Below are 461373 nucleotides of genomic sequence, written 5' to 3' on the forward strand. Positions count from 1 at the left end.
CGCACGTCGGTGAGGCGGTCGTCGTCCGCCATCGCGGCGACCAGCCGGTCCTTGACGCCGTCGACGTCCTCCTGGAACTGCACGTCCGCGCGCAGATCACGCTCCGGCACACCCATGTAGGTGACGAACCGCGGGTCCTCGAACGTGCTGACCATGTTGGCCGGGAGCGTGATCAGTACCGCCGTCAGGCCGAACACCACCGGCAACAACACCCACGCCCGGCCCTCGGCCCGCAGGTCGAGCAGGGCCAGGCGCCGGTTGACACCCGCACCGGAGGACGACGCCAGCCCGGTCCGGCGCACCCAGCGTGCCCGTTGCCTCGCGCGGCGGGCGGCCTGCTTCTCGTCGAGGGTGCTGCCGTGCACGAGGGCGTTCACGACCTCGATCCTCCGCACCCCGCGCAGAACGCCTCGGCAGATGCCGACGACGATCAGGTAGACGGCGGCGAGCGCGATCAGCGGCACCAGGAACGTCCAGACACCCACCGGCGCCTGTGCGTAGTTCGTCTGGATGCCTTGCGTCAGCAGGTTCGCCGCGATGATCGCGAGCAGCCCGCCGACGACGCAGCCGACCACCGCCAGGATGCTGTACTTCGTCAGGTAGAGCCTGGAGATCTCGCGGTCCGGGATGCCGATCGCCTTCATCGCACCGATCTCGTGGACCTCGTCCTCCAGCGTTCCCCGGATGACGAAGCGCAGGTTGAGCAGTGCGATCGCGATGAGGACCAGGCTGACGAACACCAGCGCGAACGCGACGAGGCCGTCGCCGATCATGCTGATGATCCGAAGCTGTGGGCCCGTGACCACCTGGCCGTTCGTCGGTAGTCCGCCCGCGCCCTCGTACGCCGTCTGCATCGCGTTCGCGTCACCGCCTGCCGCGAGCCGGTACTCCACGATGATCTCCGGCGTCGCTCCTCCGGCCCGTCCCAGCGCTTCGAAGTCCTCGGGGTGGATCAGGAACCGGGACGACGGCGAGAGCGAGGCCCCCATCTGCGCGTCCTTGACCTCTCCCCGCACCTCGAGCTGGTGGGGCCCGGAGGCGGTCCGGATCGTGAGGACGTCCCCCGTCGTGAGCCCGTACTGCTTCTGGTAGAGGACCGGGACGTACACCTCGCCGGCTGCCGGTTCCACGACGGCCCCGGTCCGGTCGACCAGAAAGTCGAACTCCGTGTTCTGGGTGACGAAGAGGTTGTCGATCCGGCTGGCGGCCAGGTCACCGGTCTCGCCGGTGCCCGGGCGGGACCAGGACAGGGAGGCGCTGTCGTAACCGAGCATCTCCTCGACGAGCCATGCGTCGATCTCGGACTCGTGGTCCGCCGCGAACCGCGTCAGCGCCGCCGGGTCGTACTCCCCCTTGTGCATCTGCAGGAGGTCCGGGGGCTTGCCCTGCTCGGACAGCCGGCTGATGGAGCCGGCCAGCCTCTCGAGGACCATGGAACCCGTCGCCATGAGAAAAGCGCTGAGGACCAGGGTGACGACCAGGGCTGCATTGATGCCCTTGTTCTTGACCAGGTCGTTGTACGCGTACCGAAGGTAGAGCCGCTCCTCGTTCTCCACCGCGATGCTCCGCATCCTGGGAATCTGTGACGACGTCTGCGTCTGGACGCCTTCATCCTGTCCCGGATGCTGCCCGGAAAGTATGGGTTCCTTCCCTGACGGAACCCTGGTTCTGCCCCGCCGAACCCTCACCACCGGTCACCGCGGACCCCGGCCAGCCTCCCGGGGAGGTCACTGGCGAGGCTTGACCCGCTTCGTGGGGGCGGCGGCGAGCGGATCCTCCGGCCACGGATGGCGGGGGTAGCGCCCCCGCAGGTCGGCGCGGACCTGGGGGTAGCCCTGCTTCCAGAACGAGGCGAGATCGCTCGTGATCGCGACCGGGCGCCGTGCGGGCGACAGCAGGTGCAGGACGACCGGGACCCGACCGTCCGCGACGGTCGGGGTGGCGGTCCAGCCGAAGACCTCCTGCAGCTTCACCGCGAGGACCGGCGGCTCGACGCCGTCGTACCCGAGCCGCACCTCGGAGCCCGACGGAACCTTGAGCCGTTCCGGTGCGAGCTCCCCGAACCGGCCGGCCGCGGGCCAGGGCAGCAGTCGCCGGAGCGCCGACGCCACGTCGATGCGGGCGAGGTCGCGCGCACCTCGCACCGACGCGAGCTCGGTACCGAGCCACTCGTCAAGACCGGCCAGCAGCGCGTCGTCGTCGACCGCGGGCCAAGGTGCGCCGAGATGGGCGTGGCAGAACGCGAGCCGCTCCCGCAGAGCGAGCGCGGCCTCCGACCACCGCAGCACGGACAGGCCCTCGCGCCGGATGCCGTGGCGGACGGCCGCCTGGACGAGCGACGGGTCAGGCCTCGCCAGCGGGACGTCCTTGAGCACGATCGCGCCGAGCGCCTCGACGCGCCGTGTCACGATCCGGCCGTCGTCCCAGCGGATGTCGTCGGTGGTCGTGACGAGGTCGCCCGCGACGTCGCGGGCGGTCTGCTCGTCGATCGGCGCCGCGGAACGGATCCTGGCGTCGGCACGCCCGGGAGCCCGGTCAGCGACCGCGATCGCCAGCCAGGGTGAGGTCCGCAGGGGCGACTGCGGATCCAGGGCGGCGCCCGTACCGCCGGACATCTGGTACGTCGTCGAGTCCGTCCCCCGCGCCCGCGCGATCCGGTCCGGATACGCCAGCCCCACCACGATCCCCACCGCCTGATCGTCCGGTACGCCGCGCGTTCCCCGGCCGGCCGGCCCACGCGACGTGCCGCCGGACGTCGCCCCTCGGCCGAGTCGCTTCGTCTCTTCGCGCCAGCGGGCCGTCGCTCCGCGGTCATCACCGCGGCGCAGTGCCCTGAGGCGGGCCGGCAGATCATCGCCGAAGGCTCGGCCGGAGTCGTCCGAGAGCATCGCGACGATCTCGCGGGCGCGGTCGGCGCCGACCCGCGGTGTCCCGTCCAGCAACGCACGAGCCCACCGGGGATGCGCCCCGATCGCCGCCATCCGCCTGCCTCGTTCGGTGATCCGGCCGTCGTCGTCCAGGGCGTCGATGCGACGCAGCAACTCGGTGGCCGCGGTCATCGCCGCCACCGGCGGCGCGTCGAGCAGGATCAGACCGGCGCCGGCGGGCGCGCCCCACGCCGCGAGCTCGAGGGCGAAGGCGGCCAGGTCGGCGATCGCGATCTCCGGCGCCGCGTGGTCGTCGAGACGCGCGTGGTCGGTGGCGGACCAGCACCGATAGACGCGCCCAGGACCCTCCCGCCCGGCACGACCCGCACGCTGGTCGGCCGACGATCTCGAGACCCGGCAGGTCACCAGTGCGCCGAGGCCACGGGACTGGTCGGTGCGCGGCTCCCGGGCAAGACCCGAGTCGACCACGACGCGGACCCCGGGCACGGTCAGCGAGCTCTCCGCGACCGACGTCGTCACCACGATCCGACGGGTGACGGCCGGCGCCAGCGCGCGGTCCTGCTCAGCCCGCGACTGACGACCGAACAACGGCAGGACGTTCAGACCCGACAGCCGGCGGGTCACACCGTTGATCTCGGCCTCGCCGGGGACGAACACGAGGATGTCGCCGTCGTTCTCGGCCAGCGCGCGCCGGACGACGTCCGCGACGTGATCCAGCAGGCGCGGGTCGACGCGCCCACCGGGAAGCAGCGGCGCGGGAACGGGCGGTGGGGCCCACTCGACCGCCACCTCGAACAGGGCGGCGGATGCGGTGATCACGGGCGCCGGGACGTCCGTGCCCAGTGCGCGGCTCAGCCGGACCGTGTCGGCAGTGGCCGAGGTCGCGACGATCGACAGGTCCTCCCGGAGATTCGCCCGGACGTCGACGGCGAGCGCGAGCAGCAGATCGGCATCCAGGTGCCGCTCGTGGCACTCGTCGATCACGATCGCCGAGACGCCCGGCAGCTCCGGGTCCTGCTGCAGACGCCGGACGAGGAGCCCTGTCGTCACCACCTCGACCCGGAGCCCCGTGCCGCCGCTGCGTTCACCGCGCATCGCGTAGCCGATCCGCTGCCCGAGCGGCTCGCCGGCCAGCATCGCCAGCCGGTTCGCCGCCGCACGGGTCGCCATCCTCCGCGGCTCGGCGACGATGACCGTCCCCCCGAGCGCGTCGGCCAGCGCGAGCGGCAGCAGCGAGGTCTTGCCCGATCCCGGCGGCGCGACCAGCACCGCGGTCCCGCGCGACCGCACCGCGTCGACCGTGGCGGGCAGAACCGCCCGGACGGGCAGGTCCGCCCCCGGCACCGACGGTTCAGGTAGCAGCACGCCCCGACGCTAACCGATTCCAGGAGGGCTGACCGACAACTTTCCTGTCCTGACGTTCGTCGCTCTGCTAGAAACGTCCACAGGACGGTACCGGGCTTTCGAGGGCCGCAGAGGGCATGAGGAGACCGATGAACCAGCGTGCGCTGCTCAACATGGATTTCTCCGCGTACGTGGACTGCGGAAGGTTCCCGCGCCCGGGACGGCTCCGCGTGCTCGACCAGCTGGCTCGGCTCCAGACCGAACGCTCACGGGTCAGCCGCGCCATGGAACGCGGACAGCGGGTCGCGGCGCGCTTCGTCGGACGCGGCACGATCGCCATCAATCGGAACATGGCCCTCGAGGTGCCGTCCTGGCGGACTCTCGAGTCGATCCGCAACTCGGGCACCATCGGCCAGCTCGCCGTGAGCCTTCCGAACAACACGGTGGTGATGGAGAACGGCCTCCGCATGACCAGCATCTGGCACTTCGACGCCCTGGACCCGGAGGTGCGGCTGATCCTGTCCGCCGAGGACCCGGCGACATACTTCTTCGGCTACGCACCGGTGCAGCTGAAGATCATCGACAACGCTGAGGTGTTCCTCGACGGACCGACGATCCGCGGCGAACCGACAGTGATGGCTGTCCGGGACGCGGCCTGCCTGGATGCCGCCCGCGGCTACTGGGACGCGGTGCGCAGCACGATGTATCCGTGCGCCGCCGAGGCTCCGACGGTCGACGGCCTGTCGGAACGCCAGCGGCGCGTCGTCACGCTCATGCTCACGTGCCCGTCGGACGAGCAGATCGCCCGGCGGCTCGGGCTGAGCGTCCGGACGGTGCGAACCGAGGTCGCAGCGGTCCTCGACCTGCTCGACGCGCCGACGCGGTTCGTAGCAGGGGTGCGGCTACGGGAGTACCTGAGCGCCGCCACCGTGTGAACGGCCGCTCAGGTCGACGGGGCGCTCCCCGCGATGCGGTCAGCTACGTGGGCAGATGTACACCGACGGAGTGGTGACCCAGTCCCCGGTCACGGTGCCGGACCGGCGCCACTGCACGTACGTCTGCGCCCGGACGAGCTTGCGCGCGGAGGAACCGCAGGACCACGAGGTGGTGCGCTCGACGTCCTGCACGGCGGCCCAGCTGTCGGCGGGGAACTCGTCCCGGAGGTTCAACCAGCTGCCGTTGTAGTTGTACTGGAGGCGCACCTCGATGACCTGGACGCTGTAGTCGTTGCCATTGGCCGCGTCGGTCACCCGGGCATGAGCGTTGAACACGCCGGGGGACGACATCTCCACGTTGGCGCAGCGGACGACCTCTGTGCCCTCGCAGTTGTTCTTGACCTGTTCGGCCGACGCCGGCGGGGCGACGAGGATGGCTGTCCCCAGAGCGGCACCGAGTGCCGCGGTCAGAATACGCATGACCTGTCCGTTTTTTCGCATGACCGCAGTTCACACCCGTCGCCGGGGGCATGTTGCAGGATCATGCAGAACGGCAGGGCGGCGCCGGGGCCCGAGCGCCGGTTATCCTACGGCGTGCCAACGAAAGCGGGAATCGACCCGGAAGAGCTCGCCACCACCCTTCGGGTGCTGGGCAGTCTCAAGGACCTCGACCCCAACCATCCCGACGTCCAGACGGTCAAACGGGCGACCGGTTACATGTGGAAGCTGCTCAAAAAATCGCGGAAGGCCGCGGTCCGCGAGGAGCTTCAGGCGCACGACCGGAGCATCATCGAGCAGACGGCGACCGGTTCGGCGGCGCGGATCGACGACGAGACCGCGGGCATCCCGCTGGTCTCGACCGCACCGGGAGCGTTCGCCGGGGAGCTGCGCACCGCGCGCGGCTGCTACATCTGCAAGACGGACTACACCCTGGTCGACTCGTTCTACCACGGGCTGTGCCCCGACTGCGCCGCGAAGAGCCACACACGGCGTGACCAGCGCACGGACCTGACCGGACGCCGCGCCCTGCTCACCGGGGGCCGGGCGAAGATCGGCATGTACATCGCGCTGCGGCTGCTGCGCGACGGCGCCCACCTCACCATCACCACCCGCTTCCCGAAGGACGCGGTGCGCCGCTTCTCGGCGATGCCCGACGCCGCCGACTGGCTGCACCGGCTCAAGATCGTCGGCATCGACCTGCGTGACCCCACCCAGGTGATCGCCCTCGCCGACGACGTCGCCGCGGCGGGTCCGCTCGACATCCTGGTCAACAACGCCTGCCAGACGGTCCGCCGGTCCCCCGGGTCCTACTCGCAGCTCGTCACGGGCGAGTCGGCGCCGGTCGCCCCGCTCCCCCACGGGCTGGAAGCGCCGGAGATGGTCACGTTCGACCGCATCTCGGAGGCGCACCCTGCCGCGATCGCGGGCGCGCTGACCGCCCTGTCGGTCGCCCACCACGAGGGCCAGTCGCAGGACGACGCCGTCGCGATGCACAGCGCGGCGTCCCTGACGGCTCTGGCGCTCCGGGCAGGCTCGGCCTCCCTGGACGCCCACCTGGCCGGCACGGCCGTCGACGCCGGCGGGCTGCTCCCCGACATGCAGACGACCAACTCGTGGACCCAGGTCGTGGACGAGGTCGACCCGCTGGAGCTCCTGGAGGTCCAGCTCTGCAACGCGATCGCGCCGTTCCTGCTCATCTCCCGGCTGCGGCCCGCGATGCGGGCCGCGACGGCCAAGTCGCGACGCGGGTACGTCGTCAACGTCTCGGCGATGGAGGGGCAGTTCTCCCGCCGGTACAAGTCCGCGGGACACCCGCACACCAACATGGCCAAGGCTGCCCTCAACATGCTGACCCGGACCTCCGCGGAGGAGATGTTCGAGAAGGACCGGATCCTGATGACCGCGGTGGACACCGGGTGGATCACGGACGAGCGTCCGCACCAGGAGAAGCTGCGGCTCGCCGCCGAGGGCTGGCACGCACCCCTCGACCTGGTCGACGGCGCCGCCCGCGTCTACGACCCGATCGTCCAGGGCGAGGCCGGGACCGACCTGTACGGCTGCTTCCTCAAGGACTACGAGCCGTCGCCCTGGTAGGGACGTAGCAGCGGCGACGCGTCGGTTGGCCATCGCTCCCCGGCGCGTCGCCCTTGCTCAGACCAGCTGGACGCGCGTGTCGACGGCCGCCTTTCGCCTGAAGGGCACGAGGTTCTGGATGCCAGGCAGGCGCAGCCGGGCTCGCAGGGTCAGCGAGGCCACCACCGCCGTTCCTGCCGGCGCGCTGACAAGGAGGCGTAGCTCGCGGTTCGAGTGGAGGTAGTCCCCACCCTTGGCCATGAAGTCCCAGTAGGCCTTTCGGAAACCGGTGCCGGACGCCGTGACCGTCGGGAAGTAGATGGTCCGCTTCTGGGCGATCTCAGGTCCCAGCTCGACGTTCACGACGTTCACGACGGTGCTGAACGTCAGCCCCGCACCGACACGCGTCTCCATCTCCACCGCCTCCTCCTGGACCTCGCTCGGAACCATGTCCTCGACGATCCCCTCCGGCGTGTCCGAAAGATCGACCACGAGGCGTGACCAGGCAAATCTGCACTCCGGGTGAGCATGGACAACGAGCATCAGCCCGACGTCGTACGCGGCCCGGCCGGGTTCGCCCGTGGCGACGAGGACCGGTGAACGCAAGGCGAGCCCGATACGGTTCTCGCGTCCCATCACCTCGATCGCCCGATCTTCTATCGGTGAGTAGCGCGACCGGTCGATCTCCTCGTAGTCGGGCTCGAGCTCGAAGGTCTCGACGAGCCTGAAGTCGTCCATCTCTGTCCTCCCGTGTCAGATCCAGGATCCGAGGAGCACGAAGCCTGCCCATCGGTCGAGGCGCCCGTCGTCGTCACGAGCCTGAAGTGCGGCGCTCCGCAACGCCTCCGCCTTGGTCGATCCGTACTGGAGCGCTGAGTAGAACAGCGACATCAGGTTGCGCGTCGCCGAGTCCGGCACCCTCCAGAGACTGGCCAGGACCGAGGAGGCGCCGGCGAAGAGCAGCGCACGTGGAAGTCCCATCGGGTCCTCGGACTGGCGAGCCTGGTAGACGGCGCTCTCACAAGCGGACAAGGTGACGAGGCCGAGGTCCGCTGCCCGCAGCCTCAGGATCTCCCGGGCGGTCAGCGTGCGATCCGCCATACGGATCCCTGACGCCAACGGGTCCTCGGCGCTGAACTCCGCATGCGCTGCCACATGCACCAGACCTCCGCCGCCGAGTGCGGTCAGCAGGGCCGCGGCTGTCGCCCCCGCACCGATCCGCGGATCGGCGCCCCAGCGTCGCGCGAGCTCGAGAGCTTCGTCCCGAGCGCCCGGAAGATCGTCGGTGGGGTCGCCGAACACGGCGTGCCGGAGCGGCCTCTCGCGGTCGGCGCCGAGCCGCCAGGACCTGACGAGCGAGATGCTGGGGCTGAACACGATCGGGTTACGTGCGATCAGCACATCGTCCCCGAGCCGCACCGCACCGAGCGGCACGTTGTGCAGAGGACCGGCTGGAGCAAGGACGAGGGTGCTGCCGGGCTCGCACAGGTCGACGAGCGGCGCGACGACGTCGGCGAGCTCGTGATGAAACAGGTCTTCGAGGTCCTCGGCCAGCTCACGCACTCGTGAGGCGGAGCCGAAGTTGGCGGAGATGAAGCGTGTCAGCCGTGTGCGATCGATCCGGGACGAGGTGATGCGCACCTGTTCATCGGTGCTGCCGACGGCCAGCAGCGCGAGGGTCTCGTCGTCCTGGAAGAACAGGTTCACGGCGACGGCGCCGCCCGACGGTGCAGGTTCAGAACCGGCGAGCGCCAGGGAGACCTCAGCGGGCGCGGCCGGTCGCGCCTCGCGCACCGCGACGTACTCTCGGGCACGCGACCCCGAGGTTGCGATGGCTCGCCAGACGGATGCCAGGGCCGCCTCGGCGTCGTCGTACCTGTGCCAGAACGCGGCGTCGCGCTGCCTACTTTCTCTGAGAAGCCGGCGGTGCGCCAGAAGGTTGGCCTCGGCGGACGCCAGCTCGGAGGGGACCTCCGCGGGCGCAGCGAGAGGCACGTCGCCCGCCATGTCCAGGAACGTCCTGGCGCGGAGGGTTTCTATCGCTGCCCAGGCCGCGGCCTTGTGGTCCTGGGAACCTGTGGTCCGCGCGAGCTCGATCTGGACCTGGACCTGCGCCACGAGCGCCTGGCTTCGTTGCTCCTGTGCGGCGAGCCGGGAGGTCTCGTCGACGGCAGCGCCCCGCACCGTCTCACCAAGGTCCGTGGCGAGGTCGAGGAGCTCGGAGGCCCGTGCCAGATCTCCGGACTCGCGAAGGAACCCGGCAATCTCGAAGGCAAGGTCGAAACCGTCGTCGAGATCGATGACCCGATGGTGGCGCCCGTCCGACGCTGTCCAGACGTGTGGGTCCCCGGGCCGAGCATCCTGGCTGATGAGTTCGAGGGCGCTGATGTAGCGGTCGATAGCGGAGCCATGGCGTGGGGCCTTTCGGAGCACACGCGCCTCCGCAATCTCGATCCTCGCCAGGAGCCCGGACTTTCCACTCTCGGCGACGAGGTCCCGAGCCCTTGCAAGCGCTGCGAGCGCTGAACGTGGGACGCCGAGAGTGCCGTAGGTCTCTCCCAGCGAGCTCAAGGCCGCCGCGAGGATCCGCCCGTTGAAAAGGCCACCCTCGTCACGCTCCGCGACGTCAACTGCCGCCCGGAAGCTCGAGAGCGCCCTCTCAGGGTTTCCCTGGTCGATCCAGTACCTCCCCTTCTGCATGAGCTGGGCCGTCTCGCCGTTCGTCGACCGATCGTCGAGGCTGTGCTCGATCTCGAGGTGCCGGTAGTGCGCCGCCGCCCTCTCGTCGCCGACCTGCCAGGCTGCCCGCGCCAGGCTGCCGTAGAGGCTGGCTGCCCCGCTGCCGCCGCCCATCAGCCGCTCGACGGCAGGACGTTGCATGCTCCCGGAACGGCGACGTCTCTCCTGCTCCTGGTCGTGATAGCGCTCTGCCTCGCGCAGGAGCGCATAGGCGCGCTCGGCTGTGCCCTGCATGCCCGCCAGCTTGGCCAGGCCGCTGAGCGCGGCACAGATCAGGCTGTCCCTGCCTACCCCGAGCTGGTTGGACTCCGGCCCGTAGTCGTCTGGCAGCGACCGGGCGAGCTCGAGGTGTACCTCCGCCCACCGGCGCGCGGTGATGGTGTCGCGGTTGCCGTCTCGATAGGTGACGGACAGCGACTGCGCCGGCACGATCATGGCGAACCGTGCCTCGGTGGGCGCCGAGGCCATCCAGGACCCCAGCGCCCCCGACTCGGTGAGACGTATGAAGTCGGCGAAGACCGGATCGCGGAGCATCGCGTCCCTCAGCAGATCGCCGCGCTGCCTCCCTCCGGTGCCGCTCGGCGTGGGGTAGGAAGCCACCCGTCACCAACCTCTGTCGGGGTTCGACAAGGCCTCGTTCACCTGCTGGAGTGCCTCCGACGCGCCGCCGTAGGCGGGGTCGAGGGCGAGCGCCTGCTCGTAGTGGCGCCTTGCCAGGTGGAGGTCGCCCTGCCCGCGGACGATGGCGTCACCAAGGAATCTGTAGGCCTGGGGCGTGGGGCGGATCGCGATCGACTCCTCGAAGTAGGCCGCAGCGATCGCGTACTCACCCAGCATGAAGTGGGCGTCACCCAGCCACAGGTGCGCAACCTGGTGGTCGGGTTCGAGGTCTATGACCGCCTTGTACTCGGTGATCGCTTCGCGGAACCTGCGCTGTGCGAAGAGGTTCTCTGCCGTAGCGAAGTGCATCTCGGCCGGGGACTCGGGCCGCAGACCTGCGGGAAGGTATCGGCGCACCTTCGCAAAGGTCTCAGGATCCTTGGCCGCAACCTCGTCGCGCATCTGCCGGGCCTGCTCCGGGTCGAGCGAAAGGATGGTGGCGGCCAGCATCTGTTCCTTGATGGTGCGCGGATCGATCGACGGGTCGATCGTCATCGTCCCGTCGCGAAGGAGCACCCGGAGCTCGAGCTCGGGCGCCTGGGTCGCTCTCTCCTCGGCCTCGATCATCTCGCTGGACAGGTAGGCCAGCTCAGGAAGCTCACCGCCTGCCCGCACCAGGCGGTCGGCCCACTGCCCGGCCTCGGGTGCTCTGACGGTGTCGGCGAGCATCACCATGGCCCTGAGCAGCTCGACGGAGGCCGGCCGGGTCCGTTGCTCGAGCGTGTCGAGCACGAGCGCCTGCGCCGTAGGCCATTGCTGAAGCTGCGTCAGCGTCCAGGCCATCTCGATCAGGGTCTGGTCACGGTCGTCGCCGCGGTCGAGCATGTCGCGCAGGAGAACGAGTCGCGGCTCCCACAGCCGGAGGCTGCCCAGGGAACTGACGAGCCTGTCGACGATGTCGTACGCACCGATACCCAGCGTCCGCAACCAGTTGACGAGCTCCAGTACTCGTTGCGGCTCCTCGACCGCCTCGACAAGCGCAAAGCTCAGGATGCCCAGCTCGTCCTCCGACGCCGTGAACGTCGTCGTGGGAACCAGCCCGCCAGTGATGAGGCCGTGTGTCATCGAGATGATCCTGGCGTGTCGGGCGACCGGTTCATCGAGTCGCCGCGCGCACCCTGGATCAACCTCGTCGACACCTCTCAGCGCACGGGACAGCAAATCAGGGACCGCGCCCTTCTCCAGTTGGTCAGGTTCGAAGGCTGCCGCGGCTGCGAGCTCGGCAAGACGGGCGGGCAGCCGCTCACCGAGGTCGTCGTAGGTGTCACGGGCCAGGAGGAAGTGCCGTCGACCCTGGTCTGACACCAGACGAAGCGCGAGTCCGATGAGGAAGTGGCCGTCCGCGGCCTCCTTGCTGTCCGGGAGGCTGAGAGCGACGAGGATCTCGCCCGCTGCCCTCACTGCCCTGCTCCCCGCCAGCACCTCCGCGCGAACGGACCTGAGCACGTACCCGCGGTCAGGGAGCAAGAGTTCCCGCTCCTCGCGGGCGAGGGCACGCATGCGGTCAGGAGGGAGCGCCAACGCCTCGTCGAACAAGCGAACGGCGGCAGGATCGAAGACCCGACCGCTCTCGCTCGTCCGGGAGATCCACTCCGCACCGACCGCGCTGTACACCATGAGCCCCCCGCGCCTGATGAACGGCGGCAGCATGCCGGACGGGTACGCCACTCGCCGTGCGTGCGCTGGATGCTGCCATGAGACGGCACCCGGTGCAATCACCACGAGCGGTCCCGCCGTTCTCCTGGTCGGTCGTACCGGAGCGTGCCCGGCGACAATCATGTCGACCGGCGAGCCGACGCCATACCGACACGGAACACGGCTCGCCGGACGCAGCCTGGTCGAGCGGGTCGAAGGCTCAAGATCAGGAGCATCTGGCTGCGCCGCCTGCCGGTCAGACCAGGCCGGCGTCGCGAATCCGCAGCGCGATGGTCACCCGGTTGTCGGTCTCGAGCTTGAGGAAGATGCGGGTCACCGTCGCCTTGACGGTGGCGACGCTGATGAACAGCCGCGCCGCGATCTCCGCGTTGCTCGCACCACGGGAGATCTCCATCGCGACGTCGAGCTCGCGCGGCGTCAGGACGTCGAGCTCGGCGCGCGCCCGCTCCCGCGCGGCGCCGTCGGCCGTGCCGGCCGTCGCCGCGGTGATCACCTGACGGGCAACGGTCGGTGACATGGCGGGCTCGCCGTCGGACACGGACCGGATGGCGGCGATCACCTTGTCGGGTGCGGCGTCCTTCAGGATGTAACCCGAGACGCCCGCGGCGAGGGCACGCAGCACGAGGTCGTCCACGTGGAACGTGGTCAGCATGATGATCGCGGGCGGGTCGGGTCGCTGGAGCAGGCCTTCTGCCGTCGTGACGCCGTCCTGGACAGGCATGCGGACGTCCATGAGCACCACGTCGGGGGCGAGATCGCGCGTCGCGATCTCGGCTTCGATCCCGTCAGCGGCTTCGCCCACGATCTCGATATCGCTCTCACCGCCGAGGATCAGGCGGAGGCCGCGGCGTACGAGCGGGTCGTCGTCGACGAGCAGGAGGCGGATCACGGGGTCTCGCTCCATGGCAGAGATGCCTCCACGACAAATCGGTCGCCGTCGTTGTGATGGGTCAGGGTGCCGCCGACCAGAGCCGCGCGCTCGCCGAGCCCGATGAGCCCCAGCCCGTCGGACGATACGGGGAGCCCGCCCGGGGAGTCTGCCGCGTTCGTCACGCGGACGTCGACGGAGGTCCCCGACGCACCGCTCAGCTCGACGGTCACGGGTGCGCCCGGCGCGTGCTTGCGTGCGTTGGTCAGGGCCTCCTGCACGATGCGATAGACGTGCCTGCCCACCTGAGGGGGCAGCTGCTCGACGTGCTCGAGCTCCGAGCGGTACTCGACGCGCTGCCCCGCCTCCCGCACCTCGGAGACGAGGGCGGCCAGATCATCGAAGGAGGGCTGCGGGCCACCCAGCGGGTCCTCCTCGCGCAGGGAGCCGAGGGTGACGCGCAGCTCCTCGAGCGAGGCATGGGCGTTGTCCCGGATGACCGCCGCCGCCTGGCGGACCTCGTCGGCGGTCAGGTCACTGCGGTGCGCGAGCGCACCGGCGTGCAGGGAGAGGATCGACAGCCGGTGGGCGAGCACATCGTGCATCTCGCGCGCGATCCTCGCCCGTTCCCCCGCACGCGCACGCTCCAGCCCGTCGCGACGCTCCCCTTCCCGCCGCCGTTCCTCCGACAGCGCGAGGTCCCGCGTGCTCCGCAGGTACAGGCCGAAGCCGACCAGGCACGCGATCGTCACGGTGCTGCCGATCGCGGCGACCAGGGTGGGCACCTCCCATCCGGAGGCGGCGAACGAGGTGCCGACGAGCGCGAGCCACAGCACCGCGCAGGCCCCGGCGGTACGCCGGCCGTCGCGGTGGGTGGCGAGCGAGACGAGAGCGACGAACGCGGCACCCGTGGCCGAACCCGACCAGATCGTGAACAGGGCGGTCACGACCGCGATGGTGAACGGCAGTCGCCTGCGCCAGCGCAGCAGGATCAGGCCGACCACTCCGAGGCCCAGGTTGAGTGCGCCCTCCGGCCACTCGCCGATGCCCTGCGCGACGACGAACCCCCAGCCGAGCGCGGTCAGCACCAGGGGCACCGACGCGAGGACGTACCGCAGCAGCTCTTGCCGGCCAGTGAGGGGTTTCATCGCGACCGATCGTAGGCAGCCGGTGGGTACGGTGCCCAGCGACCTTGGGCGATGAACCGCTCGACCGAGGTCGACGATCCGGCCCGTGCGAGGCAGACCTGCGGCGCCCGGTGTGGCCCAGGGTCCGTAGCCCCCGCGCCCCGCGGCGGGTGGACTGGGCCCATGATCACATTCGACCATGTCACCAAGCGCTACGGCGCGACGCTCGCGCTCGACGACGTCTCGTTCGAGGTGCCGGCGAGCTCGATCACGGGCTTCCTCGGGCCCAACGGTGCGGGCAAGACGACCGCTATGCGGATCCTCCTCGGCCACTCCCGCTCGTCGGGCCGAGCGACGATCGACGGGCAGCAGTACGCGGAGATCAGCAACCCCGGGGGAACAGTGGGCGCCCTCCTCGACGCGCAGGCGGTCCACCCCGGACGCACCGGCGCCGAGACGCTGGCCGTCGCCGCGGCCATGATCGGTGTCGACCGGCGACGCATCGGGCAGGTGCTCGATCTCGTCGGTCTCTCCGTCGCCGAGAGCCGGCGCACGGTCAAGGGCTACTCCCTCGGTATGCGCCAGCGCCTCGGGATAGCCCAGGCCCTCCTGGGCACGCCGAAGGCGCTCGTGCTCGACGAGCCGGCGAACGGCCTCGACCCGCAGGGCATCCGGGCCATCCGCGACCTGCTGCGCGCCGTGGCGGACGACGGGTGCGCCGTGCTGCTGAGCTCCCATCTGCTGCACGAGGTGGCGCAGCTCGCCGACCGCGTCGTCATCATCGGCCGCGGCCGCATCCTCGACGACACCCCGATCGACCACAGCACGGCACAGGACCTGGAGAGCCGCTACTTCGCTCTCACCTCGACGGACGACCGGAGCGCAGCATGAGCAGCTCGACCCTCCCCCACACCGGCGATCTACGCGCGGAGGCGGGCCCCGCACGCACCGTCCCGTTCGCACGTCTGGCCGCCGTGGAGATGCGCAAGCTCGCCGACACCCGGACAGCGCTCGCACTCCTGACGCTGCTCGTCCTCGGCGCCATCGGGGCGATGGTCGTCAACGCCTCCTTCTTCTCCCTGGACGCCCAGGACGTCGCCACCAGCGCGGCGCTCACCCTGGGCCTGTTCCTTCCGGTCCTCGGGATCGTCTCGGTGACGAGCGAGTGGAACAAGCGCACCGCGCTCACGACCTTCGCCCTCGAACCGCGCCGCTGGCGCGTGCTCGTCGCCAAGGCCGTCGCCGCAGCCGCGGTGGCGATCGCCACCAGCGCCCTGATGATCGCGCTCGCCTACCCGACGACCGCCGTCGCGGCCGCCGTGCGCGGCACGGACGCACAGCTCGCACTCGACCCGCTCGCACTCGCCGGCTGGACCGCCGTCAACGTCCTGTTCACCCTGTGCGGTATCGCGCTGGGCGCCATGCTGCTCAACGCTGCGGCGTCGATCGTCGTCTACTTCGTGGCCTCGATCGCCTGGGGGTTCCTCGGGCTGACCGGCGACCTCGGCAGCACGCTGGCGGGCTGGCTCGACCTGAACGTCACGTCCGTTCCGCTCGCCGACGGCGAGATGAGCGCCGACGCGGTCGGCCCGCTCCTCGCCTCGATCGGCCTGTGGGTCACGGGGCCGTTCCTCCTCGGGCTGCTTCGAGTGAACCGGATGGAGCTTCGATGAGCAACCCGGACGAGGGGACCATGACCAGCTCCGCCGTCCAGCACCTGCCTCGCTTCTTCGTCAAACAGCACTTCACCGTGCTGGTCAACCGTTACACGATCGTCGAGGCGCTCGACGACGGGTCGGAAGGACGCCTGCTCGCGTTCGCCCAGCAGAAGCGGCTCGCGATGCGCGAGAAGGTGACCTTCTACGAGGACGAGGCGAGGACCCGGCCGCTGTTCGGCTTCCGCGCCCGGCAGGTGATCGACGTCGCGGCAGCCTACGACGTCACCACCGCGGACGGGTCCGTGATCGGGTCTTTCGAGAAGGACTTCGCCGCGAGCCTGATCCGCTCCAGCTTTCATCTGCGAGCCCCGGGCCTGGAGGCCTACGGCCAGGAACGCAGTCTGCTCGTCGCCGTCCTGCGACGAGTGGCCGAGCTGCCGCTGCCGGTCCACTTCACGTTCAGTGATGCGTCGACGGGCGCGCCCGTCCTGACCAGTGAGCGGCAGTTCAGCCTGCGCGACCGATACACCGTCGAGGTGCCGGACACCCGGGTCGACTTCCGGCTCGCCGCGTCCGTCGCCGTCGGCGTCGACGCGCTGCTCGGGCGGTAACGACCCGCCACGCCGGTCGCGGAAGGCCGAGACCGGTCAGCGGTCGCCGCCGGACCTGACCCGATCGATGATCGCGTCGATCCGGCGGCGCACCGGTCAGCTCGTCGGCGTAGCAGCTCTGCCGAAAAAGTTGCTGCTCCGCCGCACTCCGGTCCGTAGGCTCGCGGCGTGAGTCGTCGACGACAGCCCTCGGACCAGAGCGACCTGTTCTACTCGCGCGCAAGGCTGTACGACTTGATGTTCCCGGGCGGCGGGCCCGCGGTCGACTTCTACCGGGCCGACGTCGACCAACACGGCGGGCGCGTGCTGGAGCTCGCGTGCGGCACCGGGAACAAGCTGATCCCCATCGCGTCCGACGACCATCCGTGCGTGGGCCTTGACTTCTCGGCGGACATGCTGGCCGAGGCCCGGCGCAAGGCGGACGAGCGCGGTGTCGCGGTGGAGTGGATCCAGGGCGACATGCGGAACTTCGATCTCGGCCGCACCTTCGACTACGTGTTCATCACTGCCAACTCGCTGCTGCACCTGCACGAGACCGAGGATCTGGTGAGCTGCTTCCGGTCGGTTCGACGGCACCTGGCCCCCGGCGGCAGGTTCGTCTTCGATGTGTTCAACCCGAGCGTGCGCGTCCTTGCCGAAGCCGACGGGACGCGCCGCACCCGGACGTCGTTGTCGTTCACGGACCCCGACCGGGGCAGCGTCAGTGTCGACGTCGCCGAGACCTACGACGCTTCCGCGCAGGTGACGCGTGGGACGTGGTACCTCTCGACCGGCGCCGAGCCCGACTTCTTCGTCGCACCGCTCGAAATCAGGAGCATCTTCCCCCAGGAGCTGCCCCTGCTCCTCTCGCTCGGCGGCCTCGAGCTCGTCGAGCGCTTCGGGGACTGGTCCGGCCGCCCGTTCGCCGCCGACGCGCTGGTTCAGCTCTGCATCTGCGAGTGATGTGGAGAGGCCCTCTCAACCTGGTCGCCGGCGTCCATCAGGGTCTCGGGAAGCGTGAGTCCGGTGGGCTATTCGCTCCGCAGCCCCTCGACAGGAGACAGCTGCGCGGCGCGCACTGCCGGATAGACCCCGGCGATGACTCCTACAAGCACGGAGAGCCCCACCCCGACCCCAGCAGCCAGGAAGTTCGGCGCCGGTATGGTCTTCTGCCACGTGCCGTAGACAACTACCACGAGCAACCCGAGCACCGCACCCGCGACTCCCCCGCCGAGACCCAGGAACCCGGCCTCCAGCATGAACTGGGTACGGATCTGCAGGGCTCTCGCGCCGACCGCCCGCCTCAGCGCGATCTCTCCACGCCGTTCCAGCACGGCGATCACCATGGTGTTGACGATCCCGATCGCGCCGACCAGAAGAGCCACCGCCGCCAGTCCGAGGGCGAGGCTCTGGAACGTGGAATCCACGGCCCTCTGCGCGTCCGCGAGCTGGGACGGCGTCGACACACCCACTGCGCGCGGCATCCCCGGGTTGGCGGTGTCGTCCAGGACGTCACGCACCGCCTCCACGGTCCCGGTCTGCACCCGGACCTGGATCCGCGAGATCGCCAGGTCAGGATGCCCGGTGAGCACCCAGTCCTCCCCGAGCAGCGCGGCACGGTCCAGGTCCGGCATCAGCCCGGACGGCTGCAGCACCCCGATCACCGCGTACCAGCTGTCGTCGATCCATACCCGCTGGCCTGGCACACTCACTCCCAGGTGATCTGCCGCCGACGCCCCGAGCACCGTGGTCGGCAGCGTCACCGAGGCAGCGTCGAACCAGGCGCCCCGGTGGAGATGCAGGTCCATCGCGGCAGCCAGCTCGGGCTGCACTGCAACCGCCGTCAGACCACCGCCCATGGTCGAGGGCACCAGATCGTTCCGGAACACCCCGGCGCCCTCGAGCTCGCGCACCGCCGCAGCACCTGTGACCGGACCGATCCGACGGATCATCTCCGGAGCGGTTTCCGGCAGCGGCACCGGCTCCAGGTTCGGCCCCTGCCCGGGCGCCACCACCAGCACGTTCGACCCTAGCGCCTCCAGGTCCGCCCGCAGCCGCGCCTCGTTCGTCGCGGTGATCCCCAGGATCGCCACCAACGTCGCGATACCGATCGCGACCCCCAGCATCGACAGCAGCGACCTCGAGACCCGTGACCGCGGACCCAGGGCCGCCGTCGTCAGCGTGTCCCGCACCGTCAACCGAGCCATCAGACCTCACTGCCGGCAGCGGTGGCCTCGCCCGCCGTCAGGTCGGCCTCGATCCGCCCGTCGCGGATCCGGACCTGCCGCGCGAACCGGTCGGCGATCACCAGGTCGTGCGTGATCACCACGACTGCGACGTCGGCCAAACCGTCCAGCAGGTCGATGATCGCGGTCCCGGTCGCCTGGTCCAGCGCACCTGTCGGCTCGTCGGCGAGCACGACGGCGGGCTCGTGCGCGATCGCGCGCGCGATCGCCACCCGCTGCTGCTCACCCCCCGACAGCTGGGTCGGACGATGGTCCAACCGTTCACCGAGCCCCACTCGGGTCAGCGCGTCGACAGCCCGGCGACGACGCTCGGCACGCCCCAGCCCGGTGTACAGCATCCCGAGCTCCACGTTCGCCACGGCGTCCGCGTGGGAGAGCAGATGGAACTGTTGGAACACGAACCCCAGCGACCGGGAACGCACGTCGGAGCGCTCACCGTCGGACATGGCCGCCGTCGGGCGCCCTCCGACCAGGACCTCCCCCGCGGACGGCGCGTCGAGCGTGCCCAGGATCGACAGCATCGTGGACTTGCCGGATCCGGACGGGCCGACGATCGCCGCATGCTCGCCGGGCGCGATCGCCAGGTCGACGTCTCGGAGCACAGTCAGATCTCCGCTCCCGGTCGCATACGTCTTCGAGACCCCGCGCAGCTCCACCGCGGGGGCCACCGCTGTGTGGGTCACGGGACGAGAACCTCGTCCCCGTCCTCAAGCTGTGTACTGGTGATCTGTACCTTCGCCTCAGCAACCAGCCCGACCTCGACCGGGACCAGCAATCCGCCTCCCCGAGGGGCATCCGGCACTACCTTCTCCACCGCATACCCGCCCTCGGCCAGGGCCACCAGCGCCGTGACAGGCACGACCAGCGCGTCCTGGACCTCATCGGTCACCACCTCGATCCGCACGGCAGCGCCCACGCTGCCGGTCAGCTTCTCCTGGGCCTCGATGTCGATCCGCACCGTCGCCATGTCCGACTCGTCTCCTGCGGCAGCCTCGACTCCGCCAGTCGTGTCTGCGCCCCCGCCGTCGGCACCGCCGGTCCTCGCGGGGGTGGTCGAGCGGATCACCCCTGCCACCTTCGAGCCGTCGGGCAGCCAAACCGTCACCGCTTCTCCCGCACTCAGCGACGCCTGCTGCGACCTCGTCACCTGCGCCTCGGCATGCACCGTCGTCCCAGTCCAGGTCAGCACCTCGCCCGTCGCCGGATCACCCACCCGCACCGGTACAGACGCCACCCGGACCTTCCCGACGTCGAGGATGACCACGTCCGGCGGCGACACCGACTCCGCCCGCGCGATCTCCAGGTCCTTCGTCGCGTCCGTGACCGACTTTTGCGCGTCCTCGAACGCCTCAAGCTGGGCCGACGCGTCGGGAACCTTGTCCAGCGCCCCGCGGTCGGCGACGGCCGTGTCGTACTGCACCTGGGCCAGCGCCAACCCCTCGCCCGACTGCCGCGCCGCGGCAAGAGCGGCATCGGCGTCGGCTACCGCCGCGTCCGCGAGCGCGACGTCCAGGCCGGACGGTCCCTCGCTCGCAGCCTCCAGAGCCTTCGCGGCATCCTCGCGTGCCTCCACGGCGCCGTCGTAGTTGTTCTCGGCCCGGGTGATCCGCTCGCGACCTTCCTCCGTACCCGACGGCGGGGCGTAACCCGCCGATTCGAACAAGTCGGCCACCGCCGCACTGGTCCCAGACCCGAACACGTCGTCCACGCGATCACGTGCCAGCAGCCCGGCGTCCGCCAGCGCCTGGTTCAGCGAGAGCACGTCCTTGCCCTTGCTTCCGAGCTGTAGCGGGCGCCAGAGCGGCACGTCGCCCCGGAGCAGGAACGTCGGCCGGCCGTTCACCTCGAACAACCGCTCGCCCGGCCGGAGCGACGATCCCTCGGCCGGCAGCGCAGTGAGGACACCGTCCGCTGTGCCGGTCAGCGGCTCTGCGGCACCGCGCGACAGCGTGCCGCTGAGCACTGTCCCGGACGCCAACGATCCGCGCTCGACACGGACCGGACGGAGCCCTGCCTCGTCCGTGGTCGCCTGGTCGGCCTGGGAGGGTGCCGCATCGAGCAGCACGGGCGTAGCCACCGCACCCCCACCGACCACGACCACCAGCGCACCGACCAGAGCCACCTTCGAGCTTGAACGCATGCGCCGTGCCTACCAGCCCAACTTCGCGAGACAGTCGTCGACACTGATCCCCGCCGCACACTTGTTCATCACCTCGAGCTCGGGGCCTTGGAGCGCGTGGTCGAACGGGGTGAGGTCTCCCAGGACCTCGAGCTGGAACAGAGGTATCAGGAGCGGCTCACCTTCCAGCATTGCGATGACCAACGGCCTGGAGCATTCCTCACCGAGCATTTCCGCCTCGTCGAGAGTCACCTCCGCAGGAATGACCACCATTCCTTCGTTGCGCCCGCTCGTCGGTGGGTCACCGATCGTCGAGATCCCCTGCTCACGCGCGCACTGCGCCCACCGTCTGCCGGACTCAAGCTGCTCCGGGGTATACCCGGCCGCGGCGTCCTCCGAGGTGGCATGGAAATCCTGGTCGAGCAGCACGTCCTTGGCTCCCGAATGGTCCGCGTAGCACTGCCGGATCTCGGCGTCGCGGTCTTCACCGTCAACTCCGATCGGCGCGTCGGGACTCACCTCCAGGACGCCGTCCACGACCAGGGCCGCCGCACCATCGATCTCGGCGTAGCCGGCCATCTCCTCCTTGCCGGGGCTGTCCGCCGGCACCGCAGACACCGCTATCCCGAGGTCACCCAGGCACTCCGCATACGCCGCGGTCTCATCATTGACATAGGCCGTCGACGGCACAGAGACGGGCGCCTGGGTCTCCAACGACGCGACATCGGCGCTGCCGTCCGACTGATCGCCGAGCGAGCACCCCGAGAGCATGAGGAGCGCGGCAGCAGCAGCCGTAGCCACACCCGCCGCGCTCCTTGAAAGACCTCTCAACAGACGAACCGCCCACTGGAGATCAAGTCGTTCCACGTACGCGACACCTGGACCACGCCATCCTCGGGATTGGACCTGTAGTACACGTTGTTCGAAAGGTCTGACCGGTACTGCCCCGGCTGCAACCGCATCCTGGTGATCGTACCGCCGGTCCAGTGCCCGTAGTTTGCGTCCGGGTAATACTCCGCCACGCACGACGCGCTCTGCCCGGCGCTGGTTACCGATGTAGCGGCATTGTTGTACCCGGGCCAGGCACCGAAGTCCGGGATCGAGTACTGGAAGGAAGACATACCACCGCTGAAGCTCCCGTTGTTCCACGTGCACGCGTATCCCGACGGGCAGTCGGAGCGTGCCGCTGACGCCGGCGCTGCGGCCACGACGCCCAAGCCGACGAACATCAGGAGCGCTGCGAGCGCTCCAACCACAGGAACGACAACCCGCTCCCGCAAAGTCTTTCCGATCATCCTGGATCCTTCCAGAGACCTGAACCGGCTCGGTTCGACCGGGTGCGCATCACGCTATTTCATACAGAGGTGCGGGCACATGACTCCAGGGGATCATCTTTGCCGCCCACGCACTCCGGTCGGCGTTCGACGACGCCAAGGTGGTGCGCCTCGGCTATGAGGCGTGCCCGGTCGGCACACTCCGACTTCGCGAGGATCGCCTTCACATGGTTCTTGGTCGTGTTGTAGGTGATGCCGAGCAGACCAGCGATCTCCGTGTTCGACAGTCCGAGACAGACCGCCTCGAGCACGTCGACCTCGCGCCGGGTCAGCGTCGACCACCTCGGGTCCAGAGCCACCGATCAACCACTCCCGTCCCCCTCTGGGCCCCAGAGCATCACAAGCTCGAGAACCTCGCTCGCCTCCGCCCTGGGCGGGAGTAGGCTAGCGTCACCCGGGGCGCTCACCAGGTGAAACGCCAGAAAGTTCACCCGGACAAGTCGCCGGTGCCGCGGTTCGTGAAGTCGCGGATCGATTCCGGGCCGACCGTCACAAGTCCACAGCTCGGCGAAGGCCGGTGTGCTCCGAAGTCGACCCAGCACAGCTCTGCGCGCCGGATCACCACTCGATCGCGCCGTCGATCTGCTCCGTCAGGTCCGACCTCAGTTCAGCAGGCTCCAGGCGACCACCAAGGGGCGAGTTATGGCTCCGCCAAGTCTATGAACCCGGATCAGCCGCCATTCGGTGGCCACCTTGCGGAGAGAACAGAAGGCCTCGAGGACCGATGTCCGCGAGGCCTTCCGACGACCTGGTTCACCAGCTGCGCTCCGCCAGCCGCACCGGCGTCGCTCCTCCTCGACGTCGATGCCGTGGTCCACGATTGACGAACCTCGGGCCAGAGCCGCACGGTGCGGTGGGGTCTGCATGTATGCGACCAGTTCCGGCACTGCCCCTTGACCTTGACACTGCGTGAAGGTGTCGGATCGGAATCGACATGTTGAGCATCGGAGAAGTCGCGCATTTCACCGGGGTCTCCCGGCGGATGTTGCGTCACTGGGAGGAGGCCGGATTGATCACTCCGGCCTCGGTCGACGACTCCACGGGCTATCGCCGGTACTCACGGACGCAGGTCGGCCGAGTTCGTGCGATCTCGGCCCTACGGTCTGTGGGATTTGCGCTTGCCGAGATCGTCGACCTGCTCGATCACTCGCAACTGACCGAGGAGCGATTGGTCGAGCTCCTCCGAGCACGAGAAGAAGATCTCCTGTCCCAGATCAACGAAGCCTCAACCTGTCTCACAGAGGTGCGTACGCGCCTCGACGCCATCCGGAGAGGACACGAAATCATCATGAGCACCATTGAGCTCAGCTCACTTCCCCCGCTCCGGCTCTCGGCGCTTCGAGCGACCGTCAGCGACGAGTCCGAGATCGGCGAGGCGATCTCGGAGCTGCTCCCTCGAGTCCGGGACCAACTGCGCAATCACGGCTTCACCGACAGCGACATCGTGCTGGCCTACGACGGTGCTGCTGATGCGAAATCGATCATCGTCACCGTGGGTACTGCTGGGATCGACGATGACAGCGACCTGTCAGAACTGGCGATGGTCGAGATCGACGACTCCGACCGTGGCGTCACGGTCCGATTCGACGTGCCACCTTCCGACATCGGTGACGCCTGGATCAGCCTCGACGCGAGCCTCGAGGCGTACGACCTCGAGACCACGGGCGTCTACCGGCAAACCCTGACTCCTCGGGGCGGTGTGATCCTCCAGGCCCCGGTAAAGGAGCAGTCGGCCGAGTGCTGACAGCGCCTGGCTCTCGGTGATCACCTACCCAAGGAAGCGGAAGGGCCCCGCGGACTCGACGTCCGCGGGGCCCTCCGACGACCTAGCTCACCAGCCGCGCTCAGCCAGCCGCACCGGCGCCGGCTCCTCCTCGACGTTGATGCCGACCATCGCCTCGCCGAGACCGCGCGAGACCTTGGCGATCACGTCGGCGTCGTCGAAGAACGTCGTGGCCTGCACGATCGCCTTGGCGCGCTGCGCCGGGTTGCCCGACTTGAAGATGCCGGAGCCGACAAACACGCCCTCGGCACCGAGCTGCATCATCATCGCGGCGTCCGCCGGCGTGGCGATGCCGCCCGCCGTGAACAGCACGACCGGCAGCTTGCCCGTGGTCGCGACCTCCTTGACCAGTTCGTACGGCGCCTGGAGCTCCTTGGCGGCGACGAACAGCTCGTCCTCCGGGAGCGACGTGAGGCGGCGGATCTGCTGGCGGATCTGACGCATGTGAGTGGTCGCGTTCGACACGTCGCCCGTGCCGGCCTCGCCCTTCGAGCGGATCATCGCCGCGCCCTCGGTGATGCGGCGCAGCGCCTCACCCAGGTTCGTCGCACCGCACACGAACGGCACGGTGAAGTTCCACTTCTCGATGTGGTTGGTGTAGTCCGCCGGGGTCAGCACCTCGGACTCGTCGATGTAGTCGACACCGAGCGACTGCAGCACCTGCGCCTCGACGAAGTGCCCGATGCGTGCCTTCGCCATCACGGGGATCGAGACGGCCTCGATGATGCCGTCGATCATGTCGGGGTCGCTCATGCGCGAAACGCCGCCCTGCGCACGGATGTCGGCAGGCACCCGCTCAAGCGCCATGACGGCCACCGCACCCGCGTCCTCGGCGATCTTCGCCTGGTCGGGCGTGACGACGTCCATGATGACGCCGCCCTTGAGCATCTCGGCCATGCCGCGCTTCACGCGCGCGGTGCCGACCGTACCCACGGTGTTCTCGCCGGTCACGGATTCAGTCACGGTTACCTCGCAAAGTTCTCGCCGGTGGATCGACGCCGGTTGTTCCGGGCGCGGTCGGCGCCCTGTTCCGATCCTATCGCCCGGCCCTACCAGGTCAGGCCCGCCGTTCGCACAGCGGTCACCCGCCGTTCGGCTCCAAGGCGTGCGGCAGCGCGTCGTCCAGCTCCACCGTCCGCGGCATCGGCGCCCGGCCCGCCAGGTGGAACAACCGGACGTACCAGAGCCGGCGCACCCGCCGGGCCTGCGCCACCGCCTCGTTGTGGAAGCGGCGAGCCAGCGTGGCGCGGTACCAGGCCGCGGCGAGCGCCGACACGACCTCGCCCGACGGCCCGGCCAGCAGGGTCCGGATCGCCTCCGGCGCCCCCATCGCCTCCCGTAGCGTCGCCGTGAGCCCCGACTCGGCCCGTTCCCGCTCCGGGCCCAGCCCGTCCATCTTGAGCGCGGCGGCCGGCGAGGTCACCGGTCCGGCGTCCGACGCCGTGTACGCGGCGTCCGCCACCAGGATGGCGCTCGCGGGGTCCAGCGCGCCGGACGCCGCCACCTCCACCGCCGCCGATGCCCGGCGGACGAGCTGCGCGTCGAGCGCGATCCGCGACGCGGCGACCTTGCGGTGCAGCCGGTCCAGCCGGGAGGCGCCCCGCCAGGCGAGCAGCAGGCCGACCGCGAGCGCTCCCAGCGCGATGAGCGCGATCTCGGACCAGGTCATGCGTCGCCTCCCACGCGGCGTGGGAACAGCCCCATGATGCGTCCGACGACGTCGCCGCCGATCGCGCTGTCGGCGGCGAGCGTCATGTCGTACACGGCGAGCACCTGTTCGGTCACGCCGGACCAGTCGAACCGCTGGACCCACTCGGCGGCGTGGGCACGGTAGGCCTCGCGCCGTGCCGGGTCGGCCAGCAGCGACAGCACCGTGTCGGCGAGGTCGGCGGGATCGCCGTTGCGGAACAGGGCGCCGGCCGCGCCGTCGTCCAGGACGCGCTGGAAGGCGCCCAGGTCGCTGGCCACCACCACGGCCCCGGCGGCCATGGCCTCCACGAGCACGATGCCGAAGCTCTCCCCGCCGGTCTGCGGCGCCACGTACAGGTCGGCGGAGGCGAGCAGCTCGGCCTTCTCGGCGTCGGTGACGCCGCCGAGGAACTCGACGGACGAAGCCTGCTCCCCCAGCAGCTCGCGCGTCTCGGCGGCGATGCCGTCGCCACGGCCCGCCACGAGGAAACGGGCGCCGGGGATGCCGGCGAGGATGGTGGGGATGGCCTGCACGAGGAGGCTCAGTCCCTTGCGCGGCTCGTCGAGACGGCCGAGGAACGCGACGGTCGGCGCGTCGGGGGTCCCGGTCCACTCGGGGCGGCGAGGGCTGCTCGAGAACACCTCGGTGTAGACGCCGTTCGGGATCACGACGGCGTCGCCGCCGAGGTGGTCGACGAGGGTGCGGCGCGCGTCCTCGGAGACGGCGATGCGGGCGGCGATCTTCTCCAGCGACTGGCGTACCAGCGGGTAGGCGACCTGGAGCGCCCGCGAGCGCACCTGCGAGGTGTGGAAGGTGGCGACCACCGGTTCGGTCGCCTGCCACAGCGCGAGCATCGACAGCGACGGCACCATCGGCTCGTGCAGGTGGACGATGTCGAAGGGGTGGCCCCCGATGCCGCCCTCCAGCCAGCGGCGGACGCGGGTCGCGGTGAGTGGCCCGAAGGTGAGCCGCGCGACCGACCCGTTGTACGGCACGGGGACGGCACGGCCGGCAGCGGTGACGACCCCGGGCAGGTTGATGTCGTCGCTGGACGGGGCGAGCACCGACACCTCGTGGCCGGCGGCCTGCAACGCCTCGGCGAGGTCGCGCACGTGGAACTGGACGCCGCCGGGGGCGTCGAAGGAGTAGGGGCAGACGATGCCGACCCGCAGCGCGCGGTGACTGCGCCGCCGGACGCCTCTCATCCGGCTTCCCGCGGGCGGGGGGCCTTCTGCCGGGCGGGCCCGAGGTCGGCGACGAACACGCGCTGCAGCATGTGCCAGTCGTGGGTGTGCTCGACGATCGTCCCCGCGAGCTGGTCGACCCAGCCCTGCGTGAGCAGGCGTGCCCGCTCGTCGCGGGGCAGCGCGGCGTCGGGCACGGGCAGGGGCGGGTAGAACCGGATGACGATCCCCCACGGTGTCCGGGCGGCCCGACGGCGTGCGCCCTGCAGCCGCTCGTACGTGATGCCCACCGCGTGCACGGGAACGCCGGCCTCCAGACCGAGCAGTGCCGGCCCGGCGGCCACGCGGGCCCGGTGCCCGGCGAGGTCCACCTCGATACCGGTCGAGGTGAGGTCGCGGTCGCTGAGCAGCGGGATGAGCTTGCTGCCTTCCTTGGCGCCGCGGATCAGGGCGCCGAGCACGTCGCCGTTGCCAAGCGCCAGCACGTCGATCCCGAGCGAGCCGCGGAACCGCACGAACTCCTCGAACAGCTCGTCGGGCTTGAGCCGCTCGGCGACCGTGAGCACGCTCGCGAGGTACTGGGAGCCGTACGCGCCGGCCAGGTCCCAGTTGCCGAGGTGGCCCAGTGCCAGCGAGACCGCTCCCCCGTCGTCGACCACCGGCCGGACGTGCTCGTCGTAGCCCTCCACGCGGACGCGTGCCCGCAGCTGCTCCGGCGTGATGCCCTGCAGCGTGAACGCCTCGCGGAAGTAGCGCATGTAGCTGCGCATCCCGGCACGGGACAGGCGGCGAATCGCGGCGGCGTCGAGGTCCGGCCGCACGCGGGCGTAGTTCTGCTCCATGCGGCGCACGCTCTTGCCGTGCCGCAGCCAGGTGACGTCGGCCACCACGGTGAACAGGGCGCGGAGCGCGGGCTCGGGGATCTTCGTGGCGTTCCGCCACGCGAACGTGTACACCGACGCGATGTTCATCAGGCCCCCTGCTCGGCTGGGCGGGTGAGCTGTGCGCGCACCGTGGCCATGCGCTGGAACACGGTCACGAGGCTCGCGAGCGCCAGCAGGGTCAGCACGACCTCCAGCACCACCACCGGCAGGCCGACCTGCAGGAACGTGAACGGGACGAGCGCCAGCACGAGCCGGTCGGCGCGTTCGGCGATGCCGACCTGCGCGGTGGCCCCGACGCTCTCGGCCCGGGCCCGGGCGTAGGGGACGACGCTGCCGAGCACCAGGCAGGCCAGCGCGGCGGCGATGCCCCACATGCCGCCGTGCTCGTCAGGGTGCAGCACGAACCAGAGCAGGATGCCGCCGAACACGGCGCCGTCGGCCACGCGGTCGAGCGTGGAATCGAGGAACGCGCCCCAGGGGCCGGAGCGGCCGGACATGCGCGCCATCACGCCGTCGAGCGAGTCGAAGAGGACGAAGAACCCGACCAGGAGGCCACCCACGAGCGTGTGCCCCAGGGGGAACAGCGTCAGTGAGATCGCCGAGACGATCAGCGTGCCGGCGATGGTCACGGCGTCCGGTGAGACCCGCAGCGCGAGCAGCAGCCGGGCCAGGGGCGTGAACACCGTGGTCATGAGGGAGCGCAGGCTCCGTAACATTCAGTTCTCCTCTTGGTTGCCGCCCCCTGCGGTCACCCACGCCTCCGCGAGCCGGCGGCGAGTATCTCCCAGCAGCTCGGGCAACGCCTTGGTCTGGCCGACGACGGGCAGGAAGTTCGCGTCGCCCAGCCAGCGCGGCACCACGTGCTGGTGCAGGTGCGCCGCGATGCCCGCGCCCGCCACCTCGCCCTGGTTGATACCAAGATTGAAGCCTGCGGGCGCGTAGACAGCACGCGACACGCGCATAGCCTGCTGAGTCATCTGTGCCAGCTCGACCGTCTCGTCCGCGTCGAGGTCCGTGTAGTCCGAGACATGCCGGTACGGGAGCACCATCAGGTGCCCGGAGTTGTACGGGTAGAGGTTCAGGACGACATAGCACCGCTGCCCGCGGGCGACGACGAGCCCTTGCTCGTCGTCGCCCCGCGGGATGCGGCAGAACGGGCACTGACCGCTGGTCGAGTCGACCGGCTTGTCCTGTCCGCCGATGTAGACCATGCGGTGCGGCGTCCACAGCCGCTGCTGGCCGTCGTCGGGCGGGCCGAAGTCCGCGGCGTCCTGGACGGTGGGTTCCATCAGGCCTGCTGCGACCGTTCGGCCACCGCCGCCACGATCCGCTCGACGGCGTCCGCGACGGGCACGCCGTTCTCCTGCGTCCCGTCCCGGAACCGGAACGACACGGCGCCGGCCTCGACGTCCTCGCCGCCGGCGATGAGGGTGAAGGGCACCTTCTCCTTGGACGCGTTGCGGATCTTCTTGCCGAACCGGTCGTCCGACAGGTCCAGCTCGACGCGCACACCACGGGCCGTCAGCTGCGCGGCGACGTCCTTCACGTAGTCGTCGAACGCATCGGCGACGGGGACGAGCTTGACCTGCACGGGCGCGAGCCAGGCCGGGAAGGCCCCCGCGTAGTGCTCGATGAGCACACCCATGAACCGCTCGATGGAGCCGAACTTGGCCGAGTGGATCATCACCGGCTGCTGGCGGGTGCCGTCGGCGGCCGTGTACTCCAGCCCGAAGCCCTTGGGCTGGTTGAAGTCGTACTGCACGGTGCCCATCTGCCAGGTCCGCCCGATGGCGTCCTTGGCCTGCACCGAGATCTTCGGGCCGTAGAACGCGGCGCCGCCCGGGTCGGCCACGAGCTCCAGGCCGGTCTCGCGGCCCACCTCCTCGAGGATCTTCGTCGCGGCGGCCCAGTCCTCGTCGGAACCGACGAACTTGTCCGGCTTGGAGTCGTCCCGCGTGGACAGCTCCAGGTAGAAGTCGTCGAGGCCGAAGTCGCGCAGCACGCTGAGCATGAACTCCAGCAGGTGCTTGACCTCGGACGGCGCCTGCTCGGGCGTCACGTAGGAGTGCGAGTCGTCCTGGGTCAGCCCACGGACGCGCGTCAGGCCCTGCACGACGCCGGACTTCTCGTACCGGTACACCGAGCCGAACTCGAACAGGCGCAGCGGCAGCTCGCGGTAGGAACGCCCGCGCGAGGCGAAGATCAGGTTGTGCATGGGACAGTTCATGGCCTTGAGCCGGTACTTGGACCCCTCGAGGTCCATCTCCGGGAACATCGTGTCCGAGTAGTACGGCAGGTGGCCCGAGGTGTGGAACAGCCCGTCCTTGGTGATGTGCGGCGTACCGACGTAGGAGAAGCCCTCCTCGATGTGCCGCTGCCGGACGTAGTCCTCCATGACCCGCTTGATCACGCCGCCCTTGGGGTGGAACAGCGGCAGCCCGGAGCCGACCTCGTCGTGGAAGCTGAACAGGTCCATCTCGGCGCCGATGCGCCGGTGGTCGCGCCGCTCGGCCTCGGCCAGCCGCTCCAGGTGCGCCTTGAGCTCGTCCTTGGTGGGCCACGCCGTACCGTAGACCCGCTGCAGCATCGGGTTCTTCTCGCTGCCGCGCCAGTAGGCCGCGGCCGAGCGCATGAGCTGCACACCGTTGCCGATCAGGCGCGTGCTCGGCAGGTGCGGGCCGCGGCACAGGTCGCTCCAGACCACGGTCTCGCTCTCGCGGCCCGCGCCCCGGACGTTGTCGTAGATGGTCAGCTCGGCGCCGCCCACCTCGACGGCCTCACCGTTCTCACCGGCACCGTTCTCGTCGTCGGAGCCGCCCTTGAGGCCGATCAGCTCGAGCTTGTACGGCTCGTTCGCCAGCTCCGCGCGGGCCTCGTCCTCCGTGACGACCCGACGACGGAACGTCTGGCCCTCCTTGATGATGCGGCCCATGATCTTGTCGAGCGCCTTGAGGTCCTCGGGCGTGAACGGCGTCTCGACGTCGAAGTCGTAGTAGAAGCCGTCCGTCACGGGCGGGCCGATGCCCAGCTTCGCGTCCGGGTTGACCTGCTGCACCGCCTGGGCCAGCACGTGCGCGGCGCTGTGCCGCAGCACAGCCAGGCCGTCCGGCTCGCCGACGGTCACGGGCTCGACCTTGTGACCGGCCGGGATCTCCCGGTCGAGGTCCCACAGCTCGCCGTCCACCCGGACCACGACCACGTCGCGGCGCTCGCCGTACAGCTCGACGCCGGTCGTCGTGGCGGTGGTCGTCGTCGCCTCCGTGCCGGTGTCAGCCGGGTCGATTGCGGCAGGGCTGGGCGGCGATACGACGTCGGACACGACGGTGCTCCTAAGGGAAGGTCACGGAAACTGATCGAGGGGCACCGTCGTCACCGACGGTGCCCCTCGATCGTACCGACCGTCAGTCGCGGCCGCCGCCACCGCGACGGTCCGGACCGTCGTTGTCCCGACCGCTGTGCCGACCCTCACCGCGACCCTCGCGGCCGCCCTCGCCGCGACCCTCACCACGGGCCTCGCGGCCGCCCTCGCCACGGGCCTCGCGAGCACCATCGCCGCCACGGCCCCCGTGCTCCTGCTGCGGGCGCTCCGGACGCTCCGCCGCCTGCGGCTGGGCCTCACGCTGCGCCGGCGCCGGCGCCTGCTCCTCGGCTCCACCCCACTCGCGGGCCCGCTCGCCCAGCGAGTCGATCAGGCCGTCAGCCTGGTCGGGCGTGACTTCCTTGAGCTTGTCGGTGGCAGCGTCGACGTTCCCGTCGTTGAGCTGCTCCTTCGCCTTCTCGATGTTGTCCGGGTCGGTCGCGAACTCCTTGGCCTTGTCAAAAAGCCCCATGTTCGAATCCTCTCGACACAGGCACACAGCTGTGCACCCCCTGCTGGACGACGGGGTCCCGCCGCCTGCCGAGAACCTACGCGTACCGAAGGATGCCCGCACGGGTGGGTACGGCAGATCGGGCATTCCGGGCTCCGAGGTCGGCAGGCACCCTCCGCGTCTCGTACCGTCAGGCCGTGGAGTACGTCGAGTACCTGACCATCGCCGTCGCAGCGGCGGCCCTCATCATCGCCGTCACCGCGCTCGCGCCCCGGGCCGGCGTCGCGTCGCCGCTGGTCCTGGTGGTGCTCGGCGCCGGGGTGAGCCTGCTGCCCTGGGTGCCTGCGATCGAGGTGCCGCCCGAGCTGATCCTCGGAGGCGTGCTGCCCCCGCTCCTGTACTCCGCGGCGGTCGGCCTGCCGTCGATGGACTTCCGGCGCGACTTCACGGCCATCGGAGGGCTGTCCGTCACCCTCGTGGTGATCAGCTCGGTGCTGCTGGGGCTGCTGTTCCGGTGGCTGATCCCGGACATCGACCTCGCCACGGCCATCGCCCTGGGCGCGATCGTCAGCCCGACCGACGCCGTGGCGACCACCATCGTCAAGCGGCTCGGGGCGTCCCCGCGCAGCGTCACGATGCTCGAGGGCGAGTCCCTGCTCAACGACGCCTCCGCGCTGGTGCTGCTCCGGTCGGCGATCGCGGCGACGGCGGCGTCCGTCAGCCTGTGGCAGGTGGTGGGCGACTTCGCGTACGCGGCGGGGGTCGCCGTCGTGATCGGGGTCCCCGTCGGCTGGGTCGGCCTGCGTATCCGCAAGCGCCTGCAGCACGCCGCCCTGAGCACGGCCATGTCGTTCGTCGTCCCGTTCGTCGCGTACCTGCCCGCGGAGGAGCTCGGTGCGTCGGGGCTGGTGGCGGTCGTCGCGGCGGGTCTCGTGACCGGCAACGGCTCGGCGCGGCACCTGCGCCCGCAGGACCGGATCGCCGAACGGTCCAACTGGCACACCGTCGAGCTGCTGCTCGAAGGGGCGGTCTTCCTCGCGATGGGCATCCAGCTCTTCGACCTGATCGAGGACGCGGAGCACGGCAGCGGCTCGGTCCTGCAGGCCGCCGGGGTCGCCGCGATCGCGGGCGCCGCCGTGCTGGTGGTGCGCGCGGCCTTCGTCACGCCGCTGATCGCCATCCAGGCCCGCCGGGCACGCCGCGGCCAGGCCGTCCGGGAGACCCTGACGGGGTTCCAGGACCGCATCGACCTGCGGGTCGCCGCCACCCCGCCCGCGACCGCCGAGAGCCCGGACCGCACGGGCCGGCGCTCGACGGCCGCGCGCCTGCAGCGGATCCAGGACACGCTGCGGCGCCGCACCGCCGACATCGACTACGTCCTCGCCAAGCCCCTCGGCTGGCGCGAGGGCACCCTGCTGGTGTGGGCGGGCATGCGCGGCGTCGTGACCCTCGCCGCCGCGCAGACCTTGCCGGCGGAGACGCCCGGCCGGTCCTTCCTGATCCTCGTCGCCTTCGGCGTCGCGTTCGGCACGCTGCTGGTCCAGGGCAGCACGCTGCCGTGGGTGACCCGCCGGCTGGGGCTGGTCGGGCAGGACACCGTGAGCGACCTGCCCGCCCTGCGCCGCGAGACCGAGCAGGCAGCGCGCGCGTTCCTCGCCGACCCCCGCCGCCCGGACGGCACACCGTACGACGACGGTGTGGTCGCCCGCGTCCGCAAGGACATGTTCCGGGAGCACGAGTCGCAGGACGAGGACGCGGTCCTCTCCAAGGAGCGCTTCGTCCAGTACCGCGAGCTGCGGCTGGCCACCATCGCCGCCCAGCGCGAGGAGCTGCTCGCCGCCCGGTCCGCCGGCACCTACGACTCGGCCCAGCTCGGCAACGCCCTGGACCTGCTGGACGCCGAGCAGATCGCCGTCGAGATGCGCAAGGGCAGGATCCCGATACGCGAGGACGACCCGGAACGCTAATCTCACCCGCGTGACGGATTACACACCGCTCCACCTCGACTGGCCCGGCTGCCTCAACGTGCGTGACCTCGGCGGACTTCCGCTCACGGGCGGTGGCACCGTTCGCGAGCGTGCCCTGGTCCGCTCGGAGTCACCCAGCTTCCTGACCGACGACGGCGTCGTCGCCGCAACCACCTACGGGTTCTCGCGGATCATCGACCTGCGCCGCCCGGAGGAGATCGAGCTGTACCCGAGCCGGCTGGCCGACCTTCCCGGCCACCTGCACCTTCCCGTGCAGGCGGCCGGTGACCCGGAGGAAGGGCCGTGGGTGCACCTGTACACCGGCCTGCTGGACCGCCGTCCCGAGCTGTTCGCGCGTGCCGTCGCCGCCGTCGCGGACGCACCCGAGGGGCCGGTGCTGGTGCACTGCGCCGCAGGCAAGGACCGTACGGGCCTGGTGGTGGCGCTGGCGCTCAGCCTCGTCGGTGCGGACCTCGACGCGCTGGCCGACGACTACGAGATCACCAACCAGCGGCTCGCGCCGCGGTACACCGCACGCGCCGCCGACCGCGAGGTCCTGGCCGGCCGCGAGATCCCGCCCACCCGGCACGTCATCGTCGGGGCCATGGAGCACCTGCGCATGCGGCACGGCTCGGTGGAGGCCTACCTCTCGCACGGCGGGCTCACCCCCGGTCACGTCCGGGCGCTGCGCGCCCGGCTCACCGGCTGAGGCGTGCCGCGGTGAGCAGGTCCCGTGCGGTGGCGAGCGAGCGGACGGCTTCGGACGGCGCGATCCGCACGAGCGCGAACGCGGCGATCGAGAGCCCGGTGACCGCGTCGGCGAGGCGCTCCTGCTCGTCCGACGCGGCGGCGTCGAGGTATGCGGCGACGCCACGGCCGATCGCCGCGCGCAGCTCCGCACGGTAGTCGGAGACAACCCGCGCGACGTCGTCGTCGCGCACGACCGGCGCGGTCGCCGTGTTGATGAGCAGGCATCCGTTGGCCGCGGACATCGACCCGGGGCTCGTGAACGCCTCCTGCAGCCCGTCGAGGTACGTGAGCATCGCCCCCGGAGCGACGACCTCGTCCTTCAGCGGGCGCAGCCGCGGCCGGATCACCTCGTCGAGATAGCTCTGCACCGCGGCGTCGAACAGCCCTCGCTTCGAGCCGAAGGTGTTGTAGATGCTCGACCGGCTCAACCCTGTCGCTTCCTCCAGTGCCGGGATCGAAGCCCCCTCGAAGCCGGCACGCCAGAACAGGGAGCGCGCAGCACGCACCACCACATCCCGGTCGAACTCCTGCGTCCGAGCCATCCTTGCCCTCCCCGGTTTTCTGAAACGCTCTGTCCAGTATATATTGGAAGGGTCGTTACAGAAACAGTTGGCCGCCCCGAGGAGCACTTCGATGTCCGAGTTCATGAGCACGCAGATCCAGCTCGTCTCCCGCCCGAGCGGATGGCCCGCGCACGAGAACTTCCGCACCACGGTCGTCACCTACGGCGACCTTCAACCCGGCCAGGTGCGCGTGCGCAACGCGTTCGTCTCGGTCGACCCGTACATGCGTGGCCGGATGAACGACGTGCGCAGCTACGTCGCCCCGTTCGCACTCGGCGAGACCATCTCGGGCGGAGCGATCGGCCGCGTCGTCGAGTCGGCCGCCGACGATGTCCCCACCGGGTCGGTCGTGCTGCACCAGCACGGCTGGTCCGACACCGTGCAGGACGACGCCTCGACCTTCCGCGTCGTCCCCGACGTGCCGGGCATGCCGCTGTCGCTGCGCCTGCACGTGCTCGGCATGACAGGGCTCACCGCCTATGTCGGGCTCACCGCGATCGCCGGGATGCGGGAGGGTGACACCGTCTTCGTCTCCGGTGCGGCAGGCGCCGTCGGCACCGCCGCCGGCCAGATCGCCAAGCTCCTGGGAGCCGGGCGCGTCATCGGATCCGCCGGCTCACCCGAGAAGGTCGCGCTGCTGACCGAGAAGTACGGCTACGACGCCGCCTTCAACTACAAGGACGGCGACGTGCGTGCCCAGCTGGCCGAAGCCGCACCCGACGGCATCGACGTGTACTTCGACAACGTCGGCGGCGACCACCTCGAAGCAGCTCTCGACGCGTTCAACGACGGCGGACGCGCCGCGCTCTGCGGCGCCATCGCCAGCTACAACACGTCCGAGAAGACCCCGGGGCCCGACAACATGGGCAACATCATCACGCGCGGGCTCACCCTGCAGGGGTTCACCCTCGCCTCCTACCTCCACCTCGCTCCGGAGTTCCAGGAGCGGATGACCGCCTGGTTCGCGGCGGGCAAGGTCGCCTACGACGAGACCGTCGTCGACGGCATCGAGAACACGGTCGACGCGTTCCTCGACATGATGCGCGGCGGCAACACCGGCAAGATGCTCGTCCGCGTCTGAGACCGGCCGGCGGGCCCCGGGCAGCCCGGCACGCGAAAGGCCCTCTGGCCAGCGTTTCCGCTGGCCAGAGGGCCTTTTCTTGCTGGTGGGCGATACTGGGATCGAACCAGTGACCTCTTCCGTGTCAGGGAAGCGCGCTACCGCTGCGCCAATCGCCCGAGGTGGGTACGGGATTCGAACCCGTGTGTACGGCTTTGCAGGCCGCTGCCTCGCCTCTCGGCCAACCCACCGTGCTCTCCCACCAAATGCGGGTTCGAGCGGATGACGGGACTTGAACCCGCGACCCTCACCTTGGCAAGGTGATGCTCTACCACTGAGCTACATCCGCGTTGTCACCAGCTCGAACCCTTTCGGGCCCCTGTGGTGACGCTCCGGAAGAGTAGTTCACAAACGGTGTGCCGGTCCAATCGAAAACGCCGTGCCACCCGCCCCGCACCGGGTAGCCCGGGCAGAACGGGACGGCGCCGCCGGATCTGTCCGACGACGCCGTCCGCGCAGGTCAGGTACGGCGGGTCCTCAGTAGAGCCGCACGCCGTACGCCTTGAGCGCATCCTGGATGGGTTCGAAGAACGTGACTCCGCGCGAGGGGCACCCGCCGACGCCGCCCGAGGTGATGCCGATCGCCTTGCGGCCGCTGAACAGCGGGCCGCCCGAGTCGCCGGGCTCGGCGCAGATGTTGGTCTGGATCATGTTCCACAGCATGAGGCCACCCGTGTATCTGACAGTCACGTCGAGCCCGGTGATGACGCCGGAGTGCTGCCCGGTCGTCGAGCCGATCCGGGTGACCTTCCGGCCCACGTAGGCCTTGCCCCCGGAGTAGCCGCCGGGACGCTTCAGCGCCTTGGTGTCGTACCGGACGAGCGCATGGTCGCTGCCCGGGTACTCGTAGCCGACGGTGGGGCCGATCCGCTGGGTCTTGGGCACCTTCGCCGACCAGGTGCGCACCTGGTTGCCGCAGTGGCCCGCGGTGATGAGGTAGTGCTTGTTCCCCTTGCGCACGTTGAAGCCCATGCTGCAGCGAACGCCCGAGCCGTAGATGGCGCTACCGGGATACATCGCGCGCTTCTTCGGTTTGGCCTCGCGCACCATCGGTGTGAAGACTCCGTCCGTCCGCTTGATGACCAGGGCGTCCGCTTCCTCGCCGGCCGCCTCGCGGATCTCGCTCCGCTCGCCCGCAGAGACGGTGGCGTCGGTCGTGACCACGACCTTTCCCGAGCCCTCGTCCGTGTACCAGGCGACGCCCTCGACGTCGGTCTCCTCGACCGCTTCGTTCACCTCGGCCAGTTCGGCCGCCGTCGGTTCGTCAGGTTCCGGCGACGGCGGCGGTCCGGTCAGTGTGGACATCGTGAGACCGAGCCCTCCGACGAGGGTGATCAGATGGGTTCGCATCCTGGACGCGGGACGTGTGGTGCTGGGTAGATACCTCATGGCGATCTCCTGGTGCAGAGGCCAGCAGGCGGCCCCCGGGAAGGGGCAAGGGCTTCCCGCCCTGGCCCACCGGCCGAGGGTATGGCCGACCACGAGGGGTTATATGTTCAGCGGTATGAGTGCGACCGACATCATCCCCGCCCACCTGATCCCGCTCCTCGAGGCGCCGAACTACGCGTTCCTCGGCACCATCCGGCCGGACGACACGGTCCAGGTCAACCCGATGTGGTTCGATTTTGACGGTGAGACGCTGCGCTTCACGCACACCACAGGTCGTGCGAAGTACCGCAACCTGCAGCACAACCCGTCCATGAGCCTCGCGATCCTCAACGACGAGAACGCCTTCAACTACCTTGAGGTCCGCGGGAAGCTGATCGAGGTGATACCCGACCCGGCCGGAGACTTCTACGTGCACCTCGGCAAGAGGTACGGCAACCCCGACCAGCAGGCACCGGCTGACAGCGCCGACCGCGTGATCCTGGTGATGAGCATCGAGCACTACACGACGCAGTAGTCCCGGGCCACGGAATGGCCTTGGCCGCTCCGTGACCTGCCACCTCCAGGGGCTTCACTCTGATATTGCTCACCATCGTAATGAAGCGTTTTTTCACCCGCTACTCGGCAGATCCGTCGGGTATTCGCCCCGGGCGATGAGTTCACTCCGCGCAACCGGTCACCACTGACGTGGCAGATCTTGAACCGAAGGAGAGAAATCGTCGTCGGGGTACCCCCGACGTCAAGCTCGACCTGGTCGAGAGCCGCACGTTCGACGACCGGCACCACGGACACACGACCCACCGAGCGGAAGGAAACGCATGCTGACACAGGTGACGAGCGGGGTACTGGTCCACCAGAGCGAGCTGCTCGGGAACAACACCGTGGTCGTGCACGGCCGGGCAGGCGTGCTGCTCGTCGATCCTGGGATACAGGGCTCCGAGATGGCTTGCCTCGCGAACGATCTGCGCGAGCTGGGCCTGCCCGTCGTGGCCGGCTTCGCGACGCACCCCGACTGGGACCACGTGCTCTGGCATCCCGGGCTCGGCGACGCACCTCGCTACGGCACGGCCCGCTGCGCGGCCGACATGCGAGAGCTGCGGTCGGACGCGAACTGGAAGGCCCGCGTCACCGAGGGGCTGCCCCCGGAGATCACCGAGGACGTTCCGCTGGACCCGTTCGGCCTGATCACGGGACTGCCTGCCGGAGCGACTCAGGTTCCGTGGGACGGCCCCGACGTGTGGATCATCGAGCATCCGGCACACTCCCCCGGCCATGCGGCGCTGCTGGTCGAGGAGGGTGGCATCCTCGTCGCCGGCGACATGCTGTCCGACGTCTTCGTCCCGATGCTCGATACCTTCACCGACACCAACGACCCCATCGAGGAGTACCTCGCCGGACTGCGGCTCCTGGAGGACGTGGCGGACGACGTCGATGCGCTCGTCCCGGGCCACGGATCCACCGCCAGCGGTGCTGACCAGGTCCGCGCACGGATCGAGCTGGACCGCGCGTACCTGCACGCCCTCCGGCAAGGCCGCACCCCCGACGACCCGCGGATCGACTCGCCCGAGCCCGGCTGGGAGTGGGTGCGGGACATCCACGAGGGGCAGGCCCGGAGCGCCGCAGGGCGGAGGGAGCGCGACGGGACCTGAGGAGCCGGCGTACTAGGTGCTCGTGGGCGTCACTGTGTCGAGGATCTCTTCCCACGGGAAGGCGTCTGCCGCGTCGTCGCCTGACTCGTGCGGTTCGCTCGGGCCGATCACGACGTTCACGCCCCATTCCTTGAGGGTTGCCAGACTGCCCTGGTAGGTCGGGTGGTCGGCGAACCTGACATTGATGTAGGGCCCGGCGGTGATCGGGATGTTGCGGCCGACCTGTTCCGCCAGGCGGGTCAGGACGTAGGTGTCGGCGATACCCAGTGCCCACTTCGTGATCGTGTTGTAGGTCGCCGGGGCCACGATCACGGCGTCCGGGTCGGGCAGCGAGTACCCGACCGTGGTGTGGAAGTCGGTCCGCACCGGACGCCCCAAGACATGCGCAATCTGCGCCATCGCCCCGGCGACGTCGACAGGGTGCGGCACCAGACATGCAAAAGACCCCCTGACCTGCGTTTCCGCTGGTCAGAGGGTCTTGCCGTGCTGGTGGGCGATACTGGGATCGAACCAGTGACCTCTTCCGTGTCAGGGAAGCGCGCTACCGCTGCGCCAATCGCCCATGCTGCATTGCGAGGTGGGTACGGGATTCGAACCCGTGTATACGGCTTTGCAGGCCGCTGCCTCGCCACTCGGCCAACCCACCACTGGGTCAAACCAACAACCTTGGGTGCTCTCATCAGCCGAAGATCTACGAGAGCGGCGTTTCCGAGCGGATGACGGGACTTGAACCCGCGACCCTCACCTTGGCAAGGTGATGCTCTACCACTGAGCTACATCCGCGAAGCCGGGCATCCTGGGGTTTCCCCCGGTGTTCCGGCGCGTTCTGAACATTAATCGAACAGAGGGCGAACCGTCCAATCGCGCGCGCCGCCGTACGGTTGTCCCGTGTCCCCCAGCCCGGCCCATCCGCCCGCAAACCGCACGATTCCACCGGTTCCGTCCCGGCGAGGTTCCGTGCCGTCCTCGCCCGACGTGACCGGGAACACCGGATGGGCGAGCTTCGCCGGACGCGTCGCCACGGACGCCGTCGAATGCATCGACGTCCTGGCCGAGCCGGAGCGGCTCGCGACCGGCACGTGGTTCGTCGTCGCCGACTTCGAGGCCGGCTCCGGGACCCGCTCCGGCGGACGCGCCCGTGCGTGGCGGTTCGCCCAGGTGCACGACGCCGCCGCGCCCGACGCCGGAGCGCCCTCCCCCACCGCCTGGACCGGCCCACCGTCCGACGCCTGGAGCTCCTCCATGGACCAGGCCGGCTACGAGGCCGCCGTCAGCCGGGTGCGCGAGCACGTGCGCGACGGCGACGTCTACCAGGTCAACATCTGCCGGGTGCTGTCCGCGCCGCTCGCCGCCGGACCGGCCGACGCCGAACCCGACGCCCGGGCGCTCGCCGCCCGGCTCGCCGCCGGGAACCCGGCTCCGCACGCCGCCGCCGTCCACGTCCCCGCCACCACCGGGCTGGACCCGGTGTGGGTGGTGAGCGCCTCCCCCGAGCTCTACCTGGCCGTGCAGGACGAACCCGGGACCGGGACCGTCGTGGAGTCCGGCCCGATCAAGGGCACCGCCCGTACGCCCGACGGGCTCACCGAGAAGGACCGCGCCGAGAACGTGATGATCACGGACCTCGTGCGCAACGACCTGCAGACCGTCTGCCGGCCCGGCACCGTCGAGGTCACCTCGCTGCTGGCGGTCGAGGAGCATCCCGGCCTGGTGCACCTCGTCTCCCGCGTGCGCGGCACCCTGTCCGACGACGTCGTCCGCTCCGGCGAGCTGTGGCGCCGTCTGCTGGCCGGTACGTTCCCGCCGGGCTCGGTCTCGGGCGCGCCGAAGTCGAGCGCGCTGCGGATCATCGGCGAGCTCGAGCCCGTACCGCGCGGCCCCTACTGCGGCGCGGTGGGATGGGTGGCCGACGGCGAGGCGTCGCTCGCCGTCGGCATCCGCACGTTCTGGTGGGCCGACCACGGGACCGGCGGGGTCCTGCGGTTCGGCACCGGCGCCGGCATCACCTGGGGCTCCGACCCGACGGCGGAATGGCACGAGACCGAGCTGAAGGCGGAGCGGCTGGTCGCGCTGGCTTCCTCCTAGCCGACCGATGAGTCCTGAGCGCCTCCGTCGTCGTACCGGCATGGGAATCGTCAAAGCAGACATGGCAGTTTCACTCGACGGCTACTCCGCCGGGCACGACCAGTCGCTGGAGCACCCGTTCGGGCCGCTCGCGGGCGAGCGGCTGCACACCTGGATGTTCGAGTACGGGGACGCGCACAAGGCCGAGGTGGACGCCGTCGTCGGCGCCGGCGCGTACATCATGGGGCGCAACATGTTCTCCCCCGGCCGCGGGCCGTGGGACCTGGAGTGGAAGGGCTGGTGGGGCGACAACCCGCCGTACCACGGACCGGTCTTCGTCCTCACGCACCACGCACGGGACCCTATCCCGATGGACGGCGGCACCACCTTCCACTTCGTCACCGACGGCATCGAGAGCGCCCTGGAGCAGGCCCGGGCCGCCGCAGGGGACCGCGACATCTCCATCACCGGCGGGGCGACGACGCTCAACGAGTACCTCGCCGCCGGCCACGTCGACGAGCTGCGGCTGCACGTCGTGCCGTTCACCCTCGGCTCAGGCACCCGCGTGTTCGACGGCGTGCCGCCCATCGAGTTCTCCTCCACGTCCGTGCGGCACACGCCCGAGGTCACGCATCTGACGCTGCGCCGGTGACAGACTGGGCGCCATGACGGTCATCTGGGCAGAGGGGCGCATGGTCGCGCCCGACGAGGCCGCGCTCAGCGCGGTGGACCACGGCATCACTGTCGGCGACGGCGTCTTCGAGACCTGCGCGGTCCTCGACGGTCACGCGTTCGCCCTCACACGACATCTCGCGCGCCTCGAGCGCTCGGCGGCGGGCATGGGCATGGCGCCCCTCGACCTGCGCAAGGTGCGCGACGGCGTCGACGCCGTCCTCGCCGCCGCACCCGACGCCGGGCGCCTGCGCATCACCGTGACCGACGGCATCGGGCCGCTCGGCTCCGGGCGCACCGACGGTCCGCAGACGGTCGTGGTGGCGGCGACCCCCGCCGTCGTCGTGCCGACCGGGCGCGCCGCGCGCTCCCCCTGGACCCGCAACGAGAACAGCGCCGTCGCCGGCCTGAAGACGACGTCCTACGCCGAGAACGTCGTGGCGCTCGCGGACGCGATCAAGAAGGGCGCCGACGAGTCGGTGTTCGCGAACACGCAGGGTGACCTGTGCGAGGGCACCGGCTCCAACGTCTTCCTGGAGATCGACGGCGAGCTGGTCACCCCCCAGCTCAGCGTGGGCTGCCTGGCCGGCATCACCCGCGAGCTGCTCCTGGAATGGGGCGTCGAGGCAGGGCTGCCCGTGCGCGAGGCCAAGGACGGCGAGCTGCCGTTCTCGGTTCTCGACCGGGTGGCCGCGGGCGAGGCGCGGATGCTGCTGACCGGGTCCGTGCGGAACGTGCAGCCGACGGTGTGGCTGGACGGCGTCGACCTGCAGATCGGCGAGCTGTCGGCCGCCGCGCGCGACCTGTTCGAGCGGAACATGCGGGAGCGGATCGATCCCTGACCCGCCTGGGCGATTGGATTTCGCATCCGCGCTCGAACCAGGCTAATATCGTCCACGCACGCCCTAGCGGGTGAGCAGCACGGGCGATTGGCGCAGGGGTAGCGCGCTTCGTTCACACCGAAGAGGTCACTGGTTCGATCCCAGTATCGCCCACCGTGAGAAAGTCCCCCTGATCAGCGGAAACGCTGATCAGGGGGACTTTCCTTTTACCTAGGTGTGTCGTCTGGAACCCCCTTGGGGGACCAACTGAGGGACTACCCCTCTCCAAAGGCCACAGACTCCGAAGAGGTTACGTGCTCCATCCTGGGCAGCCGATGCAGGCTACTGTCGCTTCTACCGGACGAGTGGGAGGGCAGTGCCGTGGACGCAGACTACGACTGGGGCAACCTGATCGTGCAGGTTGTTATCGCTCTTGCGACGATCGGCACTCTGATTTGGGCGATCCGCGTGAACCGGGGCGAGTCACGGCGCGCGAGCGTTGAGCGCAAGGAACGTCTGGCGTTCGAAGAACGGGCGCAAGCAACCCGGATCAGCGCTTGGGAGGAACAGCGGGCCGAGCTGAAGAGCGGGGAACCTGCCGTATGGATCCCGTCGCAGACAGCGTACGAACACCGAGACGACGTGAGCACACGGCGACGCATCTACGTCCACAACGGTTCCGATGCCCCCGTGTACGACGTGGCCGTCAGGTACCAGGAGGTGACCCATCCCGCCCTCCCATGGGTGCATGCGATCCTGCCCCCGGGTGCTGCCGCTCGGTCCCGCGAGGTTTCTACGGTGCCGAACTGCGGTGCGATCGCTGATGACGTTGCACTCGAGGTTGAGTTCCGGGATGCGGCCGGACGGTACTGGCTTCGGGAAAGCAGCGGGATCCTGAAGCGTCGAAGCGACCTTGACTCGATGAGCTGGGAACAGGCGATGCTCCGACGCATGGAGCTCCCTGAAAGTAACCGCATCTGGAACGAAGACTCGGACCGCTCACCAGAACCCAGCGCTGCAGGCCCCGACGAAACCGTCTGACCCCAAACCTCTCTGCTCTCACGTGAGAAGGCTCTCCGGTCAGCAGGAATGCTGAACCGGAGAGCCTTCTCATGTCCACCGGAGTTGGGCTTTGGAAGCCGCGCGGAACCTGATCGCGGCTATACCTGCGTCCGCCCCTCTGCCGTGGCGACGTCGAACAGCGGAGCCATGTGCCAGTCCGGGCCGACGTCAGCGACGGCGAAGACCTGATCCATGACCGTTGCGCCGGTCTCAATCACGGGACGCAGCTCGTGGCGGTACACCCTCTCCGTGACGGCGGTTCCCGAGTGCCCGAGCAGCCGAGCAATCTCTTCCACGGGAACTCGCTCCTGCGACATGATCGACGTGAACGAGTGCCGGAGTTCACGGGGCGCCCACTCCTCCGGGTCGATGCCCGGGACCAGTCGGAGCGCATGGCGGACAGACCTCCTCACGTTCGCGGCGTCGAGCCCTGTCCCGAGAGACGTGGTGAAGACCAAGCCCGTCTCAGTCCATTTGGCACCTGCTCGCGTGCGCGCTTCCCCCTGCTTTGCTCTGTGACGCCGTAGGACATCCGACACGAGGTCGGAGACACCGAGCAACCGGCGCGACTTCTGAGTCTTCGTGTCACCCGTCTTTCGGACCGATCGCAAGACGGCGATCGTGGCGGGCTCACTCGTGAGGTCGACGTCGGACCACGTAAGGGCACGCACCTCTTCTGTGCGCGCGCCTGTCAGCAGCGACACGACGAGGTAGGCGTACATCGGGTGCGTCTTGGTGTGGATCAGGACACCGAGCGCCTGTTCCTTGGTGAGCGACTTGGACCGGCGGCCAGCAGTGCCGCGCGGCACCTCGGCAAGGTCCACCACGTTCCGGTCGACCAGGTCACGTGCCATGGCACGGCGGACGGCCGTGTTCAGGCACCACTTGATGTCCCGAATCGTGGTGGTCGCGTGGGTTGCTGCGAGCGTCTTGAGGAACGCCTCGACCTCCCGCGTCTTGAGGTCGCGTACCTTCCTCGCCCCGAGGGCCTTGACGACGTGCTGCGACAGGTAGTCGTGCCGCTTGAACGTGTCCACGTCCACGTCTCCGTGGCCGAACTCCAGCCAGTCGGAGATGGCATTGGCGACGGTGTACTTCTCGGCGTTGGGGCCAAGGCCCTTCTTGTAGTCGTCGATCCGCTCTTTCAGTGCCGCGAGGGCGGCTGACTTGCTGGTGCCGGAGCCCTTGCGCCGGATCCGCTTTCCGGACCCGCTGTATCCGACGGTGGCCTCTGCGATCCATCGGTTGCGGGACTCGTCGAACCAGACGCTTCGCTCTCCGCGCGAGCGGCGCGGCTTCGTGGCTTCCTCGGTCATGCTGCCACCTCCAGGGTGTTGACGTACTCGGCGCAGGCGGTGACCGGCACGCGGCGCCGGCCACCGATCTTGACGGTGCGCAGGGCACCGGAACGGATCAGCTCGTAGACCTGCGAGCGGGAGAGCCGGAGTGCTTCGGCTGCTTCTTCGACGCGGTACAGCAGGGGCACGACGGCGGTGATGGTGGGCGCGGTCTCGACGTAGACCGGCGGTGTGGCGGTGCTCATCGCTGGTTCCTCTCGCGAACTGCTTCGGGCGTGCTTAGGAGGGGGTTGCCGTACCAGCCGTACCAGCCGTCCCACAGGGGTGTTTGTGCTGGTCAGATGGCATTTCTGGCTGTGAATCGTGCTTGGTTTTTTGCCGTACCGTGCCGTCCCATGCCGTACCTGGTACGCGTTGGTACGGCACGGGACGGCAGGTTTCAGGGCTTCCGTCGCGGTCTAAAACATGGCCTGACCTGGGCTTTCGCTGTTCGGGGACGGCTGGGACGGCTGGGACGGCATACCTGTCTGTCCCGGTGCCGGTTCGGTCGGGCAGTACCGGTCCCAGGCGTCCGCGAAGTCGGCCCGCGTGTAGGCCTTGGCCTGCCCGGTGTCCAGGCGCATGGTGCGGCTGGTGATGTCGAACTCGCGCAGCAGCTCGGCGAGACGGCGCGGGTTCAACCCCGTGTTGCCGTAGGTCGCCCACGGGGCTTCGGAGTCCTCCTTGAGGCGGTCCAACAGCACCGACGACGGCAGCGCGTTCGCGTCACCGAACGCGGTACGGCAGTCGGCCAGGAGGCGGGACTGCACTGACTGCCGGGCATTGGCCTCCCGGTCCTCAGACAGGACCAGGGCGGCCTCTCGGGCGTCGTCGGGCCAGCGCCCACCGGCGAGGTCGGCAACGGCGATCAGGGGCTCCCAGAGGTCGGCGGCGCGGTCCTCGATCGGCATGTCTGGGATGGCCAGTTCCAGGTCGCGCATGTTGGCGCGGATCCAGCGGTGCAGGTGGACCTTGAGGTCGTCCATGCCGGGCCGGTCGCGGCGCATCCGGTACGGGGCGACGGACTCCCCGGGTGCCCGCCGGCGCATCCGGATCACCACGGCGCGGTCCTCAATGGTGTCGGGCATGGTGCCGATCCCCGCGAGGGCAGCCATCGCGAACGTGGACAGGGCCTCGACCTTCCGGATGCCCGCGTCGTAGCGCAGCGTGAACGCGTCACGGTCGAACCCGCCGTTGAGCAACCCGCGCAGGTCCTCGTTGTCCCCGGCCTTGGGGCCGAACACGGTGTCTGCCTCGTCCATCAGGATCGTGGGCGGGTCGTTCTCGGCCATGGCGATCGACCGGTACATGGCCGACGAGCTGACGTTGATGCTCATCAGCGGCTGGTGAGACAGGGCCTGGATGATCTGCAACAGGCGGGACTTGCCGCAGCGCTTCTCCGGGGCCCGGATGACCAGGCGGGTGGCGTGCGCCCATGCCGGGACGGCGTGGGTGGCGGCGATCCACAGGACCACACCGGTCATGGCGTGCTCGTCCGGGAGGATCACGTACCGGGCCAGGGCGGACCGCACCTGGTCCAGCAACGCGGCACCGTCCTGCGCGGGCTCTGGCTGGACCAGAGGGACGTCGGGCGTGGTGGTGGTCATGGTGGGTTCCTTCCGTCAGGCCGCGAGGGCCGTGGGCTGGACAGTGGTGGTGTTGTCCTCGCCGGTGATCGCGGCGACGAGGGCGCCCATGAGGTCGCGGGCGGCCGGGGGTGTGACGGCGTTGCCGGCGGCCTTGACCAGGTCGCGGTTGTTGGTCGGGTGGGTCTTGTCGGGGTGCCAGTCGTAGTCGGCGGGGAACGCCATGCCGGCAGCGACCTCGTGCGGGCGCAGCATCCGGTACAGGACCTCGGGCACCATCCCCTCGGCGGCGCGCAGCTCGGCGGCGGTCGGGCGTCGTCGGGTACCCCGTGGTGCGGTCTCGCGCTCGGCGTCGGCCAGGCCGAGGTCGAGCTGGTCGGGTGCGCCCAGGAGGGACTGGTGCCCCGCGGTGGTCAGCGTGCGCAGCTCCTCGAGGACGGGTGTCGTCATCTCCGCACCGCCGGTGTTGTTCCGGTGGATCAGCGCGTGCCGGTCGCGGGTGGTCAGGGTCCCCATCGGGTCGGTGACGGGGTGCGCGCTGGTGCTGGTGCCGTAGTAGGACGTGACCAGGGCGTGGTGGTTCCCACCGGCCGTGAACGTCGCCGCGGGGGCGGTGGTCGGGTAGGCGACGCCGGTGCCGTAGTTCTTGTCCAGCAGTGGCACGCACGCCATCCCGTACGCGTCCCGCGTCATCAGGGTCCGGTGCGGGTCCGTCACCGGGCGTGCGTCCTCGTTCCAGGTGCCGCCCGAGGGGACGACGAGGGCCTTGGACTCGCGGGTGTGCAGGGTCTTGAGGGGTTCGTCGACCGACCACGCCCGGTAGTACGCGGACGCCTGCCCGTGCTGCGGGTGCTTCGGGTCGGCGGCGTCGTACTGGTTCCCCGACGCCTCGACGTGCATCGGTCCCCAGTACCGGGCGATGCCCCGTGCGATCCGCAACCGGGTCTTCTCGGCCAGCCGGTCCCCGACCCGCTCCCCCGGGATGGACCAGTCGATCGCGGACGCGGCGGGCAGCCAGGCGGGCTCGACGACGGTCCCGCACGCGGGGTCGACGAACACGTACGCCTGCCGGTACCTGCCCACGGTGCGGCCGTTCTTCCACGCCTGGACCGCGTCCACGGCCCGGTCGCACTTGGGGCACCAGGCCGGGGTGCGGGTCACGCGGTCCAGGTCCGGTGCACGCTCCCCCTCGGGCCACGCGATGACGTAGATGCGGTCGCGGGACTGCGGGGCCGGGGCGCCCAGGAGCTGGGCGTGCATGCTGTTGAGGGACACGACCCGGAACACGTACCCGAGGGCGCGCAGGCGGGTGCGCCACTCGTACCAGGCCAGGCGGTACTTGGCCTGGGTGGCGATGTCCACGACGTTCTCCACGATCACGGCGCGGTACCTGTGGTGCTCGATGAACTTGAGCACGTCGAACATCAGCAGCCGCGACCGGGTGGCGACGTCGGACGACTCGGGGTCCTCGAACAGGCCTTCCTCGATCGCGGGCAGGTTGGAGCCGTTGGCCTGGGACCACTTGGTGCACTCCGGGGACGCCCAGAGGATGTCCGTGCGGGCGAAGTAGCGCGGGTCCTCGTGGTGCAGGTCGACGGCGGCGTGGTGGGTGCCGGGGTGGTTCGCGTTGTGGATCGCGACGGCCGGCGCCCAGTGGTTCGCGGCGTACCGCACGTGCACGCCGGGGACCTGGATCATGCCCGTGGACGACCCGCCCGCACCCGCGAACAGGTCGGTGACAGTCAGGTTGCTCATCGGGCTACCTCCTCGGTGTTGAGCCGGCGCCAGGTGGCCAGCGGCGTCCCGTCGTCGTCGGTCATCGCAGGCGCGCCGTCGACGACCTCGTCGGTGAGCCAGGCGACGTCGGACACGGTGCGGACGTAGAGCCGTTCGACCTTGGGGAAGATCCACCGCCAGGTGATGCGGCGCATGAGGAACGTGTCCAGGTCGACCACGGCGAGCTGGTCGCCCACGGGGCTGGTCTCGACGCGCACGGGGTAGGTACCGGCCTGCGCCTCGGAGTACTCGTACCGGCGGGCCTGTCCGGGTTCGGGGGGCCAGTAGCACCAGCTCGTGTGGGTGCGGTGCACGTCGAGCACGAACGCCTCGACGTCGTGGGCGGGCTGTGCGGGCACGGCGGTCAGGTGGCGGGTGGTGTTCTTCATGGTCGTGTCTCCCTCTGGGTCAGGCGGCGTCGCGGACGGAGTACAGGGCGGGCGTGGCGGGCCAGGTGGCCAGGCAGTCGGTCGGGGTCGGAAGGGGCTTGGCCTCGCCCCAGGGCCGGGGTCGGGCGAGGTTCGGGCGGATCGCGTCGGACATGGCGCGGTAGGCGCGCCACTTGGCGGCGGCCTCGTCGTCGGCCAGGTCGCGGCCTGCGGGGATGCCGTCGGCATGCCCGGCGTCGTACCCCTCGGCGTGGCCAGAGATGCGGCCGTCGTGGCGGCCGACGTTGTGGCCGGTGGTGTAGCCGTGGAGCCATGCGGCGATGACCTGGCGGCTGTAGGTGCGCGGTGTGGTGGTCATGGCGGTCTCCGTCCCTTCCTGGGCCGCTTGTGCGGCCTGTTTTTGGCATGGGTGGGGTAGGGGCACGGCGGGTAGCGGTAGCGGCCCGCCGTGCCCTCAGGACTGTGGGAGGTGGGGGTTTCGGGGGTGCGCCAGGAGGGGCGCTACCCCGCTACTTCGTTGGAATCACGCCGTTTTCGGCGGTAGCGGTGCCGCTACCGGTAGCGGGCCTCCCGCTACCGTTCGGCGCGGTCTCGCCAGGGCCCGCGGGGGCGGCGTGGGTCACCTCGGCGGGCATCGGGCCGAGCGCGATCCGGGCCACGAGCGAGACCAGCGCGACGGCGAGCGAGGCCACAGCGACCACGGCGGCGAGCGAAGCCACGAGGTCCAGCCCCAGGGCCGTAGACGCGACGGTGACGCCCATGGTCACGACGAACACGGCACCGGTGCGGCGCACCGCGCGTTCGACGGCGGCGGCCAGCTCGCGGGCGTCGCGGACCAGCCCGGCGTACTCCTGCGGGGTCATGGTGTCGTTGCGGTTCATGGTTCCTCCAGGTGCTCGGGTGCGGTGCGGGTGGCGGGCGGCGTGCTCGATGGGCGGGGGTCAGGCGTCGACGACGGCGAGCAGCGACGCGGTGGCCGGTGCGTGGCCCGGGACCAGCTCCGGGGAGGTGTCGGTGTCGGTGCCGCGCGCCTCGGACAGCAGGCGGCGGGCGGTGCGGTCGGTGACGTGGTGACCGGCCGTCGCGAGGGCGGACAGAGCGTCGGTCGCGGTGGCGGACGGGTTGGCGGTCAGCAGGTCGGACACGACGGCCAGGCGGGTCGCCTTGTCCGTGCTGCTGTGTCCGGTCGGGCGGGGCTTGGGTGTCCGGACAGCGGCCCGGACACGGGGGCGGGTCTGTCCGGCCGCCGGGACGGCGGACAGCCGGTCAGCGTCCGTGACGATGTCCGCCAGTTCGGCCCGGACGGCGGCGGCGGCGGCCTTGTCGTCGCAGTCCGGCCCGGACACGACCGGCCCGGACACGAACCCGGCGACGCGGTTGTTGGCCTCGACGTGCAGGCGGGCCACGTCGGTCACGGCGTCCGCGACGGCGGACAGGGAGTCCATCCACTCCAGGGTCCGGGTCCGCATCTCGGCCGGGGGAACCGACTTGAGGGCGACGGCGCGGGCGGCCCGGCGGCGGGCCTCGGCCCGGACGATGGCGCGGCGGGCGGACGGCGTTCCGTCGTCGGCGGCGTGCGCCCGGACAGCGTCCTCGGTGGTGAGGAACAGGGCGTGCATCCGCATGGACTGCCGCATGCCGGACCAGGACGCCCCGGACGCGAGGTGGCGGTCACCGATCAGGGCGAGGTGCCACATCAGGGCGGCCAGCAGCGGCACGATGAACCGGAACGCGACCGCCCCGGCGGGGTGCCCGAGGTAGACCTCGTGCACGGCGGCGAACACCCCTGACGCGGACGACAGCGCCCACGTCAGGGTGAGCAGCGTCCCGCCGGGCCGGTTGTCCCGGGCAGCCTCACGAGCAAGCAGAGCCACGGTGACGAGGGACAGCTCGAACACGCCTGCCGTGGTGTACGCGGTGACGGGGTCCATGCCCAGCACGTCGGTCCCGAACCCGACCATGGCGAGGTAGGCGGACACGGTGCTGATCAGGGCGACGGAGACAGCGCCTCCGAGGACCAGGCGACGGGAGCCGCCGGGCGTGGTGGTGTCGTTGGTGCTCATGGTCAGTCCTCCTTGGTCTCGTCGGGCGTGAGGGTGGTGAAGTCGGGCAGGTCGTCCGACAGGACGGCGACGACGTCGTCCCGGACGAGGCCCTTGCGGACGCCGTTGCCGCGCTTGACGTTCTTGGCGGCGACGCCGTGGCGCTTGGCGGCGGCGTTGACCTGGGCGGCGTCCCAGCCCTCGTAGAGGGCGGGCTTGGACGCGGCCAGGCGGGCGGCGAGCTCGTCGGACCAGACCTTGCCGGTGGGCCACTCGGGGTCCTCGGCGGGCCACACGTCCATGAGGTGGTCCAGGATCGTGGAGTGGTCGGTGTCGGCGGGCTCGTCCCCGGCGGCCATGCCCGTCAGGAGGCCCTTGGCCTCCCGGATCGCACGGGCGCGGTCGGCCACGGTCTCGGCGCCGGGGCCGTCCACGTAGTAGGTGCGCACGATGACGGGGTCGTCGCCCTCACCGACCATGTACGCGACACCGAGGTCCTTGCGCGAGAACGTGGTGGCCGAGTACCCGGCGGCGTACATGCCGTCACCGAGGACCATGTTGTTCTCGCGCCAGCCCATGACCTTCAGGCAGAACCGCAGGACGGCGTTCGCGGAGATGCCCACGGGGATGGACTTGTCGTCGGGGCGCTGGGTGGCGAGCCACACCATGATCCCCGCGGCCGGGCCACGGCGGACCAGGTCCTCGAAGATCTCGCGCAGCTCCTTGCCGTACTGCGGGTGCTCGAACATGACCTGGGTCTCGTCGTACGCGGCCAGGATCGGGTGCAGGCCCAGGGAGCGGTCCGAGGCCAGCTCGTTGGTGACCTTGCCCTCGGGGCAACGCGGGTCACCCTTGAGGGTTTCGCGTACGACCTTGTAGCGGCGCATCATCTCCACGCGCATGGCCCGGGCGTCGGCCACCAGGGCGGCCATGTCCTCGGGGTCGTCGCCGGAGCGGTAGTAGTGCGCGACCTTCTCCAGCGGGGCCAGGTCGGCGCCGCCGCGCAGGTCGTGCACGTGCATCTCGACGCGCGGGTCCAGGGCACCGGCGAGCAGCAGCAGACGCAGCGTGAACGTCTTGCCCATGCGCGGGATGGCACCGATGACACCGGACGCGAAGATGAGCGTCGTCTCGACCTTGCGGCCGCGCTGGTCCACGCCCACGGGGATGGGCTCGAAGATGTCCACGACGCCGCGCTTGGCCAGCGGGAACGGCTGCGGCTCGGACTGGGACAGCGACCGGTCCCCCACGTACAGGATCAGGCGGCCCTCATGAACGTCCGGGTCACCGGAGGGCCACACGCAGCCCAGCGGGCGACGCAGACCAGACGCGAGCTGGGAACGCTTCTCCATGACCTCCGACGCCGTAGCGCCCGGGGGAAGGTCGATGTCGGCACGGAACCCGGCACCGTCACGAACGATCGACAGGAACCGGATGGCCTTCTCGTCCTGCCGCACACCGGAGTTGACCGACCCGAGGCGCAGCGCGATCAAGGCATCCTTGATGAGGTCACCGGTCAGCGGCGGGATCTTCGCCGACGCCGTCGCGTTGCCCGCGATGTTGGCCTCACGGTTGCGGCCGAAGATGCCCAGCACGCCCAGCGCCACGGCGACGCTCGCGCCCTGCCAGACCGGGTCGGCCAGGGTCGCGACGGCGGCAGCGCCACCGCTCGCGGCGGCCAGGCCGAACACGGCCAGGCCACCGCGACGGCGGGCCACGGCCCGGGCGTCGTTGCGGACCTTGAGGTACGCGTTCGGGTCGCCCTTGGTCGAGGCCAGCAGCGCACGCCGGGTCTCGATGTTGTCCACGTCGGCGGCCCAGCGCCACACGGTCGAGGTGATCCGGCCCGCACCGATCGGGGCGCGGGCGGCCAGCCGCAGCGCGTACAGCGGCAGACGGACCGCGTGGTACGCGCAGACGTGCGAGCTGTAGCCCACGGCCCACCGGGCGGTGGCCCGGAACGCCTCAGGAGAGCGCAGCCAGTCCGGCAGGACCTCGCGGCGGTCGGTCGGGCGGTGCTTGATGACCTCACCGGCAGGCGCGGCGGGCTTGGCCTCAGGCTCGGTCGGGGAGTCGAGGATCTCGCCCGTCAGAGCGTTGTCCTCGTCCTCGGTGGCGTCGGCCTGGACCAGCGCCGTGCCCGGCTGGGCCTCGACGTCAGCAGCGCCGTAGACCAGCGCGGCCAGCTCGTCGTCATTGGGCAGCCCGTCATCCGGGGTGCCGGGCATGTGCTCGTTAGGGGTGGTCATGGTCAGCCCTCCACCATGTCGTTGGCGCCGGAGAACGCGGAGTTGAGCAGGGCGTCCAGGGCGTCTAGGCCCCAGGCGCCGAACGACGTGTTGGCCATGGCCAGGCCCAGGCAGATGCCGAGGATCAGGGTGCCGACCTTGGCCTTGCCGTACTGGACCGCGATCCACGCGGCGATGAGCAGAACGACCAGCAGCGAAACGGAAATCATGGCGGGCTCCTCGTGTCAGGCGGTGCGGGTGGCGGGACGGATGACGACCCGGCGGGCCGTCGAGAGCGGGCTACCGGCGGTGAACGCCGGGGCCGTGGACGTGGCGCGGTTGGTGCTCGTCTCGACCGCCGTGCGGAGCACTCGATTGAGCGCCACCACGGCCCGACGGTGCGCCTTGACGGCGACCTGGTCGGGCGAGGCAGCGAGGCGGCACTCTGCGTCCACCACGGCGACCTCGGCCGCGATGACGGGCTCCTCCGCGACGATCGCGGCGAGCTCGGTGAACGTGGGCTCGTCGTCGTCGAACGCAGCAAGTGCGGTGTAGGTGCTCATCGGTTCTCCCCCGTAACGGTGCTGTCGCCCTCGGCGGCGACGGCGGCGTTGTGGACCTTGCGAACTCGCTTGCGCATCACTGCGACCTCGGCGTGCATCCGTGCCGTCGCCCGGCCCTCATCGACCAGGCCCTCAGACAGCGCGAGGAGCAGTCGCCTTGCGGCTGCCAGATCTTCAGCCCTCTGCGTCATTGCTCGACCCCTTGGTGCCTCAGGCCGGACCGATGGTCGGTCCGGCTGGTGTGGGTCGAACCTAACCCGCAGTTTTTCTGCGTGTCAACAGCAGGACACATTTTTTCTGCGACCGGTAGGATGTTGCTACCAACAGTGGTTCTGAGACAGGAGTGCACATGACTGGGCAGTTCGGACTTTCGGTCCGCTTCACACTGAAGGAAGGTGCCGCAGAGGCGTTCGACGCGCTCGTGGCCGAGACACTGGCTGGAATCCGGGCCTCAGAGCCCGGCACGCTGGTCTACGTGAACCACCTCGTCGAAGGACGGCCGGACCAGCGGATCTTCTACGAGCTCTACCGTGACCGGGCCGCGTTCGACGAGCACGAGCGCCAGCCGCACACCCGCAAGTTCCTTGCGGGCCGTGAGACCCTGGTCGAAGACGTCGAGGTCGACTGGCTCACCGCCGTCGACGGAAAGGGGTACGCACAGGGTGAGTGACCAGAAGATCTTCGGAGCACGCGTCGCAGCTCTGCGTAAGGAGCGCAAGCTCTCGCAAAAGGACCTCGGCGCCGAACTTGGCCGGTCCGAGTCCTGGGTGTCTCAGGTCGAACGTGGGGTTCTGCCGGTAGACCGGCTGTCCACGCTCCAGACGTTGGCGGACGCCCTTGAGGTCTCTGTGCTGGACCTGCGTTCGGATGCCGCCGAGCCACCCGAGGACGGCCCGGCCGAACCAGGCAGCGACCTAGATAGCATCCGCCTGGCGCTGACCGGCTACCCGGGGATAGCAACTTTGCTGGAGGACTCGGCACCGGCCGATGAGCGGCCAATCGACGAGTTGCGTGAGCACGTTGACCGGCTGTGGGAGCTGGCCCACGCCTCGGCGTTCAGTGAGATTGGGGAGGAGCTCGTCACGCTCATCCCGATGCTCGAACGGCGTGTTCGGCGGAGTGCCGCGACGGATGCCGAGCACGAGGTTCTTGCCCAGGTCTACCAAGTCACCGCCGCCGTGCTGGCGCGGCAGGACGAGGCGGACGCGGCGTGGGTGGCGTCCGACCGAGCCATCGCCGCCGCCGGGCGGTCTGGACAGCCCCTGGAGGTGGTGGCCGGCACGTTTCGTCTGGCCCACACGTTTCTGCGGGTCCAGCGGCCGGAGCAGGCCGAATACGCCGCGTCCGAAGCGATCCGGGCGCTTCAACCGAAGCTCGACGACGGTTCACTGAGCACGGAGGGCAAGTCGCTCTACGGTGCGTTGCAGCTCGTCCGAGCTGTCATCAGTTCACGGGAGGGAGACAGGACCGCCACACACAGGTGGCTCGACCAGGCCCGTGCCGTCGCCGGGGACGTTGGTCCAGGCCGAAGCGACTTCGGGACCGAGTTCGGCCCGGCGAACGTGGAGATTCACGCCGTCACCGCGTCGGTCGATCTGGGCGATGCGGGGATGGCCTTGGACCTGGCAGAGCAGATCGACACAAGCGAGCTCTCGGCGGAGCGACGTAGTCGGCTGCTCCTCGATAAGGCGAGGGCCTACACACAGCGTCGACAGGTGGGCGAGGCGGTTGCCGCGCTCCTCGAAGCAGAGGAGCTAGCGCCAGAGCAGATCCGCGCGCACCCGCTCGCCCGACAAGCGATCCGTGACCTCATGCAGATCAGCCGTCGCACCCCCGTAGACCTACAAGAGCTGGCACATCGGGCGACGGTCGCTTAGGGCAGCGCTCCACCTTCGAACGGAGACGGCCCCACCCTCCTGAGTGGGGCCGTCTCCGTTCGCCGTGCTGGGTGAATCCTCGGCCCAATTGCACGAAGGCGTGGTGGCGCCGCCTCCAACAGGCCAAACTTCCCTCATGAGCCTTGGGACCGAAGAAGAGCCTGACACCGCGGCCGGTGCCACAGCCGGATCTAGCCATTATCTTGGCGTTGGAAGCGTTCTTACCGAGTCGGTGAAAACCAGAATCTCAACGATGGGCGCGCGGTACATCCATAAAGTTCTCAATTCCACCACACCCGAGAACTGGCAGAAAACCACAGACATCATTGCCGATGATCGCGTGAGCGCGTCGATCGTAAAGCTCACAAAGCTCACTTACAAAATGATCTGCGACGACGATTACTACACAATCGCCGAGGAGATGTTTAGGCAACTCGCAGAAAAGCCGCACCTCATTCTCGTACACGAAGAAGTGGTGGGCTATCTAATGCACGTCGATGAAGACGAGCGTCAGGCCGAAGAGCGGGACATTCTCAAGTACAGGTATTGGGAGGGCCACCTGATTACTGACGCATTCGGCGAAGTAGCCGACGACCTTCGCGAAAAAGTTCACCACCTGCTTGACAAGCACGGGCTGGAAATCACCACATACAAGCGAAATGCTGAAGCCTCGGTCCTCGCAGCGTCGTTCATCGACGACCTAACGAGCAACCTTCTGTTCAGGTGCTACATTCCTGCTGGTCGAATTTACGAGGACGAGGTCGCACGGCTGCTTCAACTATTCCACGACTGGCTCGGCTCCGTAGCTGGCAAGACAGTCCGCCAAGATGGCTACCGAACACCGAACGGCCGTGTCATCGAGTTCTTCGGAGAAAAAGGAGTGTCGCCTAGCGCATGGGCAGAGAACCTGGAGCAGTTCTCACAGTTCCTCGCCCATGTTGACGACCGCGACGCCGCCATTCGCACGCTACGCGCCGCCGGCCTCAGCGAGCAGCGGGCCGACGAGTTAACTGCTCGATTCAGACGTGATGCGCGCCGGATCCTTCTCGACACCCGTCACGAACGCGAAAGGCGAATTCTCCAGATTCGCCAGGAGTTCGAAAGCGAGGTGAGCGACGAAACGAGCCTGCCCACGGCGAGGTTGACTGAACTCATCGACCACCTGGTGCCGACCGAACCCGCTATCGAGCAACAGAGCCTCTTCCGCTCAGAACTCAGCTCCCGTACTCCGACCTCGCCAGTTGTGATCATTGAGAACCAGCAGGTCTTCGGTCAGGTGCAAGGGGTTGTCGCACAGAATCTGGCCGGCCCGGTCACAGTAGGGGCCCCACCAGAGCAGGTGCTCGCACTAATACGATCTATCGGAGGAGCGGGAGCCGACGACGTTCAAGTGGCAGCGCGCGAATTGGCCGATCGAGGCGCACCTCCCCCAGACCGCGTTCGTGCCCGACAGGTAGTGAAGTCCTTCTTCATCCGGAACATGCAGCGCATCGAGAAAGTCGCGTTCGATGCAGCGATGAAGTGGGTGGAGGGCCAGTTGGGCTAGCGTCGCTTCATCGGGCACCGCCAGTGCCCGCGACGCATCGACACTGAAGGGCTTCCATCCGGCGGTGGAAGCCCTTTCAGTCGATTCTGGCAACCCCACGTCGAAAGCACCGTCCCGCACGGCTACCGGAGCCGAGTGCCGTCGGATCAATAGATTGGGTCCGAGTCCATATCGGACTACTGAACCTCGGCCCGCTCACCACCGCTTACGACACATCGACGACACCCAGGCGCAGCCCTCCCTGCCCTTGCGGTCGATGTGCCGGACCCACACCTGATCCACGGTCCAGCCGCCACGACCGAGTCCGAGGGGCGCAATGCATGGCCCGCTTTCGCGGGCGAGGCCGTGCCGAGGTGTCGGCCGCGATCCGGTAGCAAACATGAGAGCTCAGAACCGTAGCCCCGAGGTGGCTGGGGTTCTGTGTTCACAGGGTGCGTGCACGCCGCTCCGGAGGGACTCTGAAGCATGGTCAAGAACCCAGGGAAGCTCGAACGCTGGACCTGCAACAGCGAGCAATGCGCCGGCCAATGCCGCTGGTTCAGGGTCCACGACACCCGGCCCGAGAAGACGTACGTGTGCCAGGAGTGCACCTCGTTCAAGACCCATCAGAGCCGCTGCACGTGACATCGATCGGCCTGGTCGCCGTCGGGGTGCGTCCCCACGATTCAGGCGGCTAGGGCCCGCCCCTTGTTCCTGCGAGCTTCCTCGTCAAGGAACAGGAGGAAGCTGCTCACGAAGAGCACCGCCTGCACAGCGTTGCGCCGTGAATACTGCTTGGCACTCACCCCATGCACCGAAGCATGCCGGCTGAAAGTGGTCGGTATGGGGTCTCCGTCTTCGGCCCAATAATTCTGGTAGGCCTGCCACAAGGGAGCCGTGGCGATGAACTTCCGGACCTCGAAGTCCTGGTACTCATCGTTGGTCCTCGTCCTCTTCCTGTTCGGAGTCAGGTCGTACCGCTGCTTGCCGAAGTAGCCGTTGACCGCCGTGTCGAGCACAGCGGCGGCCATTGCCTGTGCCGCTTTGGGGTGACCTGCGTCAAGGGCATCAAGGGAGGCCAGCGCGAAGGCTAGGTAGGGGGCCACCATGGGAGAGGCGGAGGTGCAGCTCTCGACGGCAACCCGACAATCTGCGGAGATTGCCTTCCACCTGCGACCAAGAACCTCGCGCCGTGCAGCACTGCTGCCCGCACGGATGAGCTTCTCGGCGATCTCCCGCCGGGGAACGCCGTAAAGAGCGATCCCGTCGAGCATGACGACCGCCTCGACCTCCTCGAAGTCCAGATCCTCGATGCCTCGCAAGTTCGCGGGATAGAGGCGCGCCAGAAAGTCGAAGGTCGGCGCGATGTCCTTGAGCCAAGAGAGCTGCTTTTCGGCGAATAGCGCGGCAGCGTTGGTGTTCCACCCGAAGTCCGCGTGCTTGAAGAGGACCGAACTGAACTTCGTCAGGGTCGACTGCCCAAGGCCTGCCAACTTGTAGGCGTCACTGTTGAGAAACGCGATGCTCTTCATCCAGCTTGGCTCCACGACGGGCCGCATGAAGTCGCCCACAACCTTGCCAAGCAACGACTGAGAGGGCAGGGTGCTTAGCCACGGTTTGGCGGCCGAGTCGAGAAAGTTGAAGCGGCCGAGGTCCGGGACGTTGAAGTAGTTCTCCAAGATCTTGCCCTTGCCGATGATGTCGGCAACATCGCGACCAACCTTGGGGTAGATGGCATCCCAAGTCCGCCCCGAAGGCCGTCGCACCCGCTTCGGCTCCTCGGAGGTCAGCTCGCGAGCCTCGGCCTCCACGGGCTCCTGCGGCTCGTCCGATGAGTCGCTCGTCTCGTCGTCGTCGGAAGGGTCTTCCACGTTCTCGTCCTCGCTCACAACGGCAGGCTATAGAGCCTCACCGACAGCCACTGGGAGGCTCACGACTGTGGCACTCCAAGAACGGACTTGCGACCAGCTCCTCGAACAGGGCCAGCCGCCCTGGCCGAAGCCGCATGCGGCAACGGCCCGGCGCGTTCGGATGGTTCGGCTCGGTGCCGCGTCGGCGGTTGACCGTCCGCCGGGGGACCAACTGGGGGACTACGGGGTGAGCCACGGCAGGACTCCGCTGGACTAACTGGGACGGTTTCTCAACGCTTTGGGACCTCCCTACACAGCCGGGGATGTCTTCACACCGAAGAGGTCACTGGTTCGATCCCAGTATCGCCCACCGTGACGAAAGGCCCTCTGGCCAGCGGAAACGCAGGCCAGAGGGCTTTTTGCATGTCTGGCACCGGTGGACTGGTGTGCCATGACAGAGAAGCGTGGTTTCGGGATGGTCGCAGTCGACGTTCTGGGAGGCGTGGAACACGGCTCGTAAAGCGATCGGTCGGCCGGATCTGCGGTTGCCCGACCTGCGCACGACGGCGGCCACGCTCGCGGCCGGTCAGGGTGCCGATGCGCGAATCGCTGGGGCGCTGGACGGGCTCGTTGGGATCGCCTCGGTGGGCTGCGGAGACGGACGAGACCCCGAGGGGCTTGCAGGTTCCTGCAAGCTGCGTCCGCGCGGCCGGCGTTTACTGCGGTCCTACGAAGCAACGGGGCAGGCCGACGCGTTCTGGCGGCGGTCTCCGGCGCCGCAATGGGCGCCGCCGTCCGCGACCAGGCGAAGCAGCGCTCGTCTGCCAGCGCCTGAGCGGTCAGGTCCCCACGTGAATACAGGAGGCACTCATGGTTCAGAAACTCACCCGAGCACTGCTGACGTTTGCGCTCGTGGTCGGCGCACTCATCGTGGCGCCGAACTCAGCCACAGCTGCTAGCACGTGTGGGGGTACGCGAATCGACACGATCACGCACCGCAGCAGCGTGACGGGCAACGTCGTCGCCCACACCGGGATCTACAAGTTGAGCAATACCCGATACTGCGTTCGCTCGCTCAAGTACGGAGTACTGAACGGCACGCAGACGTGGATGAATCTCAAGGTCTACGAAACGCTCGGCCGGACCACGGTGGACCTTCTCGATGAGGACTACGGACACTTCTACGAGTATGCAGGACCTCTCACGGTCACCGTTTCCTCGTCTGACCGTTGCGTCGCATTCGGTCTGGACATGAAGAACCGAGGCGGCAGCTACATCGTCGACAGTGACGACGTCTACGGCCCCTTCTGCTGAGCCCGGTCTGACCCAGATCGTAGGTAGCTGAGAGCAGTTGGTAACCCTGGCGTCGATGCCGGGCGAGTCTGGCTGAAGTACGGGAGCGGTGATCTCTGGCGCGGCGCGTCGGTCAGGACGAGATCACCGCTCCTGCGTGCTTGCCCCGACCATCTCGCGGGGGCCAGCCGGGGGGACGGAGCGGGTGACCACCTCACGCGCGCGAGACACCAGCCAGAACCCAATCACCTCTTGCAACTACCAACCTTCCGGTTGGTAAAGTAGCCTCATGAGCTCGAAGACCCAGATCCTCGACGGCGCCCTGGCCATGCTCCAGGACGGCTCCACGGTCTCCCTGGAATCGGCCGCACGGAAGGCAGGGCTGACCAAACCGGGCGTGATGTACCACTTCCCCACCAAGGAAGCCCTGATGGTCGCCCTGCTCGACCGCGTGGTCGACGACTGGGAGCTGGACCTGGCCGCGCGTCTGCCCGGGCCGGTCGAGACGGTCGCGCCCGGCGTCCGCATCCGCGCCTACCTCGACTGGGCGCTGGACTGCGACGTCGATCAGAGCGACCTCGTCATGTTCGCCGACCCCCGGCTGCGCGAGCAGCTCACCACCCGCTGGGTCGAGCGCATGCGCCCCTGGCTCGGGGTACCGGACGACCTGCCACCGGGCGTGCAGGCGCGGCTCGTCGCCGTCCGACTCATCGCCGAGGGCACCTGGTTCGCCGAGGCGCTCTGCGCGTTCCCGCCCGAGGGCGAATCGCGCGAGCAGCTGCGCGATCTCGCCCTGAACCTCCTGGAAGGCATCGAATGAACCTCAAACCATGGCTGCTGCTCGCCGGAGCGATCGGCAGCGAAGTCACCGGCTCGCTCTCGCTCAAGGCCGCGATCGACCAGCCCGCCTGGTACGCCTTGGTCGTCGCCGGCTTCCTGGCCGCCTTCGCCTTCCTGGCTCTGACGTTGCGCGAAGGGATGGCGCTGGGTGTCGCCTACGGCATCTGGGGTGCACTCGGGGTGGCGCTCACGGCAGTCTTCGGGGCCGCCCTCTTCGGCGAACCGCTGACCCCCCTCATGGGCGTCGGCATCGCACTGATCATGGGCGGCGTCGTCACGATCGAGCTCGGGTCCCAGCGAGCCGCCGCCCGCGAGCGCCAGGAGGTGAACGCCTGATGGCCTGGGTGTTCCTGGCCGTCGCCATCGTCACGGAGGTGTCGGCCGCGCTGTCGCTGAAGGCCGCGCTCGAAGGTCGCAAACGCTGGTACGTCGTCGTCGTGGCCGGGTACCTGACGGCGTTCACCGCTCTCACCCTGGTCCTCAACCTCGGGATGGGCATCGGTGTGGCCTACGGGATCTGGGCAGCCTCCGGCGTCGCGCTCACCGCGATCGCGAGCAAGTACCTGTTCGAGGAGCCCTTCACGAAGATCATGGCCGCGGGGATCCTCATGATCGCGGCCGGCGTCCTCCTGGTCGAGCTGGGCGCCGGCCACTGAACGAGTTCGAGCGGGGCGGGCGCCCGCCCCGCCGACTCACGAGATCGCGCTCGACTAGTGACATAGTCAGGAATCCTCACTAATATCCGTTTTGCTGACAGTCCAGTAAGTACAACGGCGTACCACCGGAACGAGGAGACCTCCCATGTCATCAGCACGATCACGTACCCGAAGGCCCAGACTGCGCAGGCTGGTGAACGCGATCGCCGCGTTCGGCGCGCTCGCCATCACCGCGACCGCACTCGTCGTCACCCAGCCCACGCCCGCCACCGCGGTCCCCGCCACGATCCCCCTGACCATCACCAACGACTCCGGCCGCGGTGACCAGGTCTTCATCTACGTCCTCGGCGACCCGCACACCGGCCGGCTCGGCTGGTCGGACGCGGCCGGCACGTTCCACCCCTGGCCCACCGTGGGCGGGACTCCGGTCGACGCACCCGACGCCTCGATCGCCGGCCCGGCGGACGGGCAGTCGAAGACCATCCAGCTGCCCAAGATGTCGGGTCGCGTCTACTTCTCCTACGGCAGCAAGCTCTCGTTCAAGGTCGTGAACGACGGCCGCCTCGTCCAGCCCGCAGTGCAGAACCCGAGCGACCCGAACCGCAACAAGCTGTTCGCCTGGACCGAGTTCACGCTCAACAACGACGGCCTCTGGATCAACAGCACCCAGGTCGACTTCCTCTCCGCCCCGTACCAGACGGGCCTGCGCAAGGGCGACGGCACCGTGATCAGCACCGGCATGCTGAAGCCGGACGGCTACCAGAACGTCGTGAACGCACTCGCCGGCACGCCCGGCTGGAGCAACCTGGCCCAGCGTGCGCCCGACGGCTCCCTGCTGCGCGTCCTGGCTCCCGGTCACGCGATCGGGACCGGGCAGATCGACGCGAACATCCTGGCCGGCTACATCGACCGGGTGTGGGCCAAGTACACCAACGAGCCCCTCACCGTCGCGCCGTACTCGTACGACCCGGCCGCCCGGTTCACGGGCCGCGTGGTGAACGGCGTCATGCGGTTCACCAACGCCTCGGGCGCCTACGTCACGGAGTTCCGCAAGCCGTCGAGCGACTCCGTCTTCGGCTGCTACAAGGACCTGGAGGCACCGAACAACGACATCGGCGCCATCGCTCGCACACTGTGCGCCGGATTCCACCGCTCGACCCTGCTGACCACCACCACGCAGCCCGGCACCAGCACCTCGGGCTTCTACCAGGAGTCCGTGACGGACTACTACTCCAAGTACATCCACCAGCAGATGGCGAACGGCAAGGCCTACGGCTTCGCGTTCGACGACGTCCTGGCGCAGGAGTCGCTCGTGCACGACGGCAACCCGTCGGCCGCCTACATCCAGCTCGACCCGTTCCAGGGTGCGGCCACGCCCATCGCGGGGTCCGACGGCGGCGGGGGCGACGGCGGCGCCGGCACTCTCCCGCAGGGCACCGGACCGCTGCGTGCTGCCAACAGCATGTGCGTGGACGTCCCGTGGGCCGACTCGGCAGACGGCAACCCGCTGCAGATCGTGAACTGCAGCGGTAACGCCGCCCAGACCTGGGCACGATCCGGGTCGACGCTGCGCGCGCTGGGCAAGTGCATGGACGTGTCGGGTGGCAGCACCGCCGACGGTGCCGTCGTGCAGCTGTGGACGTGCAACGGGACCGCGGCGCAGAACTGGACGTACCAGTCAGCCAGCCGCGCGCTCGTGAACCCTCAGTCCGGCAAGTGCCTGACGGCGGCCGGGGGTGCTCCCCTGCGCGACGGTCAGCGGCTCGAGATCCGTGCCTGCTCCGGCGCGGAGGCGCAGCGCTGGACCTTCTAGGTCCTTCGTCGCTGGTCGAGCGGCTCCGCCGCTCGACCAGCGATCGGCCGTGCCTTGCCAGGTTCAGCGCCGCACCGGATACCTCAGGTGCACCGCCCGACGTCCCTGCACGACCGTCGGGTCCTCCAGCAGGTGCCGGCCGTCGAGATTCGCGAAGTACGGGATCCCCGCGCCGAGCAGCACGGGCGCGAGGCTGACGCACACCTCGTCCACCAGCCCGAGCGTGAGCGCCTGCTGGGCCACGCTCGCGCTCGCGACGGTGACGTCCTTGTCGCCCGCTATCTCCTTGGCACGCTCGATCGCTGTGCCGACGTCGCCCACGAAGGTCGTCCGCGGCCACCGGTCCGCGTCCTCGGGCGGCCGATGGGTGACCACGACGACCGGGACGCCCATCGGATGGCTGTCGCCCCACCCGTCGGTGATGTCGAACAGGCGCCGGCCCGAGACGAGGGCTCCCGCGCTCTCGATCAGGTCCCGCAGTACTGCCGCGCTCGCCTCGTCGACGTTGAGAGAGACACCCTCGTTGGCGCTGGGCACGCTCACGTCCCCGGCGTCGTACCAGTCGAAGATGTCCTCGATGCCGTCGTCCGGGTCCGCGATGAACCCGTCCAGCGACATCGTCATGTGTGTGAAGACCTTGCTCATGTGTTCTCTCCCTCCGGTTCTCCCTGACCGTCCGACTGCGGAGAACCGCAGTACTCATCGGTGCGCGGTCCCTAGGCTGAGGAGATGAACCAGTGGGACACCGTCGACGGCGTCGTGACGTGGGTCCGCGCGCACTACCGGCCGCGCGCGGTGGAGACACGGCGGCAGAAGCGGTGGGTCGAGGCCGTCGCCGCATCCGCCTCGCCCTGACCTGCACGGGGAGACACCACGCGATCGGGCTGTGTTGCCGACAGTAGACGATGTCTACCCGCGGCAACACAGCCCCAGGAGTACCTGTCTCCCCGGAGCGCCCCGGAGCCGCGGCTCAGTCGCGGGCGAGCAGCTCCAGCGTGTCGATCACGCGGTTGGAGAAGCCCCACTCGTTGTCGTACCAGGCCACCACCTTGACGTGCTTGCCCTCGACGCGGACCAGCGCGGCGTCGAAGATCGCCGACGCCGGCTCGCCGGTGATGTCGCTGGAGACCAGCGGCTCGTCGGAGTAGTCGAGGATGCCCTGGAGCGGGCCTTCTGCGGCTGCCCGGTAGGCCGCGAGCACGTCGTCGCGCGTGACCTCGCGGGACACCGTCGTGTTGAGCTCCACCAGCGAGCCCACCGGGACGGGCACGCGGATCGAGTCGCCCGACAGCTTGCCGTTCAGGTTCGGCAGGACCAGGCCGATCGCCTTGGCCGCACCGGTGGTGGTCGGCGCGATGTTGACGGCGGCGGCGCGAGCCCTGCGCAGGTCGCGGTGCGGACCGTCCTGCAGGTTCTGCTCCTGGGTGTAGGCGTGCACGGTGGTCATGAAGCCGTGCTCGATGCCGGCCAGGTCGTCCAGGACGGAGGCCAGCGGAGCCAGCGCGTTCGTCGTGCACGAGGCGTTCGAGACGATCGTGTGCCGGGCGGGGTCGTAGGTGTCGGTGTTCACGCCGTAGGCGAGCGTGACGTCGGCGCCGGCCGAGGGTGCGCTGACCAGCACCCGGCGGGCTCCGGCGTCGAGGTGTGCGCGGGCGGCGTCGGCCGAGGTGAACCGGCCGGTCGCCTCGAGCACGATGTCGACGCCGAGCTCGGCCCACGGCAGCTTGGCGGGCTCGCGCTCGCCGAGCACCTTGATGCGGCGGCCGTCCACGACGAGCTCGTCACCGTCGACCTCCACGGCCCGGCCGAGGCGACCGAGGGCGCTGTCGTACTTGAGCAGGTGAGCGAGCGCGTCGGGCGCGGTGAGGTCGTTGATCGCGACCACGTCGAGGTCGCTGCCACGCTCGAGCAGGGCACGGAGGGAGTTGCGGCCGATGCGGCCGAATCCGTTGATGGCTATGCGGGTCATGCGTCCATGCTCTGCCTGCGAACACATCGTCGAAAGCGGCTGGAACGCCATGGTGCGCAAGGATCACGCCATACATAACGCCACTGCCCGCAAGGATCTCGCCACACCTTGCCCCCGTCGTTGGCCGAGCGACCAACAGGCCTCCTCAGGCCGAGAACGTGTGCCGGTACTCCGTCGGGGACGTGCCGAGGATCCGGTGGAAGTGCAGGCGCAGGTTGGCCGCGGTGCCCAGCCCCACACGGTGCGCGATCTGCTCGACGCTCAGGTCGCTGCGCTCCAGGAGCTCCCGCGCCAGGTCCACACGCGCCCGCAGGACCCACTGCATGGGCGTGTACCCGGTGTCCTCGACGAACCGGCGGGAGAACGTGCGCGCGGAGACCCGCGCGTTGCGGGCGAGCGCGTCGAGGGTCAGCGGCTCGGCCAGATGTTCCAGGGCCCAGGCGCGCGTGTCGGCGAACACGTCACCGAGCGGCTCGGGCACGCTGCGCGGCACGTACTGCGCCTGTCCCCCGCTGCGATACGGCGCGGCGACCAGCCGACGGGCCACGTGGTTGGACAGGCCCACACCGTGGTCGCGCCGCACCAGGTGCAGGCACAGGTCGATGCCGGACGCCGCCCCCGCCGAGGTGAGCACCCCGCCCTCGTCGACGAACAGCACGTTCTCGTCGACCTGCACGAGCGGGTGCCGCTCGCGGAGCGCCTTCGTGTAGTGCCAGTGGGTGGTCGCCCGCTTGCCGTCGAGCAGCCCTGTCGCGGCCAGGGCGAACGCCCCGGTCGAGATGGCGGCCAGCCGGGCTCCGCGGGCGTGCGCGGTCTTGAGCGCGTCAACGACGACGGCGGGCGGGTCGGCGGCCGCCGGTGTCCGGTAGCCGGGGACGAACACGGTGTCGGCGCGCTCCAGGGCGTCCAGCCCCTCGGCCACGTGGTACGAGAGGCCGTCACCGCCGGTCACCAGCCCGGGCGCGGCGCCGCAGACCCGCACCTCGTAGGGCATGCTCGGCCGGTTCGAGAACACCTGCGCGGGGATCCCGACGTCGAGCGGCTTGGCGCCCTCGAGCACGAGCACGGCGATCTGATGGTTCCTCCGGTGCGCAGCGGTCACGCGCAGAAGCGTAGGCGCCGCCCCGCGTCGATACTTTGGTGCAACGTTGACTCAAGGGTGGATCCGTCACTACGGTGGCGGCGGCCGCCCGTCACCACGACGGCCCACCGCTGTTCGAGATCAGAGCCGATCCGAGAGGTGACAGACATGTCTGTTGCACGACGCGTGTTCACGGTCCTGGCGCTCGCCGCCCTCACGCTCACCACCGCCGTCGTCCCGGCGACCGCCACGGGCGGCGCCGCTCCGCCACCGGGCGGCGCGGAGAACGGGACCCGGCTCATGGAGGGCCCAGCCCTCTATCCGCGCGCGATCCGGCTGGAGCACTCCGGCGCGGCCAACGGCACCATCGTCGCCAGTGCCGTCACCTTCGCCGACGGCGCCGGGCACGGCGCGATCTTCTCCAGCACCGACCACGGCCGCACGTTCACCCGGGTCGGGACGGTCTCCGATCCCGGAGCGGCCGAGGGCCTGTGCTGCTCGACCCTGTACGAGCTGCCCCGCCGGGTCGGTGACCTGGCCACGGGCACGCTGCTCTGGTCCGCGTCGGTGGGCCAGGAGGCGGACCCGGAGACACGCCGGATGACACTGCCGGTCTGGGCCAGCCGGGACCAGGGCCGCACCTGGGAGCACGTGTCCACGGCGGCCACCGCGGCCGGCGTCAAGGGCCTGTGGGAGCCGGAGTTCGCCGTCTCCCCCGGCGGCGACCTGGTGCTCTACGTCTCGGACGAGAACCAGCAGCCGACCCACAGCCAGACGATCGTGCAGACCACGTCGCCCGACGGCGTGACCTGGTCCCCGCTGGAGAACGTCGTCGCGGCGAAGGACCCGGCGCTCCGTCCCGGGATGCCGGTGGTCCGCAGGCTGCCCGGCGGCACGTACCTGATGAGCTACGAGATCTGCGGGCCCGGCCAGAACTGCCGGCACATGACCCGGCGGTCGTCCGACGCCGTGAGCTGGGGCCCCGCCACCAACCTCGGCAGGCCGGTGCGCACCGCCGACGGGACCCACTTCCGGCACGCCCCGACGATCAGCTGGTACGACGACGGCACCGACGACGGGCGGCTGCTCGGCGTCGGGCAGATGCTGTACGGGGCCGACGGGACCGTGCTGCCGGGCAACGGGTCGACGATCATGACGAACGACGCGGCGCCGGAGTCCCCCTGGCGGACGGCGGCGGCGCCGGTCCGGGTCTTCGAGCCGTGGAACAACTACTGCCCCAACTACAGCTCGTCCCTGCTGCCGATGCCCGAACGGGACGAGCTCCTGGAGCTCGCGACGGGGTACGACGCGGAGGGCGGCACCTGCACCACCTACTTCGCGGTCGCCGGCCTGCCTGACTGACCCGCGTGTGGCCGCCGTCGGCTCATCGGCTGCCGGCGGCCACCAGCAGCAGCACGGGCGCGACCACGAGCAGGTACATCAGCCCGAAGAACAGCGTGTGCACGACGACGAAGCCGGCCAGCGTCCGCAGGTGCGCCGGCACCCGCAGGTGCTCGGCGAGCTTGCGCAGGAACGATCCCGGGTGCAGCAGGTCCCAGGAGTTGAACCGGACGTAGCGGCCCAGGTAGATGCCGACGCTCACCAGCAGCAGGGTGACCGCCACCAGCACCCAGGAGTCGGGCTGGCGATACGGGTCGTCGTCGTTGGGCCGGACCAGCAGTACGTAGGCGAACTGCACCAGCAGCACGTTCATCAGCATGTTCAGCACGCCGGACAGCGCCAGCGACAGCACCATCACGATGTCGTACCAGAGGGGCGCAGGGTCGTCCGTGGGCCGCCGGTGGGAGAAGTTCAGCTCGGTCACGAGGTAGGCCGAGTTCGGCAGCAGCAGCACCCAGACCACGAGCACGAGCGCCATCACCGCGAGCAGCAGCGCCTGGCTCGGCATGAAGCTCACCACCGCCACGGCCACGGCCACCCCGATCCCCAGCACCACCGCCGGGGCGATCGACAGCCCGATGTTGAGCACCATCGGCCAGTAGACCGGCAGCCGGAACAGCGGCGCGCGCAGCAGCACCAGCGCGAGGGCGAAGACGTTCAGCAGGACGATGCCGACGGGCAGCAGCAGGATCGCATTCATCACCGCTCATCCTCGCCTTGACCCCGCCGCCACGCGCGACGGCGGGGTCACCACTCAGTGCGGGGTGGTCACCGCACCGGTGCACCCGGCCCGAGCGGGATGCCGAGCGCCCACCAGGCGAAGAACAGGCAGGTCCAGGCCAGCGTCATGCACACGGCCAGCGGCAGCGTGTAGGACGCGAGGGTGCCGATACCCGCGCTCTTGCGGTACCGCTGGAGAAAACCGAGCGCCATGATGAAGTACGGGCTCATGGGCGTGATCGCCGTCGACCCGGAGTCGGCGATGCGGAACAGCGCCTGCGTGGTCTCCGCCGGCACGTCCAGCAGCATCAGCATGGGCACGACGATCGGTGCCGCGAGCGCCCACATCGCCGAGCCGCTCGTCACCAGGACGTTGACCAGCGACAGCAGCGCGAGGATGGCCAGGAACACCGCCCAGATCGGCACGCCGGTGGACTCCAGGGCCTCGGCGGAGTTCACGGCGATGACGTCACCGATGTGCGTCCAGTCGAAGTACGCGAGGAACTGCGCGATGGCGAAGAACAGCACGAGCACCGGCGCCATCTGGCGTACGCCCTCGGCCATCAGCCTCGGCACGTCGGCCGCCGTGGTGATCGCCCCGGACCGCCAGCCGTACACGATGCCGACGAGCGCGAACAGGACCGCCACGATCGCGGCTATCCCGTCCAGGAACGGCGACTCGGTGAGGCTCCCGCCCTCGCCGCGCAGCGGGGACGACGGCGGCAGCACCACCGCGACGACCGCCAGCATGGCGACGAGGCCGCTGATCATCGCGGCGCGCAGCGCGGACCGGTCGCGCGGTGAGAGCTCGAGGCCCTCGACGTCGTCGAGATCCGCGTCGGGGTCGGCGTCGAGGTCGGGCCGCTTGGCCAGCACGAGGTTGGTGACGAGCGTGATCACTATCGCCAGGAGCAGCGAGGACCCGATGTTGAAGTACCAGTTGCTCACCGGCGAGACGTACGCGGTGGGGTCGATCATGCGAGCGGCCTCGGTGGTGATGCCCGCGAAGATGGCGTCGTTCGGCGTCGGCACGGGGCTCGCGTCGTACCCGGACGCGATGGACGTGTACGCCACGACGACACCGAGGATCGGCGACTTGCCCACCGCCCGGAAGGCGAGGCCGCCCAGCGGCACCAGGATGATGTAGGCGGCGGCGCTCGCGACGTGCGACACGGTGCCGGCGAACGCGACGGCGAACACCACCCACGACACGGGCACGCGGGACACGGAGACCTTCATGGCCGCGGCCAGGAAGCCGGTGCGCTCCGCGATCGCCACACCCATGATGACGGCCACGATGGTGCCCATCGGGCCGAACGTGGCGAAGTTGTCGATCGCCGTCGAGACGGCCATGGCGAGGCCCTCGCCGCTGAGCAGGTTCTGGACCACCACCTCCTCGCCGTCGGCCGGCGAGACCACGGAGACGCCGGCGGCCGCGAGCCCGGCGCTGGTCACGCCGAGGATCGCCGCGAGGATCCAGAACAGCCAGAACGGGTGCGGCAGGGCGTTACCGAGGCGCTCGACGACGGCGAGCGCCCGCAGGACCCGGGGCAGCCGGTCGGGCTCGGACCCGGGCGTGCCGGGCGTGCCAGGTGTGCCAGGTGTGCCGGCCGTGCCGGCCGTGGGCGTGGTCGTCATGACGTCGCTCCCTGCTGCGCGGGCTCGGTGACGCGCTCGGTCGCGCGCTCGGTGAGGAACCGGACCGGCAGCCGCTCGTCACGCAGGAAGTCCCACATCACCTCGTGGGCCTCGATGCTGTGCGTGGCGTACCCGCCACCGGAGTAGCTGTCCTCGCCCGGCCAGGTGTGGCCACCGCCGAGCACCGCCACGTGCGTGACCTCGGCGCCGGCGGAGCAGCCGGTCCAGCGGTAGGTCGTGACGTCGGCGGCGGTGGCCTCGGCGTCGGGCACGGGAGTGCAGCCGTTGCGCTGAGCCCAGGCGCCTGCCCAGTCCTGGATGGCCGGGAGGCCGCGGTCGGTGTCGCCGTCGTACGGGATGGTGGCGTCCGCGGTGCCGTGGAGCTCGATCACGGGGACCGGGCGGCGCGGTGCGCAGTCCGGGTGGCCGGTGCCGTAGAACGCGGCGGCGACCGGGGCGATCGCGGCGATCCGGTCGGACAGCTCGCAGGCCAGGATGCCCGTGAAGCCCGCGCCGTTGGACTTGCCGGTGGCGTACACGCGTCGCGTGTCGACGCACAGGTCGGCCTCCAGCGTGTCCAGGAGGTCGTTCGTGTAGGCGATGTCGTCGACCCCGGGCGCGGAGTAGGGCGCACCCTCCCAGGCCTGCCGGTCGCCGTCGCCGGTGCCGATCACGCCGTTGCCGTACGCCACGATCGCGGGCAGGGCGTCGAGGCCGGAGAACGCCTCGGTGCCCGCTCCGGTGTTGCCGCGGCCGTGGAAGACGAGCACGACCGGCCAGGCACGGTCGCTGCGGTACCCGTCGGGCAGGTGCAGCTGGACGCTGCGCTCCCGCCCGTCGCTGGTGAGCGTGCGCAGAACGCTGCTGCCGGGCTCCTGACCCGGGTCGCTGCCGCAGCCCGCGGAGCGAGCGGGTCCGGCGGCGTGGAGCGCGCTGCCCGACGGTGAGGCCACGGCGTCGGGCAGCGCGGGTGCGGACCAGGCGGTGCTGGCGCCGAGCGGGCCGACCAGCCCGGAGGCCGCGAGCGCCAGCGTGACGAGGAGCGCCGCGCGACGGCGGGGCCGTCTCCGGGCGGCTCCCGCGCCGGCAGGGGCGGATGGTGCTGTCGTCGTTGACATGCGAGTCCTTTCTCGGTGCCTGCCCGGTTCCGGGCATGACGGGGTAGGCACCTGGCGGGCCAGGTGCGTCGAAGGTGTTCGTGGAGGGCTGGTGGGTGGCGGCCTATCCGGCCGGCCACTCCTCGAGGAACGTCGTGATGCGGCTGACGACGGCCTTCACGATCGCGGCGCCGTCGTCCGCGGTGGCCCGCCGGGGGTCGCCGAGCACCCCGTTGGCGCTGAGCCGGTCGTAGGGCAGGGTGAGCGCCGGGTGCGTGTACCGGCGGGCGGTCCGGGAGACGTCGTCGAGCTGGTCCGGGGTGGTGGTGCCCGGCTCGAGACGGTCGGTGTGCACCAGGTGCGGTGCGATGTGCAGCATCTGCGCCGTCTCGGCCTCGCCCGAGTGCCCGTGGACCGCGCTCGGGTCCATCGCGGCCACGGCGTCGCCGGCCAGCGGGGTCAGCGGCGTCCAGGCGAGCCGGACCTCGGGGTGCGAGACCAGCAGGTCCTGCGCCACGGTGCTCAGCGTCGCGTTGTTGCCGCCGTGCCCGGTCACCACCAGGAACCGGGTCCAGCCGTGCCGGTGCAGGCTCGTCACGTACTCCCGCACGACGGCGGCGAACGTGCCCGTCGTGAGGGTCACCGTGCCGGCGAACGCCATGTGGTGCGGCGACACCCCGACCGGGAGGGACGGCCCGACGACCACCTTGTCACCCAGGCCTGCGGCGACCTGCGCCACCACCGCCTCGGCGCGGAACAGGTCCGTCCCGAGCACCATGCCGGGACCGTGCTGCTCCAGCGCGCCGGCCGGGATCAGCACCACGGTGCCCCGGGCGGCGGCGTCGGCGGCCTCCGACGTCGTCATCTCCGCGAGGTGGACCGGCACGTTCATGACGCCTCCCCGCCGAAGTCCGCGGCCTCCAGCGAGGCCCGGATGGTGGTCAGGTGCTCGCGGGTGAGCCGCTCGGCCGCCGGGCCGTCGCCGTCCCGCACCGCCGCGAGGATCTCCAGGTGCTCGGCATGGTCCCGGTTGCGGTCGTCGTAACGGAACCGGATCTCCGTCTGCTCCGACGCCCGCACGTGCAGCAGCGCCTCCACCGTCTCGCGCAGCAGGCCGTTGCCCGACGCCGCCGCCAGCTCCACGTGGAAGTTGAGCGCCGGGCGGAACCCGTGCACCGGCGGCTGCAGCGCCGTCGCCGTCGCGGCCTCCAGCCGCTGCAGGCCCGCCGCGTCCCGGGCGCTCGCCGCCAGCGCGGCGATGCCGGGCTCGATGACGAGGCGGGCCTGGACGAGCTCGATCACCGAGGCACGGGTGATGTGCGGCCGGTGCGGGTTGGCCAGCACCGTCCGTTCGAGGCCGGGGCCGATGTACGTGCCGGAGCCGTGCCGCAGCTCGACCACACCCGTCGCCTCGAGCCGCCGCAGCGCCTCGCGGACGGTGGGCGTGGTGACGGCGAAGCGCTTGGCCAGGTCGCGGGAGGACTCGAGCACGTCGCCCGGTCCGAGGCTCTCCGAGCGGATCAGCTGGACGATGTCGTCGGCCAGCTGCTCCGAGAACGAGGCTCTACCTTGAGTCATGGCAAGTGACTAAATCACTTGATGACTCGTCGGTCAACCCCCACAAGGGGCGGCAAGGGGTTCCTCCCGGATCTTTTTCCGGACTCGGCCACGCACCGCGTGCGCCCTAGGCTGGCCCCGTGACCTCCAGCACGATGCTCCGCCCCGGAGCGAGGCAGGCGATGTCCCCGCGCGAGCAGGACAACCGCCGGCTGCTGCGGGCCCGGGACGCCATCGACCGCGACTACGGCCGACCGCTCGACGTGCCGACGCTGGCCCGCATCGCGCACGTCTCACCGGCGCACTTCAGCCGCACGTTCCGGGCCGCGTTCGGTGAGACGCCGCACCGCTACCTGCAACGGCGCCGGATCGAGCGCGCGATGGCCATGCTGCGCGACACCGCGACGCCGGTCACCGAGATCGCGCTCGCGGTCGGGTCCAACAGCCTCGGGACGTTCAGCCGCACCTTCCGCGACGTGGTCGGTGTCTCGCCGAGCGAGTACCGGCGCCGGACGCGGCCGGTCGTGGCCCCGGTCTGCTTCACGAAGAGCTGGCTGCGGCCCGCGGACTGAACCGCGACCGGGACCGGGCAGGCGCGAGGCCGGGCTGGGCCCAGGCCGAGCAGATTCGGAGAAGCGCGCCGCACGAGGCCGCCCGTAGCGTGGCCGGCATGTTCAACAACATCTCCATCACCGCCGTGCACGTCATCGACCAGGACGAGGCCCTCGACTTCTACGTCGGCAAGCTCGGGTTCACCGTCAGCAACGACGTCGACATGGGTTTCATGCGCTGGCTGACCGTCTCCCTGCCGAACGACCCCGACCGCCACCTGCTCCTCGAGGTGCCGGGACCGCCCTCGCTGAGCGAGGAGGTCGCCGCTCAGGTCAGAGACCTGCTGACCAAGGGAGCGCTCGGCGTCGCGTGCATCCTGACGACCGACGACTGCCGCCGCACCTACGCCGAGCTCCGCGCGAAAGGCGTCGAGTTCACCGAGGAGCCGGTCGAGCAGCCGTACGGGATCGACTGCGCCCTGCGCGACCCGTTCGGCAACCACATCCGGATCACCCAGCCGGCCACCGGCCCGGTGGAGGTGACCGACGAGGACATCGCCCGCTGGAGCGGCGCCAACCAGGACGGTTGAGTCCTGGGCCAGGCTCGGACCGAGCCTCGCCTACCGGGCCTCGCCTACCGAGCCTCGCCTACCGAGCCTCGCCTACCGAGCCTCGCCTACCGAGCCTCGCCTACCGAGCCTTGCAGGCCGAACCTCGCAGGCCGACCTCAGGGCCTCGGCGGCCCTGCCTCGATCCGGCGCAGCACCGTGGCGCGGGAGTAGAGGTCGGGTGACTCGTACAGCCCGCGCTCGTCCCACCAGGTCGCCCCGGCAGCGGCCAGCGGCCCGACGACATCGGCCGCTGCCTCCGGCGTCGTGCGCCCGCCCGCGACGAGGTCGAAGCTGTCGCCCCCGGCACGGTGCTCGCCGACGTACGCAGCGACGTCGTGCACCTCCTCCGGCGTCGGCGGGGCGCCGTGCCCGGACGCGAACAGCGGCACGACGCCGTCCCAGCGCGCCGCGCGGCGGAACGGCCGGCGGTTGGGCCAGAACCCGCCCACCCATACCGGCGGCCGCGGCTGCTGCTCGGTCGCGGGCAGGAGCTCGACGTCCCGCACCCGGTAGTGCGGCCCGTCGTGGTCGACCCGCTCCCCCGCCCAGTAGCGGGCGAGGAGGCCGAGGCCCTCATCGAGCTTCCCGGCGAGCACCACCGGGTCCGTCTCGTCGCCGAAGCTGCCGAACTCGTCCTCGACCGGCCCACCAAGGCCCGCGCCGAAGATCACACGGCCACCGCTGAGCACGTCGAGCGTCGCCACCTGCCGGGCAAGCTGTTCGGGACGCCGCCGGGCGACCGGCGTCACGAGGGTCCCCAGCCGGATCCGCGACGTCGCGAGCGCCGCCGCCGTCAGCAGCATCCACGGGTCGCCGAACGGCAGGCCGCGGCGCATCTCCTTGCTGTGCACCACGTGGTCCCAGACGAACAGGCCGTCCCAGCCGGCGTCCTCGGCGGCGCGGGCCACCGTCGCGACGGTGCGGGGGTCAGCGAAGTCACCGAAGTTGGGGACGTTCACGGAGTAGCGCATCTCAGACCTCTGTCTCGGTGTCGGCGGCGAGCGTGGCTACGGTCCCCGCGTCGGGACCGGCAGCAGGACCGGCACCGGCCCCGGCGTCGGGACCGCGCAGCTCACGCCACATGATCCGCAGCCCGACGTCGCCCAGCTCGGGGTGCCGGAACGCGCCGGGGGCGATGCCGAGCGTCACGAAGCCGAGGCTCTCGTACAGGTGGACGGCGGCGGCGTTGGTGTCGACGACGGCGTTGAACTGGATGGCGGCATACCCCTGCCGGCGCGCCCAGTCGATCATGTCCTCGACCAGCGCCCGTCCGGCGCCGCTGCCGCGGACCGTCCGGTCGACCATGATGCTGCCCGAGGCGACGTGGCTGCCCGGGCCCGGCCGGTTGGGGTACATGTTGGCCGTGCCGACCAGCACACCGTCGCGCACCGCCACCACGACCCGCACGGGCGCGTCCAGCCACGCCGACCGGGCCTGGGCCTCGGTCATCGTGGGCTCGTACGCGAACGTGTCGGCGGCTCGCACCACCTCCTCGACGATCGGCCAGATCGCAGGCCAGTCCTCACCGGTGGCCTCCCGCACGGAGGTCAGGGCCCGGGACGTGCGCAGGACTTCCGATTCCGATTCGACGACCACGCCCCCACTCTGCCGTACCCCGCCCCCTCCCCGCCAAAGCGACCCGCGTTCCCGGCGGCCATCCCGGTGGAGGCCGGCGGCGCCCCCTCCCGCGACGCGGCAGCCCGGCGTACGGTCGGAACATGTGCCGAAACATCACGACGCTACGCGGGCTCGAACCGCCCGCCACCGACGAAGAGATCACCGCCGCCGCGCTGCAGTTCGTCCGCAAGGTCACCGGCGTGACGAAGGTCAGCGACGCCACGCGCGAGCCCGTCGAGCAGGCCACGCAGGAGATCACGGACATCGTGACGCGCCTGCTCGACGCGCTGCCGGAACGCCGTCAGCCACCGAAGACCGTGCCGCCCCTGCGCCGTGCCGAGGTCCAGGAGCGCATCGCACAGCGCATCAAGGAGCGCGAGGAGCACGAGCGCATGCACGAGCAGGGCATCGCGCACTCGCACTGAGCGGGCCGTAGCCCTACAGTGGCGGTGTGCTCGCACCGCTCTCCTGTTGCTGTCGCTGACCCGGCCCCGTCCGTAGTCCGCGCGCACCGCTGCGCGCCAGCACAACAGGAAGATCAACAGGTGCAGTACGTCAACTCTGTCGTAGACCTCGTCGGCAACACGCCCCTCGTCCGGCTCCACCGGGTGACCGACGGCGTGACCCGCGCGACCGTGCTCGTCAAGCTCGAGTACCTCAACCCCGGCGGGTCCTCCAAGGACCGCATCGCCGGGCGGATCATCGACGCCGCGGAGCGCGAGGGCAAGCTCCGCCCCGGCGGCACGATCGTCGAGCCGACCTCCGGCAACACCGGTGTCGGTCTCGCGCTCGTCGCCCAGCAGCGCGGCTACCGGTGCGTCTTCGTGCTGCCCGACAAGGTGGGCAAGGACAAGCGCGACGTGCTCACGGCGTACGGCGCCGAGGTGGTCGTGACCCCCACGGCGGTCGCGCCGGACAGCCCCGAGTCGTACTACTCGGTGAGCGACCGGCTCGTGCGCGAGATCCCCGGCGCGTTCAAGCCCGACCAGTACTCCAACCCCCACGGCCCACGGTCCCACTACGAGACCACCGGCCCCGAGATCTGGCGCGACACCGAGGGTCGCGTGACCCACTTCGTCGCGGGCGTCGGCACCGGCGGCACCATCACCGGCGCCGGCCGCTACCTGCGTGAGGTCTCGGGCGACCGGGTGCGCATCGTCGGCGCGGACCCCGAGGGGTCCGTCTACTCGGGCGGCACCGGCCGCCCCTACCTCGTCGAGGGGGTCGGCGAGGACTTCTGGCCGTCCGCCTACGACCCGGCCGTGCCGCACGAGGTCATCGCCGTCAGCGATGCCGAGTCGTTCGCGATGACCCGGCGCCTGGCACGCGAGGAGGGCATCCTCGTGGGCGGGTCGAGCGGCATGGCCGTCGTCGCCGCCCTCCGGGCCGCCCGGGACCTCGGTCCCGACGACGTCGTCGTGGTCCTGCTGCCCGACGGCGGCCGGGGCTACCTCGCCAAGATCTTCGACGACACCTGGATGCGGTCCTACGGGTTCTCCCCCGCGATCGAGGACCACACGGTCGCCGACGTCCTGGCGGCGAAGGCGGGCCGCACCCCGCCGCTGGTCTACGTGCACCGGACCGACACGGTGCGGGATGCGATCGACCGGATGACCCGCACCGGCGTCTCCCAGCTGCTCGTGCTCACCGCGGAACCACCCGTGGTGCTCGGCGAGGTCGCGGGCGCCGTCCACGAGGACGACCTGCTGGACGGCGTGTTCGGCGGCACGGTGCACCTCTCCGACGAGGTCGGCGGACTCATCGGCAGGCCGCTGCCGCTCGTCGGCGTCAACGAGCCGGTCGGGGCGCTGCGCTCGGCGCTCGCCGCCGACCCCGCCCTGCTCGTGACCGACGGCGGCAAGGCGCTCGGCGTGGTGTCCCGCTCCGACCTGCTCGACTACCTCGCCGTCTGACCCAGCTCGCCGACGGTCCCGGCTCGCCCGGACCCGGCCCACATCACTGAACCATCGAAGAGAGACCACCATGACCGACGTCCGGCCCAGCCGTTTCGACACCCTCGCGATCCACGCGGGGCAGCACCCCGACCCGACCACGGGGGACGCGATCCCCCCGATCCACGTCACCTCCACCTACGCGCAGGACGGCATCGGCGGGCTGCGCGGCGGGTACGAGTACTCGCGCGGCGGCAACCCCACACGCACCGCCCTGGAGGAACAGCTCGCCGCGATCGAGGGAGGCGCGCAAGGCATCTCGTTCGCCTCCGGCCTCGCCGCCGAGGACGCCCTGCTCCGTGCGGTGCTCTCGCCCGGGGACCACGTGCTCGTGCCGAACGACGTCTACGGCGGCACGCACCGGCTCGTCCGCACCATCCACGGGCGGGCCGGCGTGGAGCACACGACGGTCGACACGTCCGACCTCGACGCCGTGCGTGCCGCCGTCCGGCCCGGGTCGAAGATGCTGTGGGTCGAGACGCCGTCGAACCCGCTGATGAAGATCAGCGACATCGCGGCACTGGCCGGCCTCGCCCGCGAGACGGGCCTGCTCCTGGTGGTCGACAACACGTTCGCCTCGCCCGCCCTCCAGCGCCCCCTCGCCCTCGGCGCCGACGTCGTGGTGCACTCCACCACCAAGTACCTCGGCGGGCACTCCGACGTCGTCGGCGGCGCCGTGGTCGTGGCGCACGGCGCCGAGGAGCTCGCCGACCAGGTGCGGTACGTGCAGTTCGCCGCTGGCGCCGTCTCCAGCCCGTTCGACGCCTTCCTCACCACGCGCGGGATCAAGACGCTGGCCGTGCGGATGCAGCGCCACTCCGAGAACGCCCAGGCGCTCGCCGAACGCCTGGTCGAGCACCCGGCGGTGGCCCGCGTGCTCTACCCGGGCCTGCCCGACCACCCGGGCCACAAGACCGCCGCGCACCAGATGTCGCGGTTCGGCGGCATGATCTCGCTGGAGCTGGCGGGCGGGGAGCGCGCGGCGCGCACGTTCGCCGAGTCGACCCGGGTCTTCCTGCTCGCCGAGTCGCTCGGCGGCGTCGAGTCGCTGGTCAACTACCCGAGCGAGATGACGCACGCGTCGGTGCGCGGTACGGAGGCCGAGGTGTCGCCGTCGATCGTGCGGCTGTCGGTAGGCCTGGAGGACGTGGCCGACCTGTCGGAGGACATCCTGCAGGCCCTGGACCGCACCCGTTGAGTGCTGGGTATTTGTGGCTCAGAAGGCCCTACTGCCACAAATACCCAGCACTCAACGGGGTGTTGGGGCGGGATAGCCTGGGCGGCGTGAGCGAACATGCGCCCGTCAGCGCTGCCATGCACCGGGCCAAGGCGGATGCCCGCGCGTCCCACGTCACCGTGGGCCTCGTGCGGCACCTGCCCGGCGACCGCGAGGAGATCGACTGCTCCTGCGGCATGACGCTGACCAACGGTCCGCAGTGGTCGCTCGACGAGCACATCCGCCTGCACCGGGCCGAGGCCCGCTACCTGGCCCTGAGCCAGGTAGCGCCGGCGGGCATGCCGCGGCTCATCCCCGTGGGCCCGGGGCGGCTGCCCCGCTGACGGGGCCCTGTCGGCAAAGCTCGGTCAGAGCTCTTCCGGGTCGTCCCAGGAGACTCCGCTCGAGGCTCCGGAGATGGGGTCGAGGGCGCAGTCGGCGAGGTTGCGCGGCGCCTTGGAGGCGTCTCCGCCCCCGAGCAGTCCGCGGCGGGTTGCGGCGCGGCGGACAGCCGGCGGCGCGATACGTGCGTAGGAAGCATTCGACTCGTCGACCAGATCGGTCGGAGCCGAATCGACAGGGTCGGTGGCGGGCTGGGGTTCCCCCGTGATCATGGTCTCATTCTCGCAGAAACCCGGCGGTTCGCACATCCGCTTGGCACAGTATTTTTGAATCCCCGCGAAGCCTCCACGGCGACGGCACGCCCAGCACGCAGATCTCCCCCCACGTACCCGGCCGGGGTGTGATGATCGTCGGATGCAGACCTGGCCTGGGCGTTCCTACCCCCTCGGTGCGACGTTCGACGGTACGGGCACCAACTTCGCGCTCTACTCGTCGGTGGCCGAGCGCGTGGAGCTGTGCCTGCTCGCCGACGACGACACCGAGACCCGCATCTCCGTCACCGAGACCGACGCGCACGTGTGGCACGTGTACCTGCCCGGGGTCGGCCCCGGGACGCGGTACGGGTACCGGGTGCACGGCCCGTACGACCCGGCGTCGGGCCATCGCTGCAACCCTGCCAAGCTGCTGCTGGACCCGTACGCCAAGGCCGTGGACGGCGACCTCGACGGCGACCCGTCGCTGTTCTCCTACCCGTTCTCGGACGTCGACCAGGCCACCACCGGCACGAAGCCGGAGCCGTCCGACTCCCTCGGCCACACCATGGTCTCCGTGGTGGTCAACCCGTTCTTCGACTGGGGCCACGACCGCCCGCCGGCCACGCCGTACCACGAGACGGTGATCTACGAGGCGCACGTCAAGGGCCTCACGATGCGCCACCCGGACGTGCCCGACGAGCTGCGCGGCACATACGCGGGGCTCGCCCACCCGGCGGTGATCGAGCACCTGACCAAGCTGGGTGTCACGGCGATCGAGCTCATGCCGGTGCACCAGTTCGTCACCGACCCCTCCCTCGCGGCGAAGGGCCTGACCAACTACTGGGGCTACAACACGATCGGGTTCTTCGCCCCGCACAACGGGTACGCGGGCTACGGGCGGCGCGGCGAGCAGGTCATGGAGTTCAAGGCCATGGTCAAGGCGATGCACCAGGCGGGCATCGAGGTGCTGCTCGACGTCGTCTACAACCACACGGCCGAGGGCAACCAGCTGGGCCCCACCCTGAGCTTCCGCGGTATCGACAACGCCGCCTACTACCGTCTCGTCGACGGCGACGAGGCGCACTACTTCGACACCACCGGCACCGGCAACTCGCTGCTCATGCGCTCCCCCGCCGTGCTGCAGCTCATCATGGACTCGCTGCGGTACTGGGTGGAGGAGATGCACGTCGACGGGTTCCGCTTCGACCTGGCGGCCACCCTGGCCCGCCAGTTCCACGAGGTCGACCGGCTGAGCGCGTTCTTCGACATCGTGCACCAGGATCCGGTGATCTCCCAGGTCAAGCTGATCGCCGAACCGTGGGACCTGGGCGACGGCGGCTACCAGGTGGGCGGTTTCCCGTCGCTCTGGACCGAGTGGAACGGCCGCTACCGGGACACCGTGCGTGACTTCTGGCGCGGGGAGCCCTCGACGCTGCCGGAGCTCGCCTCCCGCCTGACCGGCTCGAGCGACCTGTACGAGCACAGCGGGCGGATGCCGAGCGCGTCCATCAACTTCGTCACCGCCCACGACGGTTTCACGCTGGCCGACCTCACGTCGTTCAACGAGAAGCACAACGACGCCAACGGGGAGGACAACAAGGACGGCGAGAGCCACAACCGGTCCTGGAACTGCGGCGTCGAGGGCCCCACGGACGATCCGGAGATCCGGGAGCTGCGCGCCCGCCAGCGCCGTAACCTCCTGGTCACGCTCATGCTGAGCCAGGGCGTGCCGATGATCGCGCACGGCGACGAGCTCGGGCGCACCCAGCAGGGCAACAACAACGCCTACTGCCAGGACAACGAGCTCTCGTGGATGGACTGGGAGCTGGACGACGAGCGGGCGGCGCTGCTGGAGTTCGCCCGGCAGGCGGTGCGGCTGCGCCGTGACCACCCGATCCTCCACCGCCGACGGTTCTTCGACGGCAGCGGCACCGACGAGCTCGGTGACATCGAGTGGCTCGACCTCACCGGCGCCCGGATGGACGACACGGACTGGCACCAGTCGTACGCCAGGACGGTGGCCGTCTTCCTCAACGGCGACGCGATCTCGGAGACCGGGGTCCGGGGCGAGGCGGTCGTCGACGACTCGTTCCTGCTCCTGCTCAACGCCCATTCCGGGGCCCTGGACTTCACTCTGCCGCCCGGTGCCTACGGAAAGGCCTGGACGGTGGTGCTCGACACGGACGGCAGCGCCGAGCCGGGAACCGTGCTGGACGCCGGTACCGGCCTCACCGTGACGGGACACAGTGTCGTGGTCCTGACCCGTCCCAGTGGAACACCGGGCTAGGCTGTCGGCCGTGACCGGACCGAGGAGTGGAACCGGGGGAACCACACCACCGCCCCGACCAGGGCCTGATATGCCTGTTCCCGGGCCCAGACCAGTGGTGTGGGCCCCGCGTGCGCGCATCATCGAGGTGCTCGTCCCCTACGACCCGTACGAGGAGCCCGAGCACATGCCGCTGCGCCTCGTGGGCGCCGGCGAGCCCGGGTACTGGGGCGCGGACAGCGTGCTGGGGCACGGCACCGACTACGGCTTCTCGATCGACGGCGGCCCTCTCCTGCCCGACCCGCGCAGCGTCTGGCTGCCGCAGGGTATCCACGGGCCCACCCGGGTCTTCGATCCGGCGTTCGAGTGGACCGACGGCTCCTGGTCGCCGCCCGACCTCTCCACGAGCATCCTCATGCACGTCGACGTCGAGACGTTCACCCCGGAAGGCACGCTGGACGCCGCCGCGGCGCTGCTGCCGACCGTCGCGGAGCTCGGGGTGCAGGGCATCGAGCTCGCGCCCGTCGCGGCGTTCGACCCCGCCGCCGGTCCCACGCGCGGAGTGCGGCTCTACTCGGTGCACGAGCCCTACGGCGGCCCGCGGGCGCTCCAGCGCTTCATCGACGCCGCGCACTCCCTGGGCCTCGCCGTCGTGCTGGACATCCCCTACCGCTGGGCGGTCGCCGACGAGCTGGGGCTGGAGGCCTACGGCCCGTACCTGACGGGCGGCGGCGGCCGCCGGCGGCCGCCGCGTCCCGACGTCGGCGACGCCGGGGAGCACGCCCTGCAGGCGATGCGCCCCCGGACCGGCCAGGTGCCCCTGGACCGGCCCCGCACTGGCCCCATCCAGCTCCGCACCGGTCAGGTGCCCTCGATCGGCACGCGGGCCGGCAAGGTCCCGTCCGCGCCGACCGTGCGCACCGACTACGTGGGCGACCGCATCAACCTCGACGGCAGCGGCAGCCGCGGGCCGCGCGACTTCCTCGTCGACGACGCCAGGCACTGGCTGCGCGAGTACCACGTGGACGGCCTGGTGCTCGACGTCGACGCTCTCGTGGACCGCTCCCCCACCCCGTTCCTCGGCGAGCTCGCGGACTACGTCGTCGGGATGGGCGAGCAGCTCGACCGGCGCTTCAGCCTGCTCGTGGACGGCCCCGGCCGGAGCGACCGGCTGACCACCATCCTGCTGCGCATCCTGTCCGGTCCCGGCCGTACCGAGGACATCCAGGCGCTGCAGATGCTCGCCGACCTGGTCCACCCGTCGGTGCGCCGGGCGACCCGCCAGAACAGCGGGCGCCGCAACCGGGTCCGGGCCGGCGCGAGCGTCGTCGAGGACATCACCCGGCTCCCCGCCGCCCAGCTCACGGTCCCGTGGGCGGGCGAGGAGAGCCCGGCCACGGCGCTCCTCGGTGTGGACGACGTCGACATCCGGGCCAGCGTGCTCGCCACGGTCATCCTCGCGGGCAACCCGCTCGTGCTCGACACCGTGCACGCGCCGGTGGTGCCGCGCAACGAGAACGAGCGGCGGCTGGTGCGCTGGGCGCGCGACCTGATCTCGATCCGGCACGACATCACCGACGAGCTGGACCTGCCGCTGGAGATCCGCTCGACCGCCGACCGGTCCGTCATCGCGGTGCTGCGGGGCAGCCTGGCGTTCGTGCTGAACACCGGCCACGGGCTCGCCGCGCTGCGTCTGGGGAGCCTGCTACGGCCCGCCGACGGAGCGACGAAGGCACCGCTCCCGGGGGCGTTCAAGCTCGCGGCGGCCTGGGAGCCGGGCGCGACCCGCCTGGTCGGCGACACCCTGACGGTGCCGCCGCGGATGACCGCCGTGCTGCGCGCGGACAGCTGACCTGGGAGCCTGAGGTCCTGGCACCGGAGGATTCCGGTCCCACGAAGGAGGCACCGATGGCGAAGAAGCCCGAGAAGCTCTGGAAGGCCCCGGCGGACGAGGCCCTGCGCTGGGTGCGCGGCACCGATGTGACCGCCCTGGACCATTCGTCCACGCCCGGCTGGGCCGGCAAGCGGGCCGACGGCGAGCAGCTGATGGCGGCGCGTGCCCCGGAGCTCGCCGACCTCCAGGAGCGGCTCTTCGCGCACGGCCGCACCGGCGGTGACCGCTCGGTGCTCCTCGTGCTGCAGGGCCTGGACACGGCCGGCAAGGGCGGGATCGTGCGCCACGTCGTCGGCATGGTGGACCCGCAGGGTGTGCAGCACCGGGGGTTCGGCGTGCCGACCGAGGAGGAGCGGAAGCACGACTACCTCTGGCGGATCCGCAACGCGCTCCCCCGGCCCGGGTACCTCGGCGTCTTCGACCGGTCGCACCACGAGCAGGTGCTGGTCGTCCGGGTGAACCGGCTCGAGCCGGTCAAGACCTGGCGCAAGCACTTCCGGGAGCTGAACGACTTCGAGGCCGAGGTGGCGGCGTCGGGCACCCTGATCGTGAAGGTGGCGCTCTTCGTGTCGGCCGACGAGCAGAAGGAGCGCCTCGCCGAGCGGCTCGAACGGCCCGACAAGCACTGGAAGTACGACCCGGCCGACATCGACGTCCGCTCCAGGCTCCCGGAGTACCTGGCGGCCTACCAGGAGATGCTGGACCGCACCTCCACGGCCGTGGCGCCCTGGTACGTCGTACCGGCGGACCGGAAGTGGTACGCGCGCCTGGCGGTCACCGAGCTGCTGACCGGCGCCCTCCGCTCGCTCGACCTGGGCTGGCCGCCCGCCGACTTCGACGTGGAGGCCGAGAAGGCCCGCCTCGCGGCCAGCTAACCCCCGTGTCGTTGAGTGCTGGGTATGTGCGCTCAGAGGGGCCGTTCGAGCGCAGATACCCAGCACTCAGCGGCTCAGAGGAGCTTGCGGCCCTCCTCGGCCAGCGCGCCCAGGCGGGACAGTGCCCGGTAGTACTTCTTGCGGTACCCGCCGGCGAGCATCTCCTCCGTGAACAGCCCCCGGGTGTCCGCGGACCCGCCGAGCAGCACGGGCACGTCCCGGTCGTAGAGGCGGTCCACGAGCACCACGAGACGCAGCGCCACCTCCTGCGCCGTCACGGGGTGCACGCCCGTCAGGGCGACGACGGAGACGCCGTCGAGCAGCGCGCCGTACCGGCTGGGGTGCACGGTGGCCAGGTGCTCGAGCAGGTCGTCGAACGCGTCGAGCGTGGCACCCGGCCGGGCGGCCGCGGCGGCGGTGACCTGGACCTCGGTCAGCGGCTCCGAGTCGGTCACGACCTCGCGGTGGCGGTAGTCCTCGCCGTCGACCCGTAGGGTCTCGAAGCGGTCGGACAGGGCCTTGATCTCGCGCTGGAAGTCCTGTGCGGCGAAGCGGCCCTCGCCGAGCGCGCCGGGCAGCGTGTTCGAGGTCGCGGCGAGGGCGACGCCCCGGTCCGCGAGCTCCCGCATGAGGCGGGACATGATGGTGGTGTCGCCGGCGTCGTCGAGCTCGAACTCGTCGATGCAGACCAGCTTCTTCGCGGCGAGCGCCTCGACGGTCGGGAGGAACCCGAGCGCCCCGACGAGGTTGGTGTACTCGACGAAGGTGCCGTAGGCGGCCTTGTCGGGACCGAGCGCCTCACCGACGGCGTGGGCCAGCGAGGTGAGCAGGTGGGTCTTGCCGACGCCGAACCCGCCGTCGAGGTAGATCGCCGGGGCCGCCTTGCGCCGTGCGAACAGCCCGCGCCTCGGGGCCGTGATCTCCTGGGCGATCTCCTGCAGCCGGGCGAGCGCGCGGGCCTGGCTGGGGTGTGCCGGGTTGGCGCGGTAGGTGGCGAACCGGGCGTCCGCGAAGTGCCGCGGTGGCACCAGGTCGGTGACGAGCCGGTCGACAGGGACCTGCGGTCGGACGGCGCACAGGGCGGTCGTCGCGGTCTGGCTGTCGGTGGTAGCGGTTGTCACAAGGCACCAGATTACCGGCGGGTCGGCCCGCGGGGAGGGCCACGAGAGCAAGGTCACACGTGTCGGACGGCGGGTGCGGCCGGGTCGTCCAGGAGCTCCCCTAGGGCCTGCACCACCTGCGCCGGAGCCCTGGTCTGGGCCGGGCCCTCGTTGCGGTCGTCGCCGGCGACGGCGTGGTCGATCACGAGCTCGTGGAACCGGGGGCCGCTCGACTCCAGGCGGAGCACCTGGACCAGCATCGCCAGGCCCGCACCGGTGACGTTGATCGCGCCGGAGCCGCTCATGGCCTCGCGGGACGCCGCCCCGTTGAGCACGACGTACGGGTCGCCCGGTCCGAGCAGCGGGACGAGCGCGCGGGCGGTGTCGAGGTGCGCAGTGAGGTGGGAGGCCAGCGTGGCGGTCCAGTCGGACGGGTCCACCTCCAGCAGCGGGGCGCCCTTCTGCCAGCCGCCGATCGAGGCCACCACGGCCCCGGGCAGCGGTACGCCGGTCTGCGCGCAGGCTTCGCGGACGGCGTCGGGCAGGGAGCTGGGTCCTGTGTTGCGGACGGGGACCACACCGGGCTGGACGGTGACCCGGTCAGGCAGCTCGCGCCGGGCGGCGGCGAGCACGGGTCGACCGCCGGCAGCCAGGCCGCGAACGACCCGGCTGCCGACGAACCCGCTCGCCCCGACGACGAGGACCGGGCGAGGACTGTTCATTCGCTCAGGCTAGGTCAGGCGGCAGCCGGCTGCTCCGCGGCCTTGGGGTCCGGGCCGTACTGGTTCGGTCCGGGGGTGCCGTTGGCCGCCGTGAAGACGATCAGGATGATCTGGCCGACGAAGACGATCAGGTGGAGGAGGACCCAGAAACCGGACTTGCCGGTGTCGTGCAGGCGACGCACGGTGACACCGAGGGTCGGCAGGAGCAGCGCCAGGCCGACGAGCGACACGATGATGTAGCCGGTCGTCAGGGATCCGGGCATGGCAGGCATCGGCGCCGCGGCGTCGCCGGCCAGCACGTACTCCGAGGTGGCCGCGGAGTACTCGGCGAGGCCGGGGGCCACCAGCGCCACGTAGAGCACCGTGTAGACGATCCCGTACGCCAGCATGTACCACCAGAACTCGGAGCGACGGGCGCGTCCGTTGAAGACCGCGTACTTGGACAGCACGGTCTTGATCGACTCGATGAACGACATCGGGGGAAAACCTCTCTCACGTGTTATGCCAGAAACCTCCGGCAAGTGCGCACACATTGTTCCCATCCCTCGAACAGAGCACAAGGGTGGGCGCGGGTTAGAACTCACCGCCGTTGTGTGCATCCCCCGACGACGCGGTCCGTCAGTAGTACGCCACGGGCTGCGGGGGCAGCGCCTGTGCCCTGGGGTCCGGCCCGAACCGGTTGGGGCCGTTCTCGCCGGGCAGTGCGAGCAGCACGATCACGATGATGCCGCCGACGAACGGGACGAGGTTCAGCAGGTAGAACCAGCCGGACCTGCCGGTGTCGTGCAGGCGGCGGATCGCCGCGGAGATCAGGGGCACGAACGTCGCGAACGCGACGATCGCCCAGAGGGACATGCCGATGGTGCCGAGCACGCCCGGTTCCTCGGTGACCGGATCCATGGTGACCAGGGCCGGGATGATCAGCGTCGCGAAGATGACCGCGTACACGGCCATGACCGCGAGATACCAGAACCAGTACTCGGCGGGCCGGGCGCGCCCGCTGAAGACGCCGTACTTGCGCAGGCAGGTACGGACGGACTCGAAGAACGACATGTGTTGGATGTTTCCCTTGTGTCTTGTCGGCCGGCGTCTGCCGACTGACGTCGTGCCGACAGGTGTCTTGCGTGTCGGTGCGCGCACAGTTTCTCGGCAGGCCACGCCGCGGACAAGGCGCTGACCTGGGCAGAAGTACCCATGGACGCCATGGACGCCATGGACGGAGCACGCCGACATGCCGGACGCCCAGGCCGCCGGAGCGACCTGGGCGTCGGGTACGTCGACGGACCTGTCCGGGTCAGTAGCCCGTGGCCGTCGGCTCCGGGTAGTACTGCGCGTACTTGCGGCGGTAGTTCTGCGTGATCGCCTCGACGATGAGCCGGCGCTTGAGGCCGGAGTCGCCGTCGTACTTCAGCGGGTTGACCACGTCGCCGCTCGCCTTGAGGGCCTTGAGCCGGGTCTTGAGCTCCGGGTCCAGGACGTACTTGGACAGCAGGCCGAACGGCACCACCGTGTACAGCACGTCGCGGACCGCTCGCACCGGGCGGATCGGCCGGTGCAGCACCCAGTCCTCCACGAGCACGCGGGCCACGTTGGCCCCGCCCGCGGTGACGTAGTAGTTGTTGCGCCCGATCCGTGTGTTCGCCTCGAAGTACACGTGCTGCCCCGTACGCGGGTCCAGCTTGTAGTCGAAGTTGGCGAACCCCACGTAGCCGGTCGCGTCGAGGAACCGGGTGGCCGCCTCCATCGCGTCGTCGTACGCCTCCACCAGGATCGCGGCGGGGATGCCCAGCGTGCCCGGCGTGTGCTCCTCCAGGAGCACCCGCCCGGTGGCCAGGAGCGTCACCTCGCCCGACGTGTCGCGGTAGGCGGTCAGGGACCGCATCTGCGTCTCGTCGCCCGGGATGAACTCCTGCACGAGGAACGTGCCGGGGAACTTCGCGTCGGCCAGGTGGCCCAGCAGCTCGTCCAGCTCCGCGCGCGAGTCGATGTGGTGGATCTTCGCCTTGCCGGGGAAGTCCACGTAGTACCACTCGGCACTGTTGGACGGCTTGCCGACCACCGGGTACTGCAGGTCCACCTCGAGACCGGGCACCGCCGCACGCCCGCCGTCGGCCACCAGCTTGGCGATGTCGACCGCCACCGTGCGCGGCGTCGGGATGCCGAGCTGGTCGCACACCTCCGCGAAGCCCTCCTTGCTGCTGACCTGCTCCAGCACGGGCAGCGACGGGTACGGCAGCACGTAGCCCGCCGCCTCCAGCCGCTCCCGGTTCAGGATGACGGTGCGCACGTGCCAGTCCGCGTTCGTCAGCAGGATCAGGACCTTGTCCCGGTGCTGCTGCGCGATGCCCTCGAGGGTGGAGAGGAACACGTCCACCTCGTCCAGGCCGGGCACCACCACGTTCTCGGCGATCGCCGAGTCCTGCATGGCGCGGGTGGCCACCTTCGACAGCACCACGGCGGGAGTGCGGTACTGCTCGTGGAACGCCCGCACCAGGGCGTACATCCCGACGTCGCCGCCGATCCCCACCACCATCATGTCCGGGACGGGAACCTCCCCGCCACCGTCAGCCGGCCCCTTGTCCGCGGGGAGACCCCTCACGCCTCAGCCTCCGTGCGGTCCCCGGACCACTCGGTGTGGAACGTGCCCTCGCGGTCGACGCGCTTGTAGGTGTGCGCGCCGAAGAAGTCGCGCTGGGCCTGCACCAGGGCAGCGGGCAGCCGCTCGGCGCGGACGCCGTCGTAGTACGCCAGCGACGACGAGAACGCCGGCGCGGGCACGCCGTTCTGGGCGGCACCGGCGACGATGCGGCGCCACGCGGGCAGGCCGCTCGCGACGGCGTCGGTGAAGTACGGGTCCGCCAGCAGCAGGGGAAGGTCGCCGTCGCGCTCGTAGGCCTCGGTGATCCGGTCCAGGAACCGGGCACGGATGATGCAGCCACCGCGCCAGATGCGGGCCATCGCGCCGCGGTCGATGTCCCAGCCGTACTCGGTGGCGGCAGCGGCGATCTGGTCGAAGCCCTGCGAGTAGGCGACGACCTTCGAGGCGTACAGGGCCAGGCGGACGTCCTCGATGAATGCGGTACGGGACGCGTCGTCCTTCGAGACCTCCCACTCCTGCGCGTGCGCGGGCAGGACCGCGCGTCCCGCCGCCCGCTGCGGCACCGAGCCGGACAGCGAGCGGGCGAACGTGGCCTCCGCGATCCCGGTGATGGGCACGCCCACGTCCAGACCGTTCTGCACGGTCCAGCGGCCGGTGCCCTTCTGCTCCGCCTGGTCCAGCACGATGTCGACGAACGCCTTGCCGGTCTCGGCGTCGACGTGCTGCAGCACGTCGGCGGTGATCTCGATGAGGAACGACTCCAGGTCGCCCGTGTTCCACTGCGCGAAGATCTCGCCGATCTCTGCCGCTGTGGCACCCAGCCCCTGGCGCAGCAGGTCGTACGCCTCGGCGATGAGCTGCATGTCGGCGTACTCGATGCCGTTGTGCACCATCTTCACGAAGTGACCGGCGCCGTCGGAGCCCACGTACGTGCAGCACGGGACGCCGTCCACCTTCGCGGAGATGTCCTCCAGGATCGGGCCGAGCGACTCGTACGACTCGGGCGTGCCGCCCGGCATGATCGACGGGCCGTTCAGCGCGCCCTCCTCGCCGCCGGACACACCGGTACCCACGAAGTGCAGGCCGTGCTCCTTGAGGGCCGCCTCACGCCGGATCGTGTCCGGGAAGTGCGCGTTGCCGGCGTCGACCACGATGTCGCCCTCCTCCAGGAGGGGGATCAGCTCGTCGATGACGGCGTCCGTGGGACCGCCGGCCTTGACCATGATGACAACCTTGCGCGGCCGCTCGAGCGACGCGACGAAGTCGGCCATCGTCTCGCTCGGGATGAACTCACCGTCGCTGCCGTGCTCCGCGACCAGCGACTCGGTCTTGGCGTAGGAACGGTTGTGGACCGCCACCGTGTAGCCGTGACGTGCGAAGTTCCGCGCGAGGTTGCGACCCATCACCGCCAGCCCGGTGACGCCGATCTGTGCTGTGCCTGACACGTTCTTGCTCCTTAAGAAGTGGGTACGGGCCGGCGTACGCGTTTCGGCGCGCCGTGACCCTCGGTCAGCCTAGTCGGCCGAGGTCGGGACGGTGCGGCGCCGTCCGCCGGGCGAGCAGATCACGATCCGGCGACAGCCGCGCGCCTCCGCATGGAGACCGCCGTGCGGACGTACCGTGAAGTGGTGACCAGCGGCCCGCCCACCGGCGTCCCCGTCGACTTCGCAGCAGCCCTCGCCGACCTGCGGCGTCAGGCTCTGCGTGCCGAGGTGCGCCTCACCGAGATCCCGGCCCCGCGCCGCGTGGCGCCGTACAGCGTGGCGCTCTCGGGCGACGTGCTGCCCGGCACGCCACCCGGGCCGGCCGGCCGGGACCGCCCCGACGACCACGATCACGCCGAGGAACCGCTCGCCACCGGCCGCTTCGTCGTGCTGCACGACCCGGACGGCCAGGAGGCCTGGCACGGCACCTTCCGCGTGGTGACCCTGGTCCGGGCCACGCTCGAGCCCGAGATGGCCGCCGACCCCATGCTGGCCGACGTCGCCTGGTCCTGGGTGGGCGAGTGCCTCGAGTCCGCGGGGCTCGTCCGCGGTACGGACACCGTCGCCGACGGCGGCACGGTCACCCGGGTGCTGTCGCAGAGCTACGGCGCGCTGGACGGCACGCCCGACGCGGTCGACCTCGAGATCCGCGCGTCGTGGACGCCGCTCGACACCCAGCTGGGCACCCACCTGCGCGCGTGGGCCACGCTGCTCACCATGGCCGCCGGCGTGCCTCCGCTGCCCGAGGGTGTCGCGGCGCTCACCAGGCGGTTTACCGACCGATCCAGGCAACGCCATACGGTAGGTCCATGACCACCACGGAGCGAGGAGTCCCTGCGGAGACATCGACGCCCGTGCCGGCACCCGTCACCCCACTGACCGAGCCCGCTGACGGGCTGCCCGACGTCGTGGCCACCGAGGGTGCTTTCGCACGAGTCGTCGAGGCGTTCGCTGCAGGCTCCGGGCCGGTAGCGGCCGACGCCGAACGCGCCTCCGGCTACCGCTACGGGCAGGCCACCTACCTGGTCCAGGTACGGCGGGCGGGCGCGGGTACGGCACTGATCGACCCCATCGGCGTCCCGGACCTCTCGCCGCTCGGCGCGGCCGTCGGTGACGCCGAGTTCGTGCTGCACGCCGCCTCCCAGGACCTGCCGGGATTCGCCGAGCACGGCCTGCGTCCCGCGCGCGTCTTCGACACCGAGCTGGCCGCAAGGCTGCTCGGCATGGAACGCGTGGGGCTCGCCGCCGTCGTGGCCGAGGTGCTCGGGCTGGGCCTGGCGAAGGAGCACTCCGCGGTCGACTGGTCCACCCGCCCGCTGCCCGAGGACTGGTTGCGGTACGCCGCGCTCGACGTCGAGGTGCTCGTCGAGCTGCGCGACCGCCTCGCGGAGCGGCTCGAGGCCGCCGGCAAGTCCGAGTGGGCGGCGCAGGAGTTCGAGGCGGTGCGCACCGCCGCCCCGCCGGCGCCGCGGGTCGACCCGTGGCGCCGCACGTCCGGCATGCACGTGCTGCGCAACCCCCGCCAGGTCGCCGCCGTCCGGGCGATGTGGATCGCCCGGGACGCGAGCGCCCAGGCGCGCGACATCTCACCGGGCCGGGTGCTGCCCGACCGGGCGATCGTCGCGGCGGCGAAGGCCATGCCGAAGACGGCAGGCCAGCTCGTCGCCCTGCCCGAGTTCGCGGGCAAGGGCACCAAGCGTCGGGCCGCGTACTGGCAGAAGGCGATCGACGAGGCGCGCGCCCTGCCCGAGGCCGAGCTGCCGTCCGTGCGCGGTCCGCGCACCGACGGCCCGCCGCCGCCGCGCACCTGGGGCGACCGCGACCCCACGGCCGCCCGGCGCCTCACGGCGGCCCGCGAGCTCGTGACGGCGCTCTCCGCGGAGCTGAACGTCCCGGTCGAGAACCTGCTGCAGCCCGACGCGCTGCGCCGCCTGTGCTGGTCGCCGCCGGCCCCGGCCGACGCGGCGGCCATCACCGAGTTCCTGCGGGGTCGCGGCGCCCGGCAGTGGCAGGTGAAGCTGCTGGCGGGCGGCCTGGAGCGGGCGTTCGCCGAGGCGGCACGCGAACAGGTGTGAAAGCGGCACCCCGACCCCAGTAGAGTCGTCCCCATGCCAGCCCTGTCGGAGCCCATCACGCTCGCCGTCGACGTAGTCACCGAACCTTCGACCTGGGACCGCGAGGTTCTCGCCCTGGGCGGACACCCGCTCCAGCTGTGGGGATGGGGCGAGGTCAAGGCCGCGGGCAACTGGCGCGCACACCGTCTGCGCGTGACCGAGGACGGCACGACCGTCGGCCTGGCACAGCTGCTCGTGCGGCCGCTGCCCGCCCAGTTCCGGGCGCTGTCGTACGTGCCGCGCGGACCGGTCGTGGCGCACCACGACGGCGAGACCGCGCAGGCGGTCTTCGGGGTCGGCGACTCCGCGACCCGCAACGCCGTGACGAACACCGTCGTGGAGTGGGCGCGCGAGAACGTGGGCGGCGTCGGCATCACCATCGAGCCGGACTGGCCGGCCGGCACCCAGCTGGACCTGGCCGGGCGGCGGTACGCGCCGAACCAGATCCTGATCCCCAGCACGCTGATCCTCGACCTCACCAAGTCGGGTGACGAGCTGCTGGCGGACATGCGCAAGTCCACGCGGTACGAGATCCGCAAGGGTGCGCGGTCCGGCCTGGACATCCGCCGGGTGACGGAGGAGCAGGAGGTGCTGCGGGTGCTGGACGTCTACAAGGAGACCGCCCAGCGCGCCGGCTTCGCCATCCACTCCGACGAGTACTACCTGGACATCCACCGCTCGCTCGGCGACAAGTCGGTGCTGGTGGCCACCTACGTCGACGACGTACCCGCCTGCTTCGCGTGGTGCGTCAACTCGGCCAGCACGTCGTTCCTTCTGTACGGCGGCGGCAACGACGCCGGCCGCAAGGCCACGGCGACCGCGCCGACCTACTGGCGCACCATCGAGATCGCCCGGGAGCAGGGCCTCGTACGGTACGACATGAACGGCCTGCTCAACGACGGCATCAGCGACTTCAAGAAGAGCTTCGCGAAGCACACGGACGAGCTGGTGGGCTCGATCGACGTCGCGTTCTCCCGCTGGTACAACACCTGGAACACCGCCCTGCCGACGGCGAAGAAGGTAGTCCGCAAGCTCCGCGGCAACGGCTGACCCCGCGGCACACACAGAGCCCGCCCTACCCAGCGTTTGGGCCCGGACCCCGCACGATTCCGGGCCCGATCGCTGGGTAGGGCGGGCTCTGTGCGCGTGCGCCGCCGAGTTCGCGTACCCAGCGATTTCGCCCGTGGCCGCGCCGATTCCGGGCCGGATCGCTGGGTAGGACGGTCGTTCAGCACCCTGCCCACGGAGTGCGAGACTGCGTTCCAGGAGCACCCAGACCGGGTATCAGTTCGTGCGTGCTTTTTACCGGTACTCGCGGTAGCGTGTATCTCGATCCAGCGGCGTCGCTCACCGGACGTCGCCGTCCCGAAAACCCCCAGGAGTTCTGCTGATGACCGCAGCCCCGGAATCACCGCGTGCCCGCCGTGCGGTACGCGACGTCGTCTTCGTCGACGGCGCCCGCACGCCCTTCGGCAAGGCCAAGCCCGACGGCCTGTACGCAGAGACGCGTGCCGACGACCTGATCGTGAAGGTGGTGCGCGAGCTGCTCCGGCGCCACCCCGAGCTCCCCCCGGAGCGGATCGACGAGGTGGCCATCGCCGCCACCACCCAGCAGGGCGACCAGGGGCTCACGCTCGGCCGCACGGTAGGCATGCTCGCCGGTCTCCCCCAGTCCGTGCCGGGCTACGCCATCGACCGCATGTGCGCCGGGGCCATGACCGCCGCGACGACCACGGCCGCCGGCATCGCCATGGGCGCCGCCGACGTCGTGATCGCGGGCGGCGTGGAGCACATGGGCCGCCACCCGATGGGCTTCGACGCGGACGTGAACCCTCGGTTCGTGGCCGAGAAGCTCGTGGACCCGCAGTCCCTGAACATGGGCGTCACCGCGGAGAACCTGCACGACAAGTTCCCGCAGCTCACCAAGGAGCGCGCCGACCGCTTCGCCGTCGAGTCGCAGGCCAAGTACGCCAAGGCGCTGGCCAACGGCAACATCGACCCCGACCTCGTGCCGGTGGCGGTCCGCTCCTCCGAGCAGGGCTGGGGCCTGGCCACCACCGACGAGCTGCCCCGTCCCGAGACCACCTTCGAGTCCATCCAGGGCCTCAAGACGCCGTTCCGCGCGGGCGGCCGGGTCACCCCCGCGACGTCCTCGCCGCTGACGGACGGCGCGACCGGCGCCATCCTCGCGGCCGGCGACGTCGTCGCCGAGCTGGGCCTGCCCGCGAAGATGCGCCTGGTGTCCTACGGCTACGCCGGCGTGCCGCCCGAGATCATGGGCTACGGCCCCGTGCCCTCCACCGAGAAGGCACTCAGGGCGGCGGGCCTGACGATCGAGGACATCGGCCTGTTCGAGCTGAACGAGGCGTTCGCCGTGCAGGTCCTGTCGTTCCTGGACCACTACGGCATCGCCGACGACGACCCGCGCGTCAACCCGTACGGCGGCGCCATCGCCATGGGCCACCCGCTGGCCAGCTCCGGGGTGCGCCTGATGACGCAGCTCGCCCGGCAGTTCGAGCAGCACCCCGAGGTCCGGTACGGGCTCACCGCCATGTGCGTGGGCCTGGGCCAGGGCGGCAGCGTCATCTGGGAGAACCCCCACCACGCCGACTACTCCGGCCACACGGACGAGGAGAACTGACCAGTGTCTGAGACCCCTTCGACGACCTCCGGCACCCCCACGGAGCGCGTCACCCACTCCCTGGTCCGCGACGTCGACCTGCCCGGCGGCGCCGGCGTCCTCGCGCTGGTCACGCTCGACAACTGGCTCGACCACACCAAGCCGAACACCTTCGGGCCCGCCGGCATGGCCGAGCTCAAGGCAGCGCTCGAGGTCGTCCGCACCCGTGCGGAGGCCGGCGAGATCGCCGCCGTCGGAGTCACCGGCAAGCCCTACTTCGTCGCCGCCGGCGCCGACCTCAAGGGCATCACCGCCGTGCACGGCCACGACGAGGCGCTCGAGCTGGGCCGCATGGGCCACGCCGCCTACACGATCCTCGGCGACCTGCGCGCCGCCACGGGTGTGCCGACCTTCGCGTTCGTGAACGGCCTCGCCCTGGGCGGCGGCCTCGAGGTCGCGCTCAACTGCGACTACCGCACGGTGGCGTCCGACGCCGCGGCGCTCGGCCTGCCCGAGACCGGCATCGGCCTCATCCCCGGCTGGGGCGGCGCCTACCTCGTGCCGCGCCTGGTCGGCGTCGAGAAGGCGATCGAGGTCATCCTCACGCGGCCGGCGGCGAACAAGCCGTACAAGCCCGCCGAGGCGCTGCAGATCGGCCTGGTCGACGAGCTGTTCGAGGCCGCCGACTTCCTGGAGCAGTCCATCATCTGGGCGGCCAAGGTGGTCACCGGTGAGATCGAGGTGCCCCGCCGCGAGCTCGACCCGCAGCCCGTGTGGGACGCCGTCGTCGCTGCGACGAAGGAGCGGCTCGACGCCGTCGTCGGCACCTCGCGTCCCGCCCCGCACCGCGCGCTGGAACTCATCGCCGGCGCCCGAAACGCGACCAAGGCGGACGCGTTCGCCGCGGAGGACCAGGCCCTCGCGGACCTGATCATGTCCGACGAGATGCGCGCCAGCATCTACGCGTTCAACCTCGTCGGCGGTGGCAAGAAGCCGCAGGGCGCCCCCGACCCGGCCCTCGCCCGGCCGGTCACCAAGGTCGGTGTCGTCGGGGCCGGCCTGATGGCCGCCCAGATGGCGTTCCTCTTCGCGCAGCGCCTCGGCGTCCCCGTCGTCATGCGCGACCTGGACCAGGAGCGCGTGGACAAGGGCCTGGCGTTCGTCCGCGAGACCGCGGAGAAGCTCGCCGGCCGTGGACGCCTCTCCCCCGGCGCCGCGACCCGCATCGTGTCGTCGGTGTCCGGGACCACCGACATCAACGAGTTCGCCTCGTGCGACTTCGTGATCGAGGCCGTCACCGAGGTCATGGGCCTCAAGAAGAAGGTGTTCGCCGAGCTCGAGGGGGTCATCGCACCCGAGACGATCCTGGCGACCAACACCTCGGCCCTGTCCGTCACCGAGATGGCGGCGGACCTGGCGCACCCCGAGCGCGTGGTCGGCATCCACTTCTTCAACCCGGTGGCCCAGATGCCGCTGGTCGAGGTGATCAACGCCGAGCGGACCTCCGACGAGGCCCTCGCCACGGCGTTCGCCATCACGAAGAAGCTTCGCAAGACGGCGATCATGTCGGCCGATCGCCCCGGCTTCATCGTGAACCGCCTCCTGCTGCTCGTGATGGGCCAGGTCCTCGCCGCCATCGAGAACGGGACGCCCGTCGAGGTGGCCGACCGGGCGCTCGCGCCCCTCGGCTTCCCGATGCCGACCTTCGAGCTGACGAACCTGGTGGGGCCGGCAGTGGCGCACCACGTGCTCACCTCGCTGCGCGAGGACCTCGGCGACCGCATCCCGGAGTCGCCGGGCCTGGCCAAGATCGTCGAGGACGGCGTCCGCGTGGTGCTCGACGCGCCCGCCAAGGGCCTGCCCAAGCCGGTGGACCCGGCCATCCAGGAGGTCTTCGGCCCCGCCCGTCCGGGCGAGCCCGGCGTGCTCGACGCCGCGGGTGTGCTCGACGCGGTGCTCACGGCACTGACGACCGAGATCGGCCTCATGCTGGACGAGGGTGTCGTGCCCGGACCCCAGCAGATCGACCTCGCGATGATCCTGGGCGCCGGCTGGGGCTTCCACACGGGCGGCATCACGCCGTACCTCGACCGCACCGGCTACAGCGAGAAGGTCCTGGGCAAGCGGTTCCTGCCCGACGGCGTGGCGAACGTCCCCGCCTGATCCCGGGACCGAGCCGGTAGCGTCCGGCGGCTTCACCCGGACCCTCCGACGACGAGCGCACACGACGTGCCCTCGTTGTCGGAGGGTCCCGCTACGCTCTGCGAACATGACAGACGCCGGGCATCCGGGCACGCACGCGCACTACGTCGTCGTCGGCGACAACCCCCTCGCCTACCGCCTGACGCGGGCGCTCAGCACGCGGTTCAAGGGCACCGTGACGGTCATCGTGCCGGACAGCACGTCCCGGTACGCGCAGGAGATGCGGGCGATCGACCTGGACCGGATCACCCTCCTCGAGGCGGAGCGCATCGACGAGGAGGTCCTCGCGGACGCGGGAGCGGGCCACGCGTCCGCCGCCGCGCTCGTGCACCAGGACGACGGCGGCAACGTCGCCCTCGCGCTGCTGCTGCGCGAGGCCTGGCCCGAGCTGCACGTCGTGGTCCGGATCTTCGACGAGTCGCTCGGCCGGCACCTGGAGCGCGACCGCTGCACCGTGCTGTCCGCGTCCGCGTTCGCGGCGCCCGAGATCGTCGGCGCCGCGCTGCGGCGCCTCATCCGCCTCCCGGTGAAGCATCGCCGCCTCGTCGCCGTCGTGGACGGCGAGACGTCGCTGCCCACTCGCATGGTGCTGTTCGCGACCGCCGCGGACGGCACCGTCACGGCGCTGCCGAGCGCCGAGGCGCTGAAGGACCTCACGCCGAAGGTCCATCTGGCGGACGCCGCCGAGGAGGACGTGCTGCCGGAGGTCAAGGCTGACCTCGAACCCGACGAGGACGAGGTGGACCCGCACCGGCGGCGGCGGTTCGGCGAGTACGTCCGCACCCTCGCGATCACCTCGGGGTGGAACCTGCTGCTCGCGGCCGGTGTCCTGCTCGTGGTCGTGCTCGTCGGCGCACTCACGATCATGCTCGCCACCGGCTCGTCCTGGGCCGGCGCGCTGTACGAGGCGGTGCTGCCGTCCCTGGCCGGCAGCGACCCCGACCACGACGCGAACCCGGTCGTCAAGGTCACCCAGGTGGCCCTGACGGTCGTGAGCGTCGCGGTCATCCCGTGGGTCACCGGTGTGGTGGTCGACGGCGTGGTGCGCACCCAGCGCCTCCTCGACGCCGGTTCCCCGCTGCACCCGATGGCGGACCACGTGGTGGTCGTCGGCCTCGGTGATCTCGGCACCCGCATCGTGCGGTCCCTGGACCGGCGCGGGGTGCCGGTGGTCGCCGTCGACGTCGACGAGTCCGCCCGCGGTATCGCCGTCGCGCGGGCCCGCGACGTCCCCGTGGTGATCGGCGACGCCCGCCGTGCGGCGATCCTGCGCGCCGCCTACGTCGACACGGCCCAGGCGATCGTGGTGGTCACGAGCGGCGGGGCGACGACCATCGGCGTCGGCTTCGCCGCCCGCAGCATCCCCCGGTCCAAGGACGCGACCCGCCAGCTCCGGACCGTGCTCCGGGTCTTCGACAAGGACCTGTCGCGGCGCATCCGGCGCGAGATCCCCGACTCGGTCGGGCTCAGCTCCTCGTTCCTCGCGGCGCCGTCGTTCGCCGCGGCGATGATCGGCCAGGAGGTCAAGGCCACGGTGCCCTACCTGGACCGGGTGCTGGTGGTCGCCGAGATCATGATCATGGAGGGCAGCGAGCTCGCCACCATGCACCCGAGCGCCATCGACTTCGACGGCACGGAGGAGGACGGCGACGACGTGAAGAGCCGGCTGCTGGCGATCCGCACCAAGAACCTCGGGGGCGGCGGGGGCGGCCGCACCATCGAGCCGTCGGAGGGCTGGTACCTGACCGGCGGGACGACGATCGTCGTCGTCGCGACCACCGCCGGGCTACGGCGGCTGCGGGCGCTGGCGCGTACCCCGGCCCCGGGGAGCGAACCACCACTGGTCTGAACAACTGACCCGGGACCGGCCCGTTCGGCGGTCCACCGGGCGCATAGCGTCAGGGCATGCAGAACGGACTCAGCGTTCCCCAGGGGGCCGCGCTCACCCTCGGTGCCATGCTCGGCACCGGTGTCATCTCCCTCCCGGCCCTCGCGGCGGGCGTAGCAGGCCCGGCGTCCCTGGTGGCGTGGGCGGCGCTCGTGCTCCTGTCCGTGCCGCTCGCCACGACGTTCGCCGCGCTCGGCGCACGGCACCCCGACGGCGGCGGCGTGGCCACGTACGCCCGGCTCGCGTTCGGTGAGCGGGCGTCGACCATGGTCGGCTGGGCGTTCTACGGAACCATCGGCGTGGGCGCTCCCGCCGCCGCGGGCTTCGCCGGCGCGTACGTCGCCGACGCGACCGGCGGCGGTACCGGCACGGCGCTGGCCACCACGGTCGCCATCATCGCGGTGTGCGCGGTCATGAACTGGTTCGACCTGCGGGTGTCCGGCACGGCGCAGCTCGTCATCGCCGGGGCGGTGGCGCTCCTGCTGGCGGTCGCCGTGGTCGTGGCGCTGCCGCATGCCCAGGTCGGTCACCTCACGCCGTTCGCCCCGCACGGCTGGGGCGCGGTGGGCTCCGCGGCGGCGCTGCTGGTCTGGGCCTTCGCCGGCTGGGAGATCCTCGGCTCGCTCTCCGCCGAGTACCGCGACCCGGCCCGGGACATCCCCCGCGCGACGGCCATCGCGGTGGGGGCCGTCGGCGTCCTGTACCTGGGCGTGGCGTTCGCGACGGTGGCGGTGCTCGGTCCGGCGCCTGGTCCCGCACCGCTCTCGGACCTGCTCGTGCTCGGGTTCGGGGAGAACGCGCGGCCCGTCACCACGGTGCTGGCCGTGCTGCTGACCGTCGGCGCGATCAACGTCTACTTCGCGGGCGGCAGCCGGATGGGCGCCGCGCTCGCCCGTGACGGCGCGCTCCCGCGATGGCTCGCCACCGCGCCGGGCCGCACCCCGCGCCGGTCCCTGGCGCTCATCACCGCGGTCGCCCTCGGCACGACAGCGCTGCTCGCCGCCCTGCACCAGTCCACCGACGCGATAGTGCTCATGGCGACGGCCACGTTCTCCCTGCTCTACGTGGTGGGCACTGCCGCGGCGCTGCGGCTCCTGCCGCGGCGGGGCATCGGCTGGTGGAGCGCGGCCGTGTCACTGGTCGCGGCGACCGGTCTGCTCGTGATGACCGGGCCGCACATGACGGGACCGGTCCTGGCCGCACTGGGCGGCCTGGCCTGGGCGACGTGGCGCCGGCGGCGGGCACGCGTCACGGCGGGGGCCACACCGGCGGTCACACCGGCGGGCACGCCGTCAGCAGACGCTCCAGCACCCGAATACCTGGCCGGATAGTGCTCGTGACCGCGCCCCCGAACCCGAGCACCACTCCGTCGCGATACGGACCCACCGCGTAGGTGCCGAGGGAGTCCAGGACGACCGACCGCCGTCGGGCACGCGCCACCAGCTCCCGCGAGTCCAGCAGTGCGTCCGCGGGCAGGTGGGCGGCCACATGCAGGCCCGCCGCCGTCGGCACCGGCTCGACCGGGAGGTCCGTCAGGGCGTCGAGCAGGATCTCGTACCGCTCGGTGTAGCGCGCCGAGGCCTTGCGGACGTGGCGGGCCAGCAGCCCGTCGTCGATGAAGCGCGCGAGCGCCGCCTGCACGTGCACGGCGCCGTGGCCGTCGGTGAGCTGGCGGGCGGCGAGCAGCGCGTCCCGGAGCGACGGCGGCGCCACCAGGTACCCGACACGCAGGCTGGGCAGCAGCGACTTCGAGAAGGTGCCGACGTAGACGACGCGGCCGTCCCGGTCGAGGGCCTGCAACGACTCCAGCGGACGGCGGGCGCGGCGGAACTCGCTGTCGTAGTCGTCCTCGATCACCGCTGCCCCGTGGCGTGCGGCGTGTGCGAGCAGGGCCCGTCGCCGGGCGAGCGACAGCGGCATCCCGAGCGGGAACTGGTGCGACGGCGTGGTGTAGACCAGACGTGCCTGCGCCGGGATCTCGTCGACGACCAGCCCCTCCGCGTCGACGGGCACCGGTACCACCCGGGCCCCGTGCAGCGCGAAGAGCTCCCGCGCCTCCGGGTAGCCCGGGTCCTCCATGGCGACGACGTCCCCCGGTTCGAGCAGCACGCGTGCCACCAGGTCGAGTGCCTGCTGGGAGCCGGTCGTCGCGATGACGTCGTCGGGCCCGGTGCGGACCCCGCGGGAGCCTGCCACGTAGCGAGCGACGGCCTCCCGGAACCGGGGCAGGCCCGCGGGGCCGGAGTACGAGCCCGCCGCGCGGCCGGCGGCGCGGGACTCCGCGACCAGGAGGCGGCGCCAGGTGTCGAACGGGAAGAGGCTCGCGTCCGGGATACCCACCCGGAAGTCGTGTGCGGGGACGGCCGCGTCGCCGCTCGTCGGATACGGGGACCACCGCCAGCCCGCGCGGGGACGCAGCGCGCCCGGACGGTGCCGCACGGGTGGGATGTCGCTCGCCGCCGCCGTGGCGTACGTGCCCGACCCTGCCCGCGTCTCCAGGAAACCCTCCCCGACGAGCCGTTCGTAGGCCTCCGTGACGCTCGCGCGCGAGACGCCGAGGTCCCTGGCGAGGTCCCGGGTCGAGGGCAGCCGCTCCCCTGCCGGGATCCGGCCCCCGGTCAGGGCCGCGTGCAGCGCGCGGTAGATGGCATCGGTGCGTCCGGTGCGCTGGCTCAGATCGACGGCGAGGTCCACCTGCCGATCATGGCTCATCCCGGCGGCCATGACAGCCGTTCGTTACGGTTCGGACTCATCGGGGCAATTCACCCTGCTTGATCAGGCCTTTCGCCATTTCAGTGCAAAAGGAGCCCCTAGCATCGCGGCTCATGAGCATTCAACCCGCGCCGCCGACGCCCCTCGCCGAGGAGCCGGCCGACGCAGTAAGCGACGCCGACGGCGAGGCTCCGCCGCCCACGTCGCCCCAGGACGCCGACGGCGCCCTTCCCTCCCCGGCTCGCCCGCTGACCGCCGCCCTGCTCAACCTGAGCGGACTAGGCCTCGGCTACCTGCACCTGCGGGCGTGGCTCCGCCTGGTCGTCGCCCTGGCCGCGACGGCGGGTCTGGTCTGGGTCGCGCTGCCGATCGAGCGTGAGCCGCTCGACGCCTGGTGGGCGGTGGGCTACCTCGGCGTGCTCGGCGTGCTCGCGCTCGACGCCGCGCTCCTCGCGCGGCGTCGGGCCCGGCGCGAGGTACGGCGTCCGACCCTGTGGTCGCCGGGTGCCGCAAGGCGGGTCGCATGGGTGACGCTCGCGGTCGTGCCTCTGCTGGGCGCCGCGTACGTGGTGACGCAGAACGAGGTGCTGGAACAGCACCTCGCCCACGACCTCGACCAGGCGGCGGAGAGCCTGGACGGGAGGCCCAGCGTCTTCGGGCCGTACGAGGACGTCTACGACGGTGCGTACGCGACCTATGTCCGGACCGCCACCGAGCACCCGCACACGCGCGCTGCTGACCGGGTTTCGGGTCTCATCGACGACCTGTACACGCAGTCCAAGGGCAACGACATCTGCAACGCCGTCGCGGCCGTGCGGCACTTCGCAAAGCCCGCGACGGCAGGACCGCTGCGGGCCGTCGCCCAGGAGGAGCTCCCGGGCGCCCTCCACGACTGCGGCCTGCGTTCCACGGAGCGCGGCGTGTTCGCCAGCGCTCGCCCCATGCTGGCCGAGCTGCTGGCTGATCATCCTGCGAGCGGCCCCGCCCAGAACCTGCCCCAGGAGCTGGCGGTGTGGCGGGACGGCCTCGTCAAGAAGCTGACGAGCAAGGGCGGCTGCACCGACACGAGGCAGGCGACCGCGTCGACGTCATTCCTCGCGGGGTTCGACTCCGGCAAGATCAATGCCCTGGCGGACAAAGCCCGCACCCAGATTCCGGCAGGCCTGCTCAAGTGTGGCGTGGCGCAGCTCAAGAACGAGCAGTACACGGCGGCGCTCCAAAACCTGGACGTACTGCTCGAGACGTATCCCAGGGCCAAGGAGGCGGACTACGCAGAGCAGGTCCGGATCGCCGCGGGCATCGCGTACCTGGACCCCAAGGCGGGCGTTCGGCTCCCGGCACGTGATGAACCCGAAGGAACGGTCAGGCTGACCGTCTTCAACTACAGCCCGGAACCGTTCGAGATGGTCTACACGGGGCCCGCAACGGGTACCGTCGTGATCGAGGGGTGCGAGGACTGCGTCCTGTACGAGAAGGGCGACCAGCCCGAGTGCACGGGTTACTCCCTGACGGCCCCGAGCAAGACGGTCACGATCCCGGCAGGCGAATACCTGACGTCCACCCGTCGCGACGGTGTCATGGTCGGCTGGCGCGGCGAGAGTGTCCAGCGGGTGAGCTACACCGCCGACGACGGACTCTGCACCTGGGCCAACAAGGACTGAGCTCGGGTATGACCGCTCCCGCGCCGCCTAATTCGGTTCCCCGGCGGCGCGGGAGCCTGTTGAATGCGTTCCGACATGACTACGTACTTCACGTCCGACCAGCACTTTGGTCACCTGAACATCATCCGCTTCTGCGACCGCCCCTTCTCCGGCGTGCCCGCCATGAACGCCCGGCTCGCCCAGCTCTGGAACGAGACCGTCTTCGACGACGACACCGTGTGGATGCTGGGCGACGTCGCCCTGGGCGCGCTCGACGAGTCGCTCGCCACCGTCGGCCGGCTGGCCGGACGCAAGATCCTGGTACCCGGCAACCACGACCGCTGCTGGGAGGGTGAGCGCGCGCTGCGCAAGGGCGACCCGGAGGCTCGCGAGCGGCGGCGCGCCAAGGAACGACAGCGCTACCTGGACGCGGGCTTCGCCGAGGTCCACGACCGGCCCGACCCGGTCGCCGTCGGCGGGGTGAGCGTCGTGCTGTCGCACTTCCCGTACGAGGGCGACTCGCACGGCGAGGACCGGTTCGTGGAGTACCGCCCCGTGGACCGAGGCGCCTGGGTGGTGCACGGTCACGTGCACAACACCTGGCGGCAGCGCGGCCGGCAGATCAACGTCGGCGTCGACGCGTGGGGCGGGCGGCCCGTGCCCGCGGAGAGCATCGCCGAACTGCTGGCCGATGGCCCACGCGACCTGGAACCGCTGGGCTGGCGGTGACCCGGATGCCCCGGGTGACCCGGGTAGAGCCACGCTCGACATGACAAGAGCGCACGTTCTCAGGTGATGAACGTGCGCTCAGGCGTCAGGGTGCGCGGCGTCGCCGGTGTGCGAGGCACGCGCACTGCGTCAGCGGAAGCGCCAGGGCGCCAACCGCCGCGCGGGGGTCATGCGGATACGAGGGACTCCGAGTCGCGGTGCTCGCGGTCCGACTTGTAGGACGCGATCTCCGCTGCGTTGAACATCAGGTCGCTGCCGACCATGTGGTAGTCGATCTCACCTGCCTCGAGAAGGTCGATGACGTGCAGCTTCGACACTCCCAGCAGACGCGCGGCTTCGAGCGCCGTCAGATCCTGGTGCGGTCGGTTGACTTCTGCTTCCAATGTGATTTCGTTCACACGCCTAGTCTTGCGCCTCGACGCCGCAGGAGTCCAGTCGAATCGGTGCGAGTTTCAAGATTCGAGCATGATTCTTTTCTTCCCTGACGCGCAAGGGCGTGGAAGAGGCCGTCAAAGCAGCGCAGACAACTCGGGCATTCCACATGCCGGTCCGCTCAAACACGCGCTTTGTTTGCGCTCACTCGAAACACCGCGGACGGCGGCCGGAGAGAATGAGCGTGTCAAAGACTTTCACCCGGCCCGTAAATGGTGGGTGTGACATCAGATGGACGGTTAGTTGCGTGAGCATCCCGTAGTTATTTTGTGCTCATCAATAGCAGACTGCCGCGAGAGCCGCCGGTTCCGGCCCTTGCTGCACCTCCGTCACGCGCCGACACGCCGGTGACCCGCTCCCGTCAAGGCGCAATTGCTTCGCAGCGCTGTGCGTTCGACTACCACTTTTCGGGCGCCACGTGGCAAGATCCCATTCACCCGTCGGAACGCGCTCGACCTCTCCAGAAAATGGCTTCCGAAGAGATCTGAATTAGCGCGACCCACCATGTGTGGGCCCCTTCCGGCGACGAACGTTCAGGAGCGCCCTGTGCCTAGCGAACCGATTCTGCTCACCTCGCACGAGTCCCACGTATCAGCGAAGAACGAGGTGACCTACGACGGGAGCGCAGCGCTCTACCGGAGGCACGCCCCGGCCCGCTATGCCGGCAACGACGTGTGGCTCCTGCCGATCCTTGCCACACTCGACAGCCGGCCGGGGGCGCGTGCCCTGGACGTCGGCAGCGCGGTCGGGACCAACTCGTTCTACCTCGCCAAGCACGGGTATGCGGTGACCGGGATCGAGTCGAGCTCAGAGATGGTCTCTGCGGCCCGTGCGGCCTCTGGGAGCGGTGGGCTCGACAACCGCCCCAGGTTCATCCGCCAGGACTTCTGCACCTGGGTGCCGGACGAGCCTCTGTTCGAGCTGGTCCTGGCGACCGCCTTCGTCCACCTCTTCACACCACCCTTGGACCGGGACATCACGGACGCGCTCCTCTATCACGTGGCGCCGGGCGGTGCGGCGATCATCTCGACCACGCTCGAAGCGCAGCATTCCCAGGCCCTGCGCTCGAAGCTCGACAGCCAGAACCCGGCACCTGGACAGCCCTTGAGCGACCTGCGGTGGCGGAACCACTACACGAGGGCGACGTTCCGCAACCTGGTGGAGCGGGTCGCGATCGGTCGGTTCGGTGCGACATGCACGGTGGAGGAACATAGGTCACAGGATCCGGAGAGACCGGAAAAGGTCTGGTCCGACATCGTCGTGAAGCGACCTTCCTGAGCCGTTGGCCACGGCCGGAGGCACAGAGCGGCACCTGCGCCTCCGGCTGACCTCACAGGGGGGCGAGCGCACGCCGGTAGACCGCCGTACGAAGCTCGGCGGCGTAGGGCTCGAGGGCCGGCATACCGAGACGTGCGGCGGCAGCGATCTCGGCCTCGATGTCGTACGGCACCCGGACGAGCTGCAGCCCGAACGGTGCCTGGTCCGGCTCGTCCACGACACCCTCCAGGATCGCGTAGCTGGGAACAGGCTCGTCCAGCGGGTTGCCCACGCTGCCCACGTTGAACAGGGTCCGGCCCCGCTCCACCTCGACGAAGGTCTCGTGGATGTCGCCGTAGCCGACCATGGACGGGGGTGGACCATCCCCCGTCATCGCGGTGCTGGCGAACATCCCCGCGAACTCCTCTGCCGTGTGCTTGGCACGCACCCGCACGTGGGGGCTGGTCGCAGACGCGTGGAACAGCCTGATATGCCGCCCGCTGACCAGCAGGTCGTGGCTCATCGGTAGCGCCATCAGCCAGTCGCGCTGATCCGGGCGAAGCTCGTCGCGCCACCAGGTCATCTCCGGTGCCGAGTCGCCGCTCCACACGGGCAGATGATCGTCCCAGTTGCCCCGGATGTTGACGTCACACACCTTGTCGCACCGATCGACGACCTCACCGCCTCGCGGGCCCTTTCCCACGAAGTCACCGAGGTTGATGATCCGCTCGACGCCGCGCGCCTCGATGTCGTCGAGCACCGCCTCGAGTGCGGTGAGGTTGCCGTGCACGTCGCTGATCAGGGCGATCTTTTCCAAGGGCATCGCTGGATGATGCCACACGCTTTCCGGGCAGCGCCGCTGAAGGCATCGTCACGCTCGTCCACCCGAACGCGTGCACCAGCTCAGGCCGAGCCGGCACTCGCCAGCTGGTACCCGATCAGCCGGTCCACCTCGTGCAGGATGTGCGAGACGTACGGCCGGTTGTCCCGGGGGCCATCGAACCCGGACACGACCAGGCGGATCCAGGCGGGACGGCGACGGAAGACATGGAACTCCATGTAGCCCTTCGGCCGGTCCGACCAGGGGTCGGCGATCGTCGCACTGTGCTGCACCCAGGCTTGGTAGGTGTGCAGGCGCACCTCGCCGTTCTCACCGTCCTCGCCGAACCGGTGAGCGAGCGCCGTAATGGTCGCGTGCGCTTTCTCCACCCGGTCCACGAACGCGTACTCGTCATAGAAGTCGTCCAGCAGGCCACGTACGCGCCGGTGCGCACGCAGCCAGCGTGGATCCACCATCACGAAGTCGACCCGGACACCCCGGCCTACCGCCTCGACGACGTGGTCGACGTCCTTCGTGACACCGGTCAGCCCGACCCCGAAGCAGACCACATGTTCCTCCGCCGACCTCCAGACGTCGTGGGCATCGGTCTCCCGGCTGTAGTCACCACCTACCGCATCGATACCCCGCATCCGATGCCGCTCCTGGTCTCGACGCCGCGACGACTCGATCACTTCGCGATACACCCATAGGGGCGCAACGAACACGACCACTGCCGTCATGCTGTAGACGATGACCTGGGCCGTCCGTTCAGGGATGACATCCGGCACGAAGGTCAGGGCGAGATTCGACGCGACACCGAGCGCAACGACGGCCAGACCACCCCTTGCCCATGCTCCCTGCTCCGTCATGACGCAACACCCGGGTGCTCACCCTGACCTCCCCGTGCGACACACCCGTCGGCAGGAGGATGACAGCCGGCCGGCACCAGGTGCCCGCGGTACACCGCGACAACCAGGAGGCCTGCGCGTGCCCAACGCTGCATGTGGACCACCCCAGCCGTCTCCACGCACATCTCCCGGCCCCCGGGCCGCCAGGTTAGGGCAATGTGTTCGTAAAGTCTAGCTATTTTCGGACAGCGCACCCGACCATCTGGTCATCCCCCAGGTGCCCCGCCCAGCTCCTCCGCCTCGCCCCGCGCCCGCCGCGCCTCGTCGAACCGCTCCTGGTCGTGCAGTGCGAGCGCCAGCACCCGCAGCGCCTCCGCGAGCCGCGGTGCGTACCTCGGCGCGTTCTCCGCGGCGAGCTCCCGCAGGAGCGTCACCGCCTCGCTCGCAGGTTCCACCGCCTCGTCACCGAGCCGCAGGACCGCGAAGATCGAGCTCAGGTTCGTCAGCGACTGCGCCAGCCAGGGCCGGTAGCGGTGCGGGTCGCCGCCGGCCAGCTCACGCCAGGTCCTGGTCGCCTCGCGCTCCGCGTTGAGAGCATCCTGCGGCCGGTCCAGGCGGGAGTAGGTCACGCCGAGGGCGGACAGAGCCTCGGCCAGCCCGGCCACGTACCGTCCGGGATTGCCGGCGGCGAGCCGCCGCCGCACCTCGACCGCCTCCTGCTGCAGCCCGAGGCCCTCGTCCCGCCGTCCGAGGTCCGAGAGCTGCGTGCCCAGCGCCTGGAGCGAGTATGCGAGGTCCGCCAGGTACCGGCCGGGATTCTCCTCGGCCGTCCGGCGCCGGATCTCGACCGCCTCCTCGAGATATCGCAGCGACTCCTGACCCCGATCCTGGTCCCTGAGCACGCTACCCATGACCTCGAGGGAGTCGCCCAGCGCCGACAGGTGCTCGTCCGGGTCGGCGGCGGCCAGCCGACGCCGGATCTCCAGCGACTCCTCGGCGGCCTGCCACGCCTCCGCCCCCCGGCCGAGCTCCAGCAGCCGCCGGGCCACGTTCATCAGGGACAGCGCCAGCGCCGCCGTGAACCGGTCGGGGTGGCGGCCCGCGATCCCGCGCCAGAGCTCCACCGCCTCCCGGCTCGGCGCGAGCGCGGCCAGCGGCTTGCCCAGCTCCGCGAACGTCACGGCGAGGTTCGACACCGCTGTCGTCAGGTCGAGCGTCACCACGCCGGGGTGGTCGGCATCGACGAGCCGGAGCAGCTCGACCGCCTCCTCCTCGCACCGCAGCGCCTCCTGCGGCCGTCCTTGGTCGGAGAAGGTGGTGCCCATGTTCGCGAGCAGCGCGGCCAGGCGCGGCCGGAACCGGTGCGGGTCCGTCCCGGCCAGCTGGCGGAGCAGTGCGACGGCCTGCCGCTCGTACCGCTCGGCGTCCGCGGCGCGGCCCACCCCGCCGAGCGCCACGCCGACGTCGCCCAGGGCCTCGGCGCGGCACGCGGGGTCGCCGTCCGGGGTGACGGCGAGCGTGCGCAGCGTCAGCTCGGCGCGCAGCTCGCCCAGCGCGAGCGACGGGTGCGGCAGCGCCCCGGTGACGGAACGCAGCAGGTCACCGTCCTGCGGGAGAGCCGCGACCGTCGCCCCGAGCTGGTCGAGGGCTGCGCCCAGGTCCGCCGACCGGCCGTCCAGCCTGTCCGCGACGAGGCCGGCCACGCGCAGGGCTGCCCGCCGCGCCGTCGGCGCCGCCGCCCCCACGAGGCAGGCCCTGTGCAGCCGTGGCGTGTCCGTGAGCTCGCCCAGCAGGTGCGGATCCACCAGGCGCCGGGGCAGCGCCCGCTGCGGATCGAGCCCGAGCAGCCACCGCCCGACGTCGCCCTCCACGCCCGGACGCACACCCGGGACGACGTCCGCCACGCGACGCACGAGGTTCTCCGCCGCGTCCGCGGTGCGCACGCCGGTGAGCGTCGCCGCGGCGACCAGGCCATCGATGGCCTCCGCCAGGACCCCGGGCTCACCGAGCAGCCCGGCGTCCTCCGCCGAGCGGAACCAGGCCCAGCGCTCGTGCTCGAGCAGCTCCCCGAGAGCGTCGGACACGTCGACGGGCAGCGCGCCCCGCGGCTGCCGCGCCTGCGTGCGCAGGACGGCGCAGAGCGCGGCCGCGTGCAGGTCGAGCATCCGGGCCCCACCGGGCACCGAGGCGACGGCGACCCGCGGCACGGCGACACCGAGGGCCCGCGCGTAGGGCTCCACGAATGCGGTGACGAGCCGGGCGTCCACCTGCCCGGGGAACACCTCGGCGGGAAGGTCGTGCCCTGCCCGCGCCGGCTCGAGCAGGCTACGAACGGTCAGGTCGGTCGCGGCGAGCCGGTTGAACCACTGCCCGACCCCGCGCGCGACCAGCAGGATGCGGAGGGCACCGTTGCGGCCACGAGCAGCCTCCCGGAGGAGATCCGCGAGCGCAGGGCCGCGCGTCTCGGCGTCGTCGAGCACCAGGAGCGCGGGGGCGCCGTCCGGTACGGCGGCGAGCGCGGCGGGCTCGGCGCCGTCGGGCACGTCGAGGCAGGTCCAGCCGGCGAGGGCCATCGTGTGTGCCGCCTCGCGGGCGAGCCGCGTCTTCCCGACGCCGCGCGGGCCGCTGACCAGCCGGATCGCTACCGGCTCGTGGCCCGTGCACCAGTCGAGGAGCGCCGCGAGCTCGGTGGTGCGCCCGACGAACGGCACGACGCGTCGGGCCGGTGCGAGCAGCCGGCCGGGCGAGCGGGCGGGCGTGACCGTCGCACCGGTTGGTGACGTCAGCAGGGACACGACGTCAGTGAACCGCAATCCCGATCGAACCGGTTATCACACCCATATGGGTTGCCGACGGTCATCTCATGGTGCGGGTCAGCCGTTCCTGCTCCTCGGCGAGGATCGTCCGCGACAGGGACGTCTCGGTCGGCGCCGCGACGTCCACCGCCGACGGCGAGGCGTCGGTGATCTCCGACTGGCGGGCGAACTCCTCGAACAGCGCCGACTTGGACCCGAGGATCTCCATCATCCGCTGGTCCACGGACTGCTCGACGAGGAGCCGGTGCACCTGGACCGTGCGCGTCTGACCCATGCGGTGCGCGCGGGCGACGGCCTGCGCCTCGATGGTGGGCTTGACCTGTGGCTCGCAGAAGATGACCACGCTCGCGGCCTGCACGTTCAGGCCGACGCCCCCGGCGGTGATCTGGCTGACCAGCACGGAGGGCCCGCCCGGCTCGGACAGCGCGTCCACCATGGCCTGCCGCTCGTGCACGGGCACGGACCCGTTCAGCGGGCCGACCGCGAGGTCGCCGAGCAGGTCCATCACCTTCTCCAGGACCGACAGGAAGTACGAGAAGACGATGACGCGGCGGCCGCCGTCGACGGCCTCGGTGACCAGCTCCCGCAGGCGCACCAGCTTCGCGGACTCGGCGGCGTCGGACACCGCGAAGGCGGCCTGCCGCATCGCCATGAAGTTCCCCGCGAGCACGGCGTCACGGTAGGCGGCGCCGTCCACGGGGCCGAACTGCTCCCACTCCTCGACCTGCACCATCTCGGGCAGCTCGGTGAGCACGTCTTCCTGGTTGCGCCGCAGGTAGGCGGGCGCGACGATCCGCCGGAAGGCCCTGGCTCCGGACAGGTCGGCGTTCGGGTCGAGCTGTCCGGCGACCTCGGGCTGCAGATAGCCCACCATGTTCTTGAACTCGGCGACCTTGTTCTCCATCGGCGTGCCGGACAGGAACAGGACACGCTCGGACCGGTCCGCCCAGCGCCGCACCTCGCGGCCGCGGATCGTGTCGGGGTTCTTCACGTAGTGCGCCTCGTCCACGACCAGGAGCGCCGGTGCGAGGTCGTACGGCAGGTCCAGCCGGCCCAGCACCTCGAACGTCGTGATCGCGACACCACCGCCGTCGAGCCAGACGGCCGCTGTCTTCTCCCGGTCGTTGCCGTGCATCACGACCGCCGTCAGGTCGGAGTGCTGCTCCACCTCGCGCTTCCAGTTCGTGACGACGCTCGCCGGGCACACGACCAGCACGTGCGTGCCGCCCGTGGCCACGAGGTGGGCGGCCACGGCGATCGACTGCATGGTCTTGCCCAGGCCCATCTCGTCGCCGAGGATCGTGCGGCGCTGCACCAGCGCGTACTTGGCGCCGAACTGCTGGTAGCCGCGCAGGTTGGCGCGCAGCAGGGTCCGGTCCAGCGGCTGCGCCTCGACCCGCCGCACGACGTCCGCGGGCAGGCCGCCCTCGGCGGCCTCGTGGTCGTCGCCGAGGTCCACGACCTGCGACAGCAACCCGTAGTACTCCGCCGACCGGGCCTCGAAGTCCGCCCACACCTCCGCGGCCTCCGGCGGCTGCCCGACGGCGGCGCGCACCGCCCGCGCGTCGTCCGTGAGGCGTGCGACGGCCACCAGGTCCGCGAGCGCGGAGACCGCAGCGAAGGCCGCGGCCTTGCGGTCGCCGGGCGCGAGCAAGCGGCGCCAGACGTTCGTGGCGAGGGCGGCGGGTTCCAGCTGCCCCGGTACGACGGCGGCCACGCGGCGCGCCTCGTCCAGGTGGCGGTGGCGGGCGTCGGTGGCCAGGCCGAACGCGTACAGGGTCTGGACGAGCACCGTGGCGTACGGGTCGTCGGGATCGACGTCGATGCGGAACCGCAGGTCGGCGTCCACCTCGTCGGCGAGCTCGCGCGCCGCGCTGGTGGCGAGCTTCGCCGTCCCGGCGCCGATACCCGCCTCGACGAGCCGGTCGGTGCCCGCCATGAGCACCTGCGTGACGTGCTTGAACCCGGCCTTCTCCAGGACAGCCACCCGCAGCTTCTTGCGCCGCTCCTCCAGTGCTGCGACGCCGACCGTGCGCAGGTCGGCGTGCACGCGTACCTCACGGGTGGCCGTGTAGGCGTCGCGGACGTGCTCGCGCAGGCCGACGTCCGCGGTGGTGAGGAGCCGGGCGTCGTCGAGCAGCGCCTGGGCCTGCTCCACGACGCGGCGGGCCGCTCGCGCCTTCCAGGGCCGGGGCGGACCGGCTGGGGCATCTGCTGGGCTGGGGAGGGTCGTCTGCTCGGTCATGGCGCTGCGAGCGTACCCGGATGGTCTGACATGCCCCATTCGCCTGGTGCGCGATAGTTCACTGGTCGTGACCGGCGTGCCCGGCCTATGTTGAGGCCATGACCCACGAGCTGAGCAGCCGGCCGAGCAGGTTCGGCGGAACGACCGTCACGAGCGTCGAGGAGCTCCGCGAGATCATCCCGCCGCCCCTCGGCCCTGCCGCCGGCAAGGTGCGGACGGCCCTCCACGACCTCGACCGGCAGTGGCTCGAGGCCTCGCCCCTGTGCCTGGTCGCGACGTCGGACGCCGACGGCAACCTCGACGTCTCCCCGAAGGGCGACCCGGCCGGCTCGCTGGTGCGCATCCTGGACGACCGCACCATCGCCATCCCGGAGCGCCCCGGCAACCGGCGCACCGACGGGTACCTCAACGTGCTCGAGAACCCGCACGTGGGACTGATCTTCGTGATCCCGGGCCGGGGCGACACGCTGCGGGTCAACGGCTCGGCCCGCATCGTCCGCGACGCGCCGTACCTCGCGGAGCTCCAGGTGCGCCGCAACCTCCCCGTGCTCGCCCTCGAGATCGACGTCGAGGAGGTCTTCCACCACTGCTCCAAGGCGTTCCTGCGCTCCAAGGCGTGGGACCCCGACGCGTGGGACCCGGAGTCGGTGCCCCGCCGCGCCGTGATCGCGCACACCCTGGAACGTCCGGAACAGACCCTCGCGGAGGTCGAGCAGCACTACGGCCCGCAGTACGTCGAGACGATCTACGGCTGAGCGGCCAGGATCTGAGCGGTTAGGACCTGAGCGGTTAGGACCTGAGCGGTTAGGACCTGAGCGGTTAGGACCTGAGCGGTTAGGACCGAGGGTCCATCTCGAGCATCGCCCGGACCGGGGCCACACCCTCCAGGGTGACGTCCAGGCGGTGCCCGTCCGGGCGCGCAGCCCACGCCTCACGCGTCATGCGGTACCGGTTCTCGGTGGCGGGCTCGCCCTGCCGTTCCTGCCGCACAACGCCGTTCGGCGCGTAGCCGAGCGCACGCGTCACCCCGTTCGACTCCGGGTTGTCGTCGAACGCCTCCGTCGTGGCGTCGGCGGCGTCGAACCCCTCGAAGAGCAGGTGCAGGGCCATCAAGCGCATCCGTTTGCCGATGCCCTGGCCCTGGTGGTCCAGGCCCAGCCACGAGCCGGTCCCGCCCGTCCGCGTCACGCCGAACGCCCTGCCGCCCACGCTCTGGATGCCGATCGGCTCCCCGTGCCGGAAGACCGCGAGCTCCAGCGCCCAGAGCTCGGGCGACATCTTCCCGCGCGCCGACCAGTGGAACTGCAGGAGACCGCGGCGCACCTCGGCCGGCTCTCCGAGGTTCCAGGGGAAGACGAACGGCCGCCGCTCGGGCGGGTGGATGCCGGCAACGGCGACGTCGGCCAGGCGGAGCAGCTCGGCGTCGTCGGGCAGGCGCAGCTCGAGGTCGCCGCAGACGACCCGGAGGCCGAACGGCGGGAAGGCGCTGGCAAGGTCCATCCACGAACCGTTCCAGGCCCGCTCGCGGCCGGGCAACCTGAATTCTGGACGGCGACGGCGACGGCGGGTCGGGCGACGGCGGGTCGGGCGACGGCGGGTCGGCTGTACCCAGGTGGAGGGTGCCAGGTGCCGCGAAATTCGTTCACCTGAGCCCCGCATGGTCGGTCCCAGCTGAACAGTTCAGGTGACGTGATCTTGCCGGGGCTCGGCTGAACGATTTTCGCGACACCCGGCACCCCTCGTCCGGGTATGCCCGACCCGGACGCGGCGGCCCAGGCTTCCAGACCTCCAGCCCTGTGGACGGCCTGACACGCCGCATCTGAATCGGCGGCACGCTGGACTCATGGCACGCACCAACTACGACCCGCTGGACCTGGACCCGCTCTTCGACGGCACCCTCGATCCCGACGTCGACGACGACGCGGACGCCGGGACCGCGATCCGGCCCCGCGCCGCGCCTGCGCCGCGACGGGCTGGCTCGCCTGTGCGCCGCGGCCATCCGGTTCGAGGCGGCCCGCCGGGGTCTGAGCCAGGGGCAGATCGCAGCCGAGGTCGGGCTGTCCCGCGCCGCCGTCTCCGACCGGTTTCGCGGGAGGACGCCCTGGACGCTCGACCAGGTCGGGGTGATCGCCGAGCTGTTCGGCTGCGACCCCGCGGTCCTCGTCAACGAGCCGCGCAAGCCGACACGGGACATGGCCGGCAACTACTGGTGAGCGCCGCTCATCGGCAGCGTCAGATCACAGCAGCGTCACATCACAGCAGCGTCACGTCCGCCGCGCGCCGGGCCACCGCGCCGAGGTCACCGTCCGCCTCCGCGGCCCAGGACCGCTGGCGCGTCGCCGCGTCCCCACCGGACCAGAGCCCGCCCAGCAGCTCGGTCACGGTATCGAGGTCGCCCATGTCCGCGAGCGCGTCGCGGACATGGTCGACCAGCGCGCCGACGACGTCGTGCGCGGGGGCGGGCCGCCAGGTGCGGGGGTCCAGGAGGTCGCCGCCGAGCCCGGAACGCCCGGCCCGCCAGAGCGCCGTGCGCAGGATCTCGACGGGCACGTCGGGCGCCGGGGTGTCGGCCGTCCGGGCGGCCGTCTCCACGAGCCCTCGGGCCAGCGCGGCCAGCAGGGTCGCCGTGTCCGCGGAGAGGCACACGTCGGCGACCCGGATCTCGACCGTGGGATAGCGCGCGGACAGCCGGGCGTCGAAGTAGACCATTCCCTCGTCCAGGATGGTGCCGGTCGCGACCAGTCCCCCGACCGCGGCGTGGTACGCCTCCGGGGTGCCGAAGGTTCGGGTCGGGCCCGCCGTGTGCCAGCGCGACCAGACCTGGGAGCGGAAGCTGGCGTACCCGGAGTCGTCGCCCATCCAGTACGGCGAGTTGGAGGACAGGGCGAGCAGCGGCGCGAGCCACGGCCCGATGCGGTCGAGGACGGCGACGCCCTCGGCGTCGTCCGCCACCGCGACGTGCACATGACAGCCGCTGGTCAGCTGCTCGCGGGCCGTCAGGCCGAACTCGGCGCGCGCCAGGAGATACCTGAGCTTGCCGACGGTCGTGCCGGCGAGCGCCAGGGGTGAGGTGCCCAGGGCGGCGATGCGGGCGTCGTGCCGGTCGGCCGCCGTCTGGGCGCCGGCCCGGCCCTCCCGGATCGCGGCGGCGATCTCCTCCAGCGTCGAGTGCGGCGGCGTGGCCGTCTCGATCTGCTCCTCCATGAGCTCGTGCTCCAGCGGCCCGTCGGCCGGCTCCGCGCTGTCGAGGACGGCGCGGGCCCGTGGGATGGGGGCCCCGTCGTGCCCGATCAGCATCAGCTCTTCCTCGACGCCGACGGTCCGCCTTGTCGCAGTTCCTGTGCCTCTCACCAGGGAAGTCTCACACGTTTCCGACGGTGCTCGTGGGTCACAGCAGCGCGAGAGCCGCGAGAGCGTCGCGCGTCGCGTCCGCGGCGGTCATCCGCTGCGCCTTGACGATGTGGTCGCGGCTCGCGTGGTCGAGGAACGCCACCGGCAGGCCGACGTGCACCTGCGGCGTCCCGATGCCCTGCTCCCCCGCGCGCTGCGCGAGCATGTCGCCCACGCCTCCGTCGACCACGCCGTCCTCCAGCGTGACCACGAGCTCGTGCTCGCCGCACAGCTTGACCAGGTTCTCCGGGACGGGCAGCACCCAGGTCGGCGACGCGACGGTGACCTCGACGCCGTGCGCCGCGAGCGCCGCGCCGGTGTCCAGGGCGCAGCCCGCCATGGAGCCCACACCGACGACGAGCACGCGTCGGTTCGCCCCGCCGGCCGAACCCTCGAACCGCCCCACGACGTCCACGCCGTCGAGCTCCTCGACGGCCGGGATGTCGTCGCCCACGGCACCCTTGGGGTACCGGACCACGGTGGGGGCGTCGTCGACGTCGACAGCGGTGCGCAGGGCCGCACGCAGCGTCGCCTCGTCGCGCGGGGCGGCCAGGCGCAGGCCGGGCACGATCCGCAGCATCGCCATGTCCCACATGCCGTTGTGGCTGGCGCCGTCGTCACCGGTGATGCCCGCGCGGTCCAGGACGAAGGTGACGCCTGCCTTGTGCAGGGCCACGTCCATGAGTACCTGGTCGAACGCGCGGTTCAGGAACGTCGCGTACACGGCGACGACGGGGTGCAGCCCGGCGTAGGCCATGCCGGCGGCCGAGGTCACGGCGTGCTGCTCGGCGATGCCGACGTCGAAGGTGCGCTCCGGGAACTGCTCCTGGAAAGGCGCGAGCCCGACGGGGTGCAGCATGGCGGCCGTGATGGCGACGACGTCGGGCCGGCGGCGGCCGATCTGCACGATCTCGTCGGCGAAGATCTTGGTCCAGCCGAACCGGCTGGGGGCGACAGGCAGGCCCGTCTCGGGGTGGATGACGCCGACGGCGTGGAACCGGTCGGCGATGTCCTCCTCGGCGGGCTTGTACCCGCGGCCCTTCTCCGTGATGGCGTGCACGATCACCGGACGGCCGTAGGCCTTGGCGCGGCCGAGCGCCCGTTCGAGCGCCTCGGTGTCGTGGCCGTCGACGGGGCCGATGTACTTGATGCCGAGGTCCTCGAACAGGCCCTGGGGGGCGACGACGTCCTTGAGGCCCTTCTTCAGGCCGTGCAGCCAGCGCCAGGCGAAGCGTCCGGGCGGGCCGGAGCGGTGCAGCGCGCGCGTGCCCCAGCTGAGGAAGGCCTCGTACCCGCTGGTGGTGCGCAGCGTGTCGAGGTGGTTGGCGAGGCCGCCGATGGTCGGCGAGTAGGACCGGCCGTTGTCGTTGACGACGACGACGAGCTTGCGGTCCCGGCTCTCGGCGATGTTGTTCAGCGCCTCCCAGGCCATACCGCCCGTGAGGGCGCCGTCGCCGATGACGGCGACGACGTGGTCGTCCTTGCCGCGCACCTGGTTGGCCTTGGCGATGCCGTCCGCCCAGGACAGCGCGGTCGAGGCGTGCGAGTTCTCCACGATGTCGTGCGGCGACTCGGCCCGGCTCGGGTAGCCCGACATGCCGCCGCGCTTGCGCAGCTCGGAGAAGTCCTGGCGGCCCGTGAGCAGCTTGTGCACGTAGGCCTGGTGGCCGGTGTCGAACACGATGGCGTCACGCGGCGAGTCGAAGATCCGGTGCATGGCGATGGTCAGCTCGACGACACCGAGGTTCGGGCCCAGGTGACCACCTGTGCGCGAGACGCTCTCCACGAGGAACCTGCGGATCTCCTCGGCGAGCTCCGGCATCTGGCCGGGCGTCATCGCCCGGACGTCCTCAGGCGAACGGATGTCGCTCAGCAGGCCCATGCTCGTCCTCTCGTCGTGTCCCCCAGCAGGGGAATCGGGGCCCCACTCTAAGGGGCGCCGACCTCTCCACTGTGCCACGAGAGTGTCGCCTCCCTCGGCCGTCTCCGATACCTCCACAACGATGTGGCCGGACTCATAGGCAGGGCGTGCAGAAGTCTTTACTGTTGGTGAACGTGCGATTCCTCCCCGAGCAGAGCCCCGCCACCGACCTCACCTACGGCGACGTCTTCCTCGTGCCGTCGCGCTCGGACGTCACGTCGCGGTTCGACGTCGACCTCGCGTCCGACGACGGCACCGGCACCACCATCCCCGTCGTCGTCGCCAACATGACCGCCGTGGCGGGCCGCCGCATGGCGGAGACCGTCGCGCGGCGCGGCGGCATCGCGATCATCCCGCAGGACGTCCCGGCCGACGTCGTGGCGGGAGTGGTCGCCGACGTGAAGGCGAAGGACCCCGTCATCGAGACGCCGGTGGTGGTCTCCCCGCACGACACCGTGGCCAGCGTGCTGAACCTGCTCGGCAAGCGCTCGCACGGTGCCGCCGTCGTCGTCGAGGACGAGCGGCCGGTCGGCGTCGTGACGGAGTCGGACTGCGTCGACGTGGACCGGTTCACCTGGGTCGCCGAGGTGATGTCCACCGAGCCCCGCATCCTGGACGCCGCCCTCCTGGACAGCCCCGGCGGGCTGGAGGCCGCGTTCGACGTGCTGCACTCCGCGCGCCTCGACCTGGCTCCGGTGGTGCGCGACGGGCGCCTCGCCGGGATCCTCACCCGCAAGGGCGCGCTGCGCTCGTCGATCTACTCGCCCGCCCTCGACGCGTCGGGGGCGCTGCGCATCGGTGCCGCCGTCGGGATCAACGGCGACGTCGCCGCGAAGGCGAAGGACCTGCTCGCGGCCGGCGTGGACGTGCTCGTCGTCGACACCGCGCACGGCCACCAGACCAAGATGCTCGCCGCCCTGGAGGCAGTGCGGTCGGTCGGCCCGACGGTGCCGGTGGTCGCGGGCAACGTCGTCACCGCCGAGGGCGTACGCGACCTCGTCGCGGCGGGCGCCGACATCCTCAAGGTCGGCGTGGGCCCGGGCGCGATGTGCACCACGCGCATGCAGACCGGCGTCGGCCGCCCGCAGTTCTCCGCGGTCCTGGAGTGCGCGGCGGCCGCGCGCGAGCTCGGCAAGCACGTCTGGGCCGACGGCGGTGTGCGCCACCCGCGCGACGTCGCCCTGGCGCTGGCCGCCGGCGCGTCGCAGGTGATGGTGGGCTCCTGGTTCGCCGGCACGCACGAGTCGCCCGGCGACCTGAAGTCCGACGGCACGGGCCGGCTCTACAAGGACTCGTTCGGCATGGCCTCGGCGCGCGCGGTCGCGGCCCGCAACTCCGGTGCGGGGACCGCGTTCGCGCGCGCCCGCAAGGCGCTCTACGAGGAGGGCATCTCCACCGGCAAGATGTACCTCGACCCGGCCCGGCCGGGCGTCGAGGACCTGCTCGACGAGATCACGTCGGGCCTGCGGTCCTCCTGCACCTACGCGGGCGCGCGCTCGCTCGCCGAGTTCTCCGAACGTGCGGTGGTCGGCATCCAGTCGGCGGCCGGTTACCAGGAGGGCATGCCGGTCGCCACGAGCTGGTGACCCGGCCCGAGGATCACTCGACGATCACCAGGCGCCGGGTCGGGCGCGTCAGCGCCACGTAGAGGTCGCGCTCACCGCCCGGCCGGGCCTGCCGGATACCCTCCGGGTCGGCCACCACGACCGCGTCGAACTCCAGGCCGCGCACCTGGGAGACGGGCACCACGCGCACGCTGCCGGCCACAGGAGCGGACAGCGAACCCGACCCAGAATCCGACCCAGAACCCGACTCAGAATCCGACCCAGAATCGGACCGAGCCTCGGACAGGGCCTCGGCGAGGGCGGGCGCCACGTCGTCGGCGGCCACCACCGCCACGAGGTCGCCGTACGTCGCTTCCGTGGCCACCTCCTCGACCACTGCCGCGGCCAGGTCGCCGCCCGCTGCCCGACGGCGGGGCTCGTCCCCGTGCCGGACCGCGCGGCTCGGCGGCTGGTCCGGGGCGATCTGCGCGAGCAGCGGTGCCGCGGCGGCCAGGACCTCAGCGGTGGTGCGGTAGCAGACCGTCAGGGTGCGGACGTCGGCCCGCTTGGCCAGGTCGCTGCCCAGCGCGTCGGCCCAGGACGCCGCGCCGGTCGCCGGGCCTGCCTGGGCGAGGTCGCCGACCACCGTCATGGACCGGCCAGGGCAGCGGCGTAGCACCGAACGCCACTGCATGGGCGTCAGCTCCTGCGCCTCGTCCACGACCACGTGCCCGTACGTCCGGGCGGGCGGGCCGTTCAGCAGGTGCTCGGCCTCGTCGAGCAACGGGAGGTGCGGGGTGGCCCAGGCCCCGTCGCCCTCCGGGACGCCGTCGACCACGAGCCCCGGGTGCGCGTCGAGCACGTCCAGCACCACGTCGGCCGCCTCGAGGTGCGGCCACGCGGCCTCCACGGCCCGCTCCAGGGCGGCATCGTCGGCGAGCTCGGCGCGCAGGGCGCCGGGGTCGAGCTCGGCCACCGCGGCGGCGTGCCCGAAGGCGCCGCCCTCGTCCGGGCCGAACCCGAGGCGCTCCAGGTCCTTCGCCGCCGCCTTGTCGACGTTCACGCCACCCGTGAGCACCTCGATGTCCTCGTCCAGCTTCGCGAGCATGACCCGTGCGCGTGCCTGCACCTCGTCGGACACGAAGTCCACGACGAGGTCCTTGAACAGTGACCGGGCCTGGTTGTGCGGCAGGCCGGCGCCGCCGGCGGTCGCCCGCGCCTCGGCGAGCGCATGGGTGTCCATGGTGATCGCGTCGCCGTCGACCACCACGGTGAGCGTGCCGTCGGGCGCCTGGTACCGCCGGACCGTCTCGGCCAGCTCGTCGGCCAGCCGCACGTCCCCCGCCGCGCGGCGCAGGGCGTGATCCGCCTCGGGCGTGTCGTCGAGGTCGAGACCGATGTCGAGGGCGTCGGCGACCAGGCGGTCGGCGGTGGTCATCGCGACGTCGTTCTCCCCCAGGGAGGGCAGCACCTCGGCGATGTAGTCGAGGAAGCGCGAGCCCGGGCCGAGCACGAGCACGCCGTCGGCCCGCGCCTCCTCGAAGCCCGCGAGGACGTAGGCGGCACGGTGCAGGGCGACCACGGTCTTGCCGGTGCCGGGACCGCCCTCCACGACGGTGACGCCACGGTGCGCGGAGCGGATGATCGCGTCCTGCTCCGCCTGCAGCGTGGACACGACGTCGCGCATGCGTCCGGTGCGCCGGGCGCTGATGGCCTCCAGCAGCGGCCCGTCGCCGACGACGTCCTCCGGCCCGGGCTCCGCGCCGTCCAGGATCTCGTCGCTCACGCGGGTGACTGTGCGGTCCTCCAGGCGCAGGTGCCTGCGCCGGTGCAACCCCATGGGGTGCGCGGCTGTGGCGGCGTAGAAGGGGCGGGCGGCGTCGGCGCGCCAGTCCACGAGCAGCTGGTCGTCGCCGTCGCTGAGGCCGGTGCGGCCGATGTGCAGCGAGCGGCCGTCCGTGTGGTCGATCCGGCCGAAGCAGAGATGGTGCTCGGCGGCTCCCAGGGTGCGCGCCCGGCGGTTGAGCATGCCGACCCGCACCTCGCGGGTGAATGCTTCCTCGGGGTCGGCCGAGGAGCCGCGGACGGCGTCGTCGAGGTCCGCGCGGACGCGGGCCACCTCCCGGTCCAACCGGGCGTACAGGGCGTCGACGTACTCCTGCTCGGCGGACTGCTCGATCTGGCGTTGCTGCACGGGTCTCCTCGTTGTTTGGGCCTGGTGTCAACGCGGACGGTTCGCAGAACGTTCCCAGGGTCGCACCGCGCTCGGGCGTGGCGCACGGGCCGGTTCTGTGCCTACCGGTGGCAGGCGCCCTCGCCCGCGAGCGCCGACCCGGTACCGTTGACCGCCCGCCCAACGCACCCAGGCAACGCACCAGGACCAAGGAGGCCGCCGTGGTCGCCGCCGACCTCGACGTCACCGTCGACCTCAGCCGATCGCTCCTGAAGGAGCAGCACCCCGATCTGGCCGACCTGCCGCTCGAGCTGGTCGCGAACGGGTGGGACAACGTCATGATCCGGCTGGGCGACGACCTCGCACTGCGCCTCCCCCGGCGGGAGCTCGGGGCGGAGCTCATGCGCAACGAGCACCGGGTGCTCCCGCTGCTCGCCCCGCGGTTGCCCGTGCCGGTCCCCGTCCCGGTCCGCACGGGCGCGCCCAGCGCGGCGCTCGGCTACCCGTGGCCGTGGGGCGTCGTGCGGTGGGCCGACGGCGTCCCCGCGGCCGCCGTCCCGGCGGTGGAGCGCACGCCGTGGGCCGAGCACCTGGCGCGCGTGTTCGTGGCGCTGCACCAGCCCGCACCCGAGGACGCGCCGGGGAACAGGTTCCGCGGCATCCCCGTCGCGGAGCGGACGGCGACCTTCGAGGACCGCCTCAGCCTGCTCCCGGAGCGGCTCCACGACCGGGCCCGCGACCTGTGGGCCGACGCCGCCGACGCCCCGGGGTACGACGGCGTCCCCGTGTGGCTGCACGGCGACCCCCACCCGGCCAACCTGGTGGCCGACGGCGACCGGCTCTCCGCCGTGATCGACTTCGGGGACGTGACCAGCGGCGACCCTGCGTCGGACCTGGGTGCGATGTGGCTCACCTTCGACGCCGAGGGCCGGGACCGCTTCCGCCGGGTGGTGGACGCCCGGGCGCGGGACGGACGCGGCTGGGACGCCGGGATGTGGCGCCGGGCGCAGGGCTGGGCGCTGCTGTACACGACCATCTGCTTCTCCTACCCGGACACGCACCCGATCATGGTCGGCGTCGGGGAGCACGCGGTCGAGCAGCTCTTCGGCTGAGTCCGTGGCCGACTGTCGGTGGTCGTCGGTAGGTTCCTCGCATGTCCTACCTCAGGCCCTTCTTCGCCCTCCGGCCCGGCACGCCCGACGGCACTCCCTATCCCCAGACGGTGCACGACCTCGGCGTCCTGCACGTGCCGTCCGGCAAGGTCGAGGCGTCCGACCCCTACGTCAGCCTGGGTGACGGCCTCGTGGCCACCGTACCGGCGGGCTCCTACCCGGTGCGGGTCACCGTCGCCGACGTCTCGGAGGACCGGGACGGCAGCCACCCGCGGGAGGCCTACCTGTCCCTCGTGGTCTCCGACGCCGCTCCCGTCGCCGAGGTGCGGCTGGTCTCCCCGGACGACGCCGAGCCGCCCACAGGCGACGAGTTCTACGGCGTCGGCGTCGACGCCGGGACGGTGGCCTTCGCGGACGCCGGGGCGGTCACCGCCTGCATGCCGCCCCGGGACGACGACTGGCACGAGGACCTCTTCGACAACGGCACCGACCGGTCCTGGTTCGCGCTCCAGGACGACCCGGGGCACTACCGGGACGGCTGCGCCAACATCACGCTGCCGCTGGCCACCGCCGGCGAGAACGTGGTGCTCAGCCACTCCGGCTGGGGCGACGGCTTCTACCCCGTCGTCACCACGCACGGCGCCGACGGGGCGCTCCTCGGCGTACACATCGACCTCCTGGTCGCAGGGCCGGAGGAACCGGACGACGAGGAGGACGAGGACGAGGCCGTCGAGGACGAGGAGGCCCCCGCCGCGGCCGGCGCCTGAGCCGTCTGGGCCGGCACCCGGGAGCGCACGCTCAGGACGGGACGGCTCAGAACCGCACGGCGGTCGTGTTCGCCCCGCACACCAGCACCGCGACCCGCTCCCCGGGCTCTGGCACGTAGGTCCCGGACAGGAGCGCCGAGAGCGCGGCCGCACCGCCCGGCTCCGCCACGACCCGGGCCGTCTCCCAGAGGGAGAGCTGGGCCGCCGCGATGGCGTCGTCCGTGACCAGCACCGACTCGGCCACGAACTGCTGGGCGAGCGGGAACATGTGCCGCCCCACCTGCCGGGGTGCCAGCGAGTCGGCGGCGATGCCCTCGGTCGGCGCGTCCACGGGCACGCCGGCCGCGAGCGCCCGGTGCAGGGTCGGTGCGCCCTCGGGCTCGACGGCGACCACCTTGACGTCGCCGCGGAACCACGCGGCGATGCCGCCGATGAGCCCGCCGCCGCCGACGGCGACGAGCAGGGTGTCGATATCGGGCCGGTCCTGGGCGATCTCCGCGCCGAGCGTGCCCTGGCCGATCAGCGTCTCGGGCTGGTCGTAGGCGTGCACGGTCATGGCGCCGGTGCCTGCGACGAACTCCTCGCTGGCGGCGAGCGCGTCGGCGTACCGGTCGCCGCCGACGACGAGCTTGGCGCCGTAGCCGCGGATCCGGTCGGCCTTCGCCGACGAGGTGACGCTCGGCACGAAGACGGTCGCCGGGATCCCGAGCCGGGCGGCCGCGTAGGCGACCGCGGCCCCGTGGTTGCCGCCCGAGGCGGCGACCACTCCGGCGTCGGGCACGTCGCGCGTCAGGAGGCTCGTGAACGCGCCGCGCACCTTGAACGAGCCGGAGTGCTGCAGGCACTCGAGCTTGAGTGTGACGGGGTGCGCGGGGCGGCCGAAGTCCGCCAGGTCTACGTCGAGCACGGGGGTGTGCCGCACGTGCGGACGGATCAGGGTCGCGGCGGCGCGGATCGCGTCGCGGGTCACCTCGGTCATCGGGTACTCCTTCGGGCGTCAGCGGTGAGCGTCATGAGATGCCGAGCTCCTTGGTGCGGTCCCAGTCCTCGGTCCAGCCGAGCTGGTCGAACATGGCGTCCAGGACCCCTGCGGTGAATCCCCAGACCAGGTGCGTGAGGTCGCCGTCGTGCACGTGGAAGCCCGGGCCGCGCCAGGTCCGGTTACCGCGGCGGGCGACCACGGTGAAGCGGTTGGCGGGGTCCAGGAGGTCGGCCACGGGGGCGCGGAACACGTGCGCGGACTCGGCGACGTCGACCACACCGACGGGCGTGGGGCGGGACCACCAGCCGAGCACCGGGGTGACCACGTGGTTGCTGACCGGCATGGGCAGCTCGTCGAACGTGCCGAGCACCTCCACGCCCGCCGGGTCCAGCCCGGTCTCCTCGACCGCCTCGCGGAGGGCGGCCGCCACGGCGTCCTCTCCGTCGTCGGTGCGGCCGCCGGGGAAGGCGACCTGGCCGGCGTGGCTACGGAGCGTGGCGGCCCGCGCCAGCAGCAGGACGTCGAGGTCGGCGGGCACCGCGAGGTCGTGGTCGTCGCGGTCGGCCGCCAGGCCGTCCAGGACGCCGAACAGCACGAGGACCGCCGCCGGGCGGGCGTCGCCCGTGAAGTCACCGCGTGCGTGCCGCCACGGCCCGTCGAAACCCTTCTCGGCGAGCGCGACCAGCTGCCTGCGGGCGGATGCGGAGGAACTCACTGCCCGACCTTAACTCCGGTTCCGTCGGCCTCCTCACCAGAGGAACGACCGGACGGCGGCAGCGACCGCGGTAGGCCGGTCGCGGTGCACGGCGTGCCCGGCGCCCACCACGACGCGCACGCGCACGCTCGGGTTGCGGATCATCAGCTCGACGCCCGTGCGGGGGCGGAACAGCGCCCTGTGGGCGGGGTCGGCGCCGAGCACGAGCGTCGGGACGACGAGGCGGGAGATGACACCCGTGTACCGCCACGGCGTGTTGTCCCGCAGGGTGTGGGCCACCGCGGTGGCGTCCGCGGCCTTCGCGGCGTCCGCGACCGCCGTCGCGTCGCGCCGGTCCCAGGTCGGGTGCGCCGCCTGCACGGCCCGGGCCGACGGCGGGTGGGTGACCGCGGCGATCTCCTCCGCGGCGCCCGTCTCGAACCGGTCGTCAGGGAGGTCGAGCGCCGGGTCCAGCAGCACGAGGCGCCGGGTGAACCGGCGGTCGTCGACGGCGGCCAGCGCGCCCAGCAGGCCTCCGAGGCTGTGCCCCACCACGAGGTCCCAGCCGGTGCCGAGGGCGCGCACGTCGGCGACGTGGTCGGCGAGCAGGTAGGAGTCGGCGCGCGGACTGCTCCCGTGGCCGCGCAGGTCGGGGGCGACCACCTCGTGGCCGTCCTCGGCGAGGCTCTCCGCCAGCCGCCACCAGGTGGCGCCCGCCGACCCGATGCCGTGCAGCAGGAGCGCCGTGCCGGGTCCGGCACCCCAGCGCGTCGTGGCGAGCTCGACGGCCACGGCCGGTTCGGGAGCATCGTCGGGAACCTCACGCCGCGTCACCATGAACAGAGGGTAACGACCAGGTGTACACCGGTTGACCCCTGCGGGCTCGGCTCAGCGGAGAACGGCCGGGTCCGCGCCGTGCGCCACCAGGAGGGCCCGGACCGCCTCTTCGGCACGCCGGTACACGGCGTCGTCGCCGAACAGGAGCGAGCGGTCGTTGGCCGCGTTCAGCAGCGCGTTGATCTCGAACTCCACCTGGTCGGGGTCGGTGCCGGGAGCCAGCTCGCCGGCGTCGGCCGCCGTCCGCACCTGGTGCCCGACGTACGACTCCCAGGACCGCTGTGCCGCGACGACCGCGTCCCGCACGGCGCCCTCGCGCATGTCGAACTCCACCTCGACGGTGCGGAAGAAGCACCCGCCGCGGAACACCCGCGAGCGGGAGTACTCGGTCCAGGCCAGCACCAGGGCCCACAACCGGGGCAGGCCGCGCGGCGCGGACCGCGCCGGGACGATCACGTGCTCCGTGTAGATCTCCATGGCCCGCTCCACCGCGGCGAGCTGGAGCTTCTCCTTGGACCCGAACAGCCCGGCGATCGCGCTCTTGTTCACGGGCGCCGACGTCGCGAGCACGCCGAAGGACAGGGCGTCGAGACCACGCACGGACGCCTCCTGCACCGCGTGATCCAGCACGGCGCGCCGCGTGCGGTCACCGCGGGCCCGGCGCAGGTCGGTCGACTGGTCCATACAAGAGAGTGTACGACCGTGCGCACATCCGATAGTGTGCGAACGATCGTACAGATTGTTTCGGCATCCACCGGAGGTCCCCGTGCCCCACACCCAGCGCATCACCCGAGCCACGTTCCGCATCCTCGGGCGCACCGCTCCCCCGCTCGCGCTGACGCTCGGCGCGGCCACGTACTGGCGGGTCGGCCCGCCCGCGCCGGTCCGGCTCGCCGACCGGCCGGTCCACGACTCCGCCCGCCGCGGCTCGCTCGCGCACCACCCGACCTTCCGCAGCGGCCCGGCCGCCGGGGCAGATCAGCGCGGCCCGGGGCGGACCGTCCCGGTCGCCACCTACATGTGGGGCGACCCCTGCGCGCCCGCGGTCCTGCTGGTCCACGGCTGGCGGTCCCGCGCCTCGGCGTTCGGCCGGATCGTCGAGGACCTCACCGGCGCGGGCCTCCGGGTCGTCGCCTACGACGCACCCGCCCACGGCGCCTCCGGCGGACGCCACCGCAGCGGGCTCGACGACCTCGACATCATCCGCCGACTGTCCGACGCCGAGGACGCACCGTGGGCGGCGGTCGTCGGGCACTCGCTCGGCGTGCTCGCCGCCGGGGTCGCGCTGCACGAGGGAGTCAGGGCCGAGCGGTTCACCGGGATCTCCGGCCTCACGTCGGTCCGCGCCGCCACGGACGGGTTCGTCCGCGCGGCCGGGATCCCCTGGGACCTGCGGGACCGCTTCGCGACCACCGTCCAGCGGTACGGCCTACCCGGCCACCCGGGCGTCTACGAGCGCTTCGACCTGCTGGCCCGCGCGGTCCCGGCGCAGGTCCCCACCCTGTGGGTGCACGACGCCGGGGACCGCATGAATCCGCACGTCCTGTCCGAGCGCCTCCACGACGCCCACGCGGCGTCGAGCGAGCTGTTCACCACCACCGGGCTGGGGCACAACAAGATCCTCGGCGACCCGGCGGTGCGGACCAGGATCCTGGACCATCTGGCCGCGCCGGCGTCCGCGTAGCAGCCACCTCGGGGACAACCCCATCCGAATGCACGAATGCTTCCCTGACCTGCAGGAACACCCTACGCTTAGGTCCGGTTCGTTCCGGTTCCGCAGAGGGGGAAGACGATGGAGCACGCGAGCGACCACGCCCTGGCGGCGACGGTGGTCGGGGTCCTGGCAGCGCTGTGGTTCGGCTGGACCGTCCGGCACTCGGGACCATGGACGCGGCTGGCACCCGTCATCGGCGTCGTGCTCGCGTCCGGCGTCGTGGTCGTCGCCGTCCTGACGGCCGTGCGCACCTGGTCCGACGGCACGGTGGTGACCGGGCGGGTGGTGAGCATCTACGTCGCGGCGTTCCTGGTCCACGCCGGCCTGACCCGGCTGGTCACCGGGTTCATCGCGAGCAAGTACCGCCGGGCCGTGGCGGCCGCCAAGGACGACAAGAAGGCCGCGGTCACCCTGGGCAGGTCACGGATCCACCTGATCCCCACGGTCGTCGCGGTGTCGACGGCGGTCCAGGTGGGAATCATCGCCGACACCCTCGACGTACCCGAGCTGTACTTCGGCGCCGCCGCCGGGGTCCTGGCCGCCCTGGCCGCCTGGCCGGTCGGATGGGCGCTCCGCGCCGTCATCCGGCCGCGGGACCACCGGTCGACGGCAGCCTTCACCCACCCCCTGACCGGGCTGCTGACCGGGACGGTCCTGGTCGCCACCGCGGTCTGGGTGCTGCTACCTCCCCCGTAGCCCGCCCCCCTGCGACCTGCCCAGGCCCCTCAGACCGCCCCAGACCCGCCCCAAACCGACCTTTCAGCCCGTTCGAAGCCCCGTCCCGCCTCCGCGGGGCGGGGCTTCGGCCATCTCCAGCATCTTCTGTCACGCAGAAGTCTGACCTTGTTCCTTCAACTTTTGCTTGACACTCGGCAGAAGTCGCCATAGGTTCACAAAGCCACTTTGTGGTGCACAACACGCATGCGAGCCATCCGAGGTCTTTCCGGCACGGTGGCCGCATGGGTCGTGAGGGCGTGACCGCCGCCGTAGACGGTCACGAGCCGACGTCCTTGGAGGGAACGACGATGTGGTCCACCTTCGTGACACCGCTGTCTCCCGCGGCGTCGCCGCCGACAGCTTCGCGCGTCTGAACCCCCATCCCCCTGATCCCTGTCTCGTCGGGGCGGCCATAGGCCTGCCCGACGGGTGTCGAACGGAGACGCATGCCTGAGAACAGCCCTGACACCCGATCCCCCCTGGGCGGTGTGTCCCGTCGCAGTGTCCTGACCGGCACCCTGGCCGGCCTGATGGCTCCGACCGCGGCACTGGCGCTCGGCGCCGACACGGCCGCGGCGGTCTCGACCAAGCCGGCGCCGGCGCCGACGACCCCGCCCGTCAGCACTCAGGGCACCACCCGGCACATCACCATGTACGCCGAGGAGCTCCCGGGCGGGCAGTACGGATACGGCCTGGCCCCGGGCGAGGCCACCATCCCGGGGCCCGTGCTCGAGATGTGGGAGGGAGACACGCTCCAGATCGAGCTGGTGAACAACACCGACCGGCGGCTGTCGATCCACCCGCACGGCGTGGACTACAAGACCACGTCGGACGGCAGCCCGTTCAACGACTCGTTCAACGAGCCGGGCGAGACGCGTACTTACACGTGGAGCAGCCACGTGCAGCACCGGGCCGACGACACCCGATGGATCCCGGGCAGCGCCGGTTACTGGCATTACCACGACCACGCGCTGGGTGGCGACCACGGCACCGAGGGCCTGCGCAAGGGGCTCTACGGCGGTCTCATCGTGCGGCGCAAGGGCGACATCCTGCCCGACCGGCAGTACACCGTCGTGTTCAACGACATGACCATCAACAACAAGATGGCGCCCGACACCCCCATGCTCGAGGCGAACCTCGGCGAGAAGGTCGAGATCCTCGCCATCGGGCACGGCGACCAGCTGCACACGTTCCACCTGCACGCCCACCGCTGGGCGAACAACCGCACCGGCTACCTCATGGGTCCCGACGACCCCAGCCAGGTGGTCGACAACGCCGACCTCAACCCCGGTTCCTCGTTCGGGTTCCAGGTCATCGCGGGCGAGGCGGTGGGCCCGGGCGCCTGGATGTACCACTGCCACGTCCAGTTCCACTCGGACGGCGGCATGGCGGGCATCTTCCTCGTGCGCAACGCCGACGGCTCGATGCCGGACGGCGCCCAGGAGGCCATCGACCGCTTCCAGCACCACGAGCACACCGGCCACACCGCTGGTTCCCACTGACCGCTGATTCCCACTGAAGTTCACGCGCAAAGGAGCAGTGATGGAACGAATCACAACGAGCCCGCCACTCCGCGGCGGGCCTACCCCACGCAGATCGGCACGCGGTGCACTGGCCGCGATCGCCGGCGCCACCCTTCTCGTCAGCATGGCGACGGTGCCGGCACAGGCCCAGCTCACGGCGGTGGCCCAGGCTCCCGCGACGGTGGTGGCCCCTGCGGCCCCCACGGCGGCGCAGGCCGTCACGGTGCTCGTCTTCCACGGTGCACCTGACAAGCAGAAGGACCCGGTCACCCTCGCGACCAGAACCATCAGGGAGCTGGGCGCGGCGAACGGGTTCACCGTGGAGACGGCGTCCGACCCGTCGGTCTTCACCGCGAAGAACCTCTCGAAGTACCGCGGCGTCGTCTTCCTGTCCGCGGAGGGCGTCGAGCTCTCCACCGGCCAGGAGGAGCAGCTCAAGGCGTACGTGCAGGGCGGTGGCGGGTTCCTCGGCATCCGTGACGCCGCACGCGCACAGGACCGCTCGCAGTGGTTCACGGGCCTCATCGGCACCCGCCCGGCAGGCAACCTGCCGGACGCCCTCGAGGTCGCCAGCGTCAAGGCGAACGCGGAGAACCCACCGAACGAGGACGCCGAGAACCTGATCGACGGCGACTCGAACACCAAGTGGCTCGCCTTCGAGCGGACGGCCAAGATCGACCTGACGATGGCGGAGCCCGTCGTGGCCACCCGCTACGCGCTCACCTCCGCCAACGACTTCGACGGCCGCGACCCGAAGAGCTGGACGCTGCAGGGCTCGACGGACGGCACGACGTGGACCGACCTGGACACGCAGACCGACCAGGACTTCCCGGACCGTTTCTCGGCGCAGGACTACCGCTTCGAGAACACGACCGCGTACCAGCACTACCGTCTGGACATCACGGCGAACGCGGGTGACGGTCTCACCCAGCTCGCCGAGATCGAGCTCTTCGACGCCTCCTCCGACGAGGAGCCGGAGCCGGTCGTCCCGATCCAGAAGGCGACCGTGAACGTGGTCGACGACCTGCACCCGGCGTCCGAGGACGTGCCGACCAAGTGGACCCGGTCGGACCGGTGGCTGAACTGGTCGCCGAACCCCGTGGGCGAGGTGCACACCATCGCGCAGGTCCAGGAGTGGGACTACAACCCGGGCGAGGGCGCGAACGGCGCCTTCCACCCCGTCACGTGGTGCCGTGACTACGACGGCGGCCGCTCCTTCTACACCGGCATGGGCGGCACGGCGGCGAGCTACTCGCAGCCGGAGTTCCGTAGCCACCTGCTGGGCGGCCTGCTCTGGTCCACCGGCATGGCCCGAGGAGACTGCCAGGCGACCATCGCCGACAACTACGAGTCGCAGCGCCTGACCCTGAAGAACACCGCCGGCACGCTCGACCAGGTCGGCGAGCCGCACGGACTCACCGTCGCCCCCGACGGCGGCGTCTTCTACATCGGCAAGGCTGCCTGCGCGACGGCCCCCGTCGTGCCGTGGGAGAACCCGAAGGTCGGCCTCGGCTGTGGCACCGTCCACCGCTGGGACCCGGAGACCGAGAAGACCAAGCTGCTGACCACGCTCGACGTCATGGGCCACCGCGGCAGCGGCAGCGAGCTCGTCAAGAACGAGGAGGGTCTGCTCGGCATCACCCTCGACCCGAAGTTCGAGGAGAACAACTGGGTCTACCTGTACTGGATGCCGCACGAGTCGATCGACCGCGAGCGCCGCGTCGGTCACCGCACGGTGTCGCGCTTCACGTACGACCCCGAGACCGACGCGATCGACCAGTCCACGCGCAAGGACCTGCTGGAGTGGGAGACGCAGATCCACAGCTGCTGCCACGCCGGTGGTGGCATGGACTTCGACTCCGAGGGCAACCTCTACATCGGTTCCGGTGACAGCAACTCGTCGGGGGGCTCCGACGGCTACTCGGGTAACAACTGGACCCAGGAGTTCGCGGGCATCTCGTTCCAGGACGCGCGCCGCACCTCCGGCAACACGAACGACCTGAACGGCAAGATCCTGCGGATCCACCCGGAGCCGGACGGCACCTACACGATCCCCGAGGGCAACCTGTTCCCCGAGGGCGAGTACCCGGCCGACAAGACGCGCCAGGAGATCTACGTCATGGGCGTGCGGAACATCTCGCGCCTCGACTACGACGAGAAGAACGACTGGCTGACCGCCGCCTGGGTGGGGCCGGACGCCGGCTCGCCGAGCCCGGAGCTCGGCCCGGCCAAGTACGAGACCGCCACGATCATCACGTCGGCGGGCAACCAGGGCTGGCCGTACTGCATGGGCAACAAGCAGCCCTACCGTGACCGGAGCAACGAGGACGCGAGCGTCCTGACCGGCTGGTACGACTGCGACAACCTGAAGAACACCTCGCCGCGCAACACGGGTCTGGTGGACATCCCGCCGGCTCGCGCGAACATGATCTGGTACTCGCCCGACGGCGGCGGCCCGGTCTTCCCTGCCGGTGAGGACGGCGTGCCCTCCTACGAGGCGGACGAGGCCACCTACACCCAGCCGTACCTGCGTGGCGGCGGTCAGGCCATCATGAACGGCCCGACCTACCACCGTTCTGAGGTCGACACCGGGTCCGGCGTCGCGTGGCCGGAGCACTGGGACAACAAGTGGTTCCTGGGCGACCAGTCCAACTCGAACAACCGCGTGGCCGTCACGGTCAACCCGGACACGGTCGAGGAGGCCGGTGCCCCGCTCTTCGCGGAGGACCTGCGCCGCATCGTCCAGGGCGGTAACGGCAACACGCAGCTGCAGAGCTGGATGGACGCCAAGTTCGGTCCGGACGGTGCCCTGTACCTGCTCGACTACGGCAGCGGCTTCTTCACGCTGCACGAGAACCAGAAGCTCACCCGGATCACCTACACGGGCGGCCCGGCGACCCCGGTGCCCGCGGGTTCCGGTGCCAGCGTGCAGAGCAACCCGCTGACCGTCGCCTTCACGGGCGGCAAGTCCGGCGGCGTCTCCTACGCCTGGGACTTCGGCGACGGGAACACCTCGACCGAGGCGAACCCGAAGCACACCTACGCCCGTGTCGGCAGCTACGACGCGAAGCTGACGGTGACCTACGCCGACGGTGAGACCACGACGCTCGACGTGCCGGTCGAGACCACCTGCACCATCCCGGACGACCGGGCCACGGTGTGGATGGGCGAGACGAACTCCGGCGTCGCGAACGACGACCTGGGTGGCTGCACCATCAACGACCTGATCAACGACGAGGCGCAGTGGGACACCAACGCCAAGTTCGTGAACCACGTCACCGGTGTGGCGAAGCAGCTGCGGGCCGACAAGGTGATCACGGCCAAGGAGGAGAAGGCGCTCGTCTCGGCCGCCACGAAGTCGGGCATCGGCGCGCGGGGCACCACCGGGTACCGGTGGCTGTTCGACGGCACGGCGGAGACGCTCGACGACTGGCGTCAGGCACCCGGCGGCAACTTCGACCTGCAGGACGACGGTTCGATCCGCGCGCGTGGTGGGCTCGGCATGCTGTGGCACCCGGGCGAGGAGCTGGCGGACTTCTCGCTGAAGCTCCAGTTCAAGGACGTCGCGCGGGGTGACGGGTTCGCCAACAGCGGTGTCTTCACCCGGTTCCCGGACCCCCGGGTCGCCAAGGAGGACCGCCCGGACTGCGGTCAGCTGACCGACGCCGAGGCGTGGGTGGCGATCTACTGCGGCCACGAGATCCAGATCTACGACGGTCCGACGGGCGAACCCCAGAAGACCGGTTCGGTGTACAACTTCGACCCGGTCGCACTGCCCGACGCGGGCACGACCCCGAAGGGTGTCTGGAACGACTACGAGATCAAGGTGGTCGGCCAGCAGTACACGATCATCCGCAACGGCGTGGTGATCAACGAGTTCGAGAACTCGCCGGGCAAGCAGTCCTCGCGCGCGGGCGACCCGCCGAGCGACATGCGGCAGTTCCTGAAGGGCTTCATCGGCCTGCAGAACCACGGTGACGCGGACGCCATGGAGTTCCGCAACATCCGGGTGCGTGACCTGTGACCACGCCCACGAAGACGAGAGGCACCCCCATGTTGAGACGAAAGGTGTCCCGCCTGCTGGCGGGAGCAGCGGTCGGTGCCCTGGTGGCGCTGCCGCTGGCACCAGCGGTGGTCACGGCGGCGCCCGCCGCCCTGCCCACCGTCCAGGCCCCCGCCCTCGCGGCGGCCGAGGAGGCGGCGGCCGACCAGGTCCTGACCTTCACCGGCGACAACAGCGTCACGGCCTATGCCTCGGCGCCGGCAACTGCGACCGCAGGCCCCGCCACGATCGTGTTCGAGAACAGCGCGGCGACCGGCAACAACATCGGCATGTCGCACACGCTCACGTTCGACACGAGCACGCCGGGGTACAACCACGACGTCACGCTCGACATCCTGGCCAACCCGTTCGACGCCAACGGTGGCCGGTACGAGGCCGAGGTCAACCTGACTCCGGGCAAGTACCGGTACTTCTGCGCGATCCCCGGCCACGGCACGATGGCCGGTGAGCTGGTGGTCACCGACGCGCCGGCGGACGACACCACGGCGCCGACCGTCACGGCGGACGTCGCCGGCCAGCAGGACGCCGACGGTGCCTACATCGGCACCGCGACGGTCGCGCTGACCGCGGAGGACGCCGAGTCCGGCGTCGCCTCGGTCGAGTACTCGGTCAACGGTGGCGCCTACCAGGCGTACACGGAGCCGTTCGTCCTGGACCAGCCGGGCATGTACATGGTCGAGACCCGGGCCACGGACAACGCGGGCAACGTCTCGACCCCCGAGATGCTGCACATCGAGGTCGTGGCCGCCGACGGCGAGGACACCACGGCACCCCTCGTGAACGCCGAGGTGACCGGCGAGCTCGACTCGTCGGGCGCCTACATCGCCTCGGCCACCGTGACCATCGCGGCCGAGGACGCCGGTTCGGGCGTCGCCTCGATCGAGTACGCGCTCGACGGCGGTGAGTACGCGCCGTACACCGAGCCGGTCGTCGTGGACACCGCCGGCGAGCACACCGTGACCTACCGGGCCACGGATGTCGCGGGCAACGTCTCGGCGGAAGGGTCTGCCACGTTCACGGTGGTCGCCCAGGCCGAGGACACGACGGCGCCGACCGTCACCGCGGAGATCACCGGTTCGCAGGACTTCGACGGCTACTACCTGGGCTCCGCAACGGTCACGCTGCTCGCCGAGGACACCGGGTCCGGTGTGGCGAGCGTCGAGTACGCCCTCGACGGCGGGGCCTTCAAGCCCTACACCGCGCCGATCACCATCGACACGATCGGTGAGCACACCGTGACCTTCCGGGCCACGGACAACGCCGGCAACGTCTCGGAGGTCGGCTCTGCCGACCTGGTGGTCGTCGAGGCAGGCCCCGCACCGGACCGGACGCCGCCGATCGCCTCGGCGGAGGTCCGCGGGGAGCAGGACCACGAGGGCGCCTACATCGGCACCGCGACGGTCTCCATCAGTGCCCGGGACTCCGGTTCCGGGGTCGCGCTGATCGAGTACGCACTCGGCGACGAGGCCTTCCGGGAGTTCACCGCACAGATCGTGATCACCGAACCCGGTGCGCACGCCCTGCGGTACCGGGCGACCGACAACGCCGGGAACGTCACCCGGACGGGCACCCTGCGGTTCTCGGTCGCCTGGACCGAGACCGACGCCTGCCCCGTCTCCGACGAGCGCCCCACGGTGATCATCGGTGGCGTGGACAGCAAGGTCGCGAACGTCGACACCGGGAACGGCTGCACCATCGCCGACCTCGTCGACGAGACGTGGCCGTGGGTGAGCAACAGCGCGTTCGTCGCCCACGTCACCGAAGTCACGACCCCGCTCGTGGAGGACGGCGTCATCACCAAGAAGGAGCAGTCCCAGGTGCTCAGGGCCGCCAAGCGGTCCGGGATCGGGGGCTGAGCCGACCGCCCCGGCACCACGTCGGCACCACGTACGACGACGGCGCCCCGCCTCTCCTCACGGAGGGGCGGGGCGCCGTCGTTCTGGACTGCGGGTCGGTGGCTCAGGCTCTATCTTCTTCGCCTGAGCCTGCGGTTCCGCTACGGGCGAGTGCCTCGTTCCTCGGCCCCCACCCTGCGCTGTGCCCCCGGCTCAGGCTCTATCTTCTTCGCCTGAGCCTGCGGTTCCGCTACGGGCGAGTGCCTCGTTCCTCGGCCCCCACCCTGCGCTGCACCTCCGGCTCAGGCGACCAGCTGGCGGAGCACGTACTGCAGGATGCCGCCGTTGCGGTAGTAGTCCGCCTCGCCCGGCGTGTCGATCCGGACCACGGCGTCGAACTCGACCTGCGAGCCGTCCGCCTTGGTGGCCGTGACCTTGACCGTCTCGGGCGTGACGCCCTCGTTCAGCGCCGTGACGCCGGTGACGTCGAAGGTCTCCGTGCCGTCCAGGCCGAGCGACTCGGCGTTCTGGCCGGCCGGGAACTGCAGCGGCAGCACGCCCATGCCGATGAGGTTCGAGCGGTGGATGCGCTCGAAGCTCTCCGTGATGACGGCCTTGACGCCCAGGAGCGCGGTGCCCTTGGCGGCCCAGTCGCGCGACGAGCCGGAGCCGTACTCCTTGCCGCCGAGCACCACGAGCGGGATGCCGGCCGCGGCGTAGTCCTGCGCGGCGTCGTAGATCGTGTCCTGTGCGTTCTTCACGAAGTTGAACGTGAAGCCGCCCTCGACGCCCGCACCGTTGTTCTCCGAGGCCAGGAGCTGGTTGCGGAGACGGATGTTCGCGAACGTGCCGCGGATCATGACCTCGTGGTTGCCACGGCGCGAACCGTAGGAGTTGAAGTCGCGGCGGCCGACGCCGTGCTCGGCGAGGTACGTACCGGCCGGGCTGTCCGGCTTGATCGAGCCGGCCGGGCTGATGTGGTCGGTGGTGACCGAGTCGCCCAGCTTCGCGAGCACGCGGGCGCCCGAGAAGTCAGTGACGGGCTCCGGCGTCATGCCCATGCCGTCGAAGTACGGGGGCTTGCGCACGTAGGTGGACTCGGGGTCCCAGGCGAACGTGTCGCCCTCGGGGGTCTCCAGGGCGGCCCAGCGCTCGTCGCCCTTGAACACGTCCGCGTAGTCCGACTCGAACATCTTGCGGTCGATGGAGGACGCGATGGTCTTCTCGACCTCGTCCGGCGAGGGCCAGATGTCGCGGAGGAAGACCGGGTTGCCCGCCTCGTCACGGCCCAGCGGGTCGTGCTCGAAGTCGAACTCCATGGTGCCGGCCAGGGCGTACGCGATGACCAGCGGCGGGGACGCCAGGTAGTTCATCTTGACGTCCGGGTTGATACGGCCCTCGAAGTTGCGGTTGCCCGACAGCACGGAGACGACCGACAGGTCGTGCTCGTTGACGGCCTCCGAGACCTTCTCGTCGAGCGGGCCCGAGTTGCCGATGCACGTGGCGCAGCCGTAGCCGACCAGGTGGAAGCCCAGCTTCTCGAGGTACGGCCAGAGGCCGGCCTTCTCGTAGTAGTTCGTCACGACCTGCGAGCCCGGCGCCATGGAGGTCTTGACCCACGGCTTGGACACGAGGCCCTTCTCGACGGCGTTCTTCGCGAGCAGCGCCGCGGCGATCATGACCGACGGGTTCGAGGTGTTGGTGCACGACGTGATCGACGCGATGGCGACCGCACCGTGGAACAGGTCGAACTCCTTGCCCTCGGTGTTCGTGACGTGCACGTGCTTGCGGCCGTTCGGCGTGATGGCCGGCGAGTCGGACGCGGGGAACGACTCCTTCTCGGCCTCGTCCACCTGGTCCAGCACGTCGGGCGCGTAGGTCGGCAGGTCACGCGTGAACGCGGCCTTGGCGTTCGTCAGCTCGATGCGGTCCTGCGGGCGCTTCGGCCCGGCGATCGAGGGGACGACGGTCGACAGGTCGAGCTCGAGGTACTCGGAGAACACCGGCTCCGGGGTGTCGGCGTCGTGCCACAGGCCCTGCTCCTTGGCGTACGCCTCGACGAGCGCGAGCTGCTCCTCGGAGCGGCCGGTCAGGCGCAGGTAGTCGACGGTGACGGAGTCGATCGGGAAGATCGCGGCCGTCGAGCCGAACTCCGGCGACATGTTGCCGATGGTGGCGCGGTTCGCGAGCGGCACCTGGGCCACGCCCTCGCCGTAGAACTCGACGAACTTGCCGACCACACCGTGCTGACGCAGCATCTGCGTGATCGTGAGCACGACGTCGGTGGCGGTCACGGCGGCCGGGATCGAGCCGCTGAGCTTGAAGCCGACGACGCGCGGGATGAGCATCGAGACCGGCTGGCCGAGCATCGCGGCCTCGGCCTCGATGCCGCCGACGCCCCAGCCCAGCACACCCAGGCCGTTGACCATGGTGGTGTGCGAGTCGGTGCCGACGCAGGTGTCGGGGTACGCCCGCAGGACCGGCGCCTCCCCGTCCACGGAGACCTCGCGGGTCATGACGGTACGCGCCAGGTACTCGATGTTGACCTGGTGCACGATGCCGGTGCCCGGCGGGACGACCTTGAAGTCGTCGAACGCCGTCTGTCCCCAGCGCAGGAACTGGTAGCGCTCGTGGTTGCGCTGGTACTCGAACTCGACGTTGCGCTGGAACGCGTCCGCGCGGCCGGCGACGTCGATCTGCACGGAGTGGTCGATGACCATCTCGGCGGGGGCCAGCGGGTTCACCTTCGTGGCGTCGCCGCCGAGCGCGGCGACGGCCTCACGCATGGTGGCGAGGTCCACGACGCAGGGCACGCCGGTGAAGTCCTGCATGATCACGCGCGCCGGCGTGAACTGGATCTCGGTGTCGGGCTGCGCGTCCGGGTCCCAGGACGCGAGGGCGCGCACGTGGTCGGCGGTGATGTTCGCGCCGTCCTCCGTGCGCAGGAGGTTCTCGGCGAGGATCTTCAGGGAGTACGGGAGGCGCTCGACCCCCTCGACCGCGTTGAGCCGGAAGATCTCGTAGGACTTGCCCGAGACCTCCAGCGTTCCCTTCGATCCGAACGTGTCCACGGTGCTCACTGTGGCTCCTTCTGCGGGGCTGACGGTGCGTCGGCTCTCACAGGCGCGGTCATCGCGCGAAGGAGCCTTCGCATGGGTTCCAGGGGGCTTCACCCAGCCTAAGCCGGGCTGCTCGGGCCAGCATAACGCATATATCTTGACGTCAAGATATCTGCGAGACCACCCGGCGCGCGATGGCGGCGTAGCCCTGGTCGTTGACGTGCGTCCCGTCCGCGTCGACGTACCGGTCCCCCACCACGTCGGGGTCCAGCATCGAGACATACGTGGCCCCGTGCCTCTCCGCCGCGGCGCGCACCGCGCTGTCCAGGGCGCGTGCCTCGAGCCCGATCTCCCACGGCGTGGACGGCCCGACGGCGATGATCTCGGCGTCCGGGAAGCGCTGTGCGGCCAGCTCGTACGTGTCGGCGACCGCACGGAACACCAGCGCGGGCGTATCGCGCAGCTCCTGGAAGTCGTTCTGTCCGCCGGCGATCACCACCAGGTCCACACCCCGCGGAGGCACCGAGCGCAGCTGCTCCGCGTACGACAGCCGGTCCGTCTCCGGCCGCCGGCTCACGAACCCGGTGCCGTTGTCCGCGACGTTGCGCTCGGTCCAGCCCATCTCGCGGGCCACTCTCGTGCTCCAGCGGTTCGACGGCGACGACGCACGCTGGCCGACCGTGTACGAGTCGCCCACGAACAGCGCGACCGGCGGTTCCGCCCCGATCGCACGTTCGGCGGTCCGTCCTGCCGGCCGCTCGGCGCTCTCCACCGACGGGGTCGGCGTGGGGCTCGGGGCCGGGACGAGCGTGGGCGACGGGCTCGGGCCAGGCGTCGGCGCCCTCGTCGACGTCGGCGCCGGCCCTCGGCCGTCCCCGACCGTCAGGCCCCCGCCACCGGCGAACATGCCCACGACGACGGCCACGGCGAACGCCGTCACCACACCCGCGACGATCCCGCCGCCCACCAGCCACCGCTTCACGAGGCGCATCCTATGCGCGCCCGGGCGTCAGACCTGCCGGTCCAGTACCGCTACCGCCTCGAGGTGGTGCGTGTGCGGGAACAGGTCGAACCCGCGCACCCCCGAGAGCGTGTAGCCGTGCGCGGCCAGGTAGCCGACGTCGCGCGCGAGCGCCGCCGGGTCGCAGGCCACGTACACGATGCGGCGCGGGGCGCGGGCGGCGATCGCGTCGACCACTGCCCGGCCGGCACCCGACCGCGGCGGGTCCAGCACCACGACGTCGGCCGTCGGGACGGCGTCCGACCCGAGCACCTGGTCCACGGCGCCGACCTCGAGCGTCACCTGCGGAGACGCGTGGGCGTTGCGGCGGGCGTCCTTCGCGGCCTGCTCGTCCCCCTCGACGGCGACGACGCGGCCCTCGGGCCCGACGGCGTCCGCGAGCGGCAGCGTGAACAGCCCGGCGCCGGAGTACAGGTCCAGGACCGTGGCCCCGGTCAGCTCGCCGCACGCCTCCAGCACGGCACGCGTCAGCACGGACGGCGCCTCGCGGTGCACCTGCCAGAAGCCGGCGGCGGCCACGCGGTAGCGGTGCGTGCCCCACGGCCCGGCCACGAACTCGCTCACGGAGCGGCGGGCGTTGGGCCGGGTGTCCGGCTTCCCGCGGCGCCACGGCTCGCCGTCGACCAGCAGCACCGGCTCGCCCTCGGACGGCGCCACCAGGGTCAGCTGCGCGCCCGGCGCCCAGGTGCGGGTGAACACGTCCTCGGCCACGGCGAACGCCGCGATCTCCGCGGTGCCGAGCGGCATCTTCTTCAGCGCCACGACGTCGTGCGAGCGGTGCTTGCGCATGCCGGCATGCCCGGCGGCGTCGGCCACCAGGTCGATCCGGGTGCGGTAGTGCAGGCCGCGGCGCTCGTCGTCGCCGGGTGCGGCCTCGACCGTGACCTCCCGGGCCAGCCACTCCGGGTCGATGCGGGCCAGGCGCTGCAGCTGCTCGACGAGCACGTCGGTCTTCCAGCGCCGCTGCGCGGGGAGCGCGACGTGCGAGAGCTCACCACCGCCCACGCCGTCCGGCCCCGCGGCGGGCCAGGCGGGCTCGACGCGGTCGGGGGACGCCTGGAGCACCTCGACGGCGTCGGCGCGCCAGAAGCTGGAGCCGCCCTCGGTGACGCGGGCGCGCACCCGTTCGCCCGGCAGGGTGTGCCGCACGAAGACGACCCGACCGTCGAGGCGTGCCACGCAGTGGCCGCCGTGTGCGACGGGACCCACCTCCAGCTCGACCTCGGTGCCCACCTCGGGTGCGGGCACGTCGCTGACGCGCCGGCCGCGGTCCGGCCGCGGGGAGCGCTGCGGACGACGGCGGGGACGACCGCCGGAATCGGGGTCGGCGGGCGCGGAACGACGGTCGGGGTTGCGGGGCATGCCCCCAGTATCCCCTGCCTAGATCCGCCTGCCGTGCATGAACGTGTCGTCCTCGAGACCGGTGTGGCCGCGCGACGAGGCGAGCTGCCACGGCACCGACGCCACGACGACCCCGGGTGTGAACAGCAGGCTGCCCTTGAGGCGCAGCGCCGACTGGTTGTGCAGCAGCTGCTCCCACCAGTGGCCCACGACGTACTCGGGGATGTAGACGATCACGAGGTCACGCGGCGACTCGCGGCGCACCGACCGCACGTACTTCAGCACGGGCCGGGTGATCTCGCGATAGGGCGAGTCGAGGATGCGCAGGGGAACGGGCAGGTCGAGGGCCTCCCACTCGGCGACCAGCCCGTCGATGTCCTCCCGGTCCACGCCCACCGTGACGGCCTCGATCACGTTGGGCCGGGCGGCCCGGGCGTAGGCCAGCGCTCGCATGGTCGGCTTGTGCACCTTGGAGACCAGCACGACGGCGTGCACCCGGCTGGGCAGCGCCCGGGCCGCGGAGACGTCGTCGAGCGCGAGCTCCTCGCGTACGCGGTCGTAGTGCTTGCGGATCCCTCGCATGAGGACGAACAGCACGCCCATCGCCAGGAGTGTGATCCAGGCGCCATGCGTGAACTTGGTCACCAGCACGATGATCAGGACCGTCCCGGTGAACGCGAAGCCGATGCCGTTGACCACGCGCGAGCGCTTCATGCGGCTGCGCACCGCCGGGTTCGGCTCGGTGCGCAGCTCCCGGGTCCAGTGCCGCAGCATGCCGAGCTGGGACAGGGTGAACGAGACGAACACGCCCACGATGTAGAGCTGGATCAGGCGCGTCGTCGAGGCGTCGAACGCGACGATCAGGACGATCGCCGCGATGGCGAGCGTGACGATGCCGTTGGAGAACGCGAGGCGGTCGCCGCGGGTGTGCAGCTGGCGCGGCAGGTACCCGTCGCGGCCCAGGATCGAGCCCAGCACGGGAAACCCGTTGAACGCCGTGTTGGCGGCGAGCACCAGGATCAGGCCAGTGACGGCGGACACCGCGTAGAAGGCGGGCGGGAAGCCCGAGAACACCGCCTCGGCGAGCTGGCCGATCACGGGGATCTGCACGTAGTCGGCCGAGACCGGCTCGCCGTTCACCTGCAGCTGGGTGTGCGGGTCCTCGGCGAAACGGACACCGGTGGCCTGGGCCAGCAGCAGGATCGAGATGATCATCGTCGAGGAGATGCCACCGAGCAGCAGCAGCGTCGTCGCGGCGTTGCGCGACTTGGGCTTGCGGAACGCGGGCACGCCGTTGCTGATCGCCTCGACACCGGTCAGGGCGGCACAGCCGGAGGCGAACGCGCGGGCCAGGAGGAACGCGCCGCCGATACCGACCAGCCCCTGGTCGAACGCGGCCTCCCCCACGAGCTCGTACCCGGAGCTCGCGGCCTGCGGCAGGTTCCCGGCGAAGTAGCGGACCGCACCGGTGACGACCAGCGCCCCGATGATCGCCATGTAGCAGTAGGTCGGGACCGCGAACGCCGTACCGGACTCCCGGACACCGCGCAGGTTGACCAGGGTCAGCACGGCGACCGCCGCCACGGCCGCGACGACCTCGTGGCCCCGCATCCCGGGGATCGCGGCCGTCGCGTAGTGGGCCGCCGCCGAGATGGACACGGCGACGGTGAGGACGTAGTCGACGAGCAGCGCGGACGCCACGCCGATCCCCGCCGTCCGGCCCAGGTTGGTGGTGGCGACCTCGTAGTCACCGCCGCCGGACGGGTAGGCTCGCACGTTCTGCCGGTAGGACGCCACCACGATGAGCAGCACCACGACCACGACGAGACCGACCCACGGCGAGAACGCCAGGGCGGCGATGCCGGCCAGCGAGAGGGTCAGGAGGATCTCGTCCGGAGCGTAGGCCACGGACGACAGGGCGTCCGAGGCGAACACCGGCAGGGCGATCCGTTTGGGCAGCAGCGTGCGACCCAGGCTCTCGCTACGTTTGGGGCGGCCGACCAGTAGTCGTTTGGCCGCATCGACGATGTCCGACACGTTGGAAGACTCTATGCCTGCCGATGGCCCGGAGCGCACCGTAGGGCCGCGGCGCGGTAGCGTTCCGTTCGTGCACTTCGTGATCATGGGCTGCGGCCGTGTGGGCTCCAGCCTCGCCCAGGAGATCGAGGGCCGCGGACACTCCGTCGCCGTCATCGATCAGAACCCGGACGCGTTCCGGCGCCTGCCCTCGGACTTCTCGGGCAAGAAGGTGACCGGCGTGGGCTTCGACCGGGACACACTCGTCCAGGCGGGGATCGAGGACACGTACGCGTTCGCCGCGGTGTCCGACGGCGACAACTCCAACATCCTGTCCGCCCGGGTGGTCCGCGAGACCTACGGCGTCGACAACGTGGTGGCCCGCATCTACGACCCGCACCGCGCGGAGATCTACCAGCGTCTGGGCATCCCCACGGTCGCCACCGTGCGCTGGACCGCCGACCAGGTGCTGCGCCGGATGCTGCCGATGGGCTCCACCGACGAGTACCTCGACCCGTCGGGCACCGTCCGGCTGGCGCAGATCGACTACCACCGGCGCTGGGTCGGCCGGCCCGTGCTCCACATCGAGGCCGCGACCGGCGCGCGGGTCGCCTTCGTGACCCGGTACACCTCCGCGGTGCTGCCCACGCCCGACATCGTGCTCCAGGAGAACGACGTGCTGCACCTCCTCATGACCACGGACGCCTCCGCCGACGTCGAGCGGATCCTCACCGCCGCGCCGACCGCCGAGGAGGACTGATGCGCGTCGTCATCGCAGGGGCCGGGTCCGTGGGCCGCTCGATCGCCCGGGAGCTGCTGAGCCACGAGCACGAGGTCACCCTGATCGACAAGAACGCCTCGGCCATGCGGGTCTCGCAGGTCCCTGAGGCGGAGTGGGTGCTCGCCGACGCGTGCGAGCTCCCCGCGCTCGAGGCCTCCGAGATGGAGCAGGCCGACGTCGTGGTGGGCGCCACCGGCGACGACAAGGTCAACCTCGTGTTCTCGCTGCTCGGCAAGACCGAGTTCGGGGTGCCGCGCACCGTCGCCCGGGTGAACAACCCGAAGAACGAGTGGATGTTCGACCAGTCGTGGGGCGTGGACGTGGCGGTCTCGACGCCGCGCATCATGACCGCGATGGTCGAGGAGGCGGTCGCCGTGGGCGACCTGGTGCGCATCTTCAGCTTCCGCCAGTCCCGCGCCGACCTGCTCGAGCTCACGCTGCCCGCCGACTCCCGCGTCGCCGGGACGCGTGTCGGCCGGGTCGTGTGGCCGGCCGACGTCACGCTCGCGACGATCGTGCGCGACGGCCGGCCGCTCGTGCCCAGCCCGGACGACACCCTGGAGGCCGGCGACGAGCTGCTGCTGGTCGCCGGCGCGGACGCCGACACCGACACCCTGCAGAAGCTCCTGGTGCCGAAGGACGAGGGCTAGGCCGGAGCCTGCACCTTCGGCCGGCGCACGACGTACCAGGTCAGGTACAGAACCAGCGCCCACAGCGGCACGCCGAGCAGCAGGTGGAACGTGCCGAGCCACGCGATGTCGCCCGCGAAGTACAGCGGCGTCTTGACTGCCAGGCGCAGGGCGAACAGGCCCACCCAGAGCCAGGTGGCTTGTCCGTAGGTGCGCATCTTGGCGGGGTCGTCGCGCCAGCCCGTCAGAGCGGCGAACGGCGAGGCGCCGGCCTCGGCCTGCGCCTTCACCGCCTCCGGCGTCAGACCGGCGCGCAGTGCCTCCACCACGTAGCCGACGGCGGGGCGGCGGATCAGGATGCTGCCGAGCAGCACCACGAGGTACCCGGCGTTGAGCAGCAGGCCCCCGGCGTAGTAGTTCTCCGCCTCGCCGGACGTCCAGGCCCACACCACGCCGATCGCGATGCCGAGCAGGCCGCCCAGCGCCTGCGTGACGGGTGTGCGCTGCACCAGCCGCGCCACCACGAGCACCAGGGCGGAGACGACCGACGCGACCAGCGGGATCACCAGGTTGGGGGTGGAGATCACGAACGCGACCACGAACACCAGGCCGGGTAGCACCGCCTCCACCAGGCCACGCACGCCGCCGATCGCCTGCGCGGCGGAGAACTCCTCGCCGGCCAGGGCACGCATGCCGCGCGCCGGCGCCTGCGCCGGGGCCCCGTCGGGCTGCTGCTCGGACTGCGGGGGCACGTCGGGACGTGCTGGTTCACTCATGGGGCTCATTGTGCCGTGCTCCCCGGGGTGCTGATCGCCCCCGTCGCTCATGCGTCATTCGCCCGGCCGGGGCCGGAGCTCGTACCGCGGGTTGAACATGGTGCGCCGCCCGTCGACGTCGCACACCATGCCCTCGACGCGGATGCGGCGGCCGGGCTCGATGCCGTCGATGGTCCGGCGGCCGAGCCAGACGAGGTCCAGCGCGCCGGAGCCGTCGAACAGCTCCGCCTCCACGGTGGGCACGCCCTCACGCGGCCGCAGGACCACCGAGCGCAGCACGCCGGCCACCTTGCCGCGGGACCGGACCGGCACGGAGGCGACGGCCATGCAGCCCACGTTGCGGGAGGCGTCGGCGCGTTCCTCGGTGTCCCGGACCTCCTCGTTGGACGCCAGCGACTCAGCGATACGGGACGCGAGGCTCGAGCGCAGCGACATCAGCGGTTCACCTCGTCAGCCGATCTGGGTGATCTCGGGGCCGCGGCGCAGAGGATCGATGTCGGACATCTGCGGTACCGCACCCTCGGGGCCGGCAACGGCCGCTGCCGGCTGTGCACCATCCTTGCGCGCCGACTTCGGCAGCGCCAGGGGCAGCAGGTCCCGGGGCGGACGCGGGCTCTGGTCACGGACCACGACGATGTTCGCGAACACGGACTCCAGCGCCTTGGCCGCCTCGGCGTCGAGGGCCGCCTTGCCCGCGAGCACCCCACGGATGAACCAGCGCGGGCCGTCCACGCCGACGAACCGTGCGGGACGCTGGCCGGGCTGTCCGTCCGGGCCCTTCACCGGCATGCGGACCAGCAGCTCGCGGCCGAACACGCCGGGCACGTCGTCGACGATCCCGCCCTGCCCGCTCACGGACTGCGCGATCTCGTGCCGGATCTCGTCCCAGATGCCCTCGGTGCGGGGCGCGGCGAAGGCCTGGATCTGAAGGTTCGACCCCTCCAGCGCGGCCGTCACCCCCGTCACCTTCTGCGTCTTCTTGTCGATCTCCATGCGGAGCTCGAGACCCGGCATCACCGGCAGCCAGATGGCGCCGAGGTCGACGCGGGGACCCATCTCCCCCACCTGCGACCGGTCGAAGGGTCCGTGGGGCCGCTTCTGCTGCTCGGCCTCCACCGACGCCCACTCGACCGGTGCGGGCTCATTCGCCGTGCCTCGTCGGCTGAACAGACCCACAGCCACGCTCCTTCGTAGTTCGTCGTCCTGCGTGCGCACACGGATACAGCGCACAGCAGCGTTATCCACTCGTTACTTACAGACTAGACCCGTCCGGGGTGGTGCCGGTACGGAAGTCGGGACCGCTCCGCGCCGAGCGTTCAGCGCCCCGCGAAACCGCCGCTCGAGCCGAAGCCGCCGTCGCCGCGGTGCGAACCCGGCAGGGTCTCCGCGGGCAGGAACCGGGCCCGCTCGACCTTCTGGATCACGAGCTGCGCCACCCGGTCACCACGAGCCAGCTTCACGGCCTCGGTGACGTCGGTGTTGAGCAGCGTGACCTTGATCTCGCCGCGGTAGCCGGCGTCGACGGTGCCGGGCGCGTTCACGATGGTGACCCCGTGCTTCGCGGCCAGCCCCGACCGGGGATGGACGAACGCCGCGTAGCCGTCCGGCAGCGCGATCGAGACTCCCGTGGGCACCACCACCCGGCCCTGCGGCGGGATCTCGATGTCGACCGTGGTCACCAGGTCGGCGCCGGCGTCGCCGGGGTGCGCGTAGGAGGGGACGGGGACGTCGTCGAGGAGGCGGATGAGCACGTCTACCGTGCTGCCGTCGTCGGTTGGCACAGGGGTGGGCACGCCGGAAGAGTACGCCACCTCGGCCCGCCCCGCCGCAAGAGTGCCCGGACGTGCGTCCCAGCAGTGCTCAGGGCTGGGATGATGTTCCCATGACGGCGACCACCCTCACCTTCCATGAGCGTCTTCTGCCCGGTCCCGGTGGCTGGCTCGGCACGGTCGGTCTGGGCGCCATCGCGGCGATCGCGCTGTGGCCGCTGCACACGACGGCGGCCCTGGTCGTCGGGCTGCTGGTCTGCGTGGGGTCCGCGGCGGCCCTGGCCATCACCTCGCCCGTCGTGGAGGTGTCCGACGGCGTCCTGCGGGCCGGCAGCGCCCGGGTCCCGGTCACGCTGCTCGGCCCCGCCGAGGCCCTGGACGTCGCCGCCATGCGGCACGAGCTGGGCCCCGGCCTCGACGGGCGGGCGTACGTCTGTCTGCGCGCATGGGCCCGGACCGGCGTGCGGGTCCCCCTCGACGACCCGGCGGACCCGACCCCCTACTGGCTCGTCTCGACGCGGCGCCCGCAGCTGCTGGTGGAGGCGCTGCTCGGCTGAGCCGGAGGTGCAGCGCAGGGTGCGGGCCGAGGAACGAGGCACGCGCCCGGAGCGGAACCGCAGGCTCAGCCGATACAAGTAGGGCCTGAGCCGGAGGCAAGCCTGAGCCGAGGGTCCCGTCCCCGGTCCCCGGGCACGACGAAGGCTGCCACGCATCGCATGACAGCCCGGTCGTGTCGTCAGTGCCGAACGCCTGGTGGATCAGGCGGCGCACTCCGTGCAGATCATCTGGCCGGCCTTCTCGTAGGCCAGCTGACTGCGGTGGTGCACGAGGAAGCAGCTGGAGCACGTGAACTCGTCCGCCTGTCGGGGCAGCACGCGGACCGCGAGCTCCTCGCCGGACAGGTCAGCACCCGGGAGCTCAAAGCCCTCGGCCGCTTCGGTCTCGTCCTCGTCCACAACGCCCGAGGACTTGTCAGATCGACGCGCCTGCAGCTCCTGGATCGAGTCCTGCTCGACATCCTCATCGGTCTTACGCGGGGCGTCGTAGTCAGTTGCCATGTGGTGTTCTCCGTCGGTAGGTGGTCGCGCCGGAAGGTTTCGGGTCATCCGGGGATTCGACGCCGCCCCGGCCGGGTCACCGCAAGCGCCGTCGAACGGCGTCCGTTGCGGGTGTACGCGCAGATAATGCATGCCGCCCCGGATTTGTTCCCGACTCGGCCCACGGATTGTGCACCATTTCGTATCGGCGCGCTACATCTGCGGGTGTAACTCAGGTCACGTATGCCCTGACCTGCGTCAACGCAGCATTATTTGCTTTTGGACGGCGTTCGACGGTGACATCTCTCGCCGGACCGCGTCAGAAAAAAGATCACCCGAACTCGGCGGAAGTCGCCCCGTCCGCATCTGCCGCTTCGAGGATCTCGGACAGCTGCGCGACGAGCTCGGGCGGGCCCGCCACGGTCATCGCCTGACCGGCCGGCCCGCCGCGGAGGCCCGTCACGACGGCGCCCGCCTCGGTGGCCACGACCGCCCCCGCCGCCATGTCCCAGGGGTTGAGCCCGCGCTCGTAGTACAGGTCGATCGAGCCGTCCGCGAGGAGGCACAGGTCGATGGCGGCCGAGCCGAGCCGCCGGATGTCCCGGATCTTGGGCAGCACCTGGGTCAGCACCTGGGCCTGGTGGGCACGGCGGGCGGCGTCGTACCCGAAGCCGGTGCCGACCAGGGAGGTGCCGAGGGACACGGGGGCGCCCACGCGGACGGGCTCGCCGTCGCGGGTGGCGCCCTCGCCGAGCCCGGCCGACCACGTGCGGCCGTCGGCCACGCTGTGCACGCACCCGGCCAGGACGGTCCACGAGGCGGGTTCCGGCGGCCCGGCCACCACCGCCACCGATACGGCCCAGGAGGCCACCCCGTACAGGTAGTTCACCGTTCCGTCGATCGGGTCGAGCACCCAGGTGAGGCCGCTCGTGCCGGCGACGTCGTCACCCTCCTCGCCCAGGATCGCGTCGTCGGGCCGCTCGGCGGCGATCATCGTGCGCAGCAGCTCCTCGGACGCGCGGTCCATGACCGTCACCGGGTCCACCTCGCTCGACTTGGTGGCAGCGACCACCACGCGATCCGGTCTACCCTCACGGACCAGGGCACCGGCGGCTGTCGCGAGGCGGACGGCGAGGTCGCGGAGGGCGGTGACGGTGACGCCGTCGGGCAGCTCGGGCAGTGCGGGTGAGATCACGCACCCATCCTGCCGCACCGACCACCGGCCGACTATCCGGCGGCACACCGACGCGCCTGCGCCGCTGGGCCGCCCCGCAGTGGCAGGCTCGGCCCACAGGACTACCCCGGGAGGACTGGCATGGACGAGCTGGAGCTGGTAGGGCTGCACGAGGACGGTGAACGACTCGTCCTTGCTGCGCGCGACGGCGCCCAGAGCACCCTGCCCATCACCGATGCCCTGCGTGCCGCGATCCGAGGGGACCGCCCCCGCATGGAGTCCATCCGCGCCCGGGAGGAGTCGGCGCTGCGCCCCCGCGAGATCCAGGCGCGCCTGCGCGCCGGCGAGACCTGCGAAGCGCTGGCCGAGGCCTCGGGCCTGCCGCTCGACCACGTGCGCCGGTTCGAGTACGCGGTGCTCTCCGAGCGGGAGCACTCGATCGCCCGGGTGCGGGCCAAGGCCGTCCTGACGGACGACGACGGCGCCACCACGCTGGGCGAGGTCGCCGACGAGCGGCTCCGCTCGCGGGGCGTGCGCCCCGCCGACGCCCGGTGGACCGCCACCCGGGAGGGCACCCACCCGTGGATCGTGCAGGTCGAGTTCGAGGCCGCAGAGCGCCCTCGCCTCGCCCGCTGGTCCCTGGAGCCGCGCGGCGGCTTCGTGACCGCGCTCGACGACGAGGCGCGCTGGCTCGGCCTCCCGGAGGACGACGGCGGCCCCTCCTTCGCGGGCGTGTCGGCCCTGCCGCCGCACCGCAGCAACCACCACCCGTCGGCGCCCGCACCGCCCGAGCAGGACGACACGGACCTGCTGCTCGACAACCTGTCGGAGCGGCGGGGACAGCGCCCTGCCCGCAGGCAGTCGCCGGACAACGATCTGCCGGACATGATGGAGCTCGACCTGGACGGCGCGGATGGTCCACCGGCCGGTGAGCCCGAGCCGGCACCCGAGGAGGCGCCCGAACCGTCGGCGTCCGTCGTCGACATCGGCGCACGACGGGGCGGGTCCCGCCCGCGGATGCCCTCCGTCAAGGTTCCGGACTCCCCCGCTGATCTCGAGTGGGACGGACCGAGCCAGTGGGAGATCACGGCCCCCGCGACCGGCTCGGAGCAGCGGCCCGACCCCGGCTCTGCCGCCGAGGCGTCGCCCGCGGACAACCCCGCGCCTCAGCCGGCGCCCCAGGCCGACACGGAGAAGGTGCCGGAGAAGGTGCCGGAGAAGCCACCGGCCGAGCCCGCGACGCCCAAACGCCCGGCGGCGAAACGCGGCCGCAAGTCGCGCGCGCAGGTACCGAGCTGGGACGAGATCGTGTTCGGCTCCCGACCCGAGGTCTAGCGGGCTCGGTCGTGCAGGCTCGGTCGTGCAGGCTCGGTCGTGCAGGCTCGGTCGTGCAGGCTCGGTCGTGCAGGCTCGGTCGTGCGGGCTCGGTCGTGCGGGCTCGGTCGTGCGGGGTCAGTCGTGCAGGACCGCCCGTGTCACGGTCAGCGACACCCGGCACGCCAGGTCGTCGTGCCGCTGGTCGACCTCCGCCAGGACGTGCACGGCGCTGGTGCCGCCGCTGATGGGAATGTCGACGGGCCTGCCCGACGGGCCCCTGACCGGGACGCGCGGGACGTTGTCGACAACCGGCGTCAGGACGATCTCGGCCGCGGCGACGCAGGACCCGGTGGCCGCCGGGTTGTGCAGCACGGGCAGGAACGTGACGTGACCCCGCGGCGGCGGGTCTCCCGGCAGGCTGATCCGGAGCTGGGTGCAGTCGGCGGTCGGGGCGCCGGTCCCCTCCTCGGTGCGGCGCTCGCCGTCGACGTAGCAGTCGGTGAGGCCGGCGGGCGTGCTGTCGTCGGCGGGTTCCTCGGACACGGCGGCCACCCTGATGTCGCCGGTGACCGGGATCGAGGACGCCGAGGTGTAGTACCACGTCAGGAACGTCGCGGCGGCGAGAACGGTGACCAGGCCCGCGACGGTGGATCTCGGCCGCGCGGTGAGAGTGGCGACGAACCGGCTCCACCAGCCCGGTGCGTCGTCGTCGGCCTGGTGGGTCTGGATCTCCTGGACCCCCTGCCGCACGGCGAGGCAGATGCCCACGTAGCTCAGGAGCATCGCCGCGGCGTCGATCGAGGACCGGCCCTCCGACGGTTCCAGCACGAACGCGATGACGCATACCACGCCGCCCGCGACGAAGATGGTGAGGTCTCCGCGTCGGCCGCGCGGCTTCGCGGACCGTTCGGCCGCGAGCGCCGGGTCGCCAGGTCCGGTCACGGCTCGGCTTCCGGGTCGGGGCACTCGGTGAGGTCACCGTCGTCAGGCTTGAAGTCCGCGGGGTCGAGGTAGTCAGGAAAGTTGTTCTCGAAGGTCTGTACCCACCAGCCGCTGATCAGCGCCTGCAGGATGGCGTCGTCCAGGAACTCGCACAGCTCGGCGTCGCCGTGGTCGATCCCGATGCCGTAGAGCTCGGCGTTGCCGAACTGCTCGTCGGGCAGCACCTGCAGGCCGCCGAACTCCTCGGCGTAGCCGTAGAGGAGCAGCTGGTCGGTCGAGACCGCGTCCACGGTGCCGGCCAGGAGCTTCTGGGTGCAGACGCCGAACCCTTCCTCCTGGACGGCGACGATGCCCGAGAGGTTCTCCTTCATCTGGTCCCACGACGTGCTGCTCCGAGCCGCGCAGACCTTCTTGCCCCTGAGGTCGGCGGCGGACTCGATGCCGGAGTCCGAGCGGACCATCACACCCTGCTTGGTCTTCATGTACGGGCCGGCGAAGGAGATGTCCTCCTTGCGCTCGTCGGTGATCGAGTAGCTGCCGATGACCAGGTCCGCGCCGTCCTCGTCCTGCAGCTCCCCTTCGCGCTGCGTGGTACCGAGGTTCTGCTCGACCACGTTCAGCCCGCAGTAGCTGCCCAGCCACTGGGCGAAGTCGTAGTCGAACCCACCGCGTGTGGAGTCGGTCTTCTGGAAGTTCATCCCGGGCTGGTCGCTGTGCATCCCGATGACGACTCGTCCCTGCACGCCGAGGAGCGATGCGCACTCCTCGTGCGTCTCGGACTCGGAGGCCGGGCCGCACCCGCTCGCGAGGACGAGCGTCGCGGCGCACGAGAACGCGATGAGGGCTCGCCTGCTGGCCGTCGCCATGCGCGACAAACTATCATTTGCCGGATTTGCCCGGAAGGAAATCGCGCTTCGGGAATCCCCCGATCAGCCCCAGAGCGACTCGTCCGCCGAGCGACGGCGGGCCGTCAGCGCCGTCATGCGCCGCATGTGGTGCCGGCGGCACAGCACCTCGTAGGCGACGTCGGCCGCCTCGAGCGACCCGACGTCACCGATCACCACCTGCTCGCCCTCGGTGACCATGACGCCGTCGACGGTGCGCGCGTTGTGCGTGGCGCGTGCACCGCACCAGCACAGCGACTGCACCTGGAGCACGTCGATCCGGTCGGCGAGCTCGATGAGCCGGGCCGAGCCGGGGAACAGCCGGGTGCGGAAGTCGGTGGTGATGCCGAACGCGAAGATGTCGATCTCCATCTCGTCGACGAGCCGGGCGAGCTGCTCCACCTGCTCGGGCGAGTAGAACTGCGCCTCGTCGCACACGAGGTAGTCGACGGCCTCACCGCCGGCGAGCCGGCCGCTGATCTCGACCCAGAAGTCGGTGTCGTCGGTCACCTCGTGGGCGGCCACCTCCAGGCCCAGCCGGCTGGAGACCCTGGCCTCCCCCGCCCGGTCACCACGACTGAAGATCAGCCCCTCGCGCCCGCGGGCGCGATAGTTGTGGTCCGTCTGGAGGGCGAGGGTGGACTTCCCGGAGTCCATGGTCCCGGAGAAGAAGACGAGCTCAGCCACGGAAGCCTCCTCGGTCTCTACTTGAGTCGCATGAGTCTGCGGTTTCGCTGCGGGCGCGTGCCTCGTTCCTCGGCCCACACCCTCCGCTGCGCCTCCGGCTCATGCGACGGCGGTCAGCAGCGGTACGAGCATCTCGTGCTGGGTCAGTGACCCGTGCACGCCCGGCAGGCCGCGCGCGGCCGCGGAGTGCACCCGTGAGTCGACGACGGTGGCAGCGCCGGTCATCGCGACCACCACGTCCCCGATCGCCGGGAGCACGTGCTCGGCGACCGGCCCGAACCAGCCGCTCGACACCGCCTCGTCCCGCAGCAGGACGACGGCGTGCTCGCCCAGCCGCTCCGCCCACCGCCGCGCGACGTCGGCCGGGTCGGCGTCCTGGTCCGCGTAGACGTGCAGGGCGCGGGGCTCGCCGCCGACCATCGCGACGCCGGGCTTGAGCGCCGGGTCGGAGGCGACGTCCCACTGCGTGGCCAGGTCGGCCCGGATCTGGCCGTGGTCGGCGGTGATCACCACGAGGGTGCCGCGCGGGACGCTGCGCAGCAGCCGGCGCAGCTCCTGGTCGGTGGATTCCAGCGCGTCGCCCCACTGCCACGAGTCCCAGCCGTAGCCGTGCCCCGTCTTGTCGACGTCGCCCTGGTACAGGTAGACGAGACGCTGGGCCTCGCCCGGCTGCCGCAGCGCCGTCACCGTGGCGTCGACCCGCTGCTCGAACGTCTCGGCCGCGACGTAGGCCGGTCCGCGCAGCGCGGCCTGCGTCATACCGGACCCGGCGAACTTGCCCGGGCCGGGCGCCGTGACCCGCGTGCCTGCCGCGGCCAGCGTCTCGAAGACGGTGGGCTCACGCTGCAGGTCGGCGGGGTCGCCGAGCTCGCGCCACTGCACCAGGGACGCCAGGCGGCCGTTCGCCGGGTTGCGCTGGGTGTAGCCGAGCATCCCCGTGCGGCCGGGGGCGGTACCCGTGCCGAAGATGCTCAGGCCCGCCGCCGTCGTGGACGGGAAGCTCGAGGTGAGCGTGGCGGCCTGCTCGTCCCGCTCGCGCAGGAGCCCCCGCAGGAACGGGGCGTGGCCGCCGCGCTCGGCGAGATTGCGGATGCCGAGCCCGTCGACCAGGACGACGACCACGCGGTCGGCGTCGGGCAGGCCGAGGGCCGTGCGGCAGCCGGCGGCGGTGAGGCCGGTCGCGGTGGTCAGGTCGTGGCCCAGCGCGCCGGCCACGGCGGGCATCACCGCGGCGAGGCTGGTGGTGTCGTAGGACGGCGCGACCAGGCCGTCGGGAAGGTGCGGCGCGGTCACTTCGGCGCGGAGGTCGCCCGGGACAGGGCGCGCGCGAAGTCGACGGCGGCGCGGACCGCCGCGTCCCCCTCGGCCTCGCTGGAGACCCGTACCACCACGTCGTCGGGCGTGACCTGGCCCGTCAGTCCGTGGTCGGCGGTGCAGTTCGGGTCGACGCACGTGGCCGGCTCCAGGTCGACGCGCGACACCGCTCCCCAGCCGATCGCCAGGGTGACCTCACGCGTCGCCGCGCGCTTCGGGTACCGCTCCGGGTCCGCGATCACGTGCGTGAGCGCCACGGAGCGGATCTCGCGCACCGGCACGACCTCCGTGGTGGCCGACGCCGATCCGGGCCGCGCCGGGTCCTCCCCCGAGTGGTCGTCCACGTGCGCGGTGACCAGGCGGGTAGGAGTCAGCACCAGGACGGTGAGGTGCCTGCGCACCTCCGAGTCGAAGGTGGTCTCGGCCTGCACGAGGTGGGCCAGCACCTCCTCGTCGGCCAGCGCCACGTCGAGCACGTCCGCGACGAGCTCCGGGTAGTAGCCGGCCCGGTGCAGATGGGCGGTCAGGTCGTCACGGGCATCGGTAGGGGCATGGGGCACGGTTGGCATCATCCCATCCGGGTCGCGCTCAGGTCCACATGGTGGGGATCACCGGACCGCCCGGAAGGATCCACGACGGGATCCGCGGAGGGGCTTCAGCCCGGCAGCGCCCGGCGCGGGGCGTCCGTCCGGCGCTCCGCGGGCCGCAGCCGGACCGTCGCGTGCAGCACCGAGGCGCCGTGCTCGGCGACGGCCACCGGGTACAGCTCCAGGGACGCGAGCTCCGGCAGGTCCTCGGCCATGACCGAGACGCGCGCCAGCACGTCCTCGAGCGCGTCGACGTCGGCGGCGGGCGCGCCCTGGTACCCGAACAGGCGCGGGGCGGCCCGGACCCCGCGCACCATGCGCGCGACGTCGACGTCCGTGAGCGGCGGCACGCCGTGCGCCACGTCGTCGAGGAGGTCGACGGCGTCGCCCGCCAGCCCGAACGACACGACCGGCCCGAACAGCTCGTCCTCGACCGACCGCACCACGCACGCCACCCCGGTGGGCGCCATCGCCTGCACCTCCAGCACCGGGTCGGGCGCCGGCACCAGGACCGACGCCGCGGCCAGCATGCGCTCGACGTCCTCGCGGAGGTCCTCGGCGTCGGCGATGTCGAGGCGCACGCCACCGAGGTCGGCCCGGTGCCGCAGGGCGGGCGCGGCGATCTTGAGCGCGACCGGCCAGCCCAGCTCCTCGGCGGCGGCGACCGCCTCGTCGGCCGTCCGCACGCTCCGCGACCCCCACAGCCTCAGGCCGTAGCAGGCCAGCAGCTCGGCCGCCGCGGCCTGGTCCAGGACCAGGCCGTCGCGGCGCGCCGCGTCGAGATCCTGGCCGAGCAGCGACTCGACGAGCGTGCGCGCCCGGGCGCGCGCGACGCCGTCGGACACGCCTTCCTGGAGGGCCGGGCGGACCGGCGTGCCGTGGTCCTGCGTGCGCCACTGCGCGTAGCGGACCACCTCGCCGAGCGCCCAGACGGCGTCCTCCGGCGTGGAGAAGGCGGGAATGCGGACGTCGCCGGACGCGAGCTGGTCGGGCATGCCGTGCAGGCCGAGCGCGCTGACGACCGTCGTACGGCCCGTGCGCGCGGCCGCCTCGGCCACGGCGCGGGCTATCGCGTCGGTGCGCGGCAGCACGACCGGCACGGACACGACGACGACGGCGTCGCACGCACCGGGCGCGTAGAGGGCGTCGACGGCGGCGGCGATCTCGTCGTCGGGCGCACCGGCGGACAGCGGCTCGGGCGGCCCGACGACGGTCAGGCCCGCCGCGGCCACCGCGTCGGCCACGAGCGCCGCCAGCGACGGCGAGCTCGCGAGGATCCCCACCCGGCCGCCGGTCGGGAGCGGCTGGTGCGCCAGCACCTGCGCGACGTCCATGAGCTGGTGCGTGTTCTCGGCGCGGATCACGCCGGACTGCCGCAGCACCTCGTCGAGCATCCGCCGCGGGGCGCGCGTGGCCCGGACCGTGTGCCCGGGCGGCACGACGCTCCCGTGCCGGCCCGCCACGACCACGACCACGGGCTTGACCTGCGCCAGGCGCCGGGCGATCCGCGAGAACTTGCGGGGGTTGCCGAGCGTCTCCAGGTACAGGCAGACGACGTCGGTGTGCGGGTCGTCCTGCCAGTACTGCATGACGTCGTTGCCCGACACGTCCGCCCGGTGCCCCGCCGAGACCAGGGTGGACAGCCCGAGCCCGCGGCGCTTGACGGTCTCGGAGGCGGTGACGGCCACCGGTGAGCTCTGGCTGAACAGGCCGACGCGGCCGGGCCGCGGTGCCGTGAGCGCGAGGCTCGCACGCAGGCTCGCGCCAGGCACGTTCGTGAGCAGGCCGTAGCTGGCCGGGCCCACCACCCGCATGCCCTCGGTGTGCGCGGTGCGGAGCAGCTCGCGACGGCGGGCGACGCCGTCCGGCCCCACCTCCGCCCAGCCCGCCGACAGCACGACGACGCCCCGCGCGCCCGTGCCACGCAGGCGCCGGACCGTGTCGATCACCTCGTCGGGCGGTGCGGCGACGACCGCGAGGTCCACGCTGCCGATGTCCGCCCAGGTCACGTCCTCGCCGAGCACCAGCAGCTCGGTGTCGCCGGGGTCGGCGGCGTGGGCCTCGCGCACGCGGTCGGCGAGCAGCTCGTCGACGGTGCCGCCCTGCGCGGGGCCGACCAGGAGTACCCGCCGGGCCGACAGGAGCCCCTGCATGGAGCGGGCCTCGGTACGGTGCTCGCGGTCGGCCATGACCTCACGGGACCGGTCGGTCGGGTCGAGATCGATCGAGACGGTGACGACGCCGTCGTCCAGGTGCTGCTCGACGGCGTACCCCGCCTCCCGGAACACGCCGAGCATCGCGCGGTTCTGGGGCAGCACCTCCGCGACGAACCGGTGCACGCCCCGCTCGCGCGCCGCGGCCGCGATGTGCTCCAGCAGCACCGACCCGAGGCCCTGGCCCTGGAGCGCGTCAGCGATGTTGAACGCCACCTCGGCGGTACGGCGGCCGGGCTGGTCGTCGGTCACGTCGTAGCGTGCGACCCCGACGATGTCCTCGCCGCCCGTGCCCGGCCGGACCGCGACCAGCGCCGTCCGCCCCACGTGGTCCACCGTGACGAGCTGGGTGAGCATGCGTTCGGGGATGCGCTGCAGCGCGGCGAAGAACCGGAGGTACGTCGAGCGCTCCGACTGGGCCATCTGGAAGCGCTGGAGCGCGTCGGAGTCCTCGGGGCGGATGGGCCGGACGTGCGTCGTGGAGCCGTCGCGCAGCACCACGTCGGCCTCCCACTCGACCGGATACTCCGTCGAGTACGGCAGGCGCACCGTGCCCACCCGTCGGTCGGCCCGTTCTGGCTGGTCCACGAGACCAAGGCTAACGACAGGACGTCAGCGGACCAGCACTCAGCGAATTAGCACCATGCCCACGAGCAGCATGACCGCGAAGCTGACGAGCACCACGCGCTGCCGACGGTTCGGGCCCGAGGCGGTCAGGATCGCGGCGACCGCCGGTCCCGCCGCGAGGAGGAGCCACGCGCCGAGCGCCGGGGCCACGTTGGCCGACACCGCGGCCACCGCGACGACCACGAGGCCGTGCACCACGCCGAGCCCCACCCGCATCGACACGACGACGTGCAGCACGGCGGCGAGCACCGCCAGCCCCGCCCACATGGTGATGCCCTCCTCGAGGCAGCCCCACTCCTGCTGCGCGCACTCCCAGGACTGCATCCACCAGGTCACCAGCGCGCCCAGCACCATGACGGGCACCACGCTCATCCCGACGACGCCGTAGGCGAGCCCGACGCGGACCAGCCATCCCGGCAGGGTGGTTGACCTGCTGAGCAATGGCATTTCGGGCATACCCGAATAGTGCCAGGTGGACCGCGAAAAGTGCACATGTCTCAGCCCGTGACCTCGCCCGATGTTCGAGCGTGCGTTCGAGCGCTCGTTCGAGCATGACGTCCGGGCACGACCTCCGACGTGGCACCAGCGAGGTGCCACCGGAGTGTCGGCGGCGCGGGGTACGGTTTGCCTGTCCGAAACCACCCCAGATTCCAGGAGCCCCACGAACCATGGCGCGCAAGCCGTCGCAGCCGCTCGACGAGAGCGAGATCCACGAGAAGGTCGTGGACATCGACGTCGCCTCGGAGATGGAGGCGTCGTTCCTCGAGTACGCCTACTCCGTCATCTACTCGCGGGCTCTTCCGGACGCGCGCGACGGCCTGAAGCCTGTCCAGCGCCGCATCCTCTACATGATGTCGGACATGGGGCTGCGCCCCGACCGCGCCCACGTGAAGTCGTCGCGTGTCGTCGGCGAGGTCATGGGAAAGCTGCACCCGCACGGTGACGCCCCCATCTACGACGCCCTCGTCCGGCTCGCGCAGAGCTTCTCGCTGCGGCTGCCGCTCGTGGACGGGCACGGCAACTTCGGTTCGCTCGACGACGGCCCCGCGGCGCCCCGGTACACGGAGGCGCGCCTGGCGGCGTCGTCGATGGCGATGACCACGGATCTCGACGAGAACGTCGTGGACTTCGTGCCGAACTACGACAACAAGCTCACCCAGCCCGAGGTGCTGCCCGCGGCCATCCCGAACCTGCTGGTCAACGGCGCGTCCGGCATCGCGGTCGGCATGGCCACGAACATGGCCCCGCACAACCTCGTCGAGGTCGTCTCCGCGGCGCAGCACCTGATCAAGAACCCCGAGGCCACGCTCGAGGACCTGCAGCGGTTCGTCCCGGGTCCCGACCTGCCCACGGGCGGCAAGATCGTCGGCCTCGAGGGCGTGCGCGACGCGTACCGCACCGGCCGCGGCAGCTTCCGCACGCGGGCCACGGCGCGCATCGAGAACGTCACGCCGCGCCGCAAGGGCATCGTCGTCACCGAGCTCCCCTACCTCGTGGGCCCGGAGAAGGTGATCGAGAAGATCGCCGACGGCGTCAAGGCCAAGCGCATCCAGGGCGTCACGAACGTGCAGGACCTCACCGACCGCACGCACGGGATGCGCCTGGTGATCGAGGTCAAGACGGGCTTCGACCCCGACGCCGTGCTGGAGCAGCTGTACCGGGTGACGCCGCTCGAGGACTCGTTCGGCATCAACAACGTGGCCCTGGTCGACGGTCAGCCGCGCACCCTCGGCCTCGTCGAGATGCTGCGGGTGTGGGTGGACCACCGCATCTCCGTGGTCCGGCGCCGGTCGCAGCACCGCCTGGACAAGCGGCTCGAGCGCCTGCACCTGGTCGACGGCCTGCTCGTCGCGATCGTCGACATCGACGAGGTCATCCAGATCATCCGGTCGTCCGACGACGCCGGCATCGCCCGCGACCGCCTGCGCGAGATCTTCGACCTCTCCGAGCCGCAGGCGTCCTACATCCTGGACCTCCAGCTGCGCCGTCTCACCAAGTTCTCCCGCATCGAGCTGGAGAAGGAGGCCGAGGAGCTGCGCCGCGAGATCGCCGAGCTGGAGCGGATCCTCGGCGACGAGAAGCTGCTGCGCCGCGTCGTCAGCACCGAGATGGGCGACGTGGCCAAGACGTACGGCACGCCGCGCCGCACCGTGCTGCTCGACTCCGCGGGCGGGTCCGTCGGTTCGGTGGCGGTCGCCCCGGCGAACGGCCGCAAGAAGACCGTCGAGCCCATCGACCTGCAGATCAAGGATCTCCCGACCCGCGTCGTGCTGTCCGCGACGGGCCTGCTGGCCCGCCTCCCGGACGACGTCCCGGTGTCGCGTGAGGGCAACCGCGCGGCGCACGACGCCCTGCGGGGCGACGCCGCCGCGACCACCCGCGGACAGGTCGGCCTCGTGACGTCGGCCGGGCGCATGCTGCGCATCTCCGTGCTGGACCTGCCCTCGCTGCCACCGACCGACGGCGCGCCGTCGCTGTCCGGCGGCATCCCGGTGAGCGAGCTCGTGGAGCTGCAGCCCGGCGAGACGGTGCGGACGGTGACCGGCCTCGGGCCGGACGCGCCGACCATCGCCGTCGGCACGGCGCAGGGCATCGTCAAGCGCATCGCGCCGTCGGACGCCCCGGCCAAGGGTGACGAGTGGCCGGTGATCGGGCTCAAGGAGGGCGACGCGGTGGTCGGTGCCGCCGTGGTGTCCGACGACGACGAGCTGGTCTTCGTGGCCGACGACTCGTCGCTGCTGCACTTCCCGGCCTCGGCCGTCCGGCCGCAGGGCCGCGCGGCGGGCGGCATGACGGGCATCAAGCTCGGACCGGACCGGAAGGTGGTGTTCTTCGGAGCGGTCCCGTCCGGGGTCGACGCCTCGGTGGTGACCATCGCCGGGACGGGTGACGCGCTGCCGGGGATCGAGCCGGGCGCCGGCAAGGTGACGCCGTTCTCCGTGTACCCGGGCAAGGGCCGCGCGACGGGTGGTGTGCGGTCGCAGCGGCTGCTCAAGGGCGAGGACGGGCTCATCCTGGCCTGGGTGGGTGCCACTCCCCCGCGTGCGCTCGGCGCCGGCGGCCAGCCGGTCGAGCTGCCCGAGGTGGACGAGCGGCGTGACGGCTCCGGAACCCCGATCGCGGTGCCGGTCGCGGTGATCGGCTGACCCGGCGGAACCAGTTGTGTCGAGGCTGTCGATTCTGACGTCGCTCGCCCGTCCAAGGCGTGTCAACATTCCAGAGACGAGGAGCTCGGCATGACCGACAACTGGATGTTCCTGATCCGTGAGCACGACTGGAACTCGGACGCCTATCTCCCGGAGAACCGGGAAGGGCAGAGCCAGCAGGACTTCTCCGAGGACATGGCGGCCCACGAGCGGTTCCAGGAGGCCGTCGCCGACCTCGGCGTGAAGATCACCGGGAGCAACGCCCTCCAGAATGCCAGGTACGGCGGCTGGGTGCTGCCCGGCAAGGAGGGCGAGGAGCCCGTCTACACGGACGCCCCGTTCACGGACACCAACGAGGTGATCACCGGCTACTACGAGGTCGAGTGCGACGAGGCCACGGCGCGCCGGATCGCGGCGCTCGTCCCGAGCACGAACGTGGTCGAGTGGCGCAAGGTCATGCGTTTCGGTTCCTGAGTGCCGATCGACCCCGCGGCGTTCCGCACCGCCTGGCCTCAGGTGGTGCGGTCGCTCGCCGTGACCACGCGCAGCCTGGACAGCGGTGAGGAGTACGCCGCCGAGGCGTTCGCGCGGGCCGCGGCCCAGCCCGACGGTGCCATCGACGACCTGGTCGGCTGGTGCGTCCAGGTCGGGCGCCGCACGTGGCTCGACGCCGTGCGCCACCATGCGGTGTTCGCGCGGCTCCAGCCCCAGATCGCTCGCCCGGAGGTGGCCGCCGTGGACGTGCCGTCCGAGCCGGGCGCGCCCGGCGGCGAGCTCGACGACCGGCTCGCACTGCTCTTCGTCGCGTGCGACGACGCCCTCGCCCCTGGCGCGCAGCTGGTCCTGGCCATGCGCGTGGTCTGCGGTCTCACGATCCGGCAGATCGCGGCCCACCTCGGCATCGCGGAGGCGACGGCCGCCGCGCGGCTCACCCGGGCCAAGGCGGCGCTGGCGCGGGCCCGTGGCGAGTTCGCGGTGCCCGGCGGCGCCGCACGGGACGCGCGGCTGCCCGTCGTTCTCGCGTGCGTCGCGGGCCTGTTCACCGTGGGGCAACGGGACGGGCTCGAGCCCGTCGACGCCACGCAGGACCCGGCCCGTGACGCCCTGACGCTCGCCGACGCGCTCGTCGCGGAGTACCCGGACGATCCCGAGGTGCTCGGCCTCCGTGCCGTGTGCCGCCTCGGCCTGGCGCGTCGCCCCGGCCGCGTGCGCGACGGCGTCGCGCTCACCCTCGACGAGGTGGACCGGTCGGCGTGGGACCAGCGGCTGCTGTCAGCCGGCCTGGACGATGCCACGGCGGCGATCACCGGCGGCACTAATACCCACGGAGCGCTGACCGAGCATCCCGGCCGGTTCGCCCTGGAGGCCGCCATCTCCGGGGTGCACGCCGCGGCGCATGACGCCGCGGACACCGACTGGAACCGCCTGGCCCAGCTCTACGACGCGCTGCTGCACGTATGGCCGTCGCCGGCGACCCGCGTCGCTCGCCTCGTCGTGCTCGGCCGGCTCGCGTTGCGCGGGGATGGAGGTCCTGGTGGTGACGGTGGTGACGGTGGTGACGGTGATCCCGCAGGTGACGGCGGTCTTGGTGGTCCCGGAGGTCCCGAGGGCGACGGCGGTCTTGGCGCGATCGAGCACGAGCTCGAAGATCTGGTCGCCGACGGACCGCCGTACGCCGCCCGGGACGCCAGCCTCGCTCTGGCCGACCTCGCCCGGCACACCGGCCGGACCGCCGAGGCGGCGGCGCGCTACCGCGAGCTGCTCGACGTGGTTCCGGAGGGCCCGCTGCGCGAGTTCTGCCGCAGGCACGCCGGGTAACCGCCTGGCGTCGGTTCTGCTCCAGAGCGAGTTCGGTCCGTTGCACGGCCGGCTCACTGAGATCGGTCCCTTGCTCTGAGATCGGTCAGTTGACCGACCGATGTCAGAGCAACGGACCGAAGTCGCTGATTTCGGTCCGTTGCACGGATCCTCCGCGGAGCGCTCGACAAGGCCCTGCCCGCAATTTCCTCGGCTGATGTCAGTGTCCGGTGGTTGACTCCACCCCATGAACGACGACTCGACCTACGAGTTCTCCACCGACCCTGACCGCATCGACGCCGCACGCGTGCACGAGCTCGTGTCCCAGCACACCTACTGGGCCAAGGACCGCCCGCGCGAGGTGATGGACGCCGCGATCGCGGGTTCCCGGCCCTACGGCGTCTTCCGCCGCGACACGGGTGAGCAGGTCGCGTTCGCACGGGTGGTGACGGACGGTGCGACGTTCGCCTGGCTCGCCGACGTCATCGTCGACCCCGGGCTGCGTGGGCAGGGCATCGGCAAGCTTCTGGTCGGCGGCGTCGTCCAGGACATCGAGCCGCTCGGGCTGCGCCGCACGCTCCTCGCCACCGCCGACGCGCACGGCCTGTACGAGCAGTTCGGCTGGGCGCCGATCGATGAGGGGTACAAGTGGATGGAACGGCGAGGTCGCGGAGCCGACGCCAAGGAGGCAGAGGCATGAGCATGTCCGTCGAGATCGGTGACCTGACCCGCGTGGAGGTCGACGCGGTGGTCAACGCCGCGAACTCCATGCTCCTCGGCGGCGGCGGGGTCGACGGCGCCATCCATGCGGCAGCCGGCCCGCGCCTGCTCGAAGCGTGTCGGCGCCTGCGGAACACCACCCACCGGGACGGCCTGGAGGTCGGCGACGCCGTCGCGACACCGGCGTTCGACCTGCCGGCCTCCTGGGTCATCCACACCGTCGGACCGAACCTGCACCGCGGTCAGGACGATCCCGCCCTGCTGGCATCGTGCTTCGCCCGCTCGCTCGACGTCGCCGCCGAGCTGGACGTACGGTCGATCGCCTTCCCGGCCGTGAGCGCGGGAGCCTACGGCTGGCCGATCACCGACGTCGCCCGTATCGCCGTCATGACCTCTCGTGGCTGGCTCGCCGAGCATCCGGGGGCCAGCCCGCAGGACGTGCGGTTCATGGTTCTCGACGAGCGGGCGCGCGACGTGTTCGACGCCGCGCTGGGGACGGCCTGACGGCCGAACACGCCCGCCGGCCGCTCGCCGCCGCTCGCCGCCGCTCGCCGAGCACTGGCCGACGGACGCCGGCCATGCCCGCCGCCGCACCGTCACGCCGGGCGATGACCAACGCGCCACGCGGCGGCACGAGCTCGGTGCCCGGGTCGGCGGCGATCTCCCGCTCCAGCTCCTCCGGGTCGGTACAGCGGTTCTCCTTGAGCAGGTACCAGCTGTCGCTCATGTGCGTGTAGCACTCGCGCCAGAGGGCGACGGCATCGGGCGAGTCGAACGGCTCGGGGGTCACGGTCCAGGTGTCGTGCGTGAGGGTCACTGTCGCTGTTCTACGCGGCACCGGTGGAGACGTCCAGGCGATTCTGCGGATGACGTCCAGCAGTCAGGTCCAGCACGTCAGGTCCCACAGGTCAGGCCTGTCGCGCCCGCGGCGAGACGAGCCCCGACTGGTAGGCGAGCACGACGAGCTGGGCACGGTCGCGAGCGTGCAGCTTCGTCATCGCGCGGCTGACATGAGTCTTCGCGGTGGTCGGGCTGAGCACCATGCGCTCGGCGATCTCGTCGTTGCTCAGCCCGTGCGCGACCAGGGCCACCACCTCACGTTCGCGGTTCGTGAGCCGGTCGAGATCGGGTGAGGAGAGCAGGTCGGGCGGGCGTGCCACGAACTCGCTGATCAGCTGCCGGGTGACCGACGGCGACAGCAGGGCGTCCCCGCGCTTCACCACTCGTAGCGCCTGCAGGAGGCTCGCCGGGTCGGTGTCCTTGAGCAGGAATCCAGCGGCCCCGGCGCGCAGGGCGCGGAACACGTGCTCGTCCAGGCCGTAGTTGGTCAGCATCACGACCCGCACGTCGCACAACCGGTCGTCCTCGACGATGCGGCGCGTCGCCTCGATGCCGTCCAGGACGGGCATCTGCACGTCCATCAGCACGATGTCGGGGCGGTGCTCGACGGCGGCCGCCACACCCTCCTCGCCGTTGGCGGCCTCGGCCAGGACCTGGAGATCGTCCTCGCTGTCCAGCAGTGCGCGGATCCCTGAGCGGATCAGGTGCTGATCGTCGACGAGGACCACCGAGATCATCGGCGTTCCCCGCCCGACGGAGCGGTCGGCAGCTCTGCCACCACCGAGAACCCGGTGACAGGACCGGGCCCGGCGCGCAGGCGCCCGCCCACGGCGGCGACCCGCTCCCGCATGCCGATCAGGCCGTGGCCCGGCACCGGCGGTGTCCGGGGCGCCGAACCGTCGTCGTCGACCTGCACGGTCAGCAGGCCGGTCCCGTAGGTGAGACGGACCGTCGCCGTCGCCTCACCGGCGTGCCGGCTGGCGTTCGTCAGCGACTCCTGGACCACCCGGTACGCCACCTGGTCGACGCCGGACGGGAGCGGCCGGGCGGTCCCCTCGACGGCGACGGTGATCGGCAGACCCGACGACCGCGCGCGGTCGACCAGCGCGGGCAGCCGGTCGAGACCGGCACCGCCGCCGTCGTCGTCACGGCGCAGCGTGTCGAGGGTCGACCGGAGCTCGCGGGCCGCGTCGGTACTCGCCTCCTGGATCGCGAGCAGGGCGGCGGCGGGTTCCTCCCCGCGCTTGCGGGCGAGGTGCGCCGCGACGCCGACCTGGACGTTGATCACCGAGATGCTGTGCGTCAGCGAGTCGTGCAGCTCGCGTGCGATGTGCAGCCGCTCCTCGACGGCACGCCGACGGGCAACCTCCTCGCGGGTGCGCTCCGCGTCGTCCGCGCGCTGCTCGACCTCGCGCAGGTGCGCGCGCCACAGCACGAAGGCGACGGCGGAGACACCCGCTGTCGCGAGCCAGCCCGCCGCGTAGAACCGTCGCCAGCCCAGATCGGTGCGCATGGTCGTGGAGCCTATGGCGCGGCGCCGCCCCCACGCATCCCCCGCCGGGAGTACTCCCTGGCTACTCCCGGTGGAGCAGTCCCGACGCCGCCCTGCGACGGGGCGGGTAGCCACAGGTGTCGCCGGCGGGACGACGAAAACCGAGGGCATCCGGCCAAGGATCGGGACCACCGAACAAGACCAGCGAACCAACCCCGAACGACGACCGAGGAGTGCCCGGTGACCAGTCACCCGACCCATCAGCCACCTCAGCCACCTCAGCAACCGACCCACCGAGCCCTGATGAATGACGCGAACGACCCGCACGACCGTCGCTACCCGCGCGAGCTGCGCGGCCTGCGCGGCGACGTCCTGCTTCCGGAGGACGACGAGTACGCCGCCGCCGCGTCCACCTTCTTCGCGAGCGGGAAGCCCGCGCTCGTGGTCCGGCCGCGCGACGCCGCCGACGTCGCCGCCGCCATCCGGTACGTGCGGCGGGAGGACCTCGCGCTCTCCGTCCGGTCCGGGGGCCATGGCCTCCTCGGATCCGCGACCAACGACGGCGGCCTGGTCCTGGACCTGATCCACCTGGACTCGGTCGAGCTTCCCGGCCCCGATGTCCCCGCCGGCACCGCTCACCCCGCGGGCACCGGCAGCACGGGAAACCGCCTCGTCCGCATCGGCGCCGGCGCCACCTGGGGCAAGGTGATGCGCACCCTCGACCCGCACGGCCTCGGCCTCACGGCCGGCGACACGGCGGGGGTCGGGGTCGGCGGGCTGACGCTCGGCGGCGGCATCGGCTGGCTGGTCCGCAAGCACGGGCTCGCGATCGACCACCTCGTGGCGGCTCGCGTCGTCACCGCCGACGGGCGGCTGCTGACCGCCACACCGGACCAGCACGCCGACCTGTTCTGGGCGGTCCGCGGCGGCGGCGGCAACTTCGGCGTGGTCGTCGGCTTCGACTTCGTCGCCGGACCGGTGCCGCTGGTGCACTTCGGCACCCTCACCTACCGGCCTGACGACCCAGCGCGCCTCGTCACGGCCTGGCGCGACCACATGCGCACCGCTCCCGAGTCCCTGACCAGCACCCTCGCGCTGATCCCGCCGATGTTCGGCGGCCCGGCGAAGGCCACCGTGACGCTCTGCTACGCGGACGACGCCGCCGGCCCGCTGCGCGCGATCGGCCCGCTGCGGGCCATCGGCGAGGTGCTGGACGACGACGTCCGCGTGGCCCGGTACGCCGACGTCCTCGCGGACGCGCACCGGCCGCCGGGCGGGCGCCTGCTGTCCCGCAACGCTCTCGTGCCCACCCTGGACGACGCCGTCATCGACGCCGCCGTGGCCGCCTACCTGAGCGGCAGCTCGACGGTGCTGCGCAGCCTCGGCGGCGCGTTCGGGCGGGTGCCCGCCGACGCCACCGCGTTCGCGCACCGCGACGCCGAGGCGATGATCGTCTGCGCCGCCTTCCTCCCCGGGGACGCGACGACGGCCGGCACAGACGCGGACGGCGACGCCGGCCCGCCCGGGTGGGCCGGCGTCGCCCGGCACGGGACCGGCGTCTACCTCAACTTCCAGAGCTCGGACACGTCCGCGGACCTCGCGGCCGCCTACCCGCCCCGGACCTACGACCGACTGGTCGCGACCAAGCGCCGGTACGACCCCGACAACCTGTTCGGCCGCGCCCACAACATCGCGCCGAGCGCCGTCCCGGCCACGGAAGGAGTGCGCCAGTGAGCTACGCGTTCGAGGCCGAGGGCCTGGTGAAGCGCTACGGACGCACGACGGCGCTCGCCGGGATCGACCTGCACGCGCGCCGGGGAACGGTGCTGGGCGTGCTGGGGCCGAACGGTGCCGGCAAGACGACGGCGATCCAGATCCTGGCGACGCTGCTCACGCCAGATGCGGGCCGCGCCACGGTGGGCGGGCTCGACGTCGTGCGTGACGCCGCGCGGGTGCGCCGCCTGATCGGGCTCACCGGCCAGTACGCCACCGTCGACGAGGACCTCACCGGCACCGAGAACCTCGTGCTCCTCGGCCGCCTGCTGGACCTGCCGCGCGCCGCCGCCCGGGCCCGCGCGACCGAGCTCCTGACCCAGGTCGGCCTGACCGACGCCGGCGGCCTGCGCGTCTCCGCCTACTCCGGGGGCATGCGGCGCCGACTCGACCTCGCCGCCGGCCTCATCGGCCGGCCCGAGATCGTGTTCCTCGACGAGCCGACCACCGGCCTCGACCCCGGTAAGCGGGAGGACCTGTGGTCCACGATCCGCTCCTTGGCGGACGACGGCGCCACCGTGCTGCTCACCACCCAGTACCTCGAGGAGGCCGACGCCCTGGCCGACAAGATCACCGTGATCGACCACGGCAGGGTCATCGCGCACGACACCCCCGCCGGCCTCAAGCAGCTGGTCGGCGGCCGGACCGTCGTCGTGCGCCCGACCGACCCTGACCGGCTCGGTGCCGCCGCACGGGTCGTCGAGCGCGTCACCGGGCGGCCCGTCGAGCACCGGCACGGTGGCGCCCTGACCACACCGGTCGACACCGCGCGGGCCTTCACCGACATCGTGGGCGCCCTGGGCTCGGCCGGGATCGACGTCGCCGAGCTCGCGCTCCGGCTCCCCAGCCTCGACGAGGCATTCCTCGGCCTGACCGGTGTGACCGGCCCGGTCGGCCTGCCCGCCACGGCACGCGACACGACGCGCACCACCACCACGAGGGAGTCCGCATGACCGAGACCATCACCCGCCCGGCCGGCGTCCGCCTTCCTGGCAGCCCGCGCGAGCCGCGGCCGTGGCCACTGCTCCGGCACGGCTGGGCGCTCGCCGGGCGCAGCCTCACCAAGACCCGGCGCAACCCCGGCATGCTCCTGGAGGCGCTGATCATGCCGGTCATCTTCCTGCTGATGTTCGTCTACCTCTTCGGGGGCGCCGTCAGCGGCTCGTCCCGGGAGTACCTCCAGTACGTCTTCCCGGGCGTGCTGGTGCTGACCACCATCTTGACCGGGCAGGTGTCGACCGGGGTCAGCATCGTCGTCGACATGAAGAAGGGCGTCTTCGACAGGTTCCGCAGCATGCCGATCGCGCGCTCCGCGCCGCTCCTGGGCTCGGTGCTGGCCGATACCGTCCGCTACCCGCTCGCCGTCGTCATGCTGTTCGGGCTCGCCCACCTGCTCGGCTTCCGGGTCGAGACGGGCCTGGTGTCCGCACTGGCCGCGGTCGCGCTCACGATCGGGTTCGGCTTCGCGCTCAGCTGGCTCACGGTGCTGGTGGCCGTGCTGCTCCGGGACGAGAACATGGTCAGCTGGGTCGCGTTCCTCGTGCCGTTCCCCCTCGTCTTCGGCACCAGCATGGCGGCGCCCGCCGAGACGATGCCCGACTGGCTGCAGGCCTGGGCCGAGGTCAACCCGGTGAGCCACGCGATAGACGCGAGCCGCGGGCTGCTGCTCGGCGGCCCCGTCACCGAGCCGGTGACGATGACCCTGCTGTGGGGCGGTGCCGCCCTCGTGGTCCTGGCCCCGCTGGCCGCATGGGCCTACCGGCGCCGCATGTGAACCGGCAGGTGACCCAGCAGGTGACCCAGCAGCTGAGTCAGCTCGTGAGCAGCTTGCGCAGCTCCGCCGGCGTCGCGGCGATCGCCGCGACGCCGGCGGCCTCCAGCTCGCCGGGCGCTGCGTAGCCCCAGGTCACGCCGACGGTCGGCACACCGTGGTGGGCGGCGGCGTGCACGTCGTGCTCGCGGTCGCCCACCATGACGATCTGCCCGACGTCGGCCCCGAGCGCCAGCGCATGTGCGATCGCACGCTCCACGACGACCTCCTTGCCCTCCACCAGACCGGCCGCCTCACCGGCGGCGCCGTGGACGCCGTCCAGCCCGCCCTCGAGGTACTGGTCGAGCCCGAAGTGCTCGACGATCTGCCGCGCGTAGTGCTCGGGCTTGGCCGTGGCCACCAGGAGGATGACCCCGGCCGCACGCAGCTCCGCCAGCGCCTCAGGGAACCCGGGAACCACGGAGTTGTCGAACATGCCGTGCACCTCGAAGTCGCGGCGGTAGGCGGCGATCGCGAGGGCGGCATCGGCGTCGGACAGGCCGATCCCGGTCATGCTCGCGCCCAGCGGAGGCCCTACGAAGGTCCGCAGGACGGCGTCGGTGGGGACGTCGAACCCCGCGTCGGCGAACCCGACGCGCAGGGACGCGATGATGCCGGGGGCCGAGTCGGTGAGGGTGCCGTCGAGGTCGAGCAGGACGTGCGTGATGCGGTGGGGCAGCGAGAGGGTCACCCACCGAGCGTGCCACACGTTCAGTGGTGGCCCGTGTGCGTGTCCGTGCCGTCACTGTGCCCGCCGTCACTGTGCCCGCCGTCACTGTGCCCGCCGTCGTGCTCCCGGCTGGGCGGGGCCACCGCCTCCTGCCCCGGTTCGACGACGACGAACTGCCCCATCATCCCTTCGTCCTCGTGCAGCAGCATGTGGCAGTGGAACATGTAGGGCGTCTCCGGGTCGACGTAGTCGTCGAACCGCATGAGCAGTCGGTAGGTGCGCCTCGGTTCGAGATACACGGTGTCCTTGGGTCCGGCCAGCTGCGGCGGCGGTGCGTCACCGTCGACCGACAGGACGCGGAACTGCACGTCGTGCACGTGAAAGCTGTGGGGCATCGGTACGCTGCTGCGCACCTCCCAGATCTCGGTGCTGCCCTCGGTGACGACCTCGTCGATGCGCCCCATGTCCATGCGCCGACCGTTGATCTGGCGGTCGTCGAGCTCGAACGTGCGCGTCACGTCGGCGTCGTCCTCGTGCAGCGCGTCCTGGGCGGCGTGGACCGACGGCTCCCAGGCCGGCTCGGGAGACGGCGCGAGCTCGTCGGCGGCCCGCAGCTCCAGCACGTCGAACGCGTCGTTGCCGCCCATCGCGAACGGTACTGCGACGCCCCCCAGGTCGGCCTCGTACGAGTGGAGGCGCGTGGTCTCGCCCGGCTCCATCCGTACGATCACCTCGGTGCGCTCGCCGGGGGCGAGCCGCACCTGCTCGAGGGCGACCGGCGCGTCGAGCAACCCGCCATCGGTGGCGACGAGCTGCATCTCGCGGTCGGCGAAGCCGAGCTGGATCGTCCGCGCGGTCGACCCGTTGAGCAGGCGCAGCCGCACCCGCTCGGTCGTGACCTCGTGGTACGCGCCCAGGGTGCCGTTGGTCAGGATGGTCTCGCCCAGCGTGCCCGGCTCGCTGCCGTCGTGGTCGAGCTCGAGCTGGCCGTCGTCGCCGAGCACCTTGTCCTGCACGATCACGGGCACGTCGTCCACGCCGTACTCCTGCGGCAGGTCTGCGGCGCGCGAGGCGTCGTCGTCCAGGAGGAACATTCCCGCGAGGCCGCGGTAGACGTGTTCCTCCGTGGCGCCGTGCGGGTGCGGGTGGTACCAGAGGCTGGCCGCCGGCTGGTCGATCTCCCAGGTCGGGCGCCACGTGGCGCCGGGCTCTACCTCCTGGTGCGGCCCGCCGTCCATCGCGGCGGGCAGGTGCATGCCGTGCCAGTGCACGCTGGTCGTCGTGTCGAGCTCGTTGGTGACCTCCACGGCCACCCGCTCGCCGCGCTCGGCACGCAGGGTCGGTCCGAGGTAGGAGCCGTCGAAGCCCCACGTACGGGTCCCGACGCCGGGCCGGAACTCCGTGGTGCCCTCCTGCGCGGTCAGGGAGAAGACGCGCGTGCCGTCCACGACGCGCGACGGTGCCAGCGGTGGGATGGCGAGCTCGTTCGTGAACTCGGCCTCGTCCACTGAGGTCACAGAACCGGGGACGGCGCCGCAGCCGGCGAGCGCCAGCGCGGTGGCACCGGCGACGAGCGAGGCGGCGAGCGGCTTCGCGAGTGTGCGCCTCATCGGGCGGCGCCCCCGCCCGTGCGCCTGCGCAGCCGCTGCACGGCGGCGGCGGCGAGGCCCGCGAGCGCGCCCCAGAACGCGTTCATGAGCAGCTCCGGCACGACCGTCCAGGCGGCCCCGTCCGGGCCGCCGAAGCCGCCGAGCGCGGGGACGAGGAGCCCGAGCAGGAACGTGACGAGGCCGTACGCGACACCGGTGAGCGTGAGGGTGAGGACAGGCCGGGGTACGCGGCCGAGGCCGACCACCGCGATCCAGACGACGGCGGTGATGCCGATGATGGCGAGCGCCCGGGCCGCGCCCGTGCCGAAGAGACCGGTGAGGCCGGTCAGCGGCCAGAGCAGCGCGAGGGAGGCGAGGCCGGCGACGACCGCCCAGGGCACCGGAGCGGGCACGGGAGCGGGCTGGGGTGCGGACTGGGCCGGAAGGTGTGGTGATGTCATGCCTCGACGGTGCCTGGCGGGGGTGGGGTGGCACATCGGCCCGGGAGCGTCTCCTGGTGTCGCCTGGAGGCGACACCCACCCTGATGCCACGCGCACGTGCGATCCGTAGGGTGGCGGTGTGCCAGAGCAGAACGCGCCCCCGCTATCGGTCGACCCGCGCGTCACCGACGTCGCGCTGGCGCTCGCCATGGCGCTGGTGGTCGCTGTGGTCATCGCGGTGGACGCCGACACGGTGCAGCGCACCGGCGGCGGGGCGTACCTGTTCGCCGCCGGGTTCGGGGCGCTGGTCCTGTTCCGGCGGACGGCGCCGCGCACCGTCCTGGTCGTCACCGTGCTGGCGGTGTTCGTCTATTACGCGCTCGGGTTCGCGCCCATCGGCATGGCCCTGCCCGCTGTGGCCGCGCTGTACTCGGCGGCGGAGATGCGACACACCGGATGGGCCGTCGGCGCGGGCGTCACGCTGGTCGCCGTCTCCACGTACTTCCGGGTGGCCGGTGACGACACCGAGGACCAGCTGACGCCGTACGACCTGGTCACGAACGTGGCTCTGGTCGCGGCGGCGATCGCGCTCGGTGTCGCCGTCCGGCTGACGCACCAGGTGCGGGCGCACGAGGCGCGCGCCGCCGGGCAGCGGCTGCAGGCGGAGCGCCTGCGCATCGCCCGCGACCTGCACGACGTCGTGGGGCACAACCTGTCGGTGATCGCCCTGCACTCCGGTGTCGCCGCGGAGGCCGTGGGCCGGGACGACGACGCGGCCCGGGGCGCGCTGGAGCACGTGCGCGCGGCGACGTCGGGCACGCTGCGCGAGCTGCGCTCCACCGTGAAGGTGCTACGCGGGTCCATGGGCGGCGCCGTGGCGCCCACGGGCCTGGCGGGTGTCGACGCGCTGGCGCGGCCCGCACGGGCGGCCGGGCTCACGGTCGACGTCGACCTCGACGTGCCGGAGGGTGCCTTGGACGGCGCCATCGACGCGGCCGCCTACCGGGTGGTGCAGGAGTCCCTGACCAACGTCCTGCGGCACGCGGCGGCCACGCGCGTCACGGTCCGGGCCCGGGTCGACGGCGGTCACCTCGTGCTCCGGGTGGCCGACGACGGCCGGGGCGCCGGCACGGGCCTCGTACCGGGCTCGGGCCTCTCGGGGATGCGCGAGCGGGTCGCCGTGCTCGGCGGCGAGCTCACCACCGGCGACGCGCCGGACGGCGGGTTCGTCGTCACCGCCGACCTGCCCCTGCGACTGGAGACGTGAGGCCCATGATCCGCATCGTGCTGGTGGACGACCAGGAGCTCGTGCGCGCCGGTCTGCGGGCGCTGGCCGAGAGCGAGGGCGACATCGCCGTCGTCGGGGAGGCCGACGACGGGCGCGCCGGGGTGTCGCGCGTACGGGAGCTGCGGCCCGACGTCGTGCTCATGGACATCCGGATGCCGCGGATGGACGGCCTGGCCGCCACCCGGGAGATCGTCGCCGACCCCGCGCTCGGCGACGTGCGGGTGCTGATCCTGACCACGTTCGACGAGGACGAGCACGTGTTCGAGGCCATCCGGTCCGGCGCCGCGGGCTACCTGCTCAAGGACGTCGCGCCGGCCGAGCTGCGGCATGCCGTCCGCGTGGTCGCGGGCGGCGAGGCGCTGCTCGACCCGGGCGTGACGGCCACCGTGCTGCGCGCGGTCGCCGAGAACCCGGCGCCCCGGTCCGACGACCACAAGCTCGCGGGGCTCACCGAACGCGAGCGTGAGGTGCTGCAGCAGCTGGGCCGCGGGCTGACGAACGACGAGATCGCCCGCGAGCTCTACCTCAGCCCGGCCACCGCCCGCACCTACGTGAGCCGGCTGCTCGCCAAGCTCGGCGCCCGGGACCGCGCGGCGCTGGTGATCCTCGCCTACGAGACGGGGCTCGTCCGGCCGTGAGCCGGACGAGCCCCGCAGCACAGACCCCGGAGGGTCGGAGCCAGCGTCAGAGCCAGCGCCAGCGTCAGAGCCAGCGTCAGCGTCAGAGCTCCTTGAGGCGCGGCAGCACGTCCTCGCTGAACTGGGTGAGGAACCGCTCCTGGTCCTGACCGGGGCCGTGCACCACGAGGTGGTTGAGGCCGGCGTCGACGTAGGGCTTGATCAGCTCGACGGCCTGCTCCGGGTCGGACGCGACGATCCAACGCTTCGCGACCTGCTCGATCGGTAGCTCGTCGGCGAGCTGTTCCATCTCGGTGGCCGAGGTGACGCTGTGCTTCTGCTCCGGGGTGAGTGACAGCGGCGCCCAGAACCGGGTGTTCTCCAGCGCCGTGGCGGCGTCGCGGTCGTAGGAGATCTTGATCTCGATCATCTTCTCGACGTCGGCGACGTCCCGCTCGGCCTTCGCGGCGCCCTCGGCGACGGCCGGCAGCAGCTTCTCCGTGTACAGGTCCATACCCTTGCCGGAGGTGCAGATGAATCCGTCGCCCGCGCGTCCGGCGTACTTCGCCACGAGCGGGCCGCCCGCCGCGACGTAGACCGGCACCGGGTTCTCCGGCCGGTCGTAGATCTGGGCGCCGACCAGCTCGTAGTAGTCGCCCTTGAAGTCCACGCTGTCCTCGGTCCAGAGGGCCCGCATGATCTGCACGGCCTCGCGCAGCCGCGCGAACCGCTCCTTGAACTCGGGCCACTCGCGGCCCGAGACCGCGATCTCGTTGAGGGCCTCACCCGTCCCGACGCCGAGGATCACGCGGTTCTCGGTGAGCAGGGCGAGACTCGCGAAGGTCTGCGCGATGACGGCGGGGTTGTAGCGGAACGTCGGGGTCAGCACGCTCGTGCCGAGCTTGATCCGCGACGTGCGCTCCCCCGCGGCCGCAAGCCAGGCCAGCGCCGACGGCGCATGGCCGCCCTCGTGCCGCCACGGCAGGAAGTGGTCGGAGACCATCGCGCTGTCCAGTCCCACCTCCTCCGCGCGTACTGCGAGCTCAACCAGCTCGCGCGGCCCGAACTGCTCGGCGGACGCCTTGTAACCGATCTTCAGAGTCACATCTGCGACCCTACGCTCGATCGCCCGCGCGCGAACCCCCGCGTCGCGCAGATCACAGAGTTCCTGGTCAGCCGCCCGAGCAGCCGCCCCATCAGGCGTGCGGCAGCCCCGGAACGACCTAGAGCCTGCCCTGCGAATGGCCCGGACACGGGATTGGTAATGTCTGGTACGTGGGTGAGCGCAACACGCCGCGCGTCCTCTTTACGCATCCTGATCGGTCCGATCATCTCGGCTGTGTCGCGCTACGTTCGATAAGAACGAGGGGGACCGCGAAGGCAGCGAGCCCGGCACCGATCCAGGCCACGACCGTGATGGACGCGCCAGCGTTGAGTACGACGCCGGCCATGAGGGGCACGAAGCTGATTCCGAACTGGAACGCGGACACCGTGGTGGCTCCGGCCAGGGTCGGCGCGCTGGCGGCGAGGGCGAATACGCGTCCGTAGAGGGCGGGGTTGATCACGAAGCCGGATACTCCGAGGAGGAGCACGAGCGGGATGACAGCGAGCATCTGCGTGGCGAAGGATGCGATCAGCACCGAACAGACGGCGATCCCTGTCGATCCGATGATCATCGTGAAGTGGGGGTGCCGATCGGAGATCCGGCCCCCTATGGCGAGTCCTACGTAGGCGCCGATGCCGAAAAGGACGAGCACGGCGGCGATCCATGAATCGGGGATTCGAGTGACGTGGGTCAGGATCTCGGCCAGGTAATTGAAAGTGATCATGTAGGCCGCAGTGGTGAGCAGAGTGACCGCGTACACGAGCCAGAGGCGCGGTCGCCGCAAGGTGCGAAGCTCTCGTCGCACCGATGGTCGCTCCACCGCAGCGGTACGGGGCATCGCGGCGACGACGGCGACCGCCCCGATGAGTGTCAGCGCTACGACTAGCCAGAACCCACCCTGCCAGCCGGTGCTGTATGCGATCAGAGTTCCGGCTGGACCGCCCAGGATCATCGCCAGGCTGAGTCCGCTGACGACCACACCGGATGCACGCGCGGCGCGCTCCGGCGGGACCATGCTGACGGCGGTGACTGCCGCGACGGCGAAAAATCCTGCGTAGGCGAGTCCGGCGAGGAACCGGGTGACGAGGAGCGCGGGGTACGTGCCGACGATCAGTCCGACGGCGATGCAGGCGGCGAAGGCGATCTGGGTCAGCACGAGCGCGGTCCGACGCGGCCAGCGCAAGCTGATGACCGCGAAGGGTGGGCCCCCGATCACAACGCCGATGGCGAATGCGGTGATGAGCCAGCCGACCGTGGCAAGGCTGACGTCGATATCGGCAGCGACGATGGGAAGCACCCCGGCGAGGAGGAACTCGGCGCTGCCCATGGCGAAGAGGCTGAACGCGAGCAGATACACACCCAGCGGCAGCACGTTCGCCCGTGCAGGGGCAGCGATGGCGCTCATGACCGGCCTTCTGGTCTGCTCGCGCACGCCCGCTCCGCCGCAGCCTCGAGATCTTTCTCCAGGAGCCACGAGGTGATTGCGATCGCAGTAGCGGAGGCTTCGCCGGCCGCCGTGATGACCTGCGCACGCGGATTGACGACGTTGCCGCAGGCCCAGACACCGGGAACACTCGTTGCGCCGGGCCCCTCGACCGCGACCCACCCGGTATCAGGCACTGTCGCGCAACCCAATGCGTGAAGGACCATGTCGTTGGGCCGCGGCTGGGGTGCGATGAACGCCCCTTCGCACTCCAGCACTGTGCCGTCAACGAACTCGATACCGATCAAGTGACCCTGGTCGCCGCGAAACCGGGCAACGGTGCCATCCTCGATCCGCACCCCGAACGCCTCCAAGCGGCCGCGTTCGGTCTCCCGGATATCCATGTCGTGGGGACAGAGGGTCACGCGGTCGCTGTAGCGGCGCAGGAGCGCTGTCTGGTGAAGCGTCATGGCAGGTACCTGGCCACCGATGACGACGAGGTTACGACCGGCGGCTTCGTGACCGTGGCAGTGCGGACAGTGGTGTACGGCCGATCCCCACATCTCTCGCACCCCGGCGATGTCTGGAAGCTCATCAGTCAGACCCGTCGCGACCAGGACCGCACGAGTCGACACCAGCACGCCCGAGTCCAAGGTGACCACGAAGCCGTCGTCCGCGTCGCTCCGGGTCGCGTCGACCACACAGGCATGCGCGAATTCGCCGCCGTAACCCACCACCTCTCGCCGACCGATCTCAAGGAACTCCGCGGGGTTGACCCCGTCGCGTGAGACGAAGCCGTGCATATGAGCAGCCGACGCATTCCGTGGCGTCCCGTCCTCGACCACCAGCACATTGGCCCGCGCGCGCTTCAACACGAGCGCCGCAGACAGACCGGCCGCGCCCGCACCGATGATCACAACATCTCGATGGTTCTCCATAGCCATCACCTCCGAGAACAACGGTCACCGGCCGCCGTCCGCAACGACAACAATCGTTGCCAAAAATGGAACGATCTGATCGTATAGAGGTATGGACACTCACCCCGCCATCGATGCCACCCTCAGCCAGGTCGGCGTCCGGTTGCGTCAGCTCAGAGAGAAGAAGAGCCTTTCTCTCGGTGATCTCAGCCGGACCACGGGGATATCCAAGAGCACCCTGTCCCGACTGGAGACCGGACAACGCAAACCAAGCCTGGAACTGTTGCTGCCCATCGCCGCAGCCATGGGCGTGCCGCTCGACGAGATCGTCGCGGCGCCGCGCATCGTCGACCCGAGAATGCCGCAGAAGGCCCAACGAACCGGCGGTCGCGTCATCGTCCCGTTGTCCAGAAACCAGGGCGAACCCAAGGCCTACAAGCTCACCATCCCAGCCAGCGAATCCACCCCGTCGACCCGCACCCACCCCGGCTACGAATGGCTCTACGTACTAAGTGGCCGACTCCGCCTGATCCTCGGCGACTACGACCTCACCCTCGGCCCAGGAGAGGTCGCCGAGTTCGACACTCAACAACCACACTGGTTCGGATCGACCGGCAAGGGGGACGTCGAGATCCTCAGCCTCTTCGGCAAACAGGGCGAACGCGCACACATCAGAGCCCGAACCGCACCTTCCGCACCGGGAACGGGTCGACCTCTCCCCGGCGCGGACTCCTGATCGTCAGCGCGGAGCTTTCCACAGCAGCGACGCGGTCCGCCAGCCCCACCCGGAATCGCCCGAGCGAGCACTGCTCGGTCAATGCCGACGCACGTCGGCGATCGAGCCGAGCGACGGTGGCAGCGATGGCGGAAGGAGCAACCGGTCGCCGATCCAAACACGTCGTTCCGTTTTTGGCAACGAAAATTGCTCATACGGGCGGACGCCGGTGATCGTTGTTCTCCGAGTGATGGTGACGTAGAACCAATCGTGGATACTCCCTGTCGAAAGGTCATGATGGCTGCACGGATGAAGGATGTGTACCGGCTCGCTGCCGGTGGCTATCGAGGGCTCAATGCGGTCGAAGGGTATGTCAACAGCAGTGGGATACCCCGGGGCCTCCTCGAGCTCGTACGGATCCGAGCCAGTCAGATCAATGGATGCTCGGTCTGCACCGATATGCACTCACGGAGGGCACGGGCGGTGGGTGAGAGCGATGAGCGTCTTTGGTCGGTCGCGGCATGGCGCGATACGCCGTTCTTCACCGACGCTGAGCGCGCGGCGCTGGCACTCACCGAGGCGACCACCCGCATCGCCGACAATTCCGCGGGAGTTGCCGACGACAGCTGGGACAAGGCCGCTGCCCATTTCGCGGACGAGGAACTGGCGGCGCTGGTGACCGCCATCGCATCGGTCAACGCGTGGAACCGAATCAACGTGGCTGCGCGACTGAGTGCCGGCAACTTCCACTGATCCTTTGATTGACTGGGCTGATCGCCACGGGTTTGGCGCGCTTGGCGGAGCCGAAGGAACATGGATGCCCACCGTAACCCTCATCGTGATCAGCATCACGGTCGTCATGAACATCGTGATCGTGGTCGGGGACATTCTGCAAGTCAAGTTCGTGGTCGCGAACTCCAGAGAAGTAGGAGTACCCGACCGCTGGCTGCCAACCCTCGCTGTTCTCAAAGGAGTCGGCGCGGCCGGGCTCGTCGTCGGTGTTGCGGGCCCTCCCGTGATCGGAATATTGGCTGCCTTCGGACTCTCGTTGTTCTACCTCGGTGCCCTTTTCGCACATGTTCGCGTGCGCGTCTTCCACAGCATCGCGTTTCCTGCACTCTTCTTCGCATTCGCGCTCGGATCACTCGCGCTCCTCTTGGCAACACCTGAGGCGGGAGCTGCATCCATATGTGAACAATTCTCGATCCGTTGCGCGAAGACAATCCAGAGAGGATAGGCCATGGCCGTAGCATTTCTTGCCATCTGCTACACCCATCCCGACCACAGCGACGCATTCTCGGAACGAATGCGGACGGCGGCCTCCGGTGCGGCCGTGTGCTCCGGCTGTCGACCCTCCGAAGAGGCCCAGACGTCCCCGTTCACGATCGCTCACGAGGAGGGCGACTCTCGATTCGACGAGCGAAGGACCCAGCCTCGGCGCATCTTCTGGTTGACGAACGTGGCATCATCCAGTTCGCTCGACCGACGGCACATTTGATGAGATCACTCGATCCACGACCGCTTGGGGCACGCAAGTGGCTCCTCATGGCGGGACTCATCTCAGTGCTGCCCTATATCTCGATCAAGACATACTGGGCTCTGGGCGGTCGGGCGGGCCTGCCGAGCGGATTCGACATGGCGCTCGAATTCGAGAAGAACGGCGCTCCTGAGGTAGTGGTTTGGATGGAGCGACACGGCATCGACTTCACGGTCGTCCTAGCGCTGGTCGGCGTGGGCCTGCTGGCAATGCAGTCGGGCCCGCGAAGCCCGCGCGTCCCGCCCCTGCTGCTGCTCATCCCGGCCTGGACGGGAGCAATGTTCTTTGTCCCGTACGGTCTACTCACTGCGGCAGCTGCCGCTTCCAGCGGTGCCGGCGAACAGGGGCAGCTCACTGGATGGCTGACAGTCGCCGCCGTCCTGACTTTCTGCGGCCTCGGCACCTGCTTTGGTCTTTGCGCCTTGCGGGTACATCGAACTGTCGCTCCAGAAGATCGCTCCCGGCGACGAGAGCTGAGCTGACCGATTCACCGGACACGCCCTAGGGCCGCAGCGCCTGCAGCACCCGGCTCGGCGCCGGGCGCCCCAGGTGCCCCTCCAGCCAGGTGCCCGTTTCCACCAGGCTCGGCATGGACACGCCCGTGGTGATCCCGAGCCCGTCGAGCATCCAGAGCAGGTCCTCGGTGGCGAGGTTCCCCGTGGCCGACTCCGCGTACGGGCACCCGCCCAGCCCGCCCGCTGACGTGTCGAACGTGGTCACCCCGTGCCGCAGCGCGGCGGCCACGTTGCCGAGCGCCTGCCCGTAGGTGTCGTGGGCGTGCAGGGCCAGCACGTCGTCGCTCAGGCCGGCGTCGTTCAGGGCGTCCAGGAGCGCGACGACGTGCCCCGGCGTCCCGACGCCGATCGTGTCCCCGAGCGAGAGCTGCTCCGCCCCGAGGTCCATGAGCCGCTTGCCCGCCGCGACCACCTGGTCGAGCGGCACGTCACCCTCCCACGGGTCGCCGAAGCACATCGACACGTACGCCCGCACCCGCATCCCCGCCGCCCTCGCCCGGGTCATGACCGGCTCGAACATCGACCACTGCTCGTCCAGCGAGCGGTTCAGGTTCCGCCGTGCGAAGGTCTCGGTGGCGCTGGCGAAGACCGCGATGTGCCGCAGTCCCAGGTCAAAGGCGCGCTCCAGGCCCCGCTCGTTGGGAACAAGCACCGGCAGGTCACGGGCGTGGTCGCCGATGCGCTCCACCAGCGCGGCGAGCACCTCCTCCGCGTCGGCGAGCTGCGGCACCCAGCGCGGGTGCACCAGGCTCGTGGCCTCGACGTACGGGAGGCCGGCGTCGAGCAGCCGCTCGACCAGGCCGACCTTCACCTCCGTCGGCACGATCGCCTTCTCGTTCTGCAGCCCGTCGCGCGGGCCCACCTCGTAGATGGTCACGCGGTCCGGAAGGCTCGGGTCGGGCACCACCTGGGGGTGGCGGAGCTGCTCAGCCATCTGTCGCCTCCGGTTCGTCCGCCGGTCCCACCTCGAAGAGCACCTGCCGCGCCGCGACCTGGTCGCCCGCCCCCGCGCGGACCCGTACGACGCCGTCCGCCGGCGCCAGGAGCGTCACCTCCATCTTCATCGCCTCCAGCACGCCGAGCGACTGCCCGGCGGTCACCAGGTCGCCGTCGCGCACCTCGACGCGGGCGAGCGTGCCCGGCATCGCGGCGAGCACCACGCCGTCGGACACCTCCGCCGCCCCGAGGCTGGAGGCGCCCGGCCGGACGAACCGGAACGTGTGCCCGCGCGTGCTCACCTCCACCGACCGGGGACCGACGTCCACCGCGAACCGCGCGGTGCTCCCGGCCAGCTCCAGCAGCCCGTCCGCCGACACTCCGCCGACGTTCCCAGCCGCGGCCCCGGCCGTGCCGCCGACCGTGCCACCGACCCTGCCACCGACCGTGCCGTCGCCCATGCCGCCCACGGACCGGCACGACGTCGGCGGCTCGCCCTCGCGGCGCACCTCACCGCGGGCGATGCTCACCCGGAGCACCGCGTCGTCCAGCTCGACCCACGTGTCGGCGGGCGGTCCACCGAGACGCCACCCGTCGCCGCCGTCGGCCATGGCCGCCGTCGCGATGGTCCACGCGGCCGCCACCATCGCCGGGCGCGGGTCCGGGGCGGGCAGCGGATGGTTGTCCAGCCACGCGGTGTGCACCTCCCCGTCGCGGAACGCGTCGGAGTCGGCAAGTGCGCGCACAAACCCGGTGTTGGTGACCAGGCCGCCGATCGCCGTCGCGTCGAGGGCGCCGACGAGGCCCCGCCGGGCGGTCTCGCGATCGGCGCCGACGGCGATGACCTTGCCGACCATGGGGTCGTAGGCGGCCGGGACCACCGTGCCGTCCTCGATGCCGGCCTCGACGCGCACGTGCGAGCCCTCGGGCCACCGCACCCGGGTGGCGGTCCCGGCCTGCGGCAGGAACCCGCCGAACGCGTCCTCGGCGTAGATCCGCGCCTCGATCGCGTGGCCGTGCACGGCGACGTCGTCCTGGGAGAAGCCCAGCTCCTCGCCCGCCGCGACGCGGAGCTGCTGCTCGACGAGGTCGATGCGCTCGCCGCGCACGGTGACCACCTCCTCGGTGACGGGGTGCTCGACCTGGAGGCGGGTGTTCATCTCGAGGAACCAGGCGCCCGCGTCGCTCGGGTCCGACGGACCCCCGACCTCCACCAGGAACTCCGCCGTCCCGACGCCGGTGTACCCGGCCTCGCGGGCGAGCCGGACCGCACAGGTGTGCAGGGCGTCGCGAACGGTCGGGTCGAGATCCGGCGCCGGTGCCTCCTCCAAGACCTTCTGGTGGCGGCGCTGAGCGGAGCAGTCCCGCTCGTGGAGGTGCAGCACGTTGCCGTGCTCGTCCGCGAGGATCTGCACCTCGACGTGCCTGCCCCGCTCGATGTAGCGCTCCAGCAGCAGCGCGTCGTCGCCGAACGCGGCGGCGGCCTCCCGGCCCGCCGCGGCGATCGCGGGACCGAGCTCGTCCTGCTCGCGCACGATGCGCATGCCCTTGCCGCCGCCCCCTGCGGCAGCCTTGACGAGCAGCGGGAAGGGGAGGTTGCCCTGTGCGGCGAACCACCCACCGCGGATGTTGCCGAGCGACCGCAGCACCGGGACGCCTGCCCTCTGGGCGATCTCCCGGGCCGTGTCCTTGCGCCCCATGGCCTCCATCGCATCGGGCGGAGGCCCCACCCAGGTCAGGCCTGCGCCGACGACGGCGCGCGCGAAGTCCGCCTGCTCGGACAGGAACCCGTAGCCGGGGTGGACGGCGTCGGCGCCGGTCTCCTTGGCGGCCGCGAGCAGCGCGGGGATCGACAGGTAGGACTCGGCAGCCGGCGTCGGCCCGATGCGCACGGCGACGTCGGCGGCGCGGGTGTGCGGGGCGGCGCGGTCGGCGTCCGAGTAGACGGCAACGGTACGCAGACCGAGGCGGCGCGCGGTGCGGATGATCCGCAGGGCGATCTCGCCGCGGTTGGCGATCAGGAGAGTGTGGATCGGTGTGGGCATGTCGGTCACATCCGGAAGATGCCGTAGGACGGCTCGGCGATCGGGGCGTTGGCCGCTGCGGCGAGGCCGAGGGCGAGAACGCGGCGGGTGTCGGCGGGGTCGATCACGCCGTCGTCCCAGAGACGGGCGGTGGCGTAGTAGGGGTTGCCCTGGGCCTCGTACTGGGCGCGGATCGGCGCCTTGAACGCCTCGACCTCCTCGGCGGGCGCGTCGGCGAGCTCGCGGCGCACCGTGGCGAGGACGGACGCCGCCTGCTCGCCACCCATGACCGAGATGCGGGCGCCGGGCCACATCCACAGGAACCGGGGGTCGTAGGCGCGGCCGCTCATGCCGTAGTTCCCGGCGCCGAACGAGCCGCCGAGCACCACGGTGAACCGGGGCACCGACGTGCAGGCCACGGCGGTGACGAGCTTGGCGCCGTCCTTGGCGATGCCGCGGTTCTCGTACTCCTTGCCCACCATGAACCCGGCGATGTTCTGCAGGAACACCAGGGGGATGCGTCGCTGGTCGCAGAGCTGCACGAAGTGCGCGCCCTTGAGCGCCGACTCCGAGAACAGGATCCCGTTGTTCGCGACGATCCCGACCTGGTAGCCGTCGATGCGGGCGAACCCGCAGACCAGCGTCTCGCCGTACCGGGCCTTGAACTCGTCGAGCTGGGAGCCGTCGACGATCCGGCGGATCACGTCGCGCACGTCGTAGGGGGTGCGCGGGTCGGCGGGTACGTCGTAGAGGCCGTCGGGATCGAGCTCGGGCTCCTCGGGTACCGTCCGGTCCAGGCTCGGGGCGGCCGGCCGGGTGGTGCCGATGATCTGGCGCACGATGCGCAGGGCATGCGCGTCATCGTCGGCCAGGTGGTCCGCGACGCCCGACGTCGTGGTGTGCACCAGCCCTCCGCCGAGCTCCTCCGCCGTCACGATCTCGCCCGTGGCGGCCTGCACCAGGGGCGGCCCACCGAGGAAGATCGTGCCCTCGTCGCGCACGATGACGGCCTCGTCGCTCATCGCGGGCACGTATGCGCCGCCCGCGGTGCAGGACCCCATGACCGCCGCGACCTGCGGGATGCCGCGGGCGGACAGATTGGCCTGGTTGTAGAAGATGCGCCCGAAGTGCTCGCGGTCGGGGAACACCTCGTCCTGCATCGGCAGGTACGCGCCGCCGGAGTCCACGAGGTAGACGCACGGCAGGTTGTTCTCTGCGGCGACCTGCTGGGCGCGCAGGTGCTTCTTGACCGTCATCGGGTAGTAGGTGCCGCCCTTGACCGTCGCGTCGTTGGCGACGATCACGCACTCGCGCTCCGCGACGCGGCCGATGCCGGTGACGATCCCCGCACTGGGCACCGCCCACTCTCCCCCGTACATGTCGTACGCCGCCAGGGCCCCGATCTCGAGGAACGCGCTGCCGGGGTCGAGCAGGCGGTCCACCCGGTCGCGCGCGAGCAGCTTGCCGCGGGCGGTGTGCTTCTCACGCGCCGCGGGCGACCCGCCCTCGCGCACGCGAGCCAACCGCTCACGCAGTTGGTCAGTGAGGGTGCGTAGATCCGTTCCAACGCCAGTGTTGATGGCCACGTGACGCAGCATAGTCCGCCGGTTAATGATCGTTAACCCCTGGGTGGACGGTGTGGCGTCGGAGGTGGGCTCGGCGGGTCCGTGACGGCAGGGCGACAACCCGGCAGCGGGGACCCCCGAGGAGCCAAAAGAGTTATCCACAGATTTCATCTTGGCCATGCAATACGTACGCGCGTTCGAGATAATGGATGCAGTGAAGACGTGAGTACTAGAGGCAACGAGGGGGGTAGGGTCGGTGGAGCAGTCGAAGTCAACGGATGGCATTCCCGGCCCCGGTCTACCTCCTGCGGAGTCGATCGAGGACGTGCTAGCCCGGTTCGAGGCCGATGCTGCAGTTCTGGCAGCGCTGACCGATCCCGAGGTGCTGGACGGATGGAACGCCCCGGGTATCACGCGGTTGGCGGAGGCGCACTCCCGGATCCGTGCACTGACCGCTCGCCTGGACGGAGTCCGATACACCCTGCTGCCCCGGATCGAAGCCGACGGGTCCTGGCGCTCAGGAGGGATGGCGCGCGCGTTCACGACCTGGCTACGGCTCCGCGAAGGCATCTCCGCGTCCACGGCCGGTAAGGACATGACGATCGCCCGCCGCCTCGCCACCGCCCTACCCGGGACGCGGGAAGGCCTGGTTGCCGGAACCCTGGGCGCGGACCACGCGAAGGTCATGACCGACGTCGCCCCCACCAGCGAGACCCGGCAGGATGCGTTGGCGTGGCTGATCGACACCCGCACCGGCGAGACCACCACACCTGAGCAGTTCGTGCAGACCGTGCCGGTCGACTTCCCTGACCCGGCCGAGGACCCCGACGGTGAACACACCCGCCAGCTCATCACCCAGGTGCTGGAGGGCGCCGTCACCGACGGCACGCTGGTCACGGGTGAGGGCCTGGTCCTGCGTGAAGCTGGTTCGTTGAACGCGGACCAGTTCCGGGTCGTGGCGCGCCGGTTCGCGACGATCACCGACCCCGACACCGACGACACCGATGATGACAAGGCCGCCCAGGGCGAGTTCCTCGACCTGGCCAAAACCATTGACGGCTACCACCTGGCAGGATTCCTGACCGACGAACACGGCCTGCTCGTGACCACCGCGATCAACGCGATCATCGGCGCCCCCGCCGCAGAAGACCCCCGCACGTCGACCCAGCGTCGCGCGCAGGGCCTGGCCGACCTCGCCCGGATCGTCCTGGACACCAACCAAGCCTCACCCGGCGCCGCGATCCCACCCCACCTGAACGTCACGGTGTCCTGGACCGAGCTGATCGCCCAGGCCACCCGCACCCGTAAGGGCCTGTGCCTGACCTGCGGACAAGCCACACCAGGCCGCGCCACACCAGGACGTTCACCAGGACGCGCCACACCAGGCGGCGCACCAGGATGTCCGACCGGCGCCGGAACACCGGGCACGGGCGCGGGCACGGGCGCGGGCGTAGCCGGCACCATGACGATGTCCGGACTGCTGTCCGGTGGTGGGCCGGTGTTCACCGAGACCGGTGCCCGTGCACCACGAGCACTACTACGCCGGTTGGCGTGTGACAGTGCGGTCACCCGGGTCGTGTTCGGACCCGATGGTGCGGTCCTGGACGTCGGACGCGCCCAACGCACCGTCACCGGACAGATGCGCCGAGCCGTGATCGCTCGGGACCGGCACTGCGTCTTCCCCGGATGCGACCAACCACCCTCACGGTGCGAGGTCCACCACGCCATCACCCACTGGGCCCACGGCGGAAACACCTCCGTCAGCAACAGCGCCCTGTTGTGCTGGTACCACCACCAGCTCGTCGACACCCAAGGCATCACCATGCACTGGACCGGCAAACCCCTAACCGGCACCACCACCGGCGCTGCCGTCCCGGGCACCCTGCTAGAGACCGGGTGGGCCTTCACCGACGCCCGAGGACACCGCATCACCCTGCCCGAACCACTCGAAACCCCACCCCCACCCGGAGCCGAAGCCGCCTGACCTCGCTGGGGGTGCCAACCCGACGACGGGTCGGGCCACCGACTCGTAGCCCACGGCCGTGGACGGCAGAGCGGTCAGCGGAAGGTGCGGCGGTAGGTGCCCGGGGACGTGCCGCACACCTGCCGGAAGGTGTCGTAGAAGCTGCTCTGCGCCGTGAAGCCCGCGGCGTGCGCGATCTCGGCGGTGGTGCGGTCCGACGTGATGAGCAGCCGCTGCGCCTCCGCCACCCGGCACCGCGCGATGTATGTGCCGACGGTGGTACCGACCACACGCTTGAAGAGCGTCATCGCGTGGCTCGGGCTCAGGTGGACGGCCCTGGCCACGTCGGACGCCGTGATCGGCGAGCGGTAGTGCTCCGCCACGAACTGCGCCATCGCCGCGGCGCGCCCGGCCGCACCCGACTGCGGCACCGTCGCGGGCTCCGCCGTCGGACCGCGATCCGGGCCACCACGATCCGCCCCGTCCTGAGCGGCGCCCGCCAGGACCCTGCGCACGAACGCCTGGGCCTCCAGCATGACCACTGTGCTGTGGCCGCCGTCCAGCACGTCGTGGTGCCAGCTCGCGAAGAGGGCCGCGACGTCGCGCACCAGGGCCGTGGCCGGCACGACGACGGGCCACGCGCGCAGCAGCACCGCCACCTGCTCGGCGGGCAGCGCCCAGCTCAGCACCTCCGTGAGCGGGATGTGCACCCACGACACGTCGGTGGGGGTCGCGCCCGGGTCCACGAGCTGGTGCGGGGTGCCGCCCCAGAACAGCGCGACCTCTCCCGCCTCGACCTGCAGGTACGAACCCCCGAAGAGGTATTCCAGCCGGCCGCTGTGCACCAGGTTGAGCTCCAGGTCGTCGTGCCGGTGCGGCCGCCGCATCACCGGTGGCGTGCCGTGCCGCACCCACAGAGCGGGTTCGGCCAGCTCCACCTCGTCGTCCGCGAGCGCCATGGGCGGGAGCATAGGGGCCGTGCGCGCGGGACGCACGATCGCAGGATCCCGGAGAGTCGGGGCACGCAGCCGGAGGTGTCACCGTCTTTCTCGGGCCTAGCGTCGCAGCATGGCTCATTCCCCGAAGATCACGATCATCGGTGCGGGCGGTTTCGTCTTCCCGTTCCGCCTCATCGGCGACCTGCTCAGCTTCCCGGCCCTGCGGGGTGCGACGCTCAGCCTGATGGACCTGGACGCGGGGCGTCTGGACCGGGTGGCGACGGCGACACGCGAGCTGGTGGCCCACCATGGCCTTCCCGCGGTGGTGGAGCAGACGACGGACCGGCGCGAGGCGTTGCGGGACGCGGACTTCGTCATCATCACGTTCCAGGTGGGTGGCGTGGAGTCGTACCGGCACGACGTCGAGATACCGCGGCGGTACGGCGTCGACCAGACGGTGGGCGACACCGTGGGGCCGGGTGGTGTCTTCCGGTTCCTGCGCTCGGTGCGGGCCTACCAGGACATCGCCGCCGATGCCCTGGAGCTGTGCCCCGACGCGCAGTTCATCAACTATGCGAACCCGATGGCGATGGCGACGGCGTACCTGAACGCGCTGGGGCTGCGCACCGTGGGCCTGTGCCACAGCGTGCAGGGCACCACGCGGATGCTCGCGCGGACGCTGGGTGTGCCGTACGACGAGGTGACGTACCGGTGTGCGGGCATCAACCATCAGGCCTGGGTGCTGGAGTTCCGGCACGGCCAGGAGGACCTGTATCCGCGGCTGCGCGAGGTGATGTCGGAGCGGCACCGGCGGGGCCGCTCCGCGGCGGACCTGGTGCCGGACGACGGGGACCACTCCGAGGAGGCGCTGGCGGCCAGCAACTACGAGGGCGGCAACGAGCAGGTGCGCACCACGCTGATGAACCACTTCGGCTACTTCGAGACGGAGTCGAGCCATCACGCGTCGGAGTACGTGCCGTACTTCCGCAAGGACGCCGAGACGATCCTGGAGTACATCCCGGAGCGGTGGGACTACTACGAGATCTGCGCGGCGCACGACGAACAGGGCGACATCGACGAGCAGCTGGAGCGGCTCAAGGCGGACCTGAGCCCGTCGGTCGAGTACGGGGCGTCGATCGTGAACGCGGTGGTGACCGGGGTGCCGACGGTGGTGTACGGGAACGTGCCGAACGCGGGCCGGGTCATCACGAACCTGCCGGACGACGCGTGCGTCGAGGTGGCGTGCCTGGTCGACGCGAACGGCGTGCAGCCGACGAGTGTCGGGGACCTGCCGCCGCAGCTCGCGGCGATCAACCGCACGAATGTGAACGTGCAGACGCTCGCGGTGCGCGCGGCGCTGACCGGCGACGTCGAGCACGTGCACCACGCGGTGGCGATGGACCCGCTCACCTCGGTGCACTGCACGCTGGAGCAGATCCGCGCGATGACCGACGAGCTGCTCGCCGCGCACGCCGCGCTGCTGCCGGACGCGCTGGTGCGCTGACCGCGCGCGGTGTCCCGGGCGACGGCGCCCGGGACACCGCATCACCACCCTCCACGAAGAGCACCTCAACGAAGAGGAGACGACATGCCGACCCATTCGGCGCCCGCGGTGTCCGGCCGAGGAGTGTCCCGCCGGACGTTCATCGCGGTGGCGGGCATCAGCGTGGCGGGAGCGCTGGCCGCCTGCTCCGGCGCTCCGACGGGGACGAGGCACCTGCGCCTGTCCTCGTGGAACATCCCGCTGGACCTCGAGTCGTACCAGCTGATCGCCGACGAGTTCGTGGCGGCGCATCCCGGGACGAGCGTGGCGGTGGAGGTGACGACCGGCCAGTTCCACCAGTGGTTCATCACACGGCTCGCCGCCGACCTGGCGCCCGACATCATCCGCATCACGCCGCAGCAGATCGGCCGCTACGCCGCGAACGGCAGCCTGGTGGACCTCACCGGTGCGGTGCCGCCGGAGTACGAGGACGACTACTCCGAGCCGTTCTGGGCGATCGGGGCGCGGGAGAACGGCCTGTTCGGCGTCTTCCAGCACACCGACAACTTCATCACCTACTACCACCGGGGTGTGCTGGAGGAGATCGGCGCCGAGGCGCCGTCGTCGTTGGCGGAGGCCTGGCACTGGGACGAGTTCCTCGGGATCGCCGGCGAGGCGAAGAAGCTGACCGGCGCGTACGGCTTCGGCTACGGCTGGGGCGGGCCGGAGACGGCGTACCGCTGGCTGCCGATCGTCTACCAGAACGGCGGCGCTTTCCTGGGCGACGACGGCGAGACGCCGTCGATGGACAGTCCCGAGGCGGTGGAGGCGCTGGACTTCGGCCGCCGCTGGTACGCCGAGGGCCTTGTGTCCCCGGCGAACATGAGCAAGTCCGGCGGTGGCGCGGTCGCGCGCGACCTCTTCCTCACCGGGCAGATCGGCCTCCTGCTCGACAACCCGGAGTCGATAGCGGCCCTCGACGAGGGCATGCCCGACGAGTGGGGCACCGCACCCATGATCCGCAACACCGGCGAGGCGTCCGACCTGGGCGGCAACGCCCTGGCGGTGACGAAGTCCAGCAAGCACCCGGAGCTCGCGGCCGAGCTCGTCGCCTACATCACCAGCCGGGCCAAGGTCGTCGAGTTCTGCAAGCGGGGCAACTGGCTGCCCGCCCGGTCCTCGCTCGACGCGTCCGACATCGGCTACGACAGGCACTCGGAGACCATGCAGCGGTTCATCGACCAGGGGTCGACCATCCCGCTCTCCATGGTGCGCGCGGAGTCCGGGCAGTACTTCAGCTCCCTGAACTCGGTGTTCGCCGACTACCTCGACCTGTGCTTCCTCGGCGAGCTCTCCCCCGCCGAGTGCGGCACCCAGATGACGGAGGCAATGCGCAGTGTCACGACTCGATGAGCCTCGCAAGGATGGCCTCGGCAGGGGCACCCGCCGGCGCGCACGCTGGGCGCCGTACGTCTTCGTGGGGCCGGCAGGCCTCCTCTTCCTGGCCTTCTCGCTGCTGCCGATCGTCATCGCCGTCGCCCTGTCCTTCCAGGACACCGCGACGCTGGGCGACGGCGAGTGGGTGGGCACGGCGAACTACCGGACGATGCTCGGCGACCCGCTGCTGCGCACCGCCCTGCTCAACACGCTGGTGTTCACGATCGGCACCGTGCCGACGGCGATGGCGATCGGCCTCGCCCTCGCGGTCGCGCTGAACCGGCCCCTGCCCGGTCGCGGGCTGCTGCGGGCGCTGTTCTTCGTCCCGATGATCGCGGCCGGCGTCGTCGTCGGCGTCATCATGTCGTGGATCTTCAACCCGGACTACGGCGTCGCCAACAACGCGCTCGCCGCGCTGGGACTCGGCGGCCTGCCGTGGCTGACCTCCCCGAGCACGGCGATGATCACACTGATCGGCGTGGTCGTCTGGACCCGGATCGGGTTCTGCATGGTGATCTACCTCGGGGCGCTGCAGTCCATCCCGGCGGAGCTGCGCGAGGCCGCGGCGATCGACGGCGCGAGCGGCTGGCAGCGGTTCCGCCGGCTCACCGTGCCGATGCTCGCGCCGACCACGTCGATCCTGCTGATCCTCAACGTCGTGTTCTCGCTGCAGGCCTTCGACGTCATCTACGTGATGACGGGCGGTGGCCCCGGGTTCTCGACCACGGTTCTCATCCAGTACGTGTTCCGGTCGGCGTTCGCCGACGCGCGCATGGGGTACGCCGCGGCGCTCGGCCTCCTGCTCGTGGTGATCCTGCTGGTGTTCACGCTGCTGCGGCAGCGCGCGACGAAGCGAGCGGAGGAGCTCCTGTGACCACGACCACCGCACAGCCCGCCCAGCCCCTGCGAGAACGCCGCTCCCGACGACGGCGGTGGCTGCTCACCGCCGTCCTGACAGCCGTGGCGATGCTCGTCGTGTTCCCGCTGTACTGGATGGTGGTGTCCGCGCTCACGCCCGGCGGGCAGTCGCAGAGCAGCGAGTTCTACCTCTGGCCCGCCGCCCCGACGACGGAGAACTTCTCCGAGGTGTTCGCGCAGCAGCCCGTGTGGCGGTGGCTCGGCAACTCGTTCTTCGTCGCGTCCGTCGGCACCGCGCTGTCGGTCTGCGTGTCCCTCGGCGCCGGGTACGCCCTGGCCAAGTTCCGGTTCCGCGGCCGCGGCCTGCTCTACGCGGCGTTCCTCGTGACGATCATGATCCCGATCCAGGTCACGCTCGTCCCCGCGTTCCTCGTGACGGCGCGCCTCGGGCTGGTCGACTCACCGTGGGCGGTGATCCTGCCGACGCTGTTCGACGTCGTGGGCATCTTCATCGCCCGCCAGTTCCTGCTCGGCGTGCCCGACGCGCTCATCGAGGCGGCACGGCTCGACGGCGCCGGCGAGCTCCGGACGTTCTTCCGCGTGGTGCTCCCGACATGCTGGCCGCTGGTCGGCGTGCTCGTCATCCTGGGGTTCATGAACCGCTGGAACGACTTCCTCTGGCCGCTCGTCGTGCTGCAGGGCAACGAGAGCCTCACGGTGCCGGTCGGGCTCTCGACGCTGACGAACAGCCCGGCGTTCACCTCGCCGTGGGGCGCGGTGATGGCGGTGGCCACCGTCGCCGTCGTGCCGCTGCTCGTGGTGTTCCTGGTGTTCCAGCGGACGTTCGTCCAGGGGATCGCGAGCACGGGCATCAAGTAGCCCGACGTGGGGGGTGCTGTCCAGCGCTCGGTTTCCGGCCCCTGCGCCCGAGCGCCGCTCCTAGACTGCCTTCGTGACCCCGCGCCGGCAGCAGATCCTGAGCACGGCCGCCGACCTGTTCGCCGCCCGTGGGTTCCACGGCGTCTCCATGGGAGACATCGGCGCCGCCGTCGGCGTCTCCGGTCCCGCCCTGTACAAGCACTTCGCGGGCAAGGAGGACATCCTCGGGCAGTGCCTGCTGCACGCCTCTGACCAGCTCCTCGCGGGGGCGCGGGAGCTGCTGTCCGACGGCGGTGCGGGCTCCGTCGTCGGGCAACCGGACGGCCCAGGCGCCGGCGGCGGCGCGCCTGACACAGCGCCCGACGCCGCACTTGAGGCTGCGCTGGAGGCGTTGATCGCCCGGCACGCCGACTTCGCGCTCGACAACCCGGCCCTGATCGTCGTGCAGGAGCGCGAGTGGGGCGCGCTCGGGGCCGACGCGCAGGCGCAGGTCCGCAAGCGTCAGCTCGCCTATGTCGACGTGTGGTGCGACGCGCTGCGGCCGCTGCGCCCCGACCTCACGGCGGCGCAGGCACGGGCGGCGGCGCAGGCGGCGTTCGGTCTGCTGAACTCGACGCCGCACAGCGCGCGGATCGGCCGCGGAGCGATGCGGTCCCTGCTGACCCGGATGGCGCGCGCGGCCCTGCTCTCCGACCCGCTCCCCTGACCCGCTGCTCGGACTCGCTGCTCGGACTCGCTGCTCGGACTCGCTGCTCAGACTCGCTGCTCTGGCTCCCTCCCCGACGCGCTCCCCCGAGCTGTCAGGCCTGTCGGGCCTGTCAGACCCTCGGGTCACCCCAGTGACCCGAGAGCCCGACAGGTCACTCGACCGGGAGGCCCAGACCTCTCGCGATGAGCATTCGCTGGAGCTCGGAGGTGCCTTCCCCGATCTCCAGCACCTTGGCGTCGCGGTAGAAGCGGGCGATGGGCCCGTCCTCCATGACGCCGTAGCCGCCGAACACCTGCGCGGCGATGCGCGTGGCGGTGACGGCGGACTCCGTGGCGTAGAGCTTCGCGACCGACGACGCCCTGCGGAACTCGTCGAGCGGCGCGCCCCCGTCCTTCAGCGCGGCGGCCCGGTAGGTGAGCGCCCGGCTGGCCTGGAGCATCACCTCGAGGTCCGCGACCTGGAAGGCGACGCCCTGCTTGCGGCCGATCGGTCCGCCGAACGTGGGGCGCACACCGGCGTGCTCCACGGCCAGGTCGAGCATCGCCTGGATGCAGCCGGTGGCGAGCGCCGCGACCGCGACCCGACCGGTGTTGAGGCAGATCATGAGCTGCTTGAACCCGTTGCCGCGCCGGCCAAGCAGGTTCGCCTCGGGAACGCGGACGTCCTCGAACCGCAGCGCGTGGGTGTCGACGGCGCGCCAGCTCATCTTGTCGTGCAAGGGCTCGACGATGAACCCCGGGGTGTCGGTGGGGACGATGATGGCGCTGAGCTCGGGCCGGCCGTCGGGCAGGGTGCCGGTGCGCGCCGCGACGGTGCAGACGCTGGTGATCGGCGTCCCGGAGTTGGTGATGAACTGCTTGGCACCGTTGATGACCCACTGGCCGTCGACGAGCTCGGCGGTGGTCGACATGGCGTTGGCGTCGCTGCCCGCGCCCGGCTCGGTAAGACCGAACGCGCCGAGGGTGCGGCCGGCGACGAGGTCGGGCAGCCAGTTGTTCTTCTGCTCGTCGGTTCCGTAGGCCAACAAACTGCCGACCCCGAGGCCGACGCCGGCCCCGAGCGTGATGCCTACGGACTGGTCAACACGGCCGATCTCCTCGACGGCGATGCTGAGCCCGGTGAGCCCGAGGCCGGACCCTCCGTATTCCTCCGGGGCAGTCAGGCCGAACAGGCCCAGCTCCCCCATCTGGTGCACCAGCTCGACGGGCAGGCGGCTTTCCCTGTCCCATCGGCCGATGTGGGGCGCGATCTCGCGGTCGGCGAAGTCCCGTACCGCGTCCCGGAGCTTCGTGTGCTCCGGGTTCTCTGGTGGATGCATGTTGCGCATGTCACTGAGGTTAACCACCATTAACCCCGACGCGCTAGATGCGCGCTGGACCGCGCTGGATGATTGACCGCGATGGTTCAGCGCGCGAGGCCCTGCCAGGAGGACATACCGATGCCCAGCCAGAACCAGGTCGTGTACGAGGTGGTCGAGCTCGACAGGCCCGACGTGCCCGGAGGGCCGGAGGGGCCCGGCAAGTCGACCGCGTCGTCTGTGCCGTCTGTGCCGTACGCGCGGATCACGCTCGACGCGCCCGAGCGACGCAACGCCCTCTCCGCGGCCTTGCTCGACCAGCTCCTGGCCGCGCTGGACCGCGCTGCGACCGACGACGTCCACGCCGTGGTGCTGGGGGCGAGCGGTACCGCGTTCTGCTCGGGGGCGGACCTCACCGAGGCGCTGCGCGACGGCATGGCCGACTCCGCACGCCGGCTCGCCGCGGTGCTGCGCGCGATCCTCGCACTGCCCAAGCCCGTCGTGGCACGGGTGCACGGGCCGGTACGAGCGGGCGGGATCGGCCTCGTGGCGGCGTGCGACATCGCGATCAGCGCCGACCACATCACCTACGCCTTCACGGAGGCCCGCCTCGCGCTCGCGCCCGCCGTCATCTCGCTCGCGGTGCTGCCGCGGATGACCCCGCGCGCGGCGTCGCGCACCTTCCTGACCGGGGCACCGTTCAGCGCCGGCGAGGCTGCCGCCTGGGGGCTGGTGACGCAGGCAGTGCCGCCCGGTGATCTCGACCGGGCGGTCGATACCGCGCTCACCGAGCTCGCAGCGGGTGACCCTCAGGGTCTGAGGGCCACCAAGGAGCTGCTCAACGCCGACGTGCTCGCGCGGTTCGACACCCGCGTCGACGATGCGGTGACCGGTTCCGCCGAGCTGTTCGGCTCCGAGCGCGCACGGGCTGCGATGGAGCGGCTGCTGCGGCGCTGACCTGCTGACATCAGCGGCAGGAGGCCGCGATGTGACTGCGGCCACTCGAACTACCCTCCGTCGCGCCCGCCCGAACTGCCCGCCACGCCTCCGGCCCGTGCTCGATGCGCGCCCCGATGCGGCGGGAGCGCGCGAACGGTGTTGGATAGGTGGGTGGTCACCCGAGTCTCGTCCCGAAACACCCGCTTCCAGCAGCTGCAGACGCTGCTCACCAACCGCAACAAGCGGCACCGCGCCGCCGAGTTCGTGGTGCAGGGCGTGCGGCCCATCACCATGGCGGTCGAGCACGGCTGGGAGGTCCGCGCCCTCGTGTTCGACGCCGAGCGCCGGCTCTCGCAGTGGGCACGGGACCTGCTCGCGGCCCACCCGCACGTCGAGCACGTCAAGATGTCGCCCGACCTGCTGGCGGAGCTGGCCGAGAAGGACGAGGCCGAGCTGCTGGCCGTGGTCGCGATGCGACCGGACGAGCTGGACCGCATCGAGGCGGGCCCGGACTTCCTCGGGGTGGTGTTCGACCGTCCCACCCAGCCGGGCAACATCGGCGCGGTCATCCGGTCCGCCGATGCGTTCGGCGCCGACGGCGTGATCACGACCGGGCACGCCGCGGACGCCTACGATCCCAAGGCCGTGCGCGCCACGACCGGCTCGTTCTTCGCGACACCCGTGGTGCGGGCGCCCTCGTCGGCAGAAGTCATGGCATGGGTCGAGGAGCGCCGTGCCGCCGGGCTCCCGCTCGTCGTCGTCGCGACGGACGAGCACGGCGACGCCGACGTCTCCGCGTACGACCTCACCCAGCCGGTCCTGCTCCTGGTCGGCAGCGAGACCGCCGGCCTGACCCGCGCGTGGCTCGACGCCGCGGACGTCACGCTGAGCATCCCGATGACGGGTTCGGCGAGCTCGCTCAACGCGGCGAACGCGGCGACGGTCGTGCTCTACGAGGCCCGCCGCCAACGCCTGGCGAAGTAACCCCGTCGAGGGTCAGAGCTCGATCGAGAACATGCGGGAGCCCGACGTCTTGACGTAGCCAAGGCTCGCGTACAGGCCGTGGGCGCCGCTGGGGTTCGCGGTGTCGACGTCGAGCGCCGCTCGTTCCATGCCGTCGGCGGCGAACGCCCGCATGCCCGCGGCGAGCGCCGCCAGGGCGACCTTGCGGCCCCGGTACGCGCGGCGGGCGCCGAGGATGTCCGTGTACCCGAACGAGTAGCCGCGCACCGCGAAGTCCTCGGTGTACCGGGCAGCGAGCTCGTAGCCCACCACGAGCGGCTCGCCGGCGCGGAGCGCGGCGGCGGTGTCCGGGTCGGTGTCGGGCGAGGCGAGGAGCGCGTCGACGTCGGGCGCCTCGTCGACGACCAGGAAGGACCACTCGGGTGCGAAGCCGGCGCGCTGTGCCCACTGCCCGCGGGTCTGCGGCTGGCTGCCCCAGTGGTCGCGGAACGCGTCGTTGTGCGCCAGGCGGGTGGCCTCGTCCAGGTCCTTGGACCACGGGACGAGTCGCAGCGAGCCGGGCAGCTCGACGTCAGGCACGGGTGTGGCGTCCGGTCCGGTGAGCGGGCGTGCCAGGTCGGAGTAGTAGCGGCGCACGCCGAAGCCGGCTCGCTCGTAGAGCCGGTGCTTGGAGGCGGGGGCGTTGTCCTCGGCGAACACCGCGATCCGCGCGGGCACGTCCTTGCCCGACGCCGCCAGCAGCTGCCGGGCGCGGCCCGTCTCCCAGGCCAGCAGCTCGCGGCCGATGCCCTCACCGCGGCGGTCGGGGTGCACGCCGCCCCAGCAGTAGGTGCGGACCTCCGTGACGTCGCCCGGCGGGCGCTCGACCTGTGCCCAGGCGACGAGGGCGCCGTCGGCGTCGAACCCGAGCAGCGAGTCCGCCGCCATGTCGCGCCACGCGCCCTCGAAGATCTCTTCGATCTCCTCGAGGGTCTCGACGTAGGGCTCGGCGTCGGCCCGGGCGATGAGGTTCCGCAGTGCGAGCCACGTGGGCGCGTCCTCGCGGGTGGCGGCGCGCCAGGTCAGGCCGCCGGCGGTGGGCAGGGTCAGGGTCGCCGGCGGCGCTGCGCGCTCGGCGACCGGGGCAAGGGTGCTGGTCTGCGTGGTCATGGTGGTCCTCAGACTTCGATCGTGTACAGGGTGGAACCGTCGCTCTTGGTGTAGCCCAACCGTGCGTACAGGCCGGGCGCCCCGGTCGGGTTGTCGGTGTCGACGTCGAGCTCGGCGCGCTGCATGCCGTCGGCGGCGTAGACGTTCATCGCGTGCGTGAGCAGGGCCGCGGCGATGCGGCGTCCGCGGTACGCGCGACGCACGCCGAGCAGGCCGGTGTAGCCCGCGGTGTACCCCTGGGACTCCCAGTCGTGCTCGTACCGCTCGCCGCGGTGCAGCCCGACGACGTACGGCGTGCCCGGCGCCACCGTGGCGTCGCCCGGCTGCTCCTGCTCGGAGCCCTCGTAGCGGACCGACTCGTCGATCACGACGAAGGACCACTGCGGCGCGAACGAGCTGCGGTACGCGCGCCACGACTCGGGAGTACGCGGCTGGCTGCCCCAGTGGTCCCGGAAGGCGTCGTTGCGGGCGAGCCGGGTCGCGTCCTCCAGGGCGTCGGTCCACGGCACCAGCCGCAGCGGCGGCTCCAGCCCGATGGCGGGCACCGGCGCGCTCAGGTCGCGCAGCAGGTTGGCGAAGTACCGGATCGGCTCGAACCCCGCGGCGCGCAGCAGGTCGTGGCGCTCGGCCGGGTCGGTGTCGCCGACGTGCGCGGCGATCCGGCCGGGCAGGCCGAGCAGTCGCGGGTCGCCACCCAGCTCCGCGAGCGCCTGCCGGGCGCGTCCGGTCGCCCACGTCAGCAGCTCGGTGCCGATCCCCTGGCCGCGGCGGTCAGGGTGCACACCGCCGGCCAGCGAGACGCGCAGGAGGTTCGCACCCTCGGTGGGGAACCGCTCGGCCCACGCGTAGGCCCGCATCGTGCCGTCCGCGTCAAGCCCGACGAGCGTGTCGGCGGCGGCGTCGAACACCGGGGCGTCGAAGCTTTCGGCGACCTCCGCCGACGAGGTGAACCAGTCGCGGCCGTCGGCCTGGTCGACCGCGCGCATGAGCTCGGTCAGCGCGGGGACGTCCTCGCGGGTCCAGGGGCGCCAGAACAGGGCGCCGGCGGTCGGCACGGACAGGGTCCGGGGCGCCGCGGCGCGATCGGTGATCGAGTCGGGTTCGGGCACGGCGGACAGGCCGGACACAGGCGTGGACATACGGCCACGCTAGGCGACCGCGCCGCAGGGGGCACGGGATTTTGCGGGTGCTCGGAGGGGCGCGCGTGTGGTCGGCAAGAAAGTCACGTGGTCGGCAGAAGGTCAGGTGGTCGGCAGCCCGGGCTGCCGACCACCTGACGTCCTGCCGACCACTCGCGGCCGACCACTCGCGGCCAGCCGCTCGCGTCTACGCGGGCCCGGGCCGGACCGCGTCCAGCTCCGCGACGAACCGGTCCCGCAGTGCCGCCTTCTCGGCGGGCGGCAGCCAGGACGCCTCGACGCCGGCCAGTGCCATCGCGCGCAGCCGGTCGTACGGCACGGCGAGGTCGTCGGCGAGGATCCGGTACTCGGCGCCCAGCGACGTCGGGAACATGCCGGGGTCGTCCGAGGCAGGGATCACGTTGAGCCCGGCGTCCAGCATCGCCGCGATGGACGCGCGCCGCCACGGCCGCCAGGAGCGCCGCGACGTCGTGGAGATGACGGTGAACGGCACCTGTTCGTCGCGCACCCGCGCCACCACGTCGTCGTCCTGCAGGACGAAGTAGCCGTGGTCGATGCGGTCGCAGCCGAGCACGTCGAGGCAGGTCACGGTGTTGACCGCCACGGGAGCGTGCTCGGAGGAGTGCGCCGTCCGGCCGAGGCCCGCCTCCCCCGCGAGCCGGTAGGCCGCCTCGAACCGCTCGGGCGGTCCCGCCGTCTCGAGGTTGTCCAGACCGATCCCGGCGACGTACTCGTGCGGGTGGTCGACGACGGTGCGCACCCGGTCCAGCGCGTCCTGCGCCGAGCCGCTGCGGTCGATGCCGGCGATGAGCCGGCCGGTCATGCCGAAGTCGCGTTCAGCCATCCGGATGCCCTCGGCGTACGCCTCGACCGAGCCGAGATACCCGAGGGATGCCAGGTGCTCCGGCACCGCGTCGAAGAACAGCTCGAGGTGCCGCGTCGCGCTGGTGCGGTGCGCCGCCTCGAACGCCTCGTAGGTGATGCGGGTCAGGTCGTCGGCGTCGCGCAGCACCTGGGACACCCAGCCGGAGACCTGGAACAGCGAGTAGGAGACCTCCGGCTCGTCGGCGCTGCGCCCCTGCGGCACGGGGATGCGTGTGTCGCGGTAGAGGTCCGGGTCCGGCGGCAGGGAGTTGACGTCGGCGTAGATCCGCTCGGGCTCCGCCGGCAGGGCGAGCCCCTCGCGGCGGGCCAGCTCGGCGAACGTGCTCGCCCGGACGGAGCCGATGAGGTGGCAGTGCAGGTCGACCTTGGGCATGCGGTCGACGAGGTCGGACAGGCCTGTGGGGTCGGTCGCGTCGGTGGGGTCGGTCGCGTCGGTGGTGGTGCTCATCAGCCGGCCGTCACCTCGCGGGCGAACCGGTCGACCCACTCGGCCCGCGTGGGCACGAGCTCCGCCGGGTCGAGCGTCGCGTAGCCCTCGGCCACGGGGTCGGCCGCGATGTCACCCACGACCGCCTCGATGGAGTCGGGCACCGTCGCCTCGGTGTTGACCGGCAGGTCGCCCACGAGCTCGGCGGACGCCGTCTGGGCCTCGGCCGAGAGCAGGTAGTCGATGAACTGGTGCGCGCCGTCGGCATTCGGGGCACCGGCGGGGATCATGGCGCGGTTGGTGGCCATGTAGCGGCCGGTGGCGGGCGGCGTCCACGCGTACGGCTCACCCGAGGCGACCAGGTCGGTGGCGAAGCCGCTCAGGGAGTCGGCCGCGACGATCTCGCCCTGGGTCAGCAGGTTCGTCACCTCGGTGGAGGACGAGTAGAACTGCAGGATCCCCGGCGCCCAGCCGCCGATGGTGCTCAGCGCGGTGTCGATGTCGTACGGCCCGTCGCCGTACTCCGCGCCGACGCCCGAGACCATGAGCTGCCCGGCGGTCACCGAGATGTCCGGCAGGGCGAGCTCGCCGGCGTGCTCGGCGTCGCCGTACAGGTCCCAGTCCGCCGCCTCCTCCGCGGTCAGCTCCTCGGTCGAGTAGAGCGTCCCGTTGAGCTGGTAGCTGTAGGCCGGGCCCGCGTACGCGTCCTCGAGGGCGAAGTCCGCGACCTCGTCCAGCGACGGCACCTTGGCGGCGTCGATCTCCTGGAACAGGTCGCTCTCCTGCCCGAGCGCCGCGTAGTAGTCGGAGATCAGCATGACGTCGACGCCGGAGTCGCCGGCCGCGACCTCGAGCTGCGAGAGCCGGTCCGCGTTCGACCCGGTCTCGACCTCCACCTCGATGCCGGTCTTTGCGGTGAACGGGTCGATCACCGCCTCCTGGAACTCCTCGACCCCGAACGGGAACGTGGAGACCACGATGGTGTCCTCGGCTGCCGCGTCGTCGCCGGCGGAGCAGCCGGCGGCCAGCAGCGACGTGGCCACGAGGCCGGTGGTGATCACCGCTGTGCGGCGCGCCTTCGGGGTGAGGTTCATGAGATTCCTTCGGTCGGGGCGGTGGATGCGGTCGGGGCGGTCGTCGGGGCGGTCGGGGCCGCGGTCGAATCAGCGGACAGGTGGGCCAGCCGCGCCTCCGGCGCGAGCAACCGCACCCGGTCACCGGCCGACGGCGTCGGCCCGGTGGCTGTGTCCGCCCGGTGGTCGGCGAGGAGGCGGACGGCGTTGCCGGCCGGGTCGGTGGCCTCCAGCGTCACGAGCAGGTCGACGCCGCGGTAGGCGACGTCGAGCACGACCGCGTCGAGCACGATCCCGCCGTCGGCGGACGTGGCTGCGGACGTGTCCGCGGGCAGCACACGCAGGTGCTCAGGGCGGACGGCGGCCTGCCGGCCGTCCGCGAGCGTCAGGAAGTTCTCGTACCCGAGGAACTCCGCGACGAACCGGTCGGCGGGTGCCGGGAAGACGTCGCGCGGTGCGCCGCTCTGCACGATCTTCCCGGAGCGCATGAGCACCATCTCGTCGGACATCTCCAGCGCCTCGTCCTGGTCGTGCGTCACGAGCACGACGGTCAGCCCCGTCTCGGACTGGATGCGGCGGATCTCCGCACGCATCTGAACGCGCAGGCGTGCGTCGAGGTTGGACAGCGGCTCGTCCAGGAGCAGCAGCCGCGGCCGGATGGCGATCGCCCGGGCCAGCGCCACACGCTGCTGCTGACCGCCGGAGAGCTGCTTGGGCTTGCGGTCGGCCAGGTGCGCCAGCCCGACCAGCTCGAGCGCCTCACCCGCACGGCGGCGGCGCTCGGCCGCGGGCACCTTGCGCATCTTGGGGCCGTAGGCCACGTTGTCCGCCACGGTCATGTGCGGGAACAGCGCGTAGGACTGGAACACCATGCCCAGGTTGCGCTTCTCGGGCGGGAGGCGGGTCGCGTCGTCGCCGTCGATCAGGATCCGGCCCGACGTCGGCGCGCTGTACCCGGCGAGCATGCGCAGCGTCGTCGTCTTGCCGCAGCCGCTCGGGCCGAGCAGCGTGGTGAGGCGCCCGCGCGGGATCTGGAGGTCTATCGAGTCGACAGCGGTGAAGCTGCCGAACCGCTGGGAGACGCCGACGAGCTCGGCGGCTGGGGTGGTCATCGGTTGATTCCTCCGAAGATCTTGGCGAAGCCGACGGTGCGCTCGGCGACGATCGCGACGACCACCGTCGCGGCGAGCACCAGCGTGGAAGCGGCGGCGACCATGGGGTCGTAGCTCTGCTGGACGTAGTCGAGCATCGTGACGGGCAGCGTCCGGAAGTCGCGGGTCTGCAGCAGCAGCGACAGCGGCACGTTGTTGAACGAGGTGACGAACCCGAGCAGGCCCGCCGAGATGAGGCCCGGCCGCAGCATCGGGAGCGTCACCGTCACGAAGGCCCGCAGCGGTGAGGCGCCCAGGCCGCGGGCCGCTTCCTCCAGCGCGGGGTCGGCGAGCGCCAGCGAGGCGCCGGTGACCCGCACGGCGTACGGGAGCAGCAGTGCCGTGTGGCCGAGCAGCAAGGTGGTGAAGTTGTCCAGGCGCAGGCCGATCATGAGCTGCTGGTACAGCGCCAGTCCGACCACCAGCTCCGGCACCACCAGCGGTGACAGGAACAGCCCTTCGAGCAGACCCTTGCCGGGGATCTTTCCTCGGTGGATCGCGAGCGTGACCGGCACACCGAGCAGCAGCGCCAGCCCGGTGGCCAGAACGGCCAGCTGGAGGCTGGAGACCACGGCCTCCATGAACGGCGTGTAGGCCACCGCCTCCCCGAACCAGCGCAGGGACAGGCCGTCGGGCGGGAAGCGCAGGGTGCTGCCCGCGGTGAACGCCGTGGCGACGACGAACAGGATCGGCACGATCATCACCACGTAGCCGGCGACCGCGAGCGTGCCGGCGACCGGGTGGCGGAGCCTCGCGGTCCGGCTCATGACGGCGCTCATGCGGTGGCTCCCTTGCGTCCGACCAGCGTCGAGATCCCGGAGACCAGGAAGACCAGGACCGTCATCACGATCGCCGTGGCCGAGGCCGCCGCCCAGTCGACGGTGACGCTCGCGTACGAGAAGAGCTGGGTGGAGAGCATGCGCTGGCTCGACCCGCCGAGCAGGTAGGGCGTGGTGTACGCGGTGACCGACCCGGCGAAGACCAGCGTGGCCGCCACCACGATGCCCGGCAGCGACAACGGCACCAGGACCGACCAGAAGGCGCGGGTGCGGCTGGCGCCCAGGCCCCGCGCGGCCTCGTCGAGGCCTGGGTCGACCTGCGCGACGGCGGAGTAGCAGGTGATGACCGCCAGCGGCAGGAAGAGCTGCACCAGACCGAGCACGATCGCCAGCTCCGTGTACAGCAGCTGGGGCGCCTCGTCGACGATGCCCAGGCCGGTCAGCAGCTGCCCGATCACGCCGTTCGACCCCAGCACGACCAGCCAGCCAAAGGTGCGCACCACGTTGCTCAGCAGCAGCGGGAAGATCGCCAGCGCGAGCAGCACGCCCGACCAGCGGGACTGCGACCGGGCGAGCAGCGAGGCGATGGGAAATCCGAGCACCACGCACAGCGCCGTGACGATCAGCCCGATGCGTACGGTGCGCCAGATGATCCCCAGGTCGTAGGGGTCGGTGAGCATCGCGCCCATGCGCTCGAGCACCTGGGCGAAGCTCACGCCTGGCGGCGCGAACAGCATGGCGACCGCCGGCAGCAGGAAGCCGACGCACAGGAACGCCAGCCCCGGCAGGAGCAGGAGGAGTGAGGAGCGTGCTCGCACGAGCCCGTCTTTCGTCGATGGAACCGGTTGCAAGGGACCTTAAGGCATTGTCGGCCGGGCTCTGGCAATCCCGCGTTAACTCCGTGTTACATCGGGCGACCCCGGGGCCCATAACGGACGGAAACGGTTGCAGAGGGCGTCTAGAGTGTCCCCACCGACAAAGGAGGTACGGTGCCCGATCTGTCCGACGTCGCCGCGGTAGCCGGCGTCTCGAAGGCGACCGCGTCGCGCGCGCTCAACGGGAGCGGCCTGGTCGCCGCCGAGACCGCGGTGCGTGTGGTGGCGGCCGCCGCCCGGCTCGGCTACGTGCCCAACCGGGCGGCGCGCGAGCTCGCCCGGGGCCGCAGCGGCATCATCGCGATCGTCGTCCCCACCCTGGACAACACCTTCTTCACGCCGATCATCGCCGGCGCCCAGGCGCGCGCCGAGGAGGCGGGGCTACAGCTCACCGTCGCCGTGCACCCCCTGGACTCCGCCGGCGCGTTCGACCGGCTCGCCCGCCAGGTCGACGGCTTCCTCGTCGTCGCCCCGCGCGGCAGCGACACGCTCGTCGCCGGCTCGGGAGCGGCGAAGCCCGCCGTCCTGGTCGACCGCGAGATCGACGGTATGACGTCGGTGGTGGCCGACACCGCCACCGCCTTCGGCACGCTGACGACCCGGCTCGCAGCCGAGGGCCACGAGCGCATCGTCTACGTGGGCGGGCCCGAGGGCTCCTGGCAGGACCGGCAGCGCACCGCCGCCGTGCACGACGCCGCCCGCCGGGCCGGCGCCGAGCTCACCGTGCTCGGCCCGTGCCCGGCGACCTTCGCCGCCGGCGTCGAGGTGACGTCCGCCGTCCTGGACACGGGCGCGACCGCCGTCGTGCCCTACGCGACGTCGATCGGGCTGGGTCTGCTGCTGGCGCTGGGCACGCGCGGCGTGGACGTGCCGCGCGACCTGGTGGTGAGCACCGAGCCGACGGTCATCGAGGCGCTCGGCCTGGAGCACACACCCGCCATCGACGTCGACGGCGAGGAGCTGGGCCGCACCGCGATGGACCTGCTGGCCCGGCTCCTGGACGGGCAGGACGAGCCCGGACGGCAGGCGCGGCTGCCGGTGCCGGTGCGGGGCTGACCGCCCGCACGGTCAGCGAGCACGATCAACGCAGCATGATCACGAGCTGGGTCAGGAGCGGCGCGACCAGTAGCGCCGGGAGCAGGTCGCCCACCGGGATCCGCTTGATGTCGAGCAGCCGGAGGGCGATGCCCACCAGCAGCAGGCCGCCGGTCGCCGTCAGCGCGGCGATGTGCGCGTCCGGCAGCACCGACCCGAGAAGCACCCCGGCCAGCGTCACCAGGCCCTGGACCACGGCGACCGACACCGCGGACAGCAGCACCCCGATCCCGAACGAGGACGCGAAGGCGAGCGCCGCGAAGCCGTCGAGGACCGACTTCAGCAGGAGCTGGTCGATCCCCCGCCCGAGACCGTCGGACAGCGAACCGAGGATGGCGAGCGGCCCGACGCAGAACAGCAGCGAAGCGGTGAGCCACCCCTCGATGAAGCGTTCGCGCGCCGCGCCGTCCGGGCCGTGCCCCGCGGCGCTCTCCGGGCCGCGCTCTGCCGCGTCGGGTAGCACCGAGCTTCGACGCGCGCCGCCGGAGCGTCCGGCCAGCCGGCCCTGGATCACGCCGGCCAGCCCTTCGAGGCGCGCCTCGATCCGGAGCAGCGAGCCGGCGATGCCACCGATCAGCAAGGACCCGAGCACGATCAGCACGGGCGCGCCGCTGCCCGTCGCCGCGAGGAACGCGTCGTCGGTGACCGAGACCGCCGACAGCGCGGCGACGAGCAGGGTCACGAGGCCGAGGATGTCGGTCACCACCGCATGGGTGCGCTGGGGCAGCCGGTGACCCACGGCCATCCCGAGCAGGGATCCGACGACTATCGTCCCGACGTTGACAAGAGTGCCCAGTCCGGGGAAGTCGACGTTCACGGCGCGAGCCTAACCGTCGCCCGAGCACTCCTGCTCCGTCCTGCTCCGTCCTGGCGAGGCCACCCGAGGAGTGCTGCCCGGCGAGCGCGGACGGGAGGTGGCGCGGACGGTGTACGCGATCGAGGTCGGTTGCCGAGGGTAGACAACGTCTACTCGGAGCAACTGACCTCGATCGCCTACACCTTCCCCGCGCACGGCCGGCAGTGCACAAGGGCCCGTGGAGCGACGGATCAGTGCGCCGAAAGGGTCAGCGCGCTAGAAGGTCAGGGCACCCGAATGTCACTGCACCGAAGGATCAGTGCACCGAGAAGCCGCCGTCGACGAAGAGCGAGTGGCCCGTGACGTAACCGGAGGCGGCGCTCGCGAGGAAGACGGCGGCGCCCGCGAAGTCCTCCGGGACGCCGTTGCGGCCCACGGTGGTGCGGGCCGCGAGCGCCGCCACCTTCTCGGTGTCGTCCTGGAGGCGCTGGTTCAGAGGGGTGAGCACGAATCCGGGCACCAGGGTGTTGGCGGTGACGCCGCGGCTGGACCAGGCCTCGGACTGGGAGCGCGCGAGGGATTCGAGGCCGCCCTTGGACACGCCGTAGGCGCCGCTGTCGACGAACGAGCGGTGTGCCTGCTGGGAGGAGATGTGGATGAGCCGGCCGAAGCCGCGTTCGGCCATGCCGGGGGCGAACCGCTGCCCGAGCAGGAAGGGTGCTTCGAGGTTGACGGTCATGGTGCTGTCCCAGATGGCCTCGTCGACCTGGCCGAGGTGGGGGCGCAGGTTGATGCCCGCGCTGTTGACGATGATGTCGGGCTCGCCAGCTGCGGCGGTGATGCCGTCGGCGGCAGCGCGGATGCCGTCGCGGGTGGAGAGGTCGGCGACCAGCGGCTCGACGGAGCAGCCGCGCTCGCGCAGGCTCGTCGCGACCTCGTCGAGCCGGTCGGCGCCGCGTGCGACGAGCACGGTGTGCGCCCCGGCCAGTGCGAGCGCCTCGGCGATGGCACGCCCGATGCCGGAGCTGCCTCCGGTCACGACGGCGGTGCGGCCCTCGAGGGAGAACAGGGAGGCCAGGTAGTCGCGCGTTGTCATGGCCGGGACGATACCCACGTCGACGCCCCGGGGCGCACCTGCGCCGGTACCGCCCTCCGGGCAGCCGCCGCGCCGTCGCCGGGTGGGGGCTTACGCTGCCGGGGTGACCGCTCTTCCCGCTGCCCTGCCCGCTCTTGGTGAACGTTCCGCCGCCCTGCTGGAGGCCATGCGCACGCGCGTGGTCGTGGCCGACGGTGCCATGGGGACGATGATCCAGGCGGCGAACCCGACCCTGGAGGACTACGAGGGTCTGGAGGGCTGCAACGAGATCCTGACGGTCTCGCGCCCGGACATCATCGCGGGGGTGCACGACGGCTTCCTCGAGGTGGGCGTGGACGCCATCGAGTCGAACACGTTCGGCGCGAACTGGTCGAACCTGTCGGACTACGGCATCGACGACCGCATCCGTGAGCTGGCCCGCAAGGGTGCGGCGATCGCCCGGGAACGCGCCGACGTCTTCGCGACGCCGGAGCACCCCCGCTGGGTCCTGGGCTCGATGGGCCCGGGCACCAAGCTGCCGTCGCTGGGGCACACCACGTACGCGCACCTCCGGGACACGTTCGCGGAGCAGGCGGCGGGCCTGATCGAGGGCGGCGCGGACGCGCTGCTGATCGAGACCAGCCAGGACCTGCTGCAGGCCAAGGCCGCGGTGACGGGCTGCCGGCAGGCGATGGCCCCGGTGGAGGAAGGTGGGGTCGGGCAGCGGGTCGCGATCATCGTGTCGGTGACCGTGGAGACCACGGGCACCATGCTGATGGGCTCGGAGATCGGCGCGGCCCTGGTCGCGCTGCAGGCGCTGGGCATCGACGCGATCGGTATGAACTGCGCCACCGGTCCGGAGCAGATGAGCGAGCACCTGCGCCACCTGTCGCAGCACGCGGAGATACCGGTCGCGTGCATGCCGAACGCGGGCCTGCCGGTGCTGGGGCCGAACGGCGCCTCTTACCCGCTCACCCCGGAGGAGCTCGCCGCGGCGCACACGCAGTTCGCGCGCGAGTTCGGCCTGGGCCTGGTGGGCGGCTGCTGCGGTACGACTCCGGAGCACATGCGGCTCGTGGTCGAGGCCGTTGGCGGGCGTCCCGTGGCGGAGCGTGCACCGGTGCGGGAGAACGCCGTCGCCTCGCTGTACTCCGCGACGGACCTGCGCCAGGAGACGAGCTTCCTCGCGATCGGCGAGCGCACCAACGCCAACGGCTCCAAGGCGTTCCGTGAGGCGATGCTGGAGAGCCGCTGGGACGACGTCGTCGACATCGCTCGCGCGCAGACGCGCGACGGGGCGCACCTGTTGGACGTGTGCGTGGACTACGTGGGGCGCGACGGGGTCGCCGATGTGCGCGACGTCGTGTCCCGGCTGGCCTCGGCCTCGACGCTCCCCCTCGTGATCGACTCCACGGAGCCCGCGGTGATCCGCGCGGGCCTGGAGCTGCTGGGCGGGCGCGGCGTGGTGAACTCGGTGAACTTCGAGGACGGTGACGGGCCGACGTCACGGTTCGGGCGCATCATGCCGGCGGTGGTGGAGCACGGCGCCGCCGTCGTCGCGCTGACGATCGACGAGGAGGGCCAGGCGCGCACGGCCGACCACAAGGTCGCCATCGCGTCGCGACTGATCGACACCCTGGTGAACGACTGGGGCATGCGCGTGGACGACATCATCGTCGACGCCCTGACGTTCCCCATCGCGACCGGCCAGGAGGAGACGCGGCGGGACGCGATCGAGACCATCGAGGCGATCCGCGAGATCACGCGCAAGTACCCCGGTGTGCATACGACGCTCGGCGTCTCGAACGTGTCGTTCGGCCTCAATCCGGCGGCGCGCGCTGTGCTGAACTCGGTGTTCCTGCACGAGGCGACGGAGGCCGGCCTGGACTCGGCGATCGTGCACGCGGCGAAGATCCTGCCGCTGGCCTCGATCCCGGACGAGCAGCGCCAGACCGCGCTGGACCTGGTGTGGGACAAGCGCGAGTGGGACGCCGACGGCAACCTGACGTACGACCCGCTGTCCAAGCTGCTCGACCTGTTCGAGGGTGTCGACGCCGGGGCGATCCGGGACGCCCGCGCCGCGGAGCTGGCGGGGCTGCCCATCGGCGAGCGGCTCGCGCGGCGCATCATCGACGGTGCCCGCAAGGGGCTGGAGCCGGACATCGAGGAGGCGCTCGGCGACGGGATGAAGGCGCTCGACATCGTCAACGACCACCTGTTGGAAGGCATGAAGGTGGTGGGCGAGCTGTTCGGCAAGGGCGAGATGCAGCTGCCGTTCGTGCTGCAGTCGGCCGAGGTGATGAAGGCAGCCGTCGCGCTGCTGGAACCGCACATGGAGAAGGTCGAGGGCGACCAGACCAAGGGCACGATCGTGCTGGCGACGGTGCGCGGCGACGTGCACGACATCGGCAAGAACCTCGTGGACATCATCCTGACGAACAACGGCTACAAGGTCGTGAACATCGGCATCAAGCAGCCGGTGAGCGCCATGATCGACGCCGCGCTGGAGCACGACGCCGACGTGATCGGCATGTCGGGGCTGCTGGTGAAGTCGACGGTGGTGATGAAGGAGAACCTGGAGGAGCTGGCCTCGCGCGGGTACGACAAGCGGTGGCCGGTACTGCTGGGCGGGGCCGCGCTGACGCGGACCTACGTGGAGGACGACCTGGCGGGCCAGTTCCCCGGCGTCGTGCGGTACGCGAAGGACGCCTTCGAGGGTCTGCGGCTCATGGAGCCGCTGGTGCGGGTCGCGCGCGGGGCCTCCCCCGACGACGTCGGCCTGCCGGCGCTGAAGAAGCGGCGGCACGCGGTGGTGACGGTGACGCAGACGGCGGAGGAGGACCTGCCGGCGCGGTCGGACGTCGCCGCCGACAACCCCGTGCCCGACCCGCCGTTCTGGGGCACGCGGATCGTGAAGGGCGTGCAGCTCTCCGAGTACGCGGCGTTCCTGGACGAGCGGGCGACGTTCATGGGCCAGTGGGGGCTCAAGCCGGGGCGGTCCTCGGATGGCGCGTCGTACGAGGAGCTGGTCGAGACCGAGGGCCGGCCGCGGCTCGCGGAGTGGATGGACCGGATCCTGACCGACCAGATCATGGATCCGACGGTGGTCTACGGGTACTTCCCGGTGTGGTCGGAGGGGAACGACGTCGTCGTCGCGCACCACGGCGACCTCGCCGGCATCGGGGCGCCCGACGGCGGGTCAGGTGGTGTCGCCGGGACGGAACGGCTGCGGTTCCACTTCCCGCGGCAGCGTCGGGACCGGCACCTGTGTCTCGCGGACTTCGTGCGGCCTCGGTCGTGGGTCGAGGAAACCGGGCGGTTCGACGTGATGCCGGTGCAGCTGGTGACCGTCGGTGACTCCGTGTCCGCGCACACCGCGAAGCTGTTCGAGGCGAACAAGTACCGCGAGTACATGGAGCTGCACGGGCTGTCCGTGCAGCTGACCGAGGCGCTTGCCGAGTTCTGGCACGCGCGGGTGCGGTCGGAGCTCGGGTTCGCCTCGGAGGAGCCGGCCACCGTGGAGGGGATGTTCAAGCTGGAGTACCGCGGGGCGCGGATGTCGCTCGGGTACCCAGCGTGCCCCGACATGGAGGACCGGCACAAGGTGGTGGAGCTGCTGCGGCCGGAGCGAGTCGGGGTGACTCTGTCGGACGAGCTGCAGCTGCACCCGGAGCAGTCGACGGATGCGTTCGTGTTCCATCACCCGGAGGCGAAGTACTTCTCGGTGTGAGCAAACTACGTCGGTCGCCGAAGTGGGAGCAGACGAAAGGCCGCTCCCCCGGGAGGAAGCGGCCTTTCGTGGGCAGCAACCCACGGCGGTAGATGAACGCCTAGCCCATGAACGCGCTTCACCGCGCTGAACCGGTGCGATGCCCTGACAGACGCCAGCTGGGGCGCTGGTGGGTTTCATCGATGGGGCGCGGATCGATGGGGCGCGGATCGATGGGGCGCGGCTAGAAGAGGTCGCGGACCCAGCCGCCTACCACCTCACCTCCCCTTTCGAGGTTCTCACCGACCCATTCGTGGGTGGCCTCCCCGTTGAGGTACTTGTTCTTGGGGAACACCTTCTTGAGCAAGAATCCGAAGGGGGCCCCGGCCCCCTTCAGCACCACGTTGATACCGGCCTTGCCGAGCTGGACGTGGAACTCCTTCGTGTGTCGCCCGTATCCGAGCCCAGCGGCGCCGGCGCTCGCGACGCTCGCCAAGATCGAGAGGTTCGAGAGGGTCGAACCGAGCGCGAGGGCAGTGACGGCGAACGGGAGGTTCATACAGGTGCCCAGCATCGGCGGCGCGATCAGCCCGGACGCACACAGCCCGATCGCGGCGCTCCCTGCGAGGTCCGCCACCACTCCCGCTGCCCCGAACCACACGGCCGCGTTGTCGAAGTCCTTCGACAACGCCTGGAGGTCCTCCGCGGTGAACGTCCATGGGCCGATGACCACGGTGCTGCCGTCGTCCTCGTCGTCCGTGCCCGGGTGCGTCCCGTTCTCCTCATGGTGCCGGAAGACGTCCAGTGCGTGGTTGATCCGCTGAGCGGCCTCCTGGATCGCTAGCTGGACCACGCGGTTCCGCGCCTCGGTGGCCGCTGCAGCCGCTGCCTGGGCGTCCTGCCCCGCCTGCAGCGCCGCAGCGCGTGCAGCGGTCGCCGAGGACCGAGCGTCATGGGCGTACCCGACCGCGGTCTCGGCCGACCCGATCGCCTGCCGAGCCGACCAGTTCGCCGCACGCCGGGCGGCGATCGCGATCGCCGCTGCCTCACGCGCGGCGACAGCGGACGCCGCAGCCGCCGACGCGGACGCGTCCGCCGCGGCCGCGTCGTCGGCGGCCGCCTGTGCCGAACGACCGGCGTCGGCCGCCCAGCCCTGCGCCCTCCGCGCCCAGTCCTGCGCCTCGTCCGCCGCGTTGTTGGCCCGGGCCGCCGCCTCGGAAGCACGTCCCGCGCTCTCCAGCGCCCGGAACACCACCGCCTCGGCGTGCGCGATGGCCGCCCGCATCGCCGCGACGTGTGCCTCCCGGTCCTGATCGAGCCGGGCCGTGTGGCGCTGGGTCCGGCTCACCAGGCTGTGCTGCATGCCGGCCGAGCCCTCGAGCGCGATCTGAGCGGCAGCCCGGGTGTACGGCCCACCGGTTCCGAGCAGGCGGAACAGCTCGACCTGGTTGTCCTCCTTGTTCGCTTGCGCCAGCCCCGTCTTGAAGAACTGGTGGAGTGCGTCGGCGCTGCCGTCGTCCAGCGCCGCCATGGCGGCCGCTCGCACGGCGGTACCCGCACCGTCGAGAACCTGGAAGAGCGCAACGCGGTTGTCCTCGACCGCCGCCTCCTTCACACCGACCGTCAGGAACCGGCGGACGATGGCGGGGTCGTCGCTCTGCAAGGTCGCCAGCGCCGCCTCCGCGACCGGCACGGTCGACGTCGAAGCGATCGCCACGACGCTCTCCCGGTCGTCCTGCTGCAGCGCGAGCTCCCGGTCGGCCGAGAGCCAGGCGACGACGTCCTCATCGGTCCCGGACAGAGCGAACTCGGCAGCGGCCAGGGTCCAGCCACCCGCGCTGGAGGCAAGCAGCCTGGCGGCCGCCCGTCGAGCGATGGCCACGGCCTCGCCGGTCGCGCCGTTACCGAGCGCGGCCTCCGCCTCGGCGAGCAGCGTTCGGATCTCCTCCGACGTCACGGCGGCCTGGGTGTGGTCGCGGCTCACCCTCGCCATCTGCTCGGCCTCGTCCACCGCGGCGCGGCGCGCCAGCCCGACCGCCAACTCCGTCTCCTCCGCCAGCCGGCTGGCCTCGGCCTCCCGTGCGGCCGCCTCAACCGCCTTCGCCTCCTCGAGGGTCTTGCTGGCCAGGGTCGCCGCCGCGTGGGCCTGCTCGGCGGCCACCTTGGACCGCTTCGCGTAATCAACCGCGTCACCGGCGTGATCGGCGGCCTCCTCAGCGGCGTCGGCTGCCGCCTCGGCGTGGTCGGCGGCGCTGTTGGCGGCGTCCCGTGCCGTCCGTGCCGCGGCTGCCGCCCGGTCGGCAAGAGTCTGTGCGGTGGCCGCTGCACGGACCGCCGTCGCCGCCGCCGCCTCCGCCTCCGCAGCCGCCTGCCGCGCCTCAGCGGCCTCGGCCAGCGCCATCCCCGCCGCCTCGGCCGCCTGCGCGGCTGCGGTAGCCGACGCCGCGGCATTGGTCGCGGCGCTGGCCGCGGCCGAACCTGCCGCGTAGGCCTGGCTGGAGGCGGTGGCCGCATGGGTGGCGGCCCGCGCCGCCGTGCGCGCCTTGTAGGCGGCGTCCCGCGCGGCCACGGCGGCGTTCCGGGCGGCGCCCGCCTTGCTCGCGTCCGCGGATGCCGCGATCGACGTGTTGTACGCGACCGCCGCCGCCCGCCCCGCTGCCGCGGCCGCAGCCGCGGCCGCCTGCGCCGCCGACGCGGCCCGGCGCGCTGCCGACTGCGCCGTCCGGGAAGCCGCGATCGCGTTGCCCGCCGCCGCGGCGGCACCCTTTGCCGCACGGGCGGCGGCGGTCGCCGCCCGTGCCGATCGACGAACATCACCCGCGGCTGCCCGGGCCTCGTCCCGCGCGGTCAGGGCGGACTCCCGCGCCCGTTCCGCGGCGTTCACCGCGGCGTCGGACATCTTCGTCGCCTCGGCGGTGTACCTCGTGGCCTTCTGGCCCTCCCGCTGAATGATCCCGATCAGCTGGTCGATCGTCGCTGCTTCCTCGTCCCGTGCACGGGCGATGTACTGGCCGGAGTCGAGGAACGTCTGGATCGCCTGCGGCGAGCCGTCGTCGAGGGCCCGCCGCGCATAGGTCGCCACCTGCGGGGAAGCCGACGAGAGAAGCGAGAAGACGGCCACGCGGTCGTCCTCCTCCTGAGCCGTGTACTGCGTGGCGTCGAGGAATGTCGACAGCGCGTCGATCGTGCCGGTGTCGAGTGCCGCGGTGGCCTCCCGCCGCATCGCTGCCCCGCCGGTGTCCAAGCAGTCGAACACCGCGACACGCTTGTCCTCCAGCACCACCGTCCGGAAGCCCTCGTTCAGGAACGCCAGCCGCGCGTCGGCGTCGCCGGACAACGCCGTCTCGATCGCGCTCGTCGTCGCCCCTCCTGCCGCCGGCAGCGCCGCGAACAACCCCGCCCGGTTGTCCTCGTCGATGGCAAGGGGCAGCCGGTTGTTCAGGAAGTCCGTGACGTCGGCCTCCGTACCGGCCAGCGCAGCGAGTCCCTCTCGACGCACGGCCCGGCCACCGATCTTGACCGCCCACATCGCGTTTCCGCGGTCGGTGTCAGGCAGCCCGGTCTCTGTGAGTCCGTCGGCCGCGAAAGCGGGACTGGACGCTCGCAGGAATCCACCAGGCAGTATCGAGCAGGCCGCCACCCCGCCCATCAGCTGCAATATCCGACGACGTGTCAGCTCCGTCGACGAGAGAGCCTGAAATGATGATCCGCGGGTCGACATACGTCTTCCTTCCCCAGGTCTGTCGGTGGTCGAACAGGTCCGTGCTCGAACAGGTCACGAGGAGCGGATCTCGAGGAGGACTGTGCTCTCGCCGACCTCGTCGTCCGTCTCGCCGATCTCCTGGTAGCCGTTCGGCGGGACGTCGTAGCTGACCTCGTCCCCGTCCGCGGTGATGAGGTCGAAGGTGCTGTCGTAGTTACCGGTGATGACGCCGTATACGGCGGGGATCTCCACGGCGAGGTAACCGGTGCTGCCGGTGACCCGGAAGCAGATGACACCGTTGGCCCTGGCGTACACGTCCAGGTTCGCCTCGCTGCTCGCGCAGTCGACGTGCACGATGTGCCCGTCACCGCGGATCAGACGAAATCCCGCCTGCTGCAAGGGTTCCGGATAGCTGAACTCCTCGACTGCGTGCGGAGGCAGCTCGTCCGCAGCGATACCGCTCTGGGTCGCGTCCGCGTCCACCGAGAAGGCGAACAGGGTTCCGACCGCCACCGCGGCGGCGGCCAGCATCCCCAGGACGGCATGCGGTGCGGACCTGGTCATCGTGACGTTCATTCGTCTCTCCTTGCGGGTCAAGAGTTCTGGGGCCGGGTGGTGCGGCGGAGTCTTGGTCACGCCGCACCACCCGGAGACAGGGAGGACGCCTACCAGCGCCCGTTGAACAGACCGGTGCCGACCTGGATGTTCTTGAATCCGGTGGCGGTCACGGACTTGCTGTACGTCAGCGTGACCTTCCCGGTGGCGCCGACGGCGATCTCCGGGTTGACGGACAGGCTGCTGTCGGGGCTGGGCGTGGCCGTCACCGGCGGCAGCGTGGCGGCGGTCGAACCGTCCGCGGCGAAGCCCTGGACCAGCACGTTGCCGCCCGCGCGCATCGCCAGCGCCACGCGGCGCTGGCCGTCGACGCCCACCCTCGGCTGCGCGGCGACGAGCGACGACAGTGCGACCGGGCCGCCGGTGCCACCCGAGGTGAACGACCGGACGGCGACCTGGTCGCTCCCGTTCTCGTCGGTGTCCCAGGCGACGGCGAAGTGCCCGTCGTAGTTCGCCGCGACGCTCACGTCGCGCTGCACTCCGGTTCGGGTCGGGTTCGCGACGAGGGAGAGCAGCTCGGTCCCGCTCGGGTTGAAGATGCGGACCCCCGCGTCGACGTCGCCGTTTGCGTAGTAGTCCCGGTCCCAGGCGACCACCGCGTTGCCGTTGGCGCCCATGGCCACGTCCGGGTTGCGGTTGGTGCCGCTGGTGCTGACCTGCTTGTCCCACGCCATGCCGGACCCGACGCTGTTGAAGTAGGCCAGCCGCACCGTGTTCGTCTCCGTGGACCCGAAGTAGCCGTACTCGTAGGCGACGGCGAAGCCGAGGCCGTTCGGGTCGATGGCGATCCGCGGCGTGATCATCTGCCGGGTCATGGCGGTGTTGACGTCCTGGTCGCCGTTCTGGGTGCCGGCGGAGTCGAACGACTTCACCCGCGCCTCGGACGTTCCGTCCCCGTCGTAGTCGGCCATGAATGCCACGATCGCCGTGCCGTCGTTCCGGATGCCGACGTCGGGGTGCCGGAACCGCCAGCTCCTGGGCTCGTCGTAGACCGTGACAACCTTCGTGAACTTCGTGACGCCGTTCTGGTAGACCTTCAGCCAGACCCGGGAGTGCAGATCATCAGTCGGGTCGGCGCCGTCGTCCCCGCGCCAGACCACGGCCGTCCAGGTGCCGTTGTGCGAGACGGCGACCGAGGAGGTGTCCTGGTGGACGGTGGAGGTGCTGTGCGCGGCCGACCACGTGACCGGGTAGTGGTTCGCCACCAGGTCCAGTGCCCAGTCGCGGACATCGGTTACAACGGTCGCGACCGCCCCGGTGCGCGTCTCGGCGGGGTCCGCGCCGAAGCACCCGGCCTGCCAGGATCGGCTGCTCACCGCGACCAGGGAGACCTCTCCGGACACCGTGCGCAGCACCGGACCGCCGGCGTCCCCGGCGCAGACCGCCGCGCCGTCCTGACCGGTCAGGGCCAGGTCATCGCCGGTCACGGCGTCGACGGCGAACCCGCCAGACTTCAGGTGCAACGGCGCCCACTCGGTGGCGGTCCGCCCGTAGCCGAGCGCGGTGAACGTGTCGCCCGCGGCGGGCGCGGTCGCGCCGAGCGTCACAGGCGTGACGCCCGAGACCGGTGTCTCCAACCGGGCCATCATCAGGTCACGGGACTCGTGCGGGACGAGCTCGGCCACCGCGCGGACGGCACCGGTCGTCGTGGTCAGGTCCGGGCGCCCCACGGTTGCCGTCACCTGCTGCGCCGGCTTGCCCGACGGCGGGTCACCGGCGCCGGGCGTCGCCTCGAAGCAGCTCGCGGCCGTCAGCACCCAGCCCGGCGAGACCAGCGAGCCGCTGCAGGCCCGGGTGCTGTCCCCTGTGCCGATGTCCAGCCGGACGGCGAACGTGTGGTCCGCCGAAGGCCCGACGACCGCGATCGCTGGGACCGAGGGCGCCACAGCCACCGCGAGCACCGATACCGCGAGCACGGACACGGCCGCCGTCATGCTCCTGAGCACCTCGTCCACCCGGTGCGCGATGCTCGCACCCGGCCGACGCACGTGGATCTTCGATCTCATACTCTTCCTCGGTCCCGGGGAACCCGCCGCAGGCTCGGCCTGACGGGCGCGATGCCGGCGCATCGCCGAGGTCGAGGATGCCCGGGGCGACAGGCCGTCGGTTGCAGCATCCTGCAACCCACTGCCGTGGCCCGGGACGCCCCGTCGTCCGTGTCGCCCTGGAGCGCCGTCAGCTTCCGCCGGACCCGATTCCTAGCCGCTCCCGCAGCCGCACCCCGGCCGCGAACCGGTTCGGCGCGTCCAGCATGCTGAGGACCATCGCGATCTCCGTGCGCACCGTCCGGACGCTCATCCCAAGCTTGCGGGAGATCTCGTCGTCGGAGGAGCTGGTCAGCATCAGCGCGATGACGCGGCGCTGTCGCACGGTCAGGTCCACGAGGGCCGCCGTCTCCGCGTCGCAGGGATGCACACGGCTCATCACGACATCCCAGTACCTCCGAGCCGCTGTCAGGCAGGCGCGGTCCTCGACGTCGATCACGGTCCGCTCGCCCCGGACGAGCGGACCCTCGAGGAGCACGCTGCGCTCGTCGACGATCTTCATCTGGAGCGGCGCATAGCCGAAGAAGTAGACCGAAGGATCCTCGCCGGCCAGCATGAGCCGGGCGTCGGGATCGAGGCCGGACTGGTGCCACACGCTCGTCATCCGCAGACCAGCTGCGATGAGGTGCGCGTTGTTCGGGAGGCTGACCGAGAGCTGCTCGACAGAGCCGGAGATGCGGATCGACTCGACGTGCCGCCAGGACCGGGCCGCCTGGGCCATCGCCACGTTCATCCGCTGCGCGCCCCGCCCGAGGAACCGCGCGGCGACCTGCTGCCCTCGCTCCAAGGCGCTCACCACCCGGGACCGCTCCACCTGCAGTCGTGCCACCGCGTCCATGACCCGAACCTCGTGCTCCCGTAAGGAGCCCCCATCACAACCGTACGCGGAGAAGTCCAGGTTCAGCCCACCCTGTACCGTTCCGCCCGGATCTCTCGCCACGACCACACTCACGCGATCCCCCCTCGCCATCGCCCGGTCGTCCGGTGCGTCCAGCACCCGATCGACGCGTGGAAGTTTATTACCACGTTCACCTGACCTCGGACCGGACTTTCACCCTGGCTTCTTCCGTCTCGAGCTATGGCGAGAGCCTTCCGCTCCGAGGCAGTCCCAGCGCCCCAACCGTGAATGGCCTGGTCACAGGGTTGGACATGCCGAGGCAGCGGAGACTGATCGGTTGCTCCACCAGTTCGCGGCCGACGGGCGTGACCGGGCAGCTCGGGCCCCCGCGGGATCGGGCGAAACCATGCCACCAGGCAGCTTTCCGTGCGGAGCAGCTCGACCCTGCCTAGCATCGAACTGCGCGGCAGGGAGACTCCCCGCCACGGACAGGGGGCCGATGATGATGCGACGGATCATGGGTATGGTGCTGGGGCTCGCGATGATCCCGGTGGTCGGACTCACAACGGCCGCCCCGGCCTCCGCGTGGACCTACGAGGCCCGGCACTGCGTGGGTGACCGCGTCGACCGGTGCGTATCGCTGCGCAGGAACTTCAACGGGACGGTGTACGCCCGCGGGTCGGTCAGCGACGACAAGGACCGGCCCGGCGAGTACAGCGTCCGGGTGCTGGAGGTCTCCTACTCCTACGTCCGCGACGGGAACCCGCCCAGCGGCACGACCGTCCTCCGCTACGGGGACACCGGCTGGGACGAGTCCTCGGAGTGGCTCCCGACCCGGGCGCTCCCCGTGCCGTGCGGGACGAGCGTGGGCGCGAGCGCCAAGCTCGAATGGCTGGACGAGCGGTCCCCGACGAAGAAGCGCACGACCGGGTGGGTGCACGCGTCCGGCGTCATCTGCTGACCGGACAAGGCCGCACAAGGCCGCACAAGGCCGCACAAGGCCAAGTGTCCTCGCGGCGGTACCGCTGCGCGCAGGAGGGCGGTCAGGTTGGTGCACAGGTTCGACTTGCCGACGCCGGACGGACCGTCGACGGCGATCAGCAGACCGTCACGGAGCGGGGCCGGCGCAGTCATAGATCGAACAGCGTCGCGCCGGTGTCCACCACAGGGGACGGTTTGGCCGAGGCGTCCGTCGCACCTGCTTGTTTGAGCGCGTCCAGGGTGGCGCCGCCCGGGGTGAGTGTGGTGGCGAGTTCGACGAACAGTCGCGCGGTGACCGTAGCGTCGTAGTCCGCCCGGTGTGCCCGCATCCCAGGAGACAGACCGGCGGCCAGGTGACGGTGCTCGACAGCGTCTGGTCGCGCTCGACATCGACGGAACCCTCATCGGACAGGACCGCAGAATTCCGCCCGGAACCGTCGCAGCACTGGATCTGGTCCGGGCCGCAGGCCACCACATCGTCCTCGCAACCGGCCGGTCCCTCATCGGCCTCGGACCGATCGCCACCAGACTCGGCCTCGTCCAGGGATACGCGGTCTGCTCCAACGGGGCCCTGACGATCCGCCTCGAACCCACCACCCCGACGGGCTACACGGTGATCGCCGCCAAGCAGTTCGACCCCAGCCCAGCGATCCGCCAAGCTCTTGAGTTGGCACCAGGCGCAAGAGTCGCCGCCGAGGAAATCGGCTGGGGCTGGCACGTCAACACCACATTCGATCCAGGACACCTCAACGGCCCACAGAAGAAGGTGCCGCTGTCGGACCTCATTGCCGCTCCGCATCACGCGTCACTCTCCACTCCCCCGGCATCGGTCACCACAGCGACGCCGTGAGCACCGCCGGAGTCACAGCCACCCCCGCCGGCCCGGACTGGCTGGACCTCACCGCTCCGGGAACCAGCAAGGCCGCAGCACTGGAAACGATCCGTACCCGCCTCGACGTCCCGGCAGAACAGACGGTCGCCGTCGGCGACGGGATGAACGACCTCGAGATGCTCACCTGGGCCGCGCGCTCCGTCGCGATGGGCCACGCTCCCGCCGTCGTGCAAGCCGCAGCCGACGAGGTGACCGGGACCATCACGCAGAGCGGCGCGGTCGCCGTCCTGCACTCCCTGCTTCCTCCCACGGTCGACGTCGCCTCCCTTTCACCGCTGGCGGCCCAGCTCGCGACAGCCGTCGTCACCGCGCACGGGACCGCGGCGCTCGTGCGGGTCTGGCACGGGACCGGGACCGGGACCGGACTCTCCCGCTGCGAGATCTGGACGCTGCGCGAGGGCGCCTGGATTCAGCACGCCCCGGTCCCCGCCGGAACAGGTGTCACGATGCGCGCGATCGAGAGGGCCGCGCGAGAAGCCGGGCTCACCTATCCACGAGACAATGAAGGACGCCGTCGCGCCCACTGGCGCGCCAGCGTCCTTCATAACGACCCGAACGGGTTCAACCTGCCTCTGGCCCTGACCTGACGCCCGCACGCCCGATGTCTGACCGACTTCATGCGGCCCACCACCCGGAGGCTAAGTACTTCTCGTTGTGACTTCTCGGGTGGCGACCGTCAACCAGACCAAGCCCGTTCGTGGCCACGATCGCGGGCTTCTGCCCGCCCGCGGACCGCCTCCGGTCGTCTCGAACGCACCGGGTCTGCATGGTGACCTGGGCGTCCGAGACGACCGGAGGCGGGTCAGTACAGGCCGAGCGATGCGGCACATGCGGGCCACTGACCCCAGCCGGACTGCTGCTGAAGTGCCTGGGCACGCATCGTCTGCTCGGCGGCGGAGGCATCAGAGGGAAGGCCGGAGCCGCCCATCGCCTCCCAGGTGGGCTGGGAGAACTGGTAGAGCCCGTAGTAGCCGTTACCGGTGTTGGCGGTGGGGTCACCGCCCGACTCGCACTCCGCGAGGGCGGCCCAGACGCCGCTGGTCGGGACCGCCGGGGTATCTGGCTCCGGCGCGGGTTCCTCGGCCTCCCGCGGTTCCGCTGCCGCTGCCGGTTCCGGTGCCGGTTCCGGCTCCGGCTCCGGTGCCGGTGCCGGTTCCGGCGCGGGGCGTGACTTGGTGCCGTACATGGTCACCTCGTCGACCGGCTTGCGCTCGACCGTCGAGGACAGCTTGTCCCTGTCCACGACCTTGCCGTCGACCCGGGTGACGTCCCACTCCGTCACACGCTTGCCCGCCCTGCCCTCGGTAGCCAGGTAGGGATCGAGATCCTCGAAGCGGTCCGGGTCCTCGGCCGTGACCCGGTCGAACGGCAGCCGGGTCACGGTCCGTTCGATCGAGGTCTCGACCTGTTCGACGACGACGGTGACCGTCGCCGCTCCCGGGGTGATCGCCGGCGCGTCCGGGCCGGCCGCCAGTCCGCGCTCGACGGTGACCCTGTCGTCCGCGTCGACCGTGACGTCGTTCTCGGCGAGCAGGTCGTCGAGCGCCGCGGCACCGTCGGCCACTTGCTGCGCCTTCCCGCCGACCACCAGGTTCACCGGGCTGTCGGTGTCGAGCCGCATCGGGAGTGTCACCCGGCCACCGGAGCGGGACGGGACGAGGGCCACGTCGCCGGCCCGCTCGGAGAGCTTGGCGAGCGCCTGGTCGGCGTCGAGCGCGGCGACCCAAGCGGTCCGACGCTCGCCGTCCGCCTGGAGGGTGACCTGATGGCCGTAGCGGACGACGACCATGCCGCCGTCCCGTAGGGCGCCGCCGGTTCCGGGCGTCACGGCGTCCCGGTTCGTGACCTCGACGCCCTCGTCGACCAAGAGGCCGGCGACGTCGCCCTGGAGGGTCTCGACGGTCGTGACCTTGCCGTCCACGTCGAGCGTGACGCTCTTGTGGGCGGAGGCATATGCGGTGATGCCGCCGGCACCGACCACTGCGACGACGGCGGCCCCCGCGAGGAAGGCGGCCCTGCGACGGCGCCGGGGCGGGGCCGGCGGCGGAGGCGGGTGTGGACCGGCCGCGGCTGCGGCCGTTGGGGCGACCGCTGCGGGCGGTGCGCCGGATAGAGGGCCGGCCTGGGGGCCGGCTGCAGCTGCCTCTGCCGCGGAGGAGGCCTCGTCCGCCGACGACGGTGGGCCGAAGAGCTCGGTGATGCCGACGCTGCCGTCGGCCTCAGGGTTGATGGGCTGATCACTGGGGCTGCCCTGAGCCGGGTGGGGAGATGTCACGCGGGTCCAGTCCTGGCAAGTTCCGGGCACGGGGGCTGGGGCGACACGATTCTCACGTGCCTCCCGCGCTGTGCGCGGGCCCGGCCAGCCGATCCGGCGGTCTCAGCGACCGTAACCCTGCCGTTATCAAATGCAAGCCTTGTCGCCAATCAGCCCTGCAAAAAGCCTGGAACATTTGGCAATATCCCAAATGTTCCAGGGTGAAAGGAGTGGCAAGAACCGGACAATATCGGCCGATCTAGGTGGCCGGGTTGGTGAGCTGAGCTCCGCGGACCGTCACTGCCCCGTCACGACGAGCTTGGTGATGGCCAGAGATTCCCGCACGTAGTCGACAGGGATCTGGTACCACGGCGTATCCGCGTGCACGTGAGTGGCACTCACCCCTGCTTTCTCGGCGATCCTGGCCGCCCGGAACACGTGGTAGTCGCTCGTGACGAAGGCCGTCGTGTACTCCGTGCCGAAGCGTGCGTCGAGCAGGCCCTGTGCATGGACGAAGTTCTCGAAAGTGCTGGTCGACCGCCCCTCCTGGATGATCCGGTGCTCTGCGACCCCGTGGGCGACCAGGTATTGCTCCATCGCGATTGCCTCGGTGACGGTCTCTCCGGGTGCCAGCCCTCCGGCGACCACGATGACGGCGTCCGCGTTCGCCATGGCGTAGTCGACAGCCACGTCGAGCCGGGAGCGGAGCGCCGGTGTCACGTCGCCGTCCCTCACGGCCGTTCCGAGGACGACAACGGCGTCCTCCTCCTGCGAGGCGGTGTCCACCCTGCCGAAGACCGCAAGACATGCGAAGGAGAGGAGCATCAGCGCGGTGAGGCTCGGGACGAAGATCCGAAGCCACCGGGGCGGTCCCTGCCGGGCTCCGGGCCGGGTCCTGTGCCGGGAGAGCCCGTAGAACATGTACAGGATGCCGATCACGAATGTCGCGACGATGCCGGTGTGCATGCTGCTTGCGAACAGCACGACCAGGGCATCGAGGACCAGCACCGCGCCGACGACCACCCAGAGGATCGCAGCCAGGCGAGCACCTCTGTCCAGGCGGCGCAGAACGAGAGCACCAGCGGCTCGCGTCATGTACGCGTGAACCCGTTGGCGCCGGCGCCGACACCGGCTCCGACGGATCTGACGATCATGGACGCACCTTTCTCCGCGCCTCGATGCGAGCGCTTCTGACAAGGCTAACCAGCAGCTAGCCAGCAAGGGGGGCGCGGGCCGTCCCCGCTCCGCGCGCGCGCGAAGGCTGCCCCCTGCCTAGCATCGAACTGCGCGGCAGGGAGGCTCCCCGCCACGGACAGGGGGCCGATGATGATGCGACGGATCATGGGTATGGTGCTGGGGCTCGCGATGATCCCGGTGGTCGGACTCACAACGGCCGCCCCGGCCTCCGCGTGGACCTACGAGGCCCGGCACTGCGTGGGTGACCGCGTCGACCGGTGCGTATCGCTGCGCAGGAACTCCAACGGGACGGTGTACGCCCGCGGGTCGGTCAGCGACGACAAGGACCGGCCCGGCGAGTACAGCGTCCGGGTGCTGGAGGTCTCCTACTCCTACGTCCGCGACGGGAACCCGCCCAGCGGCACGACCGTCCTCCGCTACGGGGACACCGGCTGGGACGAGTCCTCGGAGTGGCTCCCGACCCGGGCGCTCCCCGTGCCGTGCGGGACGAGCGTGGGCGCGAGCGCCAAGCTCGAATGGCTGGACGAACAGTCCCCGACGAAGAAGCGCACGACCGGATGGGTGCACGCGTCCGGCGTCATCTGCTGACCGGACAAGGCCGCCTCGAAGCGCTTGCAGGTTCCTGCGAACTGCGTCGGTGCGCTCGGCGAACACCCGGGACAGGTGCTCAGCCGGTGTGGGCCGCGAGGAAAGCCAGGATCCGTTCGAGCGCTTGCCGCCCAGCTGCCTGGTCCAGGTCGAACTGGTACTCGTGTCCGACCTGCGGCTCGTGGTCCGCGGGGAAGAACAGCGAGTCGACCTCGACGCCTTGCCCGGTCAAGGCCTCAACGAGCACGTGTGAGTGCGGTTCGAGCGGATCCCCGTTCCCAGCGGTGATGAACACCGGCGGGAAGGACGACGTCACGTGCTGTGGGATGGAGGCGTACGCGATCCGCGGGTCGGTGTCGAAGCCCTTCTCCCCCGTGTAGGCCCACAGGATGTCGCGCTGAAGCCGCCCGGCCAGGCCGTCGGAGTAGTCCGGGAGCGTCAGGTCGTAGGCACCGCACGCCAGGATCGTCCCGCGCAGCTGGTCATGCTCGACCGGCTGCGGGAGGCCGGCCGCTGCGGCATAGTCATCGTCCGAGATCGCCAGCGTGATCTGCGCCGCCAGAAGCGCTCCAGCGGAATCGCCGGCAAGGATTATCCGGTCCGGGTCGGCGTGGAAGCGTTCCGCGTTCGCGACCACGTGCTCGAGAGCCGCCGCGACTTGCTCGACCTGGTGTGGGTAGTGGGCCTCCGGAGCCTTGGTGTACTCGACCGACACTGTCGCGTAGCCCTGGGCGGCCAGAATCTTCAGGTAAGCGGTCGTGCCGTCCTTGGTCCCCGCCACGAAGGCACCGCCATGGACCCACACGACGACGGGCAGTACGCCAGTAGCGTCCTCCGGCCAGAACGCGTCCAGACGACCGTCGGGATCCCCTTGCCGATACTGCTCGTCGATCAGGCCCGTGACCCCGTCCGGCACGTGCTTCTCCAGCGCCTCCAGCGCCTTGGTGCCGTTGAGGTCCGGCGAATATCGAAGCAGCAACGTCGTCGGCCAGTAGCTGACTTGGAACGCGACCACGATCATCAGGGCTAGCACCAGCAGGACAGCAGCTGCCCGCCATACCCATCGCGGTACGCGTGCCTGGCGGCGGGGGGCCGGCGACCCGGCTACTTCCTCGACCATGGGCTCCCTCGTACGCGCGACCGGTGTCGTTACCGACGCCTGGGCGACCGCCAGGCGACCGCAAGGTAACCCGGTTCGCGTTGTGGTGCATCCGGGCCTGGCTCGGACCTGGCCGTACCGATGATCGTGACGGCGCTCGCGACGATCCGGCACCTGGGCGCCGCTCGTGCCCAGGTGCCGGAGATCCTCGGTGCCGGATCCGCTGCCGGATCAGACTTCGTTGCTCGTGCTGCCCTGGTCGGGCGGCGTCATGTTCGCGTACTCCTCGATCCGGTCGATGAGACCGTCCTTGAAGCCGAAGTACATCGCCACGGGCAGCTCCATGCCGGACCCGCCGGGCATGCTGATGTGCAGCACGTGCTGCTGGAGCACCTCGTCGGGCTCCTGGAACTGCCGGACGATGTCGTACCGCAGCGCGGCGCCGCCACCCGTCATCTGCTTGAGCTGCTCGAGGTTCTCGTCGATCGTCTGCTCGCCCTTGCCGTCGTTGTGCCAGACGGTGGCTGTGTCCGCGCACATCGCACGCATGCTTGCGAAGTCGAACTTCTCCAGGTGCCGCAGGTACTGGACTGCCTTCTCCGTCAGCTCGGGTTCCATGGTTCCGTCCTGTCCTTTCTTGTCGGGCTCTGTCACCGTGCTCCCGCTCCTCACGTCGAGGACGGGCGCACGTTCTCCGGCGTCGACGACGACCGGAAGATGGTTCGCTTCAAGCGGGATCGGGCAGGGAAACGCCGTGGAGAACACGTGGTGGGGCAGGATCACCTGGTTGAAGTCGACCCGGAGGGTGGTGCCCTCGTCCGGGGGGAGGATCAGCCATCGACCGATCTCGGGTGTGTCGGTGCCGCTGCTGGGATCGGTGAATACCGCCAGCCGCAGGCCGGGAACGGATTCCATCACCAGCAGGGTGTGCTCCTGGCCGCCGAGCTCGACGACCAGGTCGCCCGGGGCGGAGACCATCTCCTTGCTCCGCGGGCTGGTCAGTCGTCCCATCTCGACGGTACGGCCCGGCGTTGGCCGGTACTCGGCGTCGACGACCCAGCTCGGATCGTAGGGATAGCTCGCGATCTCGCGCAGCCCCGTGAGAACCGGTGCGGAAGGGTCCCAGACGACCATGCCGTAGGTTCCGCCCCGCCCCTGGACGAAACATATCCGCCCGTCAGCAAGCTCCACCTGGCTGCCGGACTCCACGTCCACCGCACCGGTGACCGGCCGCCCGCCGATCGACACCCCGTCCGCGGCGGTGACGGTGAGCGTCAAGACCCCCGATGCACTCACTTCCCAGCGACCCGGCACCCCCGGCACCCCCGGCTCGGGGTGCGAGACCATGGCCAGCTGGACGGTGCCCGCCTTGCCGCCCGGGCCGGCGACCTCCTCCCAACGGTTCTTCCGCCAGGTCGTGTGCTCCACCGGCACACCCGGGTGGCCAGAGTCCTCAGTAGACATAGATCCTCCTGTTCCTGTGACGCCCGGGACGAGCGCCCTCCAGGTGGCCACCTTGCGGCGGCGACGCAGATCCTGGCAAACATTGTTGCTGATCTGGCAAACTGACTGCTATGAGCAACGAGAGAGGCGAGGGCCTCGACGCCGTCGGACCCCGGCTGCGCAACCTGCGCCAAGAACGTGAGACCACGCTGGCCGAGCTGTCGGCCGCTACCGGCATCTCCATCAGCACGCTGTCCCGGCTGGAGTCCGGCTCCCGGCGACCGACCCTGGAACAGCTGCTGCCCCTGGCCAGAGCGCACGGCGTCACGCTCGACGAGCTGGTCGATGCCCCCGCCACCGGTGACCCGCGCGTTCACCTACGCCCCATCCACTGCAAGGGAGGGCAGACGGTCCTGCCGTTGACCCGGCGCCCCGGCGGCATCCAGGCCTACAAGTTCATCCTTCCCGGAAGCCGCGGCTCGGATCAGCCCACTCCCAAGACCCACGAGGGGTACGAGTGGGCCTACGTCCTCAACGGGCAGCTACGGCTCGTGCTCGGCGACCACGACCTGGTCCTCGCACCCGGCGAAGCCGCCGAGTTCGACACCCGCACGCCACACTGGTTCGGCGCCGCGAGCAGCCAGCCCGTGGAATACCTCTGCCTCATCGGACGGCAGGGCGAGCGCGCACACATCCGCGCTCGCACGACCCCCAGGAAATGAACGATCCCTCCGCCCGGGCACCCACAGCCGTCACCCCGTGACGTTTGCCGAAGTGGCAAACATGTTTGGTGTTCTTCCCCGCGGCGAGCCAGTCTCGTGCGTCGACCCAGACCGCAGCGGCCTGGGGTGTCACCGCAGGCAGGAGAACGCACCGATGAAGGTTGTCATCGTGGGGGGTGTGGCCGGTGGCATGTCAGCGGCCACACGCCTGCGCAGGCTCGTCCCGGACGCCGAGATCATCGTGCTCGAAAGAGGCGAGCACGTCTCGTTCGCCAACTGCGGCCTGCCCTACTACATCGGCGGAACGATCGAGCAGCGATCGGCGCTGCTGCTGCAGACCCCCGAGAGCTTGCGCGACAGATTCGCGCTCGATGTGCGGGTACGCCACGAGGTGCTGACGATCGACCGTGCCGCGCGGACGGTGGAGGTCCGGGACCATCGGGCCGGTGTCGACTACACGCAGGAATGGGACCACCTCGTGCTCAGCACCGGTGCCGCTCCGGTGGTCCCCTCCATCCCGGGAGCAGAGCGGGCGCTGACCTTGCGAGATGTCGCGGACGCCGATGTCATCGCAGAGGCCGCGGCGCGATCACGTACCGCCGTGGTGGCGGGCGCCGGTTTCATCGGGCTGGAGATGGCCGAGAACCTCCACACCCGCGGACTGTCGGTCGCACTCGTCGAGCTCTCCGGGCAGGTGCTGCCTCCGTTGGACCCGGAGATGGCCCAACCGGTACTCGACCACCTGCGCGCCCAGGGCGTCTCGGTGCAGCTGGGCTCACGAATCCAGCGCATCGACGCCGCCACGGTCGTGCTGGACGACGGCTCGACCCTGCCCGCCGACCTGGTGATCATGGCCATCGGCGTGCGGCCGGAAAGCCGCCTGGCCGCCGCGGCCGGTCTAACGACCAGCCCGGACGGCGGTGTCGTGGTGGACGCATCGCTGCGCACCAGCGACCCCCGGATCCACGCGGTCGGCGACCTGGTCCAGAAGACCGACGCCGTGTCCGGCAAGGCGGGTCTCATACCACTGGCCGGTCCCGCCAACCGGCAGGGCAGGCTCGCCGCGGACGCGATCGCAGGCCGGTCGGTGCACGACGGGGGCAGCCAGGGCACGGCCGTGATCGGCGTACTCGGCTTGACCGCGGCGGTGACCGGCTGGAACGAGAAGAGGCTGCGCGCGGCGGGACGTCCACACCGCATCGTCCACATCCATCCGCTCGCCCACGCCGGCTACTACCCCGGTGCCGCTCCCCTCGCGATCAAGCTGCTCATCGACGCCCGGACCGACCAGATCCTGGGCGCGCAAGCCGTCGGGACCGAAGGTGTCGACAAACGCATAGATGTCCTCGCCACCGCCATGGCCGCCCGAATGCGCGCGTCGGACCTTCTGCGACTGGACCTCGCATACGCCCCGCAGTACGGCACGGCCAAAGATCCCGTCAACATGCTCGGCTACGTGGCCGAGAACCTGGCCGACGGCACCACCGCGAACATCCAGTGGCACGAGGTCGAGGCGGCGCGAGCGGCTGGAGCGACCGTCGTGGACGTGCGCACCGCAGCCGAGTTCGCCGCGGAAGCGATCCCCGATGCGATCAACCTCCCCTTGGACGAGCTCCGGCACCGGCTCGCCGAACTACCTCCCGGACAGCTGATCGTCTACTGCCAGGTGGGACAACGCGCACACAGCGCGGTGAGCCTCCTGCGCGCGCACGGGCGGGACGCGGTCAACCTGGACGGCGGCCTGCTGACATGGCGGGCGGGCACCCGGACGGGCGGGGAGCTGTGAACGCCAGCTCCGGATGGTGCAGCAAGCGTGGCGTCCGGAGACCGGCGACAGTGCCGGCTCCGGCGCGGCCGATGGATCCGGGTCTCAGACCACCGTCGTCTCCTTGGTCACCAGCACCTCGACGGACGCGAGGTCGATGAATCGCGCCTCGTCCGGGTGCACGAGTTCCCGGTAGTTCGTCGAGGCGAAGAACGCGTGGTGGTCCGCCCAGCTCGCGAACCAGAGCTCGGTCAGGCCGTCGTAGGCGGGCTTCGGGTACCCGTCGGCGGGTACGGGGTGGGACACCGTGTACTTGCGCACGTACCGTGCCGCCTCGGGAATGGAGGTGAACAGCGGTGCATGGTGATCGCGGTGGTGCTCGACGAAGGCCTCGAACGACATTCCGTCGACCCTGCGGATCATGAAGACGAGCTTGATCACTGCGGCGCTCCTTCAGTATGGCTGCGTCGGCGCCCCGGGGCTCCCGGGGTCACGGTCCGCGCGGCCGTGCCGTGAACGTAAACGCTCACATCAATGTCAGGGGCAAGTCATGAACGTCGAGGACAGGAGCAGGAGCCGTGCGGATCGGTGAGCGGCCAGCGGCTCTACACCGAGGAGCACGTGGAGCGCGTGCGCCTGGTGCGGGCTTTTCTCGCGGCAGGGCTGTCCAGCCACACCATCGCGGAGATGGTGCCCTGCATGGCGCAGCCCAGTACGCACGGGGCGCACCGCGCCCTGGAGATCCTGGAGCGGGAACGCGGACGCCTGCGGGACGCGATGGCTGCCCTCGCTGACGCCACCTCAGCACTCGACGCCCTCGTCGACGCCAACCGGCGCTACCTCGAGGGCGCCACAGCTGTCACCCGCGAGATTTGCCGGACTGGCAAACATCTTTGACGATCTTGCCGGCGCGGAGCCAGCCTTGCTCATCAGAAGTAGGTCGCGTGCAACGTCGCTCTCGATCTCGTCCCGCGCGCCGTACGAGAGGGCAAGCCCATGAGTACCACGACTGACACGTCCGACCACCTGAGCGATCCACCGGCCACAGCGGCCGCAGCAGCCACAGCCGACGGCGCATCGAGTGACACCCCCGTGCCTCCGCGCGCCGACAAGCTCGCCCCGGGTCACTTCCGTGCCATCGCGCTGCTCATGGCCAGCGCGTTCACCGTGATCCTCAACGAGACCACCATGTCCGTGGCGCTGCCGCCGATCATGGCCGACCTCGGTGTGACCGCCACGACCGGCCAGTGGCTCACCACCGCGTTCATGCTGACGATGGCCGTGGTCATCCCGGCCACGGGCTTCCTCATCAACCGGCTCGGCACCCGTGGTGCCTACCTGCTGGCGATGGCCCTGTTCACTGCCGGCACCGCGCTGGCGATGATCGCACCAGACTTCGCGCTCCTCGTCACCGGACGCGTGGTGCAGGCGACGGGCACGGCCATCATGACGCCGCTGCTCATGACCACCATCATGACGATCGTCCCGCCGCACATGCGCGGCCGCATCATGGGCAACGTGACGCTGGTCATCGCGCTGGCGCCGGCCCTCGGCCCGACGCTGTCGGGTGCGGTCCTCGACCCCCTGGGCTGGCGCGGCGTGTTCGGCGTCGTGCTGCCGATCTCGGCGCTCGCCCTGGTCGCAGGCATCCTCTGGATCCGCGACGTGTCCGACAAGGACGAGCACCACCTCGACCCGCTGTCCCTGCTGCTCGCGCTGGTCGCGTTCGGTGGTGTCGTGTGGGGCCTTTCCGGCCTGGGCGAGGCGGCGCAGCACGCCACTGCGGTCAACCCGTGGATCCCGCTCGGTGTGGGCCTCGCGGTGCTCGGCCTGTTCATCTGGAGGCAGATCGCACGGCAGCGCACCAACTCCGCACTGCTCGACCTGCGCACGTTCCTCGAGCCGAACTTCCGCGTCGCCGTCATCATCATGGCGGTCGCGATGATGGCGATGTTCGGCACCATGATCGTGCTGCCGCTGGTCCTGCAGGACGCCCTCGGCATGACGCCGCTGACCGTCGGCCTGCTCATGCTGCCGGGAGGCGTCGCGATGGGCCTGCTCGGCCCGGTCGTCGGCCGCTGGTACGACCGGTTCGGCCCCCGGCCGATCATGATCCCCGCCACCGTGGTGGTCACGGTGGCGAGCGGGGCGCTCGCGTTCATCTCGCCGACGACGTCGATCTTCTACGTCCTCGGCGCGCACATCCTGCTCATGGTCGGCCTCGCCTCCGTGTTCACTCCCCTGTTCAGCGCAGCGCTCGGGGTGCTCAAGCCGCACCAGTACTCGCACGGTTCGGCCACCATCAACACGGTGCAGCAGGTGGCGGGCGCTGCGGGGACCGCGCTCTTCATCGCGATCATGACCATCCGGGCAGCATCCCTGGAAGACGGCGGGTCGTCCGGCGCGGCGGCCATGGCCGAGGGCGCCGGTCTGGCGTTCGGGATCGGTGCCGGCGTCATGGCACTGACCATCGGGCTCGCCACGATGATCAAGCGCCCGGAGAGCGACGGCGAGCTCCACGGTGGTCAGAGAAGCGGTCAGCCCCAAACCTGAGCCGGTCACCGACGGCTACGAGCCCTCCGTCGGTGAGCCGATGGCAGGTGCTTCAGCATCGACCTCACGTAGTCGCGAAGTCCGCCGGCCCCACCACCACCGGATCGCTGGTCAGCCGGCGCCGCACCTCGCGACCCTGCCATCGCAGGACCACCGTCCGGCCCTCGACCGCCTCCGGCGCCGGGGACCCCGGGGACCCCGGGGAACGGAGCCGCACCACGGCCCGCACGAGGTCGCCGTCGGCCCAGTCGAGGTCCACGACGAGACCGGGCCGCGCCACCAGGCCATGCGCGGAGCCCGACGCGAGCTCGGTCGGCAGCGCCGGGAGAAACTCGACGTACCCGCGGTGGCTCTGCAGCAGGCACTCGGCGAGCGCCGCCGCGTACCCCAGGTTGCCGTCGATCTGGAACGGCGGGTGCGCCGCGAACAGGTTGCGATAGAGGCCGCCCGCCCACTGCCCGCGCACCCCGGTCGCGTCGCGGAACACGAGGTCGAGCAGGTCGGAGACACGGTCGGGGCGGTGCAGGCGGGCCCAGAGCGCGATCTTCCACGCCAGCGACCAGCCGGACGAGTCGTCGCCACGGCGCTCCAGGGACGCGGCCATCGCGGCCTCCTCGGTCGCGGTCAGCTCCTCGTCACCGGGGAAGAGGGGGAAGAGGTGGCTGACGTGCCGGTGGTGGGGATCGCTCTCGGACACCTCCCGACCCCACTCCTGGACTCTGCCGTCCGTCGCCACCAGGACGCCGGGCAGGTCCGGGAGCACGACGGCGGCACGGCCGGCGAGATCGGCGGAGTCCGCGCCGATCCGCGGCGCGAGCTCGACGACGGAGCGCAGCACGTCGCGCACCAGGGCCCGGTCCATGGCGCTCGACCAGCTCACGGCGACGGCGCGGCCCTGCGCGTCGACGAACGTGCTCTCCGGGGAAGTAGACGGCGCGGTCCCCCAGGAACCGTCCGGCGTGCGCACGAGCCACGAGAGCGCGAACTCCGCGGCGTCGCGCAGCACCGGCCATACGACGTCGCGCACGTGGTCGTCGTCGACGGAGCCGAAGCGGACCCGCTCGACCAGGTGCCGGACGAGCCACAGGCCACCCATCGGCCAGAACGCCCACGCCGGGTCGCCGCGGCCCGCACCGACGGACGCTGCGAAGGCCCAGGCGTCGCTGTTGTGGTGCGCCGCCCAGCCCTCGGCGCCCAGCCGGCGGGCGGTGGACCGGCCGCTGGACGCGAGCGCCACCACCAGGTCCTCCAGCGGCTGGACCGTCTCGGGCAGCCCGAGCACCTCGGCGGGCCAGTAGTTCATCTCGGTGTTGATGTTGAGCGTGTAGCTGGAGCTCCACGGCGGTTGCATGTCGAGGTTCCACAGGCCCTGCAGGGTCGCGGGCAGCCGGCAGCCACGCGAGGACGACATGAGCAGGTAGCGGGCGTGGTTCAGCAGGGCGCCGGCCAGTCCGGGGTCGGTCTCCAGGACCCGCCCCGGGGCGGCGCGCGCGACGGCCAGTCGCTCCTCGAGCGTCCGGGCCGGTTCCCGGTCGGCGGCGTCGGCCTGGTCGCCCGGCGCGTGCCGGTCCTGTCCGCCCACCCGGACGCCGCACCGGTCGTACAGGCCCGTGTGCTCCGTCTCGTGCCGGCGCAGCACCTCCTCGGGGTCCTCGGCGAGCACCCGCCCGACCCGGGTGCGGGCCCGGGGGGTCAGATCCCCGGCCGAACCACGCGGCGCGGAGCCCGGTCGGTCGTACGTCGTCTCGACGGCGAGCGCGAGCACCCATCGGTCGCCGTGCCGGCGCCAGCCGACGACGACGCACGCCTCGACCGCACCGGGACCCCAGGTCGCGGCGGGAAGGTCCGGCTCGTGACCGGGCGCGACGTCGGAGGGCGCGCGGAGCCAGATCTCGATCCCCGCCGGGCCGTGCTCCCGGTGCAGCTCGTGCAGCGGCGAGGCGAGGCGCACCTCGACCGGGTCCGGCGGCGCGCCGTCGACCACGTGCAGCAGCACGTCGTCGACCGCGGAGACCACCGTGCGCGCCCGCCCTTCCACCGGGCTCCCGGTGTGCGTCCCGGTGCGGGTCCAGGTGTGGGTCCCGGTGCGCAGGTCGAGCGAGCGGCGGCCCGGGCCGGCGTCGGGTGTCACGATCTCCAGCGTGCCGAGCGGCAGGAATGCCTGGGCGTACGGCGCCTGGAGCGCCTGCAGCGGCTCGGTGGCCTCGTGCCCGCGCCCCGACGTCGCCGCGTCGCGCGCCCGCGCGAGGAGTCGCCGCGCTTCCCGGTCGGTGCCGCCGGCGGACGCCGCGGCGTCGTCGGGCGGTCCGGACCACACGCCCTCGTGGTTGAGGTCGAACCGTGCCGTCGGGCCGCCCCAGCACATCGCGCCCAGTCGTCCGTTGCCGAGCGGCAACGCGTGCAGCCACTCCGCCGCCGGACCTTCGTACTCGAGTGTCGTCATCGCGCCGTCATCCACGCACGCTGCCCGCGCTCAGGCCGGCGCGCCAGAAGCGCTGAAGAGCCAGGAACACGATGGCGATCGGGACCACCGAGACCAGCGATCCCACCACGGTGAGGATCTGCAGGCTCGGGATCGTGATGGACGCCTGGTTCCACCCCGTCAGCCCGACCGTCAGCGGCATGAGCTCGGCATCCGTGAGCACGAGCAGGGGCAGCAGGTAGTTGTTCCAGCTGCCGAGGAACGCGAACAGCAGGATCGTCACCAGCCCGCTCGACATCAGCCGCAGGCCGATGCCGGCAAAGGTCCGGAACTCCCCCGACCCGTCCAGGCGGGCAGCCTCGAGCAGCTCGGTCGGGATGGCGTTCTGCGCGAAGATCCAGGCCAGCAGTACGCCGAACGGGTACGACAGGCCAGGCAGCAGGAGGCCCCAGTACGTGTTGTTGAGGCCGAGGTTCACCAGCAGCACGTAGGTCGGCTGGGCGAGGACCGTACCCGGAACGAGCAGGCTGCCCAGGACGATCCCGATGAGCAGCGCACGACCACGAAACCGGTAGACGGCGAGCGCGTACCCGGTCGCCGCGCACAACAGCGTGGTCAGGACCGATCCGACCACCGAGTAGACGACCGAGTTCAGCGCCCAGCGCCAGAAGATCCCGCCGTCGTACGTCGACAGGTCGCGCACGTTCTCCCACAGGTGCCAGTCGGCCAGGGCGAACCCGGGCGTGCTGAACAGGTCCGACGCGGACTTGGTCGAGGCGATGACGAGCCACAGGACCGGCGCCAGGAAGTACAGCGAGGCGACGGCCACGACGGCGGTGGCGGCGACCATCCAGCCGCGGCTGACGCGCTCGCCGCCGGACACGACCGTCCGGGAGACCCGGCGCGACCGCACCGGTGGCGCCGTACCGGCAGGAGGGCTGTCCTGCAGCGCCGCGGTCATCGTGCGCCTCCTCGCGAGGACGAGTTGGTGAACCGGACGAGCACCAGGGACACCACGAGCGTCACCAGGCCGAGGATCACGGCCATGGCCGAGCCGAGATGGGGGTCGCGTCCGAGCGTCGAGACGGCGTAGATGGCCATGTTGGGCGTCCAGTCGCTGGAGATGTTGGGGGTGATGGACTGCAGCACCTGCGGCTCGTTGAAGAGCTGCAGCGTGCCGATCACCGTCGACAGGGTCGTGAGGAGCACCGCCGGCGCGATCATGGGCAGCTTGAGGTTCAGTGCGATCCGCAGCTCCCCCGCGCCGTCCAGGCGGGCGGCCTCGAAGGTGTCCCGCGGGAGCGACTGCAGCGCGGAGAAGAGGATGATCATGTTGATCCCGGCGTTCGACCAGATGCTGACGTTGGCCACGGACCACAGCACGGTCCCGGGGGCGAGCAGATCGGTGTCGATGTCGATCGCTCGCAGGCCCTGCACGAGAGGGCTGACCGACGGCTGGTAGAAGAAGCCCCACAGGAGCGCCGCGATGACACCGGGCACCGCGTAGGGCAGGAACACCGCGAACTGGAAGAAGCGGCGGGCACGGACCAGCGCGGAGTCGAACAGGAGCGCCATCACCGCGGCGATCACCATCATCACGGGCACCTGGACCAGCCCGTAGAGCGCGACCCGCCCGAAGCTGACCAGGAAGTCGGCGTCGGCGAAAGCGCGCGTGTAGTTGCGCAGGCCGACGAACACCGTCTCCGCACCGCCGAAGCCCAGCCCCGAGCTCTGGCTGGAGTACAGGCCGTTGACGAGTGCGATCACGATCGGCGCCAGCATGAACGTCAGGAAGACCAGGACGAACGGAGTGACGAACGCGTAGGGAATCCACCGTCCGCCGCCGAGCACACGGCGGCGGACGGCGGACGGCGGTGTCTGTACGGCCATCAGCTCACTCGTTCACGGTGAGGCCTCGCGCCTCGAGGTCGGCCACGGTGGCGGCCTGGGCGTTGTCCAGTGCCTCGGCGAAGGTCTGCGACCCGCCGACCACCTCGGCGAACTCGTCCAGCACCGCGGTCTGCGCCGTGCCCCAGTTGGGTCCCTCGGTCCACGTCGCAGGGGTGTTCTCGGCCGACTCGATGAACACCTCGTTGATGGCCTGGCCACCGAAGAACTCCTGCTCCTCCACCAGCGCCGGGGAGTCCAGCCCGTTGACCGTCGACGGGAACAGGCCGCCTTCGGTGATGAGCGCCTCCTGGGTCTCGTCCGACCCGTTCAGCCAGGACGCGAACTCCGCTGCCGCTGCCGCGCTCTCGGCGCCGTCGAGCACGACCACGGCCGCTCCGCCGGAGTCGCCCTGGTTGTCCGAGCCCGCGTTCGTCGGCATGGCCGCCACGCGCCAGTCGCCCGACGTGTCAGCGGCGTTCTCGGCCAGCGCGGTGGGGAACCAGGCGGCGTAGCTGATGGTGGCGATGTCACCGGCGTTCACGCGGGCCCAGTACTCCGGCGTCCACATGAGCTCGGTGGTCACGAGGTCCTCGTCCAGCAGCGTCTGCCACCGTTCGGCCACCAGCTTGCTGGCCTCGTCGTTGATCCCGACGGTCCAGGCGTCGCTGTCGATGCCGAACCAGCTGCCCTCGGCCTGCTGGACCTCCTGCACCCACTGGCCGATCTCCCCCGGCGACAGGTTCGCGATGTAGACGTCGGGATCCGCGGCCTGGAGGGCGCGTGCCGCCTCGAGGTACTCGTCCCAGGTCGTGGGAACGGGGATGCCGTGCTCCTCCAGGATGTCGGTGCGGTACATCATCCCGCTCGGCCCGATCCCCTGCGGGACCCCGTACACCCGGCCGTCGAACGACACCGACGCCCAGGACTGCGCCGTGTAGTTGGACTCGTGCTCGGCGACGTACTCGGTGATGTCCTGCACGCGTCCGTTGATCACGTAGTCCGGCAGGTCGTGCGTGCTGAGCTGGACGAGGTCGGGCCCGGTACCGGCGTCGACCGCTGCTTCGACCTTCTGGCCGTCGTCTCCAGTCATCCGATGAAAGGACACCTGAATGTCGGGATTCTCCGCGTTCCAGGTCTCCACGAGATCCTCCAGGCCCGGCACCCAGCCCCAGAAGTCGATCTCGACCTGCCCGTCAGCCGGCGCGCCGCCTGCGGCCGTCTCCCCACCGTCCGCGGAGCTGCAGGCCGTGAGGCCTGCGAGGGCAACGAACCCGGTGGTGAGGAGCGCGGTCCACCGCCGCACACGGTGTCTCGAGAGCGCCTTTGCATCCACAAGATCGTCCTTCCGTCGGAGTGGCCCTCGTCGGCCATCGTCCGGAGTTTGTCGCACTGTGCAACATACTGTCAACACAAAGGTAGGATGACTGCTCGGGATCGCCGGTTGACCCACACCACCGACACGGCGTTCAGACGAGGTGCCGGACAGCCGTGATGGCGGCACCCCAGGCATAGTCCGTGAACGCGAACGGGTGCACGTCGACAGGCGGGGCGATCGCCGAAGGGTCGAGCATCCGGCCCAGCGCCTCGTCGAGCTCCGCACGTGCGTACTCACCGACGATCCTCGCCTCGCCCGTGACGATCACCTTGTCCGGGTCGACCAGGTTGACGAGGTTGGCGACCAGCACACCCAGTGCCGTGCCGGCGGCCCGCAGCGCCTCGTCCGCCGCGGCCTCCCCCGCCCGCGCCGCGCCGACGACGTCGTCGAAGGTGGCGCCCCCGGCGTTGGCGAGCATCGCCGGGACGGTGACGTAGGCGGAGGCACACCCCGCGTGGCCCCGGTAGCAGCGCGGGCCGTCACCGGTCACGATCAGGTGGCTCACCTTGCCCGTGCGGCCGTGCGCCCCACGCACGAGCCGACCGTCGACGACGAGGCCCGCGCCGATACCGGCACCGACCGCGAACACGGCCAGCGACCCGGTCCCACGCCCGGCGCCGAACCAGTAGTGGGCGACGGTGAGCGCCTGCACGTCGTTGCTGATCGCCGTGGGCAGGCCGGTGGCGGCCACCACGGCCGCCTCCAGCGGAACCCGGTCCCAGCCGAGGAAGTCCGACCCGATCACCCAGGCGGATCGGTCCACGACCTGGACGTCGCCGGCCAGGCACACACCCACCGCCGACACCCGCGGAAACGCCGCGCGGGCACGCTCGACCGCCGCTGCCATCGTGGCGACCACGTCATCGACCTCGCGCGAGCCGAGCGGGACCTCCTCGGTGGTGAGCACCCGGGCCTGCAGATCGGTCACGGCCACATACAGGGCCGCACCCGTGAGCTTCATCCCGACGAAGTGCGCGCCGTCGGGCCGCAGCGCGACGACATCGGAGGGTCGACCTGGCCCGCTGGCCACAGCCGGACCGGCCTCCTCGAGCAGGCCGGTCGCGGTGAGGTCGCGGGTCAGGCGCGAGAGCGTCGCACGCGACAGCCCGGTACGGCGGGTGAGCTGGGAGCGCGACCTCGGACCGTTGACGAGGACGTCGAGCAGGACCGTACGCTGTGCCGACGTCAGCGGAGGCCAGGCCCACGGCGTACGGGACTCGATCATGCCGTGAGCCTATGGCCGTCCGCGGAGCCCGCGACCAGTCTTGCCGGGACTCGGACGTCGTGGAGTGTCAGCTCCGCCGGAGCACGTCCAGCCGGGTCAGTCGCCGCCCCTGGACCGCGGCGACCACCAGGTCGCGCCCATCGACATGGACGGTGTCCCCGACCTCGGCGACCCGACCCAGGCGGCTGACGACATAGCCCGCCACGGTCTCGTACGGACCGTCGGCCAGCTCGACCCCGGTCTTCTCGGCGAACTCCTCGATGGTGATGCCGGCTTCCACGGACGTGGTCCCGTCGGGCGACGGGGGTTGCGCGACCTCGAGCATGTCGTGCTCGTCGTGGATGTCACCGACCATCTCCTCCACGAGGTCCTCGAGCGTGACGATCCCGTAGGTGCCGCCGTACTCGTCGACCACCACGGCCAGGTGACGCCGCTCCCGCCGCATCTGTGACAGCGCGGGGATCAGGTGCGTGGTGGTGGGCAGATAGAGCATGCTGCGCGTCAGCTCGCGCACCGGCGTGGTGCCGGGGACCCCGAACAGGTCCCGGACATGCAGGACACCGATCACGTCGTCGAAGTCCGCGCCGGTGACCGGGTAGCGCGAGTACGGGCTGGCCTGGACGAGCTCGAGCACCTCGGACACCGGCAGGTCGCCGGCGACGAAGGTCACCTCGCCGCGGGGGCGCATCACCTCGCTGACCGACCGGTCGGCGGCATCGAAGACGTCACGCAGGATGCGACGCTCCTCCTCGGGCAGCCCTTCGTGGGCCACCACGACGTCCCGCAGCTCCTCCTCGGACATCTCCTCGGAGGTGGCCCGCGGGTCTCCGCCGAGCAGACGCACCACCGCGTTGGTGGACTCCGACAGCAGCCACACCACCGGGCGCATCAAGCTCGCGAACCGGTCCAGCGGAGGCCCGACGGCCAGCGCGACGCTCTGGGAGCGCTGGAGCGCGAACCGCTTGGGGACCAGCTCGCCGAGCACGAGCGAGAGGTAGGCGATCACCAGCGTCAGCACGATCAGCGAGAGGGTCTGCGCGACGTCGTCGGGCATCCCGGCACCCGCGAGGACGGGTGCGAAGTCGGGGGCCAGCGTCGAGGCGCCGTAGGCCGCGGAGAAGAACCCCGCGACCGTCACGCCGATCTGTACGGCGGCGAGGAACCGGTTGGGGTCCCGGGCGACCGCGGCCACCCGGGCGCCACGTCCGCCCCTGGCCTCCAGGCGGCTGATCTGACTGCCACGCAACGAGACCAGGGCGAGCTCCGTGCCGGCGAAGACGCCCCCGATCAGGATGAACAGCAGCACGAGCGCGATGTTGACCCAGGTGTCCTGGTCCATCAGACGCCCACCTCCCGCATCCGGCTCGGGCGGTGGGCGCAGGGACTGTGTGCGTCATCCATGGCGACGAGTACATTTGCCGAGGACTCGTATGTCAAACCCGGCCCTGGCCGGCCGCAGCTTCCAGCTCCTGACGTCGGGCGCGATGGGCTCCGACCAGCAGCAGGCCGGCCGCGACCAGAAGAATCGGCAACGGCGATGGCCCGGAGGCCACGAAGGTGACGACGGTCCAGGTCGCGATGGCCCAGGCGATGAACGACGGCGGGGTCACGCCCCGGCGATCCAGCCACAGCACCAGCACGCCGATCAGCAGGAGCGGCGGGCCGAAGCTGAACACCGAGTACCAGAACCCGACGGCGGCGTCGCTCAGCCCCGCGTAGCCCGTCTCGCTCCACAAGGACCCGCTGAACCACGTTCCGACGTGCTCGGGAGCGGTTTCGACCAGGCTGCCGAGCGTGTGCCCGACACCAGCCAGGACAATGATCCAACCGGCCCACTTGACCATCTGATCTCTCCGTTCGAGTCGTGGAGCCGTACGACGGGGCTCCTCGCGGTGTCGCACCTGCGCCGGATCGGACAAACCCCCCCGACGGCTCACAGCGCGCCCGCGCCCGCGTCAGGGCGTCCGCCGTGCCGATCCCGGCCGTCCAACAAACATACAGACATGCATGCTTGTATATCAAGCGTGTGGTCCGACGCGGTCGGCACCCCGTCACGTACATGCACAGACGTACGTATGCTGTTCCGACTGCCCGAGACCGCTGGGAGGAGCCCCATGAGTGGGACCGTCACGCGCCGCACGCAAGCCGACCGGCGCGCCACGACCCGAGCCGCCCTGCTGGCTGCCGCGGCGCACGGCTTGTCGACCTATGGATATGCCAGCCTTGCCCTGGAGCAGGTGGCCAAGGACGCGGGCTACACCCGCGGCGCCCTCTACCACCTGTTCGCCAACAAGGAAGACCTGGCGCTCGCCGTGGTGGAGTGGGTGGGCGAGACCTGGGATGCCGAAGTGCGCCAGCCGGCCCTGGGCGAGGCGGATCCCCTGGCCTCGCTGCTCACGATGGCCAAGGAGCACGCTCTCTACTGCCGTCGCTACGGCGGCGCCAAGGTGATGATGACTTTGCGGGTCGAGTTCACGGGGCAGGACCACCCGGTCGGACGCGCGATGAACGAGACCTACGACCGGCTCGAGAACGAGTGCGCCGAGCTGGTCACCGCCGGTCGCCGCAACGGCTCCATCCCCCCGGGCCCTCCGCCGCGCCTCACCGCGGCTGCCTTCCTCGCCATCCTGGAATCGGTCGGGATCGAGCTGGCCGGCAACGCACCCCACGACGCCGAGCTCACGGAACGGGCGGCGCGGGGCGTCCTCGGCGTTCCCGCACCCGGCTGAGCGGGCCACCGGCGGGGTGACGAACCCGCCCTCGATCTCCCGCATGATCGTCTCCGCGAACCGGTGACACGCTTGGCGTCCGTGCGCCCCGACGCTTACATGCATTCACGTTTGTATGTAGCATGGGGACGGGACACGCTCCCGCCCCACCAGTGGAGGTCTGAGCCATGAACGATGCACCAGCCATCGCGTCACCCGAGGCCTTGGCCGCCGTACGACACTTCTACGACTGCCTCGCCGACTCCGAGAACATCAGCGCGCTGCGCGAAGCCCTGACCCAGGACTTCGTCCTGACCCTGAGCCCGGGTCTGCCGCTACCGGTGGACCGAGTGTTCCGCAGCCGGGACGACGCCGTGGCCAACGTCTGGGCTCAGATCCCGCCAGGCGTATCACTTCGCTGCGAGCCGGACCGAACACTCGCGGTCGCCGGCGACGAGTTCATCGTTCTCGGGCACTACCGCGGAGACGGCTGGGAAGCTCCGTTCGCGCACGTCCTGACGACGGCAGGCGGGAAGCTCTCGTCCTTGCGCCAGATCACGGACACCCGCAGCTGGCCGGACCTGACCGCGACGTCCGGACACTAGCCGCGCCCGCGGCCCCCCGGCTCGGCGTCAGCCGTCCAGGACGAACGTGGCACCCGCCTCGACCGCGAGCTCTCCTCACCCGCCGCTCCTACTTCCGCTCCTTCCCCGACAAGCGTGAGGTGCACTTCGCCAAGTCCGCGGCGGTGACCGCGGCACACACCGTCTTCGACACCCTCCGGGTGGCGCTGGCGGACGCCGACGAGCCCCTCCCGCACGGGTGAAGCCACACCCGCACAGGGACGAGGCCGGCGCAGCACACCCGGCTACGACGCGCGACCGATCCCGGCCGGCGCGGCGCTGAGCTCCCTGGCCAGCTGCCGCCTGCGGGCCGCACCACCGAGCCGCAGGACGAACGACCGCACGGTCTCCGTCCACCGGCTGGAGGGAACGAACATCTGCTGCTTCAGGCGCGCGATGCGCTGATGCCTCAGGATCGACGGCCGCAGCGCCGACTCCCAGGCGGTCAGCGCGGCGCGGACGCCGTCCGGTGTGTCGCGCAGCGCCTGGCCCAGCTCCGCGCCGCCCCGGAGCGCACTCGTGGCACCCATACCCGAGTAGAGGTTCAGGCACCAGGCCGCGTCACCCACCAGCACGACCCGGCCCGCGCTCCACCGCGGCATCCTGACCTGGTGGACCGAGTCGAACAGGAACTCGGGCGCTCGTTCGAGCTCGGTAAGGAGGTATCGCACGACCGGGTCGTCCATACCCGAGTAGACGGAGCGCAGCCGCTCGATCCGGTCCCCCGCGAACTGCTCGGAGACGTCCGCCGTGCGGTAGGTCAGCAGGCCGGTGGGCGCCCGGTCGGCGAAGCCGAACACCCAGGCCGCGCGGCCCGCACGGGCGCTGATGATGCTGTCCTCGTCGCCGTAGCCCGGCACCTGGCCCGGAAGCTGGAAGGCGCAGATCATGGCGTCCCAGTCCCGGACGTACCGCGCGTGCGGACCGAAGACCAGGCGGCGCACGTCGGACCGCAACCCGTCCGCGCCGACGACGAGGTCGTACTCCTCGCGGTACTCCTCCCCCGTCCCGCCGTCCCGGAGCAGCACCCGGACACCGTCGCCCCCGTCGCTGATCTCGACGGGCGTGGTAGCGAGCCGCACGTCGATCCGCGCGCCGGCTCCCGGTCGGCCGAGGCCCTGCCAGAGCGCGGCCTCGATGTCGCCGCGGACCACCGCCGCGGGCCGGCCCGGCTGGTGCAGGAAGCCCAGCCCCGGCGCGCGGTTCCCGCGCCGGTCCAGCTCCCAGGCCCTTCCGCCGTCGGCGGGGTTGCGGGTGTGCAGGTCCTCGGCGATGCCCAGATCGATCGCCGCCTGCCTGCCGTCAGGCAGCAGGCCGACGAAGTACCCGCCCTGCCGCCGTTCGGGCGCCCGCTCGACGATCACGGGCGCCCACCCGGCGTCCCGCAGCCCGATCGCCGCCGACATGCCCGCGATCCCCAGTCCGACGACCAGTGCTCGTCTCCGCATCACGCTCTCCTGTCCCTCGGGTCTTCCTTGGCCGCGGCAGCACGCATCGGATCCTCCTTAACTAAGTTCAATTGCTGGTGCACCCAGCCTCCCTGAACTTCGTTAAGGTGTCAACCTTGGCGAAGGGCACCTCCCGCCCCCTCACGGGCGGCGGACGGTGGACCAGGCCAGTCGTTCCTCGCCACGCGGGTCCTCGACCTCGGTCCACTCGGTGTCGATGTGCATGGTGGACCGGCGCCGGTCGTCGTACCGGGCCCACCCCGGGTCTCCGGTGCGGGCGAACCGCAGCCAGGCCTCGTGCATCCGCGTCGCGAGCCCGGCCGGGGGGCGCCGCGGGCCGAGCATCGCCTGCGGTCCGTTCAGGACCGGCAGGCCGGCCGTGTCGAAGACGAACGGAAGCTCGACCGCGTGCGTGGCGCCCAGCTGTCCGTCGAGCGCTTCCGAACGCCACGCGAACTCGTAGGCGAACGTCGACGACGCACGGGAGGCGTGTGCCTCTGCGAGCGCCCAGGTGCCGGCGCCGAACAGGGCGTCACCCATGATCGCGGACCGCAGCTCACCGAAGGTCGCACCGGGCCGGGACGCACGGTAGGTCTCGACGAGGTCGAGCGGGTTCGGGTGGGACGAGGTCGCGGCACGCGTGACGTCTGCCGCGTCCGACGAGACGAACTTGTCGACGGGGACCAGGTAGAGGTGCCCCTCTTCCGTGGTGGTCCCGACGAGCAGGTCGACGTCGGCGGAGGCGCCCGCGGCGACCGACACGGCAGGCTGCTCGTCGAGGACCAGGCTGAACGGGCTCAGCCCGATCAGCGGGTCGTAGTGGGTCTCGGTCCGCAGGTCGATGCCGCCGAGCCGGGACGCGGCCTCGACGAGCTGTGCGTCCGAGAGCTGTGCGAACTGTTCGACCTCGGGTGCGATCCCGAGAGCCTCGGCCGCCGCCCGGGTGACCCGGGCAGCCTGCTCGGTGGTGAAGGCGCCGAGACCGCTGCCGCTCTGGACGATCGCTCGACGGAAGAGTCCCGACGCCGGACGGTGCGCGAGGATTCCGCCGACGATCGTCGCACCGGCCGACTGGCCGAACAGGGTGACGTTGCGCGGGTCTCCCCCGAACGCGGTGATGTTGCGCTGGACCCAGTGCAGCGCCGCGACGACGTCGAGCAGGCCGCGGTTCGCCGGGGCTCCTGGGATGTCGAGAAATCCGGCGATACCGAGCCGATAGTTCACGGTCACCAGCACGACGTCGTCCCGGCCGAACGCGGAGCCGTCATAGATGGCGGCGTTGGTCGATCCGGCGACGAACCCGCCCCCGTGGACGAACACCATGACCGGAAGGTCGCCCGTCATGCCCGGGGGTGCCCAGACGTTGACGGTGAGGTAGTCGTCGCCCTGGCTCCATCCGGTGCCGAAGTACGGCGACATGTCGATGCTGCCGAGGCGGCGTTCGGCCTGGGGCGCTGTGGGGCCGGGCCGGGTCGCGTCGCGGACGTCGTCCCACGGCGCATGCTGCTCCGGCGGTGCGAACCGCCCCGCACCGCGGGGCGGGGCGGCGTACGGGACGCCGAGGAACACGGCTGCGGCGTCCCCGCGGGTGCCGCGAACGGCTCCACGGTCCGTGGTGACGACGACGTCGGTATCGCTGTTCATCTGCTGGGTGTCGCTGTTCATCTGCTGCCTCTTCATGGGGGTCAGGACGGCTCGGTCGAGTACAGGGAGAACGGGGCCCAGTTCTTCACCGTGAAGGCGCTGCCGTCGCGGCAGACCTCCGCGGCGCCGTGGCCGCCGAGGTGTGCGGGGATGACCAGCGCGTTGTTGTCCGCTGCCCAGCCGAGCACCTTGCGCCGCGTCGCGCGGGCGAGCGCCGGGTCCTCGCAGAAGCAGCTGTTGGAGTCCGGCTCGAGGAGCTGCACGGGGTTGTGCAGCATGTCGCCGACGAAGACGGCGCGGTCGGTCCCCGACGTCAGCGTGAGGATGGACGATCCGGGCGTGTGCCCGGGAGCCGCGTCGAGCCGCAGGTGCTCGTCGATCTGGTGGCTGTCCTCCCAGAGCAGCACCTGGCCGGCCTGGTGCACCGGAGCGACGCTGTCCTCGAACACGTTCTGGTTGCCGCGGCCGAGAGCGGGCTGGTGGTTGTTGGCCGGGTTCCAGAAGTCGAAGTCGTCCTTCGGCATCAGGTACGTGGCGTTGGGGAACGTGGGGAGCCAGCTCCGGCCGTCCAGGTACGTGTTCCAGCCGACGTGGTCGACGTGGAGATGCGTGTTGATCACGACGTCGACGTCCTCGGGCCGGACGCCGGCGCGAGCGAGGTTGTCCAGGAAGTCCGTCTCCAGGTGGCTCCAGACCGGAGAGTACGGACGCTCCTTGTGGTTCCCGACGCCGGTGTCCACGAGGATCGTCTTGCCCCCGCTGCGCAGCAGCCAGGTCTGGATCGCCGAGTTCACGATGTTGGTCGTGGAGTCCACGAAGTGCGGTGCCAGCCAGGGAGCACCGTCCCACACCTCCTTGGAGCTGTCCGGGAAGAACGTCTCGGGAGTCATCTCGACGGGGCCGAAGTACTCCCAGACCCGGGTGATGGTGACGTCCCCGAGGGTGATCTGCGACATGAGTGTCCTTGTCTCTGCGGAAACCTGCTTCGCGACCCTAGGAAGACGGGCCGCTCCGCCGGTATCCGTCAGTCGACTGCACCTGCCGGCCGGCCGGGCGCCGGGCTGACTACCGGGCTCGTAGGATGATCAGCGGCCCCCGCGATTTCAGGAGACGCCATGCAGCCGCAGGACGGCCGTCGGTTCCAGATCTGGGACTTCGCCCGGCTCACGAGCTCACGGAGCGCGACGTCGGCCAGGGCGGACGGCGTGACCCGGCTCCTTCGCGCGGTCGAGGAGCCCGGCGGCGGGGGCACCGTCCAGCTGCTCGTGGGCGACGCCGGGATGGGCAGGACCACCCTGCTGGACGCCCTGGCTCGCCATGCCGGGTCGCGCGGATCCTTGGTGCTGCACGCTCAGGGGAGCGAGTCCGAGCGGACGCTCGCCTTCTCCACCCTGCACCAGCTGCTCCGTCCCGTGACGGACCTGATCGAAATGCTGCCCGGACGGCAGGCGTCGGTGCTGCGGACGGCCACGGGTACGGGCGCCGGCGCGGCGAGCCCGGACGTCATGGCCACGGGGAACGCGTTGCTCGACCTGCTGTCCGACCTGGCTGCCCAGCAGCCGCTCCTCCTTCTGCTGGACGACGCGCACCGGTGCGACCAGTCCTCGCTCGACACGCTCGCCTTCGCGGCACGTCGGCTGGGCGGAGAGGCCGTCACGCTGCTGCTGGCCGCCGAGACCGGGCACACGGTCAGGGGCGCCGAGCGCGACGTGCCGGTCACGGTCCTCGAACCCCTCGACGACGCCGAGGCGTCGCGCCTTCTCGAGGGCCTGCCGGTACGGCCTACGGCGCGGCTCAGCGCGGACATCCTCGAGCAGGCGGCCGGCAACCCGCTCGCGCTCACCGAGCTGTCCAGGGCCGCCGCCCTGGACTCGGCGGGGGGCCAGACCTCGGCGGGTCCGCTCCCGCTCACCGACGAGCTGGCACGGGTGTTCAGCGCGGGCGCGATCGGGCTGCCGCACGTCACCCGGCAAGCACTGCTGTGCCTGGCGGCGATGGACCCTGTCGACGCGGCGATCGTCCCCGCACCGACACCGCCGGGCACCGCGCACGACGCGTGGGAGCCCGCGGATCGCGCAGGCCTGATCCTGCGCACGGACCGGCGCGTGCGGTTCCGTCACCCGCTCGTCCGCTCCGCGATCTATCAGACCGCCGCTCCGGACGACCGACGCGCAGCCCACCGAGCTCTCGCGGAGCTGCTGCACGACGAGCCGGACCGGCGCGCCTGGCACCTCGCGGCCTCCTGCACGGGACAGGACGCGGCGATCTCCGAGCTGCTGGAGCGGACCGCCGAGCGGGCACGCCGGCGCGGGGGGCCTGCGTCCGCCGGAAAAGCACTGCACCGGGCGGCCGAGCTCACCCCGCATGCCTTGGACAGCGGCCGGCTGTTCGCCGAGGCGGCCAGGAGCGCCGTGCTGACCGGTGACCTCGCCTGGGTGGAGCACCTGGCGCAGGCGGTACGCACCCGGACCGAGGACGCCTCGCTCATCGCCGCCGCCACCGTCCAGGTGAGCCGGCTGACCGTGCTGACCGCCCGCCACACCACGGCGTTCGCCCGGCTGATCCAGGCAGCCGCCCGGTTCGCGACGACGCAGCCCGACCGCGCGCTCGACATCCTCGCGGACGCCGCCGTGGCGCAGTTCTACTCGGGAAGAGACTCCGAGCGGCACGCGATCTACGGCGTGCTGCGGAACATCCCCGAGCACGACGGTCAGGACTGGCTGCGGGCGTGGGTGCGGATCGTCTGTGATCCGTGGGACGACCGGCGCACGGATCTGCGAGTGCTGAGGGCGCGGCTCGCCGCCGAGAAGGGCACCCGACCGGAGCAGCTGACGTACCTCGGCATCGCCGCGTGGCTGCTGGACGAGACGCCGGAGGCGGTCGACACGTTCGACCTGGCCCTGGACGCCGGGCAGGCGGAGGCCGCCCTGCCGAACGGCTTGGGCGGCGCCGCTGCCTGGGCCTACCTGGAGCGGGGGCGATGGGACGAGGCGCGAGCGGTCAGCGGGCGCATCATCATCACCGGGACCGCGGCCGGGCTCCACCATGCCGTGGCGTGCGCGACGGCGGTGGACGCGATGGTGCTCGCACTTCAGGGCGACGTCCTGGGCGCCCGGGCTCAGGCGGCGCGAGCCGTCGCCCTCGTCGACCCGCTGGAGAGCCGTTCGGTGTTCGTGTACGTCCGGCGCGCGCTCGCCGCTGCCGCGGCCGCGGAGGGTGACCACGACACCGTCTACCAGCAGCTGCGGATGGCCTTCACCGCAGAGGGCAGGCCCTTGCACTACCACGCGTCGTACGCGACCCTCGCTGATCTCGCGGCCGCCGCCGTGCGCAGCGAACATCGACGGGAGGCGTCCGCGATCGTGGAGGCCTCGGCGCGGGACCTGGGCGAGAACGTCTCGCCTCGGCTCCGCGGGCTCCTCCACCGTGCTCGTGGCCTGCTGGCCGACCCCGAGAGCGCGGAACCGCACTTCCGAGCCGCCCTCGACGACCCGTTCCTCACGTACTGGCCGTTCGAACGGGCGCAGACGCTGCTCGACCTCGCGGAGTGGCTACGCCGCCGCCGACGGATCGCCGAGGCCAGGGCGCCGCTCGCCGAAGCGCTGGAGACCTTCCGGCGCCTGGGCGCCGTGCCATGGATCGAGCGAGCGCGAACGGAGTCGCGGGCCGCGGGCGTCGACCTCGGTACGTCGACCAGCGACGCTCTCGCCGACCTCTCGCCGCAGCAGCAGGAGATCATCCGGCTCGCGGCCCGGGGTCTCACCAACCGCGAGATCGGTGAGCGGCTCTTCATCTCCCCGCGCACCGTGGGCTCTCATCTGTACCGCAGCTTTCCCCGCCTGGGCGTCACGGCACGATCGCAGCTCCGGGACGTCGTCGAGGGCGCCTGACTCAGGCAGACAGGCGCACCATCACGCCCTCCGCCCCGGCCCGGGAGATCGCGCACAGCAGCCGGACCGTCTCCACGGCCTCGTCGATCCCGGCGGGGACCGGTGTGGACGTCTCCAGGGCAGACGTCTCCAGCGCGGAGACGATCTGCGTCCACTGGGCCAGGTGTCCCGCGTGCCCGATCGCGAGCGGGTCGGCGGCGCCGCTCGCGATCCGGCCCGCTCCCGGCGGGGGTACTCCCGGGACGTCCCACCGTCGCACCTCGCCCTGGCCGAGCTCGACCGAGCCCCGGGAGCCGAACAGCGAGATCGTCGCCGGGAACCCGGGCGGCGTCGCGGTCGTGGTGGTGACCACGCCCAGCGCACCGGACAGGAACCGGAGCGTCGCCACCGTCGTGTCCTCGGCGTCGATGGTGTGCGCGAGCGTCCCGGACTGCGCCGTCACCGACTCGACCGGGCCGCACAGCCAGCGCAGCAGGTCGACGTTGTGCACGCCCTGGTTCATGAGGGAGCCGCCGCCCTGCGCCGTCGTGGAGCGCCAGCCCGCCGCGCGGTAGTAGTCGTCGTCGCGGAACCAGTGGACGTTCGTCATCGCGAGCCGCAGCTCGCCCAGCGCCCCGTCGTCGACGGCCTTCTTGAGCGCGACGTGCTCGGCCTCCAGACGCCGCTGGGAGATCATCGAGACCATCAGCCCACGCTCACGGGCGGCGCGCGCGACCTGCAGCGCGTCGTCGACGTCGAGTGCGAGCGGCTTCTCGACGACGACGTGCCGGCCGGCCTCCAGAGCCGCGAGCGCCCATGCCGCGTGCGTGCCGCTCGGGGTGCAGATCGTCACGACGTCGACGTCGGGGTGGGCGATGACGTCGTCCGCCTCCAGGCGCTGCGCGGGCTGGGCCGCGAGGCCCGGCGGGCTCGCGGGCTCCCGGCCGCTGAACGCGACCAGCCGGGCCCGGCCCGCGAGCTCGCGGAGCGCCCGGGCGTGCATCATGCCGATGCCGCCCATCCCGACGATGCCCACCCCGACGCCGTTCGTGCTCACGGGTTCATCCTCCTCCGGATCGCTCGGCTCGGTCGCTCGGCTCGGTCACTCGGCCACGTGACTCGCGCCGAGCAGGTCGCGCAGGCGCTCGGCCGCGGCGGTGAACCGGGGGTCGGCGAGCGTCGCGCCGTACTCGCGACGGTCCGGCAGCCCGGGTTCGAGCGTCTCGATGATCCGGCCGGGACGTGGGCTCATGACGACGATCCGGCTGCCCAGGTACACCGCCTCGGGCACGGAGTGCGTGACGAGCACGACCGTCGTCCCGGTCTCCCGCCAGATCCGGTTCATCTCGATGTTCATCTGCTCGCGGGTGAGCGCGTCAAGCGCCCCGAACGGCTCGTCCATGAGGAGCACCCGCGGCTCGTGCAGGAGCGCGCGGCACAGTGCGACCCGCTGCTGCATGCCGCCGGACAGCTCGTGCGGGAGCGCCTTCTCGAACCCGGTGAGCCCGGTCAGCCCGATGAGGTGGTCCGCACGTTCCTCCGCGCGTCGCCGGTCCATACCGCGCATCTCGGCCTGGAGCAGGATGTTCTTGCGCACGCCCCGCCATTCGAGCAGGGCCGAGCGCTGGAAGGCGAACCCGATGTCGCGCTGCGGTGCGGTGACCCGCTCCCCGTAGAGGCGGACGTCGCCGTCGGTGATGCGGGTCAGTCCCGCGACGATCTTCAGCAGCGTCGACTTGCCGCAGCCGGAGGGCCCCGCGATGGTGACGAACTCGCCGGGCAGCACCGTGAGCGACACGTCGTCGAGCGCGACGGTCTCCGAACGCTTCGACGTGAAGCGCTTCGTGAGGTGCGAGACCTCGATGATCGGCTCGGTGCCGACCGCCCGGGCTGCCGCGGCGGCGTCGGTCGTGGCGGTCACAGGTCCTCCCCGAAGGTCGCGTCCCAGTAGGTGTCCGGCGTCGCGGGGCCCTCGAAGTCCGTGTTCTCGGAGAGGAAGGTCAGCGTGTCCGTCCACTGCGCCTCGGAGTTGACGCCGGGTGCGGGGGCGGTCTCGAGGTCGAGCAGGCCGATCGTCGCCTCGAGCTGTGCCGCCAGCACGGCCTCGTCCGGCGCCTGCTCCGCGCCCGCCGCCATCGCGGCGACAGCGCCCTCGGGATCCTCCGACGCCGCGAGGAACGCCTCCGACGTCGCCCGCACCATCGCCTGGACGAGCTCGGGATCGCTCTCGATCGTCGCCTCGTTCGCCACGAGGCCCGTGCCGAGCAGGTTCATGCCGAAGTCCGAGAACGGGAGCGCGGACACCTCCTTGCCGGTCTGGTTCTCGATCGTGGGTGCCTGGTCGTGGTGGAAGCCCTGGATCGCGTCGACCTTGCCCTCGATCAGCGCGGCGATCTTGCCGGCGGCGTCGACGTTGACCACCGTCACGTCCGCGGGGTCCACGCCGTTGAGCTCCAGCCACGCCGGGAACGTGCCGTACATGGCGTCGCCGGGGGTGCCGCCGACCGTCTTGCCCACGAGGTCCGCGGGCTCGGTGATGCCCTGGTCGTCGAAGAACTCGACCGAGCTGGGGCCGGTCTGCAGGAAGACGCCGACGCTGCGCACGGGCATGCCCGAGCTGATCCCGTTCGCCAGGGGCGGGGTGTCCGCCCACCCGAAGTCGGTGTTGCGCTGCGCCACCTGCTGGACGGTGTTGCCGGAGCCGTTGCCCGGCTGGATCGTGAGGTCGATGCCCGCGTCCTCGAAGATCCCCTGCTCCACGCCGTAGTAGAACGGCGCGTGCTCGCCGTACGGGACCCAGTTGAGGGTCACCGTGACCTCTCTCGGGCCGTCGGCCGAACCGCCCGGGGAGTCCCCGCCGGTCTGCCCGCAGGCCGAGACCATCATGACCGCGACGCCGGTCACTGCCAGCGACTTTCCGAACGTGCCACCACGCATGGGTAGAGCCCTTCTGTTCGTTCCGCCGTCTCGGACGGGGAGGACGCGGGAGTCGTGCCTGTCTGTCGGGAGGGTCACAGCGCCACGAGGGCGAGGTTCCCGCGCCGCGAGGCGTGCCACGGGATGAGGAGGCGTTCGAGCACCTCGACCAGGACGAAGAGGACCACGCCGATGAGCGACATGAGGATCAGGTCGGCGAACAGCAGCGGCGCGTCGAGGTTGCCGCTGGCGAGCAGCAGCACGTACCCGAGACCACGGTCGGCGCCCACGAACTCGCCGACGACGGCGCCCACGACCGCCAGGGTGACCGCGACCTTCAGGCCGGACATGAGCTGCGGGAGGGCCCCGGGGAAGCGGATCTTGCGGAACGTCTTCCACCGGGAGGCGCCCATGGTCGCGGACATCTCCAGCAGCTCGGGGTCCACGGAGCGCAGCCCCGCGACGGCGGAGATCACGACCGGGAAGAAGGCGATGAGCACGGCCAGGACGATCTTCGGCGTCATCCCGAACCCGAACCAGACCACGAGGATCGGCGCGATGGCGATCTTGGGGATGACCTGGGCGAAGAGGATGAGCGGGTAGAGGGACTTCTCGGCCGTCCTGGAGTAGACGAGGAGCACCGCCGTCGCCACGCCGATCACGGCCGCAAGCACGAACCCGACGATCGTCTCCAGCGTGGTCACCCACGTGTGCTCGAGCAGCATCGCCCAGTCGGCGACCATCGTCTCCGCCACCGCGCCCGGCGAGGGCACCAGATAGGCGGGCACGAGCTCTCGCCAGGCCACGAACCACCACGCCAGGAACAGCGCGAGCAGCACCGCGACCGGTCGCCAGGACTCCGACAGCAGCATCAGGGCACGGCTGCCGAGCGAGGGCTCGCCGGCCTTCCCCGGCGAGACCGGCCGGGCCCGGCGCGACGGCGGCGTAGCGGCGCGTGCTTCCTGGGTGGTCACCACGGCGTGATCCTCCATAGTTCGCTCATTCCGTTTCGTCCCACGGGTCGACGTCGACTCGTGGGGCAGCGGGTCAGGGCGCACCGGACGTCGTCATCCGGGAAGCGCCGGTCGGTAGAGCAGGTCAGCAGCTCCGGCCGGTGGAGCTGCGCGTCACCAGGGAGACTATGAGCCGTGCCAGGGCCGGACAACGAGTTGCCACTTGTTGCCCCGCCGTCGCGGGCGTCCCGTGGCGTGCGGTTGCCATCGCCGCTCCGGTCAGCCGTCGTGCGGTTCCGTGGCCGCGTCGAGGTCGACGGCGACCGAACGGAAGCCCGCCGAACGCACGGCGCGAAGGACCTCCCCGCGCAAGGGCTCGGCCGCCAGGGCCGTGAGGTCGCGGTGCGGTGCCTCGAGCCGGGCCAGGTCACCGTGGTGCCGCACGCGGATCTCCTCGAGCCCGAGGCGTCTGAGCTCGCTCTCCGCTGCCTCGATCTGGACCGCCTCGTCCGCCACGGGGCCCAGCACGTCGACGGGCTCGGCCGGCTGGTCGGAGGGCTCGTGGTCGTCCCCGGGTGGCGAGCTCGTCCCTGGGCCCGCGGCGCGCATGGTCATGCTGTCATTCGAGGGGCGTCGCACCAGGGCAGTCAAGGTGTTGCCACCTCTTGCCGGGCAGGCAAGGACCTGCCATGCCCGGGCGAATCGTGGCACATCGTTGCCGCCGGCCGGTGTTCGACGTACGCTCCCCGCGCATGGGCGAAACTGGCGAAACCGGAAACTCTCGCACCAGACCGACCATCTATGACGTCGCCAAGGCCGCCGGCGTCGCGCCCTCGACGGTCTCGAGGGCGTTCTCCAGGCCGGGACGGGTCAATGCCGACACGGCGGAACGCATCCGTCGCGTCGCCCACGAGCTCGGCTACCGGATGAACCCCATCGCCCGCGGCCTGCCGGACGGCAGGACCGCGCTGCTGGCGATCATCGTGGCCGACCTGACCAACCCGTTCTTCTTCGAGATCATCCGCAGCGCCGAGAAGACCGCCATCGACGCCGGGTACACGCTCCTCGTGGTGGACGCGCACGAGTCGGGCGAGGCGGAGCGCCAGGCCCTGGAGCGGACGCTGCCACTGGTGGAGGGGATCGTCCTCGCCACCTCCCGGCTCTCGGACTCGGCGATCCGGGCCGTGGCCAAGCAGCGTCCGACGGTCGTGATGAACCGTGTCGTCACGGACGTCGCGAGCGTCATCACCGACAACGCCCAGGGGATGCGGAGCGCCGTCGAACACCTGGCGGGCCTCGGGCACACCCGGATCACGTACCTGGCCGGCCCCGAGGCGTCCTGGGCCGACGGCATGCGCTGGCGCGCCTTCCGCAGGACGACCCAGGAGCTCGGCCTGCGGGCACGCCGCCTCGGTCCGTTCGCACCGACGCTCGCCGGCGGGCTCTCGGCCGCCCAGGCCCTCACCACGCACGCCGCGACCGCGACCGTCGCCTACAACGACCTCCTCGCGATCGGCGCGATGCGCGGGCTCACCCGGCTGGGGGTCGAGATACCCCGTGAGCTGAGCGTCGTCGGCTTCGACAACATCTTCGGCTCCGACTTCTGCACCCCGCCGCTGACGACGGTCGCCGCTCCCCTGCGCCACTTCGGGACGTTCGCCGTGCAGCGCCTCCTGAACCAGCTGCGCAACCCGTCGCCCGGCCTGTCGGTACCCGCCCTGCTCCCGGCGAAGCTCGTCGAACGGGGCTCGACCGCGCGCCACGGCTGAGGTTCTCGGACGACAGGTGTGACGCCCGCGGCCCCAGGGCTGACGTCTCGCGGCGGACGGAGCGCACGCACGCCGTCCGCCGCCGTGCAGGGGCAACAAGTGGCAACTCGTTGTCCGCCGTCACCCCGGACCGCATAGTGACGGAGCGTGCCCACGTCCCCGGCGTCCGGGAACGGTCGCACGCAGGCAAGTTCTCGCAGGCAAGTTCTCGCAGGCAAAGTCTCAATGGAGAGGCAGGCCCATGGAACGCAGATCGACCCACCGCACGCTCGCCGCGATGCTCGGCGTGCTCGTGCTGCCGCTCACGGTGCTGCCGGCGCAGGCCGACACCCAGGGCCTGGCGCACGCAGCCGCCGACCCCACACGGCCGCAGGAACCGGGCGTCACGCTCCGGGTGTTCGACGTCCAGGTCCCGCTGGAGGACTACTGCACGCTCAAGCCCGGCCAGACGCCGAACATCGACAAGCTGATGCCGACGATCGACTGGCGCACGACCGCGGACTTCGGGCTCGCCGACCGGTTCGTCACCGAGGTCACCGGCTACCTGGACGTCCCCTCCGCCGGCACCTACGACTTCCGGCTCACCAGCGACGACGGCGCGCGGCTGCTGCTCGACGACACCCTCGTCGTCGACCACCCGGGCAGGCACGGGGCCACCCCGAAGGACGGGTCGGCCGCGCTGGAGGCCGGGTACCACTCGCTGCGCATCGACCACTTCGACGGCGACTTCGACCAGCGGCTCACGCTGGAGTGGCGCCCGCCGGGCGCCACGGGCTTCGCCGTGGTGCCGAGCTCGGTGCTGAGCACCGACGCCGACGTCACACGGGTCACCTCGCCGGGCCGCAAGTCCTGCGAGGGCGTCACCGAGGCCCCGGGCGACGGCCTGCCGCTGACCGAGGTGCACCCCGACTACACGCTGACCGACCTGCGCCCGGACGGGTTCGAGCCGCAGGTCACCGGCATGGACTGGCTGCCGGACGGCCGCATGGCCATCGCCACCTGGGGCGGCGACCGCGAGACGGTGCTCGGCGAGGTGTACCTGGTTGACAACGTCACGGGTGACGCCGGCGCCGAGGACGTGACGTACACGAAGATCGCCGAGGAGCTCGAGGAACCGATGGGCCTCAAGGTCGTCGACGGCAGCATCTACGTGTCCGAGAAGGACGGCCTGACCGAGCTCGTCGACACCGACGGCGACGAGGTCACCGACGAGTACCGCTCGGTCGCGACCTGGCCGTTCGGTGGCAACTACCACGAGTTCGCGTTCGGCCTGCTGTACGAGGAAGGCTACTTCTACGTCGCCACGGGGATCGCGATGGTCCCCGGCGGCGCCACCCGGGACCCGCAGCTCGTCGAGAACCGCGGCTCGGTGATGAAGATCGACAAGGACTCGGGTGAGGTGGAGTACCTCGCGGGCGGCCTGCGGACACCGAACGGGCTGGGCTTCGGCGCCGACGGCGGCATGTACGTCACCGACAACCAGGGCATGCACGTGCCGACGTCGAAGCTGGTGCGCGTCGAGGAGGGCGCGTTCTACAACCACTACACGAACCCGGACGGCCCCTACGACGACCAGCCGGTGACCGAACCGGTGGTCTGGATGCCGCACGGTGAGATCTCGAACTCGCCGAGCAACCCCGTCATCCTCACCGAGGGTGTGTTCGCCGGGCAGATGGCGATCGGCGACGTGACCTACGGCGGCCTGCAGCGCGTCTACCTCGAGGAGGTCGCCGGCCAGGAGCAGGGCGCCGTGTTCCGCATGACGCAGGGGCTGGAGTCGGGCGTCAGCAGGACGAGCGTGGGCCCGGACGGCTCCGTCTACGTCGGCGGGATCGGCTGGTCGGGCAACTGGGGCCAGGCGGGCAAGCTCGGTCACGGCCTCCAGAAGCTCACCTTCGACGAGAGCCGGGCGTTCGACATGGTCGAGATGCGCGCCGTCGACGGCGGGTTCGAGATCGAGTACACGCAGCCCCTGTCGGACGAGACCGCGCAGGACCTCGCCGAGAAGTACGAGGCGGCGCAGTGGCGCTACGTGTCGACGCCGCAGTACGGCGGGCCGAAGGTCGACGAGGAGGACCTCGACGTCACCTCCGCCGTGCTGTCCGACGACCGCAGGACCGTCACGCTCATGATCGACGGGCTGCAGCCCGGCCGTGTGGTCAACGTGCACTCACCGCGCCCGTTCGCGTCCGCGAGCGGCGAGGAGCTGTGGAGCACCGAGGCCTGGTACACGCTCCACCGCCTGCCCGACGGCTCCGCCCCACCCCCGGTCTACGAGGCCGAGGCCGCCGACCTCTCCGGCGGCGCGAGGTGGAACACCAACCACGCCGGGTACTCGGGCGCCGGGTTCGTCGACCGCAACTGGGAACCCGGCTCGCGCACCACGTTCGCGGTCGAGGCCCGCGAGGCGGGCCCGCACGACCTGGAGCTGCGCTACGCGAACGGCCAGAACTCCGACCCGAGCCCGACGCCACGCTCGATGAGCCTGTACGTCAACGGTGAGAAGCAGCGGCAGGTCTGGCTCGACAGCACGGTGAGCTGGTCGAACTGGTCCACCCAGGTGGAGACCATCGAGCTGGAGAAGGGCGCGAACACGATCGCCTACGCGTACGACGCCGACGATCGGGGACACGTGAACCTCGACAGCCTCACCGTCACCCCCACCGACCGCATCCCCCTGTTCGACGGCGGCGACCTCGACGCCTGGGAGAAGGTGAGCGGCGGGCCCGCGACGTGGCCCGTCGAGGACGGCACGATGGAGTCCTTCGGCGGCGACATCCGGACGAAGGAGAAGTTCGGTGACTTCCGGATGCACGCCGAGTGGTATCAGCCGGAGCTCGCCGACGACGTGACGGGTCAGGCCCGCGGTAACAGCGGCGTCTACATCCAGGAGCGCTACGAGGTCCAGGTGCTCGAGTCCTTCGGCATCGATCCCCCGGCGACGAACGACGCCGGCTCGATCTACCTGAAGAAGGCCCCGGACGTGAACGCGGCGACCCCGATGGGCACGTGGCAGACCTACGACATCGTGTTCCGCGCCGCCCGGTTCGACGCCGACGGGACCAAGACCGAGGACGCACGCCTCTCGCTCTGGTGGAACGGACAGCTCGTGCACGACGACGTGCCGATCGACGGCAAGACCGGCAACGGCAGGGCGGAAGGTCCGACGCCCGGGCACATCCGCCTCCAGGACCACGGCGACCCCGGCCCGAACCCGCGGTTCCGCGACGTCTGGATCGAACGCCTGCCCGAGCGGGAGACCACCCGGCAGGGCCTGACGTCGCAGGTCTCGGCGCGGCTCGCCCCGTCGAAGGTCACGGCGGGCAGCGCGGCACTGGCCCTGGTGAAGGTGCCCGGTACGCAGGGCCACCCGGCGCCGACGGGGACCGTCCGGGTCACCGTCGGGGACACGTCGGTCAAGGCCACGCTCGGCCGTGGCCCCGCCCGGCTCCCGCTCCCGACGTCGGAGCTGGAGACGGGAGCACACCCGGTGACCGTGGAGTACCTCGGCGACACGGTCTACCGGCGCAGCACGACGACGGTCGACCTGACCGTCCACTGATCTGGTCCCTCGACTCCCTCGACGGAGAGGTTCATCCGATGGAACGCACCACCAGCACCTCGACCCACAGCCCGGCCCGCATCCTGAGGCCATGGCTCGCCGCAGCGGCGGCCGCCGCGCTGTCCCTGCCGCTCCTGGCCGTGCCCGCCGCGGCCGGGACGAGCGCGGCGGACGGGACCGGCACGCCTGCCGGAACCAGCACGTGCGCCTACGGCTACACCAGCCAGGCCACGGTCTGGTTCGGCGCCGACGCCGACTCCGGCGTCGCGAACCACGAGACCCGTGCCGGCTGCACCGTCATGGACGAGATCATGGCCGACGCGCCGTTCGCGACGCACGGCAGGTTCGTCCGGACCGTGGAGTCGGTGACCAGGGACCTCGTGCGCGAGCGGGTCCTGACCAGCGGCGAGCGCCGGGACATCGTCCACGCCGCCACCGTCTCCCGGGTGGGCCGGCCCCATCCCGTCACGGGCACCCGGTCGGTCGACCTGTCCACCATCGGCCTCGTGGGCTATACGGTCCGCGCGACCATGCCGACCGACGCGCCCGGGACGCTCGCGGCGCTCGCCGCCTGCGGCTTCCGGAACATCGAGCCCTCGGGCGGCGCCGGAAACTTCTACGGCTACTCCGCCGCCGAGCTGGCGCCGCTCACCGAGGAGGTGGGGATGGCGGTGCCCTCGCTGGGGGTGAGCCTGTCGAACCTCCGGAACGACCTCGACCTGGTGATCTCCGAGGCGCACGCGATCGGGGCGCGGTACGTGCGCATCTCGGGGTCGTCCGCGTGGACCCTCGCGGACTACTCGCGGACGGCGTCGCTGCTCAACGACGTGGGTGAGCAGCTCCGCGCCGAGGGCATCACCGTCGCCTACCACAACCACGGCTACGAGTTCGAGACCGTCGAGGACGGGGTCACGGGCTACGACGTCCTGGTCCGCGAGACCGACCCGGCGTTCGTCACCATGGAGCTCGACGTGTACTGGGCCGCCAGCGTGGGCGTCCCGGCCACCGACCTGTTCCAGCGGTACCCGGGCCGGTTCGAGCTGCTGCACCTCAAGGACCTGGCGGCGGACGGCTCCTTCGCCGACGTCGGCGAGGGCACCATCGACTTCGCCGAGATCTTCGCCGCCGCGCCGCTCGCCGGTGTCCGCTACGGCTTCACCGAGCACGACCAGCCGTCCCCGGACGGCGTGACCTCCGCGTGCACCAGCATCGGCAACCTCGCCGCGCTGCGCTACTGACCTTCCGGCCCGGCCTTCCGAACCGACCTTCCGGCCCGACCTTCCGAACCGACCTTCCGAGCCCGTCCGCCGCCCCGTCTCCTCCGGGGCGCGGACGCGGCTGCCCGAAACCATCCGACCCAGCACGAGGGAGTGTTGATGTCCGCACTGCACCGCCGGGCCCTGGGTGCGACGACCGCTCTGGTCGTCGCGCTCGGCGCCCTGGTCCCCGCCACCACCGCCGCCACGGCGCACGACGTCCCGTCCGGTTCCGACCATGCCGAGACCACCGAGTTCGACAAGGTCCCGCTCGTCACCGAAGGGCTCGCCGACCCGTTCGAGCTCGACGTGGCCGAGGACGGCCGCGTCGTCTACATCCAGCGCACCGGCCAGGTGGTCGTGCTGGAGCAGGACACGCTCCGCCAGACCACGGCCCTGGACCTCGACTACTCGCTCGACCTGCTCACGCAGTCCGACGGTCTCCTGGGCCTGACCCTGGACGACGACTTCACCGAGAACGGGTGGCTGTACCTGCTCTGGAGCGACCCCGACGTCGCGAGGATGAACCTGTCGCGGTTCACGATGGGGCCGGACAGCATCATCGACCCGGCGTCGGAGAAGCGCCTGCTCGACTTCACCATCTGGCGCGGCGAGGGCCGCGCCAACTCCCACATGGCCGGCTCGCTCGCGATGGGTCCCGACGGCGACCTCTACGTGGCCACCGGTGACAACGCCGATCCATTCGACCAGCAGGGCTACACGCCGATCGACGAGCGTCCCGGCCGCCGCGCCTGGGACGCGCAGGCGACGTCCGCCAACACGAACGACCTGCGCGGCAAGATCCTGCGGATCACCCCCGAGGACGACGGCACCTACTCCGTCCCGGAGGGCAACCTGTTCGCGCCCGGCACGGAGGGGACTCGTCCGGAGATCTTCGGGATGGGCTTCCGCAACCCGTTCCGGATCACGGTCGATCCGGGCACGGGTGCGGTGCTCGTCGGGGACTACGGGCCCGACGCCCGCGTGGCCGACCCGCTGCGCGGCCCCGAGGGCCAGGTCGAGTTCATCCGGATGACCGAGCCGGGCAACCACGGCTGGCCGTACTGCCACGCCGACAACCAGGCGTACATCGACTACGACTTCGCCACCAGGGCTTCCGGGGCGGCGTTCGACTGCGCGAACCCCGTCAACGACTCCCCCAACAACACCGGCCTGCGCGAGCTCCCGCCGTCGCAGGAGCCGCTCGTCTGGTACGGCTACGGCACGTCCGAGAAGTTCCCCGAGCTCGGTTCCGGCGGAGCCGCGCCGATGGGTGGCCCGGTCTACCGCTACGACCCGGAGCTGGACGTCAAGACGAAGTTCCCTTCAAGCTTCGACGGGCACTGGTTCGTCTCGGAGTACGCCCGCAACTTCTACAAGGTGCTCTCGCTGGACGAGGCCACCGGCGAGCTGCTCTCGATCGACCCGTTCCTCGAGGGCGAGACGTTCGTCGCGCCGTTCGAGGCGGAGTTCGGCCCCGACGGATCGCTCTACATCATCGACTTCGGCCTCGGCCGGGGCGCCGGCCGCGGTAGCACCAACACCGACGCCGGCATCTACCGCATCGACTACGCGGCCGACGGCCGGCGGCCCGTGTCACGGTTCACCGCCGACGTGGACTCCGGCCAGGGTCCGCTCACCGTCGCCTTCACCGGCGACACCAGCGAGAGCCCCGACGGGCTCGACATCACCTACGCCTGGGACTTCGAGAACGACGGCGTCGTCGACTCCACCGAGGCCAACCCCGTCCACACCTACACCGACCGCGGCCAGTTCAGCGCTCGGCTGACGGTCACGGACAGCGACGGGTTCACCGGCGTCTCGGTGCAGAAGATCACGGTCGGCAACACGCGGCCGGAGGTCTCCTTCGGGGCTCCGGTCCACGGCGGCTTCGCCGAGCTCGGCGACACCGTCGAGTACTCCGTCGACGTGGCCGACGCCGAGGACGGCTCGACCGAGGCGGGCACGATCGACTGCGAGCAGGTCACGGTGAACACCCAGCTGGGTCACGACACGCACGCGCACCCGTTGGACAACTACACCGGGTGCTCCGGGTCGGTCTTCCTCGACCCGGCGGACCACGGCGTCGGGCAGAACGTCTACCCCGTGCTCGGGGCGGGCTACGAGGACCTCGGCGCCGACGGCGTCCCGGCCCTCGCCGGCCAGGACATCATCCACCTGCAGGTCCGGGACAAGGAGGCCGAGTTCTACGCCGACAGCTCCGGCGTCACCGTGGCCGACGACGCCGACGCCCGGGGCGGCCGCCTCGTCGGCGACGTCGACCACGGCGACTGGATCGCTTTCGATCCGGTCGACCTCCGGGGCATCGACGGGCTGACGGTCGGTGCCGTCCGCGGCAAGGCCGACGCCACCGTCACGGTCCGTGCCGGCAGCCCGACCGGGCGCAAGCTCGGCCAGGTCAAGGTCAACGCCGCGACCGGCGTCGGACAGGTCGTCTCGCCCACCATCGACATCGAGGACGAGCAGGGTGCCACCACCCTGTACCTCACCGTCACGAGCAAGCGCGAGCCGGCCGGAGGTGCCGACCTCGGTCTCGACTGGCTCGTCTTCCACGGCCGCGGCGTCGCTGACGCCTCCGCCCCGGTCGTGACCGCCGAGGGCAGCCGTGCGGACGGCCCGGCGGGCGTCTCGGTCGATCTGTCGGGTTCCGCTCTCGCACCCGAGGGACGCGACATCGTCTCCTACCAGTGGGACCTCGGTGACGGGACGACGGCGGACGGGCAGGCCGTCACGCACGTCTACGAGAAGCCGGGCAGGTACACCGCACGACTGATCGCCACCGACAGCGAGGGCACCCGCGACTGGACGACGGTCGAGATCACGGTGGGCGGCGCCAGGGGCTGAGCCCCGGAGACGGCACGACAGGGAGGACAGGACAGGCCCGGACGACCTTCACGGTCGTCCGGGCCGTCGTCCGACCGAGTCAGCCCTCGGTGCGGCGCTCCGCGAGCACGTCCTCGAGGACGTCGGGGAAGTTGGTGATCACTCCGTCGACACCCCGGTCGAGAACCCTGTTCATGTCGCCTGCCGTGTTGACGGTGTACGTGTGCACCTCCATGCCGAGCTCGTGAACGGTCTCGACGTATGCGGCGTCGAACGTGGTGTAACCCGGGTTGATCTGGTCGGCCCACGTGGACAGGTCAGGAAGGAGCGCCTCGCCGGGGCGGCCCAGCAGACCGACGGGGACGGACGGCTGCACCTCGTGGTACCGCTCCATCGACGCCCAGTCGAAGCTCTGCACGACCAGCCGCTCCGCCCGGACCGCCGACCGGACGTAGCCGGGGTAGCTCGCGAACTCCTCGGCGACCTGCCGCTCGATCCCCGGGTAGAGCGCCGGCGACTTCAGCTCCATCAGGATGCCCGCGCGGCTCGGCCGGATCAGCTCGATCATCTGCGCCATCGTCGGCACCGGCTCACCCGCGAACTCCTCGGAGAACCAGGAGCCGGCGTCGAGCTGCTGGATCTCCTCGTACGTGAAGTCGCTGACGCGCCAGGGCGCCCGGTCGGGAAAGACCTGCTCGACGTCGGTGGTGCGGGACAACGTCGTGTCGTGCATGAGCACCAGGACGCCGTCCTTGGACCGCTGCACGTCCGACTCGACCAGGTCGGAGCCCATCTCGACGCCCAGGGCGAAGGCGGCCAGCGTGTTCTCCGGCGCGTGGCCCATGGCCCCGCGGTGAGCGGTGTTGACGACATCGACGTGCTCGGGCGGACCGACCGCCAGAGCCGGCGCGGCAGGTAGGACGGCGGAAGCACCGGCGACGGTGACGGCGAGCAGGGCGGACAGGCGTGGGGTCAAGCGCATGATCGATCTCCCGAGGGGCCGAACGGACAGGGCAGGAGGTGACGTTGCCGAGCCCACACGACCCAGGGATGGCCCGGGGGTGACTCAGCATGAAACCTGTCCGGAACATCTTGCCGGGTTCTGAGTACTCCACCAGGCCAAGAATTGTCTTGCTCCTCGGCCCGGTTCCCTCAAGAGTGTCGGGATGCTGATCAGACAAGAGCGCCCGTCCGACGCCCCGGCGGTCCGCGCCCTCACCGCAGCGGCCTTCGGCCGGGTCGAGCACTCCGCCCCGCCGGTCGAGCCCGACGGCGTACCCGGTGAGGCCACCCTGGTCGGATGGCTGCGCGACGACCCGGGGTGGGTACCGGAGCTGTCGCTGGTCGCCGAGTCCGGATCCGGCGCGGAGGTCGTCGGTCACGTGATCGCCACCCACGGACGGCTCGCGGACCGGCCGGCCCTGGGGCTCGGGCCGCTCAGCGTCGATCCCGCACACCAGGGCCACGGGATCGGGTCCGCCTTGATGCACACGATCCTGGGCGCGGCCGACGCGATGGGCGAACCGGTGGTGGTGCTGCTCGGTGACCCGGCGCTCTACTCCCGGTTCGGGTTCCGTCCAGCGGGCGGTCTCGGGATCGAGGCACCCGAGCCGGCATGGGGTGACTACTTCCAGGCGCGCACGCTGACCGCGTGGCGTGCGGAGTACGCCGGCCGGTTCCGCTACGCCGCCTCGTTCGACCGGCTCTGACGGTGCGCTAGGTTTCGGTGTCCTACCTGCCGCTTTGTCGATGGAGCATGATGCGCCGCCTGATCACCACGTCCCTGGTCCTGCTACTCGTGACCGGGTGCGCCAGCACCGCCGACGGTGCGTCAGAACCGGCCGGTCCGACGGCTCAGGCCACTGGGCCGGCCTCCGCGGCGCCTCAGACGTCCATGTCGGCCTCCGCGGCGCCGTCGGAGCCGGCGCGTCTCGGCGCCAAGGAAGCAGCCGTCCAGTACCTGGAGGCCGTTCGCCCGTACAACGAGGCGCTCGAGGAGCTGGAGACGGCGATCAACACGGGACAGCCCGTCGAGGTCCAGCGGGAGCAAGCGGCAGCGACCTTGACCGCGTTGAAGGTGGAGATCAAGGCGCTGCGCGGAGCGCGCTGGCCGGCCAAGGTCGAGCCGCACGCCCTGAGCCTGGCCGACGCGGGTCAGCGGGCGCTTCCGTCGTGGAAGGCGGCTACCGCCGCGACGACGGCCGAGGACATGGTGACCGCGGTGCTGGCCGCGCTGGAGCATGATGACCAGGCCGCCGCGGACGCGATCCGCCGGCTGCTGTCCCTCGACCAGTACGACGAGGGCGACTACTCCTCGTAGGACGAGCCCGGACGGGCCCGGACGGTCTCACGGTCGTCCGGCCCGTCGTCCGACCGCGAGCCGGTGGTGTGCGGGGGCGTAGTGGTCAAGGACCGTCTCCACGACTCCTTCGCCGTGGGCGGCGGCGTGGAGGCCGGTGCGGAGTGCACCGACCTCGGCCGCGGGCACGGTGCCGGTGATAGTGGCGAGGCCTCCGGTGACCTGGGGCGGACCGGGTACGGCGCCGTGCCGGCCGAGGAGACCGAGCACCGCCGAGAGCGTCTCGGCCGGGGCCTCGAGCTCGAAGCGGTCGGTCGGCTCGCACACCAGCGTGCCCGCACGCCGGATCGCCTCACGGACGACGAGCTCGGTGGTGCGCCTGACCTCGAGCGCACGCGGACCCGCCGGCGGGTAGTCGCTCTCGACGACGGTGACGCGCAGATCGGTCACCGGCCAACCGTGCGGGCCGACGGCGAGGGGTAGGGCCAGGTACTCGTGGACCGCGGTGCGGTAGCCCTCGGTGTTGCCGTAGACGTGCATCGGCAAGGTGATCTGGGGCGCGGCGACGACCAGCTCGACCCCGCTGCCGGGAGCGGCCGGCTCGACGGTGACGCCGAGGCTGTAGTGGTACTGGTGCCCGGGATCCCCCATGCGGAGCGTGGCGGAGGCCGTGCCGGCGACGCGTTCGACGCACACCACGGTCGTCTCCTGGAACTCGACCCGGATGCCGTAGTCGGCGGCGAGCGTGTCGGCCAGGACCTCTTGCTGCACCTCGCCGTAGAGCCGGATGCGCGCCGCGCCGTCGTCGGGGCGGACCGCGATGAGCGGGTCGATGTCGGCGAGGTCGGACAGGGCCCGGTGGAGGTCGGCCTGCTGCGCCGGATCGGCGGCGACCACCCGCGCCTCCAGGCCCGGCTCTGGCAGAGCCGAGGTGGCCGCGGCCTGCTCGGCGCCGATCCAGTCACCGATGCGGGCGGTGTCGAGCCCCCGCACGCGGGCGATCTGTCCTGCGCGCACGAGGTCGCTCGGCGCGGTACCCCCGGGAGCGAAGACCTCGATGCCGGTCACGGTCGCGGTCCGGTCGGCACCGAGGAGGATCCGGTCGCGAACGCGCAGGGTCCCTTCGCGCATCCGGATCGTGCAGACCCGCTGTCCTGCCACCGAGCGCTCGATCTTGAAGACCTGCGCGACGCCGGGGCCGTCGTCACCCACGGTGGTGGGGAGGATCTCGGTGACCGTCCCGATCAGCTGAGCGACGCCCTCCCCCGTTCGCGCCGAACCGAACAGCACCGGATGGACCGCCCCGGACCTCGTGAGCGCGGACAGCGATGCCCGCAGCCGCTGCTCCTCGACCTGTCGCGCAGGGTCGACCCACACCTCGAAGAGCGTGTCGTCGTGGTCGGCGAGCCGTGCGGTCATCTGCTCGGCCCAGGCTGGGTCGTCCCAGTCGCGGCGCTCTGCCGTCGCGTCGGGTGTCCCGGCACGATGCGCCCACGCGAGGGGTACGAGCGCAGGCGTCAGCCGCCCCGCGATCGCGGTGAGGACGCGTTCGGGGTCGGCACCCGCCCGGTCGATCTTGTTGATGAAGAAGACCGTCGGGACGCCGAGACGCCGCAGGGCACGGAACAGCACGATGGTCTGGGCCTGGACGCCCTCGACGGCTGAGACGACGAGGATCGCGGCGTCGAGGACCGCCAGCGAGCGGTCGACCTCGGCGATGAAATCGGGGTGCCCCGGGGTGTCGACCACGTTGACGGCGACCCCGTCCGCCGCGAACGTGGCGACGGCGGCGCGGATCGTGATCCCCCGCTGCCGCTCCTGCGACATCGTGTCGGTCTGGGTCGTGCCCTCGTCGACGCGGCCCAGGCGGTCGATCGCGCCGCCGCGCAGCAGAAGCGCCTCGGTCAGGCTGGTCTTGCCGGCGTCGACATGTGCGACGACCCCGAGGTTGAGGTACCGCCGCAGCGCTCCGGCAGCGGTATCAGGTCGTACATGGGCGGACTCGTGCGATCGGTTCATGGCTCCTCATGTGCTGGCTGGTCCTGGGCTGGCACATGAGTTGGCGCATGGTGGGTTCCTTCGCGTTCGGCGGATGACGCAACGTCCTGACCCGCTGATGCTCGGCCTTCGGGCCAGGGCCGGTCAACGGATTTGTCTGCTGCCGGCCCTCCGGGGAGCACGCGTCCCCTCGGGCCGCGACACGCGTGGTACCTTAATGACGACGTGTCGTCATGAAAGGGGTCTTCCGTGCGCCAGCTGGCCAGGGATGTGGAACCGGTCGGCGCGGTGCCGCTGTCCGCGGTGCGGTCGTTCGGGATCCGTGGAGTGCGGACGGTCCCCGACCGCTCCTATACCCGGCCAGATCAGTGAGCCAGAGAGACCAGGCCGAACGGTCCTCGACCGGTAGCGGCCGGCCCGGTCTGTTCGCAGAGGTTCAGGACGAGATCTCGCAGCTGGTGAGCCACGAGCTGAGTCGGCTGAGGCAACGAACGAGCCTGACCGCCACCGATCAGGCCGAGGTCGCCCTCGCCCTGCACCGCCTCACGGTCCGGCTGACCCTGACCACGCTTGCAGCACGGAGCCGCAGCCCGCACGCGCTACCGGACCGACCAGACATCCTCGACCAGGACAGGCAGGGAACAGCGTGAGCCCGAAACTGACCGGTGGAGCGACGCTGGCCGAGCACAAGGCCGCGACCTACGAGGCGATGATCGACGCTTTCGCCGACCTGCTCGACCAGGTCGGCTGGCAGGCAATGAAGCTGCAGGACGTCGCCAAGACCGTGGGGGTGGCCCGGACCGCGGTCTACAACTACTTTCCCGACAAGACCGCACTGCTGCTCGCCTGGTCCGAGCGGGAGATGGACCGCTTCATGACGCTGGCCGACCGAGAGCTGACGGACCGCGTCGACCCGGTGGATCGCCTGCAGATCCTGGTCAAGCTCGTGCTGACCGAGTTCTCCCTGCATCGCGGCGGGGGCGCGTCCGTGGCGGCGGTGCTGCCGCAGAAGGATCGCGCGACCTTCCTCGAACATGTCGCCCCGCTGGCCAAGCTCGTCACCGACCTCTTGAACGACGGCATGGAGCAGGGCGTCTTCGTCCGGTCCGATCCCGACGTCACCGGGCAGTTCATCATGGCCTGCCTGGAGACCCAGCGCCCCGCCCTGCAGACCGGCCGGAAGGTCCACGCGGCTGTCGCACAGACCCTGCCCTTCCTCCTGGGCGCCCTCGGAGCACCGAGAGACCTTGCCTGACCGCGCCCACCCCATCCACCACACCCGAGCCCGACCCCGGAGCCCTCTCGATGAGAACCCTCGCTGTCGTCCTGCTTGTCCTGCTGGCCATCGCCCTGGTGCGCTACGTAGCCCTCATCGGCCCTCGTCGGCTCGCGCGACGCACCAGCTCGATCGTGCCCCCGCCACCCCCGGTCCCGGGTTCCGGCCCGGACGCCGGCAGCCGCGTCGACTCGCCAGGCCAGTGCAGGTTCGGCCCGGTGGAGGCGGTCTACGTCTCCAGCACCCTGCACGGTGACTGGCTCGCGCGCGTCGGCGCCCACGGCCTGGGCGACCGGTCCAGCGCGAGGATCTCCGTGCATGACGACGGCGTCCTGATCACGCGCGACGGGACCCGGGACCTGTGGCTGCCCGCCACCGCGCTCCACGATGCCGCGCTCGCACCGGGCATGGCGGGCAAGTACGTCGGCGGGGACGGCCTCGTGGTCCTGACCTGGACCGTCCCGGCTGCCGCAGGCATCCCCGCCACCACCGTCGACACCGGACTGCGCACACGCCACGCAGCCGACCGCGGCAACCTCCTTGCCGCCGTCCGCGAGCTGCAGGCACTCCCTCAGAGCCCTCGCCCCAGCTAGCCGGCCGATGGCCGCCTCGTCGACGCGGCCGAGGCGGTCGATGGCGCCGCCGCGGAGCCGGCCGCCGTCCCAGTCACCAGGACGTCCGCGCGTACACCACGGTCTGGTTCAGGTCACCGAAGCTCCACGAGTTCTGACCCTGGAGACGTTCCAGCTCCGCGCCGTCGTGCTCGGTCCAGACGACCCGGTTCGCCGCGCCGGCAACGTCCAGCGACGCGGTCCCGTCCCCGTCCGGTGCGGGACCGAGCGTCGTCAGGGCAGGCACGGCGACACCGTCGCGCGGTTCGAGCCGCAGGAAGTAGATGCTCTCGCCGTCGGCCCAGAGGATGCCGTCGTCGAACGCGCTGACCGTCCACGCGGCATCGTCACGGACCACCGTCGCCTCGCGCGAACCCGTGTCGAGCGCCACGATCCACCGGCCCGACTCGAACAGCAGCGTCTCTCCCGACAGGTAGGCGTAGTGGTTCCACGCCGTGTCCTGGTCGAGCCGCACGAGCTCGTGCAGGCCGGAGGCTGCCGAGAGCAGTCCGATCGTGCTGGGCCCACCGGCAGGATTGCGGGACACGACGACACCGTCGTCGCTGTCGGAGACGGCGCAGACGTCGGTGACCACGTCGCGGTCGACGTCGGTGCCGGGTATGCCGAGGTCAACCAGGTCGATGCGCCCCTCGCACCGGTCGGGGTCGGCGACCGTCTCGTCCGTGACGTGCAGGATCGCGAGCGTCCGCCCTCCTGCCGCGATCTTCCAGACGTTCCGACCGGATCCCGGTGGGTAGCTCGTGACGGTACGGACCACGCCGTCCGGCCACTGCGCCTTGACCACCACCGGCTCGCTCTCGGAGAAACCTTCGATCCAGGCGACATGCGTGTCGGTGAGGACCGGGGTGGCCACCCCGGCAGGGCCGCGACGCGCGCTGCCGGAGCCGGACGAGCCGGTCGTGAGCTGCCAGTGCTCCCAGGTGGACTCTCCGGCCGGCCCGGTGGTCGCGGGGCGGGCCAGTGCGGTGACCGGCTCGGACCCCGGTCCGACGTCGGGGCGGGCCAGTGCGGCGATCAGCGTCCCGTCGCGACGGACCTTGAACGGGACGTTGGGGTCCGACCCGAGCCCTGCCCCGACAATGACGCCCGACGCACCGCCAAGGCTCACCCGGTGCTCGGTGACGTAGTCGACGCACTCGATCGCCGGCCGGGCGTCATCGGCGTCGAGCGCCTGGGCGATCGTGAAGTTCCCCGTCGGGACGTCTCCGGGAACTGGGATGGTCCTGGTCGCGGCCGGCGTCGGGAGACCGTTCCCGGCGCAGGTGGCGGCGGGGGCCGCCATCTCCGGGATGTCGAGGTCGCCCAGCCCGGCGGCGTCGTCCTGCCTGGCCACCGCGTCCTCGTCCCGGACCAGGCCGTCGTCCGGACTGGTGTCGACCGGCAGGCGGAAGGTCTCCACCAGCCAGCGGTGTGCCGGGCTGACGACGCTGTCCAGCACCGGTACACCGACCGGACCGTGCACGACCAGAGCGAGGAACGCGCACACCGCGACCGTCGCGCTGAGCGCACCGTTGCGACGGACCCGACGTGCTGCTGCCGCCTTGCTGCGCGTCAACGTCTCGCGGCCGTCGAAGACGGGCTCGTCCGCTGCGTGCGCGGTGTCCGGGGCGGCGGTCAGGAGCGAGCGAAGGCGCTCGAGGCCCCGGGAGCTGGCGGCCTTGACGGTGCCGACCGACCGACCGATCTCGCGGGCGACCTGCGCCTCCGGCAGATCGAGGACATGGCGCAGCACCACGACCCGGCGCTGCTGCGGCGAGAGACTTCCCAGCGCCCGGGCGAGCTCGTCCCGGAGCGCGACCTGCGCGGTGTGGTCCTCCGTGTGGCCGACCGGCAGCTGGTCGTCCCCGGGGACGTCCGTCAGCCGCGTCCGACGCCATGCATCGGTCCTGAGGTTGACCAGCACCTTGCGCGCATACGCCCGCGGTTCCCCGGCCCGCGCCCTGTCCCAGTGCCGATAGACACGCTCGAAGGTGCCCTGGACCAGGTCCTCGGCCGGAGCACGCTCGCCCACGAGGAAGAACGCCGTCCGAAACAGGTACGGGCCGTCCGACTCCACGAACGCGACGAACTCCTCGTCGCGCGACCGGCTGCCCACGCGGACCTCGACCCGCTCTCCCGAAAGTGTCTCCATGCCCCTACCCACGCGCCGGAACCGTCTCAGGTTGAGACCGTATCCGTACCGCGTTCCGACCAGGCCCGGGGCATTGACACAGCTGTGCAGGCCCGGGACACTTCGGAGCGAATGTTAGCGCTCACATTGACTCTCAAGGAGGAGAGACATGGACGCACGGAGAGATCAGCCACGTCGTCGACGACGTGGCTCACGCATGTTCGTCGCCGCTCTGGCTGCACTGGCGGTGCTGGTCCCCCTCGCCCTGTCGGGCACCGTCGCCACAGCCGCGCCCGGCTCGAACTTCCAGAACCCGGTCGTCGGCACACCCAACAGCGCCGACCCGTGGCTGGGCTACCACAACGGCAACTACTACTACGCGGCCACCACGTGGACCGGGAGCATCTACATCCGCAAGTCGCCCACGCTGTCCGGGCTGAGGACCGCGGCCGAGACCCGGGTGTTCCAGATGTCGCAGCCGGGCGCGACGTCGAACATGTGGGCCCCGAGCCTGCACCAGCTGAACGGCAAGTGGTACCTCTACTACTCGGCCGGTCCCAGCTCGTGCTGCGGCGGGCAGCGTCAGCACGTGCTCGAGAGCGCAGGTTCGGACCCGATGGGCCCGTACACCTACAAGGCCAAGCTCAACCTCATGCCGAACGACGGCTGGGCCATCGACGGCAGCGTCATGACCGTGGGCAACGCGAACTACTTCGTCTTCTCCGCCTTCACGAACAACGGCAGCTTCGAGTCGGGAGCCACCCAGAACCTGTACATCTCGCGGATGACGAACCCGTGGACGGTCGCCGCCCACGGCACGCTGATCTCCCAGCCCACGCTCTCCTGGGAGACCCAGGGCAACCCGGTCAACGAAGGCCCGTACGTGCTGCAGCGCGGCGGCCGTACCTTCCTCACCTACTCGGCGAGCTTCTGCCAGACGCCGGACTACAAGATCGGCGCACTCGAGCTGACCGGGTCCGACCCGATGAACCGCGGCAGCTGGACCAAGATGCCCGACCCGCTGTTCCAGCGCAGCGACGCCAACGGGGTGTACGGGCCGGCCCACCACACCTTCTTCAAGTCGCCCGACGGTACCGAGGACTGGATCGTCTACCACGCCAACTCCTCGGCCTCCCAGGGGTGCGGCACCACCCGCACCAGCCGAGCACAGCGGATCTCCTGGAACCCCGACGGCACGCCGAACCTCGGTGTCCCGGTCTCGACCTCGACGACCCTGGCCGGCCCGTCCGGCGAGAACGACAACGCCGGCGCCGTCCCGGTGCGCCGTCTGCAGTCCTACAACTTCCAGGACCGCTACGTCCGCCACGCGGACTTCGGCGTGCGGATCGACCCGAACGTCAGCCCCGCGCTCGACGGCAGGTTCCGCGTCGTCGCCGGCCTGGCGAACAGCGGCTCGGGCTACGTCTCGTTCGAGTCGGAGAACTACCCCGGCCACTACCTGCGGCACGACAACTACGTGCTGCGGCTCGCGCCGAACGACGGGTCCTCGACGTTCCGGAGTGACGCGACGTTCAAGCAGGTTCCTGGCCTGGCCGGCTCCGGATGGTCCTCGTTCCAGTCGTACAACTTCCCCGACCGGTACGTGCGCCACTCCGACTACGCGCTCCGGATCGACACCATCGGCACCGACACCGCCCGCCAGGACGCCACGTTCCGCCTGGTCGACTGACGTCCCACCCAGCTGGGGCGCGCGGTCGGAAGTGCTCGTCCGCGCGCTCCGGAGATACCGAGGGCGCCTGGCCCGGCCAGGCACGAGACAGAGGAGTCCCATGACACACGCCGTCCCCACGCACCCGACACGCCACCGAATCCTCGCGCTCCTCGCAGCGCTCGCCATCGCCCTGTCCGTGACGCAGGTCGTGACCGCACCCCCGGCCCACGCGGCGACCGCGTACATCTACACCACGTTCAAGGGCGACGCCGCCGCCGACCAGGAGCTGTGGGTCTACACCTCGTCGAACGCGACCAGCTTCAGCACCCTCGCGGACACCAATTTCCGCGGCCCCTCGGGCGCGCTGCGCGACCCGAGCATCATCAAGTCGGGCAGCACGTACTACATCGCCTACACGGTCCAGTCCTGGACGACGCAGTCCACCCACTTCAACATCGCGCGCAGCAGCGACCTGCGGAACTGGACGCACGTGGCGTCGGTCCCGGCCGGTGTCAGCGGCACGGCCTACACCTGGGCGCCCGAGTTCTACGTCGAGAACGGCACGGTCCGCGTCGTCGTCAGTCTCGGCACCTCGGACCACCAGTTCACGCCGTACGTGTACACCGCCCAGAACGGCGGTCTGACGTCGTGGAGCGGCCCTACCCGGCTCGGCATCCCCGCCAACCACATCGACACGTACATCGTGAAGCGCGGTTCGACCTACCACGCGTTCGTGAAGAACGAGAGCTCCAAGTGGATCGAACGGTGGACCTCCACCAACTTCACCACCTGGACCAACCAGGGGAACCTGTGGCAGCAGCACCACGAGGGTCCGTCGGTCGTGCAGCTGGCGGACGGCACGTACCGCGCCTACATCGACCGGTACACCAACGGCGGCATGTGGACCTCCACGAGCTCCGACCTCACCTCCTGGAGCGGCCTGTCCCAGGTGGGCTGCGCCGGCTGCCGGCACGGCACCGTCATCCTCGACACCACGTACAGCGGGGGCTCCGGCGAACGCGTCACCAACCGGCACAGCGGCCTCGCCATGGACGTCCAGAACCCCAACCTGAACAACAACGCCCGCGTCGGCCAGTACGCGTGGAACGGGGAGAACTGGCAGCGCTGGGCCTTCGAGGACGCCGGCTCCGGCTACGTCCGGATCCGCTCCGTCCACTCCAACAAGTGTCTCGACGTCTCCGGCAGCGCGGACGGCTCCGAGCTCCAGCAGTACGACTGCTACAACGGCACCAACCAGCAGTTCACGCTGCGCAGCACGAGCAACGGCTACGTCGAGATCGTCGACCGGCGCAGTGGCAAGTGCGTCGACGTCCCCGGGAGCTCGACGTCGAACGGCACGATCCTGAAGATCTACCCCTGCAACGGCGGCAACAACCAGCAGTGGCTGCGCGCGGGCGCGTGACCGGGACGACCTGACCTGCGACACCGAACGGCGTCGGCTCCACCCTGGGGCCGACGCCGTTCGCAACGCTTCAGCCGGAGGCGACCGAGATCCCGCCCCGCCCGGGCATGGCTCGAAAGCACGAGAAGTGCTGGTGTGCGTCCCTCAACTCGTGCTGCGTCGAGCGTTCACATCAGGATGAAGGCCCGCTGGGGTTCCCCGCGATCCTGTTCAACAGCCGTGTGCCGGGTACGACGTCGTGCGGAAGCGATCGAAGGCCGACGAGACCGATCTCGACCCCCTGTTCGGCGAGGATCTCGCGAAGGCCGTCCCAGTGGCTGGTCTCCGCTTCCTCCCACGTGCCGCCGTCACGCGGCTCGTCGGGACCCACGACGACACGGGTCGTCTCGTCGACCTCCGCCACCGAGACCTGCGTCCATGTTCCGCTGGAGGTCCAGCCGCGATCGTCCAGGAGCACCACGAACTCTCCGTCGTCAAGCTCTGCCCCGAATCGCACCGCGAACGAAACTCCTTGGGTGCGACGTTCGCCGCCAGCATCGACGTAGCTCACCAAGCGCTTGACAGAAGCGATGCTCCCTCCCGGTCCGGTCGTCTCTACCGGGCGTCTACGGCCGCTCGTCGTCACGGGGAGCCTCGTCCTCGGACGCCGGAGTGCCGCCGCGCACCATCGCGAACACCGGGAAGAACGCCACACCGAGCGCGATGCCGACAGCGAGGTTGTCCAGCGCCATGCCGAGCGCCACCCCGATGGAGAGGCCGACCGCGATGCCGGCGCCCCAGTTCCAGCCGGTGGTCGGAGCGTCGCCGCTTCCGCCGTGGTCGTCCCGTCCGGTGTGTGCCATGTTCCCAACGTAGGGACGTGGTGGCACACAAGTCCTCCCCCCGGAGGCTGATCTTTGCCCGCCCTCCTCATCGGAGGGTCCAGCGCTGGTTGCCGCCGCCGTTGCAGGCCCAGAGGATGATCTGAGTGCCGTTGGCGGTGCCCCCGCCGTTGGCGTCGAGGCAGAGCCTGTTGTGGACGTTGGTGATCGTGCCGTTCGAGTTCACGGTCCACCGCTGGTTCGCGCCACCCGTGCAGTCCCAGATCGCCGCCTTGGTGCCGTTGGTCGTACCCCAGCCTGCCGCCTCGAGGCACTTGCCGTTGACCTTCAGCTCACCGGCGGAGCTGCGGGCGAACGTCTGGCTCGAACGCGACGCGCAGTCCCACAGCTGTGCCTGCGTCCCGTTCGTCGTCGAGGAGTTCGGGATGTCCAGGCACCGGTTCGACGCCGCACCCACGACCGCGACCGAGCCGGACTGACCAGTGCCACCAACGCCGCTCATGATGGCGTTGATGATGCCTTGCTGGGTCACCGAGTTGGCGGAACGGTTGAACAGCCCGAACCCGTACTGCCCGTTGACGCCGTTGTCCCAGTAGATGGTGCTGGCGCCGTACTTCTTGGCGGTGGCCACCAGGGTGCGCGCGAAGTCCTCGCGGTACCGGTTGTTCGACGAGTCGTGCGACGACTTGTCGATCGCGCCGTACTCGCCCACGACGACCGGGTAACCCCGGGTGACGAAGGCGTCATAGGTCTTCTTCAGCTGCGAGTCCAGGTAGTCCTCCTGCCCCCAGGTGGACGTCTTCGACGGATCGGCCGCGCGAGGACCCCATTGGGTGATGGTGCCGTTCTCCTCTCCGGCGAAGTCCCACGGGGAGTAGTAGTGCACCGAGATCATGATCCGCTGCTCGTTGCTGGGGATGGAGGGAGATCGGTAGGTGTCCTTCGGGATCACGAAGCCGTAGTCCCCGGTGGTGTAGTCGATGTTCGTGTTCCAACCGGGGACGAGCAGCCATCTCGAGCTGTTGTTCCCGCCGGCCTGCCGCACGGTGTCGACGAAGATCTGGTTGTAGCTGTTGATGTTGGAGTAGCACGGCTGGGTGGGGTTTCCGTACTGCCCGTCGAACTCCTCGTTCATCGACTCGAGGATCAGGCGCTGGTCGTAACCCTGGAACCTGGTGGCGATCTGTTGCCAGGCCTTCTGGTACTTGGCCTTGATCGTCGACTGATCGGACGCGTCGCAGATCAGCCAGGAGCCGGTGACGGTCTTGTAGCCGTCGCCGTGCATGTTGATCACGACGTACATGCCCCGGTTGTACGCGTAGTCGACGACCTGCTGGACCCTGTTCAGCCAAGCGGCGTCGATCGTGTGGTTCGGACCGGATCCTATGGCGTTCAGGTACGAGACCGGGATCCGGATCGTCTTGAACCCTGCAGCCCGCACCCGGTCGATCAGAGCCTGGGTGACGGTGGGGTTGTTCCACGCGGTCTCGCTCGGATAACCGTTGGAGTTGGCCTCCAAGCTGTTACCCAGGTTCCAGCCCGCGCCCATGTCGGCGACGATCTGCGATGCGTTCAGCGGTGTCACGGTGTCGGCCGACGCCCGGGGCGTCGCGCCGGTCACGGATACGCCGACCGCCAGCATCGCGGCGACCATCCCGGTGACCAGGCGTCTGAGAGGTACCAGAGCGGCGAACTTCTTCCCGGAGAGCTTCTTCACGGTGTGCCCTTCTTCGCGCACGGGTGTCGCTCGATGGCCGATCGGCTCGCCGTCGAGCGCGCTGTGGTTGATGTGCGGCAATCGCTCGCCGCATGGTGGCCGGCCCAGCATGCGCTCAAAGGGGATCAATCCCTCGAAGCGCTTCAACACGATAGAACTCGGGCCGGAAAGTGCGCAACCCCCGAATGCCCCCCATAGCGCACTGACAGGCCTACAGGGCTACACACCTGCCGGGGAGCGACTTATCGAAGCGCTTCGAATCGAAGTTTGACGGCGCCCGGGGGAACCAGCCACCCAGGTGCGAGCTCTCGCAGGGCGGGGCAGCATCGAGAGCAGGGCCGCTCAGCCCGCCGGACGGCGACTGGACACACGAGGAGGAGGACGACCATGACCGAGTTCACCGGGCCAACGGGGCCGATTCGCGACGTCACGACCGGGATGACCGTCGTCGACGCCAGTGGTGAGACCGTCGGGACCGTCGACGAGGTCCACATGGCCGACGCGGGCGCGGCCACCGGCGCCGGCCAGTCGCCCGACGAGCCCGGCGGTCCTGTCACGTGGATCGCCGACGCGTTCCGTGTCGGCAGCGAGCTGAACCAGCAAGCACAGGAGCACCTCACCCGTGTCGGGTACATCCGGGTGGATGCTCGCGGGCTGTTCTCCGGGCACCGGTACGTCGAAGCAGGGGAGATCGCCTCGGTCGTCGGCGACCAGGTGCGGCTCTCGGTCGCCGCGGACCAGCTGCTCAAGTAGGCGGCCGACGAACGCGTCGTCCGCGCCTCTCGCGGAGAGGTCTCAGCTCATGCTGCTCAGCAGGTCCTGGCAGGCCGCCTCGCACGCCCGGCACGCCTCCGCGCACACCCGGCAGTGCTCGTGCATGCTCGCGTGCTGCTCGCACTCGTCACCACAGGCCCGGCACGCGGCGATACACGCGTCCAGCAGCGCGCGGCTGATGTTCGCGTCGTAGCCGGTGTGCCGGGACAGCACGCGTGAGGTGGCGTCGCAGACATCGGCACAGTCCAGGTTGGTCCGGACGCACTTGCGCAGGTCGGCGACCGAGTCCTCGCTCAGGCAGGCGTCCGCACACGCCGTGCACGCCTGGGAGCAGCCCACGATCGCCTCGATGGCGGCCGCCAGAAGCTCGCGGTCGAGGTTCATGGTCCGGGGATAGGTCTGCAGCATCTCGGTCGTCCTCATCGTTCTCCCTCGATCCGTGTCGACATCTCTGTCGTCGGCAAGGCCGACCGCTCCACGCTAGGAAGCGGTACGACCACTCGCATCCTCCTGCCGAACAAAACCGGTGACACCGGCGGCTGCTCCTCACGACAATGGCCCGCATGAGAGCCGACCTGCAGGAGGTCCGAGTCGTCGTCGCCCACCAGGCCTGCGCGACCCTCCGCGTCGGAGACGTGTTCCTGAAGGTCGACGGCGACCAGAGGCGTACCGACGTCGAGGTCGAGGCGATGGCCATGGCGCCGGTCCCGACCCCGGAGATCCTGTGGCGCAAGCCGCCCGTCCTCGCGCTCGCCGCTCTGCCGGGGAGGGCGCTCGGTCGCCTCGGTGAGCCGTCGCCCGTGTCGTCGGCGGCATGGACCGCCGCGGGCGCCGCCGTCCGGAAGCTGCACGAGGCCCCGCTGCCGCCGTGGCCCGGCCGGAGCGTGGACGAGCTCACCGCGGAGCTCGACTCCGAGTGCGAGTGGCTCGTCACCCACGACGTGCTCCCGACCGACCTGGTCACGCACAACCGCGAGATCGCCGAGGCAGCGCTCCGGCCGTGGACGCCGGTGTTCATCCACGGTGACCTGCAGCTCGCCCACGTGTTCGTCGAGGACGACGAGGTCACCGGCGTGATCGACTGGACCGAGGCGAGCCGGGGCGACGCCCTGTTCGACCTGGCCATCCTGACGCTCGGGCACGAGGAGCGTCTGGACGACGTCGTTGCCGGCTACGGCACCGACGTCGACCTCGAGGTGATCCGCGCGTGGTGGTCGTTGCGGAGCCTGCTGGCGATCCGCTGGCTGGTCGAGCACGGCTTCGACCCCGCCGCTCCGGGCTGCGAGGTCGATGTGCTGCGTGCCGCTACTCGGCGGCGTACGGCGTGAAGAGCGCCTCGCGGTCCATCCACGACTCGTCGAGCAGCTCACTGTCCAGCTCGCCCTGGACAGCCGTGAGGAGCAGGTCGGTGGTGCTCTGGTCGTACCTCTCCCACAGGTCGCCGTTCCGGTCCGAGACCCGGATCGGATACGAACCGGCAGCCGCCTCGGGTGCGACCTCCCAGTAGAGCGTCACCCCCGAGCCGGTCGAGGCCCAGGGCAGCAGCCGGACACCGGGTTCGAGATCGTCCGGTGGTTCCACGACCTCGTCCTCGAACAGGTCCTGGAGCTGTTCCCACTCCAGCCCCGACCGCTCGAGATCGACGTGCTTGAGACCGGAGCCGGGCGCCGGGACGAAGAGCCTCAGGTAGTCCAGCCAGAGTCCGCCACCACCTGCGTCGAGGAGCTCGCGGTAGTCCTGGGGCACGGCCGTACCGAGCTGACGCTCGACCTGTTCCCAGTCGAACGAGCCGGCCGGCGGCGTGAGAGGTGCCATCTCGATCAGTTGCTGAGCACTTGTCATGCGGGTGCATTCCTCGGGGTCGCTGGTCCAGATCCGACCTCTCCGAATCGGATCCCGTCCGAGTTCCGGTCGAACGCCGGGGTCTCCCTGACATTGGGCATGTCAGGCTCGTTCTTGAGGTTGATATCCAGATTGTAGTTGTCGCCACTGGCCTTGATATGGACCTCGGGCGGGATGTTGGTCGAGACGTCGTCGGCGTACTTGAGCGTGACGTCGTAGTCGACCGCGCCCGCGGGAACGCCGTCGATCTTTCCCAGCACGGCCTTCTTGACCTCGGACTCGATGGCGCTCTGCCACGGACTGTTCGACGTGGTGTGCTGGATGAAGAAGTTGTCGATGTTCTTGTTCGGGCCGCCGAGCTGCGCGCCGAGGATGTGGCCGGCGTTGTGCTTGCTGCCGTTGTACTCGGAGCCGAGCCCCGAGCGCACGCTGGCAGGAGGGTCGGTGCGCTGCCCGTACTTCGCCACGTCCTCCGGAGTCAGCCTGATCTTGACGCCGGTGGGACGCCCAAGGCCGTCCTTCGGCTTGAACTTGAGGCCGGGTATGCCGTCGGGGGCGGTGTGGCCCGCGTTGTGCACCAGGACCAGCAGTTCGCCCGCGTGGACGTAGTAGTTGGAGTGGGTCTCGACGTGGAAGTTGTAGACCGTCTCCGCGTCAGCCTCGGCCCGGGTCTCGGTCTCGATGGCCTCGACCGGGACCGTGGTGCCGTCCGGGGTGACCAGCAGGTCGTCGACGTTCAGGAACGCGGCGTCGATCCAGCCGCGGCCCTGGACCATGAACGGGTGCTCGGCGGTGGTGGAGACGACGGCGCCGTTGACCGTGAGGTGGAACAGCTCGGTGGTGTGCCGCACGAAGGTCTCGACCACCAGCTGGAGCTCACTGGTCCCGGCGACCAGGTCGTGGGCCCAGACCTTGTCCCCGACCCGGATCTCCTCGATCGGCCGCGGTCCGTCCGGGGTATGGATCAGGGTGCCGGCCACGAAGCACTTGCCGAACCCGAACTTGCACGACTTGCCCGACCGCAGAGCACCCTTGCTGATGCCCTTGGCCAGCCCGGTCGCGGCCTTCGCCGCAGCACCCAGACCAATGAGGGAGAGCGCGGCACCCGCGATCGCGAGACCTGCTTCGGCCCAGGAGCGTTCACCGGTCGCAGCGAGGGTGATGTTCGCGACCGCGGAGACTATGGCCGCCACCGCCGCGATCACTATGAGGACTCCGGCCAGGGCGGTGCCGACAACGGGGATGAACGCGACGATGATCGCGAGGATCCCGGCGATGGTGGAGATCATGTCGGCGATGTCCGCGATCGCGGCGACAAGCTTGGAACCCCAGTTGTCCCACCACCCGTCATTCAGGTCGTCGGAGCTGGTGATCTCCTCGATCCGGTCGATCGCATGCTCCGCGGCGCGGTTGCGGTCGGAGACCGCGGAGTCGATGGTCGACTTCGCCGAGCTGATGACCCCCGCGGCCTGGTCTGCCTCGCCGTCGGCCTGGCGGGCTTTCTGCTCGTACTCCGCCTTCTCCGTCTCGTCCTTCGCACTGTCGGCCAGGTCCTGCCACCGGTCCTTCGACCCCGACGCGGCCTGGACCTGGTCCTGCGCATCCCGGGCCTGGTCCAACGCGGTCAGCGTCTCCGACTGCACCCGCTCCAGGGCGGACGCGTACCCGACCAGTGCCTCTCCGGCGGCGAGGTATCGGCCGTGGGCCTTACGGATCTCGCCGATGGTGTCTTCCTTGCGCTCCATCAACGCATCCACCGCCCGCGACACGGTGCCTGCGACATCGAGGCGACTCATCGCACTCGCGGCGTTGTCGATCGAGGACGCGACCTCCAAGTACTCCTGCCCACCCGAGAGCACCAACACCGGATCACCCGGCGTCGGATCAGCATCCAACCCCACCGGCGACCAATCAGACGGCCTCGTCACGACCTAACCCCCACTTGTCAGACACGTGGGCGGTTGCCCGCGAGGACAATAGGCGAGTAAGCGCAGGTCAGGCAATAGATCTTAGGGCGGCAAGGGCTCGTCGTGCGGCTTGAAGCGGCGGATCGTCCAGCCAGGCGCAGGGCAACGTCCGGTCCAAGAGGAGTGTTCTTCGCTGACCATCCCCTGCCAGTCGACGACGATCACGTCCGGCATCCGCAGCCCGCGCCACCGGTCCAGGTCCGGCTCCGCTCCGGTGAGCTCCGCGACCAGCACCGTCCATGCGGTCCCGTGCCCCACCAGCACCACGTCCCGACCGGGCTGCTCGGCGAGGATCCGCCGGACGGCAGCGCTCACCCGCGCTCGCGTACGGGTCAGCGGCTCCCAGCCGTCGCGCACCACGTCGTCGGGCCGGGCGAACGCCTGCGCGACGACCGCCGGGAAGTCCTCGACCCGGCCGGCGGCGCGCTCGTGCTCGCGCAGCTCGTGCACGACATCGACGGGCCGGCCCGCCAACAGCTCCGCGGTGCGGGCGGCCTTGGGCTCGGGCGAGGTGAACCACGCCGCGTCTTCGGGCAGCCTGCCGGCGGCGCCGAACCTGACGACGTCGTCCTCGTGGGCGGGATCCAGCGCCCACTCCGATGCCGGCACGGAATGGTCAGGGGCGGGGCGCCCGTGGCGCACCAGGTACAGGCTCACGACCCCTCCCGCTGCGCGCTCGCTCACGGCACCCGGAACGTCACCGTCCGGACCGGGTTGTCGAACTCCGTGGTGCGCAGCGACACCTGCGCCTCCCACTCGCCCCCGGTCGGGAGCACGACGTCGCCGGCGTAGACGCCGGGCCCGAGCGAGGCGAGCCGCACCTCGCCGAGGTCCACGTCGTCGGACTTCAGGCTCAGCCGCGGCGCCTCGTAACCCTCGGCGACCTCCCCGGCGGCGTCGGTCATGGTGATGGTGAGGGTGGCCGGGCCGACGGCCGGCGGATCCAGGGCGATCTCCGCCGAGATATGGCCCAGCTGCACCGGCTCCTGGACGCTCTCCCCTGCGCCTTCGACAGCGGTGGCGCCCGCGTCGGTCTCGGGACTGCGGTCCACCAGGAAGCCGGTGACGCCCAGGACGAGGACCAGCACACCGGCCTCGGCGAGAACCGTGCGAACCAGCAGCGTGGCAGGAGTCCCACGGTCCCGGCCGCGCGGTGCCGTACGGAGGCGCGGCAGCAGGGAGAACCGGTTCCACGCGGCGATGGCGACGGCGACCAGCGCGGCGAGCACCTTGACAAGAAGGAGAGCCCCGTAGCCGGAGTCGAGGAGCGCGTCCCAGGATCCGGCGATCCGCCAGGCCAGGAACGTCCCGGCGACGACGAGCACGGCCAGCAGGCCGGCGGCCCACGTCGAGAACCTGCCGAGCACGACGGCACCGGCGTCGCCGCGTGCGAGGTCGCCGAGCACGAGTGCGAGCGCGACCAGGCCCCCGAGCCACAGGCTTCCCGCGGCCAGGTGCAGCACGTCGACGCCGACCACCAGCGCCTCGGGTGTCGCGGCCCTGGTGTGGCCCGTGAACGCCGGTGCGGTGACCGCCAGGAAACAGCCGGCCAGGATCAGGGCCGTTCTGGTCCGGCCGGGGGCGGCCGACGCCGGGAGCGAGCCCGCGGCCAGCGCGAGGCCCGCGACCACAGCAGCGGGGACGGCGTACTCGGCCGGCGCGAGCGACGACCAGGTGGACCCGTCGAGGACCGCGGCGGCCGGGAGGCCGAGCTGGTACAGCGCGACCAGCGGCACGGCGAGCCCCCAGCCGAGCGCCGCGACGCCGGCCGCCAGGCGAGCGGCCGTGCGGAGCCGGGCACGCGAGCGGTCGGTGCCACGGTCCCGCGGAAGGAACAGGACGGTGAACGCCGCCACCCCGGCTGCCACCAGCAGACCCACGTAGCCCAGCCCGCGGACCAGGCCGAGCAGGACGGGTGCGTCGGTGCCGGCGTCCGCGTCGGCCGACGGCACGTCCACCACCTCGCTGGGCGCGCCGACGGCGAAGCTCAGCGAACCGCCGATCGGGTGCCCGTCCTCCGACACGAGACGCCACACGATCACCAGGGTGCCGTCCGGGACCTCCCCGTCGAGGTCCACGAAGAGCTCCGACGCGCGCACCGAGGCAGAGGAGGCCACCTCCGCGCCGGTCGCGTCGAACACCTTGATGCCCGCAGGGACGCCGATCACCGACTCGTTGAAGCTGAAGGTGATCCGCTCCGGCGCGGTGTCGAGCACCGCGCCCTGCGCCGGGTCGGTGCGCACGAGGGTCGCGTGGGCCGCGGCGTGGCTCACCGGGCCGACCAGGAGCGCGAGGACGAGGGCGACCAGGAGCAGCCAGCCGCCGGCGCGCACACCCGCGCTCCGGTGCCGCCCCGCTTCGAGGCGTGTCATGAGCGTCGACGACGCCGCAGCAGGGCCGCCCCGCTCGCCACGCCGCCCGCGAGCAGTACGCCGGCCGCACCGTAGACGAGCAGTGGATCGCGTTCCTCCGCGCCGGTGGCCGCGGCCGCCGCCTCGGTGCCGCCGTCCGCGCCCGACGCCGGGTCGCCGGGCGTCACGACGACGACCGGCGCCGGCCTCTCGAGCGCGTCGTGGCCCGTGTCGTGGCCCTCGGCGTGGTCAGCGACCTCGGTCCAGGCCGCCTCCCCCTCCTCGCACCGCTGGACCACCGGGAAGACGAGCGTCGCGCCGGCGTCGTCGGGCAGCCGTAGGGAGAACTCCACCTGGTCGTGCTCCCCGTCGAGAAGGGGTTCACCGGTGGTCCAGGTCAGGCTGTCGGCGGCCTGGTCGACCGTCCAGCGGTCCGTGCCGGAGGCGGTCACGTCCGCGACGTCCTCGGGCATCCGGACGGAGACCGCGGTCGTCGCCGAGCCCTCGCACCCGTGCGGGATCTCGAGCCGGAGCACGGCGGTGGCGCCCGCGGCGGTGGTCGACGGCGTGATGGTCACGTGGGCTGCCGCCGTCACCGACCCGAGGGTCACGAGCACGGCGGTCGCGAGCCCGGACAGGGCCACGCGTCGGGTGATGGTCGTGCGATGCATAGGGCTCCCCGCCTGTGGAGATGGCCAGCACACCGAATCAGCATGCCGAACCGCTGTCAAGAATGTGAACCAAAGTCTCGAAATCATGGACGCCGCGGGCATGGCGCCCGTACGGTGGTTCATGTCACCGAATCGAGGTCGCACCCGTGAACACGTGGACGTGGGCGGAGCGGCCAACCACCGGAGGGAAGAGATGCCCAACATCACCGTCGAGCTGCTGCGTGGCCGCACCGTCGAGCAGCGTCGCGAGTTCGCCAAGGCCGTCGCCGACAGCGCCGTCGAGATCCTGGGCGCCCGGCGCCAGGACGTCCGCATGGTCTTCAGCGAGATCACTCCCGACATCGTCGCCAACGGCGGTGTGCTCGCCAGCGAGGACGAGAGCCGGGCCGGTGTGGTCGCCGCACTGGCCGACGACTGAGCAACAGGTCACCCGCGGGTGGCGTGGGCCCGGAGGATCCGTCCTCCGGGCCCACGCCTTTCCTGCTACCGCACCCTGACCGTCACCTTGGTCTCGGCCGCGAGCGCGAGCTCGCTGCCGAGGTAGGACGCCGTGAGCGTCAGGTCACCCTTCTTCGGCCTCGGTACCTCGAAGAGGACGCGACCGTTCTGGACCGTCCCCAGCAGCGTCTGGCCGCCCTGGACCGCGAGCCGCACCTCGCCGGTCACCCGGACGTCGTGCGCCGCGGTGAGCGCCACGGTCACGACCGCCTTGTTCCCCGAGGCCTTCGCCGCCGAGATCTCCATGGTCGGCACCACCTTCTCCACCACCACCCTGACCTTCGAGGAGGCGGCCCGGTGGTCGACGTCGCCCCCGTAGCGGAGGGTCAGGTCGTACACCCCCGGCACCAACGAGGTGGCCGGGAGAACCAGGGTTCCTCGCCCGTCCGCGATCGTGGCCTCCGCGAGTGCCTTCGCGCCGTCGGACAGCTCGACCCGCCCCGTGGCCGTGTCCGGTGAGACCGCCACCGAGACCGTGCCTGCCGTGCCGTAGGTGATCGGCAGCGCCACCCCGGCCACCGCCGTCACAGCGGGCGACTTCACCGTGATGGTCACCGTCGCCGGCGCGGAGAGATCTTCCCCGTCGTCGGCCCGGTAGGTGAAGACGTCCTTGCCGGAGAACCCGGCGTCGGAGGTGTACGTGAAGGACCCGTCCGCCTCCAGGGTGACCTTGCCGTTGGCGGGCTGGGTCACCCCCGTGGCGGTCAGCACGTTGCCGTCGGCGTCGGTGTCGTTGGCGAGGACACCAGGCGCCGGGAGCGTGAGCGGCTCGCCGCCCACCGCCGCGTAGGCGTCCGGACCCGCCTCCGGAGCGGTGTTGGCCGGCGGCTGCTCCCCCTCCTCCACCGTGATCGTCACCGTCGTGGCCGCCGACGTCGCGGTGCCGTCGGACGCCTTGTAGGTGAACGTGTCCGTGCCGGCGAACCCGCTGTCGGGCGTGTAGGTCAAGGACCCGTCCGCCTTCATGACGACGTCGCCGTGGGCCGGCTGTGTGAGCCCGGTCGCGGTCAGGTCGTCGCCGTCGGCGTCGGTGTCGTTGGCCAGGACGCCGGGGGCGTCCACGGTCAGCGGCTCGTCCTCGACGGTGCCGTAGGCGTCGGCCGCACCCACGGGGGCGACGTTGGCCGCAGGGCCGGAATGGAGCTGGGCCACCTGCTCGGCGGTCAGCTCGTACCCGAACATCCGGAAGTCGTCGACCAGCCCGTCCCAGCGGGCGTCCGGCCAGCTGGTGCCGCCGATGAGGTTGGTCGTCGTCTGGCCGCCCACCCCGACGTCACCGATGCCGATGGTGAAGTCCTCACGGGTGGCCTGGAGCTCGCCGTCGAAGTAGATCTTCCCGACCGAGCCGCTCTGGGTGAACACCACGTGCGTCCACTCGTTCAGCGGCAGGTCGTTGCCCTGTCCCAGGACCAGACGCTCCTGGGCGCTACCCGGGGTGCCCGGCGCCTTGAACGTCGCGGCGAAGCCGGTGGCCCCGCTGGTCTGGGTGTTGGACTGGAGCAGGAAGAACGTGTCGGTGCTGCTGCCGATCTGCAACAGCGGCACCCAGGTCGGCAGTGCGTCCGGGCGGGCCCAGACCGACACGCTGAACTGGTCGTCCATGCCCGCATCGATGTTGTCGGGCAGCTCGACCTGGTTGCCCGTCGACGCGGCGCCGCCGGGCAGGTTGATCCCCGCACCGAACCGGCCGTCCGGGGTCCAGCCGGCCGATCCGGTGAGCGTCGCCGCGCCCACCGAGCTGTCCAGGCCCTTGTTGGCCGCCGTCGTTCCCTGTCCCTCGTCGAAGGCGTAGTGGATCGGCGTTCCCTCGCCCGGCGGTGGCCGCTCGACCGTGTGCTTGACGGTCTGCGCGGAGTCGCGCCACCCGTCGTCGGCGAGGAAGCGGACCTGCACCTCGTGCTCCCCCGGTGAGAGAGCGACGTCGGTGAACTCCACCGCGCCGGCGACGACGTCGGCCTGGCCGCCGACGCGCGACTCGTCGACCCAGAGCTCGGCGACACCCGAGGGTGCCTCGCCGGCCCCGGCCGCGACGGCGGCGGAGACGGTCACCGGCTCGCCGAACGGCGACGGCGAGGCCGGCTCGACGGTCACCTCGGTCGTCGTGGCGAGCGCGCTGCCGTCGTCGTACAGGGCCGCGATCTCGGCATCCCCGAGCGCCGAGGGGTAGACGCGGACGTCGTCCATGAGGCCGTCGTAGGCCGGGTCCGGGAAGCCGTTGCGTCCCAGCCAGTTGTTCGACGTCGGCCCGACGTCGGCCATGTCGATCGTCAGGTCGTCGCGGGACGCGATCGGCTCACCGTCGAGGTAGAGCGTGCCGGTCGCACCCTGCCGGGTGAACGCGACGTGGTTCCACTCGCCGACGGCCACGTCCCGGGTCGGTGTGGCGTAGACCCGTTCCTGCAGCGCTGCGCCCTTGGCCTTGAACGTCGCCGCGAGCCCGGTGGCGCCGGCGGCGTTGGTCTGCAGCTGGATCTGGAAGAAGCTGCCCGCGTCCGCGAGCCCGTCCCCGATGTGGAACAGCCCGGCCCAGTCCGACGTGGTGTCGGGCCGCACCCAGAACGAGGTGGTGAAGCGCTCCTCGCCCTGGAGCAGGTTGTCAGGTAGGTCCACCGCGTTCGTGTTGGTCCCGCCGGAGAAGTCGGCGGCACCGCCGAACACGCCGCCGTCGCTCCAGCCGGTCGTGCCCGTGAGCGTGGCGGCGCCCACCGAGTCGTCGGTGCCGGAGTTGGCGGCCCTGGTACCGGAGCCCTCGTCGAGCTCGTAGTGCACGGGGACGTCGGAGGCACCGGGGTCGGAGCCCACGACCACCAGGTCGTCGATCATGACGCCCGCACCGGAGTCCCCGGCGGTGATGGTCAGGTCCTGGGACCGCGCGTCGGCCACGAAGGTCCCGACGTACGTACCGAACTTGCTCCGCGACGACAGACCCTCCGCTGCCGTCAGGGTCGTCGACAGGTCACCGACGGTGAGGTCCGCCGTGCCCGGGGCGGTGCCGGCGGACCGGCTGTCGCGGGCGTAGCGCAGCGAGAGGCGGTACTCACGGCCCGGGTCGAGACCCTTGAGCGTACGCGTCAGGCTGCCCTCGCTGCCCACACCGAGGTGGTAGCCGGTCAGGCCGAGACCGCCCTGACTGGGCGCTGCGGCACGGACGAGCTGGACCGTGCTGTCGACCTCCCACGGGGACATCCGGCCGTTGCCGGGTTCGACGTCGACCACGGCCGGCGGGTTGGCGGAACGCCACTCGGCCGGGATCCGCGGGTACTCGAGCTGGTCGACCAGGTGCGGGGAGCGGGCGTCCATCTCGACCGTCGGGTCGATCTGGACGATGTCGGCGACGGATGGGGTGCCGTCCTCGTCGAAGACGAAGAGCATGTAGGCGCCGGGCGGGGCGAAGGTGCCGTCGACCGGCGTCTCGATGGTGAGGTCGCCGCCCTCCTGGGCGAACGCCAGGTCCTGGAAGTTCTGGTCGTTGTTGAACCCGTGCGTCACCGAGCCGTTGCGGACCAGCGTGACGCGGGAGACCTCACCGTCGGCCTGCACGTCGAAGGTGCCGTCGTAGCCGATCTTCTTCGGGACGCCCGTGACCTCCGGACGCGCCGCCGGCTCGTCGCCGTCGAAGAGGTAGGCCGGGGAGTAGAACTCGACGTCCGTGTAGTTGCGCGGGCCCGGCGTGCCGCCGCCGCCCACCATCAGCCGGCCGTCGGGCAGGAGCAGCGCTGTCGAGTGGTACAAACGGGCGTGCTCGTACGGCACGTCCACCTCGGTCCACTCGCCGGTGTCGGGGTTCCAGATCTCGGCGGTGGTGACGTAGCCGGCGTTGCCGTTGTTGTCCCGCGAACCACCCGTGACGATGACGTTGCCGTCGGGCAGCACGGTGGACGTGGCCCAGTGCCGCTTGTGCTTCATCGGCTCGGTCGCCTCGACCACGGGGGCGTCGGTGCCGCCGGTGATGTCGACGGTGAACCCGGCGCGGGCGCCGTCCGGTCCCCCGCCGTTGGCCCACCAGCCGCCGCCGACCTGCAGGATCTTGCCGGGGCGGTACATGGTCGCGGTCGACGTGGCGCCGACCGGGTTGCCGAGCCCGCCCTGGTTCGCGATGTCCGCGGGCAGGGTGCCCCGGAGGATCACCTCGCCGTCACCCGACGGGTCGAGCTCGTACATCTGGGTGCCGGTGATGTTGAAGACGTTGCCGTTCCCCGGCGCGACGAACGCGCGGGGGTACCACCAGCGGTTCTCGTCGGGCCCGTTGCCGTTCCCGCCGTCACCGTACGCCGCCGCGCTGGTGGCACCCTCCAGGAGCTTCCAGGAGCTGCCCTCGTCGGGGGTGTAGATCTCCGGGGTCAGGACGCCGGGTCCACCCGGGCCACCCTTGAGGCTGCCGCCCTGCACCACCACCGAACCGTCGGGCAGGGTCGTCCCCGTGGGGTACCAGCGCGGGAAGTTCATGGGCGCCTCGTTGCGCAGGCCCTGGTTGGTCGTGTAGCTGGTGACGCCGAGCGAGGCGTCGTTGGGCGCGTTGCCGCCCAGGGCGTCGTCGCCGCCGACGGTCATCGTGGCCCGCCGGTGCGGCATCTGGACCTGCATCGAGCAGAACAGGTCGGTGTAGGTCGAGTTGGTGACGATGCCGTCGTTCACGTTGGCGGTCGTGCGCTCCTCGGCCGGGTCCCAGACGTCGATCTCCATCTGGCCGCCCTGGGTGACGCACGAGTTGCCGCCGAAGTCGTACGGCGTGCTGTCGGTGCAGCCCGAGGAGACGCTGCCGAACGACTGGACCTTGCCGTCGGACGTCAGCGCCGCGTTGATCGGGACCAGCGGCCAGGGGGTGACCCCGCTCCAGGAGCCCTGCTCGGACTTGTCGGGCGGTGAGCAGTCGGCCGGGAGCAGGCCTGCGGAGTAGGCGAGGCCGTTCTTCATCTGCGTGCGGATCGGGGCCTCGGCGTACGCCGAACCCTCGTGCCCCATGCCCGTGTACCAGGACCGGCCGGCGTCGATCTCCTGGCACCAGGTGATCGGGTGGTTGGTCCCGTTCGTGCCGCCGCCGTACGACGACTCGTCGGCGTTGAGCAGGGTGCGCACGTTCGGGGCCGGGTTGACCAGCCAGTCGTACCACTCGTCGCTGCGGGTGAAGTCGGCGGGCAGGCCCTGGGTCAGCGGGTGCGCGGTGTCCTTGACGACCACCCGGCCCGGGCGCACCGCGGGGTTCTCGGGGTGGCCCTCCGACATCGCGCCCACGAGGCGGGCGTAGAACGGGTTGACGTCGTGCTCGCTCTGCCCCACCGACCAGCCGGCGTAGTGCAGGCCCATGTACCCGCCACCGTCGCGGATGTAGCTCTCCAGCGCGGCCCGCTGGGCCACGTTGAACAGCACACCCCCGGTCTGGGCGAAGACCACCGCGTCCTTGGTCGCGAGGTTCTCGGTCGTGAACGCGGCGGCGTCCTCGGTCTCCTGGATCTCCACCGGCTGGGAGTACTCGGTACCCAGCTGCGTGGCGAGGTCACGCACGGCCTGACGGGCCTGGACGTGGGAGGCGTGGAAGTTGGGCTTGTAGAACAGCAGGACGCGCAGCACGCCGTCGTCGACGGAACCGGCCTGGGCGGCCGGCGACGTGGGTGCGGCCTGCGCGACGCCGGTCGCGAGGGGTACGGCCACCAGCGCGGCGGCCAGCAGCGCCGCCAGCCGGGCGGCCGCTCGGTGCGGGCGGCGCACGTCGCGCCGTCGGTCAGGTCTGCGTAGCAGGTTCATCGTTGAATCCCTTTTCGCACGTGGTGGTGGGCATGACGGCGGCCCGGACGGCCGGCCCGTGGGCCGGCCGCCCAGTCCTCTCCCTGGGTGGTGCTGCTTGCTGTGGTGCTGCTTGCTGTGGTGCTGTTCCCTGTCCTGCTGTTCCGGTGGTGCTGTTCCGGGTCAGCGCAGTTCTGCGATGACCGTCTTGAGCTCCGTGTAGTCGTCCAGGCCGAACGACCCCAGCTCACGGCCCCAGCCGGACTGCTTGAAGCCGCCCCGCGGGAGGGTGACGTCGTCCGCGTGCCAGGTGTTGAGCCAGACCGTGCCGGCCTGCAGCCTGCTCCCCACCCGGTGGGCGGTGCTGAGGTCGCGTGACCACACGCCGGCCGCCAGGCCGTAGACGGTGTTGTTGGCCGCGGCGACCACCTCGTCCTCGGTGTCGAACGGGATGGCGGTGATGACGGGTCCGAAGATCTCGTCGGTCTGGACCGCCATCTGCTCGGTGACGTCGGTGATGAGGGTCGGCGAGAAGAAGTAGCCGCGGTCGGCCGCCGGGTCGGCGCTGCCCGCGGCGAGCGTGGCGCCGTCGGCGACCGCACCACGGACATAGCCCATGACCTTCTCGTGCTGCTCCTGCGAGACCAGCGGCCCCATGGTCGTGGCGGGGTCGAAGGCGTCGCCGACCTTGATCGCCCGGGCCGCCGCGGCGACGCCCTCGATCACCTGGTCGAACACCTCGCGCTGGATGTAGAGACGCGAGCCGTTGACGCAGCACTGGCCCTCGTTGAAGTAGCCGGCCAGGGCGGCACCGGCGATCGCGGCGTCGAGGTCGGCGTCGGCGAAGATGATGTTGGGTGCCTTGCCGCCGAGCTCCAGCGACACCTTCTTGAGGTTCTTCGAGGCTCCGGCGGCGATCTTCTTGCCGACCTCGGTGCTGCCGGTGAAGGCGACCTTGTCGACGCCTGCGTGATCGACCAGGGCGGCGCCCGCGTCCCCGAACCCGGGCAGGACGTTGACGACACCGGCGGGGACACCGGCCTCCAGCAGCAGCTCACCGAGGCGGAGCGCGGTGAGCGGGGTCTGCTCGGCCGGCTTGAGCACCACGGTGTTGCCCGCCGTGATCGACGGGACGATCTTGAAGGCGGCCATCGTGAGGGGGAAGTTCCACGGCACGATACCGGCGACGACGCCGATGGCCTCGCGGCGGGTGTAGGCGTGGAAGTCGCGGCCGGACACCGACATCGGGATCGTCGTGCCCTCCATCTTGGTGGCCCAGCCGGCGAAGTAGCGGAACAGCTCGGCGGCCACGCCGACGTCGCCCCGGGCGGACGCGAGGCTCTTGCCGTTGTCGAGGGACTCGAGCTGGGCGAACTCCTCGGTGCGCTCCTCGATCATGTCGCCGATGCGCCACAGCAGGTGCGACCGGTCGCGCGGGGTCATCCTGGACCAGGGCGAACCGTGCTCAAAGGCGTTGCGGGCGGCCGTGACCGCACGGTCGGCGTCGACCGCGGAGGCCTGGGCGACCTGGACGAGGACCTCCTCCGTCGCGGGATTCACCGTGGCGAAGGTCTGACCCTCCTTGGCGTCCACCCACTCGCCGTCGATCAGCAGTTGCCTGGGCGACGAGAGGAACGAGGAGACGGCGGGCAGAAGCTGGGGATTCTCGGTCATGAGGAGCCTTCCGTGTTTCTAGGTTCGAGGTTCGAGGTTCGGGGTTCGGGGTTCAGGGTTCGGGTGGTTCGGGTCCGAGGTCGGTGGTCCGCCGCGCCGGGTCGGGGTGCGGCTACTTGATGATCAGCACCTTCGACCGGTCGAGGGTGAGCGCGACGGCCGCGACGATGATCGCGCCGTAGAGGATCTGCTCGTAGGCCGACGGCACGCCGACGATCGGCAGCCCGACGCGGAGCAATGTCACCACGAGCGCACCGGCGAGGCTGCGCCAGAGCGAGCCGTGACCGCCGGTGATGGCTGTACCGCCCACGACGATGGCCGCGACCGCCGGCAGCAGCAGGTTGTCAGCCATCGTCGGGCTACCGCTGAAGTTGCGGGAGACGAGCATGACGGCGGCGAGGCCGGCGCAGGCGCCGGAGACGGTGAAGGCGGCGATCTTGACCCGGTCGACCGGCGCGCCGGCGAGCCGGGCCGCCGACTCGGAGTATCCGGTGGCGCGGATCCAGCTGTCGAGCGGGGTGAGCCGCAGCACCAGCGAGACGGCCGCGACGAGGACCAGCGCGACGACGAATGCCATCGGTACCACACCGCCGACGTAGAGCGTGAGCCAGTTGGTGGCGTCCCGGTCGACCACCCGGACGGGGCCGGCGTCGGAGATCACCAGGGCGACAGCGGTGAAGATGCTCATCCCGCCGAGGGTGACGATGAACGACGGGATACGGAACAGCACGTGGGCGACACCCTGCAGCGCCCCGATGGCGCCCGTGGCCGCGATGATCGCGACGGTGGTGATCCCGCCCAGGTCGGGCAGCCACAGCGCGAAGAAGACCGTGGCCAGCGAGCAGAGCGCGGCGATCGACAGGTCGATGCCACCGCACAGGACCACCAGCGTGGCGCCGGCCGCGAGCACGACGAGCGGCGCCGAGGTGCGGACGGCGGCCGTGAGGCTGCTCAGGGTCAGGAAGCCCGGGTCGGCGATCGTCAGCGCCGCCAGCAGCACGACGAGCGCGATGACCGGCATGAACGCCGTGAGCCGCTGGCCGACGGTCGGACGGCCGGGGACGACGGCGTCGGGGGCCGGTGAGGTGAGGGCGGGTGCGGACACGGTCAGACCATCTCCTTGACGAGGTCGAGCGGGGTCGGCTTGCCCCCGGGTGGGGCGGCGACCTCCGTGGTCGCCCGGCCGTCGCTCATCACGATGATCCGGTCGGACATGCCTATCGCCTCCTCCAGGCTGTCGGCCAGCAGCACCGTGGCGACGCCGCTGCCCGCGAGCTCGCGCATGAGCCGGTACACCTCCGAGCGCGCCCCGATGTCGAGGCCGCGGGTCGGGTGGTCGAGCAGCAGCAGCCGGACGTCGCCGGCCACCAGCCAGCGGGCCAGCACCACCTTCTGCTGGTTGCCGCCGGACAGGCGCTGGATGGCGGTGCCCCGGTGCGGGGTGCGGATGGAGAGCCGCTCGATCCACCGGTCCACCAGTGTCGCCTGCTTGCGGGGCCGCACCAGCGGGCCGGTACAGCGGGACTGCTGCTTGGTGAGCGTCATGTTGTCCGCCACCGACATCGGACCGACCATGCCCTCGGTCTTCCGCTCGGCCGGGACGTACCCGACGCCGGCGGCGCAGGCCGCACGCGTGCCGGACAGGTCGAGCTTCTCGCCGTCGAGGACCACCTCACCGGCGGTGGTGGGCTCGGCGCCGAAGAGCGCCCGGCACACGTCCTCGCGGCCGGAGCCGTGGACGCCGACGATGCCGACGATCTCGCCGGCGTGCACGTCGAGGTCGACGTCGCGGAAGCTCTTGCCGGACAGGCCACGCACCACGAGACGGGGCCTGCGGGCCTCGTCCGGTCGCTCGGCGACGGCACCGTGGTAGTGGTCGTCGGACCCGGTCGAGCCGATCATCATGCGGTGCAGCTCGGCCGGGGCGGCGTCCGCGGAGGGCACCTCGCCCACGGACCGGCCGCCGCGCAGCACGGCCACCCGGTCGCAGACGTCGAGCACCTCGTCGAGCCGGTGCGAGACGAAGACGACCGAGGCGAACTCGCGCAGCCGGCGTACCTGGGTGAAGAGGGTCTCGATCTCCTTGGACTCCAGCACCGACGTGGGCTCGTCGAGGATGATCACCGGCGGGTGCGACGTGCGTTCCTCGATCCGCAGCACCTTGGCGATCTCGACCATCTGCCGGTCGGCGAAGGACAGGGTGTCGGTCCGGGCGAGGGGGTCGATGTGCGACCCGATCTTGTCCAGCTGCTCCTGCGCGAGCCGGCGCATCGTGTTCCAGCGGTAGATGCCGCGGCGCACGCCCGGGCCCTCGCTGCCGAGCACGATGTTCTCGGCGGCGGTGAGGTTGGGGACGAGGGACTGCTCCTGGAACACCATGCCGATGCCGTGGTCGGCGGCGTCGACGACGCTCCGCAGGCGCACCTTCTCGCCGCGCACCCAGATCTCGCCGCCGTCCGGCCGCACCAGGCCGACCAGCGCCTTGAGCAGGGTGGACTTGCCGGCGCCGTTCTCCCCGGCCAGGCCCAGCACCTCGTGCTGGCGCACGACCAGGTCGACGCCGTCGAGCGCCTTCACGCCCGGGTAGTGCTTGACCAGACCGCGCACCTCGAGGGCGGGTGCGGGCGCCGGCACCCGCGGGTCGGGCTGGGTCTGCAGGTTCGTGGTCACTTCGTCACCTGGTTCCTACGACGCTGTGGGAGGACCGCGGCCGCGACGGCCGCGACGACGATGAGGCCCTGGACACCGCCCTGCCAGTACGGGCTCACCCCGACCTGGACGAGGCCGTTGGTGAGGACCGTCACCAGCAGGACGCCGACCGCGGAGTGGAGGATTCCGCCTCGGCCGCCCGTGAGCAGGGTGCCACCGACGACGGCGGCCGTGATGGCGGAGAAGTCGTAGCCCTTGCCCGCCTGGACGAGGCCGGCGCTCAGCTGGCTGGTGACCAGCACGCCGGCGAGGCCGTAGAACGCACCGGCCATCGTGAAGACCGCCACCTTGTACGGCGCGACCCGTACCCCGGAGAGCCCCAGCACCTCCTCGGCGCCGCCGATCGCGAAGGCGTACCGGCCCAGGCGCGAGTAGCGCTGCACCAGGACGCCCACGAGCACGCAGGCGACGGCGATCCAGGTGAGGTGGGCCAGGCCGAGGAACCGCTCGACCGCCCAGCCCTCCAGCATCGGGTCGGTGACGTTGGGCTGCACGCCCGCGAACATGAGGGTGGCCACGCCGAGACCCACGGCGGAGATGCCGAGGGTGGTCATGAAGGACGGCACCTTCAGCACGACCAGGGCGAGCCCGCTCAGGCAGCCGAGCGCCGCACCGAGCAGGACCGCCACGGCGACCCCGAACAGCCCGAAGTCGTTGTCGTTGCGGTTGTTGGCGACCAGGAGGGCGACCGCGATCGCGGACGCTCCCATGATCCCGGGAGCTGACAGGTCGATCGACCCCATCATCAGCACGAAGCTGATGCCGCAGGTCACGACCGCCAGGACCGCCGCGGCGTCCAGGACGTTCTGCACGTTGGAGAGCGTCCGGAAGTCGGGGCTGAGGACTGCGAAGACTCCGAAGATGACCACCAGGGCGATCGGCGGTCCTGCGTCACTGAGCGATATCCCCCGCCGAGGCTGGGGGCGCCCTGCGTTCACGACCTCGGAGCCGGCGTCGGCTTCGGCGGGGGATGTCATGGTCACGACATCGCGCCCTGCGAACGGCTGAAGAGGTTGTCGCAGGCGAAGTCGGACTCGTCCGTCTCCGGGGAGACGAAGTCGGCGACGTTGTCCTGCTCGATGAGGAACTGCTCCGCGTACCAGGCGCGGTCCTCGTCCGCGATGTCCTCGACCGCGAGCTCACCCGTGGCCACGCAGTAGCCGATGGCCAGGCCGATACCGCCCTGCCAGGGGCCGTCGCTGGAGACGGTCGCGGTCATGGTGCCGTCCTGGATCGCCGTGAGCGCGTCCGGCACGGCGTCGATGCCGACCACGGCGACGTCGTCGCGGCCCGCCTGCTGCAGCGCCTCGAGCGCACCGAGCGCCATGTCGTCGTTGGCGGCCCAGATGCCCTTGACGTCCTCGCCGTGCTTGGAAAGCAGCGTCTTGGTGACCTCCAGGGCCTCCGCGCGCGAGAAGTTGGCGGTCTGGTCGTCGAGCAGCTCGACGTCCGTGTTGGCCGCGAGCGACTCCTCGAGACCGGCGAACCGGTCCTTGGCGGCACCGGTGTCGAGGATGCCCTGCAGGGCGACGATGCCGCCCGAACCCCCGATGGCCTCGGCCAGCGCGTCGCCGATCTGCTTGCCGGACTCCACGCCGTCGTAGGTGATGTGGGACAGCCAGGTGTCGTAGTCGGTGACGTTCAGGTCAGCCGGCTTGTTCCACTGGGTGACGAGGTAGGCGCCCGCCTCCTGGGCACCCTCGACGATGGGCGGGGTGTCGGAGTCGCCGTTGGGCAGGACGTTCATGACCAGGCACTCGGTGTCGCCCGCGAGCAGCTGGCTGACCTGCTCCTGCTGACGCGTCGAGTCACCGTCATAGGTGAGCCGCTCCTGCGTGAGGCCTACCTGCTCGGCGAAGGCGTCACCGCCGTCCAGCCATGCGGCCTCGTAGGGGTTGGACTCGTTGCGGACCTGGCCGACCAGCTTCACGTCGGCCGGGTCGCAGGCGCCGGTCTCGGCGGCGGGACCGCCGCCCCCGCCGGCCTCCTCGGTGCATCCCGTGAGCGTGGCGGCCGCGAGGGTGACCCCGATGAGGGCTGCCGTGTGTCGAGAGGTGAACTTCATTGTCGTTCCTCGATTTTCTTCGGTGCCGGGTTCCCCCGGCGGTGGGACAGAGGTGAAAGGGCGGTCAGCGGGCCATCCAGCCGCCGTCGACGGCCAGGACGTGACCGTTGACGTAGTCGGCGGCCGAGGAGCTGAGGAACACAGCGGCACCGGCGATGTCCTCGGCGGTGCCCCACCGGCCGGCCGGGATGCGTTCCAGGATGGAGCGTGAGCGGTCCGCGTCCTCGCGGAGCGCCGTGGTGTTGTCGGTGATCATGTAGCCCGGCGCGATGGCGTTGACCTGGACGCCGCGAGGCCCCCACTCGTTGGCCAGCGCCTTGGTCACCCCGGCGACGCCGTGCTTGCTGGCCGCGTACGACACCACGCGCAGGCCGCCCTGGAAGGACAGCAGGCTGGCGACGCTGACGATCTTGCCGTGGCCTCGTTCGACCATCGGCCGGCCGAGCTGCTGGGTGAGGAAGAAGAGCCCGTTGAGGTTGACGTCGAGCACCCGCTGCCAGGAGTCGCGGCCGACGGCGACGGAGTCCTCGCGGTCGATGATCCCGGCGTTGTTGATCACGACGTCGATCTGACGCGAGCCGTTCAGCTCGGCGCTGACCTCCTCGACCGCGTCCAGGTCGCCCACGTCGAGGTCGACGACGTCCACCTTGACGCCGAGGTCGGCGACCAGGTCGCGCGTCGCCTCCTGGTTGCCGGGCCGGCCCAGCAGGACGACGTCCGCCCCCGCTCGAGCCAGGCCGAGCGCGATCGCCTGGCCGAGGCCACGCCCCGCGCCGGTCACCGCCGCGCACCTGCCGTGCAGGTCGAAGGGTGAGCTGTTCACAGGTCCTCCAGCGCAACGGGGCTCAGGTCGGTGTAGGCGTTGTTCTCGCCGGCCATCGCCCAGATGAAGGCGTAGTTCCCGGTGCCGGCACCGGCGTGGATGGACCAGGGCGGGGAGATGACCGCCTGGCGGTTCCGGAGCACGAGGTGGCGCGTGGCGCCGGGCTGGCCCAGGAAGTGGAAGACGCGGTCCTGCTCGTCGAGGTCGACGTAGCAGTAGATCTCGGTGCGGCGGTCGTGCAGGTGCGGCGGGAAGGTGTTCCAGACGGAGCCGCTCGCGACGACCGTCACACCGAACTGGAGCACGGAGGTCTGCAGCTCCTGGCCCCACGCGTAGCGGAAGAGGTTGCGCTCGTTGGCCGCCTCGGCCGAGCCGAGCGCGACCGGCACCACCTCGCTGTGGCTGAGCGCCTGGGTCGGGTACGTCGCGTGAGCCGGTGCGGACACGAAGTAGAAGGCCGCCTCGGCACCGACGAAGGACACCTCGCTCCCCCGGCCGACGAACAGGCCGTCGAGGTGGTCGAGCTCGAACTTCTCGCCGTCGACCACGACGTGCCCGGCGGCGCCGACGTTGATGACGCCGAGCTCGCGGCGCTCGAGGTGGGTGCCTGTCCCCAGCACGTCGGACCAGGCCGGCAGGCCGACCTCGCCGGCGCCGGGAACGGCCCCGCCCACCACCATCCGGTCGTCGTGGGTGTACGTGCCCCGGACCTCGCCGTCCACGAAGAGGTCCGTCACGAGGAAGTTCTCTCGCAGGTCCGCAGTGGTAGCCGTCTCCGCACTGGACGGAGATGTCGAATATCGAACCTGGATCACGCAGTCACCCCTTGGTTTGTGAACTGTGTTCGTCTATGTGAACTTGCCTGACGATAGACGTGACGCGGGTCACGGGTCAAGGGGTGGAAACCTGTCCATGTATGCGAACTCGCGGTAGGCTCGGATTCACCCGTGGGTCTGCCCCGGTATCCCGCAGAAGGACCAGACCTGCAGAAAGACCAGAGGAGAACGTCGATGCAGCTACAGAAGGAACTCCCCCGCGAGACGGCGGTCGCCGGCGACACCGGGCCGGTCAAGTCCGCGGCCCGGGCCCTGGACCTGCTCGACGACATCGCGGCCAACGGCCCGGGGACCCAGCTGCAGCTCTCGACGCGCCTCAACATCCCCAAGAGCAGCCTCCACGCGCTGCTGCGGACCATGACCGATCGCGGCTGGCTGCAGACCGACCCGACCGGGAGCGTCTACCAGCTCGGCATCCACTCCCTCGTCGTCAGCTCGGCGTACCTCGACGGCGACCCGGTGCTCGCCCGCGCCACGGCCGTGCTCGACGAGGTGGCCGCCGCCACCCAGGAGACCGTCCACCTCGGACGGCTCGACGGCGCCGACGTCATCTACACCGCCAAGCGCGAGTCGGTGCACCCGCTGCGCATGCACTCCGCCGTCGGACGCCGGCTCCCGGCCTACGCCACGTCGCTGGGGCGCGCCCTGCTCGCCGAGATACCCGCCGAGGCGCGGGGGGACCTGGTGCCGGAGTCGATCGCCGCGATCACACCGAAGACCACGACCGACAAGGACGCGGTGCTCGAGATCATCGACCGCGCCGCCTACCAGGGCTACGCCACCGAGAGCGAGGAGTCGTGCCTGGGCGTGCGCTGCTTCGGCGTCGCACTTCCCTTCAGCCACCACTCGGTGGACGCGATGAGCATCGCGGTGCCGATCAGCCGGCTCGGCGACGGGCGCGAGGACCTCATCATCGAGACCCTGCTCAGCGTGAAGGCGCGGCTGGCTGCCGTGCAGAACAACAGCATGGTGCGCTGAGCGAGCTGTCGGTCGGCCGGTCGCGGGTCAGCCGACCGGTCGCGGGTCAGCGTGCCAGCCGCTCGACCACGGCGCCGTAGAGCCACGGCGCCCTCGACGCCGCGGGCACGATAGCCCGGCGGACGGGGCTCGAGGCCCAGGCGAGCAGCCCGGTGGTGAGCGCGCGGTAGTCGCGGGTCACCGCCCGCCACGCACGCTCGTACGCGTCGCCGTCGCCGAGGTGGCGGACGGCGGCGTCCGCCTGGGCGAGCCCTACACGGACCCCCTCGCCGGTCAGCGCGTCGACGTAGCCGGACGCGTCACCCACCAGGTGCACGCGGCCCGTGGAACGCCGCCGCGACCGCCTGCGCAGCGGGCCCGCACCGAGCAGCGAGCCGATGGGCGACGCGTCCGCGAGCCGTGCGCTCAGCTCCGGGAACCGAGAGCGCAGCAGCACGTCGAACCCCGCCTCGTGCACAGCGCGGGACCCGAGCAGAGCGACGCCGACGGTCTGCTCGCCGACCGGCGTCACGTAGGCCTCGACGTCCGGCGACCAGTGCACCTCGACGAGGTCGGTCCACGGCGGCACCCGGAAGTGCCGGCGCAGGCCGTACCGGTCGCCCGTCGACCGTCCGCCGTGCTGCCCGGACGCCGGTTCGAGTCCCGCCAGCCGGCGCACCGTGGAGTGCAGGCCGTCGCACCCGAGCACCCATCCGGCGCGCACCGTGACCGGGCCGCGCACCTCACCCGTCCCGTCCGCTCGTGACCCGTCCGCTCGTGACCCCCGCGCGACGTCCACCTCCACGCCCCCGGCGTGCTGCCGCAGGCCGCAGACCTTCCCGTGCAGGAGCGACGCGCCGGCGCCGGCGGCGCGTTCGCGCAGGGCGTCGTGGAGGGCCGTCCGCCGGACACCCCGGCCGGGCCCGGACGTGAAGCGGTGATCGGCGCTCCGTCCGGGCGACCGGTAGCTGATCCCGGACAGCAGATGACCCGGCGGGTCGACACCGAGGGCCTGCACGGCCCGCAGCGCACCGGGGAGCAGCCCCTCGCCGCAGGCCTTGTCCAGGGTTCCCGACCGCCGGTCGACGACCAGCACGTCGAGCCCTGCGGCCCGCGCATGTACCGCCGCCGCCAGCCCGACCGGCCCGGCGCCCACCACCAGGACGTCCACGTCGTCGGCGCGAGGCCCCACAGCGGTCACCGCTCGCCGACCGCTAACACCCGCAGCGCCCGTTCCTCGGCAGGTATCCGGAACCGCGCCAGCAGCACCGCGTTCAGCACCGTGAACGCGAGGGCCGTGACCCACGAGGTGTGCACCAGCGGCAGCGCGATGCCCTCGACCACCACGGCCACGTAGTTGGGGTGGCGCATCCACCGGTACGGACCCGCGGACACGAGCGGCAGGCCCGGCACCACGATGATGCGGGTGTTCCAGCGGTGCCCCAGCGTCGCCACGCACCACCACCGCAGCGCCTGGCTCGCCAGCACCAGGACGAGCATCGGCCAGCCGAGCCACGGCAGGAACGGCCGGTCGGCGAGCACGGCCTCGGCGACGCACGCCACCAGCAGCCCGCTGTGCAGGACCACCATCGCCGGGAAGTGGCCCCGCCCCGACTCGACGCCGCCGCGCGCGAACGACCACCGAGCGTTGCGGCTGGACACGACGAGCTCGGCGAGCCGCTCGACCGCTGTCGCGCTCACCAGGGCGACATAGAACCACAGCATCAGCGACCCTCCAGGTGCAGCAGGACCAGCTCGCACGAGACACCCGGGCCGAAGGCCATGAGCACGGCGGGCGAGCCCGACGGGGCGTCAGCGCTCGCCAGCGTCCTGGCCAGGACGTCGAGCACGGAAGCGGACGACAGGTTGCCCGAGCACGCGAGGCTCGCCCGGCTCTCCCGGACCGCGTCCTCGGTCAGCCCGAGCGCATCCCGCACGGCATCGATGACGCGCGGACCACCCGCGTGCACGACCCACGTGGGCACCTCCACCGGGGTCAGGTCGTGCTCCGCGAGCAACCCCTTGACGTCGGCGAGCAGGTGCGCGCGCAGCAGGCCCGGCAGGCCGGCGGAGAGCACTATCGCGAACCCGGTGTCGCGCACCTCCCAGCCCAGCGCGTCCGTGGTGCCGGGATACAGCCGCGAGCGCGTGTCGACCACCGTGGCCGTGCGCCGACGGCCGGCCCGGTCTCCTGGGGTACCGCCCGGGGGGGCCAGCGCCAGCGGGTGCATCGCACCGACGACGACGGCGGCGGCCGCACCGTCGCCGAACAGGCCGGACGCCACCATGTTGGCCGGGGAGTCGTCCCCGTGCTGCAGGGTCAGCGAGCACAGCTCGACGGACACCAGCAGGGACACGTCACGTGGTCGGCCCAGCAGATGGTCGTGCACGCGCGCCAGCCCGCCGGCACCGCCCGCACACCCGAGCCCGAAGGACGGCGTGCGCCGCACGTCGCTCCGCAGGCCGAGCCGCTCCGCGAGCAGCACGTCGAGCGACGGAGCCGCGATCCCGGTGACCGACGTGGCGAAGACATGATCGACGTCCTCGGGACGCAGGCCCGCGGCCGCCAGCGCCCGGCGGCACGCGCGCTCGGCCAGGAGGACACCCTCGCGGACGAAGACCGCGTTGGTGGCACCCAAGGAGTGGAGGCCCGCGTACTCCTCCAGCGGCAGCACCAGGTGCCGGTGCTCCACACCGGCGCCCGCGTGCAGCCGGCGCAGCAGCGCCGTCCGTGCCGGGTCCGGTGCCACCAGCGGCCCCACGACGTCGGTGACCGTCTCCTGGGCGTACACGTTCTCGGGCAGAACGGGCTCGACCGCGACGACACACGACATCTCAGCATCGTGACGCAGGACCCGGCCACCCGCGCGCCGAGGACGCGGCGCGACTAGCGTGCCGCCCATGATGTCCGGCAAGGAGTCCCGCCGCCTGGCCCGCGGCCTCGTGCTCGCGAGCCATGCCGCTCCCACCGTCGTCGTGACCGGCCTGTCCGCCGCGCTGGCCGCCGCGCTCGGCTCCGACGGGACGACCGTCGCGCTGGTCACGGCGGCTGTCGGCACCGGTCAGCTCTCCGTCGGATGGTCCAACGACTGGATCGACGCCGCGCGCGACTCAGCCGTGGGCCGCATCGACAAGCCGGTGGTCGCCGGTCTGGTCACTGCCCGCACCCTGCGTGCCGCCGCTCTGGCGGCGCTTGCGGTGTGCGTCGCCACGTCGCTCGCGCTGGGTGTCGCGCCGGGCGCAGCGCATCTCGTGGCGGTCGGCGGAGCCTGGGCGTACAACGCCCGGCTCAAGGCGACCGTGTGGTCGTGGCTGCCCTACGCGCTCTCCTTCGGGCTGCTGGCGGTCTTCGTCGTGCTCGCCGCGCCAGGTCCGCGCCTGCCCGCCGGCTGGGCGGTCGCCGCGGCAGCGTTGCTCGGTACGGGAGCGCATGTCGCGAACACCCTGCCGGACCTGGAGGACGACGCCGCGACAGGTGTCCGGGGCCTGCCGCACCGGCTCGGTCGGCGTGCGTGCGGGGTGCTGGCCCCGTGCCTCCTGCTCGCCGCGGTCGGCCTGGTCATCACCGGGCCGGTCGGCCCTCCGGCTCCGGCCGCCTGGTTCGGCGGCGCGGTCGCTGCCTGCCTGGCCCTTGCCGCGGGTGCCACGGCGCTCACGCGGCCGCGCAGCCGCGCGCCCTTCGGTCTCAGCATGGGGGTCGCCGTGGTGTGCGTGGTGCTGCTGGCCCTGGCCGCGACCGACATCGCGGTGGTTCCCTGACTCCGAGCTGACCACGACCTGACCGTGCGGGCATGGTCCGGCGCACTGGCGACCGGGGCCGATCCTGGGCAGGCTGGACGGGACCCGACGGAGGAGCTGCTGGTGGACAAGGCCGTGAGGGGCCGGGGGCCGGGCCCGTGGTGAGGACCGTCGACGCGGTGGTCGTCGGCGCCGGCCCCAACGGGCTGGTCGCCGCGAACGCGCTGGTCGACGCCGGCTGGGACGTGCTGGTGCTCGAGGCGCAGGACACCGTCGGCGGAGCGGTGCGCACCGCCGAGGTCACGGCACCGGGGTTCCGCACCGACCTGTTCAGCGCGTTCTACCCGCTCGCGGCCGGTTCGCCGGTGATCCAGGGCCTTCACCTGGAGGACCATGGGCTGGCGTGGTCGCGCGCGCCGTCCGTCCTCGCCCACGTCCTCGACGAGGGAGGGTCCGTCGTGCTGCACGCCGACCCGGAGGACACCGCCGCCGGTCTCGACGAGCAGGACCGGGGTGACGGCGACGCGTGGCTCCGGATGTTCGCCGGCTGGGAGCGCGTCCGTGACCCGCTGCTCGACGCGCTCTTCAGCCCGCTGCCCGCCGCCCGCCCTGCCCTGCGGCTGCTGAGCCGGCTCGGGGTCGGCGGAACGCTCGACCTCGGTCGCCTCGCGGTCCTGCCCGTGCGCCGGCTCGCGGACGAGACTTTTCGGGGCGAGGGCGGTGGGCTCCTCCTCACCGGTAACGCGATGCACTCCGACGTCCCACCCGACGCGGCGGGCAGCGGCCTCTTCGGCTGGTTGCTGGCGATGCTGGGCCAGGACGTCGGTTTTCCCGTCCCCGTGGGCGGTGCCGGATCGCTCGCCGACGCGCTCGCCGCGCGAGTTCGCGCCGGCGGGGGTGACGTCGTCACCGGGACGCACGTCGAGCGCGTGCTCGTCGCGCGTAACCGTGCGGTCGGTGTCCGGACGGCCAGCGGTGAGCTCGTTCGGGCCCGGCGTGCGGTACTCGCCGACGTGAGCGCCCCGGCCCTGTACCGGGACCTCGTCGGTACGGAGCACCTGCCGCCCCGCCTCGTGCACGACCTCGGCCGGTTCCAGTGGGACCACCCGACGTTCAAGATCAACTGGGCGCTCGACCGCCCCCTCGCGTGGGCGGCCGGTGCGGCGCACGGGGCGGGGACCGTACACCTCGGCGTGGACCGCCGAGGCTTCGTCGACGTCGCAGCGGCCCTGTCCAAGGGGGAGGTCCCCGAGCGGCCGTTCCTCGTCCTCGGGCAGATGACGACCTCGGACCCGACGCGGTCTCCCCGCGGCACGGAGTCGGCGTGGGCCTACACCCACGTGCCGCACGGCGTGCGCTGGACGGCGGACGAGGTCGCCGAGCACGTCCGGCGCATGGAGGACGCCCTGGACCGGGTCGCACCGGGTTTCCGGGACACGGTGGTCGGCCGGTCGGTCCAGAGCCCCGCGGACCTCGAGGCAGCGGACGCCAACCTCGTGGGCGGGGCGATCAACGGCGGGACCTCGGGGGTCCATCAGCAGCTCGTGTTCCGGCCCACGCCGGGGCTCGGCCGGCCCGAGACTCCGGTCGAGCGGTTGTACCTCGCGAGTGCGTCCGCCCACCCGGGTGGCGGCGTGCACGGCGCGTGCGGGTGGAACGCCGCGCGCGTCGCGATCAAGGCGGCGAGCCCGTGGGGCACGCTCCCCCGGGCCCTCGTGCGCAGCGCGTGGGGACGGGTGTTGCGTGATCCGTAAACGCCCGTCGGGCGGTACGCGGTGCGGCCGACGGCGCTGAGGTCAGACACGTCCAGGTCGGGCGCGCCTGAGTCAGCCGGAGAGCTGCTCGGGGGATCGCCGCTCCGCCAGGGCAGCGAGCCGCCGCAACGTCTCCGTGTTGCGTGGGCCGATCACCGCGCTGCGGACCGGCTGGGGCACGAGCCTGCCGGGTCCCTTGTCCGCGTCCTCCGTGACGCGGATCATGCACCCCTCGCCCGACGCCACGGGCTTGACCTCGATCAGCACACGCGCCTCGCCCGCGGGCCAGCCGCGCGCCTGCAGCTCGATCGAGCGCTCGGGGTCCCACGCGCGGACCACCGTCTCGTCGTCGAGCAGGGCGGGCCACAGGCCCACCGAGTGGAGGATCCGTGTGCCGGGCTCCGGCCATGCCGCGTCGACGGCCCGGATACGTGCCGTGCCGACCACCCAGGTCGAGTACGACCAGCCGTCGGCGAGCACGCGCAGCACGGCGTCGGGAGTGCACCGAGCTGCCTGCATGACGGTCACCATGCTCTGACTGTAGCCAGGTCGTGGGCACTGGCAACCGGCCGTTCACCGTCGCGGCGAGTGCCCCGGTCGTGGTCTACCGTCGAGAGGTCCGCGACGCCGTCCAGCGAAGGGGCTCCCATGTCCACCGCCGCACCGACCGGCCGCTCCCCGGACGATCGCCCTGGTCCCCCGGAAGGTCCGCCGGTCGGCACCGACCGGCGCACGGTGCTGTCCGGGTTCCTGTTCGGGTGCGGCATCGCCGCGTCGATGATCGACCTGTTCGTCTTCCACCTCGGCCTGCAGTGGCACCACTTCTACGACCTCTCGACGACGGAGGTGGCGCTGGCCGCCGACGGCGCCCTCCACGCGCTCGGGTGGTTCATCACCGTCTGGTCGCTGTTCCTGCTCGCGGACGTCCGCCGGCGGGCCGAGGTGGCGTGGCGGCGATGGACCGGGGCGGTACTCGCGGGCGTGGGCGCGTTCCAGCTCTTCGACGGTGTGGTCGACCACAAGCTGCTGGGGATTCACCAGATCCGGTACGGGGTGGACCTGCTGCCCTACGACACGGCGTGGATCGGCTCGGCGGTGGTGGTCCTCGTCATCGGCCTGCTCGTCCTGCGCCGTACCCGGCCGGTCGCCACCGGCGGCTGAGGCTTGGAGATGGACCAGAACCAAGGCCAGCACCACGAGCAGCACCACGAGCAGCACCACGAGCAGAGCTTCGGCGCGGTGCCCTGGGAGGTGCTCGCGATGCTGGTGCTGGCCGGTGCCGCGGCGGGCTACGCGGTCGCCCTCGTCGCGGCACGACGGCGCGGCCCCTGGCCCGCGCACCGGACGGCGCTGTGGTACCTCGGGCTGCTCTGCGCCGCGGTGGCGCTGGGCCCGGTCGCCGCCGCCGCGCGGACGAGCTTCACCGCGCACATGCTCGGGCACGTCCTGCTCGGCATGGTCGCGCCGCTGCTGCTCGTGCTCGCCGCCCCAGTCACGCTGCTCTTACGTGCTCTGCCGGTCGGCGGCGCCCGGTCCGTCACCCGGGTCCTGCGCGGTCCGTGGGTTCGCACCGTCGCGCACCCCGTGGCCGCCGGCCTGCTGAACGCCGGCGGGCTCTGGCTGCTGTACACGACGGACCTGTACCACCTCGTCCACACCTCTGCGCCCCTGGGCCTGGTCGTGCACGCCCACGTACTGCTGGCCGGCTACCTGTTCACCGCGTCACTCGTCGGACCCGACGCCCGTTTGCACCCCGTGTCCCTTCGGGTGCGTGCAACGGTCCTCGTGCTCTTCGTCACCGCGCACTCGGTGCTCGCCAAGTGGCTCTATGCGCACCCGCCTGCCGGCGTCGACCCCCTGGACGGGCGAACGGGCGCCCAGCTCATGTACTACGGCGGCGACGTCGTCGACGTGGCCCTCATGGTGCTCCTGGCCGCCGGCTGGTACCGAGCGGCCGGCCGCCAGGGCGGCAGGGCGGCCGGCCGCCAGGGCGGCAGGGCGGCCGGCCGCCGGGGCGGCAGGGCAACCGGCCGCCCCGGCGGCATGCGGGTCGAGCGAATCGTGCCTACGGTCGACGAGGCTTCCTCAGGACGAGGAGCGGTTCGGAGCGAAGGAGCGTCCGATGACCGATGACACCACCGAGCACGTGCACCAGCGTCCACCGGCGAGGCCGCCCGCTGCCCTCGTCACCGGCGGATCCAGCGGGATCGGGTTCGCCATCGCCCGTGAGCTGTCGCAGCGGGGCCACGACGTCCTCGTCGTCGCCGAACGCGACGTGGACGGGGCCGTGCGCCGGCTGGGCCAGCACGCGGCCGCCCGCGTGACGGGCCTGGAGGTCGACCTCACCTCCCCTGCCGGCGTCCAGCAGGCCGTCGCCCGTGCCCGCGACCTCGGCGTGCGGATGTTCGTGCTCAACGCGGGCGTCGGCGTGCACGGGCCGTTCCTGCACACCCCGCTGGAGGACGAGCTGCGGCTCGTCGACCTCAACGTCCGCTCCGTGGTGCACCTGGCGCACCTCGTCCTGCCCGGCCTGGTCGCCGCAGGCTCCGGCCGGATCCTGCTCACGTCGTCGATCGCCGCGACGATGCCGGCTCCGCTGTTCAGCACGTACGCCGCGTCGAAAGCGTTCCTGCGCTCGTTCGGCTGGTCCCTGCGTGGCGAGCTCACCGGCACCGGGGTCACGGTGACGACGGTCCTGCCGTCAGGGACCCGGACGCCGTTCTTCCGCGCGGCCGAGATGGAGGGCACGCACATCGGGCGGGCCCCCAAGTCCACGCCCGCGCTGGTGGCCCGCCAGGCGGTCGACGCGCTGCTCGCCGGCAGGGCCGAGGTCGTCCCTGGTCTGCAGGCCAAGGCGATGGTCGCGATCGCCTCGGTGCTCCCCCAGCGCGCGCGGACGGCGTTCCACGGCTGGTTCTACGCGCCGGGCGCACCACCGCCCTGAGCCCGGGCCTGATCGTCAGGTCCCGTTCGACTCCGCGTCACCCCTGCGCCAGCAAGCCCGGCCACGATGCGACCGTGGAAAACAAGCTCTCCCGCCGGTCCCTGCTCCAGGCAGCAGCGGCCGTCCCGATCCTGACAGCAGCCTCCGCGACCACCGGTGCGACGGCGGCGTCCGCGGCACCGGCATCCGCCACCCCGAGCGGCGGCCGGCCGGACCCGGCCGACCCGCGGTTCACGATCGCCGTCCTGCCCGACACGCAGTACCTGCTGGACGACGGCGGCTCCGACGCCGAGCCGGTACGCGCCACGCTGCGCCATCTCGTGCGGGAGCAGGCGCGGGACAACATCGTCTTCATGGCGCAGCTCGGCGACGTGACCGAGCACGGCACGGCGACCGAGATGCGGGCCGCGAGCCGCGCCTTCGACGCCGCCGGCCGGCTCTCGTACAGCGTGCTGGCCGGCAACCACGACGTCAGCGGCGACGACCAGCGGGGTGACACGCCGTACCTGCGCACCTTCGGGCCGCAGCGGTTCGCCCGGATGAGGACCTACCGGGGCTCGTCCCCCGACGGGTACAACAGCTACCACGTCGTCCAGGGCGGCGGCCGGGAGTGGCTGGTGCTCGCGCTGGACTGGCGGGTGTCCGACGCCGGGCTCGCGTGGGCCCAGGGTGTGCTCGACGAGCACCCGCTCCCCGCCGTCCTGACCACCCACGACCTCGTCTGGGCCGAGGGCGACGGCAAGGCACACCTGTCCGACAACGGGCAGCGCCTCTGGGACCGCCTGATCCGGCGCAACGACCAGATCTTCCTCGCGCTCGGCGGCCACTACTGGCCCTCCGGCCGCACCACGATGACCAACGACGCCGGCAACCCGGTCCACCTGCACATCACGAACTACCAGGACCGCTACTACGGCGGCGCGGGGATGATCCGGTACTACGCGTTCGACCTGGCACGCGGTGTGATCGACGTCGAGACGTTCTCGCCCTGGCTGCTGGGCAAGGACGACCGCACGCCGCTGGAGGCGGAGCACGTCGAGCTCAGCGGCGACGTCGACCGGTTCACCGTCGACATCGACTTCGACGAGCGCTTCGCCGCGTTCGCGCCGCCGCTGCTGCCGGCCCCGCTCCCGCCGTCGGCGGTCATGCCGCGTGGCACCGTCGCGTACTGGCGGTTCGACGAGGCCGGGCTCGCCACCGCGGTGGCCGACGGCGCCCCGGTCGCGCCGGGCACGGTCGCGCGCGACCTCACCGGCAACGGCAACGACCTCACCTCCGAGCTCCTGCACGCGAGCGCCCCGGCGGCGCTGACCTGGTCGGCCGAGCACCACGACGCCCAGCCGGCCCGTGCGAGCCTGCGGTTCGACGGCGGCAAGGGTCCGGACCGTGGTGCGGTGCTGCGGACCGGTCCGGACGCGCCGGTCAACAGCGCGAAGTTCGAGTCCGGCTACACGATCGAGACGTTCCTCAAGCTGCCGGAGCCGTTCGAGGGTGACCACTCCTGGATGGGCATCCTCAGCTGGGAGGGTCGCGCAGGCGACGCCGGCAAGCACAGCGGATGGTCCGACGACGAGCCCACGTGCAGCCTGAACCTGTCGGGCGAGCGGTTCCTGCAGTTCGTCGTCTACCCCGTGCCGGTCGACGCCGACCCCACCTCGTGGAGCCACGCGATCCCGGTCGGCCGGTGGATGCACGTGGCGCTCGTCAACGACGGCCGGCACACGGTGATGTACGTCGACGGCTCGAAGATCGTGCGCAACGCCGCCGAGGAGTCGCGCGGCATCTCGACGCTCGGCAAGCCGTTCGCCATCGGCGGCACGCAGTCCGCCGAGCGGTACGGGCAGGGGTTCTACGGCTGGATCGGGGACACGCGGATCGTCTCCCGCGCGCTGCGCCCGGACCAGTTCCTCACGTCCCGGCGTCGCTGACCCGAGCCCCAGCCGGGCGAGCTGACTCCCGTTCAGCAGACTCCAGAAGACCGTAACCCGATGGGTTCCGGCACCCGGAGGCCTGCTGAACGGGAGTCAGCCGCGGGGATCAGCCGCGGGGATCAGCCGCGGGGGTCAGTCGCGGTCGAGCAGCTTCTCGGACGGCCCACCGTCAGCTGCGCCCCGGAGCTGCTCGTCGGCACGGCGCTCCCAGAACGTCGCGCCCTCGATGCCGAGCTTCCGCGGGTCGAACTGCGGGTCCAGGCCCTGACGCTTCTGCTCGCGGTAGTCCTTGAGCGCCTTCATCGCCGGGCCCTGGAGGAACAGGATGCCGATGATGTTCAGCCAGGCCATCGAGCCCACACCGATGTCGCCGAGGCCCCACGCCGCTCCGGCCGTCGTCACGGCGCCGTACGCCACCGAGATCAGCACCAGCGCCTGCAGCACCCGCTGCATGCCCCGCGCCGCGAGACGGTTCTTCATCTTGCGGGTGAGGTAGTTCAGGTTGGTCTCGGCCATGTAGTAGTACGCCACGATCGTGGTGAACACGAAGAACGAGAGCGCGATGGCGATGAACGTCGGTCCGGCGCCCGGGAACACCGAGTCCAGGCCCTGCTGCACGAAGCCCGGGCCGGGCTCGACGTCGGTGCTCAGACCGCCGTGGCCCTCGTGGATCACGTCGCTCGGCCAGGTCTCGCCCGCGAACGTGTTGAACATGCCGGTCGAGATGATGATGAAAGCGGTCGCGGAGCAGACGAACAGCGTGTCGACGTACACCGCGAAGGACTGCGCGAAGCCCTGCTTGGCCGGGTGCGAGACCTCGGCGGCGGCCGCGGCGTGCGGTCCGGTGCCCTGGCCGGCCTCGTTGGAGTAGATGCCCCGCTGCACGCCCCACTTGACGGCGAGGCCGAGGATCGCTCCGAACACCGGCTGGGCGCCGAAGGCGCTGCCGAAGATGAGCGAGAACACGCGGGGGATGTCGGTGAAGTTCATGAAGAACACGACGAGCGCGATGAGGACGTAGAGCAGGGCCATCGTGGGGACCACGATCACCGTGAAGTGCGCGATGCGCTTGACGCCGCCGATGACGATGAAGGCCAGCAGGATCACCAGGCCGATGGCCGTGACCCAGGTGGGAACGCCCCAGGCGTTGTTGATCGCGGAGGCCATGCCGTTGGCCTGCACACCCGGCAGGAAGAAGCTCATCGCGAGGATGGTGACGACCGCGAAGAGGATCCCGTAGACCAGCGACAGGCCTCGGGCCTTGTGCTTGTACGCCTTCTCGAAGTAGTAGGCCGGGCCACCGCGGTACTCACCGGTGTCCGGGTCCTTCTCCTTGTAGATCTGGCCGAGCGTGCTCTCGACGAACGAGGTGGCGGCGCCGAGGAACGCGGAGGTCCACATCCAGAACACGGCGCCGGGGCCGCCGAACGCGATCGCCGTGGCGACGCCGCCGATGTTGCCCATCCCCACGCGGCCGGCGAGCGACATCATCAGCGACTGGAAGGAGGAGGTGCCGTCCTCGGACTCCTCGCCCTTCTTGAGCTGGTTGAGCATGTCGGGGAGGTGTCTGACCTGGAGGAAGCCGGTGCGGAGGGAGAAGTACAGACCGGCGAGCAGGCAGAGGGCGATCAGCGGGATCGACCAGATCAGCTCGTTCGTCGCGACGATGCGATCGGCGAAACTCATAGTGACTCCTGGGTGGGAACGTTCGGACACACGCACCGGCGGAGACCGGCGCCCCCGCTACGACGCACCGCGCAAGTGGCATCCTTGGCAGCAAGCGACCTGGGAGTGCGGTCACGGACCAGCAATGGCGGCACACTAGCGGGTGCGCTGGTGTGCAGGTGAATTCTGGGGGACCGGAGACGACCCATCCGTGAGGCGGCCGAGGCGAGTCCCGGTGCTCAAGGGCCCGCCTCGGCCGGTCCGGTCCGAAGCCCGTCCATGGTGACTCTCGCCGCCCGTCACGAGACGATGGGCACATGCCCTCACCCGTCCGCCCCGGCCTGACGGTCACCCCCGCGCTGACCATCCCCCGGGCCGAGCTCACCGAGCGCTTCTCCCGCGCCTCCGGCCCGGGTGGCCAGGGCGTGAACACCACCGACTCGCGTGTCGAGCTGTCCTGGGACGTCGGCCGATCCGCCGTCCTGAGCGACGCGCAGCGTCAGCGCGTCATGAGCCGGCTCGCGGACCGCCTCGTCGACGGCGTCCTCACCGTCGTCGCCTCCGAGAACCGGGAGCAGCGGCGCAACCGTGACGCCGCGGCTCGGCGCCTCGCGGCTCTGGTGGCCGAGGCGCTGGCCCCTCCCCCGCGGGCCCGCCGCGCCACGCGCGCCACCCGCGGTTCGAAGGAGCGGCGGCTGACCGCCAAGAAGCAACGGTCCGCGACCAAGCAGCTGCGCTCCTCGAAGCCCCGCCGCGAGGACTGACGGCCCGCGGGCCAGCAAGCGCGTCCTGAACCACCACCCGCTTCCGCGGCGAGGAGAGATACGATCCGGACGCCATGCCTCGCACCGAATACTCCGCGCTGACCGCGGCCCTGAAGAACGCCCTGCCTGACGGCGCCGTCCTCACCGACGACGCGGCGCTCGAACCCTATGCCCACGACGACGCGGAGTGGGCGGACTACGCGACACCCGCCGCCGTCGTGCTGGCGACGAGCCTCGACGACGTCGTCGCGACCGTACGGGTCGCCGCCGAGCACGACGCGCCGGTGGTACCGCGGGGCGCCGGCACAGGCCTGTCCGGCGGGGCGAACGCGATGGCGGGCGCCGTCGTGCTGTCCCTCGAACGCATGACCCGGATCCGTGAGGTCAACGTCGCGGAGCGCTACGCCGTCGTCGAGGCCGGCGTGCTCAACGACGACCTCCGCAGGCGCGTGGCCGAGGACGGGCTCTGGTATCCCCCGGACCCGGCCAGCCAGGCGATCTCGACGATCGGCGGCAACGTCGCGACCAACGCAGGCGGGCTCTGCTGCGTCAAGTACGGCGTCACCCGCGACTACGTGCTCGGCATGACGGCGGTCCTCGCCGACGGCTCGGTCGCCCGCCTCGGCCGGACGACAGCGAAGGGTGTCACGGGCTACGACCTCACAGGGCTCATGGTCGGTTCCGAGGGCACGCTGGGCATCATCGTCGACGTGACGCTGAAGCTCCGCCCGCTCGGGGGCCGTGAGGACCGGGCGATCGTGGGCTGGTTCCCGTCGCTGGCGGACGCCGGCAACGCGGTCGCGGCCGTCTCGGCCGCCGGCATCGTGCCCGCCGCCCTGGAGCTCATCGACAGCACCTGTCTCCGCGCCGTCGCCGACTGGCAGGAGTGGACGCTCCCCGAGGGTGCGGCGGCCCTGCTGCTGGCGAAGGTCGACGAGCCCGGCGCGGCTGGAGAGGCCCTGGCGGAGCGGGTCGCAGCGTTCTTCGAGGTGGCGGGCGGTACCCACGTGGAGCGCGCCTTCGCGCCCGACGAGGTGGACCGGCTGTTCCTCGCCCGGCGGCTCGCGTACCCGGCGCTCGAACGACTCGGCCCCGTGCTCACGGAGGACGTCTGCGTCCCGCGCGGCGCCGTACCGGAGATGCTCAGCCGCATCGAGACCATCGCCCGGGAGGCCGACGTCGTGATCGCCAACATCGCGCACGCCGGCGACGGCAACCTGCACCCGCTCATCATCGCGCCGGACGGTGACGACGACGCGAAGGCCCGCGCGAAGACGGCGTTCGACCGCATCGTCGACGAGTGCCGCTCGCTCGGCGGCACGGTCACCGGCGAGCACGGCGTCGGGCTGCTCAAGCTGCCGGGTGCGGCTGCGGAGCTCAGCCCTGTGGCCCTCGCGATGCACCGGGCCATCAAGGGCGCGCTGGACCCCCGCGGTCTGCTCAATCCCGGCAAGGCGTTCCCCGCCGGCGACTCGACCGGTGCCGCCCTCAGCGGCACTCCCACGCCCTAGGCTGAGCCTCGTGGCACTGGCCGTATGCCTGCTGTTCGACAGGCCCACCGAACGAGTCCTGCGACAGCTGTGGCAGCGGCTCGAGGCCAAGGGCGTGCCGACACCGGCCACGCACACCCACGGCCGGCACGTGCCGCACCTGTCCCTGGCCGTGCTCCGGTCCTGGGATCTTGACAAGGTACGCGCCGCCGTCGAGGCGCTGCCCGACGCCGGTCCGACCACTGTCCAGTTCGACGCCGTCGCGGCCTTCCGGCGGGGCCGGATGAACCTGATACCGGCCGTGAGCAGCCACCTCGCGGCGCGCCAGGAGCGGGTGGTCGAGGCCCTCGGCGCCTCGGAGGACGAGCTGCACAAGCACTACGTCCCGGGGACCTGGACCCCGCACGTCACCGTGGCGACGCGGGTGCGCCTGGAGCAGACGCCGCTGGTGCTCGAGGCGGCCTACGAGATCGTGCCCCTCATCGGGAGGCTGACGCACGCGGCTCTGGTGGACGCGGGCGCCGGGACGGTGCACCCGCTGACCGTCGTCCCCTGAGCCGCGGTGCCGGTGGGCTAGTGCGGCGGCACGAAGTTGCGGCCCTTGAGGAGTCGCTCGGCCAGGTCCGCGCAATAGCGAGCGTGTCGGACCTTGTGCGCCTTCACGAAGAGCTCTGACCACGTGGAGGCGGTCTTCGCGAGCCAGACCGTCAGACCGACCGCACCGAGGAAGGCCACGAACGGCGCCTGGATCGTCAGCACGATGAAGGCTCCCGCCGCGGCCTTGGCAGCGGTCCGCCCTGGACGATCTCGCAGCGAGGCGATGATCCCCGCGCGGTCGTCGAACGGTGGCTGGTACCTGCCACCGAGGCGGTGGGCCACCTGACCCAGCACGATCAACGCGGTGATCTCCGCGGTGATCGCCAGGAAGAACGCCGTCCCGACCACCGAGCTCCCGCCGGAGACGAGCGCGAGAGAGCCACCACCGATCAAGCAGCCCACCAGGAGCGCACCCGCGTGCAGACCTGTCCAGGCCCCCGCCCGTGCCAGCGCCTTGATGTCGTTCGGGCTCGATGTGAGTTCATGCTCCCAGGCGTAGCGCGACAGGACGGTCACACCGACCCACCAGAGAGGATCCCGCTCCCGGCGCTCAGCCATGAAGGCGTCGTACCACCCGACGACACCCGGCGCCGAGCCCGGATGCGCGTAGCGGGTCATCCGCCAGGTCCGGGCGTCCGCAGTCTCCGCGGACGCCGGCAGGACGGCGTTGAGCAGGACTGCGTGAGCCAGCGCGCGTCGTCCGAAGCGCGAGAAGACCTGTACACCCGACGCCGGCACACCACTGTCCCACCACCGGTCCCACTCCCGGCGAGCACGCATCCAGCTCTGGTAATGGCGCCGCGCGCCCTCGAAGTCCCGGAAGTGCGAGAGCGCCTCCCAGAAGATCGTCGTGTCGATCCAGAGCCAGATGGTCAGTCGCTCGAAGTTCGCCAGGCCACCGCGGAGGAACGCTTCCACGCTCTCCACGTCCTCCGGGAGCCGAGGAAGCACCATCTCGCAGAGGTAGTCGTACGTGACCCGCCGGCCGCGCCACACCGGGTCACCCTCCGGATCCAGCCACGCCAACAGGAAGAACACCTTGAAGTCAGCGGTGATGTCGGACCGCAGCCGACCGTCGATGAGCTCACGAACCTCTTCGCCCGCCTCGCTGTCCGGCTTGTCGTACTGCCGAAGCCACTCGACGAGCAGACGCCAGCCCTCGGTCTCGCTCATGAAGGCGCTCGACGTCTCGAAGAACTGTCGCTTGGCCGCGAACCAGTTCAAGCGGATGGCGTTGGCGAGGCTGCGCTTGTTGGTGTGCTGCTCGCCGGCGAAGACGAGCGGGCCTACCTGTATCTCGCCGTGCTGGTACTCGGCATCGATCCACCGGACACGGTCGACGATGTGGTGCGCCGGGATCATCTTGGCGATCAGCCGTTGGTCCGACTCGGACACCATGCCGACGACGCCACCGACCTCCTGGTCCCACACGGCAGCACCGCTGTAACCAGGTGTGATCGGCTCCTCCTGCGCGCCGACGTTCATCTGGACACGTCCGAGACCGTCGGCGGACCGGAACTCTCCCTGGGACGACTGCCCGGCGTCATACCCCTCGGGAAAGCCGAAGGTCCGGTAACCGTGCCCGTAGACGCTGCGCGGCGTCGCAAGACGGACGACCTCTGCCCCTTCGTACCCGACCTCGAGCCTGAGGATCGCGATGTCGTCGCCGTCCATCTCCGCGGGGAGCCGCAGGTTCTCCTGGATCCCGTTATCCGTCAGGCTCTCAGCACTGATCTGCTCGACGGCCTCCTTGCCCGGCACCCAGGCGACGACCCGACCGGTACGTCGCTCGCCGGTGATCATGAGCTCGACGCTCACCGGGAGCCGCGGGACGCGACCATCGGTCCCCTCAAGACCCAGGACGTCCTGGACGACGTGCGCGCACGTGCACACCAGGTCCGGCGCGACCAGGAAGCCGGCCCCCAGGGTCTGGCCCGACGCGTCCCTCACGCGGATGGTCCACGGAGCCTCGTGCCGGGTGATCATCGCTGCCCCCGGGCGGAGTCGGACCAGCGGAGAGTCAGGTTCAGGTTGGCCTCGGTCGACGCCCTGGCGATCACGACACCGGCCTCGGCCGTCATGGTGACGCCGAGCTCGAGCGTGACCTCGTCCGGGCGCACCGCGAGTGCTCGGGTCTTCGCGTCCACGACCTCGACGATGTTGTGCAGATCATCGAGGGCCTCGCCCAGCGTCGCTTTCACGCCTCGGCCCGGGCCACGACTCACCGGCCGCGTCCCAGGGGCCGGTTTACGCTCCTCGACCTCGACCAGCACATCCGTGCCGTTACCGAGCTCCATCTTCTCGAACCGCACCACGAGCGCCTCCGACCACGTCGCGGTCGACGCGCCCTCGCGTCGACCAGGATCGCGAAACTACCAGGGCGTATGCCGCATTTCCGCTAAAGTCAGACACTTGGTTCGTGCGCTTGGTTTACGGCCGACGACAGCTGGTACCTCATGTCAGGCTGGAGAGATGCCGAACCGTCTGGTGACCGCGACCAGCCCGTACCTCCTCCAGCACGCCGACAACCCCGTGGACTGGCGGGAGTGGGGCGACGAGGCGTTCGCGGAGGCCCGCCGCCGCGACGTCCCCGTCCTGCTGTCCGTCGGGTACGCCGCCTGCCACTGGTGCCACGTCATGGCGCACGAGTCGTTCGAGGACGACGAGGTGGCGGCGGCGGTCAACGCCCGCTTCGTCGCGGTCAAGGTCGACCGGGAGGAGCGGCCCGACGTCGACGCCGTCTACATGAGCGCGACCACCGCGCTCACCGGTCAGGGCGGCTGGCCCATGACCTGCTTCCTCACCCCGGACGGCGACCCGTTCTACTGCGGCACCTACTACCCGCGGGAGCACTTCCTGGCGCTGCTCGACGGCGTCACCGAGGCCTGGACGGAACGCCGCGACGCCGTCGGGCAACAGGCTGTGGCGATCACCGAGGCGGTGACGAGCGCGTCGTCGCGCCTGGTTCCGGACCGGCTCGACACCGACGCCCTCGCCGACGCGGTCCGACGCCTGGCCCGCGACGCCGACCCGCTGCGCGGCGGGTTCGGCGGCGCGCCCAAGTTCCCGCCCTCGATGACGCTCGAACATCTCCTGCGCCACCACGCCCGGACCGGCGACGCCGAGGCGCTGCACCTCGTCGAGCGGACGTGCGAGGCCATGGCCCGCGGTGGCATCTACGACCAGCTCGCGGGCGGCTTCGCGCGGTATGCGGTGGACGCCGCCTGGGTGGTGCCGCACTTCGAGAAGATGCTGTACGACAACGCCCAGCTCCTGCGGGTCTACCTGCACCTGTACCGCGCGACGGGCTCGCCGCTCGCCGAACGCGTCGCCCGGGAGACCGCAGGTTTCCTTTTGGCCGACCTGCGCACGCCCGAGGGCGGTTTCGCCTCCGCTCTCGACGCCGACACCGACGGCGTCGAAGGGCTCACCTACGCCTGGACTCCCGAGCAGCTCGTCGAGGTCCTGGGGCCCGACGACGGGGCCCGCGCCGCGGAGGCCCTGTCCGTGACCCCGGAGGGGACGTTCGAGGAGGGTTCCTCGACGCTCCAGCTGCGGGAGGACCCCGACCCCGCTTGGTGGGGCGGCGTGCGGGCGAGGCTGGCCGAGGCCCGGTCCGCGCGGCCTCAGCCGGCCCGCGACGACAAGGTGGTCACCGCGTGGAACGGCCTGGCGATCGCCGCCCTCGCCGAGGCGGGGGCGCTGCTCGACGTCCCGGACCACATCACCGCGGCGCGCGAGTGCGCCGAACTCATCCTGGGGCTCCACCTCGTCGACGGGCGCCTCCGGCGCGCGTCCCGCGGCGGCGTCGTCGGGGCCGCGTCCGGCGTCGCCACCGACCACGGCGACCTCGCCGAAGGCCTGCTCACCCTGCACCAGGCGACGGGCGAGACCCGCTGGCTCGAGGCCGCGGGCGACCTGCTCGACGTCGCGCTGGCCCGGTTCGGCGACGGCGACGGCGGCTTCTTCGACGTGGCCGACGACGCCGAACGCCTCGTGAGCCGGCCGAAGGACGCCACCGACGGCCCCGAGCCCGCCGGCCAGTCGTCGCTGGCCGGGGCGCTGTGCACCTACGCGGCCCTGACCGGCTCGCCCCGGCACCGTGCCGCCGCCGAGGCCGCGGTGGCCGCCGCCGGCGGGCTGGCCCGGCAGGCACCACGGTTCGCCGGCTGGACGCTGGCGGTCGCGGAAGCGCTCGCCACCGGCCCGCTGCAGGTCGCCGTCGTCGGGCCCGACGACGAGGCGCGCGCCGCGCTCGCACGCGTGGCCCGGGGCGCCGTGTCTCCGGGGCTGGTGGTCGCCGTCGGCGAGCCGGACGCCCCGGGCGTACCCCTGCTCGCCGACCGCCCGCTCGTCGACGGGCAGGCCGCGGCCTACGTGTGCCGGGGGTTCGTGTGCGACCGGCCGGTGACGACCACCGAGAGCCTGGCGGCGGCGCTCAGGACGTGAGCGGGCCGGGATCGCTCGGAGGGCTGCACCCAGGAGGCGGCGACGCTCAGGGCACGGTGCGGCGTCACTCGATGTATCGCGCCGTCCCCTGGACCCGGTAGACGACGTCGGCCGGGACGTCGGCGAAGATGTCGACGTCGACCTTCTCGCGCTGGCCCGCCTTCATGTGCTCGATGAACACGGTCCCCGTGCCGTACGACCTCTTGCCGTCCTTGCTCTGCGCGACGATCTCGGCGGTGTAGGTGAACGTCCGCCCGCCGCTGTTGGTCACGGTGACCGGGACCACCAGGATGCCGAGGGAGTCGCTCTCGCCCTCACCTACGGTGAAGTCCTTGCTCAGGTCCGCGAGACCGACGTCCTCGAGCTGGGCGATGGTCAGGACCGGGACTGTCGAGACGCCACCGAGCTGGGTCTCGAGCTCCAGGGAGCCGGTCACCTCGGCCCGGACCTGGAGCACGTCCCCCGTCTCCACGCCGTCGAGCAGTGTGTCGTCCCCGACGAAGACCGAGCTGGACTGCAGCTCGAACAACCCGCCGGGCTGGTCGACGCCGGCGACCGCCAGGAACCGGTCGGTGCCGGTGCTGCTGTCGAACCGCACGACCTCGGCGAACACCACCACGGCACGGCCCTCGGCCAGGACGGGGTCCTTGACGATGGACTCCCACTGCTTGGCGTCGACCTGGACGTAGTCCTCCGGGTCGAGCACCGGGCCGCCGCCGTCGGGGCGCTCGGCCGAACCGCTGCCGGAACCCGGAGCCGTGGTGGCACTCTCCTCCGCGATCGTCCTCGCCAGGTCGGACAGCGCAGCCGAGGCGGTCGTCGCGAGGAGGACCCCGAGGCCCGCACCGACCACCGACAGGGTGATACCGGTGATCGCCGCCCCACGCCCGGTCGGCGGGTCGGTGCGGCCCGACCGCACGAGCCCGACGATCCCCAGCACGACGCCGATGACGGCCGGCAGGAACAGCAGGCTCAGCACCAGCGAGACGATCCCGAGGACGAGGCTCGCCGTCGCCTGCGGGTTGCTCGGGGCCTTCGGTGCGGAGGCCGGGACGTAGGGCCCGTATCCGTACGGGGGCGGTGCCTGTGATGCCTGCGCCGCGGGAGCGGCGAAGCGCAGGTCCTGCGTGGGTCCGGGCTCTCGCCCGCCCGTCGGCCCGTGCCCGTCCACCATGGTCTCCCCCGGCCTCGTACCCTGTTGCGCCCGTCGCCTGCGGTTCTCGACCGGAGCACCGGACGCGCTCACCGGAATGAAGGATACGGAACAGGCCGGTACGAGTGCCCGCAAAACGGACCGCGGACCGGCACAACCACCCGGGTGAAATCCACCGACGGCGCTCAGCCCAGCCGGACGACCGGTCGGCTAGGACCGGTCCGCTCGTTCGCGATGCCGTCGGACACCGGCACGGTTGGCGCACCGCACCGAGCAGTACCGCTGACGACCGTTGCGGGTCACGTCGACCACCACGTTGGTGCAGGGCTCGGACGCGCAGCGCCCCAGCCGGTGCATCCCGCGAGTGACCAGGTGGAGCGACGTACCCACGCTGATCACGGCGCGCAGGACCGAGGACAGCACCTGGTTGTCGTCCCGGTAGTGGAGATGCCAGCCCTCGTCGTCGTGGTCCGTGAGCCGCGGGTAGGCCGCGACCGCTGCCATCTGCGCGTTGAGCAGGGCGGCACGTGCCGCGGGATCGGGCGTGTCCACGACACGCAGCCAGTCGTCGATGACGAGTCGCGAGCGAGCATGGTCCTCGGGCTCCTCCCGAAACTCCATCGCCATGCCGAAGTCGCGTGTTCGCGCCTCGATCCCCGCCCGGTCGGCCGGCCACTCGTTGGCGAGGGAAGCGGCGAGCAGGATCGCGTACTCCCCGTAAGGGTTGAGATGCACAAGGCCATTACAGCATCGTAAGAGGCATGACGACGACCGACACCCGCCCCTCACCGCACACCAGCTCCCAGGAGGCCGCGCACGAGCACGCGTGGGCGACGACGTCACGCCACGCGACCTCTGTGGGCTTCGTGCTCTACGTCAGGTGCACGACGTGCGGCGACCACCGGGTGGACCTCCAGGGGCACCGCGAGACACCGCCCGCACCACTGAGCCGGGTGGTCGGTAGCGGGTGCGGGGTGGATGGCTGACGCCAGCCAGGTCCGTGTCAGTGGCTCGTGCGAGCATCGGGTATGGACAACATCCAGCGCCTTCGCCCGGACGGGCTGGTCTCCAGCCCAGCGTTCAGCCACGTCGCCGTCGTGCCGCCCGGGGCGACGACGATCTATGTCGGCGGCCAGAACTCCGTCGACGCTGACGGCGCCCTCGTCGGCGCCGACGACGTCGCCGACGACGTCGCCGACCAGTCGGTGCGCGCCCTGGAGAACGCCGGAGTCGCGCTCGCCGCGGCCGGCGCCACGTTCGCCGACGTCGTGCAGTGGACCGTGCTCTTCGTCGACGGTGTCGACCTGGCTGCTGCCTACGGCGCGATCGCGCCCCTGCTGGCGTCCGACGAACCGCCCCTGGTGCTCGGGGCGCGGGTCGCCGGGCTCGGTGTGCCGGGCGCACTCATCGAGGTGAGCGCGATCGCCGCGGTGCTGCGCTGACCCCGGCCTTCGCGCGGTGGGCGGCGACCCGCTCGCGGGTGGCACACCGCCGTGAGCAGTACCGCTGGTCCGGACCGCTGCCGACCGCGAGGAAGACCTGATCGCACCCTGTCGCCGCGCAGACACCGCCCGGCAGCTGCTGCCGGTCCCAGATCAGCACGGCCATGGCCAGGCAGGCGGACGCCAGGAACCACTCGCCGATCGGGCCGTCGTCGTCACGGTCGAGGTGGAGATGCCATGTCGTCCCGCCGTGCGTGGTGAGCCGCAGGCGCTGCGTGTGCCGGGCGAGCAGCTGGTTGAGCAGCGCCGTCGCGGTCTCGAGGTCGTCGGCGTCGAAGACCGGCCGGAGCTTCTGCGCCGCACGCCGCAGCGGTTCGACGTCGTCGCCGGTGATCGTCAATGACTCGGCCTCGCCGTGGGCGAGCAGGACCTCGCGGATCGCTTCCGGTGTCGGGTCGGCAGCGAGTACGTTGATCATCGCCGCGGTCCGCCGTGCGGCGGTACGCGGAGAGAGCCGGACGGGCCAGTCGGCAGGCGGTGGGACCATCATCGAAATGTAACGCTCATAGACAAGTTTTGCGTTACGTCCCTACGGTGCGTCCCATGCCCGCGCAGACCGCGAACCGACGTCTGCGGACCTACCTGGCCGGGGCGGCGATCTCTCGTACCGGCGACGAGATGAGCGGACCCGCGCTGCTGCTGCTCGCCCTTTCCGGTTCCGGCGCTGCCTCGACCGGACCGGCGGTGGTGGCCGCGCTGACCGCGGCGACCGCGGTGGGCGGGCCGGTCCTCGGGGTGCTCCTCGACCGTTCGCGACACCCGGGCCGGCTGCTGGCGTTCACGCTCATCGCCTTCGCCACGGCCATCGCCGCCGTCGGGCTCCTGCTCGGGAGCCTCCGCGCGACGGCGCCCGTCGTCGCCGTCGCGCTGGTCGGCGGGCTCTTCCGGCCGGCGCTGTCCGGCGGGTGGAGCTCCCGGCTGCCCGACGTCGTACCGGCCCGGGCGCTGCCCCGGACCTCCGCGCTGGACGCCCTGACCTTCGACATCGCCGCCCTGGCCGCCCCGGTCCTCGTGGGCGTCCTGGCGGTCACGCTGTCGCCGGCCCACGCCGTCGTCGTCGCGGCGCTGACGATCCTGCTCGCCGCACCAGCCGCGTGGACGACCGGGGGCACGGCGCTCAGAACCGGTCGACAGCCACCGCTTCAACGACAGGTGCTGACCGGGTTCCAGGCGATCGCCCGGATCCGGCCGCTGCGTCGAGCGACGGTCACGTCGGTGATCAGCTACGTCGGTGTCGGGCTGATCTTCACCTCGGCGCCGCTCCTCGCCCAGCACGTCCTCGGACGGGCGGAGCACGGCCCCTGGCTGGTGGCCCTGATGGCTCTCGCCGCAGTGGTCGGCAACGCGGCGTACGCGCTGCGGCCCGGCCGGATCTCACCCGACCGGGTCCTGGTGGCCACCTTCTGCCTGCTCGCCGTCGCGTCCGGCATGGCCGCGCTGGCCCTCGTGGCAGACCGGCCGCCCGTCGGCGTCGGCTGCCTCCTGGCGGCTGCCGCGCTCACCGGGGCTGCCGACGGGCCGCAGCTGGCCGCGCTCCTCCGGATCCGCCACCGGGACACACCCGGGGCGGTCCGCAGCCAGGTGTTCACCACCGGTGCCAGCCTCAAGCTCGGGGGCGCGGCGCTCGGTGCCGCGCTGTGCGGTGTGCTGGCGTCCGCCCTACCCGCCGCGATGCTCGCGGCCATGGCCGCCGAGCTGCTCGCGCTGTTGTGCTTCGCCGCGCTCTCGCAGCGCTAGCCGCGCCCGTCACCGCCCGGGCGCAGGTCAGCGGCTGAGCTCGATCAGGGCGAGTAGCGCCTGGCCGTAGGCATCGACCGGTTCCAGGGCGGTGAACACACGAGGCTGTCCCAGAAGCTCGACATCCACCTCGTACGCGCCGTCGACGCGGCGCAGCGCCCGGAAGCTCGAGCGCAGGAGGGCACGCAGCTGGTGCTCGCGCGGCAGCCAGAGGGTGTCCTCGATCGCCACCGAGTCGAGTGCCCACTCGGTGGTTCCGTTGAAGCCGAGGATCGTGCCGGTCGGGAACTCGTGCGCCTCGATGGTCATCGTGCTCACGGTGAAGACGTCACCCGCGAGCTCCGGCGCGGCGATACGGAACTGGTCGCCGTCGACCGGCGTCCAGACCAGGCCGGCGTCACGCAGCTGCACGGCAAGCTCGGTGGAGATCATCGACCCATTGTGGAACATGTCGAACCCCCGACGGGTGCACCAGGAGCGGCCACCGCCGGCACAGCCCGCACACGGGGACTGTGCCGGAGAGGCATGCCCTTGGTCAGAACCGCTCCAGCTCGGGCGAGGTGGTGCTGGCCTGGCGCTGCGGCCACAGCGCGATGGCGAGGCCGATCACGACGCTGCCGATGTGCAGCACGTTGTCGGCAGCGTTGATGTTGAGGATGTTGATGTCCGGGTTGTTGACGGCGATCAGGCCGAAGACGAACGTCGCGCCGTAGCCGGCGACGAGCAGCCACCCGAACGTCCGCGCGCGGCCGGGCACTGACCACAGTGCGACGCCGAGCAGCCCGATCAGGATGTGCACGATGTTGTGCAGGGGGTTGACGGCGAAGCCGAGCAGCGTCTGGTCGTGGTTGTGCTCGGCGAAGCCGTCGAATCCGGTCACGAAGAACCCGGCGGCCCCCACCAGGAGGTACACCACGCCGATCGTGAGGGCGATGAGCTGGTGCGGTGCTCGGGTCGAGGACGTGGACTGGGACATGGCAGTTCTCCATTCGTGTCGTGCGCGGTGCCGTGCGGCGGTGCCGTGCAGCGGCTCCTGCAGCGGTCTCGTGCAGTGGTCTCGTGCAGTGGGTTCGTGCAGTGGGTTCGGAGCCGCGGCGCGACCGGATTGGACGGAAAAAGGTTGGTGCCGCCGCCCCTTCGGACCGCGGCACCAACCTTTCTGCTCCAGCGCCGAACGGCGCGCTTCGCGGTGTGCCCGGCTACTGCCCGGCTACTGCGCGACTACTGCCCGGTGAACACGAACTGCGAACCGGGCTCCTTCTCGATGTCCCCCTCACCGGAGTCGGTGACCTTCACGTTCGACAGGATCGCGTTGCCGCGAGCGCCGCCCATCGCGAGGATGCCGGACCCGTTGTTGGACTTGTCGATCCGGACGTTCGTGATGCGGACGTCGGGCATGTTGCCGCCGCCGTTCTTGAACTGGATGCCGTCGTAGGTGGAGTCGACGATGTCGGTGTCGCGGATGGTGACGCCGACGATGTCGTGCGTCTGCGGGAAGATCGTGATCGCGCCGAACTCCTGGTCCTCGTTCCAGAACGCCCCGCCGGTGCGGTAGAGGCCGTTGTTGGCGATGAGCGTCGTCCCCGAGAACGGCAGGGGGTCGTGGTCGGTCGCCAGCATGATGCCCGGGTAGTTCATGGTGTCGGCGATCAGGTTGTTCTCGACTCTGTTGTCGTAGCCGCCGTAGATGGCGATCCCGTTGGCACGCCACGGGAGCTGGACGGTGTTGTTGCGGAACGCGTTGTCGTGGCCGATGTCGACGTTGCGGTCCTTGACGTAGGGGTTGGCCCAGACGGCGAGCGCGTCGTCACCGGTGTTGCGGAACGTGGAGTTGAACACGAGAGAGTTGCGCGTGCCGTTGCTGAAGTTGATGCCGTCGGCGTAGGTGTTGCGGATGCGCACGCCGGAGAACTCGAGGCCGTCGCCGGGTCCCCAGAGCTCGGGGATGTTGGTGTAGTCGCGCCCGACCCACACACCGACGTTCGCGTGCTCGATCCAGACGTTGGTGATCTTGGTGTCCTTGCCGAATCGGCCGTTGAGGCCGACGCCCCCCTCCTCCTGCCCGTTGTTGCCACGGATGTCGCCGGACCCGAAGATCGCGATGTCGGAGATCTGGACGTTGTCGTCGATGTCGAACCCGAAGTTGCCCTCGTGCGGATGGTTGATGACGCCCGGCGCGAGGTGCGGCTTGATGAGGCTGTAGAGCTGCGAGTGCCACATGCCCGCGCCGCGGATGGTGACGTCGCTGATCCCTACCTGGTTGTGCGTGCCGCGGTTGAGCGGGTCGTCGGTGAGGATCTTCTTCTCCTGGCGCCACTGCCCCGCCGGGATCCACACGCAGCTGATCTCGCCGTTCTGGTCGGCGGTGACGGCGGCCTGGATGGCCTCGGTGTCCTCGCGTCCGTCGTTCGGCACGGCGCCGTACTCGGTGATCGAGGTGCACTGGGCGGGCTTGGCCGCGGGCGGTGCGACCTGTTCGAGCTCGACCAGGTCGATGACGTAGAACGCGGCGTCGTCGCCGGCGTCGCGCTGGAGCTTGAACACCGTGCCTGCGGGGAACGACCGGCCGAGGAGAGCGTGCGACTCGTCGAAGAGGCGGCGGGCGTCACCGCCCGGCGTGTTCGTCAGGCCTTCGGGCTGGTCGGTGTTCCCGTACAGCCACGAGTGCTTGGACGACAGCGTCAGCTTCTGCACGAACTCGCCGTTCGCGTAGAGGCTGATCGTCTTCTCCTGCCCTCCGCCGCCGGGGGCGTCGGGGATCGAGTTGCGTACGACGATGGAGTTGGTCGGGTTCGTGGAGGTGAGCTCGACGTACTGGCCGGTGCTGTTGAGCCGCACGGACTCGCGGCCCGAGGACTCGGTGGCGAAGTTGGTGTGGCCGAACGTGCGCAGCGGGTCGGTCTCGAGGAGCGTGCCCGTGTACCGGCCGTCCTCCGCCTCGTACGTCGTGTACGGGACGGCGGCACCGCGGCCGACGGTCACCGCGAGGGTCCTCGAGTTGTTGTCCTCGTTCGTCTCGGCGACGACGTCGGTGGCGTCGGCGGTCGCGGTCACCGTGACCCCGCCGTTCGTCGCGGTCCAGGTGCCGGACGGCGTGACGGTGACGGTCCCGCCCGCGGGGACTGCCGGCGTCGTGCCGTTCAGGGTGCTCGAACCGGCCACGACGCGGGTCACCGAACCGGCCGCAGCCGGCTCGTTGCCACGGTTGCGCACCTGGACGCTGAACGACACCGCCGCGCCGACGGCGGGGTTGGCCGGGTTCGAGGACACGGAGACGACCTCGAGGTCGGGCCCGGGCGCCTCGCGCACCACGAGCTTCGCCGACGCCGTGAACGCGTTGTCCGTCTCGTTCTGCTCGGCCACGGTGTTCGCCGGGTCGACGACCGCACCGACCGTGTACTCCCCGGCCGGTCGGGTACCCGCGGGGACCTCTACCTGGACGCTCGCGCCGGGCTGCAGTGCGCCGACGTCCGCCGAGCCCACGGTGGTGCCACCGAGCTTGCCGTCGAGCGAGGTGCCCGCCGACGCCTTGTCGCCCGTGTTCTTCACGGTCGCCGTCAGCTTCACGGTTGTGGTCGCGGTGGGCGACGCCGGGGACGTGGTGACCGCTGTGACGACGAGGTTCGGGTTCGGCGCGGGCGCGCCGTAGACCTCGAGCTCGGCGACCTGGCCGTTGCCGGCGCCGGTGTTGCCGGTGAAGCGCAGGCGGACGTCGGTGACGGTCCCGGTCACGGGGACGTTCACGAGGTTGCCGCTCCCCGGTGCGAACGCGTACCCGGCGGACGCCTTGAGCTCCTGCCACGCGCCCGTGCCGGAGCGCCCCCAGACTGAGAACGTCTGCGTCCGCTGGCCCCAGGCGCCGTCGGGGTTCAACCGCACCCGCAGGCTGCTGACCTGCGTGGGCGCGGCGAGGGAGACGTCGAGCGTCGACGGGTACTGCCCGCCCGCGCCCTCCCAGTACGTGCCGACCTGCCCGTCGACAGCGTTCGCCGCGACGTACGACCACTCGGTGGACGACGCGGCCGCCGGGCGGTCCTTCGCGTAGTTGGTGCCGGTCGGGTCGGTCGGCGGGTCCGTGGACGGGTCGGTCGGATCACCGCCGCCGCTGGGTGTGCCCCACACCTGCAGCTCGGACACCTGGCCGTTGCCGGCGCCGGTGTTGGCACTGAAGGCGAGGCGGAGCTCGTCGATGTCGGAGCCGACCTCCGAGCCGAGCGCGAGCTCCACCTTGTTGCCGGTCGCGGGGTCGAAGCGGTGCGCCGCCGAGGCCTTCAGCGTCCGGAACGACGACTCGCCGTCGGACCGGCCGAGCACGCTGAACGTCTGGGTGCGCGGCGCCCAGACGGAGGCCGGCGGCACCGTGACGACCACACGCTCGACGTCGGCCGCCGCGCCGAGGTCGACGGTGAGGTGCGCCGGGTACTGGCCGCCCGCGCCCTCCCAGTAGGAGTTCGTGCTCCCGTCGTTCGCGTTGCCCGCGACGTACGTCTGCGTCACCGACGACGCGGCGATCGGCTTGCCGAGCGCGAGGTTGGTGGCATCCGCCGCGGCGTACGCGACGGCGCCCAGGCCGAGCGGCGCGACCAGCGCCAGCGCGGCACCCACCACGACCGTGTTCTTCCAGGGGATTCTCATGAACGTCCTCGTTCTCCCGCCGGGGCGGGCTCGTCCAGCCGCAGGGCAGCATTGCCCAGCGAGAGTAGAAAGTTGCAGCGTGTGCACTGCTTTGTGCTCAGCGTCTGTCAATTTCTTGCGGCTTGCTGTACGGACGTTACGAGAACGGGCACGGGGCGTCAAGGGTCCCGCGGGCCGTATGCGGGCGCGCCGGTGGCTCTGTCAGCGGCTCGGTGCCGGTAGCGGGGCGCGGCCAGGGCCGGCCGTCAGCGGCGGTAGCGCAGCCAGACCACCGCATCGTCGAAGGTCTCGGCGCTCACCAGGCGCAGGGCCGACGCCGGCGGGTCCGTGCCGAACCAGCGGTGCTTGGCGCCGTCCGCGGCCAGGCACGGATGGACGAGCAGGCTGATCTCGTCGACAAGCCCAGCCCGCAGCATCGCCCCGGTCAGCGCCCCGCCGCTGTCCACCCGGACCAGTTCCACGCCGCGCTCCCCCAGTACGTCGAGCGCGGCCGGGAGATCGACCCGGTCATCACCCACGACCAGCTCTTCAACAGGGTCAGGACCGTCAGGGTCGGGACCGTCAGAAGCGAAACCGTCGAGGGCAGGTTCGCCGGGGACCGTCTCACCGGGGCTGGTCTCGTCGGCTGGGACCTCGCCGTCGGCCCCGACCGCCCGGGACCGGAGGGCCACCACGGCGGACCAGTGTCCGGCGTCCCGCAGTGCCCGCCAGGCCCGCACGCGGCGGCGGCTGTCGACGACGGCGAGCAGCGGCCCGCCGTCGGCCGGGCCGGGACCCGACTGCGCCGCCAGGGCCTCCTCCTGCGCGAGGATCGTATCCGCCCCGGCCAGGGTGACGTCCTCGTGCCAGGTCTGGGCCAGCTCGTAGAACCGGCCGACGTCCGGCGCGAAGCCGGTGGTGGCGCCGTCCACCGACACCGCGACGTGCACCACCACATATGGGCGGGCGCCCCGCTCGGCCGCGACGGCAGTTCGGAGCTCGGCCATGGCCGCCACTCCCCCTCTGGACGTCGAGTAGTCGTCCAGACCATCATCGCGGCCCACCGCCACCGTGTCAGCCGGATGACTCGCAGAGGCGTAGGACGTTGCCGAACGGGTCGATCACCTCGATGGTCGGCCCTCCGGGAGCGTCACGGTCGATGCCGGGCCGGAGCCGGGCGTGCGGCCGAGCCGACAGCTCCGCGTGCAGCGCATCGGCACTCGCGACGGGAACCCGGACCACCGCTCCCGGGGTCCCGTCACCGTGGTGCTCGGACAGGTCCAGCACCGCCTCGCCGCGGCGCACGCGGAAGTACAGCGGCATGCCCGGCTCGAAGCGGTGCTCCCACTCGACGTCGAACCCGAGGTAGCCCACGTAGAACTCCCGTGCGCGCGCCTCGTCCTGGACGCGGAGCACGGGGACCGCGCGTCCGAAGCCCGTCGGCCTCGGACGGTGCGGCCGCGCCGGTGGTCCCGGCGGTACCGGTGGTACCGGTGGTACCACCGGCAACCGGCCTGGCGGCAGCTGCGCAGGCAGCCGCGCGGACGCCGTGTTCCAGTCGGCGAAGCCGAGCTGGGCCGCGACGATCTCCAGCCCGCGACTGTGACTGATGGTGACGCCGGTGTCGGCGAGCATGCGGCGCAGCACTCGGGCAGCCGTCTTGGCGTCGTCAGGTGTCAGGTCCACGAGTACATCGCTATCCCGGTGCCGTGAGCGTGGTCGGTGCCCGCACTGCCGTCCGTGGCACCGTGGTAGTCACGAGAACCCTGGCAGGACATCTTCGTCGATGCATTCACCAGACCGATCGTCTCGGCGCGGGCGGCGGGCTCATCGAGTGCCTGGGTAGAGGCTAGCAAGCCGGCGCGCATCTCACGCGGGAGCCCGTGGACCCGTGAGCCGACATTTTTGTCGGACTCGTCCATGACCGCAGCCCTCGCCGGGCGGACGGTGACACGAACGGACGCCCCTGGTGACGCGCGTCTCGGCCGGCTCCCCGGCGACCCTCCGGCTCACGCTCCGGGCTAGTCGGCCGGCATCCGTCACAGCCTCGAAGTGTTATCCACAGATTTCATGCTTGCCGCGCGGTACGTACGCATGTTCGAGAGAATGGGTGCAGGCAGGACGTGAGTACTAGAGGCGACGAGGGGGTGGGGTCGGTGGAGCAGTCGAAGTCAACGAATGGTGCCCTAGGCCCTGGCCTGCCTCCTGCGGAGTCGATCGAGGACGTGCTGGCCCGGTTCGAGGCCGATGCTGCAGTTCTGGCAGCGCTGACCGATCCCGAGGTGCTGGACGGGTGGAACGCCCCGGGTATCACGCGGTTGGCGGAGGCCCATTCCCGGATCCGTCGGCTGACCGCTCGCCTGGACGGGGTCCGATACACGTTGCTGCCCCGGATCGAAGCGGACGGGTCCTGGCGCTCAGGCGGGATGGCGCGCGCGTTCACGACCTGGCTCCGGCTCCGCGAAGGCGTGTCCGCGTCGACGGCGGGTAAGGACATGACGATCGCCCGCCGCCTCGCCACGGCCCTGCCCGGGACCCGGGAGCGGTTGGTCGCGGGAACCCTGGGCATCGACCACGCGAAGGTCATGACCGACGTCGCCCCGACCAGCGAGACCCGGCAGGATGCGTTGGCGTGGCTGATCGATACCCGCACCGGCGAGACCACCACCCCTGAGCAGTTCGTGCAGACCGTCGCCGTCGACTTCCCCGACCCGGCCGAGGACCCCGACGGTGAACACACCCGGAACCTGATCACCCAGGTGCTGGAGGACGCCGTCACGGACGGCACACTGGTCACCGGGGAAGGCCTGGTCCTACGCGAAGCATCCCTGCTCAACGCGGACCAGTTCCGGGTCGTGGCCCGCCGCTTCGCGACGATCACCGACCCCGACACCGACGACACCGATGACGACAAGGCCGCCCAGGGCGAGTTCCTCGACCTGGCCAAAACCATTGACGGCTACCACCTGGCAGGATTCCTGACCGACGAACACGGCCTGCTCGTGACCACCGCGATCAACGCGATCATCGGCGCGCCCGCCGCAGAGGACCCCCGCACGTCGACCCAGCGTCGCGCGCAGGGCCTGGCCGACCTCGCCCGGATCGTCCTGGACACGAACCAGGCCTCACCCGGCGCGGCGATCCCGCCCCACCTGAATGTGACGGTGTCCTGGACCGAGCTGATCGCCCAGGCCACCCGCACCCGCGAGGGCCTGTGCCTGACCTGCGGACAAGCCACACCAGGCCGTTCACCAGGACGTGCCGCATCAGGCGGCGCACCAGGATGTCCGACCGGTGCCGGAGCACCAGGCACGAGCACGGGTGCAGGTACAGCGGTTACGGGCACGAGTACGAGCGCGGGCGTGGCCGGCACACTGTCGATGTCTGGGTTGTTGTCCGGTGGTGGGCCGGTGTTCACCGAGACCGGCGACCGGGCACCACGAGCACTACTACGCCGGCTCGCATGCGACAGTGCGGTCACCCGGGTCGTGTTCGGACCTGATGGTGCGGTCCTGGACGTCGGACGCGCCCAACGCACCGTCACCGGGCAGATGCGCCGAGCAGTGATCGCGCGCGACCGGCACTGCGTCTTCCCCGGATGCGACCAACCACCCTCACGATGCGAGGTCCACCACGCCATCACCCACTGGGCCCACGGCGGAAACACCTCCGTCAGCAACAGCGCCCTGTTGTGCTGGTACCACCACCAACTCGTCGACACCCAAGGCATCACCATGCACTGGACCGGCAAACCCCTAACCGGCACCACCACCACCGGCCCGGGCAGCACCACCACCAGCACCGCAGCCACCGGCACCACCCCCGGCACGACCATCGGCACGACCACCGTCGACGGCACCACCACCGGCGCTGCCGTCCCGGGCACCCTGCTGGAGACCGGGTGGGCCTTCACCGACGCCCGAGGACACCGCATCACCCTGCCCGAACCACTCGAAACCCCACCCGAATCCGAAGTCGCCTAGCCGGCGACAGCGCAGCTGATGCACGTGCGGGCCGTGGGCCGAGCCAGCAGGCGGCCACGCGCGACTGCTTGTCCGCACCGTTCGCAGTAGCCGTGGTTGCCGGCGGTGACCCTCGCGATCGCCGCGTCCACGTCGACCAAGTGGTTCCTGGCCGCATCGAGCAGCGTGCTCGCCTGTGAGAGCTCGAAGGCGATCGTGGTCCCTTCGGGGTCGTGCTCGTCGTCGGACGCGGTGAGCCGCGACGCGTCCACCATCGAGGCGATGTTGCCTGAAAGGGAGGAGATCCGGTCAGCGGTGGGCTCGTGATCGGCGATCAGCAGCCCATGCATCTCAGTGATCGGAGGCATTCTCCTGCCGCTCTCCTGACGAATCCCGGCCTGCGGAATCTCGCAGCTACCGGCGACGGCCGCCCACGGCGACGGCCGCCCGCCAGCGTCTCCCTTCGCAGATCATGGCCCTGTCGGCGAGTGCCTCGATCACCTCGCATGTGTCGGTCGAAGTCAGTGTTCGGCGAGGTGGCTATGTACATCGAGTCGGTGGTGCGGCAAGATTCCGCTGCTTCGGCGACGAGCCTGGGACCATGACCCTTGAGCGCGTCGGTCTGCGCCAGAACGGAGCCCTCACCCGCGCGAGGGATACCGGTCCCCCGGCAGGGTGAAGCGGGGCCGCGCGCTTCGCTGAAGGCTTGTCCCATGCCATCGAGCCGCCTTGGCGCCGTTTCTTCTCGCCGTGTACGCGTCTGTCCACGTGTGGTGGGGCATCGCGGGAGCACCGCACTTCGATTCCTTCGGCGAATCGCGCGGAAGCTGCTGCGCTCTCGGGGGTGCTCTCGATGCGTCGCGTGACCATGCGCACACCATGCCGGGCGACGCAGCGAGTGCCAGCCGGTATCGCCTGTGCTGCTGGTTCCGTCGCCGTACTTCGCCGGCGTCGCCTCGGGGGCGCTCATCATCGTGGCGGCCCGTGAGGAGGCCGCGGTAGACCGTGCCGAGCGTGGGGCGTCGCGACGCCCGCGCTGATGTGTCCTTTGCGGACTTTCCTGACCAGATCTGTACCGAATCGAGATCGAGGAAGCGATGACCACTCAAGACCGTCCCCGCGTCGTGGTACTGGGCGCCGGCTCCGCAGGTATCCAAGCGATCCGCAGGCTCGCTCGCACGAACGCCGACGTGACCCTCGTCGACCAGAATCCCTACAGCACCTTCCTTCCACTGCTGTACCAGGTGGCTACAGGCGGCCTCAACTCCGGAGACGTCACGTATCCGCTGCGGCCGCTCAGCGCTCGGCACGACGTCCGGTTCCGGCGAGCGACGGTGCGCGGCATCGACCACACGCGGCGCGAAGTGCTCGTCGACGCGGGTGCGCCACTGCCATACGACTACCTGATCGTCGGTATCGGAACCGTCGGTCACTACTTCGGTGTGCCCGGCGCGAGCGAGCACACCGTCTCGGTGTATACCCGCAGGGACGCCCTTGCGGCCCGGGACGCCATCTTCAGCGGGCTCGAGTCCGTCGCCGGCCGTTCCGAACCAGGAACCGGCAGCTTTCACGCTGTCGTCATCGGCGGCGGGGCCACCGGCGTCGAGATGGCCGGTGCCATCGCCGACCTCAAGCGGTCCCTGTTGACCACCGCCTTCCCCGAGCTCGACCCATCTCAGCTGAGGATCACCCTGGTCGAGAGGGGCGACACCCTGCTGCCCCCTTTCGACGACGGACTGCGGCGCTACACCCATCGGCAGCTGATCAAGCGCGGCGTCGACGTCCGTCTCGGTACGGCTATCTCCGCCGTGCACCGGGACCGCGTCGACCTGAAGGATGGCTCCTCCATGCGCGCGGACGTGGTCATCTGGGCCGCCGGTACGGCGGGCGGCGTCGAGCCGGACGACTGGGGGCTGCCGATCGGCGATGGGGGCCGGATAGTGGTCCAGGACGACCTTCGCGTCTCAGGGCTCGACCGCGTCTTCGCTGTCGGCGACGCGGCGATCAACCCCGCCGACCCGATGCCTCAGCTCGCCCAGCCCGCGATGCAGATGGGCAAGCACGCCGCGCGTCAGATCGTCCGACTGGGCCGGGGCGAGACCACGCGGCCCTTCCGGTACTTCGACAAGGGCATCATGGCCACCATCGGCAACCGGGCCGCGGTTGTCCAGCTGCCCGTCGGCCCCGGGATCACGGGCCTCGTCGCATGGGTGACGTGGGTCGCCATCCACATCTGGTTCCTGCTCGGCGGCCGCAACCGGATCGGGACCTTCGTCAACCTCGCCTACCAGTACCTCCCGTGGAGCCGCAGGGCCGGCGCCATCGTCGGCGACGTCAACCCACTCCCGACCCCACTCCCGACCCCGACCCCGACCCCGACCCCGACCCCGACCCCGACCCCGACGGACGAGACACCACGTCGCCAGATCGTCGGTCAGGAAGCGTCCTAAGGCGCGATTCAAAAGTGCTGTGAACTGGGGTTTCGGCATGCTTCGGGTTGGTGGTGGACGCGGTCTGGACGGCATGATCTGACGGATGCGGCGTAGGCAGTCAACCAGTTCCGAAACCGGCTCTGGTCCCGCCGAGGTCCTCATCCATGCAGCGTCGGCTGGTAGACGAGCTCCTGGATGTCGCCGTCGAGCGTCAGGTGGTCGATCAGCTCGAGGTCGAAGTCGGCGGCGCCCTGGAAGATCGGCTCCAGGCCGGTCCGGCCGGTGATCACCGGGAAGAGCGTCACCTGGACCCGGTCGACCAGGCAGGCGGCCATCAGCGCCCGGTTCATCGACAGGCTGCCGTGCGAGCGCAACGGCACCTCCGACTCCTCCTTGAGCCGGGCGACGACGTCGACGGCGTCACCGCTCACCAGTGTCGCGTCCGGCCAGTCGAGGGGACTCTCCAGCGAGTTCGACACCACCGTCGCGGGCAGGTTCCGCATCCGGGTGACCCACGCGTCGCGCACGTCGGAGTCCTCGGAGCTCTCGGCCAGCATCTGCGCGAACGCCCGGTACGTGTTCGCCCCGAGGACCATCCGCTGCTCCCGCGAGTAGAGGGCGAGCCGGTGCTCCAGGAGCTCCGGGCCCTGCTTGCCCCAGTAGCCTGTCCAGTCGCCGCCGGCGGCGCCGAAACCGTCGAGACTCGAGAACACGTCGAACGTGTAGGTAGTGGTCATGATGGTCTCCTGGGAAAGGCCGATCGGAAAGCTGATCGGAAAGGCTGATCGGTACGTCGGTACAGACCGGAGACCACGGCGAATCTCATCGCCGTGGTCGGCACGAGGGGAGACAGCGTGACGAACGAGCTGACGACCGGACGGGGCGGCCTCGCCGGCCGCGGCCACCTGCTGCGGCTCGGGGCCCCGCGCGACACAGCGGCGGTGCGGCACCTGGTGACGTTCCTCGTGGCGAGCGTGGCGACCGTGCTCGGAACCCGCGCCTACCTGGCCGCCATGGACTACCCGCAGATCGGCGGCGGCGGGCTGCACCTCGCGCACGTCCTGTGGGGCGGGCTCCTCATGGCGCTGGCGATGATGCTGCTGCTGTCGTACGTGGGCCCGGTTCCGCGGTCGCTGGGCGCGGTGCTCGGCGGCGTCGGCTTCGGGCTGTTCATCGACGAGGTCGGCAAGTTCGTGACAGCGGACAACGACTACTTCTACGCGCCTACCGCCGCGATCATCTACTTCGTCACGGTGGTGCTCGTCCTGATCGTCGAGGCCCTGCACGGCCGCCGGGCGCACCATCCCGCCGAGTACCTCGCCGTGGCGGCGGACCGGCTCACCGCCGGGCTGGCCGGCGGGTTCACGCCGACCGCCCGGGCGGACGCGCGCGAGCTCGCCGCCAAGGGCTCCGGTGAGCCCGGTGCCGACCTGGTCGCCGAGCTGATCGAGGCGGTGCCCGACGACGACACCGACCTGCCCGACCCGGTCCGCGGCGGCGTCGACCGCGTCGTGCGCTGGCTGGACGCGCTGGTGGACCGGGCCTGGGCCGCCTGGCTGCTGATCTGTGTGCTCCTGGCCGTCAGCGCGGCCGAGGCGCTGGTCGGCCTCCACGTGCTGCGCGGGCTGGTGCCAGGGCTGCCCCAGTGGACCGGCGTAGCGATCCTCGCGGCCGTCACCGCGTCCGTCGTGCTGCTGGCCGTCGGCGTCACGGTCGGACGCCGCAACCATCTGCGCGGCGCCGTCTGGGTGCGCCGCGCAGTCCTCGTCAGCCTGCTGTTCACGCAGCTGCTCGTGTTCCGCGCGGTGCAGTGGACGGCGGCGTTCGGCCTGCTCCTGGACGTGCTGGCCTTCGCCGCGCTCGAGGTGGCGCTCCGCGAGGAGCAGCTGGCGAAGGCCCGCCGGAGCTGACCGCCGCTCAGGCCCGCGAACGCGCCAGCAACCACACGAAGTAGGGTGCCCCGAGCAGTGCGACCGCCAGCCCGGCCGGGAGCTGGGCCGGTGCGATGACCGTCCGGCCCAGGGTGTCCGCCAGGCCGAGCAGCACGGCACCGAGCAGCATCGCCACCGGCAGCACCCGCGCGTGCCGGCCGCCGACCAGAGCACGCGCCGCGTGCGGGGCGACCAGACCCACGAACCCCACGACGCCGACGGCCGTCACGCTCGTCGCTGCCAGCACTGCTGCCACCGCGAGCACGAGCAGCCTGCTCCGCTCCAGCCGGACGCCCACCAGGCGCGGCGTGTCGTCGTCGAGCGCGAGCAGGTCCAGCTCACGTCGGACCACCACGGCGAGGGGAATCGCGAGCGCCAGCACGATCACGACGGGCAGGACCTGGGAGAAGTCGCGCCCGTACGTGGTGCCCGACAGCCACGTGTAGATGCGCGGCGTGTTCCACGGGTCGGAGATCAGCAGCAGGAACGTGGTCAGCGCGGTGGTCAGGTATCCCAGGCCGATGCCGATGAGCACGAGCCGGTCGGCGTGGAGGCCGCCCCGCCAGGCAAGCAGGTAGACGAGCCCGAAGGCGACCAGTCCGCCGATGACGGCGGCCACGAGCATGGCGCCGGTGCTCGCCGCGACCCCGTTGCCCCAGGCGGTGCCCGCCACGGCGGTCACCACGATGACGGCGCCCAGGCCCGCGCCCCCGGTGATCCCGAGGATGCCGGGCTCGGCCAGCGGGTTGCGGGCCGTCGCCTGCACCATCGTCCCGGCGAGGGCGAGTGCCGCCCCGGCGACGTTCGCGGCCAGCACGCGGGGGGCGCGCTCGTCGAGCGCGAACCGGACCACAGCGGGGCCCTGGTCCTGCAGCCACAGCGCGATGTCCCCGGTGCGGAGCCAGGTGGACCCGGCGAGCAGGCCGAGCAGCGCGACGCCGATCGTGAGGGTGACGCAGATGCTCAGCACGACGGCGAACCGGCGGGCGCTGCGGGGCCCGGCCGTGGCGGCCGGCGGGGTCCGGGACGGCCCGGCGTCGCGCAGGCGTCGCGCGAGCAGCACCATGATGAGGGCGCCGGCGAGCGTGGTCGCGACGCCGGTGGGTACGGCGAGCGCGGCCTCGGCGCCCATCAGGGCGCGCACGACGGCGTCGGCCAGCACGACCACGAAGGAGCCGAGCAGGCCCGCGGCCGGCAGCAATATCACGTGCCGGTGCAGCGCGGGGACCACCCGGGCGAGCAGTCTCGCGACGACGGGCGCGGCGAGGCCGACGAAGCCGATCGGTCCCGCGAGGGTCACGGCCGTGGCCGTCAGCAGCACGGCGAGAAGCACGCCGACGGCGCGGGTCGAGCGCACGGGGACGCCCAGCGCGCCTGCCGTGTCGTCGCCGAGGCCGAGCACGTCGAGGCGCCGGGAGAGCACCAGGCCGGCCGCGGTGGCGAGGAGGACGACGGGCAGCGCGCGCCAGAACGCCGTCAGGTTGAGCTGGCTCAGGGAGCCGCTGCCCCACGCGAACAGCCCGGTGGTCTCGGCCTCGAACAGGATGAGCAACGCGGACGCCGCGGCCTGCAGCGCCAGTGCGACGGCGGACCCGGCGAGCACCAGGCGCGTGGTGGACGACCCGCCACCGCCGGCCAGCCCGAGCACGAGCCCGGCGGCGGCGATGCCGCCGGCGAAGGCCACAGCGCCCGAGGCCCACAGCGGCACGGTCAGCCCGAAGGCGGCCACGAAGACGACCGCGAGGTGGGAGCCGGCGGTCACCGCCAGCGTGTCCGGCGAGGCCAGCGCGTTGCGGGCGATCGACTGGAACAGCGCGCCGGCCACGCCGAGGGCGAACCCGACCGCTACACCCGCCGCGAGGCGCGGCAGGCGGGAGCCGACGAGGATGTCGCGGACCGCCGCGGCGTCCTCAGCGCTCTGCCCGCTCACCTGCCCGCTCACCTGCCCGCCGGCCAGGCGCAGCAGGTCGCCCATGCCGACGCCGGACGTGCCCTGCGTCAGGTGCCAGGCACCGACGACGAGCACGGCCAGCGCGAGCACCACGAGGGCGGCGGCGCCCGACGCCCAGGCGGCGGGACGCGACGCCGGCGCCTGCGGTGCGGTGTCCGTCGTGGACGACGACTGGATGACCGTCATCGCGTCACTTCGTGAAGACGTCGACGTAGGCGTCGACGACCTGGAGCGCGGACCGCGGGCCACCGAACGTCCAGATGCGCTCCGGGAACGCGTGCGACCGGTCCTCGGTGACGGCGGGCAGGTTGGCCCAGACGTCGTTCTTCTCGAGCTCGGTGGTCCAGTCGCCGTCGGGGTCCGGGGTGCCGGTGTACAGGAGGGTCGCGTCGCCGGCCGCCGTCATGCCCTCGATGTCGGACTGGCCCAGTCCGTAGGCCGGGTCCACCTCGCCGGTCCAGGCGTTGGTCAGGCCGATCTCCTCGCCCAGCTCGCCGATCAGGGAGCCCTGGCCGAAGGGACGCAGGGTGACGTTGCCGCCGTCGATCCAGCCGTCGAAGTACACGAAGTCGGTGTGCTCGGGTGCGGCCTCGCTGATCGCCGCCTCGGCGTCGGCCAGGTGCTGCTCGAACTCCTCGGTGACGGTCGCCGCGCGCTCGGTGCGGCCGGTGGCCTGCGCGATCAGGTCGAACGTGGTGAACATGTTCTTGATCGGGTCCGCCGCGTCGGCGCCCTTGGTGGCCAGCACCGGCACGTCGTAGGCCTCGAGCTGGGCGATGATCTCGTCGTCGGGCGTGTAGGCCTCGATGACGACGAGGTCCGGCTCGGTGGCGTACAGGGCGTCGAGGTTGGGCTCCCCCCGCGTGCCGACGTCGGTCACGCCGTCCGGCAGCTCCTCGGCGCTGTCCCAGGTGCTGTAGCCCTCGACGTCGGCGACGGCCACCGGGTTCACGCACAGGGTGAGCAGGTCCTCGGTCTGCTGCCACTCGAGCACCGCCACGCGCTCGGCGGGCTCGTCGAGCTCGACGGTGCGGCCGAACGAGTCGGTCACCGAGACCGGCCCGGTCTCGGTGGTGACGTCGGCGCAGTCGCCCGAGGCGGCTTCCGCCGGGGCCGACGACGCGGCAGCTCCGGGGTCTGTGGTGCCGCAGGCCGCCAGGGTCAGCGGGAGGATCAGTGCGGCGCCCACCAGGGACGCGGTTGTGCGCAGGGACATGAGTCTCCTTGAGTTTCGTGACACGTCGAGTTTCGGCGAGTGCGGTGACACGTCGTGTCGTGGTTCTGCCGGGTACGTCTGGAAGGTGCGGTGCGGTGCGGTGCGGTGCGATGCGGCGCCGACGGCGTCGGGCGGGCTCTGGGGGTCAGCGCGTCCGGCCGTGGTGGCGGCCGCGCGGGTGCACGCGCACCCGCCCGGTGCCCGGGTCCGTGCTGACGTCGATCGGCAGGCCGTAGGCGAGCGACAGGTGCTCTGCCGTGAGCACCTCGGCAGGCGGTCCGGAGGCCAGCACGCGGCCCCGGTGCAGCAGGACGACGGAGTCCGCGACGGACGCCGCGTGGTCCAGGTCGTGCAGCACGATGCCGACGGCGGTGCCGTGGTCCTCGGCCAGGTCGCGCACGAGGTCGAGGGTCTCGACCTGGTAGCGCAGGTCGAGGTGGTTGGTGGGCTCGTCCAGCAGCACGACGCCGGTCTCCTGGGCCAGGCAGGTGGCCAGCCAGACGCGCTGGACCTCGCCGCCGGAGAGCTGGTCGACCCCTCTGCGGGCCATGGCGGTCACGCCGGTGATGTCCATCGCGCGGTCGATCGCGGTGTGGTCGGCGTCTGTGAGCGGGGCGAAGCGACGGCGGTGCGGGTGCCTGCCGAACGCCACGACGTCGCGCACCTCGAGCCCTGCCGGGTGCGGGCGGGACTGGGCCAGCAGCGTGACCCGGCGTGCGAACTCGCGCGCGGACAGCGGTGCGGCGTCGACGGCGTCGTCGGGCGTGGGGCCCAGGTTGACGGTCCCCTGCTGCACCGGGTGCAGGCGGGCGAGCGAGCGGAGCACCGTGGACTTGCCGGACCCGTTCGGGCCGACGAGCGCCGTCACGATGCCGGGCGTCAGGTGCACGGCGACACCGTGCACGACGGTGGTGCGCTGGTAGCCCAGGACGAGATCGTCACCACGGAGGGCAGTTGGAGTCACGCAGGTAAGCCTAACCTTACGTTCGCGCAACTCAGACACCCTCTCACCACGCGAGAAAGCGTGGGTGAAAAGGCGTGGGGCAAAGGCGGGGCTGAAAGACACAGTGAACAGGCGCCCCGGAGTTCTGTCTGCCCGCCCGGCGAACCGGGCGAACCGGGCGGGCAGACAGAAGGTCACGCGCTGAGGACCCGCGCCCCTTGCTGGGCCAGCACGCTGAGCTCCGCAGCCTTGAACGCGTGCTCCTGCGTCATCGCCGTCTCCGTGCGCTCGAGGCAGTCGAGGATGAGCTGGCCGAAGTAGGGGAAGCCCACGTTCCCGTCCGCGACGAGGTGGTGCTCGCCCTTGCCGTCGACGAGGAACACGTGGCCGGGGCCCTCGTCGGTGCCGACGTTGGCGTACTTGCGCAGCTCGATGTAGCCGTCGGTGCCGAGCACGAACGTACGCCCGTCGCCCCACGTGCTCAGGCCGTCCGGGGTGAACCAGTCGACCCGGCAGTAGCCGCTGGCACCGTTGTCCATGACGATCGTCGCCTCGCCGAAGTCATCGAGCTCCGGGTGCTCGGGGTGGTGGTAGTTCGCGATCGCCGAGTAGCCGACCTCGGCGTCCTTGGCCCCGGCGAAGTACAGCATCTGCTCGAAGTTGTGGCTGCCGATGTCGCAGAGGATCCCGCCGTACTTCTCCTTCTCGAAGAACCAGTCCGGACGCCCGGTGCCCAGGCGGTGCGGACCGAGGCCCATCACCTGCAGGACCCGGCCGATCGCGCCCTGGTCGATGAGCTGGCCGGCCAGGACCGCCGCCTCGACGTGGATCCGCTCGGAGTAGTAGACGGCGTACTTGCGCCCGGTCCGGGCGGTGGCCTCCCGCGCGGCCGCGAGCTGGTCGAGGGTGGTCAGCGGCGCCTTGTCCGTGAAGTAGTCCTTGCCGGCCTCGATGGCCCGCAGGCCGAGCGCGCAACGCTCCGAGGTGACGGCCGCTCCGGCGACGAGGCGGACCTCGTCGTCGTCCAGGACCTCGTCCTCGCTCCGCGCGACCCGCACGTCCGGAAACTTGGCGCGGAACGCCGCCACCTTCGCCGGGTCCGGGTCGTACACCCACTTGAGCGTCGCTCCGGCGCTGATCAGCCCCTCGCACATGCCGTAGATGTGCCCGTGGTCGAGGCGCACCGCGGCGATGGGGAAGTCGCCGGCGTTCACCACGGGATCGGGGATCGGTTCAGGCGCGTAGGCGGCGCCGCTGGTCGTCGTCATGACGTCTCTCGTCCTGTTCGGTCGGGGCTTCGAGGTTCGGGGCGGGCAGAGCTTCGGGTAGGGCTTCGGGTAGGGCTTCGGGTAGGGCTTCGGGTAGGGCTTCGGGCAGGGCCGGCGCTCAGCTGTCGCCGGCCGCGCTGCTCCCGACGATGATGTCACCGGGCAGGTCGGCCACCGTCGTCGTCTTCTCGAAGAAGTGCGGGGCGCGCTCGACGAGTGTGCCCGCGCGGTAGTACGGGTCGTCCGGCGACAGCGGCAGGTCGACCGTGCGTCGCTCGATACCCGCCTCGTAGATCGCCGTCACGAGCTCGATGGCGCGGCGGCCGTCGGCGCCGTCCACGGCAGGACGACGGCGTTCGCGCACCGCCTCCAGCGTGTCGCCGATCTGCCCGGCGTGGCCCACGTGCGGCAGCGGGCGGTGTGCCGCGGCGAGCGCCTCGATCTTCGCGACCCGGCAGGGGTCGCCACCAGGGGCGGGGAAGCCGTTGGGCTCGGCGACGTCGGCGACGACCTTCCACGGCTGGGACACCCGCGCATACCGCCCGTGGACGACGATCGCCTGCTCCTCGCCGTGGTGCACCACCGAGCTGGTCACCTCGGCCAGGGCCCGGTCGTACTGCAGGACGGCCACGGAGAGGTCCTCGACCTCCGAGTTCTCGTGCTGCGCGTTGGTCAGCACCGCGGTGACGGCACTGGGCGCGCCGAGCATCCAGGACGTGAGGTCCAGGTGGTGGATCGCGTGGTTGAGCGTGCATCCGCCGCCCTCACGCTCCCACGTACCGCGCCACCACAGGTCGTAGTAGGCGGTGCCGCGCCACCAGGACGAGGAGACCTGCGCGTGCGAGACGGGGCCGATCAGGCCCGAGTCCAGCACCTCCTTGAGGGTGGCCATGTCGTCGCGGAAGCGGTTCTGCGCCACGACGGACAGGATCCGGTCGTTCTCGGTGGCGGCCGCGATCATCGCGTCGCATTCCTCGAGCGAGGGAGCCATCGGCTTCTCGACGAGCACGTCGACGCCGGCGCGCAGCGCGGCGATCGTCAGCTCGGCGTGGGTGGACGGCGGCGTCGCGATGCTGACGAGGTCCAGCTCCTCTGCCGCGAGCAGGTCCTCGACCTGCTCGTACGCCCGGGCGGAGGTGAGGCCGAGCTCCGCGCCCAGCGCGGCGGCCTTGCCGGGAGCGATGTCGCACAGGGCGACGATCTCGCACTCTCTCCCGAACCGGCGGTAGCCGTCGATGTGGGTGCGGGAGATCCCGCCGGTCCCGATGATGCCGATCCTGAGCACTGTTCCTCCGCGACGCACTGGTCGTCCTCGACTTATACGTGTCACTGGTGATACGTGTCACTATGGTTGTGCTCGGGTCGGCCACTGTCAAGGGAGGCCGCCGTCAAGGAGTGGAGAGTCGTGAGCGCTGCAGTTCCCCCGACGAGTCGCGACGTCGCGCGCCTCGCGGGCGTGTCCCAGGCCACGGTGTCGTACGTGCTCACCGGGAAGGGGGCGATCTCTCCCGCCACCCGCGAGCGTGTCCTGAAGGTCGCCGAGTCGATCGGCTACCGTCCGAACCTCGCCGCGCGGTCGATGCGGACGCGGCGATCCGGGCGGCTCGCCGTGATCACCGGCGTCGTCGCCGTCGGCAACCAGATGCGGATGCTCACCGGTGCGAGCCGGGCGGCCGACGAGGCCGGGTACGCCATGGAGACCAGCAGCGTCGACGGCACGGTCGAGGACCGGACCGAACGGGTGCTCGAGCTGGCGGCCGGCGGGCAGTACGAGGGCATCCTGACGTTCGTCCCGGTGCTTCCCGAGGCGTTGTCGGACGGCGGGGACACCCCTCCGGTCCTGGCCGCCACGGCGTTCGACGAGCAGATGCACAGTGCGGGCGAGCTGGCCCAGGCCGACCTCATGGAGGTCTTCGTCCACGCGCTCGTCGCGGCCGGCCACCGCAGGTTCCTGCACGTCGCAGGGTCGCAGGAGTTCGCCTCCGCCCGCGCACGCCGCGACACCTACCTCGCCTGCCTGGCGGGGCTGCAGAGCGTGCAGGGCCTCGACGCCGAGTCGCTGGGCGTGGTCGGCGGCGAGTGGTCGGCGGAGTCCGCACGGCAGGCGGTGCTCGCTCTGCCCGACGACGCGCCGCCCGTCGCCGTGCTCGCGGCCAACGACATGCTGGCGATCGGCGTCCTGCGCGGTGCCGCCGAGCGCGGGTGGTCGGTACCCGGCGACGTCGTCGTGACCGGGTGGGACAACGCGGCGTTCGGCGCCTACACCATGCCGTCGCTCACGACCGTCGACGTCGACTTCCAGGCGGCCGGGCGCCACGCCATGCACCTGCTGATCGCGGCGCTCCGGGGCGAGGCGCCACCGGCCCGCGGCCCTGCCCTCCAGCGCATCGTCTGGCGGGAGTCGTCGGGCGCCGCCCGGCCGCCGCGCTGACGGATCTCCTCCGGCTCCCCCTTGACCAGGGGCGCCGGTCGGCGCAGCGTGAGAGGTGACGGCAGCGCCGTCCGGACGCTGCTGACGAGCAGAGGGAGTCCGCCATGTACATCCGCAGTACCGAGATCCAGGGTGAACCCGCCAGTATCGACGCCGGGTTGAGCCTCGTTCGTGACGAGATCTTCCCGGCGGTCTCCGCGATGGACGGCTGTGTCGGGATGTCGATGCTGGTCGACCGGCAGAGCGGTCGGTGCATCACCACGACGGCGTGGTCGTCCGAGGACGCGATGCAGGCGAGCGCCCCCTCCGTGCGCCCCCTGCGCGACCGTGCCGAGCGGGCGCTGGGCAGCACCTCCGGCAGATACGTCCACGAGTGGGAGGTCGCCGTCGTCCACCGCGACCACGCCACGCCCGACGGCGCCTGCGCCCGGCTCACCTGGCTGAGCGGCGGCGATCTGCACATGGTCGACAACGCCATCGACATGTACCGGATGGTCGTCGTCCCGCAGATCCAGGACCTGAGCGGGTTCTGCAGCGCCAGCCTGATGATCGACCGGGAGACCGGCCGGGTGGTCAGCACCGCCGCATTCGACAGCCGTGAGGCGCTCGAGGCCAGCCGTGAGACCAGCGCCGGTATCCGCGAACGAGTCGTCGCGGAGCTGGGCGCCGTCGTCGACAGCGTCGAGGAGATGGAGATCGCGTTCGCTCACCTCCACGTACCCGAGATGGCCTGACGGCGGCGGCCGGGCAGGTCGGGGCAGGGCCGGGTCAGGTCAGGTCAGGTCAGGTCAGGTCCACCTCGGCGCGCGGGCCGAGCAGCACCGGCCGGTCCGGCCCGCCGTCCGGCGACGGCTCGAAGACGAGCTCCGTGAGCCACATCTGCCGGCCCGGGACGGACGTGCCGATCGCGTCGGGCGGCCAGGCGTGGTGCAGGTACCAGGTGCGCCCGCCCCGCTCGACGACGACGCCGTGCCCCGGGCCCGCGGCGACGTCGTTGGACACCATGATCGGGGTGTCCTGCGGTTTGAGGTACGGGCCCGTCGCGTGGTCCGCCACGGCGTAGCCCACCGCGTACCGGTCCGTGGCGAACGCGTTGCCCGAGTAGAAGAGGTAGTACCGGCCGCCGTGCGGCCAGATGTACGGGCCCTCGACGATCTCGCCCTCCCACTCCTGGTCCTGCCGCAGGACGCGGAGCGGCTCGCCCTCGAGCCGCAGGCCGTCGTCGGACAGCCGCTGCACGAAGATCCATGTGTCGACACCCGCGTGGTTGCCGTCGTTCTTCCAGATCAGCAACCGCGTCCCGTCGCCGTCGACGAACGGTGAGGCGTCGATCGAACCGCCCTCGGCGTCCTGGCACAGCAGCGGACGCTCGGACTCGTCTCGGAACGGGCCCTGCGGCGCGTCCGCGACGGCCACACCGACGGCCTGCACGTCGGTGAGCCTGTCGTGCGCCGTGTAGTAGACGACGTACCGCTCCCCCACGGCGGCGACCTCCGGCGCCCAGGTCCGCCCCGGCTCCACCCACGACGCCAGGTCGGGCATGCCGTCGCCGACCTCTGTCCAGTGCACGAGGTCCGGCGAGCGCAGCACCGGCATCGCCTCGGTCGCGTTGTTCGTCGCGTACGCCCAGTAGGTCCCGTCGACCTCCAGCACGGCCGGGTCGGGGAAGTTGGAGTCGTACACAGGATTGGAGTCGTTCACAGGATTGGAGTCGTTCACAGGGTTCGTCACCATCGTCGTTCCCGTCCTCTCGCTCGACACAGCTCCCGGCCTCGGCACACGCTCCGGCCGGGCCGCCCAGAAGAAATCGTCGACCGCCTGCCCCACCGTGGTCCCGGACCCGATGACCAACTCGCCCTGGACCCCGAGCCGGTCGTCCGGCACCCACCACGCGGCCATCTCGTCGGTGGTGAACTGCCTCGCCTGCGGCCGGGTCGCGTGCCGGCGGACCGCCTCGTCGAACGAGACGTCCAGGAACCCGAACACGGTGGTCCCGGCGTGGTCGCGGCCGAGCGTGCGGAGCATGTCCCCGTACCGCGCGGCGGTCAGGCGCGTCTCGTGGCTCCCGGTCACGCCCGCTCGGCCGCGGCGACCGGCCGCAGGTGTGTCTCGTCCGGGAGCGGGATGCCGAAGCCCGGAGCGTCGTCGAGCCGCAGGACGCCGTCCACCGGACGGAGCAGCCGCGGGTCGACGCCGGCCACCTCCCCCGGAACGCCCTCGACGACCTCCACGTTGCCGAGGCCCGCCGCGAGGTGCGCGGCGTAGCGGGTCTTCAACGGCCGTCCCCACGCGTGCGGCGAGCCGTGCACGCCCGCCGCGGCGAGCTCGGGCATGAGCCCCCGCCACGCGGTGAGGCCGTAGGACATCACGTCCATGAGCAGGACGTCGATCGCGCCCGCGGCGGCTACCGGCAGCAGCGCGGCGACGTCGGGCGAGGTCTCTCCCTCGGCGATCCGCGTCTCCGGTGAGTGCGTGTCGAGCCACGAGCGGAGCGCCTTGAGATCGTCCGCGTCGTCGAGGAAGGGCTCCTCGACCCAGTACAGCCCCACGTCGGCGACCGCCTCGAGATAGGTGAGGAAACCGTCGAGGTCGTAGCCGTCGTTGGCGTCGACGAGGATGCGGGCGTCCGGGAACGCCTCACGGACCGCGCGGGTCACCTCGATGTCGCGCGCGTCGCCCCGGTCCCGGGGCAGCCACAGGTTCCCCCGGCCGATCTTGAGCTTGAAGTCCCGGTAGCCCAGAGCCGCGTCCGCGCGGCACTCGTCGAGCAGGACGTCGATCCCCCGCGGAGCCTCCTCCGGGTCCAGGTCGTCGAAGTAGATCGCGCCGTCGTAGAGCTGGACGTCCGTCGACCCGTGCCCCCCGAGCAGCGCGTGCACGGGAGCGTCGAGCACGACGCCGAGCAGGTCGTGCAGGGCGATGTCGAGCCAGCGGTCCGCCTCGTCGAGCACGCCGACCGCCGGGTCGATCAGCTCCGAGAGCGGGCGGCCCTCCACCCGGCCGACGTCGCCGGGCGGCCCCTCGACCAGGCCCCACCCGGTGCGGCCGTCGTCGGTGACCAGCACCGCGACGTGCGAGCCGGGGCCTGCGCCGTGGCTGCCGAGCCGGGCGTTGCGCCCCACCGTCCGCGGGTAGCGGGTGGCGAGCTGAGCGAGCCGGACGGAACGGATGCGAGGGTCGGAGGTACCCATGGAGTCCAATCAGGTGTCGTGGGACGAGGTGTCGTGGGACGAGGTGTCGTGGGACGAGGTGTCCAGGGAGTTCGGATGGGAAGGCGTCGCCGCGCCGAGCGCGACGGAGATGAGGGCGGCGGTGCGGCACACCGCGGCGACGATCGTGGGCTGGGCGGCGATGATGCGGTCGCGCGGCCCGGCGGTGCTGATGGCGGCGACCGGCCTCCCGTCGGCGCCACGAATCGGCGCGGCGACGCAGCGGACGCCGGGCTCGCGCTCCGCGTCGTCGAGCGCCCAGCCCCGGTCCCTGATGCGGTCGAGCTCGGCGCGCAGCGCCGCGGCGGAGGTCAGCGTCGTCGGGGTGTAGCCCGTCAGCGCGATGCGGTCGATGACCGACCCGGCCTCGGCGTCCGGCAGTGCCGACAGGTAGGCCTTGCCGAGACCTGACGCGTGCAGGGGTGCCCGGCTGCCGAGCTTGGAGACCACCTTCACCACCTGCGGCCCCTCCTCCTGCATGACGTAGCACATCTGGTCGTCGTCGAAGACGGCGATGAACGCCGTCTCCTCGGTCTGCCGGACGAGCTCCCGGAGCGGCTCGGGCCCGACGGCGTAGATGTCGAGGCCGTCCAGCGCCTGCAGGCCCAGCCGCATCAGGACCGGCCCGAGGCGCAGCTCCGCCTCGCCCACCACGTAGCCGCGTTCTCGCAGCATGCCGACGATGCGGTACGCCGCGCTGCGGCTGAGACCGAGGTCCGCCGAAAGGCGCTGGACGGTCGCGTCCGGCGTCGCGGCGATCCATTCGATGATGTCGAGGCCACGTGCGAGGGTGCCGGCGGTACCGCCGTCGGCCGAGGTCCGGGTGCTCGTGTCAGTCACGCGGCCATTCTCTCCTGCTGCCCGCTCATCCCTTGAGACCCGACCGGGCGACACCGGCGATGACGAACCGCTGCACGAACGCGAACAGGATGAGCACGGGGATGCTCGCGATCGCCGCGCCCGCCATGACCGCGGGAAAGTCGGTGGCGTAGGCGCCGCGCAGGGTGGCCAGCCCGGCGGGCAGCGTCAGCTGCTCGGGGTTGAACAGCACGTAGAGCGGCCAGAGGAAGTCGTTCCAGCTGCCGAGGAACGACAGGAGACCGAGGGTCGCGAGCGGTGCCTTGGACAGCGGCAGCACCACGCGGACGAAGATCTGCCAGCGGTTGGCGCCGTCGATGAGCGCCGCCTCCTCCAGCTCCGCCGGGATGCTCGCGAAGAACTGGGTGAGGAAGAAGACGCCGAACGCGCTCGCCGCACCCGGCACGACGAGTGCCCAGAGGCTGTCGAGCCAGCCGAGCCCGTCGACGATCAGGTAGTTCGGCATCAGGAAGACGAACCCCGGGACGAACAGCGTGGCGATGATGAGCGCGAACATCAGGCGCCGGCCCGGGAACCGCATCCGGGCCAGGGGGTATGCGGCCGCCGACGCCGTGACGAGCACCAGGGCCGTGTGCAGCACACCGACGAGCACCGAGTTGCCGAGCCAGCGCAGCAGCGGCGCCTGCGCGTCGGCGAACAGCCTGGTGTAACCCTCGACGGTCGGTGCGGGTGGTATCCACTCCGGCGGCAGGGCCGTGGCGTCGCCGGTCGTCTTGAACGACGTCGACAGCATCCACAACAGCGGGGCCAGGATGAGCACGGACAGGATGAGCAGCATGGCGTAGAGCAGCAGGGTGCCGACGACGCCGCGGCCCGTCGCCTCGTCGCGACGACGTCGGGCGGCGGGATGCCGCGGTGCCGCTGGTCGGGTGGTGCTGCCGGGGGGAACGACGGTGGTCGCCACGTCAGCTCTCCTTCTGTCGCAGGAAGAGGAAGTTCAGGGCGCTGATGACGATCAGCAGCAGGGCGAGGAGGTAGCTCATCGCGGCGGCGAGGCCCATCCGGAACTGCTCCAGGCCGACCTCGGCGATGAACATGATCGCCGTGCGGGTCTCGTTGGACGGATTGCCCGAGGTGAGCAGGTAGGACTGGCCGAACATGTTCGCCGAGGCGAGCACCGTCATCGTCAGGACGAAGAGGATGACCGGCCGCATCTGCGGGATCGTGACGTGCACGAACCGCTGCCAGCGGCCCGCGCCGTCGACCTTGGCGGCGTCGTAGAGCGCCTCGTCGACGTTCTGCAGCCCCGCCAGGTAGACCACGGAGTTGAAGCCCATGGTCCACCAGACCGTCACACCCACCAGCGAGACCCAGACCCAGGGCGTGGCGGTCAGCCACGGCACCGCCTCGGTGATGCCGAGCTCGGCCAGATAGCCGTTCACGAGGCCGGTGTTGCCGTTGAGCAGGTACTGCCAGAGCAGGCCGACCACGCTCACGCCCAGCACGTACGGCGCGAAGAAGACGGCGCGGAAGAAGGTACGGCCGCGGAACCGCTGGTTGAGCAGGAGCGCGAGGCCGAGCGGGATCGCCATGAGCAGCGGGACGGAGAGCAGCACGAACAGTCCCGTCGCCCGCATGCTCTCCCAGAACTGCTGCGCGACGAGCGCGTCCGGGGTGAACAGGTCGACGTAGTTCTGCAGCCCGACGAACGGCCGGTCGGGCAGGAAGAAGTCCCAGTTGTGCAGGCTCATCCAGAGCCCCGAGACAGCCGGGGCCAGCACGAACGTGCCGAAGATCAGCAGGAACGGCGCGAGGAAAGCGTACGGCGTCCAGGGGCGAGGGCGGTGCGGCGGACCGGTACGGCGGCTCGGACCGGTGCCGCGGCTCGGGGTGGTGCTGCGGCTCGGGGCGGTGATCGTGGCCATCTCAGACCCTCCCGTACTTCTCGGCGTTCTCCTGGAGCAGGAAGGACGCCTGGGTCGTCGCGGTCTCCAACGCTTGGCGCGCGTCGCCGAGCGAGAGCAGCGCGTCACCGATCGCGGGGTACAGGATGGTCGTCTGCACCTCCGCGATCCCCGGCACCAGCGGGTAGAACCGGATGTGCTCCACCCCCTCGGCCACGTGTGACTGCGCTGTCAGTTCAGCCAGCTCGGGCGAGTCCAGGATCGGCAGACGCGCGGGAACCGGGCCCGCCGTCGCCCAGCCGATCGAGTTCGCGAGGATCCAGCCGAGGAACGTCACGACGGCGGCCAGCCGGTCGGCGTCGAAGCTCGGCTGGCGGGCCACCACGAACTGGTGCGAGCCGGAGAACGCGGCCCGCTGACTGCCGATCTGCGGGAGCGGGGCGACGTCCCAGTCGAGCCCGTCGACCGAGCCGAGGTCGTTGATGAGGGCGCCGGGGCCGCCCCAGAGGAACGCGTTCTGGTCGTTCTTGAATGCCATCGACGCGTCCGAGCCACTGACGTTGCGCGGGCTCCAGCCCGCCCCGATGAGGGACTGCTGCCAGGTGAGCGCGTCCACGCCGGGCTGGCCGGCGAACGTCGCGGCACGCCCGGCGTCGTCGTAGTGCTCACCACCGAACTGCCAGAGCAGCGAGTCGAAGCCGCGGCCGACACCCTGCGGGTCGACCGCCGGGAGCCAGTGGCCCTTGACCCCGGCCGATGCCAAGGCGTCCAGTGCGTGCTCGTACGCGGTGCGATCCGCCGGCGGGACGTCCGGATCCAGTCCCGCCTGTTCCAGCACCCGGCGGTTGTAGAACAGCGAGTCGGGCCACATGTCCAACGGCAGCGACCAGCGCTGGTCGCGGTAGACGCCGGAGCCCCAGACGACCGGGAGGTAGTCGGACTCCGTGAGGCCGACGGTGCCGAGGATCTCGTCGACCGGCATGATCACCTTCCGCGCGGCGTTGGTCGCCACCTGGAAGTTGTGCATGAGGGCGAAGTCCGGCGCCAGCCCGCTCGTGACCGCCGCCGGGAACTTCTGGTAGAAGTCGCTCCACGGCAGGGCATACATGTCGATGGCGATGTGCGGGTTCTCCCGCGTGAACTCGGCGATCAGCGTCCGCATGACCGGCCCGTCACCGCCGGTGAGCCCGTTCCAGAACTTCAGCCTGACCGGCGGGCCGTCGTAGGCCGCCGGGACCTGCGGGAGCCGTGCGGTCCCGATCGTCGGCGCGCAGCCGGCGATCGCTGCGGCGACGCCGGCGATCCCGCCCACTCCGAGCGCCCGCAGCACCGCGCGGCGCGTCATCGTACTCATCTCCACATCTCCACCCCGTTGTGTGCAGTCCCACTGATCGGGACCGCTGTGTCGATGAACGGGACAGTAGCGAAAGCAAGCGGACCCGTCAACGGGTCCCCGCCAACGGATCCCCCACCACCGTAGGGTCGTTGCCGCGGCTAACTATCTGACAGGATGTTCGCGTGACGAGCACGGGCGACCCAGGAGACGATCCGGACTTCCGCTTCCGCGACATCGCCGTCGTCGCGTACCTGCCGTCGGTCGTCAGCTCGATCGGTCACGGCGCCGTGCTGCCGGTGCTGGCGATCCACGCCAGGGACCTCGGGGCGACCACCGCCGTGGCCGCGTTCGTCGTCGCACTGCTGGGGATCGGGCAGCTGGCCAACTCCCTCCCGTCGGGCGCGCTGGTGGCCCGCCTCGGCGAGCGCCGCACCCTCGTGATCGCCGGGCTCGTCGATGCGGCGGCCATGGTCGCCGCGTTCCTGGTGCCCTCGGTCTGGCTGCTGTGCCTGTGCGTCTTCGTCAGCGGTATGAGCTGGACGGCGTTCCTGCTGGCCCGCCAGGGGTTCCTGATCGACGCGGTACCGGTCAGCCACCGGGCGCGCGGGATGGCACTGCTGGGCGGGTCGATGCGCCTGGGCGTGCTGATCGGCCCGCTGCTCGGGGCACTCCTGATCCACCTGCTCGGGGTCCGCTCGGTGTTCGTGCTCGCGGCGTGCGCCTCGCTCGCCTCGGCGCTCATCGTGACCCGCATGCCGGACTTCGGGCGCGTGGGGCGCAGCACCACCCCGCTTCCGGTGCACTCCGTGCTGTGGGCGCACCGCCGCACGCTCCTGACCCTCGGCGTGGCGGTCATCATCATCGGCGCCTCGCGCTCGGTGCGCACGGGCCTGCTGCCGCTGTGGGCCGATCACGTCCACATCTCGGCGGCGGTGGTCTCCCTGCTCTTCGCGGTGGCCGCGACCATCGACATCGCACTGACCCTGCCAGGCGGCTGGCTGCTCGACACCCGCGGCCGGCAGGTGGTGGCGGTGCCGGTGGTCCTCGCCGTCGGCGTCGGCTGCCTGCTGCTGCCGCTGACCGACTCCGCGCTCGGCGTCGGCCTGGTGATGGCGGTCATCGCGCTCGGCAACGGGCTCGGCTCGGGCATCGTGATGACCCTGGGTGCCGACGCCGCGCCACAGGAAGGCCGCGCGCAGTTCCTCGGCGGCTGGCGGCTGTGCGGGGACATCGGCAACACGGGCGGGCCGCTGCTCGTCTCCGCGGTGGCCGCGGTCGCACCCCTGGCCGCCGCGCCGGTGCTCATCGGCGTGCTGGCACTGCTCGGCGCGATCTGGGTCGGCCACTGGACGGGCAAGGCCGACCGGAAGCGCCGCGGGTAGCGTTCACTCTCGCTTGTTGCAACGTGCGACGTGGCGGCCGACGGGCTCCCAGCCCGGCAACTGAGCCTCGGCGTCACCGACGTTCCGCGGCCGCCGCCCGGCTCGTGCGCAGGTGTTCGCGGGCGAGCCGGGCGGCGGTCTCCGGGTCGCCGTCGCGGACGGCATCGAGCAGCGCCCGGTGCTCGCCGGCGATGCCCTCGAGGTCGGAGTGCTGGGCCAGCAGCCACCGCACCCGGCTGGCCGTGACGGCGTGGAGCTCGGCGAGCACGGGGTTGCCCGCGGCGCTCACCACCGCCTCGTGAAAGTCCGCCGCCGCCCGCCGTGCCCCCGGCCCGTCCCCCTCGGCCGCCGCGGCCGCCTCGCGCTCCCACGCCTCCGTCATCGCCGCGAGCTGCTCCGGCGTCCGGCGCTGAGCGGCGAGCCGGAAGTGCAGCGGGTCGGTGGCTTCGCGCACCTCCTGCAGGTGCGCGACGTCGGCGTCGGTGAACTCCCGCACGACCGCCCAGCTGCGCGGCCGCGGGGTCACCAGCCCCTCCCCGACGAGCGCGCGCAGCGCGTCCCGCACCGGGATGCGGGACACGCCGAGCTCCGCCGCAAGGTCCCGCTCGACGAGCCGGCTGCCGGGCTTGCGCGTGCCGTCGACGATCTGCTCCCGCACGGCGCGCGCGATGCGGGCCGACTCGGGCTCGAAGGCGCTCACCGGGCCAGCTTCAGCTTCGGCATCGGCATCGGCATCGGCATCGACTGACGGCATGGCCATGGCGCCATCCTGCCAGGACGGCCCCCGCTAGCACATTTGGGATACCATTTCTCGCATGCCTTCCCCCACCTCTGCCGCCACCCCCGTCACCGTCCTGCGCGACGTGCGCCCCTGGGGCGGCGAGCGCAGCGACCTGTACATCGCGGACGGGGTGATCACGGCCGTCGTCCCGCACGACCCGGCCGGGCACGCCGCCGGTGACGCGTCCGAGAACGCAGCCGACGTCGGTGGCGGCAGGACTGTCGGCACGGCTGTCGGCACGGCTGTCGGCGCGGCTGTCGGCAGGGCGGCTACGGACGGCGACGGCGCCGTCGACGGCGCCGGGCTGCTCGCGCTGCCCGGGCTGGTCAACGCGCACGCCCACGTGGACAAGTCCTGGTGGGGCAAGCCGTGGGTGAGCTACGGCGGTGAGGGCGGGGTGCAGGGCCGCATCGCGCACGAGCGGTCCCACCGCGACGAGCTCGGCATCCCAGGCGTCGACGTGACGCTCGCCGTGCTGCGCGAGTCCGTCCGCACGGGTACCACCGCGGTGCGCACCCACGTCGACGTCGACCTGGGCGTCGGCCTGCGCGGCATCGAGGTCGTGCGTGAGGCGGTCGCGGAACGTGGCGCACGGCTTCGCCGTCGGCCAGCTGCCTGCCGCACGCCAGGCCGAGCTGATCGCGGCGATGGGCGAGGCGGGGATCACCATGACCACCGTCGCGCCGATCGGTGCGGCGCCCCTGCCGCTGCACGCGCTGCGCGACGCCGGGGTCGCCGTCGGCCTCGGCACGGACGGCATCCGGGACCTGTGGTCCCCCTACGGCACCGGCGACCTGCTCACGCTGACCACGCAGCTCTCGCGTCTGTCCGGCTTCCGCTACGACGAGGACCTCGTCACCGCGGCGCGGATCGCCACGGCCGACGCCGGCCGCTTCGTGGGGCGCGCCGTGCACGACCTCGTGGTGGGCGCACCGGCCGACGTCGTGCTGGTAGACGCCGAGAACGTGCCGGACGCCGTCGTCCGCGCCCCGCGCCGGGCGCTCGTGGTGGCGGGCGGGCGGGTCGTCGCCCGCGACGGCGAGGTGCTGGTCTGACGGGGTTGCTACCGACGGGGTTGCTGCGGACCGGGTTGCCACGGACCGGGTTGCCACGGACCGGGTTGCCACGGACCTGTTGCTGCCGGCCTGGTTGCTGCCCGAGGGCTCATGACTTCGGTCGGTTGCCCCAGGATCTAGATGACTTCGGTCGGTTGCCATGAGATCGGTCGGTTGACTGACCGATCTCATGGCAACCGACCGAAGTCATTCTCGCGGCGATGCAAGGGACCGAACTCGTTGGGCCCGCCCGGGCCCAGCACCAGCACCCGCGCCCACCACCCAGCACCCGCGCCCGCCACCCGGCACCCGCCACCCGCCACCCGCCACGCCACCCGCCACATTGATCAAACCAATTTCACCTGGAACACCGGCCCACCTTGACCCTTGCCCCTGTCATCCGTAGATTGCTCGCAGTTCATCGGATGTTTGCGAGGGAGCGGCATGGCCACGATCACAGGCGTCCGGGTCGAGGACGTACGGTTTCCGACGTCGGTCACCGCCGACGGCTCCGACGCGATGAACAAGGACGCCGACTACTCGGCGGCCTACGTCGTGCTCGAGACGGACGCGCCCGACCCGGACGATCCCGGCGGCGCGACGCTCGGCGGGTACGGGCTGACGTTCACCATCGGCCGGGGCAACGACATCGTCGCCGAGGCCGCGCGCCAGCAGGCGGTGGGCTTGATCGGCCGGGACGTGGACGAGCTGGCCGCCGACATGGGCGCCGTCTACCGCGACCTGACGTCCGACAGCCAGCTGCGCTGGCTCGGCCCCGAGAAGGGCGTGGTGCACCTGTCGCTGGCCGCCGTGCTCAATGCCGCGTGGGACCTGGTCGCCCGCCGGGCGGGCAAGCCGCTCTGGCGCGTGCTGGTCGACATGACGCCCGAGGAGCTGGTCGACGTCGCCGACCTGCGCTACCTCTCCGACGCCCTGACGCGCGACGAGGCGCTGGACCTCCTCCGCGCTCGCGCCGACACCAAGCAGGACCGCATCGCCGCCCTGGAACGGACCGGCTACCCGGTGTACACGACGTCGGCCGGATGGCTCGGCTACAGCGACGACAAGCTCCGGCGCCTGTGCCAGGAGGCCGTCGACGCCGGGTATCAGCACGTGAAGCTCAAGGTCGGCGCGGACCTCGCCGAGGACATCCGCCGCCTGACCATCGCGCGCGAGGTGCTGGGCCCCGACCGCGCGCTGATGATCGACGCCAACCAGGTCTGGGACGTGCCGCAGGCGATCGAGTGGATGGGCGTGCTGGCCCGGTTCGACCCGCTGTGGATCGAGGAGCCGACGTCGCCCGACGACATCCTCGGGCACGCCGCGGTGCGCCGCGCCGTCGCGCCGGTGGGGGTGGCGACGGGCGAGCACTGCCACAACCGCGTCATGTTCAAGCAGCTCTTCCAGGCGGGCGCCATCGACTACTGCCAGCTCGACACCGGGCGGCTCGCGAGCATCAACGAGATAGTCGCCGTCCTCCTGCTCGCGGCGAAGTTCGGCGTCCCGGTGTGCCCGCACGCGGGCGGCGTCGGCCTGTGCGAGATGGTGCAGCACGTCTCCGTGCTCGACTACGTGGCGATCGGCGCCGACCTCGACGGCCGCGTGACCGAGTACGTGGACCATCTGCACGAGCACTTCACCGACCCGTGCCTCGTCGCCGACCGCGGCGCGGGCACCGCCTACGTGCTGCCCGCCCTGCCCGGCTACTCCACGCGCATGTACGAAAGTTCCCTGGACCGGTTCAGGTTCCCGCACGGGACGTACTGGGTGCGCGATACTTCCGACCATGTCCCGCACTGACGAGGTCGTCGACGGCATCCGGAGGATGATCCTCGACGGACGGCTGCGCCCCGGCGACCGGCTGCCCGTCGAGAAGGACCTGGCCGACACGCTCAAGGTCTCCCGCGGCTCGCTGAGGGAGGGCGTCCGCGCCCTGTCCATGCTCGGCGTCGTGCACACCCGCCAGGGTGACGGCACGTACGTCACCAGCCTGGACCCGGCGCGCCTGCTCTCCCCCATGGCCATGGTCCTGGACCTCCAGGACGACGACGCCATGCCCGCCTTCCACAGCGTGCGCCGCCTGCTGGAGACGGAGGCCGCCGGCCTGGCGGCGACCCGGATGTCCGATGCGGCGGTCGCCGAGGCGCGGGCCATCCTGGACGAGGTCGTCACCGTGCTGCACGGCTCCCCCGTGGACCACGACAAGTTCATCGAGATCGACATCGCGTTCCACCGGGTCATCGCCGCGCACACGGGCAACCCCGTGCTGGAGGCGCTCATCGAGTCGTTCGCCGGCCGCACCGTCCGGGCGCGCCTGTGGCGGGGCCTGCACACCGAGGGCATCGAGGAACGCACGCACGACGAGCACGAGGCCATCTGGCGCGCGCTCGCCGCGCGGGACCCCGAGGCGGCCCGCATCCGGATGGCGAGCCACCTCCTGGGCGTCGAGGACTCGCTCCCGAGACCGGAGACCCTGGAGTAAAGCTCCGTTGAGTGCTGGCTATTTGCGCTCCTGCATGCGCTGGGAGCGCAGATAGCCAGCACTCAACGACTACTCGTCGGGGACGGCGGCCTCCGCGAGCAGGCCGGCGTCGGCCAGGGCCTGCCACAGGGCCGCCGGCACGCGGGCCGCGGCGCGCTCCCCGGCCTGTCGCGCCTGCTCCGGCGTCCCGAGCCCGACGACGGTGCTCGCGACCGCGGGGTGGGTGCGCACGTACGCGAGCGCCGCCTGCGGGAGCGTGACGCCGTGGTCCTCGCAGACGGCGGCGATCCGCCGGGCGCGTTCGAGCAGCCCCGCGGCCGCCGGCGCGTAGTCGTACGTCGCGTCCGGCGGCGGGGCGTCGTACGCCAGGATGCCCGAGTTGTAGGCGGCAGCGGCCACCACCGCCACCCCCCGCTCGGCCGCCGCGGGCAGCAGGTCGGCCAGCGCGGGCTGCTCCAGGAGGGTGAACCGCCCGGCACACATGACGACGTCGACGTCGGTCTCCCGGACGAACCGGGTGAGCATCGCCGACTGGTTCATCCCGGCGCCGACCGCGCCGACGACCCCCTGGTCCCGCAGCTCGACGAGCGCGGGGAGCGCCTCGTGCGCCGCCTGCTCCCAGTGGTCGTCCGGGTCGTGCAGGTAAACCACGTCCACCCGGTCCAGGCCGGTGCGCTCCAGGCTCGCCTCGAGCGACCGCAGGACGCCGTCGCGGGAGAAGTCCCAGACCCGGCGGGCGATGGCGGGCACCTCGAACACGTCGGGGTCGCTACGGTGCGCCGTCTCCGGTGACGGGACGAGCAGCCGCCCCACCTTGGTGGACACCACCACCTCGTCCCGCGGGCGGGTGCGCAGGAACGCGCCCAGCCGGCGCTCGGACAGGCCGAGGCCGTAGTGCGGCGCGGTGTCGAAGTACCGGATCCCGGCCGCCCAGGCGGCCTCGAACGTCGCGTGCGCCTCCTCGTCGGTGGTCGCCCGGTACAGGTTGCCCGCGGGCGCGGCGCCGAGGCCGAGCGTGGTGAGCCGAACCCTGGTGGCGCGCACCGCCGTCGTCCGCATCGTGTGACGTTCCCTTCCCGGTGCCTGTCCCGTTTTTTGTCCTGTTCCCGTTCCCGCGCCCGTTCCCGCGCCCGTTCCCACGCCCGCGCCCTAGCCCTGACCGGGGGCGCGGGTGCGCAGCGCGTGCGAGCCGCCGTCCACGGCGAGCATCGCACCGGTGGTGGCGGCGGCCAGCGGGCTCGCCAGGTAGCAGACGGCGTGCGCGATCTCGTCGGCGCTGACGAGCCGGCCGGAGGGCTGGCGTGCCTCCAGCGCCGCCCGCTCGGCGGCGGGATCGTCGGCGGCGTCGAGCAGGCGGCTCACCCACGGGGTGTCGGCGGTCCCCGGGTTGACGCAGTTGACGCGGATGCCCTCGCGCACGTGGTCGGCGGCCATGGCGAGGGTGAGCGCCTGGACCGCGCCCTTGGACGCCGAGTACAGGGCACGGTTCGGCAGCCCGGTCCATGCGGCGATCGAGCACGTGTTCACGACGGCGGCGTGCGGCGACTCGCGCAGGTACGGCAGCGCGGCGCGGGTCACCCGGACGATCCCGAGCACGTTGACGTCCAGCACCCGCAGCCACTCCGCGTCGTCGTTGTCGGCGACGGTGCCCTGGGCTCCGATCCCCGCGTTGTTGGCGACGACGTCGATGCCGCCCATCGCCTCCGCGGCGGCCGTCACGGCGGCGCGCACCGCCCCGTCGTCGGTCACGTCGGCCACCTGGGCCCCGGCGCCCGCGGGAACACCGTCCGCCACCCGGTCGATGGACGTCACCTGCGCGCCGCGCGCGAGCATGGCGCGCACGATCGCCGCACCGATGCCCGACGCGCCGCCCGTGACGACGGCCCGCACCCCGGCGAGCTCGCCCGCGGACCCTGCCATCGTGGTTCCTGCTGTGCTTCCTGCTGTGCTTCCTGCTCTGGCCTCGGACGTGCTCTCCGATGTCATGCGTGACTCTCCTCCAGTTGGTAGACCCGTCGCGCGGTCCCGGCCCACACGGCCGCGGACTCGTCCTCGCTCAGCCCGGCGAGCAGGTCGCCGAGCGTCGCCATCCACCCGCCGTAGTCGCTCGCGAGCAGGCACACGGGCCAGTCGGAACCGAACATGAGCCGGTCCGGGCCGAACACCTCGAGCGCCCGGTCGACGGCGGGCCGCAGGTCGTCGGGCCGCCACGCGTCCCAGCGCGCCTCGGTGACCAGGCCCGACAGCTTGGCGGTCACGTTCGGGCGGGCAGCCAGGTCGGTGAGGTCCCGCTCCCAGGCGGCCAGACGGGCGGCGTTGCCCGCACCCCCGCCGGGGTCGAGGCGTGGCTTGCCCAGGTGGTCGAGGACGAAGGAGACCTCGGGGAGCGCCGCGGCGAGCCGCGCGCACGCCGGCAGCTGTTCGGCACGCACCACCAGGTCGAACACGAGGTCGGGCACCTGGCCGGACACGAGGCCGCCGGTGCTCGGTGCGCCGGCCGAGCACGCGGCGGCGATCCCGCGGCGCACGTCCGCACGGTCCAGGTAGGCAGGGTCGGACTCGGCCTGCACCTGCGTGCGGATGCCGACCAGGGCTCCGCCTCCGGGACCCGACCGCAGCGCGCCGACGCGGTCGGCCACCCCGGGGTCCAGAAGGTCCGCCCAGGCGACGACGCCGCCGATCCGGGCCGCGCGTCCGGCGCCGGACGCCGTGATCGCCAGGAGCTCACGGCCCTCCGACCACAGGTTCGCGGACTGGACGACGACCGTCGTGCTCACCCCGTGGGCCGCGGCGGGCAGGTCGGCAGGCGTGAAGTCGGCGTTGATGGCCGCCATCACGACCGGGTCGATCCAGCCCTGGGGCGTACGCGAGCGCACCCACAGGTGATGGTGCGCGTCCACGACGTCGTGCGGCACGTTGCCCCTCTCTGGCGTCGTCGTCCAGAAACATCAGATGTATAACACGACGACTGCCAGCAGCAACACCCCGGAGCGGCCTGCTTCCCCTGCTCGCACCTACTCCTGCGGCTCGTCCTTCGCCTTGACCTTGCCGGCCGTGAGCGAGCCCGCATGGGCTTTCTCGTCCGGCAGGCCACGCGTCCTGATGAGGCTCGCGACGGTCGCCACGGCCAGCACACCGAGGACGACGCCGAGGCTCAGCGAGGTCGAGATCTCGGGGATCGACTCGTCGATGTCGACGTGCGCCCAGTGCAGGATCAGCTTGACGCCGATGAACGCCAGGATGACCGCCAGGCCGGCCGAGAGGTACACGAGCCGGTCGAGCAGACCCTTGACGAGGAAGAACAGTGCGCGCAGGCCCAGCAGCGCGAACGCGTTGGCGGTGAAGACGATGTATGCCTCCTCCGTGACGCCGAACACGGCGGGGATCGAGTCGAGGGCGAACAGCAGGTCGACGCTGCCGATGGCGATGAGCACGATGAACAGCGGGGTGACGACCCGGCGGCCGTCCTCCTTCGCGAAGAGCCTGCCGCCGATGTAGCCCTCGCTGACGGGCAGGAACCGGCGCGCGCCGCGCACCATCAGGTTGCTCTCGATGTCCGGGTCCTCGTTCCGGTGCCGGAACAGCTGCACCGCCGTGTAGAGCAGCAGCAGCCCGAACAGCAGGAAGGTGAACGAGAACAGGCTGATGAGGGACGCGCCCAGCGCGATGAAGATGGCGCGCATGATCAGCGCGAGCACGATGCCGAAGACGAGGACCTTGTGCTGGTGCTTGTCCGGGACCGCGAAGGTGTTCATGATGATCACGAACACGAACAGGTTGTCGACCGACAGGCTCTTCTCGATGATGTAGCCCGCGAAGTACTCGGTCCCCGCCGCGTTCCCGAACTGCAGCCCGAACCAGATGCCGAACCCGATGGCCACCGCGATGTAAAAGACTGACCAGGCGGTAGCCTCCTTGAACCCGACGTGGTGCGGGCGCGCCGCCGCCAGCGCCAGGTCCACTGCCAGCAGCAGGATGATGAAGCCGATGGTCACGCCCCACGTGAGCAGGCTGATGTCGAGCAAGAGAATCCTCCGTCGGATCGCTGGCACCGGAGCTCCGGGCTGATGCTGCAGGACTGCCATTATTGAATATCTTTTGTTTCGAGGAGATCTCATGAGCAATGCCGAGAGCCCTGTCGACGTCAAGCCTGTCGACGTCAAGCCTCGCTCCCGCACGGTGACCGACGGCCTGGAGGCGACCGCGTCCCGCGGGATGCTCCGGGCCGTCGGGCTGGGTGACGAGGACTTCGCCAAGCCCCAGATCGGCGTCGCGAGCTCCTGGAACGAGATCACCCCGTGCAACCTCTCGCTCGACCGGCTGGCGCAGGCCACCAAGGAGGGCGTGCACGCGGCGGGCGGCTACCCGCTGGAGTTCGGCACCATCTCGGTCTCCGACGGCATCTCCATGGGCCACGAGGGCATGCACTTCTCGCTCGTCTCCCGCGACGTCATCGCCGACTCCGTGGAGACCGTCATGCAGGCCGAGCGCCTGGACGGGTCGGTGCTGCTGGCCGGCTGCGACAAGTCGCTGCCCGGCATGCTGATGGCGGCCGCGCGCCTGGACCTCTCCAGCGTGTTCCTCTACGCCGGCTCGATCATGCCGGGCTGGGTCAAGCTCGAGGACGGCACCGAGAAGCAGGTCACGATCATCGACGCATTCGAGGCCGTCGGGGCGTGCGCACGCGGGCTCATGAGCCAGGGCGACGTCGACCGGATCGAGCGGGCGATCTGCCCGGGTGAGGGCGCGTGCGGCGGCATGTACACCGCCAACACGATGGCGTCGGCGGCCGAGGCGCTCGGCATGTCGCTGCCCGGCTCGGCGGCGCCGCCGTCGGCCGACCGCCGGCGGGACACGTGGGCGCACCGCTCGGGCGAGGCGGTGGTGAACCTGCTGCGTCGCGGCATCACCGCGCGCGACATCATGACCAAGGAGGCGTTCGAGAACGCGATCGCCGTGGTCATGGCGTTCGGGGGGTCCACGAACGCGGTGCTGCACCTGCTCGCCATCGCCTACGAGGCGGAGGTCGAGCTGACCCTCGACGACTTCTCCCGCGTCGCCGACCGCGTGCCGCACCTGGGCGACCTCAAGCCGTTCGGGCAGTACGTGATGAACGACGTCGACCGGATCGGCGGCGTGCCGGTCGTGATGAAGGCGCTGCTGGACGCCGGGCTGCTGCACGGGGACGTCATGACGGTCACCGGCCGCACCATGGCGGAGAACCTCGCCGAGATCGCCCCGCCGGACCCGGACGGCAAGATCCTGCGCGCCATGGACAACCCGATCCACAAGACCGGTGGCATCACCATCCTGAACGGGTCGCTCGCCCCGGAGGGCGCCGTCGTGAAGTCGGCGGGCTTCGACTCCGACGTGTTCGAGGGCACCGCCCGCGTCTTCGAGCGCGAGCGCAGCGCGCTCGACGCCCTGGAGGACGGGACGATCCAGGCGGGCGACGTCGTCGTCATCCGCTACGAGGGCCCGAAGGGCGGGCCGGGGATGCGCGAGATGCTCGCCATCACCGGCGCCATCAAGGGCGCGGGCCTCGGCAAGGACGTGCTCCTCATCACCGACGGCCGGTTCTCCGGCGGGACCACCGGCCTGTGCGTCGGGCACATCGCGCCCGAGGCCGTCGACGCCGGACCCATCGCGTTCGTGCGCGACGGCGACCGCATCCGCCTGGACGTGGCGTCCAAGACGCTGGACCTCCTCGTGGACCCCGCCGAGCTCGCGGCGCGCGAGGCCGCCGGCTGGGTGCCGCTCCCCCACAAGTACACGCGGGGTGTGCTCGCCAAGTACTCGAAGCTGGTCCAGTCGGCGTCGAAGGGCGCCGTGCTCGCGTAGGGCGCGTCGCACCGGGGCGGGCCGCACCGGGCGGCGTCACCCGAACAGGGTGACCCGTCCGGGCGCGCGGCTGCCGACGATGAGGTGACGACGAGGCGGGGGCCCCTGGGGCCCAGCCCGGGCCGTCCACCACCCAGCGGCCCCACCCGCTCAGCGGCCCGCCACCCAGCCGCCCCGACCAGAAGGAGCTTGACCATGAGACGAGCGATCGCAGGGGTCACACGCGTCGGCTCCACCGCTCTCGTCGAGACCACCTGATCACGTCGGAGGCGGGTACACCGCGATGACGGCCGACGGTTCGAAGGGCGACGGGCGGAACAACGGCCTGGGGGCGCTGTTCGGCGCGCAGATGCGGGAGACGGCGCGGCGTGCCGGACGACGGCTGAAGCGGGAGACCGCTGACGTCCTGCCCCGCAGGCGTCACCTCCGGCAGGACATCGTCGCCGGCCTGCCGGGCGCGATCTCGAGCGTGCCGGACGGCATGGCCGCCAGCGTCCTGGCCGGTGTCAACCCTGCGCACGGGCTCTACGCGTCGTTCGTCGGACCGGTGGCCGGCGGCTTCATGAGCTCGACGCGGCTCATGGTGGTCACGACCACGAGCGCGGCGGCCCTGGCCGCGGGCTCCGCGCTCGCGACGTACGAGGAGGCCGAGCGGTCCGACGCCATGGTGCTCCTGACGCTGCTGGCCGGCGGGCTGATGATCGTCGCGGCGCTCCTGCGGCTGAGCAGGTACATCCGGTTCGTCTCCTACTCGGTCATGCTCGGCTTCCTCACCGGTATCGCGGCCAACATGGTGCTCGGCCAGCTGCCCGACCTCCTCGGCGTGGACGCGGAGGGATCGCTGTCGGTCACCAAGGCCTGGTACGTCGTCAGCCACCTGGGCGCGATCGACGCCGCGTCCGCGATCTGCGGTGGTGCCGCGCTGGCGACCCTCGTGCTCCTCGCCCTGACGCGCTGGTCGATCGTGAGCTCCCTGGTGGCCCTGCTGATCCCGACCGTCGGTGTGGTGGTCCTGGGGGCCTCGTCCGTCGCCACCGTCGACGACACCGGCACCGTGCCCCGCGGCCTGCCGGGGCTCGCGCTCCCGGACCTGAGCCTGTTCAGCACCGAGCTGGTCGGCGGTGCGGCGGCGGTGGCCGCGCTCGTGCTGATCCAGGGCGCCGGGGTGGCCGAGGCCGTCCCGAACCCCGATGGTTCCCGCTCGTCGACCAGCCGCGACTTCACGGCGCAGGGCGTCGCCAACGTCGCCGCCGGGCTGTTCGGCGGTCAGCCGGTGGGCGGTTCGGTCGGCCAGACCGCCCTGAACCTGACCGCCGGTGCGGCGAGCCGGTGGGCGGCCATCTGGTCCGGCCTGTGGATGGGCGTCATCCTCCTCGCGTTCTCCGGAGTGGTCGGCATGGTCGCGATGCCCACGCTCGCGGCGGTGCTCATCTATGCGGGTATCGGCGCCATCAAGCCCCAGGAGCTGGTGGCCGTCGCCCGGGCGGGCCGGATCTCCGCGCTGGCGATGGGGTCCACGTTCGCGGCGGTCCTCGTGCTCCCGGTGGCGCAGGCGGTCGGGGTGGGCGTCATCGCCTCCCTGATCATGCAGCTGAACCAGGAGGCTCTCGACCTGCGCGTGGTACGCCTGAAGCCCGACGCCTCGGGCGGGTTCGTCGAGACCCGCGCGCCGCGGACCGTCTCGGCGGGCCAGACCGTCGTCCTGGACGCGTACGGTTCGCTGTTCTACGCGGGTACTCGCACGCTGCAGCGCCACCTGCCGGCGCCGGTCGCCCCTGAGACCGACGCCGGGTCCGCCGGGCCGGTGGTGGTCCTGCGCCTGCGCGGGCGCACCACGCTCGGTGCCACGTTCCTCAAGGTCGTCGGCGACTACGCCCGCGTCCTCGACGAGGCGCACGGCGCGCTCTACCTCACCGGGGTCGATCCGGTGCTCGCCGCCGACTGGGAACGCGACGGGACGGTCCGCCGCCTCGCGGGCGTCCGCGTCGTGCCCGCTACGCCGATGCTCGGCGAGTCCACGCGTGCCGCTCTCGCGGCGACCGCGGGCCGCGACCCGCACGGAACGGTCCACCACGTGCATCCCGCCGACGACGTCCCACCGCTCGGTCCCCCGCCCGGTCCCCTCGCCTGATCCCCCCGGAGGTTCGTGATGTCCGCCCTCGCCATCATCGTCGTCGGCCTGGTCCTGTGTCTGGCAGGCTCGTTCTCGATCCGCCTCGCCGTGCTGGCCGCGGGCTTCGGCGTCGCATGGACGCTCGCGGTGGTGTTCGACGCCGACACGGGCACCACGCTGCTGATCAGCCTCGGCGGCGCCGTCCTGGCCTTCGCCCTGACCCTGCTGGCCTCCCGGTTCCTCTTCTTCATCGCCGGCCTGTGCGTCGGGGCGGTGATCGGCGCCAAGCTGTTCGTGCTCGTGCGGGGCGGCGGTGCCGACCTCCTCCTCCTGTTCGTCGTGGTCCCTGCGGCAGCTCTGGCGTCCGCCCTGCTGGCCCGCCGGTTCGAGCGTGCCTTCCTGCTCTGGGGCACGGCGTTCGGTGGAGCGGCGCTCGTGCTCTCCGGTGTGGGCCGGCTCTGGGCCGAGGTCGCCGGTGACCTGTGGCGCCCGGCGTCGACAGCCGGCGTCGTGCTCGTCATCCTGCTCTGGGTGGTGCTCGCCGCCGCCGGCTACAGCGTGCAGCGTCGCGAGCCGCGGAAGTAGAGCCCTCCGGGTCGGTCAGCGAGCAGGTCAGCCGGGCAGGTCAGCCGGGCAGGTCAGCCGAGCAGGTCAGCCGAGCAGGTCAACCTCCCAGTCGGACCAGGCCGCGCACGGTGAACATCGTGCCGAACACGAGGAGCACCGCGGCCCCGACCGCCCGGTCGTGCCGCACGAGCCAGGACCGCATGGCGTGCAGCCGGTGCCGTCCGGGGAGACCGGTGACCGCGTAGAACACCGTCGGCAGCACGTAGTCCAGGACGCTGGCGAGCACGAGCACCAGGACCCCGACCGCCTGCGCCCCCACGGGGACATCCGCGGCGACCACCGACCCCACGCCGGAGAAGAAGATGGCCACGTTGGGGTTGACGAGGGCGAGCACCACCGCGACACCGACGAGGGTGGCGGGCTCCGGGGAGGCCAGCTTGCGCGCCCACGGCGGCAGCTGCTCGCTCGCCCCCGCGGGGCGCGGCGGCGGTCGCCGGACGATCGCGATGATGCCACCGACCAGGAACAGCAGGCCGACGACGAGCCCTATCCAGTCCCGGACCGTCGTGGCTTCCCCGGCCTCGTGGGCATCCACCGACCGTCCCGCCGCTATCGCGACGGCGCCGAGGACCGAGTAGAGCGCCAGCACCGTGCCGCCGAAGATCGCGACGTTGCGGTACGGGCGGTGCGACCCCAGCAGCAGGAGGCACGCCACGATCGCCGCGGGTGTCGCGGCGAGCCCGAGGATCTCGGGCACCAGCTGGGCCAGCAGCTCCGCCATAGGCGGACTCTGGCCCACCGCGGCGCCGTCCGCGTCACCCCTTCCGGGTGACCTGCGCCCCGGGGCCCCGCGCCTACGGTCGGCGCTGACCGGCCGTACCCCTCGGAGAGGAAACCTCGTGGCCAGCTTCCTCGCCCCGTCCTTCTCGGGGTACCAGCGCGCGTCGATCCGTCCGGACATCGTCGCCGGCCTCGCAGTCTGGGCGGTCCTCGTCCCCGAGTCGCTCGCCTACGCCACCATCGCCGGGGTCCCGCCCGTCGTCGGCCTCTACGCGGCGGTCCCCGCCCTCGCTCTCTACGCGATCGCCGGCACGTCCCGCCAGCTCGTCGTGTCGCCCATGTCGGCGACGGCCGCGCTCTCGGCAGGCATCGTCGCGAGCGTCGCGGGGTCCGACGGCGACCCGGTCGCCCTGACCACCGCGCTCGCCCTCGCGACCGGGATCGTCGCGATCATCGCTGGGCTGCTCCGCCTGGGCTTCCTCGCCGCCTTCATCTCCGAGCCGGTGCTCAAGGGCTTCATCATCGGCCTCGCGCTGACGATCATGATCGGCCAGGTGCCCGACCTGATCGGTGTCGAGGGCGGCCACGGCAGCTTCTTCGAGAAGATGTGGGCCCTGCTGGGCCAGCTCGGCGACGTCGACCCGCTCACCCTCGTCGTCGGCCTGGCGAGCCTGGCGGCACTGGTCGTCGTGCGCCGCACCATGCCGTTCCTGCCGGGTTCGCTCGTCGTGGTGCTCCTGGCGATCGGCGCCGCCCTCCTGTTCGGCCTGGGTGACCGCGGGCTCGCCGTCGTCGGCCACATCGACGCCGGCCTGCCGCGGGTCGGGCTGCCCGACGTGACGGGCCCGGAGTTCACGGAACTCCTCGGCGGCGCGGTGGGCCTCATGCTCGTCGGCTTCGCCGAGGGGCTCGGCGCCGCCAAGACCTATGCGGCGACCCGCGGCTACGACGTCGACCCGAACCGGGAGCTCGTCGGCCTCGGGATCTCGAACCTCGGGTCCGGGGTCCTCTCCGGGATGGTCGTGAACGGCAGCCTGTCGAAGACCGCGGTGAACGCGAGTGCCGGCGCCCGCTCCCAGGTCTCGGCGCTGACCGCCGCGGCCCTGACGATCCTCACCCTGCTCTTCCTGACCGGGATCTTCGAGCAGCTGCCGCTGGCGACGCTGGCCGCGGTGGTCGTGGTCGCCGTCGTCGAGCTGGTCGACGTGCGGTCGCTGCGCCGCCTGTGGCGGGTCCGGACGGGCCGGCTGGTGCACGTCTACCAGGTCACCGCCCGGGCCGACTTCATGGCCGCGGGTGCCGCCCTGCTGGGCGTGCTGATCTTCGACACCCTGCCCGGCCTCGTCATCGGCATCGCCGTCTCGCTGATCCTGCTGCTGGCCCGCACCTCCCGCCCGCGTATCACCGTCCTGGCGCCGGTCGGCGAGGACCGGGGCCGCCCCTGGGTGGACGCGGAACGCAACCCCGACTACCCGACCGTGCCCGGTGTGCTCGCGGTCCGCGTCGAGGGTCCGCTGATCTTCTCGAACGCCGAGTACGTGCGTGCCCGCGTCCGGGAGCTCGCCGTCCAGGTCCCCGACCTGCGGCTCGTGGTCCTGGACGGCCGCGCGACGCCGTCGGTCGACGTGACCGCCGCCGCGATGCTGGTCCAGCTGCGTGGTGACCTCCGACGCGACGGCGGCGACCTGGCGCTCGCCGAGGGTATCGGGCAGGTTCGGGACGTCCTGGCCCGGGTCGGTGCGGAGGGCGAGCCTCCGCTGTTCACCACGCTCGACGACGCCGTCGGGGCGGGTCAGGACAGCGACGAGAACGCCTGAGCAGGTTCACCGGGAACGGGTGAGGCGCAGGGCGCGCCCGCGGGCTGGAGTAGCAGGGTCAGGCCACTCGAACGTGAACCCCAAAACGTGAACCCCAACACGTGAACCCCAAGGAGCCACTCATGTCGCAGGCAACACTGACCGTCTGGAAGTTCAAGAGCGCGGACGGCGCGGAGACCGCGTCGCAGACCATCCAGCAGCTCTCGAGGGAGAACCTGGTCACCATCCATGACGCGGCGACGGTGCGGTGGGAGGAGGGTGCCAAGAAACCCAAGACCCGCCAGCTCACCTCGACCACCGGCGCGGGAGCCCTCGGTGGCTCGTTCTGGGGGATGCTCTTCGGCCTGCTCTTCTTCGTCCCGCTGCTGGGGGCCGCCATCGGCGCGGCGACCGGTGCGCTCAGCGGTGCCCTCACCGACGTCGGGATCGACGACGGCTTCATCAACCGGGTCAGGGACGAGATCACGCCGGGCACCTCTGCGCTGTTCATCATGTCGTCGGACGCGGTGGTGGACAAGATCCACGACGCCTTCGCCGGCCAGGAGCCGCCCGAGCTGATCTTCACGAACCTCAACGCCGAGCAGGAGGCCGCGCTGCGCGAGGTCTTCGGCGAGGACTGACTCACTCTCGAAGGAGCCACCATGACCGGCGCACACTCGTCCGGGACCGACCCATACGCCGGCACGGCCCCCGTCACCGCCTACGGCTCATCGCCGTCCGTGGCACTCACGACCTCGGGTTTCGCGGGGACCATGCTGGTCATGGTGGCGCTGTTCCAGGTCCTCCTGGGCATCGCGGCGATCGCGAAGGACACGGTGTACCTGGACGGTGTCGAGTACGTCTACCAGCTGGACGTGACCAGCTGGGGATGGATCCACACCGGTGTGGGCGCGGTGGCTCTCGCGACGGGGATAGGCGTCCTTGCTGCCCGACCATGGGCGTATTTGGTCGGAATTGTGCTGGCCACTCTCTCGAGTATCGCGAACTTTGCATTTCTCCCCTATTTCCCCATATGGAGTGGGATAGTCATCGCCTTCAACGTGGTGGTGATCTGGGCGCTTTGCACACTTCTGGCCCAGGACAATCCAATATGAGATGCGAGATAGCGGGTTAATTGTGCCGACGGCCGCGGCATCATGCGGCCCTCAGCAGCAATGCCGACGAGCGCAAGACCGGTTCTTGATGCAAAGTTGTTGACGACCACGTAATGCACGGTAATCAGCAATGTGAGACTTTTCCGGTCCTGCATCGGCGACCAGGGGGCGGTCGCCACTTCACCCATTCGAGTGGAGGACGCCGCGGTATGCATCCCAGATCGATACCAGTCGCACAGCGCGGGACGACCCTCGCGCCGAGAGCTCCCCGGCTCGCCGTCGCGCCGGACCCGCCCGGCAGCGCACACCCGCTGGCCGCCGACGAACTCGCGCCGCGCCTGCCGCGCGTCTACGTACCGCGCCCCCGCCTGTGGCAACGGCTGGACGAGGCGGCCGAGGGTTCCGTCACCCTGGTCGTCGCCCCGGCAGGGGCCGGCAAGACGCTGGGGGTAGCCGGCTGGCTGCGTTTCACGACGTCGGCCAGGGCCGCGGGCGCCGTGTGGGTCCGGGCCGACGACACCTGGACGCCCGAGCAGCTCGGCTCCGTGCTCGACGCCCCGGGGCCGGACGCCGCCCCGGACAAGCTACCCACCCTGGTGGTGGTCGACGACGCCCACCTGCTCCCACCCGCGACCCTGCGCCACATCGACGACCGGCTCAACGCCGCGCCGGAGAGCATGCGGGTCCTCCTGCTGAGCCGCTGGTCCCTGCCGCTGACCCGGCTGGTCCCCGAGCTCCTCGGCAACTTCACGTTCCTGCGCGGAGACCTGCTCCGGCTGAGCGACGCCGAGTGCGCATCGCTCGTCGCGGAGCACGCCAGGACCGACGACCCGGACGTGGTCGCCGCCGTCACCCGGCACGCCGACGGCTGGTGCGCCGCCGCGGTCCTCGCGGCCCGGGGCCTGCGCGGCACGCCGGACCCCGCGGCCGCGGCCCGCCTGCTCGCCGCCGACACCGAGCCCATCGCCAACCGGGTGGCGGGTGAGGTCTTCAGCACGCTCACCCCGCGGCAACGACACCTGCTGCTGTGCATCGCCGGCGAGGACGCGGTGAGCATCGCCACGGCAGCGCACCTGTCGCACGACGTCCACGCGGGCGAGATCCTCACGGAGCTGGAGGACACCGGTCTGCTCGTGCTCCGCGCCGACCACGGCGCACGCACCGGCCACAGGGCCGACGCCGACGGCGAGGCACGCACTGACGGTACGAGATCGCACGGCACGGACGACCTGGAGGCACGCACCACCGAGCTCCCGGCGGTCCCGGCCGGCGACGGTTCCCCCGGTCCCATCGGCTCGCCCCGTCCCGACGGTTTCCGGGTGCACCCGCTCCTGGTGGAGGTGGTCCGGCAGCGGCTCGCCGCAGGAGGCGTCGACGCCGCCCGCGCCCGCGCCACGGTGATCCGCGCCGTCGGCCTCGACGTGGCACGCGGCAACCTGTCCGGGGCGTTCCCCCGGCTCGTCCGGGTCGGCGCTCCTGTCGAGGCCGCCGACATCCTCGCCCGCGACGGCGTGCGCATGGTGCTGAACCAGTGCGGTCCCGACGCGGCGGCCGCGTTCGTCCGGGCGGAGCCCGAGGTCGTCGAGAGCCGGCCCGACATCTGGTTCGCCATCGCGCTCGGCTGCTGGCTGCGGGACGACGTCGAGGGAGCGCGCCACTGGGGCGACCGGATCCTGGACGCCCGGCGCCGCTGGTCGCACGCCTGGCTCCCCGGCGGGACGGACGGTCTCGACGCCACCGTCGCCTGCGTCCGGCTGTGGCGCGTGGCGCTGGGGCTCGAGCCCGGCTACGCCGCCGTCGGCCACGCGAAGCGGGTGCTCGTCGCGTCGCAGACGCGCCCGGCGGTACGCGAGGCGAACGCCGAGGTGCTGCCCGTGCTCGCCCACGAGCTGGGGGTGGCGCAGAACTGGCTGGGCGAGCTCACCGACGCCGAGGCCAGCCTCACGCTCGCGGTCAGCCTCTCGCACAGCCAGGGGCTGGCGCCGCTGGGCGTCTGCGCCCTGAGCTATCTCGCCTTCACCCAGTACATGCGCGGACGGGAGAGCGCGTGCGTCGAGCTGGCCGGCGAGGTCCTCGTCGCGGCCCGCGCCCCCGGCGTCACGAACGTGCGGTTCGTCGCGGCACGGGCCAACCTCGCCCGGCTTCTCGCGCGGCTGCTCGACGTGCCCACGCCCACCGAGCTCACCGTGGACGCCTTTCCCGGTGTCCGGTACCACAGCGGCGACCTGTGCACCCGCTTCTGGTTCCGGATCTGGGACTCCCGGCAGGAGTTGCTCGCCGGCAACGTGGTCGAGGCACAGCGCATCCTCTCCGGCCCCGGCGAGTGCCTGCGGCTGACCGACGAGCAGCTCCCGGAGCACCTGCGGGTCGCGCTGCTCGTCGAGCGTGCGTTCGTCGCCACGCTGGCGAGCGACCGTGACACCCTCAAGTCCCTGCACGCCACCCTCGACCAGCTCGGCGCCGTGGGCGAGTCGGCGCTCGTCCAGGGACTGCGTGCCGACCGGGACGGCGACCGGCGCGGCGCGGTCGCCGCGTTCGAGGCGGCCGCCGCGGACGCCACCTACTCCCAGCCGCCCACACGCGCGCTCGCCCTGGCCTGCGAGGCGCAGCTGCTCGACGCCCTGGGCGACCCGGCCCGCTCGCAGGAGCGCCTGATCGAGGCGATCGCGGTCACCGAGTCCCGCCGGAACGCCACTCCGTTCCGCGGCTGGGCCCGTCAGGGCACGCCCATGGAGACGCTGCTGCAGCGGCTGACCAAACGTCCCGCCACCCGATGGCTGCTCGAGCTCGCCGCCACGACGGCCGGGAAGCCCGACGTCACGGCCGTCTACGCGTCGATGACCGCCACCCCCAGCGAGCTCGATCAGGTGAGCCAGGCCCTCACCCCGCCGGCCCTCAGCCCGCGCGAGCGCGAGGTCCTCAACGAGCTGGCCAGGGGCGCCACCTACGCCGACATCGCCGCCGCCCTGTTCGTCTCGGAGAACACCGTCAAGACGCACGTGTCGAGCCTCTACACCAAGCTCGCCGCCTCCCGCCGCAGCGAGGCCCTGAAGATCGCCCGGAGCTTCCACCTGCTCTGATCCGGGTGGGTCCCGGCCCCTGGCCCTTCACCCGAAGCAGGTGAGCGTGCCAGGGCTCCCCCGGGCTTGGCTGACCGGTGTGGCGGGGTGGCCACGGTCGACGCACCCTGCCGACCCGAGGGAGGCGAGGGCATGACAGCTCCACAGGACGCGCCGGCTCAGGACGCGCCGGCTACCGCTCCGGCACGGGGCGAGCCCACGTCGCGCCGTCCGCCACGGTGGCTCCCCCGGGCGCTCTTCATGGCGGTGGTGGCGGTCTATCTCGGGGCGTTCGGCTGGTACGCGATCGAAACCCTCCAGGGCCTCGCGGTGAACCTGCTCATCGCCTTCTTCCTCACCTTGGCCCTGGACCCCATCGTGGTCTGGTGCGTGCGCAAGGGGTGGAACCGCCGCGTCGCCGCAGCCGCCGCCCTCGGCGGCTCCCTCCTCGCCATCGCGCTGGTCCTGGCGCTGTTCGGCAACCTGTTCGTCCAGCAGCTCGTGCAGCTCCTGGAGACCGTGCCCGCCATCTACGTGGACGTCCAGAACCTGGCCGCCGAGCGGTTCGATGTCGTCATCCCGGACTCCGACGACCTCGTGCTCGACATCCTGACGAGATTCGGCAACGACGTGGCCAGCGGCGCGTGGCTGTTCGGGACCACCGTGATCGGCGGGCTCTTCGCGCTGCTGACCATCCTGCTGGTCACCTACTACCTGCTCGCGGCCGGGCCGCGCTTCCGGGCGGCGGTGTGCCGCTGGCTGACCCCCGAGCGCCAGCAGGAGGTCCTGACCCTGTGGGAGATCACCCAGGTCAAGGTCTCGGACTTCATCAACTCCCGCATCGTGCTGGCAGCCCTCTCCAGCGCCTTCACCCTCGTCTTCCTGCTGATCCTGCGCACCCCGTACGCCCTGCCGCTCGCGGTGTTCGTCGGTGTGGTGTCGCAGTTCGTCCCGACGATCGGCACGTACCTGGGCGGAGCGCTCCCCATCGTGGTCGCGCTGACGTCCCAGGGTCTGCCACAGGCCCTCGGTGTCCTCGCCTTCGTGATCGCCTACCAGCAGCTGGAGAACCTGTACTTCTCCCCCAAGGTCTCCGCGCGAGCCCTGGAGATGAACCCGGCGGTGAGCTTTGTCGCCGTGCTGGGCTTCGGCGCCCTCTTCGGCGCGCTGGGCGCGTTCCTCGCGCTGCCGGTCGCCGCCACGATCCAGGCGACCGCCAACACCTATCTGCGCCGGCACACGCTCATCGAGTCCCACATGTTGCAGGACCCGGTCCGACGACGGCGTGGCGCTGAACCCGACGCTGAACCCGACGTCGCGCCCGGCCCTGACGCGGATCCCGGCGTCAGATGATCTTCGGGAACGCGATCAGGAAGCCCACCCCGACCACCAGCAGGACACCCGCCCCGGCCAGGATCAGCCAGGACTTGCGCGGGGACCCGAACCGGTTGGCGAGCGCCCCGAAGAACAGCACCAGCGCGAAGAGCACCGTCAGCAGGGTGTAGTTGTCCCCGCGCCGGTTGTCGGCCAGCGCGTCGGCGAAGTACTCGTCGGCGCGGGCGTCCGCCTCGGCTGCCTCGACCTGGCCGGGCGGCACGTAGCTGTCCAGGGCGAAGGGGCTGCGCGGAGCGTCCGGGTTCCGGAGCGGACGCGCCGCGAGCCATTCGTCGAACGCGGGCGCGAAGTGCTCGGTGAAACGCGCGCGGGCGAACTCCGCCAGCGCGCGGTCGTCCTCCGCCGTCGCCTGGAGCCAGATGCCGAACACCTGCAGGTCCACCGCGCGAGCCGCCTCGGCCTTCGTCGCCTCGCGGGTGGCCTCGATGCGCTGGGTCGAGGCCCTGGAGAACGAGATCGACATCTCCCCGCCCCACTTGCTCGACTCGAACCCGCTCCACGCGGTGAGCACGGCCGTGATCGCCAGCAGCGCGACGGCGATGTGCTCCACCAGCGACGACCGGCCGTCGGTCTCGCGCTTCCCGGTCTCGCGCTGCTCAGCCGACCGCTGCTCGGCCGGCCGTTCCTCGGCCGCCCATCCTTCGTCCGACATGGTGTGCCCCCCGCTGTCGATCGCTCAGCAGCCGAGGTCGTCAGCCAGGGCGTCGCGTGCCTCCTGGACCTCCACGGCGTCGTCCCGCAGGGACTCCGCGGCGTCCCTGATGGTCGCGTCGCCGTTGACGTCGTCGACGGACTGCTCGAAGTCCTCCCACGCCTCGTCGAGCGCCTGGCCGCGATCCTGGGCGACGTCGTCCGCCGCCGCGTCCAGCTCCTGCCACGCCTGGCGGACGCTGTCGCGGGCGTCCCTCACCTCGTCCACCGTGGCGCCCGGTGACAGCGTCATGTCGAAGTTGTCCAACGCGACGGTGAGCTGTTCGGCCGCGCTGCACGCCTCCTGCGTGTTCTCCTCCGGCGTCTCGCTGGAGCACGCGGCCGTCGCCACGATCATCATCAGCCCGACCAGGGCACCTGTCGTCCGCCTCATGTCCACGCCCTTCTGCCATTGATGCTGGTCGCCCCGTGGGGCCATGTCTGCACGGTCCCCCGGGCGTCGACGTCCGGCCTCACCCACCTCGGGTGAGTTCACCTCGAGCGGGCTGGTGGCCCGGCGGCGGCGCCGCGGCGTCCGTCAGCCCAGGAGCTTCGCCTTGGCCGCGGCGAACTCGGAGTCGGTGAGTACGCCCTGCCCGTGCAGGTCACCCAGCTGGGTCAGCTGGGCGAGCAGCTCGTCGTTCGAGTGGGCTGCGGGAGCGGGCGCCGGCGGTGCCGGCTGCGGCGGGGCGGGCGGGGCCTGCTGCGCTGTCTCGTACCGCTGGGCCTCGTACTGCTGGGCCTCGTACTGCTGCTGGGTGCGGTTGGCCTGGCGCCGGCTGACCGCCCCGGCCGTGGCCTGGGCGGTCCCGGCGATGACGGCGGTACGTGCGGCGGTGCCGAGAAGGCCCGGCCTGCCGAAGCGTCGGAGGGGAGACATGTGGGGCTCCGTTCGATGAGCGGTCGGTGATGTGGGTGGTGATGTGGGTGGTGAGGGTGGTGAGGGTGGTCCCGCCGGCGGCGGGACGAGGTCAGGCCGGGGACCCGGCGGTCTCGGCCTGGTCCGCGATCTCGTTGACGGTCGCTGCGGGGACCCGCTCGTGCAGGATCACGTCCGCGTCCGCGTCGGCCGCCGCCGACACGAGCTGACGTGACCAGGTGTGCTCGATCGCGAGGACGAGCACCGACGTGCCGGGGTTCACCGCCTCGGCGATCTCCTGGAGGTCCTCGTCGCCGGTGAGACCGGACGCGGGCAGCTCGATCTCCACGAGGTCCACCTCGTCGCCGAGGTCCTGGGCCTCGAGGATGACGATCTCTCCGTCGTCACCCCGGCGCACGACGGCGAGGTCCAGCAGGGTGACCGCACCGGTCCCGGCCACCTCGAGCACCGCCCGGGCGACCGGCGGCGGGATCCTGGGTGCGTCGAAGGCGAGTGCGACGAGCTCGACGGGACCGAACGACAATGACATGGGAACCTCCGGGGCGGGATGGTTGGACGGCGGGGATGGTTGGACGGCGGGGATGGTTGGACGGCGGGGATGGTTGGACGGCGGGATGGTTGACGGACAGGCTTCAGCGGGCACGGGATCCGCCCCGCATCCGACGGCTCACCGTGACGACCGTGCCGCCGGTGATGAGGAGGAGCAGTGCGATCAGGGCCGTGGTGAGCGCGTCGGCACCGGTCCGCGGCAGGGTGCCCGGTCCGGGGTCGGTGCCTGGCCCGTCGGCGCCCGGCACGTCACCCGGCACGTCATCAGGGTCGGGCTCCGGTGCCGGGTCCGGGTCGGTACCGTCCCCCATGTCGCGGCACTCGTCGGGGAGCGCGCTGCGGTCCGCGCCCGCCGTCCGGCCCACGCCCGCGAGCCCGCTCAGCCCGCTGTTCGCGGCGTCGGTCGCGGCGTCTGTGGCGGCGAACCAGGTGTTGGTCACGTGCACCGGGCGGCAGACGTCGTCACCCACCGGCAGGTCGAACTCGGCCGACCGCGGATCACCGTCGGCCGGGTCGGTCTCGGTGGTCGTCCCGTCGACGACGATCGTCACGCTGTCGGCGCTGCCGGCGTCGGTCTCGGTGGCCTGGCACGTCGCACCCTGCGGCAGGTCCGCGTACACGGCGACCCAGTCGTCGGCAGCGGACAGCGTCCGCTCCGGTCCACCCGGAATCTCGATGGCCCGCTCCACGCCGTCGACGTCCTGCGTGCACGCCAGCTCGACGGTGAAGACGTCGCCCTCGTGCTCGGCGGCGTCCGGCCCGGACAAGGTCTTGACGACCCGCACCTCGCCCACCTCGAACGTGTTGGTGACTGCTATGGCCGCCGGGTCGCCGGCCGGGACCACCACCGCGGCGGACCCACCGTCGCCGCCGTCACCCGCACCGCCGTCACCCACGCCGCCATCACCCATACCGCCGTCACCCACGGCCGAGACGGTCGTCGAGGTGGCGCCGCCGGTCGCGGTCTCGGTGGCGACGCACTCGGCCCCCACGGGCAGCCCGTCGTAGACGACCGGCTCCCCGGGCACGAGCGCACGAGCCGCGCCACCGGGGACGGACACCGGCTCGCCGTCGAACGTGCAGGCGAGGGTCACCTCGAACGGCCCGGCGCCATAGAGCTCCGCGCCCTCACCGGCCAGCATCTTGTCGACAGTGACCGCCCCGACGTCGAACGTGTTGGTCACCGTGACCTCGACGACGTCGCCCGAACCGACGGTGACCTGCTCCGGCGAGATCGTCGTGGAGGTGGCTCCCGCGTCGTCGGGCTCCGTCACCGTGCAGACGGCGCCGGTCGGTAGGTTCGGGACCTGCGCCGTCAGCGGTCCGGCGGCGCCGAGCGTGACCGTGCCGTCGTACACGACACGTGGCTCACCGGCGCCCTCGCCGTCGTCGTCCAGGGCGCACAGCACCCCGAGCGTGAAGGGCCCGGCGCCGTACATCTCGGCGCCCTCGCCGTCGACGACCTTGGCCAGCTCGATCGCGCCGACGTCGAACTGGTTGGTGAAGGCGACCTCCGTCGTGCTCTCGCCGGACGCATCGGGCGTGACCTCGGTGGTGGCCTCCGGGCCCTCCGTCACGACGGGCTCCTCGCCGTCGTGCGTCACGGTGACCTCGACCGAGGCGGCTCCGCCCGTACCGGTCTCGGTGGCGGTGCACTCCGCGGCGACCGGCAGGCCCTCCAGGACCGTCACGTCGCCGTCCTCGAGGGTGACCACCATCGGCCGGCGCGGCCCGTAGCCCGTCGCGTACACCGGATCGCCGAGGAACGTGCAGTCGACGGTGACCTCGAACGGCCCGTAGGGCACCGGCTCACCGTCCTGGCCGACGGCGTCGGTGACGACCTCCTTGGCGAGCTCGAGGCTCGCCAGGTCGTACCGGTTCACCGCGGTGAGCGTGGTGACCTCCGGCTCCTGGCCGATCGTCACGGACCCCACCACGAGCTCGGTCTGCCCGCCGTCCGGATCCTCGGTCACCGTGCACTCCGCCCCGTAGGGCAGGTTGGTCACCGTCGCCGGCTCGTCGGGCGACACGGTGATCGGGACCGGTTCGAGCTGTGTCTCGACCCAGCTGCCGATCGCCGACGTGCACTCCACCTCCATGTCGAAGGTGTCGGGCGCGTGGTCGGCACCCTCGCCGGTGACCTGCTTGACGACCTCGAGCGTCCCCGTCGCGGTGGCGACGCCGACCTTGGTGCCCTCCGTCGGCAGCATGTCGCGGGGGCCCTCGGGCGCCTGCACCACACCGGACGCGGCCGCGGAGTTGTAGGCGATCGACTCGTTCCCTGCCTCCGGTGCGACGGCGGGCGTGGTCGTCGTGCCCTCGAAGGCGATGAACTCACCGGGCTGCAGCGGGTTCTCCTCCGTCAGGGTGACCACTGCCTTCAGCGCGGTGATCGTCTCGTACAGGTCCTCGCCCTCCGCACCGGTGAGCTCCACCCAGCCGCTCTCCGGGTCACCCGTCGGGCACACCGGCTCGGCGCGAGGTTCATCGATGTCGTCCATGCAGTAGTCGGTGGCGGTCGTGTAGTAGAAGGTCGCCTCGGCGCCCGGGGGCGCGTGGACGAGCTCCGGCGGCGGGTCGTTCGTCAGGATCGGCTGCCACTGGGAGCCTCGCTCGGAGTCCGCGTAGGACCCGGTGTCGCCCGGGACCGGCAGCCGGTCGTAGCTGACGACCTTCGTGATGGGCAGGTTGCCCCTGTTGTCGATCCGCACCTGCCACGTCTCGTCGTGTCCCGGCGCGATGACCGGCGTGCACGGGTACGCGTAGTACCCGCCCTCGTCCGGCAGGCACTCCGTGTCCGGATCCGCCGCCGGGTCGACGATCACGTCGAGCTCGTCGTCGTTCGTCGCCCGGACGACCTTGGACTGCGCCAGCACGCCCGCCGGGACGCTGGTGACGTCGGCGTCCGCCTCGCAGGCACCGGTCTCCTCGTCCAGGCGGGTGACGCACTCGTCCCACGGCCGGTCGCCCGTGACACCCGCGGTGTTCTCGACGACGGTCTCCGCGGGGAGGTCCACCCGGAACTGGACCTGGACCGTGATGGTGTAGGTCTGCCCGACCTCGAGCACCGAACCCTCGGGGAACGTGAACTGCAGGTTCTCGATGTCGCCGGTCCGGTCGACGCTCACCTCGGCGGGATCGGTCGGCAGGGCGGGGCCGTTCGCCGGGTCGGGGGCGGCACCGGTCAGCGTGTACGAGTACGGCTCGTCGACGTCGGCCAGGCGCAGCTGGGCGCCGCCGGCGTCCGTCGGCATCGGGTCGGTGACCACCGGGTCGACGATCGGCCGGTTGCCCGTGTTGGTGATCGTGATGTTCATCGGGAAGACCGCGTTCGGCGCCTCGGTGCCGTCGGACACCGTGCCGGCGAAGTCCTTGACGATCTCGACGCCGTTCTCCGCGTGCACGTAGGTGACCTGGGCCTCGGCGGAGTCGGCGGCACTCACCGGCACCAGCTCCCCCGTGTCCGGGTCGACCACGAGGTCGGCGCCGGTCGTGGTGCCGTCCACCTCGTTGGTCGCGACCCCGGGCTCGGACTCACCGGGTGCCGGCGGGTTCGCGGCGAGGTCCGGCAGCACCGGTCCGCCGGTGCGCAGCTCCTCGCGCCGTTCGACATCCATCGGCACGTCCTGCGTCGGGCCGGCCGGGTTCTCCCAGATCGACCCGTCGGTCCGGGTGAACGTGAAGCGCAGGCCCTGCACGTCCTCGGGTGCCACGCCGTCCGGCAGGACGAACGTGGCGGACGGCGTCCCGGTCACCCAGTCGCCTCCGGTCACCGTCACGCCGGCACCGTCGCCACCCTCGGTGAAGGTGCCGCCGGTGAACGCGTCGACCCGCACCTGCTGGATCGGCTCGGCGAGCGTCGGGTCCGCGAAGCCCACGAAGTCGTACTGGTTCCAGAACCGTGGCTCGTCGTCGGTCAGGACCATCTCGACGGTCCTGGACGGGCCCTCGGGTGTGCCGGAGAGCGTCATCCGCACCGGCCCGGTCCCCGGCTCGACCACCTGGGCGGGATCGAACGACTTGGCGACCTCCACGCCGATGCCCGGCTGCTGCAGCACCATCTCCGCGTCGTCCCACGCGAGCGGTGAGTCGTCGTCCGTCCCGCCCGGATCCGTCACCTGGGCAGCGGCGGTGTCGGGCACCGGTGAGTGGTCGGCGACCGTCACGGGCTCGCCCGTGTAACGGTCCAGCTCGCGCAGCTGGAGCGTCAGGTCCATGCTCCCGGTCGCGTCGGCCGCGACACGGCCGTCGAAAGCAACCTCGACGCCGACGACGTCGGCGAGGTCGCCGGGGGTCAGCGCCTCGGCCTCCGCCTCGGTGAGCTCAGCCGTCGACCCGTCGTCGGAGGTCAGGGTGACCGTCGTCGTCTCCGTACCTTCCGGCGGCGTGACCGTGATCGCCCGCAGGGTGAAGGCGTCGAACGGCGTCGTGCCGTCCTCGACCTGCACCTCGCCGCTGCCCTCGAGCCCCGGCTCCACGAGCCGCAGTTGGTCGACCCGCGCGAGCGACTCGTTGGTGCCCTGGATGGTGACCGTCGTCGAGGGGTAGAACCGCGCGGGGGTGTCGGCGGGCGGCACGGACACGGGTCCGCCGGTCCACTCCTTGTCGACGCTCACGTTGATCGGACGGTCGATGATCAGCACGTCGGCGCCGTCGCGGTCGGTGAAGGTCTCGTCCTCGAAGGTCGCGGCCGCCTCCACCGTGTTGTTCACGAGGCCTGGGTCCGCCGTGTTGTAGACGGTGCCGTTCGTCGAGCCCAGCACGGGCTCGCCGTCGCTGCGGCGGTCGTCCCGCACCTGGAACGTCAGCTGCAGGTGGCGGCCGTCGCCGAGCGTCGACCGGGCGACACCGTCGCCGGGCTGCGGCATGGCCGGATCCCCGCCCGCCGTGCGCGACGGCGACTCGACGTAGGTGAGCCGTACCGACGTCGCCGACGCCCGCTCCTCGGCGCTGAGCGTGTAGCCGGGGAACGTGCCGTCGCACGCCTCGGGGCAGGGGTCACCCGCCGCCTCGACCCAGGCTCCGTCGACGAAGAGCTCGACGCTCTCCACCTGGTCGTACCGGATCAGCGGGTCGACGGAGTCGCTGACGGGCTCCACCCGCACGAGGTCGAACGCGTCGTAGAACGAGTCGGCGACGTCGGTGCCCGCCGGGTCCGCGATGTCGGTGAGCACCATCGGGTCCACGCCGTCGAAGTCGTCGGTCGACCACGTGATCTGTGCCGTGACCTGGTCCTCCGACCGGGCGAGGACCGTGGGCGGGTCGCCACCGAGAAACGACTTCTCGACGATGTCGAGGTCACCGGTGCCGTCCACGGGGAACGGGTCGACGGTGTCGCAGCCCTCTGCCGGGACCGTCGGCTCGACGGTCCCGGACGACGCGGTCGACGCCGCGCAGTTGGCGATCGGGTCGTCGCGGTCGACGGGACCGTCGTAGGCGGCGGTCACGTTGGGCTGGAACGAGGTGCCCGGCGGGAACCCCTCCTCGGAGTCGTAGACGAACTGGACGCCGTCGGCGTCCTCCGGCAGGTCGCAGCTCACGGTGTCCGGACCGGTGAACGGGCCGCAGCCCGGCACGGGCACCCACGCGGCGCCGTCCCAGTAGTTCACCGTGAGCGTGGCGCCGGCCGGCACGTCGGTGGTCCGCACGGAGGTCGCGTCGAAGTTCTCCCAGAACTCGCCCGGGTCCGCCGGATCCGTCGGGTCCTGGATCACCACCTGGTTCGCCGACGTCGTCGAGCCGTCCGGCCCGAAGGGCAGCAGCTGGGTGGGGAGCTCGACCACCACGCTCTGGCCGGGGACGGCGGGGACGATCGACGGCGCGATGATCTTGTCGGTCCGCGTCGCCAGGCGGTCGTCCAGGGTCACCAGGTCTGCCGAGGCGGTGCCCTCCGCGTTCGGGATCGTCGCGGTGATCTCGTTGCCGTGCGTGACGTCGTCGGTCGTCTGGTCCGGATCGGTGTCCGCGGTGAACGGGACGGACGCCGAGCCGCCGGTGACGATCGCCCCGGTGAACTCGACGGTGAACCCGACCACCGTGCACCCCGCCGGCGGGTTCGGCAGGGTGCCCACCGTCGTCGTGCCGAGGCTGGGCGTCGTGCCGTCCGCGCAGGTGAAGGTGACCGTCGCGGAGTCGGCGTCCGCCGGCCACTGGATGCCGGTTCCGTCGCCGGACGGCCCGAACCCGGTGAAGGTGAGCGGGTCGTCACCCTCGAACGGGCTGGGCGTGCCCGGCGAGGGCTCGGTGATGGCCAGCGAGGTCGTCGGGTCACCGGTGCTCGTCGCGCCCAGGGTGACGGTGGTCGGGGCACCGGCGCTCACGGTCGCCGGGTCGAACGACTTGCTCGCGGTCACGCTGTTGTCCGGCGGCGTGATGACGTAGGTGTCCTCGGCGGTCACCGGCTCGGACTCGTCGGCGCCGTGCACGACGTACGACGAGACGTCGTTGGTCACGGTGGTGGCCTCGGTGAGCTCGGTGACCGACTCGCGCTGCTGAACCTCGACGGGGATCGTGGCGGTCGCGCCCGGCCGGATGTCTCCGCTGAACGTGTAGCGCACGCCCTGCACCGTCGCGGGGTCGACGGAGTCGTCGAGCGGCAGCCACTGCGTGCCGTCCCAGTACTCCTGCGTCACCGTGTCCGCGTTCGGCGGGAGGGTGACGTCGCCGGTCCCGGTGTACTCCAGGTAGGTGAACGGGCTCGGGTCGGCCGTCGGGTCGGCAGGATCCTGCACGACGAGCTCGTCCACCGCGTCGTTCGACGCGTTCGTCGCGGAGAGCGTCATGGTCGCGGCAGTACCCGGCCCGGCGATCGCGCTCTCCGGCGCGATGGACTTGGCTGTCTCCGACGCGAGCACGAGCGGCACCACGGGCGTCACCGTGGCGTCGGAGGTCTCGGCGGGGGCGTTGTCGGCGGACACCATGGCCGTGTTCGTGATCGGCACGCCGTCCTGGCTGTACGGCAGGTCCGGGTCGACCTGGGCCGTGACGAAGACCTGGCCCTGCCCGCCGTTCGGCACGCTCGGCCACGTCGCCGTCACCGTGTCCGTCTCGGTGTCGACGTCGATCTGCCCGCCGTCGGGTCCGCTCTGGATCGAGGCGCTGACCAGCTCCAGGCCGTCCGGCAGCTCGTCGGTGAGCACCGCGTTCGCACACGGCACGGCGTTCGGGTCCGAGCACGAGATGGTGATGACGAACTGGACCTCGTCACCGGGCCCGTACGGCCCCGAGCTGACCTCTTCCTTGCTGATGCCCCACTGCACGGCGGAGGCCGGCGGCGCGGTGATCAGCGCGAGCGGCAGCAGCACCGCGGTCGCTCCGAGGGCGGCGAGCCCTCGCCTCAGTCGTGCCGCTCCACCCACAACGCGTTCTGCCATCGGCTGTACCTCTCACCCGTTCCGGACGGCGCGGGCGACGGCGCTCCGCGCGGCTCCGGAGACCAGGCCCAGGATCGCGAAGCCGATGACCACGTTGATCAGCGCGCTCGCCAGCTTGCTGGAGAGAGCGGCATCGGTGATGAACGGCGCCACGCCCGCCACGACGGTGGCCAGGCCGACTATCCAGCTGAAGAACGAGAGGGCACGCGGTGTGCTGAGCAGCAGCAGGTGCGCCAGCCCCACCGCGAGCAGCGCGCAGATCGCGGCGGCCGCCATGAACCAAACGGTCGACACGTCGCCCCAGACCCCGTCGCCCTCCGGCGCCAGGATGGGGATATCGAACACCCCGCGGAAGACGACCACGCCCACGAGCGCGATGAGGGCGACCACCAGGGCGGTCGCCGCGCCGCCGGACCACAGGACCCGTGCGTCGACACCGCCCGGCCGACCTGCGGCATCCTGCGGATACTGACCGTAGACAGCCATGAGCTCGCCTCCCGTTGCTCGCTGCTGGTTGCTGGTTGCTCGTTGCTGGTTGCTCGTGAGCCGGTCTGCTTCGCGACTCTGCGTCGCCCGCGGGCGAGGGCACTCACCCGTTGTGGGTGAAGGTGCGTGTCAGCCGCCGACGCCGCCCCCGCTCTGGCGCCGGTTGTCCTGGGCGAAGACGGAGGCCCAGTCGTTCCTCATGCTGATGGTCGTCCAGCCGAGCCGCCGCGCCGTCTCCGTGATGGGCTCCCCCGCGGCGAACGACTGCGCCTCGCTGGCGTAGGCGAACTCCCGGTCGGGATCGTCGTGGTCCACCAGCAGCGAGAGGTGCGGACCGTCGGCGGCAGCGGCCCACTCGAGGAGCTCGGTGTCCCCCGCGGAGTTTCCCGCGGCGAGCACCGGGGGCCTGCCGAGCTGGGTCTGGATGTTGGTGACCTTGGCGGCGCCCTCGTTGACGTCGCCCAGCACCCGGCCGGTGCGCCGCAGGGCCGGCCGGCCGTGGACGTCCTGCCCCAGCTCGTAGGCGATCATCGTGCCCACCACCCGTTCGGGCGGCACGCCGTACAGCTCCTGGCTGATCGAGCGGACGAACTCGGTGCCGCCGCCGGTCACGACGCCGATGGTGAAGTCCAGCTCCCGCAGCGCGGCGATGAGCTCCAGCATCGGTCCGTACCGGATGTCGCTCAGGGGGTGGCCGAGGGTCGGATGGGTGCCCGACCGGAGGAACGCGCGCACCTCCCGGGTGAACGCGCCGGGGCCGATCCCCCGGAAGAGGCCGGCCAGCGCCAGGGCCACCCGTTCGAGCCCGATCTCACCGACCGCCGAGACGTCGCCCGCGAGCACAGCCCGGAACTCCGCCTCCTCGGCGAGCGTCGGATCGTCCCGCACCCGTCGTCGGAGGGCGTCGAGGAAGAACTCGTACTGCACGTACGTCGGCCGCTCGCACCAGAGCGTGCCGTCGTTGTCGAAATAGGCGACCCGGTCCTCCGGCGCGATCGAGGGAGCCTGCGCGAGGAACCCGAGCACGGCGTCGCGGGCGGGTCCGGGAAGCCAGGAGGGCAGCTGGTCCTCGCCGGTCATGACGCCACCTCCAGGAGCCTGGCGCCCGGCGGCACGGCGAGCGCCGTGTCGTTGTGGACGCACCGGAAGCCCACGTGGCTCATGCCGGTGTCGATCGCCTGCGGCCGGCGTGCCGCGGGGCGGTAGCGCAGGCAGTAGGTGTCCGCGCAGAGGAAGGACCCGCCCTTGATGACCTTGCGCGGGACCGCGAACTGCGGCTGGCGGGGATCGCGGCTGGAGTCGGCGTCGCCGCCGCGCGGGTTCACCGGCGCGCAGCACGGTTCGAGCGCGGCGTCAGGGTGCCTGTCGGTCCACCAGTCCCCCGTCCATTCCCAGACGTTCCCGGCCATGTCGTACAGGCCGAACCCGTTGGGGGCGAACGATCCGACGGGTGCCGTGCGCAGCCAGCCCGACTCACCGGTGGACCGCCACGGGAAGTCGGGTCCGTCCCAGGTGTTCGCCAGGATGCGGCCGCCGGGCCGGGCCTGCTCCCCCCAGGTGAACGCCGCCCCCTCGACGCCGCCCCGGGCGGCGTACTCCCACTGGGCCTCGGTCGGCAGGTCGGCACCGGCCCACGCGGCGTAGGCCGCCGCGTCCTCGTGGGCGACGTGGACGACGGGGTGGTCGCCCCGGTCGTCGATCCCGGACCCGGGCCCCTCGGGCCGGCGCCATGAGGCGCCGGGGACCCAGGCCCACCACTGGCTGAGGTGGCGCAGGTCGACCGGGCCAGGAGTCGGCGTGAACACCATCGACCCGGGCGCGAGGTTCTCCGGGGGCGCACCCGGGTAGAGGGCGGGGTCGAGCGGCCGCTCGGCGACGGTCTCGTACCCTGTCGCCGTGACGAACGCGTCGAACTGCGCGTTCGTCACGGCGAACCGGTCGATCCGGAACCCGTCGACCCGCACGGGATGTGCGGGTGCCTCCTCCGGGTAGTGAGCGTCGGAGCCCATGGTGAACGTGCCACCGTCGAGCCGGACGGTGTCGTCGGTACGGGCGCCCTGCACCTGGGCCTGCACCTGGGCGCGGTCGGTGCGCGCCGTCATGCGCTCGGGACGCCTGACTCGAGCTTGGCGAGCACCTGGTCGATGCTGAAGCTCGACGGCTTCTGCCGTGCCGGGAACTCCTTGAGCGTGGCCAGCATCTTGCCCACGTACGCCTGGGCGGGGATGAGTAGCCACACGTGGTCGAGCATCCAGTCGAAGTAGGAGTTCGACGTGATGTCGGCCCGTTCGAACGGGTCGGTACGCAGGTTGAAGATCTTGGGCGCACGGAGCTCGACGTAGGGCTCGAGCCAGATGTTGAGCGTGCCGACCGCGCGCTGCTCCAGGAACACGATCTTCCAGTTGTCGAAGCGCAGCGCGGTGAGGTCGCCGTCGTCGGACACGTAGAAGAAGTGCTTGCGCCGTGACTCGTCGGTCTCCCCCGTGAGGTACTCGAGCTGGTTGTGCCCGTCCAGGTGAACCTTGTAGCGGGTACCGGCCAGCTCCGTGCCCTCGCGCAGCTTGTCCGCGATCGCGGGTTCGCCGGCCGCCGCCAGCAGCGTCACGAACCAGTCGTTGTGGCTGAAGAGCCCGTTCAGGACGGTGCCCTCCGGGATCTTCCCCGGCCAGCGCACCATCGCAGGGACCCGGTACGCACCCTCCCAGTTGGAGTTCTTCTCGTTGCGGAACGGCGTCATCCCGGCGTCGGGCCAGCTGTTCATGTGCGGGCCGTTGTCGGTGGAGTAGACGACGATCGTGTTGTCGGCGATGCCGAGCTCGTCGAGCTGGTCCAGCAGCGAGCCGACGACGTCGTCGTGGTCGAGCATCGTGTCGTGGTACTCGGACTGCCACCGGCCGGCCCGGCCCTTGCTCTCGGGCTTGCCGTGGGTGCGGAAGTGCATGTGCGTCGAGTTGAACCACAGGAAGAACGGCTCGTCGTCGCCTGCCTTGTCGCGCATGAAGCCGAGCGCCGCGTCCCGGAACTCCTCGTCGACCGTCTCCATGCGCTTCTTGGTCAGCGGGCCGGTGTCCTCGATGCGCTGCGTGCCGTCACCGTTCGCCCAGGAGTGGATCACCCCGCGCGGGCCGAACCGCTTGCGGAAGTCGGGGAAGTCCTCCGGCGTCGGGTAGTCGTCCAGCTCCGGCTCCTCCTCGGCGTTCAGGTGATAGAGGTTGCCGAAGAACTCGTCGAACCCGTGCATGGTCGGCAGGAACTCGTCCCGGTCGCCGAGGTGGTTCTTGCCGAACTGGCCCGTCGCGTACCCCTGCTCCTTGAGGGCCGTCGCGATCGTCGGGTCCTCGGCCCGCAGGCCCAGGTCCGCACCCGGCATGCCGACCTTCGACAGCCCGGTCCGGTAGGGGTTCTGCCCGGTGATGAACGCGGCGCGGCCGGCGGTACAGCTCTGCTCCCCGTAGTAGTCGGTGAAGAGCGCGCCCTCCGCCGCGATCCGGTCGATGTTCTCCGTGCGGTAGCCCATCACCCCGTTGGAGTACGCGCTGATGTTGCTGATCCCGATGTCGTCTCCCCAGATGACCAGGATGTTCGGCTTGTCGGCCACGATGTCTCCTTCGAGTCGGTGATCTTCGGTGCTACCGCGTCAGGACGGGTTGTCCCGATCAGCGGACAGGGCGGTGGGCTGGGCAGTGGGCTGAGCAGTGGGCTGCGGCCGGGCCAGCAGCTCGACCAGCGCGATGAGCAGGCCGGCGCCGACGGCGGTCCCGACGACGAGACCGGGTGTCGGGTCCGACGCCAGCAGCAGGATCAGGACGGCGAGCGCGACGATCGCCGTGCGCACGACGCCGCGGTAGCGGGCGAGCCACAGACCGGCCGGGCCTGAGGACACGCCACGGCCCTCGGCCCAGGCCCGGGCGTTGCCGAAGCCCTTGCCGAGGCCGGCCCGCAGGCCGCGCGCCGACGGGCTGGACCCGCCCAGGTAGGCGGCGAGCGCCACGACGAGGCCGAGCACCCCGACGGTGCGGAGCGTGGCGCGCAGGAACAGGACGAGCTGGTCGAAGACCGCCTCCGCGGCGTCGAGCCGCAGCACGGCTCCGCTGAGCGCGTCGAGGTAGAGGCCGCGGGCGATCGCGAGGCCGAGGGCGAGGGCGAGCATGCCCCCGGCGAGCGCGAGGCCGGCGGCGACCAGGGCGCGCAGGTGGCGCGTCGCGAGGAGGACGCCTGCGCCCAGCAGGAGGAGCACCAGCCACGGGAGCCACGTCCCCAGGGCGACGATCTGGGCGTACCTGTTGCGGATCTCGACGAGCTGAGTGGTCTGCATGACCGTGAACGTCGCGTCGATGGTGGGCAGGTTGGCGGCCAGCGCGAACCCACGCTCGGCGAGCCGGTCCCCCAGCAGGTCGATCATCCCCGCGAGCTGGATGGTGAGCTCACCGTCCTGCCCCACCTGGACGACGTCGCCACCGTTGCCCCGCATCACGCCTACGAGCTGCTCGTGCGCCACCCGGTTGGCCTGGTCCCACGCGGAGGAGAACTCGCCGCTCGTCACGACGCTGTCGGCGGTCCGGCGGACGAAGGACTCGACCCCGCTGCTGAGCGGCGCCTCCAGCAGGGGCAGTGCCTCCGCGGCCCGCGGCGCGAGGTCCCGCTCGCCGAGGCCGCCCGCGACGGAGTCGAGCAGCGAGCCGACGTCGATCCGCGTCATCACGGCCTGGGTCATCCGGCCGGCGAGGGCGGACTGCACCGTCGGGTCGTCCACCAGCGGGGCGACGGTCGCGACGTAGCGGTCGGTGTCGGTCAGTGTGCGTTCGGCCCAGGCGGCGACGACGCCCACGGGTGCCAGCAGCGCCCCGACCACGATCAGGACGACGGCGGCGGCGCTCCGCCCGCGATGGCGGGTCCGGTGGTCCGCCGCGTGGTCCGGCGGGATCGCCGGCTCGCTGAGCCGACGTCGGAGGTCCGCGTTCTCCCGCTCGAGCGCGGCGAGCCGGGCGGCGACGTCGGGCGACCCGACGACGCCGTCCGCTCCGGCTGTCTCGCTCATGCTGCCGCTCCCCCCGGTGCCCGCCACGCGTCGGCGGTACCTGACGGGTTCGATGCTCGCTTCCGGTCCACCCGGGGGCCTCACCCAGAACGGGTGATCGGCCGAGGAGGCGGTCACGGGCCTGGTCAGGGGGTGAAGATGAACCCTGGTCGGCACTTCGTGCCAGACTGCCGGGCTGAAGTACACCCGCACGTGAGTTTTTTCCGCAACAAGTACTGGAGCAGCTCCATGACCCCCGAGGCCTGGAAGACGATCGCGATCGTCGCGTACCTGGCACTGATGCTGGGTATCGGCTACGCGGCGTTCCGCCGCACGGACGACAACCTCGACGACTACATGCTGGGTGGCCGGCGGCTCAGCCCCGGTGTGGCCGCGCTCAGCGCCGGCGCATCCGACATGTCCGGCTGGCTCCTGATGGGCCTGCCCGGCGCCATCTACGTCAGCGGCCTCGTCGAGGCCTGGATCGCCATCGGTCTGACGATCGGCGCCTGGCTCAACTGGAAGTTCGTCGCGCCGCGGCTGCGCGCCTACACGGAGACCGCGCGGAACTCGATCACCATCCCGAGCTTCTTCGAGAACCGGCTGCACGACACGTCACGCTTCCTGCGTGTCGCGTCCGGCGCCATCATCCTCGTGTTCTTCACCTTCTACGTCTCCTCCGGCATGGTGGCCGGGGGCACGTTCTTCGAGGGCTCCTTCGGGTTCGACTACACGACGGGCATCTGGGTCGTGGGCGGCGTGACCCTCGCCTACACACTGTTCGGCGGCTTCCTCGGCGCCACCTGGACCGACGTCGCGCAGGGCCTCCTGATGCTGCTCGCCCTGGTCGCGGTGCCCATCGTGGCCTTCTTCGACCTCGGCGGCTGGGGCCCGATCCGGGAGGGCATCCTCGCCGCGGAGACGAGCGACGCGGCGAACCACCTCTCGCTCGTGGCGGGCGCCACCGTCACCGGAGTGATCTCGGCCGCCGCGTGGGGTCTCGGCTACTTCGGCCAGCCGCACATCATCGTGCGCTTCATGGCCATGCGTTCCCCGCAGGACGCCGTCGCCGGACGCCGCATCGGCATCACCTGGATGATCGTCACCGCCGTCGGCGCCATCATCACCGGCCTGATCGGCGTCGCCTACGTCAACATCAACGGTGAGACGCTGGAGAACCCGGAGACGGTGTTCCTGTTCCTGTCCCAGGTGCTGTTCCACCCGCTGATCGCGGGCCTGGTCCTGGCCGCCGTCCTCGCCGCGATCATGTCGACGATCTCGTCGCAGCTCATCGTCTCGTCCTCGGCCCTGGTCGAGGACCTGGTCAAGATCACGGGTCGCGCGATGACCCCGCGCACCGAGGTGATGCTGGGCCGCGTCGGCGTCCTGCTCGTCGCGGTGGTCGCCGCGATCATCGCGTTCGACCGCACCGACACGATCCTGGACCTGGTCGGGTTCGCCTGGGCCGGGTTCGGTGCCGCGTTCGGCCCGATCGTGCTCCTGAGCCTGTACTGGCGTCGTCTCACGAGCTGGGGTGCGCTGTCCGGCATGGTCGTCGGCGCCGTCGTCGCGTTCGTCTGGGGCCGGTCCCCGCTGGCGGACACGCTCTACGAGCTGGTCCCCGGCTTCGTGCTGGGCGGGCTCGTCGCGATCGTCGTCAGCCTGCTCACGCCTGCGCCGTCCGAGGCGGTCCGCACGGAGTTCGCTGAGGCGACGCGCCTCGCGACGGCGAAGAAGGCCGGCGTCTGACGGATCGCGGGAGCCACACCCGCCGGCGCCACACCCGTGCGGAAGTCTCGCGCACGGGTGTGGCGCCGGTGCACGGCGAGTCGGTTCACACCGGGGCGAGCCAGACCGGGTCGAGCCAGGCGTCGAAGGTGCGCCGCGCGGCGTCGGCGAGCGCAGGGCCGTACGCGGCGGCGTCCGACCGGACGCGGCCCGGGTCGACGCCGGCAGCCGCGAGCTCGTGCGCGTGCCCCACCAGCCACCGCTCGATCTGCGTGTGGTCGGCCTCGAGGTGGAACTGCAGCCCCAGGATGTGCGAGCCGACGGCGAAGGCCTGGTTCGGGAACCCCGGCGTCTCCGCGAGGCGGGCGGCGCCGGCCGGGACCGCGAACTCGTCGCCGTGCCAGTGCAGCACCCGGACACCGTCCAGCGAGGTCAGCGCGGAGCCGCGTCCCTCGTCCGTCAGCGTCAGCGGGGCGTAGCCGATCTCCTTGCGGCCCGTGGCGACGACGTCCGCCCCGAGCGCCGCGGCGACGAGCTGCGCCCCCAGGCACACGCCGAGCGTCGGCAGGCCCGCGCGGAGCCGGGCCGCGATGGCCACCTTCTCGTCGCGGAGGAACGGGTAGGCCTCCGTCTCGTACACCCCGACGGGGCCGCCGAGCACGACGAGGAGGTCGGGCCGCAGCGCCGCCTCCGGTGTGACGGGCTCGACGGGGACGTCCAGGTACGACGTCCGGTATCCACGGGCGTTCAGCAGGGGTTCGAGCAGCCCGAGGTCCTCGAACGGCACGTGTCGGATCGCGAGCGCGTCTCGCGTCATGGCAGCTCCTCAGGGTCATGCTGGTCCGCGGGGGAAAGCGGGCGGCGGGCGGCGGGGATCAGCGGACGCCGGCCAGCCAGGCGCGCGGGGACCTGCCAAGCTCCCGCGTGAACGCCCGGGAGAACGCCGGCGGGTTGGCGTACCCGAGCTCGGTGGCCGTCCGCGCGACGGAGGCACCGGCACGGAGCCGGTCCTGGGCGATCGTGAGCCGCCAGCCGGTCACGTACTCGGCGGGCGCCTGCCCGACCACGGCCTTGAACCGGGCGGCGAAGGCGCTGCGCGACATGTTCGCCTCCTGGGCCATCGTGGTCAGCGTCCACGGCCTGCCCGGCTCCTCGTGGATCGCCACGAGGGTGCGGGCGACGCGTTCGTCGGCCAGGCCGGTCAGCAGGCCGGCGGGGAGGCCGAGCTCGTCGGTGTGGTCAAGGACCCAGCGGAAGAGGTGGATGAGCACCACCTCGAACAGGCGGTCGGCCAGCAACCTCCGGCCGCCGCGCACGTTGTCGATCTCCGCGAACAGCAGCTCGAGCGACGGCTCCAGGCTGTCGACCGCCGCGAGGGGCAGCACCATCACCGGCGGCAGGGTGCGGACGAGCGGGTGCGTGCTGCCGCCGTCGAAGTCGAGGGTGGCGCACGCGAAGTCGGAGTCCTCGGTCGGCGCGTTGTGGAACGAGTGCTCCAGCGGGCGCGGGTAGAAGAGCAGGCTCGGCCCGTCGACCGCCATGTGCTCCAGCGTGCCGCCGGTTCCTCGGTAGGTCACCTCCATCTCGCCACGGCGCAGGACGTGGAGAAATCCACGCCCCGGTTGCGCGGCGAAGGTCGTCACGCCGCACAGCGGCCCGGTGTGGAACACGCGCGTGCGCACCCGGAACCGGTCCAGGAGGGGCGAGAGCCGGTCGATGGAGGTCATCGCACCAGTGTGCCAGACGATCTGGTACGAATCACGGACGATTTCGCGCCATCCGTCCACTGGGCGCTGTCAGTCTAGGAGCACGCCCCCGCCGGTTGCCGAGCGGGAGGCGGTCCCCTCACAGCTGAAGGAGAACCTCGATGTCCAACTCCACCTCCACTGCGCCTGTCGTCCCTGCCGTCCCGCTGGTCGAGCGCGAGACGGCCACCCGCGACGTGAAGGACCTGCTCGACCAGATCCACGGCGCGTTCGGCACGGTGCCCACGATGTTCCGGGCGGTCGCGAACTCCCCCGCCGCACTGACGAGCATGTGGTCGTCGTTCGGGGCGCTCGGCGGTGGAGCGCTCGGGCCGGCGCTCGGCGAGCAGATCGCCGTCGCCGTCGCGAACCGCAACTCGTGCGAGTACTGCCTGGCCGCCCACACCGCGCTCGGCCGCAAGGCCGGGCTCACCCGCGAGGAGCTGGTGGCCGCCCAGGACGGCGCGTCCGACGACCCGCGCACCGCCGCACTCCTGACCTTCGCCCTGCAGGTGGTGGAGCACCGCGGCCAGGTGACCGACCAGGATGTCCAGGCCGTCCGTGACCAGGGCTGGGGCGACGAGCACATCGTCGAGGTGATCGCGCAGGTGGCCCTGAACCTGTTCACCAACTACGTCAACATCGCGCTCGCCGTCCCCGTCGACTTCCCGGCGGTGGCGCTGCGCCGCGCGAGCTGACGCCCGGTGCGACCAGCGGCCTGGTCGTGCGGTCCACCCACACCGCGGACTCGCACGACCAGGCCGCGGCAGGCCAGCTCTTTCCTGCCGCGGTCAGATTCCGCCGCAGTCAGATCCCGCCGCAGTCAGATCGCACCACGGTCAGCGGTCGGGGACTCGTCGACGTGGACCACCGTGAGGACTATCTGCGCGTCGCGCAACTCGTGTCCGGTCAGCAGGTCGCGGACCGCGCGGTGCGCCGCGAGCATCGTCGCACCGGCACCCGCCGAGATGTGGACCCCCATGGCGACGTCGACCCGCAGCCCGGCCTCGGCGTCCTGCACCAGGACCAGCGGCGCGGCGTCGTCGTGCAGACCCAGACGGCGCGCGCCCGCGTCGACCACGTTCGCGACCAACGACCCGGACCGGTAGAGATCGGAGACGCCGGGGACCGAACGGAGGGCGGCCTCGATCTCGTTGGCGATCTCCGCGCCTCGTACCGCCCCCGCGCTGTGTGCCGTGTTCATCGGTGAGCCTCCTCGATTCATGAGCCGTGCGGCCGCACGTCACGGACGGTGATGTCGACGGCGGTGACGTTCAGCTCCGTGTGCAGCGCGAGTCGCCCGGCGATCTCGCCGCGCAGCCGTTCGACCAGGGGCGGGATCGGACGACCATAGGGAACGCTCACGTCGACCAGGACCCTGACGGGCGCGCCCGTCAGGGTCACGTCGCCGTCGAACCGGCACCGTCCGACCACCAGGCCGGGCACCGCCCTCTCGGCGGCACGCACGAGGCCGCGGACCGCACCTTCCGTGATGCCCAGGTCGGCGCCCGGCTCCGACGTCGGCAGGGGGATGCGTCGCCCCGCGTGCGCGTCGAGCGCGATACCGCCGAGGACGCGGCGCACCCAGCCGTCGTCGGCCTCCGGCTCCGCCGCCGTGTCTGCGGCGATCAGGTCGGGGGTGAGCCCGTGCAACCGTTCGAGGGCGTCGAGCGCGAGCCGGCAGGCCGGCGAACCGTCGATCGAGGGATCGGCCGGGACCCGGCCCGCCTCCAGGTAGTCGGTGAGCTCGTCGATGGTGTGCCCGTCGAGGTGCTCAGGATCGAGCTCGAGCGGACGAGGCTCTGGTCTGTCGTCCCCGGATGTCATCGCCACTCCTCCATCCGTACGATGATGTGCTTGCGCGCCCGCGCCAGCAGTCCCCTGACGGTGCTCACCGGGACGCCCATCTCCTCGGCGATCTCGTTGTAGGAGTATCCGCCCAGCTCACGGAGCACCCAGCACTCGCGCTCCTGGTCGGCGAGCCGCTGGAGCGCGTCGCTGAGGGCATCAACCTTGGCACGTGTCTCGGCCACCCGGGGCGGCGAGGCGTGCGCGGGGGCAGGGTGCTCGATGTGGTCGACGCTGACCTGCGGCCTGCTCGCGCGGATGCGGTCGACGGCCTTGCGGCTGACGACCCGCATCAGCCAGCTCTTCACCTTGCCCGGGTCATCGAGCTCGGGGAGCCGCTGCCAGGCGGTCACGAACGCCTCCTGCACGATGTCGTCGACGTCGGTGCCCGAGTTCAGGATCCGGCGGGTGTACGCGCGCATCATCGGCGTGTAGCGGCGGACGAGCACCCCGAATGCGGCGACGTCGCCGTCTGCCGCGCGACCGGCGACGATACGGTCGTCCGCCTGGTCAAGAGGAGCCTGAAGGTCGTCAGCACCCATCCGCAGCCCCCTTCACGAGTGTCTGTGTCGCCGCGAGCCTGTGTCGCCGCGGGTCCCCGAGGCCGGGGCGAGGTCCGCGCGATCGCGGCCTCGCCCCGGGACCGGTCACTTCTTGAAGGCGTCCTTGACGTTCTCGGCGGCGTCCTTCAGGTCGGCCTTCGACTGGTCGGTCTTGCCCTCGGCGGCGAGCTGGTCGTCGTCGGTGACCTTGCCGACGGCCTCCTTCACCTTGCCGACCGCCTTGTCCGCCGCGTTCCTGATCTTGTCCTCTGCGCCCATGAGCTTTCCTTCCCCGTAGTTCTCCTCGGTCTCCGAAGCGGGTGGCCGAGTTCATCCGTACTTCTCTCGCTCTCCGTCGCACTCTCCGTCGCACTTCCGTCGCGCTTTCCGGCGCGCGCCTCCTCAGCCTCCCCTCAGTCCGAAACTTTCGCCCCGCAGTCGCCCGATCTGCGGCGGATTCTTCCCACCCGGATTCGACGCACCCGGATTCAACGCACCCGGTCGGGCGCGCGGAGCCCGTCCGACCAGCTTCGATCGGACAGCCGGACCACGATTGGGACCCGGACACCGGCGAGCGCGTCCCAGGCGTCCACCGCCTGCTCCGTCGCGGCCAGCACCCTGGCGAGGTCCGCGCCCCGGCGCACCGTCACCGCCAGGTCGATCGTCTCGGTCCCCCGCACCCGGTACACCCGGGTGCGGGCCGAGAGCACGTCGGGTCGCTCCTCGAGCTCCGCGGAGAGCAGCGCCTCGGCCACGTTCCGGTCGACTGCGGTGTGTCCGCCGTCGGCCTCCAGCCGGAGCACCGTCGTGGTGCCGCCCCGGTGCCGCGTACAGACGAACCAGATCAGGAGCGCGGCCAGCAGGGCGGCCAGGCCCAGGCCGACGAGCACCCCGCCGGGTACGCCCCCGACCGACGGCAGCGTCGCCGCCGTCTCGCCGGCCCGCGACAGCCCTCTCCCGACCAGGTCCGGAGGCGACCACGGGCCCGTCCACCGCGACTCCCACGACGGGGTGCCGGCGAGGACCGCTGTCATGCCGGCAGCCGCGAGGAGCAGTCCGCACAGCAGGAGCAGCCCGCGGTTCAGGACCCTGCTGTTCGATCTCACGAGACCACCCCCTGTCGCGCGACGGTCAGCTCGGGTGTGGCAGAGAACCCGAGGGCGGCGACGGCGGACGCGGCGGAGTCCGCCGCCGCCTCCCGGTCGACCGGGACGCCGCTGATCGGCGTCACACGTACCGCGGTACGCCGCCGTCCGACCGTGGCCGAGACCTGCCGCGGGTCGACACCGCAGCGTGCCGCCACGGCGTCGGCGACCGCGTCGGCGAGGACCCCGTCGTCGACGAGCAGCGCCACACGCTCGGTGCTGCGCGCCCGGCGTGGGAGCCGACCGGGCAGCAACGCCAGCGCCAGCAGCAGCACGGCGATCCCCAGCCCGACGACACCCGCGGTCACGAGGGCCGCACGGTCACCGGCCAGCGCCGACGCCGAGTCGAACCAGCCCTCGATGGTGTCGCGGTCCCCCGGCACAGCGAGCCACCAGACCCCCACCGCGATCACTCCGGCCAGCAGCACGATCACCACCACCGCGGTGACCACCGCGGCGCTCGTCCGCGACGCGTGCGTCTCGCGCCGCAGGACCCTGCGGTAGACGGCTTGTTCGTTCCTCACCGCACCCTCCTTCCCACGACCCGCCGCACTCCCGAGTAGCGCAGGTCGACGACGTCGACCTGTCGCCCCGCGAGGTCACGCATGCCCTCGACCAGGCGACGGCGAACGCGTTCCCCACGGTCGGGGATCGACCCCGCGGCACCGCCACCGATGGCGACCGGTACGGTCACCGACAGCTTCAGGGCGCCGCCGGCGTCCGCGAGCCGCACCGAGATCTCCCGGTGGGCCACCTGCGCCGCGTCTCCGACCAGGCGGACCGCGAGATGCTCCAGGGCGCGGGCGGTGATCCGTGTCGTTCCAGGCACCGTCGTTCCAGGCACCGCCGTTCCAGGCACCGTCGTTCCAGGCACCGTCGTTCCAGGCACCGCCTGCCCCGCCACCACAGCGCGGTCAGCGGTGGTCATGACGACGAACGCCGGCCTCGGACGGCGTCCGCGAGCGCCCGGACGTCCAGCCTTCCGTCGGCCACGCGGCCCACCGTGGCACCGATCAGCATCGCGACCGCCACCAGGGCGAACGCCCCGAAGCCGAGCACGATCCAGGTCAGTGCGAGCAGCGCACCGGCCGCCGTGCCGGTCACCGTGGCACTCACCGGACCCGCCCCTCCTGCTGCTCGCCCTCCTGGTCGTCGTCCGAGGGCAGGCGCACGTCGTTGACGGTGACGTTGACCTCGGCGACCTCCATGCCGACCAGGTCGTGCATCGCCTGGTACACCGCCGTGCGCACCTCGTCCGAGACCTTCTGCAGCGCCACTGGGTACTCCGCGACGATCGTCACGTCGACGGCGACCTGCTTCTCGCCCACCTCGACGGTGATCCCCTGCGTGAGGTCCGTCGAGTTCAGCGCGTCACGGATCGAGCCGACCATGCGCGCGGCGCCTCCACCCAGCGCGTAGACACCGCTGACCTCACGGGCGGCGATGCCCGCGATCTTCGCGACGACACCGTCCCCGATGGTCGTCGTGCCGTCGAGCCCGGACGTCCGTGCCGACTCCCCCTGCGCGTTCGGGCCGGCTGTGACCGTTGTGTTCGCCATGATGTGTTCCTTCCGCTCTGCTCGCGTCACGCCCCCCTGGGCGCGAGCCGCTAGAACCAGCGACATCTCTGAGACGGAGGGAGCCCGGAGTTCGTCACAAACTCGTCGTGCGAGGTGTCTGGTGCGGTGCGGAGCGTGGTGCGATGTCCCGAGGCCACCCGGTCAGGACCGGGAGGCGGCCTCGGCGATCGCGGTCGCCACGGCCTCGAACCCGGTGTCGTTGACCCGGTCGGCATAGTCCGCGTCCCGGAGCGCCCGGTAGCGGGTGAACAGGTACGCCCGGTCCGGGTCCGAGCCGGTGGCGACGATCAGGGAGTCGAGGCGGTCCCGTATCCCGCCCGGCTGCCGCGGGCCGCGCGGGAGCTCGTCGAAGCGATTCCTCAGGAGCGGCAGCAGGTCCCACTCGCCCGGGCCGTGGGTCGGCTTGGGATCGATGGCCGTCCAGGTAGTTCCCCGCCGGAGCACGTTCTCGTAGTGGAAGTCGCCGTGGAGCAGCACATGCGGCGCGTTCCGGAACGCGTGCTCGACATCGGCCCGCAGGGCGCGGAGGCGCTCGCGATACTTCTCTCCGGGCGCAGCCATCCTCGACTCGAGCTCCAGCGCGTCGTCGAAGCCCGACCACTCCGGGACGTGCAGGAGGCGCAGGATCTCCGCGGCGGCCTCGATGGCGGCGCTCATCGGCGCCTTGCTCAGGCTCACGCCCGCGTCGAGGCGCTCCATCAGCAGGGCGCCCGCCTCGCCGGACGCCGCGATGAGCCGCACCGCGCCCCGACCGCCCCACCTGCGCAGGGCTTCTGCCTCGTTCCTCGTCTCCACGTCGCGCCAGCTCACCTTCAGCATGGCCGGGGTCCCGTCCGCGCGTCGCACCTCCCACACGAGCCCGACATTGCCCGAGACCGGCAGGCCGACGAGTGTCAGGCCCCATTCGCGCAGGAGCTGCTCGACCAGCTGCGGGAGCTGGTCGATCCAGGCCCGCCCGGCCTCCTGCTCCCGTTCGACGGTCCGAGCCGCGAACAGCTCCGGGACGGTGAGGTAGTGCGATGTCACGCGAGCTCCTTCGTCGTCGGTCCGGCTGGAACCAGCCGGCCATCCGAACCTTGACACGACCACCGACCGGCCCCGACCATGGTCGGACTGGGAGCGCTTCCACAATCTTCCAGCTCGTGCTCACCCTGTGCTCACTCTTGCTCGAAGCAGCGAACAGCAACGACGCGTTCGCAGAGACCTTGGGAGATCCTCCACATGACACGACCGACCTCTCGGCGCCGGCTCCTGGCCGCGCTGGCTGTGTGCGCCCTCGGCGCGACCCTGCTCGGCGCTGGTCCGGCCCAGGCGAGCAACGACGTCCTGTCCCCCGGGACGCAGATCTACAACGACCCCCACAGCTCCACCAAGGACGCCGCCCGCACCCTGCGCGGACAGGCCAAGCGGGACGCGCTCCGGCTCAGCAGGATCCCCAGCTCCACCTGGTTCACCGACGGCACGCCGGCCGAGGTGAAGAACGACGTCCGCAGGCTCGTCAAGCACACGGGCAGGAAGGTGCCGGTCCTGGTCGCGTACAACATCCCGTTCCGGGACTGCGCGCTCTACTCGGCCGGTGGCGCCCTCGGTGTCTACGAGTACAAGGCGTGGATCGACAGTTTCGCCGCGGGGATCGGGAACGAGGAGGTCGCCGTCGTGCTCGAGCCCGACGGCCTCGGCGTCATCCCCTGGTACACCACGCTGGACGGCGAACTTGAGCGGTGCCGGCCGCCGGAGTACGACCCCGAGACCACGGGCCGGGACGCCGCCGCGGAGCGCTTCGAGATGCTCAACTACGCGGTCGACCGTCTGAAGCGGCAGCCGAACGCCGTCGTGTACCTCGACGGCACGGGTTCGTCCTGGCTGAACGTGGGCGAGTCCGCGGACCGCCTCGTCAAGGCAGGCGTCGAGCGCGCGGACGGGTTCTTCCTGAACGTGTCTAACTACGAGTTCACCGAGAACGTCACCGCCTACGGCACCTGGATCTCGCAGTGCATCGCCTACGCAACGCAGGTCGTGCCCGGCGACTACGCGAGCTGCGGCAACCAGTACTGGAGCGGCGGCCCGGCGAACGACTGGACCGGCGTGACGCTGTCCAACCAGGGCATCTGGAGCCCGACCGCCGCCGATCCGGCGCTCAACACCGCCGGCATCGACTCACGCTACGAGGCCGCGCTCGGTGACGTCGAGCCCACCACGCACTTCGTCATCGACACCTCTCGCAACGGCCGGGGCGCCTGGGCCGCACCGGCCGGCGTCTACCCCGACGCCGAGACGTGGTGCAACCCGCCGGACCGCGGCCTGGGGCTGCGCCCGACGACCGATACCGGCAACGAGCTCGTCGACGCCCTCCTGTGGATCAAGATCCCTGGCGAATCCGACGGCCAGTGCTTCCGCGGCCTCGGCGGACCGGAGGACCCGGAGCGCGGCATGGTCGACCCGGCCGCCGGCCAGTGGTTCCCCGAGCAGGCACGCGAGCTGATCGAGCTCGCCCAGCCGGCCCTCGGTGGCGGGCCGAGGGTCCGGGACACGCAGTACTGACGCCCGACCGGTCGGATGCCCGGCGAGCGGGTCACTCCCCGCCCCTCTCGCCGGGCGCCGAGCCCCGCACCACCAGGTGCGTGGGCAAGATCACCGGGGTGGGCGACTCGCCGTCGATCAGCCGCACCAGCATCGTGGCCATCTCCTGGCCGAGAGCACGGATCGGCTGACTGACAGTGGTGAGCGGCGGCTCCGTGCGGCGCGCGATCTCGAGGTCGTCGAAGCCGACCACCGCGACGTCCTCCGGAACGCGGCGCCCGGCCTCCTTGAGAGCCCGCAGGGCGCCGGCGGCCATGTTGTCCGAGGCGGCGAAGACGCCGTCGATGTCAGGGTGCGCGGCGAGCAGCCGCGCCATCGCCCTGGCGCCGCCCTCATAGGTGAAGTCGGCGTGCTCGACGATGTCCGCGTCCAGCCGCCCCACCGCCATGGCGTCGGCGAAGCCCTGGTACCTGGCGACCGCCGCCTGCAGGTCCGTCGGACCGCCGATGGTGGCGATGCGACGGCGACCGGATCGCAGCAGGTGCTCCGTGGCGGTGCGGGCGCCGCCCCGGTTGTCCACGTCCACGTACCAGCGCGCCTCCCCGTGCAGCGGCCGGCCGCCGAGCACCACCGGCAGCTCGGTCGCCGCCGCGACCCGGTTCAGCGGGTCGTCCCCGCGCAGGGCCATCAGCATCACGCCGTCGGACCGACGCGATCTCAGGAGCCGCTCGAGCCGGGCCTGGCTGCGCGCCGAGGACGCGAGCATCAGCGTCAGGTCCAGCTCCGACCTGTCCAGCGCCGTCGCCACACCGACGAGCACCTGCGAGAAGAACGGGTCCCCGTACAGCGCCGGATCGTCGTCGGAGACCGCGAGGACCACCGAGCCGCCGGTGCTCGTCGCCAGGGCACGCGCCGTCGCGTTGGGGACATAGCCGAGCTCGCTCGCCGCCCGTGCGACCGCCTCCCGCTTTGCCGGACTCACGTTGCGGGCGTTGTTCATCGCTCGGGACGCCACCGAGCGCGAGACCCCCGCCCGCCGGGCCACCTCGTCCAGCGTGGGCACCTTCGGTGCTTCGATCCGACTGTCACCGAACGTTCTCTCGCGACGGTCCACCGGACCGGCCGCCGTGGGGTCTGGCATGCGGCAAGCCTAGTGCCGGCCCTCCGGCGGCTGCCTGTCACTCGCTGCCTGTCACTCGCGGCCTGCCGTCTGTGCGCCCTCCAGCTGGTCGGCCAGCCGAACGTGCCGCGTGACCCACGGGCCGAGCAGCGCGAGCAGGCCGGCGAAGGCGAGCGCGACCACGCCGATGCCGCCGAAGTACACGGTGTCCGACACGTCGGCGGTGGCCTGGACGAGCTGCGCGGTGATCGCCTGTCCGGCGGCCGGCGCGAGGAACCACAGGGCCATCGCCTGCCCCTGGTAGGCCCGCGGCGCGAGCAGCGTGGTCGCGGCCAGGCCGACCGGTGAGAGGCAGAGCTCGCCGAGCGTCTGGATCACGTAGACGGCCACCAGGACCCAGCCAGGCGTCAGGCCGTCGCCCGCCATGGCCGAGGCCGCGGACAGCACCAGGAACGAGACGGCCGCGAGCGCCAGCCCGATCGCGAACTTGTACGGCGTGGGCGGGCGGTCCTTGGTCCGCACCCAGAGCCACGCGAACACCGGCGCGAGGATGATGATCGACGCGGGGTTCACGGACTGGAAGAACTCCGGGCTCACGGTGAAGCCGAGCACCTCGCGCGACGTCCGGTCGGCGGCGAAGGTCGCGAGCGTGGTGGCCGCCTGCTCGAAGATCATGAAGAAGAGCATGGCGGCGACGAACAGGGGGATGTAGGCGAGCAGGCGGGGTCGTTCGGCGTCGGTTACCCGGGGGGAGCGGTACATGACGACGAAGAACGCGACCGGGGCGAGGAACGCGACGTAGCTGAGGGTGTCGATGAGGGCGTACACGCCCCACTCCCCCGACACGAGGCGGGCCACCAGGTACACGACACCGACGCCGACGAGGACGATGCCGAACATCCGCACGACCGCCGGGCGCTCCCCGGGCCGGACCGGGTTGGGTACGTCGTCACCGGCCCCGTGCAGGTGCTTGCGGCCCAGCACGAAGAACACGAGCGCGAACGACATGCCGATCGCGGCGACGGAGAATCCGGCGTGGTAACCCCAGACGGCCCGGACGGCGCCGACGATGATCGGTGAGAAGAGCGACCCGATGTTGATCCCCATGTAGAAGATCTGGAAGGCGGCCTCACGCTTCGGGTCGTGCCTGTCGTACAGGGCGCCGACCATCGAGGACACGTTCGGCTTGAGCAGGCCCGTGCCGAGCGCGACGAGCACGATGCCCAGGTAGGCGAAACCTGCCGCCGGGACCGTGAGGAGAACGTGCCCGGCGGCGATGATGACGCCGCCGTAGAGGGTGGAGCGCCGCGCGCCGATCATTCGGTCGGCGAGCCACCCCCCGACCACCGACAGCAGGTAGACGCCGGTGCCGTAGATCGACACCAGGGCCACACCGAGCGTCTGGTCGAGGCCGAGGCCGCCGTTGGCGACCGTGTCGGTCAGGTAGTAGACCAGGATGGCGCGCATACCGTAGTAGCTGAAACGCTCCCAGAGCTCGGTCGTGAACAGCGTCATCAGGCCGAGCGGGTGCCCGAAGAACCGGCGGTCGCCGGCGAGCGCGGCGGCGGGTGCGGCCGGTCCGGGTCCGGGTGCGGGTTCCGGTGCTGGTCCTGGTGCTGGTCCTGAGGGCGGCGTGGCCGAGCCTGTGCTCATCCCCCGATCGTCGGCGTGTTGGGGGCGCCACGCACGTCGGGGACGGTCCTTCGGGTTTCTTGTGAGCCCGACCGCCCCACCACGTTCGCACGAGCCACGGCGTGTCAGGACGGCGCGGGCTCACCGGAATCTCACAGAGTTCCCCCGAACCCGGCCAGCACGGCACGGCAGTCTCGCCGCATGAACCTCCTGAGCAGCGGCCCCGTCCGCACCCACCGGATCGACGTCCGAGGACTGACCAAGAAGTACGGACCCGACACCGTGGTGGACGACCTGTCGTTCACCGTCGAACCCGGGCACGTGACCGGCTTCCTCGGCCCGAACGGCGCCGGCAAGTCCACGACCATGAAGATGATCCTGGGCCTGGCCACGCCGACCCAGGGGTCGGCCACCATCGGCGGCCTCGACTATCACGACCTGCCCGTCCCGCTGGTCCACGTGGGCGCGCTGCTCGACGCCGGGGCCGTACACGGCAGCCGGACCGCCCACGACCACCTGCTGGCGCTCGCGGTGAGCAACGGCCTGCCTGCCGCCCGGGTCGGCGCGGTGCTCGAGCGGACGGGTCTGACGAGTGTCGCCGGCAAGCACGCCGGACAGTTCTCGCTCGGCATGCGGCAGCGGCTCGGGATCGCGGCGGCCCTGCTCGGCGACCCGGGGGTGCTCATCTTCGACGAGCCGGTGAACGGGCTCGACCCCGAGGGGATCCGGTGGATCCGGGGCTTCATGCGCTCCCTGGCACACGAGGGCCGCGCGGTGCTCGTCTCCAGCCACCTGATGAGCGAGATGGCGCAGACCGCCGACCACCTGGTCGTCATCGGCCGCGGCAGGCTGATCGCGGACACCAGCATGAACGACTTCATGGCCGCCAACAGCGAGGGCACGGTGCTGGTCCGCTGCTCGGAGCCGGAGGTCCTCGCCCGCCTGCTCACGGCCGCCGGTGCGACCGTACGGGACGGCCTCGAGTCCTCGCTCGTCGTGGCAGGCCTGACCGGTGCCGAGATCGGCCGGCTCGCCGCCTACAACGACATCGTGCTCAGCGAGCTCGCCCCCCAGCAGGCCTCGCTGGAGGACGCCTTCATGGAACTGACCAAGGACAGCCTCGAGTACCTGGGAGCCACCTCATGACACGGTTCACGACCACACAGCTCACGACCGCACAGCCCACGACCGCACAGCCCACGACCGCACCGCCCACGACGATGCCGTTCACCCGCACCGTCCACACCGAGTGGGTCAAGTTCCGCAGCCTGCGGTCCACCTGGTACACGCTGGCCGGCCTGGCTCTCGCGGGGCTCGGCATCACCGCCCTGGCCCTGGGCTCCGTCGGGGCGGAGTACGCGGACATGACCGCCGCGGAGCGGATGGACTGGGACCCGACCAACCAGAGCTTGACGACGTACCTCGTCGCCCAGCTGATCATCGGCGTGCTGGGCATCCTGGTCATCACCTCGGAGTACGCCACCGGCCTGATTCAGACGTCGCTGGCGGCCACGCCCCGCAGGCACCGGCTGCTGGCGGCGAAGGCGGTGCTAGTCACCGCCGTAGCCGCCGTGGCGGGCCAGGCGCTCATGTTCGCCTCGTTCTTCCTGGGGCAGGCGATGCTCGGCGCGCAGGGGGTGCCGAACGCGAGCATCGGTGACCCGGGGGTGCTCTCCGCGGTGGTGGGGGGCGGCGTCTATCTCGCGGCGATCTCGCTGCTCGCGCTCGCCCTGGGGGTGATCCTGCGGGCCACCGCCGGGGCGCTGGCCACCCTTGTGGCGATCATCTTCCTGATCCCCGGGTTCGCAGGCCTGTTCCCCGGATGGCTCGGGTGGCTCCTGGACTTCTGGCCCACCCTGGGCGCGGCGGAGGTCCTGACCACCGTGCCGAACCCGGAGTATCCCGCGCCCTGGCTGAACCTGGCCGGGATGTGCCTCGGGGTCGCGGCGACGCTCACGGTGGCATTCGTCCTCTTCCGGCGTCGCGACGTGTGATGCTCCGTACGCTGATCGACGTGGAGCGGATCGACGGAGAGCGGATCGACGGAGAGCGGATCGACGTGGAGCGAACAGGTGGGGCGAGCGGGCCGCCGGCGGGCGCCCAGCGCCTGCTGGTGGTCGACGACGAGGACACGGTCCGGGAGCTGCTCTCCGCGACCCTGCGGTTCGCCGGGTTCGAGGTGTCGTCCGTGGCCACCGCCGGTGCGGCGGTGGCCGCGGCCACCGCCGAGCCGCCCGACCTGGTGCTGCTCGACGTGATGCTCCCGGACATGGACGGCTTCGAGGTGGTCCGGCGGCTGCGCGAGCCGCATCCGGGCGGTCGCGGCCGCCCGGTGCCGGTCCTCTTCCTCACCGCCCGGGGCCGCCAGGCCGACAAGGTCACCGGCCTGTCCCTCGGTGCCGACGACTACGTGACCAAGCCGTTCGACCTGGAGGAGCTGATCGCCCGGATCCGCGCGATCCTGCGCCGCACCTCCGATCACCCGGCCGACCTGCTGGCGGTGGGCACGCTGGTGCTCGACGCGGAAGGACACCAGGTGACGCGGTCCGGGCAGCCCGTCCGGGTCTCGCCCACCGAGTTCCGGCTGCTCCGCTACCTGATGGAGAACGCCGGGCACGTGGTCTCCAAGGCGCAGATCCTCGACCGCGTCTGGAGCTACGACTTCGGCGGCGACGTCAGCATCGTGGACACATACATCTCCTACCTGCGGCGCAAGGTGGACACCGAGGAGCCCAAGCTCATCCACACCGTGCACGGGGTGGGCTACGTGATGCGGGAGCCGCGGCGGTGACGCGGACGGCTCCCCGGCCAGGAGCGCGGCCGCTGCAGCGGCTCTCTCTGCGCGTCCGGCTCCTGGTGATCACCACCGCCCTGCTGCTGACAGGGCTGAGCCTCATCAGCGCGCTGCTCTCCGAGCACCTGGAGCGCTACCAGCTCGACCGCATCGACGACACGCTGATCTCCTTCACCGAGCTCGCCTCGCACGCGTCCCGGACCCCGCCGCCGGAGCTCGAGACGGCCGGCGAGCTCTTCGGACCCGCGCTCGACCTGCTCGGTGCCCCGTACCTGGCATACCTGGACGCGGAGGGTGACATCACCAGGGAGCTGCGGTCCTCCGGGCTCGAGAGCGCCACCCTCCCGACGCTCGACGACCTGCACGCCGTCCCGGCCGACGGCGAGATCGTCGACCTCCCGGGCGCTGGCGGTTCCACCCGGTGGCACGCGGTCGCCCGGCCCGCCGTCGGGTGGGACGGCACGGTGGTCGCGGCCGCGCCGCTCGCGGAGAGCGATGCCACGGTCGACGCGCTCCGGCGCAGCAGCGTGCTCAGCGGGGCCGCGCTGCTCGTCCTGCTGACGGCGGTCGGCTGGCTCGCCCTGGGCCGCGGTCTCAGGCCGCTGCGCCAGATCGAGCACACGGCCGCCGCGATCGCCGGCGGCGACCTCACCCGGCGCGTGCCCGACCTCGCGCCGCCCGGGACCGAGATCGGCCATCTCGCCGGATCGCTGAACACCATGCTCGGCCAGCTCGAACAGGCCTTCGCCGACCGCGCCGCGTCCGAGACGCGGATGCGCGACTTCGTCTGGGACGTCAGCCACGAGCTGCGCACCCCGCTCTTCGGCATCAAGGGCTCCACGGAGCTCTACCAGATGGGCGCGCTGCCCGAGCGGACCGACGTCGACGAGGCGATGCGCCGGATCAACCGCGAGGCCACGCGGCTGGCCGCGCTCACCGAGGACCTGCTGGTCCTCGCGCAGCTCGACGAGGCACCCGAACAGCTCGACCGGACGCCGATGGACCTGCGCACCCTGGCGAGCGACGGCCGGCTCGACATCCGCGCGCTCGACCCCACCCGCCCCGTGGAGCTGACCGGACCCGAGGGCCACGGGCCCCCCGGTCCCGCCCCGGTCCGCGCCGACGAGGCCCGGCTGCGGCAGATCGTCACCAACCTGGTCGGGAACGCCGCAGCACATACCCCGGCCGGCACACCCGTCCGGATCGGCGTCGGCACCGCGGGCGGCCGCGCCGTCCTCGAGATCGCGGACCAGGGGCCGGGTATGAGCGCCGAGCAGGCCACGCGCGCCTTCGACCGTTTCTACCGGGCAGACCGCTCCCGGAACCGTGAAGGCGGGGCCGGCGCCGGGCTGGGGCTCGCCATCGCGCGTTCGATCGCGCGGGCCCACGACGGCGACGTCGAGCTGATCACCGGCCTCGGCGAGGGCGCGTGCTTCAGGCTCACGCTGCCCCTGTCCGCGGTGGGCGCCACGGACGCCCCGTAGCCGGCCGTGCGGGTCAGTGGTCCCCGGTGAGTCAGTGGTCCCGGTGAGTCAGCGCTCCCCGGTGCATCAGTGTCCCCGCGGTGCATCAGTGTCCCCGCGGTGAGTCAGTGTCCCCGCGGTGAGACGAGCATCCGGCTGACGACCCGCCGTCGGACGACCACGCCGACGTGCGCGACCAGCGCGACGTAGAAGCACACGTGGGCGGCGATGTGGAGCGCCACGAGGTCCTCGCTGCCGACCACGAGCGCGATCCCGGTCGCCGGGACGACGAAGAGCAGCGCGAGCAGGGTGCGCTCGGCCCAGTGGAGCACCACGCGGTCGGTAGCGGTGAGCCGCGGGTCCCAGGGCGGCAGCGGCGTCGCGCGGCGCCATACGACCCGGGCCACGCCGATCGCGACGATCGCGAGCCCGAGCAGGACGTGCCAGCCGGGGAGCGTGAGCTCGCCGCCGAACAGGTCTCCGGCCCACAGGTCGGACCATGCCGAGCCGACGGCGTCCTCGGCGCCCTCCTCGCGGACCTCCTGCGCCTGCTCGCACCGGTCCTCGAGCGCGTCGAGGCGTTCCTCCTCGGCGTCGGACGTGTCGCCCCCGCCGCGGCCCTCGCCGGGTGGGTCGCAGTCGACGTCGGGCACGTCGGCCTTGTCGTCCATCACGTACCCGACGGCGAGCTGGCCGAGCAGCAGCGCGACGGTCGACCAGTGCAGGACCTTCGTGACGATGCCGTACCCGTGCTCGCCGTTGCGCCACCTCATGCGCGCTACCTCACCGCAGATCGGCGCCGCCGTCCAGCCGCGTCCGGGCGGAGTGCGAGCAGACCTGTCCCGTGACACGGTGCGAGAGGATGCCAGCGGTCCAGAACCGGCCCGGCCCACCGGACAGGAGACGACGATGACCGACGAGCCCACGACCGACCAGCCCGGCTACGACCCCGCCCAGGACCCGGACAGCGACCCGGAACAGCTCAACCCGCGCACGGGGGCCGCGGCCGGAACGCACGAGGACCCTCACCAGGACCCAGGACCGGGCACCGACCCGGACTCGGACCCCGAAGAACTGAACCCCCGCACCGGAGGGAGCGCCGGCCCCGACAGCTCTCGCTCCGAGAGCTGAGGGGGCCCGGATGCGTTCCTCCTGGCACTCCGACGCGATCATCTACCAGCTCGACACCCGGCTCTTCGCCGACTCGAACGATGACGGCTGGGGCGACCTGCGTGGCGTCACCGAACGCCTGCACTATCTGCGCGGGCTCGGTGCCACGTGCATCTGGCTGCTCCCCTTCTACGCCTCGCCCTTCCGCGACGGCGGCTACGACGTGACCGACCACCTCGCCGTCGACCCCCGCCTGGGCGACCTGGCCGACATGGCCCACCTGCTCGAGGCCGCCGAGGACCTCGGCCTGGACGTCCTCGTCGAGCTGATCACCCAGCACACCTCCGACCAGCACCGCTGGTTCCAGGAGGCACGGCAGGACCGGAACTCCCCGTACCGCGAGTACTACATCTGGGCCGACGAGCCGAACAACGACATCAAGCCGATGTTCCCCGACGTCGAGCCGAAGACGTGGACCTGGGACGAGGAGGCGCAGCAGTTCTACCGGCACGCGTTCTACTCGCACGAGCCCGACCTGGCGCTCGACAACCCGCGCGTCCGCGACGAGCTGTACCGCATCGTGGCGTTCTGGCTGCGCATGGGCGTCTCGGGCTTCCGGGTGGACGCCGTCCCGATGATGCTCGAACGGGCCAGGGCCGCCCGGCCCGACACCGACGGGCAGTGGCTCGTGCGCGACCTGCAGGCCGCCGTGTCCGGGCAGCGCACGGGAGCGGTGCTCCTCGGCGAGGTGGACGTCGCCCCCGACGAGTACGCCCACTACTTCGGGGCCGACGGCCAGGGCATGACGATGCTGCTCGACTTCTGGTCGAACAACCACCTCTTCCTCGCCCTGGCCCGTGGCCAGGCCGAGCCGCTGGAGCGGGCGCTGCGCAGCCAGCCTGCCCCGCCGGACGGCGCCACGTACGCGCACTGGCTGCGCAACAACGACGAGCTGAACCTGGCCCAGCTCGCGGACGACGAGCGCACGGAGGTGCTCGACACCTTCGCCCCCGAGGAGTCGATGCGGGTCTACGGGCGCGGCATCCGGCGCCGCCTGGCACCCATGCTCGACGGCGACCCCCGCCGCATCGCGCTCGCGCACGCCGTCACGCTCTCGCTGCCCGGGCCCCCGGTGCTGCGGTACGGCGACGAGATCGGGATGGGCGACGACCTCGACCGGCCCGAGCGCGAGGCCACCCGCACGCCGATGCAATGGTCGACGACGCCGACCGCGGGCTTCTCGAACGCCGCACCGGACCAGTTCCAGGCACCCGTGGTCACCGGCCCCTACGGCCCCGACCGCGTGAGCGTGGACGAGCAGAGCGTGCGCGACGGCTCCCTGCTGCACCGGGTGGGCGGGCTCGTGCGCGCCCGGCTCGGCCTGAGCGAGCTCGGCCGGACCCGCCCGGAGCCGTGGGACGTGGACGTACCGTCCGTCCTGGCGCTGCGGTACCAGGTCGAGGAGTCCAGCGTGCTCCTGCTGGCCAACCTCGCCGACGAGGACGTGGTCGCCAGGCTGCCGGCCGACGAGGTCTCCGCCCTGGAGGCAGGTCTCGCCCGCTACGTCGACGTGCACGTGGACCAGGACTACGCGGCCGTGGAGGCCGACGGGCGCATCCCGATCGCCGCCTACGGCTACAGGTGGCTGCGGCGCACGGTCGACGGCGACGCGGTCGGCAACTCGGCGGTCGAGTCGGCCGTCGACGCCGCCGTCGAGTCGGCCGAGAAGAGCTCCGGCACCAAGGAGGACGGATGACCACCGTCGGCTTCCACGTCTCCCACGAGCAGCTCCACCCGGCCGAAGGGCTGCGCGTGGCCCGGCTCGCCCAGGACGCCGGGTTCGACGCCGCCATGTGCTCCGACCACCTCGCCCCCTGGAGCGAGCGGCAGGGCGAGTCCGGGCTCTCGTGGCCGTGGCTCGGGGCGGCGCTCGCGACCACCGGTCTGTCGTTCGGCACGGTCTGCGCGCCCGGCCAGCGCTATCACCCGGTCATCGTGGCGCAGGCCATCGCGACCCTCGGCGCCATGTTCCCGGGCCGGTTCTGGGTGGCCCTCGGCTCGGGCGAGAACCTCAACGAGCACGTGACCGGGGACCCGTGGCCGCCGAAGGACGAGCGGGACGCCCGCCTGGCGGAGTCCGTTGAGGTGATCCGCGCGCTCCTGCGTGGTACGGAGGTGGACCACTCGGGCCTCGTCGTCGCGCGCGAGGCCCGGCTCTGGACGCTGCCCGACATCCAGCCGCTGCTGGTGCTCCCGGCGCTCACCGTCGCCACGGCACGCCGCCACGCCGCCTGGGCGGACGGTCTGGTCACCGTGAACAAGCCCGTCGAGGAGCTGCGCCAGATGATCGAGGCGTACCGCGAGGCCGGGGGCACGGGCGAGGTGGCCGTCCAGGTGCACCTCTCGTGGGCACCGACCGTCGAGGAGGCGGAGGCGATCGCGCTGGACCAGTGGCACACGCTCACCGGTCCGCCTGAGATCGCCGCGGACACCCGGACGACGGCGGAGTTCGACGCCCTGGCCAGCGACGTGGGGGTGGCGGACGTCCGGCGCGCGGTGCTGGTCTCCGCCGACCTCGGCGAGCTGACGGCGCACCTGGCCGCCCTGCGCGATGCCGGAGCCGACCGCCTCTACCTGCACCACGTGGGCAAGCACCAGGACGCGTTCATCGAGGCGTTCGGCGAGCACGTCCTACCCGCGCTTCGCTGACTGCACGGCCTCGCTCTCGGCCCGCGGCACCGACCGGCGCCCGGGTGGGGAGTGAGGCCCCACCTGGTTAATGTGGCGCCATGGCAGGCACGCTGCCCGACTGGCTCGGCTGGTGGTCGAGCGCGGACTACGACGTCGCGCGCACGATCCTCCAGCGCGGCTTCGGCGTGCTGTACGCGCTCGCCTTCTGGGGAGCGCTGCGCCAGTTCCGGCCGCTGCTCGGCGAGCACGGCATCGCGCCCGTGCCGAGGTTCGTCGCGCGCACGCACTGGCGCGACGGGCCCTCCCTGTTCCGCCTGCGCGGCCTGCGGTACTCCGACCGGCTGCTCATGACCGTCGCCTGGTGCGGTGTGCTGCTGGGCGCGAGCGTCGCCGTCGGGCTGCCGCAGGCCGGGCCGTGGTGGGTGCCCGCGCTCGTGTTCCTCGTGCTGTGGTGGCTCTACCTGTCGCTGGTCAACGTCGGGCAGACCTTCTACGCCTTCGGCTGGGAGACCCTGCTGTGCGAGGCCGGCTTCCTGGTCGCGTTCCTCGGGTCCGACGCCGTGGGCGTGCCCCTCCTGATGATCTTCGCCGTGCGCTGGCTGCTGTTCCGCCTGGAGCTCGGCGCCGGTCTGATCAAGTGGCGCGGCGACACCGCCTGGCGTGACCTCACCGCCCTGGACTACCACCACGAGACGCAGCCGCTGCCCGGCCCGTTCTCCTGGCACGCCCACCACCTGCCGCGCTGGTGGCACCGGTTCGAGGTGGCGGGGACCCACGTCACCCAGCTCCTCCTCCCGTGGCTGCTGCTCCTCCCCCAGCCGTTTCCCTCCGTCGCCGCCCTGGCGTTCGTCCTCACCCAGGGCTGGCTCGTCATCACCGGCAACTTCGCCTGGCTCAACTGGGCCACCATCGTCCTCGCCCTCGGCGTGGTCGACGACGGCACGTGGGCCTGGCTGGCCGGCCTCCTCGGGGTGCCCGACGGCGGCGCGGCGACTTCCGCGGGAAACGCCGCCACGCCCGCCGTGCTCCCCGAGCCCGCCGCGCCGCTCACCTTCGTGGTGGTGGTCAGCGCCGTGGCCCTGCTGCTGCTCGTGCTCTCGGTGCGGCCGGCCCTGAACCTCGCATCACACCACCAGCGGATGAATGCGAGCTTCGAGCCGTTCCGGCTGGTCAACGCCTACGGTGCGTTCGGCTCGATCACCCGGCGCCGGGACGAGATCACCGTGGAAGGCACGCTGGCGGAGGAGCCCGGCCCGGACGACTGGGTCGAGTACGTGTTCCGGGGCAAGCCCGGCCCCGTGGACCGGCGTCCGCCCCAGGTCGCGCCCTACCACCTGCGCCTGGACTGGCTCATGTGGTTCCTGCCGCTCGGCCACTCCGCCCGCTGGTTCACCGTGTTCCTGCGCCGCCTGCTGGAGGCCGACCCCGCGGTCCTGCGGCTGCTGGGCCACGATCCGTTCGACGGCCGGCCGCCGCGCGCCGTCCGCGCCGTCCTGCACCACTACCGGTACACCACGCCCGAGGAGCGCCGCCGCACCGGCGACTGGTGGGTGCGGGAACGGCTCCAGCTCGCGGTGGACCCGGTGGTGCTGCCGGACGAGCGGCCAGGCGGCCGGTGAACCTCGACCGGGGCGCCGCAGGGCGCCTGGCCTGTCGCGAGCAGACGAGAGGTCGGCACGTCTGCGCTACTCGCTCCCGCGCCCCGCTCCGACCGGCCCCGTCGAGTCCCGCCAGATGATCGTGTTCAGCGGGCCCTCCGACGCCGTCGGCCGCGGGTCCGGCTCCTGCCGGAGCGTCGCGACCAGCCGGGCCATGGCCGACCGGCCGAGCTTGCGGTGGTCCACCTGCACGGTGGTGAGCGTCGGCTGCAGGTAGCCGCCGAGCAGGTTGTTGTCCCAGCCCGTCACGCTGAGGTCCGCCGGGATGGACCAGCCACGCTCGCGCGCGCCCTGCACCACCCCAGCAGCGACGGGGTCGCTGGCCGCGATCACGGCGGTCGCGTGGTCCCGCTCCGGCAGGGCGAGCACCGCCGCGCGCCCCTCCTCCGGCGACCAGTCGCCCTCGTGGACGAGCGCGGGGCCGAGCCCGAGGCCTTCGACCGTCTCCACGAACACGTCCCGGCGTCCGCGTGCGGAGGCGAAGTCCAGCGAGCCGGTGACGTGCAGGAACCGCCGGTGGCCCAGATCGGCGAGGCGTTCGACCAGCTCGGCGACCGGCGAGCCGTCGGCGAGCTCGCCCACGCCGCGGAACTCGTCGTCGTAGTCGGCGGACACCACGATCGCCGCGCGGTCCGGGAAGCGGTGCTCGGACTCGGGCGGGAGCGGCGCGAGCGCGAGGACACCCTCGACCTGGCCCGAGTCCGCGATCTCGAGGACCCGCTCGAACCGGTCGGCGGACGTGCCCTCGACGCTGAACGCCTCGATCGTGTACCCGTGCTCGTGGGCGATCTCCATGACGCCGCTGAGGATCTGCGGCGGGCCGTAGGTCGCCACGGCGGGCAGCAGGACGGCGACGCGACCGCTACGGCGCGTGCGCATCGACCGGGCACTCAGGTTCGGGCGGTAGTCGAGCTCCTGCACGGCCGCGCTGATCCGGGCCACGGTCTCCGGCCTCATCTTCGCGTCGTTGCGGAGGTAGCGCGAGACCGTCTGGTGGGAGACGCCGGCGACTTTCGCGACCTCCCAGATCGTCGCGCGCCGGTTCGGCGCCGGGGCCTGGTCCGTCGTCTGGTCCGTCGTCGAGCCCTGGTCCTGTGTCGGGGTCTGGTCCTGTGTCGAGGTCTGCTTCGTCATGCCCCGTCCTCGCTGGTCATGGCTCCGCGTCCGTGCAGCACGCGGCCATTCTGACATGCCACCCCGGAGCGGTCCCGGGCGAGGGGACCTTGCGAAGTGATCGATCACCTTCTACGGTATCCCGGAAAGTGTGATCGATCACTCTGCAACGGAGCAGCGCGTGAAAATGCCATCCCCACCCCTCCGGGCCGCCGTCGTCGGCACCGGCGGTATCGCACGCGGCAGGCATCTGCCCGCCCTGGCCGAGCTCGGCGACCGTGCCGAGATGGTCGCCCTCGTGGACGTCGACGCCGAGGCCCTCGCCCGGACGGCGGACGAGTGGTCGGTGCCGGGCCGGTACACGGACCTGGACACGATGCTCCACGAGGAGCGTCCCGACCTGGTGGTCATCGCGACCCCGCCGGGCAATCATCGTGACAGCGCTGTCGCCGCCCTCGACGCCGGCGCCTGGGTGTGGTGCGAGAAGCCGCCCGCCCTGTCGCTGGCCGAGTACGACGAGATAGCGGCGCACGAGCGCGACGGCGGGCCGTACGCGACCTATGTCTTCCAGCACCGGTTCGGCAGCGGCGCGGAACGCTTCCGCGGCCAGCTCGAGGACGGTTCGCTGGGCCACCCGCTGGTCGCCGTCTGCCACACCCTCTGGTACCGCGCACCCGCCTACTTCGACGTCCCGTGGCGGGGCCGGTGGGACACGGAGGGCGGTGGCCCGACGATGGGCCACGGGATCCACCAGATGGACCTGCTGCTCTCGCTCCTCGGCGACTGGCACAGCGTCACCGCCCAGATGGCCACTCTCGCCCGCGACGTGCAGACCGAGGACGTCTCGCTGGCGATGGTGCGGTTCGAGTCGGGCGCGGTGTGCTCCGTCGTGAACAGCCTGCTCTCCCCGCGCGAGACGAGCTATCTGCGCTTCGACCTCACGGACGCGACGGTCGAGGTCGAGCACCTCTACGGGTACGGCAACGCCGACTGGTGCTGGACGCCGGCCCCGCACGTCGACGACGCCCAGCGGGTCGCCGGCTGGCCACCCCTGGACGACCTGGACAGCTCGCACGCCGCCCAGCTCGCCTCGCTGGTCGACTCCTTCGAGCGCCGGGAGCGTCCGCGCGCGAGCGGACCGGACGGCCGTCGGTCCCTCGAGCTGATCACCGGCATGTACCGCTCGGCGGTCTCCGGCCGGACCGTCCTGCGGTCCGAGCTCACCCCGGACGACCCGTTCGCCTCCGCGCTGCACGGCGGAGACGCGGTGTCCGCCACGGCCCGGTTCCGTGGCGCTGGGTCGGCCACCGCGCAGAGCACCGTGCCCACCGTCGAGGAGTCCCTCCATGGCTGAGACCGCGACCGCGGCGCCGCTCAGGGCGCACAAGCTGCCCTGGTGGCGGCGGCTGGTGCGCGACCGGGCGGTGCTCCTCCTGGCCCTGCCCGGCATGGCCGTCATCATCGTCTTCCAGTACCTGGCGCTGGGCGGCAACGTCATAGCCTTCCAGGACTATCAGCCCTATCTCGGCATCGGCCGCAGTCTGTGGGTCGGTCTGGAGAACTTCCAGATCCTGTTCTCCGGCGACCCGGCGTTCCTGAGCGCGCTGCGCAACACCCTGGTCATCACGCTGCTGCAGACGATCTTCGTCTTCCCCGCGCCGATCGTCCTGGCCCTGCTGCTGCACAGCCTGGTCTCCAACCGGGTACGTCAGGTCGTGCAGTCGATCCTCTACCTGCCGCACTTCCTGTCCTGGGTGATCGTCGTGGCGGTCTTCCAGCAGGTGCTCGGCGGGGCCGGGCTGCTCAACAACTTCCTGCGGTCGCACGGGTGGGAACCCGTCGACATCATCGGCAACTCCGACGCCTTCTACGCGCTGATCACGTCGCAGGTCGTCTGGAAGGACACCGGGTGGGCGACCATCCTCTTCCTCGCGGTGCTGGCGGGGATCGACAGGTCGCTCTACGAGGCGTCAGCGGTCGACGGGGCGTCGCGCTGGCGCCAGACCTGGCACATCACGCTGCCGGGAATGCGGCCGATCATCATCATGTTGCTCATCCTCAAGCTCGGTGACTCGCTGAGCGTCGGCTTCGAGCAGCTCATCCTCCAGCAGGAAGCCGTCGGCCTCGGCGTCTCCGAGGTACTGGACACCTACGTGTACAACCAGGGCGTCGTCGGCGGTTTCTGGGGCGTCGCGGCGGCCGTCGGGCTCGTCAAGGGCCTGATCGGGCTGATCCTGGTGCTCGTCGCGAACAAGACCGCCCACGCCTTCGGCGAGGAAGGGGTCTACCGAGCATGAGCGACACCGACACGAAACCTGGCACGGAGCCGGGCGGGAAGCCGGTCACGAAGCCGGGCGCGACGCCCGGCGCGAGGAAGAGCGCCACCACGCGCGTCACCACCGGTCCGGCGAAGCGCCGCACCGTGGTCGACGGGGTGGCGATGCCCGGCCTCTCCGAGCGCACCATCAAGGGCATCGTGCTGACCATCGCCTGCGCGCTCGTGATCCTGCCGTTCGTCGGCATCGTCTCCACCAGCCTCGCCACGCCAGAGCAGGTGACGGAAGCCGGCGGCTTCGTGCTCCTGCCGACAGGGATCGACCTGAGCGCCTACCGGATGATCTTCGCCGGCGGCGTCGTCACGCAGGCGCTGTGGATCAGCGTGATCGTCACGACCGTCGGTACGGCGCTCAGCCTGGCCCTGACGACGACGCTCGGCTGGGCGTTGAGCCGGCGGGGCGCGTTCGGCGTCCGCGCGATGCTGCTCCTGGTGCTGATCAGCCTGTTGTTCAGCCCGGGGATCATACCGAGCTACCTCGTGGTGCAGCGGCTCGGGCTGCTGGACAGCCTGTGGGCGCTGATCGTCCCGACGTCGGTCTCTGCCTTCAACGTGGTGGTCGTCCGGGCGTTCTTCGTGCGGCTCCCGGCCGAGGTCATCGACGCCGCACGGATCGACGGCGCCAGCGAGTGGCAGCTCTTCTGGCGGATCGGCCTGCCGCTGTCCAAGCCGGTGCTCGCCGTCGTCGGCCTGTTCTACGGCGTCGGCTACTGGAACGCGTTCTTCAACGCCCTGCTCTACATGTCGGACGCGAGCAAGTGGCCGCTGCAGCTGGTGCTGCGCACCTACGTCGTCGACGGGGCGCAGCTCGGTTCCCAGGACCTGGGCATCGACGCCGCCGCCATGCCACCGCAGACCTCGTTGCAGATGGCGATCCTCGTGGTCTCCGTGGTCCCGGTGCTCATCGTCTACCCATTCCTGCAGCGCCACTTCGCCCAGGGCATGCTCACCGGCGCCGTCAAGGGCTGACGCCGCCGGCACCCGCCCAGCCCTCGCCCGGCCCCCGCAGCCGTAACCGCACCTGCACCTGCACCTGCACCACTCGACGAGGAGTAGTCATGAACAGCTTTCTGAGAGACCGTACGGTCACCCGGCGCAACCTCCTGAAGGGAGGCATGGGGCTGGGCGCGTTCGCGCTGCTCGGCCTGGCCGGCTGCAGCAACGAGGGCCGCGGTGGCGGTGCGCCGGCCGGCAACAGCTCGGTAGTCCTACCCACCTACATCCCGTACGACGGCGTCCCCATGGACATCAAGGGCACCGGCGGCGTGCCCGACACCATGCTGAGGTACCCGGCCGACCCGAAGAAGGTGACCGAGGGTCAGCCCGGGGACGGCAAGGACATCGGCGTCTTCGGTCTGACCAACACGCCGGTGCCGCCATCCGTCGAGAACAACGCCTACTGGCAGGAGCTGCACGAACGGCTCGGGTTCGCCCTGACCATCGCGCTCACGCCCGCCGGCGACTTCACCGATCGCTTCCAGACCACGGTCGCGGGCGACCAGCTGCCGGACCTCTTCGAGATGTTCCCCGGCGAGGTGCCCGGCCTGCCGGGCCTGCTGTCCGAACGGGCCACCGATCTGACCGAGCTGCTCTCCGGCGACGCGGTGAGGAAGTACCCGTTCCTGGCGAACATCCCGACCGAGAGCTGGCAGTCCTGCGTCTACGGCGGCAAGATCTTCGCCGTCCCGGTCCCCCGCGGGCCCGCACAGAGCATGGTGATGTACGCACGGCAGGACTTCTTCGAGGCCGAGGGCATCGACCCGCAGGTCACCTCGTTCGAGGAGTTCCACGCGCTCTGCACGGACCTGTCGGGCGGGAACACATGGGCGCTGGGCCGCGTCCCGCTGGGGTTCCTGCGCCAGATGTACGAGATCCCCAACGGCTGGTCCGAGCAGGGCGGCGAGCTCACGAGCGCCAACCTGCACGAGCGTCAGCAGGAGGCACTCGAGGCCGGACGCCGCCTCGTGGCCGACGGCCTCGTTCACCCCGACGGTGTCCCCGCCACACAGCCGCAGCGCAAGACCTGGCTCGTGAACGGCACCGTCCGGCTGCTCGACGACACGTTCAGCGCCTGGCCGGACTTCTCGAACTACCCGATCGACGACCAGTTCCGCCTCTCCGTGGTCCAGCCACCGCTCGCGGACGGCGGCGGAATGGCGGGCATCCACCTGGGCGCACCCATCCAGAACATCACGGCGATCAGCTCGAAGTCCGCGGGCCGTGCCGAGGCCCTGCTCGACGTGCTCAACTACCTCGCCGCCCCGTTCGGCAGCGAGGAGCATCTGTTCCGCACCTACGGGATCGAGGGTGTGCACCACGAGCTGGACGGCACCGACCCGGTCCTCACCGAGAAGGGCAGCACCGAGATCCAGCTCGGCCTCAAGTACATCGTCGAGGGCCCATGGGTGAACTTCCAGGCCGGCGACCCCGACGTCGCGCAGGCCGAGCACGACGCGCAGGCCGCCGTCGTGCCGACCGCTGTACGCAACCCCGTGCAGGGGCTGTTCAGCGACACGGCCAGCCGGCGGGGCAGCCAGCTCGGCGAGAAGCTCGCGTCGGTGGAGTCGGACATCCTCGCCGGGCGCCAGCCCGTGACCGCCTGGGCGGACGCCGCCGAGGCGTGGGCGAAGGGCGGCGGGGACAAGATCCGCGACGAGTACGAGGAGGCGCTGGCGGCCCGCGAGGGCTGAGCCGCGCGCGACCGTGCCCGTCGGTCGAGCTTGTCGAGACCTCGTGCGGGGTCTCGACAAGTTCGACCAGCGGTGGCCGGTTCGACCAGCGAGGACGGGTTCGGGGGCGGTGGCGGGCGTGAGCCGGGCCTACGCCCGAGGGCCGCGACCGTCCCTGCGCCGGACGTACAGGCGGCTACCCTCCTGGCCCGTCCATTCCAGCCGCACCACGCCGGCCACCGCGGCGTCGTCCACGCGTGACGGGTCGGACCAGTACCCCGCCGCCGGGTTGCGGAAGCACGTCGCCCACGGCCGGCCGCCGCGGTCGAGGAAGAAGTTGTTGTGACCCGCGCCGACGCCGACGGTCCAGCGCTCGCCGTACGGGCCCTCGAAATGGTCGGACACGGCGACCACGGCGTCGTACTGGTACTCCACCCGCCCGGGAGCGGGCCGGTCGTACGCGTTCCGGGTGCTGCCGTCGGGGTTGGTCGACGAGCGGTTCCACGCGGCGTGCACGAGGTAGTACCGGCCGCCGTGCTTGAACACGTACGCGCCCTCCAGGTAGGGCTCGGGCGAGTAGGGCGTCTGCTGGAACCTCGGCAGGTTCGTGGTGGGGACGATGTCCTCCATGTCATCCCGGAACTTCGCGTAGAGGTCGTTGTGCAGCACCAGCCACGCGTCGTCACCCTCGGAGTAGAGGCTGCCGTCGATGTGGTGGTAGGCGCCCGGCGCGATGAAGCCTGGGCCGCCGATGAACGGCTCGCCGAACGGCTTGGCGACGTTGCCCTCGACGAGCCGGTACGGGCCCTCGACACCGCCCTCGCTCACGAGCATGAACGAGCCCACCTTGCGGGAGTGGTCGCCCATGCAGGCGACGATGTACCAGGTGCCCCGGAAGTAGTGCACCTCGGGCGCCCAGGCGTTGCCGCGCTTGCCGAACTGGCCGTCGTCGTACCAGTACTCCTGCCACGGTGCCACGACGGTGCGCCCGGGCCGGTTCTCACCGACGAACTCGGGCGACCAGACCTTGCCCTTCTCAGCGTCGGGCCGGATACCCGTCGTGTCGACCAGCTTCCAGGGCCCGCGCAGTGAGGAGGCCACCCACATGAAGATGCCGTCGTTCCACGGGCCGGCCGCCGGAAGCCCGGGCGACCGGGTGGTCCCCGTCGCGACGTACACCGGCCGACCGTCGACGACGAAGCAGTTCACGTAGGTGTCCCGGATCCAGACCCGGCCGTGCTCCTTGTCACGAGGGCGCAGCTCCAGCGGCAGGATGAAGGAGTTGTCGTCGCGCGGCCAGAGATCCAGTCGGTTGTCCGCCGCGCCGTAGAACTCGGGGTCGGGCCAGTTCGACGGGTAGCTCCCGGGATCTCGGCGCGGCGCCGCGGCATCGCCCGCTGCTGCGGGCGCCGCCCCTCCCTCCGCCGTCCCCGGGACCGACCGTCGGTCGACAGGGAACTCGCGCTCGAAGCCGGTCATCAGTCATGCCCTCCACCCACGCGGCGCCGGTGCCGTCTGTCGGACGAGACGCTAACCAGCAGGACTCCAACGCTCAAGACGCGACAGAAAGGTTTCGTGCCCCAGGCGACGTCCCGACTTCGGTCCGTTGCAAAGTGCCCGTTCCGACTTCGGTCGGTTGCTCTGAGATCGGTCAATCGAACGACCGATCTCAGAGCAAGCGACCGAAGTCAGTTTCCGTGCCGTGCAACCGACCGAAATCGCGGCCAACGGGACGTCCTGCTCACGGCCGGACGGCCGTCGGGTCGCTGCCGCGCAGAATCGATGCCATCTTCTTGCCGCGCGCCAGCTCGTCGACCAGCTTGTCCAGGTAGCGGATCTTCTGCATCAGCGGATCCTCGATCTCCTCCACCCGGTATCCGCAGATGACGCCCTTGATCAGAGCAGCTTCCGGGTTCATCGCGGGGGCCTCGGCAAAGAACGTCTCGAAGTCGACCTCGCTCGCGACGGCCTGCTGCAGGCCGGCGTCGTCGTAGCCCGTGAGCCAGGAGATCACCTGATCCACCTCAGCCCTGGTGCGGTCCTTGCGCTCCACCTTCCGCACGTAGAGCAGATAGATGCTCGCAAAGCTGGTCCCGAAGATCCGATGGTGCGCCATCTGGCGACCCTAACCGAGCTCGGTGACACCCCGCCGTAAGCCCTGGTCCTCGACCGTTCGCCGACTCGCCCGTTCGCCGACCCGTCCGCTCACCGCCGCTCCCCTCCACTCACCGTCCGCGCGCGGAGCGGCGACGGCGGCGGGCCTCCGCGGCGAGCTCCACCGCGTCGTCGAGCTCGTCCTCGACGGCGGCAAGGTCCGCACGAGCCTCGTCCGCCGCCGTACGTGCCTCGTCCAGCGCGCGGCGCGTCTCGTCCCTCTCGGCCGCGACCCGGTCGAGCTCCCGCTCCAGGCGTTCCAGCTCGCTCTCGCCGTGCTCGATCCCGGCGTCGGCGGAGCGGAGCCGCTCGCGGACGTCGTCGCGGCGCGACTCGAGACGGTCCACCTGCGCGCTCGCCTCCTCGACGGCCTCTTCCGCGGCGGCCAGCTCCGCGGCGGCCGGGTCAGGCTTCCCACGTCCGGATGACCTCGACCTCTCCGCTCGTGCCGGCTTGTCGACGGCACGATCCCGGGCAGCACGCGAACCGCCGTCGGACGTCGTGGGGTGCAGCTCGACCAGCTCGGCCTCTTCGCCCTGCTCGTCCACGATCCCGAAACCGACGTGCTGCAGCGCCCGGGAGAGCCGCCCGGCCCGCACCACCGCGGCGGCGTCCGGGTCCATCACGGCGGCGGTCAGCGTTTCCGTCAGCCGGTCGAGCACAGCGGACGACACCGGCCGACCGCCCACCTCGCCGGCCTCGCGCACGGTGCGGACCAGGCCCTCGGTCCGCTGGCGGCGCAGGTGATCCAGCGCCCGGACCCGGCCTCGGTCCCGCTCCTGGGTGGCGGCGCGCAGCTCGTCACCCAGGTCCGCGAGCGCCGCGATCTCCTCGGGGTGCTCCCGCGCGACCTGGTTGATCACCCAGGCGGCCACGGACGGTTTCGGCAGACGCTTGACCCGCTCGGCGCCCAGGCGGTCACCGCTGTCCGTCGCCTGCCGGACGACGGCGTCGCGGGCAGCGATGAACTCGCCGAGCGGGCGGACGTAGAGCGCGTCGACGGCGGTGTCGAGATCGAGCTGGTCGTGCGCTGGCACGGTTCCTACGGTGGCACGACGTCGCACTTCGCGCGCGACACGACGCGCGCGACACGCGCGCGACACGCGCGCGCGGCCAGCACACGCGTCGCCACCACACGCGAGGTTCGCCTCAGGCAGGTTTTTGTCGCTTGTGCTGAATTGTTCAGCGCAGGTGAACCAGGCATGCCCAGGGCGAACGAATTTCACGAGACCTGGCACCTGCCGCCAGGGTCAACCCTGCACCACGACCCGACCGGAGCCGCCCCGCACCGCTCGGACCCGCCCCGTCCGGACCTGGCACGGCCCCAACCTGCACGCACCAACCCCGCGGCGCCCCTACACCGTCGGGACCAGCAGCGTGATCAGCTCCCCCGATCCGAGGTGTACCAGGGCCTTGCCCGGGCTGACCTGCGACGAGACAGCCGAGCGCGCCAGGCTGACGCCCACGAGGTCGCCGTCGAACCGGTCCTGCGGACTGAGCAGCGCGCCTCGCCGGAACTTCTTGGCGTCGACCTGCCAGCCGGAGAACCCGCCCGCGACCTCGGACGCCTCGCCACCGAGGATCAGCCCTCGCTGGTTGTCCGCAGCGGTGCGCAGGTAGGCCCGCAGCCAGGTCTTGGCGGGAGCGTCGGTGACCTGCTCGCCGTCGTCGACCACGAGGACCACGGGCGTGCCGTCGGGGTCGAGGTGCGGCGCGAGGTCCTCCTCGGTCACCTCGGGGTCCGTGAGCACGGCCCGGACGCCGTCCCGGCCGTCCAGGTCGCGCAGGATGCTCGGCCGCGGCGCGAGCACCACGACCTGGGTGCCGCCACGCAGCAGCGATTCCGTCATCACCGCGAGCATCGTGGACCGCCCGGACCGGGACGGCCCGGCCACGATGAAGGCCGGCGCGTCGTTGGCCAGGTCCATGCCGAACGCCGTCAGGTCGTCGCCGCCGACACCGAGCAGCGCCCACATGGGCCGGGCCGCCTCCCGGCCCACGTACTGGTAGGCCGCGTCGACGGTGATCGTGGACGGCAGGTCGTCCACCCGGAACGGTCCGGTCCCTGGCGCCACGTCCTCCCGTTCGCGGATCGTCGCGGCGATCTGGCGGGCCACGGCCGTCTGGGCACGCCCGGCCGGATCGTCCCCGAGGACCGCCACCTGCACCTCGAGTCCGCTCCCGGACCGGAAGGCACGCCCGGGCTGGATCTCCTCGGGCAGCTTCTTGTGGTTGATACCGACCATGCCGTAGTCGAACCGGTCGGTGAGCCGCAGCACGAGGGTGTCGTCGGTCAGCACGCTCATCCGGCTCGACAGCAGGCTGCGGTCACCGGCGATCAGCAGGTGGATGCCGGCGCTCGCGCCGTCGCGCAGCAGCTCCTGGACCTGTTCGACCAGCGTGCCGCCGTCGACCTCGCCGTAGCTGCTCATGAAGCTCTCCCAGCGGTCGATCAGCACCAGCACCCGCGGCAGGCGTGTCTCCGGTTCGGCGAGCTCCCGCTGCTCGGTGACGCTGGAGAAGTTGCCGGCGGCAAGGACCTGCTGCCGCCGTCCGAGCTCCGCCTGGAGGCGGCCGAGCAGGCGGCTGACGCGGTCGGCCTGCCCGCGCTGCACGACGGCGCCCGTGTGCGGCAGCTCGCCCAGCACCGTCAGGGCGCCGTTGCCGCAATCGATCGCGTAGAGATGCAGGTCGGCCACGGGCATGGCGGTGGCAGCCGCGAACGCCGTGGTGCGCAGCGTGGTCGAGCGCCCGCTGCCGGGCGCGCCGACCACGTAGCGGTGGCCGAAGCTGTCGAGGTCGATCACCGCGGGGCCCTGGCGCTGGTCCGCCGGCGAGTCCTCCATCGCCCAGGCGAACGCCGACTCCGCCGCGGGCTGCGCCACCTCGGAGAGCTGGAGCAGGTCCGGCAGCGGCGGCAGCCAGGGCCGGCGCGGGTCGGGCCAGGCGCCCAGCCGGGCGGCCTCGCGCAGGGTCGCGACGAGGGCGGCCAGGTCGGTCTCGACGTCCTCCCGGCGCTTCACCCTCGGGCGGCTGGGCGGGGCCGTCCCCAGGTCCGCCACGGACACCCGCGCGACGAACGGGGCTTCCACCTGCCCGACGTCCGACAGGGAGAGGCGGCGGCCCCCGACCCGGGCGGACTGGAAGGGGATCACCGACGCGTGCCCGAGCCGGGCGTAGGCCCGGCCGGGCTGCGACTTGGCGATCTCCGCGGCCTCGGTCGCGTCGATGACGTCCTTGGACTCGCCCTTGTCCGTCATCCGGAGGGCGACGCGCAGGTTGGTGTTGGCGCGGATCTCCGGTGAGATCACGCCAGAGGGTCGCTGGGTGGCGAGGACGAGGTGGATGCCCAGGGAGCGGCCACGCTGCGCGATGTTGACCAGACCGGCGACGAAGTCGGGCAGCTCGCGGGCCATCGAGGCGAACTCGTCGATGACGATCATGAGGCGCGGCAGCGTGGGGCCGACGTGCCCGCGGCCCTGCGCGTCGAGGTAGTCCTCCAGGTCCTTCGCGCCGGCATCGGCCAGCACGTGCTCCCGGTAGGTGAGCTCGGCACGCAGCGAGTCCAGGGCGCGTTCGACGAGGTGGGAGTCCAGGTCGGTGACCATGCCGACCGTGTGCGGCAGCTGCTCGCACTGACTGAACGCGGCGCCGCCCTTGTAGTCGACGAGTACGAAGTTCATGGTCTCCGGCGTGTTCACCACCGCCAGCGACGCGACGACGGTCTGCAGGAACTCCGACTTGCCCGAGCCCGTGGTGCCGCCCACGAGGGCGTGCGGCCCGTCGCGCACCAGGTCGAGCGCGAACGGCCCGTCGAGCGAGACGCCCACGACGGCCGCGGTGCTGCCCTTCGACACTCCCCGCCAGCGGGTGACCATCTGCTCGGCGTCGAGGTCCTCGATGCCGAGCACCTCGACGAGCCGTGCCGAGTCCGGGATCAGCCCCTCGCCCTCGCTGGCGGTCACGTCGTGCACGGCGGCCACCGCGCGGGCCACGGGTTCGAACCAGTCGTCGGCGACCTCGTCGACCAGCACGGTGCGCAGGTCGTCGGCGTCCTGCCGGCGCAGCGTCATGCCGCCGTCGACCCGCGCGAGCGCCACGGCCGTGCACTCCTCGGGCAGCAGCTGCTCGTCGCCGTCCAGGCACACGACGCTCACGCCGACGCCGGGGCCGTCGCGCAAGATGGACACCACGCCCGGCAGCGCGCGCAGCCTGCGAGCGCCGTCGAGCACCACGACCACCTGCGGGCCGGACATGAGCTTGTTGCCCGACGCCTCCATGGCCGCCCGGCGCTGGGTGATCAGGGAGCTCACCTCGGCGACGCGCGCTGCGAGGGTCTCCGTGGTGGTCCCGATCAGGGCCACCGCCGTCTGCCCGAACGAGGGCCGCACGTGCGGCAGCCACGCGGCCCAGGCCCACTCCTGCACGTGCTCGGAGCTGGTCAGCACGTAGACCTGGACGTCGCGCGGGCTCTGCAGCACCCCGAGCTGGCCCACCATCCAGCGGGCCCGACGGCGCGGCCAGTCTCCCGGACCTGCCAGCCCGACGACGCCCGCCTCCCGCAGGGGCACGGTGACCGGCACCGACCGCACGGTGGCGCGGGTCTTGCGGCGGTGCTCCGGCTCGGCGCTGTCCTCCACCTCTACGCGGCTGGTGGCGTCAGCGAGGCCGAGCCGGACGGTCAGGTGGTCGCCGTCGGTGCTGCGGCGTTCCCACAGCCGTCGGGTCGGCGTGGTGGCGATCAGCCGCAGCTCGGCGGCGCCGGGGCTGGACACCCGCCGGCGGTGCTGCTCGCGCCGTACCGCGTCGAGCACCTCGTCCTCGAGCGCGGCGCGCTCCTCGGCGTGCTGCTTCAGCCGCTCCTTGTGGGTGGTCACGCCGTTGCGCTTCTGCATCCACCAGTGTCCGAGGCCCATCAGCGGCGAGGCCAGCGCGAACATCAGGTAGTACGGCGACTGGAACACGAACGCCATGGTGATGCCCAGCACCGCCGGCATCGCCATGGCCAGCCACGGCAGCGGGTTCCGCGCGGGCGGCTGCGGCTCAGCGGGCAGGCGGAAGTGCGTCGCGGGCATCGGCGGCAGCAGCCGCGGCGGCCGGTTGTAGTCCAGGTGCCCGGGCTCGACGGCGGGGCGGAGGTCGGCGTCGGGTCGCGTGGCCGGCTGGACCGTGAGGACGCTCGGTCCGATCCGCAGCTGGGTGCCCGTGGCCCACGGCGCCTCGTCCTCGCCCAGCGGCTCCTCCAGCCGGTCCAGGTGCACCAGCCGGCCGGCGGAACGGGGATCAGGGGCGCGCCGCACCCGTACCGCGCCGTCGAGCGCGACGACGACGGCGATCGCGGCCAGCCCGCCCTCGCGCGGTTCGTCGACGCGGACGCGACCGTCGTTCCCGATTTGCACCGTGGACTCCCCGACGCCGAGCCGGACCACCGCGCCGGCGCCGGTCCCGCCCGTGACGCACAGGTCGACGGGCCCGCCCGCCATGCCGTTCGCGCGGCCGTCCGTCAGGCTCGCGTCGCCCGCGAACGTGACGACGGCGCCGTCCCGGACGCCCGATTCCGCCACGCGCACGTCCTGACCGGGGCCGTAGCTGGTCGGCACCGGACGCCCGTCCACATACATCGTGCTGCCCCGCGGCGCGCCGACCTCGGCGGCCAGCCGCTCGGCCAGGTCCGCCGCGGTGGTGCGCTCGTCCAGCTCCAGGGTCAGCAGCGTCTCGCGCACCCCGTGGCGCGCGGTGATCAGAGCCTGCACGTCACTCGCCTCCCCGCCGTACGGCGGTCTGCTCGTCGTAGCGCACGTCGGGCAGGAACCCGCTGCGCAGCCAGCCGTCGTCACCCGCGGTGAACCGCCACCGTGCCGACGGCGCCGAGCCGAGCACGATCACCACCCACGTGAACTCCGGGCTCGCGAACCGAGCGGCCAGCATGTCCTGCTGCGCCGCCGTCGGTGCCTGGGACAGCACCAGCACACCGCCCTCGCCCACCACGAGCTCGGGCACCACCTGCTCGATCCCGGCGAGGTGCTCCACCTGCTCCGGCTGCGGCAGGCCGTTGCCGACCATCACCACGCGCGGGTCGTCCGACCACGGGTTGCCCGTGAGCTCGCCCAGCCACCGGCGCAGCACCTCGTGCCGCGCCTGCGTCGGCCCGTCCAGGCTGATCACGCCACGGGCCGCGGCGAAGTCCACGAGCACCCGCCCGGTCTCACCCATGCCCAGGTTGACCAGCCGGGCGAACTGCGCCGTCGAGCCGTCGGACGCCGCACCCGACTGCAGCTTCGCGAGCGGCGCCACCCAGCTCTGGCCGTCCTCGCTCACCACCCACGGCTCAGGAGCGGGGGCTGCGGGGTTGGTCAGGCGCAGCCGCAGCGAACTGCCCTCGATGAACACCCCGGTGACGCCGGGCAGGTCCAGGCCGTCCCGCTCGCACGCGGTCATCAGCACGCGCAGCGACCGGTCGACGGTCCACGCCGCCGACGTGTCGGTCCGCAGCAGGCTGTCGTCGAACGGTTCGTGGCGCCTCCGCCGGCGCACGAGCCAGATCCCGAGCCCGACCAGCAGCGCCAGCAGCAGCGCCGCCCCGGCCGCGTACATGACCGGGCCGATCGGCCCGGAGCTGGCGGCCTGCTCGGCCCCCGCCACCTCCACCGTCGGGGCGGCCGACGGCGACACCGTGGGCGACGGCTCGGCCGAGGGCGGCCCGAACCCGGGGAGCGGGCCGAACTCGAGCCCCTTCCCCGTGGCGTCCTTGGGCATCTTGAGCACCCAGCCGGGCCGCAGGGTCCTGGGGTCCGTCATGTACTTGCCGTCAGGCTGCCGGTGCCCCTCGGTCAGCTCCGCGATCTCGGGCCAGCGGTCCCGGTCGGCGAGGAACCGCTCGGCGATGTCGTTGAGCTTCTCCGACTTGCCGTCCGGCGCCTTGCGCACCACGTAGTACAGGACCGATCCTGGCGGCCCGGTGCGCTTCGGCACCGGGGCCGACGTCGTCGGCGCGGGCTCCGAGGCCACCGTGGCGGACCTCGACGGCTCCGGCTCCTTCGGCTCGGACGCCTTCGGCCGCGGGTTCGCCGGCTTCTTGGACGGCTTGGGCGCCTCCGGCTCGGGCTCCGGCTCCGGCTCGCCGAAGATGCGGAGCTCCCAGATCGAGTTGCCCGCCGTACCGCTCCGGGCGGTGGAGTACATCTGCACGTAGCGGCCCTCGCCGCGGATGTTGATGACGTCCTGGCCGCCGTCGGCCGCTTCCGTGAACCAGTGCGTCTCCCAGGTCTCGCCGTCCTGCGACAGCTGGATGGAGTACGCCGTCGAGTGGGAGACCTCCCAGTCGATCTCCACCCGGTGCACGACGGTGGACCGTTCCAGGTCGATCCGCAGCCACTGCGGGTCGCTGAACCCGCTCGACCAGCGGGTACCCGGGTTGCCGTCCACCGCCTGACGCGCCGGGAAGTCGGGCTTCTCCAGCGAGGACGCCACCGCGGGCTTGCCGCGCGACAGCAGGACCGGCTCGGGCTCGGCGGCCGCGGCGGGCAGGGCGGGTCCGAGACCCGCGAGCGCGACGGAGACGGCCACGGAGACAGCCACGGAGAACGTCACCGTGGACCTCACCGTGGACGCCATCAGGGACGCCATCGGGGACATCAACCCGGACATCCCCCGCGACCCGACCTCACTCGCCCGCACGACGCACCGCCGCCTGCTCCGTGTAGCGCACGTCGGGCAGGAACCGGCTGCGCAGCCAGCCGTCGTCGTCCGCGGTGAGGCGCCACCTGGCCGACGGCGACTCGCCCAGCACGATCACCACCCAGCCGAACTGTGGCGAGGTGAACCGGGCGGCGAGCAGGTCCTGCTGCGCGACGGACGGCGCCTGGGACAGCACCAGCACGCCGCCCCCCGCGGCGTCGAGCTCGGGTATCACCTGCTCGATCGCCGCGAGGCGCTCCGCCTGCTCTGCCTGCGGCAGGCCGTTGCCGACCATCACCACGCGCGGGTCGTCCGACCACGGGTTCCCGGTCAGCTCACCCAGCCACCGACGCAGCACCTCGTGCCGTGCCCGGGTCGGACCGTCCAGGCTGATCACACCACGCGCCGAGGCGAAGTCCACCAGAACCCGGCCCGTCTCGCCCACGCCGATCGTGACCAGGCGCGAGAACCGGGACGTCGGTGCCTCCGACGCCGGCGCCGACTGCAGCTTCGCGAGCGGCGCGGACCAGCTCTGCCCGTCCTCGTTCGCCACCCACGGCGCCGGTGCCGGCGAGACCGGGCTCGCCAGCCGGAGCCGCATGGCCGCACCCTCGATGAACACCCCGGTGACGGCCGGCAGGTCCTGGCCGTCCCGCTCGCACGCGGCCATCAGCACCCGCAGCGCCCGGTCCACCATCCACGCCGCCGACGTGTCGGTGCGCAGCAGGCTGTCGTCGAAGGGTTCCTCCCGGTTCCAACGCCGGCGGCGCACCAGCAGGATGATGCCGAGCACCACGGGCACGGCCAGCGCCACCGCTCCGACGGCGATCAGCGCCGGCACCAGCCAGGATGGCTCCGTGCCTGCGGATTCCTGGCCGGCCGTTGCGTCGGACCCCGCCTCGGACGGCGGACCGCTCGCCTCGGCCACCGGGCTCGGGCCCGGGAGGGGGCCGAGCTGCAGGCCTTCGCCCTCGGCGTCCTCGGGCAGCTGCAGCGCCCAGCCCACCTCGACCACCTCCGGGTCGGTGAGCGCACCGCCGTCGGGCTGGGTGCGGCCCTCGTTCAGCGCGAAGATCTCCGGGTGGCGTTCGCCGTCGCCCAGGAACCGCTCGGCGATCAGGTACAGGTACTCGGTCTCGCCCTCCGGCGTCCTGCCGACCACGTAGTACGGCACGGCGGGCGTGGACTCGGGCGTTGCCCCGGCCCCGGACCCGGACGCGTCAGCCGACGGCGCCGCGCCGCTCGCCGGTTCACTCGCCCCGGTCCCGGCCCCCGCCGGCCCGGTGGGCAGCACCCCCACCTGGACGCCCTCGCCCTCGGCGTCGTCGGGCAGCTGCATCACCCAGCCCGGCAGTACGGAGGCGGGTTCGGTCAGCGTGTTCCCGTCCGGCTGCGTGCGCCCCTCGTTCAGGTCGAAGATCTCCGTGTACCGCTGGCCGTCGCCGAGGAACCGCTGCGCGATGTCGAACAGGAACTCCGGCTCGCCGTTCGGCCTGGTCTGCATCACGTAGTACTTGACCTGCTCGCCGTCCTTGTCGCCGGTGCCGACGCGGGTGCCGGCTTCGGCTGGGACGGCGGCGGCCACGAGGAACACGGCCGACGCCAGGGCAAGGCCCGCCGCTGCGAGAGCACCGGCGATGCGATGGACGTGATGCACGTTGACTCCGTCTTCAGGTGTGTCGGTCGGTCAGAGGGTGGTGCCGAAGTGGTGAGAGGTGGCGCGGGCAGCTCATGCGGAGCCGGGCACCGTCCGCTCCGGAAGGTTCGGCAGGTCCGTGCCCGGTCCGGCCCACCGGAACGTGGCCATCACCGCGTCGAAGAAGAACACCAGCGCCTCCGCGAGCCGCTCGGTGTCGTGGCTGTTCCAGACGGTGCTGAAGGACAGGGCCAGCCACTCGCCCTCGACGTCGTCCCGCGAGATCACGTACAGCACCTGCCGGGTGGACACCACCGGCCAGTCGCCGTCCTGCTGCACCTCGTGCGAGGTGGCCACGACGCGAACGCCCGGCCGGCCGTCGATCTCGACCAGCTCGCTCTCCTCGTACCCGTCCGAGAGGATCCCGCTCGCGACGACGACGGGGTCGCTGCCCGCGTCGCTGACGAACTCCACCTCGGTGATGGACGCTGGGACCACCACACCGTTCATCGGCTCGGTCGGGAGATAGACCGCGCCGCTGCCGGCTTCACGCGCGTTCGCGAGGGTCTTGTGCAGCTGGTCGCGCAGCATGTGCCGGTGCGGCTCCGCGGTGTCCCGGGGCAGGTCGTCGGGCAGCGCGCGGGCCACCACCTGCTCGATCGCGTCGTCCAGCTCGCGCGCCCGCCCCTCGCCCGTCGGGAACCGTGCCCATCCGGGTGGGAGCAGCATGACCCAGCTGTCGGTCGGCCTTCCGGCCCCGGAGGCGCCGTTCGCTGCGGCTCCGTCCACCGCGCCGTCCGAGGATCCGCTCATGTCGTACTCCGGGTGATCTGCACGGCGGGCAGGAGCTGGTCGAGAAGCTCCACCATCGCCGCGGCGAGGAACAGGTCGACCGTGCGCCACACGAGGACGGTGTCCACGACGGCGTCCGGGTGCTCGACCCGCCGTCCGACCGCGACGCTCAGCCAGCCAGCACCGGTCAGCTCGTCGACGTCGAGGCGGGTCACCCGCACGCCGTCGCCGTCGGGCAGGTCGAGGTGCTCGACGTGGGGCTGCATGGCGGGCTGGCCACCCGTGGCTCCCAGCGCCTCCATGAGACCGTCGTCGGGTGCGGCCGGGTCGCTGAGCCCCACGGCGACGAGCACCGGGACGGGCCCGTTCCCCATCACCCCGAGAGCGCCGACGACGCGGTGGCCCTCCGGTGCCATGCCGTCGGCGAACTCCCGGAGGTTGGCCACCGAGTCGGCGGCCAGCTGGTCCAGCTCGGCACGGGCGGTGTCGTCCAGTTCGACGGTCTCACCGTCGTCGTCGGGCACCGGCTCGAGCGACGCGCGTACCGCCTCGGTGGCCTCTCGCTCCCATTCGGCGACGTCCTCGGGTGTCTCGGTCGCCAGGCTCGGTACCACCAGCCAGCCCGCGGGCGGGTCCACCCGCCAGGCCCAGCCTGGGTTCTCGCTGATCGAGGTCGTCATAGGACCGGGTTCTCTCCGTACAGGCCGCTGTAGTCGGCGTCGCGCCAGCCGTAGAGGCTCCAGCGCGGGTCAGCGGGGTTGAAGTTCGAGGGGTTGAGCAGGCTGAACGGCCGCATGGCCCAGGAGAACGTGTAGGAGATCGGCCCGATGTACATCCAGGGCTTGATCGCGAAGCCGGTGACGCCGATCTGGCTCAGCGCGGCAGTGATCTTCTGCACGTCCTTGATGTCGCTGATACCGATGAGCCGGTCCCAGCGGTAGTCGCCGCGCGGCCACATCGTCTGGATGCGGCTGATGTCGTTCTTGAACCAGGCGCTCAGCTTGCTGAAGTCACCCTTGATCCACGCGTTCGGTTTGCCGATCTGCCACCAGCCGGGCGACACGCTGGTCTTGCCGGCGAAGTCCTGCCAGCCACGGAGCCTGGCGCCCAGCGGGCCGATCTTGAAGCTCAGTGCGGAGATCTCGCGGGCGATGTTCGGCGTCGCTCCGATCGTCAGGAGGTTGCGCAACCATTCCCGGTCTCGCATCAGGTTCTGCATCGTCTTGGTCTGGTTGCCGAGCGACCCGGCGCCCTTGGTCAGGAGCCCGGCCTGGATGTTCTTGAGCGAACCGGCCATCTTCGCGGCGACCCCGATCAGGCCCAGGCTCAGCACGCCGATGATGACGCTCAGCCAGCTGCCCTCGCCCTGGACGGCGAGGATGAAGCTGGCCGCCACCGAGACCACCGTGGCCACCACGCTGAGCAGCGTGAGGATGCCGAGCCCCGGGATGAGGATGCTCAGCACCGCGAGCGCCATCCCGATGTACATCAGGATCTCGACGAGCTTCTTGAGGAACTTGTTCAGCTTGTGCAGGAACGCTTCCCAGCCGCTGTGGTTCAGGTCGTCGTGACCCCAGTTCTCGCGGATCTTGCGCGCCGCGGTGTCGGCGGCGGAGCCGAAGGCGGTCATGGCCGCGACCGCCCGGGCCTTCGCTGCCTCGAGGTCCTTCCGGGCGGTGTCGATCTTGCCCGCCCGGTTCGAGGACGCCTCCCGATCCTTGGCCGTGAGCGGTTCCGCGTCGTCCGGCCGGTCGGCGTTCACCGGGTCCGGCATGCCCTCGGCAGCGGCCTGGGCGGCCTGGGCCTCCTGGGCGTCCTTGAGCGCGAGACCGGTCTCGGAACGCGCGGTCTCCAGCGCCGGCTGGTAGGTCCGCAGCGCGTCCCGGACGTCCGCGTACCGGCCGGCCGCCTTGTTCAGGGCTTCCGCGCTCTCGCGCGACCGCTTGCGCATGGCGTCGGCGGCCACACCCTTGAGCAGCGTCTCGTCGCCGTCGCCGATCTTCTTGAGCAGCTTCGCCTGGGTCTCCATCGCGAGGGCGATGTCCTCGTAGTGCTTGATCACCACATCCAGGCCGGAAGGCTCCGCCGGGACGGGGTCCGTGTCATATCCGAGCAGATGCCAGTCCCCGCCCCGGACAGCGCTCATCGATCCTCTTCCTGCCGCTGCTTGTTGGCTCGCGTTACCGGTCGCCCGTCGTGGCTCGTCCGGCACTTCTCGTCCGGCACTTCTCGTCCGTTACTGCTCGTCCGTTACTGCTCGTCGAAGGACTTCGCCAGGTCGACCTCGAGCCCGTTCCACTGCTCGGCGGCCTGCTGCATCTTCTTCTGCAGGTCCGAGAGGTTGGTGGTCAGCTTTTCCCGCTTGACCCACCACTTGTCGATGAACTCGTTCATCGCGCCCTTGACCGTGTCGTGGCCCCACACGGCGCCGTCGTCCCACAGCTTGTCCATGTTCTTGAACTCGTCAACGATCGCGGACAGCTGTTTCTCGGCGTCGTCCAGGGCGATCGAGGTGACGACGAGGTCTGCCACCGGACTACTTGTTCAGTGCGTTGGCGAGTTCCTCGTCGGTCTTGCGCAGCGCCTCGGCGGCCTGCTTGAGGTACTCGCCGATGCCGGTGAGCCCCTCCATGACCTGCTTGCCACCCTTGTCGAGCTCCTTGTACGACTCGTCGAACCGCTTGGACGACTTGTCCGTGACGTAGCCGTCCTGCACCAGGTTGTCGATCATGGAGCGCAGCTGGTCCAGCTTGCCCTGCATGTCGTCCGACTCCTGCTTGATCCGCTGAGCGGCGTCTTCCATCTCCTGGAAAGTCACCTTGATGTTTGCCATGGCGGAACCCTTCGTTCGTCTGTCGTGGACTCGTGCTCTGCGGTGCGTGCCAATAGTGATCAATGGGACCAACCGGACGGCCACGCGCGTGTGAACACCTGACGAACGACGTACGACGCACCGACGACGGGTCCGAGATTTCACCCGGACCCGTCGCGTCATCTGAAAAAGTGGCTCTCACCCGGGGGTTTACAGGAGGCTCCGAACGCGTCAGCTCGGCGCGACACCGCTCAGCAGTGCGCCAGGAACGGGCGGTCCCTGAACCTCCGGTCGAGGAACGCGATGACGCCAGGGGCGCCGGTCACCATGGTCGAGACGTGCTCACCGACGTGCCACTCCCACTGCACGTCCGCGCCGGCGGCGCAGTACTCGTTCCGGAGCGCCCGCGCCTGCCCCGGGGCGACGATCTCGTCGAGCGTCCCGTGGAAGAGGCGGATCGGCACGTCCGGCGGGTTGGCGCCGAGCCGGTTCTCGTCCAGGCGCGCCTGCCACTCGGGGGAACGCAGGGGGTTCGTCGTCGTGAACATCCCGATGTTCTGGAACGCGTGCCCGAGCGTCGCGTCCACGCACGCGTCCTGCTCGCGTTCGTACGTCTCCCGGCCGCGCTCGTTGAGGTACCTCTCGAGGTCGAGCTCGGGATAGGCGGCATCCAGCCCGTACGCGGCCAGCAGGAGGAAGCCGAACCCGATCTGCCCGTCGAGCCCTTCGGCCACCTCGGTCAGGTCGGCCGGCACACCGCCCGCGGCGACGCCGACCAGGTCGAGCTCCGGCGCATAGCTCGGCTGCAGCTCGCCGGCCCACATCGCGCCCCCGCCACCCTGCGAGTAGCCGGAGAACGCCACCTTGCCGCCCGCCTCCAGGCCCGTGGCGGGCAGGCTGGTGGCGGCGCGCACCATGTCGATGACGGCCCGCCCTTCCGACTGCCCGACCACGTAGGTGTGCATGCCGGGCGTGCCCAAGCCCTCGTAGTCCGTCACCACCACCGCCCAGCCCGCCAGCAGCATCGGCTCGATGAACGGCCGCTCGTAGTCGAGCCAGCGCGACGGCGCGCACGTGTCGCCGACGCCGCGCGTCCCGCTCGCCACCGACACGATCGGCCGCGGGCCCGCACCTCGCCACCGCGTGCTCGGCACGAGGACCCGCCCGGTCACCGGGACGTCCTGCCCCGTCGCGTTCGTCGAGTGGTACATCAGCAGGTAGTTGCGGGCACTCAGTCGCCGCGGATCCTCGCGCCAGCGGATCACCTGCCCGTCCGCGCCGTCAGGCAGCGGGTCCGGCGGGGTGTAGAAGTCGTCGGCAGCACGGGCCGGCGTGGGCACGACGGGGACGTCCGGCACGTCCGACGCCGTGGCGAGCGAGGTCTGGGCGGCGACCGGCGGCCCGACCGCCACTGCGGGCAGCGTCAAAAGCACCATGGCGGCGGCGACAGCCGCGCGGCGCAATGCCCTACGACGGTGGCATAGCTGGGACGATGACGCAGACGGGGACGGGGACGCAGACGTGGACAGGTCGGTGGCGATCGGCATCGGATCTCCTCGTTGAGGTCCTCGGACGCTCGGCTCTGAGCACCCGGACCCGCGAGCGGGCCGTTACTGACTCTAACCCCAATAGCATCCGGACAAAAGAGTCCGCCCGACGGCGGTGCGCGCGCCAGAAGCACGCGCACCGCCGTCGGGCGGCGCTCCGCTCCGAGCTAGCCCTGGACCGCCGGACGGACGGACGCCACCGAGGCTCGCTCCTCAGCACGCTCCACCAGGGAGGCGGCGAGAGCGGCCAATGGCACGAGCACCAGATTGCCCAGCAGCATGGTGCGCAGGAACGGCAGGCCCGCCACGTAGCTCGCGAGCAGCCCGTCCAGGGTCGCCGGATACATCCCGTCCATCAGCCAGACGCCGAAGTTGGTCCACGCGAAGAACCACAGCGAGCCACCCACGCCCACGCCGAGGGCCGCGGCGTACCGGCCGGGGCCGCGCAGGTTCCGCGCCAGGATCGCGCCGAGGCCCACCACCGCCCACGCCGACCAGGTGAACCACATGATCTGGGTGTTGCCGATCATCGCGTCACTCACGGCCACCACGGCGAACGGCACGACCGCGGCCCACCGGTTCCGCAGCAGCAGTACCGCGAGGAAGGTCGCGGCAGTGGCGATCTCGAGGTTCGGCGGCGCACCCAGATCGGGGGCGACCAGGCGCCACACCACCGCGGCGGTCAGCACCAGAACCACGATCGCCGGACGCCACCAGCGGTGGGCGAGCTCGCCCACCGTCAGGTCGCGCCCCTGGTCCCCGCCCGCCGGGGTCAGTACGTCTCGAGTGTCCACGTGATCTCCTGACCGTCCTCGGTCTCCAGTGTGCCCGCGCCGACCTGCGCCGGCTCGCCGTCCACGGACAGCGCCCAGAACTCCTGCTTCGAGTCGTCCGCCGCACGGCCGCCGATGGCCGTCACGAACGCGTTCTCACCCTCTCCGCTGACCTCGGCGGACGGGTCCGCCTCGAGGAGCAGCTCCAACGCCGTGGCGCCCGTGCGACCCGGGTAGCTGAAGGTCTCCGCACCGTCGGACTCCCCGGCGCCCTCCGACGGCGCAGCGGTGGCGGAGGCGGCGTCGGACGGCGCGGTCAGCGTCGCCGAGACCATCGTCTCGGGCTCGGCCGTGCCGCCGCAGGCAGCGAGCAGGCCGGCCAGGAGAAGTGCGGCAGTCGCCGCGACGAGCGCCCGGAACGGGCGGACAGAAGTCGTGTTCACGCTGGCGAGTGTAGGTCCGGGCGCTCGGCCGGGCGCGACCGTCCCAGTCCTCGGCGGACCGCGGTCGCGCCCTCCGGTCAGATGTCGATGCGGGAGCGGTCCAGCTCGGCCGCGCCCGCGATGAGGAACTCCTTGCGGGGCGCCACGTCGGTTCCCATCAGGAGCTCGAACGCGCGCTCGGCCGCCTCCGCGTGCTCCGCCGTGACACGGCGCAGCGTGCGGTAGCGGGGGTCCATGGTGGTCTCCGCGAGCTGGTCGGCGTCCATCTCACCCAGGCCCTTGTACCGCTGGATGTCGGGCTTGTAGCGGCGCCCGGCCCGGTCGAGCTTCTTGAGCGTGCTGTTCAGCTCGGCCTCCGAGTACGTGTAGATGTACTCGTTCTTGCGCCTGCCGTTGCCGATCACCTCGACGCGGTGCAGCGGAGGGACCGCCGCGAACACGCGACCCGCCTCCACCATCGGCTTCATGTACCGGTAGAAGAGCGTCAGCAGCAGCGTGCGGATGTGGGCGCCGTCCACGTCGGCGTCGGTCATCATGATGATCTTGCCGTAGCGGGCGGCCTCGATGTCGAACGACCGCCCCGAGCCCGCACCGAGCACCTGGATGATCGCCGCGCACTCCGCGTTGCGGAGCATGTCGCTGATCGACGCCTTCTGCACGTTGAGGATCTTGCCGCGGATGGGCAGCAGCGCCTGGAAGTCGCTGGACCGTGCGAGCTTCGCGGTACCGAGCGCGCTGTCGCCCTCGACGATGAACAGCTCGGAACGCTCCACGTCGTTCGAGCGGCAGTCGGCCAGCTTTGCCGGCAGCGAAGAGGTCTCCAGCGCGTTCTTGCGGCGCGAGATCTCCTTCTGCTTGCGGGCCGTGATGCGGGCGCGCATCTCGGCGACGACCTTGTCGAGCAGCAGCGAGGCCTGCGTCTTCTCGTCCCGCTTGGTGGAGGTCAGGCGCGCCTGGATCTCCTTCTCGACCACGCGGGAGACGATCTGGCGCACCGGGCCCGTACCCAGCACCTCCTTGGTCTGCCCCTCGAACTGCGGCTCGGAGAGACGCACGGTGACCACGGCGGTGAGGCCGGCCAGCACGTCGTCCTTCTCGATGCGCTCGGCGCCGTCCTTGGTGGAGACCTTGAGCTTGCGCGCGTTGGTCTCCACGCCCTTGCGGATGACCTTGAGCAGCCCCTGCTCGAAGCCCGTCAGGTGCGTGCCGCCCTTGGGCGTCGAGATGATGTTGACGAAGGAGCGCACCTCGGTGTCGTAGCCGGTGCCCCAGCGCAGCGCGATGTCGACCTCGCAGTCGCGCTGCACCTCGCGCGGCGACATGTGGCCGCGCTCGTCCAGCACCGGAACGGTCTCCTTGAACGTGCCGGAGCCCTGCAGCACCCAGGTCGCCGTGACCGGCGAGTCAGGGGCCAGGAACTCGACGAAGTCGGCCGCGCCGCCGCTGTGCTTGAAGACCTCCTCGTGCGGCCCGTCCTCAGCGGGTGTGCCCGGCAGCCCGCGCTCGTCACGCACGGTGATCTCGAGACCGGGCACCAGGAACGTGGTCTGGCGCACGCGGGTGACCAGCTCGTCGTAGCTGAACACCGCCGACTTGGGGAAGATCTGCCGGTCGGCCCAGTAGCGCACACGGGTGCCCGTACGGCCGCGGGGCACCTTGCCGACCACGCCGAGCTCGGAGTGGTCCACGAAGGGCTGGAACGGCGAGTCGGGGCCGGGCCCGGACGCCGGGTCGGAGAACGTGCCCGGCTCACCCCGGTGGAAGGTCATGCCGTACGTCTTGCCGCCGCGGTCCACCTGGACGTCGAGGCGTGCGGACAGCGCGTTCACCACGGAGGCGCCGACGCCGTGCAGACCACCGGACGCCTGGTAGGAGCCGCCGCCGAACTTGCCACCGGCGTGCAGCTTGGTGAAGACCACCTCGACACCGCTCAGACCGGTCTTGGGCTCGACGTCGATCGGGATGCCGCGGCCGTCGTCCGTCACCGTGACGGACGTGTCGGCGTGCAGCACGATGCCGATCTTGGTGGCGTGCCCGCCCAGGGCCTCGTCGACGGAGTTGTCGATGATCTCCCAGAGGCAGTGCATCAGACCACGGGAGTCGGTGGTCCCGATGTACATACCGGGACGCTTGCGAACCGCCTCGAGGCCCTCGAGGACGGACAGGTGGCGAGCGGTGTACGACTCGGACGTTGCGGTCACGGCGACAGCGTAGACGAGGTCACCGACAACCTCGGTGAGGCGCTCCCTGCGGACCGCATGCTGGGCGCCCGTGACGGGGGTGTGAGAGCGGCGTGAGGGACCAGGATTCACCCCATGACGGAAATTACCCTTTCAGCGCAATTGGGGGCGGAAGGGGCCCGACACTGTGAGCCACGCCGCTATGCTCGCAGCGAACCGGCCACCCGGGCTGGCATGAACCGCGCGAGCGAATGGTTGGATGGAGATGTGACGACCTTGACGACCGAACCGCTCACCGCCCTCGACCGCTGCGACCGCTGCGGCGCGCAGGCCTATGTGCGCGTCGTTCTGCCCGTGGGCGAGCTGCTCTTCTGCGGCCACCACGCCCGCGCACACGCGTCCGCCTATGCGGACGTCGCCACCCATGTCCAGGACGAGACCGACCGGCTCCACGCGGAGCACGGCCAGGCCTGAGACCAGGCCGGACACCCACCGGACCTCTGAGAACGAAGACGGCGGTGAGTCACCTTGTGAGGTGACTCACCGCCGTCGCCATGCCCGGACGCGGTTCAGCCCGCCGCGAGCTCCGCGACCTCGGCGACTGCGCCTGCATGCCGGTGAACATGCCCGGTGAACGCGACCGGTGAACGTGCCCGGCACGCGCCGCGCACGACGACGCCGGGCGGGTGACTTCCGAAGAAGTTCACCCGCCCGGCGTCAGTGTCGTCGGCCGGCCGGTGGCACGTGCGGCCACCGGCTCATGCACCGCTCAGTCCTCGAGCACCACTCAGTCGAGGTAGTCGCGCAGCACCTGCGACCGCGAGGGGTGGCGCAGCTTCGACATCGTCTTGGACTCGATCTGGCGGATACGCTCGCGCGTCACGCCGTACACCTTGCCGATCTCGTCGAGTGTCTTGGGCTGGCCGTCCTGCAGGCCGAACCGCATGGAGACCACACCCGCCTCACGCTCGGAGAGCGTGTCCAGCACCTGGTGGAGCTGCTCCTGCAGGAGCGTGAACGACACCGCGTCCGCGGGCACGACGGCCTCGGAGTCCTCGATGAGGTCACCGAACTCGCTGTCGCCGTCCTCACCGAGCGGGGTGCTCAGCGAGATGGGCTCGCGACCGTACTTCTGGACCTCGACCACCTTCTCGGGGGTCATGTCCAGCTCCTTGGCCAGCTCCTCCGGCGTGGGCTCGCGGCCCAGGTCCTGGAGCATCTGACGCTGCACGCGGGCCAGCTTGTTGATGACCTCGACCATGTGCACCGGGATGCGGATGGTGCGGGCCTGGTCGGCCATGGCACGCGTGATCGCCTGCCGGATCCACCATGTGGCGTAGGTCGAGAACTTGTAACCCTTGGTGTAGTCGAACTTCTCGACCGCACGGATCAGACCGAGGTTGCCCTCCTGGATCAGGTCCAGGAACAGCATCCCGCGGCCCGTGTAGCGCTTGGCCAGCGAGACCACGAGGCGGAGGTTGGCCTCCAGCAGGTGGTTCTTGGCCCGCTTGCCGTCGTGCGCGATCCACTTGAGGTCGCGCTCGAACCGGCGCTGGTCCTTGTCGTTCCGGTCGAACTCGGTGGTGGCGAGACGCTCCTCCGCGAACAGGCCGGCCTCGATGCGCTTCGCGAGCTCGACCTCCTGCTCCGCGTTCAGCAGCGCGACCTTACCGATCTGCTTCAGGTAGTCCTTGACCGGGTCGGCCGTGGCGCCGGCGGTCATGACCTGCTGTGCCGGCTGGTCGTCGTCGTCCGTCTCGGAGACCACGAAGCCGGAGCTCTCGTTCTCCTCCTTGGCCGCCTTGCCGCCGCGGCCACGGGTGGCCTTGGTGACGATCTCGGGGCCGGTGTCGGACTCTTCCTCGGGGTCCTCGACAGCGACGCCGTCGGGCTCGATGTTGTCGTACTTCGACTTGCCGCGAGCGGCAGGCTTCTTGGCGGCGGCCTTGGCCGCCGGCTTCTTCCGCGTGCTCGGGGCGGCCTCGTCGAGGTCGACGTCGACCTCGTCGACGTCGCTCAGCTCGATGTCGTCGACCTCGTCGGCGTCCTTCGGCTTCGCGGTGGAGCGGGCCGGAGCCTTCTTCGCGGGAGCCTTCGCGGCGGTCGAGCGGGTGCGTCGAGCAGGCTTCGCGTCGGCGTCGCCGTCGGCGGGCGCCTTGGCGGCGACGGCGGAAGAGCGGGTCGCCGCGGCGGCGGCAACCTTCGTCACGGTAGGTAGTCCGACCTGCACACCGGCGTTGGCCAGTGCGCGCAGCACCGCCTTGAGCCGCTTGGCGTCACCAACCTCCGCGGTCTCGCATGCTCGCCGGAAGCTCTCGGCGTCGACCGAGCCGTCGGCGGCGCCTTGAGCGAGGAGCTCCTGCAGGGCAGGATGCTCGAACTCTCGGGGCAGGTTGTCGCGTGCAGGGACAGGAGCGGTGTCCTGGGGGGCTTTCAGCGGAGTGGGCGCCACAAACCGACCTTTCGGCATTCGAGGGGGCGGTGTACCGCCGGCGGGGCCTTCACTGGACCTTCTTCTTCCGCCGACGAACAGTTATATTGTACCGTCGACATCCCTGTACGCCGCGACGAACGTGGCGATATGGGCAAAGTCAGTGCGAAGTCACGTCGGGCGGGGCAGCCCCGCGGATGTATCTGATTTCGCGTGCCAAGAGTCAACGAACGGGACCGCCCGACCATTCCCGGCTCCGCGGACGCGCCCTGGACCAGGCTTTCGACCGGGTACGGGACCGGGCTCTGGACCGGACCGTGCACACGGCGGAGCCACGCAGACGCAGCTCACGCGGGCACGACTACCAGGCAGAACTGCTGGGCAGAACTACTGGGCAGTGCACCGGGGCCCGGCCACGCGACAGAGCGCGTCAGAGGGCGACAGGGCGCTTCAGACCTTCACGGCCAGCACCGGGCACGGTGCCTCGACGAGAATCCGCTGCGCGCCCGCGCCCAGGATGAGCTTGCCGACGGGGCTGCGCTTACGCAGGCCGATCACGATGAGCTCGGCACCGGTGCTCGTTGCGGTGCGGATCAGGTCCTCGGCGAGGTCGCCGGTGCCGTGCTCCACCCGAACGTCGACCTCGCCGGCGAGCCTGCGGACGAGCTCGTCGGCCTCGGCCCGGCACTCGTCCTCCGGGCGCTTGCCGTTGGTGACGACGACCAGCGGGACGTTGCGCTCCCGGGCCTCGGAAACTGCGGAACTGAGAGCCTCTTGGCCTTCGGGCGTGGCGAGTTGGCCGACGACGATCGTCATGTCCACCGACGCTACCGCACGTGGCGGCCCCGTCAGTGCCTCACACGGCGGCAGCCTCCTCCGATTCGGCCTCGCCGCGGAACGAGCCCTGCTCGCGGCGGACCCAGCCCGGCGGGACTCCCCCGACGATCGCACCGCGCAGCAGCAGCGCGAGCCGGTAGTCCGGGTCCACGCCGAGCGCGTCGGACACCCGCTCGGTCGCCAGCCCGCCGTCGCCGTGCCACCACGCGACGAGCGCCAGCAGCAGGTATGCAGGCGCCCGCCGGTTCCGCGGCACGTGCGTGACCACCGCCTCCAGGACCTGGCGTGCCGCCTGCGTGATGGCCTCGTCCGGCGGGACGCCCTGCTCCGGGTCGACGATCCGGGCCAGCACCGCCCCCGTCGCCATGTCCGTGTCGCCGTCCACCTGCCGCTGCGCGGTCCGCAGCGCCGTCTCCTCGGTGCCCGGCGCCAGGCTCAGCAGCACGGCATCCCGCACGGGCGTGTCCGCCAGCGCCGCGCCGATCTTGCCGAGGTCGACCGGCGACAGCGACATGGGCTGCCCGGGCGCGGTGCCGGCCACCTGACGCACCGCGGAACGCCACAGGCCTAGGCTCTCGGCACCCCACTCCCCCAGCGCCCGCTCCGCGCGGAGGGCCTGCGCCTCGATCGCTCGCGAGCCGAAGGCAGCACCCGGACGCCGCTCGGGGCGCGCGGCCGAGGCGGACGGGGTCCCGTGATCCATCCGTGCCGCCCGGTCGACGGGCCCGCCCCCATCCGGGAACCTGGTGTCGTTGAGCAGCCGCCGGTAGGTGTCGGTCCAGCGGGCTGCGGCCTTCCGGGCCTGGGTACGGGCCGTCTCGGGCACGGCGCGCAGGGAGTACCGCTCCTCGCGGGTACCGGCGACCGTGCGGCCCTCCAGCACCATGTGGGCGGCGACCCGGCTGCTCTTCAGCAGGGACAGCGGCCGGCCCTCGGCCGGGCAGCACGTCGGGTCGGCGCAGTCGAGCGCCCGGAAGCCCGTGGGTGCCACGAGCCACACCTCGGTCCCGGGGAGCCGGCGCTCCAGCCGTGCCCTCAGCAGGTCGACGGCGCGCCGCGCGGCTCCCGACGGCGCGGCGGGGTCGGTGGCGGTGTACAGCACGACCACCGCGCGGTCCGCGCCGTCGGCCACCACGTGGTCGGCGAGCCAGCGGGCGGTCGCCGCACCGTCGGGCCCCTGGGGGTCGTCCGGCTGCCGCAGGCGGAGGTCGTCCAGGTCGACCCGGGCCACGAGCCCTACGCGCTGGCGCGGCCCGGTCAGGCTGACCGCGACGACGGACTCGGCGGGTTCGAAACCGAGCCGGTACGGGATGTAGGCAAGCAGGTCCTCGGGCCCCGCGACGCGGACGACCGTGGCGTTCGGCACCGCCGGTCGCCGACCGAGGTTCTTCGAGGCCCTGTTGTTCGAGGCCCTGTTGTTCGAGGTGATGTTCGAGGCCCTGTTGTTCGAGGTGATGTTCTTCGAGGTGACGTCCTTGGGGTCCATGCGTCGATCCCAGCCGCCCCGCGGGACCGTGGCGCGCCCAGGAGGGCCGTGTGGACAACGGATCTCCTGTGGTCGGGCCAGGACCCGCGTGCTGTCCACGTGAGGGTCTCTCCGGCTACGGTGTCCGACATGCCTCGTCTCGCCACCGCCCGCCGCACGGCAGCGCTCGCCGCCGCTGTCGGTCTGGCGCTCGCGACCGCGGGGTGCGGCACCGGGGCAGGGCCTGGGGCGTCGGCCGCCATCACGGAGAGCACGCCGGAGCCCCGTGCCGCGGTGTCCGGCGGTCCGGCCGAGCTGCCGACCTTCGACCCGTCGTCGGCCGTCGCCATCTACGCGGAGGGTTTCCCCACCGATCTGTTCCCGATGCCGGAGGGCGCCACCCTCCTCGCCTCGTCGGCGAGCCCCGTACCCGCCCCGAAGGACTCAAAGAACTCGAAGGACTCGAAGGCCAGCGGTGTCCCGATGACGCAGGTGACGCTCAACCTGGCCTCGAGCCTGCCGGCCAAGAAGGTCGTGGCGCAGGCGAAGCAGATCCTGGTCGAACAGGGCTTCAAGCAGATCGCGGCACCGGAGTCGAGCGGCCTGACCGCGCAGACCGCCTTCCTGCGGGTCTCCAGGTCGAAGTCTGGTGAGGTCCAGGAGTCGCTCGTCGTGGGCGTGCTGGACGACGGTGAGCGCCGCCTCGCCTCGATCAGCGGTACCGTCCGTACCCCATAGGCTGGGGCCGTGTCAGTCTCTTCCACCCGTACCGATGCCCTGAACCCCGCGGCTGCCCAGAACCCCGCGGCTCTGCTCGACACCGAGAACCTCCGTGCCGACGTCGACGCCGCAGTGACCGCTCACCTCCGCCGGCTGACCGCCGAGGTCGGCGCGATCAGCCCGAGCGCCGAGGCCATGGTCGAGGAAGCAGCCGGGCTGCTGATGGGCGGCAAGCGGCTGCGGGCGGCGTTCTGCTACTGGTCCTTCCGTGCGCACGGCGGCTCCGCCGATCCGGCCGACCCCGCCCGGGTCGCCACGGTCCGGGTGGGCGCCGCGCTCGAGCTCTTCCAGGCAGCGGCGCTGCTGCACGACGACGTGATGGACAACTCCGACACCCGCCGCGGCCGCCCCACCACGCACCGCGCGTTCGCCGCCAAGCATGCCGACGCCGGCTGGTCCGGCGAGCCCGTGCGGTTCGGCGACGCCGCAGCGATCCTGCTCGGGGACCTCGTGCTCCTCGCCGCCCAGCGTGAGCTGTCGGCGGCGCTCGCTCCGCTGCCCGCCGATGTCGCCGAGGCGGCCCGTGCCCGGTTCGACGCCATGCAGAGCGAGGTGGTCGTCGGCCAGTACCTGGACGTACTGGTCCAGGCCGAGCCCTGGGGCGACGACCCTGGGTCGGACGAGGAGCGTGCCCGGAAGGTGCTGCGCGCCAAGTCCGCCAGCTACTCGGTGGCCGCGCCGCTCGCCCTGGGCGCGCTGCTGGCCGGCCGGGGGACGGAGGCGGCGGCCGACATCGAGGCGGCCGGCCTGCCCCTCGGCGAGGCCTTCCAGCTCCGGGACGACGTGCTCGGCGTCTTCGGCGATCCCGCGGTCACGGGCAAGCCCGCGGGCGACGACCTGCGGGAGGGCAAGCGCACGGTGATCGTGGCGCGCACCCTTGCCCTGCTCCACGACCCGGACGGGCCGGAGGCAGCGACGCTGACCGCCGCGCTGGGCGACCCCGACCTCTCCGAGGAGGACGTCGCCCGGGTCCGCGAGGTCATCGTCGGCTCAGGTGCACTGGACGCGGTCGAGCAGCTGATCGCCGACCTGGCGGTCCGTGCCCACGCGCTGCTGGACCTCGCCCATCTGGCCGAGCCCGGGAAGGGCGTTCTCACCGACCTGGCTCACGCCGCCGTCGACCGGGCGGCCTGAACGGTTCGGGTCACAGGGTCTGGGTCACGCGATCTGGGTCACAGGGTCTGGGTCACAGGGTCCAGATGGTGACCGTGCCGCCCTGCTTCAGCTGTTCACCCGCGACCGGGTCGGTCTCCACGACGCCCTCGCCGAACAGCTCGCCGAAGCCGCGCAGCTCGACCTCGTAGCCGGCCTTCTCCAGCGTGTCCTGGGCGTCCTCGACGGACATCCCGACGACGTCGGGGACGGTGCCCTCCGGGCCCAGGCTGACGAACACCGTGACGGTGCCGCCCTCGGCGGCACCCTTGTCTCCGTCGGGCTCCGTCCAGATCACCGTGCCGGCCGGCGCCTCCTCGTCGAAGACGTCCTCCCGAGCGACCTTGAACTTCTCGGCGCTCAGCGCCGCGGTGGCATCGTCGACCTCCAGGCCCGCGACGTCGGGGACCGTGACGGGCGGCGGCCCGTCCGACACGGTGAGCCGCACACGCTCGTCGGTCGGCACCATGTCGCCGTCGCGGACCGACGCCCAGATGACCTCGTCCCGCGGGCCGTCGCTGGTGTACTCGCGCGAGACCTCGATGTCGGTCAGGCCCACGCCCTTGAGAGCGGCCCGTGCCGCACGCTCGTCCATGCCGACGAGGCCCGCCGGCGCCTCGGCCAGCTCCTGGCCGAGGGAGACCACCAGGCGCACCGGCTCGTCCCGGTGCCAGCGCTGCCCCTCGCCCGGGACCGCCGAGATGACCTCGCCCTCCGGCACGTCCGAGTCGTGCTGCTGCACGCTCGTCGGTCTCAGCCCTGCCGCGGTCAGCGCCTCCTCGGCCGCTTCCACGGTGACGCCCACCACGCCGTCGGGTACGACCGCGTAGGCGCCCGGGCCGCTCTCGGTGTACCACCAGGCGCCGAGGAGGACCGCTATCAGCGCGAGGGCGAGCAGGACCTTGCTACCGCGCCGGGCCTTCGGCGCCGGCGGTGCCGCCGGCACCGGGGGCTGGGGCTGGGCCGGCTGGTGGGCCACCCAGCGCCCGGCCGCGGGCCGCTCCACCACGGCGGTACGCGCGGCCTTCACGGCGGCAGGCGACGGCGGCGGCGCCGCGCTGGCGGGGATGTCCAGCACCTCGTTCGGGATCCGCTGGAACGTGTTCCGGAGCGCGTCGAGCGCCATGGCGGCGTCACGGGGACGGCGGTCCGGGTCGCGGGCGGTGAGCGAACGGACGAGCAGGTCCAGCGGGCGCCCGAGGTGGCCGGCGAACGCGCTCACCGGCGGCACGTCGCTGTTGACGTGCGCGTACGCGACCTGGATGGGTCCCTCCCCCTCGTGGGGCAGGCGGCCGGTGAACATCTCGAACGCGAGGATGCCGACGGCGTACACGTCGGCGCGCATGTCGACGTGACCGGTCGAGATGGTCTCGGGAGCGAGGTAGGCGACGGTGCCCAGCACGGTGCCCGTGGTGGTGTTGGACACCTCGGAGACGGCGCGGGCCAGGCCGAAGTCCGCGACCTTGGGGCGGCCGGTGCCCGCCTCCAGCAGCACGTTCTCGGGCTTGATGTCGCGGTGCACGATCTCCTTGGCGTGCGCGGCGGCCAGCGCCGACAGGACCACGTCGAGGATCGCGAACGAACGGCGCAGCGTGAGGCTGCCGTCCCTGATCAGCTGGCGCAGGTTGGTGCCCGGCACGTACTCCATGGTCAGGTAGCGCATGTCGCCGTCGGTGCCCTGGTCGTAGACCGCCACGACACCGTGGTGCTGCAGGCCGGCCGCCGAGCGGGCCTCCCGCTCGAAGCGCTGCCGGAAGCTCGCGGCCTGCTCACCCTCCGCCAGGTGCGGGTGCATCACCTTGAGCGCGATCTCGCGGTTCAGGCGGCTGTCGTGCGCGCGGTACACCGTGGCCATGCCGCCGCGCGCCACGCGCGCGACTATCTCGTACCGCCCGTCGACCAGGCGGCCGATGAGAGGGTCTGCCGTCACCTGAGCCACGGTGGGAGTGTACGGGGGACCACCCACGGCCCGAATGAAACACTCATAGCGGGCGGGAGCCGTTGCCGGATCGTTGCGGCGCACAGGCCCACGCCCCGTCGCATACCCTTCTACCGTGACAGATCTCGACGCCCTCGTGGGCGAATGGCTGAACCTGCCCGACCTTGCCGAGACCCTCGGCATCGAGGTCGGCAAGGCGCGTGGCCTGGTCCGTGACCGGCACGTCGTCGGTATCAAGCGCGGCGAGCGCACCATCTTCGAGGTGCCCGCCAAGTTCGTGCTCCCGGAGGTCGACGGCCGCCCCGGTGTGATCCCGACCTTGCGCGGCACGGTGATGGTGCTGGCCGACGGCGGTTTCAGCGACGAGGAGATCCTCGAGTGGCTGTTCACGCCGAACGACGAGCTCGGTGAGCAGCCGGTGGACGCCCTGATCAACGGCAAGCGCGCCGCCGTGCGCCGGGTGGCGCAGACGCTGCTCTGACGGTCGGTGCTCCGCCGGTCTGTGCTCCGCCGGTCAATATCGGCCGGTCGCTACCGGCGGAGCATCTCCGCCACCTGGAACGCCAGCTCCAGCGACTGCTGGTGGTTCAGACGCGGGTCCACGAGCGTCTCGTAGCGCAGGGCGAGGCCTGCGTCGGAGATCTCCTCGGATCCGCCCAGCACCTCGGTGACGTCGTCGCCCGTGAGCTCCATGTGCAGGCCGCCCGGCACCGTGCCCAGTGTCTTGTGCACCTCGAAGAAGCCCGCCACCTCGTCGAGCACGTCCGTCAGCCGGCGGGTCTTGTACCCGCTGTCCGACGTGATGGTGTTGCCGTGCATCGGGTCCGTCACCCACGTGACGTTCGCGCCGGACCAGGTGACGGCCTCGACGATGGACGGCAGCACGTCGCGGACCCGGCCGGCGCCCATGCGCGTGATGAACGTGAGCCGGCCGGGCACATTCTCCGGGTTGAGCCGCTCGGTGAGCGCCAGGGCGTCGTGCGGCGTCGTCGTCGGGCCCAGCTTCACGCCGATCGGGTTGGCGATGCGAGACATGAAGTCGACGTGGGCGCCGTCGAGCTGGCGCGTGCGCTCCCCGATCCAGAGGAAGTGCGCGCTCGTGTCGTAGGCCCTGCCGGTGCGCTGGTCGGTGCGCGTCAGTGCCCGCTCGTAGTCGAGCACCAGGGCCTCGTGGCTCAGGAAGAACTCGACGGAACGCAGCGCGTCGAAGTCGGCACCGCACGCGTGCATGAACCGGATCGCGCGGTCGATCTCGTCCGCCGTCTTCTCGTACCGCGCGTAGGCGGGGTTGCGCATGAAGCCGCGGTTCCACTCGTGCACCTGGCGCAGGTCGGCGAAGCCGCCCTGCGTGAAGGCCCGCACCACGTTGGCCGTGGCCGCCGAGATCCGGTAGGCCTGCTCGAGGCGTTCCGGGTCGGGCGTGCGGTCCTGCGGGGTGAAGGGGAACCCGTTGATCATGTCGCCGCGGTAGGCGGGCAGCGTCACGCCGTCGCGCGTCTCCGTGTCGCTGGAGCGCGGCTTGGCGTACTGGCCGGCCATCCGGCCCATCTTCACCACCGGCGTGCTCGCGCCGTGGGTGAGCACCACTGCCATCTGCAGGATGGTGCGGACCTTGTTGCGGATGCGGTCGGCGTTCGCCTCGGCGAACGTCTCCGCGCAGTCCCCGCCCTGGAGCAGGAACGCCTCACCCCGGCCGGCGGCGGCGAGCCGCTCGGTCAGGATGTCGGCCTGTGCGGGCACCACGATGGGCGCGGCCTGCGCCAGGCGGCCGGTCGCGGCCGCCAGCGCGGCCGGGTCCGGCCACGTGGGCTGCTGGAGCGCCGTGAGCGTGCGGTAGTGGTCCAGTCCAGCCGGACCAGCCGACCGTTCGGCCGCACCGGTCTGGGCCGGACCTGTCTGGGCCGGGTCGGTAGCAGTGCTCATCGGCTCGCCGGTCGTGGTGCCCGCACCGTGCTCAGTGCTCCGCCGGGGCGGCCGGCACGAGCGGCTGGCCGATGTCCGCGAGGATCTCGCCGAACCACTCCTGCGAGACGTCGAACGCCTTGCCGCCGGCGATGCGCGGGAACGCGATCGCCTTGAGCTTGTCGCCGTCCTCCTCGTCGTGGCCGATGACGCCGGACTCGCCGCGCAGCGCGCACTCGACCGCGTAGTCGGTCATCGACTTGATGAGGCGCAGGTCGTCGCTGTTCGCGGCGGCGGCGCGGGAGTAGTAGCCCGACTTCTGCACCATCGTCTTCTCGGCGCCCAGCTTCTCCGCGAACTGCTTCGCGAACCACTGGCCCGGGTTGATCGTGTCGAGCTTCACGTGCCCGAACGGGTCGCGCTCCACGGTCTCGCCGGCGGCCTCGAGCTGGGCCACGATCTCGTGCATGCCCGCACCCTCGGACAGGAAGATGTTGACGTTGCCGATCTCGTCCATGACGCCGCGCAGGCGCTTGGCCTCGCCCTCGAGGTCGATCTCGAGCTCCGGCAGGAACACGGCGTGCACGTCCCAGCGCTCACGGGACAGGCCGAGGGCCGGGGCCCACTCCTGGGCGTCGAGCCACTCGCGGTACGACTTCGCGGTGGCCGCCGTCAGCCAGCCGCAGTGCCGCCCCATGACCTCGTGCACGATCAGCATGCGCGGGCCCACGCGGTTCTCACCGATGACGTTGGCCGCGAACTTCGCGCCCTCCTCGGCAGCGGTCCACGCACCCAGCGACTGCTTGATCGGCACCACGTCGTTGTCGATGGTCTTCGGCAGGCCCACCACGGTGAGCTCGTAGCCGTTCTCGTGCAGGTAGGCGGCGAGGTCGGCGGCCGTCGTGTTGGTGTCGTCGCCGCCGATCGTGTGCAGCACGTCCACGCCGTCGGCCTTCAGCTGCTCCGCGGCGACGTGCAGCGGGTCCTGACCCTCCTTGACGAGGCCGCGCTTGACCGCGTCCTTGACGTTGGTCAGCTTCACGCGGGAGTTGCCGATCGGCGAGCCGCCGAAGCGGTGCAGGATCGGGGCCTGGGCACGCGCCTCTTCGCCGATCTCGATCTTGTTGCCGGTCAGCAGGCCGTGGTAGCCGTGCAGGTAGGCAATGATCTCGATCTCGGGGTCGAGCTCGGTGTAACGCTCGATCAGGCCGCCAACCGAGGACGACAGGCAGGGCGCGAAGCCGCCGGCGGTCAGCAGGGCCACACGACGAACAGCCATCGGAGGAGCACCTCTCATCAGGGAAAGTTCACGGGCACCACGGCCGGCGATCGCCCGCGCGGCACCCTTCGTCGTCATCCTACTGACGGCCGACGACCGCGCCCGGCACGTCCGGTGAATGAGCACCCTGTTGGCGGGCGCCCCGGTCGTGCGATAATGAGGGTGAGCCTCCCGGTGCCTAGCGGCCCGGGAGGCTTTGCGTTATGACGAACCTTCCCGGATCCCCGCACGCACGGCTCAGCATCCGCCCGACGACGCCCGACGACCGCCCTGTCCTGGAGCGGCTCTGGCTCTTGTTCCGGCACGACATGTCGGAGGTCACGGGGGCGCTCCCCGACCCGACCGGCCAGTTCCGGCGCGAACGGCTCGACGCCACGTTCACCGACGTGGGCCGGCACGGACTCATCGCCCACCTCGAGCCAGACGTGGAGCCCGCAGGCGCCGCGGCGTCACCCGTCGGCTTCGCGCTCGTGCGCGGCCTCGACGGCCCGATCCACGTGCTCAGCTCGTTCTTCGTGGTGCGCGGTGCGCGTCGCAGCGGCATCGGGCGCGAGCTCGCGGCACACACCCTGGCGAGCTTCCCCGGCCGCTGGGAGATCGCGTTCCAGGACGCCAACCCGCCCGCCGTGCGGTTCTGGCGGGCGGTGGCCACCGACGCCGTCGGGCAGGCGTGGACCGAGGAGCACCGGGCGGTGCCCGGGCGGCCAGACCTGCCGCCGGACACGTGGATCTCGCTGACGACGGGATAGCGGGCAGCGGACCACGGCACGACGGCCGCGCGCGGCCGTGCGACTTCGGTCGGTTGCCTCAGCACCGCTACGACTTCGGTCCGTTGCTCTGAGATCGGTCGTTCGATTGACCGATCTCAGAGCAACGGACCGAAGTCGTGACGCCCACCAGCAACCGACCGAAGTCGGCAACCGGCCCAGGAGCCTCAGCCGATGAGGTGCAGGCTCTCCTTGTTCTTGTCCGCGTACAGACGCTCGACGTCCTCGTCGAAGTCCTTCAGGAACACCGAACGCTTCACGCTCTGCTTCGGCGTGAGGTACCCGTTCTCGATGGTCAGGTCGCTCGACAGCACCGTGTACTTGCGGATCGACTCGGCCTTCGAGACCGCCTTGTTCGCACGCTGCACCGCCTCGTCCAGCGCGGCCAGGACGTCGGGGTCCTTGCGCGCCTCGTCCACGGACAGCGCGGGCTTGCCGTGCATCTTCAGCCAGCCCGGCAGCCCTTCCGCGTCGAGCGTGATGAGCGCCCCGATGAACGGTTTGCCGTCCCCGACCACCACGCACTGACTGACCAGGGCGTGCGACCGGATCCGGTCCTCGAGATTCGACGGCGCCACGTTCTTGCCGCCCGCGGTGACGATGATCTCCTTCTTACGACCGGTGATCGTGAGGAACCCGTCGTCGTCCAGGACGCCGAGGTCGCCGGTGAGGAACCAGCCGTCCTCGGTGAACGACTCCGCGGTGGCGGCTTCGTTGTTGTGGTACCTCCGGAAGATGTTCTGGCCCTTGAGGAGGATCTCGCCGTCCGCCGCGATCTTGACGGAGCAGCCCGGCAGCGGTGGGCCGACCGTGCCGATCTTCGTCGCCTTCGGACGGGTCACGGTTGCCGGAGCGGTGGACTCGGTGAGGCCGTAGCCCTCGAGCACAGTGAGGCCCAGACCACGGTAGAAGTGGCCGAGGCGCTCGCCCAGCGGGCCGCCGCCCGAGACAGCGAACTCCGCCTGGCCGCCCAGCTTGGCCCGCAGCTTCGAGAACACCAGGGCGCTGGCGACCGAGTGCTGGAGCTTCAGGCCCAGGCTCGGGCCCGACGGCGTGTCGAGCGCCCGCGACCAGGCGATACCCGTGGCGGTGGCCCAGTGGAAGATCTTCGCCTTGCCGCCGGCCGCAGCCGTCTGCTCGGCGGTGTTGTAGACCTTCTCGAACACGCGCGGTACCGCGAGGATGAACGTCGGCTTGAACTCGCCGAGCCCGTCGACCAGCGTCGTCGTGTCGGCCCAGTGCCCGGTGACCACGCCGCCGGCCACGCCGAGCACGTGGATGTACCGCGCGAACACGTGAGCCATCGGGATGAACAGGAGGGTGCGTCCGCCCTCCTTGGCGAACACCTCCGGCACCGCCTCGACGGCGTTCACGGCGAGCGACGCGAAGTTGCGGTGCGTCAGCTCGGCGCCCTTGGGGCGGCCCGTGGTACCCGAGGTGTAGATGATCGTGGCGAGGTCGTCGAGGTCCGCGAGAGCGCGGCGCCGGGTGATCTCGGCGTCGGGCACGTCCACGCCGTCGGCCACCACCGCGTCCAGCGCGCCGTCGTCGATGACGAGCACGTCGGTCACGAGCGGGCAGGCGGCGCGCACCTCTTCGACGGTGGCGGCGTTGCCCGCGGTCTCGGTGAAGATCAGCTTCACGTCGGCGTCGGACAGGATCCACTCGACCTGCTCGGCCGAGGACGTCTCGTAGACCGGCACGGGCACCGCGCCGGCGGCCCAGGTCGCGAAGTCCAGCACGGCCCACTCGTACCGGGTGCGGCACATGATGCCGACCTTGTCGCCCGGTTCGATACCGCGGGCCACGAGGCCCTTCGCCACAGCAATCACCTGGGCGTCGAACTCACCGGCCGTGACGACCCGCCAGGGCTCGCCCTTGCCGGCCGGGACCTCCATCATCGGCTTGTCGGCACCGGCGCCGACACGATCCGCGAGTACATCGTTGAGATTGGAGGTGGGGGGCAGCTCGATGAGGATCGGGCTGAAGATCTCGTCCATTCTGACTCCAGTGGCAGTACTGACCGTGCCTGCAAAGATACCGGGAAACGGACGCCGTGTGTTGCACTCCCGGCGGTCGCTACCCTGGTTGTGCGCACCTACTCGGTGCAGCCTCCTTTTCGACGGTCCGTACGACCGTCGTGCAACGAGAGAACGTGAGGACGAATGCACGCCATCGGGGTCGACATCGGCGGCACCAAGATCGCTGTGGGAGTCGTCGACGAGGAGGGCAAGATCCTCGCCCAGGTGCGGCGGGAGACCGACGCCGACGACGTCGCGCACATCGACAGGGCGATCGCCGACGCCTGCAACGAGCTCGTCAAGGAGCACGAGGTGAGCGCGATCGGCCTCGCCGCCGCGGGCTTCGTGAGCCCCGACCGGACGTCCGTGAACTTCGCCCCCAACATCGCCTGGCGGGAGTACCCGCTGGCCGCCAAGGTGGCCGAGCTGGTCGACGCCGACCTGCCCATCGTGGTGGAGAACGACGCGAACGCCGCAGGCTGGGCCGAGTTCCGGTTCGGCGCGGGCCGCGACGCCACCGACATGCTCATGCTCACCGTCGGCACCGGGCTCGGTGGCGCGGTCATCTCCGAGCGGGAGCTCGTGCGCGGCAAGTGGGGCATGGCGGCGGAGGTCGGGCACATGCGCGTGGTGCCGGAAGGGCACTACTGCGGCTGCGGCCACGAGGGCTGCTGGGAGCAGTACGCCTCGGGCAGTGCGCTGGAGCGCGACGCCCAGCACGCCGCCGTCGCGCGTGTCGACCAGGCTGCCAGGCTGCTGGAGCTCGCGGGCGGCGACCCTGCCGAGATCCGCGGCAAGATGGTGACGCAGGCCGCCCATGAGGGCGACGAGCTGTCCGTCGAGCTGCTCGCCACCCTCGGGCGCTGGATCGGTGAGGGTTCCGCTTCGGTGGCTGCCCTGCTCGACCCGGAGCTCATCGTCATCGGCGGTGGCGTCGGCGCGGCCGGCGACCTGTTGCTCGGCCCCGTACGGCGCGGCTTCGAGGCCCAGCTGTCCGCCATGGGCCACCGCCCGGTCGCGAAGATCGAGCTGGCCGAGCACGGCAACGAGGCGGGCATCGTGGGCGCGGCGGACCTCGCCCGCCGCTGAGCACTCCCCCGCCGAGGCATCAGGGCAGGCGCTGAGGCATCAGGTGCGAGAGAGTCAGGCTCGAGAAAGTCAGAAGCTCAGTTCACCCGGGTGAACTGAGCTTCTGACGTCTCCGCGCGCGTGTCGGTTCCGTGTGTCGGGTCCGGCGTCGTGTCGGATCCGACGACGCCGCACCTGCCCGCGTCACACGACGGCGCCCGGCCCGTCGTCGTCGGGGTCCCGCTGGTGGGGCATCCGCCAGATCAGCACACCGAGGCCCGCCACGAACAGGCCGAGGCCGATCTGCCCGGCCAGCGGCGGGATCGACACCGACGGCATCGCCGCCGAGACGATCATCCCGATCACGGCCAGCGAAGGAACACCCACGACGAAGCTCCAGGCCATCGTGAGCAGCGGGTCGCGCGACAGCAGGGGCGGCGGCTCCGGCGGCGTGAAGTGGGAGTCCTCGTCCTCGAGCGCCTCGACCTCCGGCGTCAGCGGCCAGTCGCGCGGGCCGGCGGGCAGGATCACGCGCGGCCCGGTCGCCGGCTCGTCGTCCGAGCGGTCGTCCGAGCGGTCGGCCGAGCGGTCGGCCGAGCGGTCGACAGAGCCGTCTGCGCCGTCAAAAGGGCCCTCCGCACCGTCGCCGGCGCGGTTCCCGGACCGGTCGGCGGCGCCCTCACCGGTGGCGCTCTCGTCATCGGGCCGCGAAGTCTGAGAAGATTCGGCGGGCTTCTCCGGGTCGCCGGCCGTGCCGGCAGCCCGCGAGACGTCCATGTCGCCGAGGGTTGCGACGATGTCGGCCCAGCGCGAGGCCACGTCGTCGTCGCCCAGCTCGCGTGGGGTGTCGCCGGGCACGTCGTCGTCTCGGTCGTCGGTGTTCGATGCGGCCATGGGCACACTCTATTGTCGTCGGGGGGCCCGCGGGGCCGGGTCTGGAGGAGGAATCTTGTTCTACTGGGTGATGCGGAACCTGCTGGTCGGCCCCTGGCTGCGCCTCGCTTACAAGCCGTGGGTGATCGGCGCCAAGAACGTGCCGCGAACAGGCCCGGCGATCATGGCCAGCAACCACCTGGCGGTGATCGACTCGTTCATCCTGCCGCTCCTGATCCCGCGCCGGGTGACCTTCCTCGCCAAGTCCGACTACTTCACGGGCAAGGGCGTCAAGGGCAAGTTCGTCGCCTGGTTCATGACGGGCATCGGCATGATCCCTGTGGACCGGTCCGGCGGCGCCGCGAGCGAGGCCGCGCTGCGCACGGGCCTGCGCGTGCTGCGTGAGGGCAACCTGTTCGGCATCTACCCCGAGGGCACCCGCAGCCCCGACGGCCGCCTCTACAAGGCGAAGACCGGCGTGGCCCGGATGGCGCTCGAGTCCGGCGCCCCGGTCGTCCCCGTCGCCATGGTCGACACCGACGTCGCTCAGCCCCCCGGGCGCGGCCTGCCCACGTTCATGCCGCTCGGCGCCGTGATCGGCGAGCCGCTCGACTTCAGCCGGTACAAGGGCATGGAGACCGACAAGTTCGTGCTGCGCGCCGTCGCCGACGAGATCGAGTACGCCATCCTCGCGCTGTCCGGCCAGGAGTACGTCGACGCGTACGCGGCGAGCGCAAAGGAGCGCGCGGCCCGCGGCGAGCCCCCGATCCCCGCGTCGGAGGAGGGCCCCGGCGGCCTGCCCCTTCCTGAGGTCGAGAAGCCGAAGCGCCCGACTCGCTGAGCCGCTCCTGGTAGGTCAGCGGGGCGGCGCACCGGTGGAGGCCCGCACCACGAGGCTGGTCGCCAGCTCGGTGCGGAGCGTGTGGCCGCTGGCGGTCCGGGCCCGGTGCACCAGGTCGACGGCGGTGGCGCCCATCTCGGCCAGCGGCTGGCGCACCGTCGTGAGCGCCGGGTCGATCCACGGGGCGATCGGCAGGTCGTCGAAGCCGACGAGCGAGACGTCGCGAGGCACCACCAGGCCGGCCTCGCGCAGCGCGCGCAGGGCGCCGAGGGCGGTGTCGTCGCTGCTGGCGAAGATGGCGGTGGGCGGGTCGTCCAGGGCCATGAGCCGCTGGGCGCCCTCGTACCCCGAGGTGACGCCGTACGCGCCGACGTACACGAGCTCGTCGTCGGTGGACTCGCCGGCCCGGATCATCGCCGCGCGGTAGCCCGCGAGCCGGGCGATGGCGTTGTCCTGCTCGAGCGCTCCCGTGATCGTGGCGATGCGCCGGTGGCCCAGGCCCAGCAGGTGCGCCGTCGCCTCGAGCCCACCCTGGAAGTTGGTGGCCCCGACGCTGAGCATCCCCTCGGGCGGACGCTGCCGCGGGTCGACGACGACGAGCGGCGTGCCGGTCTTCTCCAGCGCGCTCCGGGCCTCGGCGTCGGGCACCGCGACGATGCTGACCAGGCCGTCGGTGCCGCGCTCGAGCGCGTGGCGCACCCAGGCGCTGCAGTCGTCGGGGTCGGGCTCGACGGCCAGCACCACGTCGAGACCGAACCGCCGCGCGCCGGCGACGGCGCCGCGGACCACCGCCTCGGACCACGTCCCCTCGAAGTCGACGATCCGGACGTCGATCATCCCCGTCGGCTTGGCCGACCGCGGCCGGACGCTGTAACCGTGCCGTTCCAGCACCTCGGTGACGCGGGCGCGGGTGGCGCCGGCGACGTCGGGCCGTGTGTTGAGGACCTTGGAGACCGTCGGGACCGAGACGCCCGCCTCGGCCGCCACGACGGCGAGCGGGATGCGGGGCTGGTCCTGTGTCATGCGTCCTCCGTCGGCGTGGGCGAGTTCTGGTTTCCGAAATCAGGATCGTAGCGGAGACCGCGCGAGCTCGGCGCACAGCCAGACCATTCCGGGCAGGAGCCCATTGACACGTTACCCGGCCGCGTCTAACCTCCCCGGGTCTTTCCGAGATTCGTCTCCGAAATTTCGGAACAGCAGATCAACAAAGGAGTGATCGTGAACAGGACACCTCGCCTCGCCGGAGCGGCGACGGCGTCGACCCTCGCGCTGGCCCTCGCCCTCACGGGATGCGGACGCAGCGACGAGGCCGGCACCACGGCTGAAGGCTCCAGCAGCATCACCGACGGCCCCGCCACGGGCACCATCGAGGTCTGGGCGATGGGCACGGAGGGCGAGCTGCTGCCCGAGCTCGCCGAGCAGTTCGAGGCGGACAACCCCGACGTCACGGTGAATGTCACGCCCGTGCCGTGGGAGTCGTCCACCGAGAAGATCAACACCGCCATCGCCACGGGCGAGGTGCCCGACGTCATGCAGGTCGGGACCACCCTCATGAGCGGCTTCGTGGAGCTCGGCGGCCTCGCACCCACCCCGGAGGACATCGACTCCGAGGCGTTCTTCCCGGGCGCATGGGACACCACGGTCGTCGACGGGACGTCCTACGGCGTGCCCTGGTACGTCGAGTCGCGGGTCCTGTACTACCGCACGGACCTCGCGGAGCAGGAGGGCTTGGCGGCCCCGAGGACCTGGGCCGACCTGACCGACTTCGCGGCAGGGCTGCAGGACGCCGGCGCGGAGCACGGCATCGCGCTGCAGACGCGCGGCAACTCCACGGCGCTGATGTACCTCCCGTTCTACTGGCAGGCGGGCGGCGAGATCATGGACGACGGCGGCGAGTTCACCCTCGACAACGACGCCCAGGTCAAGGCGCTGGAGTACTACTCCTCGTTCATGCGCGACGGACTGGCCCCGCCGGTGCTCGTCGAGGAGGAGAAGGTGCAGAACTTCATCGACGGCAAGCTCGGGTCGTTCGTCTCCGGCCCGTGGGAGCGCGCGAACCTGCTGACGACGGCGGGCGACAAGTTCGCCGACTCGTTCGGTGTGGTGCCGCTTCCCGCGGACGAGGCGACGGGATCGTTCATCGGCGGCTCCAACCTCGCCGTTCTGGCCGACGCCGCCAACCCCGACGCCGCGTGGAAGTTCGTCCAGTTCGCCACCGATCCCGCCACGCAGGTCGACTGGTTCGAGATCTCGCACGACCTGCCCGCCGTACAGGCCTCCTGGGACGACCCCGCGCTGGCTGACGACGAGGCCGTCGCCGTCTACCAGGAAGTGCTCGAGACGGCGCGCTCGACGCCCGCGATCCCGACCTGGGCCGAGATCGAGCACGAGCTCGACCTCCTCATCGAGCAGGTGATCGCCGGTGACGTGAGCCCCGAGGACGCGGCGAAGCAGATGCAGGACGCCGCCACCTCGATCGGGACGGGCCTGGACTGACCGTGACCGTCTCCGCACGCCGCCGCCGCACCGGCCTCGCCGCCTGGGGCTTCGCGCTGCCGTTCGCGGTGTTGTTCGCCGTGTTCATGCTGCTCCCGGTCGCGTCCTCCCTGTACATGGCGTTCACCGACATGCACGGGGCGGACCTCAAGACCCCGTGGGCGGTGAACTTCGTCGGGCTCGACAACTTCGTCGCGGTCCTCGGGGACCCGAAGTTCCAGCAGGCCGCCGGCAACACGCTCTACTTCGTCGGGGTGGCCATGCCGCTAACGCTCGGGATCGCGCTGCTCCTGGCGGTGCTGCTCAACTCGGGCCTGGTGTGGTTCCGGTCGGTGTTCCGCGTCGGGTTCTACGCCCCCGTGGTGACCTCGATCGTCGCGGTGGCGGTCGTGTGGCGGTTCCTGCTGCAGCCCGACTTCGGGCTGGTGAACTCAGCCCTCGGCATGGTCGGCATCGACGGGCCGCGCTGGCTCACCGACGAGGTCTGGGCCATGCCGTCGCTCATCGTGATGGCCACGTGGCGCAACGTCGGGTACTCGATGGTGATCCTGCTGGCCGGTCTGCAGGGCATCCCCCGCGACCTGTACGAGGCGTCGGCCATCGACGGGGCCGGCGCCGTGCGCCAGTTCCGGTCCATCACGGTCCCCCTGCTGCGGCCCACACTGCTGTTCTGCGCGGTCATCACCGGCATCGGGTACCTGCAGTTCTTCGAGGAGCCGTTCGTCATGACGCAGGGCGGGCCGCTCGGGGCCACCAACTCGGTCGCCTACGAGATCTTCAACCAGTTCGGGTTCGGCAACTACGGCGTCTCCGCAGCGATGAGCTACGTGCTGTTCGTCGCCATCGTGATCCTGTCGTACCTCCAGTTCCGCCTGCTCAGGACGGAGAAGTGATGGCAGACGACGACGCGCCCCGCCGGCGCCGCCTCACCCCGCGCGCGGTGGTCCTGAACGTCGCGCTCCTGGTCGGTCTCGCCGCCTCGATCGGACCGCTCATCTGGATGGTGGTGTCCTCGGTCAAGCCGGAGGGCGAGATCCGGCAGTTTCCGCCCACCTTCCTCCCCGACCAGCTGACGTGGGCGAACTACACCGAGCTGTTCGCCACGCTGAGCTTTCCGCGCTACTTCCTGAACTCGGTGGTGGTGGCGGTCATCGTGACCGTCGGGTCGGTCCTGTTCAGCGCGATGGTCGGCTACGCCCTGGCGAAGCTCGACTTTCCCGGCCGGCGCACCCTCTTCGCGCTGGTCATGGGCACCCTGATGGTCCCGGGCATGGTCACCTTCGTTCCGCTCTTCGTGCTCGTGGCCAACCTGGACCTCATCAACACCTATGCGGCGCTGATCCTGCCGTTCCTGGCGGCGCCGTTCGGGGTGTTCCTGATGCGACAGTTCATGCTCGACATCCCGGACGAGCTGCTCGACGCCGCGCGCGTCGACGGGGCCGGCGAGTTCCGCACGTTCTTCGCCGTCGTGCTGCCGCAGACCAGGCCCGCGCTGGCGACGCTCGGCATCCTGACGTTCCTCGGGTCCTGGAACAACTTCCTGTGGCCCCTGGTCGCCGTGCAGTCGGCCGACAAGTACACCCTGCCGGTCGCCCTGGCCCTGTACTCGACGGGCCAGAACACCGTGCAGTACGGCCTGCTCGTCGCCGGCGCGACGGTCATCGTGCTGCCCATCCTCATCGTCTTCCTGGCCCTGCAGCGGCACATCGTGCAGGGCATCTCCACCACCGGCCTGAAGTAGGAGTCCTTCCGTGACCGAACAGATCACGCTGCCCACCGCACCCGGCTTCCTGTGGGGCGCGTCGACCGCCGCGCACCAGATCGAGGGAGGCAACGTCAACAGCGACTGGTGGGCGAAGGAGCACGTCCCGGGGACGCTGTGCGCCGAGAGCTCCGGCGACGCCGTCGACAGCTACCACCGCTACCCGGAGGACGTCCGGCTGCTCGCCGACGCCGGGCTGAACAGCTACCGCTTCTCGGTCGAGTGGGCGCGGATCGAGCCCGCCGAGGGCGAGATCTCCCGGGCCCAGCTCGCGCACTACCGGCGCATGATCGACACGTGCCTGGCCGCCGGCGTCACGCCGGTCGTCACGCTGCTGCACTTCACGCTGCCGCGGTGGTTCGCCGAGCGGGGCGGCTGGTTCGCGCCCGACGCCGTCGACACGTTCAGCCGGTACGTCGAGACCGTCACGCGGATCCTGGGCGACGTGCGCCACGTCGTCACGATCAACGAGCCCAACATCACCTCGATGATGCTGGGCGCGAGCCGGCGCACCAACCTGGATGCCGCGGGCCTGGCGGCACCCGACCAGGCGGCGTCCGAGGTGCAGGCGACGGCCCACCGCCGGGCCGTCGAGATCCTGCACGGACTGGGGCACGTTCGGGCCGGCTGGACCGTCGCGAACCAGGTGTTCCAGGCCGCTCCGGGTGCAAAGGAGGCCCGGGACGCCTACGCCTACCCGCGCGAGGACTTCTTCCTGGAGGTCGCGCGCGGCGACGACTTCGTGGGCGTGCAGAGCTACCTGCGCACGATCATCGGGACCGACGGCGAGCCCGTGCCCTTCGGTGACGACGTCGAACGCACCCTGACCGGCTGGGAGTACTACCCGCAGGCGCTGGGCGAGGCGCTGGAGTACACCCACCGCATCACCGGTGGCGTGCCCATGATCGTCACCGAGAACGGGATGGCCACCGCCGACGACGCACGCCGCGTCGACTACACCCGGGGCGCCCTGGAGAGCATGGCCCGGGCGATGGCCGGCGGGTGCCGCGTCGAGGGGTACCTGCACTGGTCCCTTCTCGACAACTACGAGTGGATGAGCGGCTTCGCCCCGACGTTCGGGCTGATCGCCGTCGACCGCACGACGTTCGAGCGCACGCCCAAGCCGAGCCTTGCGTGGCTCGGCGACGTCGCCCGCACGGGGAAGCTGCCCGCCTGAGCCCGGAGCCCCGGACCGGACGGCGACGCCCTACCGCACCACCTGTCACGGCTACGACGACGTAGAGGAGACACATCATGAGCAGAAGGACCACGAGGTACAAGACGGCGGTGGCCGCGGCCGCCGTCGCCGCCCTGACGTTCACCGCCGTCCCGGCGAGCGGGAGCACCGACGGCGCCGCGGCGGCCGAGGGCGCCGCGAGCGCCGACCGGAGCCAGGACCGGCGCACGCTGCGGACCTGGGCGGCGGACACCTGGCGCTCGTTCGACGCCCTGGTCGTCGAGGAGACCGGGCTGCCCGACGACAACATCGGCGGTGACCTCAGCCCGGGCAGTCGCGGCAGCTACACCTCGCCGACGAACATCGGCGCCTACCTGTGGAGCACGGTGGTCGCCCGCGACGTCGGGCTGATCGGGCGCGCCGAGGCGCGCGAGCGCCTGGCGACCACGCTGGAGACCGTCGCCGGGCTGGAGAAGCACGAGCCCAGCGGCATGTTCTACAACTGGTACGACCCGGAGACGGGCGCCAAGCTGCTGACGTTCCCCACGAGCGGCGACCCGGTCAAGCCGTTCCTGTCCAGCGTCGACAACGGCTGGCTGGCCACCGGCCTGCTGCTGGCGAGCCGTGCGGAGCCGGCTCTGGCCGGCGAGGCGGACGCGGTCCGGGAGCGCATGGACTTCGGCTGCTACTACGACGCCGCGCAGAACCAGATCCGTGGCGGGTTCTGGGACACCGACCCGCAGGAGCCGGCGCCGGTCGCCGGCGACTACTGCGGCATGGGCGCGGACGTCTGGTACACGGGCCACCACTACGGGGCGTTCAACACGGAGCCGCGTATCGCGTCGTACCTGGGCATCGCCGAGGGGCAGATCCCGCCGGAGCACTACTTCGGCACGTACCGCACGTTCCCGGACAGCTGCGACTGGGACTGGACGGAGACGCGGCCGACCGGCGAGTGGGCCGAGTACCTGGGTGTCCCTGTGTTCGAGGGCGCGCTGCCCTACCGCGGCATGCGGATCGTGCCGACGTGGGGCGGCAGCATGTTCGAGGCGCTGATGGTGCCGCTGTTC

The 461373-nt window shown here is 71.3% G+C and carries 405 protein-coding genes and 7 tRNA genes (2 of these 412 only partly in view); 168 read left to right on the plus strand and 244 right to left on the minus strand.

Going from position 1 to position 461373, the window contains the following annotated elements:
* Window positions 1–1571: the 5' portion of an ABC transporter permease gene (locus LUU90_RS00280; protein WP_275001191.1), read on the minus strand. Its footprint begins 868 nt before the window's first position; the window shows 1571 of its 2439 coding nt (coding positions 1–1571); it begins with the start codon at window positions 1569–1571; the stop codon falls past the left edge of the window.
* Window positions 1572–1727: 156 nt separating this feature from the next.
* Window positions 1728–4253, minus strand: coding sequence for an ATP-dependent helicase HrpB (hrpB, locus tag LUU90_RS00285; RefSeq protein WP_275001192.1), 2526 nt, complete (start codon window positions 4251–4253; stop codon window positions 1728–1730).
* Between the two features lie 128 nt (window positions 4254–4381).
* Here hrpB and LUU90_RS00290 point away from each other — a divergent pair, with 128 nt between their 5' ends.
* Window positions 4382–5167, plus strand: a complete 786-nt coding sequence (locus LUU90_RS00290; RefSeq protein WP_275001193.1) for a helix-turn-helix transcriptional regulator — start codon at window positions 4382–4384, stop codon at window positions 5165–5167.
* Between the two features lie 39 nt (window positions 5168–5206).
* Here the strand turns inward: LUU90_RS00290 and LUU90_RS00295 are convergent, their stop codons facing one another.
* Window positions 5207–5647 carry a hypothetical protein gene (locus LUU90_RS00295; protein ID WP_275001194.1) on the minus strand — a complete coding sequence of 147 codons (441 nt, stop codon included), beginning with the start codon at window positions 5645–5647 and terminating at the stop codon, window positions 5207–5209.
* A 63-nt stretch (window positions 5648–5710) separates the two neighbouring features.
* Between LUU90_RS00295 and LUU90_RS00300 the strand changes: the two genes are divergently transcribed.
* The gene (locus LUU90_RS00300; RefSeq protein WP_275001195.1) at window positions 5711–7261 is read left to right on the plus strand and encodes an SDR family NAD(P)-dependent oxidoreductase; all 1551 of its coding nucleotides are present in this window, start codon (window positions 5711–5713) and stop codon (window positions 7259–7261) included.
* A 57-nt stretch (window positions 7262–7318) separates the two neighbouring features.
* Here the strand turns inward: LUU90_RS00300 and LUU90_RS00305 are convergent, their stop codons facing one another.
* The 3 genes from LUU90_RS00305 to LUU90_RS00315 are packed head-to-tail and all read right to left on the minus strand — an operon-like array spanning window position 7319 to window position 11704.
* Window positions 7319–7978: a hypothetical protein gene (locus LUU90_RS00305; RefSeq protein ID WP_275001196.1), complete on the minus strand. Its 660-nt coding sequence runs from the start codon at window positions 7976–7978 to the stop codon at window positions 7319–7321.
* Between the two features lie 15 nt (window positions 7979–7993).
* A complete protein-coding gene (locus LUU90_RS00310) occupies window positions 7994–10579 on the minus strand; it encodes a CHAT domain-containing protein (RefSeq protein WP_275001197.1) in 2586 nt (861 codons plus the stop codon).
* Between the two features lie 3 nt (window positions 10580–10582).
* A complete protein-coding gene (locus LUU90_RS00315) occupies window positions 10583–11704 on the minus strand; it encodes a tetratricopeptide repeat protein (RefSeq protein ID WP_275001198.1) in 1122 nt (373 codons plus the stop codon).
* A 15-nt stretch (window positions 11705–11719) separates the two neighbouring features.
* On the opposite strand from LUU90_RS00315, the gene LUU90_RS00320 reads away from it, so the two are divergent.
* Complete coding sequence (locus tag LUU90_RS00320) at window positions 11720–11941, plus strand: hypothetical protein (RefSeq protein ID WP_275001199.1); 222 nt, start codon at window positions 11720–11722, stop codon at window positions 11939–11941.
* Between the two features lie 589 nt (window positions 11942–12530).
* Here the strand turns inward: LUU90_RS00320 and LUU90_RS00325 are convergent.
* Window positions 12531–13199 carry a response regulator transcription factor gene (locus tag LUU90_RS00325; protein WP_275001200.1) on the minus strand — a complete coding sequence of 223 codons (669 nt, stop codon included), beginning with the start codon at window positions 13197–13199 and terminating at the stop codon, window positions 12531–12533.
* A complete protein-coding gene (locus LUU90_RS00330) occupies window positions 13181–14311 on the minus strand; it encodes a sensor histidine kinase (protein WP_275001201.1) in 1131 nt (376 codons plus the stop codon). Before LUU90_RS00330 ends, LUU90_RS00325 begins: the two co-directional genes overlap by 19 nt.
* Before the next feature lie 162 nt (window positions 14312–14473).
* On the opposite strand from LUU90_RS00330, the gene LUU90_RS00335 reads away from it, so the two are divergent.
* The 4 genes from LUU90_RS00335 (at window position 14474) to LUU90_RS00350 (ending at window position 17501) form a co-directional block, all read left to right on the plus strand.
* Window positions 14474–15181, plus strand: coding sequence for an ABC transporter ATP-binding protein (locus LUU90_RS00335; RefSeq protein WP_275001202.1), 708 nt, complete (start codon window positions 14474–14476; stop codon window positions 15179–15181).
* Window positions 15178–15963 carry a hypothetical protein gene (locus LUU90_RS00340; RefSeq protein ID WP_275001203.1) on the plus strand — a complete coding sequence of 262 codons (786 nt, stop codon included), beginning with the start codon at window positions 15178–15180 and terminating at the stop codon, window positions 15961–15963. The genes LUU90_RS00335 and LUU90_RS00340 overlap by 4 nt, the downstream gene beginning before the upstream one ends.
* Complete coding sequence (locus LUU90_RS00345) at window positions 15960–16559, plus strand: hypothetical protein (RefSeq protein ID WP_275001204.1); 600 nt, start codon at window positions 15960–15962, stop codon at window positions 16557–16559. The genes LUU90_RS00340 and LUU90_RS00345 overlap by 4 nt, the downstream gene beginning before the upstream one ends.
* A gap of 168 nt (window positions 16560–16727) precedes the next feature.
* On the plus strand, window positions 16728–17501 hold the full coding sequence (locus tag LUU90_RS00350; protein ID WP_275001205.1) for a class I SAM-dependent methyltransferase: 774 nt from the start codon (window positions 16728–16730) through the stop codon (window positions 17499–17501).
* Window positions 17502–17569: 68 nt separating this feature from the next.
* Here the strand turns inward: LUU90_RS00350 and LUU90_RS00355 are convergent, their stop codons facing one another.
* The 6 genes from LUU90_RS00355 to LUU90_RS00380 are packed head-to-tail and all read right to left on the minus strand — an operon-like array spanning window position 17570 to window position 22536.
* Window positions 17570–18745 (minus strand): ABC transporter permease, encoded by a 1176-nt coding sequence (locus LUU90_RS00355; protein ID WP_275001206.1) that lies wholly within the window; start codon window positions 18743–18745, stop codon window positions 17570–17572.
* Window positions 18745–19467 (minus strand): ABC transporter ATP-binding protein, encoded by a 723-nt coding sequence (locus LUU90_RS00360; RefSeq protein WP_275001207.1) that lies wholly within the window; start codon window positions 19465–19467, stop codon window positions 18745–18747. Before LUU90_RS00360 ends, LUU90_RS00355 begins: the two co-directional genes overlap by 1 nt.
* Window positions 19464–20924 (minus strand): hypothetical protein, encoded by a 1461-nt coding sequence (locus LUU90_RS00365; protein ID WP_275001208.1) that lies wholly within the window; start codon window positions 20922–20924, stop codon window positions 19464–19466. The genes LUU90_RS00360 and LUU90_RS00365 overlap by 4 nt, the downstream gene beginning before the upstream one ends.
* A gap of 9 nt (window positions 20925–20933) precedes the next feature.
* Window positions 20934–21770 carry a hypothetical protein gene (locus LUU90_RS00370; protein WP_275001209.1) on the minus strand — a complete coding sequence of 279 codons (837 nt, stop codon included), beginning with the start codon at window positions 21768–21770 and terminating at the stop codon, window positions 20934–20936.
* On the minus strand, window positions 21731–22198 hold the full coding sequence (locus LUU90_RS00375; protein ID WP_275001210.1) for a peptidase inhibitor family I36 protein: 468 nt from the start codon (window positions 22196–22198) through the stop codon (window positions 21731–21733). Before LUU90_RS00375 ends, LUU90_RS00370 begins: the two co-directional genes overlap by 40 nt.
* Window positions 22199–22257: 59 nt before the next feature.
* Window positions 22258–22536, minus strand: a complete 279-nt coding sequence (locus LUU90_RS00380) for a LuxR C-terminal-related transcriptional regulator (RefSeq protein ID WP_275001211.1) — start codon at window positions 22534–22536, stop codon at window positions 22258–22260.
* Window positions 22537–23171: 635 nt separating this feature from the next.
* On the opposite strand from LUU90_RS00380, the gene LUU90_RS00385 reads away from it, so the two are divergent.
* On the plus strand, window positions 23172–23981 hold the full coding sequence (locus tag LUU90_RS00385) for a MerR family transcriptional regulator (protein ID WP_275001212.1): 810 nt from the start codon (window positions 23172–23174) through the stop codon (window positions 23979–23981).
* 87 nt (window positions 23982–24068) lie between these two features.
* On the opposite strand, the gene pdxS is transcribed toward LUU90_RS00385, so the two are convergent.
* From pdxS to LUU90_RS00425, 8 genes are all read right to left on the minus strand, one after another.
* Window positions 24069–24983 carry a pyridoxal 5'-phosphate synthase lyase subunit PdxS gene (pdxS, locus tag LUU90_RS00390; protein WP_274995276.1) on the minus strand — a complete coding sequence of 305 codons (915 nt, stop codon included), beginning with the start codon at window positions 24981–24983 and terminating at the stop codon, window positions 24069–24071.
* Between the two features lie 118 nt (window positions 24984–25101).
* On the minus strand, window positions 25102–25689 hold the full coding sequence (locus LUU90_RS00395; protein ID WP_275001213.1) for a hypothetical protein: 588 nt from the start codon (window positions 25687–25689) through the stop codon (window positions 25102–25104).
* Window positions 25686–26882, minus strand: coding sequence for a glycosyltransferase family 4 protein (locus LUU90_RS00400; protein WP_275001745.1), 1197 nt, complete (start codon window positions 26880–26882; stop codon window positions 25686–25688). The genes LUU90_RS00395 and LUU90_RS00400 overlap by 4 nt, the downstream gene beginning before the upstream one ends.
* A gap of 29 nt (window positions 26883–26911) precedes the next feature.
* Window positions 26912–27865, minus strand: coding sequence for a phosphatidylinositol mannoside acyltransferase (locus LUU90_RS00405; protein WP_275001214.1), 954 nt, complete (start codon window positions 27863–27865; stop codon window positions 26912–26914).
* Complete coding sequence (gene pgsA / locus LUU90_RS00410) at window positions 27865–28494, minus strand: phosphatidylinositol phosphate synthase (protein WP_275001215.1); 630 nt, start codon at window positions 28492–28494, stop codon at window positions 27865–27867. Before pgsA ends, LUU90_RS00405 begins: the two co-directional genes overlap by 1 nt.
* Window positions 28495–29067: an HIT family protein gene (locus LUU90_RS00415; protein WP_275001216.1), complete on the minus strand. Its 573-nt coding sequence runs from the start codon at window positions 29065–29067 to the stop codon at window positions 28495–28497.
* Window positions 29067–31097 carry a threonine--tRNA ligase gene (gene thrS, locus LUU90_RS00420; RefSeq protein WP_425596154.1) on the minus strand — a complete coding sequence of 677 codons (2031 nt, stop codon included), beginning with the start codon at window positions 31095–31097 and terminating at the stop codon, window positions 29067–29069. The genes LUU90_RS00415 and thrS overlap by 1 nt, the downstream gene beginning before the upstream one ends.
* A gap of 82 nt (window positions 31098–31179) precedes the next feature.
* On the minus strand, window positions 31180–31608 hold the full coding sequence (locus LUU90_RS00425) for a hypothetical protein (protein ID WP_275001217.1): 429 nt from the start codon (window positions 31606–31608) through the stop codon (window positions 31180–31182).
* A gap of 176 nt (window positions 31609–31784) precedes the next feature.
* Here LUU90_RS00425 and LUU90_RS00430 point away from each other — a divergent pair, with 176 nt between their 5' ends.
* A complete protein-coding gene (locus tag LUU90_RS00430; RefSeq protein ID WP_275001218.1) occupies window positions 31785–33554 on the plus strand; it encodes a cation:proton antiporter in 1770 nt (589 codons plus the stop codon).
* A gap of 10 nt (window positions 33555–33564) precedes the next feature.
* The gene (locus LUU90_RS00435; RefSeq protein ID WP_275001219.1) at window positions 33565–34263 is read left to right on the plus strand and encodes a tyrosine-protein phosphatase; all 699 of its coding nucleotides are present in this window, start codon (window positions 33565–33567) and stop codon (window positions 34261–34263) included.
* Here the strand turns inward: LUU90_RS00435 and LUU90_RS00440 are convergent.
* The gene (locus LUU90_RS00440; RefSeq protein ID WP_275001220.1) at window positions 34253–34846 is read right to left on the minus strand and encodes a TetR/AcrR family transcriptional regulator; all 594 of its coding nucleotides are present in this window, start codon (window positions 34844–34846) and stop codon (window positions 34253–34255) included. The genes LUU90_RS00435 and LUU90_RS00440 overlap by 11 nt on opposite strands.
* Before the next feature lie 91 nt (window positions 34847–34937).
* Here LUU90_RS00440 and LUU90_RS00445 point away from each other — a divergent pair, with 91 nt between their 5' ends.
* On the plus strand, window positions 34938–35948 hold the full coding sequence (locus LUU90_RS00445) for an NADP-dependent oxidoreductase (protein ID WP_275001221.1): 1011 nt from the start codon (window positions 34938–34940) through the stop codon (window positions 35946–35948).
* Window positions 35949–36031: 83 nt separating this feature from the next.
* Here the strand turns inward: LUU90_RS00445 and LUU90_RS00450 are convergent.
* From LUU90_RS00450 to LUU90_RS00465, 4 genes are all read right to left on the minus strand, one after another.
* Window positions 36032–36106: transfer RNA gene (locus LUU90_RS00450), tRNA-Val, on the minus strand.
* Window position 36107: 1 nt separating this feature from the next.
* Window positions 36108–36178: transfer RNA gene (locus LUU90_RS00455), tRNA-Cys, on the minus strand.
* Between the two features lie 26 nt (window positions 36179–36204).
* Window positions 36205–36276: transfer RNA gene (locus LUU90_RS00460), tRNA-Gly, on the minus strand.
* 188 nt (window positions 36277–36464) lie between these two features.
* On the minus strand, window positions 36465–37292 hold the full coding sequence (locus LUU90_RS00465; RefSeq protein WP_275001223.1) for a S1 family peptidase: 828 nt from the start codon (window positions 37290–37292) through the stop codon (window positions 36465–36467).
* 199 nt (window positions 37293–37491) lie between these two features.
* Here LUU90_RS00465 and LUU90_RS00470 point away from each other — a divergent pair, with 199 nt between their 5' ends.
* Window positions 37492–37890: a PPOX class F420-dependent oxidoreductase gene (locus LUU90_RS00470; RefSeq protein ID WP_275001224.1), complete on the plus strand. Its 399-nt coding sequence runs from the start codon at window positions 37492–37494 to the stop codon at window positions 37888–37890.
* 301 nt (window positions 37891–38191) lie between these two features.
* On the plus strand, window positions 38192–39022 hold the full coding sequence (locus tag LUU90_RS00475; RefSeq protein WP_275001225.1) for an MBL fold metallo-hydrolase: 831 nt from the start codon (window positions 38192–38194) through the stop codon (window positions 39020–39022).
* 12 nt (window positions 39023–39034) lie between these two features.
* On the opposite strand, the gene LUU90_RS00480 is transcribed toward LUU90_RS00475, so the two are convergent.
* The 4 genes from LUU90_RS00480 to LUU90_RS00495 all read right to left on the minus strand — a co-directional run bounded on the left by LUU90_RS00480 (window position 39035) and on the right by LUU90_RS00495 (window position 39805).
* A complete protein-coding gene (locus tag LUU90_RS00480; protein WP_275001226.1) occupies window positions 39035–39388 on the minus strand; it encodes a flavoprotein in 354 nt (117 codons plus the stop codon).
* A gap of 121 nt (window positions 39389–39509) precedes the next feature.
* Window positions 39510–39584, minus strand: a tRNA-Val gene (locus tag LUU90_RS00485).
* Window positions 39585–39597: 13 nt separating this feature from the next.
* A tRNA-Cys gene (locus LUU90_RS00490) sits at window positions 39598–39668 on the minus strand.
* Window positions 39669–39733: 65 nt separating this feature from the next.
* A tRNA-Gly gene (locus tag LUU90_RS00495) sits at window positions 39734–39805 on the minus strand.
* Window positions 39806–39979: 174 nt separating this feature from the next.
* Here LUU90_RS00495 and LUU90_RS00500 point away from each other — a divergent pair.
* The 5 genes from LUU90_RS00500 (at window position 39980) to LUU90_RS00520 (ending at window position 43620) form a co-directional block, all read left to right on the plus strand.
* Window positions 39980–41107, plus strand: a complete 1128-nt coding sequence (locus tag LUU90_RS00500) for a chorismate-binding protein (RefSeq protein WP_275001228.1) — start codon at window positions 39980–39982, stop codon at window positions 41105–41107.
* 40 nt (window positions 41108–41147) lie between these two features.
* Window positions 41148–41738 (plus strand): dihydrofolate reductase family protein, encoded by a 591-nt coding sequence (locus LUU90_RS00505; RefSeq protein ID WP_275001229.1) that lies wholly within the window; start codon window positions 41148–41150, stop codon window positions 41736–41738.
* 13 nt (window positions 41739–41751) lie between these two features.
* Window positions 41752–42600, plus strand: coding sequence for an aminotransferase class IV (locus tag LUU90_RS00510; protein ID WP_275001230.1), 849 nt, complete (start codon window positions 41752–41754; stop codon window positions 42598–42600).
* Between the two features lie 81 nt (window positions 42601–42681).
* A tRNA-Val gene (locus LUU90_RS00515) sits at window positions 42682–42753 on the plus strand.
* A gap of 207 nt (window positions 42754–42960) precedes the next feature.
* Window positions 42961–43620 (plus strand): hypothetical protein, encoded by a 660-nt coding sequence (locus LUU90_RS00520; protein WP_275001231.1) that lies wholly within the window; start codon window positions 42961–42963, stop codon window positions 43618–43620.
* 119 nt (window positions 43621–43739) lie between these two features.
* On the opposite strand, the gene LUU90_RS00525 is transcribed toward LUU90_RS00520, so the two are convergent.
* From LUU90_RS00525 to LUU90_RS00580, 12 genes are all read right to left on the minus strand, one after another.
* A complete protein-coding gene (locus tag LUU90_RS00525) occupies window positions 43740–44957 on the minus strand; it encodes a site-specific integrase (protein WP_275001232.1) in 1218 nt (405 codons plus the stop codon).
* On the minus strand, window positions 44954–45184 hold the full coding sequence (locus LUU90_RS00530) for a helix-turn-helix domain-containing protein (protein WP_275001233.1): 231 nt from the start codon (window positions 45182–45184) through the stop codon (window positions 44954–44956). The genes LUU90_RS00525 and LUU90_RS00530 overlap by 4 nt, the downstream gene beginning before the upstream one ends.
* Before the next feature lie 213 nt (window positions 45185–45397).
* Window positions 45398–46585, minus strand: a complete 1188-nt coding sequence (locus LUU90_RS00535) for a DUF3631 domain-containing protein (protein WP_275001234.1) — start codon at window positions 46583–46585, stop codon at window positions 45398–45400.
* 15 nt (window positions 46586–46600) lie between these two features.
* Complete coding sequence (locus tag LUU90_RS00540) at window positions 46601–48319, minus strand: DNA cytosine methyltransferase (RefSeq protein ID WP_275001235.1); 1719 nt, start codon at window positions 48317–48319, stop codon at window positions 46601–46603.
* Entirely contained in the window at window positions 48316–48729 is a 414-nt protein-coding gene (locus LUU90_RS00545) for a hypothetical protein (protein ID WP_275001236.1), read from the minus strand. The genes LUU90_RS00540 and LUU90_RS00545 overlap by 4 nt, the downstream gene beginning before the upstream one ends.
* A 19-nt stretch (window positions 48730–48748) precedes the next feature.
* A complete protein-coding gene (locus tag LUU90_RS00550; protein ID WP_275001237.1) occupies window positions 48749–49087 on the minus strand; it encodes a hypothetical protein in 339 nt (112 codons plus the stop codon).
* A 151-nt stretch (window positions 49088–49238) separates the two neighbouring features.
* Entirely contained in the window at window positions 49239–49610 is a 372-nt protein-coding gene (locus LUU90_RS00555) for a hypothetical protein (protein WP_275001238.1), read from the minus strand.
* A 60-nt stretch (window positions 49611–49670) separates the two neighbouring features.
* Complete coding sequence (locus tag LUU90_RS00560) at window positions 49671–50792, minus strand: hypothetical protein (protein ID WP_275001239.1); 1122 nt, start codon at window positions 50790–50792, stop codon at window positions 49671–49673.
* Window positions 50793–50794: 2 nt separating this feature from the next.
* Window positions 50795–53020, minus strand: a complete 2226-nt coding sequence (locus LUU90_RS00565; protein ID WP_275001240.1) for a hypothetical protein — start codon at window positions 53018–53020, stop codon at window positions 50795–50797.
* A gap of 2 nt (window positions 53021–53022) precedes the next feature.
* Window positions 53023–53229: a hypothetical protein gene (locus tag LUU90_RS00570; protein ID WP_132234841.1), complete on the minus strand. Its 207-nt coding sequence runs from the start codon at window positions 53227–53229 to the stop codon at window positions 53023–53025.
* A 15-nt stretch (window positions 53230–53244) separates the two neighbouring features.
* Entirely contained in the window at window positions 53245–53562 is a 318-nt protein-coding gene (locus tag LUU90_RS00575) for a DUF6284 family protein (RefSeq protein ID WP_275001241.1), read from the minus strand.
* A complete protein-coding gene (locus tag LUU90_RS00580) occupies window positions 53559–53753 on the minus strand; it encodes a hypothetical protein (RefSeq protein ID WP_275001242.1) in 195 nt (64 codons plus the stop codon). The genes LUU90_RS00575 and LUU90_RS00580 overlap by 4 nt, the downstream gene beginning before the upstream one ends.
* Window positions 53754–53911: 158 nt before the next feature.
* Here LUU90_RS00580 and LUU90_RS00585 point away from each other — a divergent pair, with 158 nt between their 5' ends.
* The 3 genes from LUU90_RS00585 (at window position 53912) to LUU90_RS00595 (ending at window position 56985) form a co-directional block, all read left to right on the plus strand.
* A complete protein-coding gene (locus LUU90_RS00585) occupies window positions 53912–54232 on the plus strand; it encodes a putative quinol monooxygenase (RefSeq protein WP_275001243.1) in 321 nt (106 codons plus the stop codon).
* Entirely contained in the window at window positions 54225–55439 is a 1215-nt protein-coding gene (locus LUU90_RS00590; protein WP_275001244.1) for a helix-turn-helix domain-containing protein, read from the plus strand. The genes LUU90_RS00585 and LUU90_RS00590 overlap by 8 nt, the downstream gene beginning before the upstream one ends.
* Before the next feature lie 136 nt (window positions 55440–55575).
* A complete protein-coding gene (locus LUU90_RS00595) occupies window positions 55576–56985 on the plus strand; it encodes a hypothetical protein (protein ID WP_275001245.1) in 1410 nt (469 codons plus the stop codon).
* A gap of 665 nt (window positions 56986–57650) precedes the next feature.
* On the opposite strand, the gene LUU90_RS00600 is transcribed toward LUU90_RS00595, so the two are convergent.
* Window positions 57651–58853: a hypothetical protein gene (locus tag LUU90_RS00600; RefSeq protein WP_275001246.1), complete on the minus strand. Its 1203-nt coding sequence runs from the start codon at window positions 58851–58853 to the stop codon at window positions 57651–57653.
* Between the two features lie 831 nt (window positions 58854–59684).
* On the opposite strand from LUU90_RS00600, the gene LUU90_RS00605 reads away from it, so the two are divergent.
* From LUU90_RS00605 to LUU90_RS00625, 5 genes are all read left to right on the plus strand, one after another.
* Window positions 59685–60128, plus strand: a complete 444-nt coding sequence (locus LUU90_RS00605; protein WP_275001247.1) for a hypothetical protein — start codon at window positions 59685–59687, stop codon at window positions 60126–60128.
* 268 nt (window positions 60129–60396) lie between these two features.
* Window positions 60397–60927, plus strand: a complete 531-nt coding sequence (locus tag LUU90_RS00610) for a TetR/AcrR family transcriptional regulator (RefSeq protein ID WP_275001248.1) — start codon at window positions 60397–60399, stop codon at window positions 60925–60927.
* Window positions 60924–61283 carry a DMT family transporter gene (locus LUU90_RS00615; protein WP_275001249.1) on the plus strand — a complete coding sequence of 120 codons (360 nt, stop codon included), beginning with the start codon at window positions 60924–60926 and terminating at the stop codon, window positions 61281–61283. Before LUU90_RS00610 ends, LUU90_RS00615 begins: the two co-directional genes overlap by 4 nt.
* Complete coding sequence (locus tag LUU90_RS00620) at window positions 61283–61603, plus strand: DMT family transporter (protein ID WP_275001250.1); 321 nt, start codon at window positions 61283–61285, stop codon at window positions 61601–61603. The genes LUU90_RS00615 and LUU90_RS00620 overlap by 1 nt, the downstream gene beginning before the upstream one ends.
* 145 nt (window positions 61604–61748) lie before the next feature.
* Window positions 61749–63416: a beta-1,3-glucanase family protein gene (locus LUU90_RS00625; protein ID WP_275001251.1), complete on the plus strand. Its 1668-nt coding sequence runs from the start codon at window positions 61749–61751 to the stop codon at window positions 63414–63416.
* A 63-nt stretch (window positions 63417–63479) separates the two neighbouring features.
* Here LUU90_RS00625 and LUU90_RS00630 read toward each other — a convergent pair whose 3' ends face one another.
* Window positions 63480–64061, minus strand: coding sequence for a dihydrofolate reductase family protein (locus LUU90_RS00630; protein WP_275001252.1), 582 nt, complete (start codon window positions 64059–64061; stop codon window positions 63480–63482).
* Between the two features lie 84 nt (window positions 64062–64145).
* Between LUU90_RS00630 and LUU90_RS00635 the strand changes: the two genes are divergently transcribed.
* Entirely contained in the window at window positions 64146–64271 is a 126-nt protein-coding gene (locus LUU90_RS00635; protein ID WP_275001253.1) for a hypothetical protein, read from the plus strand.
* Window positions 64272–64386: 115 nt separating this feature from the next.
* Here the strand turns inward: LUU90_RS00635 and gap are convergent, their stop codons facing one another.
* Together gap and LUU90_RS00645 are read right to left on the minus strand one after the other, a co-directional pair.
* Entirely contained in the window at window positions 64387–65385 is a 999-nt protein-coding gene (gap, locus tag LUU90_RS00640) for a type I glyceraldehyde-3-phosphate dehydrogenase (RefSeq protein ID WP_275001254.1), read from the minus strand.
* A gap of 145 nt (window positions 65386–65530) precedes the next feature.
* Window positions 65531–66487 (minus strand): GlxA family transcriptional regulator, encoded by a 957-nt coding sequence (locus LUU90_RS00645; RefSeq protein ID WP_275001255.1) that lies wholly within the window; start codon window positions 66485–66487, stop codon window positions 65531–65533.
* 147 nt (window positions 66488–66634) lie between these two features.
* Here LUU90_RS00645 and LUU90_RS00650 point away from each other — a divergent pair, with 147 nt between their 5' ends.
* Window positions 66635–67828, plus strand: coding sequence for a sialidase family protein (locus tag LUU90_RS00650; RefSeq protein ID WP_275001256.1), 1194 nt, complete (start codon window positions 66635–66637; stop codon window positions 67826–67828).
* Between the two features lie 22 nt (window positions 67829–67850).
* Here the strand turns inward: LUU90_RS00650 and LUU90_RS00655 are convergent, their stop codons facing one another.
* The 5 genes from LUU90_RS00655 to LUU90_RS00675 all read right to left on the minus strand — a co-directional run bounded on the left by LUU90_RS00655 (window position 67851) and on the right by LUU90_RS00675 (window position 72900).
* Entirely contained in the window at window positions 67851–68567 is a 717-nt protein-coding gene (locus LUU90_RS00655) for a DUF1361 domain-containing protein (protein ID WP_275001747.1), read from the minus strand.
* 68 nt (window positions 68568–68635) lie between these two features.
* The gene (locus LUU90_RS00660) at window positions 68636–70225 is read right to left on the minus strand and encodes an AbgT family transporter (protein WP_275001257.1); all 1590 of its coding nucleotides are present in this window, start codon (window positions 70223–70225) and stop codon (window positions 68636–68638) included.
* On the minus strand, window positions 70222–71343 hold the full coding sequence (locus tag LUU90_RS00665; RefSeq protein WP_275001259.1) for an alpha/beta hydrolase family esterase: 1122 nt from the start codon (window positions 71341–71343) through the stop codon (window positions 70222–70224). Before LUU90_RS00665 ends, LUU90_RS00660 begins: the two co-directional genes overlap by 4 nt.
* Window positions 71344–71446: 103 nt before the next feature.
* Window positions 71447–72214, minus strand: coding sequence for a creatininase family protein (locus LUU90_RS00670; RefSeq protein ID WP_275001260.1), 768 nt, complete (start codon window positions 72212–72214; stop codon window positions 71447–71449).
* Window positions 72211–72900, minus strand: a complete 690-nt coding sequence (locus LUU90_RS00675; RefSeq protein ID WP_275001261.1) for a FadR/GntR family transcriptional regulator — start codon at window positions 72898–72900, stop codon at window positions 72211–72213. Before LUU90_RS00675 ends, LUU90_RS00670 begins: the two co-directional genes overlap by 4 nt.
* A gap of 161 nt (window positions 72901–73061) precedes the next feature.
* Between LUU90_RS00675 and LUU90_RS00680 the strand changes: the two genes are divergently transcribed.
* A complete protein-coding gene (locus LUU90_RS00680; RefSeq protein ID WP_275001748.1) occupies window positions 73062–73451 on the plus strand; it encodes a helix-turn-helix domain-containing protein in 390 nt (129 codons plus the stop codon).
* A gap of 98 nt (window positions 73452–73549) precedes the next feature.
* Window positions 73550–74020, plus strand: a complete 471-nt coding sequence (locus LUU90_RS00685; protein WP_275001262.1) for a VOC family protein — start codon at window positions 73550–73552, stop codon at window positions 74018–74020.
* A gap of 137 nt (window positions 74021–74157) precedes the next feature.
* Here the strand turns inward: LUU90_RS00685 and LUU90_RS00690 are convergent, their stop codons facing one another.
* Both LUU90_RS00690 and LUU90_RS00695 read right to left on the minus strand, forming a co-directional pair.
* A complete protein-coding gene (locus LUU90_RS00690; RefSeq protein ID WP_275001263.1) occupies window positions 74158–75012 on the minus strand; it encodes an LLM class flavin-dependent oxidoreductase in 855 nt (284 codons plus the stop codon).
* A gap of 1 nt (window position 75013) precedes the next feature.
* Complete coding sequence (locus LUU90_RS00695; RefSeq protein ID WP_275001264.1) at window positions 75014–75637, minus strand: GNAT family N-acetyltransferase; 624 nt, start codon at window positions 75635–75637, stop codon at window positions 75014–75016.
* A 122-nt stretch (window positions 75638–75759) separates the two neighbouring features.
* Here LUU90_RS00695 and LUU90_RS00700 point away from each other — a divergent pair, with 122 nt between their 5' ends.
* The 4 genes from LUU90_RS00700 (at window position 75760) to LUU90_RS00715 (ending at window position 79170) form a co-directional block, all read left to right on the plus strand.
* The gene (locus tag LUU90_RS00700) at window positions 75760–76083 is read left to right on the plus strand and encodes a DUF2277 domain-containing protein (RefSeq protein ID WP_275001265.1); all 324 of its coding nucleotides are present in this window, start codon (window positions 75760–75762) and stop codon (window positions 76081–76083) included.
* A gap of 120 nt (window positions 76084–76203) precedes the next feature.
* The gene (locus LUU90_RS00705) at window positions 76204–77571 is read left to right on the plus strand and encodes a cystathionine beta-synthase (RefSeq protein WP_275001267.1); all 1368 of its coding nucleotides are present in this window, start codon (window positions 76204–76206) and stop codon (window positions 77569–77571) included.
* Between the two features lie 70 nt (window positions 77572–77641).
* Complete coding sequence (locus tag LUU90_RS00710) at window positions 77642–78808, plus strand: cystathionine gamma-synthase (protein ID WP_275001269.1); 1167 nt, start codon at window positions 77642–77644, stop codon at window positions 78806–78808.
* A 116-nt stretch (window positions 78809–78924) separates the two neighbouring features.
* The gene (locus LUU90_RS00715; RefSeq protein WP_425596166.1) at window positions 78925–79170 is read left to right on the plus strand and encodes a hypothetical protein; all 246 of its coding nucleotides are present in this window, start codon (window positions 78925–78927) and stop codon (window positions 79168–79170) included.
* A gap of 24 nt (window positions 79171–79194) precedes the next feature.
* Here LUU90_RS00715 and LUU90_RS00720 read toward each other — a convergent pair whose 3' ends face one another.
* Entirely contained in the window at window positions 79195–79440 is a 246-nt protein-coding gene (locus LUU90_RS00720; RefSeq protein ID WP_275001271.1) for a hypothetical protein, read from the minus strand.
* A 142-nt stretch (window positions 79441–79582) separates the two neighbouring features.
* On the opposite strand from LUU90_RS00720, the gene glgX reads away from it, so the two are divergent.
* The 3 genes from glgX (at window position 79583) to LUU90_RS00735 (ending at window position 84457) form a co-directional block, all read left to right on the plus strand.
* A complete protein-coding gene (gene glgX / locus LUU90_RS00725) occupies window positions 79583–81709 on the plus strand; it encodes a glycogen debranching protein GlgX (protein ID WP_275001272.1) in 2127 nt (708 codons plus the stop codon).
* 70 nt (window positions 81710–81779) lie between these two features.
* On the plus strand, window positions 81780–83540 hold the full coding sequence (locus tag LUU90_RS00730; RefSeq protein ID WP_275001274.1) for a hypothetical protein: 1761 nt from the start codon (window positions 81780–81782) through the stop codon (window positions 83538–83540).
* Between the two features lie 56 nt (window positions 83541–83596).
* Complete coding sequence (locus LUU90_RS00735; protein ID WP_275001275.1) at window positions 83597–84457, plus strand: PPK2 family polyphosphate kinase; 861 nt, start codon at window positions 83597–83599, stop codon at window positions 84455–84457.
* A 74-nt stretch (window positions 84458–84531) separates the two neighbouring features.
* Here the strand turns inward: LUU90_RS00735 and zapE are convergent, their stop codons facing one another.
* From zapE to gndA, 6 genes are all read right to left on the minus strand, one after another.
* The gene (gene zapE / locus LUU90_RS00740) at window positions 84532–85578 is read right to left on the minus strand and encodes a cell division protein ZapE (RefSeq protein ID WP_275001276.1); all 1047 of its coding nucleotides are present in this window, start codon (window positions 85576–85578) and stop codon (window positions 84532–84534) included.
* A gap of 53 nt (window positions 85579–85631) precedes the next feature.
* On the minus strand, window positions 85632–86279 hold the full coding sequence (locus LUU90_RS00745) for a hypothetical protein (protein ID WP_275001277.1): 648 nt from the start codon (window positions 86277–86279) through the stop codon (window positions 85632–85634).
* Window positions 86280–86293: 14 nt separating this feature from the next.
* On the minus strand, window positions 86294–86755 hold the full coding sequence (locus tag LUU90_RS00750) for a DUF805 domain-containing protein (RefSeq protein ID WP_275001278.1): 462 nt from the start codon (window positions 86753–86755) through the stop codon (window positions 86294–86296).
* Window positions 86756–86897: 142 nt separating this feature from the next.
* Window positions 86898–87332 carry a DUF805 domain-containing protein gene (locus LUU90_RS00755; protein WP_275001279.1) on the minus strand — a complete coding sequence of 145 codons (435 nt, stop codon included), beginning with the start codon at window positions 87330–87332 and terminating at the stop codon, window positions 86898–86900.
* A gap of 241 nt (window positions 87333–87573) precedes the next feature.
* On the minus strand, window positions 87574–88878 hold the full coding sequence (locus tag LUU90_RS00760; protein ID WP_275001280.1) for a carboxylate--amine ligase: 1305 nt from the start codon (window positions 88876–88878) through the stop codon (window positions 87574–87576).
* Entirely contained in the window at window positions 88875–90323 is a 1449-nt protein-coding gene (gene gndA, locus LUU90_RS00765) for an NADP-dependent phosphogluconate dehydrogenase (protein WP_275001281.1), read from the minus strand. Before gndA ends, LUU90_RS00760 begins: the two co-directional genes overlap by 4 nt.
* 183 nt (window positions 90324–90506) lie before the next feature.
* Between gndA and LUU90_RS00770 the strand changes: the two genes are divergently transcribed.
* From LUU90_RS00770 to LUU90_RS00800, 7 genes are all read left to right on the plus strand, one after another.
* Window positions 90507–91175: a DUF3000 domain-containing protein gene (locus tag LUU90_RS00770; protein ID WP_275001282.1), complete on the plus strand. Its 669-nt coding sequence runs from the start codon at window positions 90507–90509 to the stop codon at window positions 91173–91175.
* Entirely contained in the window at window positions 91172–92437 is a 1266-nt protein-coding gene (locus LUU90_RS00775) for a ribonuclease D (protein WP_275001284.1), read from the plus strand. Before LUU90_RS00770 ends, LUU90_RS00775 begins: the two co-directional genes overlap by 4 nt.
* 33 nt (window positions 92438–92470) lie before the next feature.
* Window positions 92471–93526, plus strand: a complete 1056-nt coding sequence (locus LUU90_RS00780) for a lipid II:glycine glycyltransferase FemX (RefSeq protein ID WP_275001285.1) — start codon at window positions 92471–92473, stop codon at window positions 93524–93526.
* A 340-nt stretch (window positions 93527–93866) separates the two neighbouring features.
* Window positions 93867–95117: a thiolase family protein gene (locus tag LUU90_RS00785; RefSeq protein ID WP_275001286.1), complete on the plus strand. Its 1251-nt coding sequence runs from the start codon at window positions 93867–93869 to the stop codon at window positions 95115–95117.
* Window positions 95118–95120: 3 nt separating this feature from the next.
* Complete coding sequence (locus tag LUU90_RS00790) at window positions 95121–97259, plus strand: 3-hydroxyacyl-CoA dehydrogenase NAD-binding domain-containing protein (protein WP_275001288.1); 2139 nt, start codon at window positions 95121–95123, stop codon at window positions 97257–97259.
* A gap of 106 nt (window positions 97260–97365) precedes the next feature.
* A complete protein-coding gene (locus tag LUU90_RS00795; protein ID WP_275001289.1) occupies window positions 97366–99147 on the plus strand; it encodes an NAD-binding protein in 1782 nt (593 codons plus the stop codon).
* Window positions 99148–99203: 56 nt separating this feature from the next.
* A complete protein-coding gene (locus LUU90_RS00800; RefSeq protein WP_275001290.1) occupies window positions 99204–100517 on the plus strand; it encodes an APC family permease in 1314 nt (437 codons plus the stop codon).
* Here LUU90_RS00800 and LUU90_RS00805 read toward each other — a convergent pair.
* A complete protein-coding gene (locus LUU90_RS00805) occupies window positions 100459–101898 on the minus strand; it encodes a PLP-dependent aminotransferase family protein (RefSeq protein WP_275001291.1) in 1440 nt (479 codons plus the stop codon). The two genes, LUU90_RS00800 and LUU90_RS00805, sit on opposite strands and share 59 nt — an antisense overlap.
* Before the next feature lie 113 nt (window positions 101899–102011).
* Between LUU90_RS00805 and LUU90_RS00810 the strand changes: the two genes are divergently transcribed.
* Together LUU90_RS00810 and LUU90_RS00815 are read left to right on the plus strand one after the other, a co-directional pair.
* Complete coding sequence (locus tag LUU90_RS00810; protein WP_275001292.1) at window positions 102012–103559, plus strand: hypothetical protein; 1548 nt, start codon at window positions 102012–102014, stop codon at window positions 103557–103559.
* Between the two features lie 75 nt (window positions 103560–103634).
* Complete coding sequence (locus tag LUU90_RS00815) at window positions 103635–104267, plus strand: metallophosphoesterase (RefSeq protein ID WP_275001293.1); 633 nt, start codon at window positions 103635–103637, stop codon at window positions 104265–104267.
* Window positions 104268–104434: 167 nt separating this feature from the next.
* On the opposite strand, the gene LUU90_RS00820 is transcribed toward LUU90_RS00815, so the two are convergent.
* Window positions 104435–104665 (minus strand): excisionase family DNA-binding protein, encoded by a 231-nt coding sequence (locus LUU90_RS00820; RefSeq protein WP_275001294.1) that lies wholly within the window; start codon window positions 104663–104665, stop codon window positions 104435–104437.
* Between the two features lie 580 nt (window positions 104666–105245).
* Here LUU90_RS00820 and LUU90_RS00825 point away from each other — a divergent pair.
* The gene (locus LUU90_RS00825; protein WP_275001295.1) at window positions 105246–105977 is read left to right on the plus strand and encodes an SAM-dependent methyltransferase; all 732 of its coding nucleotides are present in this window, start codon (window positions 105246–105248) and stop codon (window positions 105975–105977) included.
* A 52-nt stretch (window positions 105978–106029) separates the two neighbouring features.
* Here the strand turns inward: LUU90_RS00825 and LUU90_RS00830 are convergent, their stop codons facing one another.
* The 4 genes from LUU90_RS00830 to LUU90_RS00845 all read right to left on the minus strand — a co-directional run bounded on the left by LUU90_RS00830 (window position 106030) and on the right by LUU90_RS00845 (window position 112685).
* Window positions 106030–106779 carry a metallophosphoesterase family protein gene (locus LUU90_RS00830; RefSeq protein WP_275001296.1) on the minus strand — a complete coding sequence of 250 codons (750 nt, stop codon included), beginning with the start codon at window positions 106777–106779 and terminating at the stop codon, window positions 106030–106032.
* An 80-nt stretch (window positions 106780–106859) separates the two neighbouring features.
* The gene (locus tag LUU90_RS00835; protein ID WP_275001297.1) at window positions 106860–107645 is read right to left on the minus strand and encodes a hypothetical protein; all 786 of its coding nucleotides are present in this window, start codon (window positions 107643–107645) and stop codon (window positions 106860–106862) included.
* Window positions 107646–107890: 245 nt separating this feature from the next.
* Window positions 107891–110419: a tetratricopeptide repeat protein gene (locus tag LUU90_RS00840; protein WP_275001298.1), complete on the minus strand. Its 2529-nt coding sequence runs from the start codon at window positions 110417–110419 to the stop codon at window positions 107891–107893.
* Between the two features lie 61 nt (window positions 110420–110480).
* Window positions 110481–112685: a DEAD/DEAH box helicase gene (locus LUU90_RS00845; RefSeq protein WP_275001299.1), complete on the minus strand. Its 2205-nt coding sequence runs from the start codon at window positions 112683–112685 to the stop codon at window positions 110481–110483.
* Window positions 112686–112783: 98 nt separating this feature from the next.
* On the opposite strand from LUU90_RS00845, the gene LUU90_RS00850 reads away from it, so the two are divergent.
* A complete protein-coding gene (locus LUU90_RS00850) occupies window positions 112784–113440 on the plus strand; it encodes a pyridoxamine 5'-phosphate oxidase family protein (protein WP_275001300.1) in 657 nt (218 codons plus the stop codon).
* A gap of 79 nt (window positions 113441–113519) precedes the next feature.
* Here the strand turns inward: LUU90_RS00850 and LUU90_RS00855 are convergent, their stop codons facing one another.
* Complete coding sequence (locus LUU90_RS00855) at window positions 113520–114185, minus strand: GNAT family N-acetyltransferase (protein WP_275001301.1); 666 nt, start codon at window positions 114183–114185, stop codon at window positions 113520–113522.
* Between the two features lie 524 nt (window positions 114186–114709).
* Between LUU90_RS00855 and LUU90_RS00860 the strand changes: the two genes are divergently transcribed.
* Window positions 114710–114898, plus strand: coding sequence for a helix-turn-helix domain-containing protein (locus LUU90_RS00860; protein ID WP_275001749.1), 189 nt, complete (start codon window positions 114710–114712; stop codon window positions 114896–114898).
* A 40-nt stretch (window positions 114899–114938) separates the two neighbouring features.
* Here the strand turns inward: LUU90_RS00860 and LUU90_RS00865 are convergent, their stop codons facing one another.
* Both LUU90_RS00865 and dxs read right to left on the minus strand, forming a co-directional pair.
* On the minus strand, window positions 114939–116036 hold the full coding sequence (locus tag LUU90_RS00865) for a carboxylate-amine ligase (protein ID WP_275001302.1): 1098 nt from the start codon (window positions 116034–116036) through the stop codon (window positions 114939–114941).
* Between the two features lie 37 nt (window positions 116037–116073).
* A complete protein-coding gene (dxs, locus tag LUU90_RS00870) occupies window positions 116074–117957 on the minus strand; it encodes a 1-deoxy-D-xylulose-5-phosphate synthase (protein ID WP_275001303.1) in 1884 nt (627 codons plus the stop codon).
* A 173-nt stretch (window positions 117958–118130) separates the two neighbouring features.
* On the opposite strand from dxs, the gene LUU90_RS00875 reads away from it, so the two are divergent.
* Complete coding sequence (locus tag LUU90_RS00875) at window positions 118131–119582, plus strand: GuaB1 family IMP dehydrogenase-related protein (protein WP_275001304.1); 1452 nt, start codon at window positions 118131–118133, stop codon at window positions 119580–119582.
* A 13-nt stretch (window positions 119583–119595) separates the two neighbouring features.
* Here the strand turns inward: LUU90_RS00875 and LUU90_RS00880 are convergent, their stop codons facing one another.
* A complete protein-coding gene (locus LUU90_RS00880) occupies window positions 119596–121734 on the minus strand; it encodes a HelD family protein (RefSeq protein WP_275001305.1) in 2139 nt (712 codons plus the stop codon).
* A 200-nt stretch (window positions 121735–121934) separates the two neighbouring features.
* On the opposite strand from LUU90_RS00880, the gene LUU90_RS00885 reads away from it, so the two are divergent.
* The gene (locus LUU90_RS00885; RefSeq protein WP_275001306.1) at window positions 121935–122825 is read left to right on the plus strand and encodes an aminoglycoside phosphotransferase family protein; all 891 of its coding nucleotides are present in this window, start codon (window positions 121935–121937) and stop codon (window positions 122823–122825) included.
* A 41-nt stretch (window positions 122826–122866) separates the two neighbouring features.
* Window positions 122867–123592, plus strand: coding sequence for a DUF4241 domain-containing protein (locus LUU90_RS00890; protein ID WP_275001307.1), 726 nt, complete (start codon window positions 122867–122869; stop codon window positions 123590–123592).
* 46 nt (window positions 123593–123638) lie between these two features.
* Here LUU90_RS00890 and LUU90_RS00895 read toward each other — a convergent pair whose 3' ends face one another.
* Genes LUU90_RS00895 through LUU90_RS00910 form a run of 4 tightly spaced genes read right to left on the minus strand, consistent with a single transcriptional unit; the run spans window position 123639 to window position 126789 of the window.
* The gene (locus tag LUU90_RS00895; protein ID WP_275001308.1) at window positions 123639–124571 is read right to left on the minus strand and encodes a threonine/serine dehydratase; all 933 of its coding nucleotides are present in this window, start codon (window positions 124569–124571) and stop codon (window positions 123639–123641) included.
* 31 nt (window positions 124572–124602) lie between these two features.
* Window positions 124603–125289 (minus strand): NUDIX hydrolase, encoded by a 687-nt coding sequence (locus LUU90_RS00900; RefSeq protein ID WP_275001309.1) that lies wholly within the window; start codon window positions 125287–125289, stop codon window positions 124603–124605.
* A 33-nt stretch (window positions 125290–125322) separates the two neighbouring features.
* Complete coding sequence (locus tag LUU90_RS00905) at window positions 125323–126105, minus strand: alpha/beta fold hydrolase (protein WP_275001310.1); 783 nt, start codon at window positions 126103–126105, stop codon at window positions 125323–125325.
* 51 nt (window positions 126106–126156) lie between these two features.
* Window positions 126157–126789, minus strand: a complete 633-nt coding sequence (locus LUU90_RS00910; protein WP_275001311.1) for a TetR/AcrR family transcriptional regulator — start codon at window positions 126787–126789, stop codon at window positions 126157–126159.
* An 82-nt stretch (window positions 126790–126871) separates the two neighbouring features.
* On the opposite strand from LUU90_RS00910, the gene LUU90_RS00915 reads away from it, so the two are divergent.
* From LUU90_RS00915 to LUU90_RS00935, 5 genes are all read left to right on the plus strand, one after another.
* A complete protein-coding gene (locus LUU90_RS00915; RefSeq protein WP_275001312.1) occupies window positions 126872–127789 on the plus strand; it encodes an alpha/beta fold hydrolase in 918 nt (305 codons plus the stop codon).
* A 108-nt stretch (window positions 127790–127897) separates the two neighbouring features.
* Window positions 127898–128515 carry a hypothetical protein gene (locus LUU90_RS00920; protein WP_275001313.1) on the plus strand — a complete coding sequence of 206 codons (618 nt, stop codon included), beginning with the start codon at window positions 127898–127900 and terminating at the stop codon, window positions 128513–128515.
* A 467-nt stretch (window positions 128516–128982) separates the two neighbouring features.
* On the plus strand, window positions 128983–130038 hold the full coding sequence (locus tag LUU90_RS00925) for a multicopper oxidase domain-containing protein (RefSeq protein ID WP_275001314.1): 1056 nt from the start codon (window positions 128983–128985) through the stop codon (window positions 130036–130038).
* 40 nt (window positions 130039–130078) lie between these two features.
* A complete protein-coding gene (locus LUU90_RS00930; RefSeq protein WP_275001315.1) occupies window positions 130079–134083 on the plus strand; it encodes a ThuA domain-containing protein in 4005 nt (1334 codons plus the stop codon).
* 29 nt (window positions 134084–134112) lie between these two features.
* The gene (locus LUU90_RS00935) at window positions 134113–135978 is read left to right on the plus strand and encodes an OmpL47-type beta-barrel domain-containing protein (RefSeq protein WP_275001316.1); all 1866 of its coding nucleotides are present in this window, start codon (window positions 134113–134115) and stop codon (window positions 135976–135978) included.
* A gap of 281 nt (window positions 135979–136259) precedes the next feature.
* On the opposite strand, the gene acnA is transcribed toward LUU90_RS00935, so the two are convergent.
* From acnA to LUU90_RS00955, 4 genes are all read right to left on the minus strand, one after another.
* Complete coding sequence (acnA, locus tag LUU90_RS00940) at window positions 136260–139037, minus strand: aconitate hydratase AcnA (protein ID WP_275001318.1); 2778 nt, start codon at window positions 139035–139037, stop codon at window positions 136260–136262.
* A gap of 142 nt (window positions 139038–139179) precedes the next feature.
* Window positions 139180–139998, minus strand: coding sequence for an SGNH/GDSL hydrolase family protein (locus tag LUU90_RS00945; protein WP_275001319.1), 819 nt, complete (start codon window positions 139996–139998; stop codon window positions 139180–139182).
* 27 nt (window positions 139999–140025) lie between these two features.
* A complete protein-coding gene (locus LUU90_RS00950) occupies window positions 140026–141399 on the minus strand; it encodes a class I SAM-dependent RNA methyltransferase (RefSeq protein ID WP_275001320.1) in 1374 nt (457 codons plus the stop codon).
* A gap of 18 nt (window positions 141400–141417) precedes the next feature.
* Window positions 141418–143415, minus strand: coding sequence for an APC family permease (locus LUU90_RS00955; protein ID WP_275001321.1), 1998 nt, complete (start codon window positions 143413–143415; stop codon window positions 141418–141420).
* Window positions 143416–143500: 85 nt separating this feature from the next.
* On the opposite strand from LUU90_RS00955, the gene LUU90_RS00960 reads away from it, so the two are divergent.
* Entirely contained in the window at window positions 143501–144154 is a 654-nt protein-coding gene (locus tag LUU90_RS00960) for a potassium channel family protein (protein ID WP_275001750.1), read from the plus strand.
* The gene (locus LUU90_RS00965; protein ID WP_274997283.1) at window positions 144154–144825 is read left to right on the plus strand and encodes a potassium channel family protein; all 672 of its coding nucleotides are present in this window, start codon (window positions 144154–144156) and stop codon (window positions 144823–144825) included. The genes LUU90_RS00960 and LUU90_RS00965 overlap by 1 nt, the downstream gene beginning before the upstream one ends.
* Here the strand turns inward: LUU90_RS00965 and LUU90_RS00970 are convergent.
* From LUU90_RS00970 to dut, 4 genes are all read right to left on the minus strand, one after another.
* Window positions 144822–145580, minus strand: a complete 759-nt coding sequence (locus LUU90_RS00970; protein ID WP_275001322.1) for a DUF3159 domain-containing protein — start codon at window positions 145578–145580, stop codon at window positions 144822–144824. The genes LUU90_RS00965 and LUU90_RS00970 overlap by 4 nt on opposite strands.
* A gap of 54 nt (window positions 145581–145634) precedes the next feature.
* Window positions 145635–146015 carry an OB-fold nucleic acid binding domain-containing protein gene (locus LUU90_RS00975; RefSeq protein WP_275001323.1) on the minus strand — a complete coding sequence of 127 codons (381 nt, stop codon included), beginning with the start codon at window positions 146013–146015 and terminating at the stop codon, window positions 145635–145637.
* 15 nt (window positions 146016–146030) lie between these two features.
* Window positions 146031–146756, minus strand: a complete 726-nt coding sequence (locus tag LUU90_RS00980; RefSeq protein WP_275001325.1) for a DUF3710 domain-containing protein — start codon at window positions 146754–146756, stop codon at window positions 146031–146033.
* 140 nt (window positions 146757–146896) lie between these two features.
* A complete protein-coding gene (gene dut, locus LUU90_RS00985; RefSeq protein WP_275001326.1) occupies window positions 146897–147373 on the minus strand; it encodes a dUTP diphosphatase in 477 nt (158 codons plus the stop codon).
* 89 nt (window positions 147374–147462) lie between these two features.
* Between dut and LUU90_RS00990 the strand changes: the two genes are divergently transcribed.
* Entirely contained in the window at window positions 147463–147906 is a 444-nt protein-coding gene (locus LUU90_RS00990) for a DUF3093 domain-containing protein (RefSeq protein WP_275001327.1), read from the plus strand.
* Window positions 147907–148107: 201 nt separating this feature from the next.
* Here LUU90_RS00990 and LUU90_RS00995 read toward each other — a convergent pair whose 3' ends face one another.
* Entirely contained in the window at window positions 148108–148407 is a 300-nt protein-coding gene (locus LUU90_RS00995) for a DUF4193 domain-containing protein (protein ID WP_116675819.1), read from the minus strand.
* 310 nt (window positions 148408–148717) lie between these two features.
* A complete protein-coding gene (locus tag LUU90_RS01000; RefSeq protein ID WP_275001328.1) occupies window positions 148718–149581 on the minus strand; it encodes an inositol monophosphatase family protein in 864 nt (287 codons plus the stop codon).
* A gap of 120 nt (window positions 149582–149701) precedes the next feature.
* Here LUU90_RS01000 and sepH point away from each other — a divergent pair, with 120 nt between their 5' ends.
* Window positions 149702–150895 (plus strand): septation protein SepH, encoded by a 1194-nt coding sequence (gene sepH, locus LUU90_RS01005; protein ID WP_275001329.1) that lies wholly within the window; start codon window positions 149702–149704, stop codon window positions 150893–150895.
* Window positions 150896–151012: 117 nt separating this feature from the next.
* Here sepH and LUU90_RS01010 read toward each other — a convergent pair whose 3' ends face one another.
* The 7 genes from LUU90_RS01010 to LUU90_RS01040 all read right to left on the minus strand — a co-directional run bounded on the left by LUU90_RS01010 (window position 151013) and on the right by LUU90_RS01040 (window position 158587).
* Complete coding sequence (locus tag LUU90_RS01010; protein ID WP_275001330.1) at window positions 151013–151819, minus strand: hypothetical protein; 807 nt, start codon at window positions 151817–151819, stop codon at window positions 151013–151015.
* Window positions 151816–152685, minus strand: coding sequence for a transporter substrate-binding domain-containing protein (locus tag LUU90_RS01015; protein WP_275001331.1), 870 nt, complete (start codon window positions 152683–152685; stop codon window positions 151816–151818). Before LUU90_RS01015 ends, LUU90_RS01010 begins: the two co-directional genes overlap by 4 nt.
* 63 nt (window positions 152686–152748) lie before the next feature.
* Entirely contained in the window at window positions 152749–153390 is a 642-nt protein-coding gene (locus LUU90_RS01020) for a thymidine kinase (protein WP_275001332.1), read from the minus strand.
* Window positions 153391–153489: 99 nt separating this feature from the next.
* The gene (locus tag LUU90_RS01025) at window positions 153490–154683 is read right to left on the minus strand and encodes an alkaline phosphatase family protein (RefSeq protein ID WP_275001333.1); all 1194 of its coding nucleotides are present in this window, start codon (window positions 154681–154683) and stop codon (window positions 153490–153492) included.
* Window positions 154680–155264 carry a DUF5998 family protein gene (locus LUU90_RS01030; RefSeq protein ID WP_275001334.1) on the minus strand — a complete coding sequence of 195 codons (585 nt, stop codon included), beginning with the start codon at window positions 155262–155264 and terminating at the stop codon, window positions 154680–154682. Before LUU90_RS01030 ends, LUU90_RS01025 begins: the two co-directional genes overlap by 4 nt.
* A 95-nt stretch (window positions 155265–155359) precedes the next feature.
* Window positions 155360–158092: a GNAT family N-acetyltransferase gene (locus tag LUU90_RS01035; protein WP_425596157.1), complete on the minus strand. Its 2733-nt coding sequence runs from the start codon at window positions 158090–158092 to the stop codon at window positions 155360–155362.
* 39 nt (window positions 158093–158131) lie between these two features.
* Window positions 158132–158587, minus strand: coding sequence for a hypothetical protein (locus LUU90_RS01040; RefSeq protein WP_275001335.1), 456 nt, complete (start codon window positions 158585–158587; stop codon window positions 158132–158134).
* Between the two features lie 212 nt (window positions 158588–158799).
* Between LUU90_RS01040 and LUU90_RS01045 the strand changes: the two genes are divergently transcribed.
* From LUU90_RS01045 to LUU90_RS01065, 5 genes are all read left to right on the plus strand, one after another.
* Window positions 158800–161277: a DNA gyrase/topoisomerase IV subunit A gene (locus LUU90_RS01045; RefSeq protein WP_275001336.1), complete on the plus strand. Its 2478-nt coding sequence runs from the start codon at window positions 158800–158802 to the stop codon at window positions 161275–161277.
* A 90-nt stretch (window positions 161278–161367) separates the two neighbouring features.
* The gene (locus LUU90_RS01050) at window positions 161368–161751 is read left to right on the plus strand and encodes a YciI family protein (RefSeq protein ID WP_275001337.1); all 384 of its coding nucleotides are present in this window, start codon (window positions 161368–161370) and stop codon (window positions 161749–161751) included.
* A complete protein-coding gene (locus tag LUU90_RS01055; protein ID WP_275001339.1) occupies window positions 161752–163095 on the plus strand; it encodes a DUF6596 domain-containing protein in 1344 nt (447 codons plus the stop codon).
* Between the two features lie 226 nt (window positions 163096–163321).
* The gene (locus LUU90_RS01060; protein ID WP_275001340.1) at window positions 163322–163774 is read left to right on the plus strand and encodes a GNAT family N-acetyltransferase; all 453 of its coding nucleotides are present in this window, start codon (window positions 163322–163324) and stop codon (window positions 163772–163774) included.
* Window positions 163771–164298, plus strand: a complete 528-nt coding sequence (locus LUU90_RS01065; protein WP_275001341.1) for an O-acetyl-ADP-ribose deacetylase — start codon at window positions 163771–163773, stop codon at window positions 164296–164298. Before LUU90_RS01060 ends, LUU90_RS01065 begins: the two co-directional genes overlap by 4 nt.
* Here the strand turns inward: LUU90_RS01065 and LUU90_RS01070 are convergent.
* The 3 genes from LUU90_RS01070 to LUU90_RS01080 all read right to left on the minus strand — a co-directional run bounded on the left by LUU90_RS01070 (window position 164240) and on the right by LUU90_RS01080 (window position 166147).
* Window positions 164240–164611: a hypothetical protein gene (locus LUU90_RS01070; protein WP_275001342.1), complete on the minus strand. Its 372-nt coding sequence runs from the start codon at window positions 164609–164611 to the stop codon at window positions 164240–164242. The two genes, LUU90_RS01065 and LUU90_RS01070, sit on opposite strands and share 59 nt — an antisense overlap.
* 91 nt (window positions 164612–164702) lie before the next feature.
* Window positions 164703–165371, minus strand: coding sequence for a response regulator (locus tag LUU90_RS01075; protein ID WP_275001343.1), 669 nt, complete (start codon window positions 165369–165371; stop codon window positions 164703–164705).
* Window positions 165368–166147, minus strand: coding sequence for a sensor histidine kinase (locus LUU90_RS01080; protein WP_275001345.1), 780 nt, complete (start codon window positions 166145–166147; stop codon window positions 165368–165370). Before LUU90_RS01080 ends, LUU90_RS01075 begins: the two co-directional genes overlap by 4 nt.
* 282 nt (window positions 166148–166429) lie before the next feature.
* Here LUU90_RS01080 and LUU90_RS01085 point away from each other — a divergent pair, with 282 nt between their 5' ends.
* Genes LUU90_RS01085 through LUU90_RS01095 form a run of 3 tightly spaced genes read left to right on the plus strand, consistent with a single transcriptional unit; the run spans window position 166430 to window position 169673 of the window.
* Window positions 166430–167860 carry an FAD-binding oxidoreductase gene (locus tag LUU90_RS01085; protein WP_275001346.1) on the plus strand — a complete coding sequence of 477 codons (1431 nt, stop codon included), beginning with the start codon at window positions 166430–166432 and terminating at the stop codon, window positions 167858–167860.
* A complete protein-coding gene (locus tag LUU90_RS01090; protein WP_275001347.1) occupies window positions 167857–168852 on the plus strand; it encodes an ATP-binding cassette domain-containing protein in 996 nt (331 codons plus the stop codon). The genes LUU90_RS01085 and LUU90_RS01090 overlap by 4 nt, the downstream gene beginning before the upstream one ends.
* Window positions 168849–169673, plus strand: coding sequence for an ABC transporter permease (locus LUU90_RS01095; protein ID WP_275001348.1), 825 nt, complete (start codon window positions 168849–168851; stop codon window positions 169671–169673). Before LUU90_RS01090 ends, LUU90_RS01095 begins: the two co-directional genes overlap by 4 nt.
* 37 nt (window positions 169674–169710) lie before the next feature.
* On the opposite strand, the gene LUU90_RS01100 is transcribed toward LUU90_RS01095, so the two are convergent.
* From LUU90_RS01100 to LUU90_RS01110, 3 genes are read right to left on the minus strand one after another with little or no spacing between them, the layout of a single operon-like run.
* Entirely contained in the window at window positions 169711–170400 is a 690-nt protein-coding gene (locus tag LUU90_RS01100; protein ID WP_275001350.1) for an HAD hydrolase-like protein, read from the minus strand.
* Between the two features lie 20 nt (window positions 170401–170420).
* A complete protein-coding gene (locus LUU90_RS01105; RefSeq protein WP_275001352.1) occupies window positions 170421–171989 on the minus strand; it encodes a multicopper oxidase family protein in 1569 nt (522 codons plus the stop codon).
* Window positions 171986–172429: a hypothetical protein gene (locus LUU90_RS01110; protein WP_275001353.1), complete on the minus strand. Its 444-nt coding sequence runs from the start codon at window positions 172427–172429 to the stop codon at window positions 171986–171988. The genes LUU90_RS01105 and LUU90_RS01110 overlap by 4 nt, the downstream gene beginning before the upstream one ends.
* A 119-nt stretch (window positions 172430–172548) precedes the next feature.
* Here LUU90_RS01110 and LUU90_RS01115 point away from each other — a divergent pair, with 119 nt between their 5' ends.
* Window positions 172549–173676, plus strand: a complete 1128-nt coding sequence (locus tag LUU90_RS01115; protein WP_275001355.1) for a sensor histidine kinase — start codon at window positions 172549–172551, stop codon at window positions 173674–173676.
* A 5-nt stretch (window positions 173677–173681) separates the two neighbouring features.
* The gene (locus LUU90_RS01120; RefSeq protein ID WP_275001357.1) at window positions 173682–174335 is read left to right on the plus strand and encodes a response regulator transcription factor; all 654 of its coding nucleotides are present in this window, start codon (window positions 173682–173684) and stop codon (window positions 174333–174335) included.
* Between the two features lie 82 nt (window positions 174336–174417).
* On the opposite strand, the gene fgd is transcribed toward LUU90_RS01120, so the two are convergent.
* The 3 genes from fgd to LUU90_RS01135 form a co-directional block, all read right to left on the minus strand.
* Window positions 174418–175419, minus strand: a complete 1002-nt coding sequence (gene fgd, locus LUU90_RS01125) for a glucose-6-phosphate dehydrogenase (coenzyme-F420) (RefSeq protein ID WP_275001359.1) — start codon at window positions 175417–175419, stop codon at window positions 174418–174420.
* 223 nt (window positions 175420–175642) lie between these two features.
* On the minus strand, window positions 175643–176824 hold the full coding sequence (locus tag LUU90_RS01130; RefSeq protein ID WP_275001361.1) for an MFS transporter: 1182 nt from the start codon (window positions 176822–176824) through the stop codon (window positions 175643–175645).
* Window positions 176821–177780, minus strand: coding sequence for an NAD(P)/FAD-dependent oxidoreductase (locus LUU90_RS01135; protein ID WP_275001363.1), 960 nt, complete (start codon window positions 177778–177780; stop codon window positions 176821–176823). The genes LUU90_RS01130 and LUU90_RS01135 overlap by 4 nt, the downstream gene beginning before the upstream one ends.
* 91 nt (window positions 177781–177871) lie before the next feature.
* Between LUU90_RS01135 and LUU90_RS01140 the strand changes: the two genes are divergently transcribed.
* The 4 genes from LUU90_RS01140 to LUU90_RS01155 all read left to right on the plus strand — a co-directional run bounded on the left by LUU90_RS01140 (window position 177872) and on the right by LUU90_RS01155 (window position 180493).
* A complete protein-coding gene (locus LUU90_RS01140) occupies window positions 177872–178495 on the plus strand; it encodes a helix-turn-helix domain-containing protein (RefSeq protein ID WP_275001364.1) in 624 nt (207 codons plus the stop codon).
* 288 nt (window positions 178496–178783) lie between these two features.
* Window positions 178784–179227, plus strand: coding sequence for a carboxymuconolactone decarboxylase family protein (locus LUU90_RS01145; RefSeq protein ID WP_275001366.1), 444 nt, complete (start codon window positions 178784–178786; stop codon window positions 179225–179227).
* Between the two features lie 64 nt (window positions 179228–179291).
* Window positions 179292–179711: a DoxX family protein gene (locus tag LUU90_RS01150; RefSeq protein WP_275001368.1), complete on the plus strand. Its 420-nt coding sequence runs from the start codon at window positions 179292–179294 to the stop codon at window positions 179709–179711.
* 308 nt (window positions 179712–180019) lie between these two features.
* On the plus strand, window positions 180020–180493 hold the full coding sequence (locus LUU90_RS01155; RefSeq protein ID WP_275001370.1) for a DUF3995 domain-containing protein: 474 nt from the start codon (window positions 180020–180022) through the stop codon (window positions 180491–180493).
* Window positions 180494–180512: 19 nt separating this feature from the next.
* Here LUU90_RS01155 and LUU90_RS01160 read toward each other — a convergent pair whose 3' ends face one another.
* From LUU90_RS01160 to LUU90_RS01170, 3 genes are read right to left on the minus strand one after another with little or no spacing between them, the layout of a single operon-like run.
* Window positions 180513–181460: a hydroxymethylglutaryl-CoA lyase gene (locus LUU90_RS01160; RefSeq protein WP_275001372.1), complete on the minus strand. Its 948-nt coding sequence runs from the start codon at window positions 181458–181460 to the stop codon at window positions 180513–180515.
* The gene (locus LUU90_RS01165; protein ID WP_275001373.1) at window positions 181453–183507 is read right to left on the minus strand and encodes an acetyl/propionyl/methylcrotonyl-CoA carboxylase subunit alpha; all 2055 of its coding nucleotides are present in this window, start codon (window positions 183505–183507) and stop codon (window positions 181453–181455) included. Before LUU90_RS01165 ends, LUU90_RS01160 begins: the two co-directional genes overlap by 8 nt.
* A gap of 5 nt (window positions 183508–183512) precedes the next feature.
* On the minus strand, window positions 183513–185084 hold the full coding sequence (locus LUU90_RS01170) for a carboxyl transferase domain-containing protein (protein WP_275001374.1): 1572 nt from the start codon (window positions 185082–185084) through the stop codon (window positions 183513–183515).
* A 292-nt stretch (window positions 185085–185376) separates the two neighbouring features.
* On the opposite strand from LUU90_RS01170, the gene LUU90_RS01175 reads away from it, so the two are divergent.
* Entirely contained in the window at window positions 185377–187035 is a 1659-nt protein-coding gene (locus LUU90_RS01175) for an HNH endonuclease signature motif containing protein (protein ID WP_275001376.1), read from the plus strand.
* A gap of 74 nt (window positions 187036–187109) precedes the next feature.
* Here LUU90_RS01175 and LUU90_RS01180 read toward each other — a convergent pair whose 3' ends face one another.
* Window positions 187110–187973 (minus strand): helix-turn-helix domain-containing protein, encoded by an 864-nt coding sequence (locus tag LUU90_RS01180; protein ID WP_275001378.1) that lies wholly within the window; start codon window positions 187971–187973, stop codon window positions 187110–187112.
* Between the two features lie 109 nt (window positions 187974–188082).
* On the opposite strand from LUU90_RS01180, the gene melA reads away from it, so the two are divergent.
* From melA to LUU90_RS01205, 5 genes are all read left to right on the plus strand, one after another.
* A complete protein-coding gene (gene melA, locus LUU90_RS01185; protein WP_275001379.1) occupies window positions 188083–189456 on the plus strand; it encodes an alpha-galactosidase in 1374 nt (457 codons plus the stop codon).
* Between the two features lie 84 nt (window positions 189457–189540).
* The gene (locus LUU90_RS01190; RefSeq protein ID WP_275001380.1) at window positions 189541–190848 is read left to right on the plus strand and encodes an ABC transporter substrate-binding protein; all 1308 of its coding nucleotides are present in this window, start codon (window positions 189541–189543) and stop codon (window positions 190846–190848) included.
* Complete coding sequence (locus LUU90_RS01195; RefSeq protein WP_275001381.1) at window positions 190832–191746, plus strand: carbohydrate ABC transporter permease; 915 nt, start codon at window positions 190832–190834, stop codon at window positions 191744–191746. The genes LUU90_RS01190 and LUU90_RS01195 overlap by 17 nt, the downstream gene beginning before the upstream one ends.
* Window positions 191743–192609, plus strand: coding sequence for a carbohydrate ABC transporter permease (locus tag LUU90_RS01200; protein ID WP_275001383.1), 867 nt, complete (start codon window positions 191743–191745; stop codon window positions 192607–192609). The genes LUU90_RS01195 and LUU90_RS01200 overlap by 4 nt, the downstream gene beginning before the upstream one ends.
* Before the next feature lie 73 nt (window positions 192610–192682).
* A complete protein-coding gene (locus LUU90_RS01205) occupies window positions 192683–193315 on the plus strand; it encodes a TetR/AcrR family transcriptional regulator (RefSeq protein ID WP_275001385.1) in 633 nt (210 codons plus the stop codon).
* 154 nt (window positions 193316–193469) lie between these two features.
* On the opposite strand, the gene LUU90_RS01210 is transcribed toward LUU90_RS01205, so the two are convergent.
* Window positions 193470–194645 (minus strand): acyl-CoA dehydrogenase family protein, encoded by a 1176-nt coding sequence (locus LUU90_RS01210; RefSeq protein WP_275001386.1) that lies wholly within the window; start codon window positions 194643–194645, stop codon window positions 193470–193472.
* 111 nt (window positions 194646–194756) lie between these two features.
* Here LUU90_RS01210 and LUU90_RS01215 point away from each other — a divergent pair, with 111 nt between their 5' ends.
* Both LUU90_RS01215 and LUU90_RS01220 read left to right on the plus strand, forming a co-directional pair.
* The gene (locus LUU90_RS01215) at window positions 194757–195572 is read left to right on the plus strand and encodes an enoyl-CoA hydratase-related protein (RefSeq protein ID WP_275001387.1); all 816 of its coding nucleotides are present in this window, start codon (window positions 194757–194759) and stop codon (window positions 195570–195572) included.
* 153 nt (window positions 195573–195725) lie between these two features.
* Window positions 195726–196538 (plus strand): TrmH family RNA methyltransferase, encoded by an 813-nt coding sequence (locus tag LUU90_RS01220; RefSeq protein WP_275001389.1) that lies wholly within the window; start codon window positions 195726–195728, stop codon window positions 196536–196538.
* A gap of 12 nt (window positions 196539–196550) precedes the next feature.
* Here the strand turns inward: LUU90_RS01220 and LUU90_RS01225 are convergent, their stop codons facing one another.
* The 7 genes from LUU90_RS01225 to LUU90_RS01255 all read right to left on the minus strand — a co-directional run bounded on the left by LUU90_RS01225 (window position 196551) and on the right by LUU90_RS01255 (window position 203938).
* Window positions 196551–197666 (minus strand): GNAT family N-acetyltransferase, encoded by a 1116-nt coding sequence (locus LUU90_RS01225; protein WP_275001391.1) that lies wholly within the window; start codon window positions 197664–197666, stop codon window positions 196551–196553.
* Between the two features lie 8 nt (window positions 197667–197674).
* Complete coding sequence (locus tag LUU90_RS01230; RefSeq protein ID WP_275001394.1) at window positions 197675–198805, minus strand: GNAT family N-acetyltransferase; 1131 nt, start codon at window positions 198803–198805, stop codon at window positions 197675–197677.
* A gap of 187 nt (window positions 198806–198992) precedes the next feature.
* Entirely contained in the window at window positions 198993–200138 is a 1146-nt protein-coding gene (locus tag LUU90_RS01235; RefSeq protein WP_275001396.1) for an adenosine deaminase family protein, read from the minus strand.
* Complete coding sequence (locus LUU90_RS01240; RefSeq protein WP_275001399.1) at window positions 200138–201211, minus strand: ABC transporter substrate-binding protein; 1074 nt, start codon at window positions 201209–201211, stop codon at window positions 200138–200140. The genes LUU90_RS01235 and LUU90_RS01240 overlap by 1 nt, the downstream gene beginning before the upstream one ends.
* Window positions 201208–202302 carry an ABC transporter ATP-binding protein gene (locus LUU90_RS01245; RefSeq protein WP_275001401.1) on the minus strand — a complete coding sequence of 365 codons (1095 nt, stop codon included), beginning with the start codon at window positions 202300–202302 and terminating at the stop codon, window positions 201208–201210. Before LUU90_RS01245 ends, LUU90_RS01240 begins: the two co-directional genes overlap by 4 nt.
* Complete coding sequence (locus LUU90_RS01250) at window positions 202299–203120, minus strand: ABC transporter permease (RefSeq protein WP_275001403.1); 822 nt, start codon at window positions 203118–203120, stop codon at window positions 202299–202301. The genes LUU90_RS01245 and LUU90_RS01250 overlap by 4 nt, the downstream gene beginning before the upstream one ends.
* Window positions 203117–203938 carry an ABC transporter permease gene (locus tag LUU90_RS01255; protein WP_275001404.1) on the minus strand — a complete coding sequence of 274 codons (822 nt, stop codon included), beginning with the start codon at window positions 203936–203938 and terminating at the stop codon, window positions 203117–203119. Before LUU90_RS01255 ends, LUU90_RS01250 begins: the two co-directional genes overlap by 4 nt.
* A gap of 171 nt (window positions 203939–204109) precedes the next feature.
* On the opposite strand from LUU90_RS01255, the gene LUU90_RS01260 reads away from it, so the two are divergent.
* Window positions 204110–205051: a LacI family DNA-binding transcriptional regulator gene (locus LUU90_RS01260; RefSeq protein ID WP_275001405.1), complete on the plus strand. Its 942-nt coding sequence runs from the start codon at window positions 204110–204112 to the stop codon at window positions 205049–205051.
* A gap of 25 nt (window positions 205052–205076) precedes the next feature.
* Here LUU90_RS01260 and LUU90_RS01265 read toward each other — a convergent pair whose 3' ends face one another.
* Together LUU90_RS01265 and LUU90_RS01270 are read right to left on the minus strand one after the other, a co-directional pair.
* Window positions 205077–205907 carry a DUF554 domain-containing protein gene (locus LUU90_RS01265; RefSeq protein WP_275001407.1) on the minus strand — a complete coding sequence of 277 codons (831 nt, stop codon included), beginning with the start codon at window positions 205905–205907 and terminating at the stop codon, window positions 205077–205079.
* 295 nt (window positions 205908–206202) lie between these two features.
* Window positions 206203–206982 carry an SDR family NAD(P)-dependent oxidoreductase gene (locus LUU90_RS01270; protein WP_275001408.1) on the minus strand — a complete coding sequence of 260 codons (780 nt, stop codon included), beginning with the start codon at window positions 206980–206982 and terminating at the stop codon, window positions 206203–206205.
* 166 nt (window positions 206983–207148) lie between these two features.
* Here LUU90_RS01270 and metH point away from each other — a divergent pair, with 166 nt between their 5' ends.
* A complete protein-coding gene (gene metH, locus LUU90_RS01275; RefSeq protein ID WP_275001752.1) occupies window positions 207149–210691 on the plus strand; it encodes a methionine synthase in 3543 nt (1180 codons plus the stop codon).
* A 223-nt stretch (window positions 210692–210914) separates the two neighbouring features.
* Here metH and LUU90_RS01280 read toward each other — a convergent pair whose 3' ends face one another.
* From LUU90_RS01280 to LUU90_RS01295, 4 genes are all read right to left on the minus strand, one after another.
* Entirely contained in the window at window positions 210915–214169 is a 3255-nt protein-coding gene (locus LUU90_RS01280) for an ALF repeat-containing protein (RefSeq protein WP_275001409.1), read from the minus strand.
* A 276-nt stretch (window positions 214170–214445) separates the two neighbouring features.
* Window positions 214446–214949 carry a hypothetical protein gene (locus LUU90_RS01285; protein WP_275001410.1) on the minus strand — a complete coding sequence of 168 codons (504 nt, stop codon included), beginning with the start codon at window positions 214947–214949 and terminating at the stop codon, window positions 214446–214448.
* A gap of 89 nt (window positions 214950–215038) precedes the next feature.
* Window positions 215039–216994 carry a S1 family peptidase gene (locus LUU90_RS01290; RefSeq protein WP_275001411.1) on the minus strand — a complete coding sequence of 652 codons (1956 nt, stop codon included), beginning with the start codon at window positions 216992–216994 and terminating at the stop codon, window positions 215039–215041.
* A 169-nt stretch (window positions 216995–217163) separates the two neighbouring features.
* Window positions 217164–217871, minus strand: coding sequence for a helix-turn-helix transcriptional regulator (locus tag LUU90_RS01295; RefSeq protein ID WP_275001413.1), 708 nt, complete (start codon window positions 217869–217871; stop codon window positions 217164–217166).
* A gap of 517 nt (window positions 217872–218388) precedes the next feature.
* Here LUU90_RS01295 and LUU90_RS01300 point away from each other — a divergent pair.
* From LUU90_RS01300 to LUU90_RS26395, 3 genes are all read left to right on the plus strand, one after another.
* Window positions 218389–218832: a hypothetical protein gene (locus LUU90_RS01300; RefSeq protein WP_275001415.1), complete on the plus strand. Its 444-nt coding sequence runs from the start codon at window positions 218389–218391 to the stop codon at window positions 218830–218832.
* 339 nt (window positions 218833–219171) lie between these two features.
* On the plus strand, window positions 219172–219702 hold the full coding sequence (locus LUU90_RS01305) for an HAD family hydrolase (protein WP_342469182.1): 531 nt from the start codon (window positions 219172–219174) through the stop codon (window positions 219700–219702).
* Complete coding sequence (locus LUU90_RS26395; protein ID WP_342469184.1) at window positions 219699–220331, plus strand: HAD family hydrolase; 633 nt, start codon at window positions 219699–219701, stop codon at window positions 220329–220331. The genes LUU90_RS01305 and LUU90_RS26395 overlap by 4 nt, the downstream gene beginning before the upstream one ends.
* Before the next feature lie 215 nt (window positions 220332–220546).
* On the opposite strand, the gene LUU90_RS01310 is transcribed toward LUU90_RS26395, so the two are convergent.
* Both LUU90_RS01310 and LUU90_RS01315 read right to left on the minus strand, forming a co-directional pair.
* The gene (locus LUU90_RS01310) at window positions 220547–222019 is read right to left on the minus strand and encodes a resuscitation-promoting factor (protein ID WP_275001417.1); all 1473 of its coding nucleotides are present in this window, start codon (window positions 222017–222019) and stop codon (window positions 220547–220549) included.
* A gap of 276 nt (window positions 222020–222295) precedes the next feature.
* Window positions 222296–223093, minus strand: a complete 798-nt coding sequence (locus tag LUU90_RS01315) for a YdcF family protein (RefSeq protein ID WP_275001419.1) — start codon at window positions 223091–223093, stop codon at window positions 222296–222298.
* A gap of 246 nt (window positions 223094–223339) precedes the next feature.
* Here LUU90_RS01315 and LUU90_RS01320 point away from each other — a divergent pair, with 246 nt between their 5' ends.
* Window positions 223340–223783 carry a hypothetical protein gene (locus tag LUU90_RS01320; RefSeq protein WP_275001420.1) on the plus strand — a complete coding sequence of 148 codons (444 nt, stop codon included), beginning with the start codon at window positions 223340–223342 and terminating at the stop codon, window positions 223781–223783.
* A 79-nt stretch (window positions 223784–223862) separates the two neighbouring features.
* Here LUU90_RS01320 and LUU90_RS01325 read toward each other — a convergent pair whose 3' ends face one another.
* Complete coding sequence (locus LUU90_RS01325; protein WP_275001421.1) at window positions 223863–224804, minus strand: alpha/beta hydrolase; 942 nt, start codon at window positions 224802–224804, stop codon at window positions 223863–223865.
* Between the two features lie 309 nt (window positions 224805–225113).
* Window positions 225114–226346 (minus strand): DUF1684 domain-containing protein, encoded by a 1233-nt coding sequence (locus LUU90_RS01330; protein WP_275001422.1) that lies wholly within the window; start codon window positions 226344–226346, stop codon window positions 225114–225116.
* 110 nt (window positions 226347–226456) lie between these two features.
* Between LUU90_RS01330 and LUU90_RS01335 the strand changes: the two genes are divergently transcribed.
* Together LUU90_RS01335 and LUU90_RS01340 are read left to right on the plus strand one after the other, a co-directional pair.
* Window positions 226457–227047 (plus strand): helix-turn-helix domain-containing protein, encoded by a 591-nt coding sequence (locus tag LUU90_RS01335; protein ID WP_275001423.1) that lies wholly within the window; start codon window positions 226457–226459, stop codon window positions 227045–227047.
* Window positions 227048–227201: 154 nt separating this feature from the next.
* A complete protein-coding gene (locus tag LUU90_RS01340; RefSeq protein ID WP_275001424.1) occupies window positions 227202–228833 on the plus strand; it encodes an FAD-dependent oxidoreductase in 1632 nt (543 codons plus the stop codon).
* Window positions 228834–228917: 84 nt separating this feature from the next.
* Here LUU90_RS01340 and LUU90_RS01345 read toward each other — a convergent pair whose 3' ends face one another.
* Window positions 228918–229253: an EthD domain-containing protein gene (locus tag LUU90_RS01345; RefSeq protein ID WP_275001425.1), complete on the minus strand. Its 336-nt coding sequence runs from the start codon at window positions 229251–229253 to the stop codon at window positions 228918–228920.
* Between the two features lie 147 nt (window positions 229254–229400).
* Between LUU90_RS01345 and LUU90_RS01350 the strand changes: the two genes are divergently transcribed.
* The gene (locus LUU90_RS01350; protein ID WP_275001426.1) at window positions 229401–229709 is read left to right on the plus strand and encodes a MerR family transcriptional regulator; all 309 of its coding nucleotides are present in this window, start codon (window positions 229401–229403) and stop codon (window positions 229707–229709) included.
* A gap of 99 nt (window positions 229710–229808) precedes the next feature.
* On the plus strand, window positions 229809–231365 hold the full coding sequence (locus LUU90_RS01355) for an MDR family MFS transporter (RefSeq protein WP_275001427.1): 1557 nt from the start codon (window positions 229809–229811) through the stop codon (window positions 231363–231365).
* A 64-nt stretch (window positions 231366–231429) separates the two neighbouring features.
* On the opposite strand, the gene LUU90_RS01360 is transcribed toward LUU90_RS01355, so the two are convergent.
* The 7 genes from LUU90_RS01360 to LUU90_RS01390 form a co-directional block, all read right to left on the minus strand.
* A complete protein-coding gene (locus LUU90_RS01360) occupies window positions 231430–233808 on the minus strand; it encodes a glycosyl hydrolase family 95 catalytic domain-containing protein (RefSeq protein WP_275001428.1) in 2379 nt (792 codons plus the stop codon).
* A 7-nt stretch (window positions 233809–233815) separates the two neighbouring features.
* Complete coding sequence (locus LUU90_RS01365; RefSeq protein WP_275001429.1) at window positions 233816–234748, minus strand: carbohydrate ABC transporter permease; 933 nt, start codon at window positions 234746–234748, stop codon at window positions 233816–233818.
* Window positions 234745–235677 (minus strand): carbohydrate ABC transporter permease, encoded by a 933-nt coding sequence (locus tag LUU90_RS01370; protein WP_275001430.1) that lies wholly within the window; start codon window positions 235675–235677, stop codon window positions 234745–234747. The genes LUU90_RS01365 and LUU90_RS01370 overlap by 4 nt, the downstream gene beginning before the upstream one ends.
* A 4-nt stretch (window positions 235678–235681) precedes the next feature.
* A complete protein-coding gene (locus LUU90_RS01375) occupies window positions 235682–236980 on the minus strand; it encodes an ABC transporter substrate-binding protein (protein ID WP_275001431.1) in 1299 nt (432 codons plus the stop codon).
* Window positions 236981–237143: 163 nt separating this feature from the next.
* Complete coding sequence (locus tag LUU90_RS01380; RefSeq protein ID WP_275001432.1) at window positions 237144–238277, minus strand: ROK family transcriptional regulator; 1134 nt, start codon at window positions 238275–238277, stop codon at window positions 237144–237146.
* Between the two features lie 67 nt (window positions 238278–238344).
* Window positions 238345–239616, minus strand: coding sequence for a hemolysin family protein (locus LUU90_RS01385; protein WP_275001433.1), 1272 nt, complete (start codon window positions 239614–239616; stop codon window positions 238345–238347).
* A gap of 94 nt (window positions 239617–239710) precedes the next feature.
* On the minus strand, window positions 239711–240121 hold the full coding sequence (locus LUU90_RS01390) for a DUF6463 family protein (protein ID WP_275001434.1): 411 nt from the start codon (window positions 240119–240121) through the stop codon (window positions 239711–239713).
* Between the two features lie 270 nt (window positions 240122–240391).
* On the opposite strand from LUU90_RS01390, the gene LUU90_RS01395 reads away from it, so the two are divergent.
* Both LUU90_RS01395 and LUU90_RS01400 read left to right on the plus strand, forming a co-directional pair.
* Window positions 240392–241006 carry a TetR/AcrR family transcriptional regulator gene (locus tag LUU90_RS01395; protein WP_275001435.1) on the plus strand — a complete coding sequence of 205 codons (615 nt, stop codon included), beginning with the start codon at window positions 240392–240394 and terminating at the stop codon, window positions 241004–241006.
* 167 nt (window positions 241007–241173) lie between these two features.
* The gene (locus LUU90_RS01400; protein ID WP_275001436.1) at window positions 241174–241590 is read left to right on the plus strand and encodes a nuclear transport factor 2 family protein; all 417 of its coding nucleotides are present in this window, start codon (window positions 241174–241176) and stop codon (window positions 241588–241590) included.
* Window positions 241591–241853: 263 nt separating this feature from the next.
* On the opposite strand, the gene LUU90_RS01405 is transcribed toward LUU90_RS01400, so the two are convergent.
* The 3 genes from LUU90_RS01405 to LUU90_RS01415 all read right to left on the minus strand — a co-directional run bounded on the left by LUU90_RS01405 (window position 241854) and on the right by LUU90_RS01415 (window position 245656).
* Window positions 241854–243056 carry an FAD-dependent monooxygenase gene (locus LUU90_RS01405; RefSeq protein WP_275001437.1) on the minus strand — a complete coding sequence of 401 codons (1203 nt, stop codon included), beginning with the start codon at window positions 243054–243056 and terminating at the stop codon, window positions 241854–241856.
* A 141-nt stretch (window positions 243057–243197) separates the two neighbouring features.
* Entirely contained in the window at window positions 243198–244721 is a 1524-nt protein-coding gene (locus LUU90_RS01410; RefSeq protein WP_275001438.1) for a carboxylesterase/lipase family protein, read from the minus strand.
* Window positions 244722–244741: 20 nt separating this feature from the next.
* The gene (locus tag LUU90_RS01415; protein ID WP_275001439.1) at window positions 244742–245656 is read right to left on the minus strand and encodes an MBL fold metallo-hydrolase; all 915 of its coding nucleotides are present in this window, start codon (window positions 245654–245656) and stop codon (window positions 244742–244744) included.
* Window positions 245657–245815: 159 nt separating this feature from the next.
* Between LUU90_RS01415 and LUU90_RS01420 the strand changes: the two genes are divergently transcribed.
* Window positions 245816–248590: a helix-turn-helix transcriptional regulator gene (locus LUU90_RS01420; RefSeq protein ID WP_275001441.1), complete on the plus strand. Its 2775-nt coding sequence runs from the start codon at window positions 245816–245818 to the stop codon at window positions 248588–248590.
* A gap of 1 nt (window position 248591) precedes the next feature.
* On the opposite strand, the gene LUU90_RS01425 is transcribed toward LUU90_RS01420, so the two are convergent.
* The 5 genes from LUU90_RS01425 to LUU90_RS01445 all read right to left on the minus strand — a co-directional run bounded on the left by LUU90_RS01425 (window position 248592) and on the right by LUU90_RS01445 (window position 253053).
* Window positions 248592–249626, minus strand: a complete 1035-nt coding sequence (locus LUU90_RS01425; RefSeq protein WP_275001442.1) for a Gfo/Idh/MocA family protein — start codon at window positions 249624–249626, stop codon at window positions 248592–248594.
* Between the two features lie 45 nt (window positions 249627–249671).
* On the minus strand, window positions 249672–250490 hold the full coding sequence (locus tag LUU90_RS01430; RefSeq protein WP_275001443.1) for an ABC transporter ATP-binding protein: 819 nt from the start codon (window positions 250488–250490) through the stop codon (window positions 249672–249674).
* The gene (locus tag LUU90_RS01435) at window positions 250487–251506 is read right to left on the minus strand and encodes an ABC transporter substrate-binding protein (RefSeq protein WP_275001444.1); all 1020 of its coding nucleotides are present in this window, start codon (window positions 251504–251506) and stop codon (window positions 250487–250489) included. The genes LUU90_RS01430 and LUU90_RS01435 overlap by 4 nt, the downstream gene beginning before the upstream one ends.
* 74 nt (window positions 251507–251580) lie before the next feature.
* Window positions 251581–252462 carry an ABC transporter permease gene (locus LUU90_RS01440; RefSeq protein WP_275001445.1) on the minus strand — a complete coding sequence of 294 codons (882 nt, stop codon included), beginning with the start codon at window positions 252460–252462 and terminating at the stop codon, window positions 251581–251583.
* Window positions 252463–252717: 255 nt separating this feature from the next.
* The gene (locus LUU90_RS01445; protein ID WP_275001446.1) at window positions 252718–253053 is read right to left on the minus strand and encodes a hypothetical protein; all 336 of its coding nucleotides are present in this window, start codon (window positions 253051–253053) and stop codon (window positions 252718–252720) included.
* A gap of 137 nt (window positions 253054–253190) precedes the next feature.
* Between LUU90_RS01445 and LUU90_RS01450 the strand changes: the two genes are divergently transcribed.
* The 4 genes from LUU90_RS01450 (at window position 253191) to LUU90_RS01465 (ending at window position 261890) form a co-directional block, all read left to right on the plus strand.
* A complete protein-coding gene (locus LUU90_RS01450) occupies window positions 253191–254207 on the plus strand; it encodes a LacI family DNA-binding transcriptional regulator (protein WP_275001447.1) in 1017 nt (338 codons plus the stop codon).
* A 241-nt stretch (window positions 254208–254448) separates the two neighbouring features.
* A complete protein-coding gene (locus tag LUU90_RS01455; protein WP_275001448.1) occupies window positions 254449–257769 on the plus strand; it encodes a family 16 glycoside hydrolase in 3321 nt (1106 codons plus the stop codon).
* Window positions 257770–257807: 38 nt separating this feature from the next.
* The gene (locus tag LUU90_RS01460; RefSeq protein ID WP_275001449.1) at window positions 257808–259007 is read left to right on the plus strand and encodes a sugar phosphate isomerase/epimerase family protein; all 1200 of its coding nucleotides are present in this window, start codon (window positions 257808–257810) and stop codon (window positions 259005–259007) included.
* 138 nt (window positions 259008–259145) lie between these two features.
* Window positions 259146–261890, plus strand: coding sequence for a PKD domain-containing protein (locus tag LUU90_RS01465; RefSeq protein WP_275001450.1), 2745 nt, complete (start codon window positions 259146–259148; stop codon window positions 261888–261890).
* Window positions 261891–261969: 79 nt separating this feature from the next.
* On the opposite strand, the gene LUU90_RS01470 is transcribed toward LUU90_RS01465, so the two are convergent.
* A complete protein-coding gene (locus tag LUU90_RS01470) occupies window positions 261970–262851 on the minus strand; it encodes a glycerophosphodiester phosphodiesterase (protein ID WP_275001451.1) in 882 nt (293 codons plus the stop codon).
* Window positions 262852–263035: 184 nt separating this feature from the next.
* Here LUU90_RS01470 and LUU90_RS01475 point away from each other — a divergent pair, with 184 nt between their 5' ends.
* Window positions 263036–263578: a GNAT family N-acetyltransferase gene (locus tag LUU90_RS01475; protein ID WP_275001452.1), complete on the plus strand. Its 543-nt coding sequence runs from the start codon at window positions 263036–263038 to the stop codon at window positions 263576–263578.
* Window positions 263579–263625: 47 nt separating this feature from the next.
* Window positions 263626–264189, plus strand: a complete 564-nt coding sequence (locus LUU90_RS01480; protein WP_275001453.1) for a hypothetical protein — start codon at window positions 263626–263628, stop codon at window positions 264187–264189.
* Between the two features lie 27 nt (window positions 264190–264216).
* On the opposite strand, the gene LUU90_RS01485 is transcribed toward LUU90_RS01480, so the two are convergent.
* Window positions 264217–266187, minus strand: a complete 1971-nt coding sequence (locus tag LUU90_RS01485) for an elongation factor G (RefSeq protein WP_275001454.1) — start codon at window positions 266185–266187, stop codon at window positions 264217–264219.
* 347 nt (window positions 266188–266534) lie between these two features.
* On the opposite strand from LUU90_RS01485, the gene LUU90_RS01490 reads away from it, so the two are divergent.
* Genes LUU90_RS01490 through LUU90_RS01500 form a run of 3 tightly spaced genes read left to right on the plus strand, consistent with a single transcriptional unit; the run spans window position 266535 to window position 268035 of the window.
* Window positions 266535–266816 (plus strand): hypothetical protein, encoded by a 282-nt coding sequence (locus LUU90_RS01490; protein ID WP_275001455.1) that lies wholly within the window; start codon window positions 266535–266537, stop codon window positions 266814–266816.
* Window positions 266813–267421: a TetR/AcrR family transcriptional regulator gene (locus LUU90_RS01495; RefSeq protein ID WP_275001456.1), complete on the plus strand. Its 609-nt coding sequence runs from the start codon at window positions 266813–266815 to the stop codon at window positions 267419–267421. Before LUU90_RS01490 ends, LUU90_RS01495 begins: the two co-directional genes overlap by 4 nt.
* A gap of 50 nt (window positions 267422–267471) precedes the next feature.
* Window positions 267472–268035 carry a hypothetical protein gene (locus LUU90_RS01500; RefSeq protein WP_275001457.1) on the plus strand — a complete coding sequence of 188 codons (564 nt, stop codon included), beginning with the start codon at window positions 267472–267474 and terminating at the stop codon, window positions 268033–268035.
* Between the two features lie 73 nt (window positions 268036–268108).
* Here the strand turns inward: LUU90_RS01500 and LUU90_RS01505 are convergent, their stop codons facing one another.
* On the minus strand, window positions 268109–270205 hold the full coding sequence (locus tag LUU90_RS01505) for a SigE family RNA polymerase sigma factor (RefSeq protein ID WP_275001458.1): 2097 nt from the start codon (window positions 270203–270205) through the stop codon (window positions 268109–268111).
* Between the two features lie 196 nt (window positions 270206–270401).
* On the opposite strand from LUU90_RS01505, the gene LUU90_RS01510 reads away from it, so the two are divergent.
* A complete protein-coding gene (locus LUU90_RS01510) occupies window positions 270402–271874 on the plus strand; it encodes a family 43 glycosylhydrolase (RefSeq protein ID WP_275001459.1) in 1473 nt (490 codons plus the stop codon).
* A gap of 100 nt (window positions 271875–271974) precedes the next feature.
* Complete coding sequence (locus LUU90_RS01515) at window positions 271975–273279, plus strand: RICIN domain-containing protein (RefSeq protein WP_275001460.1); 1305 nt, start codon at window positions 271975–271977, stop codon at window positions 273277–273279.
* Between the two features lie 172 nt (window positions 273280–273451).
* On the opposite strand, the gene LUU90_RS01520 is transcribed toward LUU90_RS01515, so the two are convergent.
* The 3 genes from LUU90_RS01520 to LUU90_RS01530 all read right to left on the minus strand — a co-directional run bounded on the left by LUU90_RS01520 (window position 273452) and on the right by LUU90_RS01530 (window position 275817).
* The gene (locus LUU90_RS01520; RefSeq protein ID WP_275001461.1) at window positions 273452–273904 is read right to left on the minus strand and encodes a hypothetical protein; all 453 of its coding nucleotides are present in this window, start codon (window positions 273902–273904) and stop codon (window positions 273452–273454) included.
* Window positions 273885–274121, minus strand: a complete 237-nt coding sequence (locus LUU90_RS01525; RefSeq protein ID WP_275001462.1) for a hypothetical protein — start codon at window positions 274119–274121, stop codon at window positions 273885–273887. Before LUU90_RS01525 ends, LUU90_RS01520 begins: the two co-directional genes overlap by 20 nt.
* A gap of 67 nt (window positions 274122–274188) precedes the next feature.
* Window positions 274189–275817, minus strand: a complete 1629-nt coding sequence (locus LUU90_RS01530; RefSeq protein ID WP_275001463.1) for a cellulase family glycosylhydrolase — start codon at window positions 275815–275817, stop codon at window positions 274189–274191.
* 387 nt (window positions 275818–276204) lie between these two features.
* Here LUU90_RS01530 and LUU90_RS01535 point away from each other — a divergent pair, with 387 nt between their 5' ends.
* Entirely contained in the window at window positions 276205–276570 is a 366-nt protein-coding gene (locus tag LUU90_RS01535; protein ID WP_275001464.1) for a hypothetical protein, read from the plus strand.
* A 42-nt stretch (window positions 276571–276612) separates the two neighbouring features.
* Here LUU90_RS01535 and LUU90_RS01540 read toward each other — a convergent pair whose 3' ends face one another.
* A complete protein-coding gene (locus LUU90_RS01540; RefSeq protein ID WP_275001465.1) occupies window positions 276613–277014 on the minus strand; it encodes a four-helix bundle copper-binding protein in 402 nt (133 codons plus the stop codon).
* A 140-nt stretch (window positions 277015–277154) separates the two neighbouring features.
* Between LUU90_RS01540 and LUU90_RS01545 the strand changes: the two genes are divergently transcribed.
* Entirely contained in the window at window positions 277155–277919 is a 765-nt protein-coding gene (locus LUU90_RS01545; RefSeq protein WP_275001466.1) for a phosphotransferase family protein, read from the plus strand.
* Here the strand turns inward: LUU90_RS01545 and LUU90_RS01550 are convergent.
* From LUU90_RS01550 to LUU90_RS01570, 5 genes are all read right to left on the minus strand, one after another.
* Complete coding sequence (locus tag LUU90_RS01550; RefSeq protein WP_275001467.1) at window positions 277897–278433, minus strand: hypothetical protein; 537 nt, start codon at window positions 278431–278433, stop codon at window positions 277897–277899. The two genes, LUU90_RS01545 and LUU90_RS01550, sit on opposite strands and share 23 nt — an antisense overlap.
* Complete coding sequence (locus tag LUU90_RS01555) at window positions 278430–280361, minus strand: polymorphic toxin-type HINT domain-containing protein (protein WP_342469207.1); 1932 nt, start codon at window positions 280359–280361, stop codon at window positions 278430–278432. The genes LUU90_RS01550 and LUU90_RS01555 overlap by 4 nt, the downstream gene beginning before the upstream one ends.
* An 81-nt stretch (window positions 280362–280442) precedes the next feature.
* A complete protein-coding gene (locus tag LUU90_RS01560; RefSeq protein ID WP_275001470.1) occupies window positions 280443–281057 on the minus strand; it encodes a histidine phosphatase family protein in 615 nt (204 codons plus the stop codon).
* Between the two features lie 23 nt (window positions 281058–281080).
* The gene (locus LUU90_RS01565) at window positions 281081–282772 is read right to left on the minus strand and encodes a CopD family protein (RefSeq protein WP_275001471.1); all 1692 of its coding nucleotides are present in this window, start codon (window positions 282770–282772) and stop codon (window positions 281081–281083) included.
* Entirely contained in the window at window positions 282769–283422 is a 654-nt protein-coding gene (locus LUU90_RS01570) for a YcnI family protein (RefSeq protein ID WP_275001472.1), read from the minus strand. The genes LUU90_RS01565 and LUU90_RS01570 overlap by 4 nt, the downstream gene beginning before the upstream one ends.
* Window positions 283423–283615: 193 nt before the next feature.
* On the opposite strand from LUU90_RS01570, the gene LUU90_RS01575 reads away from it, so the two are divergent.
* Window positions 283616–283840 (plus strand): tautomerase family protein, encoded by a 225-nt coding sequence (locus LUU90_RS01575; RefSeq protein ID WP_274993916.1) that lies wholly within the window; start codon window positions 283616–283618, stop codon window positions 283838–283840.
* A 65-nt stretch (window positions 283841–283905) separates the two neighbouring features.
* Here the strand turns inward: LUU90_RS01575 and LUU90_RS01580 are convergent, their stop codons facing one another.
* The 8 genes from LUU90_RS01580 to kduI form a co-directional block, all read right to left on the minus strand.
* Window positions 283906–289662, minus strand: a complete 5757-nt coding sequence (locus tag LUU90_RS01580; RefSeq protein WP_275001473.1) for a LamG-like jellyroll fold domain-containing protein — start codon at window positions 289660–289662, stop codon at window positions 283906–283908.
* Between the two features lie 162 nt (window positions 289663–289824).
* Window positions 289825–291315, minus strand: a complete 1491-nt coding sequence (locus LUU90_RS01585; protein ID WP_275001474.1) for an aldehyde dehydrogenase family protein — start codon at window positions 291313–291315, stop codon at window positions 289825–289827.
* Between the two features lie 112 nt (window positions 291316–291427).
* Window positions 291428–292420: an ABC transporter permease gene (locus LUU90_RS01590; protein ID WP_275001475.1), complete on the minus strand. Its 993-nt coding sequence runs from the start codon at window positions 292418–292420 to the stop codon at window positions 291428–291430.
* Between the two features lie 2 nt (window positions 292421–292422).
* Window positions 292423–293985 (minus strand): sugar ABC transporter ATP-binding protein, encoded by a 1563-nt coding sequence (locus LUU90_RS01595; RefSeq protein ID WP_275001477.1) that lies wholly within the window; start codon window positions 293983–293985, stop codon window positions 292423–292425.
* Window positions 293982–295001 carry an ABC transporter permease gene (locus tag LUU90_RS01600; RefSeq protein WP_275001753.1) on the minus strand — a complete coding sequence of 340 codons (1020 nt, stop codon included), beginning with the start codon at window positions 294999–295001 and terminating at the stop codon, window positions 293982–293984. The genes LUU90_RS01595 and LUU90_RS01600 overlap by 4 nt, the downstream gene beginning before the upstream one ends.
* A 2-nt stretch (window positions 295002–295003) precedes the next feature.
* Entirely contained in the window at window positions 295004–296089 is a 1086-nt protein-coding gene (locus LUU90_RS01605; RefSeq protein ID WP_275001478.1) for a sugar ABC transporter substrate-binding protein, read from the minus strand.
* A gap of 64 nt (window positions 296090–296153) precedes the next feature.
* Entirely contained in the window at window positions 296154–296912 is a 759-nt protein-coding gene (locus LUU90_RS01610) for an SDR family oxidoreductase (protein WP_275001479.1), read from the minus strand.
* Window positions 296909–297727 (minus strand): 5-dehydro-4-deoxy-D-glucuronate isomerase, encoded by an 819-nt coding sequence (kduI, locus tag LUU90_RS01615; protein WP_275001480.1) that lies wholly within the window; start codon window positions 297725–297727, stop codon window positions 296909–296911. The genes LUU90_RS01610 and kduI overlap by 4 nt, the downstream gene beginning before the upstream one ends.
* Window positions 297728–297922: 195 nt before the next feature.
* Between kduI and LUU90_RS01620 the strand changes: the two genes are divergently transcribed.
* Window positions 297923–298726 carry an IclR family transcriptional regulator gene (locus LUU90_RS01620; protein WP_275001481.1) on the plus strand — a complete coding sequence of 268 codons (804 nt, stop codon included), beginning with the start codon at window positions 297923–297925 and terminating at the stop codon, window positions 298724–298726.
* A 46-nt stretch (window positions 298727–298772) separates the two neighbouring features.
* Here the strand turns inward: LUU90_RS01620 and LUU90_RS01625 are convergent, their stop codons facing one another.
* The 3 genes from LUU90_RS01625 to LUU90_RS01635 are packed head-to-tail and all read right to left on the minus strand — an operon-like array spanning window position 298773 to window position 301539.
* Window positions 298773–299897, minus strand: a complete 1125-nt coding sequence (locus LUU90_RS01625) for an NAD(P)/FAD-dependent oxidoreductase (RefSeq protein ID WP_342469217.1) — start codon at window positions 299895–299897, stop codon at window positions 298773–298775.
* Between the two features lie 5 nt (window positions 299898–299902).
* Window positions 299903–300430, minus strand: a complete 528-nt coding sequence (locus LUU90_RS01630; RefSeq protein ID WP_275001483.1) for an isoprenylcysteine carboxyl methyltransferase family protein — start codon at window positions 300428–300430, stop codon at window positions 299903–299905.
* The gene (locus tag LUU90_RS01635; RefSeq protein WP_275001484.1) at window positions 300430–301539 is read right to left on the minus strand and encodes a type III polyketide synthase; all 1110 of its coding nucleotides are present in this window, start codon (window positions 301537–301539) and stop codon (window positions 300430–300432) included. The genes LUU90_RS01630 and LUU90_RS01635 overlap by 1 nt, the downstream gene beginning before the upstream one ends.
* Before the next feature lie 67 nt (window positions 301540–301606).
* On the opposite strand from LUU90_RS01635, the gene LUU90_RS01640 reads away from it, so the two are divergent.
* The gene (locus tag LUU90_RS01640) at window positions 301607–302464 is read left to right on the plus strand and encodes a UbiA family prenyltransferase (protein ID WP_275001485.1); all 858 of its coding nucleotides are present in this window, start codon (window positions 301607–301609) and stop codon (window positions 302462–302464) included.
* A 140-nt stretch (window positions 302465–302604) separates the two neighbouring features.
* Entirely contained in the window at window positions 302605–304197 is a 1593-nt protein-coding gene (locus tag LUU90_RS01645; protein ID WP_275001487.1) for a phytoene desaturase family protein, read from the plus strand.
* A gap of 72 nt (window positions 304198–304269) precedes the next feature.
* On the opposite strand, the gene LUU90_RS01650 is transcribed toward LUU90_RS01645, so the two are convergent.
* Window positions 304270–304728 (minus strand): SRPBCC family protein, encoded by a 459-nt coding sequence (locus LUU90_RS01650; RefSeq protein ID WP_275001488.1) that lies wholly within the window; start codon window positions 304726–304728, stop codon window positions 304270–304272.
* A 117-nt stretch (window positions 304729–304845) separates the two neighbouring features.
* Here LUU90_RS01650 and LUU90_RS01655 point away from each other — a divergent pair, with 117 nt between their 5' ends.
* The 4 genes from LUU90_RS01655 to LUU90_RS01670 all read left to right on the plus strand — a co-directional run bounded on the left by LUU90_RS01655 (window position 304846) and on the right by LUU90_RS01670 (window position 309069).
* Window positions 304846–305358: a DUF2243 domain-containing protein gene (locus LUU90_RS01655; RefSeq protein ID WP_275001489.1), complete on the plus strand. Its 513-nt coding sequence runs from the start codon at window positions 304846–304848 to the stop codon at window positions 305356–305358.
* A 9-nt stretch (window positions 305359–305367) separates the two neighbouring features.
* Window positions 305368–306330 carry a cytochrome c oxidase assembly protein gene (locus LUU90_RS01660; RefSeq protein ID WP_275001490.1) on the plus strand — a complete coding sequence of 321 codons (963 nt, stop codon included), beginning with the start codon at window positions 305368–305370 and terminating at the stop codon, window positions 306328–306330.
* Window positions 306320–307141 carry an SDR family NAD(P)-dependent oxidoreductase gene (locus LUU90_RS01665; protein ID WP_275001491.1) on the plus strand — a complete coding sequence of 274 codons (822 nt, stop codon included), beginning with the start codon at window positions 306320–306322 and terminating at the stop codon, window positions 307139–307141. Before LUU90_RS01660 ends, LUU90_RS01665 begins: the two co-directional genes overlap by 11 nt.
* 74 nt (window positions 307142–307215) lie before the next feature.
* Complete coding sequence (locus LUU90_RS01670) at window positions 307216–309069, plus strand: LamG-like jellyroll fold domain-containing protein (protein WP_275001492.1); 1854 nt, start codon at window positions 307216–307218, stop codon at window positions 309067–309069.
* A gap of 135 nt (window positions 309070–309204) precedes the next feature.
* Here LUU90_RS01670 and LUU90_RS01675 read toward each other — a convergent pair whose 3' ends face one another.
* The gene (locus tag LUU90_RS01675) at window positions 309205–310758 is read right to left on the minus strand and encodes an alanine/glycine:cation symporter family protein (protein ID WP_275001493.1); all 1554 of its coding nucleotides are present in this window, start codon (window positions 310756–310758) and stop codon (window positions 309205–309207) included.
* Between the two features lie 296 nt (window positions 310759–311054).
* Here LUU90_RS01675 and arfB point away from each other — a divergent pair, with 296 nt between their 5' ends.
* The 3 genes from arfB to LUU90_RS01690 all read left to right on the plus strand — a co-directional run bounded on the left by arfB (window position 311055) and on the right by LUU90_RS01690 (window position 313547).
* Complete coding sequence (gene arfB / locus LUU90_RS01680) at window positions 311055–311501, plus strand: alternative ribosome rescue aminoacyl-tRNA hydrolase ArfB (RefSeq protein ID WP_275001494.1); 447 nt, start codon at window positions 311055–311057, stop codon at window positions 311499–311501.
* A 74-nt stretch (window positions 311502–311575) separates the two neighbouring features.
* A complete protein-coding gene (locus LUU90_RS01685) occupies window positions 311576–313012 on the plus strand; it encodes an FAD-binding oxidoreductase (RefSeq protein ID WP_275001495.1) in 1437 nt (478 codons plus the stop codon).
* Window positions 313013–313022: 10 nt separating this feature from the next.
* Window positions 313023–313547, plus strand: coding sequence for a 2'-5' RNA ligase family protein (locus LUU90_RS01690; protein WP_275001496.1), 525 nt, complete (start codon window positions 313023–313025; stop codon window positions 313545–313547).
* Window positions 313548–313564: 17 nt separating this feature from the next.
* On the opposite strand, the gene LUU90_RS01695 is transcribed toward LUU90_RS01690, so the two are convergent.
* Together LUU90_RS01695 and LUU90_RS01700 are read right to left on the minus strand one after the other, a co-directional pair.
* On the minus strand, window positions 313565–315538 hold the full coding sequence (locus LUU90_RS01695; RefSeq protein WP_275001497.1) for a S1 family peptidase: 1974 nt from the start codon (window positions 315536–315538) through the stop codon (window positions 313565–313567).
* A 32-nt stretch (window positions 315539–315570) separates the two neighbouring features.
* Window positions 315571–315900 carry a CU044_2847 family protein gene (locus tag LUU90_RS01700; RefSeq protein ID WP_275001498.1) on the minus strand — a complete coding sequence of 110 codons (330 nt, stop codon included), beginning with the start codon at window positions 315898–315900 and terminating at the stop codon, window positions 315571–315573.
* Between the two features lie 160 nt (window positions 315901–316060).
* Between LUU90_RS01700 and LUU90_RS01705 the strand changes: the two genes are divergently transcribed.
* Window positions 316061–318037 (plus strand): thioredoxin domain-containing protein, encoded by a 1977-nt coding sequence (locus LUU90_RS01705; protein WP_275001499.1) that lies wholly within the window; start codon window positions 316061–316063, stop codon window positions 318035–318037.
* A gap of 64 nt (window positions 318038–318101) precedes the next feature.
* Here the strand turns inward: LUU90_RS01705 and LUU90_RS01710 are convergent, their stop codons facing one another.
* Complete coding sequence (locus LUU90_RS01710; RefSeq protein ID WP_275001500.1) at window positions 318102–319283, minus strand: DUF4190 domain-containing protein; 1182 nt, start codon at window positions 319281–319283, stop codon at window positions 318102–318104.
* Window positions 319284–319400: 117 nt separating this feature from the next.
* Entirely contained in the window at window positions 319401–319925 is a 525-nt protein-coding gene (locus LUU90_RS01715; protein WP_275001501.1) for a CGNR zinc finger domain-containing protein, read from the minus strand.
* A 26-nt stretch (window positions 319926–319951) separates the two neighbouring features.
* On the opposite strand from LUU90_RS01715, the gene LUU90_RS01720 reads away from it, so the two are divergent.
* Together LUU90_RS01720 and LUU90_RS01725 are read left to right on the plus strand one after the other, a co-directional pair.
* Window positions 319952–320176: a hypothetical protein gene (locus tag LUU90_RS01720; RefSeq protein ID WP_275001502.1), complete on the plus strand. Its 225-nt coding sequence runs from the start codon at window positions 319952–319954 to the stop codon at window positions 320174–320176.
* A 42-nt stretch (window positions 320177–320218) separates the two neighbouring features.
* Window positions 320219–320632, plus strand: a complete 414-nt coding sequence (locus tag LUU90_RS01725) for a RidA family protein (protein WP_275001503.1) — start codon at window positions 320219–320221, stop codon at window positions 320630–320632.
* Here LUU90_RS01725 and LUU90_RS01730 read toward each other — a convergent pair.
* Window positions 320595–321179 (minus strand): CGNR zinc finger domain-containing protein, encoded by a 585-nt coding sequence (locus tag LUU90_RS01730; RefSeq protein WP_275001504.1) that lies wholly within the window; start codon window positions 321177–321179, stop codon window positions 320595–320597. The two genes, LUU90_RS01725 and LUU90_RS01730, sit on opposite strands and share 38 nt — an antisense overlap.
* Window positions 321180–321235: 56 nt before the next feature.
* Here LUU90_RS01730 and LUU90_RS01735 point away from each other — a divergent pair, with 56 nt between their 5' ends.
* On the plus strand, window positions 321236–322429 hold the full coding sequence (locus tag LUU90_RS01735) for an MFS transporter (RefSeq protein WP_275001505.1): 1194 nt from the start codon (window positions 321236–321238) through the stop codon (window positions 322427–322429).
* Window positions 322430–322456: 27 nt separating this feature from the next.
* On the opposite strand, the gene LUU90_RS01740 is transcribed toward LUU90_RS01735, so the two are convergent.
* The 6 genes from LUU90_RS01740 to LUU90_RS01765 form a co-directional block, all read right to left on the minus strand.
* On the minus strand, window positions 322457–322861 hold the full coding sequence (locus LUU90_RS01740) for a pilus assembly protein CpaE (RefSeq protein WP_275001506.1): 405 nt from the start codon (window positions 322859–322861) through the stop codon (window positions 322457–322459).
* Window positions 322862–322964: 103 nt separating this feature from the next.
* Complete coding sequence (locus LUU90_RS01745) at window positions 322965–323405, minus strand: DUF4383 domain-containing protein (RefSeq protein ID WP_275001507.1); 441 nt, start codon at window positions 323403–323405, stop codon at window positions 322965–322967.
* 245 nt (window positions 323406–323650) lie between these two features.
* On the minus strand, window positions 323651–327064 hold the full coding sequence (locus LUU90_RS01750; protein ID WP_275001508.1) for a CARDB domain-containing protein: 3414 nt from the start codon (window positions 327062–327064) through the stop codon (window positions 323651–323653).
* 245 nt (window positions 327065–327309) lie between these two features.
* Complete coding sequence (locus tag LUU90_RS01755; RefSeq protein ID WP_275001509.1) at window positions 327310–328050, minus strand: dihydrofolate reductase family protein; 741 nt, start codon at window positions 328048–328050, stop codon at window positions 327310–327312.
* A 67-nt stretch (window positions 328051–328117) separates the two neighbouring features.
* Complete coding sequence (locus LUU90_RS01760; protein WP_275001510.1) at window positions 328118–328729, minus strand: glyoxalase superfamily protein; 612 nt, start codon at window positions 328727–328729, stop codon at window positions 328118–328120.
* Entirely contained in the window at window positions 328720–328965 is a 246-nt protein-coding gene (locus tag LUU90_RS01765) for a hypothetical protein (RefSeq protein ID WP_275001511.1), read from the minus strand. The genes LUU90_RS01760 and LUU90_RS01765 overlap by 10 nt, the downstream gene beginning before the upstream one ends.
* A 201-nt stretch (window positions 328966–329166) precedes the next feature.
* Between LUU90_RS01765 and LUU90_RS01770 the strand changes: the two genes are divergently transcribed.
* Entirely contained in the window at window positions 329167–331026 is a 1860-nt protein-coding gene (locus tag LUU90_RS01770; RefSeq protein WP_275001512.1) for an HNH endonuclease signature motif containing protein, read from the plus strand.
* On the opposite strand, the gene LUU90_RS01775 is transcribed toward LUU90_RS01770, so the two are convergent.
* On the minus strand, window positions 331023–331373 hold the full coding sequence (locus tag LUU90_RS01775) for a TraR/DksA family transcriptional regulator (RefSeq protein ID WP_275001514.1): 351 nt from the start codon (window positions 331371–331373) through the stop codon (window positions 331023–331025). The genes LUU90_RS01770 and LUU90_RS01775 overlap by 4 nt on opposite strands.
* A 729-nt stretch (window positions 331374–332102) precedes the next feature.
* On the opposite strand from LUU90_RS01775, the gene LUU90_RS01780 reads away from it, so the two are divergent.
* Window positions 332103–333455 (plus strand): NAD(P)/FAD-dependent oxidoreductase, encoded by a 1353-nt coding sequence (locus tag LUU90_RS01780; protein ID WP_275001515.1) that lies wholly within the window; start codon window positions 332103–332105, stop codon window positions 333453–333455.
* Window positions 333456–333595: 140 nt separating this feature from the next.
* Here LUU90_RS01780 and LUU90_RS01785 read toward each other — a convergent pair whose 3' ends face one another.
* Window positions 333596–334174 carry a dihydrofolate reductase family protein gene (locus LUU90_RS01785; RefSeq protein ID WP_275001517.1) on the minus strand — a complete coding sequence of 193 codons (579 nt, stop codon included), beginning with the start codon at window positions 334172–334174 and terminating at the stop codon, window positions 333596–333598.
* A 117-nt stretch (window positions 334175–334291) separates the two neighbouring features.
* Here LUU90_RS01785 and LUU90_RS01790 point away from each other — a divergent pair, with 117 nt between their 5' ends.
* A complete protein-coding gene (locus tag LUU90_RS01790) occupies window positions 334292–335347 on the plus strand; it encodes a hypothetical protein (protein ID WP_275001519.1) in 1056 nt (351 codons plus the stop codon).
* Window positions 335348–335354: 7 nt separating this feature from the next.
* On the opposite strand, the gene LUU90_RS01795 is transcribed toward LUU90_RS01790, so the two are convergent.
* The 5 genes from LUU90_RS01795 to LUU90_RS01815 all read right to left on the minus strand — a co-directional run bounded on the left by LUU90_RS01795 (window position 335355) and on the right by LUU90_RS01815 (window position 342031).
* The gene (locus LUU90_RS01795) at window positions 335355–337505 is read right to left on the minus strand and encodes an iron ABC transporter permease (RefSeq protein ID WP_275001520.1); all 2151 of its coding nucleotides are present in this window, start codon (window positions 337503–337505) and stop codon (window positions 335355–335357) included.
* A 4-nt stretch (window positions 337506–337509) separates the two neighbouring features.
* The gene (locus LUU90_RS01800; RefSeq protein ID WP_275001521.1) at window positions 337510–338535 is read right to left on the minus strand and encodes an iron-siderophore ABC transporter substrate-binding protein; all 1026 of its coding nucleotides are present in this window, start codon (window positions 338533–338535) and stop codon (window positions 337510–337512) included.
* Between the two features lie 145 nt (window positions 338536–338680).
* Window positions 338681–339499: an ABC transporter ATP-binding protein gene (locus LUU90_RS01805; protein ID WP_275001522.1), complete on the minus strand. Its 819-nt coding sequence runs from the start codon at window positions 339497–339499 to the stop codon at window positions 338681–338683.
* Window positions 339500–339672: 173 nt separating this feature from the next.
* Window positions 339673–340746 carry a Gfo/Idh/MocA family protein gene (locus LUU90_RS01810; protein WP_275001523.1) on the minus strand — a complete coding sequence of 358 codons (1074 nt, stop codon included), beginning with the start codon at window positions 340744–340746 and terminating at the stop codon, window positions 339673–339675.
* A 118-nt stretch (window positions 340747–340864) separates the two neighbouring features.
* Window positions 340865–342031 carry a Gfo/Idh/MocA family protein gene (locus tag LUU90_RS01815; RefSeq protein ID WP_275001524.1) on the minus strand — a complete coding sequence of 389 codons (1167 nt, stop codon included), beginning with the start codon at window positions 342029–342031 and terminating at the stop codon, window positions 340865–340867.
* Between the two features lie 120 nt (window positions 342032–342151).
* On the opposite strand from LUU90_RS01815, the gene LUU90_RS01820 reads away from it, so the two are divergent.
* On the plus strand, window positions 342152–343177 hold the full coding sequence (locus LUU90_RS01820; protein ID WP_275001525.1) for a LacI family DNA-binding transcriptional regulator: 1026 nt from the start codon (window positions 342152–342154) through the stop codon (window positions 343175–343177).
* Between the two features lie 104 nt (window positions 343178–343281).
* Complete coding sequence (locus tag LUU90_RS01825) at window positions 343282–343911, plus strand: hypothetical protein (protein ID WP_275001526.1); 630 nt, start codon at window positions 343282–343284, stop codon at window positions 343909–343911.
* Between the two features lie 49 nt (window positions 343912–343960).
* On the opposite strand, the gene LUU90_RS01830 is transcribed toward LUU90_RS01825, so the two are convergent.
* The 6 genes from LUU90_RS01830 to LUU90_RS01855 are packed head-to-tail and all read right to left on the minus strand — an operon-like array spanning window position 343961 to window position 350463.
* Window positions 343961–345250, minus strand: coding sequence for a family 43 glycosylhydrolase (locus LUU90_RS01830; RefSeq protein WP_275001528.1), 1290 nt, complete (start codon window positions 345248–345250; stop codon window positions 343961–343963).
* The gene (locus tag LUU90_RS01835) at window positions 345247–346368 is read right to left on the minus strand and encodes a mandelate racemase/muconate lactonizing enzyme family protein (protein WP_275001529.1); all 1122 of its coding nucleotides are present in this window, start codon (window positions 346366–346368) and stop codon (window positions 345247–345249) included. Before LUU90_RS01835 ends, LUU90_RS01830 begins: the two co-directional genes overlap by 4 nt.
* Before the next feature lie 9 nt (window positions 346369–346377).
* The gene (locus LUU90_RS01840; protein ID WP_275001530.1) at window positions 346378–347226 is read right to left on the minus strand and encodes an IclR family transcriptional regulator; all 849 of its coding nucleotides are present in this window, start codon (window positions 347224–347226) and stop codon (window positions 346378–346380) included.
* Between the two features lie 25 nt (window positions 347227–347251).
* Window positions 347252–348169: a carbohydrate ABC transporter permease gene (locus LUU90_RS01845; RefSeq protein WP_275001531.1), complete on the minus strand. Its 918-nt coding sequence runs from the start codon at window positions 348167–348169 to the stop codon at window positions 347252–347254.
* A 1-nt stretch (window position 348170) separates the two neighbouring features.
* Window positions 348171–349130 (minus strand): carbohydrate ABC transporter permease, encoded by a 960-nt coding sequence (locus LUU90_RS01850; protein ID WP_275001532.1) that lies wholly within the window; start codon window positions 349128–349130, stop codon window positions 348171–348173.
* Between the two features lies 1 nt (window position 349131).
* Window positions 349132–350463 carry an extracellular solute-binding protein gene (locus LUU90_RS01855; protein ID WP_275001533.1) on the minus strand — a complete coding sequence of 444 codons (1332 nt, stop codon included), beginning with the start codon at window positions 350461–350463 and terminating at the stop codon, window positions 349132–349134.
* Between the two features lie 164 nt (window positions 350464–350627).
* On the opposite strand from LUU90_RS01855, the gene LUU90_RS01860 reads away from it, so the two are divergent.
* On the plus strand, window positions 350628–351827 hold the full coding sequence (locus LUU90_RS01860) for an MFS transporter (protein WP_275001534.1): 1200 nt from the start codon (window positions 350628–350630) through the stop codon (window positions 351825–351827).
* Window positions 351828–351900: 73 nt separating this feature from the next.
* Here LUU90_RS01860 and LUU90_RS01865 read toward each other — a convergent pair whose 3' ends face one another.
* Window positions 351901–352587: a GntR family transcriptional regulator gene (locus LUU90_RS01865; RefSeq protein ID WP_275001535.1), complete on the minus strand. Its 687-nt coding sequence runs from the start codon at window positions 352585–352587 to the stop codon at window positions 351901–351903.
* Between the two features lie 587 nt (window positions 352588–353174).
* On the opposite strand from LUU90_RS01865, the gene LUU90_RS26400 reads away from it, so the two are divergent.
* The 3 genes from LUU90_RS26400 (at window position 353175) to LUU90_RS01880 (ending at window position 356145) form a co-directional block, all read left to right on the plus strand.
* Window positions 353175–353663 (plus strand): amidohydrolase family protein, encoded by a 489-nt coding sequence (locus tag LUU90_RS26400; RefSeq protein WP_342469241.1) that lies wholly within the window; start codon window positions 353175–353177, stop codon window positions 353661–353663.
* 444 nt (window positions 353664–354107) lie between these two features.
* The gene (locus LUU90_RS01875; RefSeq protein ID WP_275001536.1) at window positions 354108–355463 is read left to right on the plus strand and encodes an enolase C-terminal domain-like protein; all 1356 of its coding nucleotides are present in this window, start codon (window positions 354108–354110) and stop codon (window positions 355461–355463) included.
* Window positions 355450–356145 (plus strand): FadR/GntR family transcriptional regulator, encoded by a 696-nt coding sequence (locus tag LUU90_RS01880; RefSeq protein WP_275001538.1) that lies wholly within the window; start codon window positions 355450–355452, stop codon window positions 356143–356145. The genes LUU90_RS01875 and LUU90_RS01880 overlap by 14 nt, the downstream gene beginning before the upstream one ends.
* A 69-nt stretch (window positions 356146–356214) precedes the next feature.
* On the opposite strand, the gene LUU90_RS01885 is transcribed toward LUU90_RS01880, so the two are convergent.
* The 4 genes from LUU90_RS01885 to LUU90_RS01900 all read right to left on the minus strand — a co-directional run bounded on the left by LUU90_RS01885 (window position 356215) and on the right by LUU90_RS01900 (window position 360170).
* Window positions 356215–357204 (minus strand): aldo/keto reductase, encoded by a 990-nt coding sequence (locus tag LUU90_RS01885; RefSeq protein ID WP_275001539.1) that lies wholly within the window; start codon window positions 357202–357204, stop codon window positions 356215–356217.
* A gap of 90 nt (window positions 357205–357294) precedes the next feature.
* Window positions 357295–358065 carry an SDR family NAD(P)-dependent oxidoreductase gene (locus LUU90_RS01890; protein ID WP_275001540.1) on the minus strand — a complete coding sequence of 257 codons (771 nt, stop codon included), beginning with the start codon at window positions 358063–358065 and terminating at the stop codon, window positions 357295–357297.
* Window positions 358066–358127: 62 nt separating this feature from the next.
* Entirely contained in the window at window positions 358128–359060 is a 933-nt protein-coding gene (locus LUU90_RS01895) for an amidohydrolase family protein (RefSeq protein WP_275001541.1), read from the minus strand.
* A 99-nt stretch (window positions 359061–359159) separates the two neighbouring features.
* A complete protein-coding gene (locus LUU90_RS01900; protein ID WP_275001542.1) occupies window positions 359160–360170 on the minus strand; it encodes a TerC/Alx family metal homeostasis membrane protein in 1011 nt (336 codons plus the stop codon).
* A 91-nt stretch (window positions 360171–360261) separates the two neighbouring features.
* On the opposite strand from LUU90_RS01900, the gene ilvD reads away from it, so the two are divergent.
* The 3 genes from ilvD to LUU90_RS01915 all read left to right on the plus strand — a co-directional run bounded on the left by ilvD (window position 360262) and on the right by LUU90_RS01915 (window position 364684).
* A complete protein-coding gene (gene ilvD / locus LUU90_RS01905) occupies window positions 360262–361986 on the plus strand; it encodes a dihydroxy-acid dehydratase (protein WP_275001543.1) in 1725 nt (574 codons plus the stop codon).
* A 283-nt stretch (window positions 361987–362269) separates the two neighbouring features.
* Complete coding sequence (locus tag LUU90_RS01910) at window positions 362270–364117, plus strand: SulP family inorganic anion transporter (protein WP_275001544.1); 1848 nt, start codon at window positions 362270–362272, stop codon at window positions 364115–364117.
* 18 nt (window positions 364118–364135) lie between these two features.
* Window positions 364136–364684: a DUF4203 domain-containing protein gene (locus LUU90_RS01915; RefSeq protein ID WP_275001545.1), complete on the plus strand. Its 549-nt coding sequence runs from the start codon at window positions 364136–364138 to the stop codon at window positions 364682–364684.
* A 79-nt stretch (window positions 364685–364763) separates the two neighbouring features.
* Here the strand turns inward: LUU90_RS01915 and LUU90_RS01920 are convergent, their stop codons facing one another.
* Window positions 364764–365447, minus strand: coding sequence for a GAP family protein (locus tag LUU90_RS01920; protein WP_275001546.1), 684 nt, complete (start codon window positions 365445–365447; stop codon window positions 364764–364766).
* 118 nt (window positions 365448–365565) lie between these two features.
* Here LUU90_RS01920 and LUU90_RS01925 point away from each other — a divergent pair, with 118 nt between their 5' ends.
* The 5 genes from LUU90_RS01925 (at window position 365566) to LUU90_RS01945 (ending at window position 372769) form a co-directional block, all read left to right on the plus strand.
* On the plus strand, window positions 365566–367263 hold the full coding sequence (locus tag LUU90_RS01925) for a SulP family inorganic anion transporter (RefSeq protein ID WP_275001547.1): 1698 nt from the start codon (window positions 365566–365568) through the stop codon (window positions 367261–367263).
* Between the two features lie 122 nt (window positions 367264–367385).
* Entirely contained in the window at window positions 367386–367883 is a 498-nt protein-coding gene (locus tag LUU90_RS01930; RefSeq protein WP_275001548.1) for a DUF1269 domain-containing protein, read from the plus strand.
* Window positions 367884–367904: 21 nt separating this feature from the next.
* Window positions 367905–368357 (plus strand): DUF7144 family membrane protein, encoded by a 453-nt coding sequence (locus LUU90_RS01935; RefSeq protein WP_275001549.1) that lies wholly within the window; start codon window positions 367905–367907, stop codon window positions 368355–368357.
* 209 nt (window positions 368358–368566) lie between these two features.
* A complete protein-coding gene (locus LUU90_RS01940; RefSeq protein ID WP_275001550.1) occupies window positions 368567–371437 on the plus strand; it encodes a LuxR C-terminal-related transcriptional regulator in 2871 nt (956 codons plus the stop codon).
* Window positions 371438–371569: 132 nt separating this feature from the next.
* Complete coding sequence (locus LUU90_RS01945) at window positions 371570–372769, plus strand: AI-2E family transporter (protein ID WP_275001551.1); 1200 nt, start codon at window positions 371570–371572, stop codon at window positions 372767–372769.
* Here the strand turns inward: LUU90_RS01945 and LUU90_RS01950 are convergent.
* The 10 genes from LUU90_RS01950 to LUU90_RS01995 form a co-directional block, all read right to left on the minus strand.
* Complete coding sequence (locus LUU90_RS01950) at window positions 372762–373463, minus strand: hypothetical protein (protein ID WP_275001552.1); 702 nt, start codon at window positions 373461–373463, stop codon at window positions 372762–372764. The two genes, LUU90_RS01945 and LUU90_RS01950, sit on opposite strands and share 8 nt — an antisense overlap.
* Window positions 373464–373487: 24 nt before the next feature.
* Window positions 373488–373895: a hypothetical protein gene (locus LUU90_RS01955; RefSeq protein ID WP_275001553.1), complete on the minus strand. Its 408-nt coding sequence runs from the start codon at window positions 373893–373895 to the stop codon at window positions 373488–373490.
* Between the two features lie 144 nt (window positions 373896–374039).
* Complete coding sequence (locus LUU90_RS01960; protein ID WP_275001554.1) at window positions 374040–374381, minus strand: SHOCT domain-containing protein; 342 nt, start codon at window positions 374379–374381, stop codon at window positions 374040–374042.
* A gap of 91 nt (window positions 374382–374472) precedes the next feature.
* Window positions 374473–374910, minus strand: a complete 438-nt coding sequence (locus LUU90_RS01965; protein ID WP_275001555.1) for a DUF6325 family protein — start codon at window positions 374908–374910, stop codon at window positions 374473–374475.
* A 103-nt stretch (window positions 374911–375013) separates the two neighbouring features.
* Window positions 375014–382303: a DUF5979 domain-containing protein gene (locus LUU90_RS01970; protein ID WP_275001556.1), complete on the minus strand. Its 7290-nt coding sequence runs from the start codon at window positions 382301–382303 to the stop codon at window positions 375014–375016.
* A gap of 12 nt (window positions 382304–382315) precedes the next feature.
* Window positions 382316–382789, minus strand: coding sequence for a DUF6069 family protein (locus LUU90_RS01975; RefSeq protein WP_275001557.1), 474 nt, complete (start codon window positions 382787–382789; stop codon window positions 382316–382318).
* A 129-nt stretch (window positions 382790–382918) separates the two neighbouring features.
* Complete coding sequence (locus LUU90_RS01980) at window positions 382919–383869, minus strand: HAD family hydrolase (protein WP_275001558.1); 951 nt, start codon at window positions 383867–383869, stop codon at window positions 382919–382921.
* A complete protein-coding gene (locus LUU90_RS01985; RefSeq protein WP_275001559.1) occupies window positions 383866–384891 on the minus strand; it encodes a formylglycine-generating enzyme family protein in 1026 nt (341 codons plus the stop codon). Before LUU90_RS01985 ends, LUU90_RS01980 begins: the two co-directional genes overlap by 4 nt.
* Window positions 384888–386387, minus strand: coding sequence for an arylsulfatase (locus tag LUU90_RS01990; RefSeq protein ID WP_275001560.1), 1500 nt, complete (start codon window positions 386385–386387; stop codon window positions 384888–384890). The genes LUU90_RS01985 and LUU90_RS01990 overlap by 4 nt, the downstream gene beginning before the upstream one ends.
* A 39-nt stretch (window positions 386388–386426) precedes the next feature.
* Window positions 386427–387827, minus strand: coding sequence for a hypothetical protein (locus tag LUU90_RS01995; RefSeq protein WP_275001561.1), 1401 nt, complete (start codon window positions 387825–387827; stop codon window positions 386427–386429).
* Between the two features lie 228 nt (window positions 387828–388055).
* Between LUU90_RS01995 and putP the strand changes: the two genes are divergently transcribed.
* The gene (putP, locus tag LUU90_RS02000; RefSeq protein ID WP_275001562.1) at window positions 388056–389555 is read left to right on the plus strand and encodes a sodium/proline symporter PutP; all 1500 of its coding nucleotides are present in this window, start codon (window positions 388056–388058) and stop codon (window positions 389553–389555) included.
* Window positions 389556–389640: 85 nt separating this feature from the next.
* On the opposite strand, the gene LUU90_RS02005 is transcribed toward putP, so the two are convergent.
* Window positions 389641–390351: a glutamine amidotransferase gene (locus tag LUU90_RS02005; RefSeq protein ID WP_275001563.1), complete on the minus strand. Its 711-nt coding sequence runs from the start codon at window positions 390349–390351 to the stop codon at window positions 389641–389643.
* Window positions 390352–390409: 58 nt separating this feature from the next.
* The gene (locus LUU90_RS02010; RefSeq protein WP_275001564.1) at window positions 390410–391261 is read right to left on the minus strand and encodes an AraC family transcriptional regulator; all 852 of its coding nucleotides are present in this window, start codon (window positions 391259–391261) and stop codon (window positions 390410–390412) included.
* A gap of 140 nt (window positions 391262–391401) precedes the next feature.
* Between LUU90_RS02010 and LUU90_RS02015 the strand changes: the two genes are divergently transcribed.
* Window positions 391402–391977: a carboxymuconolactone decarboxylase family protein gene (locus LUU90_RS02015; protein WP_275001565.1), complete on the plus strand. Its 576-nt coding sequence runs from the start codon at window positions 391402–391404 to the stop codon at window positions 391975–391977.
* A gap of 125 nt (window positions 391978–392102) precedes the next feature.
* Here the strand turns inward: LUU90_RS02015 and LUU90_RS02020 are convergent, their stop codons facing one another.
* The 10 genes from LUU90_RS02020 to LUU90_RS02065 form a co-directional block, all read right to left on the minus strand.
* Window positions 392103–392483, minus strand: coding sequence for a hypothetical protein (locus LUU90_RS02020; RefSeq protein ID WP_275001566.1), 381 nt, complete (start codon window positions 392481–392483; stop codon window positions 392103–392105).
* A 17-nt stretch (window positions 392484–392500) separates the two neighbouring features.
* Window positions 392501–393106, minus strand: coding sequence for a hypothetical protein (locus LUU90_RS02025; protein ID WP_275001567.1), 606 nt, complete (start codon window positions 393104–393106; stop codon window positions 392501–392503).
* Window positions 393103–393669 (minus strand): RNA polymerase sigma factor, encoded by a 567-nt coding sequence (locus tag LUU90_RS02030; RefSeq protein ID WP_275001568.1) that lies wholly within the window; start codon window positions 393667–393669, stop codon window positions 393103–393105. Before LUU90_RS02030 ends, LUU90_RS02025 begins: the two co-directional genes overlap by 4 nt.
* 105 nt (window positions 393670–393774) lie before the next feature.
* Window positions 393775–393948: a CsbD family protein gene (locus LUU90_RS02035; protein ID WP_275001569.1), complete on the minus strand. Its 174-nt coding sequence runs from the start codon at window positions 393946–393948 to the stop codon at window positions 393775–393777.
* Between the two features lie 209 nt (window positions 393949–394157).
* Window positions 394158–394775 (minus strand): hypothetical protein, encoded by a 618-nt coding sequence (locus tag LUU90_RS02040; RefSeq protein ID WP_275001570.1) that lies wholly within the window; start codon window positions 394773–394775, stop codon window positions 394158–394160.
* Window positions 394772–395338, minus strand: a complete 567-nt coding sequence (locus tag LUU90_RS02045; RefSeq protein ID WP_275001571.1) for a hypothetical protein — start codon at window positions 395336–395338, stop codon at window positions 394772–394774. The genes LUU90_RS02040 and LUU90_RS02045 overlap by 4 nt, the downstream gene beginning before the upstream one ends.
* Window positions 395335–395643 (minus strand): hypothetical protein, encoded by a 309-nt coding sequence (locus LUU90_RS02050; protein ID WP_275001572.1) that lies wholly within the window; start codon window positions 395641–395643, stop codon window positions 395335–395337. The genes LUU90_RS02045 and LUU90_RS02050 overlap by 4 nt, the downstream gene beginning before the upstream one ends.
* A gap of 95 nt (window positions 395644–395738) precedes the next feature.
* On the minus strand, window positions 395739–395930 hold the full coding sequence (locus tag LUU90_RS02055) for a hypothetical protein (protein WP_275001573.1): 192 nt from the start codon (window positions 395928–395930) through the stop codon (window positions 395739–395741).
* Window positions 395927–396373 (minus strand): Asp23/Gls24 family envelope stress response protein, encoded by a 447-nt coding sequence (locus LUU90_RS02060; protein WP_275001574.1) that lies wholly within the window; start codon window positions 396371–396373, stop codon window positions 395927–395929. Before LUU90_RS02060 ends, LUU90_RS02055 begins: the two co-directional genes overlap by 4 nt.
* A 162-nt stretch (window positions 396374–396535) precedes the next feature.
* On the minus strand, window positions 396536–397420 hold the full coding sequence (locus LUU90_RS02065) for an aminoglycoside phosphotransferase family protein (protein WP_275001575.1): 885 nt from the start codon (window positions 397418–397420) through the stop codon (window positions 396536–396538).
* Window positions 397421–397615: 195 nt separating this feature from the next.
* Here LUU90_RS02065 and LUU90_RS02070 point away from each other — a divergent pair, with 195 nt between their 5' ends.
* On the plus strand, window positions 397616–398935 hold the full coding sequence (locus LUU90_RS02070; protein ID WP_275001576.1) for a glycoside hydrolase family 6 protein: 1320 nt from the start codon (window positions 397616–397618) through the stop codon (window positions 398933–398935).
* 31 nt (window positions 398936–398966) lie between these two features.
* On the opposite strand, the gene LUU90_RS02075 is transcribed toward LUU90_RS02070, so the two are convergent.
* Window positions 398967–400055: a LacI family DNA-binding transcriptional regulator gene (locus LUU90_RS02075; protein ID WP_275001577.1), complete on the minus strand. Its 1089-nt coding sequence runs from the start codon at window positions 400053–400055 to the stop codon at window positions 398967–398969.
* 51 nt (window positions 400056–400106) lie between these two features.
* Window positions 400107–401687 carry a peptide MFS transporter gene (locus LUU90_RS02080; protein ID WP_275001578.1) on the minus strand — a complete coding sequence of 527 codons (1581 nt, stop codon included), beginning with the start codon at window positions 401685–401687 and terminating at the stop codon, window positions 400107–400109.
* A gap of 180 nt (window positions 401688–401867) precedes the next feature.
* Here LUU90_RS02080 and LUU90_RS02085 point away from each other — a divergent pair, with 180 nt between their 5' ends.
* From LUU90_RS02085 to LUU90_RS02100, 4 genes are all read left to right on the plus strand, one after another.
* Entirely contained in the window at window positions 401868–402812 is a 945-nt protein-coding gene (locus LUU90_RS02085; RefSeq protein WP_275001580.1) for an ABC transporter ATP-binding protein, read from the plus strand.
* On the plus strand, window positions 402809–403660 hold the full coding sequence (locus LUU90_RS02090) for an ABC transporter permease (RefSeq protein WP_275001581.1): 852 nt from the start codon (window positions 402809–402811) through the stop codon (window positions 403658–403660). The genes LUU90_RS02085 and LUU90_RS02090 overlap by 4 nt, the downstream gene beginning before the upstream one ends.
* Window positions 403661–403725: 65 nt before the next feature.
* On the plus strand, window positions 403726–404457 hold the full coding sequence (locus LUU90_RS02095; RefSeq protein ID WP_275001755.1) for a response regulator transcription factor: 732 nt from the start codon (window positions 403726–403728) through the stop codon (window positions 404455–404457).
* Window positions 404454–405944 carry a sensor histidine kinase gene (locus LUU90_RS02100; RefSeq protein ID WP_275001582.1) on the plus strand — a complete coding sequence of 497 codons (1491 nt, stop codon included), beginning with the start codon at window positions 404454–404456 and terminating at the stop codon, window positions 405942–405944. The genes LUU90_RS02095 and LUU90_RS02100 overlap by 4 nt, the downstream gene beginning before the upstream one ends.
* 104 nt (window positions 405945–406048) lie before the next feature.
* On the opposite strand, the gene LUU90_RS02105 is transcribed toward LUU90_RS02100, so the two are convergent.
* Entirely contained in the window at window positions 406049–406696 is a 648-nt protein-coding gene (locus tag LUU90_RS02105) for a cytochrome b (protein WP_275001583.1), read from the minus strand.
* 136 nt (window positions 406697–406832) lie between these two features.
* Between LUU90_RS02105 and LUU90_RS02110 the strand changes: the two genes are divergently transcribed.
* From LUU90_RS02110 to LUU90_RS02125, 4 genes are all read left to right on the plus strand, one after another.
* Entirely contained in the window at window positions 406833–407054 is a 222-nt protein-coding gene (locus tag LUU90_RS02110; RefSeq protein ID WP_275001584.1) for a hypothetical protein, read from the plus strand.
* Between the two features lie 10 nt (window positions 407055–407064).
* Window positions 407065–408789 carry an alpha-amylase family protein gene (locus LUU90_RS02115; RefSeq protein ID WP_275001585.1) on the plus strand — a complete coding sequence of 575 codons (1725 nt, stop codon included), beginning with the start codon at window positions 407065–407067 and terminating at the stop codon, window positions 408787–408789.
* Window positions 408786–409742 carry a TIGR03885 family FMN-dependent LLM class oxidoreductase gene (locus LUU90_RS02120; RefSeq protein WP_275001586.1) on the plus strand — a complete coding sequence of 319 codons (957 nt, stop codon included), beginning with the start codon at window positions 408786–408788 and terminating at the stop codon, window positions 409740–409742. The genes LUU90_RS02115 and LUU90_RS02120 overlap by 4 nt, the downstream gene beginning before the upstream one ends.
* An 80-nt stretch (window positions 409743–409822) precedes the next feature.
* Window positions 409823–411343: a lipase maturation factor family protein gene (locus LUU90_RS02125; RefSeq protein ID WP_275001587.1), complete on the plus strand. Its 1521-nt coding sequence runs from the start codon at window positions 409823–409825 to the stop codon at window positions 411341–411343.
* Window positions 411344–411409: 66 nt separating this feature from the next.
* Here LUU90_RS02125 and LUU90_RS02130 read toward each other — a convergent pair whose 3' ends face one another.
* Window positions 411410–412516 carry a LacI family DNA-binding transcriptional regulator gene (locus LUU90_RS02130; protein ID WP_275001588.1) on the minus strand — a complete coding sequence of 369 codons (1107 nt, stop codon included), beginning with the start codon at window positions 412514–412516 and terminating at the stop codon, window positions 411410–411412.
* 166 nt (window positions 412517–412682) lie between these two features.
* Here LUU90_RS02130 and LUU90_RS02135 point away from each other — a divergent pair, with 166 nt between their 5' ends.
* The 4 genes from LUU90_RS02135 (at window position 412683) to LUU90_RS02150 (ending at window position 417520) form a co-directional block, all read left to right on the plus strand.
* Entirely contained in the window at window positions 412683–413849 is a 1167-nt protein-coding gene (locus tag LUU90_RS02135; RefSeq protein WP_275001589.1) for a Gfo/Idh/MocA family protein, read from the plus strand.
* A complete protein-coding gene (locus tag LUU90_RS02140; protein ID WP_275001590.1) occupies window positions 413842–414792 on the plus strand; it encodes an ABC transporter permease in 951 nt (316 codons plus the stop codon). Before LUU90_RS02135 ends, LUU90_RS02140 begins: the two co-directional genes overlap by 8 nt.
* Window positions 414789–415799 (plus strand): carbohydrate ABC transporter permease, encoded by a 1011-nt coding sequence (locus LUU90_RS02145; RefSeq protein ID WP_275001591.1) that lies wholly within the window; start codon window positions 414789–414791, stop codon window positions 415797–415799. Before LUU90_RS02140 ends, LUU90_RS02145 begins: the two co-directional genes overlap by 4 nt.
* 89 nt (window positions 415800–415888) lie before the next feature.
* The gene (locus tag LUU90_RS02150) at window positions 415889–417520 is read left to right on the plus strand and encodes a hypothetical protein (RefSeq protein WP_275001592.1); all 1632 of its coding nucleotides are present in this window, start codon (window positions 415889–415891) and stop codon (window positions 417518–417520) included.
* Window positions 417521–417649: 129 nt separating this feature from the next.
* On the opposite strand, the gene LUU90_RS02155 is transcribed toward LUU90_RS02150, so the two are convergent.
* From LUU90_RS02155 to LUU90_RS02225, 15 genes are all read right to left on the minus strand, one after another.
* Window positions 417650–418978, minus strand: coding sequence for a family 43 glycosylhydrolase (locus LUU90_RS02155; RefSeq protein ID WP_275001593.1), 1329 nt, complete (start codon window positions 418976–418978; stop codon window positions 417650–417652).
* Window positions 418979–419240: 262 nt separating this feature from the next.
* The gene (locus tag LUU90_RS02160; protein WP_275001594.1) at window positions 419241–419615 is read right to left on the minus strand and encodes a DUF2200 domain-containing protein; all 375 of its coding nucleotides are present in this window, start codon (window positions 419613–419615) and stop codon (window positions 419241–419243) included.
* A gap of 109 nt (window positions 419616–419724) precedes the next feature.
* Window positions 419725–420690, minus strand: coding sequence for a hypothetical protein (locus LUU90_RS02165; RefSeq protein WP_275001595.1), 966 nt, complete (start codon window positions 420688–420690; stop codon window positions 419725–419727).
* A gap of 318 nt (window positions 420691–421008) precedes the next feature.
* Window positions 421009–425406 (minus strand): FtsK/SpoIIIE domain-containing protein, encoded by a 4398-nt coding sequence (locus LUU90_RS02170; protein ID WP_275001596.1) that lies wholly within the window; start codon window positions 425404–425406, stop codon window positions 421009–421011.
* A 1-nt stretch (window position 425407) separates the two neighbouring features.
* A complete protein-coding gene (locus tag LUU90_RS02175; protein ID WP_275001597.1) occupies window positions 425408–427267 on the minus strand; it encodes a discoidin domain-containing protein in 1860 nt (619 codons plus the stop codon).
* A 49-nt stretch (window positions 427268–427316) separates the two neighbouring features.
* Entirely contained in the window at window positions 427317–428987 is a 1671-nt protein-coding gene (locus LUU90_RS02180) for a LysM peptidoglycan-binding domain-containing protein (protein ID WP_275001598.1), read from the minus strand.
* Window positions 428988–429059: 72 nt separating this feature from the next.
* Window positions 429060–429779, minus strand: coding sequence for a hypothetical protein (locus LUU90_RS02185; RefSeq protein ID WP_275001599.1), 720 nt, complete (start codon window positions 429777–429779; stop codon window positions 429060–429062).
* Complete coding sequence (locus tag LUU90_RS02190) at window positions 429776–430438, minus strand: hypothetical protein (RefSeq protein WP_275001600.1); 663 nt, start codon at window positions 430436–430438, stop codon at window positions 429776–429778. The genes LUU90_RS02185 and LUU90_RS02190 overlap by 4 nt, the downstream gene beginning before the upstream one ends.
* Window positions 430435–431904, minus strand: a complete 1470-nt coding sequence (locus LUU90_RS02195; RefSeq protein ID WP_275001601.1) for a hypothetical protein — start codon at window positions 431902–431904, stop codon at window positions 430435–430437. The genes LUU90_RS02190 and LUU90_RS02195 overlap by 4 nt, the downstream gene beginning before the upstream one ends.
* Window positions 431905–432008: 104 nt before the next feature.
* Complete coding sequence (locus tag LUU90_RS02200; protein ID WP_275001602.1) at window positions 432009–432290, minus strand: hypothetical protein; 282 nt, start codon at window positions 432288–432290, stop codon at window positions 432009–432011.
* A 4-nt stretch (window positions 432291–432294) separates the two neighbouring features.
* A complete protein-coding gene (locus LUU90_RS02205; RefSeq protein WP_275001604.1) occupies window positions 432295–432591 on the minus strand; it encodes a WXG100 family type VII secretion target in 297 nt (98 codons plus the stop codon).
* A 230-nt stretch (window positions 432592–432821) separates the two neighbouring features.
* The gene (locus LUU90_RS02210) at window positions 432822–434006 is read right to left on the minus strand and encodes a lipase family protein (protein ID WP_275001605.1); all 1185 of its coding nucleotides are present in this window, start codon (window positions 434004–434006) and stop codon (window positions 432822–432824) included.
* A gap of 278 nt (window positions 434007–434284) precedes the next feature.
* Entirely contained in the window at window positions 434285–434911 is a 627-nt protein-coding gene (locus LUU90_RS02215) for a DUF6580 family putative transport protein (RefSeq protein WP_275001606.1), read from the minus strand.
* Complete coding sequence (locus LUU90_RS02220) at window positions 434890–435333, minus strand: DUF4430 domain-containing protein (protein WP_275001607.1); 444 nt, start codon at window positions 435331–435333, stop codon at window positions 434890–434892. The genes LUU90_RS02215 and LUU90_RS02220 overlap by 22 nt, the downstream gene beginning before the upstream one ends.
* 77 nt (window positions 435334–435410) lie before the next feature.
* Window positions 435411–437534 carry a DNA gyrase/topoisomerase IV subunit B gene (locus tag LUU90_RS02225; protein ID WP_275001608.1) on the minus strand — a complete coding sequence of 708 codons (2124 nt, stop codon included), beginning with the start codon at window positions 437532–437534 and terminating at the stop codon, window positions 435411–435413.
* 246 nt (window positions 437535–437780) lie between these two features.
* On the opposite strand from LUU90_RS02225, the gene LUU90_RS02230 reads away from it, so the two are divergent.
* Complete coding sequence (locus tag LUU90_RS02230; protein ID WP_020014335.1) at window positions 437781–437987, plus strand: DUF7455 domain-containing protein; 207 nt, start codon at window positions 437781–437783, stop codon at window positions 437985–437987.
* A gap of 313 nt (window positions 437988–438300) precedes the next feature.
* Here LUU90_RS02230 and LUU90_RS02235 read toward each other — a convergent pair whose 3' ends face one another.
* From LUU90_RS02235 to LUU90_RS02245, 3 genes are all read right to left on the minus strand, one after another.
* On the minus strand, window positions 438301–439983 hold the full coding sequence (locus LUU90_RS02235) for an RNA polymerase sigma factor (protein ID WP_275001610.1): 1683 nt from the start codon (window positions 439981–439983) through the stop codon (window positions 438301–438303).
* A 411-nt stretch (window positions 439984–440394) separates the two neighbouring features.
* Window positions 440395–440760, minus strand: a complete 366-nt coding sequence (locus LUU90_RS02240; RefSeq protein WP_275001611.1) for a universal stress protein — start codon at window positions 440758–440760, stop codon at window positions 440395–440397.
* Between the two features lie 40 nt (window positions 440761–440800).
* Entirely contained in the window at window positions 440801–442267 is a 1467-nt protein-coding gene (locus LUU90_RS02245; RefSeq protein WP_275001612.1) for a DUF4192 domain-containing protein, read from the minus strand.
* Between the two features lie 129 nt (window positions 442268–442396).
* Here LUU90_RS02245 and LUU90_RS02250 point away from each other — a divergent pair, with 129 nt between their 5' ends.
* Both LUU90_RS02250 and LUU90_RS02255 read left to right on the plus strand, forming a co-directional pair.
* A complete protein-coding gene (locus LUU90_RS02250) occupies window positions 442397–442984 on the plus strand; it encodes a hypothetical protein (protein ID WP_275001613.1) in 588 nt (195 codons plus the stop codon).
* A 9-nt stretch (window positions 442985–442993) separates the two neighbouring features.
* A complete protein-coding gene (locus LUU90_RS02255; protein ID WP_275001614.1) occupies window positions 442994–444160 on the plus strand; it encodes a polyprenyl synthetase family protein in 1167 nt (388 codons plus the stop codon).
* 52 nt (window positions 444161–444212) lie between these two features.
* Here the strand turns inward: LUU90_RS02255 and pknB are convergent, their stop codons facing one another.
* Window positions 444213–446108 carry a Stk1 family PASTA domain-containing Ser/Thr kinase gene (gene pknB / locus LUU90_RS02260; RefSeq protein WP_275001615.1) on the minus strand — a complete coding sequence of 632 codons (1896 nt, stop codon included), beginning with the start codon at window positions 446106–446108 and terminating at the stop codon, window positions 444213–444215.
* A gap of 124 nt (window positions 446109–446232) precedes the next feature.
* Between pknB and LUU90_RS02265 the strand changes: the two genes are divergently transcribed.
* A complete protein-coding gene (locus LUU90_RS02265) occupies window positions 446233–446598 on the plus strand; it encodes an Rv2175c family DNA-binding protein (RefSeq protein WP_275001616.1) in 366 nt (121 codons plus the stop codon).
* A gap of 50 nt (window positions 446599–446648) precedes the next feature.
* Here the strand turns inward: LUU90_RS02265 and LUU90_RS02270 are convergent, their stop codons facing one another.
* Both LUU90_RS02270 and LUU90_RS02275 read right to left on the minus strand, forming a co-directional pair.
* On the minus strand, window positions 446649–448040 hold the full coding sequence (locus LUU90_RS02270; protein ID WP_275001617.1) for a class II 3-deoxy-7-phosphoheptulonate synthase: 1392 nt from the start codon (window positions 448038–448040) through the stop codon (window positions 446649–446651).
* 31 nt (window positions 448041–448071) lie between these two features.
* A complete protein-coding gene (locus tag LUU90_RS02275) occupies window positions 448072–449298 on the minus strand; it encodes a pyrophosphate--fructose-6-phosphate 1-phosphotransferase (protein WP_274993740.1) in 1227 nt (408 codons plus the stop codon).
* 203 nt (window positions 449299–449501) lie between these two features.
* Here LUU90_RS02275 and LUU90_RS02280 point away from each other — a divergent pair, with 203 nt between their 5' ends.
* Window positions 449502–450047, plus strand: a complete 546-nt coding sequence (locus LUU90_RS02280; protein WP_275001618.1) for a GNAT family N-acetyltransferase — start codon at window positions 449502–449504, stop codon at window positions 450045–450047.
* A 185-nt stretch (window positions 450048–450232) separates the two neighbouring features.
* Here the strand turns inward: LUU90_RS02280 and LUU90_RS02285 are convergent, their stop codons facing one another.
* On the minus strand, window positions 450233–452065 hold the full coding sequence (locus LUU90_RS02285) for an AMP-dependent synthetase/ligase (protein ID WP_275001619.1): 1833 nt from the start codon (window positions 452063–452065) through the stop codon (window positions 450233–450235).
* A 165-nt stretch (window positions 452066–452230) separates the two neighbouring features.
* Between LUU90_RS02285 and LUU90_RS02290 the strand changes: the two genes are divergently transcribed.
* On the plus strand, window positions 452231–453175 hold the full coding sequence (locus LUU90_RS02290) for an ROK family glucokinase (RefSeq protein ID WP_275001620.1): 945 nt from the start codon (window positions 452231–452233) through the stop codon (window positions 453173–453175).
* A 183-nt stretch (window positions 453176–453358) separates the two neighbouring features.
* On the opposite strand, the gene LUU90_RS02295 is transcribed toward LUU90_RS02290, so the two are convergent.
* Window positions 453359–454048, minus strand: a complete 690-nt coding sequence (locus LUU90_RS02295) for a hypothetical protein (protein ID WP_275001621.1) — start codon at window positions 454046–454048, stop codon at window positions 453359–453361.
* Window positions 454049–454103: 55 nt separating this feature from the next.
* Between LUU90_RS02295 and LUU90_RS02300 the strand changes: the two genes are divergently transcribed.
* Window positions 454104–454868: a lysophospholipid acyltransferase family protein gene (locus tag LUU90_RS02300; RefSeq protein WP_275001622.1), complete on the plus strand. Its 765-nt coding sequence runs from the start codon at window positions 454104–454106 to the stop codon at window positions 454866–454868.
* A gap of 15 nt (window positions 454869–454883) precedes the next feature.
* Here LUU90_RS02300 and LUU90_RS02305 read toward each other — a convergent pair whose 3' ends face one another.
* Complete coding sequence (locus LUU90_RS02305; RefSeq protein ID WP_275001623.1) at window positions 454884–455891, minus strand: LacI family DNA-binding transcriptional regulator; 1008 nt, start codon at window positions 455889–455891, stop codon at window positions 454884–454886.
* A 195-nt stretch (window positions 455892–456086) separates the two neighbouring features.
* On the opposite strand from LUU90_RS02305, the gene LUU90_RS02310 reads away from it, so the two are divergent.
* The 5 genes from LUU90_RS02310 to LUU90_RS02330 form a co-directional block, all read left to right on the plus strand.
* Entirely contained in the window at window positions 456087–457364 is a 1278-nt protein-coding gene (locus LUU90_RS02310; protein ID WP_275001624.1) for an extracellular solute-binding protein, read from the plus strand.
* Window positions 457365–457366: 2 nt separating this feature from the next.
* Window positions 457367–458257: a carbohydrate ABC transporter permease gene (locus tag LUU90_RS02315; RefSeq protein ID WP_275001625.1), complete on the plus strand. Its 891-nt coding sequence runs from the start codon at window positions 457367–457369 to the stop codon at window positions 458255–458257.
* Window positions 458257–459105 (plus strand): carbohydrate ABC transporter permease, encoded by an 849-nt coding sequence (locus LUU90_RS02320; protein WP_275001626.1) that lies wholly within the window; start codon window positions 458257–458259, stop codon window positions 459103–459105. The genes LUU90_RS02315 and LUU90_RS02320 overlap by 1 nt, the downstream gene beginning before the upstream one ends.
* Before the next feature lie 10 nt (window positions 459106–459115).
* On the plus strand, window positions 459116–460303 hold the full coding sequence (locus tag LUU90_RS02325) for a glycoside hydrolase family 1 protein (protein WP_275001628.1): 1188 nt from the start codon (window positions 459116–459118) through the stop codon (window positions 460301–460303).
* A 77-nt stretch (window positions 460304–460380) separates the two neighbouring features.
* Window positions 460381–461373, plus strand: partial view of a glucoamylase family protein gene (locus LUU90_RS02330; RefSeq protein WP_275001629.1) — the 5' portion only. Its footprint extends 576 nt past the window's final position; only the first 993 of its 1569 coding nucleotides appear in the window; the start codon lies at window positions 460381–460383; the stop codon falls past the right edge of the window.

Source organism: Promicromonospora iranensis (assembly GCF_028994775.1).
Classification (GTDB): domain Bacteria; phylum Actinomycetota; class Actinomycetes; order Actinomycetales; family Cellulomonadaceae; genus Promicromonospora; species Promicromonospora iranensis_A.

Bases quoted from the DNA above. Each gene is read 5' to 3' on its own strand.
- LUU90_RS00290 (WP_275001193.1), top strand. From the start codon at position 4,382: ATGAACCAGCGTGCGCTGCTCAACATGGATTTCTCCGCGTACGTGGAC.
- LUU90_RS00295 (WP_275001194.1), bottom strand. From the start codon at position 5,647: ATGCGTATTCTGACCGCGGCACTCGGTGCCGCTCTGGGGACAGCCATC.
- LUU90_RS00300 (WP_275001195.1), top strand. From the start codon at position 5,711: ATGCAGAACGGCAGGGCGGCGCCGGGGCCCGAGCGCCGGTTATCCTAC.
- LUU90_RS00305 (WP_275001196.1), bottom strand. From the start codon at position 7,978: ATGGACGACTTCAGGCTCGTCGAGACCTTCGAGCTCGAGCCCGACTAC.
- LUU90_RS00315 (WP_275001198.1), bottom strand. From the start codon at position 11,704: ATGACACACGGCCTCATCACTGGCGGGCTGGTTCCCACGACGACGTTC.
- LUU90_RS00325 (WP_275001200.1), bottom strand. From the start codon at position 13,199: ATGGAGCGAGACCCCGTGATCCGCCTCCTGCTCGTCGACGACGACCCG.
- LUU90_RS00330 (WP_275001201.1), bottom strand. From the start codon at position 14,311: ATGAAACCCCTCACTGGCCGGCAAGAGCTGCTGCGGTACGTCCTCGCG.
- LUU90_RS00335 (WP_275001202.1), top strand. From the start codon at position 14,474: ATGATCACATTCGACCATGTCACCAAGCGCTACGGCGCGACGCTCGCG.
- LUU90_RS00340 (WP_275001203.1), top strand. From the start codon at position 15,178: ATGAGCAGCTCGACCCTCCCCCACACCGGCGATCTACGCGCGGAGGCG.
- LUU90_RS00345 (WP_275001204.1), top strand. From the start codon at position 15,960: ATGAGCAACCCGGACGAGGGGACCATGACCAGCTCCGCCGTCCAGCAC.
- LUU90_RS00355 (WP_275001206.1), bottom strand. From the start codon at position 18,745: ATGGCTCGGTTGACGGTGCGGGACACGCTGACGACGGCGGCCCTGGGT.
- LUU90_RS00365 (WP_275001208.1), bottom strand. From the start codon at position 20,924: ATGCGTTCAAGCTCGAAGGTGGCTCTGGTCGGTGCGCTGGTGGTCGTG.
- LUU90_RS00375 (WP_275001210.1), bottom strand. From the start codon at position 22,198: ATGATCGGAAAGACTTTGCGGGAGCGGGTTGTCGTTCCTGTGGTTGGA.
- LUU90_RS00385 (WP_275001212.1), top strand. From the start codon at position 23,172: ATGTTGAGCATCGGAGAAGTCGCGCATTTCACCGGGGTCTCCCGGCGG.
- LUU90_RS00395 (WP_275001213.1), bottom strand. From the start codon at position 25,689: ATGACCTGGTCCGAGATCGCGCTCATCGCGCTGGGAGCGCTCGCGGTC.
- LUU90_RS00405 (WP_275001214.1), bottom strand. From the start codon at position 27,865: ATGAACATCGCGTCGGTGTACACGTTCGCGTGGCGGAACGCCACGAAG.
- pgsA (WP_275001215.1), bottom strand. From the start codon at position 28,494: ATGTTACGGAGCCTGCGCTCCCTCATGACCACGGTGTTCACGCCCCTG.
- LUU90_RS00415 (WP_275001216.1), bottom strand. From the start codon at position 29,067: ATGGAACCCACCGTCCAGGACGCCGCGGACTTCGGCCCGCCCGACGAC.
- LUU90_RS00425 (WP_275001217.1), bottom strand. From the start codon at position 31,608: ATGGGGCTTTTTGACAAGGCCAAGGAGTTCGCGACCGACCCGGACAAC.
- LUU90_RS00440 (WP_275001220.1), bottom strand. From the start codon at position 34,846: ATGGCTCGGACGCAGGAGTTCGACCGGGATGTGGTGGTGCGTGCTGCG.
- LUU90_RS00445 (WP_275001221.1), top strand. From the start codon at position 34,938: ATGTCCGAGTTCATGAGCACGCAGATCCAGCTCGTCTCCCGCCCGAGC.
- LUU90_RS00465 (WP_275001223.1), bottom strand. From the start codon at position 37,292: ATGTCCACACTGACCGGACCGCCGCCGTCGCCGGAACCTGACGAACCG.
- LUU90_RS00470 (WP_275001224.1), top strand. From the start codon at position 37,492: ATGAGTGCGACCGACATCATCCCCGCCCACCTGATCCCGCTCCTCGAG.
- LUU90_RS00475 (WP_275001225.1), top strand. From the start codon at position 38,192: ATGCTGACACAGGTGACGAGCGGGGTACTGGTCCACCAGAGCGAGCTG.
- LUU90_RS00505 (WP_275001229.1), top strand. From the start codon at position 41,148: ATGGGAATCGTCAAAGCAGACATGGCAGTTTCACTCGACGGCTACTCC.
- LUU90_RS00510 (WP_275001230.1), top strand. From the start codon at position 41,752: ATGACGGTCATCTGGGCAGAGGGGCGCATGGTCGCGCCCGACGAGGCC.
- LUU90_RS00525 (WP_275001232.1), bottom strand. From the start codon at position 44,957: ATGACCGAGGAAGCCACGAAGCCGCGCCGCTCGCGCGGAGAGCGAAGC.
- LUU90_RS00530 (WP_275001233.1), bottom strand. From the start codon at position 45,184: ATGAGCACCGCCACACCGCCGGTCTACGTCGAGACCGCGCCCACCATC.
- LUU90_RS00535 (WP_275001234.1), bottom strand. From the start codon at position 46,585: ATGACCACCACCACGCCCGACGTCCCTCTGGTCCAGCCAGAGCCCGCG.
- LUU90_RS00540 (WP_275001235.1), bottom strand. From the start codon at position 48,319: ATGAGCAACCTGACTGTCACCGACCTGTTCGCGGGTGCGGGCGGGTCG.
- LUU90_RS00545 (WP_275001236.1), bottom strand. From the start codon at position 48,729: ATGAAGAACACCACCCGCCACCTGACCGCCGTGCCCGCACAGCCCGCC.
- LUU90_RS00550 (WP_275001237.1), bottom strand. From the start codon at position 49,087: ATGACCACCACACCGCGCACCTACAGCCGCCAGGTCATCGCCGCATGG.
- LUU90_RS00555 (WP_275001238.1), bottom strand. From the start codon at position 49,610: ATGAACCGCAACGACACCATGACCCCGCAGGAGTACGCCGGGCTGGTC.
- LUU90_RS00560 (WP_275001239.1), bottom strand. From the start codon at position 50,792: ATGAGCACCAACGACACCACCACGCCCGGCGGCTCCCGTCGCCTGGTC.
- LUU90_RS00565 (WP_275001240.1), bottom strand. From the start codon at position 53,020: ATGACCACCCCTAACGAGCACATGCCCGGCACCCCGGATGACGGGCTG.
- LUU90_RS00570 (WP_132234841.1), bottom strand. From the start codon at position 53,229: ATGATTTCCGTTTCGCTGCTGGTCGTTCTGCTCATCGCCGCGTGGATC.
- LUU90_RS00575 (WP_275001241.1), bottom strand. From the start codon at position 53,562: ATGAGCACCTACACCGCACTTGCTGCGTTCGACGACGACGAGCCCACG.
- LUU90_RS00580 (WP_275001242.1), bottom strand. From the start codon at position 53,753: ATGACGCAGAGGGCTGAAGATCTGGCAGCCGCAAGGCGACTGCTCCTC.
- LUU90_RS00585 (WP_275001243.1), top strand. From the start codon at position 53,912: ATGACTGGGCAGTTCGGACTTTCGGTCCGCTTCACACTGAAGGAAGGT.
- LUU90_RS00595 (WP_275001245.1), top strand. From the start codon at position 55,576: ATGAGCCTTGGGACCGAAGAAGAGCCTGACACCGCGGCCGGTGCCACA.
- LUU90_RS00605 (WP_275001247.1), top strand. From the start codon at position 59,685: ATGGTTCAGAAACTCACCCGAGCACTGCTGACGTTTGCGCTCGTGGTC.
- LUU90_RS00610 (WP_275001248.1), top strand. From the start codon at position 60,397: ATGAGCTCGAAGACCCAGATCCTCGACGGCGCCCTGGCCATGCTCCAG.
- LUU90_RS00615 (WP_275001249.1), top strand. From the start codon at position 60,924: ATGAACCTCAAACCATGGCTGCTGCTCGCCGGAGCGATCGGCAGCGAA.
- LUU90_RS00620 (WP_275001250.1), top strand. From the start codon at position 61,283: ATGGCCTGGGTGTTCCTGGCCGTCGCCATCGTCACGGAGGTGTCGGCC.
- LUU90_RS00625 (WP_275001251.1), top strand. From the start codon at position 61,749: ATGTCATCAGCACGATCACGTACCCGAAGGCCCAGACTGCGCAGGCTG.
- LUU90_RS00630 (WP_275001252.1), bottom strand. From the start codon at position 64,061: ATGAGCAAGGTCTTCACACACATGACGATGTCGCTGGACGGGTTCATC.
- LUU90_RS00635 (WP_275001253.1), top strand. From the start codon at position 64,146: ATGAACCAGTGGGACACCGTCGACGGCGTCGTGACGTGGGTCCGCGCG.
- gap (WP_275001254.1), bottom strand. From the start codon at position 65,385: ATGACCCGCATAGCCATCAACGGATTCGGCCGCATCGGCCGCAACTCC.
- LUU90_RS00650 (WP_275001256.1), top strand. From the start codon at position 66,635: ATGTCTGTTGCACGACGCGTGTTCACGGTCCTGGCGCTCGCCGCCCTC.
- LUU90_RS00655 (WP_275001747.1), bottom strand. From the start codon at position 68,567: ATGAATGCGATCCTGCTGCTGCCCGTCGGCATCGTCCTGCTGAACGTC.
- LUU90_RS00660 (WP_275001257.1), bottom strand. From the start codon at position 70,225: ATGACGACCACGCCCACGGCCGGCACGGCCGGCACACCTGGCACACCT.
- LUU90_RS00665 (WP_275001259.1), bottom strand. From the start codon at position 71,343: ATGTCAACGACGACAGCACCATCCGCCCCTGCCGGCGCGGGAGCCGCC.
- LUU90_RS00670 (WP_275001260.1), bottom strand. From the start codon at position 72,214: ATGAACGTGCCGGTCCACCTCGCGGAGATGACGACGTCGGAGGCCGCC.
- LUU90_RS00675 (WP_275001261.1), bottom strand. From the start codon at position 72,900: ATGACTCAAGGTAGAGCCTCGTTCTCGGAGCAGCTGGCCGACGACATC.
- LUU90_RS00680 (WP_275001748.1), top strand. From the start codon at position 73,062: ATGTCCCCGCGCGAGCAGGACAACCGCCGGCTGCTGCGGGCCCGGGAC.
- LUU90_RS00685 (WP_275001262.1), top strand. From the start codon at position 73,550: ATGTTCAACAACATCTCCATCACCGCCGTGCACGTCATCGACCAGGAC.
- LUU90_RS00690 (WP_275001263.1), bottom strand. From the start codon at position 75,012: ATGCGCTACTCCGTGAACGTCCCCAACTTCGGTGACTTCGCTGACCCC.
- LUU90_RS00700 (WP_275001265.1), top strand. From the start codon at position 75,760: ATGTGCCGAAACATCACGACGCTACGCGGGCTCGAACCGCCCGCCACC.
- LUU90_RS00710 (WP_275001269.1), top strand. From the start codon at position 77,642: ATGACCGACGTCCGGCCCAGCCGTTTCGACACCCTCGCGATCCACGCG.
- LUU90_RS00715 (WP_425596166.1), top strand. From the start codon at position 78,925: ATGCACCGGGCCAAGGCGGATGCCCGCGCGTCCCACGTCACCGTGGGC.
- LUU90_RS00720 (WP_275001271.1), bottom strand. From the start codon at position 79,440: ATGATCACGGGGGAACCCCAGCCCGCCACCGACCCTGTCGATTCGGCT.
- glgX (WP_275001272.1), top strand. From the start codon at position 79,583: ATGCAGACCTGGCCTGGGCGTTCCTACCCCCTCGGTGCGACGTTCGAC.
- LUU90_RS00730 (WP_275001274.1), top strand. From the start codon at position 81,780: ATGCCTGTTCCCGGGCCCAGACCAGTGGTGTGGGCCCCGCGTGCGCGC.
- LUU90_RS00735 (WP_275001275.1), top strand. From the start codon at position 83,597: ATGGCGAAGAAGCCCGAGAAGCTCTGGAAGGCCCCGGCGGACGAGGCC.
- LUU90_RS00745 (WP_275001277.1), bottom strand. From the start codon at position 86,279: ATGAACAGTCCTCGCCCGGTCCTCGTCGTCGGGGCGAGCGGGTTCGTC.
- LUU90_RS00750 (WP_275001278.1), bottom strand. From the start codon at position 86,755: ATGTCGTTCATCGAGTCGATCAAGACCGTGCTGTCCAAGTACGCGGTC.
- LUU90_RS00755 (WP_275001279.1), bottom strand. From the start codon at position 87,332: ATGTCGTTCTTCGAGTCCGTCCGTACCTGCCTGCGCAAGTACGGCGTC.
- LUU90_RS00775 (WP_275001284.1), top strand. From the start codon at position 91,172: ATGACCACCACGGAGCGAGGAGTCCCTGCGGAGACATCGACGCCCGTG.
- LUU90_RS00780 (WP_275001285.1), top strand. From the start codon at position 92,471: ATGCCAGCCCTGTCGGAGCCCATCACGCTCGCCGTCGACGTAGTCACC.
- LUU90_RS00785 (WP_275001286.1), top strand. From the start codon at position 93,867: ATGACCGCAGCCCCGGAATCACCGCGTGCCCGCCGTGCGGTACGCGAC.
- LUU90_RS00795 (WP_275001289.1), top strand. From the start codon at position 97,366: ATGACAGACGCCGGGCATCCGGGCACGCACGCGCACTACGTCGTCGTC.
- LUU90_RS00800 (WP_275001290.1), top strand. From the start codon at position 99,204: ATGCAGAACGGACTCAGCGTTCCCCAGGGGGCCGCGCTCACCCTCGGT.
- LUU90_RS00805 (WP_275001291.1), bottom strand. From the start codon at position 101,898: ATGAGCCATGATCGGCAGGTGGACCTCGCCGTCGATCTGAGCCAGCGC.
- LUU90_RS00810 (WP_275001292.1), top strand. From the start codon at position 102,012: ATGAGCATTCAACCCGCGCCGCCGACGCCCCTCGCCGAGGAGCCGGCC.
- LUU90_RS00815 (WP_275001293.1), top strand. From the start codon at position 103,635: ATGACTACGTACTTCACGTCCGACCAGCACTTTGGTCACCTGAACATC.
- LUU90_RS00830 (WP_275001296.1), bottom strand. From the start codon at position 106,779: ATGCCCTTGGAAAAGATCGCCCTGATCAGCGACGTGCACGGCAACCTC.
- LUU90_RS00835 (WP_275001297.1), bottom strand. From the start codon at position 107,645: ATGACGGAGCAGGGAGCATGGGCAAGGGGTGGTCTGGCCGTCGTTGCG.
- LUU90_RS00845 (WP_275001299.1), bottom strand. From the start codon at position 112,685: ATGACCGAGCAGACGACCCTCCCCAGCCCAGCAGATGCCCCAGCCGGT.
- LUU90_RS00850 (WP_275001300.1), top strand. From the start codon at position 112,784: ATGACCCACGAGCTGAGCAGCCGGCCGAGCAGGTTCGGCGGAACGACC.
- LUU90_RS00855 (WP_275001301.1), bottom strand. From the start codon at position 114,185: ATGGACCTTGCCAGCGCCTTCCCGCCGTTCGGCCTCCGGGTCGTCTGC.
- dxs (WP_275001303.1), bottom strand. From the start codon at position 117,957: ATGGGCCTGCTGAGCGACATCCGTTCGCCTGAGGACGTCCGGGCGATG.
- LUU90_RS00890 (WP_275001307.1), top strand. From the start codon at position 122,867: ATGTCCTACCTCAGGCCCTTCTTCGCCCTCCGGCCCGGCACGCCCGAC.
- LUU90_RS00895 (WP_275001308.1), bottom strand. From the start codon at position 124,571: ATGACCGAGGTGACCCGCGACGCGATCCGCGCCGCCGCGACCCTGATC.
- LUU90_RS00905 (WP_275001310.1), bottom strand. From the start codon at position 126,105: ATGGTGACGCGGCGTGAGGTTCCCGACGATGCTCCCGAACCGGCCGTG.
- LUU90_RS00910 (WP_275001311.1), bottom strand. From the start codon at position 126,789: ATGGACCAGTCGACCGACCTGCGCCGGGCCCGCGGTGACCGCACGCGG.
- LUU90_RS00920 (WP_275001313.1), top strand. From the start codon at position 127,898: ATGGAGCACGCGAGCGACCACGCCCTGGCGGCGACGGTGGTCGGGGTC.
- LUU90_RS00925 (WP_275001314.1), top strand. From the start codon at position 128,983: ATGCCTGAGAACAGCCCTGACACCCGATCCCCCCTGGGCGGTGTGTCC.
- LUU90_RS00930 (WP_275001315.1), top strand. From the start codon at position 130,079: ATGGAACGAATCACAACGAGCCCGCCACTCCGCGGCGGGCCTACCCCA.
- LUU90_RS00935 (WP_275001316.1), top strand. From the start codon at position 134,113: ATGTTGAGACGAAAGGTGTCCCGCCTGCTGGCGGGAGCAGCGGTCGGT.
- LUU90_RS00950 (WP_275001320.1), bottom strand. From the start codon at position 141,399: ATGCCCCGCAACCCCGACCGTCGTTCCGCGCCCGCCGACCCCGATTCC.
- LUU90_RS00960 (WP_275001750.1), top strand. From the start codon at position 143,501: ATGGGCTGCGGCCGTGTGGGCTCCAGCCTCGCCCAGGAGATCGAGGGC.
- LUU90_RS00965 (WP_274997283.1), top strand. From the start codon at position 144,154: ATGCGCGTCGTCATCGCAGGGGCCGGGTCCGTGGGCCGCTCGATCGCC.
- LUU90_RS00970 (WP_275001322.1), bottom strand. From the start codon at position 145,580: ATGAGTGAACCAGCACGTCCCGACGTGCCCCCGCAGTCCGAGCAGCAG.
- LUU90_RS00975 (WP_275001323.1), bottom strand. From the start codon at position 146,015: ATGTCGCTGCGCTCGAGCCTCGCGTCCCGTATCGCTGAGTCGCTGGCG.
- LUU90_RS00990 (WP_275001327.1), top strand. From the start codon at position 147,463: ATGACGGCGACCACCCTCACCTTCCATGAGCGTCTTCTGCCCGGTCCC.
- LUU90_RS00995 (WP_116675819.1), bottom strand. From the start codon at position 148,407: ATGGCAACTGACTACGACGCCCCGCGTAAGACCGATGAGGATGTCGAG.
- sepH (WP_275001329.1), top strand. From the start codon at position 149,702: ATGGACGAGCTGGAGCTGGTAGGGCTGCACGAGGACGGTGAACGACTC.
- LUU90_RS01015 (WP_275001331.1), bottom strand. From the start codon at position 152,685: ATGGCGACGGCCAGCAGGCGAGCCCTCATCGCGTTCTCGTGCGCCGCG.
- LUU90_RS01040 (WP_275001335.1), bottom strand. From the start codon at position 158,587: ATGCCCGAAATGCCATTGCTCAGCAGGTCAACCACCCTGCCGGGATGG.
- LUU90_RS01045 (WP_275001336.1), top strand. From the start codon at position 158,800: ATGGCGCGCAAGCCGTCGCAGCCGCTCGACGAGAGCGAGATCCACGAG.
- LUU90_RS01050 (WP_275001337.1), top strand. From the start codon at position 161,368: ATGACCGACAACTGGATGTTCCTGATCCGTGAGCACGACTGGAACTCG.
- LUU90_RS01060 (WP_275001340.1), top strand. From the start codon at position 163,322: ATGAACGACGACTCGACCTACGAGTTCTCCACCGACCCTGACCGCATC.
- LUU90_RS01065 (WP_275001341.1), top strand. From the start codon at position 163,771: ATGAGCATGTCCGTCGAGATCGGTGACCTGACCCGCGTGGAGGTCGAC.
- LUU90_RS01075 (WP_275001343.1), bottom strand. From the start codon at position 165,371: ATGATCTCGGTGGTCCTCGTCGACGATCAGCACCTGATCCGCTCAGGG.
- LUU90_RS01080 (WP_275001345.1), bottom strand. From the start codon at position 166,147: ATGCGCACCGATCTGGGCTGGCGACGGTTCTACGCGGCGGGCTGGCTC.
- LUU90_RS01085 (WP_275001346.1), top strand. From the start codon at position 166,430: ATGAATGACGCGAACGACCCGCACGACCGTCGCTACCCGCGCGAGCTG.
- LUU90_RS01095 (WP_275001348.1), top strand. From the start codon at position 168,849: ATGACCGAGACCATCACCCGCCCGGCCGGCGTCCGCCTTCCTGGCAGC.
- LUU90_RS01105 (WP_275001352.1), bottom strand. From the start codon at position 171,989: ATGAGGCGCACACTCGCGAAGCCGCTCGCCGCCTCGCTCGTCGCCGGT.
- LUU90_RS01110 (WP_275001353.1), bottom strand. From the start codon at position 172,429: ATGACATCACCACACCTTCCGGCCCAGTCCGCACCCCAGCCCGCTCCC.
- LUU90_RS01120 (WP_275001357.1), top strand. From the start codon at position 173,682: ATGATCCGCATCGTGCTGGTGGACGACCAGGAGCTCGTGCGCGCCGGT.
- LUU90_RS01130 (WP_275001361.1), bottom strand. From the start codon at position 176,824: ATGAGCGCCATCGCTGCCCCTGCACGGGCGAACGTGCTGCCGCTGGGT.
- LUU90_RS01135 (WP_275001363.1), bottom strand. From the start codon at position 177,780: ATGGAGAACCATCGAGATGTTGTGATCATCGGTGCGGGCGCGGCCGGT.
- LUU90_RS01140 (WP_275001364.1), top strand. From the start codon at position 177,872: ATGGACACTCACCCCGCCATCGATGCCACCCTCAGCCAGGTCGGCGTC.
- LUU90_RS01145 (WP_275001366.1), top strand. From the start codon at position 178,784: ATGAAGGATGTGTACCGGCTCGCTGCCGGTGGCTATCGAGGGCTCAAT.
- LUU90_RS01150 (WP_275001368.1), top strand. From the start codon at position 179,292: ATGCCCACCGTAACCCTCATCGTGATCAGCATCACGGTCGTCATGAAC.
- LUU90_RS01155 (WP_275001370.1), top strand. From the start codon at position 180,020: ATGGCGGGACTCATCTCAGTGCTGCCCTATATCTCGATCAAGACATAC.
- LUU90_RS01160 (WP_275001372.1), bottom strand. From the start codon at position 181,460: ATGGCTGAGCAGCTCCGCCACCCCCAGGTGGTGCCCGACCCGAGCCTT.
- LUU90_RS01165 (WP_275001373.1), bottom strand. From the start codon at position 183,507: ATGCCCACACCGATCCACACTCTCCTGATCGCCAACCGCGGCGAGATC.
- LUU90_RS01170 (WP_275001374.1), bottom strand. From the start codon at position 185,084: ATGCTGCGTCACGTGGCCATCAACACTGGCGTTGGAACGGATCTACGC.
- LUU90_RS01180 (WP_275001378.1), bottom strand. From the start codon at position 187,973: ATGGCGCTCGCGGACGACGAGGTGGAGCTGGCCGAACCCGCTCTGTGG.
- melA (WP_275001379.1), top strand. From the start codon at position 188,083: ATGGCTCATTCCCCGAAGATCACGATCATCGGTGCGGGCGGTTTCGTC.
- LUU90_RS01190 (WP_275001380.1), top strand. From the start codon at position 189,541: ATGCCGACCCATTCGGCGCCCGCGGTGTCCGGCCGAGGAGTGTCCCGC.
- LUU90_RS01210 (WP_275001386.1), bottom strand. From the start codon at position 194,645: ATGCGCAACATGCATCCACCAGAGAACCCGGAGCACACGAAGCTCCGG.
- LUU90_RS01215 (WP_275001387.1), top strand. From the start codon at position 194,757: ATGCCCAGCCAGAACCAGGTCGTGTACGAGGTGGTCGAGCTCGACAGG.
- LUU90_RS01225 (WP_275001391.1), bottom strand. From the start codon at position 197,666: ATGACCACGCAGACCAGCACCCTTGCCCCGGTCGCCGAGCGCGCAGCG.
- LUU90_RS01230 (WP_275001394.1), bottom strand. From the start codon at position 198,805: ATGTCCACGCCTGTGTCCGGCCTGTCCGCCGTGCCCGAACCCGACTCG.
- LUU90_RS01235 (WP_275001396.1), bottom strand. From the start codon at position 200,138: ATGAGCACCACCACCGACGCGACCGACCCCACCGACGCGACCGACCCC.
- LUU90_RS01240 (WP_275001399.1), bottom strand. From the start codon at position 201,211: ATGAACCTCACCCCGAAGGCGCGCCGCACAGCGGTGATCACCACCGGC.
- LUU90_RS01245 (WP_275001401.1), bottom strand. From the start codon at position 202,302: ATGACCACCCCAGCCGCCGAGCTCGTCGGCGTCTCCCAGCGGTTCGGC.
- LUU90_RS01250 (WP_275001403.1), bottom strand. From the start codon at position 203,120: ATGAGCGCCGTCATGAGCCGGACCGCGAGGCTCCGCCACCCGGTCGCC.
- LUU90_RS01270 (WP_275001408.1), bottom strand. From the start codon at position 206,982: ATGACAACGCGCGACTACCTGGCCTCCCTGTTCTCCCTCGAGGGCCGC.
- metH (WP_275001752.1), top strand. From the start codon at position 207,149: ATGCGCACGCGCGTGGTCGTGGCCGACGGTGCCATGGGGACGATGATC.
- LUU90_RS01285 (WP_275001410.1), bottom strand. From the start codon at position 214,949: ATGAACGTCACGATGACCAGGTCCGCACCGCATGCCGTCCTGGGGATG.
- LUU90_RS01290 (WP_275001411.1), bottom strand. From the start codon at position 216,994: ATGAGATCGAAGATCCACGTGCGTCGGCCGGGTGCGAGCATCGCGCAC.
- LUU90_RS01295 (WP_275001413.1), bottom strand. From the start codon at position 217,871: ATGGACGCGGTGGCACGACTGCAGGTGGAGCGGTCCCGGGTGGTGAGC.
- LUU90_RS01300 (WP_275001415.1), top strand. From the start codon at position 218,389: ATGGGTATGGTGCTGGGGCTCGCGATGATCCCGGTGGTCGGACTCACA.
- LUU90_RS01315 (WP_275001419.1), bottom strand. From the start codon at position 223,093: ATGACGCGAGCCGCTGGTGCTCTCGTTCTGCGCCGCCTGGACAGAGGT.
- LUU90_RS01320 (WP_275001420.1), top strand. From the start codon at position 223,340: ATGGGTATGGTGCTGGGGCTCGCGATGATCCCGGTGGTCGGACTCACA.
- LUU90_RS01325 (WP_275001421.1), bottom strand. From the start codon at position 224,804: ATGATCGTGGTCGCGTTCCAAGTCAGCTACTGGCCGACGACGTTGCTG.
- LUU90_RS01330 (WP_275001422.1), bottom strand. From the start codon at position 226,346: ATGTCTACTGAGGACTCTGGCCACCCGGGTGTGCCGGTGGAGCACACG.
- LUU90_RS01335 (WP_275001423.1), top strand. From the start codon at position 226,457: ATGAGCAACGAGAGAGGCGAGGGCCTCGACGCCGTCGGACCCCGGCTG.
- LUU90_RS01340 (WP_275001424.1), top strand. From the start codon at position 227,202: ATGAAGGTTGTCATCGTGGGGGGTGTGGCCGGTGGCATGTCAGCGGCC.
- LUU90_RS01355 (WP_275001427.1), top strand. From the start codon at position 229,809: ATGAGTACCACGACTGACACGTCCGACCACCTGAGCGATCCACCGGCC.
- LUU90_RS01360 (WP_275001428.1), bottom strand. From the start codon at position 233,808: ATGACGACACTCGAGTACGAAGGTCCGGCGGCGGAGTGGCTGCACGCG.
- LUU90_RS01365 (WP_275001429.1), bottom strand. From the start codon at position 234,748: ATGACCGCGGCGCTGCAGGACAGCCCTCCTGCCGGTACGGCGCCACCG.
- LUU90_RS01370 (WP_275001430.1), bottom strand. From the start codon at position 235,677: ATGGCCGTACAGACACCGCCGTCCGCCGTCCGCCGCCGTGTGCTCGGC.
- LUU90_RS01380 (WP_275001432.1), bottom strand. From the start codon at position 238,277: ATGATCGAGTCCCGTACGCCGTGGGCCTGGCCTCCGCTGACGTCGGCA.
- LUU90_RS01385 (WP_275001433.1), bottom strand. From the start codon at position 239,616: ATGGACCAGGACACCTGGGTCAACATCGCGCTCGTGCTGCTGTTCATC.
- LUU90_RS01390 (WP_275001434.1), bottom strand. From the start codon at position 240,121: ATGGTCAAGTGGGCCGGTTGGATCATTGTCCTGGCTGGTGTCGGGCAC.
- LUU90_RS01395 (WP_275001435.1), top strand. From the start codon at position 240,392: ATGAGTGGGACCGTCACGCGCCGCACGCAAGCCGACCGGCGCGCCACG.
- LUU90_RS01400 (WP_275001436.1), top strand. From the start codon at position 241,174: ATGAACGATGCACCAGCCATCGCGTCACCCGAGGCCTTGGCCGCCGTA.
- LUU90_RS01405 (WP_275001437.1), bottom strand. From the start codon at position 243,056: ATGCGGAGACGAGCACTGGTCGTCGGACTGGGGATCGCGGGCATGTCG.
- LUU90_RS01410 (WP_275001438.1), bottom strand. From the start codon at position 244,721: ATGAACAGCGACACCCAGCAGATGAACAGCGATACCGACGTCGTCGTC.
- LUU90_RS01415 (WP_275001439.1), bottom strand. From the start codon at position 245,656: ATGTCGCAGATCACCCTCGGGGACGTCACCATCACCCGGGTCTGGGAG.
- LUU90_RS01420 (WP_275001441.1), top strand. From the start codon at position 245,816: ATGCAGCCGCAGGACGGCCGTCGGTTCCAGATCTGGGACTTCGCCCGG.
- LUU90_RS01435 (WP_275001444.1), bottom strand. From the start codon at position 251,506: ATGCGTGGTGGCACGTTCGGAAAGTCGCTGGCAGTGACCGGCGTCGCG.
- LUU90_RS01445 (WP_275001446.1), bottom strand. From the start codon at position 253,053: ATGACCATGCGCGCCGCGGGCCCAGGGACGAGCTCGCCACCCGGGGAC.
- LUU90_RS01450 (WP_275001447.1), top strand. From the start codon at position 253,191: ATGGGCGAAACTGGCGAAACCGGAAACTCTCGCACCAGACCGACCATC.
- LUU90_RS01455 (WP_275001448.1), top strand. From the start codon at position 254,449: ATGGAACGCAGATCGACCCACCGCACGCTCGCCGCGATGCTCGGCGTG.
- LUU90_RS01460 (WP_275001449.1), top strand. From the start codon at position 257,808: ATGGAACGCACCACCAGCACCTCGACCCACAGCCCGGCCCGCATCCTG.
- LUU90_RS01465 (WP_275001450.1), top strand. From the start codon at position 259,146: ATGTCCGCACTGCACCGCCGGGCCCTGGGTGCGACGACCGCTCTGGTC.
- LUU90_RS01470 (WP_275001451.1), bottom strand. From the start codon at position 262,851: ATGCGCTTGACCCCACGCCTGTCCGCCCTGCTCGCCGTCACCGTCGCC.
- LUU90_RS01475 (WP_275001452.1), top strand. From the start codon at position 263,036: ATGCTGATCAGACAAGAGCGCCCGTCCGACGCCCCGGCGGTCCGCGCC.
- LUU90_RS01480 (WP_275001453.1), top strand. From the start codon at position 263,626: ATGATGCGCCGCCTGATCACCACGTCCCTGGTCCTGCTACTCGTGACC.
- LUU90_RS01485 (WP_275001454.1), bottom strand. From the start codon at position 266,187: ATGAACCGATCGCACGAGTCCGCCCATGTACGACCTGATACCGCTGCC.
- LUU90_RS01500 (WP_275001457.1), top strand. From the start codon at position 267,472: ATGAGAACCCTCGCTGTCGTCCTGCTTGTCCTGCTGGCCATCGCCCTG.
- LUU90_RS01505 (WP_275001458.1), bottom strand. From the start codon at position 270,205: ATGGAGACACTTTCGGGAGAGCGGGTCGAGGTCCGCGTGGGCAGCCGG.
- LUU90_RS01510 (WP_275001459.1), top strand. From the start codon at position 270,402: ATGTTCGTCGCCGCTCTGGCTGCACTGGCGGTGCTGGTCCCCCTCGCC.
- LUU90_RS01515 (WP_275001460.1), top strand. From the start codon at position 271,975: ATGACACACGCCGTCCCCACGCACCCGACACGCCACCGAATCCTCGCG.
- LUU90_RS01525 (WP_275001462.1), bottom strand. From the start codon at position 274,121: ATGGCACACACCGGACGGGACGACCACGGCGGAAGCGGCGACGCTCCG.
- LUU90_RS01535 (WP_275001464.1), top strand. From the start codon at position 276,205: ATGACCGAGTTCACCGGGCCAACGGGGCCGATTCGCGACGTCACGACC.
- LUU90_RS01540 (WP_275001465.1), bottom strand. From the start codon at position 277,014: ATGAGGACGACCGAGATGCTGCAGACCTATCCCCGGACCATGAACCTC.
- LUU90_RS01545 (WP_275001466.1), top strand. From the start codon at position 277,155: ATGAGAGCCGACCTGCAGGAGGTCCGAGTCGTCGTCGCCCACCAGGCC.
- LUU90_RS01550 (WP_275001467.1), bottom strand. From the start codon at position 278,433: ATGACAAGTGCTCAGCAACTGATCGAGATGGCACCTCTCACGCCGCCG.
- LUU90_RS01565 (WP_275001471.1), bottom strand. From the start codon at position 282,772: ATGACACGCCTCGAAGCGGGGCGGCACCGGAGCGCGGGTGTGCGCGCC.
- LUU90_RS01570 (WP_275001472.1), bottom strand. From the start codon at position 283,422: ATGCATCGCACGACCATCACCCGACGCGTGGCCCTGTCCGGGCTCGCG.
- LUU90_RS01575 (WP_274993916.1), top strand. From the start codon at position 283,616: ATGCCCAACATCACCGTCGAGCTGCTGCGTGGCCGCACCGTCGAGCAG.
- LUU90_RS01580 (WP_275001473.1), bottom strand. From the start codon at position 289,662: ATGAACCTGCTACGCAGACCTGACCGACGGCGCGACGTGCGCCGCCCG.
- LUU90_RS01585 (WP_275001474.1), bottom strand. From the start codon at position 291,315: ATGACCGAGAATCCCCAGCTTCTGCCCGCCGTCTCCTCGTTCCTCTCG.
- LUU90_RS01600 (WP_275001753.1), bottom strand. From the start codon at position 295,001: ATGACATCCCCCGCCGAAGCCGACGCCGGCTCCGAGGTCGTGAACGCA.
- LUU90_RS01605 (WP_275001478.1), bottom strand. From the start codon at position 296,089: ATGAAGTTCACCTCTCGACACACGGCAGCCCTCATCGGGGTCACCCTC.
- LUU90_RS01620 (WP_275001481.1), top strand. From the start codon at position 297,923: ATGCAGCTACAGAAGGAACTCCCCCGCGAGACGGCGGTCGCCGGCGAC.
- LUU90_RS01630 (WP_275001483.1), bottom strand. From the start codon at position 300,430: ATGCTGTGGTTCTATGTCGCCCTGGTGAGCGCGACAGCGGTCGAGCGG.
- LUU90_RS01635 (WP_275001484.1), bottom strand. From the start codon at position 301,539: ATGTCGTGTGTCGTCGCGGTCGAGCCCGTTCTGCCCGAGAACGTGTAC.
- LUU90_RS01640 (WP_275001485.1), top strand. From the start codon at position 301,607: ATGATGTCCGGCAAGGAGTCCCGCCGCCTGGCCCGCGGCCTCGTGCTC.
- LUU90_RS01650 (WP_275001488.1), bottom strand. From the start codon at position 304,728: ATGGTGACCGTCATGCAGGCAGCTCGGTGCACTCCCGACGCCGTGCTG.
- LUU90_RS01655 (WP_275001489.1), top strand. From the start codon at position 304,846: ATGTCCACCGCCGCACCGACCGGCCGCTCCCCGGACGATCGCCCTGGT.
- LUU90_RS01660 (WP_275001490.1), top strand. From the start codon at position 305,368: ATGGACCAGAACCAAGGCCAGCACCACGAGCAGCACCACGAGCAGCAC.
- LUU90_RS01665 (WP_275001491.1), top strand. From the start codon at position 306,320: ATGACCGATGACACCACCGAGCACGTGCACCAGCGTCCACCGGCGAGG.
- LUU90_RS01675 (WP_275001493.1), bottom strand. From the start codon at position 310,758: ATGAGTTTCGCCGATCGCATCGTCGCGACGAACGAGCTGATCTGGTCG.
- arfB (WP_275001494.1), top strand. From the start codon at position 311,055: ATGCCCTCACCCGTCCGCCCCGGCCTGACGGTCACCCCCGCGCTGACC.
- LUU90_RS01685 (WP_275001495.1), top strand. From the start codon at position 311,576: ATGCCTCGCACCGAATACTCCGCGCTGACCGCGGCCCTGAAGAACGCC.
- LUU90_RS01705 (WP_275001499.1), top strand. From the start codon at position 316,061: ATGCCGAACCGTCTGGTGACCGCGACCAGCCCGTACCTCCTCCAGCAC.
- LUU90_RS01720 (WP_275001502.1), top strand. From the start codon at position 319,952: ATGACGACGACCGACACCCGCCCCTCACCGCACACCAGCTCCCAGGAG.
- LUU90_RS01725 (WP_275001503.1), top strand. From the start codon at position 320,219: ATGGACAACATCCAGCGCCTTCGCCCGGACGGGCTGGTCTCCAGCCCA.
- LUU90_RS01730 (WP_275001504.1), bottom strand. From the start codon at position 321,179: ATGGTCCCACCGCCTGCCGACTGGCCCGTCCGGCTCTCTCCGCGTACC.
- LUU90_RS01735 (WP_275001505.1), top strand. From the start codon at position 321,236: ATGCCCGCGCAGACCGCGAACCGACGTCTGCGGACCTACCTGGCCGGG.
- LUU90_RS01740 (WP_275001506.1), bottom strand. From the start codon at position 322,861: ATGATCTCCACCGAGCTTGCCGTGCAGCTGCGTGACGCCGGCCTGGTC.
- LUU90_RS01745 (WP_275001507.1), bottom strand. From the start codon at position 323,405: ATGTCCCAGTCCACGTCCTCGACCCGAGCACCGCACCAGCTCATCGCC.
- LUU90_RS01750 (WP_275001508.1), bottom strand. From the start codon at position 327,064: ATGAGAATCCCCTGGAAGAACACGGTCGTGGTGGGTGCCGCGCTGGCG.
- LUU90_RS01755 (WP_275001509.1), bottom strand. From the start codon at position 328,050: ATGGCCGAGCTCCGAACTGCCGTCGCGGCCGAGCGGGGCGCCCGCCCA.
- LUU90_RS01765 (WP_275001511.1), bottom strand. From the start codon at position 328,965: ATGGACGAGTCCGACAAAAATGTCGGCTCACGGGTCCACGGGCTCCCG.
- LUU90_RS01775 (WP_275001514.1), bottom strand. From the start codon at position 331,373: ATGCCTCCGATCACTGAGATGCATGGGCTGCTGATCGCCGATCACGAG.
- LUU90_RS01780 (WP_275001515.1), top strand. From the start codon at position 332,103: ATGACCACTCAAGACCGTCCCCGCGTCGTGGTACTGGGCGCCGGCTCC.
- LUU90_RS01785 (WP_275001517.1), bottom strand. From the start codon at position 334,174: ATGACCACTACCTACACGTTCGACGTGTTCTCGAGTCTCGACGGTTTC.
- LUU90_RS01795 (WP_275001520.1), bottom strand. From the start codon at position 337,505: ATGACGGTCATCCAGTCGTCGTCCACGACGGACACCGCACCGCAGGCG.
- LUU90_RS01800 (WP_275001521.1), bottom strand. From the start codon at position 338,535: ATGTCCCTGCGCACAACCGCGTCCCTGGTGGGCGCCGCACTGATCCTC.
- LUU90_RS01810 (WP_275001523.1), bottom strand. From the start codon at position 340,746: ATGACGACGACCAGCGGCGCCGCCTACGCGCCTGAACCGATCCCCGAT.
- LUU90_RS01825 (WP_275001526.1), top strand. From the start codon at position 343,282: ATGTACATCCGCAGTACCGAGATCCAGGGTGAACCCGCCAGTATCGAC.
- LUU90_RS01835 (WP_275001529.1), bottom strand. From the start codon at position 346,368: ATGGGTACCTCCGACCCTCGCATCCGTTCCGTCCGGCTCGCTCAGCTC.
- LUU90_RS01850 (WP_275001532.1), bottom strand. From the start codon at position 349,130: ATGGCCACGATCACCGCCCCGAGCCGCAGCACCACCCCGAGCCGCGGC.
- LUU90_RS01855 (WP_275001533.1), bottom strand. From the start codon at position 350,463: ATGAGTACGATGACGCGCCGCGCGGTGCTGCGGGCGCTCGGAGTGGGC.
- LUU90_RS01865 (WP_275001535.1), bottom strand. From the start codon at position 352,587: ATGGCCATGCCGTCAGTCGATGCCGATGCCGATGCCGATGCCGAAGCT.
- LUU90_RS01875 (WP_275001536.1), top strand. From the start codon at position 354,108: ATGGCCACGATCACAGGCGTCCGGGTCGAGGACGTACGGTTTCCGACG.
- LUU90_RS01880 (WP_275001538.1), top strand. From the start codon at position 355,450: ATGTCCCGCACTGACGAGGTCGTCGACGGCATCCGGAGGATGATCCTC.
- LUU90_RS01885 (WP_275001539.1), bottom strand. From the start codon at position 357,204: ATGCGGACGACGGCGGTGCGCGCCACCAGGGTTCGGCTCACCACGCTC.
- LUU90_RS01890 (WP_275001540.1), bottom strand. From the start codon at position 358,065: ATGGCAGGGTCCGCGGGCGAGCTCGCCGGGGTGCGGGCCGTCGTCACG.
- ilvD (WP_275001543.1), top strand. From the start codon at position 360,262: ATGAGCAATGCCGAGAGCCCTGTCGACGTCAAGCCTGTCGACGTCAAG.
- LUU90_RS01910 (WP_275001544.1), top strand. From the start codon at position 362,270: ATGACGGCCGACGGTTCGAAGGGCGACGGGCGGAACAACGGCCTGGGG.
- LUU90_RS01915 (WP_275001545.1), top strand. From the start codon at position 364,136: ATGTCCGCCCTCGCCATCATCGTCGTCGGCCTGGTCCTGTGTCTGGCA.
- LUU90_RS01920 (WP_275001546.1), bottom strand. From the start codon at position 365,447: ATGGCGGAGCTGCTGGCCCAGCTGGTGCCCGAGATCCTCGGGCTCGCC.
- LUU90_RS01930 (WP_275001548.1), top strand. From the start codon at position 367,386: ATGTCGCAGGCAACACTGACCGTCTGGAAGTTCAAGAGCGCGGACGGC.
- LUU90_RS01935 (WP_275001549.1), top strand. From the start codon at position 367,905: ATGACCGGCGCACACTCGTCCGGGACCGACCCATACGCCGGCACGGCC.
- LUU90_RS01940 (WP_275001550.1), top strand. From the start codon at position 368,567: ATGCATCCCAGATCGATACCAGTCGCACAGCGCGGGACGACCCTCGCG.
- LUU90_RS01945 (WP_275001551.1), top strand. From the start codon at position 371,570: ATGACAGCTCCACAGGACGCGCCGGCTCAGGACGCGCCGGCTACCGCT.
- LUU90_RS01950 (WP_275001552.1), bottom strand. From the start codon at position 373,463: ATGTCGGACGAAGGATGGGCGGCCGAGGAACGGCCGGCCGAGCAGCGG.
- LUU90_RS01955 (WP_275001553.1), bottom strand. From the start codon at position 373,895: ATGAGGCGGACGACAGGTGCCCTGGTCGGGCTGATGATGATCGTGGCG.
- LUU90_RS01960 (WP_275001554.1), bottom strand. From the start codon at position 374,381: ATGTCTCCCCTCCGACGCTTCGGCAGGCCGGGCCTTCTCGGCACCGCC.
- LUU90_RS01965 (WP_275001555.1), bottom strand. From the start codon at position 374,910: ATGTCATTGTCGTTCGGTCCCGTCGAGCTCGTCGCACTCGCCTTCGAC.
- LUU90_RS01970 (WP_275001556.1), bottom strand. From the start codon at position 382,303: ATGGCAGAACGCGTTGTGGGTGGAGCGGCACGACTGAGGCGAGGGCTC.
- LUU90_RS01975 (WP_275001557.1), bottom strand. From the start codon at position 382,789: ATGGCTGTCTACGGTCAGTATCCGCAGGATGCCGCAGGTCGGCCGGGC.
- LUU90_RS01980 (WP_275001558.1), bottom strand. From the start codon at position 383,869: ATGACCGGCGAGGACCAGCTGCCCTCCTGGCTTCCCGGACCCGCCCGC.
- LUU90_RS01985 (WP_275001559.1), bottom strand. From the start codon at position 384,891: ATGACGGCGCGCACCGACCGCGCCCAGGTGCAGGCCCAGGTGCAGGGC.
- LUU90_RS01995 (WP_275001561.1), bottom strand. From the start codon at position 387,827: ATGAGCGAGACAGCCGGAGCGGACGGCGTCGTCGGGTCGCCCGACGTC.
- putP (WP_275001562.1), top strand. From the start codon at position 388,056: ATGACCCCCGAGGCCTGGAAGACGATCGCGATCGTCGCGTACCTGGCA.
- LUU90_RS02005 (WP_275001563.1), bottom strand. From the start codon at position 390,351: ATGACGCGAGACGCGCTCGCGATCCGACACGTGCCGTTCGAGGACCTC.
- LUU90_RS02010 (WP_275001564.1), bottom strand. From the start codon at position 391,261: ATGACCTCCATCGACCGGCTCTCGCCCCTCCTGGACCGGTTCCGGGTG.
- LUU90_RS02015 (WP_275001565.1), top strand. From the start codon at position 391,402: ATGTCCAACTCCACCTCCACTGCGCCTGTCGTCCCTGCCGTCCCGCTG.
- LUU90_RS02020 (WP_275001566.1), bottom strand. From the start codon at position 392,483: ATGAACACGGCACACAGCGCGGGGGCGGTACGAGGCGCGGAGATCGCC.
- LUU90_RS02025 (WP_275001567.1), bottom strand. From the start codon at position 393,106: ATGACATCCGGGGACGACAGACCAGAGCCTCGTCCGCTCGAGCTCGAT.
- LUU90_RS02030 (WP_275001568.1), bottom strand. From the start codon at position 393,669: ATGGGTGCTGACGACCTTCAGGCTCCTCTTGACCAGGCGGACGACCGT.
- LUU90_RS02035 (WP_275001569.1), bottom strand. From the start codon at position 393,948: ATGGGCGCAGAGGACAAGATCAGGAACGCGGCGGACAAGGCGGTCGGC.
- LUU90_RS02060 (WP_275001574.1), bottom strand. From the start codon at position 396,373: ATGGCGAACACAACGGTCACAGCCGGCCCGAACGCGCAGGGGGAGTCG.
- LUU90_RS02070 (WP_275001576.1), top strand. From the start codon at position 397,616: ATGACACGACCGACCTCTCGGCGCCGGCTCCTGGCCGCGCTGGCTGTG.
- LUU90_RS02075 (WP_275001577.1), bottom strand. From the start codon at position 400,055: ATGCCAGACCCCACGGCGGCCGGTCCGGTGGACCGTCGCGAGAGAACG.
- LUU90_RS02080 (WP_275001578.1), bottom strand. From the start codon at position 401,687: ATGAGCACAGGCTCGGCCACGCCGCCCTCAGGACCAGCACCAGGACCA.
- LUU90_RS02085 (WP_275001580.1), top strand. From the start codon at position 401,868: ATGAACCTCCTGAGCAGCGGCCCCGTCCGCACCCACCGGATCGACGTC.
- LUU90_RS02090 (WP_275001581.1), top strand. From the start codon at position 402,809: ATGACACGGTTCACGACCACACAGCTCACGACCGCACAGCCCACGACC.
- LUU90_RS02105 (WP_275001583.1), bottom strand. From the start codon at position 406,696: ATGAGGTGGCGCAACGGCGAGCACGGGTACGGCATCGTCACGAAGGTC.
- LUU90_RS02110 (WP_275001584.1), top strand. From the start codon at position 406,833: ATGACCGACGAGCCCACGACCGACCAGCCCGGCTACGACCCCGCCCAG.
- LUU90_RS02115 (WP_275001585.1), top strand. From the start codon at position 407,065: ATGCGTTCCTCCTGGCACTCCGACGCGATCATCTACCAGCTCGACACC.
- LUU90_RS02120 (WP_275001586.1), top strand. From the start codon at position 408,786: ATGACCACCGTCGGCTTCCACGTCTCCCACGAGCAGCTCCACCCGGCC.
- LUU90_RS02125 (WP_275001587.1), top strand. From the start codon at position 409,823: ATGGCAGGCACGCTGCCCGACTGGCTCGGCTGGTGGTCGAGCGCGGAC.
- LUU90_RS02130 (WP_275001588.1), bottom strand. From the start codon at position 412,516: ATGACGAAGCAGACCTCGACACAGGACCAGACCCCGACACAGGACCAG.
- LUU90_RS02135 (WP_275001589.1), top strand. From the start codon at position 412,683: ATGCCATCCCCACCCCTCCGGGCCGCCGTCGTCGGCACCGGCGGTATC.
- LUU90_RS02140 (WP_275001590.1), top strand. From the start codon at position 413,842: ATGGCTGAGACCGCGACCGCGGCGCCGCTCAGGGCGCACAAGCTGCCC.
- LUU90_RS02145 (WP_275001591.1), top strand. From the start codon at position 414,789: ATGAGCGACACCGACACGAAACCTGGCACGGAGCCGGGCGGGAAGCCG.
- LUU90_RS02150 (WP_275001592.1), top strand. From the start codon at position 415,889: ATGAACAGCTTTCTGAGAGACCGTACGGTCACCCGGCGCAACCTCCTG.
- LUU90_RS02155 (WP_275001593.1), bottom strand. From the start codon at position 418,978: ATGACCGGCTTCGAGCGCGAGTTCCCTGTCGACCGACGGTCGGTCCCG.
- LUU90_RS02160 (WP_275001594.1), bottom strand. From the start codon at position 419,615: ATGGCGCACCATCGGATCTTCGGGACCAGCTTTGCGAGCATCTATCTG.
- LUU90_RS02175 (WP_275001597.1), bottom strand. From the start codon at position 427,267: ATGGCGTCCACGGTGAGGTCCACGGTGACGTTCTCCGTGGCTGTCTCC.
- LUU90_RS02185 (WP_275001599.1), bottom strand. From the start codon at position 429,779: ATGAGCGGATCCTCGGACGGCGCGGTGGACGGAGCCGCAGCGAACGGC.
- LUU90_RS02190 (WP_275001600.1), bottom strand. From the start codon at position 430,438: ATGACGACCTCGATCAGCGAGAACCCAGGCTGGGCCTGGCGGGTGGAC.
- LUU90_RS02195 (WP_275001601.1), bottom strand. From the start codon at position 431,904: ATGAGCGCTGTCCGGGGCGGGGACTGGCATCTGCTCGGATATGACACG.
- LUU90_RS02205 (WP_275001604.1), bottom strand. From the start codon at position 432,591: ATGGCAAACATCAAGGTGACTTTCCAGGAGATGGAAGACGCCGCTCAG.
- LUU90_RS02210 (WP_275001605.1), bottom strand. From the start codon at position 434,006: ATGGTGCTTTTGACGCTGCCCGCAGTGGCGGTCGGGCCGCCGGTCGCC.
- LUU90_RS02235 (WP_275001610.1), bottom strand. From the start codon at position 439,983: ATGCCGAAAGGTCGGTTTGTGGCGCCCACTCCGCTGAAAGCCCCCCAG.
- LUU90_RS02240 (WP_275001611.1), bottom strand. From the start codon at position 440,760: ATGACGATCGTCGTCGGCCAACTCGCCACGCCCGAAGGCCAAGAGGCT.
- LUU90_RS02245 (WP_275001612.1), bottom strand. From the start codon at position 442,267: ATGGACCCCAAGGACGTCACCTCGAAGAACATCACCTCGAACAACAGG.
- LUU90_RS02250 (WP_275001613.1), top strand. From the start codon at position 442,397: ATGCCTCGTCTCGCCACCGCCCGCCGCACGGCAGCGCTCGCCGCCGCT.
- LUU90_RS02270 (WP_275001617.1), bottom strand. From the start codon at position 448,040: ATGAGCACTGCTACCGACCCGGCCCAGACAGGTCCGGCCCAGACCGGT.
- LUU90_RS02275 (WP_274993740.1), bottom strand. From the start codon at position 449,298: ATGGCTGTTCGTCGTGTGGCCCTGCTGACCGCCGGCGGCTTCGCGCCC.
- LUU90_RS02280 (WP_275001618.1), top strand. From the start codon at position 449,502: ATGACGAACCTTCCCGGATCCCCGCACGCACGGCTCAGCATCCGCCCG.
- LUU90_RS02285 (WP_275001619.1), bottom strand. From the start codon at position 452,065: ATGGACGAGATCTTCAGCCCGATCCTCATCGAGCTGCCCCCCACCTCC.
- LUU90_RS02290 (WP_275001620.1), top strand. From the start codon at position 452,231: ATGCACGCCATCGGGGTCGACATCGGCGGCACCAAGATCGCTGTGGGA.
- LUU90_RS02295 (WP_275001621.1), bottom strand. From the start codon at position 454,048: ATGGCCGCATCGAACACCGACGACCGAGACGACGACGTGCCCGGCGAC.
- LUU90_RS02305 (WP_275001623.1), bottom strand. From the start codon at position 455,891: ATGACACAGGACCAGCCCCGCATCCCGCTCGCCGTCGTGGCGGCCGAG.
- LUU90_RS02320 (WP_275001626.1), top strand. From the start codon at position 458,257: ATGGCAGACGACGACGCGCCCCGCCGGCGCCGCCTCACCCCGCGCGCG.